Annotated in this window: 411 protein-coding genes and 32 pseudogenes (2 of these 443 only partly in view); 229 read left to right on the top strand and 214 right to left on the bottom strand. The window is 60.0% G+C overall.

Annotated features, from left to right (window positions below; genetic code table 11):
- The 5 genes from KQ933_RS31300 to cobF form a co-directional block, all read right to left on the bottom strand.
- Positions 1–232: the 5' portion of a precorrin-3B C(17)-methyltransferase gene (locus KQ933_RS31300; RefSeq protein WP_216759879.1), read on the bottom strand. Its footprint begins 533 nt before the window's first position; only the first 232 of its 765 coding nucleotides appear in the window; it begins with the start codon at positions 230–232; its stop codon lies off the left edge, out of view.
- Positions 229–954 carry a precorrin-2 C(20)-methyltransferase gene (locus KQ933_RS31295; protein ID WP_216759878.1) on the bottom strand — a complete coding sequence of 242 codons (726 nt, stop codon included), beginning with the start codon at positions 952–954 and terminating at the stop codon, positions 229–231. The genes KQ933_RS31300 and KQ933_RS31295 overlap by 4 nt, the downstream gene beginning before the upstream one ends.
- Positions 951–1,583, bottom strand: coding sequence for a precorrin-8X methylmutase (locus KQ933_RS31290; protein ID WP_216759877.1), 633 nt, complete (start codon positions 1,581–1,583; stop codon positions 951–953). The genes KQ933_RS31295 and KQ933_RS31290 overlap by 4 nt, the downstream gene beginning before the upstream one ends.
- A gap of 2 nt (positions 1,584–1,585) precedes the next feature.
- Positions 1,586–2,947, bottom strand: a complete 1,362-nt coding sequence (cobG, locus tag KQ933_RS31285) for a precorrin-3B synthase (protein WP_216759876.1) — start codon at positions 2,945–2,947, stop codon at positions 1,586–1,588.
- A gap of 87 nt (positions 2,948–3,034) precedes the next feature.
- Positions 3,035–3,799 carry a precorrin-6A synthase (deacetylating) gene (cobF, locus tag KQ933_RS31280; RefSeq protein WP_216759875.1) on the bottom strand — a complete coding sequence of 255 codons (765 nt, stop codon included), beginning with the start codon at positions 3,797–3,799 and terminating at the stop codon, positions 3,035–3,037.
- A 202-nt stretch (positions 3,800–4,001) separates the two neighbouring features.
- On the opposite strand from cobF, the gene repA reads away from it, so the two are divergent.
- The 3 genes from repA (at position 4,002) to KQ933_RS31265 (ending at position 7,586) form a co-directional block, all read left to right on the top strand.
- Positions 4,002–5,198, top strand: a complete 1,197-nt coding sequence (gene repA, locus KQ933_RS31275) for a plasmid partitioning protein RepA (RefSeq protein WP_216759874.1) — start codon at positions 4,002–4,004, stop codon at positions 5,196–5,198.
- Positions 5,195–6,193: a plasmid partitioning protein RepB gene (repB, locus tag KQ933_RS31270; protein WP_216759873.1), complete on the top strand. Its 999-nt coding sequence runs from the start codon at positions 5,195–5,197 to the stop codon at positions 6,191–6,193. The genes repA and repB overlap by 4 nt, the downstream gene beginning before the upstream one ends.
- A 262-nt stretch (positions 6,194–6,455) precedes the next feature.
- On the top strand, positions 6,456–7,586 hold the full coding sequence (locus KQ933_RS31265; RefSeq protein ID WP_216759872.1) for an RHE_PE00001 family protein: 1,131 nt from the start codon (positions 6,456–6,458) through the stop codon (positions 7,584–7,586).
- A 120-nt stretch (positions 7,587–7,706) separates the two neighbouring features.
- Here the strand turns inward: KQ933_RS31265 and KQ933_RS33665 are convergent.
- The 8 genes and pseudogenes from KQ933_RS33665 to KQ933_RS31230 all read right to left on the bottom strand — a co-directional run bounded on the left by KQ933_RS33665 (position 7,707) and on the right by KQ933_RS31230 (position 11,134).
- Positions 7,707–8,089, bottom strand: a pseudogene (locus KQ933_RS33665) (type II toxin-antitoxin system VapC family toxin).
- Positions 8,089–8,346: a type II toxin-antitoxin system VapB family antitoxin gene (locus KQ933_RS31260; RefSeq protein WP_216759871.1), complete on the bottom strand. Its 258-nt coding sequence runs from the start codon at positions 8,344–8,346 to the stop codon at positions 8,089–8,091. Before KQ933_RS31260 ends, KQ933_RS33665 begins: the two are co-directional and overlap by 1 nt.
- Positions 8,347–8,457: 111 nt before the next feature.
- Positions 8,458–8,774: pseudogene (locus KQ933_RS31255) on the bottom strand (integrase); the annotation flags it as partial.
- 59 nt (positions 8,775–8,833) lie between these two features.
- Positions 8,834–9,559 (bottom strand): HEPN domain-containing protein, encoded by a 726-nt coding sequence (locus KQ933_RS31250; protein ID WP_367882538.1) that lies wholly within the window; start codon positions 9,557–9,559, stop codon positions 8,834–8,836.
- Between the two features lie 328 nt (positions 9,560–9,887).
- Positions 9,888–10,211 (bottom strand): annotated as a pseudogene (locus KQ933_RS31245) (integrase); the annotation flags it as partial.
- Positions 10,208–10,405: a prevent-host-death family protein gene (locus tag KQ933_RS31240; protein WP_367882537.1), complete on the bottom strand. Its 198-nt coding sequence runs from the start codon at positions 10,403–10,405 to the stop codon at positions 10,208–10,210. The pseudogene KQ933_RS31245 and the gene KQ933_RS31240, both read right to left, overlap by 4 nt.
- Positions 10,406–10,469: 64 nt before the next feature.
- The gene (locus KQ933_RS31235) at positions 10,470–10,847 is read right to left on the bottom strand and encodes a type II toxin-antitoxin system VapC family toxin (protein WP_216759870.1); all 378 of its coding nucleotides are present in this window, start codon (positions 10,845–10,847) and stop codon (positions 10,470–10,472) included.
- Positions 10,844–11,134 carry a type II toxin-antitoxin system Phd/YefM family antitoxin gene (locus tag KQ933_RS31230; RefSeq protein ID WP_216759869.1) on the bottom strand — a complete coding sequence of 97 codons (291 nt, stop codon included), beginning with the start codon at positions 11,132–11,134 and terminating at the stop codon, positions 10,844–10,846. Before KQ933_RS31230 ends, KQ933_RS31235 begins: the two co-directional genes overlap by 4 nt.
- 180 nt (positions 11,135–11,314) lie before the next feature.
- On the opposite strand from KQ933_RS31230, the pseudogene KQ933_RS33660 reads away from it, so the two are divergent.
- A pseudogene (locus KQ933_RS33660) lies at positions 11,315–11,539 on the top strand (hypothetical protein); the annotation flags it as partial.
- 403 nt (positions 11,540–11,942) lie between these two features.
- Here KQ933_RS33660 and KQ933_RS31215 read toward each other — a convergent pair.
- A pseudogene (locus KQ933_RS31215) lies at positions 11,943–12,467 on the bottom strand (IS6 family transposase); the annotation flags it as partial.
- Between the two features lie 381 nt (positions 12,468–12,848).
- Between KQ933_RS31215 and KQ933_RS31210 the strand changes: the two are divergent.
- The 24 genes and pseudogenes from KQ933_RS31210 to KQ933_RS33655 form a co-directional block, all read left to right on the top strand.
- Entirely contained in the window at positions 12,849–15,368 is a 2,520-nt protein-coding gene (locus KQ933_RS31210; RefSeq protein WP_216759867.1) for an ATP-binding protein, read from the top strand.
- A complete protein-coding gene (locus tag KQ933_RS31205) occupies positions 15,365–15,949 on the top strand; it encodes a DUF4255 domain-containing protein (protein ID WP_216759866.1) in 585 nt (194 codons plus the stop codon). The genes KQ933_RS31210 and KQ933_RS31205 overlap by 4 nt, the downstream gene beginning before the upstream one ends.
- A complete protein-coding gene (locus KQ933_RS31200; protein WP_216759865.1) occupies positions 15,942–16,592 on the top strand; it encodes a hypothetical protein in 651 nt (216 codons plus the stop codon). Before KQ933_RS31205 ends, KQ933_RS31200 begins: the two co-directional genes overlap by 8 nt.
- Positions 16,593–16,612: 20 nt before the next feature.
- Positions 16,613–17,785 (top strand): hypothetical protein, encoded by a 1,173-nt coding sequence (locus KQ933_RS31195; protein WP_216759864.1) that lies wholly within the window; start codon positions 16,613–16,615, stop codon positions 17,783–17,785.
- 20 nt (positions 17,786–17,805) lie between these two features.
- A complete protein-coding gene (locus tag KQ933_RS31190; protein ID WP_216759863.1) occupies positions 17,806–19,395 on the top strand; it encodes a phage tail sheath family protein in 1,590 nt (529 codons plus the stop codon).
- Positions 19,396–19,409: 14 nt separating this feature from the next.
- Positions 19,410–19,859: a phage tail protein gene (locus KQ933_RS31185; RefSeq protein ID WP_216759862.1), complete on the top strand. Its 450-nt coding sequence runs from the start codon at positions 19,410–19,412 to the stop codon at positions 19,857–19,859.
- A gap of 9 nt (positions 19,860–19,868) precedes the next feature.
- Positions 19,869–20,252 carry a hypothetical protein gene (locus KQ933_RS31180; RefSeq protein ID WP_216759861.1) on the top strand — a complete coding sequence of 128 codons (384 nt, stop codon included), beginning with the start codon at positions 19,869–19,871 and terminating at the stop codon, positions 20,250–20,252.
- Positions 20,249–20,428 (top strand): DUF6760 family protein, encoded by a 180-nt coding sequence (locus KQ933_RS31175; RefSeq protein WP_216759860.1) that lies wholly within the window; start codon positions 20,249–20,251, stop codon positions 20,426–20,428. Before KQ933_RS31180 ends, KQ933_RS31175 begins: the two co-directional genes overlap by 4 nt.
- Before the next feature lie 9 nt (positions 20,429–20,437).
- Positions 20,438–20,863 carry a phage tail protein gene (locus KQ933_RS31170; protein ID WP_216759859.1) on the top strand — a complete coding sequence of 142 codons (426 nt, stop codon included), beginning with the start codon at positions 20,438–20,440 and terminating at the stop codon, positions 20,861–20,863.
- 92 nt (positions 20,864–20,955) lie between these two features.
- Complete coding sequence (locus KQ933_RS31165; protein WP_216759858.1) at positions 20,956–21,780, top strand: hypothetical protein; 825 nt, start codon at positions 20,956–20,958, stop codon at positions 21,778–21,780.
- Between the two features lie 3 nt (positions 21,781–21,783).
- Complete coding sequence (locus tag KQ933_RS31160; protein WP_216759857.1) at positions 21,784–22,482, top strand: LysM peptidoglycan-binding domain-containing protein; 699 nt, start codon at positions 21,784–21,786, stop codon at positions 22,480–22,482.
- Positions 22,460–23,572, top strand: coding sequence for a phage late control D family protein (locus tag KQ933_RS31155; protein ID WP_216759856.1), 1,113 nt, complete (start codon positions 22,460–22,462; stop codon positions 23,570–23,572). Before KQ933_RS31160 ends, KQ933_RS31155 begins: the two co-directional genes overlap by 23 nt.
- On the top strand, positions 23,569–24,207 hold the full coding sequence (locus KQ933_RS31150; RefSeq protein ID WP_216759855.1) for a phage baseplate assembly protein V: 639 nt from the start codon (positions 23,569–23,571) through the stop codon (positions 24,205–24,207). The genes KQ933_RS31155 and KQ933_RS31150 overlap by 4 nt, the downstream gene beginning before the upstream one ends.
- Before the next feature lie 11 nt (positions 24,208–24,218).
- The gene (locus tag KQ933_RS31145; protein WP_216759854.1) at positions 24,219–24,515 is read left to right on the top strand and encodes a PAAR domain-containing protein; all 297 of its coding nucleotides are present in this window, start codon (positions 24,219–24,221) and stop codon (positions 24,513–24,515) included.
- A gap of 5 nt (positions 24,516–24,520) precedes the next feature.
- The gene (locus KQ933_RS31140; RefSeq protein ID WP_216759853.1) at positions 24,521–24,931 is read left to right on the top strand and encodes a GPW/gp25 family protein; all 411 of its coding nucleotides are present in this window, start codon (positions 24,521–24,523) and stop codon (positions 24,929–24,931) included.
- A complete protein-coding gene (locus KQ933_RS31135; RefSeq protein WP_216759852.1) occupies positions 24,928–30,057 on the top strand; it encodes a baseplate J/gp47 family protein in 5,130 nt (1,709 codons plus the stop codon). Before KQ933_RS31140 ends, KQ933_RS31135 begins: the two co-directional genes overlap by 4 nt.
- Entirely contained in the window at positions 30,054–31,973 is a 1,920-nt protein-coding gene (locus tag KQ933_RS31130) for a putative baseplate assembly protein (protein ID WP_216759851.1), read from the top strand. The genes KQ933_RS31135 and KQ933_RS31130 overlap by 4 nt, the downstream gene beginning before the upstream one ends.
- Positions 31,970–34,114 carry a phage tail protein gene (locus tag KQ933_RS31125; protein WP_216759850.1) on the top strand — a complete coding sequence of 715 codons (2,145 nt, stop codon included), beginning with the start codon at positions 31,970–31,972 and terminating at the stop codon, positions 34,112–34,114. Before KQ933_RS31130 ends, KQ933_RS31125 begins: the two co-directional genes overlap by 4 nt.
- A 24-nt stretch (positions 34,115–34,138) precedes the next feature.
- Entirely contained in the window at positions 34,139–35,776 is a 1,638-nt protein-coding gene (locus tag KQ933_RS31120; RefSeq protein ID WP_216759849.1) for a hypothetical protein, read from the top strand.
- A 12-nt stretch (positions 35,777–35,788) separates the two neighbouring features.
- A complete protein-coding gene (locus KQ933_RS31115; protein WP_216759848.1) occupies positions 35,789–36,730 on the top strand; it encodes a hypothetical protein in 942 nt (313 codons plus the stop codon).
- 21 nt (positions 36,731–36,751) lie between these two features.
- Complete coding sequence (locus KQ933_RS31110) at positions 36,752–39,952, top strand: DUF4157 domain-containing protein (RefSeq protein WP_216759847.1); 3,201 nt, start codon at positions 36,752–36,754, stop codon at positions 39,950–39,952.
- Between the two features lie 22 nt (positions 39,953–39,974).
- Positions 39,975–40,523, top strand: a complete 549-nt coding sequence (locus tag KQ933_RS31105; RefSeq protein WP_216759846.1) for a GAD-like domain-containing protein — start codon at positions 39,975–39,977, stop codon at positions 40,521–40,523.
- 366 nt (positions 40,524–40,889) lie between these two features.
- Positions 40,890–41,609 carry a response regulator transcription factor gene (locus tag KQ933_RS31100; RefSeq protein ID WP_216759845.1) on the top strand — a complete coding sequence of 240 codons (720 nt, stop codon included), beginning with the start codon at positions 40,890–40,892 and terminating at the stop codon, positions 41,607–41,609.
- A gap of 45 nt (positions 41,610–41,654) precedes the next feature.
- A pseudogene (locus KQ933_RS33655) lies at positions 41,655–41,750 on the top strand (NmrA/HSCARG family protein); the annotation flags it as partial.
- Between the two features lie 37 nt (positions 41,751–41,787).
- Here KQ933_RS33655 and KQ933_RS31095 read toward each other — a convergent pair.
- Positions 41,788–42,369, bottom strand: a complete 582-nt coding sequence (locus tag KQ933_RS31095; protein ID WP_216759844.1) for a recombinase family protein — start codon at positions 42,367–42,369, stop codon at positions 41,788–41,790.
- A 57-nt stretch (positions 42,370–42,426) separates the two neighbouring features.
- On the opposite strand from KQ933_RS31095, the gene KQ933_RS31090 reads away from it, so the two are divergent.
- From KQ933_RS31090 to KQ933_RS31030, 13 genes and pseudogenes are all read left to right on the top strand, one after another.
- Positions 42,427–42,909, top strand: coding sequence for a DUF4158 domain-containing protein (locus KQ933_RS31090; protein ID WP_367882536.1), 483 nt, complete (start codon positions 42,427–42,429; stop codon positions 42,907–42,909).
- A pseudogene (locus KQ933_RS31085) lies at positions 42,887–43,468 on the top strand (RHE_PE00001 family protein); the annotation flags it as partial. The gene KQ933_RS31090 and the pseudogene KQ933_RS31085, both read left to right, overlap by 23 nt.
- A 357-nt stretch (positions 43,469–43,825) precedes the next feature.
- Positions 43,826–44,050: a hypothetical protein gene (locus KQ933_RS31080; RefSeq protein WP_216759843.1), complete on the top strand. Its 225-nt coding sequence runs from the start codon at positions 43,826–43,828 to the stop codon at positions 44,048–44,050.
- A complete protein-coding gene (locus tag KQ933_RS31075; protein WP_216759842.1) occupies positions 44,047–46,536 on the top strand; it encodes an AAA family ATPase in 2,490 nt (829 codons plus the stop codon). The genes KQ933_RS31080 and KQ933_RS31075 overlap by 4 nt, the downstream gene beginning before the upstream one ends.
- Positions 46,537–46,599: 63 nt before the next feature.
- On the top strand, positions 46,600–47,124 hold the full coding sequence (locus KQ933_RS31070; RefSeq protein ID WP_216759841.1) for a hypothetical protein: 525 nt from the start codon (positions 46,600–46,602) through the stop codon (positions 47,122–47,124).
- Positions 47,057–48,007: pseudogene (locus tag KQ933_RS31065) on the top strand (IS481 family transposase); the annotation flags it as partial. The gene KQ933_RS31070 and the pseudogene KQ933_RS31065, both read left to right, overlap by 68 nt.
- A 2-nt stretch (positions 48,008–48,009) precedes the next feature.
- Positions 48,010–49,113: pseudogene (locus KQ933_RS31060) on the top strand (conjugal transfer protein TrbE); the annotation flags it as partial.
- Positions 49,110–49,880: a P-type conjugative transfer protein TrbJ gene (gene trbJ / locus KQ933_RS31055; protein ID WP_216759840.1), complete on the top strand. Its 771-nt coding sequence runs from the start codon at positions 49,110–49,112 to the stop codon at positions 49,878–49,880. The pseudogene KQ933_RS31060 and the gene trbJ, both read left to right, overlap by 4 nt.
- Positions 49,881–49,894: 14 nt before the next feature.
- A complete protein-coding gene (gene trbK-alt / locus KQ933_RS31050) occupies positions 49,895–50,209 on the top strand; it encodes a putative entry exclusion protein TrbK-alt (protein ID WP_216759839.1) in 315 nt (104 codons plus the stop codon).
- Positions 50,206–51,558, top strand: coding sequence for a P-type conjugative transfer protein TrbL (gene trbL / locus KQ933_RS31045; RefSeq protein WP_216759838.1), 1,353 nt, complete (start codon positions 50,206–50,208; stop codon positions 51,556–51,558). Before trbK-alt ends, trbL begins: the two co-directional genes overlap by 4 nt.
- Positions 51,555–52,244 carry a conjugal transfer protein TrbF gene (gene trbF, locus KQ933_RS31040; protein ID WP_216759837.1) on the top strand — a complete coding sequence of 230 codons (690 nt, stop codon included), beginning with the start codon at positions 51,555–51,557 and terminating at the stop codon, positions 52,242–52,244. Before trbL ends, trbF begins: the two co-directional genes overlap by 4 nt.
- Before the next feature lie 20 nt (positions 52,245–52,264).
- The gene (gene trbG, locus KQ933_RS31035) at positions 52,265–53,305 is read left to right on the top strand and encodes a P-type conjugative transfer protein TrbG (RefSeq protein WP_216759836.1); all 1,041 of its coding nucleotides are present in this window, start codon (positions 52,265–52,267) and stop codon (positions 53,303–53,305) included.
- Positions 53,302–54,498, top strand: coding sequence for a TrbI/VirB10 family protein (locus KQ933_RS31030; RefSeq protein WP_216759835.1), 1,197 nt, complete (start codon positions 53,302–53,304; stop codon positions 54,496–54,498). The genes trbG and KQ933_RS31030 overlap by 4 nt, the downstream gene beginning before the upstream one ends.
- 128 nt (positions 54,499–54,626) lie before the next feature.
- On the opposite strand, the gene KQ933_RS31025 is transcribed toward KQ933_RS31030, so the two are convergent.
- Genes KQ933_RS31025 through KQ933_RS30980 form a run of 10 tightly spaced genes read right to left on the bottom strand, consistent with a single transcriptional unit; the run spans position 54,627 to position 62,663 of the window.
- Entirely contained in the window at positions 54,627–55,421 is a 795-nt protein-coding gene (locus tag KQ933_RS31025) for an HAD family hydrolase (RefSeq protein ID WP_216759834.1), read from the bottom strand.
- Positions 55,387–56,286, bottom strand: coding sequence for a hypothetical protein (locus tag KQ933_RS31020; protein WP_216759833.1), 900 nt, complete (start codon positions 56,284–56,286; stop codon positions 55,387–55,389). The genes KQ933_RS31025 and KQ933_RS31020 overlap by 35 nt, the downstream gene beginning before the upstream one ends.
- The gene (locus KQ933_RS31015) at positions 56,283–56,849 is read right to left on the bottom strand and encodes a VUT family protein (protein ID WP_216759832.1); all 567 of its coding nucleotides are present in this window, start codon (positions 56,847–56,849) and stop codon (positions 56,283–56,285) included. The genes KQ933_RS31020 and KQ933_RS31015 overlap by 4 nt, the downstream gene beginning before the upstream one ends.
- Positions 56,846–57,580: a 7-cyano-7-deazaguanine synthase QueC gene (gene queC / locus KQ933_RS31010; protein WP_253958379.1), complete on the bottom strand. Its 735-nt coding sequence runs from the start codon at positions 57,578–57,580 to the stop codon at positions 56,846–56,848. The genes KQ933_RS31015 and queC overlap by 4 nt, the downstream gene beginning before the upstream one ends.
- Positions 57,570–57,926, bottom strand: coding sequence for a 6-carboxytetrahydropterin synthase QueD (gene queD / locus KQ933_RS31005; protein WP_216759830.1), 357 nt, complete (start codon positions 57,924–57,926; stop codon positions 57,570–57,572). Before queD ends, queC begins: the two co-directional genes overlap by 11 nt.
- Positions 57,923–58,555, bottom strand: a complete 633-nt coding sequence (gene queE / locus KQ933_RS31000) for a 7-carboxy-7-deazaguanine synthase (protein WP_216759829.1) — start codon at positions 58,553–58,555, stop codon at positions 57,923–57,925. The genes queD and queE overlap by 4 nt, the downstream gene beginning before the upstream one ends.
- Complete coding sequence (gene dbpB / locus KQ933_RS30995) at positions 58,552–59,658, bottom strand: DGQHR domain-containing protein DpdB (protein WP_216759828.1); 1,107 nt, start codon at positions 59,656–59,658, stop codon at positions 58,552–58,554. The genes queE and dbpB (KQ933_RS30995) overlap by 4 nt, the downstream gene beginning before the upstream one ends.
- Positions 59,576–60,943: a tRNA-guanine transglycosylase DpdA gene (gene dpdA / locus KQ933_RS30990; RefSeq protein ID WP_216759827.1), complete on the bottom strand. Its 1,368-nt coding sequence runs from the start codon at positions 60,941–60,943 to the stop codon at positions 59,576–59,578. The genes dbpB (KQ933_RS30995) and dpdA overlap by 83 nt, the downstream gene beginning before the upstream one ends.
- A complete protein-coding gene (dbpB, locus tag KQ933_RS30985) occupies positions 60,940–62,061 on the bottom strand; it encodes a DGQHR domain-containing protein DpdB (RefSeq protein ID WP_216759826.1) in 1,122 nt (373 codons plus the stop codon). The genes dpdA and dbpB (KQ933_RS30985) overlap by 4 nt, the downstream gene beginning before the upstream one ends.
- Positions 62,058–62,663: a hypothetical protein gene (locus KQ933_RS30980; RefSeq protein WP_216759825.1), complete on the bottom strand. Its 606-nt coding sequence runs from the start codon at positions 62,661–62,663 to the stop codon at positions 62,058–62,060. The genes dbpB (KQ933_RS30985) and KQ933_RS30980 overlap by 4 nt, the downstream gene beginning before the upstream one ends.
- 471 nt (positions 62,664–63,134) lie before the next feature.
- Here KQ933_RS30980 and KQ933_RS30975 point away from each other — a divergent pair, with 471 nt between their 5' ends.
- The gene (locus tag KQ933_RS30975) at positions 63,135–63,554 is read left to right on the top strand and encodes a hypothetical protein (RefSeq protein ID WP_216759824.1); all 420 of its coding nucleotides are present in this window, start codon (positions 63,135–63,137) and stop codon (positions 63,552–63,554) included.
- A 35-nt stretch (positions 63,555–63,589) separates the two neighbouring features.
- Here KQ933_RS30975 and KQ933_RS30970 read toward each other — a convergent pair whose 3' ends face one another.
- From KQ933_RS30970 to KQ933_RS30925, 10 genes are all read right to left on the bottom strand, one after another.
- Positions 63,590–64,759, bottom strand: a complete 1,170-nt coding sequence (locus KQ933_RS30970) for a PD-(D/E)XK nuclease family protein (RefSeq protein WP_216759823.1) — start codon at positions 64,757–64,759, stop codon at positions 63,590–63,592.
- Between the two features lie 7 nt (positions 64,760–64,766).
- Positions 64,767–67,079, bottom strand: coding sequence for an ATP-dependent helicase (locus KQ933_RS30965; RefSeq protein WP_253958378.1), 2,313 nt, complete (start codon positions 67,077–67,079; stop codon positions 64,767–64,769).
- Between the two features lie 405 nt (positions 67,080–67,484).
- Positions 67,485–68,822, bottom strand: coding sequence for a dGTP triphosphohydrolase (gene dgt / locus KQ933_RS30960; RefSeq protein ID WP_216759822.1), 1,338 nt, complete (start codon positions 68,820–68,822; stop codon positions 67,485–67,487).
- A 350-nt stretch (positions 68,823–69,172) separates the two neighbouring features.
- On the bottom strand, positions 69,173–70,351 hold the full coding sequence (locus KQ933_RS30955) for a hypothetical protein (RefSeq protein WP_216759821.1): 1,179 nt from the start codon (positions 70,349–70,351) through the stop codon (positions 69,173–69,175).
- A 105-nt stretch (positions 70,352–70,456) separates the two neighbouring features.
- Entirely contained in the window at positions 70,457–71,887 is a 1,431-nt protein-coding gene (locus KQ933_RS30950; RefSeq protein WP_216759820.1) for a M48 family metalloprotease, read from the bottom strand.
- Positions 71,888–71,957: 70 nt separating this feature from the next.
- Positions 71,958–72,413 (bottom strand): hypothetical protein, encoded by a 456-nt coding sequence (locus KQ933_RS30945; protein WP_216759819.1) that lies wholly within the window; start codon positions 72,411–72,413, stop codon positions 71,958–71,960.
- A gap of 428 nt (positions 72,414–72,841) precedes the next feature.
- Positions 72,842–74,308 (bottom strand): ThiF family adenylyltransferase, encoded by a 1,467-nt coding sequence (locus KQ933_RS30940; RefSeq protein ID WP_216759818.1) that lies wholly within the window; start codon positions 74,306–74,308, stop codon positions 72,842–72,844.
- Positions 74,305–74,838 carry a Mov34/MPN/PAD-1 family protein gene (locus tag KQ933_RS30935; RefSeq protein ID WP_216759817.1) on the bottom strand — a complete coding sequence of 178 codons (534 nt, stop codon included), beginning with the start codon at positions 74,836–74,838 and terminating at the stop codon, positions 74,305–74,307. The genes KQ933_RS30940 and KQ933_RS30935 overlap by 4 nt, the downstream gene beginning before the upstream one ends.
- Positions 74,828–75,346 (bottom strand): hypothetical protein, encoded by a 519-nt coding sequence (locus KQ933_RS30930; RefSeq protein WP_216759816.1) that lies wholly within the window; start codon positions 75,344–75,346, stop codon positions 74,828–74,830. The genes KQ933_RS30935 and KQ933_RS30930 overlap by 11 nt, the downstream gene beginning before the upstream one ends.
- A 1-nt stretch (position 75,347) precedes the next feature.
- Positions 75,348–76,070 carry a multiubiquitin domain-containing protein gene (locus KQ933_RS30925; protein ID WP_216759815.1) on the bottom strand — a complete coding sequence of 241 codons (723 nt, stop codon included), beginning with the start codon at positions 76,068–76,070 and terminating at the stop codon, positions 75,348–75,350.
- Positions 76,071–76,207: 137 nt separating this feature from the next.
- On the opposite strand from KQ933_RS30925, the gene KQ933_RS30920 reads away from it, so the two are divergent.
- The 4 genes from KQ933_RS30920 to KQ933_RS30905 are packed head-to-tail and all read left to right on the top strand — an operon-like array spanning position 76,208 to position 78,503.
- Complete coding sequence (locus KQ933_RS30920) at positions 76,208–76,423, top strand: ribbon-helix-helix protein, CopG family (protein ID WP_216759814.1); 216 nt, start codon at positions 76,208–76,210, stop codon at positions 76,421–76,423.
- A 4-nt stretch (positions 76,424–76,427) separates the two neighbouring features.
- The gene (locus KQ933_RS30915) at positions 76,428–77,057 is read left to right on the top strand and encodes a GNAT family N-acetyltransferase (protein ID WP_216759813.1); all 630 of its coding nucleotides are present in this window, start codon (positions 76,428–76,430) and stop codon (positions 77,055–77,057) included.
- An 11-nt stretch (positions 77,058–77,068) separates the two neighbouring features.
- Positions 77,069–77,572 carry a helix-turn-helix transcriptional regulator gene (locus KQ933_RS30910; RefSeq protein ID WP_253958377.1) on the top strand — a complete coding sequence of 168 codons (504 nt, stop codon included), beginning with the start codon at positions 77,069–77,071 and terminating at the stop codon, positions 77,570–77,572.
- Between the two features lie 4 nt (positions 77,573–77,576).
- Positions 77,577–78,503 (top strand): ImmA/IrrE family metallo-endopeptidase, encoded by a 927-nt coding sequence (locus KQ933_RS30905; RefSeq protein WP_216759812.1) that lies wholly within the window; start codon positions 77,577–77,579, stop codon positions 78,501–78,503.
- A 683-nt stretch (positions 78,504–79,186) separates the two neighbouring features.
- Here the strand turns inward: KQ933_RS30905 and KQ933_RS30900 are convergent.
- From KQ933_RS30900 to KQ933_RS30880, 5 genes are all read right to left on the bottom strand, one after another.
- Positions 79,187–79,678 carry a DUF2165 family protein gene (locus tag KQ933_RS30900; RefSeq protein ID WP_216760913.1) on the bottom strand — a complete coding sequence of 164 codons (492 nt, stop codon included), beginning with the start codon at positions 79,676–79,678 and terminating at the stop codon, positions 79,187–79,189.
- 5 nt (positions 79,679–79,683) lie between these two features.
- Positions 79,684–80,463 carry an SDR family oxidoreductase gene (locus KQ933_RS30895; protein WP_216759811.1) on the bottom strand — a complete coding sequence of 260 codons (780 nt, stop codon included), beginning with the start codon at positions 80,461–80,463 and terminating at the stop codon, positions 79,684–79,686.
- A 4-nt stretch (positions 80,464–80,467) separates the two neighbouring features.
- Entirely contained in the window at positions 80,468–81,088 is a 621-nt protein-coding gene (folE, locus tag KQ933_RS30890; RefSeq protein WP_216759810.1) for a GTP cyclohydrolase I FolE, read from the bottom strand.
- 73 nt (positions 81,089–81,161) lie between these two features.
- Positions 81,162–81,896, bottom strand: coding sequence for a hypothetical protein (locus KQ933_RS30885; RefSeq protein ID WP_216759809.1), 735 nt, complete (start codon positions 81,894–81,896; stop codon positions 81,162–81,164).
- A 37-nt stretch (positions 81,897–81,933) separates the two neighbouring features.
- Entirely contained in the window at positions 81,934–83,130 is a 1,197-nt protein-coding gene (locus tag KQ933_RS30880; protein ID WP_216759808.1) for an MFS transporter, read from the bottom strand.
- 174 nt (positions 83,131–83,304) lie between these two features.
- Between KQ933_RS30880 and KQ933_RS30875 the strand changes: the two genes are divergently transcribed.
- Complete coding sequence (locus KQ933_RS30875) at positions 83,305–84,207, top strand: LysR substrate-binding domain-containing protein (RefSeq protein WP_216759807.1); 903 nt, start codon at positions 83,305–83,307, stop codon at positions 84,205–84,207.
- Positions 84,208–84,357: 150 nt separating this feature from the next.
- On the opposite strand, the gene pepT is transcribed toward KQ933_RS30875, so the two are convergent.
- The 4 genes and pseudogenes from pepT to KQ933_RS33870 form a co-directional block, all read right to left on the bottom strand.
- Complete coding sequence (gene pepT, locus KQ933_RS30870; protein ID WP_216759806.1) at positions 84,358–85,590, bottom strand: peptidase T; 1,233 nt, start codon at positions 85,588–85,590, stop codon at positions 84,358–84,360.
- Positions 85,591–85,731: 141 nt separating this feature from the next.
- Complete coding sequence (locus tag KQ933_RS33875) at positions 85,732–85,881, bottom strand: hypothetical protein (RefSeq protein ID WP_367882535.1); 150 nt, start codon at positions 85,879–85,881, stop codon at positions 85,732–85,734.
- Positions 85,878–86,378, bottom strand: a complete 501-nt coding sequence (locus KQ933_RS30865; RefSeq protein ID WP_367882548.1) for a CapA family protein — start codon at positions 86,376–86,378, stop codon at positions 85,878–85,880. The genes KQ933_RS33875 and KQ933_RS30865 overlap by 4 nt, the downstream gene beginning before the upstream one ends.
- Before the next feature lie 46 nt (positions 86,379–86,424).
- Positions 86,425–86,749: pseudogene (locus tag KQ933_RS33870) on the bottom strand (ABC transporter substrate-binding protein); the annotation flags it as partial.
- 208 nt (positions 86,750–86,957) lie between these two features.
- On the opposite strand from KQ933_RS33870, the gene KQ933_RS30855 reads away from it, so the two are divergent.
- The gene (locus tag KQ933_RS30855) at positions 86,958–87,164 is read left to right on the top strand and encodes a helix-turn-helix transcriptional regulator (RefSeq protein ID WP_216759805.1); all 207 of its coding nucleotides are present in this window, start codon (positions 86,958–86,960) and stop codon (positions 87,162–87,164) included.
- Here the strand turns inward: KQ933_RS30855 and KQ933_RS30850 are convergent.
- Positions 87,100–87,444: pseudogene (locus tag KQ933_RS30850) on the bottom strand (transposase); the annotation flags it as partial. The gene KQ933_RS30855 and the pseudogene KQ933_RS30850 overlap by 65 nt on opposite strands.
- 380 nt (positions 87,445–87,824) lie before the next feature.
- On the opposite strand from KQ933_RS30850, the gene KQ933_RS30845 reads away from it, so the two are divergent.
- From KQ933_RS30845 to KQ933_RS30825, 6 genes and pseudogenes are all read left to right on the top strand, one after another.
- Positions 87,825–88,628 carry a DUF4261 domain-containing protein gene (locus KQ933_RS30845; protein WP_216759804.1) on the top strand — a complete coding sequence of 268 codons (804 nt, stop codon included), beginning with the start codon at positions 87,825–87,827 and terminating at the stop codon, positions 88,626–88,628.
- 13 nt (positions 88,629–88,641) lie between these two features.
- The gene (locus tag KQ933_RS30840; protein WP_216759803.1) at positions 88,642–89,277 is read left to right on the top strand and encodes a DUF1629 domain-containing protein; all 636 of its coding nucleotides are present in this window, start codon (positions 88,642–88,644) and stop codon (positions 89,275–89,277) included.
- A gap of 11 nt (positions 89,278–89,288) precedes the next feature.
- Positions 89,289–89,522 (top strand): annotated as a pseudogene (locus KQ933_RS33865) (AHH domain-containing protein); the annotation flags it as partial.
- Positions 89,523–90,554: 1,032 nt separating this feature from the next.
- On the top strand, positions 90,555–96,734 hold the full coding sequence (locus KQ933_RS30835; RefSeq protein WP_253958376.1) for a hypothetical protein: 6,180 nt from the start codon (positions 90,555–90,557) through the stop codon (positions 96,732–96,734).
- Between the two features lie 117 nt (positions 96,735–96,851).
- Positions 96,852–99,011, top strand: a complete 2,160-nt coding sequence (locus tag KQ933_RS30830; RefSeq protein ID WP_301925099.1) for a type I secretion system permease/ATPase — start codon at positions 96,852–96,854, stop codon at positions 99,009–99,011.
- Positions 99,008–100,483: an HlyD family type I secretion periplasmic adaptor subunit gene (locus KQ933_RS30825; RefSeq protein WP_216759801.1), complete on the top strand. Its 1,476-nt coding sequence runs from the start codon at positions 99,008–99,010 to the stop codon at positions 100,481–100,483. The genes KQ933_RS30830 and KQ933_RS30825 overlap by 4 nt, the downstream gene beginning before the upstream one ends.
- Before the next feature lie 36 nt (positions 100,484–100,519).
- Here the strand turns inward: KQ933_RS30825 and KQ933_RS30820 are convergent.
- Both KQ933_RS30820 and KQ933_RS30815 read right to left on the bottom strand, forming a co-directional pair.
- A pseudogene (locus KQ933_RS30820) lies at positions 100,520–100,711 on the bottom strand (transposase domain-containing protein); the annotation flags it as partial.
- Between the two features lie 43 nt (positions 100,712–100,754).
- Positions 100,755–101,814 (bottom strand): annotated as a pseudogene (locus KQ933_RS30815) (IS630 family transposase).
- A gap of 122 nt (positions 101,815–101,936) precedes the next feature.
- On the opposite strand from KQ933_RS30815, the pseudogene KQ933_RS30810 reads away from it, so the two are divergent.
- Positions 101,937–102,314 (top strand): annotated as a pseudogene (locus tag KQ933_RS30810) (IS6 family transposase); the annotation flags it as partial.
- Here the strand turns inward: KQ933_RS30810 and KQ933_RS30805 are convergent.
- A pseudogene (locus KQ933_RS30805) lies at positions 102,298–102,736 on the bottom strand (RAD55 family ATPase); the annotation flags it as partial. The pseudogenes KQ933_RS30810 and KQ933_RS30805 sit on opposite strands and share 17 nt — an antisense overlap.
- Positions 102,737–103,050: 314 nt before the next feature.
- On the opposite strand from KQ933_RS30805, the gene KQ933_RS30800 reads away from it, so the two are divergent.
- From KQ933_RS30800 to KQ933_RS30785, 4 genes are read left to right on the top strand one after another with little or no spacing between them, the layout of a single operon-like run.
- Positions 103,051–106,482, top strand: a complete 3,432-nt coding sequence (locus tag KQ933_RS30800; protein ID WP_253958375.1) for a response regulator — start codon at positions 103,051–103,053, stop codon at positions 106,480–106,482.
- Complete coding sequence (locus KQ933_RS30795) at positions 106,479–107,318, top strand: protein-glutamate O-methyltransferase CheR (RefSeq protein WP_216759800.1); 840 nt, start codon at positions 106,479–106,481, stop codon at positions 107,316–107,318. Before KQ933_RS30800 ends, KQ933_RS30795 begins: the two co-directional genes overlap by 4 nt.
- On the top strand, positions 107,315–107,881 hold the full coding sequence (locus KQ933_RS30790; RefSeq protein ID WP_216759799.1) for a chemotaxis protein CheB: 567 nt from the start codon (positions 107,315–107,317) through the stop codon (positions 107,879–107,881). The genes KQ933_RS30795 and KQ933_RS30790 overlap by 4 nt, the downstream gene beginning before the upstream one ends.
- Position 107,882: 1 nt before the next feature.
- Positions 107,883–108,938 carry a sensor histidine kinase gene (locus KQ933_RS30785; RefSeq protein ID WP_216759798.1) on the top strand — a complete coding sequence of 352 codons (1,056 nt, stop codon included), beginning with the start codon at positions 107,883–107,885 and terminating at the stop codon, positions 108,936–108,938.
- Between the two features lie 12 nt (positions 108,939–108,950).
- Here KQ933_RS30785 and KQ933_RS30780 read toward each other — a convergent pair.
- Positions 108,951–109,055, bottom strand: a pseudogene (locus KQ933_RS30780) (IS630 family transposase); the annotation flags it as partial.
- A gap of 66 nt (positions 109,056–109,121) precedes the next feature.
- Here KQ933_RS30780 and KQ933_RS30775 point away from each other — a divergent pair.
- Complete coding sequence (locus KQ933_RS30775) at positions 109,122–110,309, top strand: IS701 family transposase (RefSeq protein WP_216755744.1); 1,188 nt, start codon at positions 109,122–109,124, stop codon at positions 110,307–110,309.
- Positions 110,310–110,503: 194 nt separating this feature from the next.
- Here KQ933_RS30775 and KQ933_RS30770 read toward each other — a convergent pair.
- A pseudogene (locus KQ933_RS30770) lies at positions 110,504–110,656 on the bottom strand (IS630 family transposase); the annotation flags it as partial.
- Between the two features lie 29 nt (positions 110,657–110,685).
- The gene (locus KQ933_RS30765; RefSeq protein ID WP_216759797.1) at positions 110,686–111,300 is read right to left on the bottom strand and encodes a GAF domain-containing protein; all 615 of its coding nucleotides are present in this window, start codon (positions 111,298–111,300) and stop codon (positions 110,686–110,688) included.
- Between the two features lie 665 nt (positions 111,301–111,965).
- Between KQ933_RS30765 and KQ933_RS30760 the strand changes: the two genes are divergently transcribed.
- The 4 genes from KQ933_RS30760 to KQ933_RS30745 all read left to right on the top strand — a co-directional run bounded on the left by KQ933_RS30760 (position 111,966) and on the right by KQ933_RS30745 (position 114,796).
- Positions 111,966–112,841, top strand: a complete 876-nt coding sequence (locus KQ933_RS30760) for a bile acid:sodium symporter family protein (protein ID WP_216759796.1) — start codon at positions 111,966–111,968, stop codon at positions 112,839–112,841.
- A 218-nt stretch (positions 112,842–113,059) separates the two neighbouring features.
- Complete coding sequence (locus tag KQ933_RS30755) at positions 113,060–113,293, top strand: hypothetical protein (RefSeq protein WP_216759795.1); 234 nt, start codon at positions 113,060–113,062, stop codon at positions 113,291–113,293.
- An 11-nt stretch (positions 113,294–113,304) separates the two neighbouring features.
- Positions 113,305–114,219 carry a hypothetical protein gene (locus tag KQ933_RS30750; protein WP_216759794.1) on the top strand — a complete coding sequence of 305 codons (915 nt, stop codon included), beginning with the start codon at positions 113,305–113,307 and terminating at the stop codon, positions 114,217–114,219.
- Between the two features lie 289 nt (positions 114,220–114,508).
- On the top strand, positions 114,509–114,796 hold the full coding sequence (locus KQ933_RS30745) for a hypothetical protein (protein WP_216759793.1): 288 nt from the start codon (positions 114,509–114,511) through the stop codon (positions 114,794–114,796).
- A gap of 121 nt (positions 114,797–114,917) precedes the next feature.
- On the opposite strand, the gene KQ933_RS30740 is transcribed toward KQ933_RS30745, so the two are convergent.
- Positions 114,918–115,340 carry a DUF3775 domain-containing protein gene (locus KQ933_RS30740; RefSeq protein ID WP_216759792.1) on the bottom strand — a complete coding sequence of 141 codons (423 nt, stop codon included), beginning with the start codon at positions 115,338–115,340 and terminating at the stop codon, positions 114,918–114,920.
- A 188-nt stretch (positions 115,341–115,528) separates the two neighbouring features.
- On the bottom strand, positions 115,529–115,702 hold the full coding sequence (locus KQ933_RS30735; protein ID WP_216759791.1) for a hypothetical protein: 174 nt from the start codon (positions 115,700–115,702) through the stop codon (positions 115,529–115,531).
- Here KQ933_RS30735 and KQ933_RS30730 point away from each other — a divergent pair.
- Positions 115,686–116,000 carry a GYD domain-containing protein gene (locus tag KQ933_RS30730; protein ID WP_216759790.1) on the top strand — a complete coding sequence of 105 codons (315 nt, stop codon included), beginning with the start codon at positions 115,686–115,688 and terminating at the stop codon, positions 115,998–116,000. The genes KQ933_RS30735 and KQ933_RS30730 overlap by 17 nt on opposite strands.
- 195 nt (positions 116,001–116,195) lie before the next feature.
- Here the strand turns inward: KQ933_RS30730 and KQ933_RS30725 are convergent, their stop codons facing one another.
- On the bottom strand, positions 116,196–116,615 hold the full coding sequence (locus tag KQ933_RS30725; RefSeq protein ID WP_216760909.1) for a CBS domain-containing protein: 420 nt from the start codon (positions 116,613–116,615) through the stop codon (positions 116,196–116,198).
- A gap of 167 nt (positions 116,616–116,782) precedes the next feature.
- On the opposite strand from KQ933_RS30725, the gene KQ933_RS30720 reads away from it, so the two are divergent.
- From KQ933_RS30720 to KQ933_RS30710, 3 genes are all read left to right on the top strand, one after another.
- A complete protein-coding gene (locus KQ933_RS30720; RefSeq protein WP_367882534.1) occupies positions 116,783–117,559 on the top strand; it encodes a phosphoribosyltransferase in 777 nt (258 codons plus the stop codon).
- Positions 117,560–117,767: 208 nt separating this feature from the next.
- Positions 117,768–118,220, top strand: a complete 453-nt coding sequence (locus KQ933_RS30715) for a pyridoxamine 5'-phosphate oxidase family protein (protein ID WP_216759789.1) — start codon at positions 117,768–117,770, stop codon at positions 118,218–118,220.
- A gap of 285 nt (positions 118,221–118,505) precedes the next feature.
- On the top strand, positions 118,506–119,153 hold the full coding sequence (locus KQ933_RS30710; protein WP_216759788.1) for a BON domain-containing protein: 648 nt from the start codon (positions 118,506–118,508) through the stop codon (positions 119,151–119,153).
- Positions 119,154–119,410: 257 nt separating this feature from the next.
- Here the strand turns inward: KQ933_RS30710 and KQ933_RS30705 are convergent, their stop codons facing one another.
- Positions 119,411–120,217: a helix-turn-helix domain-containing protein gene (locus KQ933_RS30705; protein ID WP_216759787.1), complete on the bottom strand. Its 807-nt coding sequence runs from the start codon at positions 120,215–120,217 to the stop codon at positions 119,411–119,413.
- A gap of 71 nt (positions 120,218–120,288) precedes the next feature.
- Here KQ933_RS30705 and KQ933_RS30700 point away from each other — a divergent pair, with 71 nt between their 5' ends.
- The 28 genes and pseudogenes from KQ933_RS30700 (at position 120,289) to KQ933_RS30565 (ending at position 149,368) form a co-directional block, all read left to right on the top strand.
- Positions 120,289–120,654, top strand: coding sequence for a hypothetical protein (locus tag KQ933_RS30700; protein WP_216759786.1), 366 nt, complete (start codon positions 120,289–120,291; stop codon positions 120,652–120,654).
- Entirely contained in the window at positions 120,651–122,684 is a 2,034-nt protein-coding gene (locus KQ933_RS30695) for an FUSC family protein (RefSeq protein ID WP_216759785.1), read from the top strand. Before KQ933_RS30700 ends, KQ933_RS30695 begins: the two co-directional genes overlap by 4 nt.
- A complete protein-coding gene (locus KQ933_RS30690) occupies positions 122,681–122,890 on the top strand; it encodes a DUF1656 domain-containing protein (RefSeq protein ID WP_216759784.1) in 210 nt (69 codons plus the stop codon). Before KQ933_RS30695 ends, KQ933_RS30690 begins: the two co-directional genes overlap by 4 nt.
- Positions 122,887–123,765 carry an HlyD family secretion protein gene (locus KQ933_RS30685; RefSeq protein WP_216759782.1) on the top strand — a complete coding sequence of 293 codons (879 nt, stop codon included), beginning with the start codon at positions 122,887–122,889 and terminating at the stop codon, positions 123,763–123,765. The genes KQ933_RS30690 and KQ933_RS30685 overlap by 4 nt, the downstream gene beginning before the upstream one ends.
- Before the next feature lie 373 nt (positions 123,766–124,138).
- Positions 124,139–124,291: pseudogene (locus KQ933_RS30680) on the top strand (short-chain dehydrogenase); the annotation flags it as partial.
- Positions 124,292–124,674: 383 nt separating this feature from the next.
- Positions 124,675–126,156 (top strand): SidA/IucD/PvdA family monooxygenase, encoded by a 1,482-nt coding sequence (locus tag KQ933_RS30675; RefSeq protein WP_216759780.1) that lies wholly within the window; start codon positions 124,675–124,677, stop codon positions 126,154–126,156.
- Entirely contained in the window at positions 126,149–126,784 is a 636-nt protein-coding gene (locus KQ933_RS30670) for a 2-hydroxychromene-2-carboxylate isomerase (protein ID WP_216759779.1), read from the top strand. Before KQ933_RS30675 ends, KQ933_RS30670 begins: the two co-directional genes overlap by 8 nt.
- Positions 126,784–127,785, top strand: a complete 1,002-nt coding sequence (locus tag KQ933_RS30665; RefSeq protein ID WP_216759777.1) for a dipeptidase — start codon at positions 126,784–126,786, stop codon at positions 127,783–127,785. Before KQ933_RS30670 ends, KQ933_RS30665 begins: the two co-directional genes overlap by 1 nt.
- Positions 127,786–127,916: 131 nt before the next feature.
- Positions 127,917–128,999 (top strand): ABC transporter substrate-binding protein, encoded by a 1,083-nt coding sequence (locus KQ933_RS30660; RefSeq protein WP_216759775.1) that lies wholly within the window; start codon positions 127,917–127,919, stop codon positions 128,997–128,999.
- 24 nt (positions 129,000–129,023) lie between these two features.
- Complete coding sequence (locus KQ933_RS30655) at positions 129,024–130,091, top strand: ABC transporter ATP-binding protein (RefSeq protein ID WP_216759774.1); 1,068 nt, start codon at positions 129,024–129,026, stop codon at positions 130,089–130,091.
- On the top strand, positions 130,088–130,969 hold the full coding sequence (locus KQ933_RS30650) for an ABC transporter permease (RefSeq protein ID WP_216759772.1): 882 nt from the start codon (positions 130,088–130,090) through the stop codon (positions 130,967–130,969). The genes KQ933_RS30655 and KQ933_RS30650 overlap by 4 nt, the downstream gene beginning before the upstream one ends.
- An 8-nt stretch (positions 130,970–130,977) precedes the next feature.
- On the top strand, positions 130,978–131,772 hold the full coding sequence (locus KQ933_RS30645; protein WP_216759771.1) for an ABC transporter permease: 795 nt from the start codon (positions 130,978–130,980) through the stop codon (positions 131,770–131,772).
- Between the two features lie 7 nt (positions 131,773–131,779).
- The gene (locus KQ933_RS30640; RefSeq protein ID WP_216759769.1) at positions 131,780–133,273 is read left to right on the top strand and encodes a carboxylesterase/lipase family protein; all 1,494 of its coding nucleotides are present in this window, start codon (positions 131,780–131,782) and stop codon (positions 133,271–133,273) included.
- 185 nt (positions 133,274–133,458) lie between these two features.
- Positions 133,459–134,343 (top strand): LysR family transcriptional regulator, encoded by an 885-nt coding sequence (locus KQ933_RS30635; protein ID WP_253958444.1) that lies wholly within the window; start codon positions 133,459–133,461, stop codon positions 134,341–134,343.
- 222 nt (positions 134,344–134,565) lie between these two features.
- Positions 134,566–135,567, top strand: a complete 1,002-nt coding sequence (locus KQ933_RS30630) for a LysR family transcriptional regulator (protein WP_253958373.1) — start codon at positions 134,566–134,568, stop codon at positions 135,565–135,567.
- Positions 135,568–135,569: 2 nt separating this feature from the next.
- Entirely contained in the window at positions 135,570–137,054 is a 1,485-nt protein-coding gene (locus tag KQ933_RS30625; RefSeq protein WP_253958372.1) for an NAD(P)/FAD-dependent oxidoreductase, read from the top strand.
- Positions 137,055–137,088: 34 nt separating this feature from the next.
- Positions 137,089–138,006 carry an ABC transporter permease gene (locus tag KQ933_RS30620; RefSeq protein WP_216759766.1) on the top strand — a complete coding sequence of 306 codons (918 nt, stop codon included), beginning with the start codon at positions 137,089–137,091 and terminating at the stop codon, positions 138,004–138,006.
- An 11-nt stretch (positions 138,007–138,017) separates the two neighbouring features.
- Positions 138,018–138,875, top strand: a complete 858-nt coding sequence (locus tag KQ933_RS30615) for an ABC transporter permease (RefSeq protein ID WP_216759764.1) — start codon at positions 138,018–138,020, stop codon at positions 138,873–138,875.
- Positions 138,872–140,062, top strand: a complete 1,191-nt coding sequence (locus KQ933_RS30610) for a Xaa-Pro peptidase family protein (protein WP_216759762.1) — start codon at positions 138,872–138,874, stop codon at positions 140,060–140,062. The genes KQ933_RS30615 and KQ933_RS30610 overlap by 4 nt, the downstream gene beginning before the upstream one ends.
- Before the next feature lie 7 nt (positions 140,063–140,069).
- Positions 140,070–141,080, top strand: a complete 1,011-nt coding sequence (locus KQ933_RS30605) for an ABC transporter ATP-binding protein (protein ID WP_216759760.1) — start codon at positions 140,070–140,072, stop codon at positions 141,078–141,080.
- Positions 141,077–141,994 carry an ABC transporter ATP-binding protein gene (locus tag KQ933_RS30600; RefSeq protein WP_216759758.1) on the top strand — a complete coding sequence of 306 codons (918 nt, stop codon included), beginning with the start codon at positions 141,077–141,079 and terminating at the stop codon, positions 141,992–141,994. Before KQ933_RS30605 ends, KQ933_RS30600 begins: the two co-directional genes overlap by 4 nt.
- A 5-nt stretch (positions 141,995–141,999) precedes the next feature.
- On the top strand, positions 142,000–144,270 hold the full coding sequence (locus tag KQ933_RS30595) for a molybdopterin-dependent oxidoreductase (RefSeq protein WP_216759757.1): 2,271 nt from the start codon (positions 142,000–142,002) through the stop codon (positions 144,268–144,270).
- Between the two features lie 4 nt (positions 144,271–144,274).
- On the top strand, positions 144,275–144,766 hold the full coding sequence (locus KQ933_RS30590; RefSeq protein ID WP_216759755.1) for a CMD domain-containing protein: 492 nt from the start codon (positions 144,275–144,277) through the stop codon (positions 144,764–144,766).
- Positions 144,763–145,341, top strand: coding sequence for a peroxidase-related enzyme (locus KQ933_RS30585; protein ID WP_216759754.1), 579 nt, complete (start codon positions 144,763–144,765; stop codon positions 145,339–145,341). Before KQ933_RS30590 ends, KQ933_RS30585 begins: the two co-directional genes overlap by 4 nt.
- 19 nt (positions 145,342–145,360) lie before the next feature.
- Positions 145,361–145,747 carry a Rid family detoxifying hydrolase gene (locus KQ933_RS30580; protein ID WP_216759752.1) on the top strand — a complete coding sequence of 129 codons (387 nt, stop codon included), beginning with the start codon at positions 145,361–145,363 and terminating at the stop codon, positions 145,745–145,747.
- 3 nt (positions 145,748–145,750) lie between these two features.
- The gene (locus tag KQ933_RS30575; RefSeq protein ID WP_216759750.1) at positions 145,751–146,884 is read left to right on the top strand and encodes a PLP-dependent cysteine synthase family protein; all 1,134 of its coding nucleotides are present in this window, start codon (positions 145,751–145,753) and stop codon (positions 146,882–146,884) included.
- A gap of 76 nt (positions 146,885–146,960) precedes the next feature.
- Positions 146,961–148,466, top strand: coding sequence for an ABC transporter substrate-binding protein (locus tag KQ933_RS30570; protein WP_216759749.1), 1,506 nt, complete (start codon positions 146,961–146,963; stop codon positions 148,464–148,466).
- A 59-nt stretch (positions 148,467–148,525) separates the two neighbouring features.
- Positions 148,526–149,368, top strand: a complete 843-nt coding sequence (locus KQ933_RS30565; protein WP_216759748.1) for an alpha/beta fold hydrolase — start codon at positions 148,526–148,528, stop codon at positions 149,366–149,368.
- Between the two features lie 569 nt (positions 149,369–149,937).
- Here KQ933_RS30565 and KQ933_RS30560 read toward each other — a convergent pair.
- A pseudogene (locus tag KQ933_RS30560) lies at positions 149,938–151,134 on the bottom strand (IS701 family transposase); the annotation flags it as partial.
- A 325-nt stretch (positions 151,135–151,459) separates the two neighbouring features.
- Between KQ933_RS30560 and KQ933_RS30555 the strand changes: the two are divergent.
- From KQ933_RS30555 to KQ933_RS30545, 3 genes are all read left to right on the top strand, one after another.
- Positions 151,460–152,425: a sugar-binding protein gene (locus KQ933_RS30555; RefSeq protein WP_216759745.1), complete on the top strand. Its 966-nt coding sequence runs from the start codon at positions 151,460–151,462 to the stop codon at positions 152,423–152,425.
- Positions 152,426–152,499: 74 nt separating this feature from the next.
- A complete protein-coding gene (locus KQ933_RS30550; protein ID WP_216759744.1) occupies positions 152,500–154,041 on the top strand; it encodes a sugar ABC transporter ATP-binding protein in 1,542 nt (513 codons plus the stop codon).
- A 39-nt stretch (positions 154,042–154,080) separates the two neighbouring features.
- Positions 154,081–155,118: an ABC transporter permease gene (locus tag KQ933_RS30545; protein WP_216759743.1), complete on the top strand. Its 1,038-nt coding sequence runs from the start codon at positions 154,081–154,083 to the stop codon at positions 155,116–155,118.
- Between the two features lie 409 nt (positions 155,119–155,527).
- Here KQ933_RS30545 and KQ933_RS30540 read toward each other — a convergent pair whose 3' ends face one another.
- The 6 genes and pseudogenes from KQ933_RS30540 to KQ933_RS30520 form a co-directional block, all read right to left on the bottom strand.
- Complete coding sequence (locus KQ933_RS30540) at positions 155,528–156,496, bottom strand: threonine/serine dehydratase (protein ID WP_216759741.1); 969 nt, start codon at positions 156,494–156,496, stop codon at positions 155,528–155,530.
- Positions 156,497–156,501: 5 nt separating this feature from the next.
- The gene (locus KQ933_RS30535) at positions 156,502–157,494 is read right to left on the bottom strand and encodes an ornithine cyclodeaminase family protein (RefSeq protein WP_216759737.1); all 993 of its coding nucleotides are present in this window, start codon (positions 157,492–157,494) and stop codon (positions 156,502–156,504) included.
- 176 nt (positions 157,495–157,670) lie between these two features.
- Positions 157,671–157,818, bottom strand: a pseudogene (locus KQ933_RS33645) (D-amino-acid oxidase); the annotation flags it as partial.
- A gap of 128 nt (positions 157,819–157,946) precedes the next feature.
- Positions 157,947–158,336 (bottom strand): RidA family protein, encoded by a 390-nt coding sequence (locus KQ933_RS30530; protein WP_216759736.1) that lies wholly within the window; start codon positions 158,334–158,336, stop codon positions 157,947–157,949.
- Positions 158,336–159,493, bottom strand: a complete 1,158-nt coding sequence (locus KQ933_RS30525) for a DSD1 family PLP-dependent enzyme (protein ID WP_253958371.1) — start codon at positions 159,491–159,493, stop codon at positions 158,336–158,338. The genes KQ933_RS30530 and KQ933_RS30525 overlap by 1 nt, the downstream gene beginning before the upstream one ends.
- Positions 159,494–159,735: 242 nt before the next feature.
- Entirely contained in the window at positions 159,736–161,058 is a 1,323-nt protein-coding gene (locus tag KQ933_RS30520; RefSeq protein ID WP_216759732.1) for an FAD-binding oxidoreductase, read from the bottom strand.
- Positions 161,059–161,284: 226 nt separating this feature from the next.
- Here KQ933_RS30520 and KQ933_RS30515 point away from each other — a divergent pair, with 226 nt between their 5' ends.
- Complete coding sequence (locus KQ933_RS30515) at positions 161,285–161,761, top strand: Lrp/AsnC family transcriptional regulator (protein ID WP_216760901.1); 477 nt, start codon at positions 161,285–161,287, stop codon at positions 161,759–161,761.
- A 66-nt stretch (positions 161,762–161,827) separates the two neighbouring features.
- Here the strand turns inward: KQ933_RS30515 and KQ933_RS30510 are convergent, their stop codons facing one another.
- The 6 genes from KQ933_RS30510 to KQ933_RS30485 form a co-directional block, all read right to left on the bottom strand.
- A complete protein-coding gene (locus KQ933_RS30510; RefSeq protein ID WP_216759731.1) occupies positions 161,828–163,483 on the bottom strand; it encodes an ABC transporter ATP-binding protein in 1,656 nt (551 codons plus the stop codon).
- A gap of 1 nt (position 163,484) precedes the next feature.
- Positions 163,485–164,336 (bottom strand): ABC transporter permease, encoded by an 852-nt coding sequence (locus tag KQ933_RS30505; protein WP_216760899.1) that lies wholly within the window; start codon positions 164,334–164,336, stop codon positions 163,485–163,487.
- Complete coding sequence (locus KQ933_RS30500) at positions 164,336–165,286, bottom strand: ABC transporter permease (protein WP_216759729.1); 951 nt, start codon at positions 165,284–165,286, stop codon at positions 164,336–164,338. Before KQ933_RS30500 ends, KQ933_RS30505 begins: the two co-directional genes overlap by 1 nt.
- A 231-nt stretch (positions 165,287–165,517) precedes the next feature.
- Positions 165,518–167,119: an ABC transporter substrate-binding protein gene (locus KQ933_RS30495; RefSeq protein WP_216759728.1), complete on the bottom strand. Its 1,602-nt coding sequence runs from the start codon at positions 167,117–167,119 to the stop codon at positions 165,518–165,520.
- A gap of 315 nt (positions 167,120–167,434) precedes the next feature.
- Positions 167,435–168,808 carry an aspartate aminotransferase family protein gene (locus KQ933_RS30490; protein ID WP_216759727.1) on the bottom strand — a complete coding sequence of 458 codons (1,374 nt, stop codon included), beginning with the start codon at positions 168,806–168,808 and terminating at the stop codon, positions 167,435–167,437.
- A gap of 18 nt (positions 168,809–168,826) precedes the next feature.
- Positions 168,827–169,663 (bottom strand): GNAT family N-acetyltransferase, encoded by an 837-nt coding sequence (locus KQ933_RS30485; RefSeq protein ID WP_216759726.1) that lies wholly within the window; start codon positions 169,661–169,663, stop codon positions 168,827–168,829.
- Between the two features lie 310 nt (positions 169,664–169,973).
- Between KQ933_RS30485 and KQ933_RS30480 the strand changes: the two genes are divergently transcribed.
- Together KQ933_RS30480 and KQ933_RS30475 are read left to right on the top strand one after the other, a co-directional pair.
- Positions 169,974–170,642, top strand: a complete 669-nt coding sequence (locus KQ933_RS30480; RefSeq protein WP_216759725.1) for a haloacid dehalogenase type II — start codon at positions 169,974–169,976, stop codon at positions 170,640–170,642.
- Positions 170,643–170,658: 16 nt separating this feature from the next.
- Positions 170,659–171,933: an FAD-binding oxidoreductase gene (locus KQ933_RS30475; protein ID WP_216759724.1), complete on the top strand. Its 1,275-nt coding sequence runs from the start codon at positions 170,659–170,661 to the stop codon at positions 171,931–171,933.
- A 111-nt stretch (positions 171,934–172,044) separates the two neighbouring features.
- Here KQ933_RS30475 and KQ933_RS30470 read toward each other — a convergent pair whose 3' ends face one another.
- The 5 genes from KQ933_RS30470 to argE all read right to left on the bottom strand — a co-directional run bounded on the left by KQ933_RS30470 (position 172,045) and on the right by argE (position 177,091).
- Complete coding sequence (locus KQ933_RS30470) at positions 172,045–173,502, bottom strand: NAD-dependent succinate-semialdehyde dehydrogenase (RefSeq protein ID WP_216759722.1); 1,458 nt, start codon at positions 173,500–173,502, stop codon at positions 172,045–172,047.
- Positions 173,503–173,512: 10 nt separating this feature from the next.
- On the bottom strand, positions 173,513–174,562 hold the full coding sequence (locus KQ933_RS30465) for a tartrate dehydrogenase (RefSeq protein WP_216759721.1): 1,050 nt from the start codon (positions 174,560–174,562) through the stop codon (positions 173,513–173,515).
- 82 nt (positions 174,563–174,644) lie between these two features.
- Positions 174,645–174,998 (bottom strand): cupin domain-containing protein, encoded by a 354-nt coding sequence (locus KQ933_RS30460; protein WP_216759720.1) that lies wholly within the window; start codon positions 174,996–174,998, stop codon positions 174,645–174,647.
- A 31-nt stretch (positions 174,999–175,029) separates the two neighbouring features.
- The gene (locus KQ933_RS30455) at positions 175,030–175,953 is read right to left on the bottom strand and encodes a glyoxylate/hydroxypyruvate reductase A (protein WP_216759718.1); all 924 of its coding nucleotides are present in this window, start codon (positions 175,951–175,953) and stop codon (positions 175,030–175,032) included.
- A 13-nt stretch (positions 175,954–175,966) separates the two neighbouring features.
- On the bottom strand, positions 175,967–177,091 hold the full coding sequence (gene argE / locus KQ933_RS30450) for an acetylornithine deacetylase (RefSeq protein WP_216759716.1): 1,125 nt from the start codon (positions 177,089–177,091) through the stop codon (positions 175,967–175,969).
- A gap of 230 nt (positions 177,092–177,321) precedes the next feature.
- Here argE and KQ933_RS30445 point away from each other — a divergent pair, with 230 nt between their 5' ends.
- Positions 177,322–178,215 (top strand): GNAT family N-acetyltransferase, encoded by an 894-nt coding sequence (locus KQ933_RS30445; RefSeq protein WP_216760897.1) that lies wholly within the window; start codon positions 177,322–177,324, stop codon positions 178,213–178,215.
- 162 nt (positions 178,216–178,377) lie between these two features.
- A complete protein-coding gene (locus KQ933_RS30440) occupies positions 178,378–179,799 on the top strand; it encodes an aldehyde dehydrogenase family protein (protein WP_216759715.1) in 1,422 nt (473 codons plus the stop codon).
- Here KQ933_RS30440 and KQ933_RS30435 read toward each other — a convergent pair.
- From KQ933_RS30435 to KQ933_RS30420, 4 genes and pseudogenes are all read right to left on the bottom strand, one after another.
- Positions 179,793–180,722: a LysR family transcriptional regulator gene (locus tag KQ933_RS30435; RefSeq protein ID WP_216759714.1), complete on the bottom strand. Its 930-nt coding sequence runs from the start codon at positions 180,720–180,722 to the stop codon at positions 179,793–179,795. The genes KQ933_RS30440 and KQ933_RS30435 overlap by 7 nt on opposite strands.
- A 103-nt stretch (positions 180,723–180,825) precedes the next feature.
- A pseudogene (locus tag KQ933_RS30430) lies at positions 180,826–181,349 on the bottom strand (IS3 family transposase); the annotation flags it as partial.
- 363 nt (positions 181,350–181,712) lie between these two features.
- A complete protein-coding gene (locus tag KQ933_RS30425; protein ID WP_216760895.1) occupies positions 181,713–182,252 on the bottom strand; it encodes a cytochrome b in 540 nt (179 codons plus the stop codon).
- Entirely contained in the window at positions 182,252–183,298 is a 1,047-nt protein-coding gene (locus tag KQ933_RS30420; protein ID WP_216759713.1) for a catalase family peroxidase, read from the bottom strand. The genes KQ933_RS30425 and KQ933_RS30420 overlap by 1 nt, the downstream gene beginning before the upstream one ends.
- A gap of 211 nt (positions 183,299–183,509) precedes the next feature.
- Between KQ933_RS30420 and KQ933_RS30415 the strand changes: the two are divergent.
- Positions 183,510–183,785 (top strand): annotated as a pseudogene (locus tag KQ933_RS30415) (DDE-type integrase/transposase/recombinase); the annotation flags it as partial.
- Positions 183,786–183,944: 159 nt separating this feature from the next.
- Positions 183,945–184,049 (top strand): annotated as a pseudogene (locus KQ933_RS33640) (transcriptional regulator); the annotation flags it as partial.
- Between the two features lie 164 nt (positions 184,050–184,213).
- Here KQ933_RS33640 and KQ933_RS30410 read toward each other — a convergent pair.
- The gene (locus tag KQ933_RS30410) at positions 184,214–185,221 is read right to left on the bottom strand and encodes a LacI family DNA-binding transcriptional regulator (RefSeq protein ID WP_216759711.1); all 1,008 of its coding nucleotides are present in this window, start codon (positions 185,219–185,221) and stop codon (positions 184,214–184,216) included.
- Between the two features lie 157 nt (positions 185,222–185,378).
- Between KQ933_RS30410 and ltnD the strand changes: the two genes are divergently transcribed.
- The 10 genes from ltnD to KQ933_RS30360 all read left to right on the top strand — a co-directional run bounded on the left by ltnD (position 185,379) and on the right by KQ933_RS30360 (position 195,397).
- Positions 185,379–186,296 carry an L-threonate dehydrogenase gene (gene ltnD, locus KQ933_RS30405; protein WP_216759709.1) on the top strand — a complete coding sequence of 306 codons (918 nt, stop codon included), beginning with the start codon at positions 185,379–185,381 and terminating at the stop codon, positions 186,294–186,296.
- Positions 186,297–186,302: 6 nt separating this feature from the next.
- The gene (otnK, locus tag KQ933_RS30400; RefSeq protein WP_216759708.1) at positions 186,303–187,577 is read left to right on the top strand and encodes a 3-oxo-tetronate kinase; all 1,275 of its coding nucleotides are present in this window, start codon (positions 186,303–186,305) and stop codon (positions 187,575–187,577) included.
- Positions 187,574–188,224, top strand: coding sequence for a 3-oxo-tetronate 4-phosphate decarboxylase (gene otnC, locus KQ933_RS30395; protein WP_216759707.1), 651 nt, complete (start codon positions 187,574–187,576; stop codon positions 188,222–188,224). Before otnK ends, otnC begins: the two co-directional genes overlap by 4 nt.
- Before the next feature lies 1 nt (position 188,225).
- Positions 188,226–188,990 (top strand): hydroxypyruvate isomerase family protein, encoded by a 765-nt coding sequence (locus KQ933_RS30390; RefSeq protein ID WP_216760894.1) that lies wholly within the window; start codon positions 188,226–188,228, stop codon positions 188,988–188,990.
- Between the two features lie 127 nt (positions 188,991–189,117).
- Positions 189,118–190,104, top strand: a complete 987-nt coding sequence (gene denD, locus KQ933_RS30385; RefSeq protein ID WP_216760893.1) for a D-erythronate dehydrogenase — start codon at positions 189,118–189,120, stop codon at positions 190,102–190,104.
- Positions 190,101–190,874 carry an SDR family oxidoreductase gene (locus KQ933_RS30380; protein ID WP_216759705.1) on the top strand — a complete coding sequence of 258 codons (774 nt, stop codon included), beginning with the start codon at positions 190,101–190,103 and terminating at the stop codon, positions 190,872–190,874. Before denD ends, KQ933_RS30380 begins: the two co-directional genes overlap by 4 nt.
- Before the next feature lie 75 nt (positions 190,875–190,949).
- Entirely contained in the window at positions 190,950–192,017 is a 1,068-nt protein-coding gene (locus tag KQ933_RS30375) for an ABC transporter ATP-binding protein (RefSeq protein ID WP_216759704.1), read from the top strand.
- A 156-nt stretch (positions 192,018–192,173) separates the two neighbouring features.
- The gene (locus tag KQ933_RS30370; protein ID WP_216759702.1) at positions 192,174–193,478 is read left to right on the top strand and encodes an ABC transporter substrate-binding protein; all 1,305 of its coding nucleotides are present in this window, start codon (positions 192,174–192,176) and stop codon (positions 193,476–193,478) included.
- 80 nt (positions 193,479–193,558) lie between these two features.
- Positions 193,559–194,485 (top strand): carbohydrate ABC transporter permease, encoded by a 927-nt coding sequence (locus KQ933_RS30365; protein WP_088681473.1) that lies wholly within the window; start codon positions 193,559–193,561, stop codon positions 194,483–194,485.
- 12 nt (positions 194,486–194,497) lie between these two features.
- Positions 194,498–195,397, top strand: a complete 900-nt coding sequence (locus KQ933_RS30360; protein WP_040112047.1) for a carbohydrate ABC transporter permease — start codon at positions 194,498–194,500, stop codon at positions 195,395–195,397.
- A 299-nt stretch (positions 195,398–195,696) separates the two neighbouring features.
- Here the strand turns inward: KQ933_RS30360 and KQ933_RS30355 are convergent.
- Together KQ933_RS30355 and KQ933_RS30350 are read right to left on the bottom strand one after the other, a co-directional pair.
- Positions 195,697–196,169, bottom strand: a pseudogene (locus KQ933_RS30355) (chemotaxis protein CheW).
- Positions 196,169–198,106 carry a methyl-accepting chemotaxis protein gene (locus KQ933_RS30350; protein WP_301925085.1) on the bottom strand — a complete coding sequence of 646 codons (1,938 nt, stop codon included), beginning with the start codon at positions 198,104–198,106 and terminating at the stop codon, positions 196,169–196,171. Before KQ933_RS30350 ends, KQ933_RS30355 begins: the two are co-directional and overlap by 1 nt.
- A gap of 680 nt (positions 198,107–198,786) precedes the next feature.
- Here KQ933_RS30350 and KQ933_RS30345 point away from each other — a divergent pair.
- Together KQ933_RS30345 and KQ933_RS30340 are read left to right on the top strand one after the other, a co-directional pair.
- A protein-coding gene (locus tag KQ933_RS30345) for an IS630 family transposase (protein ID WP_216755581.1) occupies positions 198,787–199,730 on the top strand; the annotation gives its coding sequence in 2 pieces (ribosomal slippage) (positions 198,787–199,123 and positions 199,123–199,730; 945 coding nt in all).
- An 80-nt stretch (positions 199,731–199,810) separates the two neighbouring features.
- Positions 199,811–200,998 carry an IS701 family transposase gene (locus tag KQ933_RS30340; protein WP_216755009.1) on the top strand — a complete coding sequence of 396 codons (1,188 nt, stop codon included), beginning with the start codon at positions 199,811–199,813 and terminating at the stop codon, positions 200,996–200,998.
- Between the two features lie 591 nt (positions 200,999–201,589).
- Here KQ933_RS30340 and KQ933_RS30335 read toward each other — a convergent pair.
- Positions 201,590–201,982, bottom strand: coding sequence for an IclR family transcriptional regulator C-terminal domain-containing protein (locus KQ933_RS30335; protein WP_216759698.1), 393 nt, complete (start codon positions 201,980–201,982; stop codon positions 201,590–201,592).
- A 487-nt stretch (positions 201,983–202,469) separates the two neighbouring features.
- Between KQ933_RS30335 and KQ933_RS30330 the strand changes: the two genes are divergently transcribed.
- The 4 genes from KQ933_RS30330 to KQ933_RS30315 all read left to right on the top strand — a co-directional run bounded on the left by KQ933_RS30330 (position 202,470) and on the right by KQ933_RS30315 (position 206,348).
- Positions 202,470–202,811, top strand: coding sequence for a hypothetical protein (locus tag KQ933_RS30330; protein WP_216759697.1), 342 nt, complete (start codon positions 202,470–202,472; stop codon positions 202,809–202,811).
- 93 nt (positions 202,812–202,904) lie between these two features.
- Entirely contained in the window at positions 202,905–204,074 is a 1,170-nt protein-coding gene (locus KQ933_RS30325; protein ID WP_216759695.1) for a SagB/ThcOx family dehydrogenase, read from the top strand.
- A 5-nt stretch (positions 204,075–204,079) separates the two neighbouring features.
- Positions 204,080–205,147 carry an amidase gene (locus KQ933_RS30320; RefSeq protein ID WP_216759693.1) on the top strand — a complete coding sequence of 356 codons (1,068 nt, stop codon included), beginning with the start codon at positions 204,080–204,082 and terminating at the stop codon, positions 205,145–205,147.
- Complete coding sequence (locus KQ933_RS30315) at positions 205,140–206,348, top strand: MFS transporter (protein ID WP_216759691.1); 1,209 nt, start codon at positions 205,140–205,142, stop codon at positions 206,346–206,348. Before KQ933_RS30320 ends, KQ933_RS30315 begins: the two co-directional genes overlap by 8 nt.
- A 22-nt stretch (positions 206,349–206,370) precedes the next feature.
- Here the strand turns inward: KQ933_RS30315 and KQ933_RS30310 are convergent, their stop codons facing one another.
- The 10 genes from KQ933_RS30310 to oiaX all read right to left on the bottom strand — a co-directional run bounded on the left by KQ933_RS30310 (position 206,371) and on the right by oiaX (position 218,385).
- Positions 206,371–206,865 (bottom strand): GNAT family N-acetyltransferase, encoded by a 495-nt coding sequence (locus tag KQ933_RS30310; RefSeq protein ID WP_216759683.1) that lies wholly within the window; start codon positions 206,863–206,865, stop codon positions 206,371–206,373.
- Positions 206,866–207,530: 665 nt separating this feature from the next.
- Positions 207,531–209,375 (bottom strand): hypothetical protein, encoded by a 1,845-nt coding sequence (locus tag KQ933_RS30305; RefSeq protein WP_216759682.1) that lies wholly within the window; start codon positions 209,373–209,375, stop codon positions 207,531–207,533.
- Positions 209,372–210,406: a Gfo/Idh/MocA family protein gene (locus KQ933_RS30300; protein ID WP_216759681.1), complete on the bottom strand. Its 1,035-nt coding sequence runs from the start codon at positions 210,404–210,406 to the stop codon at positions 209,372–209,374. Before KQ933_RS30300 ends, KQ933_RS30305 begins: the two co-directional genes overlap by 4 nt.
- Position 210,407: 1 nt before the next feature.
- Complete coding sequence (locus tag KQ933_RS30295) at positions 210,408–211,472, bottom strand: ABC transporter permease (protein WP_216759680.1); 1,065 nt, start codon at positions 211,470–211,472, stop codon at positions 210,408–210,410.
- Positions 211,469–213,019, bottom strand: a complete 1,551-nt coding sequence (locus KQ933_RS30290; protein WP_216759679.1) for a sugar ABC transporter ATP-binding protein — start codon at positions 213,017–213,019, stop codon at positions 211,469–211,471. Before KQ933_RS30290 ends, KQ933_RS30295 begins: the two co-directional genes overlap by 4 nt.
- The gene (locus KQ933_RS30285; RefSeq protein ID WP_216759678.1) at positions 213,016–213,660 is read right to left on the bottom strand and encodes a DUF2291 family protein; all 645 of its coding nucleotides are present in this window, start codon (positions 213,658–213,660) and stop codon (positions 213,016–213,018) included. Before KQ933_RS30285 ends, KQ933_RS30290 begins: the two co-directional genes overlap by 4 nt.
- A gap of 77 nt (positions 213,661–213,737) precedes the next feature.
- The gene (locus KQ933_RS30280) at positions 213,738–214,679 is read right to left on the bottom strand and encodes a D-ribose ABC transporter substrate-binding protein (protein ID WP_216759676.1); all 942 of its coding nucleotides are present in this window, start codon (positions 214,677–214,679) and stop codon (positions 213,738–213,740) included.
- 136 nt (positions 214,680–214,815) lie between these two features.
- Positions 214,816–215,643, bottom strand: a complete 828-nt coding sequence (locus KQ933_RS30275; RefSeq protein WP_216759675.1) for a phosphogluconate dehydrogenase C-terminal domain-containing protein — start codon at positions 215,641–215,643, stop codon at positions 214,816–214,818.
- Positions 215,644–215,791: 148 nt separating this feature from the next.
- On the bottom strand, positions 215,792–217,126 hold the full coding sequence (locus KQ933_RS30270) for a four-carbon acid sugar kinase family protein (RefSeq protein ID WP_216760891.1): 1,335 nt from the start codon (positions 217,124–217,126) through the stop codon (positions 215,792–215,794).
- 2 nt (positions 217,127–217,128) lie between these two features.
- A complete protein-coding gene (oiaX, locus tag KQ933_RS30265) occupies positions 217,129–218,385 on the bottom strand; it encodes a 3-oxo-isoapionate-4-phosphate decarboxylase OiaX (RefSeq protein WP_216759674.1) in 1,257 nt (418 codons plus the stop codon).
- Between the two features lie 182 nt (positions 218,386–218,567).
- Between oiaX and KQ933_RS30260 the strand changes: the two genes are divergently transcribed.
- On the top strand, positions 218,568–219,272 hold the full coding sequence (locus KQ933_RS30260) for a transcriptional regulator NanR (protein ID WP_216760890.1): 705 nt from the start codon (positions 218,568–218,570) through the stop codon (positions 219,270–219,272).
- Positions 219,273–219,324: 52 nt separating this feature from the next.
- On the opposite strand, the gene KQ933_RS30255 is transcribed toward KQ933_RS30260, so the two are convergent.
- Entirely contained in the window at positions 219,325–220,068 is a 744-nt protein-coding gene (locus KQ933_RS30255; protein ID WP_216759672.1) for an SDR family NAD(P)-dependent oxidoreductase, read from the bottom strand.
- A gap of 229 nt (positions 220,069–220,297) precedes the next feature.
- Positions 220,298–220,852: a hypothetical protein gene (locus KQ933_RS30250; protein ID WP_216759670.1), complete on the bottom strand. Its 555-nt coding sequence runs from the start codon at positions 220,850–220,852 to the stop codon at positions 220,298–220,300.
- Positions 220,853–221,066: 214 nt separating this feature from the next.
- On the opposite strand from KQ933_RS30250, the gene KQ933_RS30245 reads away from it, so the two are divergent.
- The gene (locus tag KQ933_RS30245) at positions 221,067–221,252 is read left to right on the top strand and encodes a hypothetical protein (protein ID WP_216760920.1); all 186 of its coding nucleotides are present in this window, start codon (positions 221,067–221,069) and stop codon (positions 221,250–221,252) included.
- Positions 221,253–221,269: 17 nt separating this feature from the next.
- On the top strand, positions 221,270–221,491 hold the full coding sequence (locus KQ933_RS30240) for a hypothetical protein (protein ID WP_216759669.1): 222 nt from the start codon (positions 221,270–221,272) through the stop codon (positions 221,489–221,491).
- A 78-nt stretch (positions 221,492–221,569) separates the two neighbouring features.
- On the opposite strand, the gene KQ933_RS30235 is transcribed toward KQ933_RS30240, so the two are convergent.
- Positions 221,570–222,199, bottom strand: coding sequence for a pyridoxamine 5'-phosphate oxidase family protein (locus tag KQ933_RS30235; protein WP_216759667.1), 630 nt, complete (start codon positions 222,197–222,199; stop codon positions 221,570–221,572).
- Positions 222,200–222,255: 56 nt separating this feature from the next.
- Positions 222,256–222,801, bottom strand: a complete 546-nt coding sequence (locus tag KQ933_RS30230) for a carboxymuconolactone decarboxylase family protein (RefSeq protein WP_216759666.1) — start codon at positions 222,799–222,801, stop codon at positions 222,256–222,258.
- A 120-nt stretch (positions 222,802–222,921) separates the two neighbouring features.
- Here KQ933_RS30230 and KQ933_RS30225 point away from each other — a divergent pair, with 120 nt between their 5' ends.
- Entirely contained in the window at positions 222,922–223,827 is a 906-nt protein-coding gene (locus KQ933_RS30225) for a LysR family transcriptional regulator (protein ID WP_216759662.1), read from the top strand.
- Between the two features lie 299 nt (positions 223,828–224,126).
- On the opposite strand, the gene KQ933_RS30220 is transcribed toward KQ933_RS30225, so the two are convergent.
- The 7 genes from KQ933_RS30220 to KQ933_RS30190 all read right to left on the bottom strand — a co-directional run bounded on the left by KQ933_RS30220 (position 224,127) and on the right by KQ933_RS30190 (position 232,130).
- Positions 224,127–225,899 carry an SLC13 family permease gene (locus KQ933_RS30220; protein ID WP_216759660.1) on the bottom strand — a complete coding sequence of 591 codons (1,773 nt, stop codon included), beginning with the start codon at positions 225,897–225,899 and terminating at the stop codon, positions 224,127–224,129.
- 162 nt (positions 225,900–226,061) lie between these two features.
- Positions 226,062–226,391, bottom strand: coding sequence for an L-rhamnose mutarotase (locus KQ933_RS30215; protein ID WP_216759659.1), 330 nt, complete (start codon positions 226,389–226,391; stop codon positions 226,062–226,064).
- A 3-nt stretch (positions 226,392–226,394) separates the two neighbouring features.
- Complete coding sequence (locus KQ933_RS30210) at positions 226,395–227,513, bottom strand: mandelate racemase/muconate lactonizing enzyme family protein (RefSeq protein ID WP_216759658.1); 1,119 nt, start codon at positions 227,511–227,513, stop codon at positions 226,395–226,397.
- Between the two features lie 8 nt (positions 227,514–227,521).
- On the bottom strand, positions 227,522–229,045 hold the full coding sequence (locus tag KQ933_RS30205) for a sugar ABC transporter ATP-binding protein (protein ID WP_216759656.1): 1,524 nt from the start codon (positions 229,043–229,045) through the stop codon (positions 227,522–227,524).
- Position 229,046: 1 nt separating this feature from the next.
- Positions 229,047–230,003 (bottom strand): ABC transporter permease, encoded by a 957-nt coding sequence (locus tag KQ933_RS30200; protein ID WP_216759654.1) that lies wholly within the window; start codon positions 230,001–230,003, stop codon positions 229,047–229,049.
- Complete coding sequence (locus tag KQ933_RS30195) at positions 230,000–231,019, bottom strand: ABC transporter permease (RefSeq protein WP_216759653.1); 1,020 nt, start codon at positions 231,017–231,019, stop codon at positions 230,000–230,002. The genes KQ933_RS30200 and KQ933_RS30195 overlap by 4 nt, the downstream gene beginning before the upstream one ends.
- Before the next feature lie 85 nt (positions 231,020–231,104).
- Complete coding sequence (locus tag KQ933_RS30190) at positions 231,105–232,130, bottom strand: sugar ABC transporter substrate-binding protein (RefSeq protein WP_216759652.1); 1,026 nt, start codon at positions 232,128–232,130, stop codon at positions 231,105–231,107.
- Positions 232,131–232,278: 148 nt separating this feature from the next.
- On the opposite strand from KQ933_RS30190, the gene KQ933_RS30185 reads away from it, so the two are divergent.
- Together KQ933_RS30185 and KQ933_RS30180 are read left to right on the top strand one after the other, a co-directional pair.
- The gene (locus KQ933_RS30185; RefSeq protein ID WP_216759651.1) at positions 232,279–233,268 is read left to right on the top strand and encodes an alpha/beta hydrolase; all 990 of its coding nucleotides are present in this window, start codon (positions 232,279–232,281) and stop codon (positions 233,266–233,268) included.
- Positions 233,240–234,256 carry a GntR family transcriptional regulator gene (locus KQ933_RS30180; RefSeq protein ID WP_216759650.1) on the top strand — a complete coding sequence of 339 codons (1,017 nt, stop codon included), beginning with the start codon at positions 233,240–233,242 and terminating at the stop codon, positions 234,254–234,256. Before KQ933_RS30185 ends, KQ933_RS30180 begins: the two co-directional genes overlap by 29 nt.
- Positions 234,257–234,287: 31 nt before the next feature.
- Here the strand turns inward: KQ933_RS30180 and KQ933_RS30175 are convergent, their stop codons facing one another.
- The 12 genes from KQ933_RS30175 to KQ933_RS30120 all read right to left on the bottom strand — a co-directional run bounded on the left by KQ933_RS30175 (position 234,288) and on the right by KQ933_RS30120 (position 246,721).
- The gene (locus tag KQ933_RS30175; RefSeq protein WP_216759648.1) at positions 234,288–235,052 is read right to left on the bottom strand and encodes an ABC transporter permease; all 765 of its coding nucleotides are present in this window, start codon (positions 235,050–235,052) and stop codon (positions 234,288–234,290) included.
- Positions 235,053–235,056: 4 nt separating this feature from the next.
- Entirely contained in the window at positions 235,057–235,842 is a 786-nt protein-coding gene (locus KQ933_RS30170; RefSeq protein WP_216759647.1) for an ABC transporter ATP-binding protein, read from the bottom strand.
- Complete coding sequence (locus KQ933_RS30165) at positions 235,839–236,864, bottom strand: ABC transporter substrate-binding protein (protein WP_216760888.1); 1,026 nt, start codon at positions 236,862–236,864, stop codon at positions 235,839–235,841. Before KQ933_RS30165 ends, KQ933_RS30170 begins: the two co-directional genes overlap by 4 nt.
- Positions 236,865–236,917: 53 nt before the next feature.
- Entirely contained in the window at positions 236,918–237,349 is a 432-nt protein-coding gene (locus KQ933_RS30160) for a VOC family protein (RefSeq protein ID WP_216759645.1), read from the bottom strand.
- Positions 237,350–237,454: 105 nt separating this feature from the next.
- Positions 237,455–238,315: an AraC family transcriptional regulator gene (locus tag KQ933_RS30155; protein ID WP_216759644.1), complete on the bottom strand. Its 861-nt coding sequence runs from the start codon at positions 238,313–238,315 to the stop codon at positions 237,455–237,457.
- Positions 238,316–238,525: 210 nt separating this feature from the next.
- Positions 238,526–239,818 (bottom strand): amidohydrolase family protein, encoded by a 1,293-nt coding sequence (locus tag KQ933_RS30150; RefSeq protein ID WP_216759643.1) that lies wholly within the window; start codon positions 239,816–239,818, stop codon positions 238,526–238,528.
- Between the two features lie 37 nt (positions 239,819–239,855).
- Positions 239,856–240,800: an ABC transporter permease gene (locus KQ933_RS30145; RefSeq protein ID WP_216759642.1), complete on the bottom strand. Its 945-nt coding sequence runs from the start codon at positions 240,798–240,800 to the stop codon at positions 239,856–239,858.
- Positions 240,797–241,846, bottom strand: a complete 1,050-nt coding sequence (locus tag KQ933_RS30140; protein ID WP_216759640.1) for an ABC transporter permease — start codon at positions 241,844–241,846, stop codon at positions 240,797–240,799. The genes KQ933_RS30145 and KQ933_RS30140 overlap by 4 nt, the downstream gene beginning before the upstream one ends.
- Entirely contained in the window at positions 241,836–243,365 is a 1,530-nt protein-coding gene (locus tag KQ933_RS30135) for an ABC transporter ATP-binding protein (protein WP_216759638.1), read from the bottom strand. Before KQ933_RS30135 ends, KQ933_RS30140 begins: the two co-directional genes overlap by 11 nt.
- Positions 243,362–244,810, bottom strand: a complete 1,449-nt coding sequence (locus tag KQ933_RS30130) for an amidase (RefSeq protein WP_216759636.1) — start codon at positions 244,808–244,810, stop codon at positions 243,362–243,364. Before KQ933_RS30130 ends, KQ933_RS30135 begins: the two co-directional genes overlap by 4 nt.
- A 12-nt stretch (positions 244,811–244,822) precedes the next feature.
- Positions 244,823–245,809 carry a BMP family protein gene (locus KQ933_RS30125; protein WP_216759634.1) on the bottom strand — a complete coding sequence of 329 codons (987 nt, stop codon included), beginning with the start codon at positions 245,807–245,809 and terminating at the stop codon, positions 244,823–244,825.
- A gap of 135 nt (positions 245,810–245,944) precedes the next feature.
- A complete protein-coding gene (locus KQ933_RS30120) occupies positions 245,945–246,721 on the bottom strand; it encodes an SDR family oxidoreductase (RefSeq protein ID WP_216759633.1) in 777 nt (258 codons plus the stop codon).
- Between the two features lie 381 nt (positions 246,722–247,102).
- Between KQ933_RS30120 and KQ933_RS30115 the strand changes: the two genes are divergently transcribed.
- The 6 genes from KQ933_RS30115 to KQ933_RS30090 all read left to right on the top strand — a co-directional run bounded on the left by KQ933_RS30115 (position 247,103) and on the right by KQ933_RS30090 (position 253,450).
- Positions 247,103–248,086, top strand: a complete 984-nt coding sequence (locus tag KQ933_RS30115) for an arabinose ABC transporter substrate-binding protein (RefSeq protein ID WP_216759632.1) — start codon at positions 247,103–247,105, stop codon at positions 248,084–248,086.
- A 69-nt stretch (positions 248,087–248,155) separates the two neighbouring features.
- On the top strand, positions 248,156–249,661 hold the full coding sequence (araG, locus tag KQ933_RS30110; protein WP_216759630.1) for an L-arabinose ABC transporter ATP-binding protein AraG: 1,506 nt from the start codon (positions 248,156–248,158) through the stop codon (positions 249,659–249,661).
- Between the two features lie 16 nt (positions 249,662–249,677).
- The gene (gene araH, locus KQ933_RS30105; protein ID WP_216759629.1) at positions 249,678–250,634 is read left to right on the top strand and encodes an L-arabinose ABC transporter permease AraH; all 957 of its coding nucleotides are present in this window, start codon (positions 249,678–249,680) and stop codon (positions 250,632–250,634) included.
- A gap of 105 nt (positions 250,635–250,739) precedes the next feature.
- Complete coding sequence (locus tag KQ933_RS30100) at positions 250,740–251,513, top strand: FadR/GntR family transcriptional regulator (RefSeq protein ID WP_183726137.1); 774 nt, start codon at positions 250,740–250,742, stop codon at positions 251,511–251,513.
- A gap of 139 nt (positions 251,514–251,652) precedes the next feature.
- Positions 251,653–252,357: a GntR family transcriptional regulator gene (locus KQ933_RS30095; RefSeq protein WP_216759627.1), complete on the top strand. Its 705-nt coding sequence runs from the start codon at positions 251,653–251,655 to the stop codon at positions 252,355–252,357.
- A 151-nt stretch (positions 252,358–252,508) separates the two neighbouring features.
- Positions 252,509–253,450, top strand: a complete 942-nt coding sequence (locus KQ933_RS30090; protein WP_216759626.1) for a dihydrodipicolinate synthase family protein — start codon at positions 252,509–252,511, stop codon at positions 253,448–253,450.
- A 100-nt stretch (positions 253,451–253,550) separates the two neighbouring features.
- Here KQ933_RS30090 and KQ933_RS30085 read toward each other — a convergent pair whose 3' ends face one another.
- Both KQ933_RS30085 and KQ933_RS30080 read right to left on the bottom strand, forming a co-directional pair.
- Positions 253,551–253,904 carry a helix-turn-helix domain-containing protein gene (locus KQ933_RS30085; RefSeq protein WP_216759625.1) on the bottom strand — a complete coding sequence of 118 codons (354 nt, stop codon included), beginning with the start codon at positions 253,902–253,904 and terminating at the stop codon, positions 253,551–253,553.
- Between the two features lie 51 nt (positions 253,905–253,955).
- Positions 253,956–254,156 (bottom strand): hypothetical protein, encoded by a 201-nt coding sequence (locus KQ933_RS30080; protein WP_216759624.1) that lies wholly within the window; start codon positions 254,154–254,156, stop codon positions 253,956–253,958.
- An 86-nt stretch (positions 254,157–254,242) separates the two neighbouring features.
- Between KQ933_RS30080 and KQ933_RS30075 the strand changes: the two genes are divergently transcribed.
- Complete coding sequence (locus tag KQ933_RS30075) at positions 254,243–254,794, top strand: hypothetical protein (RefSeq protein ID WP_253958370.1); 552 nt, start codon at positions 254,243–254,245, stop codon at positions 254,792–254,794.
- A gap of 62 nt (positions 254,795–254,856) precedes the next feature.
- Positions 254,857–255,018, top strand: a complete 162-nt coding sequence (locus tag KQ933_RS30070; RefSeq protein WP_253958369.1) for a hypothetical protein — start codon at positions 254,857–254,859, stop codon at positions 255,016–255,018.
- On the opposite strand, the gene KQ933_RS30065 is transcribed toward KQ933_RS30070, so the two are convergent.
- On the bottom strand, positions 254,984–256,042 hold the full coding sequence (locus KQ933_RS30065) for a LysR family transcriptional regulator (protein ID WP_216759622.1): 1,059 nt from the start codon (positions 256,040–256,042) through the stop codon (positions 254,984–254,986). The genes KQ933_RS30070 and KQ933_RS30065 overlap by 35 nt on opposite strands.
- Positions 256,043–256,403: 361 nt before the next feature.
- On the opposite strand from KQ933_RS30065, the gene KQ933_RS30060 reads away from it, so the two are divergent.
- A complete protein-coding gene (locus KQ933_RS30060) occupies positions 256,404–256,670 on the top strand; it encodes a hypothetical protein (RefSeq protein ID WP_216759621.1) in 267 nt (88 codons plus the stop codon).
- Positions 256,671–256,867: 197 nt separating this feature from the next.
- Positions 256,868–257,068, top strand: a pseudogene (locus tag KQ933_RS30055) (IS5/IS1182 family transposase); the annotation flags it as partial.
- A gap of 173 nt (positions 257,069–257,241) precedes the next feature.
- Here KQ933_RS30055 and KQ933_RS30050 read toward each other — a convergent pair.
- Complete coding sequence (locus tag KQ933_RS30050; protein ID WP_216759620.1) at positions 257,242–258,261, bottom strand: 1-aminocyclopropane-1-carboxylate deaminase/D-cysteine desulfhydrase; 1,020 nt, start codon at positions 258,259–258,261, stop codon at positions 257,242–257,244.
- A gap of 170 nt (positions 258,262–258,431) precedes the next feature.
- On the opposite strand from KQ933_RS30050, the gene KQ933_RS30045 reads away from it, so the two are divergent.
- A complete protein-coding gene (locus KQ933_RS30045) occupies positions 258,432–260,276 on the top strand; it encodes an ABC transporter ATP-binding protein (RefSeq protein ID WP_216759619.1) in 1,845 nt (614 codons plus the stop codon).
- An 82-nt stretch (positions 260,277–260,358) separates the two neighbouring features.
- Here the strand turns inward: KQ933_RS30045 and KQ933_RS30040 are convergent, their stop codons facing one another.
- Genes KQ933_RS30040 through KQ933_RS30015 form a run of 6 tightly spaced genes read right to left on the bottom strand, consistent with a single transcriptional unit; the run spans position 260,359 to position 266,799 of the window.
- Positions 260,359–261,180 (bottom strand): sulfurtransferase, encoded by an 822-nt coding sequence (locus KQ933_RS30040; RefSeq protein ID WP_216759617.1) that lies wholly within the window; start codon positions 261,178–261,180, stop codon positions 260,359–260,361.
- A gap of 26 nt (positions 261,181–261,206) precedes the next feature.
- The gene (locus KQ933_RS30035) at positions 261,207–262,190 is read right to left on the bottom strand and encodes a hypothetical protein (RefSeq protein ID WP_216759615.1); all 984 of its coding nucleotides are present in this window, start codon (positions 262,188–262,190) and stop codon (positions 261,207–261,209) included.
- Entirely contained in the window at positions 262,187–263,542 is a 1,356-nt protein-coding gene (locus tag KQ933_RS30030) for a M20 family metallopeptidase (RefSeq protein ID WP_216759614.1), read from the bottom strand. Before KQ933_RS30030 ends, KQ933_RS30035 begins: the two co-directional genes overlap by 4 nt.
- On the bottom strand, positions 263,539–264,459 hold the full coding sequence (locus tag KQ933_RS30025) for an ABC transporter permease (protein ID WP_216759613.1): 921 nt from the start codon (positions 264,457–264,459) through the stop codon (positions 263,539–263,541). Before KQ933_RS30025 ends, KQ933_RS30030 begins: the two co-directional genes overlap by 4 nt.
- A 5-nt stretch (positions 264,460–264,464) precedes the next feature.
- Positions 264,465–265,304, bottom strand: coding sequence for an ABC transporter permease (locus tag KQ933_RS30020; RefSeq protein WP_216759611.1), 840 nt, complete (start codon positions 265,302–265,304; stop codon positions 264,465–264,467).
- 7 nt (positions 265,305–265,311) lie between these two features.
- A complete protein-coding gene (locus tag KQ933_RS30015) occupies positions 265,312–266,799 on the bottom strand; it encodes an ABC transporter substrate-binding protein (protein ID WP_216759610.1) in 1,488 nt (495 codons plus the stop codon).
- 172 nt (positions 266,800–266,971) lie between these two features.
- Between KQ933_RS30015 and KQ933_RS30010 the strand changes: the two genes are divergently transcribed.
- Both KQ933_RS30010 and KQ933_RS30005 read left to right on the top strand, forming a co-directional pair.
- Positions 266,972–267,664, top strand: coding sequence for an FCD domain-containing protein (locus KQ933_RS30010; RefSeq protein ID WP_253958368.1), 693 nt, complete (start codon positions 266,972–266,974; stop codon positions 267,662–267,664).
- A complete protein-coding gene (locus KQ933_RS30005) occupies positions 267,664–269,973 on the top strand; it encodes a molybdopterin guanine dinucleotide-containing S/N-oxide reductase (protein ID WP_216759609.1) in 2,310 nt (769 codons plus the stop codon). Before KQ933_RS30010 ends, KQ933_RS30005 begins: the two co-directional genes overlap by 1 nt.
- 203 nt (positions 269,974–270,176) lie before the next feature.
- On the opposite strand, the gene KQ933_RS30000 is transcribed toward KQ933_RS30005, so the two are convergent.
- Together KQ933_RS30000 and KQ933_RS29995 are read right to left on the bottom strand one after the other, a co-directional pair.
- Positions 270,177–272,171, bottom strand: coding sequence for a glycosyltransferase (locus KQ933_RS30000; RefSeq protein WP_216759608.1), 1,995 nt, complete (start codon positions 272,169–272,171; stop codon positions 270,177–270,179).
- Positions 272,153–273,385: an HlyD family secretion protein gene (locus KQ933_RS29995; protein WP_216760885.1), complete on the bottom strand. Its 1,233-nt coding sequence runs from the start codon at positions 273,383–273,385 to the stop codon at positions 272,153–272,155. Before KQ933_RS29995 ends, KQ933_RS30000 begins: the two co-directional genes overlap by 19 nt.
- A 378-nt stretch (positions 273,386–273,763) precedes the next feature.
- Between KQ933_RS29995 and KQ933_RS29990 the strand changes: the two genes are divergently transcribed.
- A complete protein-coding gene (locus KQ933_RS29990; RefSeq protein WP_216759607.1) occupies positions 273,764–274,939 on the top strand; it encodes a helix-turn-helix domain-containing protein in 1,176 nt (391 codons plus the stop codon).
- Between the two features lie 97 nt (positions 274,940–275,036).
- Here KQ933_RS29990 and KQ933_RS29985 read toward each other — a convergent pair whose 3' ends face one another.
- From KQ933_RS29985 to KQ933_RS29955, 7 genes are all read right to left on the bottom strand, one after another.
- Positions 275,037–275,375, bottom strand: a complete 339-nt coding sequence (locus KQ933_RS29985; RefSeq protein WP_216759606.1) for an STAS domain-containing protein — start codon at positions 275,373–275,375, stop codon at positions 275,037–275,039.
- A 14-nt stretch (positions 275,376–275,389) separates the two neighbouring features.
- Positions 275,390–275,950: an ATP-binding protein gene (locus KQ933_RS29980; RefSeq protein WP_216759605.1), complete on the bottom strand. Its 561-nt coding sequence runs from the start codon at positions 275,948–275,950 to the stop codon at positions 275,390–275,392.
- A gap of 4 nt (positions 275,951–275,954) precedes the next feature.
- Entirely contained in the window at positions 275,955–278,315 is a 2,361-nt protein-coding gene (locus KQ933_RS29975) for a SpoIIE family protein phosphatase (RefSeq protein WP_216759604.1), read from the bottom strand.
- The gene (locus tag KQ933_RS29970; RefSeq protein ID WP_216759603.1) at positions 278,312–279,478 is read right to left on the bottom strand and encodes a class I SAM-dependent methyltransferase; all 1,167 of its coding nucleotides are present in this window, start codon (positions 279,476–279,478) and stop codon (positions 278,312–278,314) included. Before KQ933_RS29970 ends, KQ933_RS29975 begins: the two co-directional genes overlap by 4 nt.
- Positions 279,475–279,993 (bottom strand): ubiquinone biosynthesis methyltransferase UbiE, encoded by a 519-nt coding sequence (locus tag KQ933_RS29965; RefSeq protein ID WP_216759602.1) that lies wholly within the window; start codon positions 279,991–279,993, stop codon positions 279,475–279,477. Before KQ933_RS29965 ends, KQ933_RS29970 begins: the two co-directional genes overlap by 4 nt.
- A 50-nt stretch (positions 279,994–280,043) precedes the next feature.
- Complete coding sequence (locus KQ933_RS29960; protein ID WP_216759601.1) at positions 280,044–281,768, bottom strand: bifunctional diguanylate cyclase/phosphodiesterase; 1,725 nt, start codon at positions 281,766–281,768, stop codon at positions 280,044–280,046.
- Positions 281,769–282,030: 262 nt separating this feature from the next.
- Positions 282,031–282,969 carry a sugar-binding transcriptional regulator gene (locus KQ933_RS29955; protein WP_216759600.1) on the bottom strand — a complete coding sequence of 313 codons (939 nt, stop codon included), beginning with the start codon at positions 282,967–282,969 and terminating at the stop codon, positions 282,031–282,033.
- Between the two features lie 73 nt (positions 282,970–283,042).
- Between KQ933_RS29955 and KQ933_RS29950 the strand changes: the two genes are divergently transcribed.
- The 18 genes and pseudogenes from KQ933_RS29950 to KQ933_RS33625 all read left to right on the top strand — a co-directional run.
- Entirely contained in the window at positions 283,043–283,762 is a 720-nt protein-coding gene (locus KQ933_RS29950; RefSeq protein WP_216759599.1) for an HAD family phosphatase, read from the top strand.
- Positions 283,763–283,930: 168 nt separating this feature from the next.
- Entirely contained in the window at positions 283,931–285,565 is a 1,635-nt protein-coding gene (locus KQ933_RS29945; RefSeq protein ID WP_216759598.1) for an ABC transporter substrate-binding protein, read from the top strand.
- 83 nt (positions 285,566–285,648) lie between these two features.
- Entirely contained in the window at positions 285,649–286,665 is a 1,017-nt protein-coding gene (locus KQ933_RS29940; RefSeq protein WP_216759597.1) for an ABC transporter ATP-binding protein, read from the top strand.
- Complete coding sequence (locus KQ933_RS29935; protein WP_216759596.1) at positions 286,662–287,645, top strand: ABC transporter ATP-binding protein; 984 nt, start codon at positions 286,662–286,664, stop codon at positions 287,643–287,645. Before KQ933_RS29940 ends, KQ933_RS29935 begins: the two co-directional genes overlap by 4 nt.
- Positions 287,646–287,654: 9 nt before the next feature.
- Complete coding sequence (locus KQ933_RS29930) at positions 287,655–288,584, top strand: ABC transporter permease (RefSeq protein WP_216759595.1); 930 nt, start codon at positions 287,655–287,657, stop codon at positions 288,582–288,584.
- Positions 288,585–288,595: 11 nt separating this feature from the next.
- Positions 288,596–289,474 carry an ABC transporter permease gene (locus KQ933_RS29925; protein ID WP_216759594.1) on the top strand — a complete coding sequence of 293 codons (879 nt, stop codon included), beginning with the start codon at positions 288,596–288,598 and terminating at the stop codon, positions 289,472–289,474.
- Between the two features lie 33 nt (positions 289,475–289,507).
- On the top strand, positions 289,508–290,251 hold the full coding sequence (locus KQ933_RS29920) for a glycerophosphodiester phosphodiesterase family protein (protein WP_216759593.1): 744 nt from the start codon (positions 289,508–289,510) through the stop codon (positions 290,249–290,251).
- A 169-nt stretch (positions 290,252–290,420) separates the two neighbouring features.
- A pseudogene (locus tag KQ933_RS29915) lies at positions 290,421–290,981 on the top strand (IS630 family transposase); the annotation flags it as partial.
- Between the two features lie 120 nt (positions 290,982–291,101).
- A pseudogene (locus KQ933_RS29910) lies at positions 291,102–292,052 on the top strand (IS481 family transposase); the annotation flags it as partial.
- A gap of 216 nt (positions 292,053–292,268) precedes the next feature.
- A pseudogene (locus tag KQ933_RS33630) lies at positions 292,269–292,364 on the top strand (LacI family DNA-binding transcriptional regulator); the annotation flags it as partial.
- A gap of 150 nt (positions 292,365–292,514) precedes the next feature.
- The gene (locus KQ933_RS29905) at positions 292,515–293,450 is read left to right on the top strand and encodes a carbohydrate kinase family protein (RefSeq protein ID WP_253958441.1); all 936 of its coding nucleotides are present in this window, start codon (positions 292,515–292,517) and stop codon (positions 293,448–293,450) included.
- A gap of 42 nt (positions 293,451–293,492) precedes the next feature.
- On the top strand, positions 293,493–294,263 hold the full coding sequence (locus KQ933_RS29900; RefSeq protein ID WP_216759590.1) for a glutamine amidotransferase: 771 nt from the start codon (positions 293,493–293,495) through the stop codon (positions 294,261–294,263).
- A gap of 23 nt (positions 294,264–294,286) precedes the next feature.
- A complete protein-coding gene (locus tag KQ933_RS29895) occupies positions 294,287–295,057 on the top strand; it encodes an ATP-binding cassette domain-containing protein (RefSeq protein ID WP_216759589.1) in 771 nt (256 codons plus the stop codon).
- A 33-nt stretch (positions 295,058–295,090) separates the two neighbouring features.
- Complete coding sequence (locus KQ933_RS29890; RefSeq protein ID WP_216759588.1) at positions 295,091–296,077, top strand: autoinducer 2 ABC transporter substrate-binding protein; 987 nt, start codon at positions 295,091–295,093, stop codon at positions 296,075–296,077.
- Positions 296,078–296,136: 59 nt separating this feature from the next.
- The gene (locus KQ933_RS29885) at positions 296,137–297,060 is read left to right on the top strand and encodes an ABC transporter permease (RefSeq protein WP_367882531.1); all 924 of its coding nucleotides are present in this window, start codon (positions 296,137–296,139) and stop codon (positions 297,058–297,060) included.
- Positions 297,060–298,016 (top strand): ABC transporter permease, encoded by a 957-nt coding sequence (locus KQ933_RS29880; protein ID WP_216760883.1) that lies wholly within the window; start codon positions 297,060–297,062, stop codon positions 298,014–298,016. Before KQ933_RS29885 ends, KQ933_RS29880 begins: the two co-directional genes overlap by 1 nt.
- A 3-nt stretch (positions 298,017–298,019) precedes the next feature.
- Entirely contained in the window at positions 298,020–299,336 is a 1,317-nt protein-coding gene (locus tag KQ933_RS29875; protein ID WP_216759586.1) for a M20 family metallopeptidase, read from the top strand.
- Positions 299,337–299,681: 345 nt separating this feature from the next.
- Positions 299,682–299,789, top strand: a pseudogene (locus KQ933_RS33625) (LysR family transcriptional regulator); the annotation flags it as partial.
- 3 nt (positions 299,790–299,792) lie between these two features.
- On the opposite strand, the pseudogene KQ933_RS29870 reads toward KQ933_RS33625, so the two are convergent.
- A pseudogene (locus tag KQ933_RS29870) lies at positions 299,793–300,012 on the bottom strand (transposase); the annotation flags it as partial.
- A 65-nt stretch (positions 300,013–300,077) separates the two neighbouring features.
- Between KQ933_RS29870 and KQ933_RS29865 the strand changes: the two are divergent.
- Positions 300,078–300,329: an antitoxin gene (locus tag KQ933_RS29865; RefSeq protein ID WP_216759585.1), complete on the top strand. Its 252-nt coding sequence runs from the start codon at positions 300,078–300,080 to the stop codon at positions 300,327–300,329.
- Entirely contained in the window at positions 300,326–300,637 is a 312-nt protein-coding gene (locus KQ933_RS29860) for a type II toxin-antitoxin system RelE/ParE family toxin (RefSeq protein WP_216759584.1), read from the top strand. The genes KQ933_RS29865 and KQ933_RS29860 overlap by 4 nt, the downstream gene beginning before the upstream one ends.
- Before the next feature lie 191 nt (positions 300,638–300,828).
- Here the strand turns inward: KQ933_RS29860 and KQ933_RS29855 are convergent, their stop codons facing one another.
- From KQ933_RS29855 to KQ933_RS29825, 7 genes are all read right to left on the bottom strand, one after another.
- Entirely contained in the window at positions 300,829–301,671 is an 843-nt protein-coding gene (locus KQ933_RS29855; RefSeq protein WP_216760881.1) for a MurR/RpiR family transcriptional regulator, read from the bottom strand.
- Positions 301,672–301,766: 95 nt separating this feature from the next.
- On the bottom strand, positions 301,767–302,444 hold the full coding sequence (locus KQ933_RS29850) for an aspartate/glutamate racemase family protein (protein ID WP_216759583.1): 678 nt from the start codon (positions 302,442–302,444) through the stop codon (positions 301,767–301,769).
- A gap of 56 nt (positions 302,445–302,500) precedes the next feature.
- Positions 302,501–303,469 (bottom strand): ABC transporter ATP-binding protein, encoded by a 969-nt coding sequence (locus KQ933_RS29845; RefSeq protein WP_216759582.1) that lies wholly within the window; start codon positions 303,467–303,469, stop codon positions 302,501–302,503.
- Position 303,470: 1 nt separating this feature from the next.
- Positions 303,471–304,532 carry an ABC transporter ATP-binding protein gene (locus KQ933_RS29840; protein WP_216759581.1) on the bottom strand — a complete coding sequence of 354 codons (1,062 nt, stop codon included), beginning with the start codon at positions 304,530–304,532 and terminating at the stop codon, positions 303,471–303,473.
- A complete protein-coding gene (locus tag KQ933_RS29835) occupies positions 304,529–305,419 on the bottom strand; it encodes an ABC transporter permease (protein WP_216759580.1) in 891 nt (296 codons plus the stop codon). Before KQ933_RS29835 ends, KQ933_RS29840 begins: the two co-directional genes overlap by 4 nt.
- 3 nt (positions 305,420–305,422) lie before the next feature.
- Entirely contained in the window at positions 305,423–306,376 is a 954-nt protein-coding gene (locus tag KQ933_RS29830; protein WP_216759579.1) for an ABC transporter permease, read from the bottom strand.
- A gap of 80 nt (positions 306,377–306,456) precedes the next feature.
- Positions 306,457–308,022 (bottom strand): ABC transporter substrate-binding protein, encoded by a 1,566-nt coding sequence (locus KQ933_RS29825; protein WP_253958439.1) that lies wholly within the window; start codon positions 308,020–308,022, stop codon positions 306,457–306,459.
- 661 nt (positions 308,023–308,683) lie between these two features.
- Here KQ933_RS29825 and KQ933_RS29820 point away from each other — a divergent pair.
- Entirely contained in the window at positions 308,684–308,965 is a 282-nt protein-coding gene (locus KQ933_RS29820; RefSeq protein ID WP_301925084.1) for an amidase family protein, read from the top strand.
- Here the strand turns inward: KQ933_RS29820 and KQ933_RS29815 are convergent.
- Entirely contained in the window at positions 308,906–310,048 is a 1,143-nt protein-coding gene (locus KQ933_RS29815; RefSeq protein WP_216759578.1) for a mandelate racemase/muconate lactonizing enzyme family protein, read from the bottom strand. The two genes, KQ933_RS29820 and KQ933_RS29815, sit on opposite strands and share 60 nt — an antisense overlap.
- A 62-nt stretch (positions 310,049–310,110) precedes the next feature.
- Here KQ933_RS29815 and KQ933_RS29810 point away from each other — a divergent pair, with 62 nt between their 5' ends.
- The 5 genes from KQ933_RS29810 to KQ933_RS29790 all read left to right on the top strand — a co-directional run bounded on the left by KQ933_RS29810 (position 310,111) and on the right by KQ933_RS29790 (position 315,074).
- The gene (locus KQ933_RS29810) at positions 310,111–310,809 is read left to right on the top strand and encodes a GntR family transcriptional regulator (RefSeq protein ID WP_216759577.1); all 699 of its coding nucleotides are present in this window, start codon (positions 310,111–310,113) and stop codon (positions 310,807–310,809) included.
- A gap of 111 nt (positions 310,810–310,920) precedes the next feature.
- Complete coding sequence (locus KQ933_RS29805; protein WP_216759576.1) at positions 310,921–312,159, top strand: sugar ABC transporter substrate-binding protein; 1,239 nt, start codon at positions 310,921–310,923, stop codon at positions 312,157–312,159.
- A 69-nt stretch (positions 312,160–312,228) separates the two neighbouring features.
- The gene (locus KQ933_RS29800; RefSeq protein WP_216759575.1) at positions 312,229–313,146 is read left to right on the top strand and encodes a carbohydrate ABC transporter permease; all 918 of its coding nucleotides are present in this window, start codon (positions 312,229–312,231) and stop codon (positions 313,144–313,146) included.
- Positions 313,147–313,149: 3 nt separating this feature from the next.
- The gene (locus tag KQ933_RS29795) at positions 313,150–313,995 is read left to right on the top strand and encodes a carbohydrate ABC transporter permease (RefSeq protein ID WP_216759574.1); all 846 of its coding nucleotides are present in this window, start codon (positions 313,150–313,152) and stop codon (positions 313,993–313,995) included.
- An 11-nt stretch (positions 313,996–314,006) separates the two neighbouring features.
- A complete protein-coding gene (locus KQ933_RS29790) occupies positions 314,007–315,074 on the top strand; it encodes an ABC transporter ATP-binding protein (RefSeq protein WP_216759573.1) in 1,068 nt (355 codons plus the stop codon).
- Positions 315,075–315,269: 195 nt separating this feature from the next.
- Here KQ933_RS29790 and KQ933_RS29785 read toward each other — a convergent pair whose 3' ends face one another.
- Positions 315,270–315,446 carry a hypothetical protein gene (locus KQ933_RS29785; RefSeq protein ID WP_216759572.1) on the bottom strand — a complete coding sequence of 59 codons (177 nt, stop codon included), beginning with the start codon at positions 315,444–315,446 and terminating at the stop codon, positions 315,270–315,272.
- Positions 315,447–315,688: 242 nt separating this feature from the next.
- Between KQ933_RS29785 and groL the strand changes: the two genes are divergently transcribed.
- The gene (gene groL, locus KQ933_RS29780; RefSeq protein ID WP_216759571.1) at positions 315,689–317,308 is read left to right on the top strand and encodes a chaperonin GroEL; all 1,620 of its coding nucleotides are present in this window, start codon (positions 315,689–315,691) and stop codon (positions 317,306–317,308) included.
- Positions 317,309–317,340: 32 nt separating this feature from the next.
- On the opposite strand, the gene KQ933_RS29775 is transcribed toward groL, so the two are convergent.
- Positions 317,341–318,297, bottom strand: a complete 957-nt coding sequence (locus KQ933_RS29775; protein WP_216759570.1) for a glucokinase — start codon at positions 318,295–318,297, stop codon at positions 317,341–317,343.
- A gap of 145 nt (positions 318,298–318,442) precedes the next feature.
- On the opposite strand from KQ933_RS29775, the gene ppsA reads away from it, so the two are divergent.
- Together ppsA and KQ933_RS29765 are read left to right on the top strand one after the other, a co-directional pair.
- Positions 318,443–320,857 carry a phosphoenolpyruvate synthase gene (ppsA, locus tag KQ933_RS29770; protein ID WP_216759569.1) on the top strand — a complete coding sequence of 805 codons (2,415 nt, stop codon included), beginning with the start codon at positions 318,443–318,445 and terminating at the stop codon, positions 320,855–320,857.
- A gap of 26 nt (positions 320,858–320,883) precedes the next feature.
- Positions 320,884–321,090: a ChaB family protein gene (locus tag KQ933_RS29765; RefSeq protein WP_216759568.1), complete on the top strand. Its 207-nt coding sequence runs from the start codon at positions 320,884–320,886 to the stop codon at positions 321,088–321,090.
- Positions 321,091–321,249: 159 nt separating this feature from the next.
- Here KQ933_RS29765 and KQ933_RS29760 read toward each other — a convergent pair whose 3' ends face one another.
- A complete protein-coding gene (locus tag KQ933_RS29760) occupies positions 321,250–322,860 on the bottom strand; it encodes an MBL fold metallo-hydrolase (RefSeq protein ID WP_216760877.1) in 1,611 nt (536 codons plus the stop codon).
- 77 nt (positions 322,861–322,937) lie between these two features.
- The gene (locus KQ933_RS29755; protein WP_216759567.1) at positions 322,938–323,381 is read right to left on the bottom strand and encodes a universal stress protein; all 444 of its coding nucleotides are present in this window, start codon (positions 323,379–323,381) and stop codon (positions 322,938–322,940) included.
- A 234-nt stretch (positions 323,382–323,615) separates the two neighbouring features.
- Between KQ933_RS29755 and KQ933_RS29750 the strand changes: the two genes are divergently transcribed.
- Positions 323,616–324,437, top strand: a complete 822-nt coding sequence (locus KQ933_RS29750; protein WP_216759566.1) for a universal stress protein — start codon at positions 323,616–323,618, stop codon at positions 324,435–324,437.
- Positions 324,438–324,445: 8 nt separating this feature from the next.
- Here KQ933_RS29750 and KQ933_RS29745 read toward each other — a convergent pair whose 3' ends face one another.
- Positions 324,446–325,348, bottom strand: coding sequence for a helix-hairpin-helix domain-containing protein (locus KQ933_RS29745; RefSeq protein ID WP_216759565.1), 903 nt, complete (start codon positions 325,346–325,348; stop codon positions 324,446–324,448).
- A 32-nt stretch (positions 325,349–325,380) separates the two neighbouring features.
- The gene (locus KQ933_RS29740) at positions 325,381–326,862 is read right to left on the bottom strand and encodes a ribose-phosphate diphosphokinase (protein ID WP_253958367.1); all 1,482 of its coding nucleotides are present in this window, start codon (positions 326,860–326,862) and stop codon (positions 325,381–325,383) included.
- A gap of 131 nt (positions 326,863–326,993) precedes the next feature.
- Between KQ933_RS29740 and KQ933_RS29735 the strand changes: the two genes are divergently transcribed.
- Positions 326,994–328,040, top strand: coding sequence for a hypothetical protein (locus KQ933_RS29735; RefSeq protein WP_216759564.1), 1,047 nt, complete (start codon positions 326,994–326,996; stop codon positions 328,038–328,040).
- Between the two features lie 114 nt (positions 328,041–328,154).
- On the opposite strand, the gene KQ933_RS29730 is transcribed toward KQ933_RS29735, so the two are convergent.
- The 4 genes and pseudogenes from KQ933_RS29730 to KQ933_RS29715 form a co-directional block, all read right to left on the bottom strand.
- The gene (locus KQ933_RS29730; protein ID WP_216759563.1) at positions 328,155–328,427 is read right to left on the bottom strand and encodes a DUF982 domain-containing protein; all 273 of its coding nucleotides are present in this window, start codon (positions 328,425–328,427) and stop codon (positions 328,155–328,157) included.
- Positions 328,428–328,522: 95 nt separating this feature from the next.
- Positions 328,523–328,963 carry a DUF2267 domain-containing protein gene (locus KQ933_RS29725; RefSeq protein WP_216759562.1) on the bottom strand — a complete coding sequence of 147 codons (441 nt, stop codon included), beginning with the start codon at positions 328,961–328,963 and terminating at the stop codon, positions 328,523–328,525.
- A gap of 102 nt (positions 328,964–329,065) precedes the next feature.
- Positions 329,066–329,773 (bottom strand): CBS domain-containing protein, encoded by a 708-nt coding sequence (locus tag KQ933_RS29720; protein ID WP_216759561.1) that lies wholly within the window; start codon positions 329,771–329,773, stop codon positions 329,066–329,068.
- A 260-nt stretch (positions 329,774–330,033) separates the two neighbouring features.
- Positions 330,034–330,477: pseudogene (locus KQ933_RS29715) on the bottom strand (phosphate acyltransferase); the annotation flags it as partial.
- A 269-nt stretch (positions 330,478–330,746) separates the two neighbouring features.
- Between KQ933_RS29715 and KQ933_RS29710 the strand changes: the two are divergent.
- On the top strand, positions 330,747–331,970 hold the full coding sequence (locus KQ933_RS29710) for a trypsin-like peptidase domain-containing protein (protein ID WP_253958437.1): 1,224 nt from the start codon (positions 330,747–330,749) through the stop codon (positions 331,968–331,970).
- Positions 331,971–332,013: 43 nt separating this feature from the next.
- Here the strand turns inward: KQ933_RS29710 and KQ933_RS29705 are convergent, their stop codons facing one another.
- A complete protein-coding gene (locus tag KQ933_RS29705; protein ID WP_216759559.1) occupies positions 332,014–332,193 on the bottom strand; it encodes a hypothetical protein in 180 nt (59 codons plus the stop codon).
- A gap of 203 nt (positions 332,194–332,396) precedes the next feature.
- On the opposite strand from KQ933_RS29705, the gene KQ933_RS29700 reads away from it, so the two are divergent.
- Positions 332,397–332,768: a hypothetical protein gene (locus KQ933_RS29700; protein WP_216759558.1), complete on the top strand. Its 372-nt coding sequence runs from the start codon at positions 332,397–332,399 to the stop codon at positions 332,766–332,768.
- 229 nt (positions 332,769–332,997) lie between these two features.
- Positions 332,998–333,645 (top strand): BON domain-containing protein, encoded by a 648-nt coding sequence (locus KQ933_RS29695; protein WP_216759557.1) that lies wholly within the window; start codon positions 332,998–333,000, stop codon positions 333,643–333,645.
- Positions 333,646–333,735: 90 nt separating this feature from the next.
- Here the strand turns inward: KQ933_RS29695 and KQ933_RS29690 are convergent, their stop codons facing one another.
- From KQ933_RS29690 to KQ933_RS29665, 6 genes are all read right to left on the bottom strand, one after another.
- Positions 333,736–334,497 carry a sulfite exporter TauE/SafE family protein gene (locus KQ933_RS29690; protein WP_253958366.1) on the bottom strand — a complete coding sequence of 254 codons (762 nt, stop codon included), beginning with the start codon at positions 334,495–334,497 and terminating at the stop codon, positions 333,736–333,738.
- Positions 334,494–334,925, bottom strand: a complete 432-nt coding sequence (locus KQ933_RS29685) for a YeeE/YedE family protein (RefSeq protein WP_216759555.1) — start codon at positions 334,923–334,925, stop codon at positions 334,494–334,496. The genes KQ933_RS29690 and KQ933_RS29685 overlap by 4 nt, the downstream gene beginning before the upstream one ends.
- Positions 334,922–335,332 carry a YeeE/YedE family protein gene (locus tag KQ933_RS29680; protein ID WP_216759554.1) on the bottom strand — a complete coding sequence of 137 codons (411 nt, stop codon included), beginning with the start codon at positions 335,330–335,332 and terminating at the stop codon, positions 334,922–334,924. The genes KQ933_RS29685 and KQ933_RS29680 overlap by 4 nt, the downstream gene beginning before the upstream one ends.
- Positions 335,329–335,676 carry a sulfite-sensing transcriptional repressor BigR gene (gene bigR, locus KQ933_RS29675; protein ID WP_216759553.1) on the bottom strand — a complete coding sequence of 116 codons (348 nt, stop codon included), beginning with the start codon at positions 335,674–335,676 and terminating at the stop codon, positions 335,329–335,331. Before bigR ends, KQ933_RS29680 begins: the two co-directional genes overlap by 4 nt.
- A complete protein-coding gene (gene blh / locus KQ933_RS29670) occupies positions 335,667–336,965 on the bottom strand; it encodes a bifunctional sulfur transferase/dioxygenase Blh (protein WP_216759552.1) in 1,299 nt (432 codons plus the stop codon). Before blh ends, bigR begins: the two co-directional genes overlap by 10 nt.
- Positions 336,966–337,401: 436 nt before the next feature.
- Positions 337,402–338,235, bottom strand: coding sequence for a universal stress protein (locus tag KQ933_RS29665; RefSeq protein WP_216760872.1), 834 nt, complete (start codon positions 338,233–338,235; stop codon positions 337,402–337,404).
- Positions 338,236–338,555: 320 nt separating this feature from the next.
- Between KQ933_RS29665 and KQ933_RS29660 the strand changes: the two genes are divergently transcribed.
- Positions 338,556–338,846 carry a hypothetical protein gene (locus tag KQ933_RS29660; protein ID WP_216759551.1) on the top strand — a complete coding sequence of 97 codons (291 nt, stop codon included), beginning with the start codon at positions 338,556–338,558 and terminating at the stop codon, positions 338,844–338,846.
- A gap of 486 nt (positions 338,847–339,332) precedes the next feature.
- The gene (locus KQ933_RS29655; protein ID WP_183800726.1) at positions 339,333–339,782 is read left to right on the top strand and encodes a host attachment protein; all 450 of its coding nucleotides are present in this window, start codon (positions 339,333–339,335) and stop codon (positions 339,780–339,782) included.
- Between the two features lie 560 nt (positions 339,783–340,342).
- Here KQ933_RS29655 and KQ933_RS29650 read toward each other — a convergent pair.
- The 3 genes from KQ933_RS29650 to KQ933_RS29640 form a co-directional block, all read right to left on the bottom strand.
- A complete protein-coding gene (locus tag KQ933_RS29650) occupies positions 340,343–340,870 on the bottom strand; it encodes an Hsp20/alpha crystallin family protein (RefSeq protein ID WP_216759549.1) in 528 nt (175 codons plus the stop codon).
- 415 nt (positions 340,871–341,285) lie between these two features.
- On the bottom strand, positions 341,286–341,600 hold the full coding sequence (locus tag KQ933_RS29645) for a hypothetical protein (RefSeq protein WP_216759548.1): 315 nt from the start codon (positions 341,598–341,600) through the stop codon (positions 341,286–341,288).
- Between the two features lie 46 nt (positions 341,601–341,646).
- Positions 341,647–341,898, bottom strand: a complete 252-nt coding sequence (locus KQ933_RS29640) for a BON domain-containing protein (RefSeq protein WP_216759547.1) — start codon at positions 341,896–341,898, stop codon at positions 341,647–341,649.
- A gap of 430 nt (positions 341,899–342,328) precedes the next feature.
- On the opposite strand from KQ933_RS29640, the gene ftsH reads away from it, so the two are divergent.
- Both ftsH and KQ933_RS29630 read left to right on the top strand, forming a co-directional pair.
- Positions 342,329–344,176, top strand: a complete 1,848-nt coding sequence (gene ftsH / locus KQ933_RS29635; protein ID WP_216759546.1) for an ATP-dependent zinc metalloprotease FtsH — start codon at positions 342,329–342,331, stop codon at positions 344,174–344,176.
- Complete coding sequence (locus KQ933_RS29630) at positions 344,173–345,225, top strand: lysylphosphatidylglycerol synthase transmembrane domain-containing protein (RefSeq protein ID WP_253958365.1); 1,053 nt, start codon at positions 344,173–344,175, stop codon at positions 345,223–345,225. The genes ftsH and KQ933_RS29630 overlap by 4 nt, the downstream gene beginning before the upstream one ends.
- A 162-nt stretch (positions 345,226–345,387) precedes the next feature.
- Here KQ933_RS29630 and KQ933_RS29625 read toward each other — a convergent pair whose 3' ends face one another.
- Both KQ933_RS29625 and KQ933_RS29620 read right to left on the bottom strand, forming a co-directional pair.
- Positions 345,388–345,564 (bottom strand): hypothetical protein, encoded by a 177-nt coding sequence (locus KQ933_RS29625; protein WP_216759545.1) that lies wholly within the window; start codon positions 345,562–345,564, stop codon positions 345,388–345,390.
- Positions 345,565–345,882: 318 nt separating this feature from the next.
- Complete coding sequence (locus KQ933_RS29620) at positions 345,883–346,365, bottom strand: CBS domain-containing protein (protein WP_216759544.1); 483 nt, start codon at positions 346,363–346,365, stop codon at positions 345,883–345,885.
- A gap of 561 nt (positions 346,366–346,926) precedes the next feature.
- Here KQ933_RS29620 and KQ933_RS29615 point away from each other — a divergent pair.
- From KQ933_RS29615 to KQ933_RS29605, 3 genes are all read left to right on the top strand, one after another.
- A complete protein-coding gene (locus tag KQ933_RS29615) occupies positions 346,927–347,358 on the top strand; it encodes a hypothetical protein (protein ID WP_216759543.1) in 432 nt (143 codons plus the stop codon).
- Positions 347,359–347,537: 179 nt separating this feature from the next.
- A complete protein-coding gene (locus KQ933_RS29610; protein ID WP_216759542.1) occupies positions 347,538–348,290 on the top strand; it encodes a cyclic nucleotide-binding domain-containing protein in 753 nt (250 codons plus the stop codon).
- A gap of 33 nt (positions 348,291–348,323) precedes the next feature.
- On the top strand, positions 348,324–350,225 hold the full coding sequence (locus KQ933_RS29605) for a PAS domain-containing sensor histidine kinase (RefSeq protein WP_216759541.1): 1,902 nt from the start codon (positions 348,324–348,326) through the stop codon (positions 350,223–350,225).
- Positions 350,226–350,339: 114 nt separating this feature from the next.
- Here the strand turns inward: KQ933_RS29605 and KQ933_RS29600 are convergent, their stop codons facing one another.
- From KQ933_RS29600 to KQ933_RS29560, 9 genes are all read right to left on the bottom strand, one after another.
- A complete protein-coding gene (locus tag KQ933_RS29600; RefSeq protein ID WP_216759540.1) occupies positions 350,340–351,173 on the bottom strand; it encodes a universal stress protein in 834 nt (277 codons plus the stop codon).
- A gap of 206 nt (positions 351,174–351,379) precedes the next feature.
- Entirely contained in the window at positions 351,380–354,064 is a 2,685-nt protein-coding gene (locus KQ933_RS29595) for a cation-transporting P-type ATPase (RefSeq protein ID WP_216759539.1), read from the bottom strand.
- Positions 354,065–354,189: 125 nt separating this feature from the next.
- Positions 354,190–354,714, bottom strand: a complete 525-nt coding sequence (locus KQ933_RS29590) for a universal stress protein (protein ID WP_216759538.1) — start codon at positions 354,712–354,714, stop codon at positions 354,190–354,192.
- A gap of 133 nt (positions 354,715–354,847) precedes the next feature.
- Positions 354,848–355,816 carry an ABC transporter ATP-binding protein gene (locus KQ933_RS29585; protein WP_216759537.1) on the bottom strand — a complete coding sequence of 323 codons (969 nt, stop codon included), beginning with the start codon at positions 355,814–355,816 and terminating at the stop codon, positions 354,848–354,850.
- Positions 355,817–355,847: 31 nt separating this feature from the next.
- A complete protein-coding gene (locus KQ933_RS29580) occupies positions 355,848–356,225 on the bottom strand; it encodes a hypothetical protein (RefSeq protein WP_216759536.1) in 378 nt (125 codons plus the stop codon).
- Between the two features lie 247 nt (positions 356,226–356,472).
- Complete coding sequence (locus KQ933_RS29575) at positions 356,473–357,000, bottom strand: sarcosine oxidase subunit gamma (RefSeq protein ID WP_216759535.1); 528 nt, start codon at positions 356,998–357,000, stop codon at positions 356,473–356,475.
- Complete coding sequence (locus KQ933_RS29570) at positions 356,993–359,926, bottom strand: sarcosine oxidase subunit alpha family protein (RefSeq protein ID WP_216759534.1); 2,934 nt, start codon at positions 359,924–359,926, stop codon at positions 356,993–356,995. Before KQ933_RS29570 ends, KQ933_RS29575 begins: the two co-directional genes overlap by 8 nt.
- The gene (locus KQ933_RS29565; RefSeq protein WP_216759533.1) at positions 359,923–360,201 is read right to left on the bottom strand and encodes a sarcosine oxidase subunit delta; all 279 of its coding nucleotides are present in this window, start codon (positions 360,199–360,201) and stop codon (positions 359,923–359,925) included. Before KQ933_RS29565 ends, KQ933_RS29570 begins: the two co-directional genes overlap by 4 nt.
- A 12-nt stretch (positions 360,202–360,213) precedes the next feature.
- Positions 360,214–361,464, bottom strand: a complete 1,251-nt coding sequence (locus KQ933_RS29560) for a sarcosine oxidase subunit beta family protein (protein WP_216759532.1) — start codon at positions 361,462–361,464, stop codon at positions 360,214–360,216.
- 88 nt (positions 361,465–361,552) lie between these two features.
- On the opposite strand from KQ933_RS29560, the gene KQ933_RS29555 reads away from it, so the two are divergent.
- The 14 genes from KQ933_RS29555 to KQ933_RS33785 all read left to right on the top strand — a co-directional run bounded on the left by KQ933_RS29555 (position 361,553) and on the right by KQ933_RS33785 (position 375,636).
- Positions 361,553–362,512 (top strand): GlxA family transcriptional regulator, encoded by a 960-nt coding sequence (locus KQ933_RS29555; protein ID WP_216759531.1) that lies wholly within the window; start codon positions 361,553–361,555, stop codon positions 362,510–362,512.
- A 73-nt stretch (positions 362,513–362,585) separates the two neighbouring features.
- Positions 362,586–363,269 (top strand): helix-turn-helix domain-containing protein, encoded by a 684-nt coding sequence (locus tag KQ933_RS29550; RefSeq protein ID WP_216759530.1) that lies wholly within the window; start codon positions 362,586–362,588, stop codon positions 363,267–363,269.
- 90 nt (positions 363,270–363,359) lie between these two features.
- Complete coding sequence (locus KQ933_RS29545) at positions 363,360–364,256, top strand: glutamine amidotransferase family protein (RefSeq protein ID WP_216759529.1); 897 nt, start codon at positions 363,360–363,362, stop codon at positions 364,254–364,256.
- 55 nt (positions 364,257–364,311) lie between these two features.
- On the top strand, positions 364,312–364,998 hold the full coding sequence (locus KQ933_RS29540) for a GXGXG domain-containing protein (protein WP_216759528.1): 687 nt from the start codon (positions 364,312–364,314) through the stop codon (positions 364,996–364,998).
- A gap of 17 nt (positions 364,999–365,015) precedes the next feature.
- Positions 365,016–366,344: an FMN-binding glutamate synthase family protein gene (locus KQ933_RS29535; protein ID WP_216759527.1), complete on the top strand. Its 1,329-nt coding sequence runs from the start codon at positions 365,016–365,018 to the stop codon at positions 366,342–366,344.
- A gap of 81 nt (positions 366,345–366,425) precedes the next feature.
- A complete protein-coding gene (gene glnT, locus KQ933_RS29530; RefSeq protein ID WP_216759526.1) occupies positions 366,426–367,733 on the top strand; it encodes a type III glutamate--ammonia ligase in 1,308 nt (435 codons plus the stop codon).
- Between the two features lie 102 nt (positions 367,734–367,835).
- Complete coding sequence (gene purU, locus KQ933_RS29525; RefSeq protein WP_216759525.1) at positions 367,836–368,720, top strand: formyltetrahydrofolate deformylase; 885 nt, start codon at positions 367,836–367,838, stop codon at positions 368,718–368,720.
- A gap of 3 nt (positions 368,721–368,723) precedes the next feature.
- Positions 368,724–369,623, top strand: coding sequence for a bifunctional methylenetetrahydrofolate dehydrogenase/methenyltetrahydrofolate cyclohydrolase FolD (folD, locus tag KQ933_RS29520; protein ID WP_216759524.1), 900 nt, complete (start codon positions 368,724–368,726; stop codon positions 369,621–369,623).
- Positions 369,624–369,737: 114 nt separating this feature from the next.
- On the top strand, positions 369,738–370,871 hold the full coding sequence (locus KQ933_RS29515; protein WP_216759523.1) for an aminomethyltransferase family protein: 1,134 nt from the start codon (positions 369,738–369,740) through the stop codon (positions 370,869–370,871).
- Positions 370,872–370,883: 12 nt separating this feature from the next.
- A complete protein-coding gene (locus tag KQ933_RS29510; protein ID WP_216759522.1) occupies positions 370,884–371,489 on the top strand; it encodes a dimethylamine monooxygenase subunit DmmA family protein in 606 nt (201 codons plus the stop codon).
- Positions 371,486–372,451, top strand: a complete 966-nt coding sequence (locus KQ933_RS29505) for a PDR/VanB family oxidoreductase (RefSeq protein ID WP_216759521.1) — start codon at positions 371,486–371,488, stop codon at positions 372,449–372,451. The genes KQ933_RS29510 and KQ933_RS29505 overlap by 4 nt, the downstream gene beginning before the upstream one ends.
- A 28-nt stretch (positions 372,452–372,479) precedes the next feature.
- The gene (locus KQ933_RS29500; RefSeq protein ID WP_216759520.1) at positions 372,480–373,520 is read left to right on the top strand and encodes a DUF3445 domain-containing protein; all 1,041 of its coding nucleotides are present in this window, start codon (positions 372,480–372,482) and stop codon (positions 373,518–373,520) included.
- 64 nt (positions 373,521–373,584) lie between these two features.
- Positions 373,585–374,922 carry an NAD(P)-binding domain-containing protein gene (locus tag KQ933_RS29495; protein ID WP_216759519.1) on the top strand — a complete coding sequence of 446 codons (1,338 nt, stop codon included), beginning with the start codon at positions 373,585–373,587 and terminating at the stop codon, positions 374,920–374,922.
- A 114-nt stretch (positions 374,923–375,036) separates the two neighbouring features.
- A complete protein-coding gene (locus KQ933_RS33785; protein WP_216759518.1) occupies positions 375,037–375,636 on the top strand; it encodes a PAS domain-containing protein in 600 nt (199 codons plus the stop codon).
- A 5-nt stretch (positions 375,637–375,641) separates the two neighbouring features.
- Here the strand turns inward: KQ933_RS33785 and KQ933_RS29485 are convergent, their stop codons facing one another.
- Positions 375,642–378,011 (bottom strand): DUF1989 domain-containing protein, encoded by a 2,370-nt coding sequence (locus tag KQ933_RS29485; protein ID WP_216759517.1) that lies wholly within the window; start codon positions 378,009–378,011, stop codon positions 375,642–375,644.
- A 246-nt stretch (positions 378,012–378,257) separates the two neighbouring features.
- On the opposite strand from KQ933_RS29485, the gene KQ933_RS29480 reads away from it, so the two are divergent.
- Positions 378,258–380,042, top strand: coding sequence for an APC family permease (locus KQ933_RS29480; RefSeq protein WP_216759516.1), 1,785 nt, complete (start codon positions 378,258–378,260; stop codon positions 380,040–380,042).
- 247 nt (positions 380,043–380,289) lie between these two features.
- Here the strand turns inward: KQ933_RS29480 and KQ933_RS29475 are convergent, their stop codons facing one another.
- From KQ933_RS29475 to KQ933_RS29455, 5 genes are all read right to left on the bottom strand, one after another.
- Positions 380,290–380,904 carry a DJ-1/PfpI family protein gene (locus KQ933_RS29475; protein ID WP_216759515.1) on the bottom strand — a complete coding sequence of 205 codons (615 nt, stop codon included), beginning with the start codon at positions 380,902–380,904 and terminating at the stop codon, positions 380,290–380,292.
- A 62-nt stretch (positions 380,905–380,966) separates the two neighbouring features.
- A complete protein-coding gene (locus KQ933_RS29470; RefSeq protein ID WP_216759514.1) occupies positions 380,967–381,914 on the bottom strand; it encodes a substrate-binding domain-containing protein in 948 nt (315 codons plus the stop codon).
- 53 nt (positions 381,915–381,967) lie between these two features.
- On the bottom strand, positions 381,968–382,960 hold the full coding sequence (locus KQ933_RS29465) for an ABC transporter permease (RefSeq protein WP_216759513.1): 993 nt from the start codon (positions 382,958–382,960) through the stop codon (positions 381,968–381,970).
- Positions 382,957–384,519, bottom strand: coding sequence for a sugar ABC transporter ATP-binding protein (locus tag KQ933_RS29460; protein ID WP_216760869.1), 1,563 nt, complete (start codon positions 384,517–384,519; stop codon positions 382,957–382,959). Before KQ933_RS29460 ends, KQ933_RS29465 begins: the two co-directional genes overlap by 4 nt.
- A gap of 28 nt (positions 384,520–384,547) precedes the next feature.
- The gene (locus KQ933_RS29455; protein ID WP_216759512.1) at positions 384,548–385,228 is read right to left on the bottom strand and encodes a GntR family transcriptional regulator; all 681 of its coding nucleotides are present in this window, start codon (positions 385,226–385,228) and stop codon (positions 384,548–384,550) included.
- 211 nt (positions 385,229–385,439) lie between these two features.
- Between KQ933_RS29455 and KQ933_RS29450 the strand changes: the two genes are divergently transcribed.
- From KQ933_RS29450 to KQ933_RS29440, 3 genes are all read left to right on the top strand, one after another.
- Positions 385,440–386,666, top strand: coding sequence for an iron-containing alcohol dehydrogenase (locus tag KQ933_RS29450; protein ID WP_216759511.1), 1,227 nt, complete (start codon positions 385,440–385,442; stop codon positions 386,664–386,666).
- A gap of 16 nt (positions 386,667–386,682) precedes the next feature.
- Positions 386,683–388,170 carry an NAD-dependent succinate-semialdehyde dehydrogenase gene (locus tag KQ933_RS29445; protein WP_216759510.1) on the top strand — a complete coding sequence of 496 codons (1,488 nt, stop codon included), beginning with the start codon at positions 386,683–386,685 and terminating at the stop codon, positions 388,168–388,170.
- A 118-nt stretch (positions 388,171–388,288) separates the two neighbouring features.
- Entirely contained in the window at positions 388,289–389,005 is a 717-nt protein-coding gene (locus KQ933_RS29440) for an alpha/beta hydrolase (protein WP_367882529.1), read from the top strand.
- 26 nt (positions 389,006–389,031) lie between these two features.
- On the opposite strand, the gene KQ933_RS29435 is transcribed toward KQ933_RS29440, so the two are convergent.
- From KQ933_RS29435 to KQ933_RS29360, 16 genes are all read right to left on the bottom strand, one after another.
- A complete protein-coding gene (locus KQ933_RS29435) occupies positions 389,032–389,172 on the bottom strand; it encodes a hypothetical protein (RefSeq protein ID WP_216759508.1) in 141 nt (46 codons plus the stop codon).
- A gap of 3 nt (positions 389,173–389,175) precedes the next feature.
- Positions 389,176–390,168 (bottom strand): dihydroxyacetone kinase subunit DhaK, encoded by a 993-nt coding sequence (locus KQ933_RS29430; RefSeq protein ID WP_216759507.1) that lies wholly within the window; start codon positions 390,166–390,168, stop codon positions 389,176–389,178.
- 59 nt (positions 390,169–390,227) lie between these two features.
- Entirely contained in the window at positions 390,228–390,638 is a 411-nt protein-coding gene (locus KQ933_RS29425; protein ID WP_183726935.1) for a hypothetical protein, read from the bottom strand.
- Position 390,639: 1 nt separating this feature from the next.
- Positions 390,640–392,220 carry a putative PEP-binding protein gene (locus KQ933_RS29420; RefSeq protein ID WP_216759506.1) on the bottom strand — a complete coding sequence of 527 codons (1,581 nt, stop codon included), beginning with the start codon at positions 392,218–392,220 and terminating at the stop codon, positions 390,640–390,642.
- On the bottom strand, positions 392,204–392,548 hold the full coding sequence (locus KQ933_RS29415) for an HPr family phosphocarrier protein (RefSeq protein WP_216759505.1): 345 nt from the start codon (positions 392,546–392,548) through the stop codon (positions 392,204–392,206). Before KQ933_RS29415 ends, KQ933_RS29420 begins: the two co-directional genes overlap by 17 nt.
- The gene (gene dhaM, locus KQ933_RS29410; protein ID WP_216759504.1) at positions 392,548–392,946 is read right to left on the bottom strand and encodes a dihydroxyacetone kinase phosphoryl donor subunit DhaM; all 399 of its coding nucleotides are present in this window, start codon (positions 392,944–392,946) and stop codon (positions 392,548–392,550) included. The genes KQ933_RS29415 and dhaM overlap by 1 nt, the downstream gene beginning before the upstream one ends.
- The gene (gene dhaL / locus KQ933_RS29405; RefSeq protein ID WP_216760868.1) at positions 392,943–393,533 is read right to left on the bottom strand and encodes a dihydroxyacetone kinase subunit DhaL; all 591 of its coding nucleotides are present in this window, start codon (positions 393,531–393,533) and stop codon (positions 392,943–392,945) included. The genes dhaM and dhaL overlap by 4 nt, the downstream gene beginning before the upstream one ends.
- A gap of 48 nt (positions 393,534–393,581) precedes the next feature.
- The gene (locus KQ933_RS29400; RefSeq protein WP_216759503.1) at positions 393,582–395,222 is read right to left on the bottom strand and encodes a dihydroxyacetone kinase subunit DhaK; all 1,641 of its coding nucleotides are present in this window, start codon (positions 395,220–395,222) and stop codon (positions 393,582–393,584) included.
- A 48-nt stretch (positions 395,223–395,270) separates the two neighbouring features.
- On the bottom strand, positions 395,271–396,278 hold the full coding sequence (locus KQ933_RS29395) for an ABC transporter ATP-binding protein (protein WP_216759502.1): 1,008 nt from the start codon (positions 396,276–396,278) through the stop codon (positions 395,271–395,273).
- Positions 396,271–397,368 carry an ABC transporter ATP-binding protein gene (locus KQ933_RS29390; RefSeq protein WP_216759501.1) on the bottom strand — a complete coding sequence of 366 codons (1,098 nt, stop codon included), beginning with the start codon at positions 397,366–397,368 and terminating at the stop codon, positions 396,271–396,273. Before KQ933_RS29390 ends, KQ933_RS29395 begins: the two co-directional genes overlap by 8 nt.
- Before the next feature lie 3 nt (positions 397,369–397,371).
- Entirely contained in the window at positions 397,372–397,584 is a 213-nt protein-coding gene (locus KQ933_RS29385; RefSeq protein WP_216759500.1) for a hypothetical protein, read from the bottom strand.
- Entirely contained in the window at positions 397,581–398,534 is a 954-nt protein-coding gene (locus tag KQ933_RS29380; protein WP_216759499.1) for a carbohydrate ABC transporter permease, read from the bottom strand. The genes KQ933_RS29385 and KQ933_RS29380 overlap by 4 nt, the downstream gene beginning before the upstream one ends.
- Positions 398,531–399,499, bottom strand: a complete 969-nt coding sequence (locus KQ933_RS29375; RefSeq protein WP_216759498.1) for a carbohydrate ABC transporter permease — start codon at positions 399,497–399,499, stop codon at positions 398,531–398,533. Before KQ933_RS29375 ends, KQ933_RS29380 begins: the two co-directional genes overlap by 4 nt.
- Positions 399,500–399,600: 101 nt before the next feature.
- Positions 399,601–400,926, bottom strand: coding sequence for an ABC transporter substrate-binding protein (locus tag KQ933_RS29370; protein WP_216759497.1), 1,326 nt, complete (start codon positions 400,924–400,926; stop codon positions 399,601–399,603).
- A gap of 389 nt (positions 400,927–401,315) precedes the next feature.
- Complete coding sequence (locus KQ933_RS29365) at positions 401,316–402,575, bottom strand: MgtC/SapB family protein (RefSeq protein WP_216759496.1); 1,260 nt, start codon at positions 402,573–402,575, stop codon at positions 401,316–401,318.
- Between the two features lie 31 nt (positions 402,576–402,606).
- Positions 402,607–402,963: an SPW repeat protein gene (locus KQ933_RS29360; protein ID WP_216759495.1), complete on the bottom strand. Its 357-nt coding sequence runs from the start codon at positions 402,961–402,963 to the stop codon at positions 402,607–402,609.
- A gap of 181 nt (positions 402,964–403,144) precedes the next feature.
- Between KQ933_RS29360 and KQ933_RS29355 the strand changes: the two genes are divergently transcribed.
- Positions 403,145–404,128 (top strand): zinc-dependent alcohol dehydrogenase family protein, encoded by a 984-nt coding sequence (locus KQ933_RS29355; RefSeq protein WP_216759494.1) that lies wholly within the window; start codon positions 403,145–403,147, stop codon positions 404,126–404,128.
- A 9-nt stretch (positions 404,129–404,137) separates the two neighbouring features.
- Here KQ933_RS29355 and KQ933_RS29350 read toward each other — a convergent pair whose 3' ends face one another.
- Complete coding sequence (locus KQ933_RS29350) at positions 404,138–404,983, bottom strand: 3'(2'),5'-bisphosphate nucleotidase CysQ (protein WP_216759493.1); 846 nt, start codon at positions 404,981–404,983, stop codon at positions 404,138–404,140.
- Between the two features lie 138 nt (positions 404,984–405,121).
- On the opposite strand from KQ933_RS29350, the gene KQ933_RS29345 reads away from it, so the two are divergent.
- Positions 405,122–406,714: a bifunctional aminoglycoside phosphotransferase/ATP-binding protein gene (locus tag KQ933_RS29345; RefSeq protein WP_216759492.1), complete on the top strand. Its 1,593-nt coding sequence runs from the start codon at positions 405,122–405,124 to the stop codon at positions 406,712–406,714.
- A 34-nt stretch (positions 406,715–406,748) separates the two neighbouring features.
- On the opposite strand, the gene mgtA is transcribed toward KQ933_RS29345, so the two are convergent.
- The 10 genes from mgtA to KQ933_RS29295 all read right to left on the bottom strand — a co-directional run bounded on the left by mgtA (position 406,749) and on the right by KQ933_RS29295 (position 421,577).
- Positions 406,749–409,370 (bottom strand): magnesium-translocating P-type ATPase, encoded by a 2,622-nt coding sequence (gene mgtA, locus KQ933_RS29340; protein ID WP_216759491.1) that lies wholly within the window; start codon positions 409,368–409,370, stop codon positions 406,749–406,751.
- Between the two features lie 515 nt (positions 409,371–409,885).
- Positions 409,886–410,602, bottom strand: a complete 717-nt coding sequence (locus KQ933_RS29335) for a Bax inhibitor-1/YccA family protein (RefSeq protein WP_184400939.1) — start codon at positions 410,600–410,602, stop codon at positions 409,886–409,888.
- A 20-nt stretch (positions 410,603–410,622) separates the two neighbouring features.
- Positions 410,623–411,390, bottom strand: a complete 768-nt coding sequence (locus KQ933_RS29330; protein ID WP_216759490.1) for an anti-sigma factor — start codon at positions 411,388–411,390, stop codon at positions 410,623–410,625.
- A complete protein-coding gene (locus KQ933_RS29325) occupies positions 411,377–411,916 on the bottom strand; it encodes a sigma-70 family RNA polymerase sigma factor (protein WP_216759489.1) in 540 nt (179 codons plus the stop codon). The genes KQ933_RS29330 and KQ933_RS29325 overlap by 14 nt, the downstream gene beginning before the upstream one ends.
- 146 nt (positions 411,917–412,062) lie before the next feature.
- On the bottom strand, positions 412,063–413,313 hold the full coding sequence (locus tag KQ933_RS29320) for an oxalate decarboxylase family bicupin (RefSeq protein WP_216759488.1): 1,251 nt from the start codon (positions 413,311–413,313) through the stop codon (positions 412,063–412,065).
- Positions 413,314–413,344: 31 nt separating this feature from the next.
- Positions 413,345–416,461, bottom strand: coding sequence for an efflux RND transporter permease subunit (locus KQ933_RS29315; protein WP_216759487.1), 3,117 nt, complete (start codon positions 416,459–416,461; stop codon positions 413,345–413,347).
- Positions 416,462–416,464: 3 nt separating this feature from the next.
- Positions 416,465–417,652: an efflux RND transporter periplasmic adaptor subunit gene (locus KQ933_RS29310; RefSeq protein ID WP_216759486.1), complete on the bottom strand. Its 1,188-nt coding sequence runs from the start codon at positions 417,650–417,652 to the stop codon at positions 416,465–416,467.
- Positions 417,653–417,979: 327 nt separating this feature from the next.
- Positions 417,980–419,596 carry an MFS transporter gene (locus KQ933_RS29305; protein ID WP_216759485.1) on the bottom strand — a complete coding sequence of 539 codons (1,617 nt, stop codon included), beginning with the start codon at positions 419,594–419,596 and terminating at the stop codon, positions 417,980–417,982.
- On the bottom strand, positions 419,593–420,735 hold the full coding sequence (locus tag KQ933_RS29300) for an HlyD family secretion protein (RefSeq protein ID WP_216759484.1): 1,143 nt from the start codon (positions 420,733–420,735) through the stop codon (positions 419,593–419,595). The genes KQ933_RS29305 and KQ933_RS29300 overlap by 4 nt, the downstream gene beginning before the upstream one ends.
- Before the next feature lie 8 nt (positions 420,736–420,743).
- A complete protein-coding gene (locus KQ933_RS29295) occupies positions 420,744–421,577 on the bottom strand; it encodes a formate/nitrite transporter family protein (protein ID WP_216759483.1) in 834 nt (277 codons plus the stop codon).
- Positions 421,578–422,107: 530 nt separating this feature from the next.
- Between KQ933_RS29295 and KQ933_RS29290 the strand changes: the two genes are divergently transcribed.
- From KQ933_RS29290 to KQ933_RS29280, 3 genes are all read left to right on the top strand, one after another.
- Positions 422,108–422,578: a DUF992 domain-containing protein gene (locus tag KQ933_RS29290; protein WP_216759482.1), complete on the top strand. Its 471-nt coding sequence runs from the start codon at positions 422,108–422,110 to the stop codon at positions 422,576–422,578.
- A gap of 344 nt (positions 422,579–422,922) precedes the next feature.
- Positions 422,923–423,618, top strand: a complete 696-nt coding sequence (locus KQ933_RS29285) for a dimethylsulfonioproprionate lyase family protein (RefSeq protein ID WP_216759481.1) — start codon at positions 422,923–422,925, stop codon at positions 423,616–423,618.
- A 136-nt stretch (positions 423,619–423,754) separates the two neighbouring features.
- Entirely contained in the window at positions 423,755–424,063 is a 309-nt protein-coding gene (locus KQ933_RS29280; RefSeq protein WP_216759480.1) for a hypothetical protein, read from the top strand.
- A 62-nt stretch (positions 424,064–424,125) separates the two neighbouring features.
- On the opposite strand, the gene cueR is transcribed toward KQ933_RS29280, so the two are convergent.
- Positions 424,126–424,518, bottom strand: coding sequence for a Cu(I)-responsive transcriptional regulator (cueR, locus tag KQ933_RS29275; RefSeq protein ID WP_216759479.1), 393 nt, complete (start codon positions 424,516–424,518; stop codon positions 424,126–424,128).
- A 12-nt stretch (positions 424,519–424,530) separates the two neighbouring features.
- On the bottom strand, positions 424,531–427,080 hold the full coding sequence (locus tag KQ933_RS29270) for a heavy metal translocating P-type ATPase (protein WP_216759478.1): 2,550 nt from the start codon (positions 427,078–427,080) through the stop codon (positions 424,531–424,533).
- 253 nt (positions 427,081–427,333) lie between these two features.
- Here KQ933_RS29270 and KQ933_RS29265 point away from each other — a divergent pair, with 253 nt between their 5' ends.
- On the top strand, positions 427,334–427,690 hold the full coding sequence (locus KQ933_RS29265) for a hypothetical protein (protein ID WP_216759477.1): 357 nt from the start codon (positions 427,334–427,336) through the stop codon (positions 427,688–427,690).
- 89 nt (positions 427,691–427,779) lie between these two features.
- On the opposite strand, the gene treY is transcribed toward KQ933_RS29265, so the two are convergent.
- From treY to KQ933_RS29250, 3 genes are all read right to left on the bottom strand, one after another.
- Positions 427,780–430,395 carry a malto-oligosyltrehalose synthase gene (gene treY / locus KQ933_RS29260; RefSeq protein ID WP_216759476.1) on the bottom strand — a complete coding sequence of 872 codons (2,616 nt, stop codon included), beginning with the start codon at positions 430,393–430,395 and terminating at the stop codon, positions 427,780–427,782.
- Between the two features lie 63 nt (positions 430,396–430,458).
- Positions 430,459–432,540: a penicillin-binding protein 1C gene (gene pbpC, locus KQ933_RS29255; protein WP_216759475.1), complete on the bottom strand. Its 2,082-nt coding sequence runs from the start codon at positions 432,538–432,540 to the stop codon at positions 430,459–430,461.
- Positions 432,537–438,017: an alpha-2-macroglobulin family protein gene (locus tag KQ933_RS29250; protein WP_216759474.1), complete on the bottom strand. Its 5,481-nt coding sequence runs from the start codon at positions 438,015–438,017 to the stop codon at positions 432,537–432,539. Before KQ933_RS29250 ends, pbpC begins: the two co-directional genes overlap by 4 nt.
- A gap of 202 nt (positions 438,018–438,219) precedes the next feature.
- Between KQ933_RS29250 and msrA the strand changes: the two genes are divergently transcribed.
- A complete protein-coding gene (gene msrA / locus KQ933_RS29245; protein ID WP_216759473.1) occupies positions 438,220–438,930 on the top strand; it encodes a peptide-methionine (S)-S-oxide reductase MsrA in 711 nt (236 codons plus the stop codon).
- A 223-nt stretch (positions 438,931–439,153) separates the two neighbouring features.
- Positions 439,154–439,594: a response regulator gene (locus tag KQ933_RS29240; protein ID WP_216759472.1), complete on the top strand. Its 441-nt coding sequence runs from the start codon at positions 439,154–439,156 to the stop codon at positions 439,592–439,594.
- A gap of 625 nt (positions 439,595–440,219) precedes the next feature.
- Here the strand turns inward: KQ933_RS29240 and KQ933_RS29235 are convergent.
- From KQ933_RS29235 to KQ933_RS29225, 3 genes are all read right to left on the bottom strand, one after another.
- Positions 440,220–441,515 carry a hypothetical protein gene (locus tag KQ933_RS29235; protein WP_216759471.1) on the bottom strand — a complete coding sequence of 432 codons (1,296 nt, stop codon included), beginning with the start codon at positions 441,513–441,515 and terminating at the stop codon, positions 440,220–440,222.
- Complete coding sequence (locus KQ933_RS29230) at positions 441,512–442,771, bottom strand: oligosaccharide flippase family protein (protein WP_216759470.1); 1,260 nt, start codon at positions 442,769–442,771, stop codon at positions 441,512–441,514. Before KQ933_RS29230 ends, KQ933_RS29235 begins: the two co-directional genes overlap by 4 nt.
- An 83-nt stretch (positions 442,772–442,854) precedes the next feature.
- Positions 442,855–443,670, bottom strand: a complete 816-nt coding sequence (locus KQ933_RS29225; protein ID WP_216760866.1) for a glycosyltransferase family 2 protein — start codon at positions 443,668–443,670, stop codon at positions 442,855–442,857.
- A 245-nt stretch (positions 443,671–443,915) separates the two neighbouring features.
- Here KQ933_RS29225 and rfbA point away from each other — a divergent pair, with 245 nt between their 5' ends.
- The 20 genes from rfbA to KQ933_RS29125 all read left to right on the top strand — a co-directional run.
- Positions 443,916–444,827, top strand: coding sequence for a glucose-1-phosphate thymidylyltransferase RfbA (rfbA, locus tag KQ933_RS29220; RefSeq protein ID WP_216759469.1), 912 nt, complete (start codon positions 443,916–443,918; stop codon positions 444,825–444,827).
- Positions 444,828–444,849: 22 nt separating this feature from the next.
- Positions 444,850–445,224: an FdtA/QdtA family cupin domain-containing protein gene (locus tag KQ933_RS29215; protein ID WP_216759468.1), complete on the top strand. Its 375-nt coding sequence runs from the start codon at positions 444,850–444,852 to the stop codon at positions 445,222–445,224.
- Between the two features lies 1 nt (position 445,225).
- On the top strand, positions 445,226–446,332 hold the full coding sequence (locus tag KQ933_RS29210) for a DegT/DnrJ/EryC1/StrS aminotransferase family protein (protein WP_216759467.1): 1,107 nt from the start codon (positions 445,226–445,228) through the stop codon (positions 446,330–446,332).
- The gene (locus tag KQ933_RS29205) at positions 446,329–447,207 is read left to right on the top strand and encodes an ABC transporter permease (protein WP_216759466.1); all 879 of its coding nucleotides are present in this window, start codon (positions 446,329–446,331) and stop codon (positions 447,205–447,207) included. Before KQ933_RS29210 ends, KQ933_RS29205 begins: the two co-directional genes overlap by 4 nt.
- Positions 447,207–448,526, top strand: coding sequence for an ABC transporter ATP-binding protein (locus tag KQ933_RS29200; protein WP_216759465.1), 1,320 nt, complete (start codon positions 447,207–447,209; stop codon positions 448,524–448,526). The genes KQ933_RS29205 and KQ933_RS29200 overlap by 1 nt, the downstream gene beginning before the upstream one ends.
- A complete protein-coding gene (locus KQ933_RS29195; protein ID WP_216759464.1) occupies positions 448,523–449,503 on the top strand; it encodes an NAD-dependent 4,6-dehydratase LegB in 981 nt (326 codons plus the stop codon). The genes KQ933_RS29200 and KQ933_RS29195 overlap by 4 nt, the downstream gene beginning before the upstream one ends.
- Positions 449,496–450,209, top strand: coding sequence for a nucleotidyltransferase family protein (locus KQ933_RS29190; protein WP_216759463.1), 714 nt, complete (start codon positions 449,496–449,498; stop codon positions 450,207–450,209). Before KQ933_RS29195 ends, KQ933_RS29190 begins: the two co-directional genes overlap by 8 nt.
- Entirely contained in the window at positions 450,202–451,047 is an 846-nt protein-coding gene (locus KQ933_RS29185; RefSeq protein ID WP_216759462.1) for an NAD(P)-dependent oxidoreductase, read from the top strand. The genes KQ933_RS29190 and KQ933_RS29185 overlap by 8 nt, the downstream gene beginning before the upstream one ends.
- A gap of 1 nt (position 451,048) precedes the next feature.
- Complete coding sequence (locus KQ933_RS29180; protein ID WP_216759461.1) at positions 451,049–452,119, top strand: radical SAM/SPASM domain-containing protein; 1,071 nt, start codon at positions 451,049–451,051, stop codon at positions 452,117–452,119.
- A 108-nt stretch (positions 452,120–452,227) separates the two neighbouring features.
- Positions 452,228–453,244: an N-acetylneuraminate synthase family protein gene (locus KQ933_RS29175; RefSeq protein WP_216759460.1), complete on the top strand. Its 1,017-nt coding sequence runs from the start codon at positions 452,228–452,230 to the stop codon at positions 453,242–453,244.
- Positions 453,241–453,918: a glycosyltransferase family protein gene (locus KQ933_RS29170; RefSeq protein WP_216759459.1), complete on the top strand. Its 678-nt coding sequence runs from the start codon at positions 453,241–453,243 to the stop codon at positions 453,916–453,918. Before KQ933_RS29175 ends, KQ933_RS29170 begins: the two co-directional genes overlap by 4 nt.
- 41 nt (positions 453,919–453,959) lie before the next feature.
- Entirely contained in the window at positions 453,960–454,865 is a 906-nt protein-coding gene (locus KQ933_RS29165; RefSeq protein WP_253958364.1) for a glycosyl transferase, read from the top strand.
- Complete coding sequence (locus KQ933_RS29160; protein ID WP_216759457.1) at positions 454,862–455,563, top strand: WbqC family protein; 702 nt, start codon at positions 454,862–454,864, stop codon at positions 455,561–455,563. The genes KQ933_RS29165 and KQ933_RS29160 overlap by 4 nt, the downstream gene beginning before the upstream one ends.
- Complete coding sequence (locus tag KQ933_RS29155) at positions 455,560–456,192, top strand: PIG-L deacetylase family protein (RefSeq protein WP_216759456.1); 633 nt, start codon at positions 455,560–455,562, stop codon at positions 456,190–456,192. The genes KQ933_RS29160 and KQ933_RS29155 overlap by 4 nt, the downstream gene beginning before the upstream one ends.
- On the top strand, positions 456,177–457,043 hold the full coding sequence (locus KQ933_RS29150) for a hypothetical protein (protein ID WP_216759455.1): 867 nt from the start codon (positions 456,177–456,179) through the stop codon (positions 457,041–457,043). The genes KQ933_RS29155 and KQ933_RS29150 overlap by 16 nt, the downstream gene beginning before the upstream one ends.
- A complete protein-coding gene (locus KQ933_RS29145) occupies positions 457,040–457,954 on the top strand; it encodes a TIGR04325 family methyltransferase (protein ID WP_216759454.1) in 915 nt (304 codons plus the stop codon). Before KQ933_RS29150 ends, KQ933_RS29145 begins: the two co-directional genes overlap by 4 nt.
- A gap of 1 nt (position 457,955) precedes the next feature.
- A complete protein-coding gene (locus KQ933_RS29140; RefSeq protein WP_216759453.1) occupies positions 457,956–458,834 on the top strand; it encodes a glycosyltransferase family 2 protein in 879 nt (292 codons plus the stop codon).
- The gene (locus KQ933_RS29135; protein WP_216759452.1) at positions 458,831–459,838 is read left to right on the top strand and encodes a bifunctional 2-polyprenyl-6-hydroxyphenol methylase/3-demethylubiquinol 3-O-methyltransferase UbiG; all 1,008 of its coding nucleotides are present in this window, start codon (positions 458,831–458,833) and stop codon (positions 459,836–459,838) included. The genes KQ933_RS29140 and KQ933_RS29135 overlap by 4 nt, the downstream gene beginning before the upstream one ends.
- 12 nt (positions 459,839–459,850) lie before the next feature.
- Positions 459,851–461,002 carry a glycosyltransferase gene (locus KQ933_RS29130; protein ID WP_216759451.1) on the top strand — a complete coding sequence of 384 codons (1,152 nt, stop codon included), beginning with the start codon at positions 459,851–459,853 and terminating at the stop codon, positions 461,000–461,002.
- A protein-coding gene (locus KQ933_RS29125; protein WP_253958363.1) for a methyltransferase domain-containing protein crosses the window boundary here: on the top strand, positions 460,980–461,373 show its 5' portion. Its footprint extends 425 nt past the window's final position; only the first 394 of its 819 coding nucleotides appear in the window; the start codon lies at positions 460,980–460,982; the stop codon falls past the right edge of the window. Before KQ933_RS29130 ends, KQ933_RS29125 begins: the two co-directional genes overlap by 23 nt.

Here is a 461,373-nt window from a genome sequence, read left to right as displayed (position 1 = left end):
CGACACAGACATCGGCGCCGCCGGCTGCCATCGTCAGCGCAGCCTCCGCCCTGTCCAGCTCCTCGCGGTTGTCGGAGACATGTCGGCTCTGGCCGGCGCGCAGCATCAGGCGGTCGAGATAGGGGCCATAGCCGAAGAAGTCGGTCGCGGTTTCCACGGCTGCCTGTGCTTCCGGCGTCATTTGCCCGGGATTGCCGGGACCGGTGCCGATCACGAAGAGCCGGCCGCTCATCGGCTGGCCTCCCAGCCGGGCACGAGCACGAGCGAGAAGTACGGCGCTTCACCCTCATCGCGTTCGGCGAGCTTCACCATCGCGGCATTGGCCATCGTGCCGCGTTCGACATAGAGAGCGTCGCCGAGACGTCCGGCCGCCCGCAACGCGCGGCGGATCTTCGGCAGGTTGCGACCGACCTTCATGATGACGGCAGCCTCGGTGTCCGTGAGCCTGCGGGTCAATTCCTGTTCGGTCATCGTTCCCGGCAGCACCGAAAGCACGTCGTCGCCCTGCACGATCGGCATGCCAGCCAGCGACCAGCAGCCGGACATGGCGCTGATGCCGGGGATGACCTCGGTCGGATAACGCTGCGACAGCCGCACATGCAGGTGCATGTAGGAGCCATAGAAGAGTGGATCGCCTTCGCTGAGCACTGCCACCGTGCGGCCGGCATCGAGATGGCGGGCGAGCGCGTCGGCGGAGTCATTGTAGAAGCCGGTGGTGCGGCTCTGATAGAGTGGATCGCTTTTGTCGAGCTCGGTCGTAACCGGATAGTAGAGCGGCAGCAGCTCGACGCCCGGCTTCAGCAGATGTTCGACGATCGCCCTGCCGTTGCCGCCCCTGCCCTCTTTGGCGAAATAGGCAATGACATCGGCGCTCTCGATGGCGCGCACCGCCTTGAGGGTCAGCAGTTCCGGGTCGCCGGGTCCGGTGCCGACGCCGATCAGATGGCCGCTCATAGGCCTGGCCTCGCCAGCGCATTAATGGCGGCCGCGGTCATGGCGCTGCCGCCAAGACGGCCGCGTACGATGGCAAAGGGAACGCCGTAGGAATTCTCCGCAAGCGCATCCTTGGATTCGGCAGCACCGACGAAGCCGACCGGCATGCCGATAATCGCTGCCGGTTTCGGCGCACCATCCCGCAAGAGTTCGAGAAGATGGAAGAGGGCCGTCGGCGCATTGCCGATGGCAACGACGCTGCCGGCGAGCCGGTCGAGCCAGAGTTGGATGGCGGCAGCCGAGCGGGTATTGCCGGTCGCGTGGGCGAGTTCGTGGGTGCGTGGATCGTGCAGCGTGCAGATCACTTCGTTCTTCGCCGGCAGGCGCGCGCGCGTCACGCCATGCGCTACCATTTCCGCATCGCAGAAGATCGGCGCACCGTCCTGCAGGGCGATCCGTGCAGCATGGACGAAGCCGGGTGAGAAGACGAAATTCTGTGCCGCCTCCACCAGGCCGCAGGCATGGATCATGCGGACGGCGACATCGGCCTCTTCGGGCGAAAAACGCGAGAGGTCGGTTTCGCTGCGAATGATCGCGAAAGAGCGCTCATAGATCGCGTCTCCGCTGCGGATATAGTCGTAGTCTGGCATTTTTATTCCTGTTGTAGCGCCTCGGTGAGGCCGATGGCCCCAAGCCTTTTCAAGCTTTCGGCACTCGACTCGCCGGCACCTTTCTTGGCTTCGATCAGCCGGGCGAGCCTCTCTATAGCGAAATCGATCCGTCCGCCAGCAATCCTTGCAGCCGGCCTGTCGGCCGCAAGCCCATCGAGGACAAAACTGTAACCTTCAGCCGAACCGACGATCGCGAGATCTGCGCGTCGGTGCGCACAACCTTTCGCACAACCGGAGAGATGAAGCTTCAGAGAGCCGTCGAAGAGATCGGGAACGCGATTGATCAGCTGGCCAGCCAGAGCTCTCGTATCGTAGAAGGCCGAGACACAGGCCCCTGCCCCCACGCAGGCGGCAATCTGCTCGGCCGGCTCGTGCGCCGTGACGCTGAATCCATGATCGATGGCCGCTTGTTGCATAGCGGGCATTTCTGTCTCGCCGATGCCGATCAGGAAGAAGCCACGATCAGGCGCCAACCGGATTTCCGTCCCGCCAGCACTCTCGGTGGAAGTCAGGAAAGAGATCAGATCGGCGGCCCTGGCCTGGCCGAATTTCAACCGCACGCCGAGTACCGCGCTGCCATCCCGAAGCCTCGTGACGCCGACGAAGGAGGATTTCTGAGGCGCTGGACGGGTAGATCGGATGCTGTCGATCTGCGGAAATTGGGCGCGCAATGTTGCTGTGTCGATGTCGCGGGCGCGTGTCTGCCTGCCGTGTGCAATCAGGATCTGAAGCAGATCGCCGACCGCGTTGATGGCTGCATCCGCACTGCCGAGGGCCAGCGGCGTCGCGTCCTGTCCATCGCCGGCTATTGAGACCAGCCACTGACCAGCATGTTCTGCGACGATGCGGATATCGGCAGTGAGCGTGGAAAGCGAAAATTGCCCGCCACCATCGATCAGGATCGAGAGTTTCGGCGCAAGGCGCGGAGAGCTGAGAAACGCGGAGAGCCTGTTGCGCAGCGCCGCTTCCATCTCCGCCGTATCGGCGATCTCATCGGCATCGACGCCGTGCAGCGGTGAAATCTCGATCGCGACGCCATCAGGCACGGTGATACCGGCGGCGTCGATATCCGCCGCCAGCGGTCCGACTGACCCAGGACGAAGGCCGCGGATCTGCAGATTGCCGCGGGCGGTGATTTCCAGAATGCCGTTCCCATGGCGCACGGCTGCCGAAGCCAGCGCCCGAAACTGGGAGATAGTGAGTGCGCCACCGGCCGGCCTCAGGCGCACGAGCAGGCCGTCACCGGTCTGCATGGGCGCTGCAAGTGCCGGGCAGGCGCCGCGCTGCATGCTCGTTATATCGGGCCTCTCTGCTTCCAAGATCTTGCCGGTAACGCTACGCATTCATCCATCCTTTGGCCATGTCTTACATGATCGCGCCAGATGCAGCAAAGCGAGATCGGTCCGGTGAAGGGGGCAGTGAAGGGACATTCAGTCGTCGAAATCCTGTCCCTTACGAAGGAGATAGATGTCCATGATCCAGCCATGGCGCCTGCGCTCGTCGGCACGGAGCTGGATGATGTCGTCGGCGATATCGCCAAGCCGGCCTGAGCGAATGATTTCATCCTTCGTGCCGAGATAAGCGCCCCAGAAGATCTCGGCCTCGGGATCGTCGATCTTGGAAAAGGCCTGTTCGCCATCCAGCATGATGACGGTGCTCGCATGCGTCAGCCCTTCTTCCAGCAGCCGCCGCCCGGTGGTGATTTCGACCGGCTTGCCGACGAGATTGACAGGAATGCGATGGCTGGCCGCCAGTGCCTGGATGCTCGTGATGCCGGGAATGACATCATAGTCGAAGGCGCAGGTACTGGCATTGCGCACCCGTTCGATGATGCGGATCGTGCTGTCATAGAGGCTCGGGTCGCCCCAGACGAGGAAAGCCCCGGCTCCGGTTTCCGGCAGATCGCCGACCAGACCCTCGTAGATACGGGCGATCGCCGCATGCCAGTCGTCGACGCTCTGGACATAAGTTCGGTCTTGGACCGCCCGCTTCGGTACCTCGAATTCGACGATGCGGACGCCCTTGCGGGTCAGGTATCGCTCGCAGATTTCCCGGCGGAGCTCGGCGAGATCTGCCTTCGTGGCCCCCTTGGTCGGGATGAACACGACGTCTGCCGAGTTCATGGCGTTGATCGCCTGCACGGTCAGATGCTCGGGATTGCCCGTACCGATACCGATGATATGGATGTGCCGCATGTTTTCCGCCCTCGCGATTTCCTGCGGGTTGTGCCGCTAAAGCAGGTCTTTCGCAAGGGCGGACCGAAGAGTTGGCCGCGGCCAACTTTCAATCTGTGTGGTTAGCGAACCGTTTATTGTCGCTACATCCGAATCATGTCATCTTCGATACGCTTTTTGACGCTATGTTGACGGAAAAGCGCTTTAAGAAGGGGCAAGTGTTTTGGACAACATTAGCGTATCGACCACGGACGTTCGCATCGAAAGGCACGCCACGCAGCTGTCGCGCCAGCTGAAGCTGCTGCGGGAAAGGCTCTTTCCGCCGCTTTCGCAAAAGACGCTCCGGACATTCACATCAGGCGAAGCCGCGCAGATGATCGGTGTCTCCGACGGCTATCTTCGTCAGCTTTCGCTTGATGGTAAAGGTCCGCAGCCGGATGTTTCGCAGAATGGCCGCCGCTCTTACACGCTTGGCCAGATCAACGAGCTGCGCCAGCACATGGCGAAGATCAAGCCGAAGGATATGCTCTCCTACCTGCCCTGGCGGCGGGACGGCGAGAAGCTGCAGACCATCGCCATTACCAATTTCAAGGGCGGTTCGGCGAAGACCACGACCACGCTTTATCTGGCGCAGCATCTGGCGCTAGAAGGTTATCGTGTTCTGGCGATCGATCTCGATCCGCAGGCTTCGCTTTCCTCCCTGCTCGGCGTTCAGCCGGAATTCGACCTCGGAGATGGTGACACGCTTTACGGTGCCATTCGCTACGATGCGCAGCGGCGTCCGCTGAAGGATATCATCCGCAAGACCTATTTCGATGGTCTGGATCTGGTCCCCGGCAATCTCGAGCTGATGGAGTTCGAGCATGAAACGCCGCGTGCGCTGAATGAGCGCCAGAAGCCGGAAGAGCTGTTCTTCCGTCGTGTCGGCAATGCAATCGCGGAAGTCGAAGGGGACTATGATATTGTCGTCATCGATTGCCCGCCGCAACTCGGCTACCTCACGCTTGGTGCCGTCTGCGCCGCCACGTCATTGTTGATCACCGTTCATCCGCAGATGGTCGATGTCGCCTCCATGTCGCAATTCCTGCTGATGACATCAGACCTTCTGTCGGTCGTGCGCAAGGCCGGCGGTGACTTGCAGCACGATTTCATCAAATATGTCGTTACCCGCCATGAGCCTTTCGACGGACCGCAATCGCAGATCGTGGCACTGTTGCGCAGTCTCTTCGGCGATGATGTCTTGACGGCGACGATCCTGAAGTCGACGGCGATCGCCGATGCAGGTCTGACCAAGCAGACCCTCTACGAAATTGAAAAGGGGCAGGTTCGCCGCTCCACTTATGACCGGGCACTGGAATCGGTTAACGCCGCCAATGGCGAAATTCTAACCAGCATCCATAAAGCATGGGGTCGCATATGAGCCGACGAGATCGACTGAAGGGATTGTTCACTGATACGGCGCAGGAGTTGGCCGCGGCCAACTTCGAGGAAACATCCGTGCGCGGAGCCGCCGGTCCGGTGCGCACCATGGCGCTGACGCTCGGCCGTATGGAGGAGGAGAGCAGGGCGATGGAAGAGGCCCTGCTTTCAGGCGAACATGTTGTCGAACTCGATCCTGATCTGATCGATTCCTCCTTCATTCGCGATCGCCTCGGCGACGAGCCGCTCGATATGGAAGACGAACTCGTCCAGTCTATTGCCGAAAACGGTCAGGAAGTGCCGATCCTCGTGCGGCGCAATCCGCATCATGATGGGCGCTATCAGGTAGCCTATGGCCATCGTCGCCTTCAGGCCGTGAAGCTGCTCGGCCGCAAGGTGCAGGCGGTCATCCGCAAGCTCGACGATACCGATCTCGTCATTGCCCAGGGCATTGAAAACTCGGCGCGGCGCAATCTGTCCTATATCGAGCGGGCCGTCTTTGCGCTCAATCTCGAACTGAAGAAGTTCGACCGTCCCGTCATCATGAAGGCACTCTCGACCGACAAAACGGAACTGTCGAAGCTCATTTCCGTGGCGAAAACTATCCCTGCCGATATCATCCAGGCTGTCGGCGCTGCTCCCGGCATCGGCCGCAGGCGATGGATGGCGCTTGCCCAGGATTGGACCGATGCCGCCGTCTCGCGCCTGACCAAGCTGGTTGCATCCTCCACTTTCAATGCTGTGGAGAGTGATCGCCGTTTCGAACTGATTATTGCCGAGCTTTCCAAGAAGGAAGAGGCGAAGCCCGAGAGCACGGAATACGACTGGAAGCCTGCGAACGGCGGCAAGATCGCCGGTCGTATCAAAAGCACCGGTACGTCCTTCACGATCGCGCTGAAGACTGGCGATGCGCCGGATTTTGGCGCCTATCTCTCAGGCCGCCTCGATGAGCTTTACGAGGCTTACAGAGCCGGGAAGCCGAGCGCTGTAAAATAAACTGCAAGGCGCACGGTTAATCGGAGCCGAACCGGATCGCGAGGAAGTGCCTTGGTGGATGGCTCGGCTTCACCCGACAGGCGAGCGATTGCTTCGTCCGCCTATGCCGTTCAATCGATACCGGCCAATGATCCATCGGAAAACCGGGTGAAAACCTTGAGCTTGCCCGTCATGACGTTGTTCGTATGTCTCCGTCATGCGATAACTGACGGAAGGTAATGCGGGTTTCGCTTCCCTTTGTGAGAATCCATTAAGCCTAACAATGCACTATGATATTGATGCCGCAACGCTCCAGACGCTGCTTCCGGCCATCGCCGCGGCCGAGGATGCTCTGGCGCGCCTCGATGAGCGGGCGGGGCGTTCGCCGGTAGGGCAAGGCTTTGCCGAGCGCAGTCATTTCTTCGACGCGGCCGGCGCACTGTGGGTGGCGGGCGATCTCGTGCATGTCGAAGATCTCGTCCTGCATGACGCCCATATGGACAGCCGCGCGCCGAGCCACGAGCTGACGATCGCCCATTCCGTCCTGCGCACACGGCGGCGGATCGAGACGGCCGATCCTGGTTGGGCGCTCAGCCCGACAGGTCTCGGCGTGCTGACCGCCAGCACGTTGGAAGGGGAGGAGAGCGTGCCGGAGGCGGGAGCCTTTGCGCCTTCCGAGAGCGAAGCTGATGATGAGGATGACGAAGCACCGCTCGCCGCCGAAATCGCCGAGCTCGACGCTTTGCTCGCCCGTTCGCAGAGGCTTCTCGACCGGCATGCGGGCAAGACTGTCGTGGAGGAGCCGGCGGAGGCTGCACCCTCGAAGCGGGATGACGATCCGCTCGGCCTGTTCGACGATGACGAATGGAACGAGGAGGAACGGCTGCAGGAATGGCGCGGTCTGATCCCGTTCGCCGATGAGCTGCCGCCCAGTCTGGCGGCTGCGATTCTTTTCGACGCCTGGGAGCGGATCGAACCGTTGCGCCGTCAGCATTGGCTCGGCGGCCTGCTGATCGGCAGCAACCTGCGTGCCAGAGGCAAGGTCGCCTCGCATCTCTTTTCTTTTCACATCGGGCTGAAGCAGATCCGCCATGAGCGCCGGCGCTCGCGTGATCGGCTGACGCGTCTGCAGGCCTTTCTCGGTGCGATGCGGGAGAGTGCCGCCGCCGGCCTCAAGGAGATCGATCGCCTGTCGCTCGCGCGCACGCAGATGGAGTTGCGCTTTCGCGGTCGCCGGTCGAACAGCAGCCTGCCGCAGCTTGCCGATTTCGTCCTGTCGCGCCCAATGGTGTCGGCCGCTATGGTTGCCCGCGAGCTTGGTGTCACGCAGCGCGGCGCGCTGAACTTGATCAACGAGATCGGTATCCGCGAATTCACCGGCCGTGGCCGCTACCGGGCTTGGGGCATAATCTGATCCAGCGCGGGCGCGCTCGGGGAGCTCTTGTAGGTGCGCCGGCAGATTGGATGCCGACGGTGAGGTGGGGGGAGGGGATGCGATCCGTGCGACCGTGATCGAGATCCGTGTCGCGGGTCATCACGCCGCCTCTGCATCGGTCTGGGAAAAGTCGTTGCCGATGAACAGCAGGGCTACATCGGCGCGTTTTGCCAGCGCGTAGGAGAAACAATCGGTAAAAAATCAAACCTGCCGGGTGCTGGCCTTTGCCGTAGCTCAGCCTGGCTTGCGTCGCCAGATCCACGAGATCGCCATCGACCGGAATAATCTCCGCTTCGGTTTTCCTCAGCCAGAGGTCGATCTCAGCCAGCGCATGCTCACCACGCCGGCTGACAAGCATCATCCGCGCCTCCAGCACACAGGTGGCGGGGACCAGGCGGATCGGCAACTAGGTTGCGTTCCAGCCGCAATGCCTCTGGCTCGTTGCGCAGGATTGCGACTATGGCGGAGGTGTCGATCACCATCAGTTCGGAATGCCGTTCTCGTCATAGCCGACGATGTCTTCGTCGCTGCGATTGTGGAGCTCTGGCAATCGCGCCACACGTTCGCGGATGGCCCGCACGTCGCCAAGCAGACGCTCCTGCGCCATATCGCTATATCCCAGGCGATGCAGGCGTTCGGTGAGGGCCTGATGAATGGCTGCGGTCTTGCTGATGCCCTGGCGGCGGGCAAGTTCATCGGCAAGGGCGACGGTGGCCGGGTTCTTGATGTTGAGAGACACGACAGACCCCATTGTTCTACCTTTTGGACGGTTTCTACCTTAAGCGTACGACCGCATCAAATAACGTCGGATAATGCAACGTTATCGGACGTTCTTAACGGCGACATGGGCAACCCAGCCGCGACTGTCCTGCGTCTGGTCACGGTCGAAGTCGAGCCCGACGATCTCGGAACGTGCAGCCCGCGCAAAGCCGATCACCAGCATCGCCCGGTCGCGCAGGCCCGGCAGCGTGCCTCGAGGAAGTGTCTCCAGCATAGCAAGCAGGTGTTCGGGCAGAACCGCTTCCTCAATCGAGTAGGGGCGGCGTGGGTGTTGCGGATGCCGATGAACACGGTGGCGAAATCGCGATCCTTGCGGTCGAGCGGCGTGCCGCGCTGATAATAGCTCTAGGTCAGCGCTGAAAGCCGCTGCTCGATCGCCGCGGAAGCATAGGCTTTCCACGTTTCGCTGGCGTGATCGCCTCGGCCGCCGCGATAACTTCTTCCTGCTAACCCGCATCCTCTAACTTCTCTCTGCATACTGACTCAACCGTTTGCTGAAGAACCTTCACCCGCTCGACCAGCCATGCGAGGTCCTGTGAACTGATCTCGTAGTTCGGCGAATATCGCGCCTCGACATAGGCGCGCGACAGGAGCTGGAAGTGCCGGCGGGCGAGCCGGTTGTCTCGCGGCCAAGCTGCGATCAGCCGCTTGTCGATCTCCTCGGCTTTCGAACGCAAGACTTTGATGCGATGTGATTTCGGGCTGTAGAGCGTGAGTGTCAGCAGGAAGCAATGATAAAGCCGTTCAGTGGTCTGATGAAGATCAAAGGCAGCGTCGTTGTTGTATCCGCGCTCAATGCCGGTTCGTGCGAGATCGAAGCGATGCAATGCACTTTGAAACCACTGATCAAAATACTGCTGCGCCTCGGTGTTCGCCTGTTCCCTAGTGAGAGGCTTCGGCTCGGCCAGTGGATGGCCTTCCTCCTCATAGAGGACCTTGCCGTCTCTTGCGATATCGACGAAAAAGGGCCGGCCGCGCGACAACTGGTCGTTGACATCATGCAAACTGTGGACGATCGGGATGACCGGCGTTTCGATCCGATGGGCGATCTGGTCTCGGAGGAGCCTCTCATCCAGGCCGAGCCACAGTTCCTGCTCTTGCGCGAAGGCCTCGGAATTGACAACGATCAGAATGTCGTAATCGGAGCGGTAGCCGCTTGAGCGATCCTCCACCCAGTCGCCGCGGGCATAAGAACCATAGAGGATGACCTTCAGGATCTGGCTGCCGGCACGTCTCGCCGACAGTTTGGTGGCGCGGAATTGCTCGACTTCGGAAAAATGACTTCCAAAACGCGCGCGAGCCCACGCCTTTTGTTGGCCGGCAGATGGTCGAGAGTATCGGTCAGTGTCAAAGCCGCATCAAAGCCTTCGGTGGGATTCGTCTCCATCCTAGCGGCTCACCTATCATTGCGCATCTGTAATCTTTACGGGATTACCTTGCTAATGGCAACCGGAGATAGATGACAAGATTTGTGCTGACAGTCGGGGCGATTCGGCCGGCCGGCATGCCACGATCGGAATCGCTCTGCCGTTTCGCTGGGTCCCACAGATGATGGGTGACTAATTCCAACAGCAGCGCTTCCGGCGCCGACCAGAGGAGGGGGCTCCCCATCGTCGCGAGCGACCAGGCTTCCAAATAGGCAAGATCGGAGGTCAGCGCCCGCAGCGTGTTCTCCCCCGTGCCCTCGCTGACGAGGTGCTTGAGCGTCCCAATGTCCTGATGGGTCAGGGCGAGTTTGTCGCGGCGATCGATTGGCAGTATGGCGGCGATAGAATCAAGTTCGTCGGCGCGTCTTTCGATCGAACTTGATGACGCGCCGCTCATTGCACCAGCCCGTTCTCGTCATGGAAATCATCGTGGTTGGCAGTCTGGTCAGCGATCCGCGGGCGCCCCGCGGCCACCAGTGCCAAAAAATCGTCCATCGTCCCCTGGCCGGGCTTCGAGACCGCCGTCAGGACGGCGATGGGCCGCCCGGCACGGCAGATGACGACCTCGTCCGTTGCGCCGGGCGAGATCAACCAGCTCTTCAAATTGTTCGGCCGCTTCGGGAATATCCGCAAAAATCTTCATCGCTATTGCCTCTCACCAGACCCGTTCATGCAGCACCGTGTCGAACGCGACGTCGGTGGAGACGAAGGTGCAATGCTCCAGCCGCGTCTGGGCGGCGAGAATGCGATCCCAGGGATCGCGGTGATCCCAGTCGAAGGCGGCCGCCAACTCGGCATGCAGATCGGTGATCGCCAGCGTCTGCAGGCCGCTGGCGGTGACCGTGGCGCGCAATTCCTGCGGCTTCAGATCGAGCTTCTTCAGCCTCATCTTGTTGTCGAGTTCGTAGAAGGAGACGGCGCTGACCAGGACGGTGTTGGCCTTGTCTTCGATCAACGCCCGAGCCTTGTCGGACAGCCGGTCGCTGCCGATCGTCCACCAGTACACGGCGTGGCTGTCGAGCAAAACCTTCATCGCTTGGGCTCTCGGTCGGCCGGCCTGCCCTGCCAGACGCCGAGGTCGTCGTTGAAGTCGCCGGCGTCGATCGCTGCCTGTTCGGTATCGACCTCGTCGAACAGGTTGTCCGGCAGGCCGCGCTGGCGCAGCAGGCCGAAGGGGCGCTTGCCGCCGTCGGCCGGGCCGATACGGGCATAGATCTCGTTGCCGCGCATGATCAAAATTTCCTCGCCGTGGTTGGCGCGTTCGAGCACCTCGGCAAAGTTTTTGCGCGCCTCGCTGATCTTGTAGCTGGTCTGCGGCATGATGCGCTCCGATTTTCGGTGTCGATCTGCACGATAGCACCACAAGCCGGCGCGTACAACTCGTCTGTACATATCACCTCTGATAATGAAGACTTATCGATGGCCAGCGGTGCGCTGGTGCATCATAAGGAGTGAGGAATGATAACTCCGAGATAGCATTCGTTTAGCAAATCGTTTACCATGATTTCAATGGCTTACGATCTTGCGAAAATCAGCATGAGCACCCTGCTGCGGCCGGCTTTCGACGCCGGTGTCGCGCTCACCCGTCTCGATGAGCGCGTCGCCCGCTCGCCCGTCGGCGCCGGCTTCATTGAACGCCAGAATTTTACCGACGCCTGCGCCTCCCTCTGGATCGATGGCGAGCTCGTCCACCTGGAAGACCTCGTCCTCCACGACGCCACCCGATGCCTCTGACCTTGTCGACGACGCGCTTCTGCGCGTGGGGTGGAAGCGCGAGTTCGGGCTCCTCCATCGCAAAGATGACGCGACCGTTGCGGCGCTCGGCGAGCACCAGCGCATTGATCGTCCCTGAGCCTTGATGCTGGACGGGAGCGGCATAACCGGGAACACCGGTCGCGAGGAAGGATTTCAGGACGCGCGGCAAATCCTCGCGCGTCAGTTCCGAGACGCGAAGATGAGGCGCATCGGCCCATTCGCCCGGGACGATGTCGCGCATAGCGTCGCGAATGGCGGTCAGGATGCGGCCGAACTCAGGGTCGTTGGCGCCAACGACATCGAGGTCGCGGAGCTGCCGCAGCAGCCCTTCCCACATGCGGGTACGCACGCACCATGCGCCGTTCTCGTCGTCGACCGGCAGATGCGAATTCTCAGCCCGATTGTTCAGTCCCTTATGTGAGCGATGCTCGACGCCCGGCATCAACTCGGCTTTTCCGGCCGAGTAAGACCGCAGCTTGTCGGTGATCATGACGCGCGGGGCTATGCCCTGGCCATTGAGCAGCTTGCGCATCAACCGTAGAGCCGCCTTCCTGTCTCGGTGCCTTTGCAGCAGCGCATCGAGAAGATAGCCGTCGGCCTGGACGGCACGCCACAGCCAGCATTTCCTGCCTTTGATTGACACCACCATCTCATCGAGGTGCCATTTATCGGCAAACTTGCCTCGCGACTGCCGACGAAGTTGAAGGGCGAACTTCAGGCCAAACTTCGCCACCCATTCTGCGACGGTCTGAAACGAGACGGAAATGCCACGCTCGGCAAGCAGGTCCTCGACTTCGCGCAGGCTCAGCGGAAACCGAAAGTAGAGCCATACCGCATGGGCAATGATCTCAGCTGGAAAACGATGGCGTCGGTAACGGGGCAACGGGGCTTCTGTCATGCTGCTCGAATATCATCTCGCCCCGCACAATCTGTTTAGACGACGCTACCCGTCGAAACCTTGGTCGAGGGTGGCAAACCCTGGCTCTTGCCGCCAGGCGAGAAACATCAGCGCTCCATCCAAAGGTCGACGTCCTGTCCCGGCGCGAAACCCTTGTCGGTGTTTCGGTTTGCCCGCCGATGCCGGCTTGGCGGCCACGGCAGGGCCCGGCGGTCATCAATCTCACGATCCATTCCTGTCGGCCATGGTTTCTAGAACCCTAGGCCGATCGGCGCCCCACCCTCCGGCCTCCATCCTTTCTGATCACGCTGGCCGAATAGACCGTCCGGCGGCAGGCTTGCCATAGTTGGCAGGCCCAAATCTCGCAGGGGACTTAAGCAAGTGCCGCCAATCCGTGTCATTGTCGTCTCCTCGCCGTCCGACCTTCTGGCCACGGGCATCAAGGCGGCCGTCGAGTCCGAGCCTCGCGACGTGATGGCCCTCCTCGGCGGTGACGTGGTCGCCCCCGAGGATGTCGAACCGCTAGTCCAAAGCCTGCCACCGGCAACACCCTGCGCCATCTTCGTCGTCCAGAACGAGAACGAGACATACGGCGCCCTGGCCCGCGATGCGGCGCAATGGCTCGACGATTCTGAGAATATCGTCGTCTTGCGGGGCACGGTGGGCGAGGATCATGTCGAGATCGCAGCGCGCAATGTCAGCATGGAGCGGCTGCTTTCGGCCGTCCGCAACCTGCTCGATCCGGATGCATCGGCTTCGATCTACGCTCCGACCCATGAGCCAATGACGCAGGGCAACGACGCCACCCATTCGGGCCGACCGTTCCTTCATGCCGCAACCGCCTGGATCCACACGGTTCTCCACGAGGCCAGCGGCCGGCTGTTCGACTCGTCCGCCGACGACAGCGTGTCCGTCAAGCTTGCCGCGGTCGCCGACTGGATCCAGGCTCGCCCGCCGCACACCGCGCTTCTCGCCGGCAACGAGAATGTCGCGGACGCGGATCTCGCTCTCCAGCAGGCTTTGGCGGAAGCCGATCGGACCGAGCCGCTCGCCCGCCTCCTGTATGCACTGTCCCTCGATATGCTCGAAATCCGCATCTTCCTGCTGGCGTTTGGGCCCGAACTCGACCCGCGCTATCAGCGCTGGATCTCGCTTCTCATGGATGACGCCGGACGACGGGTGGGAACGTACGGCCTGTTTGCGGAACTGCTGGGAGCCCCCAGCGATGTTTCCGGCCATCTCGCGTCTTCCGGTCGACTCTCGTCCTGGCGGCTGTTCGGCACCATGGCCGGCGCCGTGCCCTCGGCGGACGAGCCGCTTCGGCTAGACGCTCCGTTGCGGCGCTGGCTGCTGGGTGCCAATGGCGGCCTGACTGACGATCCGCCGCTCAGGTCGATCCTGATCCCTGCCGCCTGGCTCGGCGCCCGACTTCTGGAAGCACCGTCCGACATAGAGCGCGCGGAACGCTTGATGGCCAGGCTGCGCTGCAACGGCAAGATGTGGCTACTGCTCAACAGCGACGATTCCGCGACCTGGCGTGCCCTGGTCGAAAAGGGTAGCGAGCATGCAGGGATCGAGCCGATCCGCGTCAGCCTGGCCCGCCTCGCCGACGTGGCCGAGGCGGATGCCGACGATGCCGGCATGCGCCTGGCCCGGCTTGCCCGACTGACGGGTCGCCCGCTCGTCCTCGACGCAACGGGGCTGGACGACGGAAACGGTATCGACGAGCGCCTGCGCCTGTTTCTCCGCGCGCTCGAACATGTCGGCCGTCACATCGCCATCATCACGGCCAATCCGGCACGCATCGCTGCACATCTCGGCACCGGCGTCTACGAGATCGAGGAAGACATGCCGAGCGGCACCATACGCGCCTCGGCCCTGCAAAGCGCGGCTCAGGTGGCCTGTGCAAGTTTCACCGACGAAGGCGCCGAGGCACTCGCAAACCTGTTCCCGTTGCAGATCGACGGTCTCGACCGCGCAAGCCGGTTGGCATCGGCGCGGCCGCTTTCGCACGACGACGAGGCCAGCCAGCGCATCCGCTTCATCGCCGCCTGCAACGAAATCGCGGCCGAGGGCGCTTCCGGCCTGGCGCAACGTATCGAGCCCACCTTCGATCTCGACGATCTCGTCCTGCCCCAGGATCGAAAGGAGCAGATCGAGGAAATCGTCAGCAACATACGCTTTGCGCCGAAAGTGCTCGAAGGCTGGAAATTCCGCGACCAGCTTCCCTATGGTCTGGGCGTCACATCCCTGTTCCATGGGCCGAGCGGCACCGGCAAGACCATGGCCGCGCTCGCGGTCGCTCATCGACTGGGCGTGCAGGTGCTGCGGATCGACCTGTCACGTCTCGTCAGCAAATATATCGGCGACACCGAGAAGAACATCGACCGCATCTTCCTCGAGGCGCAGCATACCGGCGCCGCCCTGCTGATCGACGAGGCCGACGGCCTGCTGGCACGACGCGGCGAGGTGAAGGATGCCCACGACCGCTATGCGAATATCGAGACCTCCTATCTCCTCCAGAGAATGGAGGGCCATGAGGGCCTCGTCATCCTGACGACGAACCTGCGCCAGAACATCGATCCGGCCTTCCTGCGGCGCCTGCGCTTCATCATCGACTTTCCCCGTCCCGACGCCGCGGCGCGCGAGGCGATCTGGCGGCGATGCCTGCCCGAGGAGTCGCACGACCTCGACGACGCCATGTTTCGCCAGCTCGCGCGCAAGATCGAGCTAACAGGGGGCAGCATCCGCCAGATCACGCTGCGAGCCGCCTTCATCGCCGCGGCCGCCAATTCCACGATCGGCCCGGCCCATATCACCAGGGCCAGCCGCGCCGAATATGCAAAGCTCGGCATTCCCGCCATCGATCTCAATCTCGGAGAGGGGGCGAGGGCAGCATGAGCGCGAACGCCATTTTCTCCGTCACACAGGCATTGCGAGCGCGTCTGGAGGCGTCACTCTTGAATTTGGACAACGGCACGGTCTTCGTCGGGCCTCTCGACGACCCCGATGCCAAGGGTGCTTCGCTCATCCTGTTCCTCTATCGGATCGTGCCGAACGCGACCCTGCGCAATCACACCCATCAGGTGATCTCGTCCACGCCCGGCATGGAGGTCATCACTTACGAAAACTCGCTTCCGCTGACGCTGCATTATCTCATCACGGTCGGAACCCGTGACGGCTCCTCCGAAGATCCGATGCTGCGCCTCCTCGGCCATGCCATGCGCGCGCTCAACGACGATCCGGAACTTGCCGGCGTCCGGGTCGGCAACGAGATCGCCCAAGTATCGATCGAGCCGCTGTCGACGGAGGAAATGAGCCGCATCTGGACGCTTTTTCCGACCGCCAACTATCGCACCTCGGTCGGCTATGTGGTCACGCCGGTCTGGATCGATCCGCGCGATCCGCCGGTCGTGGCGCGCCGCGTCACCGAACATTCGCTCGTAGCCGGTGCCAGGACCGAGGAGGTGCGGAATGGCTGACCGATTCCCTGTCTCCGAACCGCTGGAAATCGGCTTCGTCCGTCGCGTCCTGTTGGCGGCCGAGATTGTCGATGGCGTGACGCTCAGGCCCGTGACCAGCGGCATCCGGGTTTCCGCCTCCGGTCTGCGGCAACGTCCCCGGATCAATGCCAGCGGATTCTATGTCTGGCTGGAGGAGGGCGATCGGCAAGCTGGGGACATCGTCGTCGAGGCCCTCCACAGCGGCTTCGAGAGCACGCAGGCGGCGCCCACGGCGCTCCCCGGCCACGTTCGCATCGAGCTCACCCCCACGCCCCGCTACCGGTTCACGACCGGCGCGACGGCCCTGCGCGCGACGCTGCGCGAAAGCCTGTTCGGCCCGTCGGTGCCCGTGGCCAATGCCCGGATACGGCTGCAATGGTCGGACGACAATGGCTGGAACGACGCGCGGCTCGTCTCGATCAGCGCGGCCAATGGCGACTTCGCCGTCGCCCTTCGACTGGCGGCTGCCGACGAGGCGCGCAGCTTGCCGAACGGCGACCTTGCGGTCCGCCTCAAGGTCGAGCGCGACGGCGTCGTGCGCACAAGCGACGAAATCCCACTTCGCCAGGGTGCGGTCAGCGCCTGGCGACAGGCATTCATCTGGGACGAACTCCTACCCTAGGACAGGAAGGAAGGCGATCGATGACTAGGCAAGACAATCCTGCAGGCGAAAACTGCAACCCGCCGGGCGACACCAAGCCAACGCCGATGCCGCCGACATCCACCTGCGAGCCGCCCCCACGCCCGCCGATCAAGACCTGCGAGCCCAAATGCGATTGTCCGTCGACCACGCCACCGACGGAAACATGCTTCGACGGCCTCATTGCGCAGCAGGCGATCGAGCTCAACAAGGCGGATCACGCCAAGGCGTTCAAGGCCGAACTGGAAGACCTGCTGAGAAAGGCGAATGCCGCCAAGCTCGCCTATTCACGCGGAAAGTACGAGGACTTCAAGAAGCGATGGCAGAACGAGGACGACGGCGTCGCCGCCGCCATCGACGCCGTCACCTGCAACGTCAAGTGCTGGTGGTGCCTCATAGAGTGCGAGATCTGCCCCATCGTCTACGGCATCAAGTCGCTCGACACGGAGATCAACGGGGACGGGATGCTGATCGGACAGGTTCACTCGCTTCTCGACCTGCAATACTGGCACCAGCGCAACAAGGACGCCAAGTCGGCGCAGTTCGAGCGCTTCAAGGCCGTGCTTGCGGCATGGAACAATCCGGCCGATACGATCGAGAAAGCCCTAGTCGCGAATGACAAGATCATCAAGACGATCCGGCAGCTCGACCCAGTCGACGCGGTGCTTCAGCTTTTCCTGAAGGTCATCCCGCTTCACATGGCCATCGCGCCGCGCCCGATCGCTACCAATATCGCGGACAAGTATCTCAAGGTCTGCGACTGCGACACTGGAACGCCCGACAATTGCTGCGGGCCGGACGTGGGTGTGCTGAGCGTGCGCGAGCAGCAACTGGTCGGGCCGCAGGCCTATATCATCGACCCCGACGCCTACATGGACATCCTCTGCTGCCTGGTGACGGAACGCTACCTGCCGGCCAAGGAACAGCTCGCCAAGGCCGCCTCCGATCTCACCGCGATCAATGACGAGATCACCCGCAAGAAGGCAGAACTCGAGCGCCGCCGGAAGAGCATTCTCGAGGATGCGCTGCGCAACATCGTCAAGCCGCTCGACTGCAAGAAATACAAGCCGAAGGACGGCAACGGCGATTGCGGCTGCGACCCCAAGCCTACACCGCCTCCAAAGACCTACGACCCGCCCTATGGCGGCCAGAATCCCACCCCCAGCTACTCGTGAGCTAAGATCGGAGCCTCGCCATGCCTGAATATCTGCATCCTGGCGTCTATATCGAGGAGATCGAACGCGGCCCGCGCCCGATCGAGGGCGTGCCGACGAGCACCGCCGCCATCCTCGGCGAAGCCGAGCGCGGACCGACCGAACCCACGCTTGTCACCAGCTACAAGGAATATCAGCGTTGGTTCGGCTCCGTGTTCGCAAACGACAAGTTCCTGCCCTATGCGGTCAGCGGATTCTTCGAGAACGGCGGAAAGCGCGCCTTCATCGCGCGCATCGCCGGCCGCGACGCGGCGTCGGCCACAGCGGCGTTCGGCGACACATTCTCCATCCGCGCGGTCGGCGCCGGCAGTTGGGGCAAACGCGTCTTTGTCAGGATCGACAACAGCACGACGGAGGAGCCGGACGGCAATGGCGGATCGAGGCCGGTGGGTTTCCGCATCCGGCTCGCCTACTGGCCGACCCTTCCCGACCCGCTGTTCGACCCCTTCGCGGAGACGCGCAGGATGCCGCGCCCCACCTATACCGAGGACTTCGACGACCTTTCGCCAAAGGAGAGTTCACCGGACTTCTACGGCAAGCGGTTTCCGCTGATCGACCTGGAGAAAGGCGAAAAGAATCAAGGCCCCGACAGCTCGGCGCTCGCCGTGCTGGTACGTGCGCCCGGCGCGGCGCTCGAAGCAAAACCGGACAACGGCAATACCATGCTGCAGGGCGGCGAGGACGACGAGACCCCCGTGGGTGTCGACGACTATATCGGCCGCCATGACAATCCCGACATACCGCCGCAAGGGCTGGAGGCGCTTACGCTCGACGGCTATCGCGACGTCGCGCTGGTCTATGCGCCCGGCGTCGAGACGGATGTCATCCAGCAGATCATCATTCACTGCGAGAACATGCGGTTCCGCTTCGCGGTGATCGACAGTCCCAAGGGGCAGCGCAATGCCACGGACCTCGATCCGCGCACGACATTGCCGACGGATTCGAGCTATGCGGCATTCTACTATCCCTGGATCGTCATCTCCGATCCGCGCACCGGCGCGCGCAAGCTCGTGCCGCCGGGCGGCCACACGCTCGGAGTCTATGCCCGCACGGATACCGAGCGCGGCGTCTTCAAGGCCCCGGCCAACGAGACCCTGCGCGGCGCGCTCGATCTCGAATACCAGATCAACGACGAGACCCAAGATAGCCTGAACCCGAGAAGCGTCAACGTCATCCGCAACTTCCCCGGCCGCGGAATCCGGGTCTGGGGCGCCCGCACCCTCACCTCCAATGCGCTCTGGCGCTACAACAGCGTGCGCCGCCTCTTCATCTTCCTCGAACGCTCGATCTACGAAGGTACGCAATGGGTGGTGTTCGAACCCAACGATCCGCGACTGTGGGCAAGGGTCTCCGACACGATCCGCCTGTTCCTGCGCACGCAATGGCGCCTCGGCGCCCTGTCCGGCCGCACCGAGGAACAGGCCTTCTTCATCACCTGCGACGAGACGGTGATGACCCAGGACGATCTCCTCAACGGAAGGCTTATCTGTGAGATCGGCATAGCGCCGGTCCGGCCCGCGGAATTCGTCATCTTCCGCATCTTCCAGAACACTGCCGAAGCCCAGCGCTAAGGGGAGATCAGACCATGGCAACACGTGTAGATCCCATTCGCAACTTCCGCTTCCAGCTCCAGATCGACAATGTGACGCGCGCCGGCTTCAGCGAGGTGGCGATCGCAGAGACGACGGTCGAAGCCGTGGAATATCGGGAAGGCAGCGATCCGCCCCATGTCCGGAAGCTGTCGGGACTGACCAAGTTCGGCAACATCACGCTGAAGGCCGGCATGACCACCGGCGCCAATTCGCTCGAACTGTTCCGTTGGCACAACGACGTCTCGGCCGGCCTGGTCAGCGAGCGGCGCCGCAACATCGCGATCAGCGTCCTCGACGAGGCCGGCAAGACCGAGATGGCCCGCTTCGTCATCTCGGACTGCTGGCCGGTCAAGTACGACCCTTCCGACCTCAACGGCAAGGGCAACGAGGTGATGATCGAGATGCTCGAACTGGCCAACGAAGGCATTGAACGCATCAAGTAGGAGAGCGCCATGTCCGCACATCCGGGTTTCCTGACGGAAATCGATTTCGAATTGCCCAGGGGCTATGTCGACGACGGCGGCATGCTGCATCGCAAGGGCGTGATGCGGCTCGCCACGGCGGCCGACGAAATCCTGCCGATGCGCGATCCGCGCGTGCAGGAGAACGAGGCCTATTTGCCGGTCATCATTCTGGCACGCGTCATTACGTGCCTCGGCTCGCTCAAGGACATCCATCCCGGGGTCATCGAGGGACTCTACGCCTCGGATCTCGGCTTCCTCGAAGAGTTGTATGCCGAATTCAATGCGCGTGGGGAGAGCGGCGATGCCCCCGGCAAGCCAGCCGGGACCAACGGTCACAGCCTCCATAGGATCAACGCACTGGGGGAAGCATGAAGGCCTATCCCGTCAAGTCGCTGTACGAGGAAATGGCCTTCATCGCGCATCACTTTCACTGGTCCCACAGCGACATCATGCAGCTCGACCATGCGGAGCGCCGCCGCTGGTGCCGGGAGATCTCGACGATCAATCGCAAGCTCAACGGCGCGCCGGCCAACCCGTTCGACATCTGAGGACAGGCAATGAAACGTCAGGATCCACTTCGCGGCTTTCGGTTCCTCGTCGAGATCGACGGGCTAACCAGCGCCGGCTTCCTGCGCGTCAAGGGAATCCAGCGCGAGGTCAAGCACGAGTCCTTCCGCGAGGGCGGCGTCAACGACTACGAACACAAGCTCGTGTCGCAGGTTTCCTATCCCGTCGTGGTGCTCGAGCGCGGCCTGGCGTTCAACGACCTCTGGCAATGGGCATTCGATGCCTCCGAGGGTAATGTCACGCGCAAGAATGTTCGCATCCGCCTGCAGAACGAGGCGGGCGAACGGGCCTGGGCCTGGCAGCTCGACTGGGCTATCCCGGTGAAATGGGCGCTCTCGGATTTCGACGCCAACAATTCGCAGGTGTCGATGGAGTCGCTAGAACTGGCGCATCACGGATTGAGGAGGGCGGGATGATCCGATCCGGGCTCGCCAGGATTGGCCTCCGTCCCCGCCGGCTCTCGCGGTTCGGGGCGCGCCGCGCCGTTGCGAAGGCGGGATGGCGGCCCATGCATCTGGTCTGGACGACGCGCCGATGCCAGGCCGCGTCACACCGCCCGCAGACATGGCGCGGCGCGACCGTCGCCTATCACGGCCTGTCGCTGCAGCTGCATTTCGCCACGCTCCACGCCACGACCAACCTGTCGCAGCGTCTTTCCAGTCCCGTGGCGGGCAGAACGACGATAGCCCGCCATGTTTCCCATCATCACGCCAGCCGGTCGCGGACTGAGCAGACGCTGGCAAGAATCGTCTCGTCCGACATGGTGACGCACCGCCACCTCCTGTCCGTGCGGCAGATGACGATGCTGCGGCATCGCGACGCCATGCTGCCCGCGGCGGAACGGCATGGACGGGACGAAAGCGCCGCCGGCGCGCTGAGGGTGAGGGTTGGCGAACCCATGCCGACCATCTTCCGGACGGTGCGGCGGCAACATGGTGTGGCCCAGGCAAGTGCCCCCGTGTCGCAAATCGCGGCCAGGAGCGCGGCACCGGCAATTCTGGTGCATCGTCACGCCGGTCTCGGCGCAACGCCGCTCCAGCCCGGAAAAACCGGCGGCGCGGCCAATTCCCTGGCACAGACCGTCGCGCGGCGCGCACCGGACCTCGTCTGGCGCGTCGACAGCGTGACGCCGACGTCAGGCGGGACGGCCGAAAACCCCGTTCGGGCCATGCCGATGCCCTCCGCATCCACCGGCACAGCCTGGTCGGCGCGGGGCGCCGCCACTCCGTCGCCGCCCAGGATCGACGCCGCCGTGATCGACCGCATCGCAGAGGACGTGATCAGCAAGGTCGAGCGCCGCATGCGCATCGAACGCGAACGCAGGGGGCTCTGAGCCATGAGCAGGCAACAGCTCGAAAAGGCCCTGATCACGGTGCTCGACGGCGCCGACCGCAACAAGGTCATCACGGTCCTCTTCAACCCGACAGAATACAGCCTCGACCGGACCAACAGCTACAAGGCGATGGCGATCCCGGGCCTTGGGTCGCCGATCCTGCAGTTCGTCAATGGCGAAGCCGATCAGCTTAGCATGGAGCTGTTCCTCGACGACTATACCGACCCGGAAGGGCCGACCTCGTCCCGCAAGAAGGAAGCCGAGCCGGTCGGAAAGCGGCTCAAGGAAATTTCGGCGCTGCTGGAGATCGATCGTGATCTCCATGCGCCGCCGCCCGTTCGCTTCAACTGGGGACCGATGGAGTTCGTCGGGGTCATCGAGAAGCTGGGGCGGAAGGTTTCGAAATTCCATCCCGACGGCACACCGGCACGCGCCACTCTCAATGTCAGCTTCAAGGAATATCGGTCGCTGCGCCAGCAGCTCGAAAGTCCGCGCCGCGAATCCGCCGACAAGACCAAGCGGCGGGTGGTGATCGGTCGTGACAGCCTCTGGGCGATCGCCGCCCGGGAATTTGACGACCCGAGCGAATGGGTCCGCATAGCCGAAGCCAACGACCTTGACGATCCCCGCGACATCAAGCCGGGCGACTGGCTGACCCTTCCACCCATGGAGCATCCCAATGGATCTCTCGGCGCTCTCTAGCAAATACGGCGATTTCTACGCCCCAGCCTTCGCGGTGCGCCTCGGGCGGGACGACGTGATGCGCGACCTCCTGATGAGCGTGGCACAGGTCGAGGTCGACATGGTGCTGGGCGCGGCGGGCCGTTTCAGCTTCACTGTCGTGAACTGCTACGACATCAAGTCGCACAGCTTCCTGACCGGACGCGGCACGCCCATCCTCGGCCTCCTGAAATTCGGCGCCGAGCTCCAGATCGCCATGGGCTACGGCGACGCCCGCACCATGCCGCTGATCGCGAGCGGCGTCATTACCGAGATCAATACCAGCTTTCCCGAGTCGGGCACGCCGGAGCTTACGGTGGCGGGCTATGACCATGCCTTCCCGCTGACCATGGGCAAGAATACGCGCACTTGGGCCAAGGCGCTGGACAGCGACGCCGCCGAGGAAATCGCCAGCTTCCACAACCTCAATTCCAACATCCAGCGGACGCAGGAGCGTCATCCCCAGATAGAACAGAGCCAGGAGAGCGACTTCGAGTTCCTGAAGAAGCTTGCCGACCGCAATCATTACGAACTGTTCGTCGATGAAAAGCGCACGCTGCATTTCCGCAAGCCCAACGACACCGCCTCGGCTGTCGTGAAGCTGCTCTGGGGGGAGGGGCTGATCAGCTTCAAGCCCGAAGCCAATCTCGCCGGCCAGGTCTCGAAGGTCGAGGTCTATGGCTGGGACCCAAAGAAGAAGGAAAAGATTATCGGCACGGCCACGGCCGGCGAGGAATCCGGCAAGGACGCCAAGGGCCGCAGCGCAGGCGAACAGCTCAAGACATTCGTGAAGGATTCGTCCAAGCAGCCGGTCCTGCGGCTGCGCCAGCCGGTCTTCAGCAAGGCCGAAGCCGAAAAGCGCGCTTTCGCGGCGCTCAACGAACGGGCCAAGCAGTTTCTCACCGGCGACGCGGAGTCCATCGGCATTCCCGAGATCAAGCCGGACACCAACGTCCAGTTCGACAATCTCGGCTCGCCCTTCTCGAAGACCTACTACGTCCAGCAGTCGACCCACAAGGTCGACGGAAACGGCTATCGCACGCGCTTCAAGGTCAAGGAGACAGCCCTATGAACATGATGCCGAACATGGCGCGCGAAACGGACCACGAATCCGGCGGGATGATCAAGGGCGTCGCCATCGCCATCGTCACCCAGAACAAGGACCCGGAGAGCCTCTGCCGGGTCAAGGTCCGCTTTCCCTGGCACGACAAGCCCACTGAGAGCTACTGGGCCCGGCTGTCCGCGCCGATGGCAGGGGCAGACCGCGGCTTCGTCTGCATACCCGAGGTGGACGACGAGGTCCTCGTCGCCTTCGAGCGTGAGGACGTGCGCTTCCCAATCGTGCTTGGCGGGCTTTGGAACGGCAAGGACAAGCCGCCGCGCTTCAACGGCGATGGCAAGAACGACAAGCGCATCCTGCAGTCGCGCAAGAAGCACTACCTGCTGTTCGACGATGGCGACAAGGGCGTCGTCGAACTGCTGCACCACAAGGGTCGCAAGGTCACGCTCACCGATGACGGCATCACAATGGAAGACGGAGCCGGCAATTCCGTCAGCATCGACAGCAATGCAGGCTCGATAGCCATCGAGGCCAAGGGCGAACTCAAGATCAGGGCGGCCACCATCGTCATCCAGGCGACGGGGACGCTCGACGTCAAGGCGTCCGGCACGCTGAGCGTGCGCGGCGCGCTGGTCAACATCAACTGAGGAGGCAAGCCATGGGACAACCGGCAGCGCGCATCGGCGATCAGACCGGCCACGGTACACCACTGGCGCCGGGGCCTGGTTGCCCGACCGTTCTCATCGCGGGGCAACCGGCATGGCGAACCCTGGTGGATACGCATGCCTGTCCGCTCGTCGATGGCGTCAAGCCCCATGTCGGCGGCGTGGTCCTCGTCGGCAGCATGACGGTGCGGATCGGCGGCATGTTCGCGACACGGCAGGGCGACATGATCGTGGAGGTCGGCGCGCCGAACCCGATCGCCGCCGGCGCCGCGACAGTGATGATAGGGTAGGGGCGATGGAAGAGCACAAGGACTTCCTCGGAAAAGGCTGGGCGATGCCGGTGGGCATCGATCCGCGGACCGGTGCCGTCGCGACCGCGCAGCATGAGGACGATATCCGCCAGTCGATTCGCATCATCCTCGAAACCGCCCGCGGCGAGCGGATCATGCGCCCCGACTTCGGCTGCGGCATCCATGACATGGTGTTCGAGGCGATTGACAGCACCGCCATGGAGCGCATCCGCTCGGAAATCGTCGCGGCATTGCGGCGCTACGAAGCCCGCATCGAAGTCAACGACGTGACGATCGACGACAACCTGCCGTCACAGGGACTGCTGCTGATCGAACTGGAATACCGGATCCGCCGGACAAACCAGGTCGGCAACCTGGTCTTCCCCTTCTATTTCAAGGAGGGCAGCACGTCATGAAACGCTTCGCCGCGCCCCGACTGGAGAACCGTCGCACCGCCGATTTCCAGCGCGAACTGGACGCACGCGCGGCGACATGGCTGCCGAACTGGAACCGCGACGAGAACAGCCCGGATTTCGGTCTTGCCCTGCTGAAGATCGCCGCGCGCTTCAGTTCGGAGGTCGCCGAGCGCCTCGACTTCGCCGGTGATAAGATGGCGCTCGGCTTCCTGGACTGGCTCGGCATGAAGGCCGAGGCGGCACGGCCGGCGCGGGTGCCCGTCGCGTTCAAGCTGGCCGATACGGCGACGGCACCAGTGACGGCGCCGCATCCCGTCAAGATGCAGGCCGATGCAGGCGACGCCGTCACCTTCGAAACCGAAACCGACCTCAGGATCGTTCCCGGGGCGATCGAATTCGTCGTCGGGGTCGATCCGGCAAACGACAGGTTCTACCTGCCGCCTCCGGGGATCGCCTCGCTCGAGCCAATCGAGGCACTGCCGACCGAATGGCGGCTCAAGAGCTTCGCCGCTGCCGGGGCCACCATGCTGCAGCTCGATCCGGGCTTCGGCCTCTCGGAAGGCATGATCATCGCGATCGGCGACACGCAGTACGAGATCCGCAAGGCCCAGGACGACCTGCTGACCATCGAGCCGCCGCTCGTCGCCGATGCGATCGAGAACCAGACCGTGGTGCGAAAGGTGACGACGTTCCGGCCTTTCGACGGGGCCAGAAATCGGCAGGAACACATTCTCTATATCGGCGATTCCGACCTGCTCGATATCGAGGCGGCCGGTTCGATCGAGATCGCGGGATTGCCGCCGCTCGGAGATGCGGTGACCTGGGAATATTGGGGGAAGACCGAGAACCCCAGCAACCCCGACGACGTCGATGCCCGCTGGCGCGCGATCGAGGATCCCGGAGCCGGGAGCGGCGGCACGATCCGCCTGACCAAGCCCAAGGGTGCGGTAGAAGAAACCCAGGTCGGCGCCGCCCAGGCACGCTGGATCCGCGCACGCCAGGTGATGAGCACCGAGATGACGTCGGTCGACGGCGTCGAACTCAAGATCAATCCGCTGCCCCCCGGCGAGACCGTGCCGGAGGATATCAAGACGGTCGACTGGACCAGGCTGCTTCGCCCTGATGTCTTCGTCAATTCGGCGTCGTCCCCGCCAAGTAACTTCTACCTGCTGGGCCGCGAACCACGCATGTTCGACACCCTCTATCTGGGTTCCGACGAGGCCTTCTCCAAAGCCGGCGCCACGGCCTGGATGCAGTTCGACATCGCCGACTCCGTCTTCCAGTCGATGAGCGGCACCAACACCGGCGTCTTCGGCTATGTGATCGCCGCCATCGACGCGCGCGGAGCGCTTCACCTACTCACGCGCACAAGTTCCGGCAGCCTTGTCCGCCTTCGCGACCCGCTCGAGCCCGAGGGCCTGAAACTGACAGGCAGCGTGGCGCCCGTCATGTGGGTCGACGGATTGGCGCTCCGCATAGCGGTCGCGGCAGGCGACCAGGTGCTGGTGCGCGTCGAGACCTGGCCCGACAGGTCGGCGAGCAAGTGGCTGAGCCTCGGCAAGCCCGCGTTCGATACGATGGCAACCGCACCGGTCGACGGCCTCTCCGTCGTCAACTGGAACGGCCAGGCGACACTGGTCGCGCTCAAGGATGCCCGGCTGTCGACACGGACAGCCAATGCAACGACACCGGACATCTGGCCGCCGAAGGCGGTGGAGGACAGCCACCAGGTGCCAATCGACATCCGGGACGTGGTGCAGGTCAGGCACGCGACCGTCGCGACGGTGCCGACCAGACTGCTTGCCATCTCGGCCGGCAATGATGTCTACGACATCGTGGCGGCGGCGGCTCCTCAACGGCTTATCGCCAACATCGCCACCGATGTGCGGCCATGCGGGCTCGAAGATGCCGGCGAGCTCGAGGTCGTCGCCGTCGATGCGGCACATGCGGGGCTTCTGGCCCAGCGCGTCGGCCGCCTCCCAGCAGCGCCGATCGCCTCACCAGCGCTGGATCCGGGGATCAGCTTCTTTCAGCACACGACGATCAGCGGCCGTGTCGAGGACGGACACCTGACCGCCTACCTCATCGCGAGGGACCAGAATGCCGTCGGGCAGAGCCTGATTTCCTGGCAGCCGTTCATCAACGGCCGGGACGATATCCTCTACCAGATCCCCACCGGGGCCGGCGTCGGCGAGCTGGAGGGAAGTTCCGTTCTGGCCGAAGTGCCGCTGCCCGGCCAGAACGGCTTTCTGTTTCTCGCGGGAAGCCAGCGCGGCGAGATGTATTCGGCGCTGCTGGGCAGCCGCATCACGCTCTCCGAAGCCAGCAACAACCTGCGTTCGGCGGTGGCGATATCGCCACCGGCCAACCTGGCGGTCGCGGGCGACACGATCGGCTTCAACAATGCCAACGGCAATTTCGTCCTGTCGACGGTCGAAGGAACGAGCGTTCGCGGCCTGGCGGGGCGAGTGAACACGCAGTTCTTCTGGATCAACAGGTGGCGCCGCGTCGACACCACTCCGAGGAACATCGAGATCTACCGGACTTCCGTTGCCATCCCAGTCGACCAGCTGACGGTCGACGCGGCCGATCCCTCCATGGTTACGTTCCAGGCCGGGGTGGCGATTCCGTCCCGGATCCTGGTTCGCGACAATGCGGGGGAACTCGCCGCCGTCGATATCGCCTTCGACACGGTCACCCAGGTGGCGACCGCCACGCCGCCATTCCCGGCGGCGGCACAGGGAACCGGCGTCGGATACTGGGCGCCGGTCGCCCTGCAGGCCACCGTCTATCCCGCGCTGACGCTGTCCGCCGCCAATAACGCGATGCTGAGCACCGATATGTTCGGCGGCGGCAACCCGCAGTTTCCGGACCTGTCGCCGCGTCACCAGAATGTCATCGCCCAGGAGACGGTGTCGACCAACCCCACGCGCCTGGCCTTCGAAACCGCATGGCAGAACGCGCCCCAGGGCGCGACCTTCCGGCTGGTGGTGGACCAGAGCGTGACGGCCTGGTCGCAGGTGCTCGGCGATTCCGCCACCAATCCCGCATTGTCGTGGGAATATTCGAACGGCACGAGCTGGCTACACCTGCAGATAGCTCCCGCGGACGACGGGACCAACAGCCTCAGAAACTCGGGCACCATAAGGTTCACCGTGCCGTCCGATCTCAGGCCGTCGGAATGGGCGGGAAAGACCACTCACTGGATCCGCGCGCGGCTAATCGGAGGCGACTATGGCCGCGAGAATGTCGTCGTCATCTCCGAGCCCGTGCCCAACTCCAACCAGACGAAGCAGACCGTGCAGCGGACGACCGAGGGCATCCAGCCGCCCTATGCGCTGGATGTCGGCATTGCCTATGCCATCGACACATCGGCGCCGCCCCGCTTCCTGCTCACGCGGGACAGCGGCATGCTGCGCGACCAGAGCGACGCGAACCGGACGCCGGGCGCGAGCATCGAAGTCTTCACCCCGCTTGCCACCACGCTTGGCCGCCTCGATGGCCTTGGCCCGGCGGGCATCCAGCCGGGATCTTCCACGCCGAAGGACGAGGCGGGCTGTGATTGCCCGGCATGCACGGCCGAGGCAGGGCAGGGGGCAGCGACATCGGATGCGGCCGCCGAACGACCGGTGGCATCGCGAGCCGCTGCCACGGCCGCGAGCTCGGTCGGTAAGCGCGCGCTCTATGTCGGCCTCAGGTCGAGCCTGATCGGCGCCCCGGTCAACGTCCTGTTCACTGTGGATCGCGAAGGTGGCTACGACGCGATGGCCCCGCTGCGGGTCGATGTGCTGATCGGCAACCGGTTCACCCCGGTCCTCGCGGCGGACGACACCTGCGCGCTCGGCGAACGCGGTCTGCTGAAAATGGCCTTCCCGGTAGTGCCGACGGAGGCGGAACTGTTCGGCCAGCCGCCGCTGACATGGCTGAGGCTTGCGCCGACGGCTGTCGACGACACGTGGACACCATCGCTGAGCGGCGCCCATCTCAACGCCGTCTGGGCGCGCGCCGCCGAGACGATGACGCGCGAACTGCTGGGCGCCTCGTCGGGCGAGCCGAACTTGACGGTGTCGCTCGCCCGTCCCCCGGTGCTGCAGAACAGCCTGCAATTGCGGGTGCGCGAGCCGCTCGGCGACGAGGAACGCCACGCCATGCTGGACCAGGACCCGAACAGCGTCCTCTTCGACCTCACCGATCTGCCCGGCGACTGGGTGATGTGGAAACAGGTCGCCGACACGATAGACCGCGCTCCGACGGACCGTGTATATGCCTTGGACGAGGCGACCGGCACGATACGTTTCGGCGATGGCCAGCACGGCATGATCCCGCCCACCGGCGCCGATGCGATCGTCGCCTTCAGCTACGAGCGCGCCGATGCCGGAACCGACGGCGTGGTGCCGGCGAACTTCCTCGTGGCGCGAAGCGAACTCAATCTCGTCACCGCCGTCGAGGGTGTCGAGACGGTGCGGGCCGCCGATTCCTCGGCCGGCGGCGTCGCGACGGAATCGCCGCAGCGCGTGCTGCAATTCGCGCCCGCGCGCCTCCGCCATCGTGGCCGTGCCGTCTCCGCGTCCGATTTCGAGAGCCTCGCGCAGGAGCGCTCCGACCAGGTGGTACAGGCCCGCTGCACCAGTCGCAACGGGCGCATCCGCCTGATCACGGTCATGCGCGGCGACAGGCCGGTCCCCAGCCGCGCCCAGCAGCGGGAGTTGCGGCGCATGCTGCTCGACATCGCCCCACCGGCATTGGCCGCGCCCGGAGCGCTGACGATCGAAGGACCCGGCATCCGCATGTTGCGCGTCGACGTCACGGTCGCGATCGCGACGCTCGACATCGCGGCGGGCGTTTCGGATACCGCCACCAGCCGCATTAGGGCCTTCTTCGATACCGAACGCGGCGGTCCGAATGGAGAAGGCTGGCCGCTGGGGCAGTCGCCCCGCGAGGAAGACGTCGCCGTTGCGCTGCTCGACATCGGCGGCCTCGACAACATCCTCGACATCAGCCTGATCGAGCTGTCCGGCGACGGCAGTGAGAACCCATGGCCCACCGGCATCCGCGCGAACGAACTGGCCATGCTTGCCGACGATGGCGTGCGCGTAGCGTTCAAGGCGAAGGAGGCCGCGCTGTGACGAGGCTTGCACCCGTTCTCTTCAACCGTCGCTATCGGGACCTGGTCGAGATCGGCCGCTCGCGCCTGCCCGGACTCGCACCGGAATGGACGGACCACAACGCGCATGATCCGGGCATAACGCTGATCGAACTGCTTGCCTGGGTCACCGAGGCGCAGCTCTATTCGCTGTCGCGGATGCGCCGCGACGAGCGCGCCGCCTATGCCGCCCTGATGGGTCTCGTGCCGACCGGCATGCAGCCCGCTCGGGGCCTGCTCTGGCCAGACCGCGACGATCCCGATGCACAGGCGCAGATGCTGCAGCAGGCGGTGTTCATACCCGCAGACACCGCGATCCACATTTCGGGCGGCAATGTGCCGAGCTTCCTTCCGGCGCGTCCGATGCTCTGGATTCCCGCGCGCATCGTTTCGGTTCGAAGCCGGTTCCCGGACGGCATGTCGGCTGACCATCTTTCCGCCAATGTCCGCGGCGGACCGGCCTTTGCGCCGTTCGGCGACGGTGACGGCCGCGGCGTGGTGTTCGAACTCGTCCTGTCGGCGACCGGCTGGCTGCCGCTCTTCGAGACCGACCGGCCGCGAGACAGCACCCTGTCCATCGGCATCCGCGTGGAGCGGGGTAGCGCAGAGGCCGCCGCGAGCAGCGGGACAGGCGCCCCCTTCGAGGTGACACTGACCACCGAGGAGGGGACTTTCCCGCTGGCTGTGATCAAGGATGGCACCCATGGCATGCTGCGCACGGGCGTGATGGTCCTCGACATCTCTGCAGTCGAGGGCGCGCCGAAGGTGGCGACGGTCGAGTTTCGCGCCCCGACGGGCGTCGACCGCGCACCGCGCCTGCTGCGCATCGAGCCGAACGTCCTTGCCATCGTCCAGCACAGGATGGTCGAGGAACAGCACGACGCCGATGGCAATCCCGACCAGCAGTTCGACCTGGAAACACCCGGCATCACATTTCCGCCGGGCGCGGCACCGGTGGTCATCGAGGTCGAACGACACGGCGCAATCGCGCCATGGACGCAATGTGAGCGGCTATCCGATGCCGGCCCGGAGGATCGTGTCTTCGCCTTCGATCCGGCCGCAGCAAGGGTGATGTTCGGCAATGGCATAAACGGGGCGATCCCGCCGGCCGAAACGACGATCATTGCACGCTATACCGCCAGTGACGGCAGGCTCGGCAATGTCGCGGCCAATCGCAAATGGGTGGTTCGCGGCTTCGCCGGCAATTTTGGCATGAATATCGACGTGATCGCCGATGGCGCCGACGCACCCGGGCTGATCGACCAACGCAGCGCGGCCCGGATCGCCATTCGCGAAGGCCATGCGCTGGTCAGCGCGGGGGATTTCGAGACGGCGGCGCTCGGCCTTCCCTACCTTGAGGTGAGTCGTGCCTGGATGCGGCCGCCGACCAGCGGCAGCCTTGCCGGTGAGCCGATGCAGCTCATCGTCATGCGGACGAGACAGCAGGGCCGGGAGCCGGAACTGGTTCCGGAAACCGGCCGCTGGCTGGCGGCGGTGCAACGCGCGTTGAACGCGCGCCTTCTGCTGGGAACCCGCATTGTCGTCGCCGCGCCGCGCTATGTCGATTTTGCTATTGCCGGCACCGTCGAGCCGGAGCCCCGGATCGAGCCGTCCAAGGTGGAGAAACGCATTCTCGAGGAACTGGCCCGACGCCTCACCTTGGTCAGCCCTTCGCCGGCGATCCCCGCAAGACCGTTCGGCCTCAACGTGACGGCGCGCGACGTGTCGGCCTGGATCGAGGCATTGCCCGAGGTCCGGCGAGTTCGGGAGCTCCGGTTCCTTCCGGCCGAGGGCGTCACGGCCGACCAGGTGACGCTGACGGCAACCGGCCTGCCGCGCCTCAACGTCGACGGTTCCGATATCAAGGCGGTTCGGCCAGGGGAGGGGGGATCGACATGAGCCCGTCCCGGACCTCGGCCTTCCTTTTCGCCACGAAGGCGCAATGGGCCAGCTGCCTGTTCGTCGGCGCCGACCGCCAGGCGCTCGACTCCGGCGCGGGACCGGCCCCATCCGCACCCTGGGGAACGCCGCCGCAGCTTGTCGCCACGCGTGGAGCAATCGCCCCGACGATCACCGACACCGGCGACCTGATCTGGCGCGACGACGCCGGCGTGATCCAGCGCCTGCACGATGGCGATACCGGGCCCGTTGCCCTGGCTGCGCCGACGGGGGCCGATGGGACAGTGCGGATGGTCGCCGCGCCTGGAATTCTCTGGACATTGGATCGGGCAGGGACGCTGCAGGCATTGGATATCGACAGCCTCAGCCGCCTGCTCGTCGTCGCCACCGGCAGCGGCAAGGTCGTCGACATCGCGGCCGGTGCCCATGGCTCGCTTTACGCGCTGGTCCACGAATCCGGGCACCATAGCCTCGCGCATGTCGACCGCGCCGGAAGGATCGATTCCGAACGCCCGCTGGATCTGCCTGCCGAACAAGATGCCCCTCCACGCCACGGCCCGCAGCTGGCCTATCTGCATCGCACCCGAGATGTCGTCGTGCTGACCGAGGTAGGAACCCGGCTTAGCTGGATCGACGCGGAGACAGGCACGATCCTGACATCCATGCCGATCACGACGCTGCGGCCTTGTTTCGACGCCACCGTGATCGGCAACGACGGTTGCGACAGGCTGTTCATCGCCGGCGTCGATGGTCGTGCCGCGGGCGGCCGCTCTCGGGTTCTGACGATTGGAGACGGCGGTGACGTCCTTGGAAACACTGCCTTCGACGGCATGCCTACCGGGCTGGTCGCGGATCGCCGGCGTCTGTGCGTGACCACGTCGAGCGGGCTGCTGCGCTTCGAGCCCGCCGGAACGGTGCCACTGGACAGTGGCGAGCTGCGCACCACACTCGTCACGCCGGCACTGCAATCGCCCGCGGCGACAGGGCAGCGCTGGACCCGCATCGAAGCAGACGCGGACCTTCCCGAAGGATGTACCATCGAGATCAGCTTGGCATCCTGTGACGACAGCACGATGCGCGACACGATCGCCGGCCAGTTGGCCAATGCCGCCGTGCCCGCACCGCACCGGCTCCATGGCTGGCGCGAGGCGATGGCGCCGGTCCGTACCTTCGTCTTCCATGGCAAGGGCAGCGAGCCGGGCCCGGCCAGCACGTTCTCGGTTCCACTCCATGACATCCGCGACCCCTATCTCTGCATCGGCATCGCCATCATCGCCGCGCCGGGCAGCGGGATGCCGCGCCTGCGGCAACTTGTCGTCCACTATCCGGGCCTGATGCTGATCGACAATCTCCCCGCGATCTATCGCCGGGGGGAATTCGAGACCGGCAGCTTCCTGCGCGGGCTGGTCGGCGTGCTCGAGGCCACCACGCAGGATCTGGACGGACGGATAGCCGATCTCGGCCACAACATCCATCCCAAGACCGCCCCGCCGGAATGGCTCGACTTCGTCGCGCGATGGATGGGGCTGCCATGGCACGACGCGCTGTCCGCCGATCAAAAGCGCAGGATCGTCGTCAATGCCCGAGCGCTGGCGGATTCCCACGGAACCCGCCGGGGCCTCGAACTCCTGCTCGCATCCCTGCTTCCGGGAGAGCCGCCCCGCTTTCGCATCGTCGATCTCATGGCGGACTATGGCGTAGCGCGGCTGGGCCACGACGGCTGCCCCGGCGCGCGGCTGCCGGCCATGCTCGCGGGACTTCCGAAGACGGCGTCGGAACTCGGCAACAAGGCGATGCTGGGAAGCGCGCGACTTGCCTGCGGCGAGCCGGAAGACATAACCGCACGGCTCGCCGGCCGCATCCGCGTCGACCTTGCGCTGGATTCGGCCGAGGAGCGCGACTGGTCGCCCTGGCTGCGCGACCTCATCGAGTCGGTGCTGCCAGCGGCGGCGCGCGTCGAGCTGCGCTGGCTGGGCCGCAGGGCTTTCACCATCCGGAACGAACTCCACGACGATCTCATTCTCGACGATGATCCGCCTGCGCGGCTGGGCACCGATGCCGTGACCGGGCTGGCCCGGCTCGGCGGAAATGAACGCACAACCATACCCGATCGGATATCGGGAAGTTCCTCGTTGCAATAGGCGGCCCGAAGGAGGGTACGAGCAATGGATATGCCAAACAGGTCGACATCCCGCCGGGCAAGGGCGGTGCCTCCCAGTTGCTGCGACGACGCGTGCCCCCCTGGCGGACGCAACAACTATTTCATCGGCAAGCGGCTGACGCCGCAGTCCTATCTTTCCGAGCAGCAGTTCCTCAACGGGCGCCGACACCTGCTCAACCGTGCCATCCACGGCTGGGGAGTGGTCTACGGCTTTGCCCTCACGATCAACGGAAAGTCGGGCGCGGGCGTCATCCGCATCGGCGAGGGGCTGGCGCTCGATCGCGCCGGTCGCGAGCTCTGGCAGGTGGGAAGTATCGATGTCGAGCTTGACAACCTCGTCATCCTCGATAGTGACGGCAGACCGCTGCGCGTCGACGGCAAGCTCGACGGACGCCTGGAACAGGTCGAGGCCAATGTCGAGGATTGCTGGCTCCTGAGCGCCCACTACGCCGAACAATCCCTGGACCCGGTCATGCTCAAGGGCGATTGCGACTGCAAGCGCAAGGAATGGGACCGAACCTGCGAAATCGTGATCTACTCGCTGCGGAAGGTCGACTGCGCGGAATGCTGCAAGCCATATGTCTGCGAACTCGACTGCCAGTGCGACGCGGGCGGCGGGTGCTGTGGCGAGGCCGATGACGGCAGCGCGGAAAAGGAAGCCGAGGTCCGCGCGAAGCTCGCCGAACTCCTTCGGCAGGAGCCGCGCGACGAGCCGTCGATCGCGGCCCTGAGCCGGGAGCTGGAGGAGCTGATACGACACCGGCTCGGGGCCGGACATGGCGGACACGGCGGGCACGGCCGCGGCGGCTGCCTGTGCCTGTGCGAGCACCTGACCGGGCTGCAGGTCGGCGTCGACTGCATGCGGCTCGAGGACGTCGACGGATGCACGAAGGCAGACCTGGAAAACGGCCTGCCGCTCGCCTGCCTGCGGCTCGGCCGCGACGATTGCGGCGACTGGTCGATCGGTGCCATCCTGGATGCCTGCGGCCCGCGCCGCCTCGTCAAGCGCAACGACCTGCTCTTCGATTTGATCAACGGCTGCGACCTGACCCGCATCGTCGAGATCGGCTGGGCGCCCTGGCACCGGCGCGACGCCCCGCCGGTCCCGTTCGACCAGTTCCTCGCGTCGCTGGGCTTCGACACCAAGGAACCCGATTACGTCGATTATCCCACCACGGACTTCTGGGTGACGTTTTCTCGACCGGTGCGCGTCGACACGATCAGGCCGGATTGCTTCACCATGGCCGTCATGAGCGACCAGACGGAAGGCTGCTGGCGCGAATATTACCGCGTGCCGGTCATCGATGTCCTGCCGGAAGACGAGGATTCGACCGGTCACGCACGAAGGATGCGCATGGTCGTCAGCGGGGCCTGGCTTCGCGACGGCGTCGAAGGGGACGGCAGCATCTTCCTGCGCGGCGAATGCTATGTCGAAATCGAAATCCGGGGTGACTTCATCATCGACTGCCTTGGCCAGTCCGTAGATGCCAATCCGCGCGGCCGGGCGCCCATCCCGACAGGCGGCGGCGAACCCGGGGACAGTTATCTCTCCACCTTCACGGTCGCGCGCCGCATCCCGCCTCCACCGGTCCCCAGGGCCAATGTCCAACAGCAACGCCAGCGGGCGCCCGGCACCACATAAAGGAGACATTCGATGAGCCCGAAAGACAATTGCGTCACCGTCGCCAAAGGCAGTTCGACACTTGTCCGGCCAAGGTTCAGTCCGGGGCTGCTGCTGCGCGACGACGACCTCCGGGTCGGTGTCGACTATACCCGCGATCTCAGCCGGCTGCTGTTTCGTTCGCTGTTCGGATGCGGCGTCGTCTGCGGCCTGATCGTCGATAGGCGGATTTCCTGCGGCAAGCTGATCGTCACCGTCGAGAGTGGCGTGGCGCTCACCTGCGAGGGCGAGCCGATCCATCTGCCGCAGACGGAAACGCTGACGATAGACCCCTGCGGCGGCAAGAAGCTAAAGCCCAAGCTGTGGGTCACGCTCGCCCTGACCCAGAAATGCTGCGCGCCCCGATCCGCCGTCTGCTCCTGCGACGATGACGACGCCACCAGCGTTACCACCCGCGAACATGCCGGTTACGAGATCCGCATCGTCGAGACGGACCCCGCGGGATGTGCGTGCGGCTGCACGGAAATTCCCATTCCCAGCACACAGGGCCCCGACACGTCGGGAGGGATCGTCGAGACATCGACCCCGGTCCCGGCACCCGCGGTCGACGCGAAGACGGCGGCCAAGGCCAAGGCTGCTGCCGCTGCCGCGAACGCGGATACGAGCCTCGCCGCCGACATGAAGACCGGACCGTCCGCGCGTACGTCCGAGGGCTGGGGAGCGGATCCCTGTTCGCCCTGCTACGCGGATCACTATGCCGGCAGATGCGACTGCTGCGGCTGCCACGACGACGCGGTCGTCCTGGCCGTTCTGACGCGCACCGACACCAAGGGTCTGGAGAATGGCGAGATCGGGGAATGGTCGGTCAATCACAGCGTCCGGCGGTTCGTTCGTCCGATGCTGATGCGCGACCCCCGGGTCTGGTGCGAGCAGAACGGCGGCAAGGATCCCTGCGCGAAACCGGAACGGACGTGAAACTGAAAAGGTCACGCAGTCGTGGCAGAGCAGCACCAGCCACTTCGTGCCTCCCCGACGATCGAGCGGCGACCGCCCGCCCATATCGTCCAGCGGAGCGCGGCCACAAGCACCTCTCCCGCCGCGACCCCGCGCGCGCAGGCGAGCCAGCCGACGTTATCGACGGCCGCACGCCCCGGACAGAGGGCTGTCTCCGTTTCCGTCACATCCCCCGTCTCCATCCAGACCGCGCGGGTCTCCCAGCCAAGCGATCCCGCCGAGCTCGAAGCAACGCGGACCGCGCGCAAGATCGTCCAAATGGGCGAGCCCGCGAAGGCCCCTGCAAAGGCGCCGGCGATCAGGCCGGAGGAGCAGAGCAAGAAGAAACAGGTCGTGCAACGTGCCGCCAGGGAGGCCCAGCCCGCCGTCAAGCCGGACGAGGACGCAAGGAAGACCCCGATCCAGCGTGCGGCCCGCCCCGCCGCGCCACCGGTTCTGACCACGGCCATCTCGCCGGCGGGAGGCGGCGCGCCATTGCCGGCCAGCGTTCGCAGTTTCATGGAACCGCGTTTTGGCGCCAATTTCGGCAATGTTCGCATCCATACCGGAAATGCCGCCGCCGAGCAGAGCGCCAGTCTCAACGCCCATGCCTTTACCGTGGGCCAGCACGTCTTCTTCGGCCGCAACCAGTTCCAGCCGGAGAGTTCGTCCGGCCGGGAGCTAATCGCGCACGAGCTGACGCATACGATCCAGCAGGGCGCCGCCGTCCAGCGCAGCGCCGCACCAGACATCTCGGAGCGCAGCGAGCCGCAGATTCAGCGCTTCGGGCTGAGCGACGCGCTCGACTACATCGCCGACAAGGCCAACTACATTCCCGGCTTCCGGCTGCTGACCATCGTGCTCGGAATCAATCCGATCAACATGGCACCCGTCGAGCGCAGCACCGCCAACATACTCAGGGGCATGCTGGAGCTCATTTCGATCACCGGCGCGCTTATCGCGCAGGCGCTGGACCAGTACGGCATCCTGGCGAAGGTCGCCGCCTGGGCGGAGGGACACATCCGCTCGCTAGGCATGGTGGGCGGCGCCCTCAAGCAGGCGCTGACCAAATTCCTCGATTCATTGGGCTGGAGCGACATCCTCAGCCCCGGCGACGTCTGGGAGCGCGGCAAGCGCATCTTCACCGAACCGATCGACCGGCTCATCTCCTTCGGCAAGACGCTTGTCGGCGACATACTCGGCTTCATACGCGAGGCCGTGCTGATGCCTCTCGCCAAACTGGCCGAGGGCACGCGCGGCTACGACCTGCTCAAGGCAGTGCTCGGCCAGGACCCCGTGACGGGAGAGAAGGTCGCGCCCACGGCCGAAGCTTTCGTGGGCGGCTTCCTCAAGCTGATCGGCCAGGAAGATATCTGGGAAAACATCCAGAAGGCCAAGGCGCTGCCGCGTATCTGGGCCTGGTTCCAGGGTGCGATGGCCAGTCTCAAGGGCGTTGTGTCGCAGATCCCCGCCCTGTTCATCGCCGCGCTCAAGGCGCTTGACATCAGCGACCTCGTCCTGCCGTTCAAGGCCTTCGGCAAGCTGGTCAACGTGTTCGGCAGCTTTGTCGGCCAGTTCGTCAGCTGGGGCCTCGGCGCGGCATGGACACTGCTCGAGATCGTCTTCGACGTGGTTAGCCCCGGCGCGCTCGTCTATGTCAAGAAGACGGGTGCGGCGCTCAAGGGCATTCTCAAGAATCCCCTGCCTTTCGTCGGCAATCTAGTAAAGGCCGCCAAGCTCGGCTTCACCGATTTCGCCGGCAACTTCCTGACGCATCTGAAGGCGGGGCTGATCGACTGGCTGACCGGCTCCCTTCCTGGGATCTACATCCCCAAGGCATTCTCCCTCGTCGAGATCGCCAAGTTCGCATTCTCGGTCCTGGGCCTGACCTGGGCCAATATCCGCGCCAAGCTGGTAACGGCCGTGGGCGGGCCGGTCGTCAAGGCACTGGAGACCGGCTTCGACATCGTCGTGAAGCTCGTTCGCGAGGGGCCAGCCGCCGCCTGGGATCTCATCAAGGAGCAGCTCGCCAATCTCAAGGACATGGTCATAGGCGGCATCACCGACTTCGTGGTCGACACGGTAGTGAAGAAGGCGATCCCCAAGCTGATCTCGATGTTCATACCGGGAGCGGGATTCATTTCGGCGATCCTGTCGATCTACGACACCGTAATGGTCTTCGTGAACAAGATCTCGCAGATCATCCAAGTCGTCAAAAGCTTCATCGACTCGATCGTGGCCATCGCCGCCGGCCAGATCGCCCCGGCCGCGCAACGCGTCGAGGGGATCCTCGCCAACCTGCTGTCGCTCGCGATCAACTTCCTCGCCGGCTTCGCCGGCTTGGGCAAGGTCGCGGACAAGATCATGGGCGTGATCAACAAGATCCGCGCACCGATAGACAAGGCGCTGGACTGGCTGATCGGCTGGATCGTCGGAATGGCCAAGAAGCTCGGCAAGGGCATTGTCCAGGCCGGCGTGCCAAAGGATCCGCTGAAGCGGCTCGACCTGGCCGCCAGTGCGGCGACGGCCGCGGCCAAGCGACTGGGCAACGGGTTCACCAAGCCCCTGTTGATCCCAATCCTCGCCAGCATCAAGGCGCGCTACGGCCTTGCGTCGATAGACGTCTTCGAACGTGGCGGAAGCTGGTGGGTGAGTGCGGCGATCAATCCCAAGCTCGAGCGCAACATGGGCATCATCACCGTCGGAACGCCCGCCGCGGCTGCCGCAAGCACCCTGACGCCGATGAAGCAGGTGTCGATCGACTTCAAATGCAACACCGGCAAGTACATCCTGTCGGTTTACTCCCAGCAGCTCAAGGGCCAGGAGGACGGCTTGAACGTCATCTCGGTGAAGGACTGGAAGGACAACCGCAAGTCCTACGATGCGAGCGGTCGCGGATCGTCGGTACCGCAGGAAGAGGTCCGCGAGCTCTACCGGAAAGATCTCAAATCCCGTAATATGACCCCCACGGAGATCGAATTCCAGCTCGCCCGTCTTGCGGCGCTGCACGAGCCCGATCTCGTTGCAGGTGGCTTCAACACGATAGCGAAGCTCGGTTCCCGCTACATCAATTCGTCGATCGGCTCGCAGTGGAAGACAAAGGTCGAAGACATCGAGACAGGCGTCAAGGCGATCGACAAGAAGGATTGGCCCAAGCAAAGGATCAATGTGAAGCTCCAGGCAGTCGCATTCACGGAAGCATGACGACCACCCGAAAGGACAGGCGATGAGCGCATTCGAGGACTTCGAGAAACTCTATGGCCCAGCCGACGACCGGATCATTCCGGGCGCCGAGCAGATTTCCGCCTATGCCGACCTCCTCCCCGAAGAGATCCTTCAGGCTTGGCGCGAGAATGGCTGGTGCTCCTATGGCGACCGCCTGCTGTGGATGGTCGATCCGGGGCAGTTCTCCGACATTATCGGCGACCTTGCGGAATTCGAGAAAGGCACGCCGGTCGTATTCGTCCGATCCGCCTTCGCACACCTCTATATCTGGTGCGACGGCGCCGCCTATAGCTTCGACGTCCATCACGGAAGCCTCAGCCGCGTGACCGACAACATCGTCGTGATGTTCATGCTCATGTGCGACGAAGAGGTGAGGGAGAAAATTCTCCGATCATCCCAGTACAAGCGCATGGCCCCCGCGCTGGGACCCCCCGATCGCGACGAGTGCTATGCGTTCGAGCCAGCCCTACAGCTCGGCGGCAGCGGAGCGGACGACACAATCAGACGTGTCAAGATACGTGAGCACCTTGGAATTCTGTCCCAGATCTGAACTTTTCGACCGGCGGCAGGTGTAGCCACACCCAAGAAAGCAGAAATCCAATCGTCGGTAGAAGGCCGGAAGAAGCGTCATGAAGTTTTTCTTCAACAAATCCAGTGCGTTCAGACCTGAGAATTGTCTCCGGCCGCAACCTCTGACTTCGGACGGTTAACTTTGAAAAAAATAGGACAACCGCGCAAGCTCAACTTTCGCGGAATCTAGGTTGCTACACAGAACGACTCCAAGCTGTCCCGGGATTGCATTTTCCGGACCATGACTTATACTTTTGGACAATTAGCCCGAGCATTTCAGGGGTAATCCTTCAGGCTAGTTTCCAATCGGCACTCCCACGGTAAATAGAGGGGGGGGGGGAGCGGCATGAAATTGGTAATCGTAACTCCCATACGATTATTTGGTGACGGTCTGGCGGCCTGCCTTCGGCAGCACGACGATATCGTCCTTCAGGGCATCTATTCCGATATCGTGGCGCTTCGCCACGCGCACGCCACCTCGGCGGCGACGGTCGCGTTGATCGACGTCACGCAGGGGATCGATCTCGGGGAAGTGCGCGCCACGACGGTGACATTCCCCCATATCGCCTTCGTGGCGCTCGGCCTGGTCGAACAGCGTCAGGAGATCATTCGTTGCGGCCGCGCCGGCTTCATCGGTTATGTCGATCGCGACGCCTCGGTGGACCATCTGCGACAGGCAATGCACGACGCGCTCGCGGGAAGGCTGAACTGCAGCGCCGAAGTCTCCGGGGGCCTGCTGCGTGCCCTGTTCAACCGGGAGACGGACCAGGATGCCGACGCCCTCGACCAGGGCCTGACACATCGGGAAGGACAGGTGCTGAGACTGATCGGCGACGGCCTGTCCAACAAGGAAATCGCCAACGAACTCTCGATCAGCATCGCCACCGTGAAGCACTACGTCCACCACATCCTCCGTAAGCTGCAGATCTGCCGGCGCGCCCAGGCCATGCGGCGCGTGCGACAGGCACCATGGCTTGCGGCCTCGCCGCCGATCATCCAGAGAGCCGACGCGGACGGCGCGGTGGTGCCCAACCGACTCTCCAAGCGCAGTCCGTCCGGGCTATAGCGAACCGCGGGATGATAGGCAGAGTGTCAATCTCCTCCATCGTCTGGGCTCGATCCAAGCGGCTTCGGGAGCAACATGGCGACGTTCATGGTAAAATGGACGGCCTATGAAATGCGCCTGATGGCGTCACGACACGAAAGTGGTAATTCTGTCCGGCTTTTGAGAACGTATCCGGAACTCAGGTTGGTTTAACCGTTGATGTCGGTGCTTTTTCGGCCCTGAGAGCTTCGTACAGGGCGGTTTTGCCGATTTTCACGCGGGCTGCGGCTTCCCGGACGTTCAAACCGGCCGCCAGATGCTGACGGGCTTTGGCAAGTTTCTCCGGGGTTACGACCACTTGTCGGCCACCGCGTCGGCCGCGCTCCTCTGCAGCTTGCAGTCCGGCGCGGGTTCTTTCTCGGATGAGATCGCGCTCGAACTGGGCCAGCGCTCCGAACAGGTGAAAGACGAGACGGCCACCGGATGTCGTTGTATCGATGTTTTCGGTGATGGAGCGGAAACCGACGCCCTTGGCTTCCAGCTCGGTGATGATTTCGATCAGGTGTTTCATCGACCGGCCGAGACGATCGAGCTTCCAGACCGTCAGCGTGTCGCCGTCCCGAGCATAGCGGATCGCCTCAGTCAGCCCTGGACGATCGGTCTTCACACCCGAAGCCGTGTCTTCAAACAGCTTCTCGCAACCCACCTTGCGCAGGGCGTCGATTTGCAAGGCTGTATCCTGGTCCCCGGTCGAGACCCTCGCATAGCCGATGGCGGTCATAACGCGTGATCTGTCCGTTTTCTCGTTGAAAGCGGACAATGTCCGATTTGACGTCGAATGGCAAGGTCTACGGACAATATCTGTGGACGCCGCCAAACGTCCGTTTGTCGGACACGCATTTTCCAGTTCGCTGCACTCTCCACAACGAAAACTGGAAGATCAGAGATGGCACAAAGAGCACTGCTCAGCGAGGCATGGTGGCAACAGGCGACGACCATCCCGGACGACGAAAGGGCGATCGCCAAACATTACACAATGGACAGGCCGGATCTCGACCTGATCATGCGGCAGAACAAGGCATCGAACCGGCTGGGCCTTGCCTGTGTTCTGGCCACACTGCGATGCCTGGGCCGACCGCTTGCGGATGGCGAGATCCTGCCTCTCGGCGTCCTGCGGTTTCTGGCGCGGCAGATCGGTGTCGATCATCGTGAGATCGAACGGTACTTCGAGCGTCCGCGGACGCGGCGCGAACATCTCGTCCTGCTTTTCGATCGACTGAAGATGCGTCCGTACCCGCGAACGAGATCCTCTCGTCTATGATCTTGACTGGGATGAGGACACCCGGATCGACGAATGGCGCAGCGTGTTGCGGCGGGCCGAAGGATTGCCGGCGGTGCTGCAGGCGATCGTCGCCCTCGATACCTGGAACGAGCTTGCCGTCCTCCAGCACGCCCCTTGGCTTGGCCGGCTTTTTGCCGCGTCCATCCTGCGGCAGGCCGACATCACCACCGGCGCCCATCTCGCCGCCCTCAATCTCGGCCTGAAAACCGTCCCCGTCGATCGGCGCCGGCATCGCGATCGGGAGACGCGGATGTTGGCCATCGCCCATGGGCTTTTGGCGGCCGCCGAGATCGGCATGAAGGAACATGACCGACTGGTTTTGGCCCGCACTCTGTTTGAGAGGAAGCTGGAAGGACGGCGAACGTCTTCAAAACTGCCGGAACTGGTCGAGCTGGTCATGGCAAAGCCATTGGTGTCGGCCGGGATGGTGGCGAAAACGCTGGAGGTGACGCCGCAGGCGGCGCGGCGCATTGTTCGGGAGCTCGGTTTGAGGGAGATGACGGAGTTGGGGAGGTTTCGGGCATGGGGTATCGTTTGAGGAATGCCAGGACCACAGGTTGGGGTTGCCGCGTTCCCGCGCGGCGGTCAACGCACAGCCAGCGGCCAGAAACAGTTGACGGCTGTTCGTCGGTCTACCTCTTCACCCGCATTTTCTTTATGCGATTTGCATCCTTCACGGACTGATAGTCGCGCTGGAGAGATTTATTTGAAATATTCTCACCAAAGGTAGCGATCACCCGCACCAGCTTCCCGCCTTTTATTTACTGAATCTACGCTGGCGATTGTTCATAGCTGATTCCGAAGTGGTGGATGTTCGCCGAATCGATTTTCTACTATAAATAGAGCGTTCTGTTTTTTACGGCATCGGACGTAGCGTATTGGGAAGGGCGCGCACATGAAGTTTGAACTCGATAACTCTTTCGACGACAATCTCGCACTGTTTAAAGCGGAGGCGGAAAAGCTCGATCCCGAATGTGCGAAGATCCTGTTCGACAATCTGGGGCTTATTGAGAAAGGTGGCGATGCAACGCCGAACCGCGCAACGATTGGCGAGTTTCATAAAGCTGTTTTGACCGCGCTCGACAATCTGTCGAAGCCCCTAGAGGGCGAAAAGTCGTGACCCGCTATTTTCTCGGTGCCCTGACAATCGAGGGCTTTCGCGGCATCAATAACGACGGCGACCCGCTTGTACTCAAATTTAAACCCGACGCCGTCAACTCGCTGCACGCGCCAAATGGTGTCGGGAAGAGCTCTATCTTCGAAGCCATTCATTACGCCATTTACGGCACAGTTCCACGCCTGAAGGCAATGCAGGACGCCGAACAAGGCGACAGCTATATCGTCAACAAATTTCATCCCGGTCAGCAGGCGACGATCGACCTAACCTTCGTGAGCGATGACGGGACAGCAGATGTTACGATCAAAGTAACGCGTGCGGCCAACGGCGCGCGTCTGGTGACATCACCGAGCGGGCATGCGGATCCGCAGCAGTTCCTCGTGAGCTTGCAGGAGGATTTTGTCCTTGTCGATTACGGCCGATTTGCCAATCTGGTCGACATTTCGGCGTTAGATCGGGGTCGGTCGTTCGCATCGCTGGTGGGGCTAAGCCGTTATTCCAGGCTCCGCCAAGCGCTCGACGGTTCGAAGAGGACGCAGAACATCAACAGCGATCTCGGCCTTTCTATGCTAGACGCGGAGGTGACTACCGCCGCGCGTGCGCTGAGCGGCGTTGAAAGACGCGTCATTGCCGCTCACGACGAAGTCGCGGGTGTAGGCGGCGCCGCCATCGACAAGCTCGCTGATTTGAAGACCGCCGTCACTGCCGCATTGTCCGGTATCGCATTGCTCAAGCCACTTTTGGATGAGGGCTCGGTCATGGACCTCGATTTCGACGCTGCAGAGAAGGCAATCGAGAGGGAGGAAGGTGGGGAGGCACGAAAGACGCTCGATTCGCTGACGGGAGCGGTGGCTTCGCTATCGGCGATCTCTGTTGTGGGTGCAGATGGCAGCGATGTCGATCGGCTTATCGATCTCGCGAAGAGACGAGATGAGGCAGTGCGTGCCGTCGGCGCTGAGGCGCTGCACACTCTATTGAAGGATGCGCTGGCGGTTGTTACGGGAACTGACTGGCACGATCCAAATCAATGCCCCGTCTGCGAGGCAAAGAGCGAAGCGCCGTTGAAGCCCAGATTGGAGGGCAAGATTGCCCTTTATGACACGGCTGCCCAACTCGGCGTCGAACTCGCAAAGGAGGTTTCGACAGCGCCGGGGATCGCCAAGCTTCGCCAGATCGAAGAGGCACCGGCCATGGCGATTGGTACGAGTGATCGGCTGCACGTGGCCTTCGATCTTGCGGTAAAGAAGGGTGAGGTGACGACTGCTGATCTGGAGAAAATCAGTGATCGGCTATCCGACCTTGAGAAGCTCCGCGCTGGCGCTCTGGAGCGCGCGCAAGAGGAGACTGCCACTCTGCAAGCGCAACTGCCGCCCTCGCTTGTGCAGGTAACTCGTACGCTCAGTTTCGCAAAGCAGTTCCGCGATGCGGTGCTCGAATACGAAACCGCGGAGCCGAGCTTGAAGGCGAAGCAGGACAAGCTTAAGCTCCTTAACCGCTGGAAGTCGTTCATCACCCAGGCTGGCCAAGCGTTCGCCGACGCGGAGGCGACGTTGGCGAACGAGCGGATCGGTGAGATCCAGACCTCATGTCAGGAGCTATTCGTCAACTTTGTGCGCGGCGGGCCGGACGTCAAGCCAACGCTGATACGGGCCCAAAATAGCGAAAATGTGGACCTCACGCTCGCGGATTTCTTTGGTTTGCACGATCTTAGCGCACGGGCGTTGCTCTCAGAGAGTTATCGCAATGCTGTGGCTGCTTCGATTTTCTTGGCGGCCGCGATAAAGCATAGCGGCGCCCCGCGCTTCATGGTGCTTGACGACGTAACGTCGAGCTTTGACGCTGGGCATCAGTTCGCGTTGATGGACGGGATGCGTACGCTGTTGCGTTACGGCGCGGTGCCTGACGGTTTGCAGTTTATTATCCTCAGCCACGACACGAGCCTGGAAAAGTATTTTGACAAGCTCAACGGCACGACTGATTGGCATCACCAGAAACTTCAAGGAATGCCGCCGAAGGGCCGACTCATGGTATCATTACAGGAGGCGGACCGCCTCAGGGCCCAGGCACTTCAGTACCTCAATGCGGGTCAACTCGATATCGGCGCGCCGTTCCTCCGCCAATATCTCGAATACAAGCTGGGACAGGTGATATCGAAACTCGAGATCCCCGTTCCACCTGACTACGCAACGCGAGGTGACAAACGGACGTTGTCGACATACATCGATGCGATCACCGAGGCCGTGACACTGTATCAGGCCGCGAACCGGTGCATCCTGGCACCCCAGCAAATCGCCGATCTGCAAAACCACCATGCGCCGTCGATCATGGGCAATTTCGTCAGCCACTACGAGACCGGCGCGGGGACCCTCTTCAATGCCTACGCTCTGCTAGGTGTCCTGCAAAGCATCGACAGCCTCGCGGATTGCTTCACCTATACTGACCCAGCGAACGGTCAGAAGAGATATTATCGCAGGCTCGATCGAAAATAATCTACGGTACAAAGAGCGCAGCGCTGACATGCGCAACTCCGGTGAAGTATGTCGAGGGAGAATATGACGGTTAGTGGACTTGATTTTCGTCAAACCTGGCTATGGCGGCAAGCGTTTGTAAACCCGCGTTCAGACACCGCTACTGATGAGCAGGAATTCTTTCGAGCACAATATTTGTCCATACGCGAGAGGGCCGGCCATCTCGTGTCGCGCATTGCGGTCGATCTTCCGGGAATGACCGTGCACGACCTCTCGCACCTAGATGCGCTTTGGGATACCGCTTCGTCTGTGGCTGAGGGCGCTGTCGACGTGAATCCAGCCGAGGCATTTGTTCTCGGCGCCAGTATTTTGCTACACGACGCTGCGATGAGCTTGGCCGCCTACCCGGGTGGTCTTGCCGAAGTAAAGACCACTATTGCGTGGCAGGATGCTCTAGCTGTGAGCTTTCAGGAGGTTGTCCATTCGGTCCCGGTGGGGAAAGCTGAGGTTGTCGAAGCTTCAGTGATTCCCGGAGGACCGAATGAACATCCACAAGAATGCCCGTTTGACGCCACGGCGTCGAGAGGAGATGGCGCGCTGCGTTGTTGAAGGCCGTCTTTCCAAAGCCGTTGCGGCGCGGACCTACGGCGTGACCTCGAAGGTCGTGGCGCGCTGGGTGTGGCGTTTCCAGGCCGAGGGCCGCGCCGGCATGGCCGACCGCTCCTCGCGGCCGACAAGGAGCCCGAGACAGACCGCGGCGGCGATTGCCGACGAGATCGCGACGCTGCGTCGCCAGCGGCTGACGGGCAAGCACATTGCCAAGCAGACGGGCGTGTCGGCGGCGACGGTCAGCCGGGTGCTCAAGCGGGCGGGTCTTTCGCGGCTGAAGGACATCGCACCGGCCGAGCCGGTGCGCCGCTACGAGCGCCAGAGCCCTGGCGAGATGATCCACATCGACATCAAGAAACTCGGGCGTTTCGACCGTGTCGGCCACCGCATCACCGGTGACCGCACCGGCCAGTCCAACAGCCGCGGCGTCGGCTGGGAGTTCGTCCATGTCTGCATCGACGACGCCTCGCGCGTCGCCTTCTCGCAGATCCTGCCCGATGAGAAAAAGGAGAGCGCCGTCGCCTTTCTCAAGGCGGCGGTCGCCTATTATGCCAGCCTTGGCATCACCATCGAACGGGTGATGACCGACAATGGCTCCTGCTACCGGTCGAAGGTCTTCGTCAAGGCCTGCCGCAAGCTTGGCCTCAAACACATCCGCACAAAACCCTATACGCCCAAGACCAATGGCAAGGCCGAGCGCTTCATCCAGACCGCGCTCAGGGAATGGGCTTACGCCGTCGCCTACCCAACCTCAGACCACCGCGCCGCCGAACTGCCGGCCTGGCTCCACCGCTACAATTGGCACAGGCCTCACGGCAGCTTAAAATCCCAAACACCAATCAGCAGACTCGGCCTGGCCGAGGACAACCTGTTGAGGCTCCACACTACGACCGGTCGCAGGTCTTCGCCTTCGATTTCGGCGGATCGATCCGGGCGGCGACGCTCGCCATGGGCGGCGACTGGCAGGATCTTGGTGGTGCCATCTCCGATGCCACATCCTTCCTTAACAAGGTCGCGCTGCAGCCGTTGGCCGGTATCAACGACACACCAGAGCGCGCCTGGGCAGCCGATTGGCTGGTGGACATCCTGATCCGGGAAGGCGTGGATATCACGCCCGAGGTGAAGGAGCATCTCTGGACGGCGCTGACCTCGCTCGCGTCGGCGCCGGTCGCTGAGCGCACCATCACCGGCCTGACAGTGCTTCTGCAGTCGACAGCCCTCAAGCAGGCCCTTCGCCCCTATTGCATCGGTGGCGCTCACGGCCGTCTGCTCGATGCTGAGATGGAACGGCTGGGAGACACCTCGGTCCAGGCCTTTGAGACCGAAGGCCTGATCGGAACCGCGGCGGCGCCGGCCGTGCTTACCTATCTCTTCCACAGGATCGAGGCGCGCTTTGACGGCCGGCCCTCGCTGCTCATCATCGACGAGGGCTGGCGCGCGCTGGATGACGGCGGCTTTGCTCAGAAGATCAAGGAATGGCTGAAGACACTGCGCAAAAAGAATGTCAGCGTCGTCTTCTCCTCACAGTCGCTCGCCGACATCGAGGCGTCTCCCATTGCCCCGGTGCTGGTGGAAAGCTGCCCGACCCGGATCTTCCTCGCCAATGAGCGTGCGGTCGAGCCACAGATCACAAACGTCTACCGGCAGTTCGGCCTCAACGACCGGCAGATCGAGATCGTCGCGCGCGCCACGCCGAAGCGCGATTACTACTGCCAGTCCCGGCGCGGCAATCGTCTCTTCGAACTGGGATTAGGGGAGGTGGCGCTCGCGCTCTGCGCTTCCTCGGACAAGGCGGCGCATGCGGCGATGAACACCCTCGTCGAAGTGGGCGAGCGCCCGCGCTTTCTCGAAGCCTGGCTTTCTTCCCGCGGCCTTCGCTGGGCCGCCGATCTCATCCCGGTCCTCACCAACTTCGCCGAGCCCGCGTCCGCCGTTGCTGGCCACCAGCCCTCTCATCCCACATCGTCCAAAGAGGAGATCATCCCATGATCCGTTCGGTTTCCTGCTCCCGCGATGCCGGTCGTTTACTGGCGCTTGCATTGGGAGCCACGACGCTATTGCCCATCGCCGCCGTCACGCTTGCGCCGCGGCCGGCCTATGCGCTGATCGTCTTCGACCCGAAGAACTATGGCGAAAACCTTCTCTCCGCCGCCCGGGCGCTGGAGCAGATCAACAACCAGGTTACCTCGCTTCAGAACGAAGCGCAGATGCTGATCAATCAGGCGCGCAATCTCACCAGCCTGCCGACGTCGATGCTCTCTCGGATCGAACAGAACTTCTCCGAGATGAAGAGCCTGCTCGATCAGGCCGAGCAGCTTGCTTATGATGTCCAGAACATCGACCAGCAGTTCAGCAGCACCTACGAGACCTTCGCCGCCGGAAAGAGCAGCGAGCAACTGGTGATCGCGGCGCGTGAGCGCTGGAAGCAGTCGGTCTCGGCTTTCGAGGATTCGCTGAAGACCGGTGCCGTCGCAGTGAGCGGCATTGCTAACACCCAGTCCCAGACCTCGACGCTTGTGACCGCCAGCCAGTCGGCCGTCGGCGTGCTGCAGGCCGCCCAGGCCGGCAACCAGCTGCTCGCGGTACAGGCAAAGCAGATGTCGGATCTGACCGCCTTGCTCGCAGCACAGGGGCGCGCCGAGGCGCTCGAGAAGGCGCGCCAGGCCGCAGCTGAGGCACAGGCGCGCGAGCAGTTCAGCCGCTTCATGACCGGTACGGCCTATAGCCCGTCCAGCGTCCGCATGTTCCACGAATGAGGAGCAAGGGACCAATGGACCTCAAGATCGCCGCCCGGATGACCGCTGTCATTGCCATTGGAGCAGGACTTACCGCGACGCTCATGGCCATGAGCCAGCGACAGGGACCGGAAGAGAGCCCCGTCTTGCGGTCACTGAATCTGGGTGGCGAGCCTGAGAATGAGGCGCGCAGGGAGCTCATACGCTGCCGGGACCTCGGCGCCGAAGCGCTCAAGGACAAGGCTTGCCTGAAGCTCTGGCTCGAAAGCCGCCGCCGCTTTCTGAAACCGTCGCAATCCAGCGAGCCGACGGGACCGGCCTCCGGGGTCGATCGGACGGTGAAGCCATGAACACCGGCATCATCGATCGCTTCCTGGAGACCTTCACCTCCTACATCGATTCCGGCTTCGGTCTGCTCGGCAGCGAGGTCGCGTTCCTGTCCTCGACGCTGATCACGATCGATATCGTGCTGGCCGGTCTCTTCTGGGCCTGGGGCGCGGATGAGGACGTCATTCAGCGTCTCGTCAAGAAGACGCTCTATATCGGTTTCTTCGCCTATATCGTCGGCAACTTCAACAGCCTTGCCCGCATCGTCTTCGAGAGCTTCTCCGGTCTCGGACTGAAGGCGGCCGGCTCCTCGCTCTCCAGCACCGAACTCCTGCAGCCGGGCCGCGTCGCTCAGGTCGGTATCGACGCCGGCAATCCAATCCTGCAGGCGGCCGGCGACCTGATGGGTTATGTCAGCTTCTTCGAGAACTTCGTGCAGATCTTCGTGCTGATGACCGCCTGGGTGATCGTGCTTGTCGCCTTCTTCATCCTGGCGATCCAGATCTTCGTCACGCTGATCGAATTCAAGCTGACAACACTTGCCGGCTTCGTGCTCATCCCGTTTTCCTTTTTCAGCAAGACCGCCTTCCTCGCCGAAAAGGTGCTCGGCAACATCGTCGCCTCGGGTGTGAAGATCTTGGTGCTCGCAGTCATCGTCGGCATCGGCTCCGGCCTCTTCAGCGAGTTCACCGCCGGCTTTTCCGAACAGCCGTCCATCTCGGAAGCACTGTCATTGGTGCTCGGTGCGCTTGCGCTCATGGGCCTCTCCATCTTCGGCCCCGGCATTGCCACTGGGCTCGTCTCCGGTGCGCCGCAACTCGGCGCCGGTGCTGCCGTCGGAACCGGTCTGGCGGCCGCTGGCCTCGGAGCCGCCGGTTATGTCGGGGCGCGGGCCGGCATGGGTGCTGCAGCCAGCGTGGTCGGTGGCGCGATGCGGGGAGGGGCGGCTGCCGCCGGTGGCGCCAGCACCGCCTATGGGCTTGCGAGTAGCGCCTCCGATGCCGGCAGCAGCGGGCGCGCCGCCGCGGGTATCGCCGGCATCGCCAAGGCTGGCGCCGGCTTTGCCATGGGGAAGGCAAAGGAAGCCGCCGGTCGGTCCAACGAGACGCTGCGCGCCAGCTATGGGGCAGGGCAGGCGGTTGGCTGGAAGGTCACGGGCGGCGGCAATGAGGTTGGCGCAGGTGCGTCGGCAAAAGCCGGTGAGTCCGCGGGAGGAACTGCCCAATTTTCGTCGCCGCCACCCTGGGCCGAGCGCATGCAGCGCAAGCAAGCCTTCCAGCACGGCGTCAGCACCGCCGCCCATTCCGTCCGCTCCGGCGATCACGGTGGCGGCTCCCTGTCCGTTTCCCTCCGTCAGGATGACCACAGATGAACCCTTTCAAACGCGCCTCCGTGCGCTATGCCCGAACGCCCGAGCCCGAAACCCCTTACCAGAAGGCCGCCCAGGTCTGGGACGAGCGGATCGGCTCCGCCCGTGTGCAGGCAAAGAACTGGCGGCTGATGGCCTTTGGCTCGCTCATTCTCGCTGGTGGCTTTGCCGCCGCATTGATCTGGCAATCGACGCAGGGCACCGTGGTGCCCTGGGTGGTGCAGATCGACAAGCTTGGCGAAGCGCAGGCGGTGGCACCCGCGACGGCCGACTACCGGCCGACCGACCCGCAGATCGCCTGGCATCTCGCCCGCTTCATCGAAAACGTCCGCGCGATCCCGGCCGACGCTGTGATCGTCCGTCAGAACTGGCTGCGCGCCTACGAGTTCACCACCGATCGCGGCGCGGTCGCCCTCAACGACTTTGCCCGTGCCAACGACCCGTTCACCAAGGTCGGAAAGATCCAGGTCGCCGTCGACGTCTCCTCCGTCATCCGCGCTTCACCCGAGAGTTTTCGCGTCGCCTGGAGCGAACGCCGCTACGAAAACGGGCAGCTCGCATCCACCGAGCGCTGGACCGCCATTCTCACCGTCGTGATCGAACGGCCGCGGACTGCCGACAAGCTGCGCGCCAATCCCCTCGGTGTCTACATCAACGCCATCAACTGGTCGAAGGAGCTTTCGCAATGAAGGGGCCAATCAGAAAATCCATGAATAGGACCCGATCCGGCCGCGGTGCACTATTCGCAACTGCGCTGCTCGCAGCCACGACGCTGGCCGGCTGCGCAAATAAATTCATTCCGCCCGAGATCGATTATGACGATGCCGCGCCGGCGGTGAGACTTGTCGATCCGGTCGGCCCGGTAAAGGTGGTCGAAGTGGCAAAGCCGCTACCGCTTCCAGGGCAGTTGAAGCCGATCGACGAGCGCAGGAAGAAGCCGGAACCGTCCGATCCGAAAGCGCGGATCGCCGCGGCCAACGAGGCGGCGCGCATGCAGCCGGTCCGGGAGGGCTTCATCAACGCGGTGCAGGTTTATCCCTTCGCCGTCGGTGCGCTCTATCAGGTCTATGCCGCGCCCGGCCAGGTCACCGACGTCGCGCTGCAGCCGGGTGAAGAGCTTGTCGGCTCCGGCCCTGTGGCTGCCGGCGACACAGTACGCTGGATCATCGGCGACACCGAAAGCGGCACGGGCGCTGCCAAACAGGTTCACATCCTCGTCAAGCCGACGCGATCGGAGCTGCAGACCAACCTCGTCATCAACACCAACCTGCGCACCTATCATCTCGAACTGCGCTCGACGGAAAAGACATATATGGCCTCCGTCTCCTGGCAATATCCGGCCGATCAGCTGATCGCGCTTCGCCGCCAGAATACCCGCGCCGTTGAAACTCAGGCCGTGGCGGCGGGCATCGATATCTCGAAGCTAAACTTCCGCTACCGAATCGAGGGCGATGGCGCGCCCTGGCGGCCGCTGCGCGCTTTCGACGACGGCTCCAAGGTCTACATTGAATTCCCGAGCGGCATCGCCCAGGGCGAAATGCCACCGCTCTTCGTCATCGGTCCATCAGGCAATTCCGAGCTGGTGAACTACCGTGCGCGGCAGAACTACTATGTCGTCGATCGCTTGTTTGCGGCGGCTGAACTCCGGCTCGGCGACAAGGACAGCCAGCGCCGCGTGCGCATCGTGCGCACCGACGGCCGCCGGATTGCTAATCGCACGGCACTGTTCTCCTCGGAGAGAAGCCGATGACAGGTCCGTCCGATCTTAAAGCGGAGTTCCGGCTGCGGCCGGCGCCGGCGCGCGTCACCCGCCTGTCGCGCAAGGTGCTGATCGGTCTCGGCGGGGTCTCGGGGCTCGCCATCGCCGCGGCGCTGTTCTTCGCCCTAGACACCAGCCGGCGACAGGGTGAGGCACCGTCCGAACTCTACAACACTGAAAACCGCACCCCGGCCGACGGACTTGCCAACCTGCCGAAGGACTATACCGGCATCCCGAAACTTGGGCCGGCGCTTCCCGGGGATCTCGGCAAGCCGATCCTCAAGGCCCAGGAGGAAGGCAAGCCGGTCATCGTGCCGTCGATCCAGACGCCGCGCGCCGATCCGGACGAGCAGCGCCGTCTCGCCGAAATCGAGGCCGCGCGCGTCGCCAAGCTCTTCACCGAGAGCCGCGGCGAACGCAACGACAGCAACCAACCTGTCAACACGCGGACCACCACGGCTGATCCCAATGCGCTGACACAGCCTGACGCCGTCCCGCCACTTGACACCGGAGCGGCCCAGAACATGCAGGACCGCAAGCTTGCCTTTGTCAATGCCGAGGCCGATCGGCGCACCGTCAGCCCCGATCGGGTCGAGGAAAAGGCGTCACCCTATGTCTTGCAGGCCGGGTCTGTCATTGCCGCAGCCCTCATCACCGGCATTAAGTCAGATCTGCCCGGATCGATCACAGCACAGGTGACGGAGAACGTCTATGACAGCCCGAGTGGCGCGCATCTCCTCATTCCGCAGGGCGCTCGTCTCATCGGCCAATACGACAGTCAGGTCGCCTTCGGACAGTCGCGTGTGCTGCTCGTCTGGAACCGCGTCGTCATGCCGAATGGCACCTCGATCGTCCTTGAGCGCCTGCAGGGCACCGATCCTCAAGGCTTCTCCGGCCTTGAGGACGAGGTGGATTATCATTGGGGCCAGTTGTTCAAGGCGGCCGCACTCTCGACGCTGCTCGGCGTCGGCACGCAGATCGGCAGCGACGACGAGGAGAGCGAGATCGCCCAGGCGATACGGGAAAGCGCCCAAGGCACCGCCTCGAATGTCGGCGAGCAAATCGTCAGCAGGCAGCTCAACATCCAGCCGACGCTTACCATCCGTCCAGGGTTCCCGGTTCGCGTCATCGTCAACAGGGACCTTGTCATGCAGGCCTATGGTGCCGCGAAGGAGCCTACATGACCAAGCTGAAGCTTTCTGCCACAGCTTCATCCGGACCGCTATCGAGGCAGAAATAGCCCGGCGGGAGGGGCGGCCTCTGGAAGACAAGCAGTTGCCTAAAGCATAGAACAGGCGAGCGGCACAGAGTCTCAGCCGCCGGCAAGAATGGCGTTCGCAGCGTCCTCGAACGTCTTCGCTTCGCGTGCTGTCAGAGCCGCCGCGCCGACCTCCCAGATCGGTCGAAACTTCCCTTGAATATGAATGGTGCGAAGACCGGCCTCGGCAGCCGGTTGAATGTCACGCGTTACTTGATCGCCAATCATATAAACAAGGACGTTGGCACCGAAGAGGCGTCTTAACCGTAGGAAAAGTTCTTTACGCTTCGGCGCATCGATAACGCGGTCGATATATTTGTCAATTTTGTTGGCTACAAGCAGATTTTCGACGCGGTCGCGCCCGCCTTCTGTGACGAGAACGAGAGTTGCGTCGGCGTGGTGCAATCGTTCGAGCCCCGAATGTACGCCTGACAAAAGTGCTGGTGTCTCTCGTAGATCGGCAAGATATTGCTTTTCGATCCCTTCGATGACTTCTTTCGCCAGCGGAACTGCAGAAGGATCGTTCCAGGTCTTTCGGGCGGCAAGGCTCGGATCATCACCGAGCAGCCTATGGCAGAGCGCCGCAATCAGCAAACGAGCAGGATATCGGAGGCCGAGGTGATGGCGCGACGCGAGCTCCTGGTCGATCTCTCGTACATACGCCAAACGATCCTCTTCTGCAGTATCGACCCCGATTGCACCAATGACGTTCGCCAGCAACCGAAGCTGCGCTGCCGCAAACACCCCATCTGTATCCCATAAGGTGTTGTCGGCATCCAGGCAAACGACCGGCGCCGCGTTGTCGCGGCGGGTTCTATTGGCAGTGCTGGCTAGCGATGGCTGCGACATCTCTTTGACCTGCGGCACAGTCGGTGGCGACCGCCGTTCGAATCGCACCATTAGAATCCTTTTGTGGCGGCGTTAAAAAGATAAACGTGATGCTGAGAGCAAGGAGCCAAAGGATGAGCGCTTTGATGGCCCAAGACTGCAGTTGCTGCGCAGGTTCCAGATAGCGCAGCTTGTCGGCCACCTTGGTTGCGACCAGATAGGCTTCGGCGATGTAGTTCTTAAGATAGTTTAGCTGCAGATCATCGTTCAGCTTGGTCGGGTCAGTTGATAGAAAGGCCTTGCTCCAATCCTCAGGGGCGACCTCCGCGATTGGCTTGAAGAAGACATACGATTTAGGCTTGCCCTTTTCACTTGCAACCCGAGGATATCGAAACCGGGCGCGGATCGCGTGAAACGTCACCAGCGCGCCGGATGCAGCCAAGAGCCCAAACGCAGCAAACAGCAGGTAACATAGAGGGACGAGCGCCGTCTTGTAGGTCGCCGTGTTAGCGAGGGACAAGCCGTTTAAAAAAAATTGCAGGGGGTAAGTATCGGAAAAGCGATTAAAGAGGACCCCAGAAAAAGCACTGAGGAACGTGATAATCGTTAGCAGTCTGGTCGCCTTGCCGTCTTGGTAGTCGGTCAGCGCCTTAACCTCGTCGAGAGACTGACGAGCAAGTTTCAGTGGTGCTTCGATGCTATCCTTGGTTGGCGCTTTCAATTGAGCAAGTTCGCCGCTCGCGCGTTCCATAACTAGGCCGGTTTCAAGATGTTTGACAACACCGTCTTGCGAAACCTGCGGGTAGTGTTCGAAGGGAGAGCCGCGCAGCGCATGCCAGATTGCTCGGAAAGGACCGACTGGATCCTCAGAATTGCCGTTAGTCATGCAGGATAGAGCCCCCGTTTGCGATCGTGTTTGCGAAGCAAGAATAGAAAGGGAAGGCTGGCGAACACCATAATCGCCTTCCCCAGGATCTGCCCCGTCAGGAAGTCGAACGAACCGAACGCGAGCCAGAGAAACATGGCGCTATCGACAACCAGTCCGACAACGCTGCTGCAGAGGGCCGCCATAATCAATCCTTTGCGCTGCAGCGGCGTAAATACAAAGAGATCAGCCAGTTCGGAGGCAAGAAATGCTGAAGCAGAGGCGATCGCAAGGCTTGGCGCAGAGAATGTAGTGGACAGAATTGCACCAACCAGGATTGCTCCAACAGACCACAAAAGTCCAAGGCGTCGCTGCACCAAGTCGCGAAGAACCAGCGCCAAACCAACAAGAAGGACGCCGCTTGGTGCGGTTAATCCAAACCCGACGGGTATCAGGCACGGGCCATCTGGTACACAAAACGTTCCAATGTTCCCGATCATGAAGTTCGCGGCGGGGATGCAGGCCGTGAATGCAAGCAGAAACACGACGCCTTCAATGCGGCGTGTGCGATCCGAATCCGTCATGAGAGATCTCCCGTGCTCGTCGCGTCTTCGGCAATAAATTTACTGTGCCCTTTAGCCCGCAGGTCACATGCAGGGCAGACGCCGCATCCAAAGCCCCAGTCATGCCGTTGGCCGCGCTCGCCGCGGTAGCATGTATGCGTGTCTTCAACGATCACGTCGACCAGCGACTGTCCGCCCAGACCCTTTGCAAGCTGCCAGGTCGCTGCTTTGTCGATCCACATAAGAGGCGTCTCAAGCACGAAGCGGCTCTCCATTCCGAGATTGAGAGCGACCTGAAGCGCCTTGATTGTATCATCACGGCAATCGGGATAGCCGGAGAAGTCAGTCTCACACATGCCGCCGACGACATGCTTCAGCCCGCGGCGATAAGCAAGAGCGGCCGCGAATGTCAGAAATATCAGGTTGCGGCCAGGCACGAACGTATTTGGCAGTCCGCTGCTCGCCATCTCGATTTCAATGTCCTGGGTCAGCGCCGTGTCCGAGATTTCGCCCAGCGCCGAAAGGGAAATTGTATGGTCGTCACCAAGGCGATTTGCCCAGTCGCGGTTAATGTTGCCCAGTTCGGTCCGTAGCTTCGCCCTGCAGTCCAACTCCACCCTATGCCGTTGGCCATAGTCAAAGCCGACGGTCTCTACGGATTGGAAGCGATCGAGCGCCCACGCCAAGCATGTGGTGGAGTCCTGGCCACCGGAGAAGAGGACCAGTGCGCCGCCCTGATGTTCAGTCGCCATCATATTCCGCCCAGCAAAAAGGAGTTTCAAAGACCTTGACCGACGACAATTGCGCCAGGAGGGGTTTGGCGCGCTCCCAGATCCAGACAGCGATGTTTTCAGCCGTTGGATTTTCGAGCCCGTCGATGTCATTCAAAGTGTGGTGGTCCAACTGCTCCAGGAGGGGCTTGAAAGCGCGTTCAACGTCGAAAAAGTCGATCACGAAGCCTGTGTGTGGGTCGACCTTTCCCGAAAGTTGGACATCGACGCGATAAGAGTGGCCGTGCATCCGGTGGCATTTATGGGTGCTTGAAACGTTCGGCAACCGATGTGCCGCTTCGAAGGTAAAGGCTTGCGTGATCTTCATGGGATACCAATCATCTTGTGCGTCTGGAGACTGAGGCGCCATTGCGGGTTGTCGATACAATAGGCGGCGATCGACGCCGTATTCTCCTGCCGCCGGGGTCCGTCCATCGGCTGAAGCCAATAGTGATCAAAGGCGAGATCGCTAAACTGGTCGGGATCGGCGCCAACCTGCGGATAGACGAGCTTCAACTCGTTTCCGTACCGTTGTTTCAACTCGGAACCCGCCTTTGGGCTGACGCAGATCCAGTCCAGTCCTGCTGGAGCCTCGATCGTTCCGTTGGTTTCAACCGCGATCTGAAAGCCGGCGGCATGAACGGCCTCGATCAGTGGTGCATCGAGTTGCAATAGCGGTTCCCCCCCGGTGAACACGACGAAGCGTCCTCGCATTTCCGGTCCCCAGGTTCTTTCGACCGCCGTGGCAAGCATTGCCGCATGCGCAAATTTGCCCCCGCCGATGCCATTCGTGCCGATGAAGTCGGTGTCGCAAAATTGGCAGATCGATCTCGCCCGATCTTCCTCCCGACCAGACCAAAGGTTACATCCCGCGAAACGGCAGAAAACCGCCGCACGCCCGGCCTGCGCACCCTCTCCCTGGAGGGTCTTGAACAGTTCCTTCACGGAATAGGTCATAGTGCCTCCGGCGAACCGTCCGGCGGTTCAGTGAGGGCTGCTCGACGCGCTTTCGCATCGGCACGCACAATCGTAATCAGATACTGGGCTAGGGTGACAATGTCGCGATTGACGTTTTGCACTGATTTCCAATGGCGGTGATCATCCGGACCAAACTCCCATTCTCCGGACGTCCACGCGGTCTTGCCGACCAGGCACGACAGGCCTTTCGAGAAAGCCTGCCAGGTTCGGGCACCATCGAGCAGCGCCAGGACCTCCATCACGTAGCCCAACGCCATGACGCCTGCGCCATGAACAAGGCGGGAAGACTTGGGAGTATGGTTCTTCCAATCATCCTTGAAGACGTATTTCGCAGCTGCGTAGAACTGCTCGATCACCTGGAAGCAAAGTTCTTCGCCATTGGGTTCGCGGATCATTTCCCGCATGACCCCGTCGGTAACCGAGTTCATGATAACTCGTTGGATGGCGGTATCACGAATGATCCCGGCAGGATTGGTATGCTGGTGGATCATTCCCTTGAGGGACGAATTTTCATCGAAGTTTAGACGCGCTGCAAGTTCCGCGGCGAAGGCACGATCGCCGAGACGTCTAGGCAGGCCGCCCACGGTCGGAAGCAGTTCGTAGATCAGCGACTTCGGCAGGGGGCGTGTGTTGTTGATCAGTACGAACTGCCGGCGAAGTTCGGCGTCGTCTTCGCAGACGACACCGGAGATGAATACCTGGAAATCTTTGTCAGGCAGTTGCGAAAGCGCCGTCAGTCGCTGTTGACCGTCAACGACGAAGCCCGGAGGCCCGTCATCCGAGGAAATTTTGACCACACAGCGTCCGAACGCGTCCACTTCCTCTATCTCGATTCCAGATGTGAAGGCGACGACGATCGGGTTGGGCAAGATCGCTTCCGACTTTTCGAGATAGTCACGGATCTCCCGAATATGCCCCGCGATCTGTGGGCGCTGAAAACCGCTCAGGCGGCCGCCGCTGTCGCGCGCAACGCGCTCGATGAAGGCAAATTGCTGTAGTTCAGAGGCAAGGGCTGCAAACGACACCACTGTGTGCTGCTCGCTCTGTCGCGCCTTGATCGCTGGAAACCTGAATATCGTCATCAAATTCACTTCTGCATGGTAGATTGCGGACGAGGGCTTCGTAGACCCCGAGATTATGAATGCCGCGCCGTTTGTTCCGATTACTTGCCCGGAAGATCACCACTTCGATGGAAAGCGCCTTGCAAATCGGGCACCCGCACATCTTCCATGGCCTATCGGTGAGCGTGCGCCTATAGCGGCTACGCAATTCCTCGACAGCCTTTATGCCCGGAAGTTCGCCGATAGGCGCCCCCATCAGCGCCGGCGCCGCGTAGGCAATGACCGCTTCAAGGGTGTCTTCCAGGCCGAGATCTCCTCGATCATACGATCGTAGCGCGCTCAGGGCATGAGCTTCCATCGCAACGAGTTGCTCTTGATTCAAGGCGCCTTGTTTCGCCAAGCGCTGCAGCTTCGGATTTTCGAGTGCCTGCGGTACGCGAATGGCGGTGTAATAGGCCAGAGTGCCGCTGGACGTTGGAAGATAATAATTCGCTTTGGCGTCCTTGAACGCGCGAATCAGCGGCGAGGTGGTGTCGAAACTCGTGATGTTGAAGGATTGGAACGTCTCGATCTCATCCGCCTTCGCAAACCCGAGGATGTGGAGCCGGACGCCTGACGGAATGACATCACGGATGGCGCGCAGGCAAGCTTTGATCTGCCCCGACTTCAAAGGGACAGTGCCTCCGAGCGCTAGATACTCATATCCCATCGCGACCAGGCGGCGTGCCGCTTCCGCCATACTACCCGGAGACCATCCTTGGATGACACCGAGTGGGACGAAACGACCGGACATATGGGATGTGGCTTTGAGGAATTCCGCAGCATTTTCGAGAGTAATGTCGAAGCGCCGGCGGGCGTCTTCTGTGCCCCCCTCGAAGCCGGAAAGGCTCTCATCGAAATCGAAGATAATGTGGTCGACCGAGCAGCCGTGCGTGAACTGACCGTCGTCGTAGAATTCAGCCGTATCCTCTGGCGTATAGGGCGGGCGCTCCTCTTTATGATAAGTGAAAGCACCACAATCGCCAAATATCGGGAGCTTATCGAGCGCCGGCTTATCAAGCCTTAAAAACTCACGGGCACCGACGCGGCGAAAGCGCATCGCCTGAGCCTCGGTGTATTTGCCTCCAACGGCCACGCCGCCTACGATCCCGCGGGAGACGAGCATGCCGTCGTAAGGTGCGTAGCCCATGATCTCGTGTGGGTATGCGTCATCCCAATAAGGGACTCTTCCCTCGGCGTACCGGTCGCGCACAAAGTCATAGCCAGGGTCCACGTGATCGAGACTGTCGGCAAAAATGAACTTCATCGGCTCGGTCTCGACAGCTTGCGGTCAAGTTGCATCAGATGGTCAGCAAGCTTGGTGATGTGCTGTGGCGTACCTTGGATTTCGTTCCAGGCCCAGCCGAGGCCTCCCCAGACACCGTCCGTCCAAGCGCAATGGGGTTCTAGGCGCTTGAGCGCTTCACGGATCTCGATATCTGGATTTTCTGAACTGTCGGCACGAAGCATGATCTGATCCATCAGCGCACCCATCGCCTTTATGCCTGCAGAATGCATCAACCGGCTCTCAGTCGGAGCGCGTCCCCAGGCAGCTGGAAAAGTGTCACGCACGGCCGACCAATAAAGTGCCAAAGTCTCGTACATGGCATCGGGATTCGCCGTCTCCGGGGAATGTTTGTACTGGCTGAGCGCACCGAGTGGCGGGCGCAAATTCTGTTTGATCGCGGCTATCAACGCCGTATCGCTCACTACACTGGCGTCATCAATTTTGTCCGAGGCCCGCTTGATCAGCTTATAGAATGGCGATTTCGGCTGTCTGTTGAGAAGATTGCAGAGTTCGCTCGGCAGTCGATTAACAGCCAAATCTTTCGGCAGAAGTGTGCCGACTTCTGGCAACAATTCATTAATCAGGCGCACATCCAATGCCTTGACCTTATTCACAAGTATAAATTGCTCGCGGTGCATCTGCAGATCCCGAGAGACGAACCCGATGACGGGAACCGGGAACCGGCTGTTCTTCGCTTTGGCCAGGGCAAGAGAGCGTTGTTGACCGTCGACGATCCACGCCGCCCGGTCTCCCTCCGTTCGAAAGGGGATGGTGAGGGTGCCGGAAGCACCAACCTCAGTAAGTCCGTTCGGTTTTGGTCCACGTGACGGTTCAAAATGGATCTCGGGGGAGAGTGCCAGCGTGATTGCGTTCGGAAAAAGGACAGGACCGCTATCGAGAAACTCAACGATCGAGTTGACGTGGCTGCGGATTTCTTTTCGCTGGAACCCCTTCAACTCCTTCTCGTCCCTGTGAATTCTGCTGATATCAGCAACTCGGGTCAGATCGGACCCGTAAAGGAAGAATGCATAAACGTCGATCCCATCGCCCTGCTGCGTCTTCACTGCGCGAACAACGAGGTTATCTTCAATACTCATACTGACATCCCCTCGCTCCGGACCTCAGAGGCCAGACGGGAGAAGCGCTTCTGCTCACAAGCGACAGACAATTCATCTCGAAGAACGCGGAGAAGCTTCGTCGATAGTCCGCCTGTACGATCCCAGTGCTGGCGCAGAAGACTTTTGATTTCTGCATCAGAACGACGAGCACCAGGACGGACATTGGGGCGGCCCCAATGTCGTGATAACTCTTCAACGTGTTTCGCCTGTTTCGCAATCGGCGCCGTCGGATATTGGTGCATAACGATCGTGGCAAAGTGGCGAAGCGCCCGCGACACAAAATCGATCTTTGTTCCCCGAATCGGGCTATCTGGACCATCCAGCCGATTATCGTAGGGCAGGGTCTGAGCGACGAGACGTTCTGACAGCATAGAAACGTCTGGTCCGACGAAAATCCGCAGACGGTCGATGGTCTCCTCAGGCAAATCTGAAAGAATTGGCACGAGCATTTTCAAGTACGCCGGCCCGACAGCGATGAGAATCAGCCCATTTACCAAGCGAAGTGTTCCACGTACCGCATCTTGATCGACAAGCGTTCGCCACCATTCCGCCGCCGAGGCGGAAGGGGTGATGCGATCCAAGACACAGTCCGACGTCCCTTTTGAAACGGTCAAGTTATAGGACGGAATAGCCTGTTGCGCCGTCAGAAAGCCAAGCCCAGCGGAAACAACGCAAAGCGGTGCTCCGATTTCGCGGGCTGCTGCGGTCGCCTCAGAAAAAGAGCGACCACGATAGAGATCTCCAGCGGAGGCAACTGGTGGGGCCGCCAATATCCTGGTTTTCCATTCATCACTTACATCTCGCAGGCTCCCATACGGAAGCGCACGCGCGGAGAGGGCGGGACTGTGATCGTATCGCTTCCGGTTCGTGCACGTCGTAAGGATTAAATGCGTCATCATACCAATGTGCGGTTCCCCAATTAATTGCAGAGATCAAACTAGCTCATGAAATAACTGCGACACCGCAAAAAGGTCAACCAAAAAACTGCAGACTGCTTTTATTCCTGCTATGGAAACTGCGGAATCGTCACGCCGTCGAACAGGAGACTACATATGAGTCGCACTTGGCTTTTCGCAGTTATCGCCACGCTGGAACAATGGCGTGCCTTCAATCCTGCAATTGGCTGGCTGCTGGCGACTGTGGTTCTTATCGTTCATGTAGCGCTTGCGTTTGTCCTTGGCGATCCAGGTTGGCTTTCGGCAGGCGGAGCGCCCATCATCATCCTAGGGGTCCTGACTATAGCTCGCCCGCTCATCCGGCAGGGTGATCGTAAGGTGCTGGAGAGTGGAAGAACAATCCTGCGTCAGGTGAGGGAGGTCGAGGGTCGTGTCGTTCTCGTCAACCCGGAGGAAGAGAACCAACGCTTCCAAGACGCTCGCGCAGAATATAAGCACGGTCCCGCGATCGCCATCGTGGGTACGTTGATAAATGGCTACGGATCGCTTCTATTGGGCCCCTTTGTCGCGAACTAGGTTGCCAGTGAACGACCGACGTTCCCAAGCAGCTTTTAGCCATTTTCCGGCCATGGGCGACTGTTGTACCGCTCGCAAGAGACCCTGAAATCACACGCAACGCAGGTGGCTTCGTCCTGGCTGTCGGCGGGCCAGGTTTGGCGAATATGATTGCTCGTGCGTTCGTCCACGACCCTATCTTCAATCGCGCGAACCACGCGGTCGATCGCTGCTGTTGCAGCATGCATCGATTCTTGCGTGACCGGAATGATCCGGATCGCCCGTCTCATCTTGAAGTCGTCGGAAAGATCGATTTGGCGACCGGGTTCCCAAGCATTGATCTGATAGTAATCCGGTGTGCCATTGGCAGGAATGACATCGGTCCGGCCACGGCGCATCTCGCGTTTCAAGTTTGAAAGTTCATTCGTACCCGGCGACAGTTCGCCAATATAGACGAGGATGGCGGCGGCAACCGGCCTTGCCTCCGGTTGTTGCGATCTGAGCCAGGCATAGGTTTGTACCTGCCACTCGCCCAACTGCCAGTCGCTTCGCTCGTCTGTGTCGACCGGCGGGCGGCGCGATCCCTTGTAGTCGATGATGATTTCGTATTCGCCGTTGAGATCCGGTTGCGCCGCGACAATGGCGGCTTTCAAAGGGTTGCCCTCCGGCTGGTCATCGAGTTGTGTGTGACCAAGGACGTCGATGATTCCTTCCAAGATGTAGCGGGTGGCTCGCTCGACATTCGGGTTCTGGCCCGGCAGAAGGAAACGGGTGCCAATCACTTTCCGTTCGGCAACGTCCACCAAGGGGAACAGATGTGGCCCAAGCTGATTGATCACTGCCTCGGCACGCTCGTAAGCCGATATCCGCGCGTCGGAACTGCGAGCGAATTTTCCCTGATGTGCAAGCGCCTGCTCGATCGGCCAGCCGATCACGCGTAGGTCGAGCGCAGGCAGGCCGACCGGTTCATCGGGACGTTCCCCCTCCTGGGGGATGGTACAGTGAAGTGGGAATGGCAGCGACTGGTTTTCCTGCCAAAGCCGATAGGTGCGCTCCATCATGCCGTGCAAAAATTCTCCATACCAGAGCTGCACGGGTCGGGAGGGCGGAAGCGAGGAGCCATTGTAATAGCGATAGCTGCGTTGGCAGCGCGAAAATGACAGGACGTCACCGGTGAGGCTGTAGTCCGGAATGATACGATCCGGACGTTTGATCGGCAGTTCCATAGGTTCCTCACACGAAAAGTAGGTTCGGCGGGCTGACCATTACCGGCAACCGACGGCCGGTTGGTTGCGGCGACTGGTCGCGCCACGCCCAACTCTCGTCCTGACGCCAGCCAAGCGCGACATTCTTAATATTGCTAGTCCACTTGAGGGCCTTGTCGCATCCGACGAGCATCAGAACGCTCTGCGGCCGGCTGAAGGCAACATAGTAGAGACGGATCAAGTCCTCGAAACTTCTATCCAGGCCGTTGCGCTGCGTGCGCAGAGCGCCGAGGTCAGGCGTGAAAGGCGCCAGCAGGTCCTCGATCATCGCCGTGGACGATGGCTGTTCCGGGAACCGCCGAAAGCGGTTCTTCTGATGATTCGTCGTAAAGTCAGTACCGACGTCGACGATCACGAGTGGAAACTCGAGACCCTTGGCCTGATGGATCGTCATCACGTTCAATCGATCGCGAGGAACGCTCGGCATGATCTCTTCGTCGACGTCGATCACGTTTTCGGCGAGCGGCGTCAACACGTCCCGAATGATCGCCTCGATGCTGAGACGGCCATGATCGTCTGGAGAGCCCGGATTTTGCGGACGGATGAGCCTCCCACGGTAGGCGGAGAAGCCCGCAGCCTGTCCGGCGGCACGCGACAGCGCTTCCAGATAGACTTGACCCTCTGGATCGATCTCGAAGTAATCGAGCCACGGGATCAAGCCATAGATGACGTCGAGGAACGGCCAGTCGCGGCTAGATGCCTTATCGCCGATTCCGCGCAGGCAATAGTCGCGCCACTCAGACATCTCTTGAGCCAGGGCTCGGCCGTAGACTGGCCGAGGATTTGTTTGCAGAAACTGCTGCGCTGCCGCCACCCATCGGTTCATGAAGAACTTGGCGACATTGGTGATCGCCATCGAGGAATAAAGGCTTCCACCTGGTCGATCGGGTGGATCGATGGAGAGAAGTACCAATCCCAGAAGTTGCTCGACATGCTCGATGTCGCGCAACGACCGGCCGCGTGGGTTGAACATCTTCATGTTGCGGGTTGCCATGGCGTTGCGCAGATGATGGGTAAAACGTGCTTTCGGGGGATTGCCGAAATACGGTTTTTGCATTTCCAGCACACTGGAGGCGAGGAGAACCGCATCGCCCAAGTCGCCGGCCTGGGCGTTCCCTCGCAGGTCGTCGATCAGCCGGCCTTGAGGGTCACGATAACCGCCCCCACGGAAGACGGCTTCAATGAAGTCTGTCAGGTCGTTGGCGAGTGTCTGGGAATCGGGCCGGAACATTGCCAGAATCGGCACCTGGCCCTGGCCATTGTTCGGTCGGATGACGGGCTTGGGCGGCTGGATGCGGGCCGGGCCAAAGTTCGGGTCGGTGCGAACAAAGGCGTTGAAGAAGGCGACGATCTCGTCGGTTGAACGGTAATTTTCGACGAGATAAAGAGGACCTGCTGGGGCTCTGCCCAGTCGGTTACGACATCGATCGATAAAAGCACGAAACAATTCAATCGTTGCGCCGCGAAATCGATAAAGGCTCTGGTCATCGTCGCCGACGACCGTGAACGATGCCTGGCACGCCTCGACCAGTTCAAAATAAATCGCTTCCTGCAGGGCGTTCGTATCCTGATACTCGTCGACGAGAACCGCCCTGACATCGGCAAGCAAAATCGGTACCAGGCGGGCGCGAAGCCGCTCGAGCAAAGCCTCTTCCAGGCCAGAGAAATCCAGCAAGTTATTCTCGCGCAGATATCGACGATATGTCGCGTCAATCTCGCTGACGATCCGGTGAGCCTCCGGTTGGTCGGCAGCCCCAAAACTCACCACATCCACCCGATCTTGGATAAAGCGGTCGATGATCGGCACCAATGTGTTGGCCGCTTCAGCCAGCGTGGTGGGCGGGTCGTCATCTAGCGTGAAGGGAGACAGAAATGCGCCGAGCACGGCCTGATTGTTCCGATAGCTCGCGCCGAGCCCGCCGCGTCTCTGCAGGATGACGCTGGCGGCGAAACTCTCCAATGTGACGAGCGGAGGTTCATCCGCATGCCTGTCGGATCCAAGAGCCTCCTGGCAGACGCTGTCGAGCGTTCCGGTAACAACGCGATTGATGTCCACATGCGCCAGGAATTCCCGATCGGCTTGCGAAATCGGCTCGGTTCTGGCCTGTTCGAACAAGGCCTCACCCCATTCGATCAGTCGGCTACGTATCTCCCGCGCCGCCTTAACGGTAAACGTGGTAATCAGGATCTGCTCAGGACGCAGATGATCGACAAGGATGTGCCGCAGCACGCGAAGCACCAGAACCGTCGTCTTGCCGCTTCCCGGACCAGCAACGATCATTGTGGGAATCGCAGGGTCTGCCTCAAGACAGATGCGCTGTTCTCCGTTTGGCAACCTTCCGATGGCACCCGTCCGCGCCACTATACCCAAGAATTCTTCGTATGTCACAATAGGTCCACTTCCAAAGGAGCGACGCTCCCGCATAAGTGGAAATGCAGCACACATATGGTGATTCTGCAACGACGGTTCGCAGTTTCCCCAGCAACCCACAACGGTCGAAAACACTGGTTTTTCCGCCAAAACAAGGGCGGGTATCCTGACGACCGGCACGGCGCCTCAACAACTGCATCTCCGCGTTTCGCGTCATCGGACGAGGCGCGTCAAAAATGCCTTTCCCAGGTTTGTCGATGGAATCTCCCACAAAACGCGACTCCCTGCTTTGCGGCCAGATCCAGAGATCGTTCGTTATGTGCCGGAGACCAGGCGAGCGATCTTGACTGCATAACGGTCCGTCATGCCCGAAACATAATCTGTTAGCGAATGAAGCGCGGTATAGGGATCGGTGACGTCGCGTAAATCGAGACCGGTCGCCCGACACAATTGCTTGTGGTAGCCGTCCAGATCTGCTTCCTTCCACCCGTTCGCCATCAGAGCCCTGTAAACGCCTTCCAAGCCATCCAGTACCTGATGAACGACGTTTCGTCCGAGAACCTCCAACTCGGTCTTTCGTCGCGACGTGAACAGGCGCTGCGATGCAAGAGCCTTGATCTTGTCGAACTCTGCTTTCTGGCGAGACGCACCGACGAGGGATCCGGAGAATGTCCCCGCCATGATGGCATCGTAGTTTTGCTTGAAGGCTTCGACACAGGCATCTATCGCACTGCCGATACTGCGGGCTCGCGCATAAGCTATGACCTCCTCGGGCCGACGGGCTGAGAGGTCTCGGTTCGTTTTGCCCGCCAGAGCATGAAGATGCTCCATGACAGTTTCCTGCGTGAAGTCGCCGGATGTAAAAGCGTCTTCCAAGTCAAGGATATTGTAGCAGATGTCATCTGCCGCTTCGACGAGGAAGACAAGGGGGTGGCGCCGCCACCAGCGAAGCCCATCGCCGTCGCCTTCTGGTAAGCCGACGCCACTTGCGACATCCGCAAAAAGGTCAAGTTCACTTTCGAAAATGCCGAATTTTTTCAGGCCGCAATAGTCATGCGTTTGGTTGGCGACTGACCGAACGTGCGCAGTCGTCGGATATTTCGAAAAGGCTGCCAAGACACTCCGCGATAGCCGCATTCCGCCTTCATTGCGATACATTTCAAGCTTCGTGATTAAGCGAAAGCCCTGCGCATTGCCTTCGAACGCTTCAAATTCCTGGCGTCTGGTTTGATCCAGCGCGGCAAACAGTTCTGTCTCACCCGCGAACTTCTGGGAAAACCATTGTCCGATCGCGGCCTCACCGGAATGTCCGAAGGGCGGGTTGCCGATATCGTGCGCAAGGCAGGCCGCTTGAACGATTCCCGCGACCGCGTGCTTTTCGCCTGCTGGCAGTGAATGCTCCTTCTCAAGCCAGTCGCCGACCGCAATCCCAAGGGAGCGCCCGACGCTTGCCGTTTCGACACTGTGAATCAGGCGATGATGAAGGTGGTCGTTTTCATAGAGAGGATGAACCTGCGTTTTGTTCGCGAGGCGGCGAAAAGGCGCTGAAAATGTTATGCGATCCGCGTCCTGCACGAAGGATGGTCGGTCAGCCTTTTCTTCATACGCCGCATCGGAAAGGCGCTGACGGTCAAGAAGTTTAAGCCATTCCATGATGCGGTCTCCTGGGCGGGTAAAGTATTACCAGTTATCTGCCTGAATGAACAATTTCCGAGCTATGCTTACACTACGGTCTGTCTGATCGGAATCATTGCTGGCACAAAATCGCGATTAAGCGTCATTGAAAGAATTGACACACTTGAAACATCATTGCGTTTCGCGCCGTGCCGCAGTGACAATGTTGAGGCCAAGGAATTTTGCCATTCGCTAGGCTCCGGCGAACACCGGAAATGCATCTTTGCCGATTCCGGAGTAATGCCGGCAAATAGCGGGCGCCGAAACAGATCCGCGACTGCCTGCAACAGTGCGGGCTTGGCGATGCCTTATGTGAATTGCAAGGTAATCTAAGCGGATGGTTCATCCAAATGGGTCAGGAACTGGCCAGACCTGATCGGGTCGATCCTGTCCGCTTCTCGGAGTGCCCATCGCTCCCAGGCCGTCAGCCTTGCCTCGTCAATCTCAGCGGAGCCTTCTGTGATTGCCATACGCACACGCTCCACGAGCGCCCGGATATCTTGTGCCCGACGTAGCAGGTCACCCGACATTCTTAGGTTATCCAGCCGTTGCTGGTTCAACTCTTCGAGCCGCTTCCGCCGCTGCCTCTCTGCTTCCTGACGAACCTCCTCTGCCCGTTCTTCGGCTTCCTTTAGGCTTTTTCTGAACTTTTCTTCTCCCGCCACGATGAGTTCCGCCGCAATCACGGCAATCTTATCTTCGAGTCGATTGTCTGCATCATCCTGCCAGCTTTTCGAGACACGGCCGTCAAAATCTGCGGCGAGACTCAGCGCCAGCGTTGTTGACGCCGGCAGATCGGGAGCCGGTCTTTCATATCCATTTCTACGAACTTTCTTGTGCTTGCCGACAATAGCTAGATTCAGGCCGAGATAAGTGTCGCCGATGATCGCGCGGGCGCGGAGTTCCCCGCTATATTCATACGCGTCACCATCATGACCACGCTTGCTGAGCACAAGAAACAGGCTATTCAATATCCGCAGGCATCGTTTTGAGAGCGGCGAGTCAAACATGGGTCGGTCCGTCTCCCAGCTGCTCTTTAAGAACTTCTCCTGTCTGCGAGCTTCCTGTCTGAGGAGATGCGCGAGTCCTCTGTGGGGAACGCCGATGGCTTTCGCAACCGTAACGCTTCCAACGGCGCTCAATTCCTGCCTGAAAAGGTCGTCCAAATCATCGGGAACAATCGCAGAGGCAAAGGGACCTGAGGACGGCATGGCTTCGGCAACTGAGAGAATTTTCGCATAACGAGGATCCACCTTCACTCGTCCAACCTGGCCCGGGCGGCGAGGTGGAGGACTGGGGCGAAATGGTAGCGGCTTTCCCGCATGGACTTTATTCCAGTAGCCTTGTGGCGGGAGTGGAACGCCGTAGTTGGTCAACTGCTTGCGCAGCCCAACATCCGAAATATCAAGCTTTGCGGCAAGATCGCGCATTGGCGCTGACCATGCAAATGCAATCAGATCTTCTGGCAGAACGAGGATATCGTTCCAGCTACCGTATCGGGTGGACATTCATAATCTCACTTTTTTGATATGCAGTCCGTTCGCATTTCAGCCTACCTCAATACAGAAGGCCGGTTCCAATTGGGTCCCGATCGTCGGGGGCGCTTGTCAACATCAGAAATAAAACCAGATACCGAGTGCCAATGTGCTCAAGGTGGGCGAAACCACCATCAACGGATAAATTGGCCCTTTGTCTCGTAGTGATGGAACGGTCAGGATCACGAAGGCAGAAATCGTCAATGATAGGAAAAGGCAAGCATGCAGCCCGACTCGATCCGGATCGCCGGCAATCCAGTGCAGCATATTCCAACCTGCCTCCGACAGTTCGAAATAGACAGTCTGGCTTGTCGCCAAAGCGATGAAACTACCCACTCCAGCGAGACTGAGCAACCGGAGGGCTAAGGAAGCAGCATGACGAGGCGGTTTGCGAGTTTCTTCGGTAATCAGCATTCGTCCGAGAATCAGTGACTGCGACAGAACCAGGAGGGCAGTCGAGAGCCCTAAGATTGTCCAGTAGGTAAAAGGGTTCTCCGCCATCTCAGCCGTGAGATGCGCCTTTCGTTGCGCGAGCGTCGAGACACCCGGACTTGCCATGACAAAATTAAGCTGCAACGTTATTTCGAGGATAGTTCCACTGAAGTATCCAACGAGGATGAACAAAAGCTCGTCGGCACTGAAGGCGGTTCCAGCGCGTTTAAGGGCGAGGAACCGTTGCTGTGTCGGGGGATGGACCGCCAGCAGTCTACTGACAAAGCCGATGCCGGAGTCCTTTGACCGCATGCTGGTAACTTTACCAAGCCCATCGCCGCCGGAGAGGTTTCGAGCGATCGCGTCCGCATGGAATTCGCGCAAGCGAGCAGAGGCGCGGCTTTCGAGGAGTATTAGCACCGCGAGCGTACCGAGCGCGACCAGATTGGCAAGGATGGCTGGAACTGCGTTCCTCAAGACAAAGAGTAGCGTTGGAAGATCGAGGTGAGACAGTGCCAGCGTATCACCTCCGACATAGGCGATGATCCTGCCGATCGCCGCCATCATGGCGAGGCCGCCGATCAGGACGGCAGCGTTGACTATGCGCTCCGCCCTTGGGTCGCCACTCGCGAGATGAGCGATCTCGTGTGCAATCGCAAACCGAAATCGTGCTGGCTCAAGAATGGAGCTTCGCACCCATAATGTGCCAATACGAATGACACGGGAACGGCCGGCGACCACTGCCTCTATGCCTTCCTCGTCGAGCTTACCGAAGCCTATGGCATCGGCGTTAACGCCAGCCTGCGCGGCGAGGTCAGCGACAACCGTCAATGCTTGCGCAGGGATCGGACGTCCTTTTCTCAAAAGTCGTGTGGCCCGGTATTCGCCGATGCAGACTACGCCGAGCGTCAGAATCGTGAGCAGCCCCATTGCATGTAGAAGCGCCGAACCCGGTGGTCCGAGCGGCAAGATGAGGTCGTAGAGTTCGGCTGTCCAACTACTTCCGAGGACAAGGGATGGCACGATCAGCGATATCAGGCTTAGTAAGATTGCCCGCCGCAGGGCTTCATGGCGCATAAGCCGAACCTCTGCTGCGAATATCGAGCGGGACGGCAGCCGCGCTTCCGTCTCGGTGGCACGCTTTATCTTACCCGACGCCAAGGCGTTTCAGCACGGACTTCTTGAGCTTTTCCGTGTCCTTTCTAGAGAGCCGAGCCTTCGTGGCATCTTCCTCGACCACCTTGAGGATCGCAAGCCGGCCATCGGTCGTCAGGACCTTGTCCAATGACGCCTTGTCGGGGCGTTTCAACCACCCCTTCAAAGCTTCGACCCCAGTATCGACCACATACTTTTTTGCAATCTCACTTGCCGTATCCTTCACCCACTCACCTAGAACATTATACACGACCTGGCCGACGAAGACCGACGCGACCCCGATCGCACCCACCCATTCTGGAGGGATACCAAGGCCTTTGCCCGCGCGGCGGCCCGCTTCTGCAGTGTCGATGGCAGCAACGTAAGTTTCCAGCAGAGGAAGTTCCTCGGGCGCTGTCTCAGCGAGGAGCATTCCGATGAATTGATTGCGAGCGTCCTTAGTGCTCATGAAAAGTCCCCCAAAAGCGATAAATATTTCGCATGTCGAGGCAACAGTAGCAAAATGGGGAATGGCGCGCTCGCTTCTTGTAGCCCTCATCAAATCAATGTTGAGGATATAATTGTGAGCGGCATTACGTCAGTTTCGTTCCGTCCAATCGTAATGAGCCGCGTGCCCCTCCCGGGAACGCCTTCTTTTGAGATGAGCGTGGTTGCGTATTCTGATGGCAAGCAGCCAGCTAATCTGCCCTCAAGCCCAGCAACGGGGTAAATACCTTTCTGTCCGCATCTGCGACTGCCGCTCGATCGGCGGGCACCATCCTGGCAATTAACTTGCCAGACCTCTTACAAGTCGGCGTGCCGCATGAATGTGGCAGAGGCATCTGTCGCCACAGATGATGTCTTCCTGCCTGGCAGGACGTCAGCGGCCCCGCGGGTCTAGCTGCCTGAGCAATATGGGCAGCCATCGCGCCTCGGTGTCGCGGTTTCGGCCATCGACAGGTTCTTGAACTGGAAAACGGTCTTGGGCGACCGTGATTTGGTTTCTCCCGAGACGACCCGGAATAGGCCGGCGGCTGTCAGGATGGCAGCAGTCATGGATACGAATGATACGGAGAACTCGGGCGGCATGCGCCCGACGAAGCTTTTGACGTCCCGCTCGCCCATCTGCCCGCATTTTGGTTGCTTCGACGCCAGGAAGGCCATTGCGGCATCGAGATCGTCCACATGCCCGGCCAGTTCCCGGCGACGATCCGCCTCGGACATGGCCCGCAGTGCCGCTTCCCTCTCGGCGGCGCGGGCCAAATTGTCGTTCGGGACATTCCAACAACCGAGGCATTCGGCGCCTTGGACCAGTCCGTACGTCACCGACTGCGCCCGCAGGCTATCCGTACTGCCGCCTATGACTATCCGAGGGTGTAAGCCCTGAATATCCTGGCGTGACGTGTCGATATCCACGGCGGAAACGACCAGGTCGTATTCGTCAGTCGCTTCCGCCTCGGCCAGCTGCGGATGCAGCCCGGGATGGGCTCCCTTAATATAGTCGCGCAACGTGCCTGCATGCTCCATGCCACCCAAACCGGACAGCGCGCGGTAGCGCGCCACGGCATGTGTCTTGAGCTGGCCAATGTCGGCGATGCCGGCCAGAAAACAGCGATTAAGGTTGGTACCCTCCTTGTCGTGGTGATCATGGTCGACCGATACCACGAACGTATCAGCAAGTTCGCTGGCGCCGAGTATCTGGATGAAGCCTTGTCCAACGGCTCCAGCGCCGATGAGGTAAAGCGGCGGTAGGTGCGAGCCGACCAGATTCGGTCCGTCGTCTAGGTCGTCCCACCGGCCTGCCGAACCGTCCCAAAGCGAATAGGCATCATCATCGGCGAAGCGACCCTTCCTGAGCCCCTTCGCGCGCTTGAAAAGCTCGCCGGCGACCAGGCAGGCCGCAAGATACGGGCCGATGCTTTCCCGGCGGTCGGATCCACGCTCGAACCGGTGCGGTTCGCGGCCTATCCATGCTTTCCATCCCGCGCCCCAGCAGTAGAGATCCGCGCCGCTGGCGCCTTTTCCGGTCAGGTCGACGACGATGTCCGCTGTGCCGTCTTCCGGCAAAACAGGAATCCGTCCGCCGTTTGCCCATGTCGCGAGATTTTCGAGTCCCTCCATCGCATCGATCGGACCGGCGCCGTTTGGCCTGACCACCGAGATATCGCCTTCGACATCAACCTGGATCGCGCGAACCACGCCATGCAGCCTTGCCGTCAGGTTGGTCAGGCACACCAGCATATGCTGACGGTTGACCTTGCCCGTGACGCTGCCGGCGCGCAAAAGCACGGTGATCATCTCCGCCTCGTTGCCCAGTCCATCAAGCGGTCTCGAGTGTCGATCACCCAATGCCAGATCCGTCATCGGAAGTCTCTCGTGTCGAGCGCGGGCCCCGGCATCACGACAAGGCGGTCTTGAACCTGTCGGGGAGCGAGCATGTGCCAGTAGTCGTTTTGCCACTCGTGCACCCCGATGCCCTGTGGCCATGCTGCCGTCTGCATTCCGTAGGCCGGAAACACGAGCGACAGGATACGACGGCTGGAAATCATGGCATCGTCGTATCGGGAGTGCTCGGTATTGGCCCCGGGGTGGCTATGGATCTGGGCCAAAGGCTTCCAGCCGTCGGGCAGGTCATGCACCAACTCGCTCATCGCATCGGCCTCGACGTGATAGTTGCCAGGCATGGATCGTTGGCGAGGGGCACGGACTGAGCAAACCGTTGCGATGTCGCCGCTGCGGTCTCCGTACCAGAACACGCACGCCTCTCGGCGACCGGCGCGTTGCAGCATCTCGCGCGTCGCCGAGATCGCGGTCGGCGGCAGCTGAAGGACAAAGCGGCTGGGAACGTAGGGGCTCGGTGCCGGGGCACGGCGCAAGAGATACTCATCCTGCATATCGCTCGAACCTTCCTTGATAGTTGGTTCGGAAGGCCCGTCCTATCGCCGACAGGGTGTTGCGGAACGTGTCACCGGTGCGCCAGAGAATTGCGTCCTCACCGCCGTGGTTGACGTCGTAATATTCAAAGACCGCCGAACAACAGACGAGCTGGATCACGCCGTCGGGCCCTGGGTACGCGGGATGAACGTGGACCTCGGGCGAGGTCAACTGCGGTAGGTAATGCTGGTCGGATTGCCCCGCGTAGTCATGGGTCGCGGGATTGACGAACCTGGCGCTCGGCGGCCAGTCGGCGCCGGCGATGAAGTCCAGCCGAAGGAGATATTCCTCAACGACCCCCTCGTGCGTACCGCGCATGGGGACGAGCAGCGTGCGGTCCGACAACTGGTTCCAACCCAGCTCCTCCATGCTTTGACCTTCGAATTCGAGGACGCGTGGCAGGTGCTGATCCAACACCTGCCTTCCCGCCCGCAGATCGAGGGTCGGCCGTGATCCGTGCACCGCCATGTCACGCGCCCCCGGTGCGGGCTGCGATCTCGAACTTCTTGTCGCACAGGCCCTGCCGCTGCGCCGCCTCGAGCGACAGCGAAAGGTGATCCATAAGGCTGACCGGCCCACCGGCGGTGTCTGCTTGGAGCACGTCACGCTCCGTGCGCGTGACCTCGAGCTCCCGGTAAGCCTGGTCCCAGAGTCCGGCCAGCGTGGTCGAGCCATCCACCTTAAACCGTGCGGTTTCGAGTTCGCCGAGATGCTTAACCCGAACCGTCTGCTTTTTCGGACCAACAAGCTTGCCGGGCTTGAAGCTTTCCACCCCTGCCTCGTCCAGATCGATCAGTGCCTCCTCGTCGAGGGCAATGTCAGGCTCGTCGGCCTTTTCGAGATAGATGCCTTTGTCGGCTGCCACGTTCTTGAGCTTGCGCAGCGTCGCCGCCGTGATGAAGCGCGCGGGCCAGTCAACGGCGTCACCCGAAAAGGCGATGCGAAAGGAACGATCACTGAGGGCGACCAGGAAGCGCCCGCCGTCCGACAGAAGTACGGATTCGCGGTGCCGCACATCTTCGAGTTCGCCGTCGTCGAGTAGCTGCAAGACATAAACGTGATCGTCCGATGCGAAGCCGGCAGCCAAGGCGATCTGGCCGCCCGACGGCGTCCGGTCTCTCATGGGAACCGTGCGGAATACCAGATCGGTGCCCGCAATCTCGATCGTGCGGTTGGGATTAACGTCACTCATCTCAAAGACTCCTTGATTTCGATAATTCATCAAATACTAGCTAAAAAATAGCTAGTCAATATTTATTTAATGGCTAATTAATGTTGACAACCCGAGTGGAGAATGGTAGAACCGCGCGTACACACGGAGGGAAGCGCATGAGTGAAAAACGTACGATGACTCTGAATTTGAGTTCACAAGAGATGGATCTGGTCGACCGCCTTGCGGACGAGAAGGGATTGTCTAAGACCGCCTTGGTGAGGCAGGCACTCAGGCTCTATCAGTCCATTACGGACAGGATAGACCGAGGCGAGAAGGTGTTCTTCGAACACCCGTCAACCAAGGAAAAGGCCGAACTGATGGTGCTGAGCTAGCATCATGTCGGGAACGTTGATTGGCATGTTCGACCTGTTGGACCGCAGAACGGGCAAGTTCGTCGAGGCCCAAGTAGTGAGCCCCGCCGGATCGAGCAACGTCGCAGACATCGACGCTTCCTGGCGCCCACTCATGCAGGCCAGGATCGAGCATCTGAGGGCACAGAATCGACTGAACAACGAATCGATTGGCGAAAACGAACTTCAGGACGCTCATTGGCGATGGTCCGAGAAGGTCGAAATGTCTTCCAATCGCCTCGACCGGCAATCGTTCGCAATCGTAGCTGAAGGCGCCACTCAGGGCCTCATGCTCGTGACGACCGCGGGCTTCGCTAGGGAACCCACCCAACACGGAAAACCACTAGTCACGATAGACCTGTTGGCCACCGCGCCTTGGAACAGGCGGCGGTTCGATCCCGCTCCGCGCTTCAAGGGCGTTGGGCGAATCATGATGGTCGCTGCCATCAGCCTTAGCGTCCAAGAGGAATTCAGTGGAAGAGTGGGGTTGCACGCCTTGCCACAAGCAGACGCTTGGTATCGTGATACGGTTGGAATGACCGACTTAGGGATAGATGAGACTCGCATGCGCTATTTCGAGCTGACCGAAGCCCAAGCGCGCGCGTTCCTCGCATAACAAGGGAGCAGATGATGGAGATGCTTGTCTCACGCGACTGGCTCCGGCGAAAGATCGAGTCCGATCCGGATACGGACAATGACGCGGGATGGCCGATCGAGGCTGTCGATAACATAGGCATGTTCTTGCCGTCCGAACTGGTGTCGGACGTAGGGTACGTGGTCGAACTTAAGCACGCCTTCGGGGTGTTCATTCGCCAGTTGCGACGACGCGACCAGTTGTCCGTCGAGGCGCTGGCCGAAAAAGCGCGGGTGGAAGCGCGGGAAATCAGGTTGATAGAGCTCGACCCCAACTACAAACCGAGACCACGGACGGTCCACCAACTGGCCGAGCACTTCGCTATGCCGCCGCAGGCATTGATGAAGCTGTCGGGGGCGACCGTGACGCGAGACGAGGCCTTGCAGGAAGAGGCTCAAAAGTTCGCGGCCAAATCGGACGACCTGTCCAAACTGACCAAACAGGAGCGACAAGACTTGGAAGGCTTCGTCAAATTCCTGGTATTAAGTCAAAAGTGAAGCGATGAACGGAGGGACGGTCGGAGCCTACGAAGCGGAAGACATACGTCGGCTTGTCGATCGGATTCTTCGCGATTTGGGCAATCCCGAACCGCCCCTCCGTTTTGCTGATGTTCGATTGCTGCTCGACCTCGACCTCAAGTTCTACAGCCTCACCAACCCCTCGCTGCTGCAGGAAATCGCCCACCGGATGAAAGTGGCCGGCAAGCAGGTGCTCGTGCGCCCGACCCTTCTGGTAGACGTGGTGAAGAAGGCCAAACTGTCGGCGCTATGGGTGCCTGACGGCAACCGCATCCTGATCGACGAGGGCGTTCCCGACGCCAAGAAGCGTTGGATCGAAGCGCACGAAGTCGGCCACAGCTTCATTCCGTGGCATAAGGATTTCCTCTTCGGCGACGACCAATACACCCTCGATCCGGATTGCCACGCGGATGTCGAGGCCGAGGCAAACTTCGCGGCGGCGCGGTTGCTGTTCCTCCAGGACCGCTTTGCGACCGAAGCTCGAGATATTGCAATCACCTTCAAAACCATCCAGACGATGGCCAAGCGGTACGGCAACACTATAACCACCACGCTGTGGCGCACGGTGGAGGAACGCGACAAGCAGCAGCCGGCCTTCGGAATGGTCAGTGCCCATCCTCACCACGCTGATATCGGGCGGGAGCCCGACGGCAAGGACGTGCGGTATTTCATCCGATCGGAAGCCTTCAGGAAGCGTTTCCCCGGCATCACACAGGAGTTCTGTTGGAACCTCCTGCGCGCCAATTGCGGAGGCGCCAAGAGGGGGCCGGTTTTCGATGGCAGCATCGTGCTGACGGATGTGAACGGAACCCGCCACGAGTTTGCGATGGAGTGCTTCTGCAACCAGCATGCGGTGCTGACCTACGCGGTGTATGTACGCCCAGCTCCGCTCGTCATCGGGATGAACTAAAGGTTGCCAATGCGGGGGTGCGGCAGGCAAGAAGGCCGGGGCCGGCAATTCTGCCATTTCTTGGTCAATGACCATCAGGCTGATGTAGCCAGGCCCCCGTGCGAATACATCCATACCGTCCACTCGTAGGCCAGATGCCCCCAAAAAAGGAGCTTAGAAGGCAATGCGTCGGGCGCGAAACCTAGCGGCGTCCAGACGGATAGATGCGGCGACCGTGCACCGTCCGGTCCGTAGGCCTGCAGCGCTACCACGGACTAAGGCAAAAAATTCAGTCCATGACGCCAAGCCCGGTCAGTCCGCTCCCGGCCCCACATCGGTCTTTCCATCCGGGCCGAGTCGATGTCCGCTAATGGCGAATTGAGACGGAGGGGGCTTTGAACAACAGGGGCGTCGATTCTGATCCCTTCAAGACGACCGATAATCGTTTATGCTGCCAGCTTTGGTACGTGTCGCTCAACCAATCGCAGGAATCGGGTGTTGCGAGCCCCCGCAGCCAACCTACTCGTAGTCTGGTGGGAACAGGCCGATAGTTCGAATCCCTCAATTGCAAGATCGTGTAATGCGGGGTCGCCGGTTCTTATCCCTTCAAGGAGGGATTGCCGCCGGATCGACTTCGGCTCGAAGGCGATCCGGCGGGCGTGCTCCGTACGCTTCCTCGATCCCTGATATCGCCCGCCAGCCCCTCAATCAGGATCTTGTTGGGTCAGGTAGATCAAAACGGCACTGATGCACATTATGAAGCGGAACGCTGCGTCGACGCCGTTCCACTGTTGAGACTGCCACATCAAAAACCATTCGGCGGCCACCACCATGAAGCCAAAGAACCAGACGAAAATACCGAGCGTCAGTCCGAGTATCGCCGTGCGTTTTGATTTGACAAAAAGGTCCCGCGGCTCACGAGAATGCGTCACCAGCCTCACGGATCCCCAAATGCAAAGTAGTCCCGTCAGCATTTCGCCGACGATAATCATCCAGTATGCCGCATGATGGGCAGCTGGCGAAGGGATCGCTCGCCACATCAAATCATTGTCAGGAAATGTCGTGTCCATCAGCATCACATGCTGAATGAAGTTAAAGTTGGAACCGTAATCGAAAACGTTGTTTGCTGCGACCAAGACGCCAAACAGGCCGATCAGGAGAACAAGAAACGCTTTTGACAGGCGAGCCACATTCATGTTGATCATTCCGAAACTCCATTCACATCGGGTGTCTGCCAAGCGAGATGTTGGCCGCCATCGACTGCAATCATCTGACCGGTAATGCTTGCGGCACCAGCGAGATAAATAACGGCGTCCGCGATTTCGGCCGGCGAGCCACCTCGGCCGAGCAATACGCCACTTGATTGGCGCGCAAAGTCATCCGGATGTTGCCGCACGTTGCTCAGTGTGGGACCAGGGCCGACCGCGTTGACCCTTATGCGCGGGGCCAAGGCTTGTGCGAAAGTCCGCGTGGCGGCCCAAAGTGCAGTTTTAGCAAGGGTATAGGATGCGAACTGAGGGGTGAGCTTCCAGACCCGTTGGTCAATGATGTTGACCACCGACCCGACCTGATCTGCGGGCAACCGTCTCGCCATGTCCCTCGTTAGAAAAGCCGGGGCGCGCAAGTTGATGGCAAAATGAGCGTCCCATAGATCTCGATCCAATGAGAGCACGTCGTCTGGATCAAACTTGGAGGCATTGTTGACGAGCAGCGTGACGGGACCAAGTTGGGTGGATGCGCGCGCAACCAGCGTCTCCACGGCACACTGATCGGAAAGATCGCCGTCGACGACAATTGCGTCGCCACCGGCCGCTGTGATGGACTGCGCAAAGTCGTTCGCCGAACCATTGATTTCCCTGGCATGGATGGCGACTGCATATCCACTTTTGGCCAGTTTTTCGGAGATCGCCCGACCTATGCGGACGGCACCGCCAGTGACTAACGCCACTGGCTTTGATGAATTAGATGACGAGCTGGCCATGCGATCATCCGCGCAGGAGTTTGAACGTTTCGGCCCTTAGCACCTGATCGGTTTCCAGGGTGCCGCGGGACACCACTGTCAACGTGGAACTGTCAGGTGATCGAATTCCGCGCATTGCCATACACATGTGTTCCGCCTCGACCATCGCCAGCACACCCTTCGGCTTCAATGCGTCCCACATGGCATCAACAATCTGAGAGTTGAGCCGCTCTTGAAGCTGCGGCCTTCTTGCCACGGTCTGAACAACCCGAGCGATTTTGCTGAGGCCGGTCAAGCGACCTCCTTGGGGAATGTAGGCAACGTGGGCTTTCCCGAAGAATGGCACGAGATGGTGCTCGCAGACGGAATAAAAGCGTATGTCCTTGACGATCACCATGTCTTCATGCTGGTCGTCGCTGAATTGCGTTTGGAGATGATCGCGTGGATCTTCCGCAAGGCCAGAGAACAGCTCCTCGAACATTTTCGCGACGCGAAGAGGTGTATCGCGCAACCCTTCGCGCTGCGGATCTTCGCCTGCCGCAGTCAGGATCTGTTTCACGGCTTCGGCAATTGTTGCTCGCGCGTCGCTCTGGACTGCGCCGCTCGAAACCACGTCTCTCAGAGATTGTGGCAGCTCAAGATTCATTGGGTCCTCCCATTGTTTTTGCGCTGAATGAGCCAGCGACTACGCTGGCTCCGAGTTCGTGACGTGGGAAAAATCAGAAGAAGTGGATTTCCAATTTCGATTTTGCCAGTAAGTCCCAATCGATAGCGGCGATATTAAAGATACCGGCCTCGTAGATGCGCTCTACGTTGTCTTCTTCGACGACGGTCTGATTGTTGCAGACATAGCGATCGAGGTAGTCGAAGTCGGTCGGGACGATGGCGTCTTTGCCGCCTTCGGTCACATCAAGAATGTAATTGATATCCGCCGGTTCATAGAGCTTGATAAGCGGGATCAGGTGAGGATGGCCGATCGCACGAAGCAGATCCGCAGAATAATCGTTCGCTCTGATCTCGAACTCCGTCCGATCTCGCCTGATCTTGTCGGTGACAATGCGTGCCTCTTGCACTGCCTTCGCTTCAGCCTGCTCATAGACATGAAGATTGGTGTTCTCAAACGTGTCGTAAATGTATTTGTAGCGATCAATGCCCATCTTGTCGGCGCGCGAGATGAAATAGTAGTGGCCGAGCGTATGCAGGATCATGAACAAACGGGAGGGCAACGAGATGCCGTCTGAGAAGTCGAAGACGCGGCTTTTAATGATGGTCTTGATGCCGAATTTGTGGGCCTGTCCGAAATTGTATTCAAGGCCGAACAACGATGCGAGCTTAGTCGTCACCGCCTCATATTCGGCTTCATCGACGATGCTTAGAACAGCTTGAATGCGATCTGCCTTGGACATGGCTTCAAAAGCCTCTTTGGCCAGCGGTGACGGAATGGAAATATTCATTGCTATTTTTCCTCCTTGGTTGGTCGATTGAGTTTCGTTATTTTGCGGCCGGTTTTCTCACCGCGATGAGCAGAGCGGTCGTCGCAGCAAATGCGCCAAAGCTGCAGGTTCCGATCCAGCCGTATTTAGAAAATGCAATGCCGCCGGCGCCGGCTCCGAGAGATCCGCCAAACAACATTGTGGCCATGAAGATCGTATTGAGGCGACTTCTCGCAGTGGGATCGAGCGCATAAACCCTGGCCTGATTAGCCACCTGGGAAGACTGAACGCCGAGATCCATGATGATGACGCCGATGACCAGTGCAGTAATCGAGCCTGGAATTGTGATGAAAGTCGCAAAGGCGGCAATCACCATTGCAGCTCCGGTCGAGACTACAGCTGCTGATCCTCTTTTGTCGGCAAGGCGGCCTGCAAGGGGAGCTGCAAGTGCCCCGCCCGCACCGACGAGAGCGATCAATCCGACGGCAGAGGATCCAAGGCGGTAGGGCTCTTGGGCGAGAAGCAGCGCCAGATTTGACCAGAATGCGAGAAACGCTGCAAAAATTGCCGCTTGGATACACACCGCGCGGCGCAGAATGCTGTGTTCGCGCAGCAGCGCCCACAAAGAGGCGATGAGGCTGAAATAGCCGATGCTGGTGGTCGGCGCGACGCGTGGCAGCTTCAAGGCGAGAACCAGGCCGACGGACGTCATGAGCGCCGCCGCAATCCAGAACATGACGTGCCAGTCCCACCAGTCCGTCACGAAGCCGCTTAACGTACGGGATAGCAGGATTCCAAGAAGAATTCCGCCGGTGACGGTTCCTAGCACCTGTCCCTTCATATTTGCCGGAGCAATATGAACGGAAAGCGGCACCAGTTGTTGGGCAACGGTTGCGAAGAGACCCACGAAAAAGCTTGCGACGATGAGCCACAGAAATGAGGCCGAGACGGCGGCGGCGATTAGGGCAACCACGAGTGCCGAGGTGGTTATCAGGATGAGGCGTTTGCGCTCGAAGCGGTCGCCCAGCGGCGCGATGAACAGAACTCCGCTCGCGTTTCCCAACTGGGTAAGGACCGGAACCATAGCAGCGGTCGCCGCCGTCAGTCCGAATTCGGATGACAGTTCGCCGAGCATCGGTTGGTTGTAGTAGCTGTTTGCGACCGCAAGTCCGGAGGAAGCGGACAAAACGAGCAGCACACTTCGGCTCAGGGATTCGGCGGGAAGGTGTTCGATAGGGGTGGCGGAATACGTCATTTCTACCTCTGATCAGGAGACAGGCGCGCCAAGCGGCTATGGCTCCTCGGCGATGGCATCTACTGGAGAGGCCGTTTCAAAACCTCGTCAATTTGAGCAAAGAAATGCACGAGCTGGTTGCGGCTCGCAAACGAGTTCTCTTGTCAGTAAAATTAGTTTGGCTAAACTCGCCGCATGAATTTACAAATTTCCTTGATCTCTCTCAGAACCTTCGTCGAAGTCGCGCGCTTCAGGAGCATGAAGGAGGCAGCACAAAGCCTTGGTGTTACCCCCGGCGCGATAAGCCAGCAAATAAGGATAGTCGAAGAGCGATTGGGAACCGTGCTTTTTGAGCGGTCGAGCAGGGATATGCACCTAACCGCTGAAGGCGTTCGTTTGATGGAGGCGCTGAATCTTCCCTTTCAGCAGATACAAGACGCCGTCGAAGATTTCCATCATCGTAAACCCAAGCGGGACTCGTTGGTTGTGACCACGGTGCCGTCCTTCGCGTCGTCTTGGCTGGTACCGAGACTTGGCAAATTTTCCAGGCTTTATCCTGATATTGAAGTCAAGGTCGACAGTTCAGTGGCTTTGGTCGATCTGCGGCATGAGCCGGTTGACGTTGCGATCCGGCATGGAAGCGGGAATTACCCCGGCATGTCGGTCACGCAACTCCTGACGCCGCAGCTTGTCGTGATTGGCAGCCCGGCATTCTTGGCAAGTGTTGGGCCCATTCTGGCGCCTTCCGATTGCCTTGCTTTACCGCTCTTGCAAGATCGCGATCGAATGGATTGGGTCACCTGGTTTCGCGCACACAACGTAGACGATCCGAGTGGGCGAGCAGCGCGAGGTACAAGCTTTTCTGATGATGCACTTATGATCAAGGCAGCGGCGGCTTCCCAAGGACTTGCTCTCGTTCGGGACATCTACGCTGAGGAAGCCATAGGAAATGGTCTCGTAGAGGTACCGATTGCTGGGTCGATCGGTACCTCTTTGTCTTATTATTTTGTCACTAAGCCGCAGAATGTGCAAAGACAGCGCATACAGGCCTTCAAGAATTGGCTGTTGGCTGAAATCGCAATCAGACCGAACCTATAGTGCTCGGGCTCGCAAAAATTCTCGGCGTCGAAGCCGCCGACATGTTGAAGCCTCTCGACCGCAAGAAACCGCTCGCGAGGCAGTCACAGTTGGCTCACGAGAGGCCGCTTCACTGCGGAACCGTATCAACTCTATGCAATTGTCGCTCTGTCAGGGAGCTTTCTCCGCGGCGAGGGCGCAGATCGCGCATGCGACCGCGAGTGACTTCTCGAAGGCCGGCACCGGCAGGAATTCGAACCGCGAATGAAAATTATGGGCGCCGGTAAAGAAGTTCGGGGTCGGAATGCCGCGCGCCGACAGAACCGCGCCGTCGGTGCCGCCGCGCATGGCAATGTGTTTCGGCTCAACCCTGACCTTCTCAAAGGCCCTGATCAGCAAGGATGCGGGACGGGTATCGACCGCAAGATGGCCTGCGATATTCCGGTAGGTGTCCGTCACCCGGCTCTCGATACCCCCTCCCGGATGGCCTGCCTTCACCAGTTCGGCGACCGCATGAATCTTTTCCTTGCGTCTTTCAAATTCAACGTCCTCGAAATCCCGGATCATGACATTCAGTCGCGCCTCGCTATCGTTTGCGTGGAGCTCCTTGAACCAGAAAAATCCCTTCCGTCCGTCCGTGCATTCCGGCGTGTCCCGCCGGTCGAAATGCGCGATGAAGTCGAGCGCCATGAGCAGGGGATTGACGAGCACACCCTTCGCCGACATCGGATGGGCGCTGACGCCGGAAAACAGGATCTCGCCGGACGCCGCGTTGAAATTTTCGAGCACCAATTCGCCCAGTTCGCAGCAGTCGATCGTGTAGGCGAAATCGCAGGCGAAACGGCTGAGATCCAAGGCTTTGGCGCCGCGCAATCCGATCTCTTCGTCCGGCACGAAGGCGACGAAGATGTCCCCACGTGCATCGTCGGGTCCGAGGCCCGCCAGAAGCGTCATGATGACGGCGATCGCCGCCTTATTGTCGGCGCCGAGCACGCTGGTCCCATCGCTGAGGATAATGTCGTGCCCGGTCCAGGGCAGGATTTCCGGATGCTCGTCGACGCGCAGCCAGATGTCCCGGTCCAGGTTCAGGCAAATATCTGTCCCGTCGAATGAGACGATTTGCGGTTTGATGTCGGGTGAAAGCCCGACATCGACCGTATCGAGATGCGCGATGAAGCCGATCTTCGGGGCTCCAGGCCGCGTGCCGCGCTTGACCGCAGTCACGATTGCCTGGTCGTCAATCAGCACGTCATCGACGCCAAGCCCCTGCAGTTCTTCCGCCAGCAGGCAGGTGAGTTTGAGCTGGCCAGGCGAGGAGGGCAGGACGTCTGAACGGGCATCGCTCTGGCTTTCGATCTCCACATAGCGAAAAAAACGTTCGATGAGTTCGTTCCGCCTGCTCACGACATTCTCCCATTCAAGGCGGCCGCAGATGCCGCCGTTTCCGTCCCGCTCTGCGAAGAACGGCCCGAAAGCGCTGCGAACACTCTGTCGCGTGCACGGTGGTCAATCAAACGACGAAAGGGCGAGACTTCGGCTCTCAAGCTAGACACGCAGCAATCCGATCCCGTTCGAGATTTCGATGGTCGTACCGAAGCGCGCCGACTGCTCGCGGAACCGGTGGAGGATCTTCTCGGCATTCGCACCGCTTGCAAGATGCGGAACCAATCGCCGTTCCAGGACGCGATCCTTCAATCCTTCACTCCCGCCAATGACCACTGGGGAAAGGTCGCACCAAGAAGATCTCCATTCTCTGCGAACGAGCAAAGGCTAACGACGCTTTCCCAGACCTCCGGTGCGGTCCAAGCCGACTTTTCGGATCGCACGTGAAAGATGAAATTCCCGAGACTGTAAAATATCGGCCGCCGCCTATAGATTTCCAGCGGCTGCAGAACGGGCGCGCCGTGACTGACGAACATGGCGGTGCCGGCGTCGATACAGCGTTTTGCGACGCTGCTCACCCAGTCGGGAACCTGATACCAGTCGGCGGCCCAATGATGGTGGTGCAGATAGGCCAATGACGAGGGATCCCTTCGCCGACGCCGAGGCAATCGCCTCGAGATTCCCCTGCAAGTCGCCGGCGTCCACCTTGACGCTTCGTCCGAACCTGCCGGAACGGGCAAAGACGGCGCGGGCGATCGCCACTTCCGACTGCCCGTCGAGAGAGGGAGGATCGTCGGGCTGGCTGTCATTGGCAAGATCGATCGTGCTGTAGACGATCTTGTCGCGAACGGAACGGATCACGTCGTCGGCGGTGAACGGCGAGCCGTCATGAAACCGGACGCCCGGCCTGAGCTTGAATTCCCATTGCGTGTCCGACGACGCGCGCCAAGAAACGGAAAGGCCGGGCGTCAGGGCGAGATGCTCGTCCTGATAGATCAGCCGTTCGTAGATTTGGGAGAGCAGCGAATTGTTCTCGTTGAGGTTTGCATACTGCGGATCCAGCGTCATCAGCCTTGTAGGATGTCGCGATCCGCAGCTCTTCCTGTGCGGCGGCTGGTCCGGCCATGCCAGCCGTTAGCGCCGAGAGGGCGCCAGCGTGCGCTGCCAGTGTCAGCAGCATGGAAAGCAGGAGCGGGCGACGTCGAGTGGTCAATGTCATGATCTTGTTCCCTTTTTGAATTTTTGCCGCAGCCGCGCTCGCCGCAGTGAAGGCTCACCACGCCATAGCGACCGGGTTTGGATGATGGTCTCGATACGAAGGTCGTAACTGCTGGATTTGCGGTGTATACTCCGTCGTTGAATAATCTGCAGAACGCCATGAGGCGCACATGATCCGGGACACCATCGCGCGGAATTTGAGACAGGCGCGGGAGGCACGCGAACTAAGCCAGGAGCAACTGAGCTTCCTGGCCAATGTCGACCGTTCCTATGTCGGCTCGCTCGAGCGTCGCGAATACAATCCGACGGTCGAGATGCTGGAAAAGCTCGCAGTCCCGCTCCGAGTTCGCGCGTCTCTATCACAAGACGATGGTTGATCCGGCCCCATAAACTCTTTGCCCGCCATTCGTACAAATAGGCCTGAACTGTCGTAAACGGTGGAAAATCCCTGGGCAGCATTCGTCACTGACAACCCGTCGAAGCAATATAAAGCAGCGCATTCACGACCTCGCGAAGATCGGTACTACGTGGCCTGCCCAAACGCCTTGGCCCTGGTAGGCAAGGCGAGATCAATCCCCATTCACGGTCCGTCTGATCACTTGCATGGCGGCTCGCGCGTCGGGCATATTGCCGACGGGTGAAATCAGTTCAACCCATGTGGTTTCCGTTCGTCCTAAGCAAACAGACAGAATCACAAATGACTGATTTCACTCAACTCTTTTTCGGTCAGGCTCATAAAGCAAATCTACTGTCGGGCGACCTAAGAGTATCGACTCAAGAAAAGGCACGACATTAAGTGGCACTATTGACAACCGATATGAGAGGAAATATCTCTCCGTTAAGTTGAAATTTACTTAATATAAAGGTAGTTCTAATCTGTTTAGGGCTGCTGATCAAATTCTCATTTCTTTTCTTCTGATGTGAGGGGTTGACGTGCTTCGTGTACGAGTTGGGTACGTATTCACTCTCAACCGTGCTACCAATTGGTGGATCTATTAAGGTACTTCACCTTGCGCACTAATTTGCAGGACCCTCAAATGAGCTTTCCAGTGTCATCCCCGAGTGAATCCGCGTCCAGTTCGGAAGCGATGATCGCGATCGTATTCATGAGGGATGGTGATTCGCGATGCCTTTCGCCTATTTCCCATGCGTTGCAGCAAAGCCGGCCCGACTCGGGCATCGATATTTCGGAAAGCGACGAGAACAAGCCACTTTTCGTCTTCCATGATAGCGATTTGAGCGGCAGTCTAATGTTCATGGATGTTAAGGCTCCTTTAGGTGAAACTGACCCGGAAATCAGAAATGCTTGGTACTGGCCGACTGCCTGGAAAGAAGTCAGCCAACACCGATCCCATATCATCGTCACTATTTTCGGCGGGAATGGCGCAAAACAAAAAGCTTTAGCCCTGCAAAGGATGTTGCAGTTGATCCTGGCAGGCGTCCCTTCCGTGATCGGCGTCGGCTATCCGTCCTCAGGGACGTTGCTGCCGACGCCAATGGTCCTGTCGGTGCTTGCGAAGAATGACGAGATCGCCGTTCCGCTTTTTGTTTCCTGCTACTTTGCGAAAGAGGAGGAGTCGCGGTTTCCGCTGCCTTCAATCTTTTGCACGACGGAAGGTTTGGGCAACTTCGGTTTAAGGGAGATCGAAGCGCGAGGCTATCCTGGCTCTATTCAAGGCTTGCATGAATTCATGTTTGCGTTCGCAGCGTATTTGATCGAGTACCGACCAAGCATCGCGGATGGCGATACAATAGGATCGGATCAGCAAAAAATTCTCGTAAAAATCGAGAAATCACTGATCCGCGAAAGCCAAGTGTTCAGCCTGTACTTTCAAAAATAACGTGGGGGAAAGTGTGAGTGGATCCAAAGCGAAGCCTCAAAAAATCTATATACTTGACTCAGATGGGAATTACGGCTGGGAATTTGCAAATCTGGACAGGCTGCAGCCAGATAGTGGCGGCCTCGGCCTTGATCGCTTGGGCGCTCCTTGGCCGGATAGCATGCTCGACTCGCCCGGCGGCCCGTGGCGAATACCCGACTATGCCGAAACGCCAAAGCTGATCTTTGATCCAAAGCGGAAAGTGCAAGACATTTATGCTGTGGAGTATTTCCTTTTCATCTCAGACAAAATGAAGAGCTTGCTTGAGGGTTTCGCTCCAAATTCATGTGATTACCTGCTTTGCGAGACCGAGTTTTCGAACGGAAAGACCGGCCCGAAAATCTGGCTGTGCAGCGTTGTTGATTCATACCGTAAGGCGGTGGATGTCGAGAATTCCCCTCTAATTCGCGTCACTCAATGGGGTGGCTATATGATATCGGGCGGAGCGGACTGGTGTTTTTTGCCGGCTGTCCTTAAAGGCGCACACTTGTTTCGCTTGGTTGAAGATGCTGGCTCAATATTTTGCGATCAATCGCTCAAGGACATGTGCAAAGACAGGGGTATTAAAGGTACTTCTTTCCAACAGGTTGGCTTTTTACACAAATTATAACGGAAAATTTCATGAGCGATTGGGACATTCACCACCTTATTCCGCAGAGCGTGTTCGATAGATATCCCGCTCTTTTTAACGGCCTTGGCATAGCAAAAGACGCGGCAGCAAATTTGCTGGAACTCCCAAACACGGAAGGCTTGGCAAATTTGTTCGGAATGTCCCCTCATACGGGAGGGCATCTTCGTTCATACATGGATCCACTGAAGGACGTTGCCCGCGATTTAAATAGACTGATGGCGAGGGGGTCATCTGAAACTTTAACGAAAGCTGTAATCGAAGCTCTGGGCGACCTGCAGTCCGAAATAGGGGCAGCCCTAACTCGTCAAAATCTATTCACTAACAATTTATGGTCACTCGATGTGACAAAAAAAGGGGCGAGACTCGCTGCAAGTGCGGTAAACAAAGAGTTCTTTGCCAATTCTACCGCATATCAACGATTGCTAGAACTTGCGGCTGGCGCCGTGGATACCGCAGTTGCGGGGGGGGAGACCGTGGCAACGAAGGTACCCTGGGGACGTCTGGGCAAGTTCGCCTTGTATGGAGTGGGACTTCCGCTCGAGTTTGCGTTGAATTATTTCGATGCCGATGAGGCGAATGCGGGCGAGGCTGAATGGCTTCAGGAAAACAAGCTTTTTGAGCGGACAAATCCTACTGGCATTTCGCCGACGGCGCCTCCCGTCAACCCAATCAACTTTACCCCGACCAATATTAACCCTCTGAGGGCTCCGGCCCCCGTCGCACCGGTTAGTCCCCTCACCCCAATTAGTCCACTCGACTTTTCTTCTCCGTTTAATTTCGACTCGAATGACCGATCTGGTCGCTTTAACAATTTTGGCAGCGGGCCTGGCAGCGGCTATTTGGGCGGATATCCTTCCAGCTATAATTCGCCAGGGAGCGGATACAATATTACGCCAACGCCGAGGCCGTCTGGATTCACGCCGACACCGACGCCTCGTGCATACACGGTTACGCCGACACCGCGGCCTGAGGCTCCGCGCGACAACGCAAATAGATATAGCAACTGGCAAAATGCCGATGAAGGCGATCGAGGGCGAGGCGCTTCTGGTCTTGGCTGGGGCCAGACGAGTGGCAACTCCGGCCGAGGCGCAGTCAATCCCAACGGTCCCTCAAGTCCAAAAGGCCCGCGAGGAACGAGCAACGGCACGAATCCGAACAAGGGAAACAACCCGGGGAGCATGCGTGATTCACTGGGGTCTGGAGCCTGGGTTCCCGTTCTATTAGATCTAAACCAAAATGGGCTGGACATAGACCCGGTGTTCTCATCAGCACGCTTCGTTGATTTCAGCGGCAACGGTTTTCAGCAACAGACGGCTTGGGCCGGCCAGGGCGATGGCGTTCTTGTGCTTGACGCGGATGGAGACGGCAAAATCAGCCGCTCGAGTGAGTTCGTGTTCACGGAGTGGGATTCGTCAGCGACTGGTGACCTCGAGGCGCTAAAGCATGTGTTCGACACGAATGGCAACGGCAAGCTCGATGCCGGTGATGCACGGTGGGCCGAGTTCCGGGTGGACGTCAACGGCCAGTTGGTGACGCTTGGGAGCCTCGGCATCACGTCGATCGACCTGACGCCGACTGGCAGCGGCCAGACCTTTGCCGATGGCTCCGCAATCACCGGGACGACGACCTTCACTCGTGTCGATGGCACGACTGGTGCGGTCGGCGATGCGTTGCTGGCTACAGACGACGCGCAGTACAAAATCCTTACGGAGACGGTCTCGAATGCCAACGGCTCAACGACGAAGGATATTTACGGCTCCAACGTCGACGGCAGCCTGGCGTTCCACAATCAGATCACCACGAGCGCCGATGGTTCGAGCATCTCGACGAAGTTCGACGATGACGGCAACGGGACTTTTGATCGCTCGCAGACCAACGTCACGACTGTTGCCAGCGGCGTCATCACCAAGACGGTGTCGAACTTCAACGCCGACAGCACGCTAGCTGACAAGACAGCCACCGTCACGAGCGCCGATCCTAGCAAAGTGACGACGTTGGTGGATCAGGATGGTGATAGCGCCAACGATCAAAGACAGGTTTACGTCCGCAATGCCGATGGGTCGACGACCACGACCACAGAAAAACTGAGCATCAATGGCACGGTCCTGACCAGAATGACGGTCCAGACCAGCGCCGACGGCCTGACGAAGACCACGTCTACGGATGTGGATGCAAACGGCACTGTCGAGGACATCGTGACCGAGACGACTGTCATCGGCAGCGACGGCACTCGCACTAAGTCTGTCGATGACAAGAGCTCGGCCGGCCAGCTTCTCAGCCGGGATGTCACCGTCACCAGCGCCGACAACAAGACCAGTACATTATCCGCCGACGAAGACGGTGACGGCGACGTCGACACCAGGACGGTGGCACAGACAACGGTTGGCACCGGAGGTGACATCTCGGTCGCCACATCCGTCTATAATGGTGACGGCACCCTTCGCGGCAAGGCTCTGACGAGCTCGTCCGCCGACGGACGATCGAAGATGACCTCCACCGATGTGACGGGCGACGGCGTTTATGATCTTGTCGCAAGTGATATCAGCGTGGTCGCAGCTGATGGCTCGGTCACGCAGACAGTCCAGAGGTCCGCCGCCGACGGCAGCCTTCTCTCCAAGGTCGTGACGACCCGCAGCGCCGACGGCAAGACGATTAATGAATCGGCCGATACCGACGGCGATGGCGCCGCCGACCATATTACTGCGATCAGTACTTTCAGCAATGGCTACCGGAATAACGCGGTTGCCATCAGGAACGCGGATGGCTCTCTCGTTTCCAAGGTCACGGTCCTCACCGCCGCCGATGGGTTGTCGAAGACGACAAGCATCGATGCAGATGGCGATGGCACCTTCGAGCTTGTGACCACCGATGTGACCACGGCCAACGCCGACGGCAGCAAAACTGAACTGGTCCAGTCCAGAAGCGCCGACGGAACGCTGTTGAACTCGACGCGGACGACTACTTCGGCTGACAGTCTCACGCAGACCGCCACAATCGACAGCAACGGTGACGGCGCCATCGACCTCAAGATCACAGATACGCTCGGCCGTCTTGCGGACGGCAAGCGGACCGAGACAGTAACAACGACGAGTGGCGACGGCACGCTGCTTAGTCAGGTTTATACCGTCACCTATGCAAACCGTCGGAATACCACAGTCAACACCGACGCCAACGGCGATGGCTTCTATGACAAGATTGAAAGCGCCAACAAATATGTCGGCGGCAACACCGATTCCGCCACCAGTCATCTGGCGGCCGATGGTTCCCTGATCAGCAAAGTGACGACGACGACCGATGCGACCGGCCTTATCAGGCAGAGCAATACCGATCTGAACGGCGATGGCGTAAGAGACGGTATAATCCAGGATACTACGTCGTTTGGCACCGACGGCGGAAGGACGGATAACCGTTACGTCAAATCCGGCGATGGCAGTGTGCTGGGCCGGCAGGTCGTCCAGACCAGTGGCAACGGCCTCTCGATTCTGACCCGGCAGGACCTCAACGGCGACAATACCTTTGATGTTACAGTGCAGGATACGACTGTGCTCGGAACCGAAGGCTCTCGGACACAGACGGTGACGACGAAGAGCGCCAATGGCACTCTTTCCAGCCAGACCCGGACCGTGACCAGCGCCAACGGCCTGCAGATCCGCAGCGACATCGATGCGGACGGTGATAACACGTTCGAACGCAGCGCACTGTCGGCCAAGACGCTCAATGGCGACGGTTCGATCACACAGACCAACACGGTCGCCGCTGCTGACGCGAGCCTGATCGCGAAGTCGATCACAACGGTCAGTGCCGACGGCAAGACCGGTCAGGCGACGTCCGATATCGATGGCGATGGCGCAATCGATCGCAAGGAAACGATCTCGGTTGCAGCGAACGGCCTGTCGACCGACACGGTCGAGACCTATAAGGCTGACGGCACTCTCGCCAGCCGCGCGGTTTCGACCGTGTCTGCCAACGGCCTCGTCAAGACCAGCAAGTCCGATCTCGATGGTAACGGCACGTTTGAGGAATCAACCTCGAGCACGCGCTCTGTCGGCGCAAACGGTGCGACGACGGAGGTCTTCTCCCGCTTCGACGCCAGCAATGCGCTCGTCGAGAAGACGACGACGGTCACCTCGGCCGATGGAAAGATCAAATCGACGAGCTGGGCAGATGCGAGCGGCACAACAAAGCGTTCGATGACCGACACGATCGTCCTCGCCCAGAACGGCACGACGACGGAAACGCTGTCCTACCTGAAGCCTGATGGATCGCTGGAAAGCAAGACAATCACGACGATCGATGCCCATGGTGTCTTGAAGACGACCACCAGGGACATCGACGGCAATGGCGTCATCGATCAACGCATCACCGAGACGATCGCCAATAACGGCTCGAAACAGCAGATGTTCGAGGATCTCACCTCGACCGGCGCAGTCAAGAGTTCGACCACGGTGACGACGTCGGCCACCGGCCTGAACACCACCGCGGACTACGACGGCAATGGCGATGGCACGGTCGACAAGCGGATCGCTTCTGCGACCTCGATCAGCACCAAGGCTGCACGCACGACCGTCGTCCAGGAATCGGTCGCCGGCTCAAGCGGGTTGACGCTTGCCAATACGCTGACGACAACTATCGACGGCAAGGGCCTCCTGATCCAGAGAGACTTCGACAAGGGTGGCGATGGCAGCGTCGATCAGTCGAGCACCGATACGACGACCTTGAATGCCGATGGTTCGCGCACCCAGGATGTGAAGTCCTTGAGCGGGACCACGCTCACCAGCCGCTATGTGACGACGACCAGCGCCAACGGCCTGTCGGTCTTCCGGCAATGGGATCCGGCCGGCTCGAGCACCTATTCGCAGACCTCCACCGATGTCACGGCGCTCAACGCCGATGGCACGAAGATCCGCACGGTGACGAACCTCAGGGCAGACGGGTCGGTGATCTCCAAGTCGGTGACGACAGTCGACAAGTCCGGCAATGTCGTTCGCACCGCCGATATCCGGCCGGGCTTCGGCGACAAGGGCACGAAGAGCGAAACGACGCTGCTTGCCGATGGCGCAACACGCGTGACCGTCACCGGAACGGATGCCAACAACGTCCTGACCGACAGGACCGTGACGCTGACCAGCGCCGACAAGGCCCGCGTCACTGTCGAGCGCGACATCAACGGTGACGGCGTCGTCGATCAGCGTCAGCAGGTAACGACCGCCAATACTGGCGTCCAGACCTCCGTCATCACCGATCTCAAGGCGGACGGCACGCTTGCCGACAAGTCTACCACGACGGTCGCGGCCGACGGTCGCCAGACGACGATCCTCTGGGATTTTGACGGCAACGGCACCAATGACCGCCAGCGGATCATAAACGATGCGATCCGCGCCGATGGCGGCCGCACCCAGGTCATGACCGATACCGACCTCGTGACCAACAAGGTGGCGTCCACCGCGACGGTCGAATGGTCGGCGGATGGTCAGAAGACCACCACGACGAGAGACGTCAATGGTGATAACACGGTCGACCAGACGGAGACGGTGACGAAGGATCTCTTCGGCAATACCACAAGTGTTACGGCCAACAATGCGACCGCACGCGACGTCTCCTATCTGTCGTCGGGTGGCGTCTACTGGAAGCAGGCGATTGCGGCACGGCTGGAAACGACGACCTCGGCCGACGGCAAGACCAAGACGACCCGCTATGACTATGACGGCGACGGCGTCTTCGAGGTCGTCATGCAGTCGACCCAGCAGATCGACGGTTCCGTCGAGACGGTCGTGACCGAAACCACGGCGGCCGGCGCAACCGTCGGCAAGGGTACCCTGTCGACAAGTGCCGACGGGCTGATCACCAAGCTTAGCAAAGATGCCGACAATAACGGTACTGCGGATCATATCGAGACTTCGGTGAAACACATCGACGGTTCGATCACGCTGACCAAGCTCGATCTCAACACAAGCGGTGCGACAACGCAGACGGTCGTGGATCAGGTCAATGCGCTCGGTGTTCTGATATCACGTATCACTACCGATAACGCAAACACTCAGAGCTGGGCGACCTATGCGCAGACCTTCGATGGCCGCGGCAAGCAGCTAACCATCAATCAGGTCAACGATGACGGCTCCCGCGTGGCGGTGAAGTACGATGCCACCAACAGCCAGACCTGGAGCCGGATCGAGGAATATTACGATGCGAGCAATCGCCTGACCAACACGACGTCGTATCAAGACGACGGCACGAAGGTCAGCGTCAGCCTTGATCCCGCCAATACGGCTACCTGGTCGCGCTATGCCCAGTATTGGGATGCCGCAGGACGTACAACGTCCATCGACCAGACCAACGACAACGGCACACGCTACGCTGTCAACTATGATCCTGCCAACACCACCGAATGGACCAATATCGAGTATTCCTATGATGCTGCCGGGCGTCTCACAAATCAGACGATTCGTTACGACAATAGGAATACGCGCTACTACGTCTATGACGCAACGAATGCGGCGTCCTGGTCCTATTACCTGGTCATCAATGACAATACCGGATCGACGACACAACAGAACAATTACTTCGATGATGGTGGATACGACGTCTATGTTTATGACCCACACAATACCGCTCCATACAGTTATACTGTAAACTCATACCATTCCAATGGCGCTCTTAAATATTGGTCGGATTATAGAGACGACAGTAAGAAATCGATTTATAGCTTCAACGAATACGACTATTTACAGCAATACAACTGGAATAGAATTGTTACGAATTATGATCCGTATGGCAAAGTACGATACCGAGACATCTATTACGACAATGGGTCAAAGAATCACATAGACTACACCTCAAAACCGCTCAGAGACCAAATCAAGCCAGTAGTACTTGACCTCGACGGCGATGGCCATATCGATCTTCGTCCATTGGATCTGACCGCAACCGACCCGACCCTGACAATTGATTGGGACGGTGACGGCATCCGGGATCAGACGGCTTGGATCGGTCCGAACGACGGCTTCCTAGCGATCGACCTCGGTGCTGACGGCTCTGCCGGACCTGACGGGATCATCGATCAGGCGCGTGAACTGGCGTTTGCACTGTGGCCGGAGAATGACGGCACGTCCGACATCTCCGACCTCGACGGCCTCCGTCTCGTCTTCGACACGAACCACGACAATGTTCTCGATGCCAACGACGCCCGCTGGAGCGAATTCCGGATCTGGCGCGACAGCAACCAGAACGGCGTCAGCGATGCCGGCGAACTGCTCACCATGTCCGAGGCGGGTATCAAGCTTGTCAACCTGATCCCCAACCCGGGCGGTGCTCAGGCATTTGACGACGGTTCGGCGATATCAGGAACGAGCAGCTACGAGACGACGAACGGTCAGATCCATCTCGTCGCGGACGCAAGCCTTGCATGGCAGAAGAACACCAATGGTGTCGCTGCGTGAGCCTTGCAATGACCGCTTGCACCATGGCGACGCACATTCGATTGATGTGCGTCGTTTCCTCGATAGACACGCAGGGCGGCGTCCGTGATCGTCAGCGCTAATCCAGCCGCCCCGGAAATAGTCAAAACCGCAGAGCATGAGCCCGCTGTCGAGATCGTCGACAGCGGGCTTGCAGCTCTGTGTGCGATTGCCGGCTATTTCCGGATCGCGGCACAGCCGTCGACCCTTGCCAGGGATTTGGCGGTGGCCGGCACATCCGGGTCGAACGATTTGTTGCGTGCCGCCAAGAGCCTCGGTCTCAAGGCGCGCGTTGTACAGGTTCGTGATGTGGGCAAGCTCGCGACACTTCCCGCGCCATCGATTGCGATGCTTGCCGATGGCTCCTTTGGCGTCTTCGGCGGTCCGATGGGGGATGGAACATTCCGGCTTGTCGATCCCGTTGCTTTTTCCGCCCGCAGTGTTCCACCCGAGGAACTACTTGCCGAGACCAGCGGCCGTTTCATCATGGTCCAACGACGCATCTCCGGACCGGGCGCCTCTCCTAGAAGCTTCGGCCTGCGCTGGTTCCTGCCGGCGATCTGGCGCTACAGACATGCCTTCGGCCATGTGCTGATCGCCTCGCTGATCGTGCAGATCTTTGCACTGATCACGCCTCTGTTTTTCCAGGTGGTCGTCGACAAGGTGCTTGCCCATCGCAGCTATTCGACCCTCATCGTGCTCGTCGTCGGGCTCGCCGCCGTCGGTCTCTTCGATGTCGTGCTGCAATATCTCAGAACCTATGCGCTGTCGCACACGACGAACAGGATTGACGTCGAGCTCGGGCGGCGGCTGTTTCGCCATCTGCTCAATCTGCCGCTCAGCTATTTCGAGACCAGGGCGACGGGACAGACGATCGCCAGAGTCCGCGAGCTGGAAACGATCCGCAGCTTCCTGACCGGCCAGGGTCTGTTCTCCGGGCTCGATCTTGTCTTCACCATCGTCTTCATCGGGGTGCTGTTTTCCTATTCGTCGAAGCTCGCCTGGATCGTCGTCGCCTCGATCCCTGTCTATATCGCGATCGGCGTGCTGATCCGTCCGCTCTTGAAAGACCGCATCGACGAAAAGTTCGAGCGCGGCGCCTATAGCCAGCAGATGCTGGTCGAGACGGTGGTCGGCATCCAGACGATGAAGGCGGCCGCGGTTGAACCGGTCGTGGCCGCCCAATGGGAGGAGCGGCTGGCCGCCTATGTTCAGTCCTCGTTTGCCGCGACCATGCTCGCCGCCAAGGGCCAGAACGCCATCCAGTACGTCAACAAGATCACTTCGGCGGCGCTGCTGTTTCTCGGCGCTCAGGCTGTCATCGATGGCGAACTGACGGTCGGCGCACTCGTCGCCTTCAACATGATCGCCGGCCAGGTTTCCCAGCCGATCCTGCGGCTGTCGCAGCTCTGGCAGGACGTGCAGCAGGTTCAGGTTTCGATCGACCGGTTATCCGACATCCTCAATGCGCCCGCCGAACCGCGTCCTGCGGTCGCGATCAGCCTGCCGAAACCGAGAGGCGCCATCGCCTTCAAGGGCGTGAACTTCCGCTATACGCCGGAGGGGCAGGATGTCCTGAAGAACATCAACTTTGCCGTCAGACCCGGCGAGGTGATCGGTATCGTCGGACCGTCCGGCTCCGGCAAGTCGACGCTCACCAAGCTCGTGCAGCGCTTCTACATTCCAAACAGCGGCCAGGTCTTCGTCGACGGTCAGGACATCGCCCAGGTCGACCCCGCCTGGCTGCGCTCCAATATCGGCGTGGTCCTCCAGGAGAACATGCTGTTCAACCGGACGATCCACGACAATATCTGCCTGGTCAATCCGGCGATGTCGCGGGCGGCCGCCATACAGATGGCGCGGCTTTCCGGTGCCGACGAGTTCATATCGAAGCTGCCGCGCGGTTATGACACCATCATCGAGGAGCGCGGAGCGAACCTCTCCGGCGGGCAACGGCAGCGTCTGGCGATCGCTAGGGCACTCGCCACCAATCCGCCCATCCTCATCCTCGACGAGGCGACCAGCGCGCTCGACTATGAAAGCGAGCGGATCATCCTTGCCAATATGCGTGAGATCGTGCGCGGGCGCACCGTCATCATCATCGCCCACCGGCTGGCGACGGTGCGCCATTGCGACCGGATCATCGGCATGAAGGATGGCCGCATCGTCGAGGAGGGCACGCATGAGACTTTGCTGACCCGCGAACATGGCCTTTATGCCCATCTCTGGCAATTGCAGACGGCGCCGGTTGAGTCATGAACCAGACCGTTCGTCCGCCGAAGGTGCCGAAGAAGCCGCCGCGCAGGCCCCGCGATCATACCGAGTTCCTGCCGGCAGCCCTCGAGATTCTCGAAACGCCGGCCTCTCCGATCCGGGCGGCGCTCATCTGGTTCATATCGGTCTTCGTAATCCTGGCGATCGTCTGGAGTTATTTTGGCCGGTTCGACATCGTCGCCACCGCGCAAGGTAAGCTGCAGCCGACGGGGCGCGTGAAAGTCATTCAGTCGCTGGAAACCGGCAAGACCGCCGCGATTCCCGTGACCAACGGTTCGAAGGTCAAGGCCGGCGATATCGTCGTTGAACTGGATCCGACGGAGACCAGGGCAGAGGTCAATGCGCTGCTCGCAAGCCTGCGATCGCTGCGAGCCGAAGTCATCCGACGAACTGCTTCGAGAGCGCAGGTCGAGACTTGGCAGCGCGGCGGCATCTGGACAAATTCGCCGACGATCTCGATGCCGCTTGTATTCGGCGAGGAAATCCCTGCCTCCATCAGAACACGGGAGGAAGCACAGTTCCAGTCATCGCTGGAACAACTGGCCTCGTCGCTTGCCAATCTCTCCTCGCAGAGAGAGCAGCAGCTCGCGTCGCTTGGCCGCTTCAACCGGATGGTCGCCGCCCAGAAGAACTTGATCGCGACAATGGACGATCGCGTGGCGATGCGATCCCAGCTGATGGAATCGAGCGCCGGACCGCGCGCGGGCGTCATCGATGCTATGGAAGCCAAGCAGCGGGCAGAGGCGGACTTAGCCGAGCAGATCGGCCAGGCCGATGAAGCGGCAGCCGCGCTTGCGGTTGCGACCAGCGAGGGTGAAAAGGCGATCAAGACCTTCATCGCCGAGAATGTCGAGAAGCAGACGGAGGCGGAACGGCAGATCGACGAACAGGAACAGCAGCTCATCCGGGCGCAGAAAAAACTGGATGGGATGACGATCAAAAGCCCGATCAACGGGACGGTGCAGACATCTGCCATTACGACCATCGGCCAGGTGGTCATGGCAGGATCGGAACTGATGCGGGTCGTGCCGGAAAACGCCGCATTGGAGATCGAAGCCTATCTGCCCAATCAGGATATCGGCTTCGTTGCGCCCGGCCAGCCAGCGGTGATCAAGGTTCAGGCTTTCCCGTTCACGCGATATGGCGTGATCGAAGGGAAGGTGACGCGAGTTGCCATGGACGCGATCCCCGAACCCGATGCGCAACAGCTTGAAGGGCAGCCGGATAAGCAGCTGCAGAGTGCCATGCCGATCGGCAACGCGCAGAGGGTTCAGAACCTGGTGTTTCCGATTACGGTGGTGCCCGACATTGACAGTATAAGCGTGGACGGCACCTCCGTCGCGCTATCCCCCGGCATGGCCGTATCCGTCGAGGTCAAGACGGGCAGCCGGCGTATTTTGGAGTATCTGTTTTCGCCCATCGTCGAGGTGTCGTCCGAGGCGATGAAAGAGCGATGAAAGAAATCTGATGAGGTCTCGGTTGAGCGTAAGCGGTCAGCCGACAGCGCCCTGGTTAAAGTTCCAGGACATCAGAGCCTCGATATCGTGAGCAGGCCATCCGTTGGCCATGCGAACTAAGGTCGGTGTCAGCCAGGCGAGTGGATCGACGTCGTTCATTTTAGCTGTCTGCAAAAGGGTCGCGATTGTCGCCCATGTATTGCCGCCGCCTCCACTTCCGGCGAATAATACCAGCGCTCATTGATTATAACTCATACCAACCGAGCGCTAATCAAGACCGGTGCGCCCAATCGCGCATTCCGATCGACATGATTTTCCAAGGCTGCGCGACCAGCTTGTTCCATGCGTCACAGCAATGGGCGAGGATGTCCTCGTAGTCTTTGAAGCTCCGGTTGGACAGCCAGTTATCGTGCATAAATTGCCACACGTTCTCCACGGGGTTTAATTCGGGCGAGCGCGGCGGCAGGAATAGCAAAGTGATGTTGTCGGGGACGTTGAGTTTGGGCGTGACGTGCCATCCAGCCTGATCAACGATCAGCACGGCATGAGCACCCTCATCGACAGCCTGGCTGATTTCGAGCAAATGCTGGTTCATGGCGTCGGTGTCGCAGTAGGGAAGAACAAGGCCCGCACCCTTGCCCTTCTTGGGGCAGATGGCTCCGAAGATGTACGTCCACATCGTGCGTTGATCGAGTGGTGCCGAAGGCCTTGTCCCCTTGCGTGCCCATCGCCGGGTGATCTTGTTCTTCTGCCCTATCCGAGCTTCGTCGGCCCACCAGAGCTCGATCTCGACGTTCTTGGGGAGCCTGCTTTTGATGGCTGTCAACGTGGCGGGGAAGTTTTTTTAAAACTTTCCAGGTCGCCTTCGTTCTGGGCATAATGGCGCGGGCGAGCAGACAGCTTTGCAAAGCCGAGCGCCTTCAATTCGCGGCCAATAGTCGTTTCATCGACGGATATCCGGTACTGCTGGAAAAGCCATTGAACAAGATCCTTGCGCCGCCAGCGAACAACGCCATGCACCGCTGTATCGGGCCACTTTCGACGATCTTTGCCAGAGCCTGACGATGCACGTCGGAAAGCTTTCCTTGATTGCCAGGCGCTTTGCCATTGATGAGCCCTGACGGACCACTTGCATTGAAGCGAACAACCCAATCGCGAACAATCTGCAGGGTCACGCCACCGATCCTGGCCGCATCACTGCGTGAATGGCCGTCATAGATTTCGGCAAGGGCAAGAAGACGCCGAGCCTGTGCCGCGTCCTTCGTACTTTTGGCCAACACCCGCAGGGCAAAGCCGTCGAAGTCATCGCGCAGTGGAATTCCCAATATCATCCGCAAACCTCCGTTTGCGACATAGATTCAGACTTCAACTGATTTGGAAACCGCAAAAACGAGTCAGAGATCGCTCACGTTGGTATTAAAGGGCTGTCGAGGAAAATGTGGGATCTGGCGGCATGACAGAAGCTGCTCGTGATCCTCCGTATCGTCGCCATCGATTTGCTGCTGAGGTGATTGCCCGCGCCATTTGGCTGTAGCTTCGTTTTCCGCTCAGCCTGCGCATGGTCGAGGATGTGCTTGCAGCTCGTGGCATTGTCGTTTCGCACCAGACCGTGCGGTTATGGGCGGAAAAGTTCGGTCGAGATTTCGCCCGCGAAATCCGCCGGCGAACGGCAGGTCAGCTCGGCGACTGATGGCACCTCGACGAGGTCGTCATCCCCATTGGCGGCAAGAAACATTGGCTGTGGCCGGCCGTTGACCAGAATGGCTTTGTTCTCGACGTGCTGGTGCAGAGCCGCCGCAATACCAAGGCCGCCAAACGTCTGATGCGAAAGTCACGTTGAGGTGGGTGTCAGCCCGACCGCGGGCGTTCAGCAGACCGTCGAAGACAAGCGGGGATGCCGTCTGGCGCGTGATTTCTTCGCGGATCAGCCTCACGACAGCGGAAAGTCCTTCTTTGCGCAGCGTCTGGAAAACGCTGATGTAGGAGATGTTCGTTCCAAGCTGCGAAGGGTCGAAGAAATCGAGGGTTCCCAAGGCCTGAAACAGCCTCTCGTGCGTTTCGGCAAGCAAGGTTGTGTAGAGCACTTTCTTGCCGGCCGCGACATTGGCAAAGGCGATCTGGTTGGAGAAAACAGTCTTGCCCGCGCCGGGCTGGCCCTGGACGATGTAGGATGCGCCCTCGATCAGGCCTCCGCCGAGGATGGCATCAAGGCCGGGTGATGCCGGTTATGAGTCTTGGAAGTTCATGTGCCACGAAGATCGTCCCGTTCTGATGCCCCGGCCGCAACCTAGATCGGTCAAGTGATTTTGCAACCATCTATTCCAGCTCGTCGTACCGAGCAGAGGCAAAGGCCGGTCGGTCCATGCCGGAAGTGCCGCGGATCCCAAGGATCAAAGAAAAAACTCGCGCAAGCGCATCGATCTGTTATTGCGGTTCCTTCAATTGCTCGGAAATTGTTTCGCCTGCCCTATGTTATTGGCATTCGGACGACGCCCGAATAACCCTGCCGATACGCAACATGCGACCGCATGGTGCGAAAGTTTCCTGCCCTTTACGAGAGACGCTCAATGGAACGACGCCAGACGCCCCAGATGACAACATATGGTCTCGGGTTGGATCCGGGTGTCGCGATCGGTCTGGCCTGCGCGTTCTTCTTCTTCATCGCAAGTGGTTTGATCGCCTATTCCAATCTTCAGGATCTACGCACCGGCAATGAGCGGGTGGTCCAGACGCATGTGGCGATCGTCGCTTTGGACGAGCTGCTGTCGAAGGTACAGGACGCAGAAACCGGTCAGCGTGGTTTTCTGCTCACCGACAACGAGACGTATCTCGCCCCTTACAATCTCGCCCTGCAGTCGATCCCGCCGCAGCTCGACAAGGTGGCATCGCTGACGGGCGCCAATCCGGGCCAGAGCCAGAGACTGGCGACGCTGCGCCAGCATGTCGAAGCCAAACTCGCTGAACTAGCCGGAACCATCAGACTGCGCCAGTCAACGGGGCTTGAAGCTGCACTCGCCGTCGTCAACTCCGATCGCGGCAAGGCGGAAATGGATGCGATCCGCGCGCAGATTGCCGCTATGGCAGTCGGCGAGTCAGAAGTCCGCTCCCAACGGCTGATCGAGATGAATGCCGCGCAACGGACGGCGTTTCTCAGCACCCTCCTTTCCGGTGCGCTCGGGATCGCCTTGACGGCTGCCATCGCGTTCCTCATCCGGCGGGCCACCATGGCGCGGCGCCGGGATGAATGGCTGCAGACCGGCCAGGTCGAGCTTGCAGCAGCCATGATGGGCGATCAGCCGATCGAAAAACTCGGCGACAGCATCCTTCAATTCCTGGCGCGCTATGTCGGTGCCGTCGCCGGCGCCGTCTTCACAGGCGGCGGCGACCGGTTCGATCGCGCCGCGACCTACGGCGTGCCGTCTGAGGCTGATATCCCTTCGCGGGTCAAAAGTGGCGAAGGCCTGATCGGTCAGGCAGCCGCCGAGGGCAGGTCGCTGACGATCGACGACGTACCGGACGGCTACCTGGCGTTCGGCTCGGCGCTCGGCGCAGGCAAACCACGTCACCTCGTCATCCTGCCGGGCAAGGTCGATAATTCGGTCAACGCAGTCGTCGAGCTTGGTTTCCTCCGAGGGCCGGACGAACACGTCACGACGCTGCTCGAACGCGCATCGGACGCGATTGCGATCGCTGTGCGGTCGGCCGTCTTCAGAACCGAGTTGCAGGACCTCCTCGAAGAAACGCAGCGCCAATCCGAAGAACTCCAGACCCAGAGCGAGGAGCTTCGCGTTTCGAATGAGGAACTGGAGGAGCAGAGCAGGGCACTGAAGGAATCGCAAGCCCGCCTGGAGCAGCAGCAGGTCGAGCTCGAGCAGACCAATTCGCAGCTCGAAGAACAGGCCCAGCAGCTCGAAGCGCAGCGTGACGACCTCGAACGCGCCAATGCCTCGGTTCAGCTCAAGGCGCGCGAGCTGGAACAGGCGAGCCAGTACAAGTCCGATTTCCTCGCCAACATGTCGCACGAACTTCGGACGCCGCTCAACTCCTCGCTTATCCTGGCCAAGCTTCTCGCCGACAATCCGCAGGACAATCTGACGGAAGAGCAGGTCAAATATGCCAGGACTATCCAGGCTTCCGGCAACGATCTCTTGAACCTGATCAACGACATTCTCGACCTGTCGAAGATCGAGGCGGGGCATGCGGAGATCCGGCCGGAGGTCGTAGCGCTCGAGCGTATCGCCGCTAGTCTGCGCCAGACATTCCAGCCGCTCGCGGCCGACAAAAAGCTCGACTTTGCGATCGATATCGATGACCGGACGTCGACATCGATCGACACCGATCCGCAAAGACTGGAACAGGTCCTCAAGAACCTTTTGTCGAATGCGATCAAGTTTACCGAGAAGGGTCAGGTCCGTTTGTCGATCCGCGGAAACGGAGAGGGGCAGGTCGTCTTTTCCGTATCCGACACGGGGATCGGAATCGCATCGGAACACCAGCAGAGCGTCTTCGACGCTTTCCACCAGGCCGACGGCACGATCAGCCGCAAGTTCGGCGGGACCGGGCTCGGATTGTCGATCTCGCGCCAATTGGTACGCCTTCTGGGCGGGGCGATCGATCTTGAAAGCGAACCGGGCAAAGGCAGCACCTTCAATCTGACCGTGCCCGAACGGTACGATGCCGCCAAGATCACCCCGCGCGATCTGAGACCAGGCACGCCCGTTACGCCGGCAGTATCGCAGCCCCTCGCACCACAGGTCCCGCCTGTGCTGGCACGGAGGATCGACGACGATCGCGAAGCCTTGGCTGATGGCAAGCGCGTCCTTCTCGTGATCGAAGACGACGAGACGTTTGCCGGTATTGTGCGCGATCTGTCTCGGGAATTGGGGTTCCAGTCGGTGGTCGCAGGAACAGCCGAAGAGGCTCTGATCCTTGCCAAGCAGTTCATGCCGAACGCTGTTGTACTCGACGTCGGCCTTCCCGACCAATCGGGATTGGCTGTCCTCGACCGTCTGAAGAACGATGTTCAGACCCGGCACATCCCGGTGCATGTCGTCTCCGGCAGCGACCATGCAGAGACGGCCTATGCGCTCGGCGCCGTCGGCTATCTGATCAAGCCCGTCAACCGGGAACAGCTTGTCGAGGTATTGCAGAAACTTGAAACTCGCCTTTCCCAGCGCGTCCATCGGGTGCTGATCGTCGAGGACGATCCGGTGCAGCGCGACGCGGTTGCCAGGCTGCTCGGAACCCAGGATGTCGAGACGGTGACCGCCAGCACGGTGGCGGAATGTCTGGAACTACTCAAGCGCGAAACGTTCGACTGCATGGTGCTCGATCTGACCTTGCCGGACGCATCCGGCTATTCCCTTCTGGAAACGCTGAGCAAGGAGGACGCCTACGCCTTCCCGCCAGTCATCGTCTACACTGGCCGCGAGCTGTCGGCCGACGACGAGCAGCGGCTGCGCCGCTACTCGAAGTCGATCATCATCAAGGGCGCCAAATCGCCCGAGCGGCTCCTCGACGAGGTGAGCCTGTTCCTGCACCAGGTAATTTCGGAACTGCCGGTCGAACAGCAGAAAATGATCCGCAAGGCTCGCAACCGAGATGCCGTCCTCGAGGGTCGCCGCATCCTGATCGTTGAAGACGACGTGCGCAACGTCTACGCGCTGACCAACATCCTGGAGCCGCGCGGGGCCATCGTCGACATCGCCCGCAACGGTCAAGAGGCGCTCGAGGCGCTGGAAAAGACTTCCGTTGACGGCGGGGCGCCAATCGATCTCGTCCTGATGGACGTGATGATGCCGATCATGGACGGCCTGACCGCCACCCGCGAAATCCGCAAGAATCCGGCATGGAAGAAGCTGCCAGTCATCACCCTCACCGCAAAGGCCATGCCCGATGACCAGCAGCGCTGTATCGAGGCTGGCGCCAATGACTATATGGCCAAGCCCCTCGACGTCGACAAACTCTTGTCGCTCGTCCGCGTCTGGATGCCGAAATGACGGAAATCGGAACGCCGGAAAAAGTCGACGATATCGAGATCAGGCTGCTGCTGGAGGCTTTGTTCCTCAAGTATCACTACGATTTCCGCAACTATGCTATGGCGTCGGTCAAGCGCCGACTGAAGCAGGCACGCGAGCAATTGGGCTTTGCCACCTTCTCCGCTCTTCAGGAGAGCCTGCTCCACGAGCCTGCCATGCTGCCGAAGCTGTTGCGGTATCTGACGGTCCAGGTGAGTGAGATGTTCCGCGACCCAAGCTACTTCAGGGCGATCCGGGAAAAGGTGGTGCCGCATTTGAAGACCTATCCCACCCTCAAGGTCTGGGTCGCGGGCTGCAGCGGCGGCGAGGAGCTCTATTCCCTCGTGATCCTTTTTCGCGAAGAGGGGCTCGAGGAGAGGACGATCTTCTATGCCACCGACATCAATCAGGAAGCGTTGCAGGCGGCCGAAGCCGGGATCTATCCGCTCGACCGGCTGCAGCTTTTTACCGAAAACCATCGGAAAGCGGGCGGCAAGACAAGCCTGTCGGAATATTACCAGGCCGCCTACGGCGGAGCCTCGTTCGACAAGGGCCTGCGCCGCAACGTCGTGTTCTCGGACCACAGCCTGGTCACCGACGCAGTCTTTGGAGAAATGCAGCTCATCTCCTGCCGCAACGTCATGATCTATTTCGATCGCGGGCTCCAGGACCGCGCACTCGGCCTGTTTAAAGACTCGCTGGCGCGAAAGGGTTTTCTCGGGCTTGGCGCGAAGGAAAGCCTTCGCTTCTCGAAGCACGCCGGTGAGTTTGCGGACTTCGTGCGGGAAGAAAAGATCTATCAGAGGCAGGACCGATGACGTCGAGCATCTTTGAAGCCGTGGTCATCGGAGCTTCGGCCGGCGCCGTCGATGCCCTCTCGGACATCCTCCCGGCATTGCCGCCGAGTTTTCCGATCCCGATCATCATCGTCGTTCACATTCCTCCGCAAAAGCCCAGCATCATGGCAGATCTGTTCGACGCCAAATGCTCGCTTTTGGTGAAAGAGGCCGAGGACAAGGAGCCGCTTGTTCGCGGCACGATCTATTTCGCCCCGCCCGACTACCATCTCCTCGTTGAAGCCGCCAAGACGCTGGCGCTCTCCAATGAGGAGCCGGTGTTGTTTTCTCGCCCGTCGATCGATGTGCTGTTCGAAAGCGCAGCCGATGCCTATGGACCGGGACTTCTGGCGATTGTGCTCACCGGCGCCAATCACGATGGTTCCGAGGGGCTACGAGCCGTCGTGGACGCTGGAGGAGCCGGGCTCGTTCAGGATCCGGAAACGGCGTTTTCATCGACGATGCCGGAAGCGGCGATCAAGGCTTGCCCTGGCGCTCAGATGCTGTCGCTTGCGGCAATCGCCGACTATCTTGGAAAGGTTTAACATGGGTCCCGTCCCGTTCCTGCTCGTCGACGATCTCGAGGAAAACCTGCTTTCGCTTGAGGCGCTGCTTCAGCGCGATGACCGTCTTCTGTTGAAGGCCCGTTCAGGCGATCAAGCGCTGGAACTGCTGCTCCAATACGATGTCGCCCTGGCGTTGGTCGATGTGCAGATGCCTGGACTGAACGGTTTCGAACTCGCCGAACTGATGCGCGGCAATGAGCGCACCCGTCGCATTCCGATCATCTTCGTGACGGCCGGAACGGCTGACGGGCGGCGCTTTCGCGGCTACGAGGCCGGCGCGGTGGATTTCATCCAGAAGCCGATCGAGCCGGACGTCTTGCGCAGCAAGGTCGACGTCTTCTTCGAACTCTACCGGCAAAAGCAGCAACTCGCAGCCCAGCGAGACGAACTGGCAGCGCAGGCCGAAGCGTTGAAGGAGGCGGCGCAGCACAAGGACGTTCTCCTGCAGGAAATCAACCATCGCATCAAGAACCTCTTCAGCCTGACGGCCGGATTGATTTCGCTGAGCGCGCGGCCAGCCACGAGCGTCGCCGAGCTCGAGTCCGACCTGCGATCGCGGGTGGGCGCACTTGCGCGAGCCCACGAGCTGACGCTTCCGGACTTTGGAAACGGGGCGAACGCCATCAGTTCGGCAACGACCATTTCGGCTCTGCTCAAGGCCATCGTGGCGCCACACGAGCATGACCAAGGCCCCCATGTGACGATCACCGGCAGCGACGCGCCTCTTCAGGGCACAGCGCTCACGTCGCTCGCACTGCTGCTGCACGAGCTGACCACCAATGCCGCCAAATACGGCGGACTGTCCGTGCCGGAGGGCTGCTTGGCAATCGACGTTTCGGCCGCCGACGGCCAGTTGACGCTGCGTTGGGACGAGAGCGGGGTACCGCCGGTGGATGTTGCGCCCGACCGCGCAGGTTTCGGTACGACACTTGAGCAGGCCGCTTTGCGCGGCCTCAATGGCAAAATCAAGAGGGACTGGCGTTCCGAAGGACTGTCATTGTCACTGCAGATTCCCCTATCGAACCTGATAGTTTAGAGTGGTATGATTTTAGGTCCATTCATATGCTGCCTCTTTGAAATAGTTCTGGCATTCTTTTGGTGAAACGGTTTGGACGATGGTTGCGAGGGCGTCATGGATGGCGTTGCGGCTTCTAGTACTACAGTTGCGGTTTACCGGAAGTCATGATTCACTTCCCGCATTTGGCGGGAGGGAAGTTCAATGTCGGTTGCGGGTTGGTCCGGGTCGGTTCTGGCGTGGCATCGTGAGCTCGATGCCTTGAAGGTGCGGTTGGGCTCGGTCTTTGGTCGCCGAGAATTGCGCGCATCGTGCGGTGCCTTTCTGGATGGGTTGTTGTCGGGAGTAGAGCGCAAGACTGGCTGGCTGATGGCGGAACAGGCAGGACTGGAGCGCCCTTATCGGATGCAATCGCTGCTGGGGCGCAGCCATTGGGATGCTGACGCATTGCGCGATACGGTTCGCGCTTATGCAATAGAGTCTCTCGGTGACGCGGACGGCGTTCTTGTGGTCGATGAGACCGGCTTCCTGAAGAAAGGCGCCCATTCAGTCGGTGTCGCACGACAATATTCCGGCACGGCCGGCCGGATCGAGAACTGTCAGATCGGTGTTTTCCTTGCCTATGCAAGCCGCTACGGTCAGACCCTGATCGATCGGCAACTTTATCTACCGAAGGAGTGGGCCGAGGATGAAGCCCGCCGTGCTTCGGCTCACGTCCCCCAGTCCCAAGCCTTCGCGACCAAACCGGCCATTGCAGCCAAGCTCATTGCCGATGCGCTGGATGCCGGCGTGCCTTGTGCCTGGGTATTGGCGGATGCGCTTTATGGTTCGGATTCCAAGCTGCGCCGGATGCTGGAAAGCCGTGGCCAGCCTTATGTTCTGGCAGTGCGCTCCAATCATTGCCTGCGCTTTGTGCGTGAGCAAGGGATCGAGCAGACCGATCCCGAAACGATGGCTGATGAGTTGAAACCGGAGGTTTGGCAGAGCCATGCAGCAGGCGAAGGTGCCAAGGGTCTTCGGCTTTATGATTGGGCCCGTATTCCTCTCAGCTCTCGCCCGGATCCACAATGGGAGCGCTGGCTTCTGATCCGGCGCAGCCGACGCGAACCCGATGCGCGCGCCTATTACTTTGTCTTTGCGCCCGCCGGTACCGAATTGAGCGAATTGGCGGGCGCTGCCGGGCTGCGTTGGACCGTGGAAGAATGCTTCCAGCGTGCGAAGGACGATCTCGGCCTGGATCATTGCGAAGCGCGATCCTGGCATGCTTGGAAGCGGCACATGACGCTCGTCATGGCAGCCGCTGCATTCCTCGCCAAACTCGGCGCCGATCTACGCCGCACCGCTGCTGGCAAACCGAACGAAACGAGTCCAAACCCGCCAATCGCCGCCTGACCAACACCATGGCCTTCGTGCCCAGCGTCGCAGAGATCCGCTATCTGATCAAACGCCTCCTGCTACAGCCCCCGATTAGAGTTCGCCTCATCTTGGCATGGTCACTCTGGCGACGCAGGCATCAAGCATCCGCAATGCTTTCTCACTACAAAGCAAGGCATCAAACGCAACTGTAGTACTAGAGCAGATCCTGTTTAATCTGGGTCATATCCTGCGACCTTGAAGTAGTTGGCGCATTCTGCCGTCGTGAAGCGAGGCATCAAGGCGCCCAGCGCGTCCCACAAAGCGTCGATCTTTCGCTCCGCCCGAGCCCGCAACATGGCTTTCAATTTGGAGAATGCGTTCTTACAGAACGCCTCTGCGTTGCAAGCCGCCCTTATAAGAGATCTTGAAACAGTGCCGCGAGCCTCACGCTATAGGCATGGACCAGCAGATAATCAGTATCATCATATATCCGCATCCGGCGATAGTGCAGAGAATACGTGCCAAGGCACCGGCCATCCAAGCCAACCAACGGGCTGGAGACGATAGAGCGGATTCCCGCGTCGCGGGCGAAGTCCCGAAAGGGTGTGGGGGTTTCGTCCTCGTCGATATCGTAGACGAAAACCGGCTTCTGCAACGCTAGAGCACGCGGGCTGACTGTGCCATCACCCTGTCTCACCTCCGGGAAGCGATCGACGAAGCCACTGTCAAAATTCGTCTGAGCAAACAGCGAGAGGCAATGCTTCTGTTCGTTCCAGATCCGAAGGCTTCCATGATCGGCGTGATTAGCGCGAACGGCATGGTCGAGGATCAACTCCGCGTCCTCACCGACCTTGAGAGGTACCTCGATCTGAGGACAGGTGAGAAACCAAATGTGTTCCAGCCTTGCGAGCTCTCGCCGGGCATCTTCGATCAGTTCGCGCAGGTGTTCTCTGCGAACCGCACTTGCTTCATCTGCAAGTTGCTCTTCGTACTGCACCAGGTTTTGCCGAAGAATAAAGCGGCGCATGTTATTTCACCGGAGCTGACTGGGCACAGGCAAAACACACCTCACGAACCCGTTGGGTCAAACGGACTTAGCCGAGGTGGAATGATATTATTTCATGATGACTCGACGCTCGAACACTGTCAATCACACACAACTCTGGCGATAAGGGGCCGGATAGCGAGTGCTCCAGCTGGGCCACCAGGCAGTGATCGACGGAGGATCGCTCGGCAGTGCCGCGCACCTCGCGAAGCTGCTGGAAAGGTCGATCGCCTTCGCTGCCCAGATCCACGAACCTGGCAGTCGGGATGGACAAGCGAGGGCAAACTTCGTCCGATCGGCTTAAAATATTCTGTCGTCAGCCCTTTGAGACGGCCTTTCATAAGGAACGCATTCGCGGTACCAGGCCTCAGCACTTGGTCTTCGCCCCACCAGTCACCATCAATATGACCGCGTATCGAAACGACCCGCAGGTACAGGGCCTGGTGTCCAAAATGCCTCGCCAGAGCGGAAAGGCGAAGACGAGATTAGGAGCAAGTAATACGTTTATTGACGGGAATCAAAGCGCCTCCAGCAGATTGGATAGACTATAAAATTTTCCGGGGCACGCCAGATTGGGCGACATCCGGAAGATGAGTATTCCGTGGAGTCAAAAATCGCTGAGTGACAGATGCGAGGGGGGTGTACTCGTGCTATCGGATTTGCTGAAATATATCCTCCAGATCGCACTGATTTCGTTCATGCTCGGCAGCCTGGTCGATGTTGGCCTGAAGCTTGAGGTCAGGGATGCGGTGGCGGCACTTCGCGACCGGCACTTCGTCGTGGCGAGCGTTCTGTCCGCGTTCCTCGTTGGACCGCTTCTTGCCGTCCTGATCGTATGGGCGCTTGCGTTACCACAGCCTTACGCGCTCGGCCTCCTCTTGCTGGGTTTTGCCCCCTGCGCTCCCTTCATGCCCGCTCTTTCTGATCTGGCGAAGGCTGATTCTGCCTATGCAGCGGCATTCATCATGATCGCTGCGCTCGGAACCATTGTCGTGATGCCTTTTGCTGTGCCGTTCGTTGCTCCCGAGCTTGACGCAGGCGTGGGCTCGATCGCCCGCCCGCTCCTCCTTCTCGTTCTGGCCCCTTTCGCGGCAGGCATCGCATTCCGACGCCTGTCAGCCAGGTGGGCGGATAGATGCCATCCGATCATGAAAACACTCGTCACTTTGAACATTCTCTTGCTTCTGATCATTGCAATCGCGCAAAACTGGCGTGACGTCATCGGTGCTGTCGGAACCTGGGCGATCGCGGCACAGTTCATTTACTATTGCGGCTTGGCAATCTGCTCCTACGCAATCTCTCTGAAACTTCCACTCGACAGGCGAGGCGTTGTAACGCTTGGTGTTTGCACGAGAAATGTCGGCGCAGCGCTGGCGCCGCTGTCTGCTGTTTCCAACGCCGACCCCCGATCCAGCACGATGTGCATTCTCGCCGCCTTCATCACGCTCCTCGTCGGATTTCTCGTAGCCAAGCTTCTCGCTCGGCTTGAGACGAAGGGAAGACTCGAAATGACAGAGGCTTAGCCTGGCCGGATTGCCGGGCAGATCCGCAGCCGAACAGGTCCCAGGATCGACATGCCCGATGGCACCGGAGATGTGTCGCAAATGACGATTTGATCTGCCGCAATGCCGGCAGCGCATGTGCTGGTAGCCTCGCTCCATAGCGCTCGCGCACCTTCTCATCCCGCATCTCGCAGGAAAGCGCCCGAGCAGAAGAACATCGGCTTGTGAGATCAACTGCCATGATCGTGACCCGAAGAATGAGCTACATCTGCGTCCCGGCGCGTTTCGGCCTTTTCAACGTCGTCGATCGCAACACCGGTCTGCCGCCTGACATCGATGTCACGGCAGTTTTCCTGACGCGCAATGAGGCGCGGCATCTCATTGCGGCGCTGGAAGGAGACGTGCGGCCGGCACCTAATGTGTCGCAAAGCAGCGTTCCCGATCCTTTCGCCAAGGACTGTGTTTGTACGTGAAGGATGTCGTAATGATAGATGCACGACCTTTGCGGGCGGCGGCTGTTGTGCCGACAGCGCTCGATGTCCAGAACCAGCTGGAGCGAATTCTTGCGAGCGAGGATTTTCGGCTGTCGAAGCGCGCAAGAAGGTTTTTGCGATTTGTCGTTCAGGAAACGCTCGCCGGAAGATCACGATACCTGAAGGCATATACGATCGCCGAGTCGGTGTTTGCGAAACCGAATTTCGATGCGCAGAACGATCCCGCAGTCCGCATCGAGGCGCGTCGGATCAGGAGCGAATTGGAGCGCTTTTATCTGAAGTCCCGAGATTTCGAACCCGTGCTCATCACGATACCGAAAGGCGGTTATGTTCCTTCATTCATCATGAACACTGCACCCTGCAGGCGCCAAGGTCACCCGCCAGGTCCCGTCATGTCCGCCAGCAGGAGAACCGGTCTATCCAATTATTTGCGGCAGCCTGTCCTGTTTTGGGTTGGTGCGACCGGATTGAGCGTTGCGGTAGCGGCGCTGCTCCTTGCACATGCACCCTCACTCGCCGAGACGTCGGCTGAGCCCCTTGAGGAGCAGCTGAAGCCAACCGTCATCGTGGAACCATTCTACGCCGCCGGTGGGGCCGAGGCGCGCTTCCTCAGAGATCAGATCATAGTCCGGCTGGTGGCTGGCGGGAAAATCTCGGTTGTCGTCCAATCGGCTGGGCCAGACCATTTGCAGGGACAACATTATCTCCTGCAGGCAGGCACGAGAGGAGCGCAGGGGCCGATGCGGCTGACCGCCCGCCTCGTACGAGAAGGCGATGGTGTGGTTTTGTGGTCTCGCAGCTACGATTTGAACGCGCGTTCCAGCGCGTCGACGGAGTCGGAATCGGCACTCGCCAGCGACGTCGCACGAGACGTCGCGGCGACTCTTCAAGCCTCGAACTCATAGCACGCTCGACTGAAGTTGGAGCAATACCGATGCACCGAACAGCTCACAGAACTCGAGATCGCCGCACCGGGAGAGACAGGCATAATTGGATCTACCGCGTGGCGAAACGCAATCGGGAAAGCTGCCGATATCGCGACCACGTAGTAGGCTCGCCGTTCTTATTGCTCTTTTGATGCGCGTCAAAGAAGGATTTTGGCCGATCTCTTAGATTGTTTTGGATCCATCGGACCTCGGCTGGCGTTCAACCAAGGCCTGTCCCAAGAACGCAAAATTCAGAAGGTCGCCGCTCATGTCGTTGAAACTGGTCAGTGGAATGATGAAGTCGTCTGGCGAGGAAGCTCTGCTCCTGATGGAGGCTGCCGGCGCGGAGCATATTGTCCTTGTCAGCAAAGAGGCCCTCATGGCGGTTGCAGAGCCACCGCGCTGTGATGAGAGCCGCTTGCAGGAAAACATCGATGTTTTCAGCCAAATCGCTGATGCCAAATACGCCGCCGGGGGCGCGGAGCCTGATGGTCGCATTAGAATAACGGCAGACGACGTTGGCACCTGGTTCCGTTCACGAGAGGCGGCAACATGATCGCCGGAGGTTTAGTTGCCGATCAAGAGCCGACTTTGCTTCATGGCGGATGTCCGATGGCTTCGACAATCGCACCTCGATGAATTGGTCGAACTGGAAGGGGCGGTCCGACATCGCCTTGTCAACCTTCCATTAAGGTGGCTTCTGTCTCGCCGAACTGGTCAAGCGCCTCTTCAAGGTAATCCGACAGCAGCGGCATGCCCAGCAGATAGGAGGCAGTGCGTCCGTTGTGCGCGTCGGCGGCCTGCTGGCGAAGGTCGTCCCAGTCCGCGGCATCCCCATCGCCACGCCCAAGCCAGGAAAGTGCCACAAGGTCGATCTGTTCGTCCTCGTTAAGCGCCCAGATCACGCTGCGCAATTCCTGCTCCACCGAGTCGTCGGGGTGGTCTTCAAGGATTTCGATCATATTGTCATCCGTCGGATTGGAGCCCGGATCCGGCTCGGTCATGACGTCTTTGGCATCGAACTCTCTTGCCTTGAGGATGACGTAGCGCACTTTCTCGGGCGAAATGCCCGGCTTCCATTCTTCGCCTACACCAGTCATCGACAGCCTCCTTTCGCGCGTGAGGATTTCAAGCATCTTGATCCCGATTACATGTCACGCTTTGCGTTGCGTCAAACGGGACGCCTGCGAGCGGAAATAAGGTGGGGTCGTGGGCCAAGCAAAGTCGGAGGATAGTGGCGCAGTGGCCTTCGCATTGGGAATAACGCAAGGATCAACATGATGTGTTTTTACAGCGGCCGCCGCTGACCGCGGCGGATATCCGCAACGCTCGAGAACGCGCCCGCAAAGCCAAGTTTGTGCGGCATTTCAGTTTCCAATTGACGCCCATCAATGTCCTCAGCGCAGCTAGGATCCACGCTGATCTCCTCATCAAGGAGGTACAAGATGTCGACATTCATCATGCTCACCCGCTTGAGCCATGAGGCTCTGAGAAACCCCCGCGCCATGAAGACCCTGAGCCATGAACTCGCTCAATATATACGACGTGATTGTCCCGAGGTGCGCTGGATTTCAAGTTTTGTAGTGCTTGGTCCGGCAGACTATGTCGATATTTTTTCCGCGCCCGATATGCTGTCTGCGACGAAGGTGGCAACACTCGTCCGGACGTTCGGCCATGCCACAACGGAGATCTGGCCCGCGACCGAATGGCCCGAGTTTGAGAAATTGCTTCAACAGCTTCCGTCATTGATTACCGAATAGTCGGCTCAATTAGCGGCGTTGATCGTTTCAAGGCTCAGGCGAACCAGAATGCGCCAACGACTTCAGAGCTGCAGGATATGATCAGGATTGAACAGGATCTGCTCTAAGTGGGAGGATGTTCTTCGATCGATTGACTTTTTCGTGTGAGCTGAAACTCCCGCCATGCAGGCATGGCGGGAGGAAATGCAGGGCTTATCAGGCGTGATGACCGCTGACCGCTCTCAGCAATTCTTCAGCAAGCGGCCGACTGCCGCAGTGCGTAATGTCGCCGATGGCAAGCATACCAACGATCTCGTCTTCTGCATTCATGACAGGCAGGCGCCGGATCTTATGCTTTTCCATCATGCGTACTGCTTCCTCAATGCGGTCCGACGTATGGCAGAATGTGGCGCCCGGCGACATGACCTCCCGTGCCGTAATCCCGGAAGCATCGTGACCATCGGCAAGGACGCGTATGGTGAGATCGCGGTCAGTAATCATCCCGATCATGCGCCCGTTCTCGGTGACGGGAACGGCTCCGATATCCTGCTTTTTCATCAGTTTGGCGACCTCATTGATACGCGTGGTCGGCGAAACTGATTGAACCTGCTTATGCATCGCTTCTGATACATGCATGATATGTCCTCCTGGTCCAAAACAGAACGTACCTGTCGAAGTTTCCAGGAACGGGTCAGCAACTGCATTGACCAGGGTCAATGCAGTTACACACGGATTTGCCCCTCGCTTCCGCAACGTTAAACCAGGTCGACCACACAGGTACGGTCTCTTTCCGTTCTGCAAACTTGACGGAGATCAATGCAACAAAGTCGTCATCGTGTTGTCCTGTGCAGATTTCCAACACCGGCATCTCCGCCCTGCAGGCGACAGCAGGGATGGCGGCGGATGCGACCGGCGCTAGAAAGGAGCCGCCGATGTTGTTCGATGACCGAACCGACGCGGGCAGGAAGCTCGCTCAAGCTCTTGAAAGATACAAGAATGATCATGTCGTCGTGCTCGCGCTTCCACGTGGAGGCGTGCAGGTAGCAGCCGAGATAGCAAGATATCTGGATGCTCCGCTTGACCTGCTTCTGGTACGAAAAATCGGCGTCCCCATGCATCCGGAGCTCGCGATGGGAGCGATCGTCGACGGATTGGAGCCAATCGTCGTCCGCAACGAGCACGTTCTCCGCCTCGCAGGTGTGCCCGAATCCTCGTTCGAGGACGTGCAGCGCCGCGAATGGGAGGAGATTGAACGTCGTCGGCACCGGTATCTTGGCGTCAGCCCTCATCAGGAAGTCTTCGGGCGCATCGTCGTGATCGTCGATGATGGCATTGCCACAGGTGCGACAATGATGGCGGCCATTCGTGCGTTGAGGCAACGCAAACCGAGTAAGATCGTCGTGGCTGTGCCTGTCGCGCCTCTTGAAGCGCTCGAGCAATTGAACCAGGCAGCCGATGAGACTGTCTGCCTGTCCACCCCCGCCTTCTTTGAGGCAATAGGTGCCCATTATCGGGACTTTCGGCAGCTGAGCGACGATGACGTCATCGCATTGATCCGGTCGGTCCCGGCCACGCCATGATGCCTGTTATGCGTCACACCTCGGCGGAGCAGATCGTCCGATCGCTCCCAAACAAAGGGCATCAATGAACATTTGGTGCAGTTGTTGCTGATGGAAGGCGGTCCTGGAGGTGTCAGGTTACTGCCTGCCGCCGCTCAAGTGTTGCACTGCGTTGGTTAAGAGATCGCGAGAACGCCGCGCCATTGCGTTTTTGTCGGAGGCAATCGCCATGACCATTGAGGAACTGAACGCAGAGGACTGCTTTAACGTGCTTCAACACGCAAGAACCGGGGTGCTGGCATGCAGCTACCATGACAGGCCCTACGCGGTGCCTATTCAAATCGCCTATGACGAACGAAAGATTTATGCGTTTTCGTTGGAGGGCAAGAAGATCGAAATCATGCGTGCCAATCCGCAAGTTTGTCTTCTCGTGCAGGAAAAGAAGGGATCCAGAGACTGGTACACCGTCCTTGCTTGCGGGCGGTTTGAAGAATTTCGCGACGAGGATGGCTTCGCCGGTGAGATGCATCACGCCTGGAGCCTGCTGCAGAGGAAGAGCGAGTGGTGGGAGCCGGGGGCCATCAAGCCCGAGGGCTACGGAAATGATCGCCCGTACAAGCACGTCTTCTTCGGGATTTGGATCGAAGAAATCTCCGGTAGGCATAGCAAGGAGATCGAATGACATCGCGGGCTCAGACGGTACCGCTGCATTACACGCCCCTTTGATGCAGATCAAAGGTCCCGAAGCAGCTTTCTGATATTAATTTCTATCATGGTTGCGCCTACCTGAACCATGATCGGGCGTGGTGAGGTTCATCGTTCGCGTGCTGCCTTAAGTCGCTGCCGGAGGGTGCTCCAGCAGAGCGCGGCTGCGTGCGACACCGGCAAACCGCCCGAATGCATCTCACATGTCACCACGTGATCTTCACCTTTGCTTTCTCGCGTCCCCACATGAAAGGAGCAAGTCATGGACGATCTGACACTGAGACAGAACATCCTCGATGAACTGGAGTTCGAACCGAGTATTGACGCTGCCAATATTGGCGTCGCCGTCGATAATGGCGTCGTGACACTGACCGGCCACGTGAGTTCCTATCTTGAGAAGGAAACCGCAGAAGGGGTCGTGAAGCGGGTGAAAGGGGTGCGCGCGATTGCTGAGGAGATTGGCGTGCGCATTGCCGGGACGTACGAAACCGAAGATGAGGACATCGCTTGCCGTGCCGTCAATACGATCGATTGGAAGGTTTCCATTCCAAGGCAAGCGGTCCAGGTCAAGGTCGAGAATGGATGGCTTACGTTAACCGGCGAGGTCGAGTGGCAATACCAGAAGACCGCAGCCTATGATGCCGTTCGCGACCTCGCCGGGGTCGTCGGCGTTTCCAATTTGATCGAGATAACCCCACGGCTGAGTGCTGGCGACGTCAAGAAGCGTATCGAAGATGCCTTCAAGCGTGATGCAGAACTTCAATCTCAAGCCATCCAGGTGGAGGTTGCGGGAAGCAGCGTGACGCTCAAGGGCAAAGTCCACAGCTGGTCTACGCGGCGTGCTGCTGAACATGCCGCGTGGTCGGCACCGGGCATCCGCAATCTCAACGACCAGATTGCCGTCGACTAGCAGATGAAAATCCGATCTCGGAGGGCGATCCCGAGTGCTTACGCAGTTCCACCGTCTCCTATCGACAGGACCGAACTAGCAGATGCCGGCGAGGCGTGACGGCAACGCCGCCGGCACGCAGATATCTGCGGATGGTATTGGATAGGCCCGTGCTGCGGTGTATCTCCCGGACCATACGGGATTGAAACATGGGTCGATTCTCAGTGATATTTTCCCGCAATCCCGGGTCAGCTCTCAGCGCAAATCAACACTGAATCCTATCGATCGAAATCTTTAAGGTATTTGGCGGGAGACACGCCGAGCGCTTTCTTGAACATCGTGATGAACGCAGACACCGATTCGTAGCCAAGATCGCCCGACACCTGCTGCACTGGTGCACCTGCTGCGAGGCTGCGGATTGCAATAATCAGCTGTAGTTGTTGTCGCCAACGGCCGAAGGTCAGGCCCGTCTCTTGTTGAACAAGGCGAGCGAGTGAGTTCTCGCTCAAGGCCATTCGCTTTGCCCATTGCGCTACCGTGCTTCGGTCGGAGGGATCCTTGACAAGCGCGGTCGCAATGCGCTCCAGCCTCGGCTCCCCTGTCAGCGGCAGATGCAAGTGCTCGACTGGCATCTTCGATAGAGCCGACAGAAGCAGGGTCGTGATGAGTTCACCATCGACCTCTGCGACCTCGGACCGGTCAGCCAATTCGATGATGAGCTCCCTGACGAGGGGCGAAAGCGCAAGGGTGCAGCAGCGGTTCGGCATCTCGACCGCAGTTGGCTCGATGAATAAGTAGAACAAGCGCGCGTTGGCTGTCGCTACATTGCTGTGCGGCATACCGGCAGGAACCCAGACGCCGCAATGAGGGGGAACCATCCACATTCCGCGGGGAACGCGACATGTCACTCCGCCCCGCAGCGGCATGACGAGTTGCCCCTTGCGGTGGCTATGTTCTGGAGCTTCCCGCTCGTTTTGCGACACGTCGATCCGGATGGCATGCACTCGCGATGCGTGCTCTTCGAGATCTTGATCAAGGAGGGCGCCAGGGAGCGACACCCGTGGAAGGGGGAATTTAGTGATCATCTGAGGGAATATCTAAATTTCTCAGCACAATTTGTCGATAGTCTTTAGCAAAATAAATTCGGAGAGTGATCATGGCAGCTGATGAGCACGCCCCTCACTGGGTGTCTGACGTGGTTCAAACGGAACTTCGAGAGCCACAAAAGTTCTGCGGCAGGACATGCATCCTGCTTTTCCCGCCCATCGACAACTGGCTTCCGCGCCCCTCCGTAACGAGACGCATCGCAAAGAAGCTCCTTTCAAAAGTTCGCGCCATCCTTGCCTCCAGTACGCCTTCCATGTCTCCAGCTGAATGTGAGAAGGCGGCGGAGGCTTATCTGCATGCCTGCACCGCTGTTCCGTTGTTCTGCTATGTATCACCGGCACTCTATGGTCTTGCGAGCAAAGTCGGCGAGCAGGCCCTCGAGCAATGTGGTTCCCAAGCTGGAGATGAGCGGTGAACGCGCGACCGGTGGTCACCACGAGCAGTGTGATCTTTTCGGTAAAGACGTTCATCGCGGCGATGCTCGCCTATTTTATCGCGATCCGTTTTGATCTGCCGCGACCGTCCTGGGCGGTGGCCACGGTCTACATTGTTGCTAATCCGCTTTCCGGCGCGGTCGTGTCAAAATCGATCTATCGGCTGCTGGGAACGCTCATTGGCGGCGCGGCCACGATCATCATGGTCCCTAATCTGGTGAACGAACCGATCCTCCTGTCGGGCGCGATCATCTTGTGGGTGTCTGGATGCACGTTCATCAGCCTTTTAGATCGCACGCCGCGCAGCTACGTTCCTCTACTGGCGGGTTATACTGTGCTTCTGGCGGGGCTGCCGCTGGTCACCGCTCCGGCAACTGCGTTTGACACTGCCGTCTCTCGCGTCGAGGAGATCGGGTTGGCGATTATCTGCGCCTCGATCGTCAGTCATATTGTTCTTCCGGTCCATGTGGGTGCGGTGCTTCTCGACCGCATCGATGGTTGGATAGCGCGAACGCAAGACCTTTTGACCACAACAGCAACAGGCAAAGCCGATAAAACCCGAAGCAGGGCAGAACGACTTGCTTTGGCCGCAGAGGCGGCCGATCTGCGGTCGCTTGCGGTGCATCTTCAATATGACGGGTCGCGATATCGCCGTGCTGCATTCCTGGTTCGGTCGCTGCAGCATCGGATGGTGGCTTTCCTCCCACTATTGAGCGAACTTGCGGATCTCCGCCGTTCACTGGAAAGGCTTGAAACCTCCACTTCACAACAGGCTCTGTCGTCGATCAGTCAGGCAGCTTCTTGTAGGTCAAACGCCTCTCGCAACGCCTTCAGGCGGGAGATCGATACGCTTGTCCCTTTGGCCGCGCCTCCGTCCTGGGAAAAGCTGGTACTTGCCAATGTCGCACGCAATCTCAGCGATATTCTTCACCTTGCCGATGCGTGCCGCGACCTTCGAGATGCCGTTGAAAAGGAGAATGTGGGGGGAGTGGCCAGCCGCTTCCGCCACCGGGATCGAATATCAGCGCAGCACCGCGACTTTGGAATGGCTTTGCTGTCAGCACTGACAATCGCGATCTGCTTGGTGACGGCCATGCTATTCTGGATCGCAAGCGGCTGGACCGACGGAATGACATTCGCTCAAATCTCGGGCGTCCTTTGCTGCTTGCTCGCGACAATGGACGATCCGGTCCCCGCAATGAGAAAACTTGCCGATGTTACGATCGGCTCTGTCATCGCGGCGTTCGTCTATGGCTTTGCGATCCTGCCGATGATCGACGGCTTTGCACCACTCGTTGCCGCGCTCGGACTATTTCTGATCCCCGCCGGCATATGCCTGGCCGTGCCTTCGCTCGCGATCGTCGGCATGGGCCTTTGCATAAACTTTCCGCTTCTTCTCACGCTGCAGTCCCATCAGAGCAACGACTTTTTGGCCTTCGGAAACGCCGCAATCGCGACCGTCCTTGCGATGATATGGGCGATCCTGATCTCCGGCATCTTCCGATCTGTCCGGGCTGAAACCAATGCAAGACGACTGTTTTCCGTGTCCCAGCGACATGTGTCAAAGATCGCGGCCGGTCGACACACCGATGCAGAGCTCACCCACCATCGCCTCATCGATGTTGCCGGTCTTTTTGCTTCGAGAGCAGCGAAACTGTCGCCGACCTCGGACATCTCGAATGGAGACATCATTCGAGATCTGCGAACGGGACTTCACCTTATCGCTGTTCAAGAACTGCTTGTAGACCTCTCCGAAGTGACGCAACCATCAGCAAGCGCAGTTCTCGCAAGAGTGGCGCACCTGTACGATCTTGCCCCCGCTGATCGGGACAAACCTCTTGCGGACGCGCTCGGGGAATTGGACGATCTGATCATGACGCTGGCGGTTTCGAACCCTGTTGATACGGAAGAAGAGCTTCTGATGCACGCCGTTGCCCTTCGTATCTGCCTCGCTCCGGAGGTTGATCCACCGATGTTTCCGAAGCCACCTTCTTTGGGGAAAGCCGCGTGACCGGGCAACTCGATCTTTATGGCGTCTTCCTGCCTTCGCTTGGGGTATTCGCCTTGTTGGCCTACGGTGTTTTTCGCGCCCTTGCATGGCTTCTCGGCAAAGTCGGATTTTATAGCGCGGTGTGGCACAGGCCCCTCTTTAACCTGGCATTGTACATCAGCCTTGTCGGCATGTTTTCCGTTGCCAGCAACTGGACTTCAAGATGAAAAACATAGCGTTCTTTTCGGGTCGCGTTCTCCTGACCCTGTCAATGGCCGCCTGCGCGGCGGTTTTTGGCTGGCACCTGTGGTCCTTCTACATGGAAGCCCCGTGGACCCGGGATGCGCATGTCCGGGCCGACATCGTCCGGCTGGCGCCAGACGTTTCGGGCCCGGTGACGGAGGTCCTCGTGTCGGATAACGCCCACGTGGAGAAGGGAGCGCCTCTGTTTCGCATTGAAAGAGACCGCTTCGAGCTTGCGCTGCGTGAGGCGGAGGCCCAGGTTCAAAGCACTCAAGCTGCTGCCGAGCTGGCGAGGGTCGATTTCGAACGGTATCAACTGCTCGCATCCAAAGAGGCAGCCAGCCTGAAAGATCGACAGCATGCTGAAGCCCAGATGCATCAGGCGGACGCTGCATACCAATCGGCGATTGCCGCTCGGGATCTGGCGAAGCTGAACCTTCAACGGACGACGGTGAGCGCGCCGGCATCTGGAACGGTCACGAACTTCTCTCTTCGTAGCGGGAACTACGTGTCCGTCGGAAACGCAGTCGGCGTGCTTGTTGAAAACGACGCCATGTACGTCGCGGGATATTTCGAAGAGACGAAGCTCCCCCGGATCCATGTCAATGACGAGGTGCGCATCGATATCATGGGCGAAACGCTACCGATCATCGGACATGTTGCAAGCATCGCGGCTGGAATCGAGGATCGGGAACGAAGCGATTCCGCCGGCTCGTTCGCAAGCGTGGCGCCGACATTTTCGTGGGTGCGTCTGGCTCAAAGGATCCCGGTGCGGATCGAGATTGATCATATACCAAGTTCTGTTCAACTCGTTGCGGGCAGAACCGCGACGGCCTCTATCCTCCAAAACAGCAAATGAAATACGGTGCCTGTATAATGCAACTTGGGTCGGCAGGTGCGGGTTGCTTCAAAGAACATGCGGTCGGCCCTCGAAATGGACGGACGGGCCATTGTTGACGAGATACCAGAGATCATACCATTGCGTGGATTCCGGATCGAAGGGCCGCATGCGCTCGTCCACGAGAGCCCGGCCCGCGAAGTAACACCGCTTCGTCCAAGCCCCACAGGTCGCGAACGAATGTCAATGTTCGATGCGGTCTGGTTCGGATGAGGTGATCTCAGAGTGCTGGGCCAGAAAGCTGGACAGTCGTCGTCGCGAGAGCGGCGCGATCAAGCGGGCAATTCAGACGACCGGTCGCGATGCGGCAACGGCTTCAAGGTAGCCGTGGCCCAGGGAGGGTGCCGCGCTGATTGGCGTGCACTACACCGCCAATGCGGATGCGGCCAATGCCACGGTACGCGACATCGAGGCGCTTGACGTCAAGGCCGTCGCTGTGAAGGCCGGCCTCAGACAGGGCAAGGACGCGGCCAAAAGCCTCTGGGCGCATTCAGCGAAGCAGCCGGCGCCCACATTCATCCCCTGACCGGCAGACACCGGATCAGGCCTACTTCAACGCGCTGGCACCAATGATGGTGGCGGTATAGTCGAGGCGGAAATCCACTTAGCAATCGGCACCAAGCTGTTCAAACAAACCGAGCCGGCTCTCAGATCAATATCTCCGGCGAGCATCGCTGGCTAAAGCCATTAGCGTAGGATTCCACCCCTCCGGTATGCGCCCCATCAGTTTCGATCGGCCGCCTTGCCTGACCCACTCCGCTCAGGAGGAGCCGCAATTCGCCGCGATTGATTTTTAGCGTTGGCATTTACATTTCGATATTTGCATCATATTATTTTCATAATGTCTTTTTAGAATAATGAGACAATTAAGTGGGAACAAACGATCTACCCCGCCCGGCATCACTTGAAGCTTTGGAAAAGCGGCTTGAGCTCGACTTGCTCTGGCTCAACCAGCCGCCCAAGGCGTGGCTTCCTGGGATCAAAGTGGATGGAGTGGAAGTACTCGACGTCGCCGTCATTGGCGCGGGGCTCTGCGGACTGATAACGCTTGCCGCCTCGAGAAAGGTCGGCATCAGAAATGCCCGAGCATTCGACCGCGCGCCAGAAGGGCGGGAAGGCCCCTGGATCACCTATGCGAGGATGGAGACGCTTCGCACCCGCAAGGACGCCGTAGGGCCGGCGCTTGGCATCCCGTCCTTGACGTTCCGTGCTTGGTTCGAAGCGCAATATGGGGCTCAAGCCTATCTCGACTTGGGCCTCATTCCCCGCCCGATGTGGATGGACTATCTCGTCTGGTATCGACAGGTGCTCGATCTCGACGTGGTTAACGACGCTGCGCTGACTGCGATTGGCTTCCGCTCCGATGGCCTGATCGCTCTGGAGTTCGACAGAGCCGGAACGACGGAGCAGGTTCTCGCCCGCCGCGTGGTTCTGGCGACCGGCCTAGACGGGCTCGGCGCTCCGACGCTTCCGGATGTCGCCATGCGTATACCGTCGCGCTTCGTTAAGCACGGCGCCGATCTCATCGATATGGCATCCTTGAACGGCAAGCGTGTTTCGGTCGTCGGCGCCGGCGCATCGGCGATGGACAATGCTGCGGCCGCCCTGGAGGCGGGCGCGGCGCGCGTCGACATTTTCGTGCGTCGTGCCGATATCCCGCGTGTCGACAAATTCACCGGGGTCGGCAGCCAGGGGATGACGCACGGATATGTCGGCTTGCCGGATGCGGACAAGTGGACCTATATGGTCGCCGGCGAACGGGCCCAGATTCCGCCGCCGCGCCACAGCGTGCTGCGCGTCTCGCGCCATCCGAACGCTTTCTTTCATCTGGCGAGCCCGATAAACGAACTGGTCGAGGCTGGTGATGCGGTGGACGTCGTAACGCCGAAAGGGCGTTACCGGACCGATCTGGTGATCTTCGCGACGGGCTTTTCGGTCGATTTCGGCAAGCGGCCGGAATTTTCTGCGCTTGCCGGCAAGATCCTGCTCTGGCGCGATGCTTATACTCCGCCTGCCGGCTGGGAGCATGAAGGGATCGGTTCCACGCCCTATCTCGGGCCTTCTTTCGAATTCCTGCCAAAGCCGGGACTCGATCCCGTTGTCGCCGCCTCGGTCTCGCGGATCGCCTGCTTCGCCTATCCGGCGGTTCCCTCGCACGGGAAGATCACCAGCGGGATTCCCTCGATCAGCGATGGTGCGTTGCGCCTTTCGACGGGTCTCGCGCGCTCGCTCTTCGTGGAGGATCGGACATACCATCTCGATCGCTTTTTCTCCTTCGACACGCCGGAGCTTATGGGCGACGAATGGACGGATGCGGATATTGACGAGGACATGAGCATTGCGAATGGATGAACGACGCCCGGAGCTCCAGATTTTCTACGGCATCTCGTCGCCATGGGCCTATTTTGGCGCCCGGCGGGCCGTTGCGATTGCCGCTGAGAACGGTGCGGCCGTGCGGCTCAGGCCGATCCGCATCATCGAGGCGAATGGCGGCATTCCGCTGCGCAAGCGTCCCGATGCGCGCCAGCTCTACCACGAGGTCGAATTGCGCCGGTGGCGGGACTATCTCGGCATGCCGCTTAACCCGAAGCCGAAATTCTACCCTTGCCGGACGATCGAGCCTGCCGCGCAGGCGGTGATCGCGATCCAGAAGGCGGGTCTTGACGCGATTTCCTTCTCGTTCGCCGTGCAGCGGGCGCTTTGGGCCGAGGACCGCGACATTGCCGACCTCTCCACGCTCCGCGACATCGCGCGGGCAACGGCCGGCGAGGCGGCCGCAAGGCTCGTCGCCGATCCGCAGGTGGATGACATCGTCGCGGAGTGGCACGGCAATCTCGCTGACGCAGAGCGGCTCGGCATCTTCGGGACGCCGACCTACGTCGTCGGCAGGGAGCTTTTCTGGGGCCAGGATCGGCTGGAGTTCGTCGACCGCGCCCTGAAGGCCAGCAACACCACTGAAATGCGTGAGGAAAAAGCGTGATGACCGACGCAAGAAAACTGCATGACGAGGCGATCATCGTGGATGGCCTTCAGACCTGCCAGTGGAGCCGGTCGATCTTCGAGGAAATGCGTGCCGGGGGGCTGACAGCCGTCAACGTCTCCTCCCTTCTTTGGGAGAATTTCCGCGAAGGGATCGGTTACGTTTCCGAGTGGAAGCGCTTTCTGCGCGAGAACGACGACATCATCCGGCCGGTCCGCACCGTCGCCGACATCCATGCTGCCAAGGTGGAAGGCAAGACCGGCATCATCATCGGCTGGCAGAACACATCGCCGCTGGAAGACAAGCTCGACTACGTGGAGATCTTCAAGGATCTCGGTGTCGGCATCATGCAGCTCACCTACAATACCCAGAACTATTCCGGCGCGGGCTATCTGGAAGAGTTCGACAGCGGGCTCACCGGGTTCGGCAGGGAGGTGCTGGCGGAAATGAACCGCGTCGGCGTGCTCTGCGACCTCAGCCACGTGGGCGACAAGACCAGCGCCGACGTCATCGCCTATTCGAAAAAGCCGGTCTGCATCTCGCATGTCCTGCCGCGGGCACTTCGGGACGTCAAACGCAACAAGCCGGACGAACTGCTTCTCGCCTGCGCGGAAAAGGGCGGCCTGATCGGCGTCAGCCTGTTTGCGCCGGGCCTTGCGGCCGGCAACGACGCGACGGTCGAGGACTACCTGGATGCCATGGCCTATGTGATCGATCTCGTCGGTGAGGATCATGTCGGGATCGGCACGGACTTTTCGCTCGACCGGCCGCGCCCCGGTCCCTGGCTGCTCTGGGCGAACAAGGACAAGGGCACTGCGCGGACGCTGACCGAATTCGGCTCCGTGAAGATATCGAAGCCAAAGGGAATCCAACGGATGACCGAGATGCCGAACCTCACGGCCCGCATGCTGGCACGCGGCTGGAGCGAGGAACTGGTGCTCAAGCTTCTCGGCAGGAACTGGCTGCGTATGCTCGACGCGGCCTGGACGCCGATGGCCTGATCTTCTCCGACATGGATTGTCGGCGGGAAGAAACGGCCTCGGCTAATCGAGCATAAGGCCGCGTTTGCGGGAACAGGGAACTGCATGGCGACAAAAGAATAAATGCCATGCCTCAAACTGGAGAGACGGACATGACGATACGCATGCAAAACGGAATTTTGCGGATCTTCCTCCGCGCCGGCATTATTGCCGCTGGCCTTGCCGCTTTTGCCGGCGCGGCCGAGGCCCAGGACGCCTCGATCAAGGGAACGGTGAACGTCGTCGGTTTTTCAGGCGTCTTTGCCGACAACTATCAGAAGTTCATCATCGCGGCCTTCAAGGAGAAATATCCCGGCATCGAGGTGACCTATCAGCAGAGCAAGAATTCCGCAGAGACGCTCGCCCTTTTGACGCTTCAACAGGCCGACCCGAAGATCGATGTCGCCCTGATCGATGTCTCGGTCGCCATCAAGGCGAACAAGAGCGGTATTTTCGCCAAGCTCGATCCGGCCAAGGTCCCGAGCCTTGCCGAGATGCCGGACTGGGCCCGTCTCGACGGGGACAAGGCAATCGCCTTCTCTCAGGATAATCTCGCGATCCTTTACAATACCGACAATGTGAAAGAGCCGCCGACGAGCTGGAACGACCTGACCGACCCGAAATACAAGGGGAAGATCGCTGCAAAACTCGGCGATACGCGCGGCGTCATCCTGCTGCCGATCCTCGACAAGCTCAAGGGAGCCGACTACAAGGACACCGTCGATCCGGCAATCGACATGCTCAAGGAAATCGCCCCGAACGTCTCGACCTGGGAGCCGGCGCCCGATTGCTACGCCGTCGTCCAGAGCGGCGAGGTGGATCTCTCCATCTGCTGGAACGGCCGCGCGCAATACCTGCACGACACTCAAGGCGGCAAGATTGCTGTTGCCGCGCCGAAGGAAGGCTCGATCGGCCAGACCAACACAATCGGTCTCGTCGAAAACTCTAGGAATGCCGAGGCAGCACAGCTCTTCATCAACTATGCGCTGGGTACCGAAGCACAGGCGACGTTCGCCGAGAAGAGCTTCTACGGACCGGTCAATGCCAAGGTGACCCTGACGGACGCGGTTGCCGCGCGAATCTACGGCTCCAAGGAGGCTCAGGCCGCCCAGATGTCACTCGACTGGAACTTCGTTGCGGACAAATATTCCGCCTGGATCCAGCGCATCAACCGCGAAGTCATCGCGCTCAACTGATCTATCTTGAGGGAACTGGCCGTCATGGCTGATCATCACGTCATCATCGAAAATCTCGTGAAGACCTATCCAGGCGCCCAGAAGCCTTCCGTGGATCACGTCAGCTTCTCGCTGCCGCGCGGCGAGATGCTGGCCCTGCTCGGGCCTTCCGGCTGCGGCAAGACGACGATCCTGCGCATGATCGCCGGTCTGATCGCCCCAACGTCGGGCGCGATCAGGCTCGATGGCCGGGACGTTTCTTCCATTCCTGTCTACAAGCGGAACATGGGCATGGTCTTCCAGGCCTATGCCCTGTTTCCCCACATGACGGTCGCAGAAAACATCTCCTTCGGCCTGGAAATGCGCAAGGTCGGCAGGGCCGAGCGAGAGGAGCGCGTCAGGAAGGCACTCGACCTCGTCAAGCTTGCCGGTCTGGGCGGACGCAAGGTCAGCCAGCTTTCCGGCGGCCAACAGCAACGCGCGGCGATCGCCCGTTCGCTGGTAATCGAGCCGGAGCTCCTGCTGCTCGACGAGCCGCTGTCGAACCTCGATGCGAAACTGCGCGACGAGATGCGCGATGAGATCCGCGACATTCAGGCGCGTACCGGCGTGACCGCCATCTTCGTGACCCATGACCAGGACGAGGCGCTTTCGATGGCCGACCGCCTGGCGGTCATGTCGGCAGGAAAACTCGAACAGATCGGAACCCCGCTCGACATCTTCGACCGGCCGCAGACTGAATTCGTCGCGTCCTTCATCGGTGCGGGAACATTCTTCGAGGGTAAAGTCGCCGGACCGGGCCTTGCGGAGGTCGAGGGCCTGCCTCCGATTCATTTCGCCGGTGAAGCCGCGGTTGGATCATCGATCAAATTGATGGTGCGGCCTCACCGATTGCTGCTTGCGGGAGATGCCGGCCAGCCGAACAGCTTCAGCGGCGTGGTCGAGCATATCGTCTATCGCGGCCAGATCCTGACGCTGAGCGTGCGCTGCGGCGGGCGCTTGCTCCAGGCCGATCTGCCGACGCATGCGGGTATCCTGCCAAGGAAGGGCGACGATGTCACCCTGACCGTCGCGCCCGACGACGTGACCCTGATCGGTCGGGAGGCCGCATGAGCGCCGCCGTGACAGCGCCTGCGAGCGGCGCGCCGACCACCTCGAGGGGCATCCTGCTGCTTCTGCTTCTGCCCGGCCTCGTCGCGCTGGTCATCACCTTCCTGCTGCCGCTCCTCTGGCTGTTGCGCGCCTCATTCGCCTCTTCGGCCGTGGGAGCGCTGAGCGGCGGCGACTGGACGTGGGAAGCCTACACCACCGTCCTGTTCGATCCGTTCTACTGGCGGGTAGCCTGGAATACCCTGGTTCTCGGCTTCAATGTCGCGATCTTCGCCGTGATCCTGTCCTATCCGATCGCGCTTTTCCTTGTCCGGACGGAGAGCCGCTTCCGAGGTGTGCTGACGGCGCTTGCGGTGGCCCCCCTGCTGACATCGTCAGTCGTGCGGACCTATGGCTGGATGGTGATCCTTGGAGACCGGGGCGTCATCAACAGCACGCTGCAGTCGCTTTCGCTCACCGACGGCGTCATCCGCCTCACCAACAACAGCTTCGGCGCCACCGTCGCGTTGATCGAAATCCTGATGCCCTATGCGATCCTCGCGATGCTCAGCGGCTTCGGCCGATTGAACGTTCAACTGGAGGAGGCGGCCGCGATGCTCGGGGCCAACCGGCTCAAGGCGTTCACGCGCATCGTCCTGCCGCTCAGCCTGCCCGGCGTGCTGACGGCGGCGCTCCTCGTCTTCGTGCTGGCGATCTCCTCCTTCGTGACGCCTCGGCTGATGGGGGGAGGGCGCGTCTTCGTGCTCGGCACGGAAGTCTTCAACGAGGCGACGGTGACGCTCAACTGGCCGCTCGCCGCGGCGCTTTCGGTCATGCTGCTCGTGCTGTTCAGCAGCATTATCCTTCTCTACCAGCGTGCGCTGCGCGCGCTCGAAGTGTGAGGCCGGCCATGCAGAATTCCTCGATCCTCGGTCGAGTCGCCTGGAGCACGCTGATCACGCTGCTCTATCTTTTCCTGCTGGCGCCGATCGTCATCGTCTTCATCATCTCATTCGACACGCGCCAGTATCTCGCTTTTCCGCCGGAGAGCTTCTCGTTCGGATCCTATGTGAAGGTCTTCGAGAATGCGAAGTTCATCTCGGCCTTCTGGCGGAGCCTGGCGATCGGCGCGATTGTCGGCATCGTGTCGGTTTCGGCCGGCATGCTCCTGTCGTTGTCGCTGGTGCGCTACACGTTCCGCGGCAAGGCGGCGGTGAATTTTCTCATCCTTGCGCCCTTCCTCGTGCCACACATCGTGCTGGCCGTCGGCATCATGCTGGTGATCGCGCCGATCGGCCTGCTCGACAGCTATCCCGGCATCATACTCGCCCATCTCGGCATCACGATCCCTTACACGGTACGAACGATCACCATGAGCCTGATGGCGGTGGACACGCGGGTGGAAGAGGCGGCGCTGGTGCACGGGGCCTCTCCGGTCATGGTATTCTGGCGCATCACCCTGCCGCTGGTGCGTCCCGGGCTGATCGCCGGCGCCGTGATCGCGTTCCTCATCTCTTTCGACGAGGCGACGATTTCGCTCTTCATCGTCTCGGTCAAGGCGTCCACGCTGCCAACCGAGATCTATCACTATCTGGAATATTCGACCGACCCGCAGATCGCCGCCCTTTCCGTCATCCTGATACTTATCTCGATCGGCGTCGTGGTGGCGGTCGAAAGATTGGTCGGCCTGCGCAGGGCGATATGAGGTCGCCGTGACAATTGTCGAAACAACGGGCGGTCCCGTCGAAGGGTTTCGGGAAAACGGATATCACGTCTTTCTCGGGATACCCTATGCCGCGCCGATCACGCCGGAGCGGCGCTTTGCAGCGCCGCAGCCGGTGCCCCGGTGGTCCGGCATCCGCTCGGCCAGGACACTCAGCGCAGTCTGTCCGCAGATCCCGACCTACGGTCCCGTGGGCAAGGCGGCCGCATCGAGACTGGAATTCGGCACGGACTTCCTGACGGTCAATATCCGGACGCCGTCGATAACCGGTTCCGCTCCTGTCCTCGTCTGGATCCATGGCGGCGGCTATGCCGTCGGTTCGGCGAACGAGGCCGTTCTGCAAAGCGGCGCCTTTGCGGCCAGTGACATCGTCGAGGTCACCGTCAACTACCGCCTCGGTGCACTCGGCTTCCTGCATCTGAACGACGGTTCGCCGGACAATCGCGGCCTGCTCGACCAGATCGCCGCACTTCAATGGGTGCGCGATAATATCGAAGCCTTCGGCGGCGACCCGAGGCGTGTCACCTTCGCGGGCCGTTCTGCCGGTGGCTTTGCGATTGCCGCGGTCATGGCCATGCCGGCGGCGCATGGTCTCTTCGCCAGGGCGATGCCGCAAAGCGGAGCGAGCACCGGCATTTCCACGATGGAGGATGCACAGAAGCTCAATCGTCGCATGCTCGACTCTTTGCAGGTGACCGAGGCGGAGCTTCACGAGCTCTCCTTCGAGGCCTTGCTGGCTGCGCAGTGCGATCTCTGCAACGAATCCTATGAGCGACACGATTTCGATCGCGATGGTTCCGCGTCGATGCTGGGCGTACCCTTCGTCCCGGTCATCGACGGCGTCTCGCTTCCTCGGCATCCGGAGGCAGCAGCGGTGGGCGGCGAAACGGTCGCCGTGCCGATGATGATCGGCTGCACGACCGGCGAGTACGTGACCCATGCGACGGCGCAGCCAGACATGGATTTCGAGATCGCCGCAGGCCTGCTGCACGAACGCGTGCGGCCGATGGGGCTGACCGGCACCGAAATCGTCGAGCGCTACCGTCAGGCGCTTCCGGATCATTCTCCACGCGGCATCCGGCGCGCCATCGGAGGCGATCTTGTCTTCCAGAACCCGGCGACGCGCTTCGCACGGCTGCACGCGATCCGCCAGCCTGTTTACAAATACCTCTACGGGCCGATCGAGCTGGACGAACTCGGGGCGCCGCACGGCGCCGAAGTCGGCGAGGTCTGGTACCGGCGCGGCATGGACGTCAGTCATCTGCCGATGCGGCAGGCCGTCACCCAACCGGATGTCGCGACGGCTGTTCACGATGTCTGGGTTTCCTTCATTCGCGACGAGCTGCCGCAGTCGCCGACCGGTGACTGGCCTTGCTATTCCGCCTTGCAGCCAGAGGTGCTCCATATGGATAGCGGGGATTTTCGTGTCGTCGCCGACCCCTTCGATGGGCGTATCGCGCTTTGGAGCAAGGCGAGCGCGTGAAAAGGATCGCACGACCGCTCAAACCGAGAAGCGCCCGTTCTCAACCGGACTGGTCTGCCAGGGATAAGATGGCTATACCAACCACGTTGACGAATGCTGGAATGTCACTCGTAAGAGCGAAGACGGGAAACCCTATGCCTCCGGAATATCTTGATACGCGGCAATTGGAGGCTTTCGTGGCCGTGATGTCCATCGGCAGTATGACGGGTGCCGCCAAGGCGCTTGGAAAATCCCAGCCGGTGGTGACGAGGCTCATCCAGGAACTGGAGCAGGAACTGGGTTTTCCGGTCCTGCATCGCAACGGGCCGCGGATCGCACCGACAGAACAGGGGGTCGCCTTCTTCTCGCAGGCAGAGCTGTTCCTCAGCGGGCTGCGCACCATCAGCGAAAGGGCCAGGCAAATCGAGACGGCTCAGGCGAAGGCGGTGGAACTTGCATCGATCCCGGCGATCGCGGCGAGCGTGATCCCGCTTGCGTTGCAGGAGTTGCCAGCGGAACTCTTTCCCGAACATGTGCATGTGCAGAGCATCGCTTCGGAGAATGTCGTCCAGGCGGTTTTGGCGCGGACGGCCGATGTGGGCGTCGCCAGCCTGCCGCTCGACAATCCGGGGATCGACGTCCACTGGATAGGGGAGGTGCCATGCGTGGCCATCGTGGCCGCTGGCGACGAACTGGCGGGGAAGGAGATGCTGCAACCGGCCGACCTGCACGGCCGCCGCTTGATCGCCTCGGCAAATCCGTACCGGCTGCGGATGCGTATCGACCGCGCATTTGCCGAGAATGGCATCGAGCCCGGCGGCGTCATCGACAGCAACGCTACCTATGTCTCGCTTTCGCTGGCGCGCGCGGGGCTTGGAGTGGCAATCGTCGAGTCGGTCACTCTGAGCGGCTTGCCGATCAAGGACGTCTCCGTCATTCCCCTGAGCTTCCATGTCCCGTTCCATTGGGGCGTGATCACGGCGACGGGACTTCCTCTGTCGGCGACCGTCCGGCGATTGATCGATGCGATCGAGCATCAGGCGTCGAAGCTGACCAGCTTTCGCAAGCACGACAGCCTGCCGAGCCTATAGGCGTGACGATGGTTGCCGCCAGACGGTGACACCTGACCTTTAATCGAATGCAAGATGCTTGCTCGCAATCCGTGTGGTTACACCCGGCAGTTCTCGTGTAACGCGTCCAGCTATTTCGGAAGACCCTTCCAAGACCTGACATCCCTTCCAAAGCCTATTTTTTAGGCGGGATTTTCTATTGCCTCAAACCTCATTATGCATTAAACGAATTGATATAGATTGATGCTGCAATTTGCGCATTATTGGTTGGCGATGGAAATCAAGCAGCTCGAAGTCTTTCTTGCGGTCATGTCGGCGGGCAGTATCACTGCCGCGGCACGCCTCTTGGACCGTTCGCAATCCCAGGTGACACGGCTTGTCCAGGAACTGGAGGCTTCCGTCGGATTTCCGCTCTTCGAACGGAACGGCCCGCGCATAACGCCGACGTCCAAGGCGATTGCCTTCCATGCCGATGCTGAACGTTTTCTGACCGGGATCGGCCAGTTGCAGGAGCGGGCGAAGACGATTGCGTCCGCGGAACTGGGTCCTATCGAGATTGCCGCGATCCCGGCTTTCGCGAGCGGTCTTCTTCCCCTGGCGCTGGCCGAGATGCCGGAAAGCCTGCTTCCCCGGAACATCCATCTGCGCAGCATTTCCGCCGAGGCCGCGGTCCAGTCCGTACTTGCCCGGACGGCTGATCTCTGTGTTGCATCGCTGCCGGTCGAGCATCCTGGTCTTGAAATTCATGGCCTCTTCCAGTCGCCGTGCGTGGCGGCGGTCGCGGTGGATGATCCTCTGGCCGCCAAGCCGACGATTTCCATGGATGATTTCGCCGATCGTTGCCTGATCACCATGGCAAACCCCTTCCGCCTGCGCCGCCGCGTCAACCAGGCTCTTGAGGTTGCCGGTGTCCGGCCGTCGCGCATCGTGGACACCAACGCGGCGCTCAATGCGTTGCAACTCGCGGCGACCGGCTTCGGCATCGCGATCGTCGAGCCCGCTACCGCCTATGGCGTCGAGTTGAAGAATGTCGAAATCCGCCCTCTGGACATGAACGTCCCGTTTCTCTGGGGAATTTTCTCGGCGGCTTCCAGGCCGCTTCCGGATGGCGTCCTTGAGCTCATCCAGTTGATCATCAGGATTTCAGCCGCCCGCATGCCCGGTTTCATCGCCCATGATCCGGGTCATATCGAACGCGTTGCCGATGCCACGTTCGGCGCCGGCCAACAGGCACAGGAGCATTGATCTTGAACATCCAAGCCAAGCAGCTGGCGACGGGTCTGGCAGGTCTCGAAAGCAGATTGGCCGACGACCTTTCGCTCCTCGAGCTTCCTCCCAAGGAGTGGGTGCCGGCGACCGAATACGATGGCAAGCGTGTCTATGACGCCGTCGTCATCGGCGCCGGCATGTGCGGGCTTGTGGCGGCCGCATCGCTGAAGATGCTTGGTATCCACAAAATCGTCTGCCTGGACAGGGCTCCACAGGGGCTCGAAGGGCCATGGGTCACGTTCGCCCGCATGGAGACGCTCCGCTCGCCCAAGCAACTGACAGGCCCGGCCCTCGGCCTGCCATCGTTGACCTTCCGCGCCTGGTATGTGGCGCAGTTTGGCGCGGAGGCCTGGGAAGCGCTTGGCAAGATCCCCAAAGAACAATGGATGGACTACCTGGTCTGGTATCGCAAGGTGCTTGACCTGCCGGTTCGAAACCGCGTCGCCGTCACCGCCATGGCGCCGGCCAATGACGACCTGATCGCGCTTGATGCGACCGATTTGGCAAGTGGAAGGGAGGAACGGCTTTACGCAAGGCATGTTGTGCTTGCGACCGGCCGCGACGGCCTCGGCGGCGGCTACGTTCCTGACTTCGTGCGCCACGTGGACCGCAGGTTCTGGGCGCACTCGGCCGATGACATCGACTTTGCGGCCCTGAAGGGCAAGCGCGTCGCCGTCATTGGTGCCGGGGCCTCGGCCATGGACAATGCTGCAACCGCCCTCGAAGCGGGGGCGGCCGCTGTCGACATGGTCATTCGCCGCAAGGAGATGCCGCGCATCAACAAGTTCACCGGCATTTCCAGCCAGGGCGTCGTTCACGGCTTTGCGGGCCTGAGCGACGACTGGAAGTGGAAGTTCATGGACTATGTGCTGGGCGCCCAGACGCCGCCGCCGCGGGACTCCACGCTGCGGGTCTCCCGTCATCCCAACGGCCGCTTCTTTCTGGCGACGGGGGTGCGCGGCCTGCGTGAGAAGGGCGGTCGGGTGATTGTCGAGACCAGCCGCGGCGACCTGGAGTACGACTTCGTCGTCTTCGCGACAGGCTTCCGGGTGGATCTCGATGAGCGGCCGGAACTTCACCACTTCGCGCCGTTCATCCGGTTCTGGCAGGACACCTACGCGCCCGCCGAGGGCATGGAGAACGGTGAACTCGCGACTTCGCCCTATCTCGGTCCCGACTTCGAATTCCTCGAAAAGATGCCGGGAAGCTGCCCGTCGCTGCGCCTTGTCCATTGTTTCAACTATCCGGCGTCGCTCAGCCACGGAAAGCTGTCGGGCGACATCCCGGCCGTCAGTGATGGCGGGCGCCGGCTGGCGCGAGGCATCGCCCGCAGCCTCTTCGTCGCTGATCGCGAAACCCATTTCGCCAACCTCCTGGCGTACGAGACGCCGGAATTGCTTGGCGACGAGTGGACCGATTCCGCCGCGCTGCTCGACGATCTCGAAAAGGGTGCAGCGGAATGAGAGACACGGTTCTTGCCGCTGCGAGGCCTTGCCCATGAAGCGCTACCTGGCAGTCAAGCTCTCAGAAGCGCTGCTCGCCATCTGGGGTGTGGTGACCATCGTGTTCTTCGTCAGCCGCGTGCTGGGCGATCCTGCGGTGCTGCTGCTTCCGGTCGGAGCCGACCAGCAGGAGATCGACGCGCTGCGGATCACCCTTGGTCTCGATCGGCCGATCCTCGAACAATATGCCCTTTCCATGTTCGCGATGCTGCGCGGAGATTTCGGCATCTCGTTTCAGCATACACGCCCGGCGATGGATGTCGTTCTCGAACGCATGCCGGCGACCGTCGAGCTTGCCGGGACCGCATTGCTCTTCGGCACGCTGATCGGCGGCGCCGCCGGCGCGGTTGCCGCCTTGAAGCGCGGCACCATCTCTGAATTCATCGTCATGATCGCGGCCCTGCTGGGGCAGGCGACACCCGTCTTCTGGCTCGGCATCATGCTGATCCTCGTCTTTTCGGTCGATCTCGGCTGGCTACCGACCGGTGGCTCGGGCACGATCGCTCATCTGGTCCTGCCGGGACTGACGCTTGCGGTCTTCGTCTCCGCCTCCATTGCCCGGCTTCTGCGATCGTCGCTGCTCGATATCATGCGCGAGGACTACGTCCGCACCGCCCGCGCCAAGGGCCTCATGCCGCGCACGGTATTTTTCTGGCATATCGCCCGCAACGCGCTGATCCCGGTCGTCACGATGATCGGCATCATCGCCGGTGAATTGCTCGGCGGTTCGGTGGTCATCGAGACGGTGTTTGCCTGGCCGGGCGTCGGACGCATCATCATGCAGGCGATCCAGGCCCAGGATTTCCCGGTCATTCAGGCGGGTGTCGCTCTCGTCGCGGCTATCTTCATCCTCATCAATCTGCTGGTCGACCTGCTCTATGGCGTGCTCGATCCGCGCATCAGCCGGCAATAAGGGGGCGGCTCATGAAGTCCTTCTTCCTCGCCCTCCTGAAAAGCCGCGCCGGACTATTCGGCTACGTGCTCGTCGTGGTCTTCGTTCTGGCCGCGCTGCTTGCACCCTATCTAGGCCTGCAGGTCCCGACGCGCTCGAACCTCGTCGCCCGCATGGCGCCGCCAACCTGGACAGGGCTTTTTTCGCCGGGCGCCCATCCGCTCGGCACCGACGAACTCGGCCGCGACATCCTCTCGCGTATTGTCTACGGGAGCCGGGTGACGCTGACAATCGCCACGGCCGCCGTCGTTCTCGGCGGCATCGTCGGCACGCTTCTCGGCATCGTCGCCGGCTATTATCGCGGCACGGTCGATCGGGTGCTGATGCGCGTCGTCGACATCCAGCTCGCCCTGCCTCTGATGCTGCTCGCACTTCTGGTGATCGCGGCGCTGGGGCCGTCCACCACCAACCTCGTCGTCGTGCTCGCGCTGACGAGCTGGTTGCGCTACGCGCGCATCATCCGCGGCCAGGTTCTGGCGCTGCGGGAGAGGGAATTCGTGCTCTCCGCCCATGCGATCGGGGCAGGGACCTGGCGCATCATGATCAAGCATCTCCTGCCGAACGTCCTGACGCCGGCGCTTGTGGTCGCGACCCTGGAGCTCGCCCGCATCATCATCATGGATGCGGCGCTGTCCTTCCTCGGCCTCGGCGTGCAACCGCCGAACCCAAGCTGGGGCCGCATGCTGGCCGATGGCCGCGTCTACATCTCGACGGCCTGGTGGATCGTCACCTTTCCGGGCGTCGCGATCCTTTTGACCGTGCTGAGTGTCAACCTCCTGGGAGATTGGCTGCGCGACTATTTCGATCCGAAATTGAGGACCATGCGATGAACAAGATATTCCCATCCAGCCTGCCGCCTCGCGTCGGACGCCTCAAGGCGGGCATGGCGAAACAGGACGTCGATGTCATCATTTCCTTCAAGCCGGAAAACAGCTTCTATTTCACCGGCTTCAACCCGATCATCTATTCGCATCCGGTGATCGCGATCCTCACGCGCGACCACGACCCGATCATGCTCGTGCATGCGTTGCGCGACGACCATGGCCGGGCGAGCGCCTGGGTACCGGATATTCGCCTCTATGGCGCATGGTCCACCAAGGTGACGATGGGACCCAATTGGCAGGATGCGCTCGCCTCCATCCTCGGCGATCTCGGCGTTGCCGCAAAGACGGTTGGGATCGAGGAGGAGTTCATTTCGATCCAGCGGCTCGGTCAGCTTCGCAAGGCTTTGCCGGACGCGACATTCACCGATGTCAGCCATCTCATCGATCATTGCCGGCTGATCAAGGATCCCGACGAGATCGCCCAGGCGCGCATTGCCGCGAAGATCGCCGACCTTGGCATGGATACCGCGGTCGAAACGCTGGCGGCAGGCGGAACGGAGCGGGACGTCGCGGTCGCCTCGATGCACGCGATGAACAGGCTCTGGGCGGAAAACTATCCCAATGTGGAAGTCTGTGATTTCGGCTCCCTGGAGGGCGGCGTTCAGAACGGCCTCTGGACCTGGGTGCTCTCCGGCCCGCGCATGTTCTTCAACTGCGACAACCCCACCCAGCGCAAGCCGCAGCGCGGCGAGGCGGCTTCGGTCCTCATCTGGACCATCGCCAACGGTATCCATGCGGAAAACGAGAGGACGGTTGCCATCGGTCCGTTGCCGGAGGCCAACAAGCGGGCGATCGACACCATTCTCGAAATCCGCGAGGAGGTTGATGCGATCATCAGGCCTGGGACACCCTACAGGGAACTCTTTGAGAAGACCCGCGAAGGCCTGAAGAAGCGCGGCTATGGCGCCAATATCCCGGGCCGCATCGGTCACGGGATCGGGCTCGGCGCCCACGAGCATTCCTCGCTCGATGCCAATTCTCCGCTGGTGCTGGAGCCGGGCATGATCTTCACCTTCGAGCCCAATATCCGCGTGCCAGCTGTCTGCGCCACGCAGATCTCCGACACGATCCTCATCACCGAAGCAGGCCGCGAATACTTGACCCGCTCGGCCGGCGGTTACCTGGAGGTCTGAGCGTCCGATGGCTCCGCTGCTCGAGGTCCGTAATCTTACCGTCGCGTTCGACACGCCGTCCGGCACGGTGCATGCCGTCAACGACGTGTCCTATATCCTTGAGGAGGGCGAGACCCTCGGCATCGTCGGCGAATCCGGTTCGGGCAAGAGCGTGCATGCGCTTTCGATGGTCGGGCTGATCGCCACGCCGCCGGGCCGCATCGTCAGCGGCGAGGTAATCTTCAACGGCCGCGACCTGCTGAGACTCTCGCAACGTGAGCTTTTCGAGGTGCGCGGCAAGGAGATCGGCTTCGTCTTCCAGGACCCGATGACCTCGCTCAACCCGGTGCTGACGATCGAGCGGCAGATCGCCGAGCCGCTGCGCCGGCACTTCGGCATGTCGAAGAGCCAGGCACGGGCGCGGGTGATCGAACTTCTTGAACTGGTCGGCATTCCCGATGCCGCCCGCCGCGCCCGGCAATATCCGCATGAATTTTCCGGCGGCATGCGTCAGCGGGTGATGATCGCCATCGGCATTTCCTGCAATCCGAAGCTTCTGATCGCCGACGAGGCGACAACGGCGCTCGACGTCACGGTCCAGGCGCAGATCCTCGATCTCGTTCGGGACCTGAAACGCAAGATCGGCACGACCGTCATCTGGATCACCCACGACATGGGCGTCGTTGCCGGGCTCGCGGACACGGTTCAGGTCATGTATGGCGGCCGCATCATGGAGCGTGGCCCGGTTCGCTCCGTTTTCCACGATCCGCGCAGCGCCTACACCTGGGGCCTCCTGAAATCGCTTCCACATGGCGGCCGGCGCGGTGTCAACCGGCTCTATCAGATTCCCGGCAATCCACCTGATCTGACGAAGGAACCGGTCGGCGATCCTTTCGCGCCGCGCAATCCCTTCGCCACGGAGCGGTGCAGGTTGGAAACGCCGCCGCTTGTCGATGCTGCCGACAGCACTCCCGGCCACCGGGTGGCGGCCTGGTACGACCTGCGTGCCGAGCTTGCGCGCATGGAGGCACAGACATGACCGAGCTTCGCGCCACCCCTCTCGTTTCCGTCAACCAGCTCTGCAAGGCCTATGGTGGCAGAGGGGGGATGTTTGGGTCTTCGACAGTTGCGTTCAAGGCGGTCAACAATGTCAGCTTCGACATTGCGGCCGGCGAAACGCTCGGCCTCGTCGGCGAATCCGGCTCGGGCAAGAGCACGACCGGACGCGTGCTGCTTCAGCTCGAGGCACCGACAAGCGGTGACATTCTCTTCAGGAACAAGAACATCACCGGTCTTTCCAAGGCGATGCTCAAGCCCTACCGGCGCGACATGCAGATCATCTTCCAGGATCCCTATGCTTCGCTTAATCCGCGCATGACGGTCGGCGAATTCGTTGCCGAACCGCTCGACGTGCACGGGTTTGCCGGGGCGCGGTCGGAGCGGCAAGACAGGGTCGCCTCGCTCTTCAAGAAGGTCGGCCTCGACCCCTCGTTCATGAAGCGTTATCCGCACGAGTTTTCCGGCGGACAGAGGCAACGCGTCAACATCGCTCGGGGGATTGCGCTCAATCCGGCCTTCATCGTTGCGGACGAGCCGATCACCGCGCTCGACGTGTCGATCCAGGCGCAGATCGTCAACCTGTTCCAGGACCTGCAGGACGAGCTGGGGCTGACCTATCTCTTCATCGCCCATGACCTGTCAATGATCCGCTACCTGTGCCACCGGGTGGCGGTGATGCTGCGCGGCCGTATCGTCGAGATCGGACCCTGTGAGGCGATCTTCGAGAACCCGCAGCATCCCTATACGAAGGCGCTCCTTTCGGCGATCCCGGTTCCCGACCCGGATATCGAGCGCAACCGCCGACCCATCGCTTTCGACGTCAATGCCAACCTGCCGCCTGAGGATGCCTTGCTACAGGCGGTCGGGAATAGGCACTTCGTTTTGAGAGGCTAGGCGCAATGCACCTGTTCGCGACCCATTTCGGAACCTATGAGGTCGGCTTTGGCACGAACGGGAAACCGCTGCTCACGCCTTTCCGGCATGATCCCGATCCTTCGGAAATGGGGCTCGGTTATCTGGATCTTGCCGATCATCCCGAGCGTATTCGTGCGCCTATGGTCCGGCGTTCCTGGCTGGAAAATGGTCCGCTTGCCGGAACGGGCTTTGGTCGGGGCAGGGAGGAATTCGTCGCGGTGGGCTGGGACGCAGTCGCCGGCCTGATCGCCGATGAATTGCGGCGTGTTCGCTCCACCCACGGAAACCAGGCGATCTTCGGAGGCTCCTACGGCTGGGCGAGCGCCGGCCGTTTCCATCATGCGCAAAGCCAGCTCAAGCGGCTTCTCAATCTCGCCGGCGGCTTCACGTCTTCGGTCAACACCTATTCCTACGGTGCGGCCGGCGTGCTGCTGCCGCATATCCTGGGGAGCGACTACAAGGACGCCTGCGATACATCGCCCTCCTGGAGCGACATTGCGGAGAATTGTGAATTGCTCGTCGGTTTCGGCGGCTTCCGGCTGACCAATGCGCAGGTCGAGGCAGGGGGCACCGGCAGCCATCGCGCGGGCGAGTGGCTGAGGCGCTGCCAGGAAAGGGGCGTTCGGATCGTCGTGTTCAGCCCGGCGGCGAGTGATGCGCCGCCAGGGCAGAATGTTCGCCACGTCCCGGTCCGTCCGAACACGGATGTGGCGGTCATGCTCGGCATGTGCCACAGGCTGTTGGCCGAGGGATTGTTCGATTGTGAGTTCCTGAAGCGCTGCACCACGGGCTTCGGAGAGTTCGAAAGCTATCTGATCGGAGAGAAGGACGGCATTGCCAAGGACGCGGCCTGGGCGTCGGCAATCTCCGGTGTGCCGGCCGATACGATCATCGAAATCGCCGAAGACCTGCACGACTATCCCAGCCTGATCAACGTTGCCTGGTCGCTGCAGCGCGCCCGTTTCGGTGAACAGCCGTTTTGGGGAGCGATCACGCTTGCTTCCATGGCCGGTCATGTGGGCAGGAGGGGGGGCGGTTTCGCCTTCGGCCTGACCGCTGTCAATGCGGTGGGCCAGCCGGTGCGCCGGTTGAGAGGTCCGGCATTCGATCAGGGAATGAATCCCGTTCGCAATTTCATTCCGGTGGCGCGCATCACGGAGCTCCTTGAAAATCCGGGCGGCCGGATCGACTACGACGGGCGGGTCCTCGAACTGCCCGATATCCGGCTCCTCTGGTGGGCGGGCGGCAATCCGTTCCATCATCACCAGGACCTCAATCGCCTTGCGGAAGCATTCCGGCGTCCGGAGACGGTGATCGTCACGGAGAATATGTGGACCGCGACCGCGAAGATGGCTGATATCGTGCTTCCATCGGCCTTTCCCTTCGAGCGGGACGACGTCGTGGCCTCCTCACGCGACAACTGGCTGGTCTACAGCCGGCGCGTCATGGAACCGCCGGAAGGGGTGGTTGCCGATCACGAGGCATATCGCCTGATTGCCGACAAGCTCGGCTGCCGCGAGGCCTTCGATGAAAACCGCTGCATCGACGACTGGCTGGTACATATCTATGAAGGTTACCGCGAGCGATACCCCGAACTGCCCGATTTCCCGTCCTTCCGCTCGCGGGGCTTTGCGGTCCTGGACGAAGGGGAGGAAGCGCCGGCGCCCGCCGATCACTTCCAAAGCTTTCGGAACGACCCCGAAGGCGTGCCACTGAAGACGCCGAGCGGCCGCATCGAGATTGCCTCCGGCACGATCGGCAGCTTCGGTTATCCCGATATCGGCCCGCATCCCGCCTGGATGGAGCCGGAGGAGTGGCTCGGCGCGCCGCTTGCGTCGCAACACCGGTTCCATCTTCTTTCGCCACAGCCTGCGCACCGTCTGCATGGACAGCTTGAATACGGTCCCGCAAGCCAAGGCGCCAAGCTGAAGGGCTGCGAACGGGTGACGCTGAGCGCCTTGGATGCACAGGAACTCGCCGCCGAGGATGGCGATCTTTGCGAACTCTACAACGACCGGGGCCGCGTGATCGCAGCCGTGACGATCGACGAGGGCGTGATGCCAAGTGTGGCCGTCCTGCCGACCGGCGGCTGGTTCCGCCCGGATGGCGACGGCGTCGATCACGGCGGCAATCCCAATACGTTGACGCCGATCACGGCCGCTTCCCGCCTGTCTCAGGCGACCGCACCGAATTCTTGCTTGGTTTCGATCCGCGCATGGCGCGGACCGGAGCCGGAACAACAGCACGAGGACTGAATATATGGATCAAATTGATATCCTGTCAGGGATAAAGCCGGGTTCCGAACTGTACCGGATCCGCCGTGAGCGGCCGGACTATGTGGAAGGGACGGAACTGTGCCGTCAGACGGTGCTGGCGCCCAGCCATGGATTCGACATCGGCCCGGCCATGCGCGCAGCACTCGCCGCCCGCATGGCGCGGCTGATCGGCCGGAATGATCTGGCGCGGACCTATGGCCTGATGCTGGAGGAAACAGGCAGCGACGAGACGCTGGCGGCGATCGCTTCCGCTGCCGAATTTCCGGCGAATGCCGGTATCTTCACACAGGCGCTCGTCCGCCATGCCGACCTTGTTACCAAGACGCCGCGTAACAACACCAAAGCCGATATCGAGCATCTCGAAGCCGCCGGACTGTCGAACCCGCAGATCATCGCGCTCTCCGAGCTGATCGCCTTCGTCAATTTCGAGGCACGGGTGATCATCGGCCTGGAAGCGTTGGAGCTGGTGGCATGAGTGCGTCGCGTTTCAAGGTTAAGGCACTCGCCTGGGCGCCCTATATCGAGCCGGTTGACGTGGCGACCGCCACGGAGGAGCAGCTTGCGGCTATGCAGGTGACGCCTTCCAACACCAAGGTGTCGCCCTACGTGCGCACGCTCGCGCACGACCCGGAATCCTATGTGGCCCGGACTAAACTCTTCAATGCCATCATGTATGCAAAGGGAGGACTCGACCGGGCCGAGCGGGAACTCGGCGCACTGGTCGCTTCCGCCGTCAACCGCTGCGTCTATTGTGCCTCCGTCCACGCGCGCCGCTACGCGGAGCTTTCCGACCGCTCTGACGTGGTCGAGGAGATCTACACGCGCGGTCTCGACGGTCCATTCGATCCGAAGATCCAGGCGATCGTCGATTTTTGCAGGACGCTGTCGCAGACGCCCGCGCAGGTCGGCAGGGATCAGGTGCAGGCGCTTCGAGACCACGGGCTTTCGAAAGCCGAGATCGTCGACCTCATCCACTCCGCCGCGATCTTCGGCTGGGCCAACCGCCTGATGCATACACTTGGTCATTCGACACCGGTCGAGGGCCGATAACACGAACGAGGAGAACACCATGAACGCCATATCGACCGCAAACGCTCCAGCCGCGATCGGGCCCTATTCGCAGGCTGTCCAGCATGGAGATCTGCTGTTCGTTTCCGGGCAGCTTCCGATCGATCCGTCGACCGGCAATTTCAATTCCGACGATGCCGTCGAGCAGATGAAGCAGTGCCTGAAGAACATCGCCGCGATTGCCGAAGCGGCCGGCACCGACCTGTCGAAGACCATCAAGACCACGATCCTGCTGACCGACCTTTCCGGTTTTTCGGCAATCAACGAGGCCTATGGCGCTGCTTTTTCCGCGCCCTATCCGGCGCGCGCCACTTTCGAGGTCTCCGCTCTGCCGAGGGGCGCCAAGGTCGAGGTCGAGGCCGTCATCGCCATTCCCGCAAAGGCCTGACCCATGTCTGAGACGCAATCCTGCCCGCCGGTGATGCGGCTGCCCGAAAGCGAGGATCGGGACTGGGCGCGGCACGCGATCGGCATCCTGCAGGGTGACGGCCGCCGCTCGGCCGACACCCATCTGGTCAACCCGGTCTTCAAGGGGCTGAAGGGCATCTCGATCTACCTGAAGGACGAGTCGACCCATCCGACCGGCAGCCTGAAGCACCGGCTCGCCCGTTCGCTCTTCCTCTACGGCATCTGCAACGGCCGAATCCGGAAGGAGACAACGCTGGTGGAAGCCTCGTCCGGCTCCACCGCGGTCAGCGAGGCCTATTTTGCCCATCTTCTGGAACTGCCGTTCATCGCGGTGATGCCGCGCTCGACCAGCCGCCAGAAGATCGAGGCGATCGAGCGCTTCGGCGGTCGCTGCCATTTCGTCGAAAGCCCCGGCGAGGTCTATCATGTCGCCCAGCGCCTGGCCGAGGAGGCTGGAGGCTATTATCTCGACCAGTTCACCTATGCGGAGCGGGCGACCGACTGGCGCGGCAACAACAACATCGCCGAGAGTATCTTCGAGCAGATGCAGGCGGAGCGCCATCCGCATCCGGCCTGGGTGGTGATGAGTGCCGGCACCGGCGGCACCTCGGCGACGATCGGACGCTATATCCGCTACCGGAATTTCCCGACAAGGCTCTGCGTCGTGGATGTCGAACACTCCGCTTTCTACGATGCGTATTGTGCCGGTGACGTGAACGTTACCTGCGAGAGGCCCTCGCGAATCGAGGGGGTCGGACGGCCGCGGGTCGAACCGTCCTTCATTCCGGGCGTCATCGACCACATGATTAAGATCCCGGATGCGGCGTCGGTTGCAGCCATGCACGTCCTGTCGGAGCGGCTGTTCCGGCGGGTCGGCGGTTCGACGGGCACCAACTTCTTCGGCCTGTGCTGGGTCGCCGGCTGCATGATGGCGGCAGGCGAGGAAGGCTCACTGGTCTCGCTCATCTGCGACAGCGGCGACCGCTATACCTCCACCTATTACAACCCCGATTGGCTGAAGGAGAACGGCATCGACATCGAACCCCATAGGCAGATGATCGAGACCTTCCTCGATACCGGAAAGTTCGATCCCATTATTCTCAAGGATACGCGATAGGGGAAAGTCCGTTCCTTGCAGTTACGCATAACAGCATGAAAAACAATAATATTCTCAAACCAGAAGGAGACGGAACATGGACTGGAAACTGATATCTACGGCGGTCGCCGCCGTTTCATTGAGCGCCCTGATGTCGACCACGGTGCTGGCCGAGGGCAAGACGGTGACGATTGGCATCACCAATACGGTCAACACGTTCGATCCGCACATGACGGCATCGGTCGGCACCGATCTCAGCCTGCTCAGCCATATCTATCCATCGCTGGTGCTACGTGCTCCCGACATGAAGATCGTGCCGTCGCTGGCCACCGAATGGAAAAACGTCGACGACCTAACCTGGCGGATAAAGCTGCGGTCGGACGCGACATTCAATGATGGTGAGAAGATAGACGCGGAAGCGGTGAAATGGAATTTCGACCGCGTCCGGGACCCGGCGCTCAATGCCCGTATCAAGGCATGGTTCGCGCTGATCTCCGACGTCAAGGTCGTCAGTCCGACCGAGCTCGAGATCAAGACCAGCGCGCCCTATCCGGCGATGATCGAGCAGCTCTCGATGTTCTTCCTTCTCCCGCCGAAATGGGCGGCGGAGCACAAGCCGGCAACCGAGACGGCGTCGGGCGGTCCTTACGTGCTGAGTTCCGTCAAGCCGGGTGAAAGCTTCACGCTTGATGCCAATCCGAAATACTGGGGCGGCAAGCCTGACTTCGACCAGGTTGTCATGCGCGTCATCCCCGAACCGGCGAGCCGCGTCGCGGCCCTTCTTGCCGGTGAAGTCGATTTCGTGAATTCGATCCCCACCACCGAAATCCAGCGCATCAAGGACAATGGCAGCGCCCAGGCCGGCGCCGTGCCGAGCACACGCACCGTGTTCATCAAGTTCAACACGACAAAGCCGCCGCTCGACAACAAACTGTTCCGGCAGGCGCTCAACTACGCCGTCGACAAGGAAGGGATCGTCAAGGCCATCTTCAACGACCAGGCCGAGATCGCCCGCTGCGAGGTGATGTCGAAGACCTATTTCGGCTTCAACCCGGACCTGAAACCTTATCCCTATGATCCGGACAAGGCGGCCGAACTGTTGAAGCAGGCAGGTGGCGCCCCTTCCGAACCGATCGAGTTCGACGTTCCGTCCGGAACCTATCTAAACGGCGGGGAGGTGGTGCAGGCCGTTGCGAGCCAGCTCGAAGAGATCGGCGTCAAGACAAAGATCGTCGAGATGCAGTTCAGCGCCTACATGGACAAGTATCTGAAGACGAAGGATCTTGCCCCCTTGAGCCTGCTCAGCCAGGCTTGGCCGACGATCGATGCCGACGGTCTACTGACGTTGTTCGCGCCGGGCAACATTTACGCCTATTGGGACAATGCAGATTTCGGCAAGGCGCTGGCGGACGGCCGTTCGACCATGGACAAGTCCAAGCGCCAGGAGGCCTACAAGAAGGCGACCGAGGTTATGTGCGACGAGGCTCCTGCGCTTTTCCTCTACACGCAGCCGGCAACGTTCGGGCTTTCCAAGCGCATCACCTGGACTCCGCGCGGCGACGATTGGGTCCGGGCCTTCGACATGAAGCCTGCCAGTCGATGATCCCGCACCCCGCGTTCCTGGGGGCGCGGGGTGCGCGCTTGCCAGTTCGAGGACAATCTATGCCGACAGTGACTCTGAACAACGCCACCTTCGTCTACGATGACATCGGCGATCCCGACGCGGAAACCATTATCGCTCTGCATGGGGGAAGGGGCATCGGCGACCGCCGCGGCGAATTCAACGCCTACAAGCCGCTATCGGACAAGTACCGCCTGATTGCCTACGACCAGCGCGGATGCGGCGAGACCAGCCTGACGCCGCCCTATACATTCGAGCAATTGGCGGATGACGTCGAAGCCTTTCGCGTGAACCTGTGCGGCGGCCGCAAGATCATCCTGGAGGGAGGTTCTTTCGGCGGCATGATCGCGCTGACCTACGGCGTCAAATATGGGCATAACCTTTCCCGGCTGATCCTGCGCGGCACGGCGGCGAGCTATCATCACGAGGACGACGCGATGGTGGTGTTCAAGGAGCGCCTTCACAAGGCGACGAGCGCCTCGCTGTCGATGCTCGACAAGATGTTTTCCGACAAGGTGAAGGACGATACGGAGCTTCGTCTCATCTGGCTCGCACTGCAGCCGCTTTATTATGAGAAGTTCGATCCAGATGCCGCGCTGGAACGGACCCGCACCATGCGCCTACATGCGGAAACTCACAATGCGCTCTTCAAGGAACGGCTCTACGACCTGCGAGATCGTCTCAAGGACATCCCTGTGCCGACGCTGGTTATCTGCGGTGCGCAGGACTGGATCTGCCCCCCCAAACATTCCCGGTTGATCGCCGAGCGAATCCCCAAGGGCGAACTTCTCGAAGTGCCTGGAGCGAACCACGCGGTTCATGCGGAAGCAAATGCCATTGTCATTGCGGCGATCACGACGTTTTTGGAACGGACCGCTTCATAGCAATGACCTTGAATTGCGTCGTGTCGTCTTACTGTTTGCCCCGAAAGCTGGCGCAGATTTGACCTCGACCTGCTCGGTTTGGCGTTCCGGACGGATCTGCAGCCAACAAGTTTTGAGCCGCGGGAGCGTTACCACGGTGCTGGTCGCATAACGGCTGATGGATAATTGAGGGCTATGGACAGTCCGACCATGAGCCACAAGAACCACCGCTTTCCACCGCAGACTATCGCCTATGGGATCTGGCTGTATTTCCGGTTTCCGTTAAGCCTGCGAACGTCTCTATCTCCAAAATCAGCCACACCGGGCAGCCCAAGCCATTGGTTGGTCATGGGTATCTTGCACAAAGAAAGCTTATAACAACGGGGTCGCCGGTTCGATTCCTTCAAGAGCAAAAACCTGGATTTCAGAGACATGCATTTTAGCACTACTTTGGCAGAATTGAATTTGAGGTCATTTGGAACCTGATACGGCAGTGAGGACATCGTTGTGGTGGACGGTGATTTGAGAGCGCGGCTATGACCGCGCGCCGGATGGCTGGCAGTGTCGGCTTAGGCGGGCCGTGCCTATTCCTTTTTTTCCCGCTTTGCCTTGTTGAGGCGCTGATGTTGAAGAAAGGCATAGGCAATCATCGTCATCAACGCGTGTCGGTGTAGACCCTGCCATGATCGGCCTTCAAAGTGATCGAGGCCGAGCTCTTCCTTCATCTGCTGATGGGCCTGCTCGCAGACCCATCGCGCTTTGATGGCCGCCGCGAGAGCTTTCAGGGTCGCCTCGGCCGGTAGATTGGAGAGATAATACTTGCGCTCGTCGTTTGAGCGCCATTCACCAACGAGCCACGCCTCTTCGCCCGGCATATGCTGCTGTCCCTTGTCGAGGATGCGTTGCGGGTTGCCATCAGCAATCCGAATGCGCAGGGCAGCGAAGCGTGCGGTCAGTCGACCTTTTGTGCCGTGACGCCAACTGACTTTCTTCCAGGTGTTTCCTTCCAAGATCGTTTCGGCTGCGGTCGACAGCGTATCGGGGATCGAATGCTTGCGTGGCCGTCCATGGCCGGCGACAGGAAAGACCAATGCGACATCATGAGGATAAACCTTCTGATGCTTGGGAATACCGACAGCCCAGGTGAGATTGCGTGCCCTGAGCCCCTGGCGAAACGCAGCCGACAGACCATAGCCGGCATCCGCAAGTACGGTGCCAAACCGCACGCCTGCGGCAATCAGCCGATCGATCTCGTCGAGCGCGATCTCCGGTTTGGTGCGGGGTAGACGCATCTCCTCGGGAACACCAGCCTTCGCCATCCGATCCTGATCACTCGTCCAACTGTCGGGCAGGAACAACCGCAGGCCAACGGGAACAGGAACCTCGTCGCGAGCCAGCGTCAACGACACCAGCGTCTGGCAATTGGCGCGCTTGCCGAGCATCGACGCATACTGCGGCGCGACCCCAACAGAATGGTCGCCCTTCTTCGGCAGACCTGTGTCGTCGATCACCAGAAAAGCATCTGAAGCCCCGACAAGCTTGTCGGCCTGCACCGCCAGTTCCGCCTCAAGGGGACCGGCATCCCAAATCCCATCCGAGATGAAATGATGCAGGCGGTCGTAGCGATTAGGTGCCAGGCGCTCCGCCATGGGCTCGATACTCTTGCGATCGCCAGGTCCGATGAGGCCCGAAATATACACCGGGCACATCTGTCGCCGCTTCTTGTGACCAAGCTTCTCAACGAACGGCTTCAGCCAATCTGCCAGTGCAACATCCAGCTCTGCCATCCTTCGCACCCCTGTGAAAGTGCCCAAGATGGCCCATCATCGTAAATGGCCAGTTAATCTGCCAAAGTAGTGTTAGATCCAACTGAAAGGCTCCCCGCCCGCGAAGCTTTTGCAGTTGTGCCGCCGCGGGCGGATTTGACCCAGCATCGACATGTTTTGATCGATATTAATATTACTATTTACTAATTTAGATTCTGGTATACCGTCGTGGTGCGATCGGCACATATGCCACACGTCGCTTCGCGACGGACCTTGGAGGGGAGCGCATCGGCCGGCCGTAAGTCGCGAACGGGCCCTCGCAACCGCGGCCCTTGGGAGGAGTATTATGAAACAGCTGAAACGGAAAAATGCAGCCTTGTTTTTCGCTGCGTTGATGCTGAGTGCGGCGCCGATGGCTGCATCACATGCCGCCGACAAGCCGACACTCGCATTCGTCGTCAATGGAGCATCCGACTTCTGGAAAGCCGCCGAGGCGGGGGTGAAGAAGGCGCAGGGCGAGATGCCAGACTACAACATGGAGCTGAAATATCCTGAGCAGGCGGCCGTCGCCATTCAGCAGCGTCTCATGGAAGATCTCGTCAGCGCCGGCGTCAAGGGGATCATGGTCTCCGCTGTCGATCCCAAGACCCAGACGGACGGCCTCAACAAGATCGGCTCGCAGACGGCTCTCTTCACCACCGACAGCGACGCGCCGAAGACCAACCGCGTCGCCTATATCGGTTCTTCGAACGTCGACGCCGGCAAACAGGCCGCCGAAATCGCCAAGAAGGCGATGCCGGACGGCGGAAAGTGCATGGGCTTCGTCGGTCTGCTGGGCGCCGATAACGCCCGCGAACGCATCGAGGGGATGAAGGAAGGGCTCAAGGGTACCAAGATCGAGCTGGTCGATGTTCGCGGTGACGACATCGACCAGACGCGCGCTAAGAAGAACGTGGAGGATGCGCTGGTGGCCAGCCCCGACTTGACCTGCATGGTCGGCTTCTACTCCTACAACACGCCGCGTATCTATGAGGCGCTGCGCGACGCAGGCAAACTCGGCCAGATCACCGTCGTCGGCTTTGATGACGATCCGATCACGCTCGGCGGCGTCAAGGAAGGTACGATCGCGGCAACCGTCGTGCAGCAGCCGTTCGAATGGGCCTATCAGGGCATGAAATTGATGGCTGCCTACCTCAAGGGCGACAAGTCCGGCATTCCCGCCGACGGCTTGATCATCATTCCGACGGTGATCATCGGTAAGGATGACGTTGACAAGTATGCTGCCAACCTGAAGGCCATGGCTGGAAAATAACCTCTTTCGCGGCGGCTCTACCGCCGCCGCGAAAGGCATTTCGTGCCGACAGCATCAGCAGCCATGGACAGCCGATGAACCATAGTTCCGAAATCCCGCCACCGGGCGCGCCCGGAAAGCCATTTCTTTCGCTTTCCGGCGTTGGCAAGACCTATCCAGGTGTCGTTGCGCTCGAGGGCCTGTCGATGGACATTATGCCAGGCGAGGTCATCGGCCTTGTCGGCGAAAACGGGGCTGGAAAATCGACACTGATGAAGATTCTCGGCGGTGTGATCGCACCGGATCGGGGCACGATCCTGCTCGACGGGGCAGAACTTCGTTTCCTCACTGTGGAATCGAGCATCTCGTCCGGCATCGCCTTCGTGCATCAGGAACTCAATCTCTTTGAGAATCTTGACGTCGCTGCCAATATCTTCCTAGGGCGCGAACCGCTGAAGGCGGGACCTCTTAAGCTCGTCGATCGCGATCGGCTAAGGGACATGGTGAAGCCGCTCTTGAGGCGCGTGGGCGCGCATTTTTCCGCCGACACACGCGTGGCGTCGCTTTCGCTGGCCGAGCAGCAGATGGTGGAAATCGCCAAGGCGCTGTCCATCAACGCGCGGCTGGTCATCTTCGACGAACCCACTTCCAGCCTGCCGCTGGCTGAAACCGAGCGGCTGCTCAGCATCATCAAATTGCTGAAGGCGGATGGCATCAGTGTTATTTTCATCTCGCATCGGCTCCACGAGGTTGAGCGCGTAGCCGACCGGGTCGTCGTACTCCGTGACGGTGCGCTTGTGGGCACGCTCGCCAAGACGGACATCGGCCACGACCAGATGGTCAAGCTGATGATCGGCCGGATGCTTGCGGCCCGTACTGCAAAGCCGCAGCGCTCACCCGGCTCGATTGCGCTGAAGGTAAGTGCCGTGCGCACGGAGGCCTATCCCGGCCGTCCCGTTGATCTGGAAATCAGGTATGGAGAAATCCTCGGACTTGCGGGCCTCGTCGGGTCCGGCCGTACCGAGCTTGCCAAGGTGCTCTTTGGCATTGATCGCAGTTACGGCGGATCCATCCTGCAGGACGGGCAGAAAATTGCAGTCCGTTCCGCGCGGGACGCCGTTGCTCGCGGCATTTTCCTGGTGCCGGAGGATCGAAAGCGCAACGGCATTCTTCTCGATTTCTCGATCGCCCAGAACATAACCCTTGCCGATCTCCCCATGCTCGCCAGCCGCTTCATGCTTTCCGCCGAGCGGGAGACGGCGGCGGCCGAAAAACAGCGCGTTCGCCTCGGCATCAAGGCGCCCTCTATTTCGAGCCGAACCGGCACCCTATCCGGCGGCAACCAGCAAAAGGTGGTACTTGCCAAATGGTTGTCGATGAGCCCGAAGGTGATGATCTTCGACGAGCCGACACGCGGCATCGATATCGGCGCGAAGAACGAGATCTACGGCCTGATGCGGGCGCTTGCCGATGCCGGTGTCGCGATCCTGATGATCTCCAGCGACATGGAAGAGGTGATCGGCGTTTCTGACCGCATTGCCGTCATGCACGAGGGCCAGATCGCCGGCATTCTCGATGAGGACGAATTCAGTCAGGAAAGCGTCCTTTTGCTTGCTGTTGGCAAACGCGTAAAATAGCCGCCGCGGCAATATAATCAGGTGTACGGGGGATCTCGAATGATCAAAAAGGATCTTGGACTGCTGCTTTTGATCGTCGTCGTCGGCATCGTCGTCGCCATCATCAATCCGCGCTTCCTGCTGCCGATCAACCTGGCGAATACCGCCAACCTGATCGGTCTGTTCGGCATCCTGTCGATTGGCCAGGCCTACGTCATCATTACAGGCGGTATCGAACTTTCCGTGGGTTCGCTCGTAGCGCTTCTTGGTGTGCTGTTTGTCGATTTCGTCGCGGTCCAAGATATGTCATGGATGCTGGCGCTGCCACTCATCCTAATGCTCGGCGCGGCCATCGGTGCCATTCACGGCTGGCTGATCACCCGGCTGAACCTGCAACCCTTCGTCGTCACTCTCTGCGGCCTCCTTATCTATCGCGGGGCGGCGCGCTTCTATACGGCCGACGGGACGGCGGGTTTTGCGTTCGGCCAAAATTTCCCGGACCTTGAGTTCATCACCGCCGGACGGTTTTACGGCGTTCCCAACACCTTCATAGCGCTCGTCATCATTTCCGTGGTCATGTGGGTGGTGCTGCATCGCTCTGTCTTCGGGCGTTACCTTTACGCGATCGGCAAAAACGAGGAGGCGGCCCGATATTCCGGTATCCGCACCGGCCGGATGGTGATGTCGGCCTATGTCATCTGCGGACTGCTTACAGCGCTCGCGGCAATCTATTTCGCCATGTACACACGCTCGATCTCGCCGGCCAGCCATGGCCAGTTCTATGAGCTCTACGCGATTGCCGCTGCCGTACTCGGCGGTTTTTCGCTCCGCGGCGGCGAGGGATCGATCGTTGGCGTCGTGCTCGGAACGGTCCTGCTCCAGGAGCTGCAGAACCTCGTGAATCTGCTGGGCATCCCCTCGTCGCTGAATTTCGCCGTCATGGGTGGCGTGATCCTCATCGGCGTGCTGATCGACCAACAATGGAACGCGATCCGCGCACATCGCCGACTCATCTCCGCCGCCCGGCAGACCGAAGCCCGTGTTCCGGACGAAAGCAAATTGCCGGTGGCTGCCAATCAGGACCAGGTCGGTGGATGAGACCAGTGTATCAGGCTGCCGCTAGCGAATCATGCAGCCTCTTCCGGCACTGGCGAGCAAGGTCTGCTTGGTGACTCACGCTGAAGGAAAAGTCGATCACCGCATCGATCTTACGAGGCAGGGGTCGTCCGGAACAAGTTGGTCGATCGTGAAGAACTCGCTTTCAGGCAGAAAGCTGCGACATTGATTGGCGCTGGAACGTGAGGATGAGTGCGGCGACCAGACACAAGAGCTGCCTGAACGATCGCAAGGAAACAGCCTGTTCAGTGGCTGTTTCCGGCAATTACAGGATCTGCAGATCATTCGATTCTTACCCCAAATCAGTGGCTTGCCAGTTCTTCACTGGCCGACTCTATCCGGATCATCGGACATGTGATCGCCGGCTCGCGTCACGGGACCGTCCGACCGTTCAGCCTTCGGCGTAGACCCCGACGAGATCGCTCAAGTCCCAGTTCCCGCCCGACAGGACGGCGCAGACCTTTTCGTCCGGCTTCAGATTGATCGAGCCCGCCAGCAGCGCGCCGACCGTGATGGCGGCGGCCGGCTCGGCGATCAGCTTGGCATCCTTTGCCAGCGCGCGCATGCCATCAATGATATGCCGGTCTTCCACCAGAACGATCTCGTCGACATATTTCTCGATGATGGGATAGGGGTTCTGGCCCGGAACGCTGATCCGCAAGCCGTCTGCGATCGTGTCCAGGAGCGGAAGCGGGGTTCGCTCCCGGTTGATCCGGCTGAGGTAATATTTCGGCGTCAGCGCCGGCTCTGCGCCGATGACGCGCACGGACGGCTTCGTTTCCTTGATGGCCGTGGCGATACCCGAAATCAGCCCGCCGCCACCCACGGGAACGATGACCGTGTCCACGTCCGCCAGATCATCGAGAATTTCGCAGCCGATCGTTCCCTGTCCGGCCATGACGATCGGATCCTCGAAGGCGTGAATGGGCACGTAATTGTTTTCGGTCGCAATCTCGTAGACGCGCTTCCAGCGGGCTGCGGTGTCGCCGTCGAAGAGGACGACCTCAGCGCCAAGCGCCTTGGTGTTCTCGATCTTGATCTTGGGCGCGGTGACCGGCAGCACCAATATGGCTTTCACACCCAGCATTCTCGCGGCATAGGCCAGCCCCTGCGCATGATTGCCCGACGATGTCGCGATGATGCCGTTTGCGATATCGGCTTTCGAAAGCGAGAGCGCCTTGTTGAGCGCGCCGCGAATCTTGAAGGCGCCGGTGATCTGCAGGGTTTCCGGCTTGAGGTAAAGCTCGCAGCCCACCGTCTTTTCGATCTTGTCCGCGCGCAGCAGCGGCGTATGCCGGACATGCGGCTTGAGGCGCGCGCGCGCGTCGTGAATGTCCTGGATTGTCGGGAAGTTGCGCATGATCGTCACCCGATGAAGGAAAAGAATGTGCCAATAGTGTTGGCGAGAGCGTTCCGGTAGATCGATCCGGCCGTGGTGTTGTCCTGGATGGCCATACCGGTAGAGTCGAAGATTGTGATTTCGTCGTCGCTCGCGCGACCGGGCTTGGCGCCGAGCAGGATTTCTCCGATCTCGGCGTAAATGTCGTCTATCTTGATAATATTCCCGGCAAGAGGGTGAACAGTTTCACCCTTCTGCGTGCATTGCGGAATGGAATCGACCACGATCTTCGCATTTCTGAACAGTTCGGGGTCCAGTTCCTGCTTGCCGCGCGCGTCCGTTCCTATGGCGACGATGTGGGTGCCGGGTTTCACCCAGTCTGCCTGGACCAGCCCCCCTTTGCCGCGTGTGGTGGTGATCAGGATGTCGGCCTTTTCGACCGCCCCCTTTCCGGAGGCCGCGATGATGACCGGTATCTGGAATTCGCGTTCGATGTCCTGCTTGTAGGCAGCCAAGTTTTCCGGCGTCCGGCTCCAGGCATGGATTTCGTCGATCTGCATGACCTCGCGGATCGCGCGGATCTGCATTCGCGCCTGGTTTCCGGTGCCGATGGAGGCGATCGTGCGGGCGTTTTTTCGGGCAAGCGCCTTGACGGAGACCGCGCCGGCGGCGCCGGTTCGCAGGCCTGTGATCAGGCTTCCGTCCATGATGCAGGCGAGCGCACAGCTTCTGGCGTCGAAAAGGAGAATGGTTCCCATGCTGTTCGGGACGCCATGCGCTTCCGGATTGCCGGTGAAGCCGCCGGAATGTGCCTTCATCGAGATCATCTCGGCCTGCTGATGATAGCTCAGCTTGAAATCGATCTCTCCGCGACCCTCCGGCAGGCGGATGCCGATATAGTCGGGTTGCTCCACCTGTCTGCTGCTGAAGGCCCGGTAGGCATCTTCCACCGCAGCGATGACCTGTCGCATCCCAATCAGGCCCTTCACCTGATCCTTGCTAAGCAGAAGCGTTTGCATCGCTGACCTCAGATTGTTCGCGGTTCACTGCAGGCGCATGCGACTGCCCGTGACATGACCATGCCCGACTTTGACAGTCATTTATCGCTGCATGGGTTGCCGGCGAAAGCGGATTGTTGCGATTGCAGTCGCGCCACTCGCAGAAAGTTTGCTGTGGGTGAATGAACCGGGCTCCGGAGATCCGCTGCCAAGTGATCGATGCCCGAGCCGATGCCGAAACCGCGGCCGGATCCGCCGGCACCAGATAAAGGCCGCGCACGCGCTCGACTGCTGAGATTACTGGCACGGCATCCGGCGTGCGGTCCGCATAGGAGCGCCGGCGGACGCGCCGATCATGCCGCCACCGATGACCACGACACCGGCCCGGGCCGGTAGTTCCGGATCGCTTTGGATGGATCTGAGCAGTCGAGTCAGGGACGTTGATCCGGGTGGGCCCGGTTATCGTCGCGGATTTACGGGCCGATCACGGCAACCGCGTCGATCTCGACGAGGTAGCCATAGTGCAGTTCAGGGACGGGAACGACCGTGCGGGCGGGGCACGCCTCGCCCAGCCGCTCGGCATAGACCTTGTTGAAACGCGGCCAATTGCTGACCCCGACAATATAGGCTGTCACGCGCACGAGATCGGCCGGTTGTCCGCCAGCAGCCTTCAGGATGGCCAGCATGTTGTCGATGGCTTGCGCGGCCTGCGTCTCGAACATGTCGTCGGGCAGGGGCTCCCCGTCGGCCCGGATCGGCAATTGCCCGGATATATAGAGATGATCACCCGCGCGCCTGGCCTGGACGTAATGTCCTGCCGGGCGCGGCGCTTCATCCGTGCTGATGTCCAGCAATCTCGTCATCACCAGCCTCCAAAACGCGGCCAGACGGCTTCCACATCATGCGAGGTACCGCGCACGACATGATAGGCGCCGTGCTGTGCCGCGGTCGCGCAGGCGTGGTTAGGCAGGATGCGGACCCGGTCGCCGACGGCAAGCTCGGGAAGGCGACCGTTCGAGCCGGGCCGGACGGCGATAATCCCGTGCTCCTGGCTCACATCCGCAACGATCACATCGTTGAAAACATTGCCGTTCACGTCGCAGACCAGTCCGAAGCCCATGTCGACGGGCTGCTTGCTGGTACCGCGGTCCCGCGACAGCGACATCCAGCCGCCATCGGTGATGATCCAGCCCTTCTCGCGCTGGTGGCCGATGACGGTGGCCAGAACGCTGAGCGCAATATCGTCCACCCGGCAGACCCCGATCCCTGCCATGACCAGATCGAAGAACACGAAGACGCCGGCGCGAACCTCGGTCACGCCTGTCAGATCCTTTGCGTGATGGGCGGTCGGCGTCGAACCGACACTGACGACCGGGCATGGGAGGCCGGCGGCACGCAGGGCCTGCGCTGCCTCGACCACAGCCTTGCGTTCTGCCTCTGCGAAGCGCTCCTGAGCCTCGGGGCCACCGCCGCGATAGCTGTCGCCGGCATGGGTCAGCACGCCGCGCAATTCGGCGCCTGTGGCAAGCACCTCGCCGATCTCAAGCAGGCGGGCACGGTCATAAGGCGGAACGCCAGAGCGATGGCCGTCGCAGTCGATCTCGATGAGGGCAGGAATGGGCGAAACCGCCGTCTTCGACGCGGCCGCGATGGCCTGCGCCTGCTCGACATTGTCGGCCAGCACCATGAGATCGATGCCGCGGGCCTGCATCTCGGCGACACGGGCGAGCTTGTCGGGGGCGATGCCGACTGCATAGATCATGTCGCGAACGCCTGCAGCGGCGAACTGCTCGGCTTCCTTCAAGGTCGATACGGTTGCGGGTCCCTGCGGTGTGGTCATGACCTTGCGGGCGGCCTCGACCGACTTGGCCGTTTTCAGATGTGGGCGCAGCGAGACGCCCAGAGCGTCAAGGCGCGTCCGCAACCGCGCGATGTTTTTCTCCATCCTGTCTGCATCCACCACAAGGCAGGGCGTTTCGAGGCTTTCGAGCGTGTTGGCAATATTGGGGTCTGCGCGCATATCAAGCGTCCTGGCATCCATAAGTCCGGTCTCCGGTTTGATTCCAGCTTGCCGCCAATCCGTAAAGACGGCAATTAATGAATACTGAATGCTGAATTTACCCCAGCATTAATGTTGCCGCCGGGTTTCTCGGTGTGATTGCCACCTTCGACACACTGTCAGAGCGTTGGGTCGAGGCGTGCTGCGCGACTGCTCATCTCCGTCCCAGGTCCGCAGCGACAAATGCCGCAGACCTTCCGATCTCAGAACTCCGAGACTTTCCCCCAGGCAGAGGCCGCGAAACGGGAGGGATGGTAGGGCTTGGGGTCGACGATGGGTTCGGCGCCTGATGCGATGTCCGCAATCAGATGGCCCGCACCGGGCCCGATGCCGAAGCCGTGGCCGGAAAAGCCGGCGGCGAGGATGAAGCCGGGCAGGCTCTCGATTTCGCCGATTCCCGGCACACCGTCCGGTGTGGAGTCGATATAGCCGGCCCAGGTGCCAGTGATCCTTGTGCTCTTGAGCTCCGGCAATAGGTCCAGCGCCCGATCATGAATGAGACGGAGCGTTCCCTGATCCGGCTTGGGATCGAGGATGCGCATGCGCTCCATGGGCGTGGGACGGTCGAGACGCCAGGGGGAAACGGTTTCATGCCCGCTTCGCATGCCTTCAAGACCGCCGGGGGAAAGTAACTGCCAACGCTTGGCGAACATAGGCAGGAATTGCGGCAGGAACCTCACTTGCTGGAGCGTAGGGTCAACGCGGGCGCGGCCGCTGATCGCCAGCGTGTAATCGCCGTTGCTGCGGCTCGTGACCGAAATGTCCTTCGTATGCAGCGCCGGCGGAATGCCCGCCGCGCTCGACACGGCGACGATGGAGGACCGGATGGACGCCTGCGGGAAACGAATGCCGAGCTGCCGGCAGAACGAGGAGGCCCAGGCGCCGCCGGACAGGATCGCGATCTTCGTGCGGATCGTGCCGCGTTCGGTGACAACCGCGCTCAGGCGACCGCCTTCGGTCTCGATTCCGCGCGCCGCGCAGTTCTGGATGACGGTGCCGCCGAGCTTCATGATCGCACGCGCGACGGCCGGAGCTGCCTTGGACGGATCGGCAATTCCGTCGGTCGGCGAAAAGACACCACCTCTCCAGGCGCGGCCCGTTGCCTGGCCCTTTTCGGCAGCTTCGGAGGCTGACAACATATGCGTTGTTACCCCGGCTGTCTTTGCAAAGTCGCGCCAGCGCGCCCAGCCGGCAATTTCGGCCTCGTTGTTGCTGAGATAGAGGAGGCCGCAGCGGCGGAAGCCGATATCCTCGCCGGTTTCGGCCACGAAGCGCTCCCAGAGGTCTAGGCTCTTGGTCGCGATGGGAAGTTCGCGCGCATCGCGGTTCTGCTGGCGGCACCAGCCCCAGTTCCTGCTCGACTGCTCAGCCCCGATACGGCCTTTCTCGAGCAGAACGGTCTTCAGACCGCGTTGTGTCAGGAAATAGGCCGTGAAAACACCGACAATGCCGCCGCCTATCACGACGACGTCGGCCTCGTGTGGCGGGTTCGAAGGGGTCTCGATGAGGGTCAACGGCGCGGGCATCGGAATCTCCATGTATTAAGCAGACACTAGGCGCTTGCTACACGCATGCGGAACCGCAGTTCCGGACTTGGCGGCAGAAAATTCTGGTATCCCGTCCCGCATCGAAATCTTCTGCGCCATTTCGGTTTTCACGGCTTGATGGACAAAAGACCAGGCTATGCTAACGTTGTTTGAGACAAACGGCAGAATTTTATGCTGCAAGAGAATGGGAAGGCGAAGGCCGATGATGAAACTCGACCGGACGGACATCAAGATTCTCTACGAGCTGCAGAAGAACGGCCGCATCACCAACGTGGAATTGGCCGATCTCGTGCACCTGTCTCCGAGCCCCTGCCTGATGCGCGTCAAGCGATTGCAGGCGGAAGGCTATATCGAGGGCTACTCCGCTCAGATCAATCTCGCCAAGCTCGGACAGACGCTGACTGTCTTCACCGAAATCACGCTGAAGAACCACCGCCAAGTCGATTTCGCCCGCTTCCTTGCCGTCGTCGAGAAAATCGACCAGGTGATCGAGTGCCATCTCGTCTCGGGCGGCTATGATTATCTCGTGAAATTCGTGACCGCCGGAATCGGCGAATATCAGACGATCATGGAACGGCTGACCGACATGGATATCGGCATCGACAAATATTTCAGCTTCGTGGTGCTCAAATCACCCATCGTGAAATCGCACCTGCCGCTGACGAGCCTGTTTACGGTATGAGACGCGACGCTTTCTTCGAGGGCATTTCCGCACGCGAGACCGGCTTCCACTTTCGCGGGAAGTGCCTCACGCCCCGCCGTATTGCCGCACCAGCTCCGGCTCCAGCACGAGATTGTCGAGCCAGCTCGGGTCGAGCTTGGGCACGGACGAGAAGAGGAGCTTCGAATAAGGATGCGTCGGCGTCTTCACGTCTTCCCGTGTCAGGTGCTCGACCTTTTCGCCGCGATACATGACCGCGATCTCGTCACAGATCGCTTCGACCACCGACAGGTCGTGGCTGATGAAGATGTAGGAGAGATCGAGTTCGCGCTGCAATTCCTTCAGCAGTTCGATGATCGCGGCGGCGACCACGGTATCCAGCGCGGATGTGATCTCGTCGCAGATGATCAGCTTCGGATTGGCGGCCAGAGCGCGCGCGAAGTTGATGCGCTGTTTCTGCCCGCCGGAAAGTTCGGACGGGTGGCGATAGCGCAGCGCCTTCGGCAGATGCACCATGTCGAGGAGTTCTTCCACGCGCGCCGAGCGGGCTTTTCCCGTCAGGCCGTGATAGAAGCTCAAGGGCCGGCTGAGTATGTCGTCGATGGGCTTGGCCGGGTTCAGCGCCGTGTCGGCGTACTGGAAAACGATCTGCATTTCGCGCAACTGATCGCGTGAACGTCGGCGCGCTGCGTGGTTGAGTTCCTTGCCGTCGAAAATGATCTTGCCGGCATTGGCGGGCAGGATGCCGGCTATGCACCGGGCAAGCGTCGATTTTCCGCAGCCGGATTCGCCGATGACGCCGAGGTTGCGGCCCTTCTCCACCGTCAGGCTGACCAAGCGCACGGCCTGAATGAAAGGCAGGCCGTCAGACTGGATTGGTCCATAGCCGGCGATGACATTCTCGATCTCGAGAAGCGGGCGCGGTGTCTCGACCGGCTTGTCGGCAAATTGTGTTTCCTTCGGCTCGAACGCGGCCAGCAGCTCCTGCGTGTAGGCATGCTTGGGCGTCGATAGAATGTCTGGCGTCGTGCCTTCTTCCTGCAGCTCGCCGTCCCTGAGCACGACGATTCGGTCGGCGATCTGCGCTACGACTGCGAGATCGTGCGAAACATAGACGCCGGAAATGCCGCCGGCCTTCATCACCGACTTGAAGGCTTTCAGGACGTCGATCTGCGTCGTTACGTCCAGCGCCGTGGTCGGTTCGTCGAATATGACGAGCTTGGGATCGCCGATCAGCGCCATCGCGGCGGCCAGCCGTTGCAGCTGGCCGCCCGAAACCTGATGCGGATAGCGCCCACCAATCGTTTCCGGCGAGGGAAGCGACAAGGCCCTGAAGAGTTCGATCGCCCGCTCGCGCGCCTTTTCCGGCGTCATCAGGCCGTGGATTCGGGCCACTTCGATAACCTGATCCATGATCGTCTGCGCCGGGTTGAAGGCGGCCGCAGCGCTTTGCGGCACATAGGCCACTTCCGTGCCGCGCACGGCGGAGCGCTCGCGTTCGGAGAGCCTGGCCATGTCCTTGCCGTCGAACATGATCGCGCCTGCGGAGATCTGGCAGCCCGGCCGGGTATGCCCCATCAGCGTCAGCGCAATGGTGGTCTTCCCCGAGCCGCTTTCCCCGATCAGCGCCACGATCTCGCCGTTCGCGATCTCTATATCGACGCCCTTGATGATTTCGATGCGCCGGCCTGAGTCGGTGGTCGCCTCGACATGCAGGTTTCGGATTTCGACAAGCTTGCTCATATCAGGCGCTCCGGTCGCGGATCTTGCGGGGCAGGTTGTCGATCAGCAGGTTGACGCTGATCGTCAGGCTGGCAATCGCGATCGACGGTGCGATGACAGCAGCCGAGCCGAAGGGCAGGCCCTGAATGTTCTCGTGCACCAGCGCACCCCAGTCGGCGAGTGGTGGCTGTACGCCAAGGCCGAGGAAGGAGAGGCCGGAGAGAAGCAGGACGATGAAGACGAAGCGCAGCCCGAAATCGGCGAGCACGGGCCGGATGATATTGGGCAATATCTCCGACACGGCCAGATACAGGGTATTTTCGCCGCGAATCCGGGCAACCGTGATGAAATCCATCGTGTTGACATTCACCGCCAGCGCACGGGCGAAGCGATAGGAGCCCGGAATGTAGATGACGGCGAGCGTCATGATGAGAGCGGGCAGCGACGAGCCGACTGCGGCCACGACGACCAGACCGAAAAGCTTGCTGGGGATGGAGATCATCGCATCCATGAAACGGCTGAGCAAAGTATCGAACCAGCCGCCGATGACCGCTGCCGCCATGCCGAGGATGACGCCGCTACTGGAGGCGATGAGCACACCGGCAAGCGCGATGCCCAGCGTGTAGCGCGCGCCGAGAATGATGCGCGAGAGCATGTCGCGTCCGAGATAATCCGAACCGAGCCAGAACTTAGAACTGATCGGGCCGAAATAGTCCGTGTCGACGATCTTGCCGATCGGGTAGGGCGCGATATGCGGCCCGAGGATCGCGACGACGGCCCAGAACAGGATCACCAGAAAGGCGACCATGCCGACCGGACTGAATGTGTAGCCGAAATAGCCGAGGCGGGAGGGCGACAGGGCGCTTTGTGTCATCACCGGAGCCTCGGATTGGAGACGATTGCAACGATGTCGGCAATGGTGATCAGGATCAGGTAGCCGAGACAGAAGATCAGAGCGCAGGTCTGGATCAGCGGCAGGTCGCGCGTGGCCACGGCATCGACCATGAGCTTGGCGATCCCGGGATAGTTGAAGATCGTCTCGATGATGATGACCCCGCCGATCAGATAGGAGAGCGAGAGCGCCAGCGCGTTGACAATGGGGCCAAGCGAATTGGGCAGGGCGTGTTTCAGCACGATCCGGCTGCGCGACGCGCCCTTCAGCAGTGCCATCTCCACATAGGGCGTCGAGAGTGTCTCGATCACTGCGGCACGGGTCATGCGGATGATCTGCGCGGAGACCACAAAGGTCAGCGTCACCACCGGCATGGCATACATGCGCAGCAGGTCGGACAGCGAATGCACCTCGTTGACGAAGGAGATGGCCGGCAGCCATTTCAGATAGACGGCGAAGATCAGCACGGCAGTCGAGGCGACCACAAATTCGGGAACCGAGATCACGCCGATGGTGAGCACCGTGACGATACGGTCATAGATCGAGCCGCGCATGACTGCTGCGGTAATGCCGAGCGTCAGAGCGAGCGGCACGGCGACGAGTGCAGTGATGCCGGCAAGCTCCATCGTATTGACGAAACGGCTGCCGATCAGCGTCGCGATGGGCATGTTGTTGGCGTATGACGTGCCGAGATCACCTGTCAGGACCCCAGCGATCCAGCGCAGAAAGCGCAGCACGGCCGGCTGGTCGAGATGCATGGCATGGCGAAGTCCCTCCACCGCCTCCGGCGTTGCGGCCTGACCGAGCAGGATGGTTGCGGTGTCGCCTGGCAGCATGTTGGTGGCGAAGAAGACCGCGAAGGAAACGATGAGCAGCGTGATCACGCTGAGGATCAGCCGCTTTCCGATCATGGTCGGGATTTCAGCATTCATAAGAGATCTCCAGCCGCATATGATGGACGACAGTCGCTTCGCTTTGCCGATTAAAGCACGCCGTGCAGACATAAGCTGCGGACTTTTTGTCTGACATCATTGATGCGCGCTCCGGCAAGGGAGGCATAAGCTGCAAGTGGCAGATGCAAGGCGAGATCTCCCGCCTTGCATCTGCGACGAACGGCCGTGGCATCCGGGAGAGCATTGGCCTCCCGGACACGGTCGGCTCGGTCAGGCTTCCAGCCAGACATATTCGGCCATGGCGTAGCCCATCATGCCACCGAGCGGGTTGGGCAGAAGGCCCTTGACCTTGCTGGAAATGCCGTCGGCATTCATCGTGGTGGCCGGGATGATGGTGCCGGCTTCTTCCGAGATCATGGACTGCATCTCGTTGTAGATCTCGTGGCGCTTGGCATCGTCGAGCAATCCGCGCGCTTCCAGCATCATGGAGTCGAATTTCGGCGACTTGTACTGGCTTTCGTTCCACGGCGCATCGGACGAGTAAAGCAGCGAGAAATAGATGTCCGGCGTCGGCCGCGGATTGATGTTGCCGAAGTGGATCGGCGCCTTGAGCCAATACTTGTCCCAATAGCCGTCCGAGGGCACGCGCTGGATATCGAGCTTCAGGCCGATATCGGCACCGGCGGCCTGAATGATCATCGCCATGTCGACAGAGGAGTCCGCTGCCGGGGAAGCAACGACCGGGATCGACTGGCCGAGAACCCCTGCCTTCTGGAAATAGTGCTTGGCCTTGTCGGGATCGAATGCCTTTGGCTTCAGGTTCGGATTGTGGAAGGCATTGACCGCCGAAATCGGCTGGTCGTTGCTGACTTCGCCGAAGCCACGAAGCGCCGCGTTCACGATCTGCTCGCGATCGACAAGATACTTCATACCCGTCACGAAATCGGGCTTGTTCATGTCGAGGCGAATGTTCAGGTTCGTATAGGTGCCGGTGTTCGTCCGCGAAAGCGCAAAGCCTTTTTGTCCGTCGAGGAGCTTGGCGGAACGCGGATCGACGGCGGAGCAGAACTGGACATCGCCGGCCAGCAGTGCATTGACGCGGGCGCTGGGATCGCTGATGGCGAAGTACTCGAAAGAATCGAGATGCGGCAGGTTCGGCTTCCAGTAGTTCGTGTTCTTCTTCACGATGGAGCGGACGCCCGGCTCGAACGTTTCCAGGACGAAGGGGCCAGTGCCGATGCCCTTGGAAAAATCGGTCGTGCCGTCCTGCACGATCATGAAGTGATGCAGCGCCAGAATGTAGGGAAGGTCGGCATTGGGTGCCTTCAGCACGATTTCGACCGTGGTCGGGTCGATCGCCTTGACCTCGGTGATCTGGGCGGCAATCTTGGCAACCTTCGAGCCGACGGCCGGATCAAGGTGACGCTTGAGCGCGAACACGACGTCGGCGGAGGTCAGGGTCTTGCCGTTGTGGTATGTGACGCCCTTGCGCAGCGTGACAGTCCAGGTCTTGGCATCCTTGGTCTCGAGCTTTTCAGCAAGTTCCATTTGCGGGATGCCGGTCACGTCGATGAAGGTCAGGCGGTTGTAGACCATGCAACAGCGCGCGTAGTCGGTGCCGAGAGAAGCCTTCGCCGGATCGAGCGTGTCAGCGTTCGAAGACGAAATGCCGGCCGCTTTCATGTGGCCGCCGGAAACCGGCGTCGCGGCAAGTGCGCGTTCGGCGCGGCCGAAGACGGCGCCGCCGGCAGAAAGCGCTACACCGCTCGCCAGCATCATCTTCAGAAGATCGCGACGGGAGGCGCCGCGACGGATGGCGTCTTCGACGCGGGCGTCGTCTGACTTTGTCCAGTTGGTAATGTTGTCGGTCATGTCATTCCCCTTCTTTGCTTCGATTGGGTGACGTCCGTCTTGTGCGGACTTTTCGGCCCCGGTGAATATTGCTCGCGGCGTCCCTGGTTTTGCGCCTTCTCCCTTTGATGCGCCGGGTGACCGGCGTGGGCGCTGGGCTCTGTCTGCGTATTCCGTATGCCGGAGGCCGGTTTGGTCTCGGGCTTGGTGTTTATGAGTCTGTCATGTCCACCGGGGCGTATCGTTCGATTTGGCCTTGGGCGGCAGCATAAAATTGCGAACTTGCTTCCTGCGGCGATATATCGGCGAAATACCGCCGCAGGCGGTTTCAGCGGTTCAGGCCAGCGCCGACCGAATATCCGGGTCTTCCAGCGTCTGATCGAGCGTCTGGCGTGTGCGCTCGATGATGGCGTCGATATCGGCGTCCGTGCAGCAGAGCGGCGGGGCATAGCCCAGCACGCCCTGCGGGAAGGCGCGGATGACGAGACCGTTGTCCCACGCGCGGTCGAAAATGCGGCGGGCAGGTTGGGATGCTGCCGGAAGCGGCATCTTCTTCGTCTTGTCGGTCACAAGCTCGACGCCATAGAGCATACCGCGGCCTCTGATATCACCGACCAGCGGATGATCGCGAAGGCTATTCAGACCGTCCAGCAGCCGCTTGCCGGCCTTGAGGCCGTTTTCGAGCAGTCCGCCTTCATAGAGTTTCAGCACTTCGAGCGCTACCGCGGCGCTCACCGGGTGGGCGGAATAGGTAAAACCGTGGCCGACCGCCGTTTCGCCGGCACCGTCTGCAATCACATCATAGACATGATCGGCCATCAAGACGGCACCCATCGGCACATAGCCGGAGGTCAGCCCCTTGGCGACCGTCATCATGTCCGGCACGATGCCTTCATCCGTGCAGGCAAAGAGCGGGCCGGTGCGGCCGAAGCCGGTGATGACCTCGTCGGCGATGAAGAGAATGCCGTAGCTCTTGCAGAGCTCGCGCATCGCCTTGATCCAGCCGTTCGGCGGAACGATCACGCCGCCGGAGCCCTGGATCGGTTCGGCATAAAATGCTGCCACGCGATCCGCGCCCATTTCTTCGATCTTGGCCTTCAGGCTGGCAAGCGAAGCGGCAATGATCGCCGCATCGTCGTCGCCGGCCGGGTTGCGGTAGGGATAGGGCGAGGGGATCTTGTGCTGCCAGTCAAACGGCACGCCGAAGCCGGTATGGAAGGCCGGAAGCGCCGTCAGCCCAGCGCCGACCGTGGTCGAACCATGATAGCCCTGCTGGATCGAGATGAACTGGTCGCGCTGCGGCTGGCCCTTGGCGTTCCAGTAATAGCGCACGAAGCGGATGGTGGAATCTACCGCATCCGAGCCGCCGAGCGTAAAATAGACGCGGTTCAGATCGCCCGGCGCGCGTTCGGCCAGTTCTGCGGCGAGCCGGATAGCCGGTTCCGAGCCAAGATCGAAATAGCCGGTCGCATAGGGCAGTTCGCGCAACTGCTTCGTGGCCGCCTCGATGATGCTTTCATGGCCATAGCCGGCATTGACGCACCAGAGGCCGGCAAAACCATCGACCAGTTGATGGCCATTGGCCTCGGTCACGGTGGCTCCCGATGCGGATTTCAGTACCCGCACGCCCTGCCGCTCGTGACCGCGATAGGAGGCGACGGGGTGGATGAGGTGGGCGCGATCGAGTTCGATCAGCGAATTGGCGAGCATTTTCAATCTCCTGTATGTTCAGCCGAGTGCCTGGCTGGCAAGTGCGTAGGCCTTATGCCGGAGCTGTCCCCCGTCTTCCGTCAGCGGGCGCCGCATTGTCACGCCGCCACCGACATGGGTAAGGCCGATCTCCGAAAGCCAGGGCGCAAGGCCCGTTTCGCTGCCCGTGTCGACACGGAGGAAGGCGCCCTCGCGGGAGGACGCGAAATAGGCGATCAGGACGCGGGCCGTCTCAACATCCGGTGCAATGATCGGGCCGATGACCTCGCCGCGTCCGAAGGGACGGATGACTGCCCAGGCATCGATCGTATCGCCCTTGCGCACGACGGCGAACCGCCCGTGTTCGAGCAGAGCGTCGATCAGCGCCGAACGGTCGGCTGCATAGGCCTGCCGGTCGAGCGCCTTCACGGCCTCGACATCACCGGCCTGCATGTCTTCGACGCCCTCGGGTCGACCAACCGCCTGCACATGGCCCTGATGCTGCCGGATCGTGCCTGTGGCGACGAAGCCGAGCTGTTCGTAGAGCGGCAAGCCTTCCTTGGTGGCAATGAGGCGCAGCGGCCGCTGGCCGGCGAGTTCGAAGGCGCGCTCCATGAGCTTGCGGCCCATGCCGAGACCGCGCATCGACTTGTCGACGATTACCATGTTGATCGTTGCGTAATCATCGCCGAATGGGGTCATGAATGTCGTGCCGGTAACCCGGCCTTGGTCGTCCACCACGGCAACGCCGGCACTGAGCTGCTGCACCATGGCCCAGTCCTCGGGACGATGCGGCCAGCTTTCGGCGCGCGACAGGGCAACGGCACCATCAAGATGCTCAGGCCCGAAGGTGACGAGATCGATTTGCTTCTGCATGGGCATGTCCTTTCGTGAGCCAAAGTCTCGGACAGGACGCGGAAGCTATTCCTCTGAATGGTTGCGTTCGCGCACCATCTTCCGCCGAAGCCTGGGGCCGATGCCGCATCTTATGCTGCGGCCCATTCGGGCGAGCCTCCGGCAGGTCGCCAAGATCTCGAAAATTCAGGCCCTTCCAAACAATTGTGTGCCAAACGGGATGGCGGATTAAAAACTTTGTGCTTCCGGACGGGTGAATTCGCGCAATCGAGGCGGGATAAGACCGCTTATGATCAGGGCAACGAAACATGAAAGCCAGAGGAAGAACGTCATGGCCCCCTTTCGCCCGAAATACATCTCCTTCGACTGCTACGGCACGCTGATCAATTTCGACATGGCAGGTGCGGCCCGTGATCTTTACGGCGATCGGCTCGACGAGCAGGTCATGCAGAAGTTCATCAAGAATTTCTCCGCTTACCGTCTGGATGAGGTCATGGGCGCCTGGAAGCCTTACGCGGAGGTCGTGCATAATTCGCTGTCGCGCACCTGCAAGGCCAACGGCTTGTCCTTCAAGGACGAAGACGCGCAGATCGTTTATGAGCGCGTCCCGACCTGGGGTCCGCATGCCGACGTGCCTGCGGGTCTCGCGAAAGTGGCTAAGGAAATTCCGCTGGTCATCCTCTCCAACGCCATGAATTCGCAGATCATGTCGAATGTCGAAAAGCTCGGCGCACCCTTCCACAAGGTCTACACCGCCGAACAGGCACAGGCCTACAAGCCGCGCTTCCAGGCGTTTGAATACATGTTCGACATGCTCGGCTGCGGCCCGGAAGACATGCTGCATATCTCCTCTTCATTCCGCTACGACCTGATGTCGGCCCATGATCTCGGCATCAAGAACAAGGTCTGGGTCAATCGCGGTCACGAGCCCGCCAACCCGTATTACGGCTATACCGAGATCGCCGACATTTCCGGCCTGCCGGGTGTTGTGGGTCTCTGACCAGAAGGCGGAAGCGATGAAATTCGTCTCCTATTGGCATGACACCGCGCCGGCCTTTGCCGGGGCTGCCCAAGGTCCGGTCAGCGGGCACTATGATGTTGCGGTGATCGGCGCGGGTTTTACAGGGCTTGCGGCCGCGCGGCAGTTGGCAAGAGCGGGGGCGAAGGTCGTCGTGCTGGAGGCGGAGCGCGTCGGCTTTGGCGCCTCCGGCCGCAATGGCGGTCATCTGAACAACGGGCTCGCGCATAGCTATCTCGGCGCGAAAGCCGAGCTTGGCAAGGAGCGCGCCATCGCGCTCTATCATGCGCTGGACGATTCCATCGACACCATTGAGGCGCTGATTGCCGAAGAGGGTATCGACTGCAACTTCCGCCGTGCGGGCAAACTGAAGCTCGCCTCCAAGCCCAAACATTTCGAGGCGATTGCCCGCAATTTCGAGGCGCTGAACAAGGAATGCGATCCCGACACAGCGCTCTTGTCGCCGGAGCAGCTCAAGGGCGAAATCGGCTCGCCCTTCCATGGCGCGATGCTGTCGAAGAAGAGCGCCATGATGCATATGGGCCGCTATGTCGTAGGGCTGGGGCAGGCCGCTGTCCGCCATGGCGCCACGATCTTAGAAGGAACGACGGTGACCGGGCATCGCGAGGTCAACGGGACGCATACGTTGCAAACCTCCCGCGGGAGCGTCACCGCCGCCAATGTCATTATCGCGACGGGCGCCTACACGACGAAGAACTTCGGCTGGTTCCGCCGGCGCATCATTGCGGTCGGCAGCTTCCTGATTGCCACGCGCCCGCTGACGGACAGCGAAGCTCAGGCCGTGATGCCGGGTAACCGTACCTGCGTCAACACGATGAATATCGGCAATTACTGGCGTCTTTCGCCCGACAATCGACTGATCTTCGGTGGGCGCGCCCGGTTCTCGGCGACGTCCGATCAGCGCTCGGATGAGAAGAGCGGCGCGATCCTGCGCGAGAGTATGGAACTCATCTTCCCGCAATTGAAGGGCATCGATATCGACTATTGCTGGGGCGGCCTCGTCGACATGACGGCCGACCGTTACCCGCGCGCCGGCTTCCACGACGGTCTCTGGTACGCGATGGGCTATTCCGGCCACGGCGCACAGCTCTCCACCCATCTGGGCATGATGGTCGCCGACGCCATCGTCGGCAAGGTCGATCGCAACCCGATGCAAAACTACCCCTGGCCCGCCGTTCCCGGCCATTTCGGCAAGCCCTGGTTCCTGCCGCTGGTGGGGCAATATTACAAGATGCTCGACAGGTTTCAGTGATAGTCCTCCCGAGTCAAACTTGAGGCGCGGATTAGAAACAATCCGCGCCTTCTTTTTTGCCCGCCCGAACGAAAAGGGGCGGTCTAGCTAGCGACCGCCCCTCGCATATCCTCAAGCCAACCCGCCCATATGGAAACTCTTCGTTTCCAGGTATTCCTCGATGCCCATTTGCGCGCCCTCGCGGCCAAGGCCGGATTGCTTGACGCCGCCGAAGGGGGCGACTTCCATGGAGATGAGGCCGGTGTTGAGGGCGACCATGCCGAATTCCAGCGATTCGCCGACGCGCCAGGCGCGTTTCATGCTCTCTGTGTAGAAATAGGAGGCGAGACCGAAGGGCGTGCCGTTGGCGATGGCGATGGCCTCTTTTTCCGTCTCAAAGCGGAATAGGGGCGCGACGGGGCCGAAGGTTTCTTCCGTCGCGAGCAGCATTTCGGTCGTCGCACCGGTGAGGACGAGCGGGGCCGTGTACTGCTTGCCGTTCGGCATCGCGGGTGTTTCGGTGATGATCTTGGCGCCCTTGGAAAGAGCGTCCGCAACGTGGCGCTCGATCTTGTCGATGGCGGCGGCGTTGATCATCGGGCCGATGGAGACACCGGCTTCCGTGCCCGGACCGACCTTCATCGCGTCGACGCGGGCCTTCAGCTTGGCGGCAAAGGCATCGTAGACGCCCGACTGCACGAGAATGCGGTTGGCGCAGACGCAGGTCTGGCCGCCATTGCGGAATTTCGAAGCAAGCGCGCCTTCAATGGCCAGATCGAGATCGGCATCGTCGAAGACAATGAACGGCGCGTTGCCGCCAAGCTCGAGGCTTAGCCGCTTGACGCTGTCGGCGGCCCCGCGCATCAGCAGCGAGCCGACGCGGGTCGAGCCGGTGAAGGAAATCTTGCGCACGGTCTCGTTGGCCATTAGCTCGTTGCCGATCTCGGATGGCATGCCGGTGACGATGTTGATGACGCCCGCCGGTATGCCGGCGCGTTCGGCAAGAACCCCGAGTGCCAGCGCCGAATAGGGGGTGAACTCGGACGGTTTGATAACGACCGTGCAGCCGGCGGCGAGCGCCGGCGCCACCTTGCGGGTGATCATCGCATTGGGGAAATTCCACGGCGTGATGATGCCGCAGACGCCGACCGGCTCCTTCAGCACGAGAATGCGGCGGTCGCGGGCCGGCGACGGGATCGTGTGGCCATTGATGCGGCGGGCTTCCTCGGCAAACCATTTGACGAAGGAAGCGCCGTAGCGGATTTCGCCGCGCGCCTCGTCCAGGGGCTTTCCCTGTTCGGCGGTCAGGATCAGCGCCAGATCCTCGACGTTTTCGATCATCAGATCGAACCACGTTTCGAGGAGAGCCCCGCGTTCGGCATTGGTCTTCTTCTTCCACGTCCCGAAGGCAGCCTCCGCCGCGACGATGGCCGCACGGGTTTCCTCGCCGCCCATGTCGGGAACGGTGCCAATGGCGTCTTGCGTTGCCGGGTCAATGACATCGACGGTCTTGCCCGAGCGGGTGGCGATCCATTCGCCATTGATGAGACCGGCCTGGCGGAGAAGGCTTTGGTCCTTGAGGTTCAGCATGACTTTCTCCTTATTCAGCGGTGAGGGCAGCGATCACAGCCCTCGTGATCGTGTCAGTCGAGTCCTTGCCGGGAACCGTGCCGATGCCCTTCGCGGTGACGGCGGAAAGGGCGGTCATCACGCGGGCGGCGGGGTCCTTTTCACCCAGGTGATCGAGCATCATCGCGCCGGACCAGATGGTCGCCATGGGGTTTGCAATCCCCTTGCCGGCAATGTCCGGGGCGGATCCGTGGACAGGCTCGAACATGGAGGGCGCAGAGCGATGCGGGTTGATATTGGCAGACGCCGCAAAGCCGAGGCCGCCCTGAATGGCCGCGCCTATATCTGTCAGGATATCGCCGAAGAGATTGGAGGCGACGACGACGTCGAGGCTTTCCGGTTCCATGATCATGCGGGCGGAGATGGCATCGACATGATAGCTTGTCACCGCGACATCCGTATATTCGGCCGCAAGTTTCCGGGTGATCTCATCCCAGAAAACCATGGAATGTTTCTGCGCATTCGACTTGGTGACGGAGGCGAGTTTGCCGCGGCGCGTGCGGGCCTGCTCGAAGCCGAAGCGTAGGATGCGTTCGACAGCGGTGCGGGTGAAGATCGCCGTTTCCACCGCCACTTCATCTTCCGTACCCTGATGAACACGTCCGCCGGCTCCTGAATATTCGCCCTCGGTATTCTCGCGAATGCAGAGAATGTCGAAAGCTTCCGCCTTAAGCGGACCTTGCACCCCCGGCAGGAGCCGGTGCGGGCGGATATTGGCATATTGCACGAAGGCCTTGCGGATCGGCAGAAGCAGCCCGTGCAGCGAGATCGAATCCGGCACCTCCGCCGGCCAGCCGACCGCGCCGAGAAGAATGGCATCGAAGGCGCGCAGGGTCTCGATCCCGTCTTCCGGCATCATCCGGCCGGTTTCCTTGTAGAAGGCGCAGGACCACGGGAATTCCGTGCCGGAAAGGGCGAAGCCGGAATGCTCGGCAACGGTTTGCAGCACGCGCCAGGCGGCATCGGTGACATCGCGGCCGATGCCGTCGCCAGGGATCAATGCGATCCTGTGGGTCTTCATGGCTGATACTTTCTCGATAACTGAAGAGAACGCTGCTCTTCTTTTGATTGGCTAGGACGGTCGCGCCCATGGGGCGCCATTGTCAGTTGACGACGACGTAGATCTTGCGAACGGTCTCGATCGTCTTCCAGACGCCGACAAAGCCAGGCTTCATGACAAAGCTGTCGCCGGCCTTGTAGATGACGGGTTCACCGCCGGCGGGGGTGATTTCGACGACGCCGGAGAGGATGTGGCAGAATTCGAAAACCCCGCCCTTGATCGACTTCGTCTCGCCCGGCGTTGCTTCCCAGACGCCGGACAGCACAAGGCCGTCCTTGGCCTCATCCATGGCCCAGGTCTTGAAGGTGGGGGAGCCGGCAATCAGGCGCTCAGGCAGCGGCGTGGATTCGCGCGGGGCGAAAGTCGGGTTCGGGTCGAGGGTCTTCAGAAGAGACATGCGGGTTCCTTTCAGGAGAGGGTTCTTGTGTTCAGTAACCGCGCGCCCGATCGACAAGGCCGATCGGATCGCGGCCGGCCAGATGAAGCCGGATGTTTTCGATGACCGCACGCGCCGCACTGGCGGGCTGCGTGACGCTTGCGACATGCGGGGTGAGGATGATCTTCGGATGCATCCAGAAAGGGTGATCTTCCGGCAGCGGTTCGGGATCGGTGACGTCGATCATCGCGCCGCTCAGATGGTCGCGGTCGAGCGCTGCGAGCAGGGCCGCGTGATCGAGCTGGGGGCCGCGCCCGACATGGATCAGCCGCGCGCCCTTCGGCAGACTGGCAAAGAGGCCGGCATTCAGGAAGCCACGGGTTTCTGCGGTCAGTGGGAGAAGGCAGGCGAGAATATCGGTTTCGGCCAACATGGCGCATAGTCCGCTTGCCCCGTGGTGGCAGGTCACGCCGTCGAGGTCACGCGGACTGCGGCTCCAGGCTGCAAGCGGGAAACCGAGAGGCTTGAGGCGTTCGAGAACAGCCTGTGCCAGCACGCCCAGGCCGAGAATGCCGATCCGTCGGTCCGCTGCCTGGCTCTGGGGCAGGGGCGCCCAGCGTCTGTTGCGCTGGTGGTCGAGATAGGCGGGAAGGTTGCGATGGAGCGCGAGCGTCGCCAGGAGAACATATTCCTGCATCATCCGGACGATCCCGTCCTCGACCATGCGCACGATCTTCACATGTTCGGGAATGCCGGCAAGATCGAGCTGATCGACGCCCGCCCCGATCGAGAAGATGATCTCGAGATTGCGATAGCGGGTCAGGTCTTTCGGCGCGGTCCAGGTGATCAGGTAGCGGACCTCATCCGGATCGGCGCCTTTGGCGTCCATGCTGAAAGGAATGCCGGGCAATTCCCGAGCAAAAGCGTCCGCGAAGATCGCGCCGCGCACGCCATCGGAGTTGAAGAGAAAGGTCATGGGGCCTTCTCCGTCACGCGGCACAGCGCGCGCCAAGCGCTTCGAGGAAGCGCTGGCAGGCGGCAAGTTCGCTGTCGAGGATGAATTCATCCGGCTTGTGCGCCCGGCCGATATCGCCGGGCCCGCAGATCACTGAATCGACGCCGGCGGCCTGATAGAGCCCGGCTTCGGTGCCATAGCTGACCGCTCCTAGCGGGGGCTCGCCGGTCAGGTCCGACACAAGGTGAGCGAGCGCGCTTTCCGGTGAGAGTGCCAGTGCGGGATAGGCGCTCAACTCCTCCCACGCGACCGTGAACCCGTTTGCGCGGAGCGCTTCGGCACTTGCGCGGATCGGCGCGAGCAGCTCGCGCGGGGAAACTCCCGCAATCGCGCGGGCCTCAAGCTCGAGGCTGCACAGGTCCGGGATGATGTTGATTGCCTTGCCGCCGATAATCACGCCGGCCTGCAGCGTGGAATAGGCGGGCTCGAAGGCGGCATCAAGGGCCCCCTCAGTGAGGCGCGCGGCTTCCTCGACCACGACATGGAGGACTTTTGCGATGGCATGAATGGCGTTCAGCCCCAGATCGGGCCGCGAGGAATGGCCGGCACGACCGCGGACGGTGATCCGCGCCGCGGACTTCCCCTTATGGGCGAGCACGGGACGCATATTGCTCGGCTCGCCAATGATGGCCCCGAGCGGGGGGCAGCAGAGTTCCGGCAACCGGGCGATGAGATGCTGCACGCCCCGGCAGCCCGCTTCCTCATCATAGGAAAAGGCGAGATGGATCGGACGCTTCAAACCCGCCTTCACCAGTTGCGGCACGGCGGCAAGCGCTGCGGCGAGATAGCCCTTCATGTCGGTCGTCCCGCGTCCGAAAAGCTTGTCACCATCGCGGCGAAGGGTGAAGGGCGAGGAGGTCCATTCGCCGGCATCGGCCGGGACGACGTCCATGTGTCCGGAGACGATATAGCCCGGCACATCCACCGGCCCGATCGTCGCGAGAAGATTGCTGCGGTCGCCCTCGGGGCCGGCCAGAACCTTTGCGTTCACGCCGTGTCCGTCGAGATAGGCAACGATCCACGCGACGATCGCGGCGTTCGGCGTGCCCACGACGCTATCAAAGGAGACCAGCTTTTCCAGAATGTTAGTCGCGTTCATCACTTCCCCGATGCGGCCGCCAGCCGTATTTGGCATGGTTCAACGGCTATCAAGCATGGCCCGTTTCTGCGGGATGGGATGCCGAACGCACGGCCGTTTCGGTGAAAAGTTGCGCAGCGCCGCAGATTTCGAGCAAGATCTGCGGAACGGTCGGCTTATGATAAAGGAACTGTCCGCACCCACGGGTGCAGGATGTTCAGAAATTGATCGAGGACATGCGTGTGGGTGAGATGCTGAAGCCGGGCGAAAGAAACCAGATTGACGCCTTCGCGATGCAGATCGGCGATGTGGCGGCGGCAGACCTTAAGCAGCTTCATGCGCTGTCGATTTCGGTCGGCTGGCCGCACCGCGCCGAGGACTGGCAGTTCCTGCGTGAGGTCGGCAAGGGCGTCGTTGCGACCGACGACATCGGCCGCATCATGAGTTCCGCCATGTGGTTTCGCCAGTCGCCCGCGCTTGCGACAATCGGCATGGTCATCACCTCGCCGCGCCTGCAGACGCAGGGCACCGGCCTCTGGCTGATGGAATCTGCGCTTCAGGATCTTGAGGGCGTCGACCTGCGCCTCAATGCGACTCGGGCTGCTCAGAGGCTTTACCTGTCCCTCGACTTCATGCCGGAAAAGAAGGTCTATCAGTGCCAGGGCATCGTCACCGATGCGCCCAGCGAGCAGGATTTCTCCGGCGACTTGCGGGTCCTGGGCCCTGATGATCTCGCCGCGGTGACGGCGCTGGATGCTGCGGCCTTCGGCGTCGTGCGCGCAGGGGTCATCGAAAAGCTCATGGCCCATTCGCGAGGCTACGGACTTTTCCGCGATGACGTGCTGAAGGCCTTCGCACTCTGTCGCCGTTTCGGACGTGGCCATGTCGTCGGCCCGATCGTGGCCTCGGACGACGAGGAGGCCATCGCTGTCCTCTCGCCGCATATCCGCGATCATGAGGGCCGGTTCCTGCGTCTCGATACGCATTTCGAAACCGGTGATTTTGCGCTCCTCGTGGTGCGCAGCGGCCTCGCCGTTTACGATACCGTGCTGACCATGTCGCGCGGCAAGCGGCTTGCGGATTTTACCACGGTAGGGGCGAGTGCGCCGATGACCTACTCACTGGCTAGTCAGACACTCGGCTGATCATGCCGAGGCGACCGGCGGACCCTCAGATTCGGGCTGCCATTGTTAATCCCAGCCTTAACCGGGCATTCAGGCGAGATCGGTTGTCGATCTCTTACCCTTTCAGTCACCCTGCTCGAAACGCACGGAATGCGGCGTGCAGGACCAAGAGAAGGCGCAGCGATGAAACGAGAGAACCAGTTTTACATCAACGGCGAATGGCAGGTCTTTGCCGATGTGAACGTGCTGCCGGTCGTCGATCCCGCGTCTGAACAGGTCACCGGCCACGTCCCTGCCGGTAGCGCCCGTCACGTCGATCTTGCCGTGGCCGCCGCGCGCAAGGCCTTCGCGGCCTTTGCGCAATCGCCGGTTCCGGAGCGGCTCGCGCTCCTGAAAAGAATGCATTCGCTCGTCATGGAGCGCGCCGAGCTGTTCGCCCAGGCCATGGTAAGCGAAATGGGAACGCCGATCAGCTTTGCGCGGTCGTCGCAGGTGTTCTTTGCCGCCGAACACATTCGCGTCCAGATCGAGACGCTCGAGACATATCCGTTCCTGTCGATGAAGGAAGGCCTGGCGACGGCGAAAGAGGCCATCGGCGTCTGTGCCCTTATCACCCCTTGGAACTGGCCTCTCTACCAGATCACCGCCAAGGTGGCGCCGGCAATTGCCGCCGGCTGCACGATCGTCCTGAAACCCAGCGAGCTGTCGCCCTACAGCGCATTGCTGTTTGCCGAGCTGATGCATGATGCCGGCACGCCGCCCGGCGTGTTCAATCTGGTCAGCGGGACGGGCGAAGCGGTTGGCGCGGCCCTGTCCAGCCATCCGGAGGTGGACATGATCTCCATTACCGGCTCGACGCGCGCAGGCGTGTTGGTCGCCCAGGCGGCCGCGCCCACCATCAAGCGCGTGGTGCAGGAACTTGGCGGCAAGTCGCCGAACATCCTGCTGGACGATGCCGATTTCGAAGTCGCGGTCCCGAAAGGCCTGCAGGCGGGCATGCGCAATGCCGGCCAGTCCTGCAGCGCGCCCACACGGATGCTGGTTCCCGCACATCGGCTTGCCGAGGTGGAGGAACTGGCGCGCAACACCGTCCATGCCATGGTGGTCGGCAATCCGCGCGACGCCGCGACCACGATGGGGCCAATCGCCAACCGCGCCCAGTTCGATCGCGTCCAGACCATGATCCGGGCGGGCATCGACGGTGGAGCGAAGCTCGTGGCCGGCGGGCTCGGCCGGCCGGGCGGGATCGAGGCCGGCCTCTTCGCCCAGCCGACAGTCTTTTCCGACGTCACCACCGACATGCAGATCGCGCGCGAGGAAATCTTCGGCCCCGTCCTGGCGATCATGCCCTACAAGGACGAGGAAGAGGCTGTCGCCATCGCCAACGACACGGTCTACGGTCTCGGTGCGCATGTACAGTCGGGCGATATCGACCGGGCGCGACGCGTGGCTGGCCGCATCCGCGCCGGGCAGGTTCATATCAATTATCCGGCCTGGAACGGCGCCGCGGCATTCGGCGGCTACAAGCAGTCGGGCAACGGCCGCGAATACGGCGTCCACGGGCTTGAGGAATATCTGGAGACGAAGTCGATCCTCGGCTATTGACGGTCGGAGGCGATGCCGCCGCTTCGCCATGGCGGCGGCTTGAGCGCGTGACGCAGGAGCTTCAGGAAAGCGGTGGACCGGGCGCTCCGCCCGTGCCTCGATCCCAGCATGGCGACGATGTCGGCCGTGGGAAGCTGCCAGTCGGGCAGCACCTCTTGCAATCGGTCGGCGGCGAGGTCTTCCGCCACGCTCCATTCCGAGCGCATCATCACGCCCTGGCCCGCCAGCGCCCAGTCCCGGATGACCGACCCATCATTGCTCGACATGACCGGATTGATGCGCACCGTTGCAGTCTCCTGCCGCGGCCCGGTGAACCGCCACAACGTCACGTCCTCGTCGTTCTCGCGGACGGCAAGGCAGCGATGTCTGACGAGATCTGCCGGCTCGGAAATGGGCGGCGCGGATGCGAGATAGTGCGGACTGGCGCAAAGAATGCGCCGGTTCTGCGCCAGTGTCGTGACCACCTGGTCAAGGTGTCCCCGCGCCCCGATGTGAATGATCACCTCGAAGCTCTCCATGAGCAGCGCTGACGGGTGATCTGACAGTTCCAGCGTGGCGAGCGCGCTCTGATGCTCGCGTGCAAACGCCTCCACGACGGGGGCGACATATTGCCTGCCGAACCCATGGGGGGCTGCGATCCTCAAATGTCCCCGCACGACACCCCTGCGGTCGGCCAGGGATTCCGCCAGCTGGTCGATGATGTTGCTGACCAGAACGCTGTGCGACGCGACGAGCGAACCCTCTTCGGTCAGGAGCAGGCTTCTACCCGTTCGGTCGATCAGCCTGACACCCACTTTCTCTTCGAGCGCACGCAGTCGCTGCGTGACGGCCGGCGGCGTCACGTTGAGCTTGCGCGCACTTTCCGCCAGGGACCGAGATCCGGCAAGGACCGAGAAAAAGGCGAGATCATCGGATGTCAGCATTAAGGCTACCCTGAATTCAATATTCCACCGGCATTAACGTTCATCTTCAGTGTCCGGAAGCAAGACTGCCGAACCGGAAATTGTGGCAATGGCTCCCCTTCAGCAGCGCCTGGTCGAGGGCATCGAGCACAAAGCCCGCATGAGCGGTCCGGCTTGCCCGCCAACCGACAATGCGGCGTGCAAAGGCATCGATGACGAAGGCCACGTAGACGAAGCCCTGCCAGGTCGCCACATAGGTGAAATCGGAAAGCCACAGCATGTTCGGCGCGGGAGCAAAGAACTGCCGGTTCACGCGGTCGAGCGGGCATGGAGCGGCCTTGTCGCTGATCGTCGTGCGGATCGGCTTGCCCCGAATGATGCCCTGAAGACCCATTGCCCTCATAAGCCGAGCGACGGTGCAGCGGGCGATATCGAAGCCCTCTCGCTGCAACTGCCGCCAGACCTTGCGCACGCCATAGACCTGGAAGTTCTCATTGAACACCCGACGTATCTCGATCTTCATGGCGATGTCACGACGGGCGCGGGCCGACAGTCGACCCACGGCCGTGCGCTTGGCAACGACCTCGTAGTAGGTGGATAGGGCAATCGGAGCAGCCTGCAGATCGGCTCGACCCCGAACACGCCTCTGGATAAAGACGCCGATTCAATACGTTACGCGTTCTTCACGGGGGACTCTTTGATCGAGCAAAGAAGGAGGAAGGGCATCCGCATCATGAGACATGATATCCATCGCGCCCCTGCCGAAGCGGTGGCTTGGGAAGACGGCAAACTCAGGCGGCTCGCTCGTGTCGATATGCGGTGCGATCTGTTGGAGGCATCCTCGATAAAGCTATCGAGGAAGGATATCGTGGTAATAGAGTTGAACATACGATCGACGCGGGTGTGCTGGCCCAGCTTTAGCCAGCGGCTTTCTACGTTGAGATGTGGATTCCGTATCAGCGGCGAGAGCTAGCTCTTTGGCAAAATACCCAAACTCACACGAACAAAACCCTATTTGCCCGGCAACATCGTCTCAAGGACGCCGTCGCGACGTACCAGCCCGTGGAAAAGTGCTGCAGCGAGATGCATCAGCACGAGCGCGAAGAACGCAAAGGCCAGATAATAATGCGCGCTCCAAAGGAGTGCGTGCAGGGTATCGCTCTGCGGCAGTATCGGCGGGAGATTTACTCCCCCAAACAGCACGATCGGATATGCGGCGGCAGACAGCATCGCCCATCCGATTAACGGCATCCCGATCATCAGCGCGTACAAGCCGATGTGGGACAGATGCGCGGCAAGCTTCATCGGCTCAGGCAGATCTGCCGGCAAGGGAGGAGCGCCGGATAAGATGCGGACTACCAGGCGAACCAACGCAAGGACGAGGATGACGGTCCCGAGCGTCTTATGCGTCACCAGGAGAGGCACATACTCCCGTCCAATGGTGGAAACCATTCCGACGCCGATGAAGAGCATCGCGAGGATGCCGATCGCCATCAGCCAGTGCAGCACGCGCTGGACGGTCGTGAAACGGGTCTTGATGCTAGCGTTCATCATGGCTTCGCGCTCGCTCCAGTTCGGGGATAGTTGACGGCTTCCGACGTTCGCAGATCATAGGATCTGGCGTAGGCCGCCGAACGGGCTGCTGGGAACGGGTCGTCGGAAACCTTGATGCCATTGGGTAGGATGGTCGGGTCAAAGTTAATATCGCGGCATGGGCCGTCCGACTCGCGCTCGATTTTCTGCACGATCAAAGTTCCAGCCTCGATGGTAGGTCGGCTAGGTGGCCAGGCCTTGGTGGGATCCGACGTCGGATCGGAGGGATCGGCCACGGTCAACACGAGCGTCCAACGCTGAGGCGAACGCGCAACCCGTTCGGTGATGTCTTCTTCGAGGTGATTTGCGCCGAGCTTGGCGAACTCCTCGGCCGAAATAGGCGCGGCCTGCGCCTCCGGTCGCCATGACCAGCGCACGGCGTGCTCGGCGCCCGAAGCATTCGTGAAGATGAAAGCATTGAGGCTGTTGAACGTTACCTCCGCATAGCTGGCCATCCAGGGGGCCTTTGTAGCCCACTCGCCGAACGAGGCGAATTCTGGATGGGCGCCAACGAAGTCTTTCATCGCGTCCGGCTCCTTGCTCGCGGACGCCTTGAGCAGGTCGTAGAAGCCTTGCGGGGTGGAAACCGCAAACACGGGAGGATCGATCATGGCCATTCGCCAGACGTCGCCGTCGGGCGCCGAGATCTGTACGCCGATGCCGCGAACCCGAACCGTCGCATCGGCGGCGTTTGGGTCGGGTGTCGCAAGATTTAAGCGGCCGAGTACAGGGTATTGACCAGAGACGAAGATGGACGCCTTCGAAATCGCGCTGCCGTTTCCGTTCGCTTCGAACGTGCCGGTAAAGCAGACGCCCTTGGCGTGGTTTCGCCGATGCCCGAGAGCGGCTCCGCCAGGAGGCGCCAAGGCGCTGACAATTTTCGTCGGCGTCAGGCGATTAGGCGAGAGCCACCCCGCGGTGTAGGCGAACGCTCCAACGCTGAAGCCCACGACTGTCGCTATCAACACGAGAGATCCTAGAGTGGAACGCTGCGGGGTTGGCATTCAACAGTCTCCGTCGTGGCGTTAGGCGTTATTGCGACCGTGGAGATGGCACACAGGGAGGATGCCATCGCCGATCTGAGAGGTCAAATGCTCGTGTGAGACTTTCGGAGACTTCTTCCGGCGCACAATTGCAATCACATCAGGACCGCGCCGCATCCTCGGCAAACTATTCAGATTTCCGCGTCGGACTGGCGTCCAAAAATGCCTTACCGTTCAGATTCGCCGCAACACCCAGGCAGCCAAGCGATTGCTGGTCCGTTTGCTGAAGAAACAGGGCTTGGCGCCCTGGCGCATCATCACCGACAAGCTGCGATCCTATGGCGCCGCCCGGCCTCAGGTCATGCCCACCGTAGAGCATCGGTCTCATAAAGGCCTGAACAACAGGGCCGAGAATTCGCATCTGCCATTTCGGAAGCGTGAACGAACCCGGCAAGGATTTCGGTCGATCGGGTCGCTTCAGCAATTTGTCTCGATCTTCTCAGCCGTTTGAAACCATTTCGTTCCCGCCAAATCAAATCGCCCGGCTACCCAATCCGATCCTCCGCCAAGCCGCCACTACCCAATGGAGGATGGCCGCGCTGCAACTCGCCTGAAATCCAACTTGCGGCTTCCATGCGCCCGCACGTAAAACAATGTGACAGTACCGGAAAAGTGGATTGCAGGCGTCCAGGCCGGGATCGAGGCTGACAGAGGCGAATTCGCAACCGACGAGGAAATCGCCGCCGTTTTGAATAAATACAGTCAGGCGTAACGTGCGCATCATCTGGACGAGACGCTATCTACGGGAATTGGAGAACGCAATCCGCGCGCGGCTACCCGAGTGGTGAATGACATTCACACAAAAACCGGCAAACTCCTCTCAGCGAATCCCTTCATTGGCCGCCAAGGTGAGATCAAAGGCACTGGCGAGCTGGGTTATTCCGCGGAAGATACGCCCGTGATCTCGGGAACGAAGGAAAACACCTTTTGAATGGAGGGGCGGCCGGCGCTCACTGCCTCGCGTGCTAGTTTTCCGGCGATCTCGCCGATGATGCGGCGGGGTGATTTCGAGGTCGCGATTCTTGCCGGCAAGGCATAGGCGAGCTCCAATCCATTGAACCCGGCGATCAGAACGTCCTCAGGACTTGCAATGCCGAGTTCCATGCATGCAAACAGCCCGCCGGTCGCCATGTCGTCGTTGGAATAATAGATGCAGTCGATTTGCGGTCTATCCGCCAGCATTGAGGCCGTGAGCCGCTTTCCGAGCGCGACCGAGGAGAAGGCTTCGTCCAGGCGGTGCTCGACGAAACCGAGACCGCCGCACTCGCGCAGAGCTTTTTCGAAACCGGCCTTCCGCTTGGCCGCACGCAAGTCGCGCGAAAGCGCGCTTCCCACATAGCCGAAACGCAGGCGGCCCGCCGCGAGCAGCGCTCTTGCCATATCCTCTCCTGCACGCTTGTGCGAAAGTCCGACGTTGAAATCGACCGGCGTGCCGTCGAGGTCCATGATCTGGATGACAGGAATGGTTGCGTTCTGCAGCATCCGGACCGTCTCTTTCGGTTGGTCGAGACCGGTGACGATAATGGCGCTCGGCTGCCAGGAGAGCATGTCGCGGATGATCGCGCGCTCCTTGTCCGTATCATAATCCGATATGCCAAAGACCGCCTGCATGCCCGACTCTTCCAGCGCCGCCGAAATGCCGGCCAGAACTTCGGGAAACACGATATTGGACATGCTGGGTACGACCACCGCGAGCAGATTGGTATTCTGTGAGGATAGGGAAAGCGCAAGCCGGTTGCCCACATAGCTCAGGCGTTCGGCCACATCGAGAACCCTTTCGCGGGTTTCCTTTGAGACATCACCGGCGCCACGAAGCGCGCGCGAAGCTGTCATCTTGCTGACGCCGGCTGCAATGGCAACTTCTTCCAAAGTAGGTTTACGCATTCCGAAAGGATCCTCGATGACCGCGAGCGCTTAACGCTTCGCAAGCCCGTCATACGGCTTTTGTGGGCGAGGGGGAACAGGTGCAATATTGACAATCATCTTTACACGGGCTTTGGTATCGATACCGGTATCGGTAACGGTCTGTGTGGACGACACTATGGAAGCTATTCGAGATACACGGCGCGCCGCGGTCGTAGGGCTGGGTTCGATGGGTTGGGGGGCGGCGATCTCGCTTCTCAGGGCAGGCTTTGAAGTGAGCGGATGCGACCTGCGGGCCGATGTTCTCGAGCGCTTTCGTGACGCGGGAGGGCATTCGTGCAGCACGCCGGCGATCGCAGTCGAGGCGGCCGATGTAGTCTTTGTCTATGTCGTCAATAACCAGCAGGTCGAGGAGGTGCTTTTCGGGTCGGGGGGCGCCCTTGAAACCGCGCAGCCCTCGACCGTTTTCCTTCTATGCACGACCATGGCGCCGACCGCCTGCGCTGCGATCGCCGCGAGACTGGACGCGGCTGGCATGCTGGTCGTCGATGCGCCGGTCTCCGGCGGGCATCTTCGGGCGCTGTCGGGAGAAATCACCGTCATGGCATCGGGTTCGAACGAGGCATTCGCACGAGCTTCTGCCGCGCTTGAAGTCGTTTCGTCCAAGGTCTTTCGCCTCGGTGAGCGACCGGGCGCGGGCTCGCAGGTCAAGATGATAAATCAACTTCTGGCCGGCGTACATATCGCCGCCACTGCCGAAGCCATGACGCTTGCGGCAAAGAACGGTATCGACCTGAAAACCCTCTATGAGGTCCTGCGCGTTTCCGCCGGCTCCTCCTGGATGTTCGAAAACCGCGGCGAACATATCGTCAAGGGTGACTACACCCCCCGCTCGGCGATCAACATCTTCGTCAAGGATCTGGGGATCGTCACGTCGGAAGCGCGGAAGACCGGGGCGGTCACACCGCTTGCCGCAGCTGCAATGCAGCTTTTCCTCGAGGCTGCCGAAGACGGGCTCGGGCTGGAAGACGACGCGGCTGTGGCGAAGTTCCTGGCGCGCAAGAGCGGTGTCGTTCTGCCAGGCATGGAGGGGTGAGCGCTTATGGGAACCATACTTGGCTGCATTGCGGATGATTTTACGGGTGCGACGGATCTCGCTGCCCTTCTCGCGCGCAGCGGGCTGCCCGTAACGCTGCGCATTGGCGTGCCGGCCACAGATCAGGATCAAACGGAGGCCGCAACCTTCGAGGTCATAGCCCTGAAAACCCGCACGTCGCCTGTCGCAGACGCGGTCGGACAGGCCCGGCAGGCCTTGGCTTGGCTGCGCCATGCCGGTGCAGCCCGCTTCTTCTGGAAATATTGCTCCACTTTCGACAGCACGGCTGAGGGCAATATCGGACCGGTCGCAGAAATGCTGATGTCGGAGCTCTGCGTCGCGCAGACCATCTATTGTCCGGCCTTCCCGGAAAACGGCCGCAGCATCTTCATGGGCCATGTCCTTGTGGGCCAGGAGCTCCTCTCGGAAAGCCCGATGAAGGATCACCCGCTCACGCCGATGCGCGATTCAAGCCTGATCCGGCTTTTGGCGCCCCAGGTCAAAGGCAAGGTCGGCCTTGCCAATCGCCACACCGTCTTACAAGGCCCGGAAGCGCTGAAGGAAAGATTACGGAGCCTTGCCGAAGAAGCCGTGCGCCACGTTGTCGTCGATGCCGTTTGCGACGAGGATCTGCGCACGATTGCAGCCGCCACGGCCGACATGTCGCTTGTGACGGGCGGCAGCGCGGTGGCGGGTCAGCTTCCCCGCTACTATGTCGAACAGGGGCTTGTAGCGGCCCCCGCCGCGCGGCGCGCTAGCACCAAGGTGAACGGGGGGCAGGTCGTGCTGTCGGGAAGTTGTTCGGCAATGACCCGAAGTCAGGTCGCTTACTACCTGGGGCAATGCGCCAGTCTCCGCCTCGATCTCGTGGCGCTCGCCGAAAGGGGAGTAGGGCCGGCACGGGAATGGTTGCAGCGGCAGCCTTCCGATGTCCCGAAGCTCATCTACGCCACGGCAGAGCCGCAGGATGTACGCCAGGCACAAGAAAGGCTCGGTTTGGAAAAGGCAAGCACAGTCGTCGAGACTGCTCTCGCCAACCTCGCCCGTGAAGCGTTTGGGCTCGGCATCCGCCGGTTTGTCGCCGCTGGCGGCGAGACGTCCGGTGCGATTACCCAAGCTCTGGGTGTCACCCGTCTGGAAATCGGCCCGGAAATTGCTGCCGGTGTTCCCTGGATCTTCGCGAAGGTGAAGGGTGAGCGGGTCGCGCTTGCGCTGAAATCCGGCAATTTCGGCGGCGAGACGTTCTTCGAGGATGCCTTCAAACTGCTGGAGGCCGCATGAGCGAAGAAGCGCGGCTGAGGGACGAAATCTGCTTCATGGCCAAGTCGCTCTTTGACAGGGGCCTGACGGCCGGTTCATCGGGTAATATCTCTGCGCGGCTTTCCGACGGCCGGCTTCTGGTGACGCCGACTGGCAGTTCCTTTGGGCGGCTCGACCCAGCAAAGCTATCCTGCCTTGAGGTGGATGGGCGGCAAGTCGGCGGCGACAAGCCGACCAAGGAAATGCCGTTGCATTCCGCCTTCTACGAAACCCGATCGGGTAAAACCGGCGCCGTGGTGCATCTGCATTGCAGCCATTGCGTGGCGCTGTCACTTCTGCCGGACGTCGATCCGGAGAATTTGTTGCCGCCGCTCACCGCATATTCCGTCATGAAGCTCGGAAAGGTGACGTTGCTACCTTACTTCATGCCGGGCGACCCGGGAATGGGCGATGCGATCCGTGGGCTTGCCGGCAGGCGCAGTGCGGTAATGCTCGCCGCCCACGGCCCGGTCGTGGCCGGCAAAGATCTCGAGGCGGCGGTCTATGCGATCGAGGAGCTGGAGGAGACGGCAAAACTCGCCCTGCTGACACGTAGCGCCAATCCCTCGCTCCTGAGCGCAGTCCAGATTGGCCAAATTCTCCACACCTATGATGTGGAGTGGGACTGAAATGACAATGTTTTCCGCCAATCTTGGCTTTCTCTGGCAGGAACTGCAGCTTCCCGACGCCATCCGCGCCGCCAAAGCCGCAGGTTTTGACGCGGTCGAATGCCACTATCCCTATGACGTTCCGGTCGAGAGGGTACAAGCGGCGCTGGCGGAGACCGGGCTCACCATGCTTGGTCTCAACACCATTCGAGGCAATGTGGCGGCCGGAGACAACGGGCTTGCCGCCATTCCCGGGCGCGAGGAGGAAGCGCGACACGCGATCGAACAGGCAATCGATTATGCCGACGCTACGGGGACGCTCACCGTGCATGTCATGGCCGGCAAAGCCTCCGGCGAGGCGGCACGGGCAACGTTCATTGCCAACCTCAAACATGCTTGTGAACGCGCCGCTGAGACTGGGGTCAATATCCTGATCGAACCGCTGAACCATCACGACGCGCCAGGCTATTTTTTGCAAACATCCGAACAAGCGTTGGAAATCATCGCCGCAGTCGGGGCGACGAATATCAAACTGATGTTCGATTGCTACCATCTACAGATCATGCAAGGCGACTTGACCCGCAGGTTGCAATGGTCTCTGAATTCCATCGGCCATATACAGATCGCTTCGGTTCCAGACCGGCGGGAACCGGATCATGGGGAGATCGATTACAGGTACATCCTCCGTCTCTTGGAAGAGCTGGGCTATGACCGCCCCATAGGGGCCGAGTATCGGCCGGCCACTTCTACGGACGCGGGCCTGCGATGGTTGAAGGACTATCGGTAAGGCGACGACGACATGCTCTGCATGACGATCGCTCGGAATCGAAATGAGGAGGCTGGACGGATTTCGGGGCGGCACGGAAGCTTTCTCGACCAAAGTGAAGACTGACGGCGATGGAGGAGCAGCCGACATGCATGTGATGATTTTGGGTGCGGCAGGCATGATCGGCCGCAAGCTGGTCGAAAGAATTGTCCGCGAGCCGCTGGTTTTCGGCAGGCCCGTCGCCCGTCTGACACTGGTGGACGCCGTTCCGCCGCCGGTGCCGGAAACGCTCCGGCCAATTCCCACGGCGATGACGGTCGACCTTGCCGCTGCCCATACGGCCGATAGGCTGATCGAAAGCCGGCCGGACCTGATCTTCCATCTTGCCGCCATCGTTTCCGGTGAGGCGGAGGCGGATTTCGACAAGGGTTACGCCGTCAATCTCGACGGCACGCGCGCGCTGTTCGATGCGATCCGCCAGGCCGGCCTCACTAGCGCCTATGTTCCGCGCCTCGTCTTCGCCTCCTCGATCGCCGTCTTCGGCATACCGTTCCCGGAGGTCATTCCCGACGAGTTCTTGTCCACGCCGCTGACAAGTTATGGCACGCAGAAGGCCATTGCCGAGCTGCTGCTTGCCGATTATTCCCGCCGTGGCATTTTCGACGGCATCGGCATTCGCTTGCCGACGATCTGCGTACGGCCGGGTGCACCGAACAAGGCGGCCTCGGGTTTCTTTTCCAATATTCTGCGCGAGCCGCTGGTCGGCAAGGAAGCCATACTGCCGGTCAACGACAGCGTGCGGCATTGGTTTGCAAGCCCGCGCGCGGCCGTCGGCTTCTTCGTCCATGCAGCGACGATCGACACAGCAAGGATCGGCTCGCGGCGCAACCTCACCATGCCGGGTCTCTCGGCGCTGGTATCTGAGGAGATCGAAGCGTTGCGCCGGGTGGCCGGCGACAAGGCAGTCGCCCTCATCAAGCGCGTGCCCGATCCCATCATCGAACGCATCGTCGCCGGCTGGCCGACCCGGTTCGATGCGCAGAGAGCCTCCTCGCTCGGCTTCAAGGCGGAGACGAGCTTCGACGAGATTCTGAAAGTCCATATCGAGGATGAACTCGACGGGAGGATCGCATGAGCATATCGGCCAGCGGAAAGACAAGGATTGCGCTTGTCACCGGCGGTGGCACCGGCGTCGGGCGTGCCATATCGCGAGGACTCGGCGCCGCCGGCTACACGGTCGTCATTTCTGGACGGCGGACTGACGTGCTTGAAAAGGCAGCGAGCGAGCTTGGCGGCGAAACCGGCGCGCAGTTCCTCGCGGTCTCCGCCGATGTCGGCAATCCCGACTCGGTCCGCGCGCTCTTCGATGTGATCGCGGAAAAATACGGGCGGCTCGATCTCCTGGTCAACAATGCCGGCGTCACCGTGCCGGGCGTGGCGCTGGAGGAGGTTTCGTTCGAGCAGTGGAACGCCATCGTCGCGGCCAATCTCACTGGCGCTTTTCTCTGCACTCAGCAGGCTTTCCGGCTGATGAAGAGCCAGAGCCCACGCGGCGGTCGCATCATCAACAACGGCTCCGTCTCGGCCACCACGCCCCGTCCGAATTCCGCTCCTTACACGGCGACGAAGCACGCCATCACGGGGCTGACCAAATCCACCGCTCTCGACGGGCGCGACTTCGATATCGCCTGCGGCCAGATCGATATCGGTAATGCCGCAAGCGACATGACGACGAGGATTGCGGCCGGCGCGCTGCAGGCGAACGGCAGCATCGCTGCCGAGGCGACGATCGATCCGGCCCATATTGCCGATGCAGTCGTCTACATGACGGGCCTGCCGCTCAGCGCCAACGTGCTGACCATGACGGTCATGGCGACGACGATGCCTTTTGTCGGGCGGGGGTGAGAAGGCGGGCTGCCGCCGGTCGAAAACGACATAGATACAGTGCTTGCGCAAAGCTCATGATCTGGGAGGAGGAGTATGGCAAACGTTCAATTCGCGGATGTGCGGAAATCATTCGGCGCGCACCCCGTCATCAAAGGCGTGGACATCGATATTGCCGATGGGGAATTCGTCATCCTCGTCGGTCCCTCGGGCTGCGGCAAATCCACGCTTCTGCGGATGCTGGCCGGGCTCGAGAATATTTCCGGCGGCGAGATCAAGATCGGCGGGCGCGTCGTCAACACGCTGCCGCCGAAGGACCGCGACATTGCCATGGTCTTCCAGAACTATGCGCTCTATCCACATATGACCGTAGAGCAGAACATGGGCTTTTCGCTCATGCTCAACAAGGCGCCGAAGGCAGAAGCCGAAAAGCGGGTGAAATATGCCGCCGGCATCCTCGGCCTCGACAAGCTGCTCGACCGCTATCCGCGCCAGCTGTCCGGCGGCCAGCGCCAGCGCGTCGCCATGGGCCGCGCCATCGTGCGCGATCCTGAAGTCTTCCTGTTCGACGAGCCGCTCTCCAACCTCGATGCGAAGCTGCGCGTCGCCATGCGCGCCGAGATCAAGGAATTGCATCAGCGCCTGCAGACGACGACCGTCTACGTCACCCATGACCAGATCGAGGCGATGACGATGGCTGACAAGATCGTCGTCATGCATGACGGCATCGTCGAGCAGATCGGTTCGCCGCTTGAGCTTTACGACCGTCCCGCCAATCTCTTCGTCGGCGGCTTCATCGGTTCGCCGGCGATGAACATGATCCATGGCCGGCTCGATCCCGAAAATGTCACGCAGTTCGTCGCGGCGAACGGCACCCGGCTGCCGGTCGCCAATCCGCCGGCAAGTGCGGTGGGCCGCGAGCTCGTGTACGGGCTGCGTCCCGAATATATCTCGCTCGACCCCAACGGCCTGCCGGCCGAAATCGTGGTGATCGAGCCGACGGGCTACGAGACGCATCTGACCGTCCGTCTCGGCGGCAGCGAGGTCAGTTGCGTCTTCCGCGAGCGTATCGATGCCCGCCCGGGCGAAGCGATCCGTGTAACGATCGACGCCAAGCATGTTCATCTCTTCGACGCCGAAGGCGGCATGAGATTGACCGACTGACGCCATCCGGCGGCGCAGGGAGAGGAGGAGTCTTCACGACCGCCGGAGCGCAAGCATAGCCGGAGCTCGCGCTCCCGGAAGTGCCAGGCCGTCGTTCACCAAGCGGGAGGTGAATGCCGGAGAATTACTCCCGCTGTTTCAATGAGGAGGAATCTCATGACGATCAAGAGACGTGAATTTCTTGCTGCATCGGCAGCCGTTGCCGGTGTCGCCGGCCTCGGCATCAAGCCATCCTTTGCGCAGGCCGAACCGATCTACACGCCGGAAAGCGGCGCCAGCCTGCGCCTGCTGCGCTGGACGCCTTTCGTGAAGGGCGATGAGGATGCCTGGATCGCCAATACCAAGAAGTTCACCGAAGCCACAGGCGTGGAAGTGCGCATCGACAAGGAGAGCTGGGAAGATATCCGCCCGAAGGCGGCCGTTGCCGCCAATGTCGGCTCCGGCCCCGACCTCATCATGTGCTGGTTCGACGACGCGCACCAATATCCGGACAAGCTGGTCGATCTTACCGAACTCGGCAACTATCTCGGCAACAAGTACGAGGGTTGGTACGACGGCGTGAAAGGCTACGCCACACGCGATGACAAGTTCATCGCCATGCCGCTGACGGCGATCGGCAATGCCGTCGTCTATCGCGACAGCCATGTGAAGGCCGCCGGTTTCAACGAATTCCCGAACGATACCGCAGGGTTCCTCGAGCTTTGCAAGGCGATGAAGGCAAAGGGCACGCCCGCCGGCTTCCCGCATGGCAAGGCCGTCGGCGACGGCAACAACTACGCCCATTGGCTGCTCTGGAGCCATGGCGGCAAGATGGTCGACGAAGGCGGGACGGTGACGATCAACAGCCCCGAGACGCTGGCTTCGATCAACTATGCCAAGGAGCTCTACGCGACCTTCATTCCGGGCACGGAAAGCTGGCAGGACGTCAACAACAACCGCGCCTTCCTGGCCGGCCAGGTATCGCTGATCGCCAACGGCGTCTCAGTCTATTACACGGCCAAGAACGATCCTAAGCTCGCCGAGATCGCCAAGGACATACGCACGACGAACTTCCCGATCGGGCCGGTCGGCAAGAGCGTCGAGCTTTGCCAGACGAGCTCGCTGCTGCTCTTCAAGCACAGCAAATATCCGGAAGCCGCCAAGGCCTACATCAAGTTCATGATGGAAGCTGACCAGATGAATGCCTGGATCCAGGGCTCCAGCGCCTATTGCTGCCAGCCCCTCAAGGCCTTCGCCAAGAACCCGATCTGGACTGCCGATCCGGTCCACGCACCCTATGCGCGCGCCTCGGAAAAGCTTCGCCCGAATGGTTATGCCGGCCCGCTCGGCTACGCCTCGGCCGCGACCATGGCCGATTACGTGCTGGTCGATATGTACGCCGCCGCCGTCACCGGCCAGAAGTCGCCGGAAGATGCGATGAAGGAAGCCGAACGCCGGGCGAACCGCTACTACCGCGTCTGATCCAGAGCCGGAAATGCGGCATGCCCGATATCCGGCATGCCGCATGTCATCAAGGACTGAATGCAATCTGGAGACAAGCAATGTCGACCTTGAAATCCGGGGATACGCGCGGCCCCTCGCTCCTGCAGAATAACAATGTGCTCGGCTTCCTCTTCATGCTGCCGGCCGCGGTATTTCTCGTCTGCTTCCTCACCTATCCCCTGGGACTCGGCGTCTGGCTTGGCTTCACCGATACGCGGATCGGCCGGGACGGCATCTTCATCGGCCTGGAGAACTATCAGTTCCTGGCAGACGACGCGGTCTTCTGGCTGTCGGTCTTCAACACCATTCTCTACACCGTCATCGCCTCGGCTCTGAAATTCGCGCTCGGCCTCTGGCTGGCGCTGCTGCTGAACCAGCACCTTCCGTTCAAATCCTTCTTCCGGGCGATCGTGCTCTTGCCCTGGGTGGTGCCGACAGTGCTTTCGGCGCTGGCCTTCTGGTGGATCTACGATTCCCAGTTCTCGATCGTCTCCTGGTCGCTGATGAAGCTCGGGCTGATCAGCGCGCCGATCAACTTCCTCGGCGATCCCACGAATGCCCGCATTTCGGTCATCGTCGCCAATGTCTGGCGCGGCATTCCCTTCGTCGCGATCTCGCTGCTTGCCGGCCTGCAGACCATTCCGGCCTCGCTGCAGGAGGCAGCCTCGCTCGACGGCGCGACGAGCTGGCAGCGCTTCCGCTATGTGACGCTACCGATGCTGACGCCGATCATCGCCGTCGTCATGACCTTCTCGGTGCTCTTCACCTTCACGGATTTCCAGCTGATCTACGTGCTGACCAAGGGCGGGCCTGTCAACGCCACGCATCTGATGGCGACCCTCTCCTTCCAGCGCGGCATTCCGGGCGGGCAGCTCGGCGAGGGGGCGGCCATCGCCGTCGCGATGATACCCTTCCTGCTCGGCGCCATCATGTTCAGTTTCTTCGGTCTGCAACGCCGCAAATGGCAGCAGGGCGGACAGGATTAAGGAGCAAAACCCATGTCGACCAATCTCAAAACAGCCGATGAGGTCCTGACTGACAATGCCGAGGGCATGAGCTATCTCAACCGCCTGCCGCGGCGCGTTGTGATGCTCTACCTGCCGATGGCGGTCTTCGTCTTCGTGCTGCTCTTTCCCTTCTACTGGATGGCGATCACCGCCGTGAAGCCGAACGAGCAGCTGACGGACTACAACAATTACAGCCCCTTCTGGGTGGTCGGGCCGACGCTCGACCACATCAAATACCTGTTCCTGGAGACGTCCTATCCCGGCTGGCTGTGGAACACGATGCTGGTGGCCGTGGGGTCGACGGCGCTGTCGCTGGTGGCGTCGGTGTTCGGCGCCTATGCGATCGAGCGCGTGCGCTTCACCGGCTCGCGGCAGATCGGCCTCGTCATCTTCCTCGCCTATCTCATTCCGCCGTCGATCCTGTTCATCCCGCTCGCCTTCATCGTCTTCAAGCTCGGCATCTACGACTCGCGCCTGGCGCTGATCTTCACCTATCCGACCTTCCTCATTCCCTTCTGCACCTGGCTGCTGATGGGCTATTTCCGCTCGATCCCGTTCGAGCTGGAGGAGAGCGCGCTGGTCGACGGCGCCAACCGCTGGCAGATCCTCGTCAAGATCATCCTGCCGCTCGCCGTCCCCGGCCTGATCTCGGCCGGCATCTTCGCCTTCACGCTATCATGGAACGAATTCATCTATGCACTGACATTCATCCAGTCCTCGGAGAACAAGACCATTCCGGTTGGCGTGCTGACCGAACTGGTGCGAGGCGATGTGTTCGAATGGGGATCGCTGATGGCGGGTGCGCTGTTCGGCTCGCTGCCGGTGGTCATTCTCTATTCCTTCTTCGTCGACTACTACGTGTCGTCGATGACGGGCGCTGTGAAGGAGTAAGGACGACGCTTTATCCAACGATCGCCGTGAAAAAGTGCGGAATTAGGTAGCAAATGCCACAAGGTTGGTGATGACGAATAATTCACAACCAATGATATTGAATTAACCATATCCGTTCACCTCGATCGGCTCCACCGCTCCCCCTTATATGACGGCCGCATGGTTGCGAGAGCGACACGAATAGGCTGACGACTTCACCCCGCCACTCGAGACGTTCGCTGAACGCGCCAAGCGGCACTGCAAGGGTCTGTTCGTTTCGAACGCTCGCGCGGCAACTCCTCTATGTGAGGATGGCTGCTTCAAGCAGCCTCCACCCAGTCGCCCGGAGTGTCAGTTGAGAATATCGCATCGAGGTTGAGGAAGCAGATCATTTCTTTATCTCTGGCAAAGATACCCTCGGCATAACTTCCGGACGTGATGCCGGCCGCAACCGGGACCGGTTGCAGCTCACCCGTCGCCACTGTCAAGATATCCGACACCCGATCCACCATAAGACCGATCGTCTTACCGCCTACATTCGTGACGACAATCGCACTTCGCTCGCTTGTCGCTGTTGGTGGCATGCCGAGCTTTACGGATAGGTCGACAATTGGAATGACGGTGCCGCGCAGGTTCATGACGCCCAGGACGTCGGTCGGCGCATGGGGGGGGTGACAGGGGCCCATCCGCGAATCTCGCGGATGGAGGTGGTCCGGACACAGAACTGCTGATTGTGGAGCATGAACGCTATGATCTCGAGCCCACTGTCGCTGGTCTTGAAAGAAGCGTCCATCAGAAATCCTCCCATCCTGCCGTGTTGGAACCGGCAGCCGCACTGCCACCTGCGATGGCCGATGCTATCTTCCGGCCAAGGGTGCGCACAGGAGACGTGGTGGGCTTGTCGTTAATCGCGGCGAGGCGTGGTGCTGCCTGTCGTTGGCCCACATCACCAAGCTTGAACTGTGCCAGCAAGTCGTTGAGCGACGTGACTTCCTTAGCGAGACTGTGGCTCGCGGCTGTCGTCTCCTCAACCATCGCCGCGTTTTTCTGGGTATCCTGGTCCATCTGGTTGACGGCCGTGTTGATTTGCTGCAGTCCGGAAGACTGTTCCTGCGCTGCATCAACGATCGCCGAGACATGGCGGTTGATTTCTTGAACTTCCGCGACGATCGTCTGTAACGCCTTGCCCGTGTCGCCGACGAGCTGCACGCCTTCTTCCACCTGCTCGTTAGATGTGTTGATCAGTGCCTTGATCTCTTTGGCGGCGCTTGCAGACCGCTGAGCAAGCTCTCTCACCTCCTGAGCGACCACCGCAAATCCCTTGCCAGCTTCGCCTGCACGCGCGGCTTCGACACCCGCATTAAGCGCAAGCAGGTTGGTCTGGAAGGCGATTTCGTCGATAACGCCGATGATGTTGGAGATTTCCGCGGACGACTTCTCGATACGCTCCATGGCAATCACGGCCTTGCGCACGACCTCTCCGGAATGCTCGGCGCCGGTCTTGGTGCGCGCGACAAGAGCTCCGGCTTCCTGAGCTCGCTTGGTGGAGTCTACGACCGTCGTGGTGATTTGCTCGAGTGCGGCTGCCGTTTCTTCGAGTGCTGCAGCCTGCTGTTCCGTTCGCTTTGCAAGGTCGTCGGCCGCGGATTTAATCTCATTTGCACCGGCGCCAATCCCTTGTGCATTCTGTGAGACCCGGCTTAGCGCCGACTGCAGCTTTTCGGCCGACCCGTTGAAATCGTTGCGCACGCCATCAAGTGCAGCGGTAAAGGGCTGGCTGATGCGGTGGGAGACATCTCCGTTCGAGAGTGCTGACAGACCGCTCGCCAGGCTGTCGACAGCATGTTGAACATCGGCCGCCTCCGTTGCCTTTTGCTTCTCGCGTTCAATGCGTTCTTTCTCAGAGAAGCTCCGGTTTGCTTCCGTTTCCTGCTCAAGGCGGACCCGTTCGATGGCGCCCTGACGGAAGATTTCGACCGCCCCAGCCATCTCGCCGATTTCGTCGCGGCGACCAGCGTGCGGAATAGTGCTCTCGCGGTCGCCGTCGGCAAGCTTCATCATCGACATATTGATATTGCGGATCGGCTTGATCACAGAAACGAAGATGCCCCAAAGAGCGAACAGCGACAGCGCAACCGTCAGACCGCTGGTGACATAATTGCTGATTTCCGTGGCCGCCGCGGCAGCTTTGGCTTCATCATTGCGCTTCTCCAACAGGCCGCGCTCTTCGCCGGCCATTTCAGCGATCTTGCCGCGGATGGCATCCATGGATGCCTTGCCAGCCCCTGATGCCTCCATTGTCCGGGCTTGCTCTCGCGTTGCCGGATTCTGCATCAGATCCTTTTCTTTTTGAAGCACACCATTCCAGGTCGATGCGTAACCGTCGAGCTCATCAAGCCTCTTTTGCTGAGCTGCGTTGTCCGATGTCAGGGATCTCACACTGGCAAGCGACTTCCGGTAGGTTTCCAGGCCGGCCTTTTGCGGTGCGAGGAAGGCCTCGTCCCCCGAAATGAGATAACCGCGCAGGCCGGTTTCTTGGTCGACCATTGAGGCCATGATTATGTCGAGTGTCGAGAAAACCTGATAGGTGTGTTCGGAGATAGCAACTGCTCTGTTCTGATTGTTAAGGCCCGATATGTTGATCGCGCAGGCTGCGATACTGAGGACGATAAGTAATCCGAACGCCAACGCGATTTTCGTCAGTATCTTTAGGTTGTTGAATGCGGACAAGGAAGGCTCCATGGGACAGGCTCTCTGAGGCGCGAGCGTCAGTTGAGCGTCAAAACAGTTGGGAATGGGCAGCCGCCATCTTCCAGAAACCTGGACGGTGTATTGAAACGGAGACTGGACACGGAATTTCTAGAGAGAGATCACAACTGACAGCGCGCGAATCAAATGGGCGCAAAAAAATCGTAACGATGTCGGGGAGATTTCAACTCCAGAGAAGGTTGCGCCATCATGGCGTCCTGGCGGGGTTCTCTGCTATTGCGAATATTCGGATAAAATAGTTTACAACATGCTAAGATATTAGTGCCGTTATAGTATAAATCCTCTCTCCAAAATAAAATGCAACTATATAGTGTTCATATGCGCAAGCAATCCCGCAACCTGATTGATCTCCAACATTAACTCGGTGTTGCTGCGAGCCCGAAGTTCGCTGCGAAAGCGCGAAGCATTACGGGCTCGCCATGCGCCAATGAAGCATTCCCCGGAGGCGTCGTTCTTGAAGACCGGCGCACCTCCGAATGATGACGACAGGCCGCCCTCGCCAACTACGCCGCCAGTGCAATAAACTGCGACGACGGTGTCCAGAGGTGCGACACTAGAGCAGATCCTGCGATCGATGAATCGATTGTGAGGTGACGCGGCGCAGCGAAGCTGATTCAACATCCACAACGAAGAGGTGGATGATGGCACGAGCACTGAGCGACGATCTTCGATTACGCGTATTGAAAGCGTCTGCGGCTGGCATGTCAGCGCGGCAGGCGGCTGTCCGGTTCGGGGTTGGGATTTCGACGGCAATCCGGTGGATCGCGAGAGCGAAAGACGGCGAGCCGACCCCCCGGCCGCAAGGTTGGAGACGACCGTCGGCTCTCGACGCACACGCGGCTTTCGTTGTCGAGATGATCGACGATCGCAAGGACGTGACGCTGGATGAAATGGTCGAGCGTCTGTGCGTTGAGCGGCAGGTCGGCATCAGCCGGAGTGCGCTCGGTGCTTGGCTGCGAAGCCGCGGGTGGACGTTTAAAAAAAGTCCGCACATGCATTGGAGCAGGATCGACCAGATGTCTTGAAGCGGCGGCGAGCCTGGTTTGATGGCCAGCTCGATCTCGATCCAGAAAAGCTGATCTTTATAGACGAGACCGGTCTGTCGACCAAAATGGCGCGCCTGCGCGGACGCGCAATGCGAGGCGAGCGTTGTCGAGCAGGTGTGCCGCATGGCCATTGGAAGACTACGACTTTCACTGGAGCGTTGCGCCTCAGCGGAATGACCGCCCCCTTCGTCTACGATGGCGCGATGAACGGCAACGTCTTCCTTGCTTATGTCGAACAGGTGCTGCTGCCCACCCTGAAAATCGGCGACGTGGTTATTATGGATAACCTGCCTGCGCACAAAACAGCCGGCGTCCGCGATGCCATCGAGCGCGCCGGCGCCAAACTCATGTTCCTGCCGCCCTACAGTCCTGACTTCAATCCCATTGAGAACGCATTCTCCAAATTGAAAGCCATGTTGCGGGCTCGGGCGGAGCGAAAGATCGACGCTTTGTGGGATGCGGTGGGCGCCTTGATGCCTCGCTTCACGACGGCAGAATGCGCCAACTACTTCAAGGCCGCGGGATATGACCCAGATTAAACAGGATCTGCTCTAGTACTACAGTTGCGGTTTACCGGAAGTCATGATTCACTTCCCGCATTTGGCGGGAGGGAAGTTCAATGTCGGTTGCGGGTTGGTCCGGGTCGGTTCTGGCGTGGCATCGTGAGCTCGATGCCTTGAAGGTGCGGTTGGGCTCGGTCTTTGGTCGCCGAGAATTGCGCGCATCGTGCGGTGCCTTTCTGGATGGGTTGTTGTCGGGAGTAGAGCGCAAGACTGGCTGGCTGATGGCGGAACAGGCAGGACTGGAGCGCCCTTATCGGATGCAATCGCTGCTGGGGCGCAGCCATTGGGATGCTGACGCATTGCGCGATACGGTTCGCGCTTATGCAATAGAGTCTCTCGGTGACGCGGACGGCGTTCTTGTGGTCGATGAGACCGGCTTCCTGAAGAAAGGCGCCCATTCAGTCGGTGTCGCACGACAATATTCCGGCACGGCCGGCCGGATCGAGAACTGTCAGATCGGTGTTTTCCTTGCCTATGCAAGCCGCTACGGTCAGACCCTGATCGATCGGCAACTTTATCTACCGAAGGAGTGGGCCGAGGATGAAGCCCGCCGTGCTTCGGCTCACGTCCCCCAGTCCCAAGCCTTCGCGACCAAACCGGCCATTGCAGCCAAGCTCATTGCCGATGCGCTGGATGCCGGCGTGCCTTGTGCCTGGGTATTGGCGGATGCGCTTTATGGTTCGGATTCCAAGCTGCGCCGGATGCTGGAAAGCCGTGGCCAGCCTTATGTTCTGGCAGTGCGCTCCAATCAATGCCTGCGCTTTGTGCGTGAGCAAGGGATCGAGCAGACCGATCCCGAAACGATGGCTGATGAGTTGAAACCGGAGGTTTGGCAGAGCCATGCAGCAGGCGAAGGTGCCAAGGGTCTTCGGCTTTATGATTGGGCCCGTATTCCTCTCAGCTCTCGCCCGGATCCACAATGGGAGCGCTGGCTTCTGATCCGGCGCAGCCGACGCGAACCCGATGCGCGCGCCTATTACTTTGTCTTTGCGCCCGCCGGTACCGAATTGAGCGAATTGGCGGGCGCTGCCGGGCTGCGTTGGACCGTGGAAGAATGCTTCCAGCGTGCGAAGGACGATCTCGGCCTGGATCATTGCGAAGCGCGATCCTGGCATGCTTGGAAGCGGCACATGACGCTCGTCATGGCAGCCGCTGCATTCCTCGCCAAACTCGGCGCCGATCTACGCCGCACCGCTGCTGGCAAACCGAACGAAACGAGTCCAAACCCGCCAATCGCCGCCTGACCAACACCATGGCCTTCGTGCCCAGCGTCGCAGAGATCCGCTATCTGATCAAACGCCTCCTGCTACAGCCCCCGATTAGAGTTCGCCTCATCTTGGCATGGTCACTCTGGCGACGCAGGCATCAAGCATCCGCAATGCTTTCTCACTACAAAGCAAGGCATCAAACGCAACTGTAGTACTAACCACGATGTCTCCGGACGGGGCGAAAACCTGTGCTTCTAAAAAGGTAAACCGGGCACCGTGCGGTTGTCATTCGCTGAACATCCGGATCACGAATACCCGCAAGCGCCCCATCACACTTTGTCAACAGGACCCAGATGCACGACTTTGGCAGATTATTTCTCGGTAAACGATGATGGGCCATCTTTGGCATTCCAACAGGGGTGCGAAGGATGGCAGAGCAGGATGTTGCACTGACGGAATGGTTGAAGCCGTTGAAGCGGCGACAGATGTACCCGGTGTATATTTCGGGCCTGTCGGGTCAGCGGTTCGATTCCGTTCAACTGCTAAAAGTCGGAAGTCGAATTACTGGGTCGCAGGTTCTGTTCCCTTCAAGAGCGGAATGTTCTATTGGTATGGTCGGATATTAACTCAGCTTCCAAACAAGCGCTCTACCGAACCCTTCAATTCCAGAAGGGCCTGAACGACCGCGTCTTTCTGCTCTTCGAAGCGTGAGGTCGGGACAGGGACCGAAATGGCGTGAAGCGCGCCCTTCCAGTCGCTGAAGGCTATGCCTGCTGCAGATATCCCGACCGTGTGTGCGTCGAGATCGTAGGCGATACCGCTTTGACGAACGCTTTCAAGGATCGGTGAAAAGTTCTTCCAGGATCCATCAAGGCCGCGCTTGCGGAATTCCTCAAGCACCAGACGCTCGGCCGTTTCTTCCGGCATTTGCGAGAGCACGGCGCGACCGTTGGCCGTGTCCGTCAGGGGGAAAACATCGCCCACAGCCGAGACGGCACGCAGCCGGTGCGTTCCGGGCACCTGGTCCAGATTTCGGGTTGTCTCTCCTGGGGCAACTAACGACTAAGATTGCATCCAATTTCTTAGAAGCACGTTAACGCCTTACGGTTTTGACCCCCCGGCGGGCTCGGTGACGGAAATCAACTTCCTAATAAGCTTGATCGTCGGTAATCGCCATCGCCTAAGGGCGAAAGGTGCGGAGATCGCGGTCGTGCTACGCTCTTGCAGTGAGGTCGACTGTTCGAGTCCCTTTCAACTGCAGAAAGAAATACACTCGGATGTACGCAGCACTCAAGGACAGAAACGATGACATTGGTTGACGGAAATATTGCGCCAACGGGAAATGGCGCAAGAAACTGTATGCAAGAACCGGACTTCAGATCGTTGAAAAATGTGATCGGAAATCCTCTTTACGCCGCAAGTCCTTTTGCGTAATTTGCTATCGCTGGCTGTACATCACCGGCAGGCACTATCCCAAGTTCCATATTTGGTATCAACGGAGGTAGAAATGCAGTCCCAACGCGTATCCCCTTCTGAACTCAAATCAAAATTGATGCAGTATCACAAGGCGAAATCTGTCCCGATGACCGAGGACGAATTGTCTTCAGAGATCGATAAGAGCGCGATCGCTCGTTACCAAGTCGGCGATCAACTCTTGTCGGAGGTGCAAGATACCTTGCGCAAGATCGCCAACGAACTCCCGGAAGGCCCCGCTCGCAACGAGGCCGCCTTCGCGATTTCCAAGATTGATCAAGCGGCGCAGGAAATCGTCTATTGCGCTCTTAGCCTGAACAAGAGCATGCCGTTTGTGAAGCCGGCGCTTCACGTCCATTCTGTCAACGAGCAATAATCAAGCCTTTATCGTCACCGCAACAAGACGGTTCAGCGGTTAGAGATTAGCCGTTGGACCGCCGTGAAATAGCGTGTGTTTGGAGATTGCTTCATGGAGACCTCTTCCGGAAAAAACGACCGGTCGTTTCGCTATCGAAGGGCGCGAGCTCTTTCCTACTTTGTGAAAAATGGCGAGGTGGTCATCTTTAATTTCCTTACGAATCGATCCTTCACCTGCAATTTGCGCTGCCTCGACGTTCTCCTTCAGTCCGAAGAATGGAGGCCGCTTGATGAGGTCTTTTCCGTTACGCGAGCCTATCACACGTCATCTCTGGTCGAAGAAATTGTCCAATTATTTGAGCTCACTGCGTTGGTCGTTGAAGGGGATATCATTTCCGACAAGGACACCGAGTACGACGAAACATGGGAGTGGGGATCGGTTACGGCTCAGCTTCACTTTTCGTCACAAGACAACCTGACCGTCAACGATCAGATGGCAGCTGAAATCCAGATTTTCCGATCGAAATCGCAGCCTTCACCGCCTCTAATGACCCTAAAGTCTCCGGATGACAGCATCCCGTTACCCCGCTTTCAGATCGACAGCGAACTCAAAGCAGTTATGCGCACCAGGCGTTCGATAAGAGCGTTCCTCGACAAACCTTTAGAATTACCGTTGGTCGCCGATGCCTTATACGCTGGGTTGGGGATCACCGATATCGTGTCTACTGAGGTGGGCGATCATCCACTTCGTATGACGCCTTCACCGGGTGCGCGCAACGCTTACGAGGGTTACATTTTCGTACGCAGGGTCTCGGGCCTCTTGGAAGAGCGCTTTTATCATTACAATGCCTTGCACCACACATTAGAGGTGATTGCGCCCCGTAACGCCATGCCGACTATGGATGAAATGTTCGCCGAAAATCAGCCATGGGTTGCAAACGCGAGCGTCATCATTTTCCTTGTCGCGCATTTCGAACGGGTGATGTGGAAGTACATAAATGGTAGCGCATATGGGCACGCATTCGTGGAGGCGGGACATATCGCTCAAAACATGATGCTTATCCTCAGCAAGCAGGGTGTCGTCGCAAATCCGGCCGGAGCGATCGGTCATTCGTTGATAGAGCGGGCTATCGGCGAGACGGAATTAACCCACAGCGTAGTTTACGCTCTCGCCGCTGGCTATCCGGACACGTCCAACGATTACGTCGCCTGGCTTGCGCCCGAATTTGCAATTCGTGACGAACTCTTGTCGAAAATTCGGGCTCAAAATTTTCACAGGTGAATTCGATGGAAGATATCGAACTTCGTTTGGACGGCAGTCTCTCGGTGCCCCCCAATTTAATCTCAAGCAAAGCTATAATCTACCTTCGGTACCAACAGGAAATCGAAGGGACACTGCCGGTCGCCGATGATGGGATCGTCATCCAGGCTTTACGTCAACTCGAGAACAACGCCGCCCATATCGCCGATGTGGTTACAGAGACGGCTGAAGGCCGGAAAATACCAAATGCATGGGGTGCCGATTTTATTGCTGGACCACTCGGGTCGCCGCTGGCGCACGCCATTTCGACACGGCCGGAAACCGTAGGGCTTGGCGAAGATGTAAACGGCCAACTCCTCGTCGCGGCGTCGATGTCAGGCGTCATCGGTTTCTATGCGCCTCGAATTGGGGAGTCTATGGCACGGGGGCGACTTTCATTCCTCGGCCATGATGTCCACGACGTTCGACACGCCTGGATAAAAAGTCTTTCGGCGGATGACGAAAGCTTACGGTTGTATGACGCTGACGATGGATTTGATCGGCAATCTTCTATCGCAATGATTGTGCCGCGCGTTCATCTGGCCAAAGGGAGGTTTTGGGATACGGTTCATTTCGATGCGCGTACCAACTATGCGTTGGCGATCCGAGAGTTTGAAAAGGCAGGGATCGAAGTCATTCCGACCGAAAACCTGATCACCGAAGAATGCCGGATTGCGGCGGCCCTGGTTTCAGAAAACCCACTCAATGCGGAAGGGCAACAAAAGCTTCAGGATCTGCGCAGCTCGTATCAGTTGCCTGTCACGGACGACATATTTCTATTGCCTACAAGTGGACTAGCTGCCCCCCTAATGGCCGAATGGCCGCTCACCCCTGGTCGATATGATCCAGACCCGTTTGAAACTGTTATGCCGGTGTTTCTCAGCGATCGAGCCGCGATAACCGTTCCAAATGGATTTTCGGTGGAGGGTTTGCCAATGGGGCTGACGCTGGCAGGTCCGGTAACCATGCTCGCCCGTCTCCTCATGCTCGCTCAATGGTTTTGCAAAGCGACGAACTGGCCGACGATTCCTGAACGTCCGAGTAGGTATGAGTAAATTGCATTTGCGCAAGAGCACGCTTGTCCCGCGACTGCCGGCTCAGCTTTGGCTGCTTGCAGTCGCGGCCTTTGTCAACTTCCTGGGCTTCATGGTCACGCCGTTCCTGGTATTGTACCTAACCCAGGTGACTGCGTTTTCGGTCGAGATCGCAGGCGTCCTGCTGACATGTTTTGGCATCGGCGGGATCCTTGGAGCGTGGAGCGGCGGAAGGTTGAGTGACCGAATCGGGTCGCGAAATGTTTTGTTTCTCAGCTTTCTGGTGAGCGCAGTTGCCATGTTCATCATTCCGCTAATTTCGAACGTCCTGCTTATCGGCGCGATGTTGATCATTTTGGCATTCGCGAATGGTGCGTTTCGTCCGGCCTATGATGCCTGTGTGGTCCGTTTATGCCCCGAGAGCGAACGGTCGCACGCCTATGCGGTCTACGTCGTCGCCATCAATGTCGGAGCAGGAATTGCGGCAGGACTTGGGGGAAAACTCTATGCGATTGAACCGCATCTAATCTTCTATGCCGATGGTCTGACTTCGATAGTGGCCGCCGGCCTTGTATTCGTCTTCCTGGACCAACGTGCCAATCATTCCCAGCCGGCGGCAAAAAAGCAAGTCGCGCAGAATGGCCAAGCATCGGCACCCTATACGAGCGTCACATTCCTGATCGTCTGCTTAGCTTCCTGCGTCCTTGACGTTGTCTCAAAGCAAACATCTGTAACACTACCGATCTATGTCAGTTCGGTTTACGGGATGGATGCTGCAGCTTTCGGAAGTCTCTTGACCATTGGGTACATCACCTTTGCAGCTGCGGTCTTGCCTGTAACCGCCTGGGTTAAAACGCAAAATCAATTGCGAACCGCCGTTGTCGGAATGGGTATCGTTTCCTCAGCGTTCTTTCTTATCTCTGTTGCCTCTAGCATGGGAGCGCTCGTCGCGCTCTATTTGCTGATCACGATTGGGCAATTGCTATTCTATCCCGCTATCATGGCTGTCGCCATGGGGGAGGCCGCCAAAGACGCTCAACGGAGCGGCGAATACATGGGTTTCTATCGGACAGTGCAATCAGCGGCAGGTATCGCGGCCCCATCGATCGGAACGTTCATTTACACGCAGGTGTCACCAGCGGCGCTGTGGTTCTTTTGTGCGATACTGGTTGTTGGCTCCGCAACTGCTCTGTGGGGCCAAAATAGACGAGGACAGGCGTGAAATCACCCGTTACATGCGGGCTTTAAGCAACCAGCGTCAGGTCTTTTTTAAAGCAGTGGGTAGACACGATGAATTTCTTACCAACGCCCTGTGGCGTCCAAAGAGCATCGTCGAAGGAATGAGATAGGACCCAGCCCTCCCGCTTATAGAATCGTTCAGCTCGGATGTTGCCTGCCGTACAGAGCAGCACCGCTTTTGTTATGCCTATATCACGCAGTAGATTTTCAGCGAATGAGAGCAAGGCGTGGGCTACACCGGTTCCGCGAGCGCGGTTGCTGACATAAAGCTTGACGATCTCAGCCTCTTTTACGGAGATAAACCCAAGTATACCAGTTTCATCAATCGCGACATAGGATGCGTCTTGTGCCTCCTTCAGCCACAGAGTGAAGTGGTCTTTCGTCCGAAAAGCCAGCACCTCAGACGGCACAAGGTGAGCATGAGCCTCGTGCCATCCTTGATGCCAGAGCAGAACAATCCTCTCATCATCGGCGGTTGCTGCGGGGCGAACTTTGAGCATACGTTCTCTCTCGGATTTTGTTGCAGAATTCGTCGCGCAACTTCGACTTTTGCCAGCGAGTCGCGGGCGTTGATTTTATCGCAAAACTTAGAAAAATTGCGAAGGCGGCTGATGCCAGTCCGCCGATTAGAGAAGGGCGGAAACCGTGGGCGACTGCCCCGGCAAGCGACTCCTTTTCCGAAAGACAGATTGGAGTTATCAGCACCGGCGAAACCGTTTCGTAACAGTCTTCACGCGGCCGACGGCGTCAGGCTATAAGTTCAAATCGTGCCCCCGCAGCCAACCTACTCGTAGTCTGGTGGGAACAGGCCGATAGTTCGAATCCCTCAATTGCAAGATCGTGTAATGCGGGGTCGCCGGTTCTTATCCCTTCGAGGCGACCAGATGGTCCTTACTTGGCAAAGTGCACTTCGCAGGCTTCCTCGACCAAAGCACGCGGGCAAATTCACGTCGCTTGTTGGCTGGCAGATGATCAAGGGTGTCGGTCAGGGTCGAAGCTACATCAAAGCCCTCGGTGGAATCGTTTCCATCGTAACGGCTCACCCGATGTTTCGCATCTAAACCTTTTACGAGAAGGGAATCATAAAAGCAATCAAAGAATGTGTGTCGCCTGGCAACGGCACAGATGCTGATGCCCACCGGTCCGCGCGATGCGCCCAAAAGCCCTAAACGGCGAGTCTGATCGAGGCCGTACCAAAAGGCGCAAGTGCCATGCTTTTGCCTGAGGTCGACCCAAAGGCACTGATATCGATGTTTTGCTCTTCGGCCGTCAGATTAAGGATATACACAGTCGAGCCTGATTGGAAAGCCAATACCTCCGATGGATGCGAAGACCTGCAGCCATTCCAGGCTGATCCGGCAAGGCGGGACAGCAGCTTCACGGTGTTGAAAAGCGGGCGATTGGCGCCTTCTTCCGCTGGCTCTTCCTTACCGGCAACAAGGCCGGAGGGGCCGGTGAGCGCTGAAAGCGTCAGGCATTCGATGTTGGCATCGAGCACACGGATGGCGTAACCGAGCGCGAATGCCTCCGCAAAGCGGCCATTGTGGCGTGGATCGCGGTTTGCCATGGGAATGCGGGAGCCGGTGGGATTGTCCATCGTGCGGCTGCCATAGGGGTTCTGCCGCATAGGAATGGTCGAAGGGCCGATCCGGTAGGGCTTGTCGCCGTAGATGGCGCGCACCGAGCGCGTGATGAAGGGCAGCGCTTCCAGGGTCTGCATGACGCTCAGATCATCGGCGGCATGGACGATTGGATTGGTGCAATGGCTGATGAAGCCGAGGCGATCGGCCGGTACGCGCTTGCGATTGAGTTCGGTGAAATAGCTGAGCATGCCACCGCCGATGCGAATGCCGGCAAAGGCCTCGTGTGCTGCGGCATAGACCTCCTCCAGCGGCGGGCATTTCGGCCATTTGCTGCCGGGTGGTGTCGATTGCCGGTCAACGGAGGGTGAGATCAGGATTGCGTCCGGGTGGAAGCCCGCAGACTGCATCTGCCTCGCAATCTCGGCGGTTTCGGCGGCCGGTGTTTGCTTGCAGGGAAGGGCGATCTCCAGCGTCGATCGTCCGCAGTGAAGCGCGGCAACCGCAGCAAAATCCTTCAAGGCCTCAGTGCCGTGCCCGGCATTGGGGTCGAAATGGAAAAGCAGTTCCTGCGGCGCGATGTCGGACAGGAGGTCACGGGCAGCAAGTACCGCTTTGGCTTCGTCAGGCGTAACGATAACGCCTATGTCAGGCATGGTGCCACTGCGATCGCCCGGCTCGAGCTTGATGGTGCGCTCAGCGCTGCCGGCTTCCGTCGTCTCTCCGCTTCTCGTATCGCGGATGGCAAGGACGATCCTTTGGCGCACTGGTTCGTTTGCGGCGATCTGGTAGGGCCAGGGCAGGGCCAGTGGCCGCACATATGTCTTGTAGGACGCGTCCGACCAGTTGCGCTGGTCTTCCATCTCGAACGTATCGCCTTCCATGCGGCATTCGGCTGAAACGTCCGGCAGCACCTGATGGGTGATCGCCCGCATATCCTTGAAGGGCTGCCAGGGATCGATCTGGTCGGGGAAGCGCGTCTCGTTCACGCTGCCATCGACATGCTCGACCTTGGCAGGGCTTCCGGCAATGCCGACGATCGGATGCAGGATGCAGAAACCGCAGCGATTGGTTTCGAAACCGGTCGGCGAGAGCGCTCCGGCTTCGAAGATCAGTTCATGCTCCGTTGCCGCAATATGCACCGAAATGCCAAGCCTGCTGTCTTCGGGTCCCCGGCAATGCGCGACATAACGAACGGAAAAGGCATCGTTGCCCTGCTCGATCCAGAGGTTCTCGATATCAGGACTGTAGGTGCCCCAGTCGCGGTCACGCACAAGATAGGAAACGGCACGCAGCACCTCGACGCCGTCATAGCGGATCGTCCGCAGATTGCCCTTTGCCAGATCGGCTGAGAGGCGTCCGGCAGTTAGGCGGACCGGATGCTCATCGGCCTCATGCGTGCCATAGAGAGCGAAGGCGTCCGTCGTCATTTCAGCATCGCCTCCACGTCGATTGTCTTGCCTGATGCCGCACTGTCATAGGCCGCTTCAACGAGGGCGAAGGTCTTGAGGTTGTCGGCGCCTGAGGTTGCCGGCTCACCGCCGTTCTTCAGCCGGTCGACCCAGTGCTTCTGGATTGCATAGACGCTTTCCTGAATATTGTGCCAGGGACGCGCTGCCCAGGAGAGTAGCTGCGGCGAGGTATCGGATACGACCGTGCCGGCCGCGTTGGTGACCTCGAGCCGGTAGCCGACAGAAAGACGGATCGTTCCGTCGGTGCCGTCGAGCTCGATCAGCGTTTCCGGGAAAGGCTCCGTGCCAAGCCTGGTCGCGTAGCTGACGTCGACGACCGACGTCGCGCCGCTTTCATGGTCGAGCAGGATCGTCGCGACATCCTCGCCCTTGATCTTTGGATTGACGCGTTTGGCGCGGGCCGTCAGCGTCTTGACGTCGCCGAGGATGAAGCGGGCGATATCGAGCGTATGGATACCGAGGTCTTCGATGATGAAGCGTTCGCCTTCGGCAAGATAGGGCTGGCCCGAAAAGACGTCATACCCGGACCGAAACGAGAAGCGGCCCCAGAAGGGCGTGCCGATCGCCTTGTTGTCGAGAAGCCGGCGGACAGCCTGGATTGGCGTCTGCCAGCGGAAATTCTCATGCACCATCAGTGGAATGCCTGCCTTCCGGCAGGCTTCGACCATCGCCTTGGCATCGGTAAGCGTCTTGGCGAAGGGTTTCTGGCAGATGGCGGGGATCTTATGGCTCGCCGCCATCTCCACCAGCGCCCGGTGGCTGTGTACCGTGGTGGCGATATCAACGAAATCGAAGCCGCCATCGGCAAACATGGCTGCGGCATCCGTATAGCGCCTATTGATGCCGAACTGCTCGCCGACGATCTTCAGCCGCTCCGGGTCACGGTCGCAGATCGCCACGACCGCGGCACCATCGACATCCTTCCACGCGTGCATCTGGTTGATCGCAAAGAAGCCGCAACCGATCAAAGCACCTTTCACGTCAGCCATTTCAACCTGCCTTTGCCATCTGCATGAGGGTCACGCGCTGCTGCAGCCGACGCTGCGCCTGATCGACGACGACGGCGATGATGATGACCAACCCCTTGATGACCATCTGCCAGAAGGAAGAAACCCCCATCATGACCAGACCGTCGGAAAGAATGCCGATCACGAAGGCGCCGATGATCGTGCCGCCGATCGTGCCGCGCCCGCCTGACATCGAAGTTCCGCCGAGCACAGCTGCAGCGATCGCATTGAGCTCGAAGCTTTCGCCCGTTGCCGGATGCGCGGCCATCAGCTCCGAGGAGATGACGATGCCGACGATCGCCGCGCACAGGCCGGAGAACATGTAGACGAAGATCTTGACCAGATCCACGCGGATGCCCGACATGCGCGCGGCCCGCTCATTGCCGCCGACGGCAAAGATATGGCGGCCGATCGGTGTCGAGCGCGCCACATAGGCAGCAACGAGCGCGAGGAAAATCAGGATCCAGATCGACACCGGCAGGCCAAGAATGCGACCGGCGCCGAAGAAATCGAAGCCCGTCGTGGCATATTCCGGCCGGCCGACGAGGTTGGGGAAGGTCTGGCCGTCGGAGGAAAGCAGCGCCAGGCCGCGGGCGACATAGAGCGTGCCGAGGGTCGCGATGAAAGGCGCAACGTTGAGCTTGGTGATCAGTAGCCCATTGATCAGGCCGATGATGAGGCCGATCGAAAGTGTGATCAACACGATCTCCACGAGATTGAAATAGACAGTATAGCCGATCGGCAGTTCGACGCCATAAAGGATCAGGCCACCGGCAACCATGCCGCAGAGGCCGACGATCGAGCCGACCGAGAGGTCGATGCCGCCGGTGATGATGACGAAGGTCATGCCCATCGCCAGGAAGGCGTTCAGCGCCACATGTTTCGACATCAGGATCATGTTCGCCGTCGAGGTGAAGTTCGGCGCGAAGATCGAGAAGAAGATGATGACGGCAAAGAGCGCGATGAAGGTTCGAAGCTTCATCAGCGTCAGGAGGAAGGAGCCGTTCGCGCTCTTCGGCGCGGAGGTGGATGCAGTAGCCGCCGTCATGACGCGAGTTTCCCTTGATGTTCGTGCCCCTTTGCCGAGGCAGCGATAATGGCATCTTCCGTCGCGTCGTCACGGTTGAAGACAGCGATGAGATGGCCGTTGCTGAGCACCGCGATACGGTCGGAAAGCGCCATGACCTCTTCGAGGTCGGAGGTTGAAAACAGGATGGCGAGACCATCGGCGGCAAGCCGGCGCATGGTACGGAACACGTCCGCCTTGGCGCCGACATCGATGCCGCGACTTGGCTCGTCCATCAAAAGAACCTTCGGATTGGTCATCAGCGCCTTACCGATGACTACTTTCTGCTGGTTGCCGCCGGACATCGACGTTACCTCGAAGTCCGGGTTAGGCGCCTTGATGGCAAGATCGCGGATCGCCTCAACAATGGCGTTCTTCTCTGCCTTGGCACTGATGTGGAAGAGGCGGGTGAAGCGGGCGAGGCTTGCAAGCGTCAGGTTGGATGCGATGGAGAGCACCTGCACCAGCCCCTCGCGCTGCCGGTCCTCGGGAATGAGCGCGAGACCCCGGCGAATGCGCCGCGTCGTATCGCGGGCGCGCACTTCCTCGCCGTCGATGAAGATCTTGCCGGTCGAGTGCGCATGACGGCCGATGACGCATTCGAAGAATTCGCTGCGTCCGGCGCCCATCAGCCCGTAAATGCCGAGGATCTCGCCCGCCTTGACCGATAGTGAGATATTGTCGACCGCAAGCCCGCCGGTTGGGCGCGGCAGGCTGATATTTTCGGTGCGGAACATTTCCTTGCCGACCGTATGGTTCACCGATTTGGCGAAATCCTTGGCATCCGAGCCGATCATCGAGCGCACGATCCAGCGCGTATCGATATCCTTGACCATTGCCTGGCCGGTGATCTGCCCGTCGCGCAGCACTGTGATGAAGTCGCCGATCCGCATCAGCTCTTCGAGGCGGTGCGAAATATAGACGATGGCCACGCCCTGCGCCTTCAGCTCGCCGATCACCTTGAAGAGGATCTCGACCTCAGCCGCAGACAGTGCCGATGTCGGCTCGTCCATGATCAGGATGCGGGCATTCAGCGACATTGCCTTGGCGATCTCGACGAGCTGCTGCTGGCCGATCGGCAGGTCCTCGACCATCGTCTCGGCATCGATGCCGGCATCAAGTCGCTCAAGGAATTCGTTGGCTTTGCGGACCTGTTCCTTATGGTCGATGCCGATGATGCCGCGGGTCAGTTCGCGCGTCGCGAAGATGTTTTCGGCGACCGACATGTTGGCGAAAAGGTTGAGCTCCTGGAAGATCATGCCGATGCCGTGCGCCTGCGCATCGGCGGGGCTCGTGAAGGAGACGGTCTCGTCCTCCAGGATGATGCTCCCGAGCGTCGGCCGCTCGACGCCGGCGATGATCTTCATCAGCGTCGATTTGCCGGCACCGTTCTCGCCGACGAGCACGTTGACGGCGCCGCGTCGCAGCTCGAGATTGGCGTGCTTGACGGCGACGATGCCGGAATAGACCTTCGACACGTCGTCGAGGCGCAGGATGATATCGTCCTTCGGGGCCTCGGTGATGGTCATGGTGCCACCATCAGCGCCGAAGGAGTGACGAGAGGAACGTCGCTGCCCGACGGCAGCGGGAAGGCGCCGGTCACAGTGACCGTCTTGCCGACCAGCCCATCACGCGGGATTGCCGACAGGAAAGCGCTGTTGGCCTTCTCATTGAAGGACTTGCCGAACTGCGCCCATTCGATCTGGTTCTTGAACTCGTTGAAATTGACGAAATCCAAGGTATCGCGCAACGCCGTGCCTCGGAGTGCCGGGCCGATCTGCACTTTTGCGTCAGCTTTGCCGTCGCCATCGGCATCGACATCGAGCGTTGCCGCACGCGACGCCGTATCGGCCGCGACGACCTTGCCCGTGAATTTCACCGCATAGGTCCAGGGCGAACTCGCCTGCTTGTGCGGGTTGCCGTATTTCTCGCCGGCCTGGTCAGGGTTCGAAGCGACAAGCGCTGCAACGTCCTTTAACTCGCCGGCACGCTTTTCATAGTAGGGAACGACCTGCGGCTGCCACATTGCCTCAACCTTGGCATTCGGATCGAAAGCGTTCTTTGCCGCCGCTGCGGCTTTTTCTTCCGCAGTCGGTGTCTTGATGATCTTGCATCCGGGCAAAGCCGCCGCCACGAGAGCGGCGATCAGGGCGCCCCTGATCCTCAACATGCGATAAACCTCGAAATCAATGGAAACAGGCTGCAGGGAGCGCAGTGTCCCGCGCTCCCTGCAGCGGTCGGTCCGCCTTACTTTGCCAGAGCAAAAGTCTCGAGCTTGCCCGCGTTGTCGGCATTGATGAGAACGCAGTCCATGAGCTGCTTTTCTTCCTTTGGTGCCGTCTTGTTCTTGATGTAGGCGTCGGCTTGCTCGACCGCCATCTGGGCCTGCGCATAGGCCGGCTGCAGCACGGTGGCCTTGATACCGCCCGATTTGATGGAGTCGCGCACGTCGTTGGAGCCGTCGAAGCCGACGACGATCACGTCCTTGCGGCCAGCAGCCTGAAGAGCAGCGATCGCGCCCATGGCCATCGTGTCGTTGCCGGAGATCACGCCCTTGATGTCGGGATTGGCCTGCAGGATAGTTTCCATCTTGGCGTAGGCTTCCGTCTGACTCCAGTTGGCCGACTGCTTGGCAACGGACTTCAGGTCCGGATAGTCGTCGATGACGTCATGATAGCCCTGCGAACGGATGCCGGCATTGGTGTCCGACTCCTTGCCGACGAGCTCGACATAATTGCCCTTCTCGCCCATGAGCTTGACGAATTCCTGCGCGCCGAGCTGGGCGCCCTGATAGTTGTTGGAAACGATCTGGGCGACGGCAACGCCGGTCGCATTGATTTCGCGGTCGATAAGGAAGGAGGGGATGCCGGCATCCTTGGCCTTTTTGACGGCGGCAACCGAAGCATCGGCGCCGGCATTGTCGAGGATGATCGCCTTGGCGCCGCGGCCGATGGCGGTATCGATCATTTCCGACTGCTTGTTGGCATCGTCGTCATGGGTCATGACGAGCGCCTCATAGCCGAGTTCCTTGGCCTTGGCTTCGGCGCCGACAGCTTCCGCCTTGAAGAACGGGTTGTCGTGAGCCGGCGTGATGATGGCGATCAGGTCGGCCGAAAAGGCCGGCATGGCCACGCCAAATGAAAGCGCACCGGCAAAGGCAGCCAGGGTCAGTCTACGTGTAAGTTTCATGGTTTCTCCTCCCAGGTTTGACGCATGGCCGAACCAATCCCGGTTCGGTTGAAATCCATGCGAAAAAAGAAAACCGGTCCGTCAAAGTCCCCCCGCGGGCCGGCAGAGCAGCAAGGCGCGCCTTGCCGCTGATATGTCAGGTGATGCGCCGGATGCTGTCGGCGATCTCCTGAGGTTCGAAGACCTTCTTCCAATCGTCGCGCATGAGGGCTGGAATGCCGAACTCGATCGCCTTGTTGCAGGCATCCGAGAAAACGCCGTCGACTTCCTTGAAGATCACGGCGCCGAGTACGTTCATGTGGCCGAGCAGGAAGTCGCGGGCGGCTTCCGCCGGGACGCCGCGGGCGATGCATTCGTCCATGGCCTGGCGCATGACGACGAGCAGCGAGGCGCAGACGGTTTCCGAAAGGCCGGGCTCCAGCATCGCCATCTGCTCGACGGTGACGCGATGCGAACGCATGACCGGCGCCCAGATCACCTTGGCGATTTCCTCACCCAGGCTATAGGCACTTTCCGGACCCTGCATCAGGGCCGAGACGATATGCTGCTTGGCAAACAGGCCGCCGAAATGGTCCTTCTTCGCCTGCATCTCCGTTTCGTCGTTGAAGATCGGCGGATGGCAGGGATGGGTGACGAAATAGGTGAGGTCGGCACGATCAGGCAGGTGGCCTGCAAAGGGCGCGGCGGCGTCGAGAGCCACGACCATGGTGCCCGGCTTCAGCTTGTTGACGATGCCAACGGCAACCTTGCCGATCGCGGTATCCGGCACGGCCAGGATCACGACGTCTGCACCGTCGAGCGCGGCATCGGCCGGGGTGCAATCGATGCCGAGATCGTTCTTCAGGCGCGCCTTGCCGGCATCGCTGACTTCGACATGGCGAACGTCAAAACGGGAACCTTTGAGATTCTTGGCCAGCCGGTATCCCATTTTTCCGCCGGCGCCAAAGAGGGCAATCGCTGTCATGTTTCCTCACCTTTGTATGCGGGATTCGTATTGTAACTGGTATGATGAGTCAATCACTATGTCATCATAGATGTGTGTAGCGCTCAGAAAACCGACGGTCTCGCAAGCGTCTTGTTCATCTTGACGCGGTTGACCATCCAACAGGTCATCAGGCCTTCCTTCCATCACGGATCTGCGCGAAATAGCCGTCTGCACCGACCTGCCCGCCCTTCAGCGCGATCTGCAGCCCATCTGTCGGCGCGTAACCGCCATGGGCGGTGCAGAGCGGCGAGCCGGGGGTCTGCGGCAACGGCAGCAGGGTCGTCAGCGCATCGACGCGCAATTCTTTCAGCGCGTGGCTCGACGTATCTCCACCGGCGATGACCGCACGCGAAAGCCCCTCCATTTCGACAAGGCGGCGCAGGATGGTGCCAAGCGCCCAGCCCAGCCGGTGACGAGCGCCGGGCAGCTGATCGATATCGGCGCCACGGTCGGCCGAAGGGCCAAGCGCGGTGTGCAGGATGACGCTGCGGCCTGTCTTCAGAGCGACGAGCCCGGCGGCAACCGCTGCATCCAGTGCGGCCTCCCCATTCGTGCCGACGAGCGCCAGCGGATCGAGCGGGATATCTTCGAAGCCATCGGCGATGGCTGTGCGGATCTGCCGCTCGGTCGTTGGCGACACGCTGCCTGAGACTGCGGCAAGCCGGTCGACCCTGCCCGGAGACTGGAACTCGATGCTGGGACCAATCAGCCCCTGTTCGCGCCAGGCATTGATGAGTGCGTATTCGACACCGGAGGAACCGGCGACGAAGCTGCCTTTTGCGGCCGTGATCCGCTTGAGTTGTCGGCCGGCGGCCGCCTGGCTCTCGGCGGAATCGACATCGAGAAGCAGGATGCCGGATAGATCGGCAATCAGCTGGTCGATCCCCGCATCGGCATCGGGCGAAGAAAGCAGCACCAGGTCGGCCAATGAGACGGGAAGATCGGTCTGCTTGCCGAGATGAAGCGCAAGGTCCGCCTCATGCATGGGGGTGACCGGGTGGCGGCTCATGACGGGGTGCCGGTCGATGCGGAAGATACGTCCCTGGTAGGCGGCAAAGAGATTGCCGAAGGCTGTGTATCGCTTCAGTTGTGGCGCTCCGACGATGACGGGCACGAGCTTCTGTTCGAACGTCGCGCTGCCGATCTCGATTGCCTTGCCGATATTGCCGACCTCGGGGGCTGAATCGAAGGTCGAGCAGACCTTGTAGTGGCAGATGCCGGCCTTGAGCGCCTTCAGCCATTCAAGCGCTGGGCCAAGATGCTCCTGCATCCAGGCAGGGGTCTCGCTGCGGCTCGTTCCGGCAATACCGATGGCCCGGCAATTCTGGAAGCGGTCGAGCAGCGGCTGATCGGGAATGCCGAGGAAGAGCACGGTCGGAATACCGTTGCTAGCAAGCGCCTCCATCACATCGGCGGAGCCGGTGAAGTCGTCGCCGTAGTAACTGACGAGCAGGTCGCGCATCGTCATGCAGCCTTTCCATCGCTGAACTTGGCGATCGATGCCGCAAGTTCCGGATGATCTTTGGCATAGTCGTCGAGCGGAATGTCGGCGACCGCTGCCTGCCAGGCCTGCTGCACGGCGCGCACGCCGGCTGCAGGTCCCTGCGGATGGCTGACGATGCCGCCGCCGCAAAGATAGAGAAGATCGGTCGTGCGGCCGGTGCGCTGATAGGTTTCCGGCGCCTGGCCGCCCCACTGGCCGGAACCGGCAACCGGCAACGGGCAGTCGGAGGGGGCAAAGAGCGGCGTGCTGACCGCCTTGAACGAGGCGACGAAACTCTCGTCCGGCTCCCAATATTTCACGCGGATGCCGTTGATCTGAAACTGGTCGACGCCGAGCAGCCGCCAGAACTGCTGATAGACCTTGAAATCGAGGCCAATGCCGGGATGGCGTGTCAGCACGTCCCAGCCGTTGCGATGCGCATGCAACACGAGGCCCGAGCGCCTGCGCAGGAAACTCATGCCGCCGAAACCGACCGAATTGATGTTGACGACGGCGCAGTTGCCGCCCGCTTCCAGCACGAGATCGTGGTTGCGCATCATCTCGTCGGGATCGGCATGCGAGATGCCGAAGGCATACATCACCTTCTTGCCGGTCTTCTGCTCGTGATCGAGAATGCGGGGCATGATCGCCGCCACACGCTCCTTCAGCGGCGAATAGGCGGGGCTCATCAGTTTCTCGTCGTCCTTGATGAAGTCGACGCCGGATGCGATCAGTTCGCCGACGAGCTCGGCAGTTTCATGCGGCCGCAGGCCAAGCGCCGGCTTGACGATCGTGCCGATGATCGGCCGGCCTTCAACGCCGGTCAGGCGTCGGCTGCCGGGAAGGCCGAACTGCGGGCCGGGATGGGCATCCCTGAAAGCCTCGGGGAGCTTCATGTCGATGACGCGCAGGCCCGTTATGCCCTTGATGGAAAAGGTTCCGCCGATCGCGATCGTCATCAGCGCCGAAAGATCCGTGCCGATCGCATCGAGGGGGAAGGCGATATCGACATCGGCACGCTGCAGCCGTGCGCCCTCGGGCGCTTCCGGCCAGGAGGGATGGCGCCTATCTTCCAGCGGCCGGATGGCGAGTACCCGCGCGGCAACCCGCGACTTCAATTCCTCCGTCTCGCCCGGAACCGGAACGAAGGTGCCGGTCGATTGATCGGAAGCGATCTTGTTCGCCATCGCTTCGACGCTGCCAGGCGTCTCGATGCGGTAGGTGAGCGTTATCATCATGAAAATTGCCGGTTGCTCCTCTCGCCACGTCAAGAAGCCATGGCGTCAACTTGTAATCTGGTATAATGAGTATTCCATTTTCTGCAATGGAAATTTTCAACAGGTGTGAATTTCGCGTGGCGCGCTTTGTCGTCGGTCGGTGGAAATGTTAAGGGAGGGAAGATTTGAGCCAGCGAGACGCCATGACCTCAGCCATCGAACCTATTGTCCGTCGAAAACTGTCTGACGAGGTTTTTGACCGGCTGGAACGGCTGATTACGTCAGGAGAGTTGCAACCGGGCGACGAGATGCCCTCCGAGCGCGTCCTGATGGAACGCTTCGGCGTCGGTCGTCCGGCGATCCGCGAGGCGATGCAATCTCTCGCCAACAAGGGCCTCGTCAGCATCTCGCACGGCGAGCGCGCGAAGGTCCTGAAGCTGACCGCCCAGTCGATCTTCCGGCAGGTCGATTTGACGGCGAAGATCATGCTGTCGCAATCGGCCGATTCGCTGGAGCACCTGAAAAGCGCCCGTATCTTCTTCGAGCGCGGCATGGCGCGTGAAGCGGCGCAACGCGCCAAACCGGCTGATGTCGAGGCGCTTCGCGAAATCATCGACCATCAGCGCGCATCCCTCGGCCATGCCGAAGAATTCATTTCCGCCGACATGCGGTTCCACACCCGCATCGCCCAGATTTCCGGCAACCCGATCTATGTGGCCGTCAGCGAAGCCATGCTGGCATGGCTGAAGGAATATCATACGGAAATGCTGATCTGGACCGGCAAGGAAAAATATACGCTCGCCGAACATGAAGAGATCCTGGAGCGGCTTGCCGCCAATGATGCCGATGGCGCGGAGGCCGCAGTGCTCAAACATCTGGAGCGCTCGCGTTCGCTTTATATGAAGTAGGCAGCCGCTTGCGGCGAACGGCGCGGCAAGGCCTTTCGCACGCAACAGAATGTCAGTGGTGACAGCAGTCCTGAGCCGCCTCAGCTGCCGGCGGAGCGTAAGTGGCAAATTCCTGCTCGAGAGCCTTGATGACGCCGGTGCGCCAGCCATCGGCAATGCGTTCGGAATAGGGATCGGGGAAGATATCCTCTTCGCCTCTTTCGAAGCCGTCGAATATTCCTGCCGCCACCAGGCCGGGTGGCGACTTCGGCACCTCGAAGCCGCGCGTCATATCGGTATCAACGGGTCCGGTGAAACAGCTGTGTACCGCGACACCGCGCGCTGACAGGAGCGCCCGGAAGGCCTGCATCAGGTTATGTGCCGCCGCCTTCGAGACCGAATAGGCCGGTGTGGAAGCGACCGGCACCAGCGCCGACAGGGAGAGGTTGTTGATGATGGCGCCCTTCGATCGCATCAGTGCCGGGACAAAGGCCTGGGTCACCCTTAGCGGCCCGAAGAAATTGACCGCCAGATGGCAATTGATGATGTCTTTATCGGTGAGATCGTCGGGCATGAAGATGCCGGCATTGTTGATGAGGATATCGAGGTCTTCGACAGTGGCAGCCGCCTTCAGGACATCCCACTCGTCGGTAATATCGAGTTTGACGAAGGTGACGCGCTCATCCTCATGGCGCTGCTCGCTGCGCGACCCTGCATAGACGCGCTTTGCACCACGACGTAGCGCTTCGTCCATGAGAGCCCGGCCGATGCCGCGATTGGCGCCTGATATCAGGACCGTTTTGTTTCCGATGTTCAAGACATGCTCCTATGACTGACCTTGCCATCAGGAGGGGTTCCCTGATGATCGGCGAGGAGCGTAAGCCCGGGCGGCCGATATGCAGGAGTAACAAGGTTGGCGGGATTTCTGGGGCATCTGCCCTCTCGCGACCCTGCCTTGCCGGGATTTCCACCGTCGGGGCGGATCGCCGAACTGCCGCGCAACCGACAGTCCCGCCGGCGACACGAGGGCAAACCCGATCATCTGATCAGTTTTCGATCTGCTGCTCCGAGACGACGCTGACGACGACTTCGTCGTTTCCGTTCGGATAGAGAGGCAGGTCGAGCGTGATCGCTTGCCTGCGCTCGGAAGACGACGCCTCGAAGAATTTCCTGATGCGCCCCTGACCATTCTTCGCGCCTGATGCCTTGGCGCGTGTCTCATCGACGAGGCGACGCTCAAAGGCCGCGGCATCGATTTCCGCGAAGGCCATGGTGCAGCTTTCCACCCTGCTCTCGCCCACAGACGCCCGCGCGACGACGAGGGCTTCAAATGAGCCATCTCCTTCCGCGGTCAGATTCCAGCCTTCCAGCGCGACCGGATTTTCCACCGGCGTGAGGCTGGTCATCATATCCGTTGCAAGAGCCGGCCAGTTCCGGTCCTTCGCAGCGGCGACGGTGCGCTGGAAATCCGGCCCCCGCCCGAGGCAGCGTTCGCCGAATTGACCAAACGGATCCGGCTGGTCGGCCGCCGCAGCGCCCGCAAGGCCGGCGAGAAGGATCGCCATCGAGAGGCAGTCTCTGATCCTGCGCTTGCTTGCCATATGTCAGCCTCAATGCGTCCCCGGATGTTTCATGCCGGCACCATCCACCTTACCATTACAATGAAAAGGGAGAAATCATGGCTGCAGCGCCCAGAGCTTGCCGTGGGTTCATGTCGACCGCGGCGAGAAGGTCCGATCGCCGCATTCACTATCCAGGGCCTTGCCCCTGGCAAAAATCGTCAACGCGCAATATTCATGCCCGGAGAGCATTACCATGAAAAAACTCATTTCGATCGCTGTCAGTGTCCTGCTTGTCGGCGCGCCCGCTTTTGCCCAGTCGAACGTGACCGCCACGCATACGAACCGCCCCATCGAGCCCCATCGCGCCTATATCGGCGAGGAACTTCCCGACAGAAAAATTGATCTTTCCAACAGCGTCACTAGGTTCAAGCGGAGGTAAAGAGAGGAGGAATGGATATGACAATGACTTCAGACGATGTCATCGCCATCCTTGGACCTGTTGATAATACACTTGTGGCCGACGTCATTGCGACCGGTGCAACGCAGGCCGAGCTTGCAGAGGCATTTGCGTGGGTCAATAATGACGAGGCCTTGATGGGTGAGGGGCGACGCCTGGCGACCGGCAGGGTTGCTGCGCTCATTGAGCTGCTCACTTCGGATGAAGAGGAGCCGCAATAGGAATGTTAGATATGCCGTCCCCTTCTGCCTCGCTGTTGCTGACAGACAGGGGCGCGGTCTCAGCGCAATAGCCGAGTTTTAGCCGACATCTCCGCGCGCGACCTGTGCCCGCAAGGCGGCATTCTCTGCTTCCAGCTCCGTCAGGCGCTGACGAAGCGGTTCTACGGCGACGGCAATTTCCGCCTCGGTATAGCGCGGCGTGATATGCTGCGGGCAATTCCAGTCGAAGGCTTCGAGGCGCAGGCGGAAGAGACGTTCCGGCTTTGCGCGATAGGAAGGCGAAACAAGCAGCTCGGCGAGCGCCGGATCGGCATCAAGCCCCAGCTTTTCGGCATGGGCATAGATCTTCAGCCGTGCGCGGCGAGGATAATCCATCAGGAACAGGCACACCTTATCATTGGCGGCGAGATTACCGGTGCTGATGTACTGGCGATTGCCGCGATAGTCCGCAAAGGCAAGTGTGCGATCGTCGAGTACCTTCAGGAAACCCTGCGGACCGCCCCGGTGCTGCACATAGGGCCAGTGGGTTTCGGAAACGGTGGCCATGTAGAAGCTGTCGCGGGAAGCAATGAAGGCGCGCTCGTTTTCGCTGAAGCGGTCGAAGCTGCGGTCGGTCGGCAGGTTCGTCCAGAAGTCCTGGACACCCATTTCCGCCTGCGCGGCACGCACGCTCGGGGTCGAGGCTATGTCGAGAAATCCATAGGACATGATCCATCTCCTCAAAGGGTTGGGAGGGGCGGAGCGCCAGCCCCGCTCCTCGTCTGTCAGGCCGCATTGACAGCGGAGACTGCCGGGAAGTCGATATCTGTCTTGGCGACTTCGTTCAGATAGTTGGTGAAAGTGTTTTCGGCGACCAGAGCGACGATTTCGACGATCTGCGCATCCGAAAAGCCTGCAGCGCGCACGGCAGCGATATCGGCGTCGGCGACATGTCCGCGTGCCTCGGCGATCTTTGCCGCAAAGCCGACGGCGGCATTCGCCTTGACATCGGCTGATGCGCCCTTGCGGTTGAGGGCAATTTCTTCCGGGCTGATCTTTGCCAGGTTTAGGCCGAGATAGGTATGGGCGGACAGGCAATAGCCGCAGCCGTTCACCTCTGCGACGGCAAGCGCGATCCGCTCACGCGTCTTGAGATCGAGCGCTTTAGAAAGCCCACCCTGAAGACCGGTGAATGCCGCCAGGGCCGCCGGGCTGTTGGCGATCAGACGAAACAGGTTCGGGACGAAGCCGAGCGCCTTCTGGATGCCATCCAGCGTCGCCTTGGCTGCTTCCGGCACATCGTCACGGGCGGGGATGGAAATACGGGACATGGAAATCTCCTTTGGGACAGCCGAGCTGTGATTGGCTTGGCGAACTCAATGTGTCGATTTCCAATCGGAAAGAGAATATGCTCTGCATGAAAGTGATTTTACCAAAAATTGGAAGAATAAATGGATCGGTTCGAAGCCATGTCGATGCTGCTGGAGGTGGTGGATAAGGGAAACCTGTCTGCGGCCGGCCGGTCGCTGAAAATTCCCCTGCCGACGCTGAGCCGCAGGATCACCGAACTGGAAACGCTGCTGGGAACGAAGCTGTTGACCCGCACCACCCGGAAGATTGCCCTGACCGATGCGGGCGCCACCTATATCGAGGCGGCAAGGCGCATCCTCGAGCAAGTGGAAGAGGCCGAGCGTCAGGCATCGGGCGAATTCGCAATGCCAAAGGGCGAACTGGTGATCACTGCGCCAGTGCAGTTCGGCCGTTTTCATGTGCTGCCTGTCGTGACCGACTTCCTGGAAGCCTTTCCGGCTATCAACGTGCGGCTGATGCTGACGGACAGGAATATCGATCTCGTCGGAGAACATGTCGATATGGCCGTGCGAATCGGCAATCTGCCCGACAGCGCCATGGTCGCAACCCGCATCGGCTCGGTGCGCAGGGTCGTCTGCGGCAGTCCGGCCCTCTTTGCCGGCCGCGGGGTGCCGAAGGAGCCGGCCGATCTCCTGGGCCTGCCCTGCATCAACGTCGAGGTCCTGACGCCCACGGCCGGCTGGCGGTTCCAGAAGCCAGGAGCTGCAAAGGCCATAGAGGTGCTGATTAGCCCGCGGCTTTCAGTCACCACCACCGAGGCGGCCGCCGAGGCCGCCATCCGCGGCGCTGGCGTCACCAGGCTGCTGTATTACCAGGTCGCAGGAGCGGTCGCGGCCGGCGCGCTCAAACTTGTGCTTGAGGACTTCGAACCGAAGCCCGCTCCCATCCACCTGGTCCATCTCGCCCGCGGCCAGATGCCGCTCAAGATGCGCCGCTTTCTGGATTTTGCCGCACCCCGGCTACGGGTGAGCGTCGCTGCCCTGTAATCTTCTTCCCTGCACGAAGAACCCGCTGTACGCCCACCGTGAGGCGGCGGGCATACCGAAAGCATGTCAAGAAGGTTTCGCCGGCAAGAGAGTTTCGGTAAAGGACCGTCGCTAATCGGATACGACGCCGGGTTTGGGTGGCATTGCCGATTCTGCAATCAATGGAAGAATTTTCGAAAAGTATGGGATCATGCTCCATGGGGAGCGCTACGGCAGTTTTGCGGTTCATAGGCAGAACGTGTAGCAAGACTGGCTCTCTGTGCGTCTGGTGCGTTCTGTTGACCCGCGCGTACCAGCAATCAGTTTACGGGCCACACGTACAACAGCATCGGCACGCTCGCGATAATGATCAGAAACGACAGCGGAAGGCCGAGGCGCGGGTAGTCGGAGAATTTATATCCTCCCGGACCGAAGACTAGTGTGTTGCATTGGTGGCCGACCGGGGTCAGGAAATCGCAGCCGGCACCGATCGCCACCGCCATCAGGAAGGCCTCCGGCCGGAAGCCGAGATCGGTGGCAAAACCGACGGCGATCGGCCCCATAACAAGCACGGTGGCGGCATTGTTGAGAAAGGGCGTTACGGCCATCGCTGCGACAAGAATCAAGCCGAGCGCGCCCCAGGCCGGCACGCCCTTGGCGATGTCGCCAAGCCCATGGGCGATGAGATCGCTGCCGCCTGAAGTGCGCAGCGTATCGGAGACGGGGATCAAGGCTGCAAGCATGATGAGGATCGGGCCGTCGACCGACTTGTAGATATCGGCAAGCGGGATCGCCCGGAAGACGACCATGCCAAGCGCCGCCGCAAAGAAGGCGACAGGCACCGGCACAACGCCGACCGCCGTCGTCGCCATGGCAAGCGCCAGGATGATCAGCGGAATGAAAGCCCGCCGGCGCGTGCCGAGCAATATTTCGCGCTGGGCAAGTGGCAAAAGGGTAAGATCCTGCATGACGACTGGCAGGTTCTCACGGCTTCCCTGCAGCACGAGCACGTCGCCGGCTGCAAGTGTCAGATTGGCAAGGCGCTCCTTCAGCCGTTGGCCATGCCGGCTGATGGCCAGCAGATTGACGCCGCGCGTATAGGCGAGCGCAAGTTGCTTGACGGAACGGCCCCTCAGGGGCGATTCTTGACCGATCACCACCTCGATCGAGACGACCTCCGCCTTCATCTGCCCACTTTCCCTGATTGGCTTGCCGGCGAGCTGCAGCTTTCCGGCTGACACGATGCGGTCGAGCGCGGCCGGCGGGCCTTCCAGCAGCACGATATCGTTTTCCCGGAGTGTGAGATCAGGGAAGGGGGACATGCGCGTCGCGCCGCGCAGGACGGCAGTGGCAATTGCCTCGCCGTCGCCAGGTTTGACAAGAACGCTGATCGGCTTTTCCAAGACAGCCGATTCAGCCGTAACCAGCGCTTCCGAGGTATAGTTCTTGATGTCGACCGCTTCCTCGATCGAGCTGCCCTGTTTCGTACGACTTGGCACCAGCCAGTGAAAGAAGATAACAAAGGTGATGCCGACGATCGTCAGGACACTGCCGACCGGCGTGAAATCGAACATAGTGAAGGAACTGCCCGTCATCTCCGCCATCAGCCGCGAGACGACGATATTCGGCGACGTACCGATCTGCGTCATCAGGCCGCCAAGCAAGGCTGCGAATGACATGGGCATCAGATATTTGGACGGTGAGACGCCAGACCTCCGGGCAAACTGAAAGGCGACCGGCATCATGATCGCCAGCGCGCCGATATTCTTGATGAACGCGGAAAGCAATGCCACGGCGATCATCAGCAGGGCAATCTGGCTGTGCAGCGTATTGAGGTTCGGAAAGAATCGCTTGATCGCCATGTCGACGACGCCTGAACGTGCAACCCCGGCTGAGACGATCAACGCGCTGCCGACGATAATGACGATATCATCGGAGAAACCGGAAAATGCCTTGTCCGGAGGGACGATTCCGACCGCGACGGAGAGAACAAGCGCGCAACACGCGACGACGTCATATCTGAACCGATCCCAGATAAAGACCCCCATCATCATGGCGATGACGGAGAATGCGAGGATCTGCTGCGTTGACATCCGGCTCCATGGGTGTGCGAATTATCGATGGACTCGAAATGAGACAGGCGAGGATGCACGGAAAACGTCTTCCGGGACTGATGAGTTCCGCGGGCTTGCCGCTAAATCGGAACCGGTGATCCGCGATACAGGATAGGTGCGCGGCGGTTCATCGCTCCTGCCTCAATCGAGGTGAAACACCTCCGGCATCGTCGCCCACCACTCGCCTTCCTTGCGGGTCGCGAGCGGCCTCTGGCAGGGCATGCAGGCGGCCCACCATGCCTTGTTTGCCGGATCGGCGGCCATCTTGGCCATATCGGCCGTGAAATCGTCGCCGACATATTCCCAGTAGCCGAAGAGCAGGTTTTCCGGCTCCTTCAGGAAGATCGAATAGTTGGTGATGTTGCAGGCGGAGATCAGTGCCAGGATCTCCGGCCAGACAGCCGCATGCAGCGCCTTGTATTCCGCGACCTTGTCCGGCTCCAGGCCGATCACCATGCCCATGCGCTGCATGTTCTACCGCCCTTGCGTGATTGCCGTCGTGAACTCGGCGATGCTGCGGGCCTTCACGGCCTCCCAGTCCCATTCGATGCCGATGCCGGGTTGGGAAGGAGCGATGGCGTGGCCGTTCCGGATCTCCATGCCCTTGGTCGTCAGGTCGTCGAGCTGCGGGATATATTCGACATATTTGCCGTTCTGAATGGCGCAGACGAGGCTGACATGCAGCTCCATCAGGAAATGCGGGCAGACCGGAATGTCGAAGGCTTCGGCCGCATGCGCGACCTTGAGCCAGGGCGTAATGCCGCCGATGCGGGCAACGTCGACCTGGACGATCGAGCAGGCGCCCTTCTGCATATATTCGCGGAAATGCCGGATCGAATAAAGGGATTCACCGACGGCGATCGGCGTCGAGGTTGAGCGGGAAAGCCGGATATGCCCGTCGAGATCGTCGGCCGGCAGCGGTTCCTCGATCCAGGCGAGGTCGAGCTCCTCCAGCCGTGCGGCCCGGCGGATGGCCTCATCGACGGTAAAGCCCTGATTGCAGTCGGTCATGATCTCGAAACCGTCACCGAGTGCTGCGCGCATGGCAGACAGCCGGTCATAGTCCTCGGCGCCATGTGGCCTGCCGATCTTCACCTTCGAGCCGGAAAAGCCCTTGGCCTTGGCCTGCAGGGCGTCTTCGACGAGCGCTTGCTTCTCGATATGCAGCCAACCGCCTTCGGTCGTATAGAGCGGGCAGCTGTCCTTGGCGCCGCCTGCGAGTTTCCACAGCGGCAGCTTCTGCTTTTTGGCTCTCAGATCCCACAGCGCGGTATCGACGGCGGCGAGCGCCAGCGCCGTGATCGCCCCGATCGTCGTGGCGTGGGTGGCAAATTCCAGTTTGTGCCAGATCGCCTCGATGCAATCGGCATCCTCGCCGATCAGCAGCGGGACCAGATGGTCCGACAGAAGCCGCATGACGGAGGAGCCGCCGGTGCCGATCGTATAGGAATAGCCGGTGCCGGAAGCACCGTCGGAATCGGTGATGGTGACGATTGGCGTTTCCTGGCTGACGAAGCTCTGGATCGCATCGGTGCGCTTCACCTTCGGCGGCAGGTCCACCATGCGCAGTTCGATCTTTTCAATGCGGGCCATGCTTCCTCCTAGCTTGCCGTGCGGGTCTGGCCGGGTTCGGCCGCGTGGATCGCCGACATGATGGCGCGGCTTGCCGTCTCATATTTGCGGTCGTTCTGATGCTCGTGGACGATCCTGAAATCGTGCATGACGAGGATGCGGTCGGCGAGCGCCGCCATTTCCGGCATGTCGCTCGAGATCAGCAGGATCGCCATGCCCTTGTCGGCAAGCCCGTTGATCAACTCGTGAATATAGGCCTTGGCCTTTATGTCGATGCCGACGGTCGGCTCGTCGATGAAAAGGATGTCGACATCGGCTGCCAGCCACTTGGCGAGCGAAACCTTCTGCTGGTTGCCGCCCGAAAGATTGCCGACAAGCTGCTCCAGGCTGGGTGTGCGGATTTCCAGTTGCCGTGCAAGCGGGGCGGCGGTCTTGCGCTCCTGGCCAGCGCCGATCAGGCCGAGGGTGGATGCGATCCTGTCCCAGACCGTCATGGCGATGTTGGAGCGGATAGGATGGGCGAGGATGACGCCCTCATGTTTCCGGTCCTCGCTGACATAGCCCATGCGGAAGCGCTTGATCGCCTCTTCGACCGAATGGATGCGCACGGGCTCGCCGTCGATCTCAATCGTGCCGGACGTTACCTTGTCCTTACCGATGATGGCGCGGATCAGTTCGGTCCGTCCGGCGCCGACAAGCCCGTAGAGCCCGAGGATTTCGCCACGGTGCAGCGAGAAGGAAATATCGCTGTGGCCGGCAGCGGTGGCAACGTCGCGAAGCTCAAGCTTGGGCATGCCTTCGCGTGATTTGCCTGCGCGGGCGATCACCGGCCGTTCGGCGCGGCCGATCATCGCCTCGATCAGCGTCTGCCTTGTCATGCCGGCCATCGGCGCGCCGCGTAGTGTCGCTTCCCCGTCGCGCAGAACCGTGACGCGGTCGCAAAGGCTCAAGACCTCTTCGAGTTTGTGGCTGACGAAGAGGATTGCCGTTCCCTGATCGCGCAGCTGGCGCACGAGGCGGAAGAGGATTTCGGTTTCGGCGTCGGTGATCGATGCGGTCGGCTCATCGAGCAGCAGCACCTTCGCCTTGTGGCTGAGAGCCTTGGCGATCTCCACCATCTGCATCTGCGCGACGCTAAGACGCCGGACCTCGGTTGCCGGATCGATATCGAGGCCGACCTTGCGCAGATGTTCGCGCGCCTCGTCGTTGGCGCGGCGGAAATCGACGAGGCCGTTTCGAACTGGCAGGCCCTCCAGAAGGATGTTTTCGGCAACCGAGAAGCGTGGAATGAGGTTGCGCTCCTGATGCACGGCAGAAATGCCAAGCTTGATCGCATCGCGCGGCGAGGCAAGCGACAGCGGCGCATCGTCCAGCGTCATGGTCCCGCTGTCGGGCCGGTGAACGCCGGTGATGACCTTGATCAGCGTCGATTTGCCGGCGCCGTTTTCGCCCATCAGCGCGTGGATCTCGCCGCCTTTGAGCGCCAGCGAGGCGTTGTTGAGCGCCCTGACGCCGGGGAAGGACTTGCCGATCTTGTCGAGAACGAGCGCCATCTCAATCCTCCCCGACCCGGATTGCGCGATAGCGGTTGATCCAGACGGCGGCAAGGATCAGCGCGCCGAGCAGGAAGGTGACCCAATAGGGATCGACTGCCAGCAGTACCATGGCGTTCTGGATCAGCCCGACCAAGAGCACGGCGATGAAAGTGCCGAGAATGGATATGGAGCCGCCGGCGAGACTCGCACCGCCGATGATCGGAGCCGCAAAGGAAATGACCACCCAATCCGCGCCGATCGTCGGCTGCGCCGAACCGAGTTGGGCGACCGCGAGCACGCCGGCAGTCGCGGCAAGCAGGCCTGACAGGACATGCGCCATGATGGTGGCACAGGCAACGGAGATGCCGGAGAGTTCCGCTGCATGGCTGTTGCCGCCGACCGCCAGCATATAGCGGCCCTCGACCGTGCGCGCAAAGAAGATCACGAGCAGCACGGTGACCAGCAGCGGCACGATGAGCAGCATCGGGAAAGGCCCGAACCGCCCATTGCCGAAAGCGACGAAGGCCGGTGAGAGATTGTAGAAGGGAATGGCCTTGGTGATGCCGAGATTGATGCCGGCAAAGGCCGAGCCGGTCGCGAGCGTCACGATGAAACCGTTGATGCCGGTGCGCACCGTCAGCCAGCCATTGACGAAACCGGCAAAGCCGCCGAACGCGATGCCAATGATGATGGCGACGAACGCCGGCAAGCCCCAGACATCCATCAGACCGCCGGTGACGACAGCGACGAGCCCGCCGAGCGCTCCGACCGAAAGGTTCATCTGTCCGACGCCGAGCATCACCATCTGGCTGAAGGCGACGAGCAGCGACACGCAGATGCTGCGCAGCATCACGAACCAGTTGAATTCCGTCATGAAGGCGGGAGAGGCGAGGCTGAGCGCGATGCCGCCGGCGACTACGCCGACAAGGATGCCGGACCACTGCGTCCGTGCGGCCAGGGAAATGAGCGTCTTCATGCGCGCCTCGTCTGTTCGCTGATGGCGAGCGTCGTCCGGTAGCGCTCGAAGAGGATCGCCGAGAGCAGGAAGATGCCGAGGAAGAGCTGCAGCCAGAAATTCCCGACCTGCAGCACGAGCAAGCCGCTGCGGATGGTTGCGACCAGCAGCGCGCCGAGGATTGTGCCGATGACGGAGACCATGCCGCCGGCCAGCGCCGTGCCGCCGATGACGGGCGCGAGGAAGGAGGGAAGCAGCCAGTCGTCGCCGGCAACCGCGGGCATGGCCGCCGAAAGCCGCGATGTCAGCATCAAGGCGGCAGCGCCAGCGAGCACACCCGAGAGCACATGAACGAAAATGGTGATCCGCCCGACCGGGATGCCCGACATTTCCGCCGTGCGCGCATTGGCGCCGACGGCCAGAACCTGCCGGCCGAGCACCGTATGCTTGAACAGGATGTAGAGCGTTGCGCCGATCACGAAGGCGACGATTGCCAGCGATGGTATCGGGCCGATGCCGCTGCGGCCGAAGGCGCCGAATGTTGCCGGCAATCCGTTCAGTGGCACGCCCTTGGTGAAGATGAGCATACCGCCGGAAAACAGGCTGGCGCTCGCAAGTGTGACGATGAAGCTGTTGACCCCGGTTTTGACGATGGCCAGCCCGTTGAGTGCGCCGAGGAAGCCGCCGAAGGCAAGGGTCAGGAGGATCGCAACCGGAATGGGAAGGCCGGCCAGCTGCATCAGATAGCCGGCGGCCATCACGCAGCAAACGCCGATGGCACCGACCGAGAGGTTCATGCCGCCGGTCGCCAGCACCACCATCTGCGCAAAGCCGACCACGACATCGATCGCGACCGAGCGCCCCATGGAATTCAGGTTGAAGCGGGACAGGAAGCCCGGCGCAAGACTGCTGAAGACGGCCCACAGGATCAGAAGAATGATCAGAATACCAAGCTGCGCCGGTCCTCTGGTCAAAAGTCCCAGCAGGCTGCGTCTGCCTGCATCGGGGACGGGACTATCATTGTCGATGGGTGCCATGCGCTGGGATGACCGGTATCGTTAAACGGAAGTGGGCAATGTCGATAATCTGGCGCGAGGCCTGTTCGGCCCCGCGCCATTCTCCTCACTTGCAGGAGAGATAGGTGTCCTTGAAGCTCGCCTGCAGCTTCTTCGTCAGCGCCTTCAGGTCGTCCTTATAGCCATCGACGTTCTTGGCCGAGATCAGCAACGTACCGGAATCGACGAAATGCGCAGTCTGCGGCGTCGCGATCCACGGGGCATCGGCCTTCACGCTGCAGCCTTCCGCCATCTGGTCCAGCACATAGGCGCCGATATAGGCCTGGCCATAGGGGTTCTGCGCCATCGTGCCGGCGACGAAACCGTCACGAATGCCGTCGAGGATGATCTTGTCGTCATCGATGCCGACGAGCTTGATCTTCTTGTCACCGAGGTTCTTGAGTGCCGTTGCGGCAACCACCGAGGAAATGTATCCGGTGGCAATCATCCCGTTGATCTTGTCCTTCTGCGCTGCGAGCAGCGCGTTGATCTTCTGGTCGCCCTGTTCCTGGCTATCGGTATCGCCGACCGTCTGCAGCAGCGTGACGGCGCCGTTCGTTTCGCCGACGGCCTTTTCGACCGCTTTGACGCGCAGCGTCGTGTTCGGATCGACGAGCAGGCCGGCCAGATGAACGATCGTGCCCTTGCCGCCCATGGCCTCGATCAGCGCCTTGGTGCCGAGATAGGCCGATTGGGAGACGTCTGTCGCCAGGCAAAGCCCGACATCGGTCGGATCCTGCGCGCAGCCGCCGAGCGCGACGGATGGAATGCTGTTGCTCTTCATTTCCGAGACCGTGGCATTGATGCCGACCGCGTCGCCCGGAAAGACGCCGAAGCCGTTGGTGCCCTGTGCCGCGAGGCTTTCCAGAAGCTCGGTCTGCGCCTCAAGCTTCCATTCGCTCGGCACTTTATAGTCGACGGCGGCGATGCCGAAATCCTTCGCGGCATCAGCTGCAGCCTGTTCCCAGGGCGCGAAATAGGGATGTGGACCACCCGGAACCAGGGCGATCTTGTTATCCGAGGCGAAGGCGCCCAGCGGCGCGAGCGCCACAGAGCATGCAAGGCCTGCAGCAATGAAACTGCGAATTGTCATGACATCCTCCCGTTTGGGCAAGCCAGTCCTCTTCCAGCATTGCCATACTCAATCGCTAACACGATCGAATATCGCATGCAATATTCAATAATTGACTTTTTTGTCATCTTCCTGTTCCATCTCGGCAGGCAATCGGCGGGAGGAGTTGATGAAGCCGCAAGAAAACCAGGCCCCGGTCGATCGATCGAGGCTGTTGCAGGAATATCGAACCCTGCTGGAGGAGATCGACGCATTGGGCGGGCCGGCTCTGGAAACGCTTTCGCCCCAGGAAGCGCGTGCCGATTCCGAGGTTCGGCTAGCCCTTCTTTGGGGGGCAAAGGACGAGGTTGCGGATATCGAGAATCTCGAAATCCCAAACGGTGAAATGAAGCTGAAGGCAAGGCTCTATCGCAGGGCCGACGCCAGGCGAACCATCCTCTTCCTCCATGGCGGCGGCTGGATGGTCGGCAGCATCGAAACCCATGACGGCCCCGTGCGGACGCTCGCCAATGCCGCCCGCGCCAATGTGCTGTCGGTCGAATACCGCAAGGCGCCGGAAGCGCCGTTTCCGGCCGCTTTCGAGGATGCTGAAGCGGCACTTCTCTGGCTTCAGGAGAATGGTGAGGTGCGCGGGCTCGATGCAGGCAGGCTGATCCTTGCAGGCGACAGTGCCGGCGCAAGCCTTTGCGCATCGCTGGCGATCCGCGCGCGCCATCTTGGCGTCGGGCTTGCTGGGCAGGTCCTGATCTATCCGGCGACCGATCTCTCGAGCACCACAGCAAGCCGCGCTGAGTTCGCAAGCGGCTTTTCGCTCGATCAATCGACGATGATCTGGTATGCGGAAAATTATCTCTCCGGCGGCACGCCGCCTGCTGATCCCCGGGTCTCGCCGCTGCTGGCGAGCAACCTCGCGGGCCTCGCGCCGACCTTGCTGATCACCGCCGACCATGATCCGCTGCGCGACGAGGGCCGCGCTTATGCACAGCGCTTGATTGCCGCCGGAAATGACGTCTGTTACGAGGAGTGGCAGGGAACCATCCATGGTTTCTTCATCATGGATCGCGCAGGCAAGACCGCCCGCAAGCTGATCGGGCGCATCGGGCAATGGGCAGAGAACCTCTGGAACAGACATGACTATGCCGAGCGAGGTGGAGACTGAAGGCGCCGCTGCGGCTGTTCGGTCGGAGCCGATCTATCTGACGATCTATCAGGTTCTACGCGACCATCTGGAACGGCGCGCGCTGACGCCGGGTCTCGTTCTCGGCCAGACGAACGTGGCGCGCGCCTTCAATGTCAGCCGCATTCCGGCCGGGATCGCGCTGGCCCGGCTGCTGTCCGAAGACCTTGTTCAAACCTTCGAAGGACGCGGCTACATCGTGCCAGGCGGCGATCCGCAGCGCGGTGACCTTTTTGCGGCCGGCCTTGACCTGCCGCATTCGCTCACCGTGCCGGTCGTCAACCGCCGGGAGCAGATCTATCCGGAAGTCGAGCACGCCGTTGCCGTCTGTCTTGCCTATGGCCGCTTCCTGTTGAACGAAACCGCCCTTGCCCAGCACTACGATGTCAGCCGCACCATTGCCCATGAAGTGCTGACGCAGCTCGAACGCAGCGGCATCATCGAGCAGGACAGCAACAATCGCTGGTATGCCGGCCCGCTCAGCGCCAGGGTTTTCCGCCATCACTACGACATGCGCCGCCTGCTGGAGCCGGAAGCGCTGCGCCAGGCTTACGCCTCTCTCGACAAGCCCGCCCTCGAGGAGCGGCGGCTACGGCTGAAATCCCTTGGCTCCTATCCGCAGGCGCCGGAAAAGCTGGAGAGAGCTGAGGCCGACCTGCATCTTGACTCGCTTGCGCCCTGTCCCAACACCGTGCTTCTTTCGGCAGTTCGTCGCAGCCAGCGTGTGCTGATCGCCACCCACTCGACCTTCGCCAATTTCCGCACAGAGGAGGAAATTTCCAGAATGATATCAGAGCACACACGCGTCTATGACGCCTTGCTCGCGGGCGATATCGACAAGGCCAGTGCCGCGCTCGCCGATCACCTGCGCCGGGCGCTTGATCCTAACCTGACAATCCTCCAGCATCTGCCCGCCATCCCCGCGGGCCTGACGCCACCTTATCTGATCCAGGTCAAGGGCGAGCGCTGACGCTATCATGTCTGTCGAGGACATGCCTGGTTCACGGCGATGCCAGCCGGCGAAAGATCCGCTCGATCCGGCCAACGATCGCAAAGAAGATGATGCCGGACAGCGAGGCAAGCAGCACCGCCGCAAACAGCCTTTCGGCCTGGTAATTGAACGTCGACTGGATGATGACGGCGCCAAGTCCACGGTCTGATCCGATCCATTCCCCCACGATCGCGCCGATCACAGAGGTCGTTGCCGATATTCGCAATGAGGCGAACAGAAGCGGCACCGACCGCGGAGCCCGCAGACGCCAAAAGGTTTCCCATCCGCTTGCCGACAGAACATGCATGAGCTCCAGCTCGTTGCTTGTCGCCGATGTCAAACCGCGCACCATGTTGACGAGCGTCGGGAAGAAACAGAGGAGGGCGGCGATCACGACCTTGGGTAAAATGCCGAGACCGAAGACGAGAATGATGATTGGTGCCAGAGCCAAAACCGGAATGGTATTGAAGAGCAGCACGACAGGAAAATATGCCGCCCGGACACGTGGGCTGTAGACGAAGACAATGGCAAGGATCACCGCAATGAGATTGCCGAGAAAAAAGCCAAGAAGAGCCTCGTACCAGGTGGGCAGCGCGTTCTGGACGAGCCCCTGCCATTCACTGGCGAATGTGCGCAGGACCGAGAGGGGCGTTGGGACAATATAAGCCGGAACGCCGAGCGCCGGTAACACCCATTGCCAGACGACCAACAATGAGAACGCGCCGGCAACTGGAAGAATAGTCGCTTCCAACAGGGAAAGTTGGTCTCTCTTCAAGGGATTACGCTCCACCTTCGCGCAGCAGCTGGCGCAGTTGCGCTGCTATATCCTGTGCCTGCGGGCTTTCCCTGCGACAGACGCCGTTTTCGTCCTTCAGTGACGCGAGATCGATGAGGGCCTGGCACCGGCCAGGATTTGCGGCAAGCACCAGTACGCGCCCCCCGAGATAAATCGCCTCGGTTATGCTGTGTGTCACGAACAGGATCGTCGCGTGTGTCCGACGCCAGATGGAGAGAAGTTCATCATTGAGCCGGTCGCGGGTGATTTCGTCGAGCGCCCCGAAGGGCTCGTCCATCAGCAGGATGTCCGGCTCGCACTGCAAGGCGCGTGCAATCGAAACGCGCTGGCGCTGTCCGCCCGAAAGCTGGTTTGGATAGCGATCCGATAGATGGGCAAGGCCGACCAGCTCCAGCCAATGGTCGGCCCTGGGCTCGACCGATTTGGCGATGCGGCCTTTTCCAACCTGCAATGGCAGGCAGACATTGTCTCGCACCGTGCGCCAGGGAAGAAGGGTGGCCTCCTGGAATACAAATCCAACCTCCCGCTTCCGTCTCGCCTCCGCTGCCGGCTTCCCAAGCACGGAAAGCCGGCCGTTGATCGGCGGCAGCAGATCGGCAATTGCGCGAAGGAGCGTCGACTTTCCGCATCCAGACGGGCCAAGGATCGTCAGAAACTCGCCTTTGGCGACGCTGAGATCGACGCCCTCCAGAACTGGCTGCATCGATCCCGGATAGCCGAGCCCAAGGCTCCTCGCCTCGATTGCAATTTCGTTTGTCACAGGGTTCATCCGATTTTCGGACGGTCTCCTGCCGTCATCTCCAATATGGCGGTCGAAAAGCAGTCATCGAGCTTCGGTGGGCCGGACTTGAACTGGCCAACCTTGTCATAGGCCGCGATTTGCTCGGCAATACCCTGGGGATCGAAGGTACCCCATCCATCCTTTGCCGTCGTCTCATCGAAGCTCAGTGACATGATCCGCGGTATCGTTTTCAACTCCACCGCCAGGTCGAGCTGCGGATAGGCTTCGACCGTGAGCTTCACCGCGTCTTCCGGATGCTCGTGCGTCCATGCCCAGCCCTTGGCTATGGCTCGCATTGCCTTCGAAAGCGTGTCGGCGTGCTTGTCGATCGCATCGTCGGTTGCGAAGTAGACGTTAGCATAAGACGGCAGCCCCGTATCCTTCATCATCAAATCGATCCGGTCAGGCCCAAGAACGGACAGCGCCTGGGTGTTGGTGATCCAGCCCGTCACCGCATCGACCTGGCCCGTCGTTAACGGCGTCATGTCGAACCCGATGTTCGTGATCGTAAGGCTCGACGGATCGATCTCATTCTTGAGAAGGATTGCATCCAGGACGTAACGGGCGGTTGGCTGAATCCCGATGCGTTTGCCGACCATGTCCTTGACTGTGCGGATTGGTGCCTTCGGCAGCGAGTAGAATGCAAACGGTGCCATGCGAAACCCGCAAGCGATGATCTTGATCGGCACCCCTGAGGCGCGTGCGAGCAGCAGCTGCGCCGAGTCCGAGAACTGGCCGAGCCCGGCCTGGCCGGTAACGACCGGAGGCACTGTCGCGGAGTTGGGGCCTCCGGGAGAAAACTCCACCTCCAGTCCCTCAGCCTGGAAAAATCCCTTCTTCGCGGCGACGATGTCTCCGATCTGGCCGTTGCTCATCAACCAATCGTACTTGATGACCACCTTTGCGCTTTGGGCGTTCGCCCTGATGGGCGCAAAGATGCTTAGGCCGCCGGATAGAGCAGCAAGCGTCAGCGCACCGTTGGCCAGAAATCTGCGTCGGTTCATCGTCATCGCCATTCCCCTTTTTGTTAACGCCCTTGCCAGCATCGGCGGCAGAGCCTTGTCTAGTCGAGATCGCCCACAGGACCGCCTTCGGCCCAGGCATAGAGTTCCCAGAGATTGTCATCAGGATCTGCGAAGTAGCAGCAGCGCGCATTCCAGCTGTAATCCTGTGGAGGCCCCTGGAAGGTGACGCCGGCAGCTGCCAGTTCGGCGTAGGCTGCGTCAACGGCTGCGGGAGAAGAAAGCTCGATCGCAGCGCAGGCCTTGTGAACTCCGGGCGGGGCCTTCAGGCCGGATACGCCGGTATTTTGGGCAATATGGTCGATCTCCCAAAGGGCGAGCGTAACGCCCGCACCCTTGAAATCGGCAAAGCCTGGAGCGCGCCGGCGTGGCTGGAAGCCGAGGCTATCGACGTAGAAGGCTGCTGCCCGGTCAATGTCTTCGACCAGAAAGCAGATATCGGTGATTGGATTAACTTGCGCGAAGGCAGGCATTCGATACTCCCTTGTTGTCGAGAGTGTGTCTTGCAAACGCGAAGTGCGATTTCAAAATCGTGCGCTATTTTTTTGCAAAGCTGCTTTTCTGCGCATCGGCGCCAATCATTGCAATGATCTGCGATAGTCAGTGGGAGTTACGCCGACGATCCGGCGAAATACGCTCGAGAAATGTGCCTGACTGGAAAAGCCGGTGGCATAGGCAATCTCCGAGAGTGTTTCCTTGCCATCGGCCAGGTAAATTCGAGCCCTCTCAATCCTTCGATCGAGTATGAACTGGTGTGGTGGCTTCCCGACAGCCTTCTTGAAGGCGCGGCTGAAATGAAAGTGGCTCATGTGGGCGACGCCGGCCAGTTCATCGACGGTGAGGTCGGCACGACAAAGATAATCCTCGACATACTCGGTCACCCGCTTCAGCTTTTCCGACCTTATCGACCGTATCCCGACGGCTGGTCTTGTTCCCAGGAGCCTGACGACCGAACAGGCGAGCGCCATGCCGAGGTGTTCCATCAAGAGAGGGTCGGCGCATTCGGTCTGCTCGACGGCTGCAGCGAGTGAAAGGGCCACTTGCAAAGTAGTCGGGTCCGATGCTGCGCTGAATGCATCGTCATTGAGGCGGTCAGGATCGAAATCTCTCAGGCCCAGGTTCTCGTAGAGCTTCGGAGCCTGGAAAATCGATATGTAATCTGCGGCGTCGCCTTCGACTTCGAAATTGATCGAAGCCGGCTGAAAGCCCAGTGTGAAGGACGGCCTCTCGACAGATCTGAAATTTGCCGAACCATATCTGTGTGCATATTTCCGGTGAGCAGTGCGGTTGATCGAGATCCTGTGAAGCGAGCCCTGTGAGGCCATTTCGCCAGCCGAGCTGTGGTAGGTCTCTATGATGAGGTCGCGCTGAACGAACGCTTTATATTGCTGAAGCGACGGCCGGCTTATCGAGAATATTCGCGGGTCAATGTCGAGCATATGGTGTTCTCCATCGCTCATGAAAAGCAATTTTTGCGCCAGATGAGGAAGTTTGCATCTGTCCCTGAGCCGGAGGCGACGCCCCGACAACCGCAAGGCGCACCGCCTCGACGGGGCGGTGGAATTGATGGTCTTCAGGACGAGAGCAGGCGCTCGGAGGTCAGGATATGGTCGACGGCGGCAGCGCTCCGTTTCTATAGCAACCCGTTGTCAGCCTGGCAGGCTAGGATAGAAATCCGATGCGTCTAGCCTTGTCGGTCTGCCCTCGATTACAAGTTCGCTCAAGCGCGGCAAGCTCCGCGCGATGACCTTGCCGCGGCGGATGACGGTCAGCCGGTTCGCTTTCAACCGCAGTGCTTCGAGCGGATCGCGAGCCTGCAGGATGACGAGATCGGCATTCTTACCCTTTTCCAGGCCGTAGCCTTCAAGCCCCATGGTTTGGGCGGAGTTGACGGTCAGCGCGTCGAAGATTTTCTTCTTATCGTCGATGCCGGCCATCTGCGCGACATGGATCGCCATATGGCCGACCTCCAGCATGTCGCCCGAGCCCATCGAGTACCAGGGGTCCATTACGCAGTCATGGCCGAAGGAAACGTTCAGGCCCGCCTCCATCAGTTCACGCACCCGCGTCATGCCACGCCGTTTCGGATAGGTGTCGTGGCGGCCCTGCAGCATGATGTTGATCAGCGGATTGGGGATGACGTTGATCTTTGCCTCCGCCATCAGCGGAATGAGCTTGGAGACGTAATAGTTGTCCATTGAATGCATCGATGTCAGGTGCGACCCGGCGACACGGCCCTGCAGGCCGAAGCGGACGGTTTCGGCGGCAAGCGTTTCGATATGGCGCGACATCGGATCGTCGGTCTCGTCGCAATGCATGTCGACGGGCAGGCCACGGTCGGCTGCGATACGGCAAAGGGCGGCAACCGACGCCGCACCATCGGCCATGGTGCGCTCGAAATGCGGAATGCCGCCGACGATATCGAGCCCCATGTCCAGCGCACGGTTCAGCGCCTCGACGCCATCGGGCGCACGATAGTAGCCATCCTGCGGAAAGGCGACGAGCTGCAGGTCGATATAAGGAGCGACTTTCTCGCGCACCTCGATCAGCGCCTCTGCGGTTACCAGTCGCGGATCGCTGGTATCGACATGGCTGCGGATATGCAGGAGGCCTTGGGAGACGGCGAGGTCGCAATAGCGCAAGGCCCGCTCCACCAAAGCTTCGCGGGTCAGGATCGGTCGAAGCTCGCCCCAGAGCGCAATGCCTTCGAGAAGCGTGCCGGAGCGGTTCATGCGCGGCAGACCGAGGGAAAGCGTCGCGTCCATGTGAAAATGCGGGTCGACAAAAGGCGGGCTGACGAGCCGGCCCGTCGCGTCGATCTCCTCGCCGGCCTCGGCCTCGATCCTGGCTGCGATCTCGGCGATCCTGTCCTTCTGAATGGCGATATCGATGCCGCTGCGGCCATCGGGAAGATTTGCGTTTCGGATGATCAGGTCAAACATGGCGGCACCGGTCTGTTGTGGAACTGGGAATTGGCAATCAGCGCTCGCCACGGCGATAGGGCTGCATGAGCGCATGCGGAACGCGGGCACGTCGCGCCATCACGGCGAGTGCGGCAATCGACAGGAGATAGGGCGTCATCAGGAAAAGCTGATAGGGAACGACGCCTCCGAGTACGGTCTGAAGCCTGAGCTGGAAGGCATCGAAGAAGGCAAAGAGCAGGGCGCCCAGAAGGGCACGGCCCGGCCGCCAGGAGGCGAAGACGACGAGTGCGATCGAAATCCAGCCGCGTCCCTGAACCATGGTCGGAAAGAAGCTGTTGAAGGCAGAAAGCGTCAGGAAGGCGCCGCCGACGGCCATGATTGCGCTTCCGGAAATGATGGCGCCATAACGGATCCTGATCGGATCGATGCCCTGTGCTTCTGCCGCATGCGGGTTCTCGCCGGTCATACGGATCGTCAGGCCAAGCGGCGTGCGAAAGATCAGATAGCCCAGAATGACGGCAAGCAGGATGGCAAGGTAGGTCGGCGCAGTCTGGGCAAAAAGGGCTTGGCCGAGGAAAGGCAAGCCGGAGAGGACAGGAATGTCGAGCGGTTGGAACGGTACGATCGTCGGCGGTGTACCGGCAAGCGGCACGACTAGGCGGAAGATGAAATAGCTGAGGCTGGAGGCAAAAAGGGTAATACCGAGGCCTGTGACATGCTGTGACAGGCCGAGCGTCACGGTCAGAAGCGCATGCAGCAGGCCGAAGATCGCGCCGGCGAGTGCTGCAACGAGTATCCCGGTCCAGAGATCAGCGCCGTGAAAGACGGCAAGCCAGCCGATCATCGCCCCGAAGGTCATGATACCCTCGATACCGAGATTGAGCACGCCCGCCCTTTCGCAGAGCAGCGCGCCGAGCGTGCCGAAGATCAGCGGTGTTGCGATGCGCAGCACGGCAGCCCAGAGGCCGGCGGAGGAGACAATGTCGGTCAGAGCCATCATCTGCGGATCCTGTATTGGGTGAAGAACAGCGCGATAAGCATGGTCAGCAGAGAGACGGCGACGGTCACGTCGGCAATATAGGTCGGTATGCCGAGCGCCCGGCTCATGCCATCGGCGCCGACGAACATGGTGGCAGTGAAGAGTGCCGCGGCAATCACGCCGATCGGGTGCAGGTTGGCGAGCATGGCGACGATAATGCCGGAATAGCCGAAGCCCGGCGACAGATCGGTTGTCACGTAGCCTTTCACGCCCATTACCTCGATCGCGCCGGCAAGGCCCGCCAGGCCGCCGGAAAGGCAGGCGACCTTGACCAGCGTCATGCCGAGTGGCACGCCGGCAAAGACGGCGCCGGCGGGATTGAGGCCTGCTGCGCGCGAGCGCAGGCCAAAGACAGTCCGCGACTGAAGGAGATGCACCGCGAGCGCGATGGTGATGGCGATGATGAAGCCGATATGCAGGCGTGAGCGCGCCACGAGCTTCGGCAGCAGCGCGTGGTCGCTGACCGGCATGGATTGTGGCCAGCCGAAGGCGAGCGGATCCTTCAGCACGCCGTCGATCAGCATGGAGACGAAGAGCAGGGCGACGAAATTCAAGAGCAGGCTGGTCACGACCTCATCGACGGAAAAGCGCAGCCGGAGCCAGAGCGGCACAAGGATCAGCACCATGCCGGCGACGGCCCCTGCAAGCAAGAGGGCGGGGATGAGAAGCACGGCCGGCAGCCCTGCCAAGAGCTTGGAGCCGAGTGCGGCAACGGTGATGGCCCCGAGATAGAACTGGCCTTCGGCACCGATATTCCAGAGCCTGGCGCGGAAGGCGACAGCTGCGGCAAGGCCGGTCAGCATCAAGGGTGTAGCCCGCGTTAGCGTCTCCGTCGCCGAAAGCCGTGTACCGAAGGCGCCGGTCAGGATACGCCAATAGGCTTCGAAGACAGGGGCGCCTGCGAGCGCAATCAGGATGCCGGCAATGGCGAGTGCGGCGATGACGGCACCGATAGGCGCTGCCACGACCAGATAGGGCGGGCGGTGATCGCGGCGTTCAAGACGCATGCTGGGCCTCGGACGTCCATTCGCCTGACATCATCAGGCCGAGTTTTCGGGGATCGGCGCTTTGCGCGTCGATGGGGGGCGACAGGCGCCCTTTGACGATGGCCTGGATGCGATCGGCAAGGCCGATCACCTCGTCCAGATCCTCCGATATCAGAAGCACGGCCGTGCCCTGCTTGCGTGCCTGCAATATACGGGCATGGACGGCGGCAACAGCGCCCTCGTCGAGCCCGCGTGTCGGTTGCGCCGCAATCAGGATCTTCGGCCTGTCATGCAGGTTGCGGCCGAGGATCAGCTTCTGCATGTTGCCGCCCGAAAGAAGCCGGGTGCGCGTCGCCGGCCCGCCGCCGCGAATGTCGAATTCGGCGATGATCTGCTGTGCGAAGGCCATGCCGGCCTTTCGGTCGACCAGCCCATGGCGGGAAAAGCGTGGAGAGGCGATGCGCTCGAGTACGGCATTCTCCCAGACGGAGAGCTCGCCGATCGCGCCTTCCTTATTGCGATCCTCTGGAATACGGCCGATGCCGGCATCGATCAGGCCTTCGACACTGATCTTGGTGACCGGTTGCCCGAACAGAAGGATGTCGCCGCTGCTCCAGCCGGCCAGGCCGCTGACAAGATGGCTGAGCGTCGCCTGGCCATTGCCGGAGACGCCGATAATGCCGAGTGTTTCGCCGGCATGGAGCTGAAAACTGATATCTCTCAGCCGCTCCTGGCCGCTATCGCGAACGGTGACGCCGACCGCTTCGAAGACGACCTCGCCGGGTGTGGACGCCTCGCGGACCGGGCGGGTCACCCGCCTACCGACCATGAGTTCGGCAAGCTCCGCCTTACTGATTTCACCGGTCAGCCGCTCGGCGACGACCTTTCCGCCGCGCAGCACGACGACGCGGTCTGCCGCACTGATCACCTCGTCCAACTTGTGGGAAATGAAGATCAGCGAGAGATCCTGCCGGGCCATTTCCCGCAGCGTCTGGAAGAGACGTTCCGCCTCGATATTGGTAAGCACTGCCGTCGGTTCGTCGAGGATCAGGATGCGGGCATCGTTATAGAGCGCCTTGAGGATTTCGACGCGCTGCTGTTCGCCGACCGAGAGGTCGCCGAGCCGGGCATCGGGATCGACCTCGAGGCCGAAGCGTGTGGCAATCGACAGGAGCTTGGCACGGCCGGCGGTCTTTTCCGATTTCCAGGACCAGAGCTTTTCCGTTCCCGTCATGACGTTTTCGAGCACCGTCAGGTTCGCCGCCAAGGAAAAATGCTGGTGCACCATGCCGATGCCGGCGTGGATCGCCGCACGAGGCCGGCCGGCCGGCAACTCGTTGCCTTCGATATGGATCGTGCCGGCGTCCGGCACATAATGGCCGAAGAGAATGTTCATCAGCGTCGTTTTGCCGGCGCCGTTTTCGCCGAGCAGCGCCAGCACTTCCCCCTTGGCGAGGCTCAGCGAAATATCGTCATTGGCCTGGATCGCGCCGAAACGCTTGCTGATGCCGGCAAGCTGGAGCACGGGAGCTGATGTCATGAGGCAAGTCCCGCAATGGCATGGGAGTGGATCCAACGTTGCTCTGCTTCCAGCCGCGAGGCAAGGGCAAGCAGCAGCGGTTCCTGGCCCATCGGCGCCAGCAATTGCACGGGCAAAGGCATTCCGTCCGCGTCGCTTCCAAAAGGCAGTGTCAGAGCCGGAAAACCGGAAATATTGGCAAGGCAGGCGAGCGGTGCAAAGCGCGCCATGCGGTTCAGATGCAGGGCCGTGTCCTGATGGTCGCTCGGGAAGGAGCCGATTGGCAGAGGGGCTGTCGCAAGCATCGGCGTCAGCAGGCAGTCGATGCCGTCGAAGAGCCGCCAGAGGTCGTGACTGATATGCGGCATGGCACTGAGGCTCTGCCAGAGAGAGGTTGGCGCAAGGGCTGCTCCGCGCGCCGCGAAGGCGGCCGTCAGAGGCTCAGCCTTTGAAAGGTCGAGCCGCAGGCTCTCGATGAGCCATGCCAGATTGATGGCAATGATGTCGGCGAAAATGGCCGCGCTCGCGGTAACACTTGGCGCAAGGCGCGGCCATTCGATCGTGACGATCTGATGCCCGTCCTGTTCGAGGCTCCGGGCTGCTGTCTCCACGGCTTGCTGCCTTGCTGGCTCGGTCGGCAGGTCGCTGCCAGTCTCTGTCAGCAGGCCGATGCGAAGGCGGGGCTTTTCACCGTTGTCGGGAGCGGCTGCCGCATAGGGGCCATCTGGATTTCCATCCAGGGCGTCTAAAATTGCCCCTGCGTCCCGAACGGAACGGCAGATCGCAAGCTCACTGGCGATGCCGCCGAGATGATTGCCGAAGCCCGGACCGCCGGGGATTGCGCCACGACTGGGTTTCAGGCCAACGAGACCGCAGCAGGCGGCCGGCACACGGATGGAGCCGCCGGCATCCGTCGCATGGGCAATCGCCACGATACCGGCTGCAACCGCGGCCGCAGCTCCGCCGGATGAGCCGCCTGCGGTGCGGGACGGATCGAGCGGATTGCGGCAGACAGGCCCTCGCGCCGGTTCGCTTGCAAGAGAGAGACCGACTTCCGGACTGGTGGTGAGGCCAAAGAGGCTGAAGCCCGCCTGACGGAAGCGCGCCGCAAGATCGGAATCGGCCGATGCATCGAGCATTCCATCGAAGAGTCCTGAGCCGGCATGGACGGCAAGCCCTTTGAACGGGCCGCCGAGATCCTTGGCAAGCGTCGGCACGCCGCCAAAGGGCCGGGCGGCGAAGCGATCCGGCTCATCGCGGCGCTCGCGATCAAGGGCGGCAGCATTGTCCATGCCGAGGGCTGCGTCGAGATGACAGATCGCGCCAAGCGCCTCATTGGTTCTGGCGGCGGAAATCGCCTTTTCCATCGCCTCGGTACAATCGGATGCACCGCTCCCGATCCGGGCGGCGAGCGCAATCGCGTCGCCCTCCGGTACCGAGCCCTTGCTTGCATCAATCCTGGTCATCCGAATGCCGGCTTACTTCGGCTCCTCGGGCATGATCGGCACTTCGAAGGCGCCGGACTTGATGGCGGCGCGTTTGGCTTCCATCGCCGCTTCGGCCTCTGCCGGGGCCACGCCCTTGACATAGACGATATCGCTGCCGCCTTCCTTCATCAGGCCGAAGCGCGTGTAGTTGTTGCCGGTCGGCTTGCCGGCCTTCACGTCGGCGATCGCCGCATTGAGGATCGGGCGGAAGCCCCAGATCGCATTGGCAAAGACCGTATCCGGATAACGCGGTGTATAGTCGATCAGCGAACCGACGGACTTGATGCCGCGCTCCTTGGCAGCGTCAGCCGTGCCGATGCGCTCGCCAAACAGAATGTCGGCGCCAGCATCGATCTGGGCAAGGCCGGCTTCGCGTGCCTTCGGCGGATCGAAGAAGGTGCCGATGAAGGCGACGAGGTGCTTGGCATCCGGGCGGACTTCCTTCACGCCGGCGGCAAAGGCATTCATCAGCATGTTGACTTCGGGGATCGGCAGCGCGCCGACTGAGCCGACAATGCCCGATTTCGTCATCTTGCCGGCCAGCATGCCGGCGAGATAGGCGCCGTCATGATTCCATGTGCCGAAGACGCCGAAATTGTCGCCCGACGGCTCGCCACTGGAGCCGAGCATGAAGGCAGTCTTCGGATAGTCGGCGGCCACCTGGCGGGCTTCGCGCTCGACGGCATAGGCCTCGCCGACGATGAGTGCTGCGCCCTGTTCGGCATATTCGCGCATAGCGCGCGGATAGTCGGTGCCCGAGACACCTTCGGAGAAGACGTATTCGATCACACCTTCGGAAGCGGCATCCTGAAGCGCCTTGTGCAGACAGGAGTTCCAGGCGTTTTCGACTGGTGAGGCATGGATGCCGGCAACCTTCAGTTTTTCCTGCGCCCAGAGTTTGGGTGCAAAGGCGGTTGCACCGAGCGCCATGCCCGACGCGAGAACCGTACGACGGGTGATAGTGATCTGATTTTTCATGAGTTCCCCTCTTTTTTACCAGATGGATAAAACTCTATGGATCGCCCAAAATTGTGTCAAGTAATGCTGCTGCGCAAAAACTAGACAGCTCCCATGTGCGCCGCACTTTAGGTCTGTGGCGAGTAGCGGAAACGATCACTGGTGTTGCATGACGCTGAGGCCGCCGTCGATCGTCAGGCAGGTGGCATTGATGAAGGTGCATTCATCCGAGATCATGAAGACTGCTGCCATGGCGATTTCCTGCGGTGTGGCAATGCGCCCGCCCGGATGCAGTTTCATCGTTTCAGCCTTGGCCTTTTCCGGGTCGGGGAAACTGTTCCAGTAGTCGATGACCTTCTGGGTCGAGACGTAGCCGGGCGCAATCGCGTTCACCCGCACATGCTGTGGGGCATATTCGATGCCGAGCGACTTGGTCATGCCGAGTAGTGCGTGTTTGGCGAGCGGGTACGGAAAGGTGTGCGGGATGATGGTGAAGGCGTGGGTCGAGGCGATATTGAGGATGACGCCGCCGCCATCGGCGATCATCTGCGGCAAGACGGCACGGCAGCAATGCCAGGCGCCCTTGAGATTGATATCGAAGCAGCGCTGCCATTCTTCATCTGTTGTCTGCAAAGGCTCGGCAAAGACGTTGACGCCAGCATTGTTGACGAGGGCATTGATGCTGCCGATCTCTTCCCCTGCCTTGGCCACGGCAGCCTTTATGGCGGTAGCATCGGTGATGTCGGCCGCCTGATAGCCGAGCACTGTGCCTTTTGCCGCCAGGCGCGCGGCGGTTTCTTCGAGCACTGCCTCATCGCGGTCGACCAGGAAGAGGCGCGCGTCTTCTGCCGCAAAGGCCTCGGCGATTGCCAGGCCGATCCCTTGCGCAGCACCTGTAACGAAGACCCGTTTTCCGGAAAGGCGGTGTGGCATCGTCTGTCTCCTCTTTATGCTTGTTCTCGCTGATCAGGACAGCGCATCGGCCGCATCGGCGATGCAAGGGCCGAAAGCGGGTCGCCCTGCAGATCGATGATGGCCATGAAGCAATGTTCCCCAAGAGATCGAGGCTGATCCGAACTGGGCGGCACCCTATTATCGGTCGAATGAATGTCAATATATATAAGATTTATTTTCGTCTTCGACGGTGTTGTCGGCCTGCTCTCGACCTATGGCTTGGTGTTTCGGAGATTTCGCGCGGGTTTTCACGGTCGAGTCGCGTAAATAATCATACATAAATATTGACTGGTATGATGTTTGTTTCTATCCAATAACTGCTGCCGATGAGCGGCAGATCGAGATTTAGGGAGAGAGATAATGCGCTTCGTCAAAGCAGCCATCCTCGCCGGCGCCTTTGCCGTTCTGGCCGCCGGCTCCGTCTTGGCAGAGGACGTCAAGATCGGTTTCATCGTGAAGCAGCCGGAGGAGCCCTGGTTCCAGGACGAATGGAAATTTGCCGATCAGGCTGCCAAGGAAAAGGGTTTCACCGTCGTCAAGATCGGCGCTGAGGATGGCGAAAAGGTCCAGTCGGCGATCGATAACCTCGGTGCGCAGGGCGCCCAAGGCTTCATCATCTGCACGCCTGACGTCAAGCTCGGTCCCGGTATCGTTGCCAAGGCCGCTGCCAACCAACTCAAGCTGATGACCGTTGACGACCGTTTGGTCGATGCCGACGGCAAGCCGCTGGAGGATGTGCCGCATATGGGCATTTCCGCCACGAAGATCGGCGAAGGCGTCGGCCAGGCGCTCGTTGACGAGATGAAGAAGCGCGGTTGGGACATGAAGGATGTCGGCGCAATCCGCGTCTCCTACGATCAGCTTCCGACGGCTGTCGACCGTGTCGAAGGCGCGATCTCGGTTCTGAAGGCTGCCGGCTTCCCGGCTGAGAATATTTATGACGCGCCGCAGGCAAAGACCGATACGGAGGCAGCGCTCAATGCCGCCACGACCGTTCTCAACAAGCATGCCGATGTGAAGTACTGGGTCGCCTTCGGCCTCAACGATGAAGCCGTGCTCGGCGCTGTGCGCGCATCCGAATCGGTCGGCATTTCCGCCGACAACATGATTGGCGTCGGCATCGGTGGTGCGGAATCGGCGATCAACGAGTTCAAGAAGCCGTCTGCGACCGGGTTCTTCGGCACGGTCATCATCTCGCCGAAGCGTCACGGTTATGAAACCGCGCTCAACATGTATGATTGGATCGCCAACGGCAAGGAGCCGGCAAAGGTGACGCTGACCTCGGGTTCTCTGGCGCTGCGTGGCGATTATGAAAGGGTTCGCAAGGACCTCGGTATCGAATGATCATCCGTCCGTGATGATTTCTTCCCGGCGGCACTTTCTGTCGCCGGGTACATTCTCGACGGAGCGATGATGGCTTTCCTCGAATTCAAGACCATTTCCAAGGGTTATCCGGGCGTCCAGGCGCTCTCCAACATCTCCTTCGGCATCGAAAAAGGCGCCGTGCATGGGCTGATGGGCGAAAACGGCGCCGGCAAGTCCACCCTGATCCGCGTGCTCTCAGGCGATCAGTCTGCCGATGAAGGCAGCATTCTCATCCATGGCGTCGAGCAGAAATACAGCTCCGTCCGCGATGCGTTCCATGCCGGTGTCATCGTCATCCATCAGGAGCTTCAGCTCGTCCCGGAACTGACCGTCGCCGAAAACCTCTGGCTCGGCCGCTTTCCCGGCAAGGCCGGGGTCATCAATGGCAAAACGCTGATCGAGACGGTTCGCGCCAAGCTTGACGAGATCGGCATCGACGTCGATCCTTCCACAAAGGTTTCCTCGCTGTCGATCGGTGCCCGCCAAATGGTGGAAATCGCCAAGGCCGTGATGCTCGACGCCCGGGTGATCGCGCTCGACGAGCCGACCTCCTCGCTCTCCTCGCGTGAAAGCGAAATCCTGTTTTCCCTCATCGGCAAGCTGAAGGCCAAGGGTACGGTCATCATCTATGTCTCGCACCGCCTTGATGAGATCTTTCGTCTCTGCGATAGCCTGACGGTTCTGCGCGATGGCAAGCTTGCCGCGCATCATCCCGATATCGGCAAGACGACCCGCGAGCAGATCATCGCCGAAATGGTCGGCCGCGAGATCGCCAATATCTGGGGCTGGCGCGAGCGGCCGCTCGGCGATGTCCGCCTTGAGGTCAAGACCCTGTCCGGCTCGAAGCTCCGCAATCCGATCAGCTTCTCTGTCCGCAAAGGCGAAATCCTTGGTTTCTTCGGGCTGATCGGTGCCGGGCGAAGCGAGATGGCGCGGCTGCTCTATGGCGCCGACCACCGCTATCAGGGCAGTGTCGCGATCGATGGCGTAGGCATATCTCCCAACAATCCGAAGGCGTCGATCAATGCCGGCATGGTTCTCTGCCCGGAGGACCGCAAGTTCGACGGCATCATCCAAGGCCGGTCAATCCAGGAGAATATTACGATCTCCTCACGCCGGCATTTCTCTCCGTTCGGCGTTCTGGATCCGAAGAAGGAAGCTTCGATCGCCGACCAGTTCATTGCCAAGCTTAGGGTCCGCACGCCCTCGCGCAAGCAGGACATCATCAATCTCTCGGGCGGCAACCAGCAGAAGGTCATTCTCGGCCGCTGGCTTTCGGAGCAGGGCGTCAAGGTGCTGGTCATCGACGAGCCGACGCGCGGAATCGATGTCGGCGCCAAGTCGGAAATCTATGAAATCCTCTATGAACTTGCTGCCGGTGGCATGGCGATCGTCGTCATTTCCAGCGAGCTTCCCGAGGTCATGGGTATCTCGGATCGCATCATGGTCATGTGCCAAGGTCGTGTGGCCGCCAACGTGGGGCGGGCTGATTTCGACGAACGCGGCATTCTGACCGCGGCCCTGCCCGACAAGAATGCCGCCGGCACAATCTAATTCAGGAACGGTAGTGATGAACGCGTTAAAAAAAATCCTCCTCGGTGAACAAGGTCTGGTGGTGATCTTCGCGATCGCCTTCGTGATCGTCTCGATGACCGTTCCGAGCTTCCTGACCGAACGTAACATGCTCGGCCTGCTCCAGTCGGTGGTGACGATCGGCATCGTCGCCTGCACCATGATGTTCTGCCTTGCCTCGCGGGATTTCGACCTTTCCGTCGGCTCGACGGTGGCCTTCTCCGGCATGATTACCGTCATGGTGTCGAATTCCACCGGCTCTATCCCGCTTGGCCTGCTGGCGGCTCTCGTCTGCGGCAGCATCGTCGGCTTTGTGAATGGTGTGGTCATTGCCCGCTTTCGCATCAACGCACTGATCACCACGCTTGCGACCATGCAGATCGTGCGCGGCCTGGCGCTGATCGCCTCTGATGGCCGTGCCGTCGGCATCAACGATCCCGCCTTCTACCAGCTGGCGCTGTCGCGTTTCCTGACGGTGCCGACGCCGATCTGGATCATGGTACTGCTCTTCATCGTCTTCGGTTTCGTGCTGAACCGCACCGTCTTCGGCAAGAATACCCTGGCGATCGGCGGCAATCCCGAGGCCTCGCGCCTTGCGGGCGTCAATGTCGTCAATATGCGCATCTGGATCTTTGCCCTGCAGGGTCTCGTCTGCGGCATTGCCGGTATTCTGCTTGCCTCGCGCATCACATCCGGTCAGCCGAATGCGGCGACCGGCCTGGAACTCTCCGTCATCTCGGCCTGCGTGCTCGGCGGCGTGTCGCTCGCCGGCGGCCGCGCGGCGATGACCGGGGTAATTGTCGGTGTGCTCATTATGGGCATTGCCGAGAATGTCATGAACCTGCTCAACATCCAGGCCTTCTATCAATATGTGGTGCGCGGTCTTATTCTCCTGATCGCCGTCCTGCTCGACAATATGCGCTCGTCGGCCGCGGGACGCGGCAACCGCGCGTGACGATCAGATTTCTTGGGAGAAGCCTGCTGAGCCTGCAGTTGTAGATTGAAGCTTGAGCGAGGCGCCGCCCATGATGAAAACAAGACCAGTGGTACGGGGGACGTGATGAGTACGCGATCGGGACTTCTGCGAACGGGAAGTGCGGCGACCAAGCCCGAACAGGGACGGCGCACCGTGCGCGAGGAACTGTTGAAGAAACTCATCGGGCAGATCGTCTCCGGCGATATTGCCGAAGGCTCGCTTCTGCCGAACGAAGCGGAGCTTTCCGAGCTCTATGGTGTCAGCCGCACCAGCCTCAGGGAGGCGATGCAATATCTGTCGGCCCTCGGCATGGTCCGTTCGCGCACGCGCGCGGGCACCAGCGTGCTGCCTCGCGAGAACTGGAACTATCTCGACCCGCTGGTCCTCGATGCGACGCTCGAATTCAGCGATGACCGGGGCTTCTACGATTCGTTGCTCGACGCCCGCCAGCTGCTGGAGCCGGCCGCTGCCGCGCAGGCCGCCGCCAATGCCACAGCCAGGCAGCTCGCCCAGATCGCCGAAGCCTTCGAGGACATGGTGGCGGCCAATGCCCGTGACAACGAGGCCTGGAGCCAGGCGGACCTCGAATTCCATACCGCCATTATCAATGCTAGCGGCAACTGGGTCTTCCGTCAGTTTGCCACCGCCATCCGCGCTGCTTTGCTTGCAAGCTTCCGCCTGACCAACCGGGCGAGCCAGAGCCACGACTATGCGATCGCCCGGCATCAGGACGTGCTGGACGCGATCCGCATGCGACGGCCAGATGCGGCGCGTTTTGCGATGGAGCAGCTGATCGGCACAGCGCGGATGGAATTGAGCGATGCGCTGCGCGTCGGCAAGCCGGGAAAACGCGAATAGGCATCGCCGCCTCTTGTCGAGGCAAAGGGAACATTCAAAATTCCATCTGCCGACAGAAAGTATATAGGGTTTGAAGTCGTCCAGCGGATTCGCTAGTAGACTGAGTATGAACTCGGCTGCTTGAAAGGACGATGGAAGCGTGGACGAGACCGAAAAACTGCAAACACACCGGCGTGGCTCCGGCGTATCGACGGTCTATGAGACGCTTCGAAACGAGATCATCGAGCTGAAACTGCCGCCCGGTAGCCCGATCGACGAACAGCAATTGTCCGATCGTTTTGCGCTGTCGCGAACGCCGATCCGCGAAGCACTGGTGCGGCTTGCCGCCGAAGGGCTGATCACGACGCTGACCAACCGCGCGACGATCGTCTCGAACATCGATTTCCTCGGCCTGCCGGAATTTTTCGATGCCCTTACGCTGATGTATCGCGTCACCACCCGGCTTGCGGCGGCCAATCACGCCGAAGGGGATATCGCCGCCATCCGTGTTCAGCAGAAGTCCTTCGAGATAGCGGTCACCAATCGCGACGTGCTCGGCATGATTTCGACCAACCGCGACTTCCATATCGCGATCGCCCAGGCCGGTCGGAACCGATATTATGTCGAGCTCTTCACCCGGCTGCTGGACGAGGGACGCCGCATCCTAAGGCTCTACTATTCCTCCTTCAACGATGTCCTGCCGCGCCAATATGTTGGCGAGCACGAGGAGATGATCCAGGCGATCATCAATCGCGACGTGGCGCGCGCCGACAGCCTGGCCTCTGCGCATGCCGACCAGATCGTTCGGCAGATCCGCTCCTACATCACCGCCGATTCCCGCCAGAACGCCAAGCTGGCACTCTAGTCGCCGCAAAACTCTTGCACCGCCGGTAAAGCGCTTCCGCCGAAGGAAAATTGTGCTTTGTATTTTTATTGTCGACAAGAAGTCGGCAAGATGCTAAATGCCTCATCAACCCCGGTATCCGGGGAGTTTTCAAGATAACGAGAGATTGGCGATGACTGGTTCCGTATTCCAAGGTTGCATCCCGGCGCTCATGACGCCCTGCAACAATGACCGTACCCCTGACTTCGACGCGCTTGCTCGCAAAGGCAAGGAACTGATCGACCTCGGCATGTCCGCCGTCGTCTATTGCGGTTCGATGGGCGACTGGCCGCTGTTGACGGACGAGCAGCGCCAGGAAGGCGTCAAGCGCCTTGTCGAGGCGGGTGTTCCGGTCATCGTCGGCACCGGTGCCGTCAACACCAAGTCGGCCGTTGCCCATGCCGCGCATGCGGCCGCCGTCGGCGCCAAGGGGCTGATGGTCATCCCGCGCGTTCTGTCGCGCGGTTCGTCTGTCTCGGCCCAGCGGGATCATTTCTCGGCGATCCTCGAGGCTGCGAAGGGCCTGCCGGCAGTCATCTACAATAGTCCCTATTACGGCTTTGCAACGCGCGCTGATCTCTTCTTCGATCTGCGTTCGCGATTCTCGAACCTCGTCGGCTTCAAGGAGTTCGGCGGCAAGAGCGACATGACCTATGCGGCCGAAAACATCACGTCGGGCGATGATGCGCTGACGCTGATGGTCGGCGTCGACACCGGCGTCTACCACGGCTTCGTCAATTGCGGCGCAGGCGGCGCCATCACCGGCATCGGCAATGCGCTGCCGAAAGAAGTCCTGCATCTCGTCTCGCTATGCGAAAAGGCAGCAAAGGGCGATGCCGCTGCCCGCAGCGCCGCACGCGAGCTCGAAGAGGCGCTGATGGTTCTTTCGACCTATGACGAAGGTCCGGATCTGGTGCTGCACTACAAGTATCTGATGGTGCTGAATGGCGAGACGGAATACACGCTGCACTTCAACGAGACCGACAAGCTCAGCGATTCGCAGCGCCGCCACCTCGAAAACCAGTATCGCCTGTTCAGGAATTGGTACGCTGCGCGTTATCCGAACGCGGCTTGAGACTGTCAATGATCTCCAGGCCTCGCAGCTTGCCTGCGAGGCCACTACACAGCAGGTACGGCTCGTCCGGTCAGCCATGCCAGAGCCAGCCTAATTGCCTTCAGATCGTCACATCGGTGACGGCCAGGGTGTGGATCAGCATCGTCAGGTTGCGGCGGATGTTCTCATCGGAGATGCGCGCGATTTCCTTGGCAAGATAGGCTGCCTCGTCCTCGACACCGCCGCCCATCCCGGTTTCGACGCCGTTGACGAACCAACCGGCATCCACCTTCATGAAGCTGCACAGCCGCAGCATGACCGCAACGGATAGGCGGTTTGTACCATTCTCATATTTCTGGATCTGCTGAAACGCGACACCGATATGCGCGGCCAGTTCGCTCTGGGTGACGCCGCGAGCGGCGCGCACGGAGCGTAATCTTTGGCCGATCGCCAAATTCAGTTCCTGATCTTTCATTCCTATCCTTGAGAATACTTCCAGAGATCGTCAAATCTTTGTGGGTTGTCTTTACATGATCGGCTTTTGAGTTCTACCTCCATCGGTCAAAAGCGTCAGTTGTTCCTTGAGTTGGCGCTGTTCTGTCTCGGAGAGGCGGGCGATCTCATTTTCGACGAAGCTCGCAATGGCCCTTGGGTCGTCGCCGAACCGACGTGCCCCTTCGGTGCAAAGAGCAATGATGGTTGCCATCGGATTGGCAGGGTCCGTCATTTTTGAAATCCCCCCTGAAATCTTCGTCCTTCGCGCAGCTCGCATTCTGGAGTTGAAGTGGGTTGCACAGACAACGAGGCCGACCGATGGTGATCAAATATCCCAATCTTCGATGCCAAGTCGCAACCACCCCGGATCATGTTCGGGATGCGATGATCCTCAGAAGCATCTGCTTTGTCCATGAGCACGCTATCTCTCCCTCCTTCATCTTCGATGGCAATGATCACCAGGCCACGCATTTCGTCTTTTATGATGGCGAAGAGCCGGTGGGTTCCCTTCGCATCCGCTGGTTCGCCGATTTTGCCAAGTATGAACGAACCTGCTTCCGCGAAAAGTACCGACACCCTTTTACGGTTAAGCGTTGCATTCAGATGACGTTCGATCACGTGGCGCGCAAGGGCTACACGAAGGTTCTGACCCAGGCCGAGCAGCGCCTCGCGCGGTTGTGGACCATTTTGTTCGATCTGGAGATCGTCGACAGCCCCCCCGTTGAGATCGCCGGCCATCCGGAACCTTATCTGACCGTGGTCGGTACGATTCCCGCCGCGCCTGACCCGATTACGATGGAGAGCAGTAGTGCGTTGCTGTTGCGTGTCGAAGGCCAATGGGACGCACCGAGTTCGTTTGAGACAGCATGACCATGGCAGATTTGCGAAATGCGGGTAAAAAGTCCGCAACAGCGGCGCTGCAGGAGGAGATCTTGACCCGCACGAAACTGCACACCGAAATGGTGCGTCGTCTCATCAACGATCCGACAGTGCGGCCGGTCGAGCTTGCCGGCTTCCTCGAGGATGTCGCGAATGCCTATCTTTCGATCTCGGAAGAGCTCAGCCAGATTGTGAAGGCGGCGGAGGAGCGATAGTTTCAAGCATCTTGCGCAGGCTTTCTTCCTGCTCGTGCCGTCCGGATGGGAAGGTCAATCCCGTAGCGAATGACGGATTGGTCCTGAAAATATCGACGATCCAGTCATAGACGGCGGCAACCGGTCTCGATTGCCTGCGATTGGCAACGGAAATCAGGTAGATCGGCAGAGCGACATGAACGCCGAGTTCAAGCGGCACGAGTTCGGAATCTGCAAGAACATAGTTACCGAGCAGCCCCACACCGGCGCCGTTACGCACGAGAGCAAAATAGGCGAGCGAATTTTCGCAATTGTGGGTCTGGTGGCCGGCTTCGACCAGACCGCGCCAGCCATCCCAGATCTCGCGTTCGGAAGCGTAGTAATTGCACTGCACGTAGACATGCTGGGAAATGAACTGCCGCTGCGGAACGCCGGATTTTTTCAGATAATCACGGCTGGCCACCGGAATGAGATGAAGGGTGCCAATCTCGAGGCAATCGACATCCGCTCTCGAGATCGGAGACAGAGAGATCATCAGGTCGGCCTGGTTCTTTTCGAAATTGACCAACGACACCTGTTCCCGGATGTCGAGGTTGAGGCGCGGATAGCTGTCGTTCAGCCGGGGTACCGCGGGAGCGACGATGGCGACGGCAAGGCCGGAGGTCACGCTGAGGGCGACCCGCCCGGTAACAGCGTCCATCTCGTCCTTCAGGTCGTTGGAAAGGGCAAACAGCTGGAAATCGAGTTCCGCGACCTGGATGGCAAGCTTGCGGCCGGTTTCCGTCAGGGTGACGCCGGAAAAGGTCGAGATGACGAGTTGCGAACCGATCTGGTCCTGGAGGCGCTTCACGTCGCGACTGACGGTGGGCGCGCTGGTGCCGAGCAGTTCCGCGGCTTGAGCAAAGGAGGGGCTTTTGGCGACCGCCAGAAAGGTTCTGAGCTCGCGCCAGATCGGCCGCGAGAGCAGGCCCCGGATTTCAAGTGGTGATTTGTCCAGATCGGCGCGTTCGCTGCCGAATGGAAGAGGAGGGAAGGGTTTGTTCAAGACCGCCTCACGTATTAGTGGAAGCGCAACAATACACTTGATCGGAGATTATGGGCAATTGTCGAAGAATGGCAGCTTATCGGTGCTGAGAGGTCGCAGATTAACGATTGCAACAGCCGATCTTGATCGCTGGCGCGGCTAGAAATACTACCAATGAGGTGTCTAATCCTATTTCAGATTTCGGATAAACAGCAATATTTTCCGTGATTTAAATCGATCCAATTGGGTCATTTACGCAATTCACAGGGTGTGTTAGCGTTTTTCGTGGGCAAGATCCGATTCAACATTCTGTTTCGGGAGCGACGCGGGCAGGCCTGTTCGATCTCGAGACTTCTGCCAAGCTTGGAGGCAAATTAAGGCGATGGCCAATGCAACTCGCGATATGGTTGAGAGCAATGAGCCGGTGGGATTCCTGCGGCTCTTCCGCCTCATCTCTGCAGCAAGAGACGGTGCTTCATCATTGCAGCTGATGGATCTCGTGCGCTTGATGGATATGGCGCTCATGCAGACGGCGCTCGACTGGGACGGCCTTGATGCCGAAGACCTAGATGAGCGCGCTTTCCTCAATCTCATTCGCGAGAAACAGCAAGTCGTCCATCAGACGCATATCCACGCTGTTTCAAATTGACTTAGGCATGATTACAGACGGGATGGCGTTGGTGCACAGATCGTTTATCGATCATGGGATAATCGGTGCGATCGCCTCAACCTCGTGCCACCACTATGCCCTTCAACACAATGCCGCCCGCCGCCATCGTATCGGCAAGATGAAGTTCAAGGTGACGAACTGGGCAGAATACGAAGCCGGCCCTCGCGGTCGCGGCACAGCGAGACCGACACATTGAAGCGATCAAGGCACACGGTCGGATGAAATGGCAAGCAACGACCGGCTATGGCAAGCGCTCGCTGGTCGAGATCGCCATCGACCGATATAAATCGATCATCGGACACCGACTACGGGCACGCTCATTCGGCGCGCAACAGACCGAGGTCGCCATCGGCTGCAAGCAGCAAAGGTGTAGATAGCGTCTGCTTCAAAGACAGAAAGCCGTTCCCATTGCGACCCATGCACCAACGCCGTTTTCAGCGCCTTCAGTAGGCGCTGAACTCGTGACTACCGCTGCCGTCATAGGCGGCGGCGAGATTGGAACGATTCGTGCAAAGTATGCGGGAGCCGCGCGCTGCGGTCATCACGTCTGTCATAGTCCTGACAGTCTCGTCCCGATATCGTCTGTAAGCAGGCCCGCATAGGGGTAGAGCGCCGGCGAGCCGCCGCAATGAATGAAGAGAACATGTGAGCCCTTGGCAATCGAGCCGTTCTCGACACACCCGATGATACCGGCGACGGCCTTGCCGGTATAAACCGGGTCGAGCAGCATACCCTCGCGGTTACCGGCGAGCTTGATCGCCGCGTTGCCGGCTTCCGACGGGATGGAATAACCAGGGCCGATATAGTCGTTCTCGATGCGGATTTCGTCAGCGGTCCAGCGCTTGTCGAAGCCCAGCAGTTCAGCGCCGGCATTGGCCATGACGGCGATCCGTTCGCTGAAGGGAACGGCGCTGCCGGTGACCGCAATGCCGACGACTTCGGCCTTCGGCATGAACATGGCGCAGCCGATATGCAGGCCGGCCAGCGTGCCACCCGAGCCGACGGGGGCGACGATATAGTCCGGCGTCGGGGTGCCGGCGGCGCGATACTGTTCGGCAAGTTCCTTGACCGCATTGACATAACCCATCGCGCCAAGCGCAGAGGCGCCGCCGAGCGGAATGATATAGGCCTTTTCGCCGCGGGCCTCGGCCTGATCGGCGTGATACTGCATGCGCGGGTTGATCTCGGTAAAATAGGCGTCCTGATCCAGGAAGTCGATCTCGGCGCCGAACAGATGGTCGAGAAGCAGGTTGCCCTGGTAGAGATCCGGACGGTTGCCGCGCAGGACGAGGATCGGCTTCATGCCGTATTTGCGGGCGGCTGCGGCCGTCATGCGGGCATGGTTGGACTGGTGGCCACCGGTCGTGATCAGCACCTTGATGCCCTGCGAGACCGCATCGGCCATCAGATATTCCAGCTTGCGGACCTTGTTGCCGCCACCGCCGAAGCCGGTGAAGTCGTCACGCTTGACCGACAGGGAGATGCCCAGCTCGGCGCTGAGGCGCTCCAGTTCCTCGATCGGGGTCGGCAGGAAGCCAAGGGAAAGGCGGGGGATCTCTTCAAGCTTCATGAATTCGCTTCTTCCATTCTCACCCGCAGCAATCCCGCAGGCCTCATGCTGATATAAATATATCATATATCCTGTATCCGCAGTGGCAAGGTGCTTTTATTTGTGGCATGCAACATAGTGAGGCAGGCGCATGAGGGTGTCGCCGCCCAGGAGTTCGAAAGGATCGGGCCATGGCAGAGACAATGATCAGCGTTTCCAGCCTGAAGACCTCTTTCCGCCGGAAGGGTCTGTGGCTGCCGGTGGTGCGTGACGTCTCGTTCGACGTTGCCGCCGGTGAGACGGTGGCGCTGGTCGGCGAATCCGGCTCCGGCAAGAGCGTGACCGCCATGTCGATCATGCAGCTCTATGAGCGGAATGCCTGTCGCATCGAAGGTTCCGTCAAGCTGGAAGGCCAGGAACTGCTCGGCCTGCCGGAACGGAAGATGCGCGACATCAGAGGCAATCGCATCGCGATGATCTTCCAGGAGCCGATGACGAGCCTCAATCCATCACTGACGATCGGCGACCAAATTTCCGAAGTGCTGGTAGCCCATCGCGGCCTGTCCTTCTCCAACGCTGCGAAGGAAGCGCTCGGCCTGATGGAAAAGGTGCGCATTCCCTCCTCCGCCAAGCGCATGCAGGAATATCCGCACCAGCTTTCCGGGGGCATGCGTCAGCGCATCATGATCGCGATGGCACTTGCCTGCCGTCCGAAACTGCTGATCGCCGACGAACCGACCACGGCGCTCGATGTGACGATCCAGGCGCAGATCCTCGAACTCATCAAGCTGCTACAGGAAGAAGAGGGCATGGGCGTCCTCTTCATCACCCACGACATGGGCGTGGTCGCGGAAATCGCCGACCGCACCATAGTCATGTATAAGGGCGAGGCGATCGAACGCGGCCACACGGAAGACATCTTCGCCGAGCCCCAGCGTGCTTATACCAAGGCGCTGCTCTCCGCCGTGCCGAAGCTCGGGTCCATGAACGGCGCCTTCGGCCCGGCGCGTTTTCCGCTGATCGACGTGGAAAGCGGCGCTCCGGTCGAGATGCAGCCGGTCGAGGATACCGTTTCGGCAAAGCCGGTGCCGCTGCTGCAGGTCCGCGATCTCGTCGCACGGTTTGACATTGGCGGCGGTTTCCTGGGTTCCACCTCCGGCCGGGTGCATGCCGTCGAAAACATCTCCTTCGACCTGAAGGCCGGCGAAACGCTGGCATTGGTCGGCGAAAGCGGCTGCGGTAAGTCGACCACCGGCCGTACGATCATGCGGCTGCTCGATGCCAATTCCGGCTCGGTCAAGCTCGATGACCGGGAGATCCTCGGCCTCACCGGCCGGGAAATGCGCGACATGCGCCGGCATATCCAGATGATCTTCCAGGACCCGTTCGCCAGCCTCAATCCGCGCATCGAAGTGGGTGACGCGATCGCTGAGCCGCTGCTGGCGCATGGCATCGCATCGGGCAGGCGCGACGCGCATGACCGGGTTGGGGACTTGATGGTCAAGGTCGGGCTGCAGCCGGACATGGCCTCCCGCTTCCCGCACGAATTCTCCGGCGGCCAGCGGCAGCGCCTGTGCATCGCCCGGGCGCTTGCCATGGCGCCGCAGATCGTCGTCGCAGACGAAGCGGTTTCCGCACTCGACGTGTCGATCAAGGCGCAGGTCATCAACCTGATGCTCGACCTGCAGGAAAATCTCGGCCTCGCCTACCTCTTCATCTCCCACGACATGGCCGTGGTGGAGCGGATGAGCCACCGTGTGGCGGTTATGTATCTCGGTGAGATCGTCGAGATCGGCCCGCGCCGTGCGATTTTCGAAAACCCGCAGCATCCTTACACGAAGCGGCTCCTGGCCGCCGTGCCGATCCCGGACCCGACGCGGCGCGGCATCCGTCGGGGACTGAGCAACGACGAGATCAAGAGCCCTTTGCGACCGCTCTCCTACGTGCCGCCAGAGCGCGATTATATCGAGGTCTCGCCGGGGCACCGGGTACAGGTCTGGGGCGACGAGTGGGGCAGCGCGACCGCAGCGGCGTAGATTCTCCTGGCTGAGGTTTCGCGCGAAAACGGCCGCAGGGATGAGTGATCCATCAACGTCCCGGGCTGGCTTCAAGCCAACCTCAGACCTCCTGCGCCGGGCCGATCTCGATCGGCAGCGCCGCATTGCCGGCCCATTCGTGCCAGGAGCCGGTATAGATCTTCACCTTGTCGTAGCCGGCGAGCCTGAGACCATAAAGCGCCGTGGCCGCGCGGGCGCCGCGGTGGCAATAGGTGATGACCTCGCGTTCCGGCAAAAGCCCCGCCGCTTCGGCAATCGCGCGGATCTCGGCCGCTGAACGGTATCTGCCGTCCTGCAACAGATCCTCATAGAAGGCGAAATGCGAATGCGGGATACGGCCGGGCCGGGCGCAGCAGGGATGGACGAACGTGCCTTCGAATTCCGTGCGGCGTCGCGTGTCAAAAATGTCGGCGCCATCGGCCTCATGGGCCAGCACCTGCTCCGTTGACGCGACAAGCTCGCGGCGGAACGGTATCGCCGACGCTTCGGCCTGGCGGATCGCGTCGGTGGCGCCTGTTCCCGGCGCGGTCTCGCCACCGGCCGCTCTCCAGGCCTGGATGCCGCCGTCAAGGATCAGCCCGCCTTCCAAACCGACGAGTTCATAGAACCAGAGCCCACGCGGAGAGATCATTCCGGTCTGCTCCTCGAAGAACACCGGGATACGGTCCTTGCCGAGGCCGAGCCGTTCGAAAGCACCGCGCGCGCCCGCGGCCATGCCGGCGATGCCGGTTTCGTCGCTCTCGGGGATGAAGTAGTCGTAGACGTTGAGGCTGACGCCCCCCGGCAGCGTCTCCTTGCGCCAATCCACTTCCGGGCGAACGTCCACCGGCACGAGTTTTCCTTGCGGCAATTGCGACATGAATTCCGCGGCAGTGATGATCATGGCCGGATCCTTTCAGGGAATGCATATCAGAGGGAAGGCAGTACGGCGCCTATATTCAAGCCGGCCGCACGGTGCAGCAGGCGGGCGGCGAAGGCGATATCGAAGACGTTGAGGCCGAAGCTGGAAAAATAGAGCGACGCGCCGGCAGGTGGCTGCCAGCCATCCAGAAGGATGGCTGGCAGGTCCGCTGCCACGCGGTCGGGGCCGAACTCCCCGGCGCGATACATTTGAAACAGGCTCTTGGCGCTCTTCTCGGCAAAATCGCCCCAGAGATCGACGGCGACGACATCCGTCGCCGCGATCGTTTCGAACAAAACCTCATGGAAGCCGATCTGCATGATCAGCCGACCGGGCCGAACCGTCGAAGGGCCGATGAAAGGGGCCGTCGCCGAGGTGCAGCAGATCACAACGTCAGCCTCGTCCAGCGCAGCGTCGAGATCGTCATACGCGAGGATACGTGTGGCACCCGGCGTCACCCGATCCAGCAACCGGTCGAGATGGGCTTTCGTCCGGTTCCAGAGATGGATCTCCTGAACAGAGGGGAACAGCCGCACCAGCATGTCCAGATGGGTTTCGGCATGAGCGCCGGCGCCGAGCAATGCAACGGATGTGACGCCGCCCGGTTTCAGCGCCCGCATGGCGATGGCGGAAACGGCAGCCGTGCGCATACGGGTCAGAAGCGCGCTTTCGACGCTACCGACCGGCGCACCGTCTGAGAGTCGGTTTATGATCGTGATACTGCTGATGCTTGGCAGGTCGCCCGTTGGCTCTGCTCGATGGACCGTCCATTTCAGTCCGGCTGCATCGTAGCGGCCACCGACGAAGGCCGGTAGGCCGTAGGCCTTGTTGCGGGGATCGGCGCCGAGCGGCATGACGCTTTCGGCAACCATGCCCGCCTGTCCGTCGTGCAGCAGCCTGATCGTCGTCTTTATGTCCTCGACAGCTGCCGCCCAGTCCAAGGCGCCGGCCTTGATCGCATCCGCGCGGGAAAGGTGGCGGATGGTATTCATCGCGCGGCCTCCTCAGCTTCGTCGGCAACCAGATCGAGCCACACGGCGATAGAGTCGATGAAGCGACGGAAGCCTTCCAGCGTCATGAACTCATCGATGCCATGGGCGTTGCCGCCGCGGCCGGCACCGGCCAGAAGGAAAGATTTCGCATGGCGGGCAAAGGCGTCGGCCGGTGCTCCGCCGATTGCCCAGGGCCAGATCTGCGGGCGTGCAAGCGCCGTCTTTTCATAACTCTTCAGAAGCGGCCCGATACCTGGCGCATCAGCCGCGAAGCGGTAACCGGGATAGCTGTCGGTGACGGCCAGGACCGCACCGGGGACCGTTTCGAGTGCCTGCCGATACCGGGCGAGAAAATCGGCGGGATCGAGAGACGGGGGGGCACGCAGCTCGAAACCGGCGCGGGCGCCATAAGGTATGACGCCATCGGAGCCGAGCGGCATGCTTTCGAGGCTGGATATGTTGAAGGAAGCAGTCGAAAGGACATATTGCAGCAGCGCGAGGCCATCGCCTTCCAGCGCGAAAGTTTCCGTTCGGCGGAAGTGCAGCTCCGCGGCGGGATCGAAGGTCGAGGCCAGGTTTGCGATGACGGCCTTTGCCTCCTCGTCGATCGAAATCCTGGCAAGTTCGCCTGTCGGCGGCTTGCCGATCAGCGACAACGCCTCAACCAGCCGGCTGGCGGGATTGGCGATCCAGGGCGCGTTGCTGGAATGGATCGCAGCTTTCGGGCCTCCCCAGGCACCACCCTCGACCCGGACCTCACCCTTGGCGATGCCGGAAAAGCCAAGATAGAGGCGTGGCGGGCCGCCGCCATATTCGCAGAACGACGGGAATATCGCAGAGGCGCTCGGCCTGACCGGGCAGGACGGATCGGCGAGATAGTCACGCATGGCGCGGCTGCCGCTCTCTTCCTCGCCATCGACAAGGACCTCGACATTAACGCGCAGCCGGCCGGCCGACGATAGCGCCTTGAGCGCCCAGAACATGCCGGCAAGCGGTCCCTTGTTGTTTTCGGCTCCGCGCGCGACGAAGCTCTCGCCGATCTCCGGCAAGTCGACGATGCCGCCGCAGAACGGATCGACGGACCAGCCGTCCGGCGTGGCCGGCATCACGTCGTACATGTTGTAGAGAATGACCGTGGTCGCGGCGCCGACGTCGATGCGGGCGTGGATCACCGGCGGGCGGTCCCCCGACGGATCGGAGCAGATGATCTCGGCTCCGAGCTGGTGCTGCAGCCAGCAGCGGACCTCGTCGGCTTGGGCACGCAATGCCTTATCGTCGCCCTTGACCGACGGGATAGCGCACCAGTCCTGCGTCAGTTGCAGCGCCTCGTCGACTGTCCAATCGTCGATCATATCCTGATCCTCGGGTTAAGCCAGACATAGGTGAGATCGACGAGGAAGTTGACGACCACGAAGACGGCAGCGGCAAACAGCACGACGGCCTGTACAACCGGGAAGTCGCGGTTCTGGATGGCTTCGACGGCAAGCCGTCCGATGCCGGGCCAGGCGAAAATGATCTCGGTGACCAGAGCGCCGCCGAGCAGCGAGGCGAAATACATGCCCTGAACGGTGATAACGGGGATCAGCGCGTTGCGCAGCGCGTGGTGGACGATGATGCGCCAGGAGGAGATGCCCTTGGCGCGCGCGGTGCGGATATAGTTCTCTCCCAGCACCTCGATGAGGCTGGCGCGCACCAGCCGGGTGATGGCACTCAGATAATAGGCGCCCAGCGCGATCGACGGCATGATCAACTGGGCGGCACTACCGATGCCGCTCGACGGCAGCCAGCGAAGCTTCAGCGAAAAGAAGATGATCAGCAGCAGTGCCAGCCAGAAGACCGGAATCGCCTGGCCCAGCAGCGAAATGACACGGATTGCGAAATCGATGGCACTGTTCTTGCGGATGGCCGCGATGGTTCCGAGCAGGAAACCAAGCAGCGAACTCCAGACGAGAGCCACGCAGGCAAGCAGCGCGGTGGCCGGCAGGCGTTCGATAAGGAGATCGAGCGCCGGGCGATGGAAGCGCAGCGAGTTGCCCAGCTCTCCCGTCACGGCACTTGCAAGAAAGCGACCATACTGGAGCCAAATCGGATCATTGAAGCCCATCGCCTGGCGGAAGGCCTCGATTTCGTCACGCGACGCGTCCGGCGACATCATCAGCGCAGCCGGATCGCCGGTGAGGAACAAGGCAAAGAAGACGATCACCGAGACGCCGAACATGACGACGATGCCCTGCAGTGCTCGTCCTGTGATGAAACTCAAGGTCTTCATGGTCTTTAAACGTTCCTGCTGTCGGCACGTCGCACGAGCCAGTCGCCGATGAGATTGCAGCCGATCACCAATGCGCCGATGACGAGACCCGGATAAAGCACCAGCCAATTGGCAAGCAGGATATAGGAACGGCCCTCGCCGATCAGGTTGCCGAGGGTCGGGGTGGGGGGCTGCACGCCAAGGCCGAGGAAGCCGACGGAGGCCTCCAGGATGATCAACCTCGGCAGGTCGAGCGTCATCAGCACCGTCTGCGGCCCGACGATATTCGGCAGCACATGGCGGAAGATGATGACCATGTCGGACAGGCCGATCGATCGCGAGGCATCGATATATTCCAGCTCGCGGATTTCCAGCGTCTTGGCGCGGGCGACACGGGCAAAGACCGCCCAGCCAGTGACGCCAAGCACGACGACGAGATTGCCCATGCTCGGGCCGATCACCGCGACGATCAGCAGGATGAGAAGAATGAAGGGAATGGCGAGCTGCACGTCGACAGCGCGCATGATGATGATGTCGAACCAGCCGCGGTAATAACCGGCGATCATGCCGAGCGTCGTGCCGAGCACGACGGAGATGACTGAAGCGGCGATGACGATCGACAGCGAGATGGCTGTGCCGAGGCCCAGCCGGGCGAGAAGGTCTCGCCCGAGCTGGTCGGTTCCAAGCGGATGGAATTGCCCGCCGATAACAGAAAGTGGCGGCTTGAATGTCGCGGTCAGGGTTCCCCGTACCGCGTCGACTGGCCAGAGGAGCGGCACGAAGACACAGAGCAACAGAACCACGACCAGAAGGAACGTTGCGAACAGGGCATCCGCATTGTTCCGGACATTCCAGAACCGTGTCATGCTTGGCCTACTTCTTCCTGATGTCGAAGACCGGGATACGGGCGTCGGGGCGTCCTTCGAAGGTAACCGACTTCGCCTTACCGTACAGCGCGTCTTCCTGGTAAAGCGGGATCACCGGAACCTGTTCGGCGGCGAGATCCTGGATCTGGGCCAAGACCGCCTCACGCTTGGCAGGATCGACGATCGAGCGGCTTTCATCGAGCAGCTTGTCGAGTTCCGGAATGGACGCCGTCGAATAGGGTTCACCCGTCTTGAAGATTGCGTAAACGGCCGCATCGGCATCCAGCGTCTGGGTCGAGCCCCAGCCCAGCATGAAGATCGGCCCCTTGCGCGGCACCTGCTGGACATAGACCGACCAGTCGAGGACCTCCTGTTCGACCTTGACGCCGATATCACCGAACTGCTGGGCGATCGCCTGGGCGACTTCGCCGTCCTTCATGTAACGGTGGGTAGACTGCATCTTGATCGAGAAGCCGTTCGGGAAGCCAGCTTCGGCAAGCAGGTCCTTCGCCTTCTTCGGATCATAGGCCGTGACCGGCAGATCCTTGTAGCCGAAGTCGGCCGCGCCCACCTGCGTGCCGCGCGGCGATGCCATGCCCTGCAGGATGTTGGTGACGATCGATTGGCGGTCGATTGCGGCGTTCAGCGCCTGGCGGACCTTGACGTTGTCAAGCGGCTTTTCGCTCATCACGAGGCCGAGATAGATGGTCAGGCCTCCGTTCTTGACCTGCACGAGGTCGGCGTCCGGGCTTTCCTTGATCATCGGTGCGATATCGACCGGGACGTTCTCGATCAGGTCGACTTCACCGGTCAGCAGAGCGGTGATCCGGGCAGTCCCATCAGGGATGGCGCGCCAGGTGACCTTGTCTATCGACGGTGCGCCGCGCCAGTAATCCTTGTTGGCTTCCAGAATGACGTGCTGGTCCGGAACGAACTCGACGAACTTGTACGGGCCGGTGCCGACTGGCTTGCGAGCGAAGACATCGTTTCCGACTTCCTTCACGTATTTCGGCGGCACGATATAGGCCGGATAGCGGCTCATGCGGGTCGGCAGAAGCGGATCTGCGCTCTTGGTCTTGATGCGAACGGTCAGCGGATCGACCACCGAGACGCTGTCGATCGTCCGGATATAGGAAACCGTGGGCGACTTGGCATTCGGATCGAGAACGCGGTCGAGCGTGAATTTAACGGCTTCGGCATCGAAGTCCTCGCCGTTGTGGAACTTAACGCCCTCGCGCAGCTTGAACTCCCAGGTCGTGTCGTCGATCGCCTTCCAAGAAGTCGCGAGCCCCGGGACGAGCCTCATATCCTTGTCGCGCATGACCAGCGTATCGAAGATATTGTCGACGATCGTCGCGCTTTCCCGCAGGAAACCGGGATCCATCGCCGTGGTGGAAGCGCCGCGTCCGACGACGAGATCGGCAGCGTCAGCGTTTGCCGTGGTCAGGGGCAGCAGCATGGATGCCGCAAGCGCGAGGGCAGCAAGTCTTTTCATGGGACCTTCACTTCCTTTGGAGTTCGTATTCACATTCGATTTTACTCCAGGCTTCCCACAGGGAAGGGCTGTTAATAGATGGACGATATATGATATATCCTATCTGGACAAGATGTAGGCAATTTCGAATCCGTGGTAAAAAACGGGCAATTTTTCTACCCGCGAGGATAATGTGAGTACGGCTTTGTTCAATGCGGCTCCGCGAAAGAGCCTTGTGACGCATGTCGAGGATGAGATCCGCATGGCTCTCATCGAAGGTCGTCTGGAGCCGGGGACACGGCTTGTCACAAAGGACTTGGCGGACTCGCTCGGAATGAGCATTACGCCGGTGCGTGAAGCGCTGGTGCGTTTCGCAGCCTCCGGCGTCCTGACCGCGGAACCTGCACAATCCTTTCGGGTGCCGACGATGACAGTGGCGCAATATCGCGAGATTTCCGAGATTCGCAAATCGGTCGAGGGCCTCGCTGCATTCAATGCTGCAAGTCAGATCAGCGGCAAAGAGATTGCGCAGATGCGGGTTCTTCTAAAAAAGTACTTGGCAGCGAAGACGGCGAAAGACCAGCATCTGGCCCTTGCCCTGAACAAGGAGTTTCGCTTCGTACTTTATGCCGCAGCTCGCATGCCAACCCTTCTGGGCGTCATCGAAATGCTTTGGCTGAAGGCAGGCCCTGGCTTTAATTATCTCTATCCGGAGGTCCAGTCCGCTTCCGGCGATCACCATAACTACGACGATCTGATGCGGGCTCTGCAGGAGAAGAGCGCAGATGCGGCTCGCGCCGCGATCGAGCATGCGATCTCCGACGGTGCGCGAATTGTCATAGAGGCATTGCGGCAGCGCGAAGAGCCATCGGCAGCGGCGAAATAATGGACCACGCAAAAAGGTCCAACCGCAAGATCCGCACTGCTGCCCACTGGGGCGTCTATGAGATAGAGCCCGAAGCCACCGGTGGCGTGTCGATCCGCGGTGCGGCGGAGGATGCCGATCCGTCTCCGATCGGCCTTCATATGGCATCAGCAACGCTGAAGTCGGTGCGGATCGCAAAGCCTTCGATCCGCAAAAGCTGGTTGCAAAGTGGACCGGGCGCCAACCCGCATTTGCGCGGCCGCGAACCTTTCATTGAGGTGGAATGGGACGAGGCGCTCGATCTTTTGGCGCGCGAATTTCAGCGTATCCGTGAAAAATTCGGCAATGAGGCGATCTTCGGTGGCTCCTATGGCTGGGCCAGCGCTGGCCGCTTTCACCACGCGCAAAGCCAGGTGCACCGTTTCCTCAACCTGATCGGCGGTTATGTTGGCAGCGTCGACAATTACAGTCTTGCGGCGGGGCGGGTGATCCTGCCTCACGCGATCGCATCGACCGAGATCCTTCTCGACCAACACACGTCATTCGACGTGATGGCGCGGCATACCGAGCTGTTCCTTACCTTCGGCGGCGTGCCGGTGAAGAATGCCCAGATGTCTGCCGGAGGCGCCGGGCGCCACCGCGTGACGGCCGGCATGAAGGCGATGGAAATGGCCGGTACGCGCTTTGTCAATGTCAGCCCGGTGTCTGATAACATGCCGGTTGACAGCGAATGGCTGGCTATCCGCCCGAACACGGACGTGGCGCTCATGCTGGCGCTTGCCTATGTGCTGGATGCCGAGGGACTTGCCGATTTCTCGTTCCTGCAAAGCCATTGCGTCGGCTATGAGCGTTTCAGGCCCTATCTCCTCGGCGAGAACGACGGCATTGCCAAGTCCCCGGAATGGGCATCCGTGATCTGCGGTATCGATGCCCGACGGATCACCTCGCTGGCGCGGGAAATGGCGACGAGCCGGACGATGATCAACGTCTCATGGTCGCTGCAGCGCGCCGTGCATGGCGAACAGCCATTCTGGATGACGGTGACCTTGGCGGCCATGCTAGGCCAGATCGGCCTACCCGGCGGCGGCTTTGGCATTGGTTACGGCGCCTTGAATTCCGTCGGCCACGACAATCCCCGCTTCAAGTTCGGTGCTTTTCCGCAGGGGAAAAACCCGATTTCCACGTTCATTCCGGTCGCGCGCATCACCGACATGCTGCTCAATCCCGGTGACGGCTTCACCTATAATGGCAAGGCCTTTGTCTATCCCGATATCCGGTTGGTCTATTGGGCCGGCGGTAATCCGTTCCATCATCATCAGGATCTCAATCGTCTCTTGCAAGCTTGGCAGAAGCCGGAGACCATCGTCGTCAACGAACCCTACTGGACGTCGACGGCGAAGCTTGCCGATATCGTGCTGCCGGTCACCACTCCGCTGGAACGCAACGATATCGCATCCTCCGGCGGCGAAGACCTGATCGTTGCGATGAAAAAGGTCCAGGAGCCTTTCGGACAGTCACGCAGTGATTTCGATATTTTCGACGATCTTTCCAAGCGGCTCGGCATCGATTTCTCGGAAGGACTTGATGAGAGCGGATGGCTGAAGCGCATCTATGCATTGGGCCGCGACAACGCTGCCGCAAGGAGCATCGATCTGCCGGAGTTCGGCGATTTTTGGGAAGCCGGCCTTATCGACCTCGGGCCGCGGGCCAAGCCGGTCGTGATGCTGGAGGCCTTCCGCCACGCGCCGGACGACAATCCCTTACCGACCCCATCCGGCCGTATCGAGATTTTTTCTGAAACCGTCGACAGCTTTGCACTTGAAGATTGCCCTGGTCACCCAACCTGGTTCGAGCCGCCGGAATGGCTGGGCGCGGCTTTGCGGGGCGGCCAGGAACTGCACTTGATTTCAGATCAGCCCGTGCGCCGGCTACACAGCCAGTTGGACGCCAGTCCACACAGCAAAGCGGGTAAGATCAAGGGCCGTGAGCCGATCTTCATAAACCCGGAGGATGCACAGGCCCGAGAAATTGTTGGAGGGGATCTCGTCGAAATCCACAATAAGCGCGGGCGGGTTATCTCTGGTGTGGTGATTTCTGAGGCGATCATGCCAGGTGTTGTGAGGCTGTCGACAGGCGCATGGTTCGACATGGATCACAAGCGTGATCTGGAACGGCACGGCAATCCCAATGCCTTGACCCTGGATACACCGTCATCATCGCTGTCACAGGGTTGCAGCGCGCAAACCTGCCTTGTTCAAGTTAGGAAGGTTGATGTCGAACATGCAGGAGTCGTTGAGGCTTTTGCTCAGCCTCACTTCGAAGCGAGATAAGATGCAAGCACTCATGAACACGATCCCCCAGGTCGCGGCCACATTCATATGGGCCGCCATCGTCCCGGGTGGAGGCGTGGTGGATGGCCGATACTGCCGGAACTGCAAGGTCGCACCAGTCGGGAGCGGCCGTGACCAGCCTGATCCTCGTCATCCTCGGCCAGGCCGATCTCTGTATCGGCTTCGGGGCGCTTGAACGTCGACTACAATGTGCGCGTTCGCCCGAACGAGCGCAGCAAGAGATTAAGGGAAACGGCGACCTTGTCGATGTCGGGAATGTCCTGCGAATAGTGACCAGTGTAGAGTTTCACAATCATGCTGTCGCGAGCGGCGCCACTGAGTTCGAAATACAGGTGCATGTAATAGGCTTGCTTATCGCCGCTGCGACTTATGCTCCTTCGTCGTTGAGTGACCTGCCTGAGCTCTGCCTTGATCGGGGTGAAGCCGGCGAGTTTCAGCATGACCGTTTTGGATTGAAATCGCGCCATGATGGGGACAGCAACGACCGCCTTGTCCAGCGCCAAACTTACGACTCGGCCGGGGATATCGTCGACCGTGGCGGTTTCATCGAGTTTGAACGCATCAAACAGGCGTCGAGGCTTCTCAAAACAGATCAGGGACGCGATGAGCAAGACAACGATATTGATACCTGACCAACAGGCGGCGATCGTCGAAAACTGACCCTGTATATGCGAGGTTTCCGGCACGATGTTGACCAGCAGACCCAGGACGGTGACCGCGATCAGGCTTGCGATCCATGCGAAACTGTAACGGTCGAACAGGTTCGACTCGTTGCCGCTGCCCTTCGGCGTCACCCTGAACGGCTTGCCAAATGGCCTCACCAGGCTGGAGACCACGGTAGGCAACATGCGGAATGCCGCAAAGGTCCCGACTGCGCTGGAGACCACAGGCAGATAACGCGTCGGCGTGATCCACAGCATAAGCAGAAAATACGCCGCCAGCAGCGGCACCTGATGCGACACGTAATCAGCGATATCCGTGAAATAGAGCGGGAGCATGCCGAACCAGAGATAGACGATCGGGACGAGCAATATCATGAAGCGGACCGGATACTGTACCAGCCATGATATCGGCAGGAACATGATCCGTTGAAAGAGCGTCAATCCGGGTCCGCGCAGCGGGCCATTGTACAGGTAAAGAGTTTGAATACCCCCCTGACACCACCGTTCGCGCTGCACAAAATAACCTGTCAGGTTTTCGGCGGCCAATCCCATCGACAACCGCTCATTCAGATAGCGCGTCTTGTAGCCTTTATTGAGCATTGAAAGGGTTGTCAGCAGGTCTTCTGTGATCGACTCCGTCGGAAACCCGTCTATGGTGTCGATGGCCTTGCGGCGCGCAATGGAGCATGACCCGCAACAGAAACTGACGTCCCAGGCGTCTCGGCTCGGCGCGATCTCATCGAAGAACAGGCGCTGCTCGTCTGGCCAGATATTCTCCAGGCCCAGGTTCGATTGCACCGGATCGACATTGAAGAAATGTTGAGGTGTCTGGACGATGCCGATGCTATCATCGCAAAAGAAGGGCAGCGTCCGGCGAAGGAAATGTCGATAGGGAACAAAATCCGCGTCGAAGACTGCAATAAACTCGCCCGAGCTCACCTTCAGCCCATTATTCATATTGCCTGCTTTGGCGTGCTTGTTGTCGCCGCGCGTGATATGGATGACGTTCTTCTCCTCGCAATAGGCCTTGAGCCAGTCCCGGCGCTGGTCGTCAAGCACATATACGTTCAATTTGTCGGCGGGATAATCCAGCGCACGCGCGCCGATGATGGTTCGCTCAAGCACGTCGAGCGGCTCGTTATAGGTAGGAATGAAAACATCTACAGCCGGCAGTTCACGCTCGTCTCGCTCAAAGAAAACGCGAGCCAACCTGTCGGCTTCTCCGCTTCGATCGACGTAGCGGCTCATCAATATCAAAAATAGGACCACCTCGACGCAGGCGAGAATCTCGACCACAAAAAGGATCCAGACCCAATAGAAATTCAGGCCGTCGTTGGGATAGGGAAGGACAGTCTCGGTCAAGCGCCAGAACATGTATCGCAATACAACTGCTGCCACAAACAAGCAGGTCACCGCCCGTGTCCAGGTGCGATGGCGCGACCAATTGAACGGCCCGAGGCAAAAGAAGGCCAAAACGAGAAGGGTTGGGATCAGCGCTACAAGATACTGAACCACAGGTTTTTAACCCAATTGGACACCGAGATGCCGTGTTTGGGAAACCGCACCTGCACGGTGCGCCCCACTTGGCAGAAGTTCGCAAAATCCTCGTTCATGAAGGATGGATCGAGGTGGACCCGAATGCGAGCGTTACGCTGTGTCGATGGTGGCAGACTGGCTGCAAAGGAATCGGTCTCTACAGCCGCCGAGCTGCCTCTTACGGAAATGACCGCACCCTTGAAGACATCGCTGCGGCCGAACAAGCGCACTTGCGCGGCAAGTCCCGGATAGATCTCGTCATAATTGACCTCGGGAACAAGGATATCGACAAACATCTCCCGACAGTCGAGGAGGCGCATCAGCTCGTTATTAAGCACGACATTCGAACCGTTGACGATACTCCTGCTCCAAACAACGCCGTCAAACGGCGCTGTTGCTATTGCAGATTCAAGGCTTCCGACGCGGTTTTCCTCTTCGATCAACTGCTTTTGAGCTTCCGCGGCGCGTGTCTCATTTTCCGCGATGCGTGAGTTCAAGTCGCTGATGCGAACGGTAACTTCGTCCTCGCGCTGTCGCGAATAAGGCACATCATTCTGTCCGTCGCCGAAGACAAAGATACCTTGGCGGACGGCATTGAGCCTCTGTTGCAATTGATCGACCGTTAAATTGCTGATTTCGACCTCGCCGCCAGTCGCAACTCCGGCAGCGCGGGCAGCCTCAACCAGCTTCTGCGTAAGAATGCCTTTTGACTCAAGCTCCATCCGGCGGTTCAGGTCGACCTGCGCGACCAGATCCTGGGCTTGCGACACCTCGACTTTCTTCCGCAGGATTTCGACTTCGCGTTCAAGATTGGCAATGGTGGTTTGCCTATAGACCTCCAATCGAGCAGATAGCTCTTCGCGAAGTTGGGAGAGCTCGTCCCGCTCCTTTTTCAGCGCTGCGACGCGGTCGAGCGCTGTGTTGCGATCCGCTTCGAGTGAGGCGAGAATCGCGCGATTGACGCGCGGATTTCTGATCTCTGCGAGGGCCTGGCCCCCTTTTGCCGGGCTACCGACCTTGAGAGGCTCTTCTGCAATCGTGCCATCGATTGGGGCATTAACGACAGCGAAACGCGCGTTGACCGTACCGTCAAGGCTCGTAAACCCGGTGATCGCAGGCAACGAGACGATGATCACGAGTGCCAGTATAAGTAGACCGACAAGAATGCGTGTGATGCGATGGTTCCAGATCATATTGGCATCCGAAGGTATCGCTTCAGCATCCATTGTACCCATCGAGTTGGCACAATGGATGCAACCAGTTATTGCATATTTAACGCATTGAAAATCAAAAGACAAGTGCTGGTCGCAACCGTGCGGTTTTGTGGAGCGATGCAATGAGCTTCGGAGTTAATCATTGCCTAAAAGAACAGGACGCAGTTGTCGTTATCCTCGCATCCCGAAAATTATCGTTCCGCACATTTCTGCTCGGAAAAGAATATGATAAGTAGCTTATACACGTGAGGCTCAGCCGCTTCCCTTTAAGGGGCTGTGCGGAGATTTTAGCCGCAAGAACGATTGTTCACTCTCAATTTCAACAGCCCGGATCGGCTTATGCGCTGGAGGGATTGGATGGATACGGAATCTGGATCTGGAGATGACCTCCCCGTGAGGCAGGAATGGCCGGCCGACCTCGAGCGGCGGCGCTGGCCGCGTGAACCGGCGGCACAGAAAGAGCACCGCTTGGGTATTCCGCCTGCGCTGGCGCCCTTGCGTTTCTCGACGCAGGACCTGCCGCCGAAGGAACAATTTCAAGCCTGGCGCACGCATATGGCGCCGATCGTGGATGTCCATTTACCGGACGAAAAATCCCCGGACGACGGCTTTCTTGCCGAACAGATCGGCTGGCATCTCGGCGACATACTCATCATCCAGCAGCGCGCGCAGGCATACAGCTTTGTTCGCGATCAAGCCATGCTGCGATCGAGCCCGATTGACCACTGGAACATCGGCCTGCTTCACAGCGGCCGGGTCTGGGCCGAGGTCAGCCGTCACGTAACAGAGGCCGGTCCCGGCGAGGTGTTTTTCAGCTCTCTGGGTTATCCCTGTCGCGGGCGGATCATTGATTCAGTCGCTGTACTTATCTTCTTGCCCTATGAATTATTGGCTGCGAATGCGGGCCTTCTCCACGGTGCCAACAACACGCTCCTGTCCGGTAGCCTGGCTGAACTGCTCAGGACCTATATTACCGGTCTGGAAACGAACCTGAGCAATCTGACGGCGGGGGAAGTGCCGCGGATCGTACAAACGATCTCCGATATGCTTGTCGCATGCGCTGCGTCATCCACAAGGCCGGATATGGGCCAGATCCAGACCGGCATGGGAATGATGGAGCGGGCGCACCGCTACATTCACCTCAACCTCCATTCAGACAATTTGACGCCCGACGTCCTGTGCCGTGCGCTGGGCATCTCGCGTACACGGCTCTATCAATTGTTCGAAGCGAGCGGGGGCGTCTTTAACTACATTCGCAAACGCCGATTGCTGCAGGCATATGCGGATCTCAGTAATCCGGCCGACAACAGGCAGATCTCGGAGATTGCGGAGGCCGCCGGTTTCGACGCCGCAGCCAATTTTACGCGCGCCTTTAGCCACGAATTCGGGCTCAGCCCACGTGAAATCCGAAAAACCATAGCAACTGAGCGCCCGGTTGTCCCGGCTACGCGTTCCACGCGGCGTCATGGGACAACGATCGGCGATTGGCTACAGCATCGGCCCGAAAACCGGAATCGATTTTCGCAAGCCTGATGCGTGGATTCAAAGAGTTAGAGCGCCGTGCGTCCGAATGGACGCACGGCGCTCTAATGCTTGCAGGGTGATTTGATGCCATGGCAGAGGCCTTGCCTCAGCTAAGCCTGAGATCCACCCCCGGGTACAACTTCTTCAAGTTCGGAAGGGACTTCGACTGCCAGGGATATTCCGAGCTTCCGCGCACCGTGAATTGAACATTCGGCTTGTTGCGGACTTCAATCGTGAGCTTCGCGAGCAGGTTGATCCCGGAAGAATTGAGAAATTGTAGCCCTGTGAGGTCGATCGTGACGCGATCCGGCTTGGCGTCCAGAATATTCATGACAAGGGAAAAAATGGGTGCATAAGCCTCCGTGCTGGGCAGGCGCATAATCCCATCGAAATAGATTTCCGTACCTTCCGACCAGACGCGATATTCTTCTTCCTTGATTTCCATATCGACCTCTCCCGTCAATTCGCTGCATCTGGAACTGTGATGGATGCGTAGGTCTCCAGCGGAATTCTGCCGTCTGGCTTCCCTGCTCCAAAAACCCACGCAAAGTGAGCGCCATAATCACTCATGAGGGTCAGAAGTCCGAGACCTGAGCCCGTCAAATTTGCGCCAATTGCATTCGCCTCAATTCGTTTGATGAGAAGCTCGCCCGGATCGCCTATCGTGATTTCCGAAAGCAAATGCTGGAACTGCTCGGACGTTTCCTCGTCGACAAGATTGGAGACCTTGGCCCGGAAGACATTATTCTCAACCGAAGCCTCTACGACAATTTCGCCGGCTGCACGGAATTTTACTGCGTTCTCGACAAGCTCGTTCGTCAGATAACTGACACTGTGCCGGACCTCCCTGTAGAGGCTATGCGATGTGCGGTAGCGCAAGGCCACGACCTCGGCGACGAAATCCGACGTGATTGCGCAATGTTTCCAGCCGATATCGAGAGGCCCCTCAAAAAGGCGCAGCCTCGTGACATTTTCGCCTGTTCCAGTTGCCAGATCTTCCAGTCCATACAAGGTCGTCATTCGTTCACCTGTGTCTCATAACCACGAGTGTGATGTCATCGTGGATCTTCTGCGTGCCGATATGGGCCATCAAATCCTCGATGATTCCGGCCTTGACGTCCTCGGCGCTCAGGCCGTATCGCCGGCCGGCGCTCTCGCAAAGCCGCTCGATGCCGAAGAGTTCGCCGTTGCGATCCTCGGCCTCGGTCACGCCATCCGTGTGCAGAATGATTATATCGTCGCGGTCAAAGGAAACCTCGCGTGTCGCCACGAACGGCGAAATATCCGGTTCCAGTCCGATCGGCAGACCCAGATCAAGCGTATCGATCCGCTCCACCTTTCCGAGCTTTCGAACGACGATCAGTTCCTCGTGCTGGCCCGAAAGCGTCAGGCGTCCTTCGTCGTAGTCCAGGAAGGCGAGGGAAAGGTGCTTGTTGGTGCTGGTCCTGACGAGATTTTTATAAATGGCCCGATTCACCCTGTTCAGAAATTGCGAGGGGTCCATGTCGCCGGCCTCCTGCAATGCCCGCGCAATCGATTGGACCATCAGCATCAAAACGCCGCTTTCGAGGCCGTGTCCGGTAACGTCGCCGATGCCGATCTTCAACCGCGTTCCGTCCCTCAGGACATCGTAGTAGTCGCCCCCGACCTCGTCGGCCGGCCGCATGTAGGCCGCGATCTCCAGATCCGAAATTTCTTCCAATTCTCCGGTCTTGGGGAGAACCATCATCTGGATGCGACGCGCAACCGCAAGCTCCGCCCCCAGGCGCAGGTTTTCGCTGCGCAATTGTTTATTCAAGCTGGAGATCTGCTGGTTCGCTTCTTCGATCTCCTTCGTTCTGTCCTCGACGAGCTGCTCGAGATTTTCGGTATGAAAACTGATCTGTTCAGCCATGCGGTTGAAGGCCATTCCAGCTTCTCCGACCTCATCACGTGTCGGTATGTCCACCCGAACGGAATAATCCTTGGCCTGAATGCGTTTGGCGGCTTCGGCGAGCGAGCTGATGCCTTTGGTGATGCGCTTCGATATGGCGAAAACGGCTGCGATGACGAAGCACAGCGATACGAGGAGTGCCAGGACCTGGTAGATCAGAATCCGGTTCGTTGCCTGTGAAATTCCAGCCTGAGCCGCAAACAGCGAAGCATAGATCTCGCGCTCTGGCACGACGATGCCGAGCAGCATGGCTTCGCGTCTGACAGGGCCGGAAACCCAAAGGTTCGTCGGTCGCAACTGCTTCAAGACGACGAGATAGGGAACCTTTTCGCCATTTTCATCAAGGCGAATATGCCGCAATAGCCCGTCCTCCCCCAGCGGTAATTGCGCGACTTCCGGCTGCGCACTCCCTTTCAGTGAACGGTTGAGACCCGTGACACCTTCACCGCCTTGATTGTTCGATGCCCGCAGGCCGATAATTTTCTCGCCGGTCGGATTGATGGCAACCACGTTGCCGTCCGACATGGCCAGAAATCCGAAGCCGCTGTCGGCAACTTTGACGCTCTCCACGATTCCAGCCAGCTGGTCGAGCGTGATATCCGTTCCGGCGGCGCCTGCGACTTTCGTCCGATCAGGGGACCAGAGTGGCTGAAAGAAGCTGACGATGAGCTTTCCCGTGATTGCATCCGTGTAAGGTGCAGTCTGAGTGATGTCACTATTGACTGGCCGCTGTCCTCTATCCTTGCCCCACTCCTCCCAGGACTCGTAAAGCCCGGGAAAAAAGAAGGTCCAGAATTCCGCGCTGTTATGGCCAGGATAGAGCTTGTCGAAGGTCTGGGCCTGGGCCGTGTAGGGCGCTGTCCTGAAGATTGGACGCTCTCTCGGGCCGATATAATACATCTGAAGCTTCGACAGACCGTCCGACAAGAGACTTGGCGCAACCAGGTCGAGGACTGCACTGTTTTCGATGTCCCTCTGGACCGCCGGCAATGGAAGGTGATCAGATCCCAGGAGATATCCCCAGACGCTGACGACCGAAGGCGAACCGGGCAGGTTCTGAGCCCATCCTCCTTTCGCATCGTAAACGACCTGGGTGGTTCCTGGAGAACCAAGAGCCATCGCCTGGCCGATCTGGGCTTCTCTCGAGGGGCGATCGATCTGGGCTTGAAGAACGCCGGCCAATGTGCTGACGTCGGAATGGACTTGGCTCAGGAGCAGGTTGACGTGTTCGGCCGTTGTTTCCGCGTAGGAGCGGATGTAGCCCTGATTGGCTTCCTCCAAACCTTGGCCGACTTCCGCGGCGGCATCACGAGAGAGCCTTTGCACGTTCCAAAGCGCCAGGCCTCCGGTTACCAGCAGGTCGAACAGCACGGCACTGCCGACGACGAGGACGAACTTTGCACGAAACGAGTTCAAGCCAAAACGTGTGATCTGTCGACCGGCTGCGCTCATGACGGTTTGCGCCCGGACGCCGCCCAGATTGGCCAGCCGGCATAGCCCTTCGGATGAAGGGCTGCAAAAATGTGGTCCCTGAAACCTTGGCGGAAACGTTCTATGAATTCAGGGGAATCCCCGCGCCTGACAGCCATTTCTCCGGCATAAACATTTTCCCAGGCTGCGATGACGTCGGCAAAATCCTGCGGGTCTCCATCGAGATTGGTGACCATGAAGGACTCGACGAGAATATCGTCAAAGCCGGCGTCGGCCAGATATCTGCGACTTTTCGGGCCGAGTTCCACATCCATTTCGAAGTGGCTGAATAGCTTTGCGACTTGATGATACGTCCACTGGATGCTTTGCGAGCGGGGTTCTCCTAGGCAGTGTGAATTTTTCTCGTTGGTTATGTATACCCGCCCGCCCGGTCTGCAGATCCGGAAGAGCTCTTTCAGAAGCACATCCGGCCGGTTGAATATCTGAAGCGAATGGCGGCAGGTCACCAGGTCGAACTGGTTGTCTTCGAGCAGCATCTCCGAGGCGTCGCCGTAAGTATATTCGATATCGGAGATATTGAAGCTGGCGGCCATCTCGCGTGCATAGGCAAGGCTTGCCCTGGAATGGTCGAGCGCCACGATCCGCGTTGGCCGGAACTCTTTTTTGACAAGTGAGGCGAAATCGCCGATGCCACAGCAGATATCGGCCATCACAATCCCTGGCCGCATGCCGTGACGGGGAAGGATCGTGCGCTCGTGGCGCCACGTCATCTTGGTTTGCGTGCGCAATATCGGAATGAAGCTCGTATCCTCGACGAAGCTCTGGCCGGGATAAAATCCCGAATCATAGACCTCCACCGTTACCCGCGGCTCGATGCTGCTCAAGTGCTTGAACATGCGTTCGGTCCAGCCGACGACACTCGAAGTCACCACCACGAAGCGAAGATCGGATCTTGTTCGGCAGGTGTCCAGCACAACGCGGGCAATGGCCTGAAAGGCGGTGTTGTTCATCTGGACGAGGCGTTTTACATTGATGTAGAGAACCCCTCGAACATCATCGACAGCCTCCTTGAGCATGAAAATGCTGGCGGCGATCTCATCGACGGAATACGGTCGGATCACGCCAGATAGGACAAATTCCTGGCTGTTGGAGTCGAATTCTGCATGGAAGGGTGTTGTGCTCAACGTATGCTTCCTTCAAGCGGCAGGTCGACCACCAATGTTATGGACGCTGGAGCGCGTTCCTCCAGATGCAGGCGGGCATCGAAATTGATTGCCAGATCGAGAAGAGTGACCTCCCTGTTTGGCGTCTGATCCATTGCAATGGCACTGAGATAACGCGCGATTGCATCTTTCCGATGAGTTCTCGACACTGCCTCGCGATAGAATTCTCGCTGTCCGGCGGGAGACGCGAAACTGAGCCTTACACGTTCCGTCGCATCGCATCGATAGACTGTGCAGTCCATCAAACCCTGCGGAGAACCACCGCGGAACGATACTTCCAGCAGTTCATTGAGAGCAAACGAGAAGAAATTCGAATGCCGAATAGGATCGGCGCGATTGTGACTGATCATCCGCGCCATGAAGGTCGACAGTTGATCGCAATGCTGCCAGTCGGAAAGAAATGTCGCCATGTCCATCTCGAACCGAAGGAGGGGCTTGAAGTTCACTTCCGGTGACTTGTCGCTGGCTGCATGCATATCGTTTCCTCCTCGCCATATCCGCTCCGAGAGAATTCGAAAACTGATATTCACATTCTCCTAGGATTCAAAGGTGGCGCTCGTCCGGAAATCGAGAAGTTCTCAAAGGCGACGGGCGGCATAAGATTGCTGAGGAACGTACCGACCTCTTCGGCGGGCATCGGCTTGCTGAGGAAATATCCTTGCAGCCGGTCACATTTTGCTTTTTTGAGCCAAGCGGCTTGCTCTGCCGTCTCCACCCCCTCGGCAGTGACGCTCATGCCGAGCCCGTGGGCGAGTGCGATAATGGATTGGACGATCGTCTGACTTTTGTCGTCGATCTCAAGATCCTTGATGAAATACTGGTCGATCTTGATCGTATCGAAGGGAAAGTTCTTCAGGTAGCTGAGCGACGAATAGTAGGTCCCGAAATCGTCGAGCGAGATCTGCACTCCCAGCACTTTCAACGTATTGAGGGTGTCGAGATTGTTGATTGTACGCTCTAACAACACAGACTCGGTGATCTCAAATTCAAGTCGGTCGGCGCGGATGCCAACGAGGTCCAAGGTCTGAGCAATGCGATCGGTAAGGCCTGCGTGCAGAAACTCCGCCGGGGAGAGATTGACAGCCACTGTAAAATGGGCGGGCCACGACATCGCTTCACGACAGGCCTGTTCAAGGAGCCATTGACCGATGTCGCTCATCAAACCGTCCGTCTCAGCCATGGGGATGAAGATATTGGGCGGGATGATGCCAACGACGGGATGATGCCATCGTAACAGTGCTTCGAAGCCGACGATCGAAGAGGGAGGTTGTACGAGCGGCTGATACTCGATGAAGAACTGGCCCTCTTTAAGGGCGGTCCGCAAACTGCGACGCAGTGTCTCCCGCTGCTCCAGAACCATGAGCATGGAGCGGTTAAACTTCCTTGCCCTGTGCCTGCCGTCCTTTTTGGCCGCATAGAGCGCGATGTCTGCCGCTTTCATGAGCTGTTCGAATTCGTTTCCATCCGCCGGGGCAACGGCAATCCCGACGCTTGCGCCGACAAAGACATTGATGCCCTCGACCGTGAACGGTTCCCTGAACGCACCGACGAGCGCTTCTGCCAGGCGCTCCGCCTCCCGAGGCTGATTGGCTCTCCGCTGGATGACCGCGAACTCGTCACCGGCCAATCGATAAGCGAATTCCTGCTCCCGAAGCACGCTCCTTATCCGTTCGGCCGCCATCTTCAGGACGGTATCGCCCGCACCGTGACCCAATGTATCATTGACAGGCTTAAAATCATCGAGGTCGATCTGCATGAGGGCGAACTTTACCCCCTTTGATACCGGGAAGGCACCCCGCAATTGATCGCTGAATTGCCGTCGGTTTGGCAGTCCGGTCAAAACATCGTGGGTAGCCTGATGAAAGAGAAGCGCACGGTCATTTTCAGCCTGGCTATAAGTCCCGCGCAAGCTCGAATCGCCGTCCGCCTCGACAACACCCAAGCCGCGAGGGCTGCGGAAAACCGTGAGTGTACGCTGATCTCCTGTCTTTGCGTCTGCGATCTCGACGTTTCGCGGCAATCCACTCGAAAGTACGAGTTCGACCGCAGATTTCGTCGAAGGGGCTAAAAGCTCCGGATAGACATGCCATAAGGTGGCATCGACCAGCGAATCGACAGCATGCGTTTGCCGATGCCTTTCTGAGCATTCGGTAAGATGAAAGCTCTCGTCATAAAGAGAGACGAGATCGTCGGTATCGGCAAGGAGATTGGTTTCGACAGAAGCAGACTGTGTCGCGTCGCTGTGCGGCATCCTTTGCTCCCCTTCTGTAAAGTCCTCTGAGAGACAACTGCTAGTCCAACTGCACCCGCTTGATTTCGATGTGATTCAAATAGCGTCTCTAATTTAGGGATTGCCGAATAATGATCGCAGAACGTGTCGCGGTCAATGCCACTCCACTGACGAGATAGTGGTTTTCCAGATTGCGCCGGTCTTGTGGAGCAGATCTCAGGATCTACTGCCCAGGCCGCATCAATCTCGGTCGCCTCCCATAGACGCAGGCACGCACCTCACCTCATCCGCCGGCCAGCAACGCCCTTGCGCTCTCCTCATCCGTGATCAGCGCGGTTGCGAGTCCGGCGTGCATGGTGGCGGTGAGGATGGCGTGTTTGTGCGATCCGCCGGAGGCGACGATCCGGCAGGGGATCTTGCGATAGTCGGAAAGATCAGGGGCGAGTACCTGGGCGTTCAGCGGATGGGCGACGGGGCGTCCCTCGACGTCGACATAGCGGCCGAGCAAGTCGCCGACGGCGCCGACGTCGATGAGGTCGCTGACATCGGTTCCGGGCGGCAGGCCGTAGCGCACCTGCAGGGATTGCCGTGTCATGTCGCCGACGCTTAGAAATGAAATATCGACTTCGCAGGTCTGCCGGAAGATCCGCTGGAAGACGGATTGCGAAATGATCGCCTCGCGCGAATGCGGGCTCTCTGCATAGATAGGTGCTGCGAAATAATGACATTGCGCCTTCAGGACCTGTGCGAAGGCGCGCACGATCTCGAACGTGTTGATCTCCGAACCGTGCGTCAGCCCGCCCATCATCGAGCGTACCTCAATCTCCGGCTCGTTTGCCGGCGTCATGTGAATGACGGTTTCCCTGAGCGTCGCCCCCCAGCCGACACCGATGGAGCGGGGCTTGCGGGCCTGGATCAGCCGGTCCAGATAGGCGGCGGCACCGCGGCCGACCGCCTGGTGTAGAAGCTGCGGATCGGCCGGGGTCGGAACGATGATCGCTGCCTCCAGGCCGAAACGTTCCTGTAGGCGCGATTCGAGCTCCATTCCGGCGACAAGCGGCGAGGCGAAGCTGACCCTGACGATGCCTTCCTCGAGGGCTGCGGCCAGAAACTCGTTCACCCTGCGACGGGTGAGGTTCATCCGCTCGGCGATCTGTGCCTGGGTCAATCCCTCCACGTGGTAGAGCCAGGCCGCCCGGATTTTCAGCTCACTAAAATCCATAAATCTTCATCCTGAATTCGCCGGCGTTACAAATATCACATAGTTGTAACAAATGTAACGTAATGCCATTGGCATGACGATAGAACTTCTGATCTTCGATTGCGACGGTGTATTGATCGACAGCGAGCCGGTGGCAAGCGGCACGCTGGCGCAGGCTCTGCAACGCGCTGGTATTCCCTTGAGCAGCGCTGAGGTTCACCGCCGCTTCACCGGTCTTTCGGGCGAGGCGGCCCGCCGCCTCTGTAGGGAAGAGCTCGGCCTTGCCGATCCGGACCGGGTCTTTGCCGATGCCGGTCGCGCGCTCTACGAGGAATTTTCCCGTTCGCTGCAGCCGATGGCCGGCATGGAAAAGCTGTTGCGGGATCTCAAGCAGCGCAAATGCGTCGCGTCCAACAGCGATATGGAGCGGCTGCGCCGCAGCCTCGGTCTTTTCGACCTCTGGGCGGAATTTGCCCCGCGTATCTACAGCGCGGAGATGGTGGCGAGGCCGAAGCCCGCACCGGATCTCTTCCTGCTCTGCGCCGAAAATCTCGGCGTCGAGCCCGGCCATTGCCTTGTCATCGATGACAGCGTGCTCGGGATTACGGGTGCTGTGGCGGCCGGCATGGCGGCGATCGGCTTCGTCGATCCGGCCGATCCGCGCAGCGGACGGCACGAGGCGCTGAAGGCGGCAGGGGCCTTGCGAACGGTCGAGGGGGCGGGGGAACTGGCGCTCGCTCTTGCGGCGCTTTCGTCTTCTGAAAAGGAAAAGGCCTCTTCTGAAGGGAAACCGGCGGTGGAGGCCGCTGGCTGATCTCGCGAGGGCGGATGCTTTCGCGCGCTGAATGGCCCTTCGCGGCATCCGCGACGGGCGGCTGTTACCGAAACTTCATGAAGCCGTCGTTCAGGCGACATGGAGCCGATCCTAAGAACGAAGGCCGCGAGCCGGGGAGCCCGCCGGCTAAGACACAAGGAGTTTCCGATGATTTCGATCAATCGACGCGGCGCGCTCGGCCTGCTCGGCGCTACCGCCGGTACGCTTATTCTGCCGCGCATGGCTTTCAGCCAGGCCAAGCGTCCTTCCATCACCATCGCGGTGCAGAAGATAACCAACAACAATTCGCTCGACGTCTATCACGAGCAGTCCAACGTCGGCGAGCGCATCTTCTATCCCAACCTCTGGGAAGGTCTGATCCTGCGCGACTGGATGGGCAATCAGGGTCCGGTTCCGGGTCTTGCGACCGAATGGAAGCGCATCGACGATAAGACGCTGGAACTGAAGCTGCGCCAGGGTGTCAAGTTCCACAACGGCGATGAAATGACCGCCGAAGACGTCGCCTTCTCCTTCTCCAAGGAACGCGTGTTCGGCAATACGGAACCTGCCGGCGGCAAGACCATCTTCGAAGCCGATCACAAGCCGGCCACCGCCAAGGAACTGCCGGCCACCGTACCGGGCGTCGGCCGTCGTCTCTGGCCGGCGCTCGCAGGTATCGAAATCGTCGACAAGTACACCGTGCGCCTGCACAACACGACGCCTGACGTGACGCTCGAAGGCCGCCTCTATTCCGGCGGCAGCCAGATCACCAACCGCCGCGCCTGGGATGAGGCTGCCAGCTTCACCGAATGGTCGCGCAAGCCGATCACGACCGGCCCCTACATGGTCGGCGAATACAAGCCGGACGTGTCGCTGACCCTCATCGCCTTCGACGAATATTGGGGCGGCCGCCCGCCGCTCGAGCAGATCCGCTTCGTCGAAGTCCCGGAAGTCGCCTCGCGCGTCAACGGCCTGCTTTCGGGCGAATACGACTTCGCCTGCGACCTGCCGCCGGATCAGATCGCCGCCGTGCAGGCTGCTCCCGGCTACGAAGTCCAGAATTCGACGATCTGGAACCACCGCGTTTCGGTCTTCAACACGCAGAACCCGATCCTTGCCAACCCGCTCGTGCGCCGCGCCATGACGCATGCCATCGACCGCCAGGCGATCATCGATGCGCTCTGGGCCGGCAAAACGGTTGTCCCGGCCGGTATGCAGTTCGAATCCTTCCGCAACAGCGACATGTTCATCGATGGCTGGTCGCCTCCGGCCTATGATCCAAACCTCGCCAAGGACCTCTTGAAGCAGGCCAACTACAAGGGCGATGCGATCCCTTACCGCCTGCTCAACAATTACTACACGAACCAGACCGCCAACGGCCAGATCATGGTCGAGATGTGGAAACAGGTTGGCCTCAATGTTGAGATCGAGATGAAGGAGAACTGGGCGCAGATCCACGATCCCCAGGGCATCAAGGGCGTGCGCGACTGGTCGGCTGGCAACTCGATCAACGACCCGATCACGCCGATGGTCGTGCAATTCGGCCCGAACGGCGAAGTGCAGCAGAAGAAGGACTGGACGAACGCCGAGATGAACAAGCTCGCCGTCGTCATGGAAACCTCCACCGACCGGGCACTGCGCAAGAAGGCGATCGCCCGCATGCTTGACATCGCCGAGCGCGAAGACCCGGTCTATCAGGTCCTGCACCAGAATGCCGTCTTCACCGGCATGAAGTCGTCGCTGAAGTGGAAGGCCGCTCCGGCCTTCGCTATGGACTTCCGCGCCACCAACTGGTCGATCTGATCGGCTCGTCACTCCGGTCTCCGGCGGCTTGAGGGCTGCCGGAGATCCTCTTTTATGGTGCAAGCGAAAAGCGGGGATGAAAGATGGGCGCGACCGGCTCCAATCTCGTGGAACTGCGTGACCTGACGGTCGCCTTCGACGGCGTGCAGGTTCTCCACGGCATCGATCTCGACGTCGCCAAAGGCGAGGCGCTCGGCCTCGTCGGCGAATCCGGCTGCGGCAAGTCTGTCACCTGGCTTGCGGCCCTCGGCCTGCTTCCGGGCAAGGCCAGCGTTTCAGGCTCGGTGCGGCTGGAGGGCAACGAGCTCGTCGGCGGATCGCGCACGGTGCTCGAAAGCGTGCGCGGCAGCCGCATCGCGATGATCTTCCAAGACCCGTCCAGCTCGCTCAATCCAGTGCTGCGCATCGGCCGGCAGATCTCCGAGGCGCTGTCCGTCCATCGCGGCCTCAGCGGCGAGGCGGCAAAGGCCGAGGCGCTGAGGCTGATCGACATGGTCGGTATTCCCGATGCGCGCCGCCGCTTCGATCTCTACCCGCATGAATTTTCCGGCGGGCAGTGCCAGCGCCTGATGATCGCCATGGCGCTCGCCGGCCAGCCGGACCTTTTGATCGCCGACGAACCGACAACGGCTCTCGATGCGACGATCCAGGCGCAGATCCTTGATCTCCTGATCCGCCTGCGTGCCGAAACAGGCATGGCGACCGTTTTCATCAGCCACGATCTCGGCGCCGTCAGCCAGGTCTGCGAGCGCGTCTGCGTCATGTATGCCGGGCGCATCGTCGAGGAGGGCCGCGTCGAACAGCTCTTCTCCGAGCCGCGCCACCCCTATACGCGCGGCCTCTTCGATGCCATTCCGCGCCTCGATGGCGGCCGCGAACGGCTGATCCCCATTCCCGGCACCGTTCCCAATCCGAAAGACCTGCCGCAAGGCTGTTCCTTCTCGCCGCGTTGTTCACGCGCTGTCGAGGCCTGCCGCAACGAGCGCCCGCCGCTCGTTTCCCTCGATGGCGGCCGCAAGCTCGCCTGCACGCGGCCGGTAGCGGTTGCCGCCGCCGCCGAGACTCTGACGTCCCGTTTCGCCGAAGGCCTGCTGCAATGACGCCGCTCATCGAAGCCCGTGATCTCGTCCGCATCTATCAGATCCGTCGCGGCCTCTTCGACCGCCCGACACCGGTGCGCGCCGTCGACGGCGTTTCGCTCCAGGTCATGCCGGGCGAAACACTTGGCATCGTCGGCGAATCCGGCTCCGGCAAATCGACGCTCGGGCGCATGCTGCTCGGCATCGACGACGCGCAGGAAGGCAGCATCCGCTTCCAGGGACAGCCGATGCCGGCGCGTCATACCGCGGAATGGCGGGCGCTGCGCGCCAGGATGCAGCTCGTCTTCCAGGATCCTCTCGCAGCGCTCGACCGCCGCGTGACGATTGGAAACCAGATCGGCGAACCGCTCGATATTCACAGGCTCATCCCGAGAGAGCACCAGGGCGTGCGCGTAACGGAACTGATGAGGGCCGTCGGCCTCCGCGATGACCAGGCCGATCGTTATCCTCACGAGCTTTCGGGCGGCCAGCGCCAGCGTGTGGTGATCGCCCGTGCACTCGCGTCCCGGCCGAAGCTCATCGTCTGCGACGAGCCGGTTTCGGCGCTCGATGTCTCCATCCAGGCGCAGGTCGTCAACATGATGCGCGACCTGCAGGAAAAGAACGGCATCGCCATGGTCTTCATCAGCCACGACCTGAAGGTGGTGCGCAACATCGCCGACCGTGTCGCGGTCATGTATCTCGGCCGCATCGTCGAGGAGGCGTCCTCGGACGCCATCTTCCGCGCGCCGCGGCATCCCTACACGAAAGCGCTGGTGTCCAGCGTGCCCGTTCCCGGCAAGCCGCTCGAAGGCCGCGTCATCCTGCAGGGCGAGCCGCCCAACCCGGCGAGCCGCCCTTCCGGCTGCGCCTTCCACCCGCGCTGTCCGCTGGCGCGGGACGTCTGCCGTTCCGTCGTGCCGGAACTCCTCGATATCGGCGAGGGCCGCACCGCCGCCTGCCATGTCGTGGCCGGTGAAACAACGCCGGTGGCGGCATAGGAGGCTTCCATGATCCGTTTCGTACTCGTGCGCCTGTTCCGTGCCGTCCTGACCATCATGGCGGTCGTTACCTTCGCCTTCGTCGTGTTGCGCATGTCGGGGGATCCCGCGCTGGTCATGCTCGGGCCTGACGTGCCGCAGGAGGCGGTCGATGCCTTCCGCAAGGCATGGGGCCTCGACCAGCCGCTCTGGATTCAATATCTCGCCTATCTCAAGTCGATCTTGTCAGGCGATTTCGGCGTCTCGATGCGCGACAAGGCGTCCGCCCTCGATCTGGTGCTGGAACGCGTGCCGGCGACGCTGCAATTGACGGTGCCGGCGCTCATCCTCAAGCTCGTCTTCGGCATTCCCTCCGGCGTCTATGCGGCGCTGCACCGGCAAAGCTTTTCTGACCGCGGCGTCATCCTGCTTGCCATCCTCGGCTTCACCATTCCCTCCTTCGTCATGGGGCTGCTGCTGGTGTTGGTCTTCTCGGTCATCCTCGGCTGGCTGCCCTCGGGCGGGCAGGATACCTGGGTACATGGCATCCTGCCGACGCTGACCATGAGCATCGGCGGCATCGGCATCCTCGCCCGCTTTTCGCGCAGCGCCATGATCGAGGTGATGGGCCAGCCGTATATCCGCACGGCCTCGGCCAAGGGGCTGACATGGCGCGATGTGGTGTGGAACCATGCACTGCCCAATGCGGCGGTGCCAATCGTCACCATCGTCGGCTTCATGGTCGGCTCGTTGATCGCCGGCGCGGTCGTGGTGGAATCGATCTTTTCCTGGCCCGGCATCGGTCGCCTGTTGGTCGTCTCGGTCACCAATCGCGATCTCGCGATCGTGCAATGCATCCTGCTGATCATCGCTGTCGCCATGGTCGTATCGAACCTCGTCGTCGATCTGCTCTACGGCTGGCTCGATCCGCGCCTTCGCTCGCATGCGGCCGGACATTGAGGAGAACACCGATGGCACCTGTCGATCTCGCCGCAACGCCGGCTTCCGGAAAGCCCAACCGCCTCGTCTCCTTCCTGCGCCGTAACGTCCCGCTGTCGGTGGCCTTCGGCCTGCTGTGGCTTGCGGCAATGGTCCTGACTGCCGTTTTCGCCGATACCATCCGCCCGTTCAACATAACGGCCATGGATCTGAGCAGCCGGCTTTCGGCGCCGGGCGATGTCAAGCACCTGCTCGGCACGGACGAACTCGGCCGCGACGTGCTTTCGCGCCTCATCCAGTCGATCCGGGTGTCGCTCGTCATCGCCTTCGGTGCGACGATCCTGTCGGCACTCTTCGGCACGCTGCTCGGGTTCCTCGCGGCGCGGTTCCGCGGCTTCGTCGAGCATCTGGTCCTGATGCTTGCCGACTTCCAGGCCGCACTTCCCTTCCTCATCATGTCGCTCGCGGTGCTGGCCTTCTTCGGCTCCTCGATGCTGCTGCTCGTCTGCCTCATGGGTTTCTATGGCTGGGAGCGCTATGCGCGCATCGCCCGCGGCCTCGCGATTGCCGCCGGCGCGCAGGGTTACGCAGCGGCGGTGGTACAGCTCGGTGCGACGCTTTCGCGCGTCTACCTGCATCATATCCTGCCGAACGTCGCCTCGACGCTGATCGTTTCCATGACGCTGACCTTCCCCGAGATCATCCTGATGGAAAGCGGTCTCTCCTTCCTCGGCCTCGGCGTGCAGCCGCCGGAAACCAGCCTCGGCAATATGGTGGGCTTCGGGCGCGAATATCTGACGCGTGCGCCCTGGATCATGCTGGCGCCCGCCGCCGTCATCATGCTGACGACGCTTTCGATCTCGCTCGTCGGCGACTGGCTGCGCGACAAGCTCGACCCGACGATCCGCTAATGCTTACGAAATCAACATGTTGAAGGATATTTCATGACGCTTATCACCGGCCATCGCGGCGCCCGCAACCTCTGGCCCGAAAACTCGCTCACCGGCTTCCGCAATGCTGTTACGCTCGGCGTCGACGCCATCGAATTCGACGTGCACCTGACGCGCTCGGGCGAACTGGTCGTCATCCACGACGCGACGCTGGAACGCACCACCGAAGGCTCTGGCCCGGTGCAGGACCTGTCGGTCGAAGCCCGCAAGGGGATGCTGCTGAAAGGCTCGGACGAGGCCATTCCGACGCTTGGCGAAGTGCTCGAAGTTCTCGCCCCCAATAGAGGCATCGGCCTGCATGTCGAGATCAAGATTGACGAGACCGGCACGCCCTATCCTGACATCGCCGCGCGCGTTGCAGCTGAGCTTTCCCGCTTCGGTGTCGGGGAACGCTCCTACCTGACCTCCTTCGATACCTCCGTTCTGGAGGATTGCCGCCTTCATGCGCCCGATGTTTCGCGCCTCGTCTCCGTTAACGCCGCCTGGGCCGAGAAGCAGGGCGGGCTCACCGCCTTCATCGATCACGTAGACGAGCTGGTAGAGATGGTTGCCATCCACCACGCGCTGATGGAGGCCGCATGGGACCTGATCCGCGCCCGGCTGCCGCTGGAGCGCCTCTGCGTCTGGACCCTCAACGACGAGCCCGGTATCCGCCACTGGCTGCAGCGCGGAATCGGCAGCCTGACCTCGGACAGCCCGGATCTGGCGCTGAAACAGCGCGCCGCCATCGGCGCCTGAGCTTTCACCTCGCCGAGCGTCGGCAGGATCACCCAAACGGAACCTCAGTTCATCCAGATCGACGACGGCCAGCGCAGCGAAGTCTCCGATCAGCTGCGCTAGTAGTTTCCGCTTAACATAAGAGTCCGTGTGGGATTCCCTTTGGCGAGCGCGTATGCGAGTGTGGCGCATGCGCACAGGAATAGCCTTCACCGTTTCGTCGACCGATCGCCAACGCCTGAGAGCCCTCATCAGTGATCGCAATGCGCCGCTGAAGCACGTCTGGCGCGCCGAGATCATCCTGCTGAGTGCCGATGGCGTCGGCACCGTCGAGATCATGCGACAGACCGGCAAGTCGAAGACCTGCGTGTGGCGCTGGCAGGAGCGCTTCGCCACTGAAGGCTTCGAGGGTCTCTTGCGCGACAAGACGCGCCCCTCGCGTATTGCGCCGCTCGGGCCGGAGATCAGCGAGCAGGTGGTGGCGCTTTCGCTTGCCGAACCGCCGGGCGAGACGACGCACTGGACTGCCGACATGATGGCGGCCGAGGTGGGCGTCAGCGCCAGCGCCGTGCGTCGCATCTGGAAGGCGCATGGTCTCCAGCCCCACCGCTGGCGGGCCTCCAAGCTCTCCAACGACCCGCAGTTCGTCGCCAAGCTCAAAGACGTTGTCGGCCTCTACGTCGACCCGCCGGCCCATGCCATCGTGCTGTCGGTCGACGAGAAAAGCCAGATCCAGGCGCTCGACCGCACCTGACATGCCACTGAACTTTCATCCAGCGGCGACTAGCTGTGAGCTTTCAGGAGGTTGTCCATTCGGTCCCGGTCAGGAAAGCTGAGGTTGTCGAAGCTTCAGTGATTCCCGGAGGACCGAATGAACATCCACAAGAATGCCCGTTTGACGCCACGGCGTCGAGAGGAGATGGCGCGCTGCGTTGTTGAAGGCCGTCTTTCCAAAGCCGTTGCGGCGCGGACCTACGGCGTGACCTCGAAGGTCATGGCGCGCTGGGTGTGGCGTTTCCAGGCCGAGGGCCGCGCCGGCATGGCCGACCGCTCCTCGCGGCCGACAAGGAGCCCGAGACAGACCGCGGCGGCGATTGCCGACGAGATCGCGACGCTGCGTCGCCAGCGGCTGACGGGCAAGCACATTGCCAAGCAGACGGGTGTGTCGGTGGCGACGGTCAGCCGGGTGCTCAAGCGGGCGGGTCTTTCGCGGCTGAAGGACATCGAACCGGCCGAGCCGGTGCGCCGCTACGAGCGCCAGAGCCCTGGCGAGATGATCCACATCGACATCAAGAAACTCGGGCGTTTCGACCGTGTCGGCCACCGCATCACCTGCGACCGCACCGGCCAGTCCAACAGCCGCGGCGTCGGCTGGGAGTTCGTCCATGTCTGCATCGACGACGCCTCGCGCGTCGCCTTCTCGCAGATCCTGCCCGATGAGAAAAAGGAGAGCGCCGTCGCCTTTCTCAAGGCGGCGGTCGCCCATTATGCCAGCCTTGGCATCACCATCGAACGGGTGATGACCGACAATGGCTCCTGCTACCGGTCGAAGGTCTTCGTCAAGGCCCGCCGCAAGCTTGGCCTCAAACACATCCGCACAAAACCCTATACGCCCAAGACCAATGGCAAGGCCGAGCGCTTCATCCAGACCGCGCTCAGGGAATGGGCTTACGCCGTCGCCTACCCAACCTCAGACCACCGCGTCGCCGAACTGCCGGCCTGGCTCCACCGCTACAATTGGCACAGGCCTCACGGCAGCTTAAAATCCCAAACACCAATCAGCAGACTCGGCCTGGCCGAGGACAACCTGTTGAGGCTCCACAGCATCCCACATTCAAGTCCATGCTTCGTTAAGTTGACGATGCCCCAGCGCCAATTGAAATGATTTCAATAACGCCCGCTAGTGGAAATCAATGCCTGCCTAGGCCAACTCTTGAAATGCGCTTCCCATTTAACACAGCTTGTTAGTATTTCTTTCTTTTGACGGCGTGACGCACCGCTTGTACCGTTGAAACGCTTCAATGGAGAAGTAGCTGCTATGCGGAATGGTCGCCCTACGATAAGTGACGTTGCTCGTGCCGCGGGGGTTTCTCTTGGCACCGTCTCGAATTTTCTCAATGGTAACGTCCCCGTCCGACCGGAAACGGGTGAGAAGGTCCAGCAAGCAATTCAAAAGCTAGCTTACAGACCGAGTCTTTTCGCAAGAGCCTTACCTCTTCGTGTTGCCGAGAGGATGAAGTCAACGCGCTCATTGCCAAGGCTTTTGGTCGTGGGACACATATGTGTGGACTACCTATGCCGGGTACCTGTTCTACCGCATCGCGACGACCGGGTGGCCGCCCGCCATATCGAGAAGGCTCTCGGCGGCCCGGCTGCCAATCTTGCGGTCGCCGCCGTCGGTGTCGGCGACGATTATTCCCTGCAGGTCGATCTCGCGACCGCTGTCGGCGACGATGGCGACAGCGAATGGGCACTGGCCGAACTCATGGCGCGCGGCGTCAACGTGCTGCCGATCCGCCGACCGATCAACAACCGCCTGCCGCGCGCGATCGTCATCATCGAGGGCAACGGCAGCCGCACGATCATTCACGAGACCTTCGAACTCAGCGAAATCGACCTGACCGCCAATATGGATGTCGAGACGCCGCAAGTTGCGTCCTGCCTTCATATCGAAGGATTTCACTACGAGCGCATGATCCCTTCGATCCAGCGTTTCCGTGATGCCGGTTGGCGCGTCAGCCTGCACACGGCCGGACTGCCCGAGGGGTCGCGCACCCCTGAGGCATTCATCGACCTCGTCGGGCGCATCGACCTGACTTTCGTCAACGACGAGACGCTGCGCGAGATCTTCAACATCCGCACCCCGCTCGCCTCGATGATCGAGGAAGCCCGGCGGATCTTCTCGCGCCTCAGGACGCGCGGCGACATCGTGCTGACGCTCGGCGAATTCGGCGCGGCCGTCTTTCGAAAGGGCGGCGGCGCGCAGATCGAAGTGCCGGCGCTGCCAGTCGACCGCGTCGATGCGACCGGTGCCGGCGACGCCTTCGCCGGCGTGTTCCTGAGCCTTTGGCTGCATGGCGCTTCGCTGGAAGAGGCCGCGCGTCACGCAGCCATCGGCGCCAGCCTGACCACGACTGCCGAAGGTGCGCAGGGCTACACGGCCAATGCCGCACGATTGAAGGAATTGCTGTCCGCCGTCGAAGTGCGCCGGGCGATCTGAATCGGGGCTCACCCCGGACAATTCAAAGACAAGGAGAGGTTCATGACGAAGAAAGTGCTGCTGGTCGGCGAAAGCTGGGTAAGTTCGGCTACCCATTACAAGGGGTTCGACCAGTTCGGCAGCGTCACCTTCCATCTCGGTGCAGAACCGCTCGTCGCCGCCCTGAAGGGAAGCGAGTTCGACGTCGACTACATGCCGGCGCATGAGGCCGTCGAGAAGTTTCCCTACACGATGGATGGCCTGACGTCCTATGACGCAATTATCCTTTCCGATATCGGCGCCAATTCGTTGCTGTTGCCGCCGGATGTGTGGCTGCATGGCAAGCCTGTCGCCAACCGTCTGAAGCTTATCCGCGAATGGACGAAGAAGGGCGGCGGCCTGATTATGGCCGGCGGCTATTTCTCCTTTCAGGGCATAGACGGCAAGGCGCGATGGCGACGCACGCCGGTCGAGGAGGCTCTCCCCGTCACCTGCCTTCCCTACGACGATCGCCTGGAAGTACCGGAAGGCTTCAAGGCGATCGTGACGGGCAAGTCGCATCCCATCCTTTCCGGCATTGATGGTGAATGGCCGCTGTTGCTTGGCGCCAACGAGGTCGTCGCCAAGGACGGCGCCGGTATTGAAGTGCTGGCAACCTTGCCGCAGGACGAGGGCTCGCACCCGCTGCTGGTCACGGGTTCCCACGGCAAGGGCCGCACAGTCGCCTGGACTTCCGATATCGGACCACACTGGCTGCCAAACAGCTTTGTCGCCTGGCCGGGCTACGCGACGCTTTGGCTCAACATCCTGCGCTGGGCCGTGAAGTCGATCTAGCGGACGAAAAGGAGCAAACCGACATGACAGATCCCCTCCTCAGAGCCGCCGGAATAGGAAAGCGCTTTGGCGGACTGACCGCTCTGGCTGACGTAGATGTGGATATCCACGCGGGCGAGGTGCTGGCGTTGCTCGGCGACAACGGCGCCGGCAAATCGACCTTCGTCAAGGTTCTGGCAGGCGCCCACGCGCCGACCAGCGGTGAACTGCTGATCGAGGGCAAGCCTGTCAGTTTCACCTCGCCGAAGGACGCCGCCACCGCCGGCATCGCGACGATCTTCCAGGAACTCGCCCTTTCGGAAAATCTCTCGATCGCCGAGAACGTCTTTCTCGGGCGCGAACTGAAGCGGTCGGTCCTCGGCATTCCCTTTCTGCGCCGCCGGGAAATGCGTCAGCGCGTCGACAATCTGATCGATGAACTGGATGCGCATATCTCCGATCCGAACGCGGCCGTCGGCAGTCTGTCCGGCGGGCAACGCCAGGCGGTCGCCATTTGCAGGGCGCTCAATCTCGACGCCAAGTTGGTCATCATGGATGAGCCGACGGCAGCGCTCGCCGTCGCCGAAACCCGTAAGGTGCTGTCGCTGACCCGCAAGCTCGCCCAGCGCGGCTGCGCCGTCGTCATCATCAGCCACAACATTTCCGATGTCTTCGAAGTCGCCGACCGGATGGTCGTCTTCCGCCGCGGCCGCAAGGTCGCGGAACGCAGGCGCGATACCACCGATCCAGAAGAGATCGTCTCCCTCATAACAGGCGCCCATCCCGACGTGCGGGCGCTTGAAAAAACAAACTAAAAAATGCGCGTCACTTCCAGAGGATCAGAAACCATGTTCAATCGCATCACCAAGACGCTGACGATTTCAGCCTTCACGCTCGTCACCGCAACCGCCGTTTTCGCAGCGGACAAGCCAAAGGTCGCATTCGTGCCCCAGCTTGTCGGCATTCCCTATTTCAACGCTATGCAGGACGGCGGAAATCGCGCCGCCAAGGATCTCGGCGTCGACTTCGTCTATACCGGCCCTGTCGACACCAATCCGGTCGATCAGCTTCAGATCGTTCAGAGCCTGATAGACAAGGGCGTCAACGCCATTTCCGTCAGCGTGCTCGATGCGTCAAGCATTGCCCCGGTCGTCAAGGCGGCCGAAGCGAAGAAGATCAAGCTTTTCACCAGCGATAGCGACGCGCCCGACAGCGGCCGCGCCGTCTATGTCGCTCAGGCGACGGACCAGGGTCTCGGCAACACCATCATCGATGAGCTGGTCAAGCGGGTCGGGCCGGATGCCAAGATCGGCATCGTCTCGGGAGAGGCGACTGCATCGAACCTGAATGCATGGATCGGCTTCATGCAGGAGGAAGCCAAGATCAAATATCCGAAGCTGACGCTTCTGCCGCCCCAATATGCCGGCGGCACCGCCGAGCGCGCCGCCCAGATCGCCGGCGACATGATGACGGCAAATCCCGATCTGAAGGGAATCATTGGCGTCGCCTCCTCGACATGCCCGGGCGTCGCCCAGGCAATAGAGACGGCAGGCAAGATCGGTTCCGTCATCGGCACCGGCTATTGCAGCCCGAATACCGCCCGCAGCTATCTGAAGAGCGGCGCCTTCGGCTTTACGGTCCTCTGGGATCCGGAAAAGCTCGGCTATCTGACGGTCTGGGCCGGCAAGCAGCTCGTCGACGGCAGGTCGTTCGAGGCTGAAAACAAGGTTCCGAGCTTCGATGAGCCGGTCTCCTATGACGCCAAGAAGGGCATCCTCCTGCTGGGACCGCCGGCAGTCTTTACCGCTGACAACGTCGACAAGTTCAACTTCTGAGCAGAGCGATGCGACGTCTGATCGGTAGCAATACGTCCATGAGTGCCCGGGAGTGGTGCTTGCTCGCCGCGATCCTCGTGGCGGTGGCCATCTTCTCCCTCGCATCGCCCTATTTCGCATCCTTCGCGAACGCCGGCACAATACTGCGCAACAGCGTGGAATTGCTGCTGTCGGGTCTGGGGATGACGTTGATCCTCGCCATCGGCGGCATCGATGTTTCCATCGGTGTCGTCATGGGCCTCGCCGCGATCGCCATCGGTCGCGGCCTTGGCGCCGGATTTCCGCCCCTTGTGGTCGCCCTGTCGGGGCCTGTTGTCGGCGCCTTGCTCGGGCTGGTTACGGCCTCGGTGGTCGTGCTTGGTCGCATTCCGGCGATCGTCGGCACACTCGGGTTGCTCGGGGTCTACCGCACCGGCATATTCGTGCTTCTGGGCGGGCAGTGGCTCTCAGGCCTGCCGAAATCTCTGACGGACTTCCTGTCGGTCTCGCTTGCCGGCATACCGCTGAACGCGATCGTCATCGTGCTTGCCTATCTTGTCATCTGGCTGGTGCTGCGGCGGACACCCTTCGGTCTGCATCTGCTCTCGATCGGCAATTCGGAAGACAAGGCACGACTTTCAGGCGTTGCGGTCGTCAGAGTCCGCTGCGCTGTCTTCGTCATCGCCGGAGCGCTGACGGGGCTTGCGGCCACCTTCTATGTCGGCACCTACCGCAATGTCGAAATGTCGATCGGCAGCAATCTGGCTCTTGATGCGGTCGCTGCCGTCGTGCTCGGCGGCACCAGCATCCTCGGCGGCAAATGTAGCCTCGTCGGCACGGTGTTCGGCGTGCTCCTGCTGCGCATATTGCAGAACGGGCTGCTGCTGATCGGCGTGCCCTCGTTGTGGCAGCCGGTGGTGGCCGGCGCTCTCCTCATCGGGACGCTTGCCTTCGAGGTCATGGCCCATCGATTGAAATTCTCCGATATCAAGTGGGCGAAGTGATGAAGAACCGATGCACGCTGCAGGGTACCCATCTCATCCTTTCCATCCTTGTGGCATTGTGGATCGTCCTCGTGGCCGGGGTCGCCGTCTTGCAGCCATCGACGCTCAATGCCTCGACGGTCACCACCGTGCTGCAATTCTCGACCATCCTGGCGCTCGCCTCGCTCGGTCAGGCGCTTGTCGTGCTTGCCGGAGGCGCCGGCATCGATCTCTCGGTCGGCGGTATCGTGTCGTTGACGGCTGTCGCCGGCCTGATGCTCGTCCGGCTCGGCTTGCCGCCGGGGCTGCTGCCTTTCCTCTGTCTCCTATTCGGAACAGTCCTGGGCTTGATCAACGGCTGGCTCGTGACACGCCTTGCCATTTTACCACTGATCGCCACGCTCGGGACCTTCTTCATCTATTCGGGCCTGGCGCTTGCTGTGACAGGTGGTGCTGCGCAGTCAGGCGTGCCGGACTGGCTGCTTGTCTGGGGGCGGGGCATCGTGGCCGGCTTCCCCCTTCCGTTCCTGACCATTGCTCTTCCCGCCTTTATCGCCACGGCAATACTTCTCAATGGAACTGCCTGGGGCAGATGGATCTATGCGATGGGCTTCAACGAAAGGTCCGCGCGGCTGACCGGCATCGCGGTCGATCGCGCCCGCATGATTATCTATGCGGCAAGTGGTTTGCTTTGCGGTGCCGCCGGGCTTGTTTCAATCGCCTGGCTCGGAAGCGGTCGGCCGAATATTGGCCAGAATCTCGAACTGGCATCACTAACCGCAGCCATGCTTGGCGGCATCCTCATCACGGGAGGACGCGGCGGCGTCGGCGGCGTGCTCGCAGCCGTGATCCTGCTCGTCACCCTGCAGACGAGCCTTTTGCAGCTTGGCGTCAACACCGTCTGGCAGGTGGGCATCGTCGGCTGCCTGCTGATCTTCGTCCTGCTTGCCGAACGCCTTTCCCAACGCTGGAGATAAAATATGACCTCACTGCAACAGACCATCGCCGGGCTCGTCGAAGCGCGCTCGGACAAGATCGTCGCGACCTTGAGCGACCTCGTCCGCTTTCCCTCCGTCGTCAAATCAAACCCGAAGGAGGCCGGTCCCGGCGAGCGCGACTGCCAGCTTTATCTGCAGAAGCGCTTGGAAAAGCTGGGTTTTACTACCGATCTCTGGGATCCGGACGGTCCGGCACTTTATGCCAAGTATGAAGGCCGGCCAGGTGCCAACAAAGGACGTACCTTCGAAGGCCGGCCCAATCTCGGCGGTACGCTTGCCGGCATCGGTGGAGGCCGCTCGATCATGTTGACAGGCCATATCGACGTCGTTCCGCCGGGTGCCATCGATCATTGGGCGACCGATCCCTTCGACCCGGTCCTTAAAGAAGGTTTCCTTCATGGTCGCGGCACCGTCGACATGAAGGGTGGCGTTGCCTGCATGCTGATGGCGGTCGAGATCCTGGAGGAGTTGAAAGTACCGCTTTCGGGAGACATCGTCTTTACGACCGTTGTCGACGAGGAAATCGGCGGCATGGGTTCGCTTGCAATGGTCGATCGTGGCTTCAAGGCGGACGCCGGTATCATGACCGAGCCGACCGGCAACAAGATCGCGCCGCTGTGCCATGGAATCCTGTGGGGCAAGATCATCATCGACGGCATCGGCGGCCATGCTGAGCTGACGCCGAATGCGTGGTATTCCAGCGGTCCCGTCGACGCGGTCCAGCTTTGCCGCCAGATGCTTGACGGTATCGACATCCTCAATCGTCGCTGGATGTTCGATCCCAGGAAGAACCACCCGCTGATGGATCTGCCGAACCAGATCATCGTCACCCAGATGTCGGCGGGCGAACATCCGTCGTCGATGGCCGGTCGCGCGGAGATCATCATCGACGCGCAATATCTTCCAAGCGAAAAGGACGAATTCGGCCTCGGCGGCAAGGTCAAGCGTGAGATTGAAGAGCATGTGCGGCATGTGTGCCAGGCAGATCCCTACCTGCGCGCGCATTTAGCTCGGGTAGAATGGATTCTCGATGCCGATTGCGCAGAGATCCCGGCCGACAGCTCTTTCATCGGCATCTTCCAGAACGCGGTGAAGACGGCTGATCTCGATCCGGTCCTCTCCGGCTTCGGTGCCCATAGCGATATCGGTCTGCCGACCGGCCTTGGCAACACGCCGACGGTAAACTTCGGCCCGGGCGATCCAGCTCTGTCGCATCAGCCGAATGAACGCGTCTCGGTCCGTGATCTCATCGATTGCACCAAGGCGATCGCCTTAGCGATCGAGGAATGGTGCCGCTGAACGGCTAAAGTTCCCTAGGCCGGCGGAATAGCCATCCAGGACGTTAAACTACAAGCTGCTGGCGGCGGTTTCGATCGCCGCCAGGTCGCCTCAGCGCCGACACGGCCCCGGGGCAGCCAGGTGACAGGCCGTTGATTGACCGTCTTCCCGACAATATTGGGGTCAGAACAAGATGGGATGGTTGCCGTTCCACAACTCGCTCACCGCAGCGTTGGGTAATCCGGCTACCAGTATGACGTTCCTAAAATGTGCGTTGTCGTCAGAGCTGCCGTTGTTGCAATCGGAACAAGTGGCAATTGCTATCCTTTGAAACTTGCTTGTCGATTTGGATGAGGGATCGAGCGACCGGTATTAAGCCTTGCGTCGTTCATGATGGTTCGCGACGCCGTTCGCGCCGGTGTGGGCGTGGCGCAGTTACCCTTGTCGCTTGTCAGCGCCGACCTGGCCGCCGGCACGCGCCGGGACGACTTCTTCCTGCGATGCAATGGCCGTCAGCGCACCCTGCACCGCAAGTTTGCGCCAGGCGAACAAGTGGTTCGGCTGAATGCCATGACGCCGAGCAACGATGCTGACTGTGACATCAGGCTCGTAGTTCCCGGATTATCGCGAGCTTCTTCGCGGTCGGCCAGCGGCGGCGGCGCTCAGGGCCGGACAGCACTTCTGTCCGGAGATTTATGGGGTCGCTACACACATACCCACATATGTGCTAATGTGGGTTTTCTCAGTTCAGGAGCACGTTAGATGAGCCGATTGACGATCGACATAACGGACCAACAACATCAAAGCCTAAAGGCGCTGGCCGCTTTGCAGGGCAAGACAATCAAGCAGTATGCACTTGAGCGCCTCTTTCCCGGTGACACAGACGGAGAACGAGCCTGGGAGGAGTTGAAGACGTTGATGAACACGCGCGTCAATGAGGGGCTCGCCGGAAAAGTGTCGACCAAAACCGTAGGTGAGATCCTCGACGAGGAGATTGCCGAGCGTCGTGCTTGACGGCCTACATTCTTACTGCAGAGGCGGAAGCGGATCTACGCTCGGTAATCCGCTACACACGTGCGCAATGGAGTGCCGCCCAGGTACGCCGCTACGTCTCGGCTTTGGAGCGAGGTATCGCAAACCTTGCCGAGGGCGAAGCTCCTTTCAAGGATATGAGCGCGCTTTATCCGGCGTTACGAATGGCGCGATGCCAGCATCACTACGTCTTTTGTCTGCCTCGAGAGGATGCGCCTGCCCTCATCATGGCGATTCTTCATGAACGAATGGATCTCATGAAGCGATTGGTTGATCGTCTGAACGAATGATGTTTGGACGCAGGCGAGATTCCTGAGCGCAAGACCGATAAATCGTTGTTATCGCTTGGTCAAAAAGGGGGCCGTCGGTTCTGCTCCCATCACGAGCAGTGAGACTCAAAACGTGGGGAACTGCTGCGGGGTCGACTCTATTTACAGCTTCGGGCTCACACCCCCATGCCAATTATCGAAGTTAAAACGACTTATAATTCTTCGAGATTTTCGTTTAGAGCCTCAATGTCGCGAAGGCGTTTTCGACCTTCAACCCCGGCTTTTTCGAAACACCGGCTAATCAGCAAATGGCACAACGCCATCACCGAGGTGTGGTTGAACAACGGGCCGGGCGCAAGTGTCTGGCATTGGAAGTGCCAACCAGCGGCGGTCTCGAAGGGTGCGCTTTCGTCGGTAACGTACAGAAGATTTGCCTTCGATCTCCGAATTTGTTCGAGAATTGCGTCCATCTGCGCAATTCGTCGGCGCATAGCAAAGACCACGACGATGTCATTCTCACGAAGGCTCACGAAGTGTTCGCCTAGCGTCTGCCCAGAACCGGGGATGGCGACAATGTTTTCAATGACCTGGATCAGTTGCCATTGGAGATACGAGGCAAATGGGTGACTGCTTCGAAATCCGACAACCCAGACTTTTCGCGCATTGAGGATTGCGTCGGCTGCGGCCTCTATCTGACTGTCAGGAATAGAAATGAACGTCGCTTCAAGGTTGGCGATGCCTTGGGCTATATGTGCCTCTACCGACTGGATCGACGCAGCGTTGGCCGAACTCGTGAGAAAAAGCCGGGACCCAGTTTGCTTTTCCTCCCGCGCGTGGCGGCGGGCTTCCTCGTAGGTCTCATAACCGAGCCGCTGGATGAACCGCGTGACAGTGGCCTTGGAAACGTGCGCGAGCGCCGCAAGTTCCTGTGCTGAATAGCTCGCGAGTTCGCCGGGAAAATCGCAAACGAACTCAGCCAATCGCTTTTCTGCCGGATGGAGGTTGGGAAGCGCCTCTCTCACGCGAAACAGGAACGAACGATCTTTCGGCACAATACTCTCCGCGACGTCTCCAGGCGGCGGACTTTCCTTCGCAATCTCCCGATTTGCAACCGGAAAACTCAAGCTGCCGTGCCGAAGCGACCTGGTCATTACACCAAACTCGCAGCGACTGATTCAAGAGGAAACATCCGCTTGAGGAGGAGTTTAGTGGCTGATTCAATCGGGGCGATCACCGGCGCGGACAGCTGTTGCTGAAGTTGGACCGCTGCTCTGCCAAGCGGCCCGCCGCCGATGACGACCACCTCGGCGCCATCAAGCTCCAGGCACTCCTTGACGGCAATGGTGAGGGCCGTCTGCAGCCGCTCCGGGTCGGAAGAGAGAGAAATTGGGTCCCCGCTGGTCAATCGAGTGCCGGTGAAAAGGTTGGCAAGCCCGAGGCTCACCGCCTTTGCCGCGAAACCCTCGACGAGATCTGGTGTGACGGTCGCAATGCCAAACCGTCGTCCGCCGAACGCAGCTTCCAGCATGCTTGCCTCGCATATGCCGATTATGGGTATATCGGTCATCTGCCTCAGCTCTTCGAGGCCAGGATCCCCGAAAGCGCTGACGATGATGCCATCGGCCCTTGCCGCCGCGGTCAACCCCATCTGCACGACGCCGTCGGCGGAGGCGGCAAGCTCTCTGCTGTTGAGGATCATCGATACGCCTCTTGCTGCGGTCACGCCTTCGATCGAAATACCAGCAGGAACAGACTGACGAGCGATATCGGTCATCATCGCCGTGGTCGCCTCCGATGTGTTTGGATTGATGACAACGATGTGTGTCATGGTGCTTTGGACGCCGCAGCCGGGCGTCCACCTCCCTTTAGTGTGTTTCGGGTTTCTCAGCGGTATAGGAGACAGGCAACCCGGCCACCCCGTTCCGCGGCGACGAGTGCCGGAACTTCGGTGCGACAGGGTTCTGATGCCTGCGCGCATCGTGGCGCAAACGCGCAGCCCGGTGGCATGTTGGCCAGATCTGGCGGCGCGCCCGGAATGGTGATCAGCCGATCGCGGCCGTTTGCAAGTTCGACGCGCGCGCCGAGCAGCCCTTTTGTATAGGGGTGTTTCGCGTCGCGGATGATGTCTTCAACGCGCCCCTCTTCGACGATCCGTCCCGCGTACATGACCGCGATGCGGTCAGCGACCTCGGCCGCAACGCCGATATCATGGGTTACGAAGATGACGGACAATCCATACTCCTTCTGCAATTCACGGATGAGCAGCAGGATCTGGATCTGTACGGTGGCATCCAGCGCCGTCGTCGGCTCATCGGCGAGAAGGACCTTTGGATTGCACGCCAGCGCCATGGCGATCATCGAGCGCTGCAACATGCCTCCCGACATCTCGTGCGGATAGTTTCGAAGGCGCCGCTCCGGCGAGGGAATGCGAACCTTTTCAAACAAGGCAAGCGACCGGGCAGTCGCGGCGGAGCGAGAGATCTTTTCATGGCGCATGATCGTCTCTTCGATCTGCCGGCCAAGCGTGTAGACCGGATCGAGGGCAAGACGCGGCTCTTGAAACACCATCGAGACGACGGCGCCACGCAGATTGCCGAGTTCGCGCGTCGACAAGCCAGTGACATCGCGTCCGGCCACCGACATAGTCCCGCCGATCGTCGTCCCCTTCGGATGCATGCGAAGCAGCGAGCGCATGGTGACGCTCTTGCCGGACCCAGACTCTCCCAGGAGGGCCACGACCTCGCCAGCCCTTACCTGGAGGCTGACGCCATTGACGGCCTTTACCGGCTTGCGTCCTCGATTGAAGGTAACCGATAGGTTCTGGATATCGATCACAACATCGGATTGCGTCATCTCAAGCCTCCATGGTGACGGGCGCACGGCTGTGGCCCGACCCCGGTGTCGACATCAGGCAGGCTGCGGACTGCTCGTCGGAGACCGTTGCCAACAGCGGCGGAGTTCGGCTGCAGGCATCCTCGGCGAAGGTGCAACGGGTATGAAAACGACAGCCGCTGGGCGGATCGATCGGGTTCGGTGGATCTCCAGAAAGCGGTGGCTCCAACGTTCTCTCAGATGGATCGATTTTGGGCATCGAGGCCAGCAGCGCTGAAGAATAGGGGTGCCGCGTGTTTTCGAAGACCGCCTGTCGGCTGCCGATCTCGGCGACCTTGCCGAGATACATCACCATGACCCGGTCGCACATGAAGCGCACGACGTTGAGATCGTGGGAGATGAACAGATAGGTTAGCCCGAAGTCGCGCTTGAGGTCGAGCAGCAAGTTGAGAACCTGTGCTTCCACCGATTTGTCGAGCGCGGAGACCGCCTCGTCGAGGATGATCAGCCTTGGTTCGAGTGCCAGCGCGCGGGCGATGTTGACGCGTTGCCGCTGCCCGCCCGACAGTTCGTGCGGGTATCGCCCGGCAAAGCGCGTTGGCTCCAGCCCCACCCGATAAAGCAGGTCGTGGGCGCGTGCAATCGCCTTTCCGGCCGGGACACCATGAACCTGCGGCGCAAAGGCGATCGATTCCTCGATCGTCAGCCGAGGATTGAGAGATGCATAGCTGTCCTGGAAGACCATCTGCACCTGACGCCGGTATTGTGCAAGCGGTAGCGTGCCGCCGACTGTCTCGCCATCAAACAGGATGTCGCCCTGATCGCGAACGATGAGATTCATCAACAGCCGCGCCGTCGTCGATTTACCGCAGCCGCTTTCCCCGACGACGCCGAGCGTCTCGCCCTTGAGAATATCGAAGTCGACGCCATCGACGGCGCGTACGACTTTCCGCGGTCCGAGAAAGCCACCGCTTTTGACCGGAAAATGCTTGAGCAGACCGCGGGCAGAGATGAGGGGTTGAGCCGGTCCGCCGCGCTCGCCGATTTCCATGTCCTGATTGTAGGGTGAGATTGTTGCGCTCATGACTTCACGTCCATGGCTGTGCGCAGCCCGTCGGAGAAAAGATTGAAGCAGACCGAGGTGATGAAGATCATCAATCCCGGCAAAGCAGCGACGAACGGATTGTTGTAGATCGCTGTTCTTAGCGTATTCAACATCAGACCCCATTCGGCATCGGGCGGACGCACACCAAGGCCGAGGAACGACAGGCCGGATGCAAGGATCATAGAGACCGAGATCAGGCTCGTGGCAAAGACGAAAATGGGGCTGAGAACATTGCCGAGAATGTGTACCCGAATGATGGTGTGATCAGGAGCACCGGATGCGCGGGCCGCATCGACGTAATCGAGTTTCCTGACCTGGGTCGTGACGCTTTCAGCAACGCGCGCGATCTGCGGGATGAAGACCACGGTCAGCGAGACCAGCGCATTGGTCAGACCCGAACCAAGGGCACCTGACAAAGCGACGGCAAGCAGCACGGAAGGGAATGCGTAAAAGACGTCGATCGTGCGCATGATCAGCGTATTGGTAATCCCGCCAGCATAGCCGGCGATGATGCCGATCGCCGAGCCGATGACGAAGGCGACCGGAACCGGGACGACGCCCATCACCAGCGAGAGACGGGCGCCGTAAATCAGACGCGAGAGCATATCGCGCCCGAGTTCATCGGTGCCGAGGATATATCCGGGTGTGCCGGTCGGCTTCAGGCGACGGATGACGCTGCCTTTCGACGGGTCATAAGGGGCGATATACGGCGCGAATATCGCGATGAGCACCAAAAGAATGACGACGCCCAAAGCCGTGAGCGCTACCGGATCACGGCTGAGGCGGCGAACGACACCACCCCAGAATCCGGGTGATTTGAGGACTTTTGGCGCCTCCGAGGCCAGATCTGCTGTAATGACGGCCATGGGTCAGCTCCTCTGGATGCGCGGATCGATTGCGCTCTGCAGCACATCGACAACGAGGTTGAGGAGGACGAAGAACATCGCAAGCACAAGGATCGTGCCCTGCAGGATCGGCAGGTCGCGGGTGAAGATGGCGCCGTTCAACAGGAAGCCGGTGCCCGGCCAGGAGAACACGGTCTCGATCAGGATCGATCCGCCCAGGAGATAGCCCAGTTGAAGGCCCATGACAGAAATAGCGGTCGGCGCTGCATTACGTATCACATGACTCATGATCTGCCGGTTCATCAGCCCCTTGGCAGCCAGTGCCTGGGTGAAGTCCTGTGACAGGATGTCGGCCACCAGCGACCGAATGGTGCGTGCAATGATGCCCATCGGAATGACCGACATCGTGACCGCAGGCAGGATCAGGTATTGCAGATATTCCCAGCTGAAGCCGCGTCCGTCCGATCCCCCGGGGCCGCCGCCCATTGCAGGCAGCCAGCCGAGCGTGACGGAAAATGCGATGACGAGAACCATGCCCAGCCAGTAATGTGGGACGCTAACGCCAAGCATCGCGAATGCGGAGGCCAGGCGATCAATCCAGCTACCCCGCAACACGCCTGCCACCAAGCCGAGTACCGAGCCGACGGTGAAGCCGATGATCGTCGCGGCGACCGCCAGGATGATCGAGTTGACCGAGGCGTCCATAATCTCGCTGAGCACCGGGCGGCCGGACGCGATCGAGATCCCCAGGTCGCCGTGCAGCGCCCGCCATGCCCACAGGGCGTATTGCACCGGCAATGGACGATCGAGCCCATAGAAGGCCCGCATCTGGTTCTGCAGGTCCGCAGAGGCATCGGTTGGCAGGATCGCCGCCAGCGGGTCACCCGGCGCAATATGGATCAGCATGAAGCAGACGATGCTTACGCCGATGGCCACGGGAATGACATGCAGCAGTCGTTTCAAGGCATAGGCCAGCATGGTGTCCTCACAAGACGGGTTCGATCGGGCATCCTTGGGACTGCGCACCCGTGGGCCAGGGCGCAGCCCAGGCATTGGATTTAAGGGTCCATGCTGATCGTGGAGAAGTCCTGGAACCAGTTCTGTGCCTGGACGAAGCCCTTGACCTTGCCGGTCATGGCACGCGGGTTGACGTCATGCGTGACCATCAGAAACAATGCTTCGTTCACATATTTCTCGTGGATCTGCTGAAGCACCTTGTCCTGTTCGGCAGGGTCGAAGGTCGTGCGCACCTTGTCGAAGAGGGCATCCATCTCGGGGTCGCAATAGTAACCCCAGTTGGTGCCGTTCGGTGGTGCGAGGTTGCATTGCGACTGGCGGATCAGCGCGGTGAAGGGATCCTGGATGAAGTAACTGTAGTTGATCGCCGTCGCACCCTTTGCGCTCGGGTCCTTGGCACCTGCACGCCAGATGTTGATGACGGTGTTCCAGTCAGCCACCTCGTATTCGATCTTGATGCCGATTTCAGCCAGCGTCTGTTGGATGTATTCGTTCATCTGTAACGGCAGCATCTGGCCAGAACCCGAGGACGAGATGATGACCTTGGTCGTGACGGGCTTGTCGGGACCGAAGCCGGCCTCAGCCATCAGCTTCTTTGCCTCTTCGACATTGTAACTTAGCTTGAACGTCGGGTTGCCGAACCACTGGTGGCCCGGCGGCAGATAGCCTTGCGCCGGGATCGACAGACCGCCGAGTAGTTCGTTCAGGCCGTCACGATCGACCGCAAGGTTTGCCGCCTTGCGAACGCGAATGTCATTCCACGGCGAACCCTCGACGCGGGAGAAATGCCAGGTCCAGTTGTGCGGGTAGGAGTTGGTGATGATCTTGAAGCCAGCGTCCTTCAGCGAGCTGACGGAATCTGGAGCCGGTGCTTCGATCCAGTCGACCTGGCCGGATCGAAGCGCGGCGACGCGGGTGTTCGGTTCAGGCAGCGGGATGAGAACCAGCTTGTCGAGCTGCGGTACGCGCTTCTTGTCCCAATAGTCCTTGTTGGGCGTCAGCTCGACGCGCTCGCGCGGGGTGAAACCACTTTCGATCTTCCATGGGCCGGTGCCAGAGGGCTTCTGGGCAACGGCATCCCAGCTCTTGCCCTGGGCTTCCCAGTTCGCCGGCGATGACATCAGGATCCAGCTGATTTGGTAGGGCAGGGTGGCGTCCGGTGTCTTGGTGGTAATTTCGACCGTGAGCGGATCGATGACCTTGTAAGAGGCAACGGCCGGAATGCGTGATTTGCCTTGCGCGGACTGACGCTTGTCGAACTGTGGGGCATCCTGCTTCAGGATCTTGTCGAGATTCCATACAACGGCATCTGCGTCAAAGGCACTGCCATCATGAAACTTCACCCCATCACGAAGCTTGAACACCCATTTCGTTTTATCAGTCGCGTCGACGTCCCAGGAGACCGCAAGGCTCGGTATCAGGATCGAAGGTTTGTCTGCGCTCGTCAGATCCCATTCGATGAGCGAATTGTAGACGGTATAGCCCATGAACCGCTGACCCTCGCCCCCTTGGTCGGTTTGGCCAGTCGTCAGGGGAATATCGGAGGCAGTCATCCCGATGCGCAACGTACCCGCAGCCAGTGCTCCGCTTGCGTTTGCCGTCGTCATTGCAAACGTAGCAGATACTGCAAGGATTGCCGTGCGGAAGATCATGATCATTCGCTGGCTACGGGAAATGTGAGTGTCCCTATGCGTCATTACGTTCCCTCTTTTTGGCTGCCTCTGAGCGTCTGCCCAGTCGAAAAAAGAGAAGCAGGTTTCGTGCCAAGTTATGTGAAATTATAATTTCATGTTATTGGCCAATTAGATAGCCTGTGACTGGGAGATGTATTGCCTGCTCATCATGACTTTGAAGTTGCCGAGTTTCTGAGCTGCGGTTAAAGCATATGCTCAAACAAGCGCCAGGGATCCACCGTGAGCAAAACAGCTATTTCTCAACCGTGGGAGGACTGTCTCCTCAGGCAAGCCTTTTGTCGAGCAACGCTGTGTTTACGACGGCCCCCGTGGTTACCCGCGTGACCTCTTGAGGGCTAATCTTCACAATGCAGGTTGCGGATCGCGCCTGGAAATGATTGCCGGATCCGAGCGCTCGTAACGAAGCCGACGCCCATGTGGTTACCGCTTGCTTTGAGACAATCCGGCCAGTGATGGGCTTCGGTCCTAAAGCAAATCCGAAGCCCAATGCTATAGTGCCCCTGGACAGGGCGGAGCATCGGAAGCGGGACGACAAAGCAAGCGCCGTGGGAAATCTGGCGAGCCGGTCGGGCCATTGGATGGCGTGCCTCTGACCGTGAAAGACAATATTGCGGTCAAGGGAATGCGCGCTACCTGGGGCAGCCGCCTGTTTGCGAGCCACGTTTCTGACGACGACAATGATCTTTGTCGGAATGGTCAATCCAGATCGAGGTCCACCTCCTGCGAACAAGAGGCTTATGCCACGAACGGGAGGAAATGCTGCGCTCGTCGCTGTTTGCCTATTGCGAACTTATCCTCATGGGAGGAGAGGAAGGCGGTGGTTTTTTGGGGCCGGTCCAAGTTTGGACCGCTCTAGTCGCTGTGGGCGCGCCCATTCGCGCCGTGCCCCCTCCGAAAGCACCAATCCATGACCCAGGCGGTCCGGCGCGTAGGCGAAGCCGTCGCGGATCTCGATTGGCGTTTCGACCAGGTGGTCAAAGTTCTGGAAGGAATATTCCAGCCATTCGACCTCCGGCAGGGCAACAGCCATGTGAACGCCGATCTCCAGGAAGGTATTGCCGAGGCTGACCGGGATGCCCAGTTCGGCGGCCAGCCAACCGATGCGCATAACATCCGTCACCTGGCCGTGAACGTTCAGAATGTCGGCGCCGTGATGGTCGAGCAGGGTCCTCTTGCCGGACAGATCGAGATATTCTCCGCTGTTGATCTGCGTCCAGTTGACCGCGTGACGCAGGGTTCGCAAACCCTCGAAATCGTGGCGCAGAATGGGATCTTCCACCCAGAGGAGATTGTGTCCTGCATCGCGTATTGCCGTCAGCTTGACCAGGGCCTCCTTAGAGTTCCAGGCTTCGTTCGGATCGATCATGATCTGCGATCCCTCCGGCACGACCTTCTTCAAGAGTTCGAGGCGGGCAAGGTCGCGGGCAAAATCAGGATGGCCGACCTTGATCTTGAAGGCCGTGTAGCCGACGCTTGCAGCATGCGCGAACAGCGCGCTGAAGGCGTCGTCGCTCAGGTGGAAATCAAGGCCGCTCGCATAGGCGCGGACGCGATTGCGTCGGCTTCCGAGGAGGCGGTGCAAGGGCATGCCTGCCTGCTTGGCGGCAAGATCCCAGAGGGCTACCTGCAGCGCTTCGTGGAATGGCAGGGAGTAGGCGCGCTGGTTGCCGCCGCGCGGTCGGTTCACGCGGTGAACCAGTCCGATCGCCTTTTCTCCCTTGATCGCGGGCCAGACTTCGTTTTCGAAAACGGCCTCGATCTCGGCCTGATCCGGCAGGGGATAAAAAAGGGTCTGGATGAAGCCGAGCCCCACCTCTCCTGTGTCCGAGATCAGTTCGAGCGCGGCGACGTTGGTCTCGTCGGCGCGAACCTGGCTGTCGCCGATTACGCGGTCGCGGGCAAATTGAAATCGGGTTATACGGAAGCGGGAGAGAGACATCGTAGCGCTCGCTGATCGTTTAATTTGTTGATCTGATCGATCAGAAAGGTGATATCGGACCTATGAAGAAACTGCAAGAGCCGCATGCCGCGAAGTCGGTGATTGGGGATGCCGCGGCAACGCGCCTCAGCGACATAGCCTATGAGCGCGTCCTGGAAAGCCTGTTCGAACGGAAGGTGCCGGTGGGTGCCTTCATCTCGCAGAACGAGCTGTCGGCGGTCGTTGGTGTTCCCGTGGCACCCTTGCGCGACGCGCTGCGCGTGCTAGAAACGGAGGGCATTCTGACCATCCACCCGCGCTCGGGCATCCAGTTCGTCCGGCCGGGCATGGAACTTACCCGCTCCACCTATCAGTTCCGTTCCATCGTCGAGCGCGCGGCTATCAGGGTGTTTGCCGAGGAGGGCGACGAGAATCTGATGAATGCCCTGGAAGTCAGGCATTCCAGGCTTATTCGCCAGCTTGAGCGTAACGGCATAGGACCTGAGCAGCTTCTGGAGACGGACGCGCTTGAGTTGGAACTGCACGGTGAGATCATCAAGGCCCTGCGCAACCCGCTGATCGACAGCGCCTACCGGCGCATGCACAACTACCTGCGTCTTCTGCGGCTGGAGCGAAAGGTCACGACCCCGATCCTTGTGCGCACGTTGAAGGAGCACCTCGATATACTCGAAGCATGCAGCACGAGGGACGCGGATGCTGCCGAAAAGGCCCTGATCGCGCACTTCCAGGCTGCCGTGCAACGCAATCTCGGTCTTGTTTGAACGTTTCCGCGCTCGCTGTCTTCGACCGAGTGTGTTGCGGGATCTCCAAAACGATGATATTGCCATCTGATCGATCAGATTGATGATCTGATATCTCGGGAGGAGATAGTAGTGCAACTCAGCAAGCGTGAATTCCTGATAGCCTCGGCAGCGCTAAGCCTGGCGGCCAGCCTTCGCAGCGCCAATGCCGCGACCGCCATCAACTACTGGCACCATTTCGCCAGCCAGTCTGAGATGGCCGGACTGGCAAAGATCATCCAGCTCTTCGCAGCGGCAAATCCGGATGTGGCGGTGACGCAGGAGGGCATTCCCAATTCCGAATATATGGCGAAGGTTTCGTCGGCTGTCGTTGCCGGCGGGCGTCCCGATACCGGCATGGTGATCGCCGAGCGTTTTGCCGACCTGACGGCGATGGGAGCGCTTGTGGACATCAGCGGGCGCGTCAACACTTGGGCCGGCAAGGCGAACCTTCCCGACAACCGCTGGACGGGAATGTCGCAGGACGGCGCCATCTATGCAGTTCCAGCCTATGCCTTCGTCGACTGGATGTACTACAGAAAAGACTATTTCGAGGAAGCCGGTCTTTCCGCTCCCCCGAAGACCTTCGAGGAATTCCTGGTCGCTTGCCGAAAGCTGACGGATCCTTCCAAGAACCGCTATGCATTCGGGATGCGCGGCGGCGCTGGCGCTTTCAAATATGTCATCGATGTTATGGAGGCGTTCGGCTCGCCGCTCGTCAAGGATGGTCAGGCAGCCATCGACAAGCCCGCGGCCGTCGAGGCGATCACCTTCTATGCCGACCTTTTCCGCAAGGAGAAGGTGGTGCCGCCCAGCGCGCCGAATGATAGCTATCGTCAGATCATGGAAGGTTTCAGGACCGGTCAGACGGCGATGATCTGGCACCATACCGGCTCGCTCATCGAGATCTCGGCAGCGCTCAAGCAGGGCGAGCAGTTCTCGACCGCGCCGATGCCTGCAGGTCCCAAAGCCCATATTGCCCGCGTTGCCTATGCCGGCAACGGGATCTTCAAGGAAGACAATATCGAGGCCGCGTGGAAGTGGATCAGCTTCTGGGGCGAGACGGATGCGGCTATCGCGCTTCTCGAGGCAACGGGATATTTCCCGGCCTCCACCGCAGCGTTGAAGGACGACCGCATCACGGGCAACCCGATCTACAACGCGGCAACGCAGACGCTGGAGTTCGGGAGGTTGCCCAACAGTTTCGTAGGTGCCGCCGGTTGGTCGGAGAACGTCGTCAATCCGACGTTCCAGGCAGTCCTTACTGGTCAGTTGACGCCGGAACAGGCCGTGGACCGCTTCATCGAAGGCCTCGAAGCCGCCCTTCGCTAACCTCGTTCAGGCGCGATGTCCTGATGGGGCACGCGCCTTAATCACGGACGGCGCCATCGCCGATATTCAATGACATCAACCTTACGCAGCCGACCGCTCCGCCGCCTTGGCGAACTCTCGGAGACACGCTCCTGGGTCTATCTTCTCCTGTTGCCGAGCCTCCTTCTACTTCTCCTCGTCGTCGCTTACCCGACGATCTACGGCTTCGTCATCAGTACGCGGGAAATGCGCCTCACCCGGCCGGGCCTCAACGGCTGGGTGGGAATGAAGCACTATGTGGCGATGATGTCCGATCGGGTCTTCTGGATCTCGCTGAAGAACACCGCGATATGGGTGGTGGCGGCGGTCGCCGTCGAGATGACGCTCGGCTTCATCGCTGCCATTGCGCTGAACCGAAATCTGCCGGGGACGAAGATCTTCGGCGTTTTGATCCTGCTGCCCTATTTCCTTCCGAATGTTGTCGCCGGACACATGTGGGCGCTGCTTCTCGACCCGCGGCTTGGCGTCGTCAACGACATCTTCGTCCGGATAGGCCTGCTCAATGCCTACAAGGCATGGTTTGCCGACCCGAATACCGCGCTTGCCGCCACGATCCTCGTCGAAGCCTGGCATGGGTTTCCATTCTTTGCCCTGCTGTTTCTCGCTGGCCTGAAAGGGATTCCCGAGGACCTATACAAGGCTGCCGCCGTAGACGGCGCCGGTTCCTTTACGAAATTCCGGTTGATCACGGTGCCGATGCTCAAAACGGTAATCGTCGCTGCAGTCATCCTGCGTGTCATCGGCCTTGTCAATTCTCCCGATCTTCTGCTGGTCCTGACCGGCGGCGGCCCCGGAAACGCGACGCAAGTCCTGTCGCTCTACGCCTTTCAGACGGCCCACCGGGATTTCAATTTTGGCTACGCCGGAGCTCTGTCGGTCGTGATGTTCCTGATCCTGATGATGTTTGCGACGATCTACATCCGCCTGTCACGTATAACGAAAGAATGATCCATGTTTCGAACCAAACATAGCAGGCGTTTGGCAGCCGACGTTCTCACCTACATCGTCTTGTGCGCGCTCGGGATATTCTGCCTTGGTCCGATCCTCTGGATGTTCCTGACCTCACTGAAGGCCGAAACGGACATCGTCACCTCGCAGATGCAATATATTCCCCGGCAGGTGACATTTCAGAACTACGTGGCGATCTGGACGCAGTCCAACTTTCCGGTTTTGATCGGCAACAGCCTGATCGTAACCATCGTCACCGTGGCCATCTGCGTCGTTGCCGGCACGCTGGCGGCTTACGCGTTTGCACGGATGACATTCCGCGGCCGCAACAGCCTCATGCTGGGCTACCTGCTGATCCGTATGTTCCCCGCCGTGATGATGATCATCCCGCTTTATGTGATGATGAAAACCGTCGGCCTGGTGGACAGCCGGTTCGGCCTTGCGCTTGCCTATACCAGTTTCCTGCTGCCGCTTTTCGTGTGGATGCTCAAGGGCTTCCTGGACGCTGCGCCCAGGGAGCTCGAAAGCGCCGCGCGCATCGACGGATCGACGCGGCTCGGCGCCATGGTCCGCATCGTCTTACCGCTGGCGCGCAATGGTCTGCTCGCCAGTTCGGTCTTCATTGCCATCGCCGCCTGGAACGAATTCATTTTCGCCCTCATGCTGACCACCGGGCAGGGATCGCGCACATGGCCTGTCGGGCTGCAACTGATGGTCGGTGAATTCCAGCTTCCATGGGGTGTTCTGGCCGCCGGCGGCATTCTCAGCATTCTGCCCGTCATGCTTCTTTTCGCAATCGTCCAGCGGGCGATGGTCCAGGGGCTCACTGCCGGCGCAATCAAGGGCTGAAGGAGACGATCATGGCTACGCTCTCACTCAAAAACATCCGAAAGTCCTACGGTGCGCTTGAGGTCCTCCACGGGATAGACGTCGAGCTTGAGGATGGCGGTTTCCTCGTTCTGCTCGGACCGTCCGGTTGCGGCAAGTCGACCTTGCTCAACATCATCGCAGGGCTTGACGATTCCTCCAGCGGCGATGTCGCCATTGGTGGCCGCTCGGTATCGGCTCTGCCCCCGAAAGACCGCAACATCGCGATGGTCTTCCAGTCCTACGCGCTTTACCCGACGATGTCGGTCGAGCGTAACATCGGTTTTGGTCTGGAGATGCGTGGTGTACCGGCGGACCAGCGGCGCGAAGCCGTCGCGCAAGCCGCCGACATGCTGCAGGTCACGCATCTCCTTGACCGCAAACCGGCGAACCTGTCCGGCGGTCAGCGCCAGCGCGTAGCAATGGGACGCGCAATCGTCCGGAATCCGGACTTGTTTCTGTTCGACGAGCCGCTTTCCAATCTTGATGCCAAGCTCAGGGTGGAGATGCGCACCGAGATCAAGAGGCTCCATGAGCGGCTTGGGACCAGCATCGTTTACGTGACGCATGACCAGATCGAAGCCATGACATTGGCTACCAAGGTGGCGGTCATGAAGGGTGGCCATCTCCAGCAACTGGCCGATCCGCGAACCATCTACGAGCGCCCCGCCAACATGTTCGTCGCCGGTTTCATTGGTTCGCCGGCCATGAATTTTCTCCGGGGACGCGTGGTCAAAAGCGATCGTGGTTGGCAGTTTCGCGCGGAGGGGGTGGCGCTGGAACTCGGAGCCGGAAACGGTGAATTGACCAAGCGGGATCTGATCCTGGGTGTTCGTCCGGAGGAGTTGAAGATTGTAGAAGGACACGGCGCCTTTCATGGTGTCATCGACGTGGTCGAGCCCACCGGACCGGATACGATCCTGACGACGGTCATTGGTCCTCAAACCGTTATCGCTCGGGTGGAGCCTCGATTTTCCGGAAAGAGGGGAGATCCAGTTGCCTTTGCCGTGGATCCATCGAGCGTCAATGTCTTCGATGCAGAGACGCAGCTGAGGCTATAGCGCTGAGGCGGTCGCATCTATTCGCGTCGGTGCGCACGCTGCGCCCAGTCAAGAACGTCACTGGCGCTCGTCAAACGCTCGCGCCGGCTCCAATTGTGTTGGCAAAGTCCAGCGCGTGGACTCCCCCGGTAAGGTGTATGGTAGCTATAACCGACGGCATTCCTTGAAACCTGCCGCCGTGCATGTGATCGGTCTCTAATCGCTGGCGCGATCATCGAGCGTCGAACGTTGCAGCGGCAGGTCCTGCTCGCCTCGGACCAATGGTTTCAGCAGCAAAATGCTGAAGACCGTAGCGATCATCAAAAACAGTACGATCAGGACAAGATGATCGATGATCAACCAGCGCAGCCAGCGCCCCGTTTGCTCGGACATTGACGTTCTCCAGGGGGATGATTGAACTGGGGGAATGAAGCTCCCCAGATCTCTCATTTCTCCGTGCCTTACAGGGCGAAAATTATCACTCCCCGCGCGCCGCAGCATTGCGCGAGGTCAAAACGAGCTGGTCTTGAAAGCGAGCGCAATGTTGATGTTGGTCAACGCGGCTGCCCACGATCTATGCCAATCATCATCAACGGGCTGAGCATCTGCGCTTGGTTTTACTTGGGAGATGGAAGATGGCGCATAAACAGGTTCTTTTTCATTCCGAAGCCAGAGGCAAGGTTCTTCAGGGGGCCTGCAAGCTCGCAGATGCGGTTCGCATCACCCTTGGGCCGCGCTCGAAGTCGGTTCTGATCGAAAAGAAGTGGGGTGCGCCGATCGTGTGCAATGACGGTGTGACGATCGCCAAGGAATTCGACCTGAAGGACGCGGAAGAAAATCTGGGCGCCCGCATGCTGCGAGCCGCTGCGGAAAAGACAGGCGAGGTCGTCGGCGACGGAACGAGCACGTCGACGCTATTGGCACACGCGATCCTGGCGGACGGCCATCGCAACGTCGTAGCTGGCGCAAGCGCCATCGATATCAAACGAGGTCTTGATCGCGCCGTTGTTCGGGCCGTCGAGGCGTTGCGATCGATATCGAGACCAGTGACCTCAGACAAGGAAAGGCAGCAGGTCGCCTCTATCTCCGCCCATAATGATGAGGCGATCGGCAAGCTGGTCGCCGAAGCCATGGCAAAGGTCGGCAAGGAAGGCGTCATCACCGTCGAGGAATCCAAGACGATGGAGACACGTCTCGACGTGGTCGAGGGAACGCAGTTCGATCGCGGTTATATTTCAGCCTATTTTGCAACCGATGCCGAGAAGATGGAATGCGTCCTGGAAGACGCAAGGGTGCTGATCTTTGACCGAAAGATCTCCGCATTGGGCGATCTTGTCGCGTTACTTGAGCAGATTGCCAAATCAGGCAAGCCATTGCTCGTGATCGCCGAGGACGTGGAAGGTGAAGCGCTTGCAACCCTTATCGTCAACCAGCTGCGCGGCACGTTCCGCAACTGTGCCGTCAAGGCTCCAGGCTTCGGCGACCGCCGCAAAGCCATGCTGCAGGATTTGGCGATCCTTACCGGAGCGCAGCTCATTTCCGAAGACCTCGGCTTCAAGCTGGACAAGGTGACGGTAGATCAGCTCGGCACAGCGTCGCGTATCGTCGTCGATAAGGACACGACGACAATTGTCGGCGGAGGCGGTTCGCAGCAGGCAATCAAAGGGCGGGCTGAACAGATCCGCAAGGAGATCGAGACGACGACAAGCGACTACGACAAGGAAAAGCTGCAGGAGCGGCTTGCCAAATTGTCGGGCGGTGTTGCGGTCATTCGCGTCGGCGCGCTTGCGGAAGCGGAGGTGAAGGCTAAGAAGGAGGCTCTCGACGATGCGATCAATGCCACAAAGGCCGCGGTCGATGAAGGTATCGTTCCTGGGGGCGGCTTGGCGCTGCTTCGCTGTGTAAAGGCCGTGGTCGCAGAGGAAGACCTCTGCGAAGGCGATGAGCGCACGGGCGTCCAAATCCTCAAGCGGGCCTTGGAAGTACCGGCCAGACAGATCGCCGAGAACTCGGCGGTTGACGGCGGTGTCGTTGTCGCCAGGACGCTGGAATCTGACGGCGCGATTGGTTTCGATGCGGCCCGCAATCGCTACGTCGATCTTCTTGAGGAGGGGATCATCGATCCGACCAAAGTGGTGCGCGTCGCGTTGGAAAATGCGGTGTCGGTTGCCAGCATATTGCTCCTCTCGGAGGCGACGATGACCGAAATTCCGGAGCCCGTCCAGCAACCGGCTGCCCCGCCCATGGAGATCTAGAACGGGCAAGCAACGCGCCCTGTCAGTGGATTTCAGGAAATTGCCAGGGCAGCACCGCGCAGCGCGAGATTTGTCGCCGTGACGAGATAAACCGGGACGTTGCGGGTAAAGCCGTCGGGACCGCCGGCGGCCGAAAAGGATTCGACGAACGCCTCACTTCTCAGGATTTCGCGCAATTCGATCGCCAGGCTCCCGCTGAGATAGATCCCGCCTTCTGCGCCATATGCTGCGGCAAGATCACCGGCAAAGCGTGCGAGCCAATTTGCGAAATACCGAAGCGCATCATGCGCGATTGGATCTGGCTTTGCAGACAAGGCAACCCGAGCAATATCGAATGCGCTCCAACTCGGGGCTTCAAGACCGGAGCGAAGTCGCAATGCATCGTAAAGAGCCGTCAGTCCCGTCGATGTGAGCACCCTCTTCAGCGCAACCCTGCCAATGCCATGCCGCATCGCCTGGACGAGTAAGAGTTCGTCGGCACTATCGGCGCCGAACGACATCTCGCCGACGCGGCCGTGTAAAACAGTCCAACCATGCTGGTTTGGAGCAATCATGGCGGCTTCGAGATCCCGGTCGAGCAGTATGACACCCTTCGGTCCGCTTTGCGGGGATGGGCTTGTCAGTTTTACGAGTTCGTGCGGGGGCAGTGTCGGCACGCAGGAGCTGACCGCATCGATGTCGCGCATCAGCCTGACGATGGGCACGCTGAAGGCGTTCTGCAATTCTATTGCGGAAAACGTCCACGGGAGATGGGAAATGCGCGCCTGATTGTCGGCGACATCGCCGGCCACGGCAAGGCTGATCTTGCCTGGCTGCCCGGGCAGCGATTTGAAATAAGCATCGAGCGCCACCTCGATCGAATCGAAATCGCTCGTTTTGAAATTGACGTAGTGATCGATTACCAATTCGTCGATGTCGGCCACGGCAAAGCGCAAGTGGCCCGCTCCGATTTCGCCAACGACGGCGTGACGGTCTGACAGCATCTGCATGGCTCCACCTCATATGTTCGCCCGCTTTTAATAGCCTGGCGCATCTGGCGAGACCCGACCTTGATCCTCATCAAAGCCGCACAAAAGGATCTCCAATAGAGTTGATGCGACTGGAGTTCGACACTCGTATTGCAGGGAGCGTCTCATGGACGGCACGATGGAGCAGATCGTCTGGTTCGAAAACGTGCGGCGCGACGACGTCGCTGAAGTCGGTGGCAAGAACGCCTCGCTCGGAGAGTTGATCCAGAACCTGACGCCGAAGGGGATTGCGGTTCCACCGGGTTTTGCAACGACGTCCGCGGCCTACTGGCGTTATCTTGCGTCCAACGATATCAAAGGCCGCATCGCCTCCTTGATTGCCGGGTGGCAGGCAGGCAAGGCAGGTCTGGCGGAGACCGGCGCTGCGATCCGTAGGCTTTTTCTGCACGGCGATTGGCCCGATGAGCTGTCAGACGCCGTCAGAAAGGCCTACGCCGAGCTTTCAGCGCGGGTCGGAAGCGGCAACCTCGCAGTGGCGGTGCGCTCCAGCGCAACTGCGGAAGACCTTGCGGATGCGAGTTTTGCCGGACAGCAGGAGACGTTCCTCAACGTCAGGGACGAGAAGGCTCTTTTGGATGCCTGCCGCCAATGCTACGCCTCGCTTTTCACCGACAGAGCGATCACTTATCGGCAGGCAAAAGGCTTTGATCACCTGAAGGTCGCCTTGTCGATCGGCGTCCAGCAGATGGTCCGCTCCGACCTTGGCAGTTCCGGCGTGATGTTTTCCATTGATACGGAGACGGGCTTTGACAAGGTCGTATTGATCAATGCCGCCTGGGGGCTTGGCGAGAATGTCGTCAAGGGCACTGTCGACCCAGACGAGTATCAGGTTTTCAAGCCGCTGCTGAAGAACACGTCGTTGCGCCCCATCATCGCGCGCAAATGCGGTGCCAAGGAAAAGAAGCTGATCTATGGGTCGACAGGCGAACCGACCCGCAACGTGCCGACGTCCAAGTTCGAACGCGCAGCCTTCGTTCTTGATGACGACGCCGTCATCACTCTGGCGCGTTGGGCTGTGCTGATCGAAGATCATTACGGCTGCCCGATGGACATCGAATGGGCCAGAGACGGCGAGACCGGCAAATTTTTCATCGTCCAGGCCCGTCCGGAAACGGTGCAGTCCGCTCGCAAGCTGAACGAACTCAAAAACTATGTCGTCAAACGCAAGGGCAAGATGCTTCTTGCCGGCCTGGCAATCGGCGACGCCGTCGTGTCCGGCCGAGCCTGTCTGATCGAGACAACCAAGGACATCGACACGTTCGTCGACGGGTCGATATTGGTAACGGCAACGACGGACCCCGACTGGATGCCCGTCATGAAGCGGGCAGCGGCAATCGTTACCGACCACGGCGGGCGCACGTCGCACGCGGCAATCGTCAGTCGCGAACTCGGCCTGCCGGCGGTCGTCGGAACCGGCAATGCGACGCAAATACTCCATACAGGCGGGGAAATAACCGTTTCCTGCGCAGAAGGCGACGAGGGTTTCATCTATGATGGCACTGCAGACTATGAGGTCGAAACGGTCGACGTCACAGACCTGCCGACGACCCGCACCGAGATCATGTTGAACCTCGCCAATCCCGCGGCCGCTTTTCGATGGTGGCGGCTTCCTTGTGACGGCATCGGGCTTGCCCGCATGGAATTCGTCATCGGCAATGCCATCCGCATCCACCCGATGGCGTTAGCCCATCTCGACAGTCTGAAGGATGCAGACGCCAAACATCAGATCGAGGAACTAACTGCAGGTTACGAGGTCAAGGCAGACTTTTTCGTTGATCATCTCGCCTGCGGCCTGGCACGCCTTGCCGCGGTGGTCTATCCGAAGCCTGCGATCGTCCGGCTCAGCGACTTCAAGACGAATGAATATGCCAAGCTCGTCGGCGGTCGGGAATTCGAGCCGAGCGAGGAAAATCCGATGCTCGGCTTCAGAGGTGCCTCCCGCTACTACTCACCGCGCTACCGTGACGGCTTTGCCTTGGAATGCCGCGCCATCGGCAAGTTAAGAGGCGAACTCGGCTTCGATAACGTCATCGTCATGGTACCGTTTTGTCGCTCCGTGGAAGAGGCTCAAAAGGTCCTGAAGGTGATGGCAGAGAATGGCCTTGCGCGCGGTCAAGACGGGCTGAAGGTCTATGTGATGTGCGAAATTCCCTCCAACGTTATTCTGGCAAAGGAGTTCGCTGACCATTTCGATGGATTTTCCATCGGCTCGAATGATCTCACGCAACTCACCCTCGGCGTCGATCGCGATGCGGGCGAGCTTTCCGACCTTTTTGACGAACAGGACCCGGCCGTGAAGTGGATGATCTCGCATGTCATCGCCGAAGCGGGCAGGTCCGGCGCCAAGATTGGCATTTGCGGTCAGGCGCCAAGCGATCATCCTGACTTCGCAAGCTTTCTGGTAGACTGCGGCATCGACAGCATCTCCGTCAGCCCCGATAGTTTCGTGACGGTCAAAAGGAAGGTTGCGGAGGCGGAACGACGGAAGGATGAAGCGGGGATGTCGCATCACTCTGCTTGATTTGGAGGGAAGCGAGGCACGCCGCCATGCCTTATATCGACAACAGCGACTTGCCTGCCTCGGTGCGCGCTTCTTTGCCGGATCACGCCCAGGACATCTATCGTCAGGCTTTCAACCATGCCTTCGACGCCCATAAAGACGATCCTCGCCAGGAGGAGGTGTCCCATAGGATCGCCTGGGCTGCGGTGAAACGATCCTATGTCAAGATTGGCGGCCATTGGGCTGCCCGTTGACGGCAATTTCAAATGCGAGGCATCTAAAACTATGCGCCTCATAAGGCGCGTTCGCGACAGCGGTACGGGTCATGCGGCCTCTTGCCGATCAGACGGTTACTGGCGAGAAAGGAGTTCGACGCCGGTTACGATCAATTGCGGATATAAAGTATAGGTCGGTCATCGACCCCGCTCTTGAAGTTCGTCGACGGCATTTCTGATTTTCCGCAGAATGACACCGCGCGCTTTCTCGTCAGCGGCTTTGTCCAATCTCTCTTCGAGGTCCAGGATCAGGGACTGATAATCGTTGTGCCAGTCCTTGCGACCGGTCTGGAACGCTTCCAAACGGGGTGGCGCCTCAGGGGCGCGGGTTTCCACTGGCCCCTCGGCAGAAAGCTCGTAGGTTGCGTCCAGGGTCGGCTTGGCGATGGAAAGATCAGGCCGTGTCGCCAGGAGACGGGTTTCCAGCCCCACCACGGCCGGCAACTCGCCATGTACCAGAAATAGGACCCTTCTTACAGGTAGACGCGCAGTGACCCAGGCTGCCAGTTCCGTCGCGTCGGCGTGTCCGCTATAGACGTCGAGCGTGCGGATATTTGCTCGAACGATGATCTCGTCGCCCTGGATGCGGACGGTAGACGCCCCATCCTGCAGAAGGCGTCCGAGCGTACCGGTTGCCTGATAGCCAACCAGCAGCACGGTTGCCTCCTCCCGCCAAAGCCAGTTCTTAAGACGATGCCGGATACGGCCGGCTTCACACATGCCACTGGCAGCGATGACGATGTGAAATCCATGGATATGATCGATCGCCTTCGACTGTTCGGCACTCTCCGTGAAGCGGACATTCCTGGACTTCAATGCGCGCAGCAGAAGATCACCGTTCTCAAGCTCGCTGGCATGTCTGCTGAAGACTTGGGTTGCGCGCAGTGCAAGGGGAGAATCGATAATGACAGGACACTTTGGAATCTCGCCCTTATCCATGAGGTGAGACAGGTCGGCCAAAAGCTCCTGCGTGCGCTCCACCGCGAACGAGGGTATCAGAAGCGCGCCGTCTCGATGGCGCGTGGCACGCTGGACCTCCTCACGCAGCATCTTGCGGCGCCTTTCATCCGAGGGATCGTGACGATCGACGTCGCCATAGGTGCTTTCGCAGACGATATAGTCGAAGGCGGACGGCGCTTCCGGATCGAACTGGAACAGCTTGTGGCGTGGGCCGATGTCTCCTGAAAATAAGAGCCGCTGGCGATCGGAGTGAGAGCCGATCTCGATTTCAATCGAGGCGGAGCCGAGAAGATGTCCGGCATTCCAGAAACGGAAGCGAAACTCCGGAGACAGTTCCTTCCAAATTTTGAACGGGTGCGCCTGGAACTGCACGAGCGAGGACATGGCGTCAGCAGCGGTGTAGATCGGACTGACGGGTTTTCGCCCTCGCCGCTCATTTCTTCGATTGAGCTGCTCGACTTCCATCTCCTGGATATGCCCGGAATCCGGGAGCATGACGGCGCAAAGGTCCAATGTAGCCGGCGTACAGTAGATCGGGCCGGAGAACCCGTCTTTCACCAGTTTCGGCAGGAGCCCGCTATGATCTATATGCGCATGGGTCAGAATGACGGCATCAAGCTCGGCCGACTGGAACGGAAAGGGGCGATAGTTCAGCTCTTTTTCTGTCTTGGATCCCTGAAACATGCCGCAATCGACGAGAATGCGGCTTTCGCCGACTTCAAGGAGAAAGCATGAACCGGTCACCGAGCCGGCGGCTCCGTGGAACGTCAGCCTGGGCTTGTCTTTCAGAGACATCTTCCGCTTCCCATTAACCTCGCGGTACCCTGCACCGGCCGCTTGATCCTCGGACCCGTTCGGCCAGCTCTTTACGATTCACGATAGACGAGAACGGGAAGCTTCGAATTGGCGAGCACCTTCATCGTCACGCTTCCGATCATGAAAGCCTTGAAGCCCTCCCGACCATGGGAAGCCATTGCGATCAGGTCGCAGTCATTGCTTGCAGCAACTTCAACGATGGCCTTTGCAGGGTCGCTGCTTTTCATTCGCAGCGTCGAGCAGGTGGTGCCGATCGCAGCGGCAACCTCCTCCGCGTCCCGAAGAACCTTGTCGGCCACGAGGTCCGCATGACGATCGAATTCCGCGCGGGTGTTTTCCAATTGCTCGGCATTGATCGAAAGCACTTTGAAGGGTTCGACCACAGTTAGCACCGTGACCTTGGCGCCCATGCCGCGGGCGAACTCCATCGCCTTTTTCACGGCCGCATTCGATAAAGCCGATCCATCTGTCGGAACGAGAAAATGCTTGTACACGAGAACCTCCCTGGCGATGATTTTTCAATGATACAGCGCTCGTCGCGGGCAACATTGACGCAGGTCAACCCCTACGCGCCAGCATCCCCTCTCGAGAAATCCGGCCGCATTCATCTCGATCGACTGCTTATGACGAACCTGTCGCCGGCATCAAATCCAGTCCGGTTTGACTAAGGTCAAGGTTCGAAGTGGACAGCGGCTCCATCCTTCGCAGATCCTAACGGAGGATCGGCAATGACGTTCGCCAACATCCTGAACATCGTCAAAGAGGATGTCACCGAGGCAGAGCTGGACGCGGCTGTGATACTTGCTCGCTTCGAAAAGGGTCATCTTTCCCTTTTGCTTGTCGAGGCAGCCGAGCCGCCGCCCGTGGGCGTTAACCTGGAGTTCGTGTCCGCACCTTGGCAGGCGGAAAACCAGAAGAATCGATCCCGCCTTTTAGACCGCGTCCAAGATCTCGAGGCCACACTTACCCGGAAGGGGATCTCCAATGACGTGGAATGCGCCTACACGGAGATCGTCCGTATCGATAATGTCGTTGGCGAGCAGGCACAGTTAAGCGATGTCGCGGTCATCGGAAACGACATTCTTGCTGATCCCGTGATCCGGGATGCCGTGCTCGACGGCTTATTGTTCCACGTTCATGTTCCTGTCATCGTCAATCCGACTGCTGCGGACAAATGGGAGGAGAATACTGTCCTGATTGCATGGACGGATGCGCCGGCAGCCTCCGCCGCGGTCAAGGCGAGCGTGCCGCTCTTGAAGCGGGCACGATCGGTAAGGGCGGTTATGGTCGATTCCTCAGGCAGTGAGCGAGAAGTCACCGCCAAGCTGCAATCCTACCTGTCTCATCACGGAATAGATATCGTCGTGGATTGCGTGGGTAGCAATGGACTTACCGTGGCCGAAGCGCTGGATGCCCACGCAGATCAGATGCAGTCCGACCTCCTCGTCATGGGCGCCTACGGCCATTCGCGCCTGCGCGAGCGCATCTTTGGCGGCGTGACCCGCTCTATGCTGGAGCGGCGGAAACGTCCGATCTTCATATCTGCATGATCAGGCTTTCATGCCACGACTGGGCGCTGTTCGTCTTCCCGGCCTCGAACGACCCGATGTCCCGCCAACGGGCCGTGGCTTGCTGTCGTGATCGTGCATCGTCCCTCCTGCTCACCGTCACGATGGTAATGGATGATCACCCAGTCTTTCGTTCTGCCCAATTCATGCGCCAGGCGGCTGTTGGAAAAGAGAGCCGTGAAATGATAACCATGCCTGCGGATATGCAGAACGGGAAGCCATGCCACTTTCATCGGATTGAAACGTCGCGGGGTGATTCTTGGGAGCTTTCCTGCTCCGGCCATGCTGCGATAGATGCGGTCGATCTCAAGAAGCAGCGACACGGCGGGAGGCGGGCTTTCGGCTATCGCGACGGCCGGCCGTCGCCCCAGCCGCTCCGCCAGAACCGCAGCGATCAGATCCTTTCGGCGCTTGCCAATGCCTGCAACCGTAAGCCCGCCGATGTGCAGCGCGTGCTCCAGATCCTCGAGGGTTTCAATTCCGGCCTGGTCGACCAGGCGTCTGGCAAGCGCTGGTCCGATTCCTGGTATGGTGCGGAATATGGCTTCGGGTGCGGAGTCTCCGCGCAGCCTGTCGAGTTGGCTCCAGCGCCCACTCGTCAATATTTCCGTCAACGCGCTCGCAATCCCCGGTCCAACGGCTGGAAGCTCGATCAATCCTTCACGGCCCTTGCGCGAAAAGATCTCGTCGACCGGGCGTTCGAGCGCTCCGATCACGTCGGCAGCCCGATCGTAGGCACGAGAGCGAAAACCGCTTTCGCCTTGCTGGCGAAGAAGACCGGAATATTCGCGCAGCCTCCCGGCGACTTGTCGATTGACGTCCAACGACAGGCCGGCCGAAGCCGACACGCTGCCTGTCGACGCCTTGAGGGCAGGGGCTTCCGAAACGTCCATGTCGGTATCTCCAACGTGTATCGTGGCCGGGGTCACTCGGCGCCAGCCTCATAAGCTCGGCTGGCTGCTTCGGCAAAAAAGTGGGCCACAGGGATGACCGCGATCCGCCGGTCCGAGCGATAGGGCTCGGCAAGAGCGATAGTGTCGCTGACGACGATTCCGTCTATGAATGCGGCGCTAAGGTCGGCTGCGGCGGGTTTCGAAAAGACGGCGTGTGTGGCGCAGAGATGGATTTCCCTAGCTCCGCGCTCGGCGCAGGCTTTTGCTGCACGAAGCATCGTCGTGCCCGAGCTGATCAGGTCATCCAGAATGATGACAAACCTGTCGTCGACATCACCGGCAAAGAGGTCTCCGCTTACTATCCCTTGGCTGCGCTGCTTTTCCATGAATGCGAGGCCCACCGGGCGACGCAGCCTGGTTTCCAGTCTTTCCCGAAACATCTCGGCGCGTTTTGCTCCACCGAGGTCGGGAGAGACGACGGTGACGCCCTGGTTTAGGATGCGTTCGGCAAAGTGGCTGGCGAAGGCTTCGTAGGCCACAAGGTTAATTGCTCGACAGCGAAAGGCATTCTGGAAGGCCGCCAGATTGTGGGTCTCCATTGTGATCAGGCAGTCGGTGCCCGCCGTCTCGAAGAACCGGGCCACGTAGGCGGCGGATAGGGGATCCTGCGCTTTCGTTTGCCGATCCTTGCGCATGTATGGGAGGTAGGGAGCAATGGCAGTGACGCGTGCCGCGCCGTTGGTCTTGAGCGTTGCGATGAAGAATAGCAGCTTTAGAAGCCTGTCGTGCACGCTCTCGCTTGCGTCGCGCTCCAGGCCCGACACCACGAAAACATCGCGGCCGCAAACATCCGCCAAGGGGCGGCATTTCTTCTCGCCGTCCTCAAAGGACCGCTCTTCAAGTGGAGAGATGGGAAGCTCGAGTTCTGCTGCCAGGCGCTCGCCGAAAACCCTGCTGCCCTCAAGAGCAAAGAGAAGGGGGTGGGGGCGGCGCCAGTGCGGCACGAAACGTCGTGCTTGCGTTACGACCTGCCGCATGTTTGCCGCAGCCAGGAACGCGTCTATCGTCCTTCCATCGCTAGACAATGGGGCAACGTAAAGCTCCGCATCGATGAACGTGTTTGGCGCAGGTCGCGTCGTAAAACACCCGATGATAGGCTCTCCGGTCTGCTCGATGAAGCGCATCAGGCTTCGAAGACGCACGGCCCCTCGTTTGTCCGCTGCCTTCTCTAGATGTCCTTCGCCCGGACATGAGCCGAGAAGATCCTTTGCCGCTGCCAGTCCCGAGACCAACCGATAGCGATTGTCCGGTTCCGCGCGCAAGACGAGGCCACCACCGGGGGCTTCGGACGACGGCGACAGGAAAGGCTCTGGATCTGGCGCTATTTTCTGACCTCGTCGGTCGAGCCAGGCCTGATGAAGCAGATTGACGTGTTCGTCGGTGGACGTAAGAGCACTGTCAAGACGACGGAACAGACGCGTCAGACGCTTATCGACTTTCGCGAACATGGTCATGGCACCCTCCTCTAAACGCCAGAGAGAATAAGCTGGCCCAGCGCCACTGCCATGATCGAAGTCAAAACGGGAAAGCGGATTGACCGACATCAACCGGAGAAGACGCTCTTTCGATTAAGATTGTTCGATACTTGCTTGAGGAGTTTTCTTTGGCGACCCTGAACGAGATTGTCAGCTTTCTGAGCGAACCGTCCACCTACGGCAAGCCGGACTTTCCGGTCACCGTTCGCGAAACCCATATGTCCTTCGTCTTCTTGCATGATGACAGGGTTTACAAGCTGAAGAAGCCGGTAACGGGTCCTTTCATGAACTTTTCGACGCTCGCCGCACGCGAGGTCAATTGTCGTGAGGAGGTGCGCCTCAACCGGCGCCTGGCGCCGGACACGTATCTCTCGGTGCTACCCGTAACATTGCAGGCGGATGGATCGCTCTGTCTCGATGGAAGCGGCAAGGCGGTCGAGTGGCTGGTGGAAATGCGTCGCCTTCCAGACAAGCTGATGCTTGACCGGCTTCTTGAGACCGGGGCCGTCACGCCGGGGCATATGACAGGGCTCGTGGATCGGCTAGCCGACTTCTATCGAACGGGCGCTCGGCCAGCGATCGATCCTCGCGACCATCTTCGCACGCTCGAGTGCCAGAAGGACATCACCAGGGAGACGTTGAGACATGAGGGTTTCGACGTCGATCATCGAGCAATTGCGCATGTGTTGAATGACCTCGATTGCGCCTTTTATGCTGTACAGAATGCGATCGTCCAACGGATCGAGAGTGGACATTATGTGGAGGGACATGGCGACCTGCGCCCCGAGCACATATGTTTCTGCGACCCGCTCGTGATTTTTGATTGCCTGGAGTTCAATCCTCGACTTCGCTTCATCGATCCCTTCGATGAGGTTGCTTTTCTTGCGATGGAATGCGCCTTTTCAGGCGCGGGAGATGCAGGCGAGACTATACGAGGTCTTCTGCAACATGCGCTCGCCGATCAAATTCCCGACAGTCTGTGGTTCTTCTACGTGGCCTTTCGAGCAACGCTGCGGGCACGCATGAGCTATTCTCATCTGATTGACGGCAGCGCAAAGGAAACGAGCGTATGGGAGCAGAAGACGGACAGGTATGTTAGCTTGGCGCAGGCCGCTTTGTATTCAGGTTTCAGCGTGGGCTCGAAAATGGCGCGTTGAATTTGGAGCGCCGTCGTCTAGCGGCCGTCGGGGGCGCGTGCCGGCCAGGATCGCTTTTGACGCATAATGCTTGCCGGAAGGCTTCTCGAGGCGGGCGAAGCGGCTCTCCGGAATTTACTGCTGACTGTCCGGGGCGCGGGTGTTTATTTTGGCATCGAGAACTGCTTGCAAGAACGCCTCGCGCGCGGTGTCGCTGGAAATTTGATTTCGCACGGCAGCCGAACAGATTTCCCGCGCGAATGAGTGCTTTCGACGCGATCCGACCCAATCGTTTGCGAGAAACTCGAGTGCTTCGGCCGGATTGTGAATGATCTGCGGCCCTCGCGCCTCGACCTGCACATATACCGGCTCATGCCAAGGTTCGACGAGCTCGTTAGGGACTGACATCTTCTTCTCCTCCTCTGTGTGCTCAACATCCTTAAAACTGATAATCCCTCTTCAAGCCTGTGTGACCGCGGCTTGTCGTTTCTCGTGATGGGCAATTATCGCTCTATAACGGACAGCCAAAGGGGGCGCAGGACATCGGGTAATTCGTCGATCAACTTTTCCGACAGACCCGGGTCGATCTCCTGCCACAGGAGATCGAATACAGCCCTGCTGGTCGCTTTGGGGTCGCGTGGAAACTGTGGCGGAAGGTGGTTTGCTACCTGCTGCGTGAAGTCGTCGATACTCCGCATGCGCTTCTTTTCAGCGCCGATGTGCCAATTTTCGAAATAGATCCCGCGCACCAGCATCGGCAGTTGTGCCGACAGATGAACCGCCTGCTCTACCGTCAGTTGGTCGCGCAACGCGTGGAGGACGGCTCTCAAAGCGTTGTATGCTTCGTGCCGGTCGCTGAAACGGTGTTGATCCACAAGCTTTTTCAGCCATAGATTTGTGAGCTGGACCGTATGGTCCAATGCTGCGACTTGCGTGTCACTCATTTCCATCTCCTTCGATAACCAAGTTTGCGGAAACCTGCGATCCCTTCCGGAGTGGGCTCTCCAGCTCGCCACCCGAAAGACCGATTGCCAGAGCTTCTCGGTTCAAGGGTAAAAACCAGGCGGCGGGACAGGCATGTCAGGCAGCACAACCACCTGCAGGTTGTCGATGACTTGAATCACGCCCAGTGTATTTTCTGCCGCCACGCGCGCCGCAGTTTTCTCCCTTAAGTCGAGGACCTTCCCCTCGAGTGTGACAATGGCTTCCTTCACGTGCACCGTAATGTTGTCGCCCCACCGCTGATGATCGAGCTCGCCCTCCAGGGCGCGGCGGATATCCGCATCGATCCTCTCGACCGAACGTGCAGCCATCTCCTTGATCATCGAGCGCATGATGTCGGATCGCGTCAGGACGCCGACGACCTTGTCGTCCGCAATGACGGGCAGGCGCTTGATGTTGCGCTCGGCCATGAGAAGAGCTGCGGCGCCGACCGCCTCCTCGGCCCCGATGGTGACAGCCGGAGAGGACATGACCTCTCCGACCTTTCGCCCGAACGCCTTGGAATAGTCTTCCGCCAGGGCGCCGCGTGTGGAAAACAACCGTTGCCAGAAGCTTTTTGCCGGATCCGTGTGCAGTTCTCCACGCAGCAAGAAGTCGCTTTCGCTGATGACGCCGGCCAGCTGTCCGGCCTCGTGCGTCACGGGCAGACCACTGATGCCATGGTCAAGCATCAAGTTTGCCGCCTCCCAGATCCGCGCCTCCGCGCCGATCGTCACGGGGTTTGGCGTCATGATGGTCTGCACTGTCGACATTTTTGCCTCCTGTACAGACACAGACTAAATTGATGAGCGGCAAGTTCATTGACCTTGATCAACGAGCACCCAAACAGGTCTGGCGCCCGCTTGCTGAGACCCGCAGGCCAAACGGCCCTGCAAGGCAAGCTCCGGTTACGGATGCCAGCCCGGAGGATCGAAGTCAGCCTCTGTCTTGCCTTCCAACCAAAGAAGGGTCTTCATTCGCACGTTTGCGATAAGGGTGGAAGAAGCGAGGCTGCGCCATTGCTGATCCTGCTTCAAGGACTGTCTGATATGGCGGCGGCCAGGAGTTTAGCCAAGGCCGCTGAAGCGGTGCGCACTTTGAGCGGATCGGCTCGGCTGGTCGCGATGATGGGAATACGAGCACCAAGCACCGGGCCGGCGGCATGGGTCCCGGCGAAATAGATGAGCTGCTTGGCCAGCATATTGCCGACCTCCAGATCCGGTACGAGGAAGATGTCTGCCTGACCGGCCACTGCATAGTCGATAGATTTTGCCCGGCCGGCTTCGGCGCTGATCGCATTGTCGAAAGCGAGGGGGCCATCGACGACCGCACCATTGATCTGGCCGCGTGCCGCCATCACAGTCAGCGCAGCGGCGTCCAGCGTCGCCTGCATCTTGCTATTGACCGTTTCGCCCGCCGCAAGCACGGCAACACGCGGTTTTCCGATGCCGAGCGAGCGCAGGAGATTGACGGCAGATGCTCCACTTTCTTGCAACGAAGGATAATCGAGATTGCGCTTGGTCAATGTCGCGATGTCGGATCGCCTCTTATTCTCGGCGAAGCTGCAAGGAAAGTTGCTGGGGAGGACCAGTCATGCCGGCGCATGCAAGTCATTGTCCGAATAATAGTCGCTATGCGCCTAAGGTTTATGGAACAGTCCTTCTCAGACTCCTGCAGGTCGCCGTATTTCTCGCCTGGGGATGCGGCACTGCAGCATTCGCCCAGGGCCAGCCCTCCTTGGCACCGATGCTCGAGCGCGTCCTTCCAAGCGTGGTATCCATCAATGTCCAAGCGTCCGCCGGTGCCGACAGCGCGTTAGAGGAGGACGGGACGTCCGATCCAACGCAGACGACCGGCTCGGGCGTCATTATCGACGCCGGGCAAGGCTTTGTTCTGACGAACTATCATGTCGTTGCAAATGCCACGAAGATTACCATCCGGCTTTTCACCGCCGACACCTATGATGGCGAACTTGTCGGCAGCGATCCTCAAACGGATCTTGCCGTCGTAAGGATCAGGGCCTCGGGTTTGACGGCAATGGCACTCGGCGATTCCGGCGCGCTGCATGTCGGTGACTATGTCGTGGCGATCGGTAACCCATTTGGCCTGGGAGAGACCGCCACCCTTGGCATCGTCGGCGCTCTCGGGCGCGGGGGATTCGGTCTTGAAGGCTATGAGGATTTCATTCAAACCGACGCCTCGATGAACCCGGGAAACTCGGGCGGGGCTTTGGTCAACCTCGACGGCGAACTGGTTGGTATCAACACGGCGATCATGGGACCATCCGACACGAATGTCGGCGTCGGCTTCTCCATCCCGGTCAACATTGCCCGCGGTGTCGTCAAACAACTGGTTACCTATGGGGAAGTTCGCCGTGGGCAGCTCGGCGTTGCAGTTCAGGACAATGATCGTGACTTCGAACAGGCGCTTGCCATCAGGACGTCAACCGGGGCTCTCGTCGGCGAGGTTGTCCCGGATTCGCCCGCGAGCCGGGCAGGTGTCCGGGTCGCCGACGTCATCGTCGGGATCGACGGTGCTCCCGTTCATACAGCGCGCGAGTTGCGGACGAAGGTCGCCTCCTATCCACCCGGCGCCACGGTGACCGTTTCCATCTTTCGGCCAGAGGGGAAATTCGATCTGCGCGCCACGCTTGCCGCCGAAAGCGAACCCCCTCCAGCTCCGCTTCCCTTGACCATGGAAGGCGACGGCCTTCTTTCCCTCGTCACCCTGCAGGTTCTCGATCAAGCTTCGGATGCTTATGGCAAGGTTGAAGGGGCGTTGGTGAAATCAATGAGCGATCGCAGCCGGGCCTCAATTGCCGGCCTCGAAGCCGGAGACGTCATCGTCAGCGTCGACCGCAAGCCGGCAAAATCACCGCAAGCCGTCGTCGAACTCACCCGGCGCGCGAAGGATCTTCTACTGCTAGGAATTTACAGGGACGGACACACGCGCTTCATCGTGATCAGATAAACCGCCCAAATCATCCAGGGATTTGTCAGGTCGAGACTACAGGTCAAAAGCCGTTGCCTTTTGTCGGCGGAATGAAAAGGTTCGGATAACCCGCCTTCGGAGGCTTCTTGTCGGTCTGGCTGTCGGCGCTGGCTTGCTTTTGTCCAACCGGTTTCGTTGCACCGGCATAGCCAATTAGAACGGCAGTCGCGATCATAACCCCTACTGCAAAAAACCTCAGCATTGTTCCGCTCCCTCTTCATCTTCGAAAAGATAGTTCCACAAAGTTTTGGCGCATTTCATTGCGGCGGATCAAAGTGGCGCGTGAATGTGCGGATATATTCGCATGTGCAACGCCACGCTGGCTCGGCCCTCGACAGGAATCTCGATTGACCGAGATTTCGGATCTTTGGCCTTCCGCGCCAACCTTGTTTTGGAGGATTGTCGATGTTTAAAACCGCCTTTCCACTTTCTGCACAAATGGACACCCCTCTCGCGGCAAATCCTCTTGTCGTACAGGCGAGACTTTTCGTCCTGTCATGCAGGATCGGCCTGCGCTGTCAGGCCGAGCTCATGGGCTTCCTGCAGCATCGAACGAAGCTGTTCGACACTTGCCTGCGCGACTTGGTCGAGAGTATCGAGTTGAACGATTCATTCGATGTGCTGGCGGACTATTTCCAGAGCTCTTTTGCGGACTATCCGCGCGCGTTCGCGAAGATGGCTGCTGTCGCTTCGAGCATGGAAGCGGAAGGCGCTCGCTTGGCTCGGAAGCTCGCCGATGATGTCGCCGATGACATTGGAGCAAAAACGGTATCCTGATGCTCTTCCATGAGCGGCACTGAGTGCCTGTTCAGCGCTCGCTTCAGTCACGGGTATCGTCTCATGCGCACCGTTTTCTGGCTCGGGCGGAGTGTTTTTTCGCCGGTCATGCCGGCGAGCAACCCTCCTGACCGCGTTGCGCTATTGGTCCTGCCAATCTTGACAAGGGTCAACGATGCCGGCTCCGCCTATGGCAGTATATGGCGTCGACCATTCCAAGGAGGGTGTTATGAACGATCTTTCACTCCGTCAGCATATTCTGGATGAACTGGAGTTTGATCCCAGGGTCAACGCGGCCGAAATCGGCGTGATCGTCGAGAAGGGCATCATTACGCTGACAGGCCATGTTGCGAACTATGCCGAGAGGGAAGCGGCCGAGCAGGTCGTTAGCCGGGTCAAGGGCGTCAGGGGGATCGCGCAGGAAATCGAGGTGCGGATATTTGGCGCGGCCGCGACTGACGACGATGACATCGCCGCCAGAGCCGTCAAGATGCTCGATTGGGACGTGTGTGTGCCGAAGGACACCGTCCAGGTGAGGGTTTTCAAAGGCTGGATCACGCTCACCGGCAAAGTTGAGTGGCAGTATCAAAAGGACGCGGCCTACGCCTCCGTGAAGAGCCTTGCCGGTGTTGTCGGCGTCTCCAATCTCATCGAAATCAAGCCACAACTGAGCGCTATGGACATAAAGAAACGCATCGAGGATGCCTTCGAACGGGACGCGGAAATCGAATCCAACCATATTAGCGTCGATGTCCAGGGCCGAAAGGTCATCTTGTCCGGCAAGGTCGCCACCTGGTCCCAACGCCGCGCGGCTGAGCGTGCCGCTTGGTCGGCACCGGGTATCAGCACGCTGGAAGACCGCCTGACGATCGCATGATCGGCCTCGGGACGTTGGCTCCCGTCGGAATGCCACGCCAAGCGCCGCCACTCCGACGTCGGCGCCCACTCAGCCTTTCATCAACGTTCCCTAGTTGCGATAGAAGATGTACGCGGCGACTACGAAGATCAGCACCGCGAAGAGGCGGTTGAGGACGTTCTTGTAGCCGCTTAGTCGTGTGGCGGCCAGCATGCCGAGCAAACCGCCGGTGATGCCGCCCCCGATGAACTCCGCGGCAAGCCACCAATCCACCAATCCTGAACTGGCATAATTCAACGCCGTCGCCAGTCCGAACGCACCGACGGAGAGCAGAGATGTCCCGATCGCGTTGATCATCGGCATGCCTGTCGCCAGCATCAGGCCGGGAACGATCAGGAAGCCGCCGCCGATTCCGAAGAAACCGGATGCAGCGCCGGCGGCGAGTGCCACGACCGCAGTCGCGAGGCACATCTTGAGGTCGACCGGCCGGCACTCCGCCGTCACCGCCTTGCGGGGCTTTAGCATCAAGGCGCCGACGACGACCATCAGGACTGCGAACAGGAAGATCAGACGGCCTCCGTCCATCGCCTTGCCGAGGCTGGATCCGGCGAGCGCTCCGAGAACGCCAAGTGCCGAGAAGACGGCTGCGCAGCGCCACCAGACGTGCCCCTTGATCGCGTGGCTTGCAAAGTTCGCGAACGCGTTCACCGAGACCGCAAGCGCCCCCGTTCCGATTGCGATATGAGGCTGGCTCACACCAACGACGTAGAGGAGCAGCGGAGTGGCCAGAATGGAGCCTCCGCCGCCGAGTAGGCCGAGCATGAACCCGACGATCCCGCCGGAGCCGACTGCCGCGAGGATGGAAGTGCTCATGCCCGTCTGCTCCATACTCTGTCGTACAAGGTCATCCCGACCAGCATGGCGATGACGAACAGGACGGTTTGCGGAATACCGAGCGACAGGGAGGCGACGGCCGGGCCGGGACAGAAGCCGCCGATCCCCCAGCCGAGACCAAACAAGGCCGAGCCGACGACCAGCGGCGCGTCGACCCGCCGGCTCGTTGGGACATGGAAGCTGTCGTCGAAGGCAGGATGTCGTATCCGGTTCATCACCTGCACGCCAACGAAGGCAATGGCGACAGCGCCGCCAAGAACGAAGGCGAGGCTCGGATCCCATGCGCCGAAGACGTCGAGGAAGCCTTGGATGCGAGCCGGGTTCAGCATGCCGGAGAGCGACAGGCCCAATCCGAAGACGACGCCGGAGACGAGAGCGGCCGCGAACCGGTAGATGTTCCTGTTCATATTCCAAGGCTCCGCAAAACTGTGACGGCGACCATGCCGGCCGTCAGGAAAGTAGCGACGGCCACCATGGAGCGCGGCGACAGGCGGGCGAGGCCCAGCACGCCGTGCCCGCTCGTGCAGCCGGAGCCCATCCGCGCGCCGAAGCCGACGAGCAGCCCCGCGACGATGATGAGCGGCCAGCCTGCGGTGATGTCGACCACTGGCCAATCGCCGAAGACGAGCAGGTAGGCAATCGGCCCGAGCAGCAGCCCAAGCACGAAGGCAAGATTGGTGGTCACTCCGACGCCCTGAGCGAGATGCCCGACAATCCCGCTGATCCCGGCGATCCGGCCGTTGAGAAGAAGAAGCATGGTAGCGGACGCGCCGATGAGTATGCCGCCGGCCAGGGATGGGAGATAGGTGTTCATTCTTCTTCCTTCACGCAGAAGATGTCATAGAGGGCGGCGACCAGTCGGGCAGCCTTTGCCTCGGTCAGGCGGTAGAAGATCTGCTTTCCTTCCCGTCGCGTTTCGACGATGCCGGAGCCACGCAGCACAGTCAGGTGCTGCGACAGATGCGGCTGGTGCACGTCGAGTTTCTCTTCAAGTTCGCCGACCGAATACTCGCCTTCGATGAGCGTGCAGACGATCATCAGGCGGGCCGGATGGGACAGCGTCTTCAATAGATCCGCAACTTCGCCGGCCCGGGTAGCCATTTCGGCGCGGGCAACCCCCGCCTTCATCATCGCCTTCAGATCGGACGTCATTCCCATGCTGCTCCCTCCAATGCATCGAGTGGAAATTTGAGGTAGCGCTTGCCGTTGGCTTCAGGCTCCGGCAGGCGCCCGCCGCGGATGTTCACCTGCAGGGCGTGCAGGATGAGCTTCGGCATTGGCAGCGTCTTGTCCCGCTTCGTCCTGAGCGCCACGAATTCTTCCTCCGTCACGCCGGCAAGATGCGGGTTGGACTTCTTCTGGTCGGCCACCGTGCTTTCCCAACGGGGTGCACGGCCCTTTGGCTGATAGTCGTGGCCCGTGAAGATCCGCATCTCGTCGGGGAGGGTGAGGATCTCCTGGATCGAATTCCATAAAATGCGGGCATCGCCCCCGGGGAAGTCGGCGCGCGCCGTGCCGCTGTCGGGCATGAAGAGCGTGTCGTGCACGAAGCTTGCGTCGCCGATCACATAGGTGATGGAGGCGAGCGTATGTCCGGGCGAGAACAGCACCTTGGCATCGATCGAGCCGACCTTGAAGGTTTCACCGTGGGCGAACAAACGGTCCCATTGCGAGCCGTCGGTCGCAAGTTCAGGCCAGTTGTAGATGCCCTTCCACAGCTTCTGGACGTCGACGACGCGCTCGCCGATGGCTGTCGGAGCCCCGGTCTTCTCCTTAAGATACTGGGCGGCCGAGAAGTGGTCGGCATGCGGATGGGTATCTAGGATCCACTCGACGGTCAGCCCCCGGCTGCGGACGTATTCGAGGATTGCGTCGGCATTGGTGGTCGCTGTCGCGCCCGCCTTCTCATCGAAGTCCAGGACCGGATCCACGATGGCGCACTTGCCGGTCGCCGGATCGGACACCACGTACTGGACGCTCCAGGTGCGCTTGTCGAAAAAGCCCTTCACCTGCGGTCGGCGCGCGGCATGTGTCTTAAGCCAGGCTGCGGCGCCGCTTGTGTCGAAGCCCCGGACGTGTCCGAACTCGACCACCGCGTCTGCAGGCATCCGGCCGTCAAGAACCTCACCGATCAGGTAGAGGCTGAGTGATCGGGTGCCGGTCTTGCAATGGGCGAACACCGGCCCTTCGGATTCGTCGACTGCGCGCTGAAACGCACGGACGTCCGCCTCGGTGATCGCACCAAGTGTGACCGGAATGAATGCATAGGACAGTTTGCAGTGCTTTGCTTCCTGGCTTTCGCCCTGCGTTCCTGGCTGGGCAGAATCTTCATCATCCGGCCGGTTGTTGATCAGTGTCCTAAAGCCTCTGTCGTAAAGCGACTGGATGGTCTCGATGCTCGGCTGCGGCGAGACCGACAGTTTCTCGGATATTGCGGTGACAGGCATTGCCAACTCCGTGCTAGATTTTATTATACATTATATTATAATATAGAATAACATATCTTCAAGATCGGGCGTGGAACTTTTTTGTCGTGATTTCCATGCTCGAGGGAACAAGCGGATTTCCTCTTCCAACACGCTATACAGGGGTGGCGCCCGACGCCGCCGATCTGCGCAGGCTGGGCTTTCGAACAGCGGCGGAGGTCGATCAGGAGGACCGGTCGAATTTGTCATCGCAGCGCTTGAGTTCGCTGGGCGATGCCGTCCTTTATCAGTAAGAGCGACAGGGCGACCGGGCCATGTCAGCGTGTTGGGAGCGATTTCGGTTAAGACGACGATGTCGATCCGCTGGCGCACACGACAAAGCACCCCCCGTAGAATTCGGGGGTTTTAGTCTTGTCCATCGCGACGATGCTATGATCGATCTTACTTCCGGCCCGTCTCAGTGCGCCATGAGAATTGGGATGCTGGTCTCCTCGATCATGCTACGGGTCACCCCGCCAAACAGCGTTTGCTGCCAGCGTGGATGGCTGAAGGCGCCCATGACGATAAGATCGGCGGCAACATCGACCGCGTGTTGTCTTAGGACTTCGTCCGCGCTCCGCCCGCCGCTGGCCAGGCGATCCACCTGCACTTTCACACCGTGGCGGGCAAGGTAGGCTGCAATGTCGGCTCCCGGCTCCTCGCCATTCGCCCTCATACTGGCGACCGGGTCTATCAGCGTGATGTAAACCACGTCCGCCTGTTTCAGAAGCTCGAGCGATTGGCGCGCTGCACGAGAGGCTTCATTGCTGGAGTCCCACGCGACGAGGATTGATTTTGCAGCTGAGGAGATGGCGCGCGGGCCGCGATTGATGAGGATGGGAGTTGGCGTTTGGAAGAGAGCGCCGTCGAAGATCCGCTTGCGAAGGTCTTCATCATCGGCCGCCTGCCGACCGACGAGCACGACATCCGCGTAGAGCGCCCGTTCCGCTATGTCCTGGTCGGCCCATGCAAATTCCGTATAGACGTGGTCGACATCGCAGGACAGGTCCGCGCGGCCAATTATGTCTTTCACCCTGTCTGCGGCTTCTGCAAGTTCCTCGATCTCGCGCTGCCGTTCATCGAGCCAGACGGTCGACATGGCATTGTATTCGCCTATCGCCCCCGCTGAACCCATTGAAATGACGAGCGCGCTGAGATGCGCTCCGTAGATCTCACAGAATGCAGCCGCCGCTTTCAGATCTTCATCGAAATGTTCGACGTTGAGAATGCTCAATACCGTCTTGATTGTCATCGCGATCACCTCTTGGCTGAATGCGATGAGAATATTCTCTTCTGCTGGACGGTCTTTGACCTTCGTCAACGTTTGCGCGCCGCAGTGCGGATATCGTTGTTAGATTACTGGAAGCGATGTCGTATCGCCATCTGAAGGCTGGACGAACCCAGGTTTCGTCAAAAGTGCCTCTCGCTCGCGCATCTGAAGATCAAGGCGCGCGGTGCCAGGGTGGAGATTACAGGATCATTTTGCCGTGTCGAAAACGATTGTCGGCAGCCGAGCCAGCAGGGGCTTGCAGATGCAGGATTCGATCATCGCTGGACAAAGGGAGATGCGCTATGCTGACTGTTGAACGAGACAACAAGCGCGGAGGCGAGTGCTTCGCGGTGCCGACAATCGGAGAAATCGAGGGCAAGCTGCTGGTCTACGAAACGATTACCGTCGCCTGCCTGCAGGAGATCCTCAAGCACCCGGACGCGCACGACCTTTCCGCCTTCCGCGAAACGATCGCCCGGAAGGTTTCCTCCGGATGCAAGAACTTGAAGCTTTGCGGCGACGACATGAGCGCCACTTGCGAATATGCGCTCCAGGTGTTTGATGAAGCTGCGAGGCGGGCGGCTGGCAAATGATATGAACAGCGCGTGGTGAAGCACGTCGGCCAGACAATTGCTGCGACGGCTTCGCTAAACGCGCCGGCATCTAAGCGGCGCGCCGGCCGGGGTCTGTCGTCTTTTGAAGATTCACCCCGGCGGAGGAACTGGCGCAAGATCGGTGGCCGGATCAGTTGAGATTGACTGCAATCCTCAGCTTGCGTTTTCGGCCTCGAGTTGCGCGGCGGCCTCGAACATCATTTCATTCGTCATCGCACGAAGCTCCTCTTCGTCAACGGCTCGACCTGGGAGCGCTGGATGGAGCGGTGTCATCACCGCGGCAGTGTAGGTCGCTTCCGGGACGGGCAACCCAGAAGACCAAGCCGAACAAGCGGCAGTAACCAGAAAAAGCCTCGTCACTTGGTCTTAGCCAAACGCTGCGAACTTCGTCCCTTTTTGACGCTGGTCAAACTGCATTTTTCCTGCACGTCTACAATGAAAAACACTCAAAGCCAGGAGGGCTCAATGAAGAGCGAGATCATTCCCCACGACGCATGTGTTTTGGTTGCCGACGGAAAGAAGGCTCTTTTGTTGCGTAACATCGGGACAGCTTATCAGCTGATGCTCGAAGTCGAGCAGGTCATTGAAGCGAGCGCCAACCCGCCCAGCCATGAACAGGGAACGGACCGACCGGGCCGGACCTGGGCGGGGAGCCATCGCAGCAGTGTCGATGAGACCGACTTTCACGACTTGGAGGAGCAGCGTTTCTCGACAATCGTAGCAGAGCGGCTTGAGACCATCTGCGCGGAAGGGGCTATCGGCAAACTCGTCATCGCCGCGGCTCCGAAATCGCTAGCCAACCTGAGACAGGCCATGTCTGAAAGCCTCAGCAAGCGCGTCATTGCCGAATACGACAAAGATCTCGTCAATCTGCCAATCGACGAAATTCAGAGACACCTTGTCTCAGAGCGCTGACGAACGGAATAACGGCTCGTCGGCGAGTTGTCGGGGTCGCCATAAGGATGCTGTCGGCTTGGCGGGGTTGCCGGTCGGCGGCAGATGGTCGTGTGATCGTTGACGGATCCTCCGAACGAGTTGCATCTGGCTCCGCTGCTGGTTTCAATCTGACAAAAGCAGATGCTGACTCGTTGGAAATGCGTGCTGGCGTGGACCCGCGGCGTTTCAAACGGCGGCGGGAATTTCTAGCCATGTTTCAGCGGACTATTTTCTGAGGAATCCAGCTTGGGTGTCGACATCAGCGCCGGATATTGTGGGATAAAGCCAAACGGTAGGCCGCAAGCAGCTTCTGACGGTAATGCTTTCATCGTCCGCGCCTTGTCCGGCGCGTGATCTTTACCGGTGTTGCCGCCTTGCAGATGGGCTCTCTGAACAGGATCAACAGCAACGCTGACGCGTTTGCGACCGCCAAGTACCCTGCTTTGGTGGCACACCATGCTTGATTGCGTGTTGGTGAGCCTCCTCGGTTGACGCGGCGCGCGATATCTGCGCGCCGCCTTATCGAAGGCGCTGTTGGATCACGAGGCCTTGATCTCGATCTTCCGCTCATTCTTTTTCGCTTCGGCGCTCTTCGGCAGTTTGACCTTCAGGATGCCCTTGGCAAAGCTTGCTTCCACTTTTTGGGCATCGACGCCGTCGGGAAGTTGGAAATTGCGCTGGAATGAGCCGAAGCGGCGTTCGGAGATATGATATTCTTTTTCTTTTGTCTCTTTTTCTTCCTGCTTCTCGCCCCGGATCGTCAGCATGCCGTTGGACAGCTTGACCTCGATGTTCTTCTCATCGAGCCCGGGCACCTCGGCGGTGAGCTCGAACGCATCGTCCCTCTCGATGACATCGACTGCGGGGACCGTCGGCCAGGCACCAAGCGCCGGCAGAACGCGCCCGAATAATGGGCGATCCGACGAGCGACGCGAAAAAGGCGTGAAATCGTCAAACAGACGGTCGATCTCCGAGCGAAATGCTTCAAACGGGGACCAGAGGTTGCCGGTCGGCAATGCAGACTTTTCTTCAGTCTTGACCGGAAGCTTCGTTGCTGTGTCAGCCATGATTTTCTCCTACGTTTGGCAAAGGAGACTGCATCAAAGCGTCCCAAGGACCTGGTGCAGTCCATGTTCACTCATTAGCGAGCCGTTGCATTAGAGCGATGGAATGGGACAACGACATTGACGCGCATCAAACTGCTTGAATAAGACCACGCGGCAAGCGGGTTCCGAGCGGTCAACCTCCAGCGGAAAGCGATCTTGGATGGGGTCATGTCGGAGGGGTTGCCGCGCCAATCGAACATCGGTCCGCTGTTGGAGTTGCGCATGCCACAACCAAGCGCTCCGGGACCGGCACGATCGCCCGTACGAGACCATCGGCCGAGTTCGGGATTTCCATTGGGCTTTCGCCTGCGACAATTTCTGGAACGTCCTGCTGCGTGACCCCATGCTGATCGCGCGCAGACGACGGTATTGAACATCAAAAAACGTCCCTGCCGCTTCGGGTGACGAACTCCGTCCGGAATCCCCGATCATGGGCCATCTTCAGGAGCCGGTCTGCGCTCATTATGTCGAGACGCATCCTGCCGGCGAAACACTGCCGGAGCGGGCAACAGAGTTCGGACGCCGCCCATTCTCTAGCGCGCGGCGAGATGATCTCGATGTCCCAGTGATCGGCATCGTCGCGCTCAAGCAAGATATCGCCATTCGTCCGGCTATCGTAAGAGGGCGGAGCGCAGCCGGCAGCCGACATCAGAGCTTCCGTGACGCGGCTTGTGTCTCGATGATGTAGCATGACAAGGACTCCTTATAAGACACCTGTGCAAGACGGTGGTGGTAAGTTATGCAATCATGATCTGCTCATGGGTGGCGCGGACCCCAGCCTTGAATGATGCCACGAACGCCCCCACACGGCTCGCCGCGCGTTCCGCAAGCTCAACCTCGCCAGATGTTCCGACCTTTCCGGAAAGTCGAACGATGCTTCCCTCGACGGCGATGGCGATATTGGTCGAGTCAAGGCCCGGTTCGAAATCTAGGCCCGGTTCGAAATCGAGCTCTTCTATCACGCTCGGTCTCAAGATTTGGTCGTTCATGACATTCTCCTTCCGATCATTTCTTTGTTAGGATCGTACCGGTCGTTCGTCGTTGATCCCTGTCAAAATGAGGAGAGATCTACGGCCGTTGGCAGGTTTGCGGCGATGGAGACAGCGGGCAGTCGAGCACGCTTGAAAGAGGGCGCGCCGGAGATTGAAATAGATGGGTTGCTGCGGCAGCCCCTCCAGCCTGGCCGGTAACGAAGCCCTAGACGGATGCGGCCAATCGGGACCTTGACTCGTTCGCTGCCGACCTTCGAGAAACCCGTGTCAGCCTGAACGGCACGCCGCGTTGAAGATGCGCTGCGCCGGTCTCTCACCATACCGATGAATGCTGCCCGGCTCCCCGATTGCTCAATGTTGATCCCTATCAAGGATTGTTCGCGTCGTTCGTGGGAAGACGATACCAAAGGGCGCAAAGGAGGCGGACATGGAACGCAAGCACGGCTTCAACCTCGGATACCTTTTCGTGGCATTGCTCCTGATCGGACTGTTCCAAGTGTGGTTTGCGACGCGTGACATTGCGCAGCCGTCCTATAGTGATCTCGTTCGCATGGCGAGCGAGGGCAAGATCCAGTCTGTGACGATCACCGAGACGATGGTCGAGGGAAAGTTCAAACAGCCGCTCGATGGAAAGACCTTCTTTGCAACCCATCGCGTCGATCCGGCGGCAGCAGAAACCTTTGAAAGGGCTGGCGTCGAGATTACTGGTGCCAGTGACAGCAACTGGCTGACAACACTTCTGTCCTGGATCGTTCCGACTGTCGCCTTTCTCGCAATCTGGTTCTTCTTCTTCCGAAGGTTCGCCGAACAGCAGGGCATGGGCGGGCTCGTGACGATCGGCAGGTCCAAAGCCAAGGTCTATCTCGAACGGAAGACGGGTGTGACCTTCCAGGACGTTGCCGGCGCCGACGAGGCCAAGGCCGAACTGCAGGAGGTCGTCTCGTTTCTCAAGGAGAAGGACCGGTACTCGCGCCTTGGCGCGCGCGTGCCGAAAGGCGTGCTGCTTGTCGGTCCGCCCGGAACCGGCAAGACCCTTCTGGCACGAGCGGTCGCCGGAGAGGCCGACGTCGCTTTCTTTTCCATTACAGGATCGGAATTTGTCGAAATGTTCGTGGGTGTCGGTGCCGCTCGCGTTCGCGACCTGTTTCAACAGGCGCGCGCCGCAGCACCCTGCATCATCTTCATCGACGAACTCGACGCGTTGGGACGGGCACGAAGCGCGCTTGGGTCTTTCGGCGCGGGAGACGAAAAGGAGCAGACACTCAACCAGCTGCTTGCCGAACTCGATGGTTTCGATCCCGGTTCCGGCATCGTTCTGCTTGCTGCAACGAACCGTCCCGAGATTCTTGATGCTGCGTTGCTTCGGTCGGGCCGCTTCGACCGGCAGATTGTCGTCGATCGCCCGGACCGGCCGGGCCGCACTGCAATCCTTGCCCTGCATTGCCGCAAGATCCTGCTGTCGAAGACAGTCGAGCTGGACGACGTGGCGCGCCTGACGCCAGGCTTCACCGGAGCCGATCTGGCAAACCTCGTCAACGAAGCTGCAATCTTTGCAACGCGCCGCAATGCGGACTGCGTCGAGATGGACGACTTCACGAGAGCCATGGAACGGATCGTGGCGGGCGCCGAAAGGCGAAGCCGGCTTCTGGCAGCGCCCGAGCGCGAAAGGGTCGCCGTCCACGAAATGGGGCATGCGATTGCCGCAGCCGCGTTGCGGCGCACCGACCCGGTGCAGAAAGTGTCGATTATTCCACGCAGCGTGGGTGCACTCGGCTACACCTTGCAGAGGCCGACCGACGATCGTTTTCTCGTCACCGCACCGGAGTTGCTGGAGAGGATCGTCGCATTGTTGGCAGGTCGTGCGGCCGAGGAACTGGTCTTTTCGGAAATCTCGACGGGGGCGGCCGACGATCTCGCGAAAGCCACTGACATCGCTCGCAGTTATGTTACGCGCTTTGGCATGAGCCGGCTCGGGCAAGCGGTCCTGGAGGCACCGCGGCTGCAATGGCTGGACGATGTGCGAGCAGCCTCCATGCAGCGCGACTATGCCGATGCGACAGCCCGCGACGTTGATCTGGCAATCCGGGAGATACTGGAAACGGCCTATCAGGACGCCAGGAACGTTCTGGCCGCCCGGATCGTGGACCTGAAGGCTGGCGCTCGCCTTCTGCTGGAGCGCGAGACGATCACACCCGCCGATTTTCCGGCAATTCGGCGCGAAGAGGCAGCGGTCTTGCCCGTCCAGGGCCTATCTGTGGCATCAAACCGACCATGACCGAGGAGATGCCATCGGATCGGATAAGCCACCCCACCGTCGACTCAACGGCCAAGGCGGCGCTGAAGCTTTCGCCAGCCATCATTGCCGGCTGGGCAATCGGCGTGCTCGGGCTAGGGACTTTGGTCGCAGCCGTTCTGCATTTCGGAGAGATCGAGATCTTTCTTGCCGCGCTCGGCAGAACATCGCTTGGCTGGCTTTTGCCTGGTATCGCGTTTCAGCTTGCGACCTATGCCTGCGCCGCGATGATCTGGCTCCTCGTCTTACGCAGACAGGGCTTCAGGCCTCCCTTGGGTGCTCTTTTTCGCCTTGCCGTCGTCGAGCTCTTTGCAAACCAGGCAGTACCGACCGGAGGCGTCAGCGGCGGCCTCGTCGTCGCGCAGGGTTTGATCCGCCGCGGCGTCTCGGCCGCGGCAACGGTTACCGCCCTTTTGAGTGCGACCATCGCCTATTACTCAGCCTATCTTCTCATGGCATCGGCCGCTTTCGCAGCACTTTGGAGCACCGGCAAGCTGGACGAAAAGTGGGCATGGCTTTGCATCGTCTTTTCCCTGTTGATCATCGCGGCTCCTTCCGTTCTTATAATGACAGTGCGCACCAGACTGAGCTTCATTCCGCACCGCATCCGCTCGTTGCGCCCGGTAACACGCCTTGCCGATCTGTTGGCGAAGGTGGATCATCGCGTGCTTGGCGATAATAGACTGCTCGCGAAGAGCATTCTTCTTCAAGCATCCATCTTTTTGCTCGATGCGGCGACCCTCTGGGTTGTTCTGCATGCACTGGGCGTTGCTGCCTCACCTGGCGCGGCCTTCCTGAGCTTCGTTCTCGCCTCGGTCGTTGGAACCGTCTCACCGCTTCCGCTTGGCCTCGGATCTTTCGAGGGTGCCTGTGTGGGACTGTTGCACCTGCTTGGGATCCGGGTGGAGGAGGCGCTTGCCGCCACGCTTGTCTTCCGCGGACTGACATTCTGGTTGCCGATGGTCCCAGGACTGATCTTTATGCATGCCGAAGTCCGACTGACCGCGACAGGCGAGCGCCGCCAGGCGTGAAATGGGTGATATCGAGCACTGCCGATCTGGCGCGGAAATAGATCCGCTCGAAGCATTCTGGCACGACGACGGACCCGAGAGCGCGCGGAGGTAAGCCGGAAGCCACTGTCAGGCCCGTCTTCGCGAGGGGGACTTCCGCCAGCATCGGTGTCGCTAGGACCGTCACCGAAAGCGCGGTGGTGGCTCCACATTGGATAAGAATTCCTGCCTCGTGACGAATTCGCCGAAAAGCGTCTTCAACTCTTGTTCCTGTTCATCTCGGATATGCAGCGCGCGGGCGAGCTCGGTAACCTTGTAGACTTTCTGAGCGGGCATGCGGGCGATATGGTCCATTTGCATGTCAATCTCCCTCGAAAGAACACCTAAAGTCACGACGCGTATCGCTGACCGGCATGAATCGCGCCATGCAATCTCATTGGCAAATTGAGCTAAATCATTTGCCGCGGGTCGTCGTTGATCGATCTCAAAGAGCCGGCGCTATCTGACGTGTTGTCGATGTGACCGGCATCAATGCTGTCGACGTCATCGGGCGCAACAGCGGAAAAGACCCGCACAGGCTCATCTAAACCGGTAAAGCCAAGGACTCGCGGCCTCAGCGATCAGGAAAAACTGGAAGGAGATGATTGTCGGGTAGGTTTGCTCCACCAACTTCCGGCGCTAGTCCGTCGGCTCAAGCAAGTCGTCCAGTTTTTCCACCACGGCCCGAACCACATCGGCGCGGCTGACGATGCCAACCAACACGCCGTCACGCAGGATAAGAACGCGCTTGATCCCATGTTTCAGCATCAGATCAGCCAACTCTGCAAGAGAGGTTTCCTGATCAGCGGAGATGATGGTTGAATGCATAATCTCGCGGACGCGTTGCTGGTTGAGGCGGATTTCGGCAAGAAACTCCGGCGCGAGTGTCTCGCCTTCCGCCAGCAGGCGTAGCCATTCCGCTCGCTTACTTTGAAACTGCGCGCCGAAGTGGCGCATCACGTCGCCTTCGCTGACCAATCCAAGCGGCCGGTTATCGGGGTCCACCACAGGTACGGCGGTGACGTGATGGATCAGCATGCGCCGGGCGGCCTCGGCTACGGTGGTCTCAGGCGACACCGTAATTAAATCCGTTGTCATTACCGATTTAGCGGGGATCGTCATGTGTACGGCTCCAGCTAGAAGAGAATGCAGGATACCGGGCCGGCTTGGCGGCCGCCTTGACATACCTCAATGTGCGATGCATGGCGCGGTTGCCGCCGTTCGCGACCGTCAAGCCCCAATGATATGTCATTGATGATTGTAAATGCACCAAGGCTGGTGACGCGGAACATTCAGCGCGAAGCCTAGAGGCGTAGCCGTTCAATCCCGGTACCGAGCGCTGATTGTCAATCCGCTGAGATGGGTGGCGCTAACGCAACACGATTTTCAGCAGCGTGCTTGTGCTCGCGATCTTCTGATTGACCGGTCGAGTTTGATGCGGGTCAACGCGGTAAGCTCACCATCGGTCTAGGGTTTTGTACTGCTGTTAGCAAAGTCTCACAGGTGTAATGACGGAGCCTGCGGAGCACGTTGATCTCGGCGAGATTGGCGGCTCTAACGGGCGGGGATGTGCTGGCGATGTTCTTCGGCAGGTGGCGGCATTTGTCAGACCATCGAATACGGAGCGTCACGTCCATCACTGGCAAAGCGCCAGGGTGTAGTCCAATGTAACGGAGACCTCAGATGACGCCTAACAATAGCGGTTTTGTCATCGGCCCTCTGCAGAAAGACCAGATTGACCGCACTTACGTCATAGCGCAGGCGGCAATGCCTGATCTGACACTTGATTCCTGGCGCCGGGTAACCGGCGGCTCGGAGCGGCGCAACTTTATCGTAGCGACCGACACCAGGGGTTACTCTCGCGGCCTTTGCCATGTTCGCCTCGAAAAGCACCCTGTTGCCGGGCCGCTGTTCGACGTAGCGATGTTCATTGTCATAAGCCCGCTCCACGAACATGAAATCGCGGCAGCCCTGTTTGCCTGTATCGAGAGACAGGCGATCGATGCGAAGAGCAAATATCTGCGATTTTGGTCTCTTCGACCCGAGATTTGGAGTGTGCTCGACGATCAGGAGTTCCGTCATCGATGGGACCACGGCGTCATCTATCGCCTTTGATTGCCTTTCCGGGCGGTTCTGACCGTCTGGCAGAATGGGGGAGGTGGCTACGGCAATACGGCGTTGCGCCGACATTTGTTACAAACTGTTACAAATTCGCATTGTCTTTTACACACGCGGCATCCGCATGTCACCCTGAGACCTTTTATTGGCCTCATCCACAGCGCGGAGGGACGAAGATGCTGCAGGGCGCCACTTTTCATCAAGACAAGCAGATCAACAATGCGGTGCTCCTTGGCTCCGAGCCGAATTGCATTCAGGAGCTTTTTAGGAGACAACCTGTCGAACGTCTGGTCGCCGGCCAGTCCCTTTTTTTCGAAGGCGACGCTGCCAAGCACCTGTTCGAAGTCGTCGAAGGGACCCTTCGCATCTTCAAGATCATCTCGGATGGCCGCCGCGTCATCACAGGATTTCTGCACGCCGGCGACATCGTCGGCGTCTCGCTGAAGGACCACTATCTCTACAGTGCCGAAGCCATTACCAACACGAAGGTACGACGTTTCTCGCGCAAGGCATTCGATAGCGAAGTCGCCAGTTCGTCGGAGTTGCGGCCGGAGGTCTTCGCCCGTCTCTGCGACGAAATGGCCGCTGCCCAAGATCAGATGGTCCTCCTGTCCTGCAAGAGCGCCGAAGAGCGGATTTGCACTTTTCTTCTAAGAGAGCTTCTTCGCGCGGTCTCGGAAGGGCAGGGCGATTTCGTGATCGAGCTGCCAATGACCCGACTGGACATCGCCGACTATCTCGGCCTCACCATCGAGACGGTTTCCCGTTCTATCACGAAGCTGACGAATAAGGGCGTGCTTGCGCCTGTGGGACGTCATTCCCTTCGCGTCGTGAAGCGGTCTGCGCTTGTGCAATTGTCAGGAAGTGACGACGAATTGGCGGGGGACGGGTGGAAGCAGGCTGCATGTGAAAGGCGGCCGCGCCACTGAGAGCGTCAGCGATCAAGGGAGAACGGCGAGGAGATGACGATTGAGACGGAGCTTGACCAGATTGCCCTGATGTTCGACGGAGCAAACGTGGTCGTTCACGGTTTCGACGGGATAATCAACCGCTGGACCAGTGGCTGCGAGGCTCTCTATGGATGGCCACGAAACGAGGCTGTCGGAAAGGTCGTCCACGAACTTCTCGCAACGCAGTTTCCGACACCCTTGGAAGAAATCCGCGAAACCGTTCGAAGGCAAGGGGCGTGGGAAGGGGAGGTGACGCACCGACACAATAACGGCCAAACGCTTTTCATTGCCACGCGCTGGTCCCTCTTCAATCCATCGCTCGGCAAAACAGCGATGATTATCCAAACGAACAACGATGTAACCGGCATGAAGAGAATGCAGGATGATCTGGCGGAGAGGGAAGCACATCTGCGCTCCATCCTGGCCACGGTTCCCGAAGCGATGATTGTCATTGACGATGCCGGCAGGATCTCCTCCTTCAGCGCTGCGGCAGAGCGGCTTTTCGGTTATCCTTCCGCGGAAGTCTGCGGGCGCAACGTCAAGATCCTGATGTCGCAGCCGGATCGCGACGCCCATGACGGCCATCTCTCCCGATACTTGATGACCGGCGAGCGCCGGATTATTGGTTATGGTAGACTGGTGACCGGGCAGCGTAAGGATGGTTCGGTCTTTCCGATGGAGCTTTCCGTCGGCGAGGCGGTCACCAATGGCAAACGCATCTTCACCGGCTTCATCCGCGACCTCACGAGCCGCCACAAGACCGAGGAGGAGTTGCGCCAGTCGCAGAAGATGGAAGCGATCGGCCAACTGACCGGCGGGCTTGCGCATGACTTCAACAATCTGCTTACCGTCATCAGCGGCAATCTCGAGATGATCGAGGACAAACTGACGGACGAAAGGCTGCGACCGCTGCTGCGTGAGGCGCAGGAGGCGGCGGAGGACGGGGCGAAACTTACGGGCCAGTTGCTCGCCTTCGGTCGGCGCCAGCCGCTCAATCCGAAACCCGTCGACGTCGGGCAGCTTATTTCCGGTTTTTCCGACCTGCTGCGACGTACGCTCGGCGAAGCGATCGAATTTCGCACCACCGTGATTGGCTCGTCCAACAGCGCGCTGGTTGATGGATCGCAGTTACAGAACGCTCTTTTGAATCTTGTGCTCAACGCTCGAGATGCCATGCCGCGCGGCGGCAAGCTCTCGGTCGAGATCTCGCGCGTCAAGCTCGACGCCGATTATGCGCAGATGTATCCACAGGTGCGCACTGGCGACTATGTGCTGATCTCGGTGACGGACACCGGCAGCGGCATGACGGCGGAGGTCAAGCAGCGGGCCTTCGAACCCTTCTTCACGACCAAGGGCCTTGGTTCCGGCACGGGGCTCGGCCTTTCAATGGTCTACGGATTCGCCAAGCAATCCGGCGGCCATATTCAGCTTTATAGCGAGGTGGGCCAGGGAACGACTGTGCGCATCTTTGTTCCGGCAGTTCCCAAGGTGGCAGAGGATGGCACGGATCAGGAATCGCAGGCTGGACGGTCGGAGCCCCACATTCCACGCGGTTTTGAGACGATCCTCGTCGTGGAGGACGATGCGCGCGTGCGCCGTGTTGCGGTTTCCCGCCTCATCAGTGCCGGTTACGAAGTCATAGAAGCGGCAAACGGTCACGAGGCACTGGACCGGCTTGAGGATTATCCTGATGTCGCGCTGCTGTTTACCGATATCGTCATGCCCGGCGGCATGACCGGGGACGAATTGGCGGATATCGTGCGGACGCTGAAGCCGGGTATTAAGATCCTTTTCACATCTGGTTATGCCGAGCCGACGATCGCCGGCCGCGAGCTTTCCCCCTCCACAAGCTTGCTGAAGAAGCCCTACACGGCCCGCGAACTTGCGATCCGTCTGCGCGAATTGCTTGATTAATCTCATAGCGAGCATCGGCGAAGGCTCGGTGAAGATCGGCTGAGGCTTCCGGCGTAACGGCAGTTTCCCGCCTGGGCCCAAAGGGTGGGATAGAGAGACCAATCCTCCCGTTCGTCAATGGGACATGAGAACTGGCAAGGCCGGCTCGTCCAAGACCCCACCAGTTGCTCCGCCCAAGACAAAGTCTCGCAATCGAGAATGCCCGAATGCTCCCATGACCAAAAAATCGCCGCCCAGTTCGAGTGCGGCCTGCTGGATGCTCTGGCCGATAGATGACCCGCTACCTTGGGCCAACATTGCCTTGGCATCGACGCCGCTCGACCTCAAGATTTCAGCAAGGTGCGTTCCGCTGTCGGCTGGAAGCGATTTTTCGCCAGTGACCGACAGGACCGATACGGTCCGGGCCATCCGGATGAGCTCGTGCGCATCGCTGACGGCGCGAGCGGCTGCGCGGCTCCCATCCCATGCAATCACCAGATGATCGATCTTGCCGGCGACAGTCTTATTGGGAAAAATGACGGTCGGTCGGCCTGAGCCGAATATGACGGCTTCAGCGACGATGCGGGTGTCCGGAATACTGGCGATACATTCGAGGGTTGCGAGATCGAAGAAACGTGCTTGCGTGGTCACTGTTTCATGCAGCCAAGGCAAAGCGGTCTTCAACGTTCGAGTAAACACCTTAATTTCCGTGCCTGCGCTCAGATTTTCCGCCGCGGCGATCAGCGTTGCAGCCCGGTCACGGCTCAAGCTTTCGGCTTGCTCGATCATCTTTGGCGTATCGAGCAGCAGCGATGACCAGGCGTCGGGGATGTGCGGAATCTCAACTCTTTGCGCGCAGACGTGAAGATTTGCGCCGCAGAACTCGGCGAACGCGATGGCATTCGAAATGATCAATCCCGAACTCGGATCGGGATACGTCGCCAGCGGAAGAAAATACTGTGGTATCATGTCTTCTCCACCTCTCCACCTTTCGCAGTATAATATCTATTTGTCTTCGTTGTCGGTCGCATTGATCTAACGCATGCGCGGACGCCGGTTATATGTGACCATGAAAGTAATAGGGAGCGCTGGAAGCGCGTGCAGTTGCCCACTAACCGAGCCGAGCTCACAGCGCCGTTCAACATGAGCTCGACCGGGAAATACGGCCAGCCAGCTCAGGAGCGATTGGGTCTCGTTCCGGATAGTGCGAACATGACGATCTGTGTCGCGATCAGCGGCGCGGTGCTGGAAAACAGGACGACAAGCCACATCTGAGCAGTTGGCGGGACGAGTTGCAGAAGGTGAGCAGCCGGACCCACATAAGGGGGGAGAGCCAATAGCAGGGTGCAAAGGCCAAGGGCAAACCAGAGCCATCGGTTTCCAGTCATATCATTGACGAAAATGCTCGTTCCACGACTGCGCAAGTTGAAGACATGCCATAGTTGAGCAAAGGCAAGGGTTAGGAATGTCACGGTCACGCTTGCGCGTTGATCGAAGCCTAGCCATTTTCCGATACCGAGAGCTGCAAAGGTAGCGGCACTCAGCGCCGTCGCGTGGAGAATGACTGCGCGCCATTGGGCGCGGCCAAGAATAGCCTCCTTCGGATCGCGGGGCGGTCTGTTGAGCACTCGGTGCTCTCCTTCGCCCATCGCGAGCGCGAAGGCCGGAAACACGTCGGTCACGAGGTTCAGATAGAGAATCTGCAGCGGCAGCAAAGGCAGTGGCAGAGATCCGGCAACTGCCAGACCGATCACCATCAGTTCACTGAGATTGCACGATAGCAGATAGGCGACAAGCCGGCGGATATTGGCAAAGATAATGCGGCCTTCACGGATTGCCTTGACGATCGTCGAAAATCTGTCGTCAAGGAGGATCATTGCCGCCGCTTCGCGGGCGACGTCGGTGCCGCGCAGTCCCATCGAAACGCCGATATCTGCCTGCCGCAGGGCTGGAGCGTCATTGACGCCGTCCCCCGTCATCGCCACGATATCGCCGGCATTCTGATAGGCTCGCACAAGAGTGAGCTTTTCAGAGGGATCGACCCGGGCAAAGATGCCGACATCGCGTAGAGCAGGCGCACCTGTCCTCAGCATCTCGTGGAGCTCTCGCCCCTCAACCACATTGCCTCCAGATGTGTCGAGGCCCACGGCGCGACCAATGCTTCTGGCCGTTGCAACATGATCGCCGGTTACCATGACCACCCGTATTCCTGCATTCTGGCAGTCTCGGATCGCTTCCGGTACGTCTGCACGAGCAGGATCCTGAAGGCCGATTAGGCCGACCAGGATCAGTTTATGAAACGGATCATCGGGCTCTTGAGGCTGGTGTCTGATAGCGCAGGCGAGAACGCGCAGGCCGTGGTCGGCGAGACGTCCGACGTAATTATTCCATTTCGAGCGCGTTTCTTCGTCAAACCGGATTTCGCTTCCCTCGTGCAGCACCCCGGTTGCAGAATTGATAATCGGCTCCGGCGCTCCTTTGACTGCGATGAGAATGCCATCTCGACTGGAATGGACCGTTCCCATCATCTTCGTAGTGGGATTGAAGGCGTGTTTGCGCAGAAGCGGGTATTTGAACAGGAGGTCGGACCGGTTCATATTCGCTGTCAGACCGGCGCGCAAAAGTGCGATTTCCATTGGATCGCCTGTCCCCTCGGCGTCGGCATTCTCAAGATCTGCGTCATTGCACAGCACAGCCACCGTCAACAACAATGAGAGTTCCTGATCGGCGCCGGCCCGCAAAAGAAGTGTGTTCTCCGGCGGATTCGCGTTGACCACGACTTCTCCAGAAGAGGTCAAAAGCTGCTGGACGGTCATGCGGTTTTCCGTCAGCGTTCCGGTCTTGTCCGTCAGGATGACGGTCGTGGCGCCGAGCGTCTCCACAGCCGAAAGGCGCTCGATTAAGGCGTTCTGCTCCGCCATACGCCACATTCCTCTCGCCAGAGCGAGCGTTGCGACAATCGGAAGTCCTTCTGGAATAGCGGCGACCGCAAGAGCAATTGCGGCCTCGATGACCAGGAGTTCATCCTGGCCAGAGACGAGGCCAAGAGCAGCGATTGCGCAGGCGACAACCAGCGTGGCTCCGACAAGCTGTGTCGAAAGACGAGATAGCTTTCGCTCCATTGGTGAGTTGCCGGCGTCAACCTCCATGATCAGCCGCGATACCGTGCCGAGTTCGGTGGCGAGCCCCGTTGCCGTCACGACGCCTCGGCCGCTTCCTCGTGTGATAGTTGTTCCTTTGAATAACATCGACCGACGCTCCGAAAGGCGTGCGTCTCGCGAGACGGACTGGACATCCTTTTCCACAGGCACGGATTCGCCTGTCAGGGTCGACTCATCCGCGGCCAGCCTGGAAGCTTCAATCAGTCGGAGGTCGGCGCAGACCGCTTCGCCCGCTTCAATGACCACGACATCACCTGGGACCAGATCCTCTGCCGGCACACGGCTGACAACTCGGTTACGAAGTACCCGGACGGTATGGGCTCCCAGTGCACGCAACGCCTCGATTGAACGTACGGCTTTGAGCTCGGTGTAAAACCCGATGACAGCATTGACGGCAAGGACGGCAACGATGGCGCCGCCTTCTTCCAGCTCGTTGAAATAAAAAGCTAATCCAGCTGCACCGGCCAGCAGATAAACCACAGGGGTCATGAACTGGTGCAAAAGAAGTTTAAACCACGTTGCGGCGGGTCGCGCCTGAATGGCGTTCGAGCCAACGGCCCGACGCCTTTTTTCAGCGTCTTCACGAGACAACCCCACCTCTTCCGACACGCCAAGCATGGCGGTCAGCGCCTCCGGCGCCAATGCGTGAGGGGTTTCGGGCAACCTTAGTGGTCCATTGGCGAAATGAACGTTCACCATGCGGGCCTCCTGATGCACCCGACGCTATCGCGCCATCAAGATGCCTCGGATTGAAATCGAATGCTGGTCTTTTCTTTCGATCGACCTGGATTCGTCACAGATTGTGTGGAGCGACGCGATCACCATCAGCGAACCGTCACGCAGGTCACAGGGCAAAGCTGCGCGATCTTGTTGGATACGCTGCCGAGGAGCAGCGCCGAGAACCTGGAAAGGCCGCGAGCGCCACAGATGACGACGTCGGCCTGCACGTCGGTGACCGAGTTGAGAATTTGCTCCGCAGGATTTCCTTCCAACAGCAGCGTTGAAACCTGATCAACGCCTTCCGCTTTGACGACCTTGATGGCCTGCTCGATGATTTGATCGCCCAAGATGCGAAAAATCCGGTAGGAGGTCGCCCGATGAAGAGAAATATCAAAACGCGGCGCTGCCAGCCTCGTGCTCATGATGTCATCGGCCGAGCCCAGTGCTGGTTCTGCTCCCGGAAATTCAGCGTCGATCATCCGCTGTACATCAGTATCGACCTCTCCGACGAGGAGAACATGCACGAGAACGACCTGCCCGCCACTCCCCGCCGCAAGAGCTGCTCCTAACTCGACGGCCTTTTTCGAATGTTCGGAGCCGTCCGTCGCTATGAGAATGTTCTTGAACATGTCAGGTCTCCCTCAACGCCGCCGCGATGGATTGCGACAGTCCCGCCGAACATCTTCTGTCTTTTGGCGCGGTCGTCTTTGAGCTTCATCAAAGCAGCGCCCCGTGAGCGCCATTTATGACGAGCTTCCAGAGTTATGTGATCGTCCGTCGCTTCGCCCCGGCATCATTCTGATCTTTTGGCGCCTCCTGATCGGCGTTTGCATCACGGATCATCGCGTATTTGACCTGAGTAACCGTGAGGTCGCGGTACCAGTCGATCAAAGCCCCCCAAGGGTCGGTTATCTTCGACAGCCCTGACACGAACGCAACGATCGTGCCGATCTCGGTCTTTCCGGTGACGACGTAGTAGCCACCGAGCGCGAAAATGCCGGCGTAACCCAGCTGCGTCATCAGGTTCATAAGGAAATTCATCGAAAACTTGAATTTGTAGATCGTCATGTTGGTGACGAAAAGCGATTGCACGCGATCGGCCTGGACATCACTCAGATCGCTGCCAGTGACATGCTCAATCATTCCCTCGCTGACATGCCGCATGATAGCAATCTTGCTTGCAACGAGCCGGTTAATGGCGTGCTGCATGAGCGGCACGAAGCCGACCTGCGGCAAGAAGACGACGGCGACGGCAAGTGCCATGAGCGGCTGCAGGAAGATCATGTAACCCCCGACCGCACAGAGAATGCCGACCTGTAGAAGCGGCTCGGAAATACTCGTGCCGACGAAGCCGCCGACCGGCTCGGCTTCGGCCAGAACGATTGATAGCTGCACGCCCTCTGCCAGTGCGTCGGGAGGATGCCTGCGCGACTGATCGGAGGCTGACAGTACCGTCATCCGCAGCCAGCGGATCGCTACCTCACCGATCCAGCCGCGATAGAGGTTCAAGCCGAGCTTAGTCAGTCCTTCCAGCAGGACGAGGCCGAGATAAGCAAGGACAAGAGCGAAGATGGTCGGGTAGGCGCCGCCCTGCGTTGCCGCATTGATGACTCGCCTCTGGATTTCCAGGGGCGCTGTTCCGGCAAGAAAGAGAAGCACCGAAATTGCAGCCAAAGCCAGTTGATGGGATCGGCCCATCAGAAGCACGAAACCGAGCAGGTTCCGTGGCATCGACTCCTTGGGAGGGACTTCAACATAATTGTCAGGATTGGCGTCCATGAAGCATGTCTGCGGACGAAACCTGCAGCCTGTCAGTGTAGCCGGTGACGACGCCGCGCATCGCCTCAACATCCTCTTCCACGACGACAGGCAGGATGATGTCCCCTATGGACGAGCGGTTACTCGGGATGTCGCGTACGAGCTCGAACTCGGCGCCGCAGTTGCGATCTTCCGATGGAACTGCCTTGATCTCTCGGCGCATGATCAGGTCGCCCTTTACGACAGTTCCGTGCGCGCCACCTTCATCGCCCGTCGTGTGAAAGCCTCCATAAAGCGAAGGCGTGAGTTTGGTCACATCTCGAGTCGTCGCTCCGGTCCTGATTGCGGGACGATTGAGCGCCATTGTTGACCGGGCCAGCATGACGGTTCCTTTCCTCCAGTGTGATCCTTGATGGCCATTTTCACACATGCCAAGGATGATGCTTTGACCAGCATCAATCTTCGACGCGATCAGATAAAACCGATTGCGTTCATTTGCCCTCGACCGGTTGATTTGCAGCCCGAAAAGCCCTGATTTTCATGGCCGACAAATCGAGATGCAATAACGCAGCCCGCGCAAGGCTGCTGGGTCTTATGGGAGGGCTGTCGTCATCGATCCGATCGCTGGCTTACGCTGAGGCGAGGGCGGCATGTTCGAGCATGTCGTAGAGATTTTCGGCAAAGCTGCGCAACGCTGCGAACTCGAAGCGTGTGGCGTGCGTGCGCGTCAGCTGCACCGAGATATGTCCGAAGAGTGTGACTGCCGAGTGTCCGACGGGGAAGGCGGCGGGGTCAAGATCGACTGCCGTCCCCTGAGAAAGCAGTTCTAGGGCGCGGAAACCGGACAGAGCGATGCGGATGCGGCCGTGGCTCTGGTCGCAGACGAAACCCTTGCCTCTCAAGTGATCGGCAAGCAGCGCGATTTGCGCGGGTGGGAGGATTTCATCTCCTGTTACGTACCATTGTTGATAGCCCGCCCGTTGGATCGCGCTCTTTGCCAGTCCAGCCGCAGTAAGCGATTCTGCAAGCGTGTCGCCGTCGAACGCACCCATGACATGCAGAAGGTGACCCTCCGGCAAGGGCTCCAGCCGGATGCCGGACCCTTCCGTTGTGGCTTTGCCGGCAAGGGCCGGCTTGTGTTCGGGGCGTTCAGACATGGAGTTTCTCATTGTCGGGATCGACGAAGACGGGACTGCAAAGCACCGCTTCGGTGAATTCATTTCTGAGGCCGTTCCAAACCACGACCTTTTCCCCCAACCGTTCCGGCCCGCGCCTGACGAGCGCAAGGCCGATCGTGTGGCCAAGGCTTGGCGAGAATGCGCTCGAGGTCACGTAACCCTGATCGTTTTCAAGGGTCGCCGTGGCATGTTCGGCAAGGATATGCGAACCGGTGCGAAAGCTCGTCGCCGGATCGAGCGGCTTGACGCCGACGAGGCGGGGGCGGTCCTTTGCCTGCAAACCTTCGCGGGCGAGCATTGCCTTACCGATGAAATCAGGCTTGGTGGTGGAAACCATGCGGGCGAATCCGAGGTCGCCAGGCGTCACCGTGCCGTTGATCTCGGCATGGGTGACATGGCCCTTCTCTATGCGCATGACACCGAGGGCCTCGGCGCCATAAGGGCAGATGCCGTGTTTTTCACCAGCCTGCATGATCCGATCGGCGACCCATTCGCCGTAGCCGGCCGGCACGGCAAGTTCATAGGCGAGTTCGCCGGAGAAAGAGATCCGAAAGAGCCGGCCTTCGAGCGCGCCGCCGAAGAGCGAGACCGTGCGAGCACTCATGAAGGGAAAGGCGGCATCGGAAATATCCTCGTCGACGATCTCGGAGAGGATCGCGCGCGATTTCGGGCCGGCAACCGCCATTTGCGCCCATTGGTCGGTCGAGGAGGCAAAACGGACGTCGAGCTCCGGCCAGAGCGTCTGGGCGCAGAATTCGAGATGGGTCAACACGCCGGCGGCGAGCGCCGTCGTCGTCGTCATGAAGAAATGGTCGTTGGCGAAACGGCTCGTCGTGCCGTCGTCGTAGATCATGCCATCCTCGCGCAGCATGATGCCGTAGCGCGCCCGGCCGACCGGCAGTTTGGCAAAGCCGTTGCAGTAGACGCGGTCGAGGAAGGCAGCGGCATCCCTGCCGAAGATCTCGATCTTGCCGAGGGTGGAGACGTCGCAGATGCCGGCATTCTGCCGGATGTTCAACACCTCGCGGTCGACGCTCTCGCGCCAGTTCGTCTCCCCTGCGCGTGGAAACCAGGAGGAGCGGTACCAGAGCCCGGTCTCGACGAAGACGGCGCCATTCTTCTTGGCCCAGCCATGTAGTGGCGACCTGCGCACTGGCTGAAAATCGCGGCCGCGCGAGGCGCCTGTCAGGGCGCCGAAGGAGACAGGCGTATAGAAGGGACGGAATGTGGTGGTGCCGACTTCGGCAGGCGACACGCCGCGCGCCTCGGCCAGGATGCCGATCGCATTGATATTGGCGAGCTTCCCCTGGTCGGTCGCCATGCCGCTTGTCGTGTAGCGTTTGGCAAGCTCGACATGCCCATATCCCTCGCGAACGGCAAGGCCGAGATCCTTGAGGTGTACGTCGTTTTGATAATCGACGAAGGCCTTGCCCTTTGCGCCCTTGACGAACCAGAGCGGCTTCGATGCCGCCGCGGTGTCCTCGACGGGCGCGAAGGCGGCCGCGACCTTGACGAAGCCGATCGCCTGCAGCGCCTCGACTGCCTTGGCCGCGCCGTCGCCGAGGCAGGCTTCCGTCGAGCCGAGCCCGGCCGCAGAGCCGGCAATCGACAGGCCCTGCTGGCGTTCCGGCGCCAGAAAGGCTGCCTTTTCCTCCGACCAGACCGGCTTGGCGCCGCGATGGCAGGCAAGGTGGATGATCGGGCTCCAGCCGCCGGACATGGCAAGCGCATCCGCCTCGATGCGCTGTGTTGCCGAAGCGGTCTCGATCGTGACATGGCGCAGGCGCTTGCCGCCATGCGCGTCGCGCACCCGGCTGCCGTTCAGCACGCGGGCGCGTCCGGACCAGGTATTGTTGGCCGCGTCGCGGCTGTCGACGATGGCGGCGACATCGACACCGGCGGCTTCGAGCGCGGCTGCCGTGCGGTAGCCGAACGCATTGCTGGTGAAGATCACGGTGCGGGCGCCGGGCGTCACCGCTTGCCGGCTGAGATAGCTGTGCATCGCGCCCGCCATCATCACGCCTGGAATATCGTTGCCGCCGAAGACGAGCGGCCGCTCTTCGGCGCCCGAGGCGAGGATCGCCTGTTTGGCGATGATGCGCCAGAGGCGCTCGACGGGCCGATGCGGATCCGGCAGTGCCACATGTTTTTGCACGCGCTCGACAGCGCCGAAGACATTGTCGTCGTACCAGCCGACGACGGTGGTGCGCGCCAGGAGACGGACGTTCGGCAGGCCTTCGAGCTCATTGAGCATGTCCTGAAGTGCGGTCCCGTTTTCGAGAAGCAGGCTGCCGCCGAGCGCAAAACCTTCGTCGGCGAGGATGACGCGGGCACCGGCGCGTCCGGCCGTCAGCGCCGCGGCAAGGCCGGCAGGCCCCGCGCCAATGACGAACAAGTCGCAGTGAGCCCAGCATTTCTCGTAGGAATCCGGATCCGGTTCGTAGGAAGCCTTGCCGAGGCCGGCGGCCTTGCGGATCAGCGGCTCGTAGAGCTTTTCCCAAAGGGCGGCCGGCCACATGAAGGTCTTGTAGTAGAAGCCTGCACTCAGGAAGGGCGACAGCAGGCCGTTGACGGCGCCAATGTCGAAGTCGAGCGAGGGCCAGCGGTTCTGGCTGCGGGCGATGAGCCCCTCATGGAGCTCGATCGTCGTCGCACGCGTATTGGCCTCTGTGCGGCCGCCCGTACCCGTCGTGACCAGTGCGTTGGGCTCGGCCGCGCCCGCCGTCAGGATGCCGCGCGACCGATGATACTTGAAACTGCGGCCGACGAGCTGGATGCCATTGGCAAGAAGGGCGGAGGCGAGCGTATCGCCGGGATGGCCGGTCAGTTGTCTGCCGTCGAAGGTAAAGTTCAAGGTGCGCGACCGGTCGATCCGGCCACCGCTGGGAAGCCGCGAACTCGTCATGCCGCACCTCCGAGCTTGGCAAGCGCGGCATCGCAGACGGTGTGAACGGCGTGGGTGACGGTGTCGCGCTCGACAATCAGCCAGCGCCGGCAGCCGGAGGAGTGGTGCCAGTACTCCTTGTGCCGCCCCCTCGGATTGTCGCGCAGATAGATGTACTCGTACCAGGCGTCACCGCCGGCATCGGCTGCCGGTCGGGTCAGGCTCGCATCGCCCCGGATGGTGAATTCTTCCCTGGGGCGGACCCCGCAATGAGGGCAGGAAATCAGGCTTGCCATGGTCTCATATCCTCAATGCAGGTTGGGCTGGGCGCCGACGCCCTTTTCGTCGATCTGATAGCCGCGCCGGAAGCGGTCGAGGCGCAGCTCGCGCGCCGTCTCGTGCGGCTCGTTGCGGGCGATCAGATGGGCGTAGCAATAGCCGGAGGCGGGTGTCGCCTTGAAGCCGCCATAGCACCAGCCGGCATTCAGGTAGAGATTGTCGATATGGGTTCGGTCGATGATCGGCGAGCCGTCCATGCTCATGTCCATCACGCCGCCCCAGCTGCGCAGATATCTGACCCGCGTCAGCGACGGGATCATCGCGACGCCGGCTTCGGCGACGTGCTCGACAGTGGCGAGATTGCCGCGCTGGGCATAGGAATTGTAGCCGTCGATATCGCCGCCGAAGACGAGGCCACCCTTGTCCGATTGCGAAACGTAGAAATGGCCGGCGCCGAAGGTGACGACGGTATCGATGAAAGGCTTCAGCCCTTCGGTGACGAAGGCCTGCAGCACATGGCTCTCGATCGGCAGGCGCAGGCCCGCCATATCGGCGACCACGGTGGAATTGCCGGCGGCAGCAAGCGCCAGCTTGCCGCAACCGATGAAGCCCCTGGTGGTCTCGACGCCTGTCACCCTGCCATTCTCGCAGCGAATGCCGGTGACCTCGCACTGGGTGATGATGTCGACGCCGCGGCTGTCGGCGCCGCGGGCATAGCCCCAGGCGACCGCATCGTGGCGTACCGTGCCGCCGCGCGGCTGACGGAGACCGCCCATGACGGGGAAACGGGCATTGTCGAAATCGAGGAAGGGCAGCATCTTGCGGACCGCCGCCCGGTCGAGGAGTTCTGCATCGACGCCGTGCAGGCGCATAGCATTGCCGCGTCTTGTGTAGGCATCGCGCTGCGCATCGGAATGGAAGAGGTTCAGCACGCCGCGCTGCGAGACCATGGCGTTGAAGTTGAAGTCCTGTTCCAGGCCTTCCCAGAGCTTCATCGAGAGCTCGTAGAAAGGGTTGTTGCCGGGCAGCAGGTAATTGGAGCGGATGATCGTCGTGTTGCGGCCGATATTGCCGGAGCCGAGATAGCCCTTCTCCAGCACGGCGACATTGGTGATGCCGAATGTCCTGGCGAGATAATAGGCCGTCGAAAGGCCATGGCCGCCGCCACCCACGATGATCACGTCATAATGTGGCTTCGGCGAAGGCTGGCGCCAGGCAGGTGCCCAGTCCTTGTTGCCGCGAAGCCCGTTTAGGAAGATGGAAAGAGCGGAATAGCGCATGGATGGATCCGGTGGGAACTGGTGCCATGATGCCACAAAGGCAAGAGGCGACTTGCCTGTTTGGGACGTTTATCGATAAGAACGGGACATGGCGTTGATCGAAGCAAAAAACCTGCATTCCATCGGTTTCATCCTTCTGCCGGGATTTGCCCTGATGTCCTATGCCTCGGCGAGCGAGCCGCTGCGGGCCGCCAATCTGCTTGCCGGGCGGGAAATCTACCGCATCTCGTGCTTTTCGCCTGAGGGTGGGGCGGTGTTGTCTTCCGGTGGCGTCCCCGTTCCGGCCGCACCGCTTCCCGGTCGCGGTTTTGGGCTCGGCACTGTTTTCGTCTGCGCCGGCGGTTCGCCGCGCGACTGGCACTATCCGGCTGTGCTTTCCTGCATAAGGCAGCTAGCGCGCGAAGGCGTGCGCATCGGCGGCATTTCGGGCGGCCCATATCTGCTGGCTGCGGCCGGGCTGCTGGCAGGCCGTGACTTTACAATCCATTGGGAGCATGCGCCGGCACTTCTCGAAGCCTTTCCCGACCTGTCGCCGCGTCAGGCGCGTTTCGTCGTCGACGGCAATCGCATTACCTGCGGCGGCGGCATTGCGCCGCTCGATATGATGCATGCGTTGATAGGCGAGCACTTGGGGCCGGATTTTGCCCGCCGGGTCAGCGACTGGTTCCTGCATACCGAGGTCGGTCAGCCGACAGCGCCGCAGCGCGCTTCCCTTGCCGAGCGCTACGGCGTGCACCATCCGGGTCTGCTGAGCGTCCTGGAAAAGATGGAGGAAACCATCGAGATGCCGCTCAATCGTGCAGCCATGGCCCGTATTGCCGGGGTGACACCGCGCCATCTCGACCGGCTGTTCGCCACTCACCTCGATACGACCTTTATCGAGCAATACAGACGCATCAGGCTGCAGCATGCCCGAAGGCTCCTTGAGCAGAGCCCGCTGTCGATCTCCGAGATCGCCATTGCGACAGGTTTTTCCGGCGCTGCGCATTTTTCGCGCCTCTTTCGCGGCTTTTACGGCACTAGTCCGAGTTCGGTCCGCAAGCTCTGACTTTCTTCAGGGTTGAGAAGATTTCACTCTGGCGATAGGCTATTGTAAAGAGCGAGTGTACGAAGGACCGTGAATGAAGATCAAACTGGATGAAGCGTCGAGCCAGGAGCATGCCCAAGCGGCGCGTCAGGCCCTGTCCCAGAATCCGCATGCGGTGCGCGAGCCGAAGGAAAACAATCTCGAAATGGCGATTGGCCATGAGGTGCGCGCCTATCGCAAGAAGCTCGGCATAACCGTCACCGACCTTGCGGCGGCGACCGGCATTTCGCTCGGCATGCTGTCAAAGATCGAAAACGGCAATATCTCGCCATCGCTGACGACCTTGCAGTCGCTGTCGCGCGCCCTCGGCGTGCCGTTGACGGCCTTCTTCCGCCGCTACGAGGAACCGCACAACGCCGTCTTCGTCAAGGCGGGGCAGGGCATCGAGCTTGAGCGGCGCGGCACGCGCGCCGGCCATCAGTATAATCTGCTCGGCCATATCGACAACAACAGCAGCGGCGTGGTCGTCGAACCCTATCTCATTACGCTGACGACGGATTCGGATGTCTTTCCGACCTTCCAGCACGAGGGCATGGAGCTGATCTACATGCTGGAAGGTGAGGTCGTCTATCGCCATGGCGACCAGCTTTTCCCGATGCAGCCGGGCGACAGCCTGTTCTTCGACGCCGATGCGCCGCACGGGCCGGAAGAACTCGTGAAACTCCCAAGCCGCTACCTTTCCATCATCAGCTATCCGCAACGCGGCAAGAATGACTGACTTGCCTTAAAAGAAAAAAATATTCCTGCAGGTTGAAAAGCCAAAGCAGACCTGATAGTCAGTTTGCAGACGCGAAATGGAGGGTCTGTCATGTGCGGAATTGTGGGTCTCTTCCTGAAGGATAAAAGCCTGGAGCCGGAGCTCGGTGCGATGCTGTCATCGATGCTGGTGACGATGACGGACCGCGGACCTGATAGCGCCGGCATTGCGATCTATGGCGCAAGCAGCGGCAATAGCGCCAAGATCACCATCCAGTCCGCCAGACCGAAGAAGGATTTCTCCGGTCTTGAAGCCGAGCTCATGAAGGAACTCGGTGCAGGGGTCTCAATCGATATCAAGAGCACCCATGCCGTCGTCACCCTGCCGAAGGACATGCTCGAAGAGGGTCGCGCTGCCATCGCTGATCTGCGCCCCGACATCCGCATCATGAGCAGCGGCGACGCGATCGAGATCTACAAGGAAACCGGCCTGCCGAAGGACGTCGTTTCCCGTTTCGCCGTCAATGCCATGGCCGGAACACATGGTATCGGCCACACCCGTATGGCGACGGAATCGGCAGTCACCACGCTCGGTGCCCATCCCTTTTCCACCGGCTCCGACCAGTGCCTCGTCCATAACGGCTCGCTTTCCAACCACAACAACCTGCGCCGCGAACTCAAGCGCGAAGGCATGATGTTCGAGACCGAGAACGACACGGAAGTCGCCGCCGCCTACCTGACCGCCGAAATGGCCAAGGGCAAGAATCTCGGCGAGGCGCTCGAGGGCGCCGTCGACGATCTCGACGGCTTCTTCACCTTCGTCGTCGGCACCAAGTCCGGCTTCGGCGTCGTGCGCGATGCCATCGCCTGCAAGCCTGCCGTCATGGCAGAGACCGACCGTTACGTCGCCTTCGGCTCGGAATACCGCGCGCTCGTCAGTCTGCCCGGTATCGAGGCCGCACGCATCTGGGAGCCGGAGCCCGCGACCGTCTACTTCTGGGAACGCTGAGGGCTGCTTCTTCTGCCTTCATCCCATCGGCTCGATCTCATTTCAGGACGATTTCATGCCCACATTCGATCTTGCGGTGACCCCGCTTCGTGACCTCAACCAAGCCCTGCATGACGTGGCGTCAGGCGACAACGACCTGCAGTTCGATGTCATCAATCCGCGCGGCCACCATGCTGTCGCCGCCGGCGTGCATGCTCCCGTCAGCATCGATATCCACGGCAGCGTCGGCTATTACTGCGGTGGCATGAACGAGGAGGCCGTCATCACCGTGCACGGCTCGGCGGGTCCCGGTGTTGCCGAAAACATGATGTCCGGCCGCATCACCATCAAGGGTGACGCCAGCCAATATGCGGGAGCCACTGGCTGCGGCGGCCTGCTCGTCATCGAGGGCAATGCCTCTTCACGCTGCGGCATCTCGATGAAGGGCATCGACATCGTCGTGCGTGGCAATATCGGCCACATGTCCGCTTTCATGGCGCAGGCCGGCAACCTCGTCGTGCTCGGCGACGCCGGCGATGCGCTCGGAGACTCCCTTTACGAGGCCCGCATCTTCGTGCGCGGCAAGGTCGAGAGCCTTGGTGCCGACTGTATCGAGAAGGAAATGCGGGCAGAACATATCGAGCTTCTCTCGGCTCTGCTCAAAGAGGCCGGAATCACCGATGTGCGGCCGGAGGAGTTCAGCCGCTACGGTTCCTCCCGCAAGCTCTACAATTTCAACGTCGACAATGCCGACGCCTATTGAGTTTATCGAGGTTTTCCATGAGCTATCACAACCCGCCCACAAAGCCTCGCCTTTCGGCAACCTTCGACGAATACACGATGTCGGAAATCCGCCGCGCCGCAGCAACCGGCATCTATGATATCCGCGGCGGCGGCGCCAAGCGCAAGCTGCCGCATTTCGACGACCTCCTGTTCCTCGGCGCCTCGATCTCGCGTTATCCGCTCGAAGGCTACCGCGAGAAATGTGGCACAAACGTCGTGCTCGGCTCGCGTTATGCCAAGAAGCCGATCGAACTCAAGATCCCGATCACGATTGCCGGCATGAGCTTCGGCTCGCTTTCCGGGCCTGCCAAGGAAGCGCTCGGCCGTGGTGCCACGATTGCCGGTACCTCGACGACAACAGGCGATGGCGGCATGACGGAGGAAGAGCGCGGGCATTCTCAGACGCTCGTCTATCAGTACCTGCCGTCGCGCTACGGCATGAACCCGCGGGATCTGCGCCGCTGCGACGCGATCGAGATCGTGGTTGGCCAGGGTGCCAAGCCCGGTGGCGGTGGCATGCTGCTCGGTCAGAAGATCTCCGACCGCGTCGCCGAGATGCGCACCCTGCCGAAGGGTATCGACCAGCGTTCGGCAAGCCGTCATCCCGACTGGACCGGTCCCGACGACCTCGAGATCAAGATCCTCGAACTGCGCGAGATCACCAACTGGGAAAAACCGATCTATGTGAAGGTCGGCGGTGCGCGCCCCTATTACGACACGGCCCTTGCCGTGAAGGCAGGTGCCGATGTCGTTGTGCTCGATGGCATGCAGGGCGGCACTGCGGCAACGCAGGAGGTCTTCATCGAGCATGTTGGCATGCCGACGCTCGCCTGCATCCGCCCGGCTGTGCAGGCGCTGCAGGACCTCGACATGCACCGCAAGGTGCAACTCATCGTTTCGGGCGGCATCAGGAATGGCGCTGACGTGGCGAAGGCGCTCGCGCTCGGTGCCGATGCCGTCTCCATCGGCACGGCCGCCCTCATCGCCATTGGTGAGAATGATCCGCGCTGGGCGGCCGAATATGAGGCGCTGCATACGACGGCGGCCGCCTATGACGACTGGCACGAAGGCAAGGATCCGGCCGGCATCACAACGCAGGATCCGGAACTGATGAAGCGCGTCGATCCGATTACCGCCGGTCGCCGCCTCGCCAATTACCTCAAGGTCATGGCGCTGGAGGCGCAGACGATCGCGCGCGCCTGCGGCAAGAATCATGTCCACAATCTGGAACCGGAAGACCTCTGCGCATTGACGATCGAGGCTTCTGCGATGGCGCAGGTACCGCTCGCGGGAACGAGCTGGATACCGGGCAAGGGAGGTTACTGATTTCTACCGGCCGGGCAAAAAAGTCCGGCCGCTTCGCATCCATAACCAAAGTGTCTCTGAGAAATCCAAAGGGGAACGAGAATGACACTGGACCTTGCTGCTTTTGCGAAAGACAAAGGCATCAAATATTTCATGATCAGCTATACCGACCTCTTCTCCGGCCAGCGCGCTAAGCTGGTGCCGGCGCAGGCGATTGGCGGAATGCAGGAAGAGGGCGCGGGTTTTGCCGGGTTTGCCACCTGGCTCGACATGACGCCCGCCCATCCCGACCTCTTTGCCGTTCCCGATGCCGCCTCCGTCATCCAGCTTCCCTGGAAGAAGGACGTCGCCTGGGTAGCTGCCGATTGCATGATGGATGGTACGCTCGTGGCGCAGGCGCCGCGCAATGTGCTGAAGAAGCTTGTCGGTAAAGCCGAAGCGGCGGGCAAGCGGGTCAAGACCGGCGTCGAGGCCGAATTCTTCCTGATCACCGCCGACGGCGAACAGATTTCCGATGGCCGCGACACGGCTGAAAAGCCGTGCTACGACCAGCAGGCCGTCATGCGCCGCTACGACGTCATTGCCGAGATCTGCGACTATATGCTGGAGCTCGGCTGGGGCGCCTACCAGAACGACCATGAAGATGCCAACGGCCAGTTCGAGATGAACTGGGAATTCGACGACGCATTGAAGACGGCCGACAAGCATTCCTTCTTCAAGTTCATGGTCAAGTCGATCGCCGAGAAGCATGGGCTTCGCGCTACCTTCATGCCAAAGCCCTTCAAGGGCCTGACCGGCAATGGCTGCCATTGCCATATCTCGGTCTGGGACAATGATGGCAAGGTCAACGTCTTCGCCGACAGGACAGCCGAATTCGGCCTGTCGGCGGAAGGCAGGCACTTCCTCGGCGGCATCATGAAGCACGCCTCGGCACTTGCCGCGATCACCAACCCGACCGTCAACTCCTACAAGCGCATCAATGCGCCGCGCACGACCTCGGGCGCCACATGGTCGCCGAACACGGTAACCTGGACCGGCAACAACCGCACCCACATGGTGCGCGTGCCAGGCCCCGGCCGCTTCGAGCTGCGCCTGCCTGATGGTGCGGTCAACCCCTACCTGCTGCAGGCGATCATCATCGCCGCCGGCCTCGACGGCCTTGAGGACAGGGCCGATCCTGGCCCGCACCACGACATCGACATGTATGCGGAGGGCCATCTCGTGAAGAATGCGCCGCGTCTGCCGCTGAACCTGCTCGATGCGCTGCGTGCCTATGACGCCGACGAGGGTCTGAAGGCTGCGATCGGAACCGAGTTCTCCGCCGCCTATCTCAAGCTCAAGCACCAGGAGTGGAATGCCTACTGCTCGCATTTCACCCAGTGGGAACGCGACAGTACGCTCGATATCTGAGCCGACCGGTTGAGGTTTTGACATCACGTGCCGACGGGTCGGAGCATTAGCGCACCGGCCCGGCTGGTGGCCTATGCTTCAAAAGACGAAGGAAGAGATGGCATGAAGAGCTACGTACTGACGGTATCCTGCAAGTCGACGCGCGGCATCGTTGCGGCGATCTCGGGTTATCTCGCCGAACAGGGCTGCAACATCGTCGACAGCTCGCAATTCGACGATCTGGACGCCGGCCAGTTCTTCATGCGCGTCTCCTTCATGTCCGAAGAGGGCATCTCCGAGGCCGATATCCGCGCCGGCTTCACCAGCATCGCGACGCGTTTCGGCATGACTTACGATTTTCACGACAGCGAGAAGCGCATGAAGGTGCTGCTCATGGTGTCGCGCTTTGGCCATTGTCTCAACGACCTGCTCTATCGCTGGAAGATCGGCGCGCTGCCGATCGACATCGTCGGCGTCGTCTCCAACCATTTCGAATACCAGAAGGTCGTCGTCAACCACGACATTCCCTTCCACCATATTCCCGTCACCAAGGCCAACAAGGTGCAGGCGGAAGCCCATATCATGGAAGTGGCCGAGCAGACCGGCACGGAACTGATCGTGCTCGCCCGCTACATGCAGATCCTGTCAGACGAGATGTGCCAGAAAATGTCGGGCCGCATCATCAACATCCACCATTCCTTCCTGCCAAGCTTCAAGGGTGCCAACCCCTACAAGCAGGCCTATCAGCGTGGCGTGAAGCTGATCGGTGCGACGGCGCATTATGTGACAGCCGATCTTGACGAAGGCCCGATCATCGAGCAGGACACCGCCCGCATCACCCATGCACAGAGCCCGGACGACTACGTTTCGATCGGCCGCGATGTCGAAAGCCAGGTGCTGGCGCGCGCGATCCACGCCCATATCCATCACCGTACCTTCATCAACGGCAATCGCACCGTCGTTTTCCCGGCAAGTCCGGGCAGCTACGCTTCCGAGCGCATGGGCTGAGCCATGGTCGAGGTCATCGACGGCAAGCAGGTTGCCGCTTCCGTAATCGAAACCGTGAAATCGGCAAATGCTGCGCTGGAAGCCGCCAAGGGCATCCAGACGGGGCTTGCCGTCATCATCGTCGGTGATGATCTGGCGAGCCACACCTATGTCAGCTCCAAGAGCCGCATGGCCAAGGAATGCGGCTTCAAGTCCGTCCAGCACACGCTGCCCGTCGAAACGAGCCAGGGCGAGCTTGCAACCCTTGTCGCTTCGCTCAATGCCGATCCCTCGATCCACGGCATTCTCGTGCAGCTGCCGTTGCCCAAACATCTCGACAGCGAGCCGATCATCCAGTCGATCCTGCCGCAAAAGGATGTCGACGGCCTGAGCGTCGTCAATGCCGGCAAGCTTGCGACCGGCGACCTGAAGACCGGCCTCGTCTCCTGCACGCCGGCCGGCGCCATGGTGTTCGTGCGCCGCACCCATGGCGAGGACCTGTCGGGCCTCAACGCTGTCGTCATCGGTCGCTCCAACCTGTTCGGCAAGCCGATGGCGCAGCTTCTGCTCAACGCCAATGCGACGGTCACCATCGCTCATTCGCGCACGAAGGACCTGGCCGAGATCTGCCGCAATGCCGATATTCTGGTGGCGGCCGTCGGCCGGCCGGAAATGGTCAAGGCCGGCTGGGTCAAGCCCGGCGCGACCGTCATCGACGTCGGCATCAATCGCATCGCGGCCCCCGAACGCGGCGAGGGCAAGACCCGCCTCGTCGGCGATGTCGCCTTTGCCGAGGTCGCCCCGGTTGCTGCCGTCATCACCCCGGTGCCGGGCGGCGTCGGCCCGATGACGATCGCCATGCTGATGGCCAATACGGTGATTGCCGCCCATCGTTCGGCAGCACTGACGCCGCCGGTATTCTAGTGAAAATGCCGTTGGGACCGCCGACAAAAATCATCGGGATCGGCTTGCCACAGCGTGAAAGACGAATATAGTCAGGAAATAAATATTCCGTAGAGGAAATAAGAGGGAACGGAAATGGCATTATCTTGGCGTTTCTCCGCCTTGGCGGATCGGCATCGCGCTCTGGGATCGAAGCTCGAGGACTGGAGCGGCATGGGAACCGCTTGGACCTACGACAAGGACATGTCGGAGGAACATATCGCGGTCCGCACCAAGGCCGGCATCATGGATGTCTCGGGCCTGAAGAAGGTGCATCTGGTCGGCCCGCATGCGATCGCCGTGCTCGACTATATCACCACCCGCGACATGACGAAGATCTATCCCGGTCGCTCGGTCTACGCGACCATGCTGAATGACCGCGGCCACTTCACCGATGATTGCATCGTCTACCGCACCGGCCCGAATTCCTGGATGCTGGTGCACGGCTCCGGCTCCGGCCACGAGGAGATCGTCAAACAGGCGGCCGGCCGCAACTGCGCCGTGCTCTTCGATGACGACCTGCATGATCTGTCGCTGCAGGGGCCGCTCGCGGTCGACTACCTCGCCAAATATGTGCCCGGCATCCGCGACCTCAAATATTTCCATCACATGCAGACGACGCTGTTCGGCGCGCCCGTCATGATCTCGCGCACCGGCTATACCGGCGAGCGCGGCTACGAGATCTTCGTACGCGGCCAGGACGCCGTCATGGTCTGGGACCGCATCGTCGACGAAGGCGCCGATATGGGCATCATCCCCTGCTGCTTCTCTGTGCTCGACATGTTGCGCGTCGAGAGCTACCTGCTCTTCTATCCCTACGACAACTCGCAAATGTATCCCTTTGCCGACCAGCCGCCTGGCGACAGCCTGTGGGAACTCGGCCTCGATTTCACAGTCAGCCCCGGCAAGACCGGCTTCCGCGGCGCCGAGGAACATGCGCGGCTAAAGGGCAAGGAACGCTTCAAGATCTTCGGCATGCTGATCGATGCCGACGGTCCGGCCGATCTCGGCGACGAAGTCTATGCCGACGGAAAGAAGGTCGGCGTCATCACCTGCCCGAGCTATTCCGCGCTGACGAAGAAGTCGATGGCGATCGCCCGCCTCGACGTCGACAAGGCCATCCAGGGCACGAAGCTCGAGGTGCGCGGCAAGACCCTGAAGACCAGCGCGATCGCTCATACGCTGCCCTTCGACGATCCGGAAAAGAAGAAGAGGACGGCAGTCGGTTAAGGAGGCGCAGGCATGCTTGTCGAAGGCATCAAGAGCCGGCCGGTCTACAAGGGTCTGACGATCCAGCCGCAGGCCCGGCATCACATTTTCGTGCTGGAGGGGGAGGGTGCGAATGCCCTTCTCGACCAGACGGCGGGGCTCGATACAGGCATCCTTTCCCGCAGCGAGATCCTCTATGTCGCCCGCGCTTCGCAGGGAAAGGGCCATGACGAGGCACTTCGCCGCCTCGACGCCGACATGTTCTTTGTCGCCCCGACGATCCCCACGCTGCTCTTCCGACTGAAGGGATCGCTGACGACCGCCCGCATGGGTACGCGGCTCTATCTTGCAGGCACCGAAGGTTTCATTGGCCAGGCGATGATGGTCGCCCTCGACCACGGCATGGACCACGCCTCGATCATTACGGAGCATCGAGGGTCGCTCGCGCGGCGGGTGCAATGCGTCCATTGCAAGGGCATTACCGACAACGTCACGCACAGTCCCTTCACCTGCAGCCATTGTGGCCTGCCGCTCCTCGTGCGTGACCATTATTCCCGCCGGCTCGGTGCCTTCCAGGGCGTCAATATCGACGCCGAGGAGCCCGGCAGCGCCCCAGATCCGGAGGAATTGTTCCTGTGAGCGGTGGTACAGAAATTCCCGTCCGCGTGACGGAGGTGACGCAGGTGGCCGAGCGCATCAAGCGCTTCCGCTTCGAACGCCTGGATGGCCGGCCGATGCCCTATTTTTCGGGCGGCGCGCATGTGATCGTCTCGATGAATGACGAAGGCCATATGCGGCGCAACGCCTATTCGCTGATGTCGCCGCCGCAGGATTGCTCTGCCTATGAGATCAGCGTGTTGCACGTCGAGAATTCTCGCGGCGGTTCGGCCTTCATGCACGAGAGGGTGCGCGAGGGCGACGAGATGAAGGTCTCCTATCCCGTCAACCTCTTCCAGCCGGACTGGCGTGCCCGCAAGCACCTTCTGATCGCCGGCGGAATCGGTATCACGCCCTTCATCGCGATGATGGAACAGTTTTCGCGCGAGGGTGCCAATTTCGAGCTGCATTATGCGGTGCGCTCCCACGACCGCGGCGCTTATTGCCGGGAACTGGTCGACCGCTACGGTTCGCATCGGGTGAAGATCTATTGCGATGCGGAGAGCAACTTCATTCCTCTCGCCCGCCTGCTCGACAGCCAGCCGCTCGGCACGCACCTTTATGTCTGCGGCCCCTCCGGCATGATTGATGGCGTGCTGAGGGCCGGTCTCGAGGCCGGCTGGCCGGAGCAAAACCTGCATTCGGACCGGTTTCTATCCTCCCAGCCCGGCAAGCCCTTCGACATAGAGCTGCTGCGGTCGGAAAAGACGGTTCATGTCGGTCACCACGAGAGCATCCTGGAGGCGATCGAGGCGGCAGGCGTTGACGCTCCCTTCCTCTGTCGGGGAGGCGCCTGCGGACAATGCGAAACGGCAGTCGCGGCCTGCGAGGGCAGGCTCCTGCATCACGACGTCTATCTGAGCGATGAAGAAAAGGCCTCCGGCCGCAAGGTGATGATCTGTGTCTCCCGCTTTGAGGGAAACAGGCTCAGCCTCGACCTCTAGAGCTGAAAGCGGAACAAGGAGAACGGACATGGCCATCGTCTTCAAACAGGAAACCTTCCGCGACGACTTCACCTATCGCAACAGCCCGGAAAACATCCGGCGCTTTCCGTTTCCATTCGATCGCGACGAATACATGTATTCGGTCAATATGGAGCCGCATGTGAAGGGCCGCGAGGGCACCGTGTTTGAAAGCCTCATCGATGTCGACGAGCATTACGTCGCCGAGATGCAGGACAGGGCGCTGGTGCTGAAAGAGGACCCGCTGCGCTACCAGGCGCTGCCGCATATGATGACGGCGCAATGGGATACGCTGGAGCTCCTGATGGAGGAACAGGCTGCCGGCTATCCCGAGCATTTCACGCTGATCAGGAACGGCGACCAGTGGCGCTGGATCAACCGGCCGCTCGGCATCGACGACACATTCACCTTCGGCGACCGTTCGACGCTGCCATATGAGCCGCTCGAATACATCACTCGCCAGGCTCAGGGAGATTTCTGCATCGTCGACCAGCGTGACGGCAATCTCTGGATGGATGCCGGCATGGTGACGACCCAGGCCGACTGGTCGCTCGATTTCGATATCGGCATGAATTTCATGGAATGGCACGGTCCGGTGCCGCTCGCCCACCAGATCGGCGTCTTCGACAGGGCGCTGAAATTCCTCCTGAACCTGCAGCAGGGCAAGCCGACGCGCCGTTTCAACTGGACGATGACCATCAATCCGAGACTGGATACCAGTCCGGAGAATTATCACAAATGGGGACCGGACCGTACGACGGTGACATCGGAGAATGTCGGCGAGAAGGTGCATCTGCGCGTTGAGCTGCAGAGCCTCTGGCGCCTGCCGCGCTCGAACGCGATCCTCTTCGTCATCCGTTGCTACCTGATGAATATGGAGGAGCTGGTGACGGTGCCGAAATGGGCGCGCCGCTTTCCGCGCGTGCTGAAAACCCTGCCAGCAGAGCTCATCGACTACAAGGGACTGACCCGCTACCGCCAGACGACCATCGACTGGCTTTCCGGATATGACGACGGCGCGCCGACGAGCCCCGGCATCTTTCCGGACTGATGTCGCAACGGTGACGAACGACTGCATGAGATAAAACGTCGATACATCGAAAGGGGAATGCTTCATGACAAGAGTTGCCGTCATCGGCGCCGGTCCTTCCGGGCTTGCCCAGTTGCGGGCCTTCCAGTCGGCCGCGCAGAAGGGTGCGGAGATCCCGGAGATCGTCTGCTTCGAAAAGCAGTCCGACTGGGGCGGGCTCTGGAACTATACTTGGCGAACCGGGCTCGACGAATATGGCGAGCCGGTTCACGGCAGCATGTATCGTTACCTCTGGTCGAACGGACCGAAGGAATGCCTGGAATTTGCCGACTATTCCTTCGAGGAGCATTTCGGCAAGCCGATCGCCTCCTATCCGCCGCGCGCCGTGCTTTGGGATTATATCAAGGGCCGCGTCGAGAAGGCGAATGTCCGCCATTGGGTGCGCTTCAATACGCCCGTTCGCATGGTGCGTTTCGATGAGGGCACGAAGAAATTCACGGTCACCGCACACAACCGCCTCGAAGACCATATGTACGACGAGGAGTTCGACTATGTCGTGGTGGCGAGCGGCCACTTCTCGACACCGAACGTGCCTTATTTCGAGGGCGTGAAGACCTTCAACGGCCGCGTCCTGCATGCTCACGACTTCCGCGATGCGCTGGAATTCAAGGGCAAGGATATCCTCATCGTCGGCCGCAGTTACTCGGCCGAAGATATCGGCTCGCAATGCTGGAAATACGGTGCCAAGTCGGTCACCACGAGCTATCGGTCAAAGCCGATGGGGTTCAACTGGCCGGACAATTTCGAAGAGCGTCCGCTGCTCACCAGGCTCGAAAACCGCACCGCTCATTTCCTCGACGGTTCGACGAAGGAAGTAGATGCGCTGATCCTGTGCACCGGATACCAGCATCACTTTCCCTTCCTGCCCGACGAGCTGAGGCTCAAGACTGCCAACCGCCTCTGGGCCGACCACCTCTACAAAGGCGTGGTCTTCGACGGGAATCCACAGCTTTTCTATATCGGCATGCAGGATCAGTTCTACACCTTCAACATGTTCGACGTGCAGGCCTGGTGGGCGCGCGACGTCATGATGGGCCGCATCAAATTGCCGCCGGAAGAGGAACTGAAGGCGAATTTCGACATGTGGCGGACCCGCGAGGAGATGCTCGAAGATGCCGAGCAGATGATCTGGTACCAGGGCGACTATGTGAAGGAACTGCTCGCCGAGACCGATTATCCGAGCTTCGACATCGAAGGAACCAACAGGACCTTCATGGAGTGGGAGCACCACAAGGCGGAAAACATCATGGGCTTCCGCGATCACGCCTATCGTTCGCTGATGACCGGCAACATGTCGCCGACGCACCACACGCCCTGGGTCGAGGCGCTCGACGATTCCATGGAGGAATATCTGCGCAACTGATCTTTCCAGCTCCCGCGTAACCGAGAAGGGTCGTCCGTCGCGGCCCTTTCCGGCGTGTTTGAAATGAGACGAAGCAACCCGATCTGCAACTCATTGTCTCAAGGCGTGGTCTTCATGGATTTTCAGAGCAGTGTTCTCGGCCGCATGAGTGGTTTTCTCTATCGCTGCCGCGCGGACGAAAACTACACGATGCTGGAGATGACCGATGGCATCGAACGCATCTTCGGCTATCCAGCCGAAGAAATCATCGGCAACACGACACGCACGTTCACCTCGATCATGTGCGAGGAGGACGTGCCGCTGATGGACAAGGTTGTTGGCATGGCGCTCGAAAGCCGCACCGACTGGACGATCGAATATCGGATCCGCCACCGTGACGGACATTATGTCTGGGTGACGGAGACGGGCGGAGGCGTCTGGGACGAAAATGGCGAGCTGCTCTATCTCGAGGGCAGTATCATCAACATCGAGTCGCTCTACCAGCGCATCGACGAGCAGACTGCCGGTATGCGCATCACCGCCTCGAAGACCAACGAGATCCTGCACTCGCTGCGCTACCTGAAGCTGCTTGCCGTCAATGCCGGCATCGAGGCGGCAAGGGCGGGGACGGCGGGATCCGGCTTCGCCGTGCTTGCCGCCGAGATGCGCCAGCTTGCCAATTCCTCCGAAGAGGCCGCAAGGGCGATCACCAGCGCCCAGCGCAGGGCGCAGTAAAGGTTTTACGAACGCGGCCGGGTCTTCTGCGGGTCGTAGTGCGACAACGGCACTACGACCCCCGGCAGGCGCTTCTGCTGGCCGTCGAGCTTGCCGATCTCGACCTCGGTGCCGACGGCTGCATGGATCACATCGACGCGGGCGAGTGCGATCGTCTTGCCGAGGATCGGAGAGCGCGTCGCGCTGGTAACGACGCCGATCTGGGCGCGGCCAAGATGGATGCAGTCGCCGTGGCCGACAGCTTCGTTCGCCCGCACGTCCAGGCCGACCATCAGTTGGCGCGGATGCTCCTTGCGCCGCAGGAGCGCCTCGCGGCCGATGAAATCGTCCTGCTTGGATTTCAGTGGCACGGTGAAGCCGATGCCGGCCTCGAACGGATCGGTCTGATCGTCGAATTCGTGATGGGCGAAGACGAGGCCCGCCTCGATGCGGACCATGTCGAGCGCTTCAAGCCCCATCGGCTTCAGCCCATAAGGCTCGCCGGCCTTCCAGACGGCATCGAAGACGCTCAACGCATCCTTCGGATGACAGAAGATCTCGTAGCCGAGTTCGCCGGTATAGCCGGTGCGCGAGACGACGACCGGGGCACCTTCGAAGCCGCCGATGCGCCCGACGGTGAAGCGGAACCATTCAAGCTCGCCGATATCGGGCTGGCGTGGCGCCGTCCAGATGATTTCCTTGAGAATGTCGCGGCTCTTTGGTCCCTGCAGCGCGATATTGTGCATCTGGTCTGTCGAGGAGCGGACCCAGGCCTTGAAGCCCTTCTTCTCGGCCTGTTCGCGCAGCCATATGCCGCTATAGTCGTCGCCGCCGATCCAGCGGAAGTTCTTGTCGCCGAGGCGAAAGAGCGTGCCGTCGTCGATCATGCCGCCGTGCTCGTAGCACATGGCGGAATAGACGACCTGTCCGGTCGACAGCTTGCGCACGTCGCGCGTCAGGCAGTATTGCAGCAATTCCTCGGCATCCGGGCCTGTGACCTCGAACTTGCGCAACGGCGACAGGTCGATGACAGCAGCTCTTTCACGGCAGGCCCAATATTCTTCGACTGGACCTTCAGAGGAAAATCGGTTCGGCAGCCAGTAGCCGCGATATTCGGTGTAATCCCGCGTCAGTGCCGCAAGGCGAGGGTGGAAGGCGGTTTCCCGCGTCAGTTCTGCATCGGCGTCAGGGGTCATGCGATAGGCTACCGCTCTTGAGAATTTTTCTTTTCCGGAGAAGGTGCGGACATGGATGTCGGTCGGGTCCCAGCCATTGGCCGCATCGATATCGTCGGGGCAGGAGGAGGAGACGCAGACGAGATCGGTCAACGCCCGCATCAGGACATAATCGCCCGGCCGAGACCATGGCTCGTCGAGGTAGAGCTGGTTGTTGTGGTCGATATTCGTATTGTAGAAATAGTTGAGCGCCTCCCAGCCCTTGCGGCCGGGTATGCCGTAAGGCGCGAGCGCCGCATTGAAATTGTCGGTGCAATTGACATGGCCGGGATAACCCATGTCGTCGTAGTAGCGCGAGTTGCAGGCGGTCGCGAATGCGTCATGGCGGCCAACCGTGTCCTGGACGATCTCCACCAGCGGCTCGAAGTCGCGGTCGAACGCTTTGGACGGCAGGCCGGGGGCGGGATAGCTGCGGCCAAGCAGGGTGCGGGTGACGGTGGAATCCAGCGCGAGATCGAGGCCCTTGTCGACCTTGCGGGCGGCAAAGGCCTGGAAATCGGTGCACTGCCGGCCGTAGACGTCGATGATCTGGATGAACTCTCCGGCACGGACGAAATAGGCCGAGGCGGTCGCCGCCCTGATCCGGATATCTTCGATCGGATCGGCCATCGGCTCGGGGAGGGCCGCGGCGTAGTCGCGGATCAGGCTGCTGCGCCGGATACGGATCTCGATCGGTGTTGCCGTGTCCTGCGCGTCAGGCGACATCGCTGCTGCGGGTGCGGCGGCAATCAGCAGCCCCTTCATCGTGATCACAAATTCAGCCTTGCTGCCGGGAGTGGAAGCTTCGCTGAAAATGCGGATTGCACCTGCCGTGGCGAGATCAGCTCCGCGTCGCTGAAGCGCCGTCCGCGTCCGGGCGGCGCCCTCATCGCCCGAAGAGAGAATGGCCTTCAGCCCGTCGGCCGAGCCGGTGAAGGCTGCACCGAGGCCGGCCGATTGACACCGGCCGTTTTCGTCGAGGAAGGAAAGCTCGCAAGCCTGTCCTCCCTCGCTGTCGATCAGGGTAACGTGGTCGCCGGCCTCGACACGAACAACAAGGGATCCGCCGCCCTTGCAGCGGTAACGCTCGACACCCTCGGGCAGCGTGGAGATACCGGGATAGCGGATGATGCTTGCTGACACCGGTCGCACCCCTGACATCCCGGGATGGAGATCTCGCATGTGGTCCTCATGGGATTGATGTGCCCTCCGGCACGCAAATCATGCTGACAAAATGCCACCCGAAAGTAAAGGGATGTTGACTAAAAAGAAAATATCTTCACTATGCATAAAGGGTCGAGACTCGGAAATCCGCTCGGGAACGCGGATCGAGAAAATGCCGGGCAGCCCATGCATGCCACGGGAGGCACGTTCAGGGAGACGTACGCAAAGCTACGTCCCGAACAAATAGAATGGGGAATTTCATCGATGACGGATATCGTGGACGCCGGCGTTGCCGCCGGCACCGAAGGTAAACTTATACGCGCGCTTGACTGGAAGGGCGCGTTCTGGGTGGCAGCCGGCGTGCCGCCGCTAGTTCTCTTCTCCCTTGGCGGTATTGCAGGTACGACCGGCAAGCTTGCCTTTGTCGTCTGGATCATCTCGATGATCATGGGCTTCCTGCAATCTTTCACCTATGCCGAAATCGCCGGCATGTTCGGCAACAAGTCGGGCGGCGCCTCGGTCTATGGTGCCACGGCCTGGCTGCGTTACTCGAAATTCATCGCGCCGCTGTCCGTCTGGTGCAACTGGTTTGCCTGGTCGCCGGTGCTTTCGCTCGGCTGCGCCATTGCGGCCGGATATATTCTCAATGCCTTCTTCCCGATCCCGGCTGCGGATTCGCAGGCGGTCCTCGCCTGGATCAGCGCGCATGCCGCTTCGATTACGGCCGATAGCCCCCGCGTCGCCGAATATATTGCTGCCCATGCCGGCACTTCGCCCGAGGATGCAGTCAAGGCGCTGCTGAGTGCTGACGGTGTCGCCGCGCTGACGCCGGCAATCCGCAGCTGGTCACTCGTCACTTTCAGCATTCCTTTCCTCGCCACCGCCAATATCAACGCCACCTTCTTCATCGGCGGCATCCTGATGCTGATCATTTTTGCGATCCAGCATCGCGGCATCTCCGAAACGGCGAGCGTCCAGAAATGGCTGGCGATCATCGTGCTGGTGCCGCTGCTTATCATTGGTCTCTATCCGATCATCAGCGGCCAGATCGTCAGCGCCAACGTCACCGGGCTGGTTCCGCCGACGGCCGCCTATGCCGGCTCCGATGGTACTTGGAGCAATGGCGGCTGGACGCTCTTCCTCGGCGGTCTCTATATCGCCGCCTGGTCGACCTACGGTTTCGAGACCGCCGTCTGCTATACGCGCGAACTGAAGAACCCGAAGACGGACACATTCAAGGCGATCTTCTATTCCGGCCTTGCCTGCTGCCTGTTCTTCTTCCTCGTACCTTTCACCTTCCAGGGTGTGCTCGGTCATGCGGGCATGCTGGCGCCCGGTATCGTCGACGGCACGGGCGTCGCCGAAGCACTCGGCGGACTGATCGGCGCCGGCCGCATTGTCACCCAGCTTCTCGTCGTGCTGATGATCATGGCGCTTTTCCTCGCCATCATGACGGCCATGGCAGGCTCCTCGCGCACGCTCTACCAGGGCTCGAAGGATGGCTGGCTGCCGAAATATCTCGACCATGTCAATGAAAACGGCGCCCCGACCCGGGCGATGTGGACAGACTTTGCCTTCAATCTTTTCCTTTTAGCGATCGCGTCCGATGCCGGCGGCTACTTCTTCGTGCTTGCCGTCTCCAATGTCGGCTACATCATCTTCAACTTCCTGAACCTGAATTCAGGCTGGATCCATCGCATGGATTCCGGTCATGTCGAGCGCCCCTGGAAGGCCCCCACCTGGCTGATCGGCGTCAATACCGTGCTTGCCTTCGTCAACGCTCTCTTCCTCGGCGCCGGCGCCAAGGTCTGGGGCTATGCCAATGCGCTCTGGGTCGGCTTCATCTTCGCCGCGCTTATCCTGCCGGTTTTCGCCTATCGCCACTATGTGCGCGACGGCGGCAAGTTCCCGCCCGGCGCCATGGAAGACCTGGGGCTCGTCGGCCAGGACCTCGGCGTCAAGAAGGCTGGCATGCTGCCGTACCTCGCACTGGCCGCAGGTCTCGCCATCGTGCTGATTGCCAACTGGATCTTCCAATTGCCGGCTTAAAGAACTGCCAGCCCGGGCATTTCGATGGATGTGTTGGGTACTCGGGCAAACCAGATGCGCGCAGATGGGCGTCAGTTTGAAAGGACTGACGCCTTGCGCTTGCGCCGCCGCCATGACTTTGCTGCCGGCAGATGATGCAGAGCATCTATCTGCTATCAGCCTCCGCTGCAGGATAGTCGTTCCTGGAAAGGCAACCCCCGCGTTTTGCAAGCGTTGCCTGATCGTAAGCCGTAGCAGGAGTGAGAGCTCAGGCAGCGTTGGCGATATCATCGCTGTGACGGATTTCCGTGCCCAGCACCTTCAGGCATTCGCGGATGAATGCTGCAAGTGCGGTCCATCCCTTCGCAGATACCATGGTGCCATCGACATAGGCTTCTGTCGGCGACAGATCGATATACGTGCCCCCTGCAAGCGTAACTTCCGGCTCGAAAGCCCCCAGAGCACCCACTTTTTTGCCGCGAACCACACCGTCAACGGCAATCAGAATCTGGACGCCGTGGCAAATCGTAAAGATCGGCTTCTGCTTCTCGTGAAAATGCCGCACGATTGCCTGAACGCGTTTATCGGTGCGGATATATTCAGGGCCGCGACCGCCTGCGCAGTAGACTGCATGATATTGATCGAGCTGCGCCTCGGCCTCCGAGAAGGTCTTGTTGATCGTGAAGAAGTGCCCGAGCTTCTCCGTATACGTTTGATCGCCTTCGAAATCGTGGAGCGAGGTCTTGATCAGATCGCCAGCCTTCTTGTCGGGGCAGATCACGTGGATGGTATGGCCGACTGCCTCCATCGCCTGCTGATAGACATAGATTTCGTATTCCTCGGTAAACTCACCGGTCAGCATCAGTATCTTCTTACCAGGCATGATTTGCTCCTCTTCTTCATGCAATGGGGCGGCGGCTGCGGCCGCCCCCGGTTTCGGTCTCATCAGAACGGAGAGTCGGGGAAATAGTATTCCTTCGCATTCTCCTGCGTGATCAGCGGCGCATCCAGCTTGACAGTGCCTCGCACCGGCGCCTGGCCGACAATATTGGCAACGGTCATGTAGATGGCGGTCTTGATCATGGCGGGCGGATAAGGTGTCTCGACCGGCGTCATCGGATCGCCGTCGATGACCTTCTTGACGATGTCCTTCATGCCATTGCCGCCGAGGGCAAGCTTGATGTCCTTGCGACCCGATTCCTTGACGGCCTCGAGCACGCCAAGAAGCATGTCGTCGTCATTTGCCCAGACAGCGTCGATCTGCGGGTATTTGGCAAGATAGTCTTGCATCAGCTTGAAGGCGTCATCACTGTTCCAGTTCGCATACTGGATGTCCAGAACCTTGAGATCGGTTCCCTTGATTGCATCCTGAAAGCCCTGGATGCGCTCATCGTCGATGACGGTCGGAATGCCGCGCAAGATGACGAGGTTGCCTTTGCCGCCGAGCTTGTCGATCATGAATTTCGCCGTATTGCGGCCAACTGCGATGTTGTCGCCGGCAAGGTAGAGGTCTTGGATGGATTGGTCGTTGAGGCCGCGATCCACGACGGTGATGAAGGTGCCGGCATCCTTGACCGCCTTGACCGGCGTCGTCAATTCCTCCGACGTATAGGGCAGGATGACCAGCGCATCGAGCTTGCGTCCTGCGGAAAGATCTTCAAGCGCGCTCACCTGCGCCGTCGCCGAGGGCGAAGTCTTCACGACGACCTCGACATTCGGAAAGGCGGCATTGACTTCCTTGGCGGCAGCCTGTGCGTGATAGACGATGCCCGCCGTCCAGCCATGATCGGCTGCCGGGATCGACACGGCGACAACCTTCTTATCTGCCGAAAGGGCTTGGCCGGCGAGCAACACCGTACTGACGGCCAGGGCCGCAATCCATTTTCTAGACATTCATTCCTCCCAGAATCGGACCACAAACATCAATCCGCGCGGTCCGGACGCGGTTACTTCGAGAACCTCTGAATGAGCATGGCGATGATGATGATGACGCCCTGAACGCCGGCGACGAGATATTCGGAGACGAAATCCGAGAGCACCATGAGGTTGGCTATGAGTTCGAGGATGACGGCTCCTGCTACCGTGCCCCAGACATGACCCTTGCCACCTCTAAGAGCAGTTCCGCCGATGACGACCGCAGTGATGACCTGCAATTCCCACAGCACGCCGGTGGTCGGCGTCGCTGCTCCGAGGCGCGGCACATAGCAGATCGCGGCGATCGCAACGCATACGCCCTGGATCGCGTAGGCGATCGTGCGCGTCTTGATGATGGAAATGCCTGAGTAGCGGGCGACATCCTCATTCGCGCCAACGGCAGCGCATTTGCGGCCATATTTCATCTTGTAGAGGATGAAGGATGCGATGGCGGCAACGGCAATCGAAATGAGGATCGGAAAGGGAATACCGCCAAAGGTCCCGAAATAGACAGGCCGATAGGCGTCGCGGAGGCTGCGATCGATCGGGATCGTCCCGCCATCCGACATATAGGTGATGAGGGCGCGGAAGATCCCCATGGTACCGAGGGTCGCGATGAAGGGCTCGATCTTTCCGACGGTAACGATGAGCCCGTTCATCAGCCCGCAGAGGAGCCCGACGACAAGCGCGATGGCCATGCCGGCGGGAATTGCCAGGACACCCCAGTCGGCAGCCATCCTGTTCATGAACATGATGGTTATGCCGGTGATGAATGCGGCCATCGAACCGACTGAAAGATCCAGTCCGCCGGACGAAATGACGAAGGTCGCACCGACGGCGATGATTGCGATGAAGGCGCTTCGCGTGATCACATTGCTGAGATTGGTCGCCGAGAGGAAATCCTGGTTGATCGAAAACCCGATCAGCAGCAACGCCACAAGCGCAAGGAACGGACCGACATCCGACCAGCCGATATTCCATTCCCGCTCCGGCCGAACCGGCGTCGAACCCGTAATCACACTCATTGTCTTCCTCCCTGCTTCGCCGCAACCGTCGTTTTGCTGGTGGCAAGAAGCGCAATCTCATGTTCCGTCATTTTCTCGCCCGTCACCTCCCCCGTGATGCGTCCCTCCCGCATCACAAGAATCCGGTCGCAGATCCCGATCAGCTCCTGCATTTCGGACGAGATGACGATGCAGGTCCTGCCTTCTGCGACGAGGCGCTCGATGAAGGCGTAGATCTGGGCCTTGTTCGCGATGTCGATCCCGCGCGTCGGCTCGTCGATGACCACGACCGAAGGATCGGTGAGAAGCACCTTGGCGAGCAGAAGCTTCTGCTGGTTGCCGCCGGAAAGCTGGCCTGCCTTGACGGCGTAACTTTTCAGGCGGATGTCGTAGGTGTTGACGGCTTCGACGAGCGCGCTCTGCTCACGGCGGCGGCGCATCATAAGGCCGGGGTGAAATCTGCCGAGGGCGGACAGCGTCAGGTTCGGCGCAAGCCGCTCCTGCAGCAGCAGGCCCTTGCCTTTGCGATCCTCGGTCAGGTAACCGATGCCGGCATCCATCGCTGCTCGGGGGCGCCTGATGTCAATCGCCCTGCCTTGCAATTTTACGGTTCCGGCAGCAGGGCGCAAGCCCATGATGCCCTCGAACACTTCGGTGCGACCGGCACCGATCATGCCGGCAAATCCGAGGACCTCGCCTTTGTGGGCGGTAAACGTGATGTCGCTTGCGAAGCCGGGAACGCTGAGATCCTGGACTTCAAGCATCGCCTGCAGGGCTGGCTTTACGGTCTTTTCGGGATAAAGCGCGGCGAGATCGCGCCCGACCATCAGCCGCGCCATGTCCATCTGCGTCAGGCTATGACCGGGATATGTGCCGACCATCTTGCCGTCTCTGAGCACCGTCACCTTGTCGGCAAGCCGCTGGACTTCATCGAGGCGATGGCTGATGTAGAGCACGGCTGCTCCTTGCTCCTTCAGCTGCAGAATGATGGCAAGCAGTCGCTCGACCTCGTCACCCGTTAAGACTGCGGTCGGCTCATCGAAAATGACAAGCCTGTAGTCGTCGAGGAGTGCGCGCGCGATCTGCACGAGCTGGCGATCCGCAAGCGAGATGTCACGCACCAAAGCGTTTGGCGATACGTGACATCCAAGGTCGTGAAGTTTTTCGACGGCCAGGCGCCGCATCATCCGATCATCGACCAGGCCATGACGCATCAGTTCACGGCCGAGGAAAAGATTTTCGGCGACGGTCAGGGCGTCCGCAAGCAGGATCTCCTGGTGCACCAGGACAATACCCGCTTCCTGCGCCTGCTCAGGCGTTGAGAAGCCGACCCTGCGGCCGCCCATCGACAGCGTTCCTGCAGTGGGTTCGGCATAACCGGAAAGGAGCCGCATGAATGTCGACTTGCCGGCGCCGTTCTCGCCGATGATGGCATGGATCTCGCCGGGCAAGATATCGAGCGTGACTTCCTGGAGTACGGTGACCGGTCCGTACCGCTTCGACATGCCCTCTGCACGAAGGACCGGATGAGAGACAAGGCCGTCGGTCTCGGACACCACGCTCCTCCCCTTCCTCTCCATGGTCATGACGCTCGACATTGCCCGCCTCTCAATCGAAAGCCGGCACGAGCCGGTCCCGTGAATGTTCGAGATGCGTTCTCATTGCCTTCTCCGCAGCCGATGGGTCACCTGCGGCAAAGGCGGAGAGAAGCGCCTCATGCTCATCCAGCGCCTCTTCGGTAACGCGGGAATGGAACATCAGTCGAAAGATGTGAAAATGCGTGTGCTGGTGGCTGAGGGTTTGGCGAATGAGTTCGTTGCCGGCAAATTCCATGATCCTGTCATGGAAAACGGCGTCCTGCCGCGCGAAGGTGGAATAGCGCAGCCGTTCATCGGCTCCTTCCCGGCGGCCCATGACGCCGGCCGCCTCCCGGAGAATAGCGAGCTTTTCATCGTCCATGGCCTTTGCCGCCCTCGCAGCACCGTCGGGCTCGAGAAGCAACCGCAAATGATAGAGCTCATCGAAGCGCCGATGGGTGATCTGTGGGGCTGCGCTGTAACCGATGAGATGCGTCTTGACGACAAGCCCTTCTCCTTCGAGGCGGCCGAGCGCCTCGCGGATCGGGGTCTGGGAAACGTTGAATTCCTTGACCAGATTATCGACGGTGATGCGCGCACCCGGAGCGATCTTCAGAGACATCAGCTGCGCAAAAATCACCTCGTAGACGCTGTCTGCGAGACTGCTGCTGCGCTGTATGAAACCACTCGGAGCAGGCGTGGCATTGAGCATCATCGTATTCCGGCCCTGTATTTCTTTTGCCTCTTGACAGGAACAATCGCTAACATGATGCTCGGTGATATGCAATCCCATATCCTATAGGATTTTATATCGGAGGTTTCATGAGGGTCATTTGGATGAGCGCAAAAGAAATCGAGCGCCAATTTTGCGACGCTTCCTCAAGGTCTTTCTTCATCCCACAACTGGTGAGAAGGTCAGCACAATGACCCTCTTTGCAGCTATCCGGCTCCCGAAAGAAATCCTGTTCGGCAAGGGCCAACGTTTCGCGCTGCCATCGGTCGCCAAACGGCTTGGTCAAAGGGCGCTGATCTGTACGGATGAGCGCTTTGCTGGGACGTCCATTTTCGCCGAGCTCGTCGCCGCGTTGAACGTGGCATCGATCGAGACACTGGTCCATGACCGGGTCCTGCCGGATGTCCCGCGTGACACCGTTGCGCTATGCGTTGAGGAGGCGCAGAGCTTCGCGCCCGACATGGTGATAGGGATAGGCGGGGGGAGTTGCCTCGACATGGCAAAATGCGCCGCCCTGCTTTTGAGCCATGGCGGAAGCCTTGCGGACTACTATGGTGAGTTCAAGGTTCCTGGTCCGACAATCCCGATCATCGCTGTCCCGACCACAGCGGGTACCGGTTCGGAGGTGACGCCGGTTGCCGTCATTTCCGACCCGGATCGGACGCTGAAGGTCGGCATATCGAGTCCATATCTCATCGCCGCAGCGGCCCTCTGCGATCCGGAGCTGACGATGTCCTGCCCGCCGGGTCTGACCGCTGTCGCTGGCGCGGACGCATTGACCCATGCGATCGAGGCATTCACGGCCGCCCGACGCGGCACTGACCCGTTGCTGCCTCAGAACCATGTTTTCATCGGTAAGAGTGCGCTTACCGACAATTTCGCTCTTCTCGCCATAAAGCTCCTGGGACGCAGCCTGGAGACGGCGTGCAAGGAGGGAACGAACGAGGATGCGCGCGCTGACGTCATGATGGGTGCGCTGGCTGCCGGTTGCGCATTCGGCACGGCCGGCACGGCAGCAGCGCATGCTATCCAGTATCCGGCAGGTGCATTGACTCATACCGCCCACGGGCTCGGCGTCGCGACGATGATGCCCTACGTCATGAACTATAACCGAGCCGCCTCGACGGCCGAGCTGGCCGAGATCGGCCAGGCGCTCGGCCTCGATTCAACAGGCAGGACGAAGCAGGAGATGGCGGGGGCGGCGATTGAGGAGATCCGCAGGCTCTTTCAGGCCATCGGCATCACGCCGACACTCGCCGATCTCGGGCTTACCGCCGACAAACTCGACTGGATTGCCGAACAGGCGCTCAGCATCGACAGATTGATCAAGAATAACCCGAGGCCCTTCGACATCGACGCCATGAAGCGTCTCGTTCGTGCAGCCTATGACGGCGATCTTGCCGCCTCCGCCCTTTAAACATTCGAGGAATGAAATGACTATTGCCCAGCAAATGCCACAGGTCACCCACCACCTGCTAGACATTGAGGCCGCAGCCCGCGGCCTCTATATCGATGGGAGCTGGCGCCAATCCAAAAGCGGGCGCAAGATCGATGTGACCGACCCCTCGACCGGGACGCTTCTTGCTGTTGTAGCGGACGCGACCATCGAGGATGCGCAGGCGAGCGTCGAGGCTGCATCCCGGGCTGCGCCTGGCTGGCGGTCAACACCGCCGCGCAAGCGCTCGGAGATTTTGCGACGCTGTTTCGAACTGATGATCGAGCGTTCCGAAATGCTTGCCACCTTGATCTCCCTGGAGAATGGCAAGGCGCTGCGCGACGCCCGCGGCGAGGTCGCCTATGCCGCCGAGTTCTTTCGCTGGAATGCGGAAGAGGCCGTGCGCATAACGGGAGAATTCGGCATCGCTCCGTCGGGAGCCAACCGGATCATCGTCGACTACCAGCCGATCGGCATCTGCCTGCTGATCACGCCTTGGAATTTCCCGGCTGCAATGGCCACCCGCAAGATCGCCCCGGCGCTTGCCGCTGGCTGCACCGTGATCTTGAAGCCGGCAAGCGAGACGCCGCTGACGGCCTACGCACTGGCCTCGATCTATGAAGAGGCCGGCGTGCCGCCAGGCGTCGTCAACGTTTTGACGACAAGCACTCCCGCCCCATTCAGCGCCACCATTCTCGCGGACCCGCGCGTCAGAAAACTTTCGTTTACGGGCTCCACAGGCGTTGGCCGCCTGCTTCTCGCCGAAGCGGCCAAGCATGTCGTCTCATGTTCGATGGAGCTCGGCGGCAACGCTCCGTTCATCGTGTTTGACGACGCCGATCTGGAGACGGCACTCGACGGCGCAATGGTTGCGAAGATGCGCAATGCCGGCGAAGCCTGTACCGCCGCAAACCGTCTCTACATCCAGTCGGGAATCTACGAGTCTTTCGCAGAAGGGCTGACCAAAAGAATGGCAGCTCTCAACGTTGGTCCCGGTGTCGATGCCCTCGCCGAATGCGGGCCGATGATCACGACGAAGGCGGTGGAGAAGATTGATCGCCTGGTGGATGATGCCAAGGCTAAGGGTGCGCGCGTCACCTGCGGCGGTAAGACCCCTGCCGGGCCGGGTTACTTTTACCCGCCGACAGTTCTCGTCGACATGCCCGATGGTGTCGAGATGGCGCATGAGGAAATCTTCGGACCGGTTGCACCTCTTTACAGGTTCGAGACCGAAGACGAGGTGATAGGGCGTGCCAACGACACCGAATACGGTCTTGCCGCCTATGTCTTCACGCGCGACATAGCACGCGGGTTGCGCGTTTCCTCCGCTTTGGAGGCAGGCATGATCGCGCTCAACCGGGGGCTGGTTTCCGATCCGGCGGCGCCCTTCGGTGGCGTCAAGCAAAGTGGTCTCGGCCGTGAGGGCGGGCAGCATCACGGCATCGCCGAATTCATGGAAGCCAAATATATCGCAACGAGCTTCTGACGCGGAGGAGACATTTTTGGAGACCGATCCGTTTCGTATACGGGGACATGTGCGCGAATTCGACGCCATCGTGGCGGAGATCAGGGCAAGGAGTGCTTCGACGCGGGCGAGGCTCCGCATGAGAGAAATCTCTTATGGGGACGATGCAAGCGAAACCCTAGACATCTTCTATCCTGACGGTACATGCGACGGGCGGCCGGTGCACATGTTCATCCACGGCGGCTACTGGCGGATGTTTTCCAAGCGTGACTACTCCTATGTTGCCGACACGATTACCGGCACGGGCGCGATCGCCGTCATCGTCGATTACGCTCTGATGCCGCATGTCAGGATGGACGTGCTCGTCGATCAGGTTCAGCGGGCCAAGCAATGGGTGCTCGAACACATCGCGAGCCACGGCGGCGACGCCTCGCGCTCTACGGTCAGCGGTCATTCCGCCGGTGCGCACCTTGCGAGCTTCCTGTTTCATCGACGCGAGGCTTTCTCGGGCGTGTCGGCGGCTCTCCTGCTTGGAGGCCTTTACGACCTGAAGCCCCTGCAATCATCGTTTCTGCACTCCGAGATCGCCATTACCGACAGGGAGGTTGCTGACTTTTCCCCGATGCTGCACTCCTTTGACCAGGGCTGTCGCGTCACTATCGCGGTGGGTACCGAAGAAACGCCGCCATTTCATGAGCAGGCGGACGCCTTCTCATTGCGCTTGCGACAGCAAGGATTGTCAGTCACCAGCGAAAGGCTTGAAGGCTCCAATCATATGAGCAGCGTTCGCGATCTTGGCCTTCCCGAAACGGCTATCGGTCGTATCCTCAGCGAAACGATCGCATATACCCGTTGACGTCCAAAAGCCGATCCTGATCGGGATCACGAGATTTCCGCACCGGAAAACCAGCTGATCGCGGGATCCTGAAGCGCGTCGCGATCCCCAGGATTCGCTTGCCACGCTTTAAGCTTTTGTTTTCGCATGTCGTTATCGCGAAACCGCTGCACAGTTTTGCGCGACATGCATTAGCATCTCCAGCGCAATGCAGCGGTAGCAATGGGCGAATCCCATAGAGAAAGCTCCTCGTCCGTGAGGAATGCGAGCGTGATGGAAAGGCCCTGCATGTCGAGCGAAGTGGCATAGGTGCCAACAAGCGAACGCTCGATGCGGAGGCCGTATTCCGACATGATGCGAAGGGCTGAGTTGTAGGCAAGATAGAGTTCCGCAGGCGGTGTGCCGCCAAGTCCGTTCACGAAGAGAAATGCTTTGTCTGTGCTGCGGGTGGTATCGTTGAGAATTGTCTCGCTGAGATACCTGACGATCGTGTCGGCATTGGAGAAATGTTCTCTCGAATGCCCGGCCTCCCCGTGAATGCCGACGCCCATTTCTACCTCATTCGGTCCGAGCGCGAAGGTCGTGCGCTGGGTGTCCGGCACCGCGACACCGGTCAGGGCAACGCCCATCGACCGGATGCGTGAGGAGAGGCTGTCGCCAAAGGCTTTCAGTTCCGAAAGGGAACGACCCTGCTCGGCGGCTGCTCCAAGTAGCCTTTCTGTGATCAGCGTACCGGCAACCCCGCGTCGCCCACGACTGTCGCCGCTCCTCGTCGTTTCGATGTCGTCGCAGGCAAGGACCATTTCAATTCTATGCCGGTCAGACGCCATCTCTGAGGCCATTTCGAAGTTCATGACGTCGCCATCGTAGTTCTTGACGACAAGCAGGCAACCGGCGCCGGTGTCTGCCTCCTCTATCGCGCTAACGATCTGGCTGGGCGTGGGCGACGTGAAGATATGCCCTACGCAGGCGGCATCGAGCATGCCGCGACCGATGAAGCCGATATGCATCGGCTCATGGCCTGCCCCACCACCCGAAATGATGGCGACCTTGCCAGGAACCAGTTCACGGCGGCGGATACATTTGCGGTCGGCGCCGAACACAACGAACTCCTGGTGGGCGCGCACAAAGCCTTCGATGCTTTCGGCGACCATAGTCTCCGCTGTGTTCATGAATTTCTTCATCAAGCCCCTCCCAAGGCGATGATCATGCCAATCCTTTTGCGTCTGCCACAAGGGCTTGCTTAATCCGACAGCCCGGAAATTGCGGCAATCTTCTGCACCAGATCGCCAATCGCTTCCTCCAGTAGCCGGTTGCGTCTCTCGTCGCCGAAATCGGGCACCATCAGCGAAAGATGCCGCAGTTTTTCCGAGGCGCCAAGTTCCGGCAGCTTGCCTGGATGTGCAGCTTGATAAGCATCCAGAAAGCGCTCCTGTTCAGCGGCGCTGAAATGGCACACCCGGAAGATCGTGGCGAGATGGCGCGCAGGAAGAGGTGTCGCGTAGGTCGGGCTTGTTATCTGCGTGACGAAACTGCGATGTTTGCCAAGTTCCGTCGCGAGCCGCTGGCGAGTTCCAGAGGGCCTGTTGTCTATGATTTGCGCCAGAATGGACTTGTAGGCGATAATCGCGTCCTCGGTGTCTTCGCGCGCCATCCTATTCTCCGGCTGCCTTTGTGCCATCTGCCTTCAGGCCGACGATCGCCGATCTTATCGCGGGAAGTTGAGCGGGTGCCATGGAAAAATGCCGTATGCCTGCGGCAAGCAGAGCCGCAGTCAGGGATGGATCCCCGGCCATGTCGCCGCAGATGCTGACCGGTTTTTTTCCGGCGAGTCTGATGGCCTGGGTCAGCAGGCGCAGGACGGCCGGCACTGCCTTGGCCTGGTAAAGCGCGAAGTCGGCATCCTCGCGTGGCGATGCGACGAGATATTGCGCAAGGTCATTCGTTCCAAACGAAAAGAAGTCTGCGCTTTCGAACTCGTCCAGCATGAGCGCGGCGGCTGGGACTTCCACCATCATCCCGATGGGAGGCATGCGATGCGGCACGCCCCGTCGGGAGAGCGCGTCGGATTCTTCGCGATAGATCTGCCTGATATCATCGACGTCGGATGGAAACATCACCATCGGCAGCATGATCTGAAGACTGCCGAAGACTGCCGCACGCAAAAGCGCGCGGGCTTGAACACGCGCGATCTCCGGCCGGGCAAGCAGAAGACGGATACCGCGTAGCGAGGGTACGTCAATCAATCCGGCGAGCGGCTTGTCGCCGCCTATATCCAGCATGCGAATTGTCGTTGACCGGCCATCTGTCCAATCCAGCAGACGGCGGTAGATGGCAAACTGCTTTTCTTCATTTGCAGCATCCCCAAGCGACGTCACGGCGAATTCCGAACGCATCAATCCGATGCCGGCGGTTGTCGCAACGTCGATCGCATCGATTTCTTCGGGGGCATTGACATTGATGGCCAGCAGGACCTGGCAACCATCTGCCGTGTGCAAAATGCCGTTGTCGGCTGCCGATGCCATGCTTGTCAGGCGATGGTCGTGCGGAGCCGTCGTCGCGCTCTGCTTGGCTATCTGAAGCATGATGATACCAGAATCGCCATCAACGCCAATGTGTTGTCCCTTCTCCGTGGTGAAGCGACCGGCGCCAATGACCATCGGGACCGAGCGGGACCTGGCAAGCAGTGCCACATGGCCGACTGCGCTGCCCGCATAAAGAGCGATACCCCCACCAGCCGACCAGTCATGTGCGAGGAACCGACTGGGCTCCATGTCTTTCCCGACATAGATGGAGCCGGCCGGAAAGTCGTCGATCGGCGTTCCGGTAAGGATCGACAGGACACGATTCTTGACGTCGAGAATGTCGACCGCACGCGCCTGCAATTGGTCTTCCTCTGCGCATTCCAGTTCGCGAATATAGGTATCGAGCGTCCCGACCCAGGCAAAGACTATATTTTCGCCCGCATCGATCCGCGCGCCGGCCATCTCCATCAACGTCGGATCCTGGAGCACTTCGATCTGAAACTCGATGATTTCGCCACTCTCAGGGTCTGTCCCGGCCGCAAGGGCGCGTAGGTCGCGGATGGCCTTCTCGATGGCATTGCCGAGTTCGGTAAGGCCGGAAAGGTGCGATGGCGGCGACGCGGCAGCGGCCATCGGCGTCGCGACATAGGCCGGTCCGGTCGCAACGCCTGGCGACGCACTCGTGGCTTTCAGTCTAGGCGGTGCGGCCATGCTTCTTCTCCTCATCGAAATTACGTTCGACGAGGCCCTTCAATGCGCGGATCGCTTCCTCGGCGAGGATCCCCTCGGCGCGGATCTTGAGCAACGATCCCTTGCGGATCCTGGCACCCATGATCTTGATGATGCTCTTGCCATTCAGCCAGACATCGCTGCCGTTGATCGCGACTTCGATCGAGCAGGGAAACGACTTTGCAAGCCGCGTGAATGTAACCGAGGGCCGGGCATGCAACCCCACACCATGCTTGACCTCGACCTCCGTCTGGCAGCTTGTATGTATCTGCTCGCCCTCAAGGTTTCCCACGCGCAATCCGCCGCTCATCAGGGTGACAGCTCCTCTGCCGTCGCAACGACCTTGGTCAGCGATGCGCCGCCGGAGGCCTCGGCGGCCGCGATAACAGCGCCCTCCACGACGGGCGCATTGCAGATCGATACCTGTTTCGACCGCGGCAGGCCAAGCATCTCAACCGCCATTTCACTGTTGGTTTCAGCTCCGCCAAGATCGACGAAGACGGCAACGCCTGCGTCAGACCAGGCCTCCTCGATGGCGTTGAGAATACCGCGGGCATCTGTTCCAAGTTCGCCGTGACTGTTGCCGCCCGACCAGGCAAGCGGCACACTGTCGCCGACCATCTGCCGCACCATATCGGCGGTACCACGTGCAACCAGAGGCGAGTGGGAAACAATCACAATCCCAACGTTAGGCCTGTTCCCATTCATACCGGTCGATACTCCTCGAGGTAGCGGCAGATCGCCGTTGTCAGCAGCGCACAACTTGAGGCACCCGGATCGACATGGCCGATCGACCGGTCTCCGAGATATGAGGCCCGCCCGCGCATGGCCCTCATCGCAGCAGTCAGCTCGGCAGAAAGTTCGGCCTGGCGTGCGATGTCCGTCAAAGGCAATCGATGTGCGAGCGCGTCCTGAACGGGATAGAGAACATCAAGAAGCGTCTTGTCCCCGGCGTGTGAGCGGCCACGACGCGCGACGGCGTTGATCGCCTGTTTCAACGCCGATGGAAAATCCCTCTCCTCATCCGGGACACGGAGCTTGCGGCCCATCTCCATGAGCAGCGTCCCGTAAAGCGGGCCTGCCGCTCCGCCGATGTTCATGACGAGCGTCAGGCCAATTTTCTCAAGCGCGTCGGGCAAGGGAAGGGCTGAAACAGAGGCGTCCTCGGCGCTTACCGCTTCGCAGCCACGTCGCATGTTCGTTCCATGATCGCCATCACCAATGGCGCGATCAAGCGCGCACAGGTGCTCGCTGTTTGCTGCGATCGTCGCACGGCAAGCTTCGATCAATCCCATGAGAAGAACCGGTTCTGCCTGCACCCAAAACCCTCCCGCGTTCAGAGCTCATACGAGCGCTGCCGCCACTTCGAAAACACCTGCCACGGCGACAGCACCGGGATCGGGCACGCCTTCGAGATCCTTTTCGCCAACGTAGGAGGCACGACCGGCCCTTGCCTGTCGCATCGCTCTTGTCGACTGAGCACCTGCCGCCGCCGCTCTTGCCGCGGCTGCGACACCCCCTGATGAAAGGGCGGCAAGCGCGGGAGCCAGTGCGTCGACCATTGTGCGGTCACCCACAACAGCACCTCCATAGAACGTCATCCGATCAAGGCCGGCAAGCAGGGCAGCGGCGAAATCGTCCTTTTCTGCCATGGACTTGGATGCGGCCGTGAAGAAGATCGAGAGAAGGACACCGCTGGAGCCGCCCATGCTCGTGCTCAGGATTTCGCCGATGGAGGCCATTGTCGCGGCCGGATCTTTCAGTGGAAGTGTGTCGATGCGGGCAAGAATGCTGCGGGCTCCGGTCGCAACGGTGGAGCCGGTATCGCCATCACCAACCCGGCCATCCAGGCGGTTAAGCTCGGTCTCGAGCGAAATCAGATGCTCGCAAAGCGCAGTCACGAGGCGACGATTGTTCCTATTGTCGCTGGCGGGTACTGCATCGCTCTGTCGCGACGCCCGTTGAGGCGCAGGAAGGATAACGATCTCGTGCCGTTCGGCCGCGGGCGGCCAGGCATGGGGTTCGACGGTGGCCCTAAGGGCGGCTTCACGGTCGGCGTCCAGTCGAATGAGCGACAGGGAAAAACCGTTCATGTTGAGAGCGGTCATCATCGGTGCCGGCCCGATGATAAGCCGAACACGGTTGGCGATCTGCGACGACAGGACAGCGTTGGCGATGACCCCCATTTCAAGCGGGGGCACGGCACCGAGATTGTTGATCAGCAGCGCATGATCTGCCGCATCCTCGAGTTTCGCCGCCAGTCGCTCGGTCATCGTCGCGACCAAATCGGCAATCGGCTGCAGGGAAATACGCTCAACCCCGGGCTCGCCGTGAATGCCGAGACCGAGTTCGCCTTCATTGGTGCCCAGTCGATCCTCATGCGTTTGGCCCGGCACGCTGCAGGTCGAAAGCGACATGCCGAGTGAGACGATGCTGCCCGCTGCGGCACTCGCCAGGCCCGCCACCGTCTTGAGCGCGGCGCCGGCCTCGGCATGATAGCCGGCGATCTTGTGCACGAACAGCGTACCGGCAACGCCGCGGGGCTGGATGATGCCGGGGATCGCGATATCGTCGGCAACGATGACCATCTCGACGTCGAAACCTTCGGCACGTGCCTTTTCGGCGGCGAGACCAAAATTAAGGCGATCGCCCGTATAGTTCTTGACGATCAGCAGGACGCCCTTGGGGCCGGTTACGGCGCGGATCGCCGTCAGCACCGCATCGACGCTCGGCGAGGCAAAGATTTCGCCGGATACGGCAGCCGTGAGCATGCCCTTGCCGACGAAGCCCGCATGTGAGGGCTCATGCCCCGCCCCGCCGCCTGAGATAATTGCGACCTTCGACTTGTCCCAATCGGCCCGCAGGATCACCTTGATCTCCGGAAACGCGTCGAGACGGGCGAGACGACCGGCGCTGCTCGTCTGGAGCAGGCCGTCCAGGGCTTCGGTGACAATGGTTTCCCGGCGGTTGAAGAAGTGTTTCATGGAGACAGATCCGTCTTTTATGCCAATGATTTCGTTTCTTTCAGTTGCTTATCCAAGGCGCTGGCCACTGGCGTCGAAATAGAGCGGATCGCGCAGCGTCAAGCTTATTCGATCACCCGGCCGGATTGCGAGATATGGATCGGCCAGCGTGACCAGCTTGTGGTCGCGCACCTTGATGTGAAGGTGGTTCTGGTCCCCCAGATGTTCGATCCAGTCGATCTTCGCACTGGCGTTCTGATCGACGACGATATCAAGGTGCTCGGTTCGCGCGCCGATCGTCTTCGTTCCCGGCGGCGGATTGGCACCAGGAAGAAGATCGGCCGGCAACAGGTTGATGTGTGGCTGGCCAAGGCGTGCGGCGACATGCAAGCTGGCCGGATTGCCATAGATTTCGCGCGGCGTTCCGACTTGCAGCAGCCGTCCTTCCGAGACAATGCCGATCCGGTCCGCCATGGTCATCGCCTCGACCTGGTCGTGAGTTACATAGAGCAGGGTCGAGCCGAGTTCCGTCTGGATGCGCTTCAGTTCCAGGCGCAGTTCTGCGCGCAGTTTCGCGTCCAGCGACGAGAGCGGTTCGTCCATCAGATAAATGGCAGGCCTGCGCACCAGCGCCCTGCCGATCGCAACGCGCTGCATTTCGCCGCCCGACAGACGTGTCGAACGGTTCTCCAGCTTGTGATCGATCCTGACCATGCGCGCAATGTCCCGGACGCGGCGGTCGATTTCTTGGCTCGCAAGCCGGCGCGCCGGGGCGCGCAGCGGAAAGGCAAGGTTGTCGTAAACCGTCATATGCGGATACAGCGAGTATTGTTGAAAAACGAAGGCGACATCCCGTTCAGCGGGAGCTTCGCCTGCGACATTGCGGCCACCGATTTCGATGCGTCCACCGTCGGGACGCTCAAGGCCGGCAATAAGGCGCAGCGTGGTCGTCTTGCCGGCGCCCGTTGGCCCAAGCAGGACGACGAATTCACCGTCTCGGATCGAGAGATCCAGATCAGCCAGAGCCTGTGTATCACCAAAACGCTTGCTAAGATCCTTGAGAACGACGTCAGCCATGTTCGGCCTCCGAGTAGAGCGCCGAAGCAACGGCGCGGCCCGATTTGCAGTCGAACAGCGCGAGCTTAGCCGGATTGAACTCAAGACCAACAGTCTCGCCAATACGGAAGTCGCGGTTTGCCGGAACGCGTGCCTTGATCACGCCGCTCGATGTCTCGATTGCCACGACCTGATTGGTTCCAAGATATTCGCTGCCATAGACGGCTCCGCGCAACGGTGACGCGTCGCTGAGGCGGATATGTTCGGGCCTGACGCCGAGCGCAAGCTCCGACTCGGCCATATCCTGGTGCACCTCGGGAACGCTGACGTCGATGCCGTTGAGCGATATCGACTGCGCTCCCGACTGGAGACCTGACGTGAAGCGCATGAAATTCATTGGCGGCGAGCCGATGAAATCCGCAACATACATGGTGGCCGGCTTGCTGTAGATTTCCTGCGGCGTGCCGAATTGTTCGATGACGCCATGGTTCATGACCGCGATCTTGTCGGCCATCGCCATCGCCTCATGCTGATCATGCGTCACGTAAACGGTCGTCGCGTGGATGCGATTATGCAGTTCGCGCAGCTCATGGACCATCACCTCGCGGAATTCGGCGTCCAGTGTACCAAGCGGTTCATCCATCAGGAAACACTTCGGGCGGCGCACGATCGCGCGGCCGAGAGCCACGCGCTGGCGGTCGCCGCCAGCAAGTCCGGAGACGGACCGGTTCAAGATATGATCGATCTGGAGCAGCCGCGCAGTCTCCTCGACGCGCCGACGGATCTCAGCCTTCGGCATGCCTTGCGACAGGAGTGGGAAGCCGATGTTCCTGCGCACATTCATATGGGGATAGAGCGCAAAAAGCTGGAAGACGAAGGCAATGTCGCGGGCGCTGGCGCGATTGAAGGTGACGTCCTCCCCATCAAGGTAGATCTTGCCGCTGGTCGGCAATTCCAGGCCGGCGATCATGCGAAGCGTCGTCGTCTTGCCGCAGCCAGAGGGGCCGAGCAGTGCCAGGAATTCGCCGTCATGGATGACGAAGCTCGAATCCTGCACCGCCACGAAGCTGCCGAACTGCTTGCGGAGATTTTCTATCCTGATGTCCGCCATGGTTCACTCCGGAAACTTCGAGACGATGATGAACATCGCGGTGCCTGCGAGCAGCGTTACCAACGAATAGGTATAGAGCACGAGAAGGAACGGCTGGAAGAGCATGAGGAAACCGACGGCAATCAAGGCGGTCGCGATGTTCTCCATAGGCCCCCGGCGCAAAAAGAAGGGGCGCTTCGGGCGGGATGGACGTGGGGTCTCGCTGAGATGGGTCATTTGCGAACCGCTCCGAAGGTAATGCCGCGCAGGAGCTGCTTGCGCAGCAGAATGGTAAAGACGAGGATCGGGATCAGGAAGATTGTTGTTCCCGCAGCAACGGCGGGCCAGTCCTGGCCGCCTTCGCCGATGATCGTCGGGATGAATGGCGGTGCCGTCTGGGCTTCACCCGAGGTCAGCAGTGCGACAAAGGCATATTCGTTCCAGGCAAAGATCAGGCAGAAGATCGCAGTGGCGGCGATGCCGGTGGTTGCCTGCGGCAGGACGACTTTCCAGAAGGCCTGCAGCCGGGTGTAGCCGTCGATCATCGCAGCCTCTTCATATTCGCGCGGGATCTCGTCGATGAAGCCTTTCAGCAGCCAGACGGCGAGCGAGACGTTGACTGCCGTGTAGAGCAGGATCATGCCCAGCGCCGTGTCGGAGAGGCCAAGCTCGCGGTACATCAGATAGATCGGTATGGCGACCGCGATGGGCGGCATCATGCGCGTCGACAGGATGAAGAATAGAAGGTCGTCGGCGAGCGGCACCCTGAAACGGGAGAAGCCGTAGGCGGCCAAGGTTCCCAACAATACGGCCAGAAACGTCGAGCCGAAGGCAATCACCAGAGAATTGGCAAAGCGTGGCAGGAAATTCGAGGGACCCGCAATGACCATGTTTCGCTTGCGGGTCACCTCATCACAGGTGCCGGTCGGTGCAGGCAGGGAGGCGATGTATTCCGGTGTCTGGCGCGTTCTCGTCGTCAGCAGATTGCAGTAGCCTTCCAAGGTCGGCGCAAAGACGATTTTCGGAGGATAGCTGATGGAATCCGGCGGAGATTTGATACTGGTCAGGAAAATCCAGACGAGCGGGATCATCGTGATCAGCGCGTAGAGGATCACGATGGCGCCGGCGATCCGCTTGCTGGTCGGGCTCGGCTCGACGACCGAATGGGCTGAGGTAACCGAGCTCATCGCTGCTTCACCTTGTTGAGTGCCTTGACGTAGATGTTCGCAAGACCGAACACGGCAACGAAGAGGACGATGGCAAAGGCCGACGCCCGTCCGGTTGCCCAGCTCTCGAAGGCGGCCCGCTTCAAGGTGATGGAGGCAACCTCGGTGGTCGAGCCCGGGCCACCACCTGTCAGCAGTGTCACCATGTCGAACATCTTGAAATTCTCGATGCCGCGAAACAGCACCGCAAGCATGATGAAGGGCAGCGCCATCGGCACGGTGATCGACCAGAATTGCCGCCAGGCGGAAGCGCGGTCCACCTCGGCTGCCTCATAAATATAATCGGGGATGGAACGCAGGCCTGCCAGGCAGATCAGCATGACGTACGGCGTCCACATCCAGGTGTCGACGATAATGATCGCCCACGGTGCCAGCGAAACACTGCCGAGCATCTGGATGTCGGCTGTCGGGATGCCGGTGACCAGCGAAACGGCATAGGCGAAGAGACCGATCTGCGGCTCGTAGAGGAAGCGCCAGAAGTTGCCGACGACGGCTGGAGACAGCATCATCGGGATCAGGATCAGCGTCGTCCAGAAGGCGTGGCCGCGAAACTTGCGGTCGATCAGATAGGCGAGCGCAAAACCGATGACCGTCTGCAGCAGGATCGTCCAGAAGACGAAGTGCGCCGTCGTCTGCATCGCCTGCCAGATGTCGGGGTCGTTGAGCACCCGCTCGTAATTGCCCAATCCAACGTTCAGGACCGGCGCATTCGGACGGTTGGCGCGATAATTCGTGAACGACAGATAGATCGCCCAGATCAGCGGAAAGATGTTGATGGCGAGAAGCAGGATAATGGTGGGCGCGATAAAGACCCAGGCGATCGCTCGATCGGATAGTCCGCGGAGGCGGCGGACAACCGATGTCGGCATCGCCCTTGCAGTTGCGTCCGCAGCCTTCTCGACCATGGAGGAAGAGGAAATGTTCAAGGTGTCACCTGGTCTTCGCGTATATGAGACATGTGGCGGCCCGGCAGTCTTGGCGAGCCGGGCCGCCATTCTGGCAAGAAGGTTGCGCGTCCAGCCGGACACTAGATCTTGCCATCGTCCTCGAAGACTTCGGTCCAGTCTTTCACCAGGCCATCAAGCGCCTCTTGCGCGGTGCCGTTGCCGGCCACGACATAGTTATGAACGCGCTTCTGCATGTCCTGCAGGAGGGTTGCGTAGCTTGGCTCGGCCCAGAAATCCTTCACGATTGCCATTGAGTCCAGGAAAGCCTGGGCATAAGGCTGGCTGGACGCAAAATCAGGGGCGTTCACCACCGATTTCAGGCAGGAATAGCCGCCGAGCTGCCACCATTTCGCCTGCACCTCCGGCTGGGCGAACCATTTGATGTATTGCAGGGCGGCATCCTTCTTGTCGGAATAGGAAACGACCGAAATGCCCTGTCCGCCGAGCTGAGCGAAGTGCTTCTTTTCAGCCGGATTGGGGAAGAAACCGATCCTGTCGCCACCCACCTTCTCGTCCTTATAGAGGCCAGGCCAGGTGAAGGCGAAATTCATCTGCATCGCGACCTGGCCGGATTTGAAGGCGTCGGCCGACTCGACCATGTAGACATTGGAACTGCCGGGCGGAGTGCAGCAATCATAGAGCGACTTGTAGAATTCCAGCCCCTTCACCGCATCGGCAGAATTGACGAAGCCTTGCATTTCGTAGGGCTTTTCAGGGTTGTCGTACTGGAAACCCCAGTCATACAGCACGTTGGTTACACCCATCGTGATGCCTTCGGAACCGCGCTCGGTATAGATCGAAGCACCGTAGACAGTCTTCCCGTCGATTTCGCGCTTCTGGAAGAACTCGGCGATCTGCTTCAGTTCGTCGTAGGTCTTGGGTGCGGCGAGCTCCCGGCCGTACTTTTCCTTGAATTCCTTCTGCAGTTCCGGCCGCTCGAACCAGTCCTTGCGATAGGTCCAGCCAACCACGTCGCCCATGGCAGGCAGCGCCCAGTAGTTCGGCGTATTCTTCGGCCATTCCGAATAGCCAACCACCGTCGCCGGCACGAAGTCATCCATCTTGATGCCTTCCTTGTCGAAGAAGTCGTTGAGCTTGACGTAGTGGCCGTTTTCGGCCGAGCCGCCGATCCACTGGCTGTCGCCGATGATCAGGTCGCAGAGCTTTCCGTGAGAGTTCAGTTCGTTGAGAAAGCGGTCGGCATAGCTGGTCCACGGTACGAACTCGAACTTCATTTCGGTGCCGGTTTTGGCGGTGAAATCTTTCGAGAGTTCGACCAGCGCGTTCGCCGGGTCCCAGGCCGCCCAGCAGAGTGTCAGTTGGTCAGCTTTTGCGAGATTGGGCAGCGCCGACGACATGACAAATGCCGAGGCCAGCCCGAGAAGGGCTTTCGATTTCTTTTGCATACGTTCCTCCCAGAACCAAAGCCGGCTCCCCGCCGACATGCAAGTCCACCAATTTCAGAAAATGCCTACATGAACTCCTCAACCCTCATGTTTAGCAATATGTTTAGTGATAGACGATTTTATAAACATTGCAAGTAACAATCGTCGCGGTCCGGTCATCCATCTCGTGATGATGCAGATTGCTGGCCTGTTGAACAGTTCAGGACCCTGGCGTGCCGCGCCGACGGGCTGCCGGCGTGATGCCCGGAGGTCGGAACGACGCTATGGGCAGGAGGGAACGCGCCGCGTATGATCAATCTATTGAAGGGAGATCGACTGGTGTCCGCGCAGACGGATCGCGGCGGGGATTGCGGGTTGAAAGAGAAACCGGCCGCAAGGTCTGTCCGCGCTCATGCCAAAAGAAATCCAGCCATTCCGGCAAGAGCGGCGACGGTCGTTGCGATCGCCAGTCGGACTGCAAAGGCGAAACTGCCGATACTTGCAGCAAGCACTGCTTTTGCAAGAAGATTGGCGAAGGCGGCGACCGCGATGGCGTAAGCCGCCGCGTCCGCGGACAGTTGGCCCGATGACAGTTTGGCGACCGAGAGGGTTATTGCGTCGAGATCTCCGAGACCGGTGATGAAGGCAAGGGCAAGTAGCGATTGCGTTCCAAAGACGATCAGCGTCGCCCGCGTCAAGATTATTACAACGGCCAGAACAAGGGCAAAACGAAGCGCGACCATGATCTCCAGCGGGTTTTTCGGTGAAAAATCGGGAGTATCGTCGCTACGCCGCAACGATCCGATAAGGCCGCCGGCAATGGCGAAGACGACGGCCGCCGGAGCGACCAACGGTGCAAGCTCCTTCAGAACGGTTGGCCCAACGACGCTGCAGATCAGAAGCGTACGGGCGAGGGAGACCGCCCCCGCCAGCATTGCACCGGCCGAAAGCAGATGGGACAGTCCAGGCGTCTGCGACGACTGGCGGGCGAAGGAAAGCGTCAAGGCTGTCGAAGAGACGATGCCGCCGCTTGCGCCCGTCATCAAGATGCCGGCACGTGCGCCGGTGAGCCTGATCAGCACATAACCGGCGAAGGATACGGCTCCGACGAGGATCGTCATCATCCAGAGCTCGAAAGGATTGATCGTCTGCCAGCGATCGATCGGGGCGTTGGGCAGGATCGGTAAGACGACGACCGTCATCGTCAGCAGGATCAAGGCCGCCCTGAGCTCAAGCCAGGTCAATCGTCGAAGGAACCCATGCAGCGGTTCGCGCGCCGCAAGAAGGACCGTTATCGCAACGGCACCTGCCGCGGTCACCGTCATGTCGGCAACGACGGCGGAAAAACCCAGTACGAATACCATGATTGCCGCAATGGCAGCCGTTGCGCTGTAATCCTCATCGCGGGACGCCTGCAAGATGCTGAACACGAGGATCGTGATGCAGAAGAACGCAAAGATAACAACGGGCAGGATCGCTCCTGTCATAGGCTGGAGGAATCCGCACAGGCCGCCGAGGAAACTTGAGAGGCCATAGGTTCTGATGCCCGCGACCCTTTTGCCCGGCGCAGCCTCGCGCTCCTGCCAGCCGCGCTCGATGCCGACGAGGATACCGATCGCAAGCGCCAGACTGAGGCGCTGAAATGCTTCCATCATTACCAGTGCCGACATGTCCGAGGTCCGATCGCCGCCGTACGTTTCTTCAGAGGTCTTCTCGCGCCTTCGCGTTGCGAAGAACGGATATGCCGAGAACCATAAGAAAGAAGCCGCAGATCACGGCATTCCAGACGAAGAGCGGCCTTTCGGCGTTGTGGAGCATCCATGGCGAAACAACAAGCCAGATACCGATCAGGAGATTACCCCACTCCTCCCATAGACGGTAGGAGGCGAATGCTGCAGCGCTGAGGATGGCGACGGCGACGCCGCAGACGAGGATATTCCAAGCGTCAATGCCGAGCGGCACGGAGTCCGGACTGAAGCTTCCAAGTGCCCAGGGGGAGGCGATAAGCCATACCCCGATGATGAAGGCGCTGTGGTCTTGCCAACGACGACGGTCCATTTCTCGATCTCCCTGTTTTTCACGAAAGCCAATCACAACTGGCGGCCTGCCTCATTGCGCCGGATCAAAATCTTCGCGGTGAAGAAATTTCTATGGGCGCACATGGCCTGTTTTTGACAACCGTCAATGACCGTTTGCCGTGGGTTCGGGATCATGACATCCTCGAGATAAGGAGCAGCTTATGAAGGCAATGATCCTGGAAGCGATCGGTGTGCCCCTGCGTGCGGTGGACCGACCTGATCCGGTGCCGGCAGCGGGGCAGCTGATGCTCAAGGTCGAGGCCTGCGCCGTGTGCAGGACGGATCTTCATGTCTGCGATGGCGATCTCGCCAACCCGAAGCTTCCGCTCATTCCCGGCCATGAGATCGTCGGCATCGTCGAGGCGGTGGGGGAGGGGATCGCGCCGTCGCGCATCGGTCAAAGGGTCGGCGTGCCCTGGCTCGGCCACACATGCGGTTGCTGTTGCTTCTGCCGGAGCGGAGAGGAAAACCTCTGCGATGAGCCGCAGTTTACCGGCTACACGCGTGACGGGGGCTTTGCCACCCATGTGGTTGCGGATGCCGATTATGCCTTTGTGCTCGATAGTGCGGCCGATCCCGTTGCCCTCGCTCCGCTTCTCTGCGCCGGCCTTATCGGCTGGCGTTCGCTGAAGAAGGCCGGTGACGGCAAGAGGATCGGGCTCTACGGGTTCGGGGCGGCCGCACATATCATCGCGCAGATCTGCCGGTGGCAGGGTCGCGAGGTCTACGCCTTCTCACGCCCAGGCGACGAGGCAGCGCAACGCTTCGCGCTCGAACTCGGCGCCGTCTGGGCAGGAGGCTCGGATGAGCCGCCGCCCGTCGCGCTCGATGCGGCGATCATCTTTGCGCCCGTGGGCGAACTCGTGCCGGCCGCATTGAAGGGGGTGCGGAAGGGAGGCAAGGTCGTCTGCGGAGGTATCCACATGAGCGACCTGCCGGCAATGCCATATGCCCTGATATGGGGGGAGCGAGCCGTGGTTTCGGTCGCCAATCTGACGAGGAAGGACGCTGAGGAATTTTTCCCCGTCGCTTATCAGGCAGCTGTCCGGACCCACACGAAAACCTATCCGCTTGCCGACGCCAATGCGGCGCTCGACGATTTGCGCGCCGGTCGTCTGAGCGGGGCGGCCGTCCTGAAGCCTTGAGCGGCGGCGCTATTGGGATGTGGCGACGCTGGTTTCGCTTTCGAGCGCCTTCATGGCGGTAACCACGCGCGCCGCAAGCTGCGGCGTGCGTGCACCAATGAAACCGTCCACTTTTTGTGCGCGATTGGAGCGGTAGGCGAGCGACGATCCGTCAGCCCGCAGAACTGCGCCGCCCGCAGCCTCGATGATCGCCTGGCCGGCAGCGCAATCCCAAATCATCGTCGGACCGAGCCGCAGATAGAAATCGGCCTCGGCGGCAGCCACCAGCGCGAATTTCAGCGACGATCCCATTGCTTGCACGTCGCAGGGCTGCAGTGCCGCGAGAAGGGCTTCGGTCCGCGGATCGCAATGGGAACGGCTGACGAGGGCAATCGGCTGAAGCCTCGGCGCGAGGGGGTACGGGAGCTTGCGTCGAAGGCCGGCGGCTGTCTGTTCGAAGGCAAGCCCGGCACCCCAGGATAAGAAGAGCCGGTCGCGAGCAGGCGCGTAGATCAGACCGGCGCTGACGCGCCCGTCTTCGACCAGAGCAATGTTGACGGCAAATTCGTCGCTGCCTTTTATGAACTCCTTGGTGCCGTCGAGGGGATCGATCAGGAGGATTGCGGCATCCGTATCCTGACCGGCCCGGGCAGTAGGAGTATCCTCCTCGCTGATGACGGGGATTGCCGGGAAGGATGCCAGGCATGCCGCGCGAAGGATCGCGTGGCTGGCAAGATCGGCGGCGGTGACGGGCGTGCCGTCTTCCTTGGTTCTGGCGGCAAGGTCATTCTTCTGCAGCTCGAGCGCGGCCTTGCCGGCCTTTCGAATGATCGGGATCAGTGTTTCGACAAGCTGCCTTCTTGAAGACAGGTCCATCATTATCTCCCCGCCAACTGCACGATGTCTATTCTTTCCTATTCTGCGGCGACGATCCGATCATTGATACGGGTCAATGCGTTGTCCCGGGAGGATCGCAATGCTTGCAAGGCTATATGGCAATTGAAAGGTCTGCAGATGATCACCGAAGACCAGTCGGCAACCATTTCCTTTCTGAAGAACGCGTTGTCTCGGAATGCAGCGCCCGTCGAAACGATCGAGACACATATATCGCGGATCTTCCTGGTAGGAGAGCGGGCCTACAAGATGAAGCGCGCCGTGAAGTTGCCCTATGCCGATTTCTCCTCCCCGGAGATACGGCTGGCGGCATGCCGCAAGGAAGTCGAATTGAATACGCCGACCGCGCCCGGCATCTATCTCGGCGTCAGGACGATCACGCTGGAAGGCGACGGCAATCTTGCACTCGACGGCCAGGGGCAATTGGTTGACGCGCTGGTGGAAATGCGGCGTTTCGATCAGTCGCTGTTGCTCGACCGCATCGCCACGTCAGGCGGACTGACGCCATCGATGGTGACCTCGCTTGCGAAGGCGATCGTCCGGTTCCACCGTCTCGCCCCGATCATCCATGATGGTTCGGGCGCGGCCAATATGGCTGCCGTCCTGAAGGTCAACGAGGCCGGCTTTGCGACCAGCGATGTTTTTTCACCCGACGAGGTTGGCGAACTGACAGCGGCCTTCGACCGCCGTCTGACCCAGCTTGCCGGCCTGCTGGACCAGCGTGAACAGGCGGGCAAGGTTCGGCGTTGTCATGGCGACCTGCATCTTCGCAATATCTTCCTGCTCGATGGCCAACCGTGCCTGTTCGATTGCATCGAGTTCAACGACCAGATCGCAACGACCGATATCCTTTATGACTTGGCCTTCCTGTTGATGGACCTCTGGCACCGCGGGCATCCCGAATTCGCAAATCTGGTGATGAACCGTTATCTCGACGAGATGGATGAGGAAGACGGCTTTGCCGCGCTGCCTTTCTTCATCGCCGTGCGTGCGGCCGTGCGCGCGCATGTCACCGCCACCCAGGCGGAAGACGCGGGCGAGCGGGCGGCGATGCTGGCCGGCGAGGCGCGCTCCTATTTCCAGCTTGCCCGCTCCTTGTTGCAGCCGGTGGCAGGACGGCTCGTGGCCATCGGCGGCCTCAGCGGATCGGGAAAGACGACGCTTGCAGAAGCGCTGGCGCCGCGCATTGGTCAGGCGCCGGGCGCGCGCATTATCGAAAGCGACCGTATTCGCAAGGCGATGCATGATGTTCCAGCCGAGACCAGGCTGCCGCAGGCTGCATATCGGCCCGAGATTTCCACAAAGGTCTATGAGGAGATGGCTTGGCGAGCCCGCCTCATCCTCGCGGAAGGCGGTTGCGCGGTGGCCGATGCGGTCTTCGACAAGCCGGCCAACAGGCGTATGATCGAGCAAGCGGCAGAAGAATGTCACCATCCCTTCTCAGCCTTCTGGCTCGAAGCTGATCCGGCATTGCTGCTGCGGCGCGTTGCGGCAAGGGCCGGCGGCCCCTCTGACGCGACGGTCGATATCCTGGCGCATCAGCTTGCGCATGATACAGGTGCCGTTGCATGGCCGCGTCTCGATGCCACCCGGTCTGCGGAAAGGATCGCCGACGAGATCATCCATCTCATCGGGACGAATGGCTCAGAACCCGTCCGCGCAAATGCCGCAGCCCGCACGGTTTCTCCAAGCCATCCCAATACTGCTCTTTGACCGGCTGCAGTGAGGGTCCGCAGGGGGGGCGGCTTTACGCCGTTGGTGAACTATGACCAGCGGCCCTCCGCAGTGAGCCATGTTTGTCATCGCGCCGGTGGAAGAAGAAGCGCTTTGCAATTTCGAGGGTCACGGCAAAGGCCAACGAAATACCGAGCAGGCCGCCAAGCAGGGGCAGTGGAAGGGGTACGAAGCCGAAAGTGCCGGCAAATGGCAGGTAGGGCAGGGCAATGGCGACAATGCCGATGAGCATCGTCGTCCCGAAGAGCAGCCGGCTCGGCCGGCTCTTCCAGCTTGCGGCAGTGGTGCGCACGATCAGCATGGTTGCAAGTTGGGTGACCAGCGATTCCACGAACCAGCCGGTGCGAAACTGATCGACGGTTGCCCCGAAGAAGAACATCAGGAAACCGAAGGTCAGGAAATCGAAGAGCGAGCTGATCGGGCCGAAGCAGAGCATGAAGCGCTGAATAGCAGCGATATTCCATCGCTTCGGGCGCAGCACATCGGCATGTTCGACGCGGTCCGTGGCAATTGCCATGGAGGGTATGTCGGCCAGAAGATTGTTGAGCAGGATCTGCTTGGCGAGCAGCGGCAGGAAGGGCAGGAAAAGCGAGGCGACCGCCATACTGATCATGTTGCCGAAATTGGCGCTGGTGGCGATCGAGATATATTTCAGCGTATTGGCGAAGGTTCGCCGGCCATTGTCGATACCGCGCGCCAGCACGTCGAGATCACGGCGCAGGAGCACGATATCGGCCGCCTCACGGGCGACATCGACGGCGCTGTCGACGGAAATGCCGATATCGGCCTCGTGCAGCGCCGGTGCGTCATTGATGCCGTCGCCGAGATAACCAACCACATGGCGGGCGCGGCGCAGGGCCTTGATGATCCGCTCCTTTTGATTGGGATCGATCTCAACGAAGAGATTTGTCTTCTGCGCGCGGGCAAAAAGCGCGTCAGTGCTCATCGCGGCGATCTCGCTGCCGGTCAGGAGATGGGTGGATTTCAGGCCGATGGTTTCAGCCAGATGCCGGACAACGTAACGATTGTCGCCGGAAATGATCTTGATGTGAATGCCGCGGTGCCTCAGACCGGCGAGAGCCTCCTTCACGCCGGCTTTCGGCGGATCGAGGAACAGCAGGAAACCCTCCAGGCAAAGCCCGGACTCGTCGTCCTTGCCGTATCCCGTTTTGCCCGCCGGGAACCGGCGCGTGGCAATGGCGATCACCCGGATGCCGTCCTCGCTCCAGTTCCGGTAGCGTTTCTCGATGGCGTCGCGCAGCGGTGCGTCAAGCGGCCGTGTCATCGCGCCGGCCTTGGCCGATGTGCAGACGGTGAGGATATTGGCGACGGCACCCTTGCAGATGAGGTCGGTCCCGTCTTCCCCTCGGGTGACGACGGAAAGTCGCTTGCGGGCAAAGTCGTAGGGAATTTCATCCACCTTGCGATAGTGCGCCATCTCGTCCGGAGCACTGCCCGATGCAAGGATCGCATCGTCAAGCGGGTTTTTCAGGCCGGTCTGCAGGCTTGCATTGAGGGATGCGAGCAGGCGCACCCGGGCGGAAGCCTCCCCGGCAATGTCGACGCAGCCGTTGAGCTGGATGACGCCTTCCGTCAGCGTACCTGTCTTGTCGGTGCAAAGCAGGTCCATGCTGCCAAGATTTTCCATCGCCTCCAGGCGGCGGATGATGACGCCTTGCCTGGCCATCACCCGGGCACCGCGCGCCAGCGTGACACTGATGATCGCCGGCAGCAGCTCCGGCGTCAAGCCGACGGCGAGCGCCAACGAAAACAGCAGCGAGTCGATCAGTGGTCGATGCAGCAGGAGATTGGCGACGAAGACGACGAGGACGATCGCCAGCATGATCTGTGTCATCAGATAGCCGAAGCGGCGAATGCCGCGGGAGAATTCCGTCTCCGGAAGTTGACGCGTCACCGCGTGGGCGATCGTCGCGAATTCGGTTCGGCCGGCGGTGGCGACGACGAGGGCGGTCGCCGTACCGCTCCGCACGGAGGTGCCGGTAAAGATGCAGTTGAGGCGGTTGCCGATCTGGGCTTCAGGCTGCGAGATGCCGGGAGCCTTCCCGACCGGAAAGGTCTCACCGGTCAATGCCGCCTCGCTGACATTCAGATCTCGAGACGACAGGATCACCGCATCCGCCGGCACGAGACTGCCAGCCGAAAGACTGATCACGTCGCCCGGCACGACCGCTGCGGCCGGAACTGCCCGTTCAGTGCCGTCGCGCAGCACGGTCGCCGACAGCGATATGCTTTTCCGCAGGGATTCGACGGCACGGCTTGCCCCATATTCCTGGGTGAATCCGAGCAGGCAGCTTGCGAGAACGATGCAGCCGATGATCAGTGCATCATGCAGTTCCCCGACGCTTGCCGCGACGATGGCGGCAAAGATCAGGATGAGGACGAGCGGACTGACGAATTGCTTGAGCAGCGTGCGGAACGCACCCGCGTCGCCGGCGGCATCGACGGTATTCGCTCCATATACCTGCAGCCGCGCTTTCGCTTCCGCCGATGTGAGGCCGGAGGGCCTCGACTTGAGCTCTCGCAGAAGCTCCGGCAGCGGCAGCGCCCAGTAGGGGCGCTGATTGCCTGTGCTCCTGTCGAGATAGGTGGTGCCGGAATCAGCCGAATTGTCCATGTCGCCGCTCCCTGGATCGCCGGGAGAGCTTGCCTTGCGCACAGGTTGCGACATTGACCCGCGTCAATTCTACGATCACGGATCGTGCAGCATTTTAACCTTGCCGCACCGCTTGCGGGCGCTCCGGCATTTGTCGGTTTCCAGGAGCTCACTGCAGCACAGTCAAACTGCCTCCGCGGTAATGCATATCGGTTTTGATTTGCCGCAATGGCTGGAATTCACCATTGGAACCACTCTTTGAGCGACCAATTGATCAAGCGGTACCCAACGCGACCAAGCTCTCTAAATCGCACGGGTCTAAACTCAGTCCGTCGAAACGCAACCGCGGTATAGGTGATGGCGGCAAGACCGCGTCCGAGAGATTCTCGATCTGCGCACCAAAGTCAGGAGACAAACAAAAACGGCCGGACATCCAGCCCGGCCGTTTCCTTTAGGGTGAGCACCCGATCTGCCATCCTGTCACAGATTTCAGACCGGGCGCTCTTGCGCTTCCATTGCCCCCAGAAGCGCGGTCCTTATTCCCGCTCGCCCGTGAAATTGAGCAGAAGCTGGAAGATGTTGACGAAGTTCAGGTAGAGCGAGAGAGCGCCGAAGACGGCCAGCTTCTGGTTCGATTCCTGATCGTAGTTTTCCGAATACTGTTCCTTGATGTTCTGCGTGTCGTAGGCGGTGAGGCCGACGAAGACGACGATGCCGATCACCGAGATCGCGAACTGCAGCGCGGACGAGCCGAGGAAGATGTTGACGATGCCGGCAATGATGATGCCGAACAGACCCATCATCAGAAACGAACCCATCTTCGAAAGATCACGCTTCGTCGTGTAGCCGTAGAGGCTGATCGCGCCGAACATAGCAGCGGTAATGAAGAAGGTCTGCGCAATGCTCGTCTTGGTGAAGACCAGGAAGACGGAGGCAAGCGACAGGCCCATCACGGCGCAGAAGGCCCAAAAGGTCATCTGCGCTGTGCTAGACGACATCGACTGGATGCGGAACGAGAAGAAGAAGACGAAGGCAAGCGGCGCCAGCATCACCACCCACTTGAGCGGCGTTTGGAAAATCGGCACGTAGAGCGCCGGCGTCGAGCCGACGATGAAGGCGACGATGCCGGTGATGACGAGGCCGAGCGCCATGTAATTGTAGACGCGCAGCATGTGCTGGCGCAGGCCTTCATCGAAAAGGGCCTGTGTTTGGGCGCCGGAGCCGTAACCATAGCGGGGATTGATCGGGTTCATGACTGATCTCCTCGGTTGAACTAATAGAGCGATCGGGCAAGCCTTTCGGCTGCCTGATCGAGATTGGCGCCGCTGTTGTCGGCGATCAGCGCGTAAGCGACTTCGCCGATTTGCCAGTAGGCGGCTTCTGTTTTTTCAAGTGCGATATGACTGACCGGCTTTACCTCGAAGGCACCCGGCCTGACGGCGAAGAGCGACAGGCGCTTGCCGTCGATCTCCTCGATTGCCATTTCGACGCTCGGGCCAAAATCCGACGGGAAGATCTGCACATCGGCGACCTTCCAACCCTTCGGCAACTCGGGCATCACGATTGCGGTCGCAGCGCGGATTTCCTCGGCGCTGTAGGCCGGTGCCGTCTGCGACGGAATGGTTTCACGAAGTGCTGCAGTGCGATAGGCGCGCACCGCATCCTCGACATAGGCTGGCGTAGGAACCGAAGCGGCGACTTCCGTTGCCGTGAAGGCGCCGAAGGAATTATGTGCCACCCAGCCGGCGGCGAGCAGAACACCGACAGCAGCGATACGCTGCACCGAATGCAGGATGCGGCCATAGGAAAGGCCGCGTTCCAGCTTGCGGGCGGCATCGCGCGTCTCCGGGCGGCCGAAGGCGCTTTCGCCGGCGAGCGCCAGGCGCAATTCGCCCTTCACGCTGAGATCGGCCATGACCTTTGCGGCAATCGCCGGGTTCTCGGACAGATAGGACTCCACCTGAATGCGCCGCGCAACATCGAGCTCGCCGTCCACATAGGCGTCGAGATCGGCATCGATGATTGGATCAATCGCCTTCATTGCCGTTCCCTCCAATTAATCTCAGCTGCGCGATGCGCGGCGTCTTTTCCTCGAACTCGCGCAGCTGGGCGCGGGCACGCGAAATGCGCGACATCAACGTGCCGACCGGAATGCCGAGCGCGTCGGCCGCTTCCTGATAGGACAGGTCCTCAATCGCCACGAGATGCAGTGCCTCGCGCTGCTCTTCCGGCAGATCGAAAAAGGCGTTGCGCACCTGTTGTAGGCGAACAGCATGTTCCTGCCCGGCTGGCAGAGACTGTTCCGCCTCGATCGCCGCTTCATCATGGCGCCGCGTCAGCGAGCGGGTCTGCCGCATCCGGTCGATATGCGCGTTGTGCAGAATGGAAAGCAGCCAGGTGCGAAGGTTTCCGCCGCTGCGGAAGCTCTTGCGTTTTTCGAAGGCCCGCACCAGTGCATCGTGCACCAGATCCTCCGCCTCGTCCGAATTGCGCACCAGCGAGCGTGCGTAGCGCCGAAGCGCTGCGAGCTGACCGATGACATCGAAGGGGCGTTCTTTCCGTTCCATGATTGAGTATACGAAAGCATCGCGGATTTTATTCCGCGGTGATGCAGATTTTTTAGTCGGCCGGAAAGGGCGTGCCGCTTTAGAACGCCAAAAGCCTCCGCCATTTGTCACGGCGGAGGTGGTGTCTGCAGCCGTAATACAAGGCATCAGCCCTTGGGCATGATCCCCGGCTGGTCGGCAGGGAATTTCGCGATGTCCTGCACGCTGACATTGAGATGCTGGGCAACGAGGGCGGCCGGCGTATGGGTGAGCCACGAGGAGAGGCCGACTTCCTGATATTCAGCGACCTTGAAGACGGCGACGAACTGAAGGTCCGTCTTGCCGGTATTTTCGATGATATGGCCCTGGCTCCTTTTGACATAGCCGATATCGCCGGGCCGGAAATCGGCGGTCTGGCTGCGGGGGCCGGCATCGAACACCGTCATGCGGCCTTCGCCCTTCATCCAGTACTGCCATTCGTCGGCATTCGGATGCCAGTGCATTTCGCGCACCCCGCCCGGCTTGATCGTCTCGATCGCTGCGGCAATCGTCTTGGAAACTTTGAACATGCTGCTGTCAGCAAGCTGAATCGTGCCCGCTGCATTCTGCTTCAGCGGCGCCGATGCCGTCAGCCGATAGGTAAAGGGGTAGGGCGGCAGGCCCGCGGAAGCAACGGCCTCCTGGTCGGCCGAAAGCGGACCCGGCTCCTTGCCCTGGAAGATCCAGAGATCCTGCAACGGGATGTTCTTGAACGTGTCCTGCGGGACTCCGAAATTCTTGGCGAGCAGTTCCGGCGAGGTATGCGCCAGCCAGTCGGTCAGGAGCAGGGTGCCATATTCGGACTGCTCGCCCTCATCGAAGACGAGGACGAACTCGGCGCCTTCAGGCCCGAGGCCCTGCAGCGAGTGCGGGTAACCTGCCGGAAAATACCAGAGATCGCCAGCCTCGACGTCCTGCACATAGGCGCGGCCCTGCGGATCAAGCACAGTCACCCGGCAGCGGCCGTTTGTCATGATCGCCCACTCGGCAGCCCGGTGCCAATGCATCTCACGGATGCCTCCGGGGCCAAGGCGCATGTTGACGCCGGAGACCGCTTCGGAAATTGCAAAATCGGATTGCGTCACTTGCCGTGCCCAGCCGCCGTTCTGGATGCGCTTGGGCGCATTGTTAAACGACCCCCAGAAAAGCTGCATATCGCCGACATCGGTTGCCGGCGGATTGCCGAACGAGGGGAACTGGTCATTAAGGGCGGGGTTCTTCGGACCGGGATCGGAGAGCCCGGCAGGATTGGCGTTGATCGCCCCTTCTGCCGGCTGATCGGGATTGCCGAAGGTCGCTGCGTGCGCTGCACCCGCCGCAAGTGCCGTTCCGCCCATCGCTCCAAGCGCTAGGACCGTGCGTCTAGAAAGAGGTTCCATGGTTTTTATCCTTTCGTGTCGATTGGGAGGGTTATTCCGCCGGGGCTTGAGTTGGGGCGCCGGTGGTGGCGTGCCGTCTGCGGCTGACGAATTGGCTCAGCTTTTCCAGGTAGAGGTAGACGACCGGGGTGGTGTAGAGCGTCATTGCCTGGCTGATGAGCAGGCCGCCGACCATCGCGTAGCCGAGAGGCTGGCGCAGTTCCGAGCCGGTGCCGTGGCCGAGCATCAGCGGCAGGCCGGCAAGAAGTGCTGCCGCTGTCGTCATGATGATCGGGCGGAAACGCAGGAGACAGGCCTGACGGATTGCCTCTTCCGGCGACAGTCCCTGATCGCGCTGGGCGGCGATCGCGAAGTCAACGATCATGATGCCGTTCTTCTTGACGATGCCGATAAGGAGAATCACGCCGATGAGTGCGATCACGGTAAAGTCAAAGCCGAAGGCCCAGAGCATGGCGAGAGCACCGAGGCCCGCGGAGGGAAGCGTTGACAGGATCGTCAACGGGTGGAAGTAGCTCTCGTAGAGCACGCCGAGGATCAGATAGATCACGGCGATCGCTGCAAGCACCAGCAGCGGTTCACTTGAGAGCGAGCTCTGATAGGCCTGTGCATTGCCCTGGAATGTGCCGATGACGGTTGCCGGCTTGCCGAGATCGGCTTCAGCCTTGCCGATGGCGGCAACAGCCTGGCTGAGTGCTATCCCCTTTGCCAGGTTGAACGAGAGTGTGACTGCCGGGAACTGACTCTGGTGGTTGACGGCAAGCACGGCCGTCGGCTCCGTCGTCTGCTTGACGAGCTCGTTCAAGGGAACCTGCTCGCCGGTCAGCGGCGATTTGATGTAGAGGCCGTTGATCGCAAGCGGCGACTTCTGGAACTGCGGTGCGAGTTCGAGAACCACATGGTAGCTGTTCAGGTCGGTGAAATACTGGGTGACCTGGCGCTGGCCGAAAGCATCGTTAAGCGTATCGTCGATCATTTGCGGCGCAATGCCGAAGCGCGATGCCTGGTCACGGTCGATCGTAAGCGTGACAGTAGCGCCGCTATTCTGCTGGTCGGTGGCGACATCGGTCAGCTCCGGCAGCGTCTTGAATGTGGCGAGCAGCTTGGCTGCCCAGTCGTCCAACTCCTCGGCATTGCCGTCCTGCAGCGTATATTGGAACTGCGTGGCCGAGGCCCGTCCCCCGACATTGACATCTTGCGCTGGCTGCAAGAAGAGCTCTGCACCCTGCATCTGCGCAAGTTTCGGACGAAGCCGGTTGATGATCTCGCTTGCCGAGGCATCGCGCTGGTCTTCAGGCTTCAGCGTGATGAACATGCGGCCGTTATTGACGGTCTGGCCCGCCCCGCTGCCGACGGCCATGCCTACGGTCGCAACACCGGGATCGCTGGCAACGATATTGCCTGCCTCGAGCTGATGGCGCGACATTTCGGCGAAGGAAATATCCTGCGCGGCTTCGAGTGTACCGGTGATCAGGCCGGTGTCCTGGATTGGGAAAAAGCCCTTCGGAATATTGACGAACAGGAAGCCGGTTGCCGCAAGCGAAGCGATGAAGACTGCCATGGTCAGCCGGTGATGGCGCAGCGCTATATCGAGCGTGTAGCGGTAGGCGGCAAGAAGCCCGTCGAACGCCTTCTCGCTCATTGCATAAAGCCTGCCATGGTGGGCGTCTTTTTCCGGCTTCAGGAAGCGTGAGCTCATCATCGGTGTGATGGTCAGCGAGACGATTGCCGAGACGACGATCGTCATCGTCACTGTAATTGCGAACTCCCGGAACAGCCGGCCGACAATGCCGCCCATCAGGAGCAGGGGAATGAAGACGGCGACGAGCGAGATGCTGATCGAAATGATGGTGAAGCCGATTTCGCGCGCGCCATCGATTGCCGCCTGTTTCGGCGTTTTATCCATCTCCATGTGGCGATGGATGTTCTCGACCATCACGATCGCATCGTCGACGACGAAACCGACGGCGATACTCAAGCCCATCAGCGAAAGATTATCGAGGCTGAAGCCAGCGACATACATCAGCGCCAGCGTGGCCAGGAGCGCCAGCGGCACCGTGACGCTCGGGATCACCGTCACCCAGACATTGCGCAGGAAGACAAAGATCACCATGACGACAAGGGCGATGGTAATGACAAGCGTCGTTTCGACATCCGCTACCGAGGCGCGGATCGTGGTCGTCCGGTCGCTGAGGATGGAGAGGTGGAGTGCCGCTGGTGCGATCGCTTGCAGCTGTGGCAGGGCAGCGCGGATCGCACCGACCGTATCGATGATATTGGCGCCCGGAAGCTTGAAGATCGGCAGGAGGATCGCCCTCTTGCCATCGGCCCAGGCTGCCAGCTGATCGTTCTCCGGCCCGTCGATCGCCTGACCGATATCGCTGATGCGCACCGGAGCGCCGTCGTGATAAGCGACGATCGAATCGTTCCAGGGGGCGGCCTTCAGGAGCTGGTCATTGTCATAGATCGTATAGGTATGCTGTCCGCCCTGCACGCTGCCCTTTGGTGCGTTGCTGGTGATGGCCGTCACGGCGCTGCGGATATCCTCAAGCGAAAGCCCCATCTCGGCGATCTTGCCGGGATCGATCTGCAGGCGCACGGCCGGCTTCTGCTGTCCGAAGATCAGAACCTGCGAAACGCCGTCGATCTGGCTCACATGCTGGGCGAGCACGCTTTCTGCAAAATCGTCGACTTGTGTCAGCGGCAGGGTATCCGAAGTGAGCGCAAGAACCATGACCGGCGGATCGGCGGGATTGACCTTGCGATAGGTTGGCGGCGAAGGAAGGTCTGTCGGCAATTGACCGCCGGCGGCGTTGATGGCGGTCTGCACGTCCTGAGCGGCGCTATCGACGTCGCGCGACAGATCGAATTGCAGAGTGATCGCGCTCGAGCCGAGCGTGCTCGTCGAGGTCATCTGGGTGACGCCGGGGATCTGGCCGAACTGCCGCTCCAGCGGCTGGGTAACCGCCGATGCCATGGTCTTCGGATCCGCACCGGGGAGCTGTGTCGAGACCTGGATCGTCGGAAAATCGACCTGCGGCAGGGGTGCCACAGGCAGGAGAGGGTAGGCGACGATACCGATGCCGAAGAGGCCTGCCATCAGCAGCGAGGCGGCGATCGGCCGCTCGATAAACCAGGAGGAGATCGACATGACCTATTCCTTGCTTGCGGCTTGCGTAGCGGCCGCCTGTTGAATGCTGACATGAGTGCCGACATCGAGCCGATACTGGCCCGACGTGACGACCTGTTCGTTGCCGGAAAGGCCCTTTTCGATGACGGCATGGCCGCTCTCGATCGGCCCGGGAGTGACCTTGCGCACGGCAGCCGTGCCGGCAGCATCGATAACGTAGACGAAGAAGCCGTCTTCACCTCGCTCGAGTGCTGCGGAAGGAATGGTGACAGCCTTCCGCAGCGTCTGCTGCTTGACCCTAAGCGTCACGAATTGACCGGGCCAGAGCGTATCGTCCTTGTTCTCAAAAATCGATTTGATACGGATCGTGCCGCTTGCCTGATCGATGACGTTGTCGATAAGCGAGAGCGTGCCTGATGCGAGCTCTTTCGACTGATCCATCGACATCGCCGTCACCTCGACCGGGCCAGCTTTTAGGGCGTCGCGCACTGCATCGAGATCGTCTTCGCGCAGTGTTGAGACGACCGTGATCGGCTGTGTCTGGGTGATGGTGACGATCGGCGTCGTATCGGTCGTGTGGACCTCGTTGCCGGCATCGATCCGGCGGATACCCGTGCGCCCGTCAATCGGCGAGCGTATTTGCGTATAGGAGAGCGAGACGTCAGCAGCCTCCTTGGCGGCCTGATCCTGCGCAAGCTGCGCCTGTGCACTTGCCACCATGCTTTGCTGCTGCTCGACGGTTTCCTGCGTGACGATCTGCTGTTGGCCCAGTTTCTGGTCTTTGGCGAGCAGATATTGGGCGTTGGCGAGATCGGCCTGGTCCTGCTTGATCTTGGCGGCAGCCTGATCGTCGGCTGCCTGGAAAGGGCGAGGGTCGATGATGGCGAGCACATCGCCCTTCTTGACGGCCTGTCCCTCGACAAACATCACGCTCTGCAGCTCTCCGTCGACACGCGTCGTGATGTTGACGGTATAGTTCGCCTGCACCGTGCCGAGACCGTCGAGATAGACAGGCACGTCGGTAACGGTAGGGGATGTAACCTCGACCGGCACGGCCTGCGTGCCGGGCTCCGGGGCGGCATTGGTCGGCTCCGTCCCTGCAAACCAGAAGGCTGCGGCCGTTCCGCCCGCAACGGCGAGAACGGCGATGGCAGCAAGGATCGCCGGTTTGCGACGACGACGGGGTTCGGTCACGATTCGGATGGATGTCACTGCCGGCTCCATGGGCTAAAGGGCGAACGACGCTGCAACGGCCACCGGCGTTGGGCGGCCTCCCTGAATTGAAGGGCGAGTACCTGGGCCAGGGGTCAGTCTGCCGATTATCGGCACGCCGACCGGCGCTTCTGTGTCCTGCCGGATCAATTCACTGCGAGGAGGCTACGTCCGGGCGGGCGTTGGCGCATCTATACGCAGGTCTAGTTGCCGTTCCCCATAGGTATAAGCCCGCATCCGGGTGGCTGGTGGCACGCAGTAGGACCGGCGCCAAGAGCATTCGCACCGGCTCTTTGCGCCTATTCAAAGGAGATCGGGTGTGGCCGATCAGCCAGCTGTGGCCGGCTGCGCTTTGGGCGCCGATGGGTCCTTCCGGAAATCAGGATGCAGCGGTCCGAATGGCATGGCGCCCATGCAGGCCACAAGGGCAATGCCGGCGATCGCGAAGCAGAAGGAAAGGATGAAGACGTCCGCATAGGCGAGCACGCTCGCCTGCGCGTGGACTTTTGTCGCGACGGTGGAGAGAGCCTCAAGATTTCCGTGATGGTCTGTGCCGAACAGCGTCTCAAGCTTCGCCAACACGGCCCGAAGACCATCCGAGGATGACGAAATCGGCCCGGTCAGGATATTGGAATGATACTGCTCGCGTTGCCGCAGCCAGGTGTTCAAGAGGCTCAGAGCTAGTTCGACACTGCCGAGCCGGATAACCTGGATATAGGCGGAGACCGCTGTCGAGCGCTTGGGATCGGAATTGGCGATCAGATAGACGACCGTCGCGAAGAAGGCGAAGGATTGCCCCGCCGTATGGAGGAGCACGACCGGCAGGAAATTAAAGGGCGCCCATGTAATGGAGAGGTTTGATCCCCAGAGAGAGCCGAGCGCCATCGCTGCCAATCCAATCATGATGCAAAGGCGCGCATCGATACGGCGCAGCAGGAAGATCGCAAAGGCGATGAACAGAAAGACCGGGATGACCGCGCCGAAGATATAGAGTTCGGAGATGGCGATCGGCCGTAAACCGACAACCGTCTGCAGGAAACCCGGAATGGAAATCGCGGCGCCGGAACTGGAAAACGTGAAGGCGATGATGATCGCGTAGCCGATGCCGATGTTGCGCGACAGGATCACGCTCGCATGCGCCCAGGGATTGGCAACGACGCTCTCGTTGATGAGGAAGCCGATGAAGAGGATCGCGCCGCCTGCCAGCAGCGAGGTGACGATGCCGGAGTTGAACCAGTCCAGCCGGTTGCCCTGATCGAGACCGACGTAAATCATGGTCATCGAGCATCCAAGCAGCATCATGCCGCCCCAATCGGCGCCTTGGAGCAGGCTGAGATTGATCTCTTCCCTCGGGGCTCCGATGATGAGGAGCAACGCGATGATCGGCGTGACGATCACATCCTGCCAATAGACCCACTGCCAGCCGAGATAATCGTCGTAGAGGCCGACCAGTACGAACCCCAGATTCTGCGACAGCGGCACGCGAAGCGCGTAGATCGAAAGGCCGATCAGCCAGTATTTCATATCCAGATTGCGGAAGATTACCATAATCGTGGCGGGTATGAAGACGCCGAGCAGCAGGGCTCTTGCCGCATGCAGCACAAACAGCGGCGCACTGTCGTGGACGATCGGAATGGCAAACGAAATGCAGGCGTAGATCAATGTCGTCGGGATCATGACCCGCCGCACGCCGAAGACGGTCGCAAGCCAGGCCACAGCAGACGAGATCAAGATCTGCGGTGCGTTGGCGACGGTGCTGAGCCATGAGGCTTCATCGAAACCAAGCGAATAGGCGCCGCGGATATCCGGTAGTCCGACGGCGAAAACGCGGGTGTCGAAGCCGACCACGAAGGAGGCGAGCAGAAGTGCCGCAACGATGAGAACAGGGTGGCTGGTCGTCGTGCCGCTGGTCAGCGGACCAAAGGCGCGCGGTGCTGCGCTCATTGCTCTTGGTCCGACTTCGTATCGACCGTGACGACGGCCGACATTCCGGGCTTGAGCCGATCCAGCAGCGGCTGGCCGGGATCGAAGACGATCTTGACCGGGATGCGCTGGACGACCTTCGTATAGTTTCCGGTCGCGTTGTCGGGCGGCAGCAGCGCAAAGATTGAGCCGCTGGCCGGAGACAGGCCGCTGACGGTGCCGTGAAGTATCTGGCCGGGGAAGGTGTCGATGGTAACGTCTGCCGTCCTGCCTGGGGTCATGCGGGAAAGCTGCGTCTCCTTGAAATTCGCGGTTACATAGACACTCGGGAGGGGAACCACCGAAATGACGCTCGTTCCGGCGGCCACCAGGTCACCCTCGTGGACGAGCCTGCGGCCGATGACGCCATCGAAAGGCGCGTAGATTCGCGCATAGCCCTGATGAATGAGAGCCGTGTCGAGCGAGGCCTGCGCGGCGTCGACCTGCGAGCGCAGCAGCGGATATTGCCCGTTCAACACATCAAGCTGCGCCTTCTGCTGCTCGATCGAAGCGGCTGTCGATTTCACAGAGGCCTGGGCTTGCAGATAGGCGGCTTGCGCCTGCTGCAACAGCTGTTGCGAGGTCGCGCCGCCAAGGCTTGTCTGGCGGTGGAACTCCTGTTCCGTTTGCGTCTGCTGCGCCTCGGCCGATGCGTTCTGTGCCTCGGCCACCTGTACGACAGCCCTTTGTAGTTCGATCTGGTTCGCCAGATTGGCAAGCGAGGCGTTTGCCGCGGCAAGATTGGCTTTGGCGCCCTCGACCGCCGCATCATATTCACGCGGGTCGATCTCGGCGAGCAGCTGGCCTTTCGTCACCTTCTGATAATCGGTAACCGGCGTGCTGCGGACGATGCCGCTGATCTGGGCGCTCAAGGTGGACACGTCGGCGCTGACGACGGCGTCGTCGGTCGATTGCGATGCCGCACCTGCCACCCACCGGTTCCAGTCGACGGTTGCCACGGCCACCCCGCCACTGACTAGGGCAATGGCGAGAAGCGGAATGGCAAGGCGTCTCAGCGAGATCACCGTCGCCGGCGGAGATCCGACCGGCGCGGCCGGACTGTCCGGCAAAGGGGACGGCTGCAACGGGCTAAGGCTGGTGATGGTGATCGGATCGGCCATGAGACGCCTCATTTCTCGTTTCGGTCGGTGGAAATCTTTGCGCGGACGCGAACCGGGGCCGGCGAGAAGGAGACGTGGCCGCTGCCGTAAAACTGCAGCCAGTAGCCAAGCGCCATGAAAACCGCCCCGCCGATGAGGTTGCCGATCGTCACCCAGACGAGATTGTGGATTGCTGCAGCAAGCGTGATGTTGGCTGGATGCTCGCCCATCAGCGCCATCGAGAAGGTGAACATGTTGGCGACGCTGTGTTCGTAACCGGCTGCCACGAAAATGGTGATCGGCCAGAAGATCAGCATGATCTTGGCAGCGGCATTTTCCGTGCGTCCAGCCATCCAGATGGCAAGGCAAACAAGCCAGTTGCAGAGAATGCCGCGGGCAAGGAGCTCGAGCGATCCAGCCGACATCTTGGCGGAAACTGCGGAAAAGAACGCCTGGCTTCCATCGCCCAGAAGCACGCCGCCGCCGGCCAGGTGGAAGAGGCCGGCGAGAACGACCGCGCCGATCAGGTTGCCGATCCAGGCGCTGGCCCAGACGAGCAGCATATCGGAAATACGGCTGCGCCGGGTCAGTACCGCAAGCGGCATATACATTGCCGTTCCCGTGAAGAGTTCGCTGCCGGCAAAGACGACGATTGTGAGCGCGGACGAGAAGACGATCCCCATGACGAGATGTGCCCAGGCCGGATCGGCATGCGCGCCGGCGGTAAACATGATGATATCGCCGAAACCGATATAGGCGCCGGCCATGGCAGCCCCAATCAGGAAGGCAGGAAAGTGGCTACGGACTGCTTCGGCTTTCTCTTCGCCGGACTGGGCAAAGTGATCAATCGAATCCTGATACATGACGGCACCTCGTCTCTCTGGTGATCGAACCGGGCTTCGTCCCGGATGCAAAGGACGTTAGTCGCGCATGCCGCGTTGCTGAATCATACCTACGTCTAGGCTGCCTCCGGGCAGGTCCAGACATGTGTTGTCATGCTCGCATGCTGCTTCGGTCGTGACGGATAATCGGGCAATACTCACAAAAAAGAGGCCGCCTCCGAAAACGGAAAGGCGGCCATTTGCGGATCCTCGGGCAATCCGTGACTTCGGGCGGAGGGGAGGGACACCGGGAAGCCCTAACCGAGATTTCTATCGCCTGTCAGGAGGAGGCTCCAGGCGATGGAGTGGAAGATACGCCCATCCCGAAGCAGGCGGAACTAAACTTAGGTATCGGCCTGCCTAGACCAGCGCGCGATTTCATCCGGTCGGGCGGCTTCCCTATTCTTTTCGTCGATCGGCGAGCCCTCGTCGACGATGTCGGGCAGCATCTGCGGTTCCCTCAGACGAGCTATGCCGCCGACAGCGACCTTCAACTCCGAACAGGATCTATCATGAAAACCATTCTTCTTTCCCTCTTCGCAGCCGGCATGCTTGCCGCCCCTGTCGTTGCAAACGCCGCCCAGGCCGATGTCGGCAAGCTGGATTGCGACGTTTCCAAGGGCATCGGTGTCATTGTCGGTTCCAAGCAGGACGTCGACTGCACCTATACGCCGAGCGCTGCCGGTGATGCCAGTCAGCATTATGTCGGCACAATCACCGATTTCGGTGTTGACGTCGGTACCGTCGAAAAGGGCCGGATGGTCTGGCTGGTCTTTAACGCCACGCGTGAACCGATTGCCGGTCTTGAGGGCAATTATGCCGGTGTAACCGCCGATGCCAGCATCGGCATTGGCGGTGGTGCCAATGTGCTGGTCGGCGGAACGAACAAGACTGTCTCGCTGCAGCCGGTTTCGCTTGAGGGCGATGTCGGTGTCAACCTGGCCGTCGGTGTGGCGGCGTTGAAGCTGCAGCTCGCTGACTGAATCCGGCGAACTGAAGCTGAAAGCCGGCTTCGCGGGTAGCACCTGGGAAGCCGGCAAAGTGCAAAGAGCCGAAACCCCTCGAATGCGTGCGGATGACCGGTTCTGCCATCTTCAATCCAGATGAATGCTCGGCATTGCGCGTGGGTCCTCCGCTCAGTTCTCGCAGCAGCGGCATGCCGAATGACCAGGCAACGACGGTCTCGGGCCGCTTTTCCATTTCCCGCATCTGGCGCGGTGGGCCGAGGAACTCGCCGGTCAGGACGACTTTCTTGACATCTGATCAATCAGAAACCTTGCCGTCGCTGGTGCGGGCACTGTAGGGAAGAGCCTGCATGGAGAAGGTCATGAGCAGAACCACCAAACAAGAAGCAGATCTCCTCATCACCGACGAGAAAGAACCGGTAAAACGCAGGCTTCGCGAGCGTAGCGCCGCGGAGCGTCCTCCAGAGCTCGAAAACTTCCTGAATCTGCTGGCTCGTGCGATGCTGCATCCCTCGGCCTCGACGATGGCGAGTTTTGTCGCCGGGAAGGTTTTCCAAAAGCTTGAACGCACGGGAACGCTAAACCACAAGCAGCTTCAGGACACCGGTATCCCGACGGGCCTCGAGGCCGCCCTCCAAAACGCAATCGCGACCAGAGGCATTTGTGCCGAGGTAGCGCAGTGCGTTCGGCGCCTCGCTCACTCGCTCGTGTGGATCAAAGGCAGAAGCGGACCATTTGCCAGCCTGAACTTCGAGACAGCTCATGCCCACGCCGTGGTCGTCGGACCAGGTGGGCTGGAAGACCGGACGGATATCCGCATTGGCCTCACCTATATGGAGCCCTACAGCCGGTTCCCCGATCATGTGCAGCGGTTCTCACGGGCTTTTTTGTTGCTCTCACCCTGCGAACTTTCGATTGCCGGAGAGAGCTGGTTTTCGACCGGAACAGGCGGCGTCTTTGCGGCTGAAGCGGGACAGTCCTTCGCGATGCGTTGTACCACGACACCGCTATTGGCGGTCTGGTGTCACGTCGAAGAGCCCGGACGTGCGCGCAGTTGAAAGGAATTGGCTCCGCCAAAATACCGTTTTCCACGGTTGCACAGCTGTTCAATCGTCGACGCTTGGTTTCCGGCGATTGTATATGACGATTTCATGACAGAGTATGTGCCCCGCTGATTTGCAGGGGAATACATGCATGAAAGAAAAGAAGCGGGTCTATCAGGCTCTCGTGGACGGCGCCATGGAAGGGCTGGTGGGCGATGCGCTTTACGATTTCGTCCGCAGGCGCTGTCCGAAAGCCTCCAGCAAGAAGATCGTTCGCGCCTCGCTTCTGGCGCTGAGCGATCCTCATTTGAAAGACCGCAATATCCTCGATGTCATCTATGCGCTGGCGATCAAGCACCGGCTGGATGCGATCACTATCGAGGACGAACAGGAAGAAGAAACCGAGGAGGAGCAGAAGCCCTCCGACCTTGTCGCCTTGGACCGCCCGCCGCTTTCGTGACTGCGAGGTGAAAATGCCCTTCAATTTCCGGAGGAGCGCTTTTCGGAGGAGTGCTGGCACTATCAGGTGGCGGTGTCCGAAAGTTCTTCCAGGATCGGACAGTCCGGACGATCATTGCCGTGGCAGGCATGGACGAGATGTTCCAGTGTATGCCGCAGCTCCGTCAGCTCGCGGATCTTCCGGTCGATTTCCGAAAGCTTGGCCTCGGCGATCCCCTTGACGTCGGCGCTCGCCCGGCTCTTGTCCTCGTAGAGCGCAAGCAACTGGCGGCATTCCTCCACCGAAAAGCCGAGGCCGCGCGAGCGCTGCAAAAAACGCAGCTTGTGCACGTCCGAGGCCGCATAATCACGGTAGCCGTTTCCGCCCCGGTCGGGGCGGATGAGGCCGATGTCTTCATAGTAGCGGATGGTCTTCGAAGGCAGGCCGGACCGTTCCGAGGCTTCGCCAATATTCATCGCTTGATCCCTTTACAGCTTTTCGACCCTGAGCCTCAGCGCATTGCCGATGACCGAGACGGACGAGAGGCTCATGGCGGCGGCCGCAATCATCGGCGAGAGCAACAGGCCGAAGATCGGGTAGAGCACGCCGGCGGCCACGGGGATGCCAAGCACATTGTAGCCGAAGGCAAAGCCGAGGTTCTGGCGGATGTTGCGCATCGTGGCTTCGGCAAGCCGCCTTGCGCGGACGATGCCGTTGAGATCGCCCTTCACCAATGTAATGCCCGCACTTTCCATTGCAACGTCGGCGCCGGTGCCCATGGCGATGCCGACATCGGCGGCGGCGAGCGCCGGCGCATCATTGACGCCGTCGCCGGCCATGGCGATGACAGCGCCTTTCGCCCGGAGTTCATCGACCAACGCCTTCTTGTCCTCAGGCAGAACATCGGCACGAACCTCGTCGATCCCAAGGCTTCTTGCCACGGCACGGGCCGTCCGCTCATTGTCGCCGGTTGCCATGATGATCTTCAGGCCGCTTTCGTGCAACGCCATGATGGCGGCAGCCGTTGTCGGCTTGACGCGGTCGGCAACGGCGACAAGGCCAGCCAGCGCGCCGTCAACGACGACGAACATGACGGTCTTGCCTTCGCCGCGCAGCGCCTCGGTCTTCTCAGACAGCGGCGAGGGATCGAAGCCGAGATCGGCAAGCATGGCGGCATTGCCGAGCGCGACGGATGCGCCGCCCGCCTTGCCTTCCACGCCCTTGCCGGTCCTTGCCTCGAAGCCTGTCACGTCGCTGAAGGTGAGGCCGCGTTCTTCCGCACCGGAGACGATAGCCTCGGCGAGGGGATGTTCCGAACCGCGTTCCAGGCTTGCAGCAAGCGCCAGCAGACGGTTTTCATCAATGCTGCCCAAAGCCACAACCTCGGTCAGCTTTGGCTTACCTTCGGTCAGGGTGCCGGTCTTGTCGACGATCAAGGTATCGACCTTCGAAAAACGCTCCAGCGCTTCCGCATCCTTGATCAAGACACCCTCCTGCGCGCCACGGCCGGTGGCGATCATGATAGACATCGGTGTTGCAAGGCCGAGTGCACAGGGGCAGGCGATGATCAGCACGGCGACGGCGGCAAGCAGGGCATTGGCCAGACGCGGCTCCGGCCCGACGAAGGACCAGATGAGGAAGGCTACGATCGCGGCGGCGATGACGGCGGGAACGAAGATCGCCGAAACGCGGTCGACAGCCCCCTGGATCGGTGCGCGCGAGCGCTGCGCCTTCGCTACCATGTCGACGATCCGCGACAGTGTCGTGTCGGCACCGACCTTCTCGGCGGTCATGATCAGCGCGCCGTTCTTGTTCATGGTGCCGCCGGTCAGTGTGTCGCCCACAGCCTTTTCCACCGGCAGCGGTTCGCCCGTGATCATCGATTCGTCGATGGTCGACTGGCCCTCGGTCACCGAACCGTCGACCGGCACGCGTTCACCAGGGCGTACCCGCAACCGGTCACCGGCCTCAATCTCGTCGACAGGCACGTCGCTTTCGCTGCCGTCGGCATGGATGCGGCGCGCGGTTTTCGGCGCCAGGTCGAGCAGCGCGCGGATTGCAGAGCCGGTGCGTTCGCGCGCCTTCAATTCCAGCACCTGCCCGACGAAGACCAGGGCCACGATGACGGCGGCAGCCTCGAAATAGACGGGAACAGAGCCGCTATGGCCGCGGAAACTATGCGGAAAGAGATCGGGCGCCAAGGTCGCCACGACGCTGTAGACATAGGCCGTGCCGACGCCGAGGCCGATCAATGTCCACATGTTCGGACTGCGGTTGATGAAGGATGCCCATGCCCTGCGAAAGAAGGGGAGGGCTGCCCAGAGGACGACCGGTGTCGCCAGCAACAGTTCGACATAACTCGCCAGCGGTTCACCGAGCGCTTGGCGCGGCCACGACAGGCCAAGCATCGGACCCATGGTGAGGATCAGGAGCGGAACAGAAAGAACGGCACTGACCCAGAGCCGCCGGATAAAATCGACGAGTTCCGGGTTCGGGCCTTCATCCTCGGGCGGAACGCCCATCGGCTCCAGTGCCATGCCGCATTTCGGGCAGTCGCCGGGATGGTCGCTGACGATCTCAGGATGCATGGGGCAGGTATAGAGCGTTCCCTTCGGCATGGCGGCCGCCGCGGGTTTCCTGCCATCGCGATAGGTCTCGGGATCGGCCTCGAACTTCGCCTTGCAGCCTGCCGAGCAGAAGTAGAATTTTTCGCCCTCGTGCTTGAGGAAATGCCTGGCGCTGGCGCGATCGACCGTCATGCCGCAGACCGGATCCTTGGCTGTCAGATAATCGTGCGGTGCCGCCTCGAATTTCTTTCGGCAGCCATCGCTGCAGAAGTGATAGGTGTGACCTTCATAATCCAGGGAAGGCTTGCCGGCATTCGGATCGACCGTCATACCGCAGACGGGATCGCGCACCACCAGCTCTTCAGCCTTTTCGTCGTGGCCGCAGCCGCATTGCGCACCCTCATGATGGTGATGGTCGTGACCATGCCCATGATGGTCGTGGCCGTGATGATGATCGTGCTTGGTATCCATAATGCTTTCGCCTTTCATGCCCTTCTGGCATCCGGACAGCTTTATGAACCTTCCAGCAACTGGAATGTCAACAGCTTTTTTTACGTCGTGGATTTTTACGGAATTAGGCACCAACTGGCATCAAGGAGTAGGTTTTCAGTCTCACTTGAGTATGTCTGAAGTGGCGGCCGTCTTCGATGACCGGGATGGCGTAAGTTGTAAATGGTCGCCTTTCAGAGCATATAGGAATGAGGTATTTCCATAGGAGTGTACCATGTCGTCTACGGTTTCGGCGAACGTCGATGGCAAGACAGCCACGAAGTTGAAGATGATGGCTTCGATGGAGAACAGATCCGTATCGAATGCGGTATCCAGCGCAATTACCGTATTCGTTGGACTTCCGAAGGGAGTGCGGGATTTCCTGCTCGAATTGAACGCGCAAAACGATCAGGAAACGATTATCAGACTTGGCCGCGAGATGATGGCAGCGGTGGCAAGGGTACGCCTTGAAAAGGCAACCAACGACCTTGCAGCCGAGCACCGGTTCGGGGGACGGGAGCATGCAGGCAGCGAGATTGACTTATTGGAAGAAGCTACTGCGTTGAGCCGAGCCGCCGCACGTCGGAAGTAATGTTTGGACTGTGACTGCAGGGACAGTGCTCCTGCGTTGCAGATTTAGATTTGGAGGCAGTAGCGACATAATTCCGGATTTTTTCAAGGTTACCGCCAGGCCGGCACGATCAGGGCCGCCGGCTGGTCTCCGAGAAGGGTGGCAAGCGCGATCTTCGTTCCCGGCTCCACCATCTTGCCGGTCAGGAGATCTGCCTTGAGACCGTGAAGCGGTGAAGGCACGGATATTGCCGTATCCTCCCAGAATTCCGGCCCGGCAAAGAGCACGCCGGGATCGAGCCAGCCGAACATCAGTCTTGGCACGACGGTGATAGCAAAGTCGTTATGGTGCAGGCGGGCAAAGGCGACGACATGGCCGCTTCTGATACCGCTGACGGCAAGCGGCAGATATTCGCCCTCGGTGAAAAGCCGGCCGTGATCGAGCCGGAGTCCCAGGCCGATCTGGATGACGCGCTGTTTCAGCGCCGCCGCCTGCAATCTTGCCAGCGGACCACCCTCGGCAAGCCAGCCTGCGAGTGTCTCGAAATCTGGCGGCCGCCTGTTGTCGGGGTCGACGAAACTGAAATCGAAACCTTCGGCCCCTTGATAGATATCCGGAATGCCCGGTGCCGTCAGCTTGATCAATGTCTGCGACAGGCTGTTGACGTAACCGGCCTCGATGAAGGGCTGCAGGACGCGGGCGAAATCCTCGGTGAAGGCGTCGTTGTCGGGTGACACGAGTGCTGCCGCATAGGCACGGACCGCCTCCTCATAGTCATTGTTCGGCCTCGTCCAATCGGTGCGCAGCTTGGCTTCGCGAATGGCCTTTTCCGCATAGGCGATGAAACGCTCGCGCAGCGCATCCGCATGGCGGCGGTCGAAATCCTCAGGCCAGGCGCCGGCAAGCGCCTGATAGAGCATCCATTCCAGATTGGGCTCGGGTGCTGAACCGTCCGGCAGCTCGATACGGTGACCTTCGTTCAGTCTGCGCCAATGTTCGACGGCGTTGGCAAAGACGTCGGCGCCTTCGCTCACAGTATAAAGCCGAGCCCGCGCATCCTCGCCGCGCTTCGTGTCATGCGTCGATGTTGCCGATAGACCCGAGGGCTGGGAGCGCGCCCGATTCTGCATGAGTTGGTGAAACGCTTCGATGCCGCCGGGCACATGATCCGGCTCGCCGCCGACCTCGTTTGCCGCCAGCAGCCGGTTGTAGCGATAGAAAAGCGTATCCTCCATTGCCTTGGCCATGACAGGGCCGGAGAGCTGCTGGAAACGGAGGCGGAATTCGCGAGCCGCCTCCTTGTCGACCTTGCCCTCAAGGATGGCCGCGATGCTTTGCAGCGGCTGCGCATGGTCCAGATATCCGGCGGCCGCCAACTCGGTTCTTTTCAGCAGATCCGCATCCCGGCCATCGAGCCGGCCATCGGCTCCATAGGTGCGGTAGACGGGAAAGGCGATCAGAAGCTCGCGGATCGCCTCGGTGATTTCCCTGGTCGACAGTTCGGGCAAGAGGCCGCCTGCAATGTGGGCAAGGCGAGCCGCCTCTCCGGCGAAATTCCGCTCGACCATCAATCGCTTGGCCGTCCGTCGCCCGGGTTCGAAATCGCCATTGCCACCCGCCAGCTGGCGATAGGCTTCATCGAGCTTCTGTAAGCCATTGCCTTCCACGAAAAGCGCGCTCAAGGCGGCAATGAACTCGTAGCCCGTCGTTCCCTGTATCGGCCAGTCGGCCGGCAGTTCTTCGCCGGGGCCAAGAATTTTTTCGACGACGATATAGGTGTCCGCGCCGACTGCTTCCCGCAGCCGGTCGAGGTAGGCTTTCGGTTCCGCCAGCCCGTCGATATGGTCGATGCGCAGGCCCTGCACCTGGCCTTGGCGCACGAGATCGAGAACCAGCCGGTGGCTCTCTTCGAAGACCCTGATATCCTCGACCCTGAGGCCGACCAGCCCCGTCACCTCGAAAAACCGCCGATAGCTCAGATGCTCCGAAGCCTCCTGCCAGCGCTGAAGCTGCCAGTGCTGTATCCCGTGCAGCCGCGTCATAAAGGCATGATCCTTTGAAAGCTCCGCAAGCTTTCTGCTCAGGCTTGTGAGATCGCCGGCCTCGAAGATCATGTCACGCAGCCCTCGATGCAGGTCATCGCCACCGATGGAGCCTGCCAGTTCGGCCATCCCGGCGAGAACAGGATCATCCAGCTCCGTCGAGAGCGCTGCGTAGCTTTCCATGCTCAGCGGAAAGAGGGCGTCGTAATAGCCGATCGCCAGATTGCCATGCGCCTCATCGACCGTGATCGTCAGTTCACCCGCAGCGACACTTTCATCGAAACTCTTCCCCAGCTGGGGCAGGGTCAGCCGTTCGCTCCAGTCTATATCGAAATGGCCTGCAAACGGGCTGTGTTTGCCGAATTCCAGGACGCTCCGCCACCAGGCATTCTCCAGCGAAGCAGCCATATGGTTCGGCACGATGTCGAGGATCAGGCCCATGCCCGCTTCTGACAGCGCCTCCGTCAGGCGATCGAAGCCCGCCCTTCCTCCAAGTTCCGGATCGATCTCATTGGCGTTGGTTACGTCGTAACCGTGGGTCGAGCCCGTCGTGGCGGTGAAGACCGGCGAGGCGTAGAGGTGGCTGATGCCGAGCGACTTCAAATAGGGGACAAGCCCGCAGGCACGATCGAAGGTCATGCCGTTGCGGAACTGGACCCGGTAGGTCGCGGAGGGAAGCGTCATGGGGTTCGTTTTTGCCGTTTGGAGGGGACATCTTCCAACGGTTGTGAAGGGTTTTTGTTCCCGTCAGTCGACGAAGACGCCGACGCTTGCCGCCCGGCCCATGGAATCGATCACCGTCAGCTTGGAATACCCGCCGCCATCAGGCATCCAGCTTTGCGTGCGCCGGCGGGAAAGTTCGGGCAGCGGCTTGCCGTTGGCAAGCCAGCGGAAAGGCGCGCGGCCGCCCTGCAGTTTGAGCATCAGCGGCGAAAGATCACCTACCTTTGCTCCAAGATCGACATGAGCGCCCTCCGGCGGATAGACGATCTGGGGTGACGGCTCGCGGCCGGACGTGACCAGCAGCCCGTTGGCATTGACGGCAAAACGGCGCTGGCTGATCGGCAGATCGGTCTGGGCGATGCGCACGGCGCCTGCCGGCGGGCGCGGCAGCGGTGTCGTGGCGATGCCGGATTTCGCAAGCGCCTCGAAGAGGATGGGTGCAGCCGTGCCATAACCCGTCAAACCGGGTACGGCGCTGTTATCCGGCCGTCCGACCCAGACACCAAGCACATAGCGTCCGTCATAACCGACCGACCAGGCATCGCGATAGCCATAGCTCGTACCGGTCTTGTAGGCGATGCCGCGCTGCGGCGCACCCGCCGGCGGTATGACGCCCGAGAGTATGTCGGCGATATTCCAGACAGCGACCGGCTCCAGCAAGGGCTCTCCATTGAGCTTGCCGGGCATGTTCGTCACGCCATCGCCGATCCTGACCGGCTGGCCGCGATTGGCAAGAGCCGTATAAAGCTGAACCAGATCCTTCAGCGTGATGCCGACGCCGCCAAGGCCGATCGCCAAGCCCGGCGTCTCGTTCGGCGGCAGGACCGGACGAACATCGGCGCGACGGAAACGCACCATTAGCCGCGACGGGCCGACCGCATCGAGCAGCTTGACGGCCGGCACGTTGAGGGAGAGCTGCAGGGCCTCGCGCACGGTCACGTCACCCTGATAGCTCATATCGAAATTGCGCGGCCGGTAGCCGAAGAAATCCGCCGGCCGATCCTCGATGATCGTTTCCTGGCTGACGAGCCCCTGTTCGAAGGCAAGGCCGTAGATGAAGGGTTTGAGTGTCGAGCCGGGTGAGCGGTTGATACGCGTCATGTCGATCCAGCCGGAGCGGCTGGCATCGAAATAGTCGGCCGATCCCACCTCGCCGACGATCTCGCCGGTTTCGGCATCCGCCATCACCATGGCGAGCGACAGCTTCGGCCCGAGCTTCAGCGTCGCGGCGCGCGCGACGGATTCAAGACCGGCCTGGACCTGCTTCTTCAGGGTCGTCTGATGCTGGACCACCTTCGGGTCCTTGCGGAGCGCGGCTTCCGCGACATGGGCGGCAAGGGCTGGAAGCTGCAGCCGGCGGGCTGGGATTGCAACCCCTTCGGCGCGTTCTGCCTCGCCGTCGCCCACCACTTCGGCCACGGCAATACGGTCGAGCACGCGCTTGCGCGCCGCTTCGGCGGCCTTCAGGTTTCGGTCCGGCCGACGCCTTTCGGGCAATTGCGGCAGCGCGACCAAGAGGGCAGCTTCCGCCACCGTCAGCCGCTTCGGCTCCTTGCCGAAATAGGCAAGGCTTGCGGCGCGCACGCCTTCCAGATTGCCGCCATAGGGCGCATGGGTGAGATAGAGATCGAGGATCTCTTCCTTCGAAAGCCGCCGTTCGATCTGCACGGCGCGCACGACCTGCAGGAGTTTTGCCGAAAGCGACCGGCCCTCGCGCGGCTCGATCAGCCTTGCCACCTGCATGGAGAGCGTAGAGGCACCGGATACGATGCGGCCGTTGCTGACGAATTGCAGTGCGGCGCGCCCGAGCGCCCAGACATCGATGCCGGAATGCGCGTAAAAGCGCTGATCCTCATAGGCAATCAGCATGCGGATGAATTGCGGATCAACGTCAGAAACGCGTGTCTTCAGTCGCCAGCGCCCCTGCGGCGTTGCAAAGGCGCGCAGCAATTGCCCGTCGGCATCAAGCACTTCGGGTGAGACGGCGACTGCCTGTTTAAGTGGCGGGGGAAAGGCCCGATCGGCGGCATCGAGCGCAAAAAGCCCTGCGCCGGCAATGAAAATGCCGGCCGCAGTCCCGATCGCAAATTTATGCCACCGCCTCATTGTTGAGCCGCAACGACCTCCATCTTGCCGGTCGCCGTGCGGGCGGACAGATCGGCGCGATACATGTCCTCGACCGTCGCTGCCGGATGATCGTAGACGCCGGGGGTGACGGCGCGCACCACATAGGCGACGTTGAAGTCGCGCGCGGAATTCTCATCGCGGTTGAAGGCGGCAACGAAACGGTCGTAGCGGAATTCCGTATGGGCGGCGGACATTTCGCCGACCCAGTCGAAATTCGTCATCTGGGCGCTGTCGACGAGGCTCGGATTGTCGATCTCGAAGCCGGCCGGCAGCAGGTCGGTGATGACGATGCGCGAGGCCCAGTCGTTCTGCTCTGTTACATGCAGCACGACGACATAACGCTCGTTCTGCTGTGCCTCGCTGACATTGGCCTCCTCGCCGTCGAGCGTGTAATAGCTCCGCTCGATGGTAAAGCCGTTGCCACCGGCCGGCAGCGGCTTGACGGGGGCGGCGACCGTCGTGAGGACGGCCGAAACCGTATCGCTCGTCGCACTCGTCAATGTCAGCGGATGGTCGATCAGCGCGTCACCCGTCATCTTTGCCATATAGGCGCCGGTTCGCTCAGCGCCATTGACGTTGATCTTCAGATCGTCGTCGCCGTTCTGCAGGGCACGCGCTGCCAAGAGCATCCAGGCCTGTTCCTGGGTGCTCGTATATTTGCTGCGATCCCATTCCCGAGCGACCGCCTTGGCAAGTTCCGGAATGACGGGCGGAACCGGCCTGCTTTCGGCGGCAAGCGCCAGGATCGCTGCGCCATCACGCAGCACCGAGCCATAATCGGTGCGCGAGAAGTTCACGCGGGTCACCATCGACTGTTTCGACATCTGCAGCGCATCGACAAAGATGTTCTTCGAGCGGGTCGCATCGCCATAGAGCGCCAGTGCCGCAGCGATATGCGCCTTGGCAAGCGGTGTCGGGAAGTCGTTGATCATCGTGTCGGCATAGTAGCGCAGGTCGCTGACGGCTGCCTTCTTGTTGCGGGCGAGCACGTAGAGGGCGTAGGCGATTTCGTCGCCCTTGCCTTTCACGTCCGTCGTATAGGAGAGCGAATTCTGGAGGTTTTCCAGCGCCTGCACCAGGGCGCGATCCGGCACGTCGTATTTCTGCTCGCGTGCCCGCGTCAGGAAGTCGGTGACGTAGGAATCGAGCCAGAGATCGCCGGAATCCGGTCCCCAGAGGCCGAAGCTTCCAGCATAGGCCTGATAGGAGAGTAGTTTGTAGATGGCATCCTGCACGCGTTTGTGGATGTCGTCATCGGTCTCATCCATACCGGCCTGCTTGGCGACTTCGGCCAGATAGAGCAGCGGCAGCGCGCGGCTCGTCGTCTGTTCGGCGCAGCCGAATGGATAGCGATCGAGCGTCATCAGCAGCGCCGGAATGTCGAAGGCGGCAGAGCGGGTGACGTTGACGGCGACCGAGGCACCCGGAAGCACGCTGTCGGCCAACAGGTTCTTGTCGACGGTCAGGCTCTTGCCGGGTTTGAGCGCGATGACGCGCCGTTCGGTGACCGGCAGCGACGACGGCCGCACCGGCACATCGACCACTTGGTCGAGCGACAGGCCCTGATCGTTCGACAGGTTGATTGCCACACTGCCATCGCCCGGCGCGCCGCCGACGAGCGTCAGCGTCAGGTCGGACTTGGCGCCGGCTTGAAGCTTCAACGTCTGTTCGGCTGGCCCGTCGATGGTGAGCGCGCTGTTGCCGCTCAGCGTCAGCTTGTAGTCACCGGCCGGTGCATCGGTATTGGCAATGTCGAGACGCAGATTGGCCTTATCCCCAGGTGCGAGGAATTTCGGCAGGCTTGCCGTGACGACGACAGGGTCGCGGATGATGACGTCCCTGGCGCTGTGGCCGACGCCGGTCTTCGTCCAGGCAACCGCCATGACACGCGCCGTTCCGTTGAACTGCGGAATATCGAAGCTGACCTTCGCCTTGCCTTCGGCATCGAGTTTGACCGGACCGGAGAAGAAGGCGACGAGCTTCTGCGTTGGCGGACTTGCCTGCAATGCGATCGCGCCGCCGTCGCCGCCGGTACGCAGCTTGCCGGTCGCGCCCAGCGAGCCGTCGATCAGCCGACCATAGAGGTCGCGGATCTCGAGGCCGAGCTGGCGCTGGCCGAAATACCAGTCTTCCGGGTTCGGGGGCTCGTAGCGCGTGAGATTGAGAATACCGACATCGACGGCGGCAACCGTGACGTAGCCTTCCTCATTGGCGCCAGCGCCGGCAACCTGCAGGCCGATGTCAAGCGGCCCGCGTGGCAGCATCTTCTCAGGCGTATCGATCTTGACCTGCAGCGCTCGCTCATCCGGATCGACCTTCAGCCATTTGATGCCGATCGAGCGCGCCGGCATATGGGTGTCGAGCGAATCGCCCGGCCGGAAGAGGGTCGCGGTCACATAGGCGCCAGCACCCCAGTCGGCGGTAACGGGAATATCGACCTCGCCGCCGGTCTGACCCATCGTTGCATTCTGCACGGCAACCAGGTTTTCCGTGCCGGCCGTGATCATCAGCTCGCCGCCATTACGCGACGTAACCTTCAGCTTGGCCGTTTCGCCGACATGATAGCTGTCCTTGTCGAGAGCAATTTCGAGACCATCAGGCGTTTCCGTCGAGGTCGAGGCGACAAACCAGCCGGCATCGAATTCGACGCTCGAGGCCGGGCCGTCGGGATCGGTGCTTTCCACCTCGAGCCGGTAGCGGCCCCACTCGACCGGTGCCTGGATTTTGCCGCCATTTTCAGCCGTCGCATCCACCGAGCCGGAGGCGACCTCTTCGGGCGTATAGGTCGGCTCGTATTTCCAGGCAGTGCCTTCGCGATACCACTGATAGTCGCGGCGAAGCTTGTAGAATTTCCAACGCAGGCCCGTCATCTCCTGCTTCTGGCCCTGGGTATCGAGGCCGATCACCGTGAAATTTGCGAGCGCATTCTCCGGCAGGTCGCCATCGAATTCCGGCTTGATGCCGATTGCGGCCTGATCGGCCTTGACCGGGATGTCCAGCGAGCGCTCGATGGCACGGCCGCCGGGCTCCTGCATGCGCAGATAGACGGTAGCGTTGAGGAGTTGTGTCGTTGCCGGCAGTTCGCCGATCGTCAGATCGGTCGAGGCCTCGCCATTCTCGTCGAGCTCCGGCAACCCGTCGATCGGCTGGCGCGAATCCTCGCTCGCCTCTTCATCGGCAAGGCCGAATTGATAGCCGGGATAGGCGGCATTTTCGCGCGTCGGCTTGACGACGACATCGCCCTCAATCGTCAGGGCGGCCGCCGGGGCGCCATAGAGATATTTGCCGGAAATCGTGATGGTGGCGGCCGTATCCGTGCCGATTTCCTTGGACACGGTCTTGATCTCCATGTCGGTGCGATCTGGCACGAAATCGTCGACGAGGAAGGTCTTGGTGGCGATCGCCGAGCCCTTCGGATCGGTATAGACGTTCATCGTCCAGGTGCCGCGCATGGCGTTTTCCTGCGTCTGCAGGTCCACCTGATAGCCGCCGAGATTGCTCGTCTGGCTGACGATGCGCCGGTCTTCCACACCGTCGGGCCGTGAGAAGATGAAGGTCAGCGGCAGGTTCTCGATCACCTTGCCGTCCGTGTCGCGGGCAAGGGCTGCCGCATGCACCGTCTCGCCGGCGCGATAGATGCCGCGCTCGGTCCAGGGCAGTACGTCGATCGCACCCGGCGCGGCGCGGCCGGTGACACCACGGTCGGAGAGATCGAAGCCGGCGCGCGTCATGTCGAGGAAGACATAGTCGGACGTGCCGTTCCTGGCGGTGATGACGGCGGGTGTGAGTGCGGCGGTGCCGCGCATCAGGCCGGCGGTGAAGGTGGCGCGACCGTTCTGATCGGTCGTCGCCGTGCCGAGGACCTCATTGTTCTTGGCAAGAAGCTGCAGCTCGACGCCGGCCATCGGCTTGGCCGACGCAAGCGAGCGGGCAAAGACGTTCAGACCATCGGTGCCGGCATAGGTGGTGATGCCGATATCGGAAACGAGGAACCACTGCGTCGCCTGCGAATCCCAGTCCTGTACCGGACCGGTCGGCGGGGTGGCGACGAGCACATAGATGCCGGGCTTGCGCTCGGGCAGTGCCTCGTCGACCGGGAAGGAGGTCACGACATCCTTGTTGAGCTCGTTGGCGATCTCGATCGAGCCCTGCCAAACGAGTTCGCCGCTCTGGTCCTGGATGTTCTGGGCGCTGTAACCGTCAAGCTGTGTCAGGAACTGCGAGCTCGTCAGAAGCGGCGCAATGCCGCGATCGCCGATCCGGTAGAGTTTCAGATTGGCAGACGCCATATTGACGGAGACGATCGGCACGCCGCGGCGCGCCGTCGACGGCAGCACGAAGCTATCGCCGGTAAAGCGCACCACCTGGCTGCGGTCCTTGATATAGACGTCGATCGTGACAGGCGCTTCCAGAACCTCGTCGACCGAGGAGGGCAGGCCGGTGCGGAAGCCAATCTTGTAGGTCTCGCCATGGGTCAGGCCCTCGACGCAGATCTGCTTGTCCTTGGCTTCGAGCGCTTTGGGTGCAGCCCCGTTCAGCGTCACGAAGGGCGTATAGTCGACCGTCTTGACCAGTGCCTCGGAGAAGGTGACGCAGGCGCGCGGTGTGGCGCTATCGGCATCGACAGTATGTTCGGTGATGCGGAAGCCTTGCGTCTGCTTGAGCTGCAGGTAGTCCGCCTGCACGTCCCTGGCGCTGACGAGCGCCAGGCTCGCCTTATAGCTATTCAGCGCATCGCGGTAATTTGCGTTCTTTTCCAGGGCCTTGGCAAGCACTGCCAGCGCGTCGGCGCGCTTGTTGGTCGTGCGCGTCAGCTGGTAGCCGTTCAACGCATCGATCACCGCCTGGCCGAAGATGCCGCTGTCAGGTGCGCCGAGCGAGGTGGCGGCACGCGCCGTCTCGATCCAGAGATCGCCGTCGTCGGGGGTAATCGACAGGGCACCATGGAAGGCCTTCAGCGCATCGGCAAGATTGCCGCCGGTCAAGTCGAGGCGCGCGCCAGCGGTCAGGCTGTCCACACCCTGGCCTTGCTGGTCGTCCGTCAGCGTCAGATCATTGCGGAAATCGCGGGCCTGCTGGACCAGATCGTCGGACAGGAAGGGCAGGCGAGGGGCCGCACCGATATCCGGCTCTTTCGGCGTGGCGGCAGCGGTCGTTTCAACGATCCGGCCGGCAATCGCGCCGGGGGCGGCGTTCATCGTCTTGAAATCGGATTTCAGGAAGCACCACTTCACCTTGGGATTATAGGTGAAGGCCTTGCAGCTCTTGTCGCCGATGCAGGCCGCCTTGCACTGATCGAGCGAAATGTTCTGCTCGGTGCGCAGGTCGAAGCCGAAATAATCCGCGTCCTTGACGGTAACGATATCGCGCTTGGCATCGGCAGAAAAAGCCGGCGGGCCTGCAAAAATCATAGATACGGCAAGGACAGAAAAGGCGAAGAACGAGCGCGCAGACATTGGATCCCCCCGGGTGCTGGCTCTGAACCGGGCGGCACTGTCCCCACTCCTCAGGGAATTGTCAACTCACCTTCCCGCCTGTTCCGGTTTCGCACATTCGCTTTCGTGTAATCGTCACATCGGCGTGAGTGAACAGCTTGTGATTTGCGGCTTTTTCGTCGTTCGGCAAGGATTTGGCGATGTTGTTTCCGGAGGTAGCCCCATGCCCATATCCACATCAGGCAAGTTCCTTGTCGCGCTTTTCGCAACCGCAGCCCTTTCGCTCGGCCTCGGTTCCGTGGCCACCCGGGCGGCAGAAGATGCTGTCGTCATTCCAGCCCCTGCCATCGACGAGGCGGGCAGGTCCGGCACGGAGACCGCCGTCTTCGCCGGCGGCTGCTTTTGGGGCGTCCAGGGCGTCTTCCAGCATGTGAAGGGTGTCAAAAGCGCCGTTTCCGGCTATGCCGGCGGTGAAGCGGCAACCGCCAGGTACGAAACGGTCAGTACCGGTACGACAGGCCATGCCGAATCCGTTAAGGTGACCTTCGATCCGAGAGAGGTCAGCTACGGCAAGCTCCTGCAGGTCTTCTTCTCGGTCGCGCACAACCCGACACAGCTCAATTTCCAGGGACCGGACCAGGGCACCCAATACCGCTCGGCGCTGTTCATCTCCGACCCAGAGCAGCGAAAGGTCGCCGAAGCCTATATCGCCCAGCTCGACAAGGCGCATGTCTTCAAACAGCCGATCGTCACCAAGGTTACCGACTATACGGGCTTCTACCCGGCCGAGCAGTATCACCAGGATTTCCTGACGCTGAACCCGACCTATCCCTATATCGTCTATAACGACCTGCCGAAGATCGAAAACCTGAAGCAGATCTTTCCCGCCGATTACAGCAAGGATCCGGTTCTGGTGCTGAAGGCCAAGGGTTGAGAAGTCTCTCAACCGAAATACCTTAAAGGCGGTATAGCCGCCGCCTTTACTGTAAGCTTCTAGGGAAAATAAGAAATTATTAATATTAACAGAAGTTTAATTGAGAAATACTGCGTTTCATGCCGGAACATCTCGTCGCATGGCTCGTTTAAGCTCTGGGCTTCGTGGAAGCAATCTGCCCTCCACGAAGCGAAGTCTCCTCAAAGCATACGAGGGATCTGTCATGGCCACGAATGTCGTGCGTAGCTGGCAACGGGAACATCTCATGGAGCAGCGAGTGCTGATTGTCGAAGACGAACTGTTGATAGCTCTCGATCTCGAAACGATTATCGAGGACATGGGATTACATGTCGCGGGTCTCGCATCGGGTCGGGAAGCGGCCCTCAGCCTAGCACCCCTTGCTGACATCGCCTTCGTCGACGTCAACCTCTCCGATGGCGCCACCGGCCCTGAGATCGGCCGGCAGCTCGCAGAAGACCATGGCATTTCCGTTGTCTTCATGACTGCCAATCCGGAAGTGGTTGCGGGTGGTGTCCGCGGCGCACTCGGCGTGGTGGCAAAACCTGTCATGCCAAGGGTGGTCGAAGAGCTTTTGAAGTATGTCACCGCTAAGCGTGCTGGTACGATGGCGGTGGTGCCGCCGCAGATGGTGGTGTTTGCTTAATGCGAATGGATGTCCTGGAAAGGCCTTGGATTCCAGGTCCCAAATGACATTGCATACACTTGGCAGAACTGAATCGATGTAGACGCAAATCCTGTTCGGGTCGGACTGTTCAGTCGATGAACTGAGCGAGCGAAAGCGCCGCCTCCAAACCTCCTACGATGCCAAGCGGGTTACCATACCGAAAAGCTTGATAGCGAGGTCTTCGACTGGTCCGAGTCCATTGCTGCAGTACTGCGGACCGTTCACAAGGGATCGGGCTTTCGCCTATCATTATTTGTTGCTTAAAGCGGAGCGAGGCCGCTTGCTACATCTCAAGAGAGAACGCACGTTACGTTAATATTAAACGCCGACGCATGATCAATGAAGGAATTTGAAACTCTCACTGTAGTAGCGATCGCTCATTCTCGCTCCATTGAGGAGGTGGAAGCAGTGCAGCCGATTTGGCGTAAGAAATCGCGACGTAGAAAAGAACCGTCAAACAAGCCGCGATGATGATCGCGCGCTGCTGGTCTGTCCACCGCATAAAAGTTCTCTACTGCCTGAGTGAAGCATCGTTGCTAACACGGCAGACGCCTTATGGCAAACGTGTCAGCCCACAGCTTCCAGGCATTATTTCTGCAGTACTTCATTGCTTGGCCAGGTGGCGCGCTACACGATCCAAAAGGAAGATGACGACGGGGATCACGGCGAGCCCATAGGTGATGAGGGCCGTCTGCAACGCGATCTGATTCAAGAAAATAACGTTCATTCCGACCGTTGAAAAATAGGTCGCTCGTAAGATCGGCGTTTGAATCAGCTGTTGAATTTCATCCAATATCCAAAGCAGTCCAAATCCGAGAAACGAGAAGATGACTATGCCGAAATAACCGAACGCCGCATAGCCACCGACAAAGAACACGCCGGGATTGCTTCCGCTATCGGGTCCAAGCAGGGTTCGCGCTACCTCCACGTCAGGCATCCGAACCGGCACGCCTATCATTTGGGCGATAAGGTTGATGCCGCCAAAACCCGCGAATGACTTCATATCGGGGTAAACTGTAAAGTATCGCACGATTATCGAGTAAGGTTCTCCCCAAATACGTTCGAGTGCGAGCGGCACTGGTTGTAGCGTTCCGTTCATGATCGCCAGTCGATATTGGCCAAAGTATAGTAAGGAAAGTACGCCTACTGCCAGACCGGCTGAGACGATTGAGACGATCGTCAATGTCTCGATATCAAGAAGTGCACGGCGGCGTTGTGCGAGCAAAAGAATCATGTAACCCGAAAAAAACAAGATCGGCAACTTTGAGAGAGATCCAGGAAGAAGAACGAAAAATATTATGGAAGAGATTAGCGCAAATATATAATGCTTTCTTATAATTATTGGATAGGCAATGAGACAAAATAGGATCGGGTACAAGGTAAATCGGAGACGTCCGACCAGGCTTTCTACCACCCAAGATTGATAGTAAGTCGTGCCCCTTAATGTTCTATATTCCGGACCATCAAGGTTGATCGTTAGATATCGCAGAACATTCCATTTGAAATCACGGAATTCTGCATTCAACATGAGAAACGCAAATATGAGCAGGGAAGCCGTAATCGCGCTCACACTCCAAAAAAAAGTTGGTGGGTCGGAATGGACGCTGGCTTTCCGTTCTAAATTCTCTGCTGACGGCCGGAGGCGGCGTCTGAGAAAGAAGACCCCCGATCCACAAATGAGCGCCAAGCTGAACCCATACTCAGCAGCAAGCGCTGACCTATCGGATAGGTCCAGCCCATTGAGAGTGGTTTCACCGCTCGGCAGAAATAGGTAGCCGGGAAGGAAAATGATCAAAAACGAGAGAATGAAAAAATCGCTAACTTGTGCCGATGACGACTGTTTGGAGCGCCACCAAGAAAACAAGAAGCAGGCAGTCGCGAGCAATTTCAGGGCGATCATTGTCCACCGTCTACCAGTCTGAACAGGCCAGTAAGAAAGAATGCGACGAAAAGAAACGTGTTAGCTGCTGTCGCCGCCAATGCCACCGCATAAGCACCAAGGGTATCAGCCAGTCCAAAGGCGATTATCCCAGCGGTGACCAGAGCGATCAGGTGCGCAAACGCATAGATCCTCTCGCCATTGCTCATGAGCAAGAGATTGCTCCACGGCAATGAGAACGCGAACATAACTTGCGAGAGTACAATCAGATTTATGAGATTCCCCGCGGTTCTGTATTCCGTTCCGAATACAATTTCCATTGTTATACCGGGGAACGCAATCAGGAATGCGGCGAGAGGTAAGACGCCGATCCCGACCAAGAGTGTCTGCAAAACCATATCTCGCTTCAGTTGATCGGCGTTTCCCATTGCAAATGCTTTGCTCAGACGCGGCGAGAAAACAAGAAGCAGCACCGTGGGTACAATGATCAAAAGGCTCGAAATTCGGGATGCTGAGTTGTACATCGCCAGGTCCTCGGCGGAGGCGAGCGTCGGCAACACCATCGTGTCCATTCGATCAAGCAATGTCCGCCCACCAAAGCCCACAAGCGCAAAGGCGGCAACACGGCTCCAATGTGCAGTTTTGTAAAGACTGTTTGGAGCGGCAAGGAACTTACTCAGGCGGTTTTTAACCAAAAGAATTTGGAGGAGGACACCGAGGGCCACCCCGAAAGAAAAATAAACGAGCGCCCGCGTTACGCCGGCGTTACCGGTAGAAAGCAGAATAAGCCCGGTCACAGCAAACGGAATGGTTTCCGCGCTAAGTATGCTCGATGCAGGTAGGCCGAGTGCCGCCAAATATTCCCTGAAAATAAAAAGAAGAGAATAGATGACAGTGATGATCGATATGCAAATATATATGTTGAAATTGATCGTGCCGATTTGAAGAAGCGCAATGGTCGCGAAAACCAAGGCGATAAGGACTATTGATGCCATTGGCACTTGGAATGAACGCAGGATAAATCCCTTCACCGCAGGGGCATCGGTCTCTTCGGCGCGCGAAATTTCGCGCCGTATAACGCTAAGCCAACCCAGCGTGCCAATTTGTACCAGGAGTTGGCTCATTGTGATTGCGTAGATGAAGAGCGAATTGTCGGCAGGGGTGAAAATTCGCGCAGTAATAATAAACAGTAATAGTGAAAATACCCGAGCGGACGCGACGGCAAAGGCCGTTCTTCCCAGCGTAAGGAACGTTTTGAGATTGCTATGGATATTCATTCAGTTCGCTGTCGCATGCACTAACCTTGTGGACTGGTGCCGTGAAACAAAGGCGTCATTTTGAATGTCAAGGCAAAAATGAACTACAAGACCTGTGACGGCGGTTCCGGTTTCCTGTTTCGCGTGAGAAACTGGCCGACACGATTCACGATCTTCGATACCCAGAATTTCGGGACTGAAATTTTGAATCCGTGCTCGTGAAACGCGCGGAGTATCTCTGAATTTTGGCGCGAAATATTTCTGGCGCTTTTATTCGTCGCGCCGCCTAATCGCATCCTGACTAGAACCCGCGGAATATAGATTGCGTTAATGCGACCGATCTCCAGAAACCGCAGCATGAGCTCAACGTCCGCACCGAGTCTATAACGCAAATCAAACTTACCAAGCTTGTTATAAATGCGGCGCCTAACGTAAAACGTGGGATGGGGCGGGCACCATCCACGCTGAAATAAACCTGGTTTGAATGGGCCTGATTTCCAGTGACGCATCCTCCGGCTCGGGTTGCGATTGGAAACATAAATAAGGTCGCCGTAGCAAGCGTCGTAGGCTTCATCCTCAAGCGCAGATGCGACGGCCGCGAGCGAGTCCTTGTCTTCGAATATATCGTCTGCGTTCAAAAATCCGATGATGTCGCCTTTGGCGATATCGATCCCCTTGTTCATCGCGTAATAAATTCCGGCATCTGGGCCAGAAAACACGTGCCGGTTGACGCTGTTCGCCTCGGCAATGATAGAAAGAGTCTCGTCAGTTGAGCCTCCATCGATGATGATGTGCTCAAAGTCCCGATAGGTTTGACCGTCAATGGATTTTAGTGTGTCGGCGATCGTTCGCTCTGCATTCCAGCAAACCGTTATCAGCGTCACGCGTGGAGCGTGAGAATTGATAGTGGCTTCGGCCATCATATATCGAATTACCCGGACATTGTCATCAATTGCTAGGGAACGCCTATCAGATCAAGAGGTCACACGGCAACCAATTACTTATGGTTGTCCACTGTCCTGCCCAATGCGATACCGATCTGAATTTTGTTTCTCAACTCGCCGCATTGCACACGGTTCGATCTATCTGTAGTGAGCAAGCTCTAAACCGGTGAGAACCTGACGTTTTGCTGGTCGAAAGAAACCACGTATCTGCGGGAGGCAACATGTCTTCAACGAAAATCCAACGCAAAGGCATCCTGCTGGCCGGCGGTTCAGGCACAAGGCTTCATCCAGCGACGCTTGCCATTTCCAAGCAGCTTCTGCCGGTTTTTGACAAGCCGATGATCTACTATCCGCTGTCGACGCTGATGTTGGCTGGTATCCGTGATATTCTTATTATCTCGACGCCACAGGACACACCGCGCTTCGAGCAGCTCCTAGGGGACGGCGCGCAATGGGGATTGAACTTTCAATACGCCGTTCAAGCCTCGCCCGAAGGCATTCCTCAAGCGTTTTCGATCGGGAAAGAGTTCATCGGGCGCGAGTCTACCGCATTGGTACTTGGCGATAACATCTTCTACGGCAATCTCTTGACGCATGACTTGTCGGCCGCTTCGGAAAGGTCGGATAACGCGACCATCTTCGCATATAAGGTTCATGATCCCGAACGGTATGGAGTAGTGGAATTCGATAGCCGAGGAAAAGTCCTGAGCTTGGAGGAGAAGCCATCCAACCCTCGCTCGGCCTATGCTGTCACCGGCCTTTATTTTTATGACAATGACGTGGTCGATATTGCTGAGTCCTTGAAACCATCGCCGCGCGGCGAAACTGAAATTACCGATATCAACCGACATTATCTGTCAGCGGGCAAATTGAATGTCGCCGTCCTTGGCCGAGGGCACGCCTGGCTTGATACCGGCACGCACGATTCCTTGCTCGAAGCCAGCCAGTTCATCGCCACCATCGAGAGGCGCCAAGGGCTGAAGATTGCCTGCCCAGAAGAAATTGCATTTCATTTGGGCTACATAGACGCTGAGCAGTTGCAAAGGCTCGCGGCTCCACTTGAAAAGAGCTCCTATGGACGATACCTGATCAGCTTGGTCAGGGAGCCAGCCCCGCATTTTCCAACTGCCTAGCCCATAAATTGGAAAACCAATCTTGTCCGCTTTTACTTTGCTTGAGCTAAAGACGATCTCCGATGTGCGGGGGGCGCTGACCGTTATGGATGGGATACTCCCATTTCCGGTTGCGCGAAGCTTTTGGATCTATGGTGCCGACGGCCAAAAGCGCGGTGGCCATCGTCATCATAAGACCCGGCAGGCATTGATTGCGCTTTCGGGAACCGTGGTGGTCTCTATGGACAATGGCGAAATCCAGGAAGAAATTACATTGTCATCGCCTGACAAGTGCCTTCTTGTAGAACCACATGATTGGCATGAAATGGCTTTTGGTCCGGGTTCGATCCTATTGGTTTTTGCCTCCGATGGATACGACAGCGACGACTACATCCACACTCCTTACGGGCGCTCCTGAAATGATCGAATATGAAAGTCTTGCGCAGGCCAATCGCGCATTGATGGAAGAATTGGAGGCGGCTGCTTCCCGGGTAATTCGTTCGGGCTGGTACATACTCGGAAGTGAAGTTTCGTCATTTGAGGCCGAATTCGCTGCCTTCGCCGAGAGCAAGCATTGCATCAGTGTGGCAAATGGTCTTGATGCCTTGATATTGTCCATAGAGGCGCTCGAGCTGCCCAAGGGCAGCGAGATCATGGTTGCGTCCAATACCTACATAGCAACAATTCTGGCCATCCTGCGAGCTGGCCACAAACCCGTTCTGGTGGAGCCTGAGCGGGAGACGTTTAACATTGACCCCGCTTACCTGCCCGCGGCGCTCACGTCCGATACGCGAGCAATTTGCGTGACGCATCTTTTCGGTAAGGCTTGCCGAATGACTGAGATTGCCGCGTTCGCAAATGAGCATGGCCTAGTCGTGATCGAGGATTGTGCGCAATCGCACGGCGCGCGCTATGACGGAAAGCTCACCGGCACGTTCGGGATTGCAGGCTGCTTCAGCTTCTATCCGACCAAAAATCTTGGTGCATTGGGAGATGCCGGGGCGATCGTCACGAACGATGATACCTTTGCAGATCGTCTTAGACACATGCGCAACTACGGCTCGAAGAAGAAATACGAAAACGTTTATATCGGGGTAAATTCGAGGCTTGACGAGATACAAGCGGCGTTTCTGCGAGTTAAGCTGCGCTATATGGATCAAATGACTGAACACAAGCGGGCGCTGGCAAACATCTATTTCGCAAATTTGCCGAACTGGCTCGCCCAGCCGCTTCGTCGACCTGCCGAATACGACGTGTTTCATATTTTCGGAATACGTCACCCGGCCCGAGACGAATTGCGTCAATGGCTGCTGGACCATGGGGTCAAGACCGAGATACATTATCCAATTGCACCGCATCGGCAGAAGGCGATGCAAGGCATTCTCTCTGGCAACTATCCTGTTGCAGACGAGCTGCATGCAACCGAACTGAGCCTGCCTATTTCGGTGGGACATCGCAGTGACGAGATCGAGCGCGTCTGCAGCCTTCTCACAGCGCTCCCGGAACACCTGAAGATAACGGCATGACAGAGCACTCGACGGGATCGGCCCCAGCGCGTCAGGTCGATGATTGGGATATCATCATCAAGCCTTCTAAGGGCAGCATGCCGGATCTTGGTGCGGTCTGGCGATATCGTGATCTCATCTGGATGTTCTTCAAGCGAGATTTCACGACATTCTATAAGCAAACCGTTCTCGGACCTGCCTGGTACGTCATCCAGCCTTCTCTGACCGCCATGACTTACTATGTCGTGTTCGGAAAAATCGCCAATCTTTCCACGGATGGCCTTCCACCGTTCGTGTTTTACATGTCGGGCACAATCATCTGGAGCTATTTTTCTGCCTGCCTGACCAACAATTCCGAAGTGTTCTCCAAGAACGCCAACCTGTTCGGAAAAGTTTATTTCCCCAGGCTTGTGGTGCCTCTCTCCGTGGTGATGAGCGGTCTGGTAGCATTTGCTATTCAGTTCTTGCTTTTGCTGGTGGTTTCCGTCGCAATAAAGATCGCGACCCCTGATCTGATATTAAGCTACCGCTTCCTGTTTATGACGCCTCTGGTGCTTCTCTACATTGCAGTGCTGGGCATTGGTGCTGGACTGGTGGTTTCTGCCCTAACAGTGCGATTCCGTGACTTGGTCTACGCTGTCGGATTTATGACGCAGCTCTGGATGTATGCGACACCTATCGTGTATCCATTTAGCCAGATTCCTGACCGATACCACTGGTTCTATTACCTTAATCCAATGACGATGCCAGTGCAGACCTTTCGTTGGGCGTTGTTTGACGTTCCCGCTTTGCCAATCAGTCTTTGTCTTGCCAATCTCGCAGTGACCAGTGTGATTACGATATGCGGCCTGATGCTGTTCGCGCGGGCCGAGGCGACCGCTATGGATACAGTTTAATGAACGATGTTGTTATCCGCGCGGAGCACGTCAGCAAGCTATATCGTCTGGGTGTGATCAACCACGGCACGCTTTATCGCGACCTTCAGAGCTTGTGGGCCAAGTGGCGCAATCTACCTGACCCGAATGTTTCGGTATCGGACTATGCGACCGAACGGGACAGGCAGTCGCGCCTCAAGGGAGATATCTTTCACGCTCTTGACGATGTCTCCTTTGAGGTAGGACAAGGCGAGATCGTCGGCATCATCGGCAGGAATGGGGCCGGGAAATCGACGCTGCTGAAGGTGATGTCGCGTATCACAATGCCAAATTCGGGCTTCATTGGGATACGAGGCAGAATAGCCAGCTTGCTCGAAGTAGGCACTGGATTTCATCCCGAGCTCACGGGCCGAGAGAACGTTTATCTCAATGGCGCTATCCTCGGCATGAGCCGAACCGAGGTGAGATCGAAATTCGATGAGATTGTTGAGTTTGCGGAGATCGGCGAATTTATCGACACACCGGTGAAGCGATACTCCTCTGGCATGTATGTCCGCTTGGCATTCTCCGTTGCGGCTCATCTCGAACCTGAAATTCTGCTGGTGGACGAGGTATTGGCTGTCGGCGACGTGAACTTCCAGAACAAATGCATGGGACGCATGCAGGAGGTCACCAAATCTGGAAGAACGATTGTCTTCGTTAGTCACAATATGACAGCAATAAGCAGCATCTGCCCGAAATCGATCCTGATGGCCGATGGAAAAGTTGCTGCGATGGGCGACACCGCAGAGGTGATCAAGGCCTATCTTAATCGGCCCGAATTTGGCGGCACGGCAAGTTATGCCGTCAATCCTGACGAAATTGATGGAAAGGCGGTTATTTGTCGTGTTGTCGTGCTCAACGAGAGCGGCGAGGCTTCAGGGACACTGGAGCTTTCGAAGGGGTTTTCGGTCGAAGTCGAATACGAGTTGAGGGAACCACTTTCTGGTCTTTCGGTTGGGATGCAGATCATGATGGAAGATGGGTATACCTCGCTCATCAGCCTTTCCGATCCTGAACTCGATGTTGGACGCCTGGACATCCGGCCCGCTGGTTACTATCGAGCTCGCGTCAAATTCCCCGGTTATCTCCTGAATACGGGCACATTCTACCTGCGTCTCGGCATATCGAGCCGTTTTTCGATATATTCCGTGGCCGAGGGCATCCGTTTCGACGTCGAGGATAATGTAGGAATTATCCAGATGCTGGGTCAGCAACGAAAGCCATCGATTTCAGCAATCCAATTGCCTTGGGAGGTGGAGAAGCTCTTCCTGCGCAACTCTGAAGGTGTTTTGAAATGAAAAGAGCGCTTGTCACCGGGGCAGATGGCTTCATAGGCTCTCATCTTGTCGAAACCTTGGTCAAATCGGGCGTCGAAGTTCGTGCGCTTTGCCAGTACAATTCGTTTTCGAGCTGGGGATGGTTGGACCACTCCGAACATCGTGGGAAGTTCGAGGTTGTCCTTGGGGACGTCCGCGACCCAGCCCAGATGCGCACCGTCGCGAAGGGCATCGATACGATCTTCCATCTCGCAGCTCTTATCGCGATTCCCTATTCCTATCAGGCTCCGTCGAGCTACGTCGACACCAATGTCCATGGGACACTGAACGTTCTACAAGGGGCTCTCGATGCCGGCGTCGGAAGGGTCATCCAGACATCGACGAGCGAAGTCTACGGGACGGCGCGTTTTGTCCCCATCAGTGAAAGCCATCCCCTACAGGCACAGTCGCCCTATTCTGCCTCCAAGATCGGCGCTGATGCAATTGCGTATAGCTATCATTCGAGCTTTGACCTGCCGGTGACAATTGCGCGGCCGTTCAACACCTTCGGCCCGAGACAATCAGCAAGGGCCGTTATTCCGACTGTGATTTCGCAGCTTCTAACCGGACGAACGACGCTGACGCTCGGTGCGCTCTCGCCCACGAGGGATTTCAATTTTGTACAGGACACATGCGACGGCTTTCTGGCGCTCGCGGCTTGCGATGCTGCCATCGGCCGGACGGTCAATATTGGCTCCGGCAGCGAGATATCGATCGGCGATACCGTTCAACTGATCGCCGACATCATCGGCGTCAGTGTGGAGATCCAATGCGACGAGCAGCGTTTGCGCCCGGCAAACAGTGAAGTAGAGCGCTTGTGCTGCGACAACAGCTTGATCAAGTCTCTGACAGGTTTTTCGTCCCGTTACAGCTTGGAAGACGGACTTAAAGCAACGATCGAATGGCTGCGTCAGCCGCATAATCTATCAAGATACAAGGCGGATATCTTCAATGTCTAGGCGTGCAATCATTCTGGCGGGAGGGATGGGAACGCGCCTGAGGCCCTATACAGTCGTTCTTCCGAAGCCTCTGATGCCGATCGGCGACTATCCCATTCTTGAAGTTATCATTCGTCAGCTGATAGCTGGCGGGTTTCAGCATATTACCCTGGCCGTCAATCATCAGGCCGAGCTAATCAAGGCGTTCTTCCAGGATGGCGACAAATGGGGCGTGCGTATTGATTATTCGCTCGAGGACGAGCCGCTCGGTACGATGGGTCCTTTGCGGTTGATAAAGGATCTGCCGGAGAATTTCCTAGTGATGAACGGAGATATTCTGACAGATTTGAACTACGCCGACTTTCATGATGCTCACGTCCGCGACGGGAACATATTCACGATCTCATCCAAAACGCGTCAGCATCGCATAGACTATGGCGTTCTCGACACGAACGAGGACGGACGCCTGACCGGTTTTCGGGAAAAGCCGACGGCTGAATACAAAGTCAGCATGGGCGTTTACATGGTATCGTCCCAAGCCGTCGAATATATACCGCAACGTGGTGCTTATGGCTTTGATCAGCTGATGCTTGATCTTCTTAGTGCCGGTAAGCCGGCCACGGTTCGCGATTTTCCGGGCTATTGGCTCGATATCGGGCGGCCTGATGATTATGCGCTGGCGATAGAGCAATTCGAATCCATGCAATCCAGGTTCTTGAATGGTTGATGCCATTGTCACGGGTGCTGGTGGTTTTCTCGGAAAGCGCCTCGTTGGGCGGCTTGAGCAGGCTGGCGTAGACGTATTTGCGCTTGACCGAAAGTATGGTGACATAAGCGACGAGAAAACTTGGCAGCAACTTCCCGCTGCGAACGTTCTCTTTCATCTCGCCGGCAGGACATTTGTTCCGGACAGCTGGACACAGGGGCCGAGCTTCACGGCGGCTAATGTTCTCGGTACCCAACATGCTCTCAACTGGTGCAAGCGACATAAGTCCAAGCTTGTATTTGCAAGCGCCTATGTCTACGGGGTGCCAGAGCGACTGCCGATACGGGAAAGCGATCCGGCGAGGCCGAACAATCCCTATGCCCTCTCAAAACATCTCGCCGAACAACTCTGTGAGTTTGCCGCCACATATGAGCAGATACCAGTGGTGGTATTACGGCTTTTCAATATATATGGCGTTGGGCAGCGCTCCGGATTTTTAATACCAACGCTTCTGAATCAGGTGAGGGCGAAGCAGGAAATACATGTCATGGATCTCGGTCCCCGACGGGACTATGTGTTCGTCGACGATGTCCTGAACGCCTTTACTAAGGCCATGGACGTGCCGGAAGGCTATCATTGCTTGAATATCGGCTCCGGCACGTCGTATTCGGTGCAGGAAATAATCGATATCTTGCAGAAGGCAGCCGGCACGGATCTACCTGTAGTGTCCGCTTGCACTGTCCGGCGGAATGAAATACCTGACGTGCGGGCCGATATCACGCGGGCTCGTGCCGTTCTCGGATGGCAACCGGAGTGGGACCTGCCAGCCGGGATCCGCGTGGTGATGAAGGAGTCGTAAATTGAACGAGCGTTACGTTCCGATCAACAAGGGCAACTACTCGATGGACACGGACGCGCGTGAAGCGGCGTTCGAGGAATATCGTGGCGAGGGTTGGGAAGCAGAATACGCTGACTACCGGCGGAAGTGGTCGGAATATGCCCTGAATCAGCAGGTTTCGGATTATCCGCTGCTCGTTGACCTTGAGCTCGCATCGATTTGCAACCTGCGTTGCCCCATGTGCTACACGATCAGTGATGAGTTCAAGAAACACGTCAATACGACGCGGATGGACTGGGATCTCTATTGCCGCATCATCGATGAGATCGGCGGCAAGGTCCCGGCGCTCCGCCTATCGCTGCGTGGCGAAGCCACACTACACAAGCGCTTTGCCGATTGCGTGCGCTACGCGAAGGACCATGGGATCAAGGAAGTCTCGACCCTCACTCATGGCTTCAAGCTTAATCGGGACTATTTCGCTCAGCTCGTTGATGCGGGCATTGACTGGATTACCGTGTCTATCGATGGCACCGGTGAAACCTACGAGAAGATACGCAAGCCGATCAAGTTCGAGGCGCTGCTAGACAAGATCAAGGATATAAAGAAATACAAGGAGGAACATGGCCTCCACCGCCCGGTCATCAAGGTTCAGGGGATCTGGCCGGCGATCAGAGAAAATCCGGATCTTTACTATGAGACGTTCGCACCTCACGTGGATTTGGTCGCCTTCAATCCGTTGATCGACTATCTCGGCAAGGACTCGGATATCGCCTATCTCGACAACTTCACCTGCCCGCAGCAGTACCAGCGTCTAGTGATCGGTGCCGACGGACTGGTGATGAAGTGCTCGAACGACGAAGAGAACCGTGAGGTCATCGGCGACGCGAACATCGAAACCGTGCATCAGATATGGCACGGGGAAAAAATGAATGCTGTTCGTGCTTTGCACAAGGAACCGCAAGGCTTTCTGAAGAGCGAAGTTTGCCGCAGATGCTATCTCCCGAGGCAGACTAAAGATGAACCGGCCCAGATTTGCGGCAGGCAGGTAATCGTCCGCAACTACGTCGATCGGAACCAGGAAATCGGCCAGTAATCAACCGGGGTCGGCTGAAGCTGCGGCTTGCGATAGTCGCTAGGCCGTCAGTCTGGCTGTGGCATCGGGCGTGAGTGACCCGCATGCCAAGACTACAGGGAGTGAAGAATGTTCCGCAACTACCGTGCTGATCGCTGTTATATCATAGCGGAGATCGGCGGCAACTTTACGACCTATGAACAGGCAAGGCGCTTGATCGATGAGGCGAAGGCGTCGGGTGTAGACGCCGTTAAGCTTCAGACTTATCGGGCCGAGACGCTATCGAGCCGAAACGCCATGTTTGACATGGAAAACACTGGTGTTACCTCGCAGTTCGAACTTTTCCGCAAGTATGAAATCAATCACGAGCTTCACGAACTGGTCTTTCGCTATGCCGAGGAGCACGGACTGGATTGGTTCTCGTCTCCTTCGCATGAAAGTGATGTCGATCTGCTGGAAAAGTGTGGGGTTGGCGCTCACAAGGTGGGTTCCGATGATGCCGTCAACATTCCGTTTCTTCGTTATCTGGCGAGAACAGGCAAACCGATAATTCTCTCGACCGGGATGTCTACACTCGACGAGGTCCGCGAATCTGTTGCTGCTATCAAAGAAGCCGGTAACGACAAACTCATTCTGCTGCACGCCATCACAAGTTATCCGACGCATCCGGAAAATGTGAATTTACGTGCGATGCAGACGATGATGGAGGCGTTTCCCGAGCTGGACGTTGGTTATTCCGACCATACGTTGACGCCAGTTGCCAGCCTATGCGCCGTCGCAATGGGGGCTCGAGTCATTGAGCGGCATTTTACCTATGACAAAGCCGCTGATGGTCCCGATCATATGCTCTCGGCCGATCCTGCGGAAATGAAGTGGCTCGTCGACGCAGTACGTGCGTTCGAGGTCATGAAGGGCAGTGGCCGCAAAGAGCCGGCAGCGAGTGAGGCGACGACCAGATTGAACAATCGCAAGAGCGTTGTCGTCAATCGGTCCCTTAAGGCTGGCCATGTCATTTCTGCTGGGGATATTTCGGTCAAGCGACCCGGGACGGGAATTGAGCCAAAGCATCTCGAGACTCTCGCGGGGCGACAGCTGATAAGAGATCTTGACGCTGACGCTGTTCTCCAGTGGGGTGATCTGGCGTGACGCTCGGAATTATTATCCAGGCGCGGATGGGGTCGACCCGTTTACCAGGAAAGGTGCTACGCGATATTTCCGGGCGGCCTCTTCTTGGGCATGTCCTGGGCAGGCTTTTGAGGTTCACACGGCCGGTCAAAATTGTCGTCGCTACATCATCGGCGGAAGAAAACGATGTCATTGAAGCATGGTGCCTCGAGCAAGATGTAAATTGCTTTCGCGGCGACGAAACAGATGTTCTCGATCGCTATTTTCAATGCGCGAGGTCATTCGGCATGTCGGATATTGTCCGACTGACTGCAGATAATCCGTTCACGGATATCGAGGAGCTCGAGAGGCTTGTAGATCTGCATCAGAGACAAGGTTTCGATTATACTCATGCCTTCGGCCAACTGCCGATTGGTGTTGGTGCCGAAATATTCACGTTCGACGCTTTAGCGCGCAGTCATCGCGAGGGAAAGTTGCCGCACCATCGGGAGCACGTGAACGAGTACTTCACCGATCGGCCTGAGTTGTTCAAAATCGGCCAGCTCGACATCCCTGCGGCCAAGGTCTCTCCGGATTTGCGTTTGACGGTCGACACGAAGGAGGATTGGAGACGCGCATGCGTGCTTGCCGCAAAGGCGGGTAAAGGCTGGCTTGGCACGGAAGAAGCGATCAGACTATGTTCGTCTTCTGCATAGAAAGTTCGCATACACGCGGAATGGGGCATCTCTTTCGGTCCTTGACGCTCGCGACCGAATTGCAGGCACGCGGTCACCCGGTTCGATTTCTGGCGAATGATCATCCGAACTCGTTGCGGATCATCCGAGAGAGGGGCTTTGACGTTGAGCTCTACGATCTCGCCTCGGTGACGGGATGGGAGGATGGCTTTCTCAACTCCTGTGCTTCATCGTCGGTTTGGATTAATGATCGGCTCAACACGCAGAGACCTCACAGCGAAGCGATCAGGCGACTGGGCGCAAGGCTTGTTACCTTCGATGATCGAGGCGATGGCGCGGCGCTTGCCGATGTGAATATCTGTGCTCTGATGTTTGAGAATACCGAGAATCTCCAAGGCGCCGATGTTCGATTGGGATTGGAGTACATGATACTTAATCCTGAAATCGCGACATTTCGCAGAGTTCGGCAGAGCCTTGAATCGATACTTGTGACCCTCGGCGGCGCTGACACCTACGGTGTGACTACCCGCGTGGCCAAATGGCTGAGCGACAAGCCTTTTCGCGTTACAATCGTCACAGGACCAAGCTTCGAGCACGGGGCGGAGCTCGAAAAAATGGTCACAACCGCTTTGCCGGGTCGCTTCAAACTGCTTAACAGGGTACCGTCACTCGCGGCGGAAATGTATCGGCACGATCTGGCTATTACCGGCGGCGGAATCACCCCATTCGAGGCTTGCGCGGCCGGTCTGCCCTGTGTGGTCATTGCTAATGAACTCTTTGAAATCCCCGTCGGGCGTGCGCTCGAAGGGCTGGGGGCTGCTTTTTTTGCCGGACATCACTTAGCATTCGATCTGAGTGCCCTGGAACAAGAGATTCCTATCCGGAAGATGAGCGAGATCGCAATGGCCAAGGTCGATCTCGAAGGCCTTAGACGCGTTTCGGACGTGCTGGAAGGATTGGCCGTATGACCATCACGGCCGTTATTCACCAGCCAGATTTCGCTTCATATCTCGGCTTTTTTCAGCGTTTTTTGAACGCTGACCTTTATATCGTTCTGGACCACGTCCAGTTCGTTCACGGAACGAGTAAGAGCTGGACGCATCGCGATAAGATAAAAACGGCGCAAGGCGACCGATGGCTTACTGTTGGGATAAAGAAGCCGAAGTTCGGCACGGCGATCAATCAGGTCGAGCTAGCGGCCGGCACTGGATGGATTGATCAGAACCTCTCTCTCCTTCGAGAAAATTATCGCAGATCCGACGGTTGGAACGAGGTCTTTCCCCGGCTTGAGACCCTCTATGGCAAGCCGTTCGACCTATTGGTCGATTTCAACATGCATTTCCTGGAGGGTATCCTGGAGATGTTGGAAATTACGATGCCGACGGTTCGGTCGAGCACTTTGAACCCCGAAGGGCATAAGAACGAGCTGCTCGTGGAACTGCTGCGCAAGGTGGGAGCAACTCGCTATCTGTCGGGCTTGGGTGCGCGCGGCTATATGCGGCCCGAAGTGTTCGAGGCTGCCGGGATCGCGATCGAATGGCAGCATTTTGTCCATCCGGTTTATCCACAGCCCTATGGCGAGTTCATTCCCTATCTCAGCATTCTCGACACGTTGCTGAATTGTGGTATTGCAGGCACGCGTGAACTGCTCTGGAGTTGCAAGTGAATATTCTGGCGATCGGTGCCCATTTTGACGACGTGGAATTAGGCTGTGGCGGCGCGTTGGCGCGTCATGCCGCGAATGGTGACACCGTTTACGTCTATGTGGCAACCGTGTCAGGCTTTTCCAATCAATACGACCAGTCTGTACGCAGCAGCCAGGTTGCTAGGGCGGAAGCGGATGTCGCGATGGAAATCCTTGGCGTCCACAAGATGTACTGTGGTGAATTCAAGACGCTCCAGATCGAATTTGTCGACCCTCTTAACATCGAGATCCTGAAGCTCGTTCAGGATCTCAATATCGACATGGTCTATACTCACTGGGTAGGTGATATCCACCACGATCACCTTGCCCTGTCGCGTGCATCGCTGCATAGCTGCAGGCACGTCCCCCGCCTCCTGATGTATCGCAGCAACTGGTATCATTCGACGGCCGATTTCCGGGGCAATTTCTACGTGGACATCACGTCTTATTGGGATCAGAAGGAGCGCGCGATCCTGGCGCACGAGTCCGAAATGGAACGTACGGGGCGTAAATGGGTAAGCTTCTTTCGAAACGAGGCTGAAAATGCCGGGCAGCGGATCGGCGTGAAGTATGCTGAAGTATTCGAGGTGGTGAAGTGGCTGCAGCCCTGAGGAGAGTTTTGACCTTTGCGTCCATGCTTCTCCCACACGGCGTGCATGAGCTAAAGCGTAGAATAAATGCTCGCTATCGGTTTCCGATCGAGGTTACGCGACCCCTGGAAGCAAACAGGAAAATTTCCGGCCGGCATGCTGGTGAGCGCTGTTTTATCTTAGGAAATGGGCCAAGTGTTAAAGGTGTAGACCTGTCGCTGCTCGAAGGTCAGACTGTTATAACCGTTTCCAACGGTTATCTGCATTCCGGTTTCGACAAGTTCAGATCTCGTTACCATTGTGTTCCGCAGATCACTTATGGGCTGATGACATCACAGGATGTCATCAGGTGGTTTGAAGAGATGCATTCACATTTGGGCACCGCGGAACTGTTCCTCAGTTCTACCGAAGCGGAGCTTGTTAGAAAGCACGATCTTTTTGCGGGGCGAACGGTTCGGTATTTATTGCTTACGGACAGTTTCGACGACAGGCCTTCTAACGAAATCATCGATATCTCTCAGGCCGTACCGGGCGTCGAATCAGTGCCAGTGATGGCGCTGATGATAGCGATGTATCTCGGCTTTAAGGAGATCGTCCTAATTGGAGTCGATCACGACCATTTCTTATCATCTCACTATCAATATGCTTTCGACCTCAAGGCACAGAAAGGCAAGGATATTACTGCAAACTCCGACGGTACCTTGAGAACGAACCGTCACGACGACTTTCAGTCCCTAGCGCGGCTATGGCGACAGTATCGAGCCATTTCAAATATCGCAAAAGAGAACGATATCCGTATCTTCAATTCGACGCCCGGCGGGGCGTTGGACGAGTTTGAACGCCTACCGTTCCAAGCGTGGTTTGAAAAATGAGACGACTTATCTTTTCGCTGCCCGGAGTTCATTGTTTGCTTGAAGTGACGCGAGAATCGCCGAAGGCTCGCGAACTTGGAATTTGGGAGGAGTTTCGCCATCTTAACATCTTTTTCGATGGACCTTACGCTGATTGGCGTTCGGCCATGTCGGCGTCGGGTGGCTATGATGCGCCCGCTATTCTTGCAAAGGTTCTCGAAGCCACACGAGCGGTAGTGCAGGGCCGGGCCGCCTACGAGAGAGATACCGTTATATTCAAGGAGAGGAGTTATTCGCATCCCCTGCTTGCTTGGCTTATGTACGTTGCGTCTCGGTCCGATTGCCGTTTGAGGGTAGTCGATTTTGGTGGGGCGTTGGGGAGTTCTTACTTTCAGCACCGTACGGCTTTTGCTCATCTCAAGGAATTGAAATGGTGCGTCGTTGAGCAGCCGCATTTTGTAAAAGCTGGCCGGACAGAATTTGAAGATGAAAGCTTGAGTTTCTGCGATAACCTAGACGAGGCGATTGATCGCGTGCAGCCAGACGTCGTGTTGCTCTCCGGCGTTCTTCAATATCTTGAAAATCCTCGTCAGTTTCTGGAAGCTCTTCTATCGAAAGGCGTCAAGTTTATTTTGATTGATAGAACAATGGCGCAATTTGACGTCGCAGAGGCGCCTTTCGTCCAGCATGTGCCGGGGTGGATCTACAGTGCGAGTTATCCAGTTTGGTTCTTAAATGCTGATGAATTACAGGATAATTTTCAGAAGCAGGGCTACCGGGTGCTTGATCGTTTTCAACCAGCAGGAACGTTTGGTGTCGTAACGCCGCCGCCTTTGCAGGAGCTTAAGCGTTGGAACGTTGACGCTTCATCGAAGCCTCAGCAGTGTGAATGGCCGTATGTCGGTTGGTTTCTTGAGAAACAGGAAATCTAGCATGCGCGTGAATGTTATTATTCCTGTTTTCAATCGGCTTGAACACACTAAGAAAGTGTTGGACGTTCTGAGGAAGCAGAGCCTATTTCACGCTTTAACGATCGTTGTCGTCGATGATGGTTCAACTGATGGAACCGCAGCATACCTGCAGTCACAGGACGATGTGATCCGAATCCGAGGAAACGGCAACCTTTGGTGGGGTGGTGCCATCGAGGAAGGGCTCAAATATGTGCTCCCATCTTGCGGAGCGGAAGATTTTGTCCTTTTCCTAAACAACGATACTTGGTTTGGCGAACGTTATATAGAGACCTTGGTTTATGCGTCGATCAAAAATGGGGGAGCCGCTGTCGGAAGCGTTATCCATGAAGAAGGACGCGACCCTCCTCTCGTAAGCATCGGGGCAAGAGTAGACATCAACAGGCTTGCCGTCTGGGATTTGCTCTCGGAGTTGAGTGAAACTGAAAAGCGATCACCACGCGGCCAGTATCGGGTCGATGCCCTGAGTGGTCGAGGCACGATCTATCCTGCCGTACTATTCAAAAGGTACGGTGGTATGCGGCCGTTCCTTCTGCCACATTATCTGGCTGACTACGAAATCGCCATGCGCTTCAGACGCGCGGGTGTGCCTCTCATTGTCAGCAGTAGCGCAATTGTGTATTCGCCTCCCGTCTATGGAAACGATGCGTCCGGGCTTTCATGGCGAAAGCGGCTTTTTGGTCGGCGTTCACCTCACAATGTGTTTCAGCGTCTCATTTTCTACTCGCTCGTCGGGTCGCCGCTGCAGCGCATTACTGCGCCAGGCCGCATGGCATATTTTTCATGCATGCGCACGTTGATGACATGGTGGTCGCTGACAAAACGAAAGGAAGGAATGGTATGAGTGGTGGTTTGCAGCAGCACTGCATCGCATGTGGATCGCAAATGCAGACCTTTATCGAGCGCATCAGCGATGATCGATACGGTTGCCCGGGGGTCTATTCGATAGATCGATGTGTTTCCTGCGGCCATATGTCGACTGCGCCGCGTCTAACGGAAGAGGATCTCCCGGGACTCTACAGCAACTACTATCCCCGACGGGAGATCAATTTTGATGCGCTGGAAAAGGAAGCCGCGCTCGTCGAGAAACCTTTTGCAAGGCTTCGCCGGTGGATTGCAGGCACTGACAACCAGGGCCACTATCTTGCTAAGCCCGGGCAGAAGGTTCTGGACATTGGCTGCGGCTCCTGCCTCTCTCTGCTTGAGATGCGCAAACTCGGGGTGGAATGCTGGGGTGTCGAGGCTGATCCGAACGTTCGCACCATTGCCGATAAGTATGCGTTACGCGTTCATATCGGCAACATCTATGATGTGCCGTTTGCCGATCAGAAATTCGATCTTATCGTGTTGAATCAGGTGATTGAACACGTGCCTGATCCGCTTGCGATGCTTGGGGCTCTGAAAGATCGCCTCAATAAAGGCGGGCGCGTCATTCTGGCCTTTCCGAACACCGGTTCCTTCCACCGTAAAATCTGGAAGGGTCGCTGGATAAACTGGCACATTCCATACCACCAGAACCATTTCAATCGGACTTCCTTCACGCTGCTTGCTCGGAAATCCGGTTACGATGTCGAGCGCGTCAGAACGATCACGCCCAATCTTTGGTCGGTTATCCAGCTTCGGACCTCGCGGGAACAGCGGCAGGAGGGGAAGGCCTCCAATACCTGGTCGGAAAGCGGCAACTTTCAGCGGCCCCCAAGCTTTGTTCGAAAAGTCCGCAATGTCGCTGCTTCGCGCGGCGCACGCCTTGCAGGTGTCATGATGGGCTTTGCAAACCGTACGTTGGACGCATTGGGACAGGGTGATAGCCTATTGGTGGAGCTACGGCTCTCCGCGAAAAGCAACTAGGGATCTAACTTCATGCGGATTGCCGTATTCGACACCTATTATTCCAGATTTCTGACGATGTTTTATCGTCGCAATCGGGATTTGCGGTCGGCTTCCTCCGAAAGGCAAACAGATTATTTGCTTGAGGCTGCGTTCGGCACTTCCGATTTCTACTCGCGCCACTTAAAGGCCCTGGGTTGCGATGTCGTCGACATCATTGGAAATTGTGTTCCGCTTCAATCGGCGTGGGCGCGCGAGAACAATGAACCATTCAGTCCATGGGCGATGAAATTACCGCATCGGTTTTTCAGGCTACCTTATATCGGCGCGCGACTGGCGGCCCTCCCTGGTTTGCTTGAGGTCGCAATGGCACGGGTTCGAGCATTCAAGCCCGATGTGCTTTATTGTCAGGATCTCAGCTTCTTTCCGCCTCACGCGCTAATCGAACTGAAAAAGACGGTGCCCTTGATCGTTGGCCAGATCGCTTGTCCGCTGCCGCCGGATGGTTTTCTGCGTCCCTATGATCTCATTCTTACGTCTTTTCCTCACTTTGTGCCTCGTTTTCGTGAGATAGGTATAAGGTCCGAATATTTCCGCATTGGCTTTGACACCCGGGTGCTCGAAATACTCGGTGAGGTTCAACGCGACGTGCCGGTGAGCTTCGTTGGCGGCATAAGCCGTCATCATGGAAAGGCAATTCCGCTGCTTGAACATTTGGCAGACACAACGCCGATACAGTTTTTTGGCTATGGTGCTAGGACACTTCCGCGCTCCTCTCCGATTCGCAAGCGCCACAACGGTGAAGTTTGGGGTCCGGATATGTACCGCGCACTGGCCCGCAGCCGAATCACCGTCAATCGGCATATCAATGTCGCTGAAAATAACGCCAACAACATGCGGCTCTATGAGGCGACCGGCGTCGGGTCGCTGCTGATCACGGATCGTAAAGACAATCTCGGTGAGATATTTGAGGTTGGCAAAGAAGTCGTTGCCTATTCTAATCCTGAAGAAGCAGCCGAACTTGTGCGCTATTATGTCGAGCATCCGCAAGAAGCCGAGGCAATCGCCAAGGCTGGTCAGGCCAGAACGCTGAAGGACCATACCTACAAGAAGAGAATGGAAGAACTGGTCCCAATTCTCAAAAGACATTTGGAAATGGGGGATGATGTCACTGCTGCTTCGTAACACCCTCAACCGCTTTCCGGTGTTGAAAAGATATTTGAAATCTATACATGACCGATTGCGGCCTGCGGGTTCCGTGTCGTCGCATTATGTTGAGATAGATGTTGACAAGAGGGATGGCGAAGCGTTGCGTCTTGCCGACTCTTGGAAGGCGGAAGATCTACCCGCACGTCAACGGGCGCTCGTCGAGAGACAGTTGAAGGATTATCGCGCCGGTGCCGCAATCGATGTATTCGATGTGTTTACTGCAGCCTTGAGCAGGATCGGAGATTTTCCGTCACAGGCGTCTTTACTCGAAATAGGCTGTTCAAGCGGATATTATTCCGAGGTGCTTGAAGTCAGCGGCCTGCCATTGCGCTATCACGGCTGTGATT

Source organism: Rhizobium sp. WYJ-E13 (genome assembly GCF_018987265.1).
In the GTDB taxonomy this organism is placed as follows: domain Bacteria; phylum Pseudomonadota; class Alphaproteobacteria; order Rhizobiales; family Rhizobiaceae; genus Rhizobium.
The sequence above is the reverse complement of the archived record's forward strand: the minus strand, read 5'-3'. Positions and strand labels throughout refer to the sequence as shown.

Excerpts from the sequence above, each read along its gene's own strand:
- KQ933_RS30975 (WP_216759824.1), top strand. The coding sequence starts at position 63,135 with ATGAGTCGCACTTGGCTTTTCGCAGTTATCGCCACGCTGGAACAATGG.
- KQ933_RS30285 (WP_216759678.1), bottom strand. The coding sequence starts at position 213,660 with ATGTTGAGGATCAGGGGCGCCCTGATCGCCGCTCTCGTGGCGGCGGCT.
- KQ933_RS30700 (WP_216759786.1), top strand. The coding sequence starts at position 120,289 with ATGGCAGCTGATGAGCACGCCCCTCACTGGGTGTCTGACGTGGTTCAA.
- KQ933_RS30005 (WP_216759609.1), top strand. The coding sequence starts at position 267,664 with ATGGACCACGCAAAAAGGTCCAACCGCAAGATCCGCACTGCTGCCCAC.
- KQ933_RS29605 (WP_216759541.1), top strand. The coding sequence starts at position 348,324 with ATGACGATTGAGACGGAGCTTGACCAGATTGCCCTGATGTTCGACGGA.
- KQ933_RS29355 (WP_216759494.1), top strand. The coding sequence starts at position 403,145 with ATGAAGGCAATGATCCTGGAAGCGATCGGTGTGCCCCTGCGTGCGGTG.
- KQ933_RS30235 (WP_216759667.1), bottom strand. The coding sequence starts at position 222,199 with ATGTCCTATGGATTTCTCGACATAGCCTCGACCCCGAGCGTGCGTGCC.
- dbpB (WP_216759828.1), bottom strand. The coding sequence starts at position 59,658 with ATGACGATATTCAGGTTTCCAGCGATCAAGGCGCGACAGAGCGAGCAG.
- blh (WP_216759552.1), bottom strand. The coding sequence starts at position 336,965 with ATGCCTGTCACCGCAATATCCGAGAAACTGTCGGTCTCGCCGCAGCCG.
- KQ933_RS29280 (WP_216759480.1), top strand. The coding sequence starts at position 423,755 with ATGAAAGAAAAGAAGCGGGTCTATCAGGCTCTCGTGGACGGCGCCATG.
- KQ933_RS31080 (WP_216759843.1), top strand. The coding sequence starts at position 43,826 with ATGAAGTTTGAACTCGATAACTCTTTCGACGACAATCTCGCACTGTTT.
- KQ933_RS30090 (WP_216759626.1), top strand. The coding sequence starts at position 252,509 with ATGACTGGTTCCGTATTCCAAGGTTGCATCCCGGCGCTCATGACGCCC.
- KQ933_RS31140 (WP_216759853.1), top strand. The coding sequence starts at position 24,521 with ATGGAAGAGCACAAGGACTTCCTCGGAAAAGGCTGGGCGATGCCGGTG.
- oiaX (WP_216759674.1), bottom strand. The coding sequence starts at position 218,385 with ATGATGATAACGCTCACCTACCGCATCGAGACGCCTGGCAGCGTCGAA.
- KQ933_RS30590 (WP_216759755.1), top strand. The coding sequence starts at position 144,275 with ATGGATCAAATTGATATCCTGTCAGGGATAAAGCCGGGTTCCGAACTG.
- KQ933_RS29385 (WP_216759500.1), bottom strand. The coding sequence starts at position 397,584 with ATGACCCATCTCAGCGAGACCCCACGTCCATCCCGCCCGAAGCGCCCC.
- KQ933_RS29480 (WP_216759516.1), top strand. The coding sequence starts at position 378,258 with ATGACGGATATCGTGGACGCCGGCGTTGCCGCCGGCACCGAAGGTAAA.
- KQ933_RS29585 (WP_216759537.1), bottom strand. The coding sequence starts at position 355,816 with ATGCCACGGAACCTGCTCGGTTTCGTGCTTCTGATGGGCCGATCCCAT.
- KQ933_RS29360 (WP_216759495.1), bottom strand. The coding sequence starts at position 402,963 with ATGGACCGTCGTCGTTGGCAAGACCACAGCGCCTTCATCATCGGGGTA.
- KQ933_RS29500 (WP_216759520.1), top strand. The coding sequence starts at position 372,480 with ATGGCCATCGTCTTCAAACAGGAAACCTTCCGCGACGACTTCACCTAT.
- KQ933_RS30790 (WP_216759799.1), top strand. The coding sequence starts at position 107,315 with ATGACGTCGAGCATCTTTGAAGCCGTGGTCATCGGAGCTTCGGCCGGC.
- KQ933_RS30510 (WP_216759731.1), bottom strand. The coding sequence starts at position 163,483 with ATGAGCAAGCTTGTCGAAATCCGAAACCTGCATGTCGAGGCGACCACC.
- folE (WP_216759810.1), bottom strand. The coding sequence starts at position 81,088 with ATGAATCTTGAGCTGCCACAATCTCTGAGAGACGTGGTTTCGAGCGGC.
- KQ933_RS31135 (WP_216759852.1), top strand. The coding sequence starts at position 24,928 with ATGAAACGCTTCGCCGCGCCCCGACTGGAGAACCGTCGCACCGCCGAT.
- KQ933_RS30725 (WP_216760909.1), bottom strand. The coding sequence starts at position 116,615 with ATGCATGTATCAGAAGCGATGCATAAGCAGGTTCAATCAGTTTCGCCG.
- KQ933_RS31290 (WP_216759877.1), bottom strand. The coding sequence starts at position 1,583 with ATGCCAGACTACGACTATATCCGCAGCGGAGACGCGATCTATGAGCGC.
- KQ933_RS29725 (WP_216759562.1), bottom strand. The coding sequence starts at position 328,963 with ATGAGTGACACGCAAGTCGCAGCATTGGACCATACGGTCCAGCTCACA.
- KQ933_RS30605 (WP_216759760.1), top strand. The coding sequence starts at position 140,070 with ATGGCTCCGCTGCTCGAGGTCCGTAATCTTACCGTCGCGTTCGACACG.
- KQ933_RS29145 (WP_216759454.1), top strand. The coding sequence starts at position 457,040 with ATGAGACGACTTATCTTTTCGCTGCCCGGAGTTCATTGTTTGCTTGAA.
- KQ933_RS30045 (WP_216759619.1), top strand. The coding sequence starts at position 258,432 with ATGGCAGAGACAATGATCAGCGTTTCCAGCCTGAAGACCTCTTTCCGC.
- bigR (WP_216759553.1), bottom strand. The coding sequence starts at position 335,676 with ATGGGAATGACGTCCGATCTGAAGGCGATGATGAAGGCGGGGGTTGCC.
- KQ933_RS31175 (WP_216759860.1), top strand. The coding sequence starts at position 20,249 with ATGAAGGCCTATCCCGTCAAGTCGCTGTACGAGGAAATGGCCTTCATC.
- KQ933_RS30570 (WP_216759749.1), top strand. The coding sequence starts at position 146,961 with ATGGACTGGAAACTGATATCTACGGCGGTCGCCGCCGTTTCATTGAGC.
- KQ933_RS31160 (WP_216759857.1), top strand. The coding sequence starts at position 21,784 with ATGAGCAGGCAACAGCTCGAAAAGGCCCTGATCACGGTGCTCGACGGC.
- KQ933_RS31170 (WP_216759859.1), top strand. The coding sequence starts at position 20,438 with ATGAAACGTCAGGATCCACTTCGCGGCTTTCGGTTCCTCGTCGAGATC.
- KQ933_RS29620 (WP_216759544.1), bottom strand. The coding sequence starts at position 346,365 with ATGACGATCCCCGCTAAATCGGTAATGACAACGGATTTAATTACGGTG.
- KQ933_RS30320 (WP_216759693.1), top strand. The coding sequence starts at position 204,080 with ATGGAAGATATCGAACTTCGTTTGGACGGCAGTCTCTCGGTGCCCCCC.
- KQ933_RS30885 (WP_216759809.1), bottom strand. The coding sequence starts at position 81,896 with ATGAATATTTCCATTCCGTCACCGCTGGCCAAAGAGGCTTTTGAAGCC.
- KQ933_RS29810 (WP_216759577.1), top strand. The coding sequence starts at position 310,111 with ATGAAGAAACTGCAAGAGCCGCATGCCGCGAAGTCGGTGATTGGGGAT.
- ltnD (WP_216759709.1), top strand. The coding sequence starts at position 185,379 with ATGGAAGCTATTCGAGATACACGGCGCGCCGCGGTCGTAGGGCTGGGT.
- KQ933_RS29285 (WP_216759481.1), top strand. The coding sequence starts at position 422,923 with ATGAGCAGAACCACCAAACAAGAAGCAGATCTCCTCATCACCGACGAG.
- KQ933_RS30745 (WP_216759793.1), top strand. The coding sequence starts at position 114,509 with ATGTCGTTGAAACTGGTCAGTGGAATGATGAAGTCGTCTGGCGAGGAA.
- KQ933_RS30620 (WP_216759766.1), top strand. The coding sequence starts at position 137,089 with ATGAAGCGCTACCTGGCAGTCAAGCTCTCAGAAGCGCTGCTCGCCATC.
- KQ933_RS29390 (WP_216759501.1), bottom strand. The coding sequence starts at position 397,368 with ATGGCGGACATCAGGATAGAAAATCTCCGCAAGCAGTTCGGCAGCTTC.
- KQ933_RS30145 (WP_216759642.1), bottom strand. The coding sequence starts at position 240,800 with ATGATGGCTCTGACCGACATTGTCTCCTCCGCCGGCCTCTGGGCTGCC.
- KQ933_RS31100 (WP_216759845.1), top strand. The coding sequence starts at position 40,890 with ATGAAATTGGTAATCGTAACTCCCATACGATTATTTGGTGACGGTCTG.
- KQ933_RS29925 (WP_216759594.1), top strand. The coding sequence starts at position 288,596 with ATGGCACCTGTCGATCTCGCCGCAACGCCGGCTTCCGGAAAGCCCAAC.
- KQ933_RS29785 (WP_216759572.1), bottom strand. The coding sequence starts at position 315,446 with ATGTCCGAGCAAACGGGGCGCTGGCTGCGCTGGTTGATCATCGATCAT.
- KQ933_RS31070 (WP_216759841.1), top strand. The coding sequence starts at position 46,600 with ATGACGGTTAGTGGACTTGATTTTCGTCAAACCTGGCTATGGCGGCAA.
- KQ933_RS29990 (WP_216759607.1), top strand. The coding sequence starts at position 273,764 with ATGGATACGGAATCTGGATCTGGAGATGACCTCCCCGTGAGGCAGGAA.
- KQ933_RS29680 (WP_216759554.1), bottom strand. The coding sequence starts at position 335,332 with ATGAACACCTATCTCCCATCCCTGGCCGGCGGCATACTCATCGGCGCG.
- KQ933_RS29920 (WP_216759593.1), top strand. The coding sequence starts at position 289,508 with ATGACGCTTATCACCGGCCATCGCGGCGCCCGCAACCTCTGGCCCGAA.
- KQ933_RS29425 (WP_183726935.1), bottom strand. The coding sequence starts at position 390,638 with ATGGCGCGCGAAGACACCGAGGACGCGATTATCGCCTACAAGTCCATT.
- KQ933_RS30505 (WP_216760899.1), bottom strand. The coding sequence starts at position 164,336 with ATGACACAAAGCGCCCTGTCGCCCTCCCGCCTCGGCTATTTCGGCTAC.
- KQ933_RS30665 (WP_216759777.1), top strand. The coding sequence starts at position 126,784 with ATGACCGACGCAAGAAAACTGCATGACGAGGCGATCATCGTGGATGGC.
- KQ933_RS29950 (WP_216759599.1), top strand. The coding sequence starts at position 283,043 with ATGACGATAGAACTTCTGATCTTCGATTGCGACGGTGTATTGATCGAC.
- KQ933_RS29235 (WP_216759471.1), bottom strand. The coding sequence starts at position 441,515 with ATGATCGCCCTGAAATTGCTCGCGACTGCCTGCTTCTTGTTTTCTTGG.
- KQ933_RS30030 (WP_216759614.1), bottom strand. The coding sequence starts at position 263,542 with ATGATCGACGATTGGACAGTCGACGAGGCGCTGCAACTGACGCAGGAC.
- KQ933_RS29900 (WP_216759590.1), top strand. The coding sequence starts at position 293,493 with ATGACGAAGAAAGTGCTGCTGGTCGGCGAAAGCTGGGTAAGTTCGGCT.
- KQ933_RS30455 (WP_216759718.1), bottom strand. The coding sequence starts at position 175,953 with ATGACCTTTCTCTTCAACTCCGATGGCGTGCGCGGCGCGATCTTCGCG.
- KQ933_RS29830 (WP_216759579.1), bottom strand. The coding sequence starts at position 306,376 with ATGCTGGCCTATGCCTTGAAACGACTGCTGCATGTCATTCCCGTGGCC.
- KQ933_RS30800 (WP_253958375.1), top strand. The coding sequence starts at position 103,051 with ATGGAACGACGCCAGACGCCCCAGATGACAACATATGGTCTCGGGTTG.
- msrA (WP_216759473.1), top strand. The coding sequence starts at position 438,220 with ATGCCCATATCCACATCAGGCAAGTTCCTTGTCGCGCTTTTCGCAACC.
- KQ933_RS29945 (WP_216759598.1), top strand. The coding sequence starts at position 283,931 with ATGATTTCGATCAATCGACGCGGCGCGCTCGGCCTGCTCGGCGCTACC.
- KQ933_RS31205 (WP_216759866.1), top strand. The coding sequence starts at position 15,365 with ATGAGCGCGAACGCCATTTTCTCCGTCACACAGGCATTGCGAGCGCGT.
- KQ933_RS30970 (WP_216759823.1), bottom strand. The coding sequence starts at position 64,759 with ATGGAACTGCCGATCAAACGTCCGGATCGTATCATTCCGGACTACAGC.
- KQ933_RS30305 (WP_216759682.1), bottom strand. The coding sequence starts at position 209,375 with ATGACGACGGACGCCTTCGCTCTCTATGGCACGCATGAGGCCGATGAG.
- KQ933_RS29720 (WP_216759561.1), bottom strand. The coding sequence starts at position 329,773 with ATGTCGACAGTGCAGACCATCATGACGCCAAACCCCGTGACGATCGGC.
- KQ933_RS31230 (WP_216759869.1), bottom strand. The coding sequence starts at position 11,134 with ATGCCGCAGACCAGCTACAAGATCAGCGAGGCGCGCAAAAACTTTGCC.
- KQ933_RS29440 (WP_367882529.1), top strand. The coding sequence starts at position 388,289 with ATGAGAGAAATCTCTTATGGGGACGATGCAAGCGAAACCCTAGACATC.
- KQ933_RS29610 (WP_216759542.1), top strand. The coding sequence starts at position 347,538 with ATGCTGCAGGGCGCCACTTTTCATCAAGACAAGCAGATCAACAATGCG.
- KQ933_RS29750 (WP_216759566.1), top strand. The coding sequence starts at position 323,616 with ATGACGTTCGCCAACATCCTGAACATCGTCAAAGAGGATGTCACCGAG.
- KQ933_RS30185 (WP_216759651.1), top strand. The coding sequence starts at position 232,279 with ATGAAGCCGCAAGAAAACCAGGCCCCGGTCGATCGATCGAGGCTGTTG.
- KQ933_RS29700 (WP_216759558.1), top strand. The coding sequence starts at position 332,397 with ATGTTTAAAACCGCCTTTCCACTTTCTGCACAAATGGACACCCCTCTC.
- KQ933_RS29825 (WP_253958439.1), bottom strand. The coding sequence starts at position 308,022 with ATGACGACGGCAAACGCAAGCGGAGCACTGGCTGCGGGTACGTTGCGC.
- KQ933_RS30520 (WP_216759732.1), bottom strand. The coding sequence starts at position 161,058 with ATGCCCGCGCCGTTGACCCTCATCGAGACCCCTTCGAACCCGCCACAC.
- KQ933_RS30630 (WP_253958373.1), top strand. The coding sequence starts at position 134,566 with ATGCTGCAATTTGCGCATTATTGGTTGGCGATGGAAATCAAGCAGCTC.
- KQ933_RS31185 (WP_216759862.1), top strand. The coding sequence starts at position 19,410 with ATGGCAACACGTGTAGATCCCATTCGCAACTTCCGCTTCCAGCTCCAG.
- KQ933_RS29595 (WP_216759539.1), bottom strand. The coding sequence starts at position 354,064 with ATGGTGAACGTTCATTTCGCCAATGGACCACTAAGGTTGCCCGAAACC.
- KQ933_RS29470 (WP_216759514.1), bottom strand. The coding sequence starts at position 381,914 with ATGTCTAGAAAATGGATTGCGGCCCTGGCCGTCAGTACGGTGTTGCTC.
- KQ933_RS30135 (WP_216759638.1), bottom strand. The coding sequence starts at position 243,365 with ATGACATCAGCTCCCGTGCTCCAGCTTGCCGGCATCAGCAAGCGTTTC.
- KQ933_RS30480 (WP_216759725.1), top strand. The coding sequence starts at position 169,974 with ATGGCCCCCTTTCGCCCGAAATACATCTCCTTCGACTGCTACGGCACG.
- KQ933_RS30465 (WP_216759721.1), bottom strand. The coding sequence starts at position 174,562 with ATGAAGACCCACAGGATCGCATTGATCCCTGGCGACGGCATCGGCCGC.
- KQ933_RS31025 (WP_216759834.1), bottom strand. The coding sequence starts at position 55,421 with ATGTCGCAGCCATCGCTAGCCAGCACTGCCAATAGAACCCGCCGCGAC.
- KQ933_RS29495 (WP_216759519.1), top strand. The coding sequence starts at position 373,585 with ATGACAAGAGTTGCCGTCATCGGCGCCGGTCCTTCCGGGCTTGCCCAG.
- mgtA (WP_216759491.1), bottom strand. The coding sequence starts at position 409,370 with ATGGACAATTCGGCTGATTCCGGCACCACCTATCTCGACAGGAGCACA.
- cobF (WP_216759875.1), bottom strand. The coding sequence starts at position 3,799 with ATGCGGCACATCCATATCATCGGTATCGGTACGGGCAATCCCGAGCAT.
- KQ933_RS30295 (WP_216759680.1), bottom strand. The coding sequence starts at position 211,472 with ATGACGGCGGCTACTGCATCCACCTCCGCGCCGAAGAGCGCGAACGGC.
- KQ933_RS29395 (WP_216759502.1), bottom strand. The coding sequence starts at position 396,278 with ATGGCTGACGTCGTTCTCAAGGATCTTAGCAAGCGTTTTGGTGATACA.
- KQ933_RS33785 (WP_216759518.1), top strand. The coding sequence starts at position 375,037 with ATGGATTTTCAGAGCAGTGTTCTCGGCCGCATGAGTGGTTTTCTCTAT.
- KQ933_RS30880 (WP_216759808.1), bottom strand. The coding sequence starts at position 83,130 with ATGACGTATTCCGCCACCCCTATCGAACACCTTCCCGCCGAATCCCTG.
- KQ933_RS30660 (WP_216759775.1), top strand. The coding sequence starts at position 127,917 with ATGACGATACGCATGCAAAACGGAATTTTGCGGATCTTCCTCCGCGCC.
- KQ933_RS30715 (WP_216759789.1), top strand. The coding sequence starts at position 117,768 with ATGACCATTGAGGAACTGAACGCAGAGGACTGCTTTAACGTGCTTCAA.
- KQ933_RS30200 (WP_216759654.1), bottom strand. The coding sequence starts at position 230,003 with ATGAAGACGCTCATTTCCCTGGCCGCACGGACGCAGTGGTCCGGCATC.
- KQ933_RS31150 (WP_216759855.1), top strand. The coding sequence starts at position 23,569 with ATGAACATGATGCCGAACATGGCGCGCGAAACGGACCACGAATCCGGC.
- KQ933_RS29865 (WP_216759585.1), top strand. The coding sequence starts at position 300,078 with ATGAGCCGATTGACGATCGACATAACGGACCAACAACATCAAAGCCTA.
- KQ933_RS29135 (WP_216759452.1), top strand. The coding sequence starts at position 458,831 with ATGAGTGGTGGTTTGCAGCAGCACTGCATCGCATGTGGATCGCAAATG.
- KQ933_RS30210 (WP_216759658.1), bottom strand. The coding sequence starts at position 227,513 with ATGGCCCGCATTGAAAAGATCGAACTGCGCATGGTGGACCTGCCGCCG.
- KQ933_RS29515 (WP_216759523.1), top strand. The coding sequence starts at position 369,738 with ATGGCATTATCTTGGCGTTTCTCCGCCTTGGCGGATCGGCATCGCGCT.
- KQ933_RS29630 (WP_253958365.1), top strand. The coding sequence starts at position 344,173 with ATGACCGAGGAGATGCCATCGGATCGGATAAGCCACCCCACCGTCGAC.
- KQ933_RS29640 (WP_216759547.1), bottom strand. The coding sequence starts at position 341,898 with ATGAACGACCAAATCTTGAGACCGAGCGTGATAGAAGAGCTCGATTTC.
- otnC (WP_216759707.1), top strand. The coding sequence starts at position 187,574 with ATGAGCGAAGAAGCGCGGCTGAGGGACGAAATCTGCTTCATGGCCAAG.
- KQ933_RS30390 (WP_216760894.1), top strand. The coding sequence starts at position 188,226 with ATGACAATGTTTTCCGCCAATCTTGGCTTTCTCTGGCAGGAACTGCAG.
- KQ933_RS30160 (WP_216759645.1), bottom strand. The coding sequence starts at position 237,349 with ATGCCTGCCTTCGCGCAAGTTAATCCAATCACCGATATCTGCTTTCTG.
- KQ933_RS29540 (WP_216759528.1), top strand. The coding sequence starts at position 364,312 with ATGCCCACATTCGATCTTGCGGTGACCCCGCTTCGTGACCTCAACCAA.
- KQ933_RS30260 (WP_216760890.1), top strand. The coding sequence starts at position 218,568 with ATGACCTCAGCCATCGAACCTATTGTCCGTCGAAAACTGTCTGACGAG.
- KQ933_RS31015 (WP_216759832.1), bottom strand. The coding sequence starts at position 56,849 with ATGACGGATTCGGATCGCACACGCCGCATTGAAGGCGTCGTGTTTCTG.
- KQ933_RS29400 (WP_216759503.1), bottom strand. The coding sequence starts at position 395,222 with ATGAAACACTTCTTCAACCGCCGGGAAACCATTGTCACCGAAGCCCTG.
- KQ933_RS29350 (WP_216759493.1), bottom strand. The coding sequence starts at position 404,983 with ATGGACCTGTCTTCAAGAAGGCAGCTTGTCGAAACACTGATCCCGATC.
- KQ933_RS30875 (WP_216759807.1), top strand. The coding sequence starts at position 83,305 with ATGAATTTACAAATTTCCTTGATCTCTCTCAGAACCTTCGTCGAAGTC.
- KQ933_RS30705 (WP_216759787.1), bottom strand. The coding sequence starts at position 120,217 with ATGATCACTAAATTCCCCCTTCCACGGGTGTCGCTCCCTGGCGCCCTC.
- KQ933_RS30670 (WP_216759779.1), top strand. The coding sequence starts at position 126,149 with ATGGATGAACGACGCCCGGAGCTCCAGATTTTCTACGGCATCTCGTCG.
- KQ933_RS29535 (WP_216759527.1), top strand. The coding sequence starts at position 365,016 with ATGAGCTATCACAACCCGCCCACAAAGCCTCGCCTTTCGGCAACCTTC.
- rfbA (WP_216759469.1), top strand. The coding sequence starts at position 443,916 with ATGTCTTCAACGAAAATCCAACGCAAAGGCATCCTGCTGGCCGGCGGT.
- KQ933_RS30855 (WP_216759805.1), top strand. The coding sequence starts at position 86,958 with ATGATCCGGGACACCATCGCGCGGAATTTGAGACAGGCGCGGGAGGCA.
- KQ933_RS30950 (WP_216759820.1), bottom strand. The coding sequence starts at position 71,887 with ATGCGCCATGAAGCCCTGCGGCGGGCAATCTTACTAAGCCTGATATCG.
- KQ933_RS30080 (WP_216759624.1), bottom strand. The coding sequence starts at position 254,156 with ATGACGGACCCTGCCAATCCGATGGCAACCATCATTGCTCTTTGCACC.
- KQ933_RS30225 (WP_216759662.1), top strand. The coding sequence starts at position 222,922 with ATGGATCGGTTCGAAGCCATGTCGATGCTGCTGGAGGTGGTGGATAAG.
- dgt (WP_216759822.1), bottom strand. The coding sequence starts at position 68,822 with ATGGAATGGCTTAAACTTCTTGACCGTCAGCGCCTTTCCGATGCGGCG.
- KQ933_RS30635 (WP_253958444.1), top strand. The coding sequence starts at position 133,459 with ATGTCCATCGGCAGTATGACGGGTGCCGCCAAGGCGCTTGGAAAATCC.
- KQ933_RS30300 (WP_216759681.1), bottom strand. The coding sequence starts at position 210,406 with ATGGCTGACGTGAAAGGTGCTTTGATCGGTTGCGGCTTCTTTGCGATC.
- KQ933_RS29510 (WP_216759522.1), top strand. The coding sequence starts at position 370,884 with ATGCTTGTCGAAGGCATCAAGAGCCGGCCGGTCTACAAGGGTCTGACG.
- KQ933_RS30270 (WP_216760891.1), bottom strand. The coding sequence starts at position 217,126 with ATGCGCGACCTGCTCGTCAGTTACTACGGCGACGACTTCACCGGCTCC.
- trbF (WP_216759837.1), top strand. The coding sequence starts at position 51,555 with ATGAACCCTTTCAAACGCGCCTCCGTGCGCTATGCCCGAACGCCCGAG.
- KQ933_RS29655 (WP_183800726.1), top strand. The coding sequence starts at position 339,333 with ATGAAGAGCGAGATCATTCCCCACGACGCATGTGTTTTGGTTGCCGAC.
- KQ933_RS29225 (WP_216760866.1), bottom strand. The coding sequence starts at position 443,670 with ATGGCCGAAGCCACTATCAATTCTCACGCTCCACGCGTGACGCTGATA.
- KQ933_RS30940 (WP_216759818.1), bottom strand. The coding sequence starts at position 74,308 with ATGACGGATCTGGCATTGGGTGATCGACACTCGAGACCGCTTGATGGA.
- KQ933_RS29250 (WP_216759474.1), bottom strand. The coding sequence starts at position 438,017 with ATGTCTGCGCGCTCGTTCTTCGCCTTTTCTGTCCTTGCCGTATCTATG.
- cueR (WP_216759479.1), bottom strand. The coding sequence starts at position 424,518 with ATGAATATTGGCGAAGCCTCGGAACGGTCCGGCCTGCCTTCGAAGACC.
- KQ933_RS31120 (WP_216759849.1), top strand. The coding sequence starts at position 34,139 with ATGGATATGCCAAACAGGTCGACATCCCGCCGGGCAAGGGCGGTGCCT.
- KQ933_RS30490 (WP_216759727.1), bottom strand. The coding sequence starts at position 168,808 with ATGCTCGCCAATTCGCTGATCGAACTCGATCGCGCCCACCTCATCCAC.
- KQ933_RS29835 (WP_216759580.1), bottom strand. The coding sequence starts at position 305,419 with ATGGCCGTCATTACAGCAGATCTGGCCTCGGAGGCGCCAAAAGTCCTC.
- KQ933_RS29710 (WP_253958437.1), top strand. The coding sequence starts at position 330,747 with ATGCTCGAGCGCGTCCTTCCAAGCGTGGTATCCATCAATGTCCAAGCG.
- KQ933_RS30600 (WP_216759758.1), top strand. The coding sequence starts at position 141,077 with ATGACCGAGCTTCGCGCCACCCCTCTCGTTTCCGTCAACCAGCTCTGC.
- KQ933_RS30275 (WP_216759675.1), bottom strand. The coding sequence starts at position 215,643 with ATGACAGCGATTGCCCTCTTTGGCGCCGGCGGAAAAATGGGATACCGG.
- KQ933_RS29200 (WP_216759465.1), top strand. The coding sequence starts at position 447,207 with ATGAACGATGTTGTTATCCGCGCGGAGCACGTCAGCAAGCTATATCGT.
- KQ933_RS30445 (WP_216760897.1), top strand. The coding sequence starts at position 177,322 with ATGCTGAAGCCGGGCGAAAGAAACCAGATTGACGCCTTCGCGATGCAG.
- KQ933_RS30125 (WP_216759634.1), bottom strand. The coding sequence starts at position 245,809 with ATGAAAAATCAGATCACTATCACCCGTCGTACGGTTCTCGCGTCGGGC.
- KQ933_RS29380 (WP_216759499.1), bottom strand. The coding sequence starts at position 398,534 with ATGAGCTCGGTTACCTCAGCCCATTCGGTCGTCGAGCCGAGCCCGACC.
- KQ933_RS30905 (WP_216759812.1), top strand. The coding sequence starts at position 77,577 with ATGAACGGAGGGACGGTCGGAGCCTACGAAGCGGAAGACATACGTCGG.
- KQ933_RS30575 (WP_216759750.1), top strand. The coding sequence starts at position 145,751 with ATGTCTGAGACGCAATCCTGCCCGCCGGTGATGCGGCTGCCCGAAAGC.
- araG (WP_216759630.1), top strand. The coding sequence starts at position 248,156 with ATGGCTTTCCTCGAATTCAAGACCATTTCCAAGGGTTATCCGGGCGTC.
- KQ933_RS30020 (WP_216759611.1), bottom strand. The coding sequence starts at position 265,304 with ATGACACGGTTCTGGAATGTCCGGAACAATGCGGATGCCCTGTTCGCA.
- trbL (WP_216759838.1), top strand. The coding sequence starts at position 50,206 with ATGAACACCGGCATCATCGATCGCTTCCTGGAGACCTTCACCTCCTAC.
- KQ933_RS30935 (WP_216759817.1), bottom strand. The coding sequence starts at position 74,838 with ATGCAGGATGAGTATCTCTTGCGCCGTGCCCCGGCACCGAGCCCCTAC.
- KQ933_RS30925 (WP_216759815.1), bottom strand. The coding sequence starts at position 76,070 with ATGAGTGACGTTAATCCCAACCGCACGATCGAGATTGCGGGCACCGAT.
- KQ933_RS29315 (WP_216759487.1), bottom strand. The coding sequence starts at position 416,461 with ATGTCGATCTCCTCCTGGTTTATCGAGCGGCCGATCGCCGCCTCGCTG.
- KQ933_RS29730 (WP_216759563.1), bottom strand. The coding sequence starts at position 328,427 with ATGTCAGTCCCTAACGAGCTCGTCGAACCTTGGCATGAGCCGGTATAT.
- KQ933_RS30585 (WP_216759754.1), top strand. The coding sequence starts at position 144,763 with ATGAGTGCGTCGCGTTTCAAGGTTAAGGCACTCGCCTGGGCGCCCTAT.
- glnT (WP_216759526.1), top strand. The coding sequence starts at position 366,426 with ATGACACTGGACCTTGCTGCTTTTGCGAAAGACAAAGGCATCAAATAT.
- KQ933_RS29850 (WP_216759583.1), bottom strand. The coding sequence starts at position 302,444 with ATGACACACATCGTTGTCATCAATCCAAACACATCGGAGGCGACCACG.
- KQ933_RS30425 (WP_216760895.1), bottom strand. The coding sequence starts at position 182,252 with ATGAACGCTAGCATCAAGACCCGTTTCACGACCGTCCAGCGCGTGCTG.
- KQ933_RS30195 (WP_216759653.1), bottom strand. The coding sequence starts at position 231,019 with ATGGCACCCATCGACAATGATAGTCCCGTCCCCGATGCAGGCAGACGC.
- KQ933_RS30550 (WP_216759744.1), top strand. The coding sequence starts at position 152,500 with ATGAACCATAGTTCCGAAATCCCGCCACCGGGCGCGCCCGGAAAGCCA.
- argE (WP_216759716.1), bottom strand. The coding sequence starts at position 177,091 with ATGAACGCGACTAACATTCTGGAAAAGCTGGTCTCCTTTGATAGCGTC.
- KQ933_RS31190 (WP_216759863.1), top strand. The coding sequence starts at position 17,806 with ATGCCTGAATATCTGCATCCTGGCGTCTATATCGAGGAGATCGAACGC.
- KQ933_RS30370 (WP_216759702.1), top strand. The coding sequence starts at position 192,174 with ATGACGATCAAGAGACGTGAATTTCTTGCTGCATCGGCAGCCGTTGCC.
- trbK-alt (WP_216759839.1), top strand. The coding sequence starts at position 49,895 with ATGGACCTCAAGATCGCCGCCCGGATGACCGCTGTCATTGCCATTGGA.
- KQ933_RS29690 (WP_253958366.1), bottom strand. The coding sequence starts at position 334,497 with ATGAGCACTTCCATCCTCGCGGCAGTCGGCTCCGGCGGGATCGTCGGG.
- KQ933_RS31195 (WP_216759864.1), top strand. The coding sequence starts at position 16,613 with ATGACTAGGCAAGACAATCCTGCAGGCGAAAACTGCAACCCGCCGGGC.
- KQ933_RS30085 (WP_216759625.1), bottom strand. The coding sequence starts at position 253,904 with ATGAAAGATCAGGAACTGAATTTGGCGATCGGCCAAAGATTACGCTCC.
- KQ933_RS30610 (WP_216759762.1), top strand. The coding sequence starts at position 138,872 with ATGAACAAGATATTCCCATCCAGCCTGCCGCCTCGCGTCGGACGCCTC.
- KQ933_RS30230 (WP_216759666.1), bottom strand. The coding sequence starts at position 222,801 with ATGTCCCGTATTTCCATCCCCGCCCGTGACGATGTGCCGGAAGCAGCC.
- KQ933_RS30615 (WP_216759764.1), top strand. The coding sequence starts at position 138,018 with ATGAAGTCCTTCTTCCTCGCCCTCCTGAAAAGCCGCGCCGGACTATTC.
- KQ933_RS29815 (WP_216759578.1), bottom strand. The coding sequence starts at position 310,048 with ATGTCTCTCTCCCGCTTCCGTATAACCCGATTTCAATTTGCCCGCGAC.
- KQ933_RS30330 (WP_216759697.1), top strand. The coding sequence starts at position 202,470 with ATGCAGTCCCAACGCGTATCCCCTTCTGAACTCAAATCAAAATTGATG.
- KQ933_RS30845 (WP_216759804.1), top strand. The coding sequence starts at position 87,825 with ATGAGCTTTCCAGTGTCATCCCCGAGTGAATCCGCGTCCAGTTCGGAA.
- KQ933_RS29330 (WP_216759490.1), bottom strand. The coding sequence starts at position 411,390 with ATGAAGGCGATTGATCCAATCATCGATGCCGATCTCGACGCCTATGTG.
- KQ933_RS30475 (WP_216759724.1), top strand. The coding sequence starts at position 170,659 with ATGAAATTCGTCTCCTATTGGCATGACACCGCGCCGGCCTTTGCCGGG.
- KQ933_RS29890 (WP_216759588.1), top strand. The coding sequence starts at position 295,091 with ATGTTCAATCGCATCACCAAGACGCTGACGATTTCAGCCTTCACGCTC.
- cobG (WP_216759876.1), bottom strand. The coding sequence starts at position 2,947 with ATGCGTAGCGTTACCGGCAAGATCTTGGAAGCAGAGAGGCCCGATATA.
- KQ933_RS29550 (WP_216759530.1), top strand. The coding sequence starts at position 362,586 with ATGAAGATCAAACTGGATGAAGCGTCGAGCCAGGAGCATGCCCAAGCG.
- KQ933_RS30555 (WP_216759745.1), top strand. The coding sequence starts at position 151,460 with ATGAAACAGCTGAAACGGAAAAATGCAGCCTTGTTTTTCGCTGCGTTG.
- trbJ (WP_216759840.1), top strand. The coding sequence starts at position 49,110 with ATGATCCGTTCGGTTTCCTGCTCCCGCGATGCCGGTCGTTTACTGGCG.
- KQ933_RS31115 (WP_216759848.1), top strand. The coding sequence starts at position 35,789 with ATGAGCCCGAAAGACAATTGCGTCACCGTCGCCAAAGGCAGTTCGACA.
- KQ933_RS30765 (WP_216759797.1), bottom strand. The coding sequence starts at position 111,300 with ATGCGCCGCTTTATTCTTCGGCAAAACCTGGTGCAGTACGAAGAGCAA.
- KQ933_RS29230 (WP_216759470.1), bottom strand. The coding sequence starts at position 442,771 with ATGAATATCCATAGCAATCTCAAAACGTTCCTTACGCTGGGAAGAACG.
- KQ933_RS30060 (WP_216759621.1), top strand. The coding sequence starts at position 256,404 with ATGGCCAATGCAACTCGCGATATGGTTGAGAGCAATGAGCCGGTGGGA.
- KQ933_RS29845 (WP_216759582.1), bottom strand. The coding sequence starts at position 303,469 with ATGACGCAATCCGATGTTGTGATCGATATCCAGAACCTATCGGTTACC.
- KQ933_RS29685 (WP_216759555.1), bottom strand. The coding sequence starts at position 334,925 with ATGAACAGGAACATCTACCGGTTCGCGGCCGCTCTCGTCTCCGGCGTC.
- KQ933_RS29415 (WP_216759505.1), bottom strand. The coding sequence starts at position 392,548 with ATGAGCGGCGGATTGCGCGTGGGAAACCTTGAGGGCGAGCAGATACAT.
- KQ933_RS29625 (WP_216759545.1), bottom strand. The coding sequence starts at position 345,564 with ATGCAAATGGACCATATCGCCCGCATGCCCGCTCAGAAAGTCTACAAG.
- folD (WP_216759524.1), top strand. The coding sequence starts at position 368,724 with ATGGTCGAGGTCATCGACGGCAAGCAGGTTGCCGCTTCCGTAATCGAA.
- KQ933_RS29320 (WP_216759488.1), bottom strand. The coding sequence starts at position 413,313 with ATGGAACCTCTTTCTAGACGCACGGTCCTAGCGCTTGGAGCGATGGGC.
- KQ933_RS31020 (WP_216759833.1), bottom strand. The coding sequence starts at position 56,286 with ATGACTAACGGCAATTCTGAGGATCCAGTCGGTCCTTTCCGAGCAATC.
- KQ933_RS30155 (WP_216759644.1), bottom strand. The coding sequence starts at position 238,315 with ATGCTCGACATTGACCCGCGAATATTCTCGATAAGCCGGCCGTCGCTT.
- KQ933_RS30645 (WP_216759771.1), top strand. The coding sequence starts at position 130,978 with ATGCAGAATTCCTCGATCCTCGGTCGAGTCGCCTGGAGCACGCTGATC.
- araH (WP_216759629.1), top strand. The coding sequence starts at position 249,678 with ATGAACGCGTTAAAAAAAATCCTCCTCGGTGAACAAGGTCTGGTGGTG.
- KQ933_RS30205 (WP_216759656.1), bottom strand. The coding sequence starts at position 229,045 with ATGGCGCTCGTTCTCGACAAGATCGGCAAGTCCTTCCCCGGCGTCAGG.
- KQ933_RS29560 (WP_216759532.1), bottom strand. The coding sequence starts at position 361,464 with ATGCGCTATTCCGCTCTTTCCATCTTCCTAAACGGGCTTCGCGGCAAC.
- KQ933_RS29880 (WP_216760883.1), top strand. The coding sequence starts at position 297,060 with ATGAAGAACCGATGCACGCTGCAGGGTACCCATCTCATCCTTTCCATC.
- KQ933_RS29895 (WP_216759589.1), top strand. The coding sequence starts at position 294,287 with ATGACAGATCCCCTCCTCAGAGCCGCCGGAATAGGAAAGCGCTTTGGC.
- KQ933_RS29570 (WP_216759534.1), bottom strand. The coding sequence starts at position 359,926 with ATGACGAGTTCGCGGCTTCCCAGCGGTGGCCGGATCGACCGGTCGCGC.
- KQ933_RS29130 (WP_216759451.1), top strand. The coding sequence starts at position 459,851 with ATGCGGATTGCCGTATTCGACACCTATTATTCCAGATTTCTGACGATG.
- KQ933_RS29300 (WP_216759484.1), bottom strand. The coding sequence starts at position 420,735 with ATGGCCGATCCGATCACCATCACCAGCCTTAGCCCGTTGCAGCCGTCC.
- KQ933_RS31155 (WP_216759856.1), top strand. The coding sequence starts at position 22,460 with ATGGATCTCTCGGCGCTCTCTAGCAAATACGGCGATTTCTACGCCCCA.
- KQ933_RS29430 (WP_216759507.1), bottom strand. The coding sequence starts at position 390,168 with ATGAAGAAATTCATGAACACAGCGGAGACTATGGTCGCCGAAAGCATC.
- dhaL (WP_216760868.1), bottom strand. The coding sequence starts at position 393,533 with ATGGGATTGATCGAAGCTTGCCGTGCGACGATCGCAGCAAACAGCGAG.
- KQ933_RS30375 (WP_216759704.1), top strand. The coding sequence starts at position 190,950 with ATGGCAAACGTTCAATTCGCGGATGTGCGGAAATCATTCGGCGCGCAC.
- dbpB (WP_216759826.1), bottom strand. The coding sequence starts at position 62,061 with ATGAGTATTGAAGATAACCTCGTTGTTCGCGCAGTGAAGACGCAGCAG.
- KQ933_RS31265 (WP_216759872.1), top strand. The coding sequence starts at position 6,456 with ATGCACTATGATATTGATGCCGCAACGCTCCAGACGCTGCTTCCGGCC.
- KQ933_RS30485 (WP_216759726.1), bottom strand. The coding sequence starts at position 169,663 with ATGCAGAAGCAAATCGATCTCGTCACCTTCGGGCCTGAGCATCTTGAT.
- KQ933_RS29175 (WP_216759460.1), top strand. The coding sequence starts at position 452,228 with ATGTTCCGCAACTACCGTGCTGATCGCTGTTATATCATAGCGGAGATC.
- KQ933_RS30955 (WP_216759821.1), bottom strand. The coding sequence starts at position 70,351 with ATGTCCACCCGATACGGTAGCTGGAACGATATCCTCGTTCTGCCAGAA.
- KQ933_RS29420 (WP_216759506.1), bottom strand. The coding sequence starts at position 392,220 with ATGGCCGCACCGCCTAGACTGAAAGCCACGAGTGCGTCGCCAGGCGTT.
- KQ933_RS30035 (WP_216759615.1), bottom strand. The coding sequence starts at position 262,190 with ATGAATACCATCCGCCACCTTTCCCGCGCGGATGCGATCAAGGCCGGC.
- KQ933_RS29800 (WP_216759575.1), top strand. The coding sequence starts at position 312,229 with ATGACATCAACCTTACGCAGCCGACCGCTCCGCCGCCTTGGCGAACTC.
- KQ933_RS29160 (WP_216759457.1), top strand. The coding sequence starts at position 454,862 with ATGACCATCACGGCCGTTATTCACCAGCCAGATTTCGCTTCATATCTC.
- KQ933_RS29840 (WP_216759581.1), bottom strand. The coding sequence starts at position 304,532 with ATGAGCGCAACAATCTCACCCTACAATCAGGACATGGAAATCGGCGAG.
- KQ933_RS29775 (WP_216759570.1), bottom strand. The coding sequence starts at position 318,297 with ATGCAGATGCTGTCAGACCGTCACGCCGTCGTTGGCGAAATCGGAGCG.
- KQ933_RS30565 (WP_216759748.1), top strand. The coding sequence starts at position 148,526 with ATGCCGACAGTGACTCTGAACAACGCCACCTTCGTCTACGATGACATC.
- dhaM (WP_216759504.1), bottom strand. The coding sequence starts at position 392,946 with ATGAATGGGAACAGGCCTAACGTTGGGATTGTGATTGTTTCCCACTCG.
- KQ933_RS30460 (WP_216759720.1), bottom strand. The coding sequence starts at position 174,998 with ATGTCTCTTCTGAAGACCCTCGACCCGAACCCGACTTTCGCCCCGCGC.
- purU (WP_216759525.1), top strand. The coding sequence starts at position 367,836 with ATGAAGAGCTACGTACTGACGGTATCCTGCAAGTCGACGCGCGGCATC.
- KQ933_RS31180 (WP_216759861.1), top strand. The coding sequence starts at position 19,869 with ATGTCCGCACATCCGGGTTTCCTGACGGAAATCGATTTCGAATTGCCC.
- KQ933_RS29335 (WP_184400939.1), bottom strand. The coding sequence starts at position 410,602 with ATGAACCCGATCAATCCCCGCTATGGTTACGGCTCCGGCGCCCAAACA.
- KQ933_RS30470 (WP_216759722.1), bottom strand. The coding sequence starts at position 173,502 with ATGCTGAACCTCAAGGACCAAAGCCTTCTCCGCCAGGCCGGTCTCATC.
- KQ933_RS30165 (WP_216760888.1), bottom strand. The coding sequence starts at position 236,864 with ATGACGATGAACCGACGCAGATTTCTGGCCAACGGTGCGCTGACGCTT.
- KQ933_RS31235 (WP_216759870.1), bottom strand. The coding sequence starts at position 10,847 with ATGAAGGTTTTGCTCGACAGCCACGCCGTGTACTGGTGGACGATCGGC.
- queD (WP_216759830.1), bottom strand. The coding sequence starts at position 57,926 with ATGAAGATCACGCAAGCCTTTACCTTCGAAGCGGCACATCGGTTGCCG.
- KQ933_RS30380 (WP_216759705.1), top strand. The coding sequence starts at position 190,101 with ATGAGCATATCGGCCAGCGGAAAGACAAGGATTGCGCTTGTCACCGGC.
- KQ933_RS30245 (WP_216760920.1), top strand. The coding sequence starts at position 221,067 with ATGAAAAAACTCATTTCGATCGCTGTCAGTGTCCTGCTTGTCGGCGCG.
- KQ933_RS29940 (WP_216759597.1), top strand. The coding sequence starts at position 285,649 with ATGGGCGCGACCGGCTCCAATCTCGTGGAACTGCGTGACCTGACGGTC.
- KQ933_RS29450 (WP_216759511.1), top strand. The coding sequence starts at position 385,440 with ATGACCCTCTTTGCAGCTATCCGGCTCCCGAAAGAAATCCTGTTCGGC.
- KQ933_RS30140 (WP_216759640.1), bottom strand. The coding sequence starts at position 241,846 with ATGCGTCTTGAACGCCGCGATCACCGCCCGCCCTATCTGGTCGTGGCA.
- KQ933_RS30190 (WP_216759652.1), bottom strand. The coding sequence starts at position 232,130 with ATGACAATTCGCAGTTTCATTGCTGCAGGCCTTGCATGCTCTGTGGCG.
- KQ933_RS29995 (WP_216760885.1), bottom strand. The coding sequence starts at position 273,385 with ATGATCTGGAACCATCGCATCACACGCATTCTTGTCGGTCTACTTATA.
- KQ933_RS29645 (WP_216759548.1), bottom strand. The coding sequence starts at position 341,600 with ATGCTACATCATCGAGACACAAGCCGCGTCACGGAAGCTCTGATGTCG.
- KQ933_RS29140 (WP_216759453.1), top strand. The coding sequence starts at position 457,956 with ATGCGCGTGAATGTTATTATTCCTGTTTTCAATCGGCTTGAACACACT.
- KQ933_RS29185 (WP_216759462.1), top strand. The coding sequence starts at position 450,202 with ATGGTTGATGCCATTGTCACGGGTGCTGGTGGTTTTCTCGGAAAGCGC.
- KQ933_RS29210 (WP_216759467.1), top strand. The coding sequence starts at position 445,226 with ATGATCGAATATGAAAGTCTTGCGCAGGCCAATCGCGCATTGATGGAA.
- KQ933_RS30025 (WP_216759613.1), bottom strand. The coding sequence starts at position 264,459 with ATGAAGACCTTGAGTTTCATCACAGGACGAGCACTGCAGGGCATCGTC.
- KQ933_RS29580 (WP_216759536.1), bottom strand. The coding sequence starts at position 356,225 with ATGCTGGCCCGGTCAACAATGGCGCTCAATCGTCCCGCAATCAGGACC.
- KQ933_RS30535 (WP_216759737.1), bottom strand. The coding sequence starts at position 157,494 with ATGCAAACGCTTCTGCTTAGCAAGGATCAGGTGAAGGGCCTGATTGGG.
- KQ933_RS30315 (WP_216759691.1), top strand. The coding sequence starts at position 205,140 with ATGAGTAAATTGCATTTGCGCAAGAGCACGCTTGTCCCGCGACTGCCG.
- KQ933_RS29745 (WP_216759565.1), bottom strand. The coding sequence starts at position 325,348 with ATGGACGTTTCGGAAGCCCCTGCCCTCAAGGCGTCGACAGGCAGCGTG.
- KQ933_RS29930 (WP_216759595.1), top strand. The coding sequence starts at position 287,655 with ATGATCCGTTTCGTACTCGTGCGCCTGTTCCGTGCCGTCCTGACCATC.
- KQ933_RS30795 (WP_216759800.1), top strand. The coding sequence starts at position 106,479 with ATGACGGAAATCGGAACGCCGGAAAAAGTCGACGATATCGAGATCAGG.
- KQ933_RS30215 (WP_216759659.1), bottom strand. The coding sequence starts at position 226,391 with ATGCAGCGCATGGGCATGGTGATCGGCCTGGAGCCGGACAAGGTCGCG.
- KQ933_RS29975 (WP_216759604.1), bottom strand. The coding sequence starts at position 278,315 with ATGAGCGCAGCCGGTCGACAGATCACACGTTTTGGCTTGAACTCGTTT.
- KQ933_RS30740 (WP_216759792.1), bottom strand. The coding sequence starts at position 115,340 with ATGACTGGTGTAGGCGAAGAATGGAAGCCGGGCATTTCGCCCGAGAAA.
- KQ933_RS30250 (WP_216759670.1), bottom strand. The coding sequence starts at position 220,852 with ATGGCAAGCAAGCGCAGGATCAGAGACTGCCTCTCGATGGCGATCCTT.
- KQ933_RS30420 (WP_216759713.1), bottom strand. The coding sequence starts at position 183,298 with ATGCCAACCCCGCAGCGTTCCACTCTAGGATCTCTCGTGTTGATAGCG.
- KQ933_RS30650 (WP_216759772.1), top strand. The coding sequence starts at position 130,088 with ATGAGCGCCGCCGTGACAGCGCCTGCGAGCGGCGCGCCGACCACCTCG.
- KQ933_RS29955 (WP_216759600.1), bottom strand. The coding sequence starts at position 282,969 with ATGGATTTTAGTGAGCTGAAAATCCGGGCGGCCTGGCTCTACCACGTG.
- KQ933_RS29265 (WP_216759477.1), top strand. The coding sequence starts at position 427,334 with ATGTCGTCTACGGTTTCGGCGAACGTCGATGGCAAGACAGCCACGAAG.
- KQ933_RS29935 (WP_216759596.1), top strand. The coding sequence starts at position 286,662 with ATGACGCCGCTCATCGAAGCCCGTGATCTCGTCCGCATCTATCAGATC.
- KQ933_RS30655 (WP_216759774.1), top strand. The coding sequence starts at position 129,024 with ATGGCTGATCATCACGTCATCATCGAAAATCTCGTGAAGACCTATCCA.
- KQ933_RS30900 (WP_216760913.1), bottom strand. The coding sequence starts at position 79,678 with ATGAATGTGGCTCGCCTGTCAAAAGCGTTTCTTGTTCTCCTGATCGGC.
- KQ933_RS30170 (WP_216759647.1), bottom strand. The coding sequence starts at position 235,842 with ATGAACCCTGTGACAAACGAAATTGCAATCGAGGCGAGGAGCCTTGGG.
- KQ933_RS29270 (WP_216759478.1), bottom strand. The coding sequence starts at position 427,080 with ATGGATACCAAGCACGATCATCATCACGGCCACGACCATCATGGGCAT.
- KQ933_RS31125 (WP_216759850.1), top strand. The coding sequence starts at position 31,970 with ATGAGCCCGTCCCGGACCTCGGCCTTCCTTTTCGCCACGAAGGCGCAA.
- KQ933_RS30525 (WP_253958371.1), bottom strand. The coding sequence starts at position 159,493 with ATGCGCGCAGACCCCAATATTGCCAACACGCTCGAAAGCCTCGAAACG.
- KQ933_RS29305 (WP_216759485.1), bottom strand. The coding sequence starts at position 419,596 with ATGAGCGCAGCACCGCGCGCCTTTGGTCCGCTGACCAGCGGCACGACG.
- KQ933_RS31145 (WP_216759854.1), top strand. The coding sequence starts at position 24,219 with ATGGGACAACCGGCAGCGCGCATCGGCGATCAGACCGGCCACGGTACA.
- KQ933_RS30360 (WP_040112047.1), top strand. The coding sequence starts at position 194,498 with ATGTCGACCAATCTCAAAACAGCCGATGAGGTCCTGACTGACAATGCC.
- otnK (WP_216759708.1), top strand. The coding sequence starts at position 186,303 with ATGGGAACCATACTTGGCTGCATTGCGGATGATTTTACGGGTGCGACG.
- KQ933_RS29590 (WP_216759538.1), bottom strand. The coding sequence starts at position 354,714 with ATGTTCAAGAACATTCTCATAGCGACGGACGGCTCCGAACATTCGAAA.
- KQ933_RS31165 (WP_216759858.1), top strand. The coding sequence starts at position 20,956 with ATGCATCTGGTCTGGACGACGCGCCGATGCCAGGCCGCGTCACACCGC.
- groL (WP_216759571.1), top strand. The coding sequence starts at position 315,689 with ATGGCGCATAAACAGGTTCTTTTTCATTCCGAAGCCAGAGGCAAGGTT.
- KQ933_RS29600 (WP_216759540.1), bottom strand. The coding sequence starts at position 351,173 with ATGATACCACAGTATTTTCTTCCGCTGGCGACGTATCCCGATCCGAGT.
- KQ933_RS30500 (WP_216759729.1), bottom strand. The coding sequence starts at position 165,286 with ATGAATGCTGAAATCCCGACCATGATCGGAAAGCGGCTGATCCTCAGC.
- KQ933_RS30240 (WP_216759669.1), top strand. The coding sequence starts at position 221,270 with ATGACAATGACTTCAGACGATGTCATCGCCATCCTTGGACCTGTTGAT.
- KQ933_RS30515 (WP_216760901.1), top strand. The coding sequence starts at position 161,285 with ATGAAACTCGACCGGACGGACATCAAGATTCTCTACGAGCTGCAGAAG.
- KQ933_RS30920 (WP_216759814.1), top strand. The coding sequence starts at position 76,208 with ATGAGTGAAAAACGTACGATGACTCTGAATTTGAGTTCACAAGAGATG.
- KQ933_RS30100 (WP_183726137.1), top strand. The coding sequence starts at position 250,740 with ATGAGTACGCGATCGGGACTTCTGCGAACGGGAAGTGCGGCGACCAAG.
- KQ933_RS29695 (WP_216759557.1), top strand. The coding sequence starts at position 332,998 with ATGAACGATCTTTCACTCCGTCAGCATATTCTGGATGAACTGGAGTTT.
- KQ933_RS29240 (WP_216759472.1), top strand. The coding sequence starts at position 439,154 with ATGGCCACGAATGTCGTGCGTAGCTGGCAACGGGAACATCTCATGGAG.
- KQ933_RS29740 (WP_253958367.1), bottom strand. The coding sequence starts at position 326,862 with ATGACCATGTTCGCGAAAGTCGATAAGCGTCTGACGCGTCTGTTCCGT.
- KQ933_RS31295 (WP_216759878.1), bottom strand. The coding sequence starts at position 954 with ATGAGCGGCCATCTGATCGGCGTCGGCACCGGACCCGGCGACCCGGAA.
- KQ933_RS29435 (WP_216759508.1), bottom strand. The coding sequence starts at position 389,172 with ATGTCGCGCAAAACTGTGCAGCGGTTTCGCGATAACGACATGCGAAAA.
- KQ933_RS30825 (WP_216759801.1), top strand. The coding sequence starts at position 99,008 with ATGAACCAGACCGTTCGTCCGCCGAAGGTGCCGAAGAAGCCGCCGCGC.
- KQ933_RS30220 (WP_216759660.1), bottom strand. The coding sequence starts at position 225,899 with ATGTCAACGCAGCAGATCCTCGCATTCTCCGTCATCGCCATGATGATG.
- KQ933_RS30150 (WP_216759643.1), bottom strand. The coding sequence starts at position 239,818 with ATGTTTGACCTGATCATCCGAAACGCAAATCTTCCCGATGGCCGCAGC.
- queE (WP_216759829.1), bottom strand. The coding sequence starts at position 58,555 with ATGACCTATTCCGTGAAGGAACTGTTCAAGACCCTCCAGGGAGAGGGT.
- KQ933_RS30495 (WP_216759728.1), bottom strand. The coding sequence starts at position 167,119 with ATGACCGACAACATTACCAACTGGACAAAGTCAGACGACGCCCGCGTC.
- KQ933_RS30180 (WP_216759650.1), top strand. The coding sequence starts at position 233,240 with ATGACTATGCCGAGCGAGGTGGAGACTGAAGGCGCCGCTGCGGCTGTT.
- KQ933_RS30775 (WP_216755744.1), top strand. The coding sequence starts at position 109,122 with ATGTCGGTTGCGGGTTGGTCCGGGTCGGTTCTGGCGTGGCATCGTGAG.
- KQ933_RS30130 (WP_216759636.1), bottom strand. The coding sequence starts at position 244,810 with ATGACCAGGATTGATGCAAGCAAGGGCTCGGTACCGGAGGGCGACGCG.
- KQ933_RS29465 (WP_216759513.1), bottom strand. The coding sequence starts at position 382,960 with ATGAGTGTGATTACGGGTTCGACGCCGGTTCGGCCGGAGCGGGAATGG.
- KQ933_RS30915 (WP_216759813.1), top strand. The coding sequence starts at position 76,428 with ATGTCGGGAACGTTGATTGGCATGTTCGACCTGTTGGACCGCAGAACG.
- KQ933_RS29575 (WP_216759535.1), bottom strand. The coding sequence starts at position 357,000 with ATGTCTGAACGCCCCGAACACAAGCCGGCCCTTGCCGGCAAAGCCACA.
- denD (WP_216760893.1), top strand. The coding sequence starts at position 189,118 with ATGCATGTGATGATTTTGGGTGCGGCAGGCATGATCGGCCGCAAGCTG.
- KQ933_RS29795 (WP_216759574.1), top strand. The coding sequence starts at position 313,150 with ATGTTTCGAACCAAACATAGCAGGCGTTTGGCAGCCGACGTTCTCACC.
- KQ933_RS29345 (WP_216759492.1), top strand. The coding sequence starts at position 405,122 with ATGATCACCGAAGACCAGTCGGCAACCATTTCCTTTCTGAAGAACGCG.
- KQ933_RS29790 (WP_216759573.1), top strand. The coding sequence starts at position 314,007 with ATGGCTACGCTCTCACTCAAAAACATCCGAAAGTCCTACGGTGCGCTT.
- pbpC (WP_216759475.1), bottom strand. The coding sequence starts at position 432,540 with ATGAGGCGGTGGCATAAATTTGCGATCGGGACTGCGGCCGGCATTTTC.
- KQ933_RS31105 (WP_216759846.1), top strand. The coding sequence starts at position 39,975 with ATGAGCGCATTCGAGGACTTCGAGAAACTCTATGGCCCAGCCGACGAC.
- repB (WP_216759873.1), top strand. The coding sequence starts at position 5,195 with ATGAGCCGACGAGATCGACTGAAGGGATTGTTCACTGATACGGCGCAG.
- KQ933_RS29960 (WP_216759601.1), bottom strand. The coding sequence starts at position 281,768 with ATGCCGCACAGCGACGCGACACAGTCTGCTTCTGTCGAAACCAATCTC.
- treY (WP_216759476.1), bottom strand. The coding sequence starts at position 430,395 with ATGACGCTTCCCTCCGCGACCTACCGGGTCCAGTTCCGCAACGGCATG.
- KQ933_RS30580 (WP_216759752.1), top strand. The coding sequence starts at position 145,361 with ATGAACGCCATATCGACCGCAAACGCTCCAGCCGCGATCGGGCCCTAT.
- KQ933_RS31200 (WP_216759865.1), top strand. The coding sequence starts at position 15,942 with ATGGCTGACCGATTCCCTGTCTCCGAACCGCTGGAAATCGGCTTCGTC.
- KQ933_RS29190 (WP_216759463.1), top strand. The coding sequence starts at position 449,496 with ATGTCTAGGCGTGCAATCATTCTGGCGGGAGGGATGGGAACGCGCCTG.
- KQ933_RS30785 (WP_216759798.1), top strand. The coding sequence starts at position 107,883 with ATGGGTCCCGTCCCGTTCCTGCTCGTCGACGATCTCGAGGAAAACCTG.
- KQ933_RS29485 (WP_216759517.1), bottom strand. The coding sequence starts at position 378,011 with ATGCGAGATCTCCATCCCGGGATGTCAGGGGTGCGACCGGTGTCAGCA.
- KQ933_RS29705 (WP_216759559.1), bottom strand. The coding sequence starts at position 332,193 with ATGCTGAGGTTTTTTGCAGTAGGGGTTATGATCGCGACTGCCGTTCTA.
- KQ933_RS29765 (WP_216759568.1), top strand. The coding sequence starts at position 320,884 with ATGCCTTATATCGACAACAGCGACTTGCCTGCCTCGGTGCGCGCTTCT.
- KQ933_RS30735 (WP_216759791.1), bottom strand. The coding sequence starts at position 115,702 with ATGATGAATGTCGACATCTTGTACCTCCTTGATGAGGAGATCAGCGTG.
- KQ933_RS29475 (WP_216759515.1), bottom strand. The coding sequence starts at position 380,904 with ATGCCTGGTAAGAAGATACTGATGCTGACCGGTGAGTTTACCGAGGAA.
- KQ933_RS30945 (WP_216759819.1), bottom strand. The coding sequence starts at position 72,413 with ATGAGCACTAAGGACGCTCGCAATCAATTCATCGGAATGCTCCTCGCT.
- KQ933_RS29665 (WP_216760872.1), bottom strand. The coding sequence starts at position 338,235 with ATGACAATCAAGACGGTATTGAGCATTCTCAACGTCGAACATTTCGAT.
- KQ933_RS30115 (WP_216759632.1), top strand. The coding sequence starts at position 247,103 with ATGCGCTTCGTCAAAGCAGCCATCCTCGCCGGCGCCTTTGCCGTTCTG.
- KQ933_RS30685 (WP_216759782.1), top strand. The coding sequence starts at position 122,887 with ATGAAAAACATAGCGTTCTTTTCGGGTCGCGTTCTCCTGACCCTGTCA.
- KQ933_RS30435 (WP_216759714.1), bottom strand. The coding sequence starts at position 180,722 with ATGCTGACATCCGATGATCTCGCCTTTTTCTCGGTCCTTGCCGGATCT.
- KQ933_RS29295 (WP_216759483.1), bottom strand. The coding sequence starts at position 421,577 with ATGTATCAGGATTCGATTGATCACTTTGCCCAGTCCGGCGAAGAGAAA.
- KQ933_RS30895 (WP_216759811.1), bottom strand. The coding sequence starts at position 80,463 with ATGGCCAGCTCGTCATCTAATTCATCAAAGCCAGTGGCGTTAGTCACT.
- KQ933_RS29370 (WP_216759497.1), bottom strand. The coding sequence starts at position 400,926 with ATGCAAAAGAAATCGAAAGCCCTTCTCGGGCTGGCCTCGGCATTTGTC.
- KQ933_RS30325 (WP_216759695.1), top strand. The coding sequence starts at position 202,905 with ATGGAGACCTCTTCCGGAAAAAACGACCGGTCGTTTCGCTATCGAAGG.
- KQ933_RS29545 (WP_216759529.1), top strand. The coding sequence starts at position 363,360 with ATGTGCGGAATTGTGGGTCTCTTCCTGAAGGATAAAAGCCTGGAGCCG.
- KQ933_RS31030 (WP_216759835.1), top strand. The coding sequence starts at position 53,302 with ATGACAGGTCCGTCCGATCTTAAAGCGGAGTTCCGGCTGCGGCCGGCG.
- KQ933_RS30015 (WP_216759610.1), bottom strand. The coding sequence starts at position 266,799 with ATGAAAAGACTTGCTGCCCTCGCGCTTGCGGCATCCATGCTGCTGCCC.
- KQ933_RS29455 (WP_216759512.1), bottom strand. The coding sequence starts at position 385,228 with ATGCTCAATGCCACGCCTGCTCCGAGTGGTTTCATACAGCGCAGCAGC.
- KQ933_RS30710 (WP_216759788.1), top strand. The coding sequence starts at position 118,506 with ATGGACGATCTGACACTGAGACAGAACATCCTCGATGAACTGGAGTTC.
- KQ933_RS30755 (WP_216759795.1), top strand. The coding sequence starts at position 113,060 with ATGATCGTGACCCGAAGAATGAGCTACATCTGCGTCCCGGCGCGTTTC.
- KQ933_RS30290 (WP_216759679.1), bottom strand. The coding sequence starts at position 213,019 with ATGACCATCACCGAGGCCCCGAAGGACGATATCATCCTGCGCCTCGAC.
- KQ933_RS30280 (WP_216759676.1), bottom strand. The coding sequence starts at position 214,679 with ATGAAACTTACACGTAGACTGACCCTGGCTGCCTTTGCCGGTGCGCTT.
- dpdA (WP_216759827.1), bottom strand. The coding sequence starts at position 60,943 with ATGAAGTTCATTTTTGCCGACAGTCTCGATCACGTGGACCCTGGCTAT.
- KQ933_RS29195 (WP_216759464.1), top strand. The coding sequence starts at position 448,523 with ATGAAAAGAGCGCTTGTCACCGGGGCAGATGGCTTCATAGGCTCTCAT.
- KQ933_RS29205 (WP_216759466.1), top strand. The coding sequence starts at position 446,329 with ATGACAGAGCACTCGACGGGATCGGCCCCAGCGCGTCAGGTCGATGAT.
- KQ933_RS30545 (WP_216759743.1), top strand. The coding sequence starts at position 154,081 with ATGATCAAAAAGGATCTTGGACTGCTGCTTTTGATCGTCGTCGTCGGC.
- KQ933_RS29965 (WP_216759602.1), bottom strand. The coding sequence starts at position 279,993 with ATGCATGCAGCCAGCGACAAGTCACCGGAAGTGAACTTCAAGCCCCTC.
- KQ933_RS30530 (WP_216759736.1), bottom strand. The coding sequence starts at position 158,336 with ATGACGAGATTGCTGGACATCAGCACGGATGAAGCGCCGCGCCCGGCA.
- KQ933_RS30730 (WP_216759790.1), top strand. The coding sequence starts at position 115,686 with ATGTCGACATTCATCATGCTCACCCGCTTGAGCCATGAGGCTCTGAGA.
- KQ933_RS30310 (WP_216759683.1), bottom strand. The coding sequence starts at position 206,865 with ATGCTCAAAGTTCGCCCCGCAGCAACCGCCGATGATGAGAGGATTGTT.
- KQ933_RS30340 (WP_216755009.1), top strand. The coding sequence starts at position 199,811 with ATGTCGGTTGCGGGTTGGTCCGGGTCGGTTCTGGCGTGGCATCGTGAG.
- KQ933_RS30365 (WP_088681473.1), top strand. The coding sequence starts at position 193,559 with ATGTCGACCTTGAAATCCGGGGATACGCGCGGCCCCTCGCTCCTGCAG.
- KQ933_RS30440 (WP_216759715.1), top strand. The coding sequence starts at position 178,378 with ATGAAACGAGAGAACCAGTTTTACATCAACGGCGAATGGCAGGTCTTT.
- KQ933_RS29565 (WP_216759533.1), bottom strand. The coding sequence starts at position 360,201 with ATGGCAAGCCTGATTTCCTGCCCTCATTGCGGGGTCCGCCCCAGGGAA.
- KQ933_RS30965 (WP_253958378.1), bottom strand. The coding sequence starts at position 67,079 with ATGATCGTTGCTGGTCCGGGAAGCGGCAAGACGACGGTTCTGGTGCTT.
- KQ933_RS29985 (WP_216759606.1), bottom strand. The coding sequence starts at position 275,375 with ATGGAAATCAAGGAAGAAGAATATCGCGTCTGGTCGGAAGGTACGGAA.
- KQ933_RS30910 (WP_253958377.1), top strand. The coding sequence starts at position 77,069 with ATGATGGAGATGCTTGTCTCACGCGACTGGCTCCGGCGAAAGATCGAG.
- KQ933_RS31090 (WP_367882536.1), top strand. The coding sequence starts at position 42,427 with ATGGCAAGGTCTACGGACAATATCTGTGGACGCCGCCAAACGTCCGTT.
- KQ933_RS29325 (WP_216759489.1), bottom strand. The coding sequence starts at position 411,916 with ATGGAACGGAAAGAACGCCCCTTCGATGTCATCGGTCAGCTCGCAGCG.
- KQ933_RS29660 (WP_216759551.1), top strand. The coding sequence starts at position 338,556 with ATGCTGACTGTTGAACGAGACAACAAGCGCGGAGGCGAGTGCTTCGCG.
- KQ933_RS29365 (WP_216759496.1), bottom strand. The coding sequence starts at position 402,575 with ATGTCGGCACTGGTAATGATGGAAGCATTTCAGCGCCTCAGTCTGGCG.
- KQ933_RS29615 (WP_216759543.1), top strand. The coding sequence starts at position 346,927 with ATGACGCCTAACAATAGCGGTTTTGTCATCGGCCCTCTGCAGAAAGAC.
- KQ933_RS29555 (WP_216759531.1), top strand. The coding sequence starts at position 361,553 with ATGGCGTTGATCGAAGCAAAAAACCTGCATTCCATCGGTTTCATCCTT.
- KQ933_RS30930 (WP_216759816.1), bottom strand. The coding sequence starts at position 75,346 with ATGGCGGTGCACGGATCACGGCCGACCCTCGATCTGCGGGCGGGAAGG.
- KQ933_RS30410 (WP_216759711.1), bottom strand. The coding sequence starts at position 185,221 with ATGCGTAAACCTACTTTGGAAGAAGTTGCCATTGCAGCCGGCGTCAGC.
- KQ933_RS29445 (WP_216759510.1), top strand. The coding sequence starts at position 386,683 with ATGACTATTGCCCAGCAAATGCCACAGGTCACCCACCACCTGCTAGAC.
- KQ933_RS30750 (WP_216759794.1), top strand. The coding sequence starts at position 113,305 with ATGATAGATGCACGACCTTTGCGGGCGGCGGCTGTTGTGCCGACAGCG.
- KQ933_RS31095 (WP_216759844.1), bottom strand. The coding sequence starts at position 42,369 with ATGACCGCCATCGGCTATGCGAGGGTCTCGACCGGGGACCAGGATACA.
- KQ933_RS30120 (WP_216759633.1), bottom strand. The coding sequence starts at position 246,721 with ATGCCACACCGCCTTTCCGGAAAACGGGTCTTCGTTACAGGTGCTGCG.
- KQ933_RS30865 (WP_367882548.1), bottom strand. The coding sequence starts at position 86,378 with ATGACAGCCAGCCCGACGATCCTCCCTCTCTCGACGGGCAGTCGGAAG.
- trbG (WP_216759836.1), top strand. The coding sequence starts at position 52,265 with ATGAATAGGACCCGATCCGGCCGCGGTGCACTATTCGCAACTGCGCTG.
- queC (WP_253958379.1), bottom strand. The coding sequence starts at position 57,580 with ATGGCGACTGAACATCAGGGCGGCGCACTGGTCCTCTTCTCCGGTGGC.
- KQ933_RS30540 (WP_216759741.1), bottom strand. The coding sequence starts at position 156,496 with ATGCGCAACTTCCCGACAATCCAGGACATTCACGACGCGCGCGCGCGC.
- KQ933_RS29980 (WP_216759605.1), bottom strand. The coding sequence starts at position 275,950 with ATGACGACCTTGTATGGACTGGAAGATCTGGCAACTGGAACAGGCGAA.
- KQ933_RS29460 (WP_216760869.1), bottom strand. The coding sequence starts at position 384,519 with ATGGAGAGGAAGGGGAGGAGCGTGGTGTCCGAGACCGACGGCCTTGTC.
- KQ933_RS29875 (WP_216759586.1), top strand. The coding sequence starts at position 298,020 with ATGACCTCACTGCAACAGACCATCGCCGGGCTCGTCGAAGCGCGCTCG.
- KQ933_RS30050 (WP_216759620.1), bottom strand. The coding sequence starts at position 258,261 with ATGAAGCTTGAAGAGATCCCCCGCCTTTCCCTTGGCTTCCTGCCGACC.
- KQ933_RS30595 (WP_216759757.1), top strand. The coding sequence starts at position 142,000 with ATGCACCTGTTCGCGACCCATTTCGGAACCTATGAGGTCGGCTTTGGC.
- ftsH (WP_216759546.1), top strand. The coding sequence starts at position 342,329 with ATGGAACGCAAGCACGGCTTCAACCTCGGATACCTTTTCGTGGCATTG.
- KQ933_RS30075 (WP_253958370.1), top strand. The coding sequence starts at position 254,243 with ATGGTGATCAAATATCCCAATCTTCGATGCCAAGTCGCAACCACCCCG.
- ppsA (WP_216759569.1), top strand. The coding sequence starts at position 318,443 with ATGGACGGCACGATGGAGCAGATCGTCTGGTTCGAAAACGTGCGGCGC.
- KQ933_RS29290 (WP_216759482.1), top strand. The coding sequence starts at position 422,108 with ATGAAAACCATTCTTCTTTCCCTCTTCGCAGCCGGCATGCTTGCCGCC.
- KQ933_RS30040 (WP_216759617.1), bottom strand. The coding sequence starts at position 261,180 with ATGATCATCACTGCCGCGGAATTCATGTCGCAATTGCCGCAAGGAAAA.
- KQ933_RS29650 (WP_216759549.1), bottom strand. The coding sequence starts at position 340,870 with ATGGCTGACACAGCAACGAAGCTTCCGGTCAAGACTGAAGAAAAGTCT.